This window comes from Aliagarivorans marinus DSM 23064, assembly GCF_000429485.1.
Classification (GTDB): domain Bacteria; phylum Pseudomonadota; class Gammaproteobacteria; order Enterobacterales; family Celerinatantimonadaceae; genus Aliagarivorans; species Aliagarivorans marinus.
On record NZ_AUBY01000008.1, the window covers coordinates 57,672 to 384,734 of the forward strand.

The 327,063-nt window shown below is 53.3% G+C and carries 295 protein-coding genes, 3 tRNA genes, 2 rRNA genes and 2 riboswitches (1 of these 302 cut by a window edge); of the genes, 118 read left to right on the forward strand and 182 right to left on the reverse strand.

Features of this window, described 5'->3' with window-relative positions; genetic code table 11:
* The 3 genes in view from lolE to G461_RS0100275 are tightly spaced (each overlapping or abutting the next) and all read right to left on the reverse strand, a layout consistent with a single transcriptional unit that may run on beyond the window.
* Nucleotides 1-1,114 carry the 5' portion of a lipoprotein-releasing ABC transporter permease subunit LolE gene (gene lolE / locus G461_RS0100265; protein WP_026970298.1) on the reverse strand. It extends 128 nt beyond the left edge of the window, so 1,114 of the gene's 1,242 nt are visible here — the first part of the coding sequence; the start codon lies at nucleotides 1,112-1,114; its stop codon lies beyond the left edge, outside the window.
* Nucleotides 1,111-1,851, reverse strand: a complete 741-nt coding sequence (gene lolD, locus G461_RS22745; RefSeq protein ID WP_051333237.1) for a lipoprotein-releasing ABC transporter ATP-binding protein LolD — start codon at nucleotides 1,849-1,851, stop codon at nucleotides 1,111-1,113. The genes lolE and lolD overlap by 4 nt, the downstream gene beginning before the upstream one ends.
* Nucleotides 1,844-3,040, reverse strand: coding sequence for a lipoprotein-releasing ABC transporter permease subunit (locus G461_RS0100275; protein ID WP_211236228.1), 1,197 nt, complete (start codon nucleotides 3,038-3,040; stop codon nucleotides 1,844-1,846). Before G461_RS0100275 ends, lolD begins: the two co-directional genes overlap by 8 nt.
* Before the next feature lie 174 nt (nucleotides 3,041-3,214).
* Here G461_RS0100275 and G461_RS0100280 point away from each other — a divergent pair, with 174 nt between their 5' ends.
* The 4 genes from G461_RS0100280 to G461_RS25275 are packed head-to-tail and all read left to right on the forward strand — an operon-like array spanning nucleotide 3,215 to nucleotide 8,870.
* Nucleotides 3,215-3,817 carry a PilZ domain-containing protein gene (locus G461_RS0100280; protein WP_026970300.1) on the forward strand — a complete coding sequence of 201 codons (603 nt, stop codon included), beginning with the start codon at nucleotides 3,215-3,217 and terminating at the stop codon, nucleotides 3,815-3,817.
* Between the two features lie 4 nt (nucleotides 3,818-3,821).
* Nucleotides 3,822-7,277 carry a transcription-repair coupling factor gene (gene mfd / locus G461_RS0100285; protein ID WP_035478836.1) on the forward strand — a complete coding sequence of 1,152 codons (3,456 nt, stop codon included), beginning with the start codon at nucleotides 3,822-3,824 and terminating at the stop codon, nucleotides 7,275-7,277.
* Nucleotides 7,267-8,469, forward strand: a complete 1,203-nt coding sequence (locus G461_RS0100290) for a peptidoglycan binding protein CsiV (RefSeq protein ID WP_026970302.1) — start codon at nucleotides 7,267-7,269, stop codon at nucleotides 8,467-8,469. Before mfd ends, G461_RS0100290 begins: the two co-directional genes overlap by 11 nt.
* Entirely contained in the window at nucleotides 8,466-8,870 is a 405-nt protein-coding gene (locus tag G461_RS25275; protein ID WP_051333239.1) for a DUF2919 family protein, read from the forward strand. Before G461_RS0100290 ends, G461_RS25275 begins: the two co-directional genes overlap by 4 nt.
* Nucleotides 8,871-8,900: 30 nt before the next feature.
* On the opposite strand, the gene G461_RS25280 is transcribed toward G461_RS25275, so the two are convergent.
* From G461_RS25280 to G461_RS0100335, 8 genes are all read right to left on the reverse strand, one after another.
* On the reverse strand, nucleotides 8,901-10,022 hold the full coding sequence (locus G461_RS25280; protein ID WP_051333240.1) for a hypothetical protein: 1,122 nt from the start codon (nucleotides 10,020-10,022) through the stop codon (nucleotides 8,901-8,903).
* A complete protein-coding gene (locus G461_RS22760; protein WP_051333241.1) occupies nucleotides 10,000-10,443 on the reverse strand; it encodes a hypothetical protein in 444 nt (147 codons plus the stop codon). Before G461_RS22760 ends, G461_RS25280 begins: the two co-directional genes overlap by 23 nt.
* 129 nt (nucleotides 10,444-10,572) lie before the next feature.
* Nucleotides 10,573-11,865, reverse strand: coding sequence for an NAD(P)/FAD-dependent oxidoreductase (locus tag G461_RS0100310; protein WP_026970303.1), 1,293 nt, complete (start codon nucleotides 11,863-11,865; stop codon nucleotides 10,573-10,575).
* Between the two features lie 219 nt (nucleotides 11,866-12,084).
* The gene (ycfP, locus tag G461_RS0100315) at nucleotides 12,085-12,633 is read right to left on the reverse strand and encodes an alpha/beta hydrolase YcfP (RefSeq protein WP_026957242.1); all 549 of its coding nucleotides are present in this window, start codon (nucleotides 12,631-12,633) and stop codon (nucleotides 12,085-12,087) included.
* A gap of 40 nt (nucleotides 12,634-12,673) precedes the next feature.
* Complete coding sequence (nagZ, locus tag G461_RS0100320; RefSeq protein WP_026970304.1) at nucleotides 12,674-13,705, reverse strand: beta-N-acetylhexosaminidase; 1,032 nt, start codon at nucleotides 13,703-13,705, stop codon at nucleotides 12,674-12,676.
* Nucleotides 13,706-13,708: 3 nt separating this feature from the next.
* The gene (gene lpoB / locus G461_RS0100325) at nucleotides 13,709-14,305 is read right to left on the reverse strand and encodes a penicillin-binding protein activator LpoB (RefSeq protein WP_026970305.1); all 597 of its coding nucleotides are present in this window, start codon (nucleotides 14,303-14,305) and stop codon (nucleotides 13,709-13,711) included.
* Between the two features lie 9 nt (nucleotides 14,306-14,314).
* A complete protein-coding gene (locus tag G461_RS0100330; protein WP_026970306.1) occupies nucleotides 14,315-14,713 on the reverse strand; it encodes a YcfL family putative periplasmic lipoprotein in 399 nt (132 codons plus the stop codon).
* A gap of 9 nt (nucleotides 14,714-14,722) precedes the next feature.
* Nucleotides 14,723-16,135 (reverse strand): COG3014 family protein, encoded by a 1,413-nt coding sequence (locus G461_RS0100335; RefSeq protein ID WP_026970307.1) that lies wholly within the window; start codon nucleotides 16,133-16,135, stop codon nucleotides 14,723-14,725.
* A gap of 502 nt (nucleotides 16,136-16,637) precedes the next feature.
* On the opposite strand from G461_RS0100335, the gene G461_RS0100340 reads away from it, so the two are divergent.
* From G461_RS0100340 to G461_RS0100350, 3 genes are all read left to right on the forward strand, one after another.
* Complete coding sequence (locus tag G461_RS0100340) at nucleotides 16,638-18,674, forward strand: methyl-accepting chemotaxis protein (protein WP_051333242.1); 2,037 nt, start codon at nucleotides 16,638-16,640, stop codon at nucleotides 18,672-18,674.
* Between the two features lie 59 nt (nucleotides 18,675-18,733).
* On the forward strand, nucleotides 18,734-19,402 hold the full coding sequence (locus G461_RS0100345; RefSeq protein ID WP_026970309.1) for a PilZ domain-containing protein: 669 nt from the start codon (nucleotides 18,734-18,736) through the stop codon (nucleotides 19,400-19,402).
* 142 nt (nucleotides 19,403-19,544) lie between these two features.
* Complete coding sequence (locus G461_RS0100350) at nucleotides 19,545-21,542, forward strand: methyl-accepting chemotaxis protein (RefSeq protein ID WP_026970310.1); 1,998 nt, start codon at nucleotides 19,545-19,547, stop codon at nucleotides 21,540-21,542.
* Between the two features lie 108 nt (nucleotides 21,543-21,650).
* On the opposite strand, the gene G461_RS0100355 is transcribed toward G461_RS0100350, so the two are convergent.
* The 7 genes from G461_RS0100355 to G461_RS0100385 all read right to left on the reverse strand — a co-directional run bounded on the left by G461_RS0100355 (nucleotide 21,651) and on the right by G461_RS0100385 (nucleotide 29,815).
* Nucleotides 21,651-22,718 carry a MalM family protein gene (locus tag G461_RS0100355; protein WP_026970311.1) on the reverse strand — a complete coding sequence of 356 codons (1,068 nt, stop codon included), beginning with the start codon at nucleotides 22,716-22,718 and terminating at the stop codon, nucleotides 21,651-21,653.
* A gap of 174 nt (nucleotides 22,719-22,892) precedes the next feature.
* The gene (gene ptsG / locus G461_RS0100360; protein WP_026957251.1) at nucleotides 22,893-24,323 is read right to left on the reverse strand and encodes a PTS glucose transporter subunit IIBC; all 1,431 of its coding nucleotides are present in this window, start codon (nucleotides 24,321-24,323) and stop codon (nucleotides 22,893-22,895) included.
* A gap of 308 nt (nucleotides 24,324-24,631) precedes the next feature.
* Complete coding sequence (locus G461_RS0100365; RefSeq protein WP_026970312.1) at nucleotides 24,632-25,651, reverse strand: MalM family protein; 1,020 nt, start codon at nucleotides 25,649-25,651, stop codon at nucleotides 24,632-24,634.
* A gap of 344 nt (nucleotides 25,652-25,995) precedes the next feature.
* Nucleotides 25,996-26,943, reverse strand: coding sequence for a MalM family protein (locus G461_RS0100370; RefSeq protein ID WP_026970313.1), 948 nt, complete (start codon nucleotides 26,941-26,943; stop codon nucleotides 25,996-25,998).
* Nucleotides 26,944-27,111: 168 nt separating this feature from the next.
* Nucleotides 27,112-28,332 carry a maltoporin LamB gene (lamB, locus tag G461_RS22765; RefSeq protein WP_035478734.1) on the reverse strand — a complete coding sequence of 407 codons (1,221 nt, stop codon included), beginning with the start codon at nucleotides 28,330-28,332 and terminating at the stop codon, nucleotides 27,112-27,114.
* A gap of 396 nt (nucleotides 28,333-28,728) precedes the next feature.
* Complete coding sequence (gene truC, locus G461_RS0100380) at nucleotides 28,729-29,505, reverse strand: tRNA pseudouridine(65) synthase TruC (RefSeq protein WP_211236229.1); 777 nt, start codon at nucleotides 29,503-29,505, stop codon at nucleotides 28,729-28,731.
* Nucleotides 29,498-29,815, reverse strand: a complete 318-nt coding sequence (locus G461_RS0100385) for a YqcC family protein (RefSeq protein WP_026970315.1) — start codon at nucleotides 29,813-29,815, stop codon at nucleotides 29,498-29,500. Before G461_RS0100385 ends, truC begins: the two co-directional genes overlap by 8 nt.
* A 100-nt stretch (nucleotides 29,816-29,915) precedes the next feature.
* On the opposite strand from G461_RS0100385, the gene G461_RS0100390 reads away from it, so the two are divergent.
* Genes G461_RS0100390 through G461_RS0100400 form a run of 3 tightly spaced genes read left to right on the forward strand, consistent with a single transcriptional unit; the run spans nucleotide 29,916 to nucleotide 32,044 of the window.
* Nucleotides 29,916-30,965 carry a DUF3549 family protein gene (locus G461_RS0100390; protein WP_026970316.1) on the forward strand — a complete coding sequence of 350 codons (1,050 nt, stop codon included), beginning with the start codon at nucleotides 29,916-29,918 and terminating at the stop codon, nucleotides 30,963-30,965.
* Between the two features lie 11 nt (nucleotides 30,966-30,976).
* Complete coding sequence (locus tag G461_RS0100395) at nucleotides 30,977-31,267, forward strand: hypothetical protein (RefSeq protein WP_026970317.1); 291 nt, start codon at nucleotides 30,977-30,979, stop codon at nucleotides 31,265-31,267.
* 3 nt (nucleotides 31,268-31,270) lie between these two features.
* Complete coding sequence (locus G461_RS0100400; RefSeq protein WP_026970318.1) at nucleotides 31,271-32,044, forward strand: Zn-ribbon-containing protein; 774 nt, start codon at nucleotides 31,271-31,273, stop codon at nucleotides 32,042-32,044.
* Here G461_RS0100400 and syd read toward each other — a convergent pair.
* A complete protein-coding gene (syd, locus tag G461_RS22770; protein WP_051333243.1) occupies nucleotides 32,034-32,564 on the reverse strand; it encodes a SecY-interacting protein in 531 nt (176 codons plus the stop codon). The two genes, G461_RS0100400 and syd, sit on opposite strands and share 11 nt — an antisense overlap.
* Nucleotides 32,565-32,628: 64 nt before the next feature.
* On the opposite strand from syd, the gene queF reads away from it, so the two are divergent.
* The 6 genes from queF to G461_RS0100435 all read left to right on the forward strand — a co-directional run bounded on the left by queF (nucleotide 32,629) and on the right by G461_RS0100435 (nucleotide 40,516).
* Nucleotides 32,629-33,486 (forward strand): NADPH-dependent 7-cyano-7-deazaguanine reductase QueF, encoded by an 858-nt coding sequence (gene queF / locus G461_RS0100410; RefSeq protein ID WP_026970319.1) that lies wholly within the window; start codon nucleotides 32,629-32,631, stop codon nucleotides 33,484-33,486.
* Between the two features lie 5 nt (nucleotides 33,487-33,491).
* Nucleotides 33,492-35,681, forward strand: coding sequence for a tetratricopeptide repeat protein (locus G461_RS0100415; RefSeq protein ID WP_157360186.1), 2,190 nt, complete (start codon nucleotides 33,492-33,494; stop codon nucleotides 35,679-35,681).
* Nucleotides 35,682-35,779: 98 nt separating this feature from the next.
* A complete protein-coding gene (locus G461_RS0100420) occupies nucleotides 35,780-37,366 on the forward strand; it encodes a diguanylate cyclase (protein ID WP_026970321.1) in 1,587 nt (528 codons plus the stop codon).
* A 230-nt stretch (nucleotides 37,367-37,596) separates the two neighbouring features.
* Nucleotides 37,597-38,949 (forward strand): nucleotide 5'-monophosphate nucleosidase PpnN, encoded by a 1,353-nt coding sequence (gene ppnN, locus G461_RS0100425; protein ID WP_026970322.1) that lies wholly within the window; start codon nucleotides 37,597-37,599, stop codon nucleotides 38,947-38,949.
* A 63-nt stretch (nucleotides 38,950-39,012) separates the two neighbouring features.
* Nucleotides 39,013-39,789: a flap endonuclease Xni gene (gene xni / locus G461_RS0100430; protein ID WP_035478737.1), complete on the forward strand. Its 777-nt coding sequence runs from the start codon at nucleotides 39,013-39,015 to the stop codon at nucleotides 39,787-39,789.
* A 43-nt stretch (nucleotides 39,790-39,832) separates the two neighbouring features.
* Complete coding sequence (locus G461_RS0100435) at nucleotides 39,833-40,516, forward strand: SDR family oxidoreductase (RefSeq protein WP_026970324.1); 684 nt, start codon at nucleotides 39,833-39,835, stop codon at nucleotides 40,514-40,516.
* Between the two features lie 61 nt (nucleotides 40,517-40,577).
* Here G461_RS0100435 and G461_RS0100440 read toward each other — a convergent pair whose 3' ends face one another.
* The 9 genes from G461_RS0100440 to G461_RS0100480 all read right to left on the reverse strand — a co-directional run bounded on the left by G461_RS0100440 (nucleotide 40,578) and on the right by G461_RS0100480 (nucleotide 54,561).
* Nucleotides 40,578-41,840: a hypothetical protein gene (locus G461_RS0100440; protein ID WP_026970325.1), complete on the reverse strand. Its 1,263-nt coding sequence runs from the start codon at nucleotides 41,838-41,840 to the stop codon at nucleotides 40,578-40,580.
* Nucleotides 41,841-42,203: 363 nt separating this feature from the next.
* The gene (locus G461_RS25285) at nucleotides 42,204-44,981 is read right to left on the reverse strand and encodes an EAL domain-containing protein (RefSeq protein ID WP_051333245.1); all 2,778 of its coding nucleotides are present in this window, start codon (nucleotides 44,979-44,981) and stop codon (nucleotides 42,204-42,206) included.
* 177 nt (nucleotides 44,982-45,158) lie between these two features.
* Nucleotides 45,159-46,679, reverse strand: a complete 1,521-nt coding sequence (locus G461_RS0100450; protein WP_026970326.1) for a hypothetical protein — start codon at nucleotides 46,677-46,679, stop codon at nucleotides 45,159-45,161.
* A 194-nt stretch (nucleotides 46,680-46,873) separates the two neighbouring features.
* Entirely contained in the window at nucleotides 46,874-48,538 is a 1,665-nt protein-coding gene (locus G461_RS0100455; protein WP_026970327.1) for an AMP-binding protein, read from the reverse strand.
* A 440-nt stretch (nucleotides 48,539-48,978) separates the two neighbouring features.
* Complete coding sequence (oppF, locus tag G461_RS0100460) at nucleotides 48,979-49,968, reverse strand: murein tripeptide/oligopeptide ABC transporter ATP binding protein OppF (protein ID WP_035478740.1); 990 nt, start codon at nucleotides 49,966-49,968, stop codon at nucleotides 48,979-48,981.
* Nucleotides 49,968-50,969 carry an ABC transporter ATP-binding protein gene (oppD, locus tag G461_RS0100465; RefSeq protein ID WP_026970329.1) on the reverse strand — a complete coding sequence of 334 codons (1,002 nt, stop codon included), beginning with the start codon at nucleotides 50,967-50,969 and terminating at the stop codon, nucleotides 49,968-49,970. The genes oppF and oppD overlap by 1 nt, the downstream gene beginning before the upstream one ends.
* A gap of 8 nt (nucleotides 50,970-50,977) precedes the next feature.
* A complete protein-coding gene (gene oppC, locus G461_RS0100470) occupies nucleotides 50,978-51,886 on the reverse strand; it encodes an oligopeptide ABC transporter permease OppC (RefSeq protein ID WP_026957271.1) in 909 nt (302 codons plus the stop codon).
* Between the two features lie 8 nt (nucleotides 51,887-51,894).
* Nucleotides 51,895-52,815: an oligopeptide ABC transporter permease OppB gene (oppB, locus tag G461_RS0100475; protein WP_026957272.1), complete on the reverse strand. Its 921-nt coding sequence runs from the start codon at nucleotides 52,813-52,815 to the stop codon at nucleotides 51,895-51,897.
* Nucleotides 52,816-52,914: 99 nt separating this feature from the next.
* A complete protein-coding gene (locus tag G461_RS0100480) occupies nucleotides 52,915-54,561 on the reverse strand; it encodes an ABC transporter substrate-binding protein (protein WP_026957273.1) in 1,647 nt (548 codons plus the stop codon).
* Nucleotides 54,562-55,507: 946 nt separating this feature from the next.
* Between G461_RS0100480 and adhE the strand changes: the two genes are divergently transcribed.
* Nucleotides 55,508-58,216 (forward strand): bifunctional acetaldehyde-CoA/alcohol dehydrogenase, encoded by a 2,709-nt coding sequence (adhE, locus tag G461_RS0100485; protein WP_026957274.1) that lies wholly within the window; start codon nucleotides 55,508-55,510, stop codon nucleotides 58,214-58,216.
* Nucleotides 58,217-58,525: 309 nt separating this feature from the next.
* Here adhE and G461_RS22780 read toward each other — a convergent pair whose 3' ends face one another.
* A complete protein-coding gene (locus tag G461_RS22780) occupies nucleotides 58,526-59,242 on the reverse strand; it encodes a DUF2608 domain-containing protein (RefSeq protein ID WP_211236230.1) in 717 nt (238 codons plus the stop codon).
* A 226-nt stretch (nucleotides 59,243-59,468) separates the two neighbouring features.
* Between G461_RS22780 and G461_RS22785 the strand changes: the two genes are divergently transcribed.
* From G461_RS22785 to G461_RS0100505, 3 genes are all read left to right on the forward strand, one after another.
* Nucleotides 59,469-59,849, forward strand: a complete 381-nt coding sequence (locus G461_RS22785) for a DUF1294 domain-containing protein (protein ID WP_157360187.1) — start codon at nucleotides 59,469-59,471, stop codon at nucleotides 59,847-59,849.
* A gap of 126 nt (nucleotides 59,850-59,975) precedes the next feature.
* The gene (locus G461_RS0100500) at nucleotides 59,976-60,638 is read left to right on the forward strand and encodes a DUF3108 domain-containing protein (RefSeq protein WP_169727209.1); all 663 of its coding nucleotides are present in this window, start codon (nucleotides 59,976-59,978) and stop codon (nucleotides 60,636-60,638) included.
* An 83-nt stretch (nucleotides 60,639-60,721) separates the two neighbouring features.
* The gene (locus G461_RS0100505) at nucleotides 60,722-61,465 is read left to right on the forward strand and encodes a DUF3108 domain-containing protein (protein ID WP_026970331.1); all 744 of its coding nucleotides are present in this window, start codon (nucleotides 60,722-60,724) and stop codon (nucleotides 61,463-61,465) included.
* Here the strand turns inward: G461_RS0100505 and G461_RS0100510 are convergent.
* On the reverse strand, nucleotides 61,460-62,395 hold the full coding sequence (locus G461_RS0100510) for a LysR substrate-binding domain-containing protein (protein ID WP_051333246.1): 936 nt from the start codon (nucleotides 62,393-62,395) through the stop codon (nucleotides 61,460-61,462). The genes G461_RS0100505 and G461_RS0100510 overlap by 6 nt on opposite strands.
* A 119-nt stretch (nucleotides 62,396-62,514) precedes the next feature.
* Here G461_RS0100510 and G461_RS22790 point away from each other — a divergent pair, with 119 nt between their 5' ends.
* The 6 genes from G461_RS22790 to G461_RS0100540 all read left to right on the forward strand — a co-directional run bounded on the left by G461_RS22790 (nucleotide 62,515) and on the right by G461_RS0100540 (nucleotide 67,478).
* Entirely contained in the window at nucleotides 62,515-62,721 is a 207-nt protein-coding gene (locus G461_RS22790; RefSeq protein ID WP_035478741.1) for a DUF1127 domain-containing protein, read from the forward strand.
* 285 nt (nucleotides 62,722-63,006) lie between these two features.
* Complete coding sequence (locus G461_RS0100520) at nucleotides 63,007-63,855, forward strand: SDR family NAD(P)-dependent oxidoreductase (RefSeq protein WP_026970333.1); 849 nt, start codon at nucleotides 63,007-63,009, stop codon at nucleotides 63,853-63,855.
* A gap of 2 nt (nucleotides 63,856-63,857) precedes the next feature.
* Nucleotides 63,858-64,721, forward strand: coding sequence for a TraB/GumN family protein (locus G461_RS0100525; RefSeq protein ID WP_026970334.1), 864 nt, complete (start codon nucleotides 63,858-63,860; stop codon nucleotides 64,719-64,721).
* A 14-nt stretch (nucleotides 64,722-64,735) separates the two neighbouring features.
* A complete protein-coding gene (locus G461_RS0100530) occupies nucleotides 64,736-65,209 on the forward strand; it encodes a phosphate-starvation-inducible PsiE family protein (RefSeq protein WP_026970335.1) in 474 nt (157 codons plus the stop codon).
* 151 nt (nucleotides 65,210-65,360) lie between these two features.
* Nucleotides 65,361-65,936 carry a DNA endonuclease SmrA gene (smrA, locus tag G461_RS0100535; protein ID WP_026957283.1) on the forward strand — a complete coding sequence of 192 codons (576 nt, stop codon included), beginning with the start codon at nucleotides 65,361-65,363 and terminating at the stop codon, nucleotides 65,934-65,936.
* 54 nt (nucleotides 65,937-65,990) lie between these two features.
* Nucleotides 65,991-67,478 (forward strand): carboxypeptidase M32, encoded by a 1,488-nt coding sequence (locus G461_RS0100540; protein WP_035478743.1) that lies wholly within the window; start codon nucleotides 65,991-65,993, stop codon nucleotides 67,476-67,478.
* A gap of 29 nt (nucleotides 67,479-67,507) precedes the next feature.
* On the opposite strand, the gene G461_RS0100545 is transcribed toward G461_RS0100540, so the two are convergent.
* From G461_RS0100545 to G461_RS0100570, 6 genes are all read right to left on the reverse strand, one after another.
* On the reverse strand, nucleotides 67,508-68,176 hold the full coding sequence (locus G461_RS0100545; protein WP_035478745.1) for a M15 family metallopeptidase: 669 nt from the start codon (nucleotides 68,174-68,176) through the stop codon (nucleotides 67,508-67,510).
* Between the two features lie 60 nt (nucleotides 68,177-68,236).
* The gene (locus tag G461_RS0100550; protein WP_157360188.1) at nucleotides 68,237-69,214 is read right to left on the reverse strand and encodes an ABC transporter permease; all 978 of its coding nucleotides are present in this window, start codon (nucleotides 69,212-69,214) and stop codon (nucleotides 68,237-68,239) included.
* Between the two features lie 54 nt (nucleotides 69,215-69,268).
* Nucleotides 69,269-70,234 (reverse strand): sugar ABC transporter substrate-binding protein, encoded by a 966-nt coding sequence (locus G461_RS0100555; protein WP_026970339.1) that lies wholly within the window; start codon nucleotides 70,232-70,234, stop codon nucleotides 69,269-69,271.
* Between the two features lie 105 nt (nucleotides 70,235-70,339).
* A complete protein-coding gene (locus G461_RS22795) occupies nucleotides 70,340-71,326 on the reverse strand; it encodes an ABC transporter permease (RefSeq protein ID WP_051333248.1) in 987 nt (328 codons plus the stop codon).
* A 36-nt stretch (nucleotides 71,327-71,362) separates the two neighbouring features.
* Nucleotides 71,363-72,871, reverse strand: a complete 1,509-nt coding sequence (locus tag G461_RS0100565) for a sugar ABC transporter ATP-binding protein (protein WP_035478750.1) — start codon at nucleotides 72,869-72,871, stop codon at nucleotides 71,363-71,365.
* A gap of 378 nt (nucleotides 72,872-73,249) precedes the next feature.
* On the reverse strand, nucleotides 73,250-73,603 hold the full coding sequence (locus G461_RS0100570) for a hypothetical protein (RefSeq protein WP_026970341.1): 354 nt from the start codon (nucleotides 73,601-73,603) through the stop codon (nucleotides 73,250-73,252).
* Between the two features lie 207 nt (nucleotides 73,604-73,810).
* On the opposite strand from G461_RS0100570, the gene G461_RS0100575 reads away from it, so the two are divergent.
* Nucleotides 73,811-74,890: a ketoacyl-ACP synthase III gene (locus G461_RS0100575; RefSeq protein WP_026970342.1), complete on the forward strand. Its 1,080-nt coding sequence runs from the start codon at nucleotides 73,811-73,813 to the stop codon at nucleotides 74,888-74,890.
* Between the two features lie 56 nt (nucleotides 74,891-74,946).
* Here the strand turns inward: G461_RS0100575 and G461_RS0100580 are convergent, their stop codons facing one another.
* Complete coding sequence (locus G461_RS0100580) at nucleotides 74,947-75,390, reverse strand: lysozyme inhibitor LprI family protein (RefSeq protein WP_026970343.1); 444 nt, start codon at nucleotides 75,388-75,390, stop codon at nucleotides 74,947-74,949.
* Nucleotides 75,391-75,463: 73 nt separating this feature from the next.
* Between G461_RS0100580 and G461_RS25290 the strand changes: the two genes are divergently transcribed.
* The 3 genes from G461_RS25290 to purU are packed head-to-tail and all read left to right on the forward strand — an operon-like array spanning nucleotide 75,464 to nucleotide 78,319.
* On the forward strand, nucleotides 75,464-76,945 hold the full coding sequence (locus G461_RS25290; RefSeq protein WP_169727210.1) for an HD domain-containing phosphohydrolase: 1,482 nt from the start codon (nucleotides 75,464-75,466) through the stop codon (nucleotides 76,943-76,945).
* Between the two features lie 55 nt (nucleotides 76,946-77,000).
* A complete protein-coding gene (locus tag G461_RS0100590) occupies nucleotides 77,001-77,456 on the forward strand; it encodes a YchJ family protein (RefSeq protein WP_026957291.1) in 456 nt (151 codons plus the stop codon).
* A gap of 26 nt (nucleotides 77,457-77,482) precedes the next feature.
* Entirely contained in the window at nucleotides 77,483-78,319 is an 837-nt protein-coding gene (gene purU / locus G461_RS0100595; protein ID WP_026957292.1) for a formyltetrahydrofolate deformylase, read from the forward strand.
* 54 nt (nucleotides 78,320-78,373) lie between these two features.
* Here the strand turns inward: purU and G461_RS0100600 are convergent, their stop codons facing one another.
* Nucleotides 78,374-78,946 (reverse strand): VC2046/SO_2500 family protein, encoded by a 573-nt coding sequence (locus tag G461_RS0100600; protein ID WP_026970345.1) that lies wholly within the window; start codon nucleotides 78,944-78,946, stop codon nucleotides 78,374-78,376.
* Between the two features lie 255 nt (nucleotides 78,947-79,201).
* Between G461_RS0100600 and G461_RS0100605 the strand changes: the two genes are divergently transcribed.
* The 4 genes from G461_RS0100605 to bamJ all read left to right on the forward strand — a co-directional run bounded on the left by G461_RS0100605 (nucleotide 79,202) and on the right by bamJ (nucleotide 83,247).
* Nucleotides 79,202-79,285 (forward strand) — tRNA-Tyr (locus G461_RS0100605).
* A 539-nt stretch (nucleotides 79,286-79,824) separates the two neighbouring features.
* Nucleotides 79,825-79,904: riboswitch (cyclic di-GMP riboswitch) on the reverse strand.
* Between the two features lie 170 nt (nucleotides 79,905-80,074).
* Nucleotides 80,075-81,727, forward strand: coding sequence for a response regulator (locus G461_RS0100610; RefSeq protein ID WP_169727211.1), 1,653 nt, complete (start codon nucleotides 80,075-80,077; stop codon nucleotides 81,725-81,727).
* Between the two features lie 20 nt (nucleotides 81,728-81,747).
* Complete coding sequence (locus tag G461_RS0100615) at nucleotides 81,748-82,728, forward strand: pentapeptide repeat-containing protein (protein WP_026970347.1); 981 nt, start codon at nucleotides 81,748-81,750, stop codon at nucleotides 82,726-82,728.
* 48 nt (nucleotides 82,729-82,776) lie between these two features.
* The gene (gene bamJ / locus G461_RS0100620; RefSeq protein WP_026970348.1) at nucleotides 82,777-83,247 is read left to right on the forward strand and encodes a BamJ family beta-barrel-assembly machinery protein; all 471 of its coding nucleotides are present in this window, start codon (nucleotides 82,777-82,779) and stop codon (nucleotides 83,245-83,247) included.
* Between the two features lie 52 nt (nucleotides 83,248-83,299).
* Here the strand turns inward: bamJ and G461_RS0100625 are convergent, their stop codons facing one another.
* From G461_RS0100625 to G461_RS0100645, 5 genes are all read right to left on the reverse strand, one after another.
* On the reverse strand, nucleotides 83,300-84,535 hold the full coding sequence (locus G461_RS0100625; RefSeq protein WP_026970349.1) for a cystathionine gamma-synthase family protein: 1,236 nt from the start codon (nucleotides 84,533-84,535) through the stop codon (nucleotides 83,300-83,302).
* Nucleotides 84,536-84,645: 110 nt separating this feature from the next.
* Entirely contained in the window at nucleotides 84,646-85,368 is a 723-nt protein-coding gene (locus G461_RS0100630) for an ABC transporter permease (protein ID WP_026970350.1), read from the reverse strand.
* Between the two features lie 2 nt (nucleotides 85,369-85,370).
* Complete coding sequence (locus G461_RS0100635; protein ID WP_026970351.1) at nucleotides 85,371-86,072, reverse strand: ABC transporter permease; 702 nt, start codon at nucleotides 86,070-86,072, stop codon at nucleotides 85,371-85,373.
* A 47-nt stretch (nucleotides 86,073-86,119) separates the two neighbouring features.
* Complete coding sequence (locus G461_RS0100640; RefSeq protein WP_026970352.1) at nucleotides 86,120-86,884, reverse strand: transporter substrate-binding domain-containing protein; 765 nt, start codon at nucleotides 86,882-86,884, stop codon at nucleotides 86,120-86,122.
* A gap of 104 nt (nucleotides 86,885-86,988) precedes the next feature.
* Entirely contained in the window at nucleotides 86,989-87,759 is a 771-nt protein-coding gene (locus tag G461_RS0100645; RefSeq protein WP_026970353.1) for an ABC transporter ATP-binding protein, read from the reverse strand.
* A gap of 827 nt (nucleotides 87,760-88,586) precedes the next feature.
* Here G461_RS0100645 and G461_RS0100650 point away from each other — a divergent pair.
* The 4 genes from G461_RS0100650 to rlmA all read left to right on the forward strand — a co-directional run bounded on the left by G461_RS0100650 (nucleotide 88,587) and on the right by rlmA (nucleotide 94,144).
* The gene (locus G461_RS0100650; protein WP_026970354.1) at nucleotides 88,587-90,107 is read left to right on the forward strand and encodes a DUF3360 family protein; all 1,521 of its coding nucleotides are present in this window, start codon (nucleotides 88,587-88,589) and stop codon (nucleotides 90,105-90,107) included.
* A 124-nt stretch (nucleotides 90,108-90,231) separates the two neighbouring features.
* On the forward strand, nucleotides 90,232-92,514 hold the full coding sequence (gene pflB, locus G461_RS0100655; protein ID WP_026970355.1) for a formate C-acetyltransferase: 2,283 nt from the start codon (nucleotides 90,232-90,234) through the stop codon (nucleotides 92,512-92,514).
* 95 nt (nucleotides 92,515-92,609) lie between these two features.
* Entirely contained in the window at nucleotides 92,610-93,350 is a 741-nt protein-coding gene (gene pflA / locus G461_RS0100660) for a pyruvate formate lyase 1-activating protein (protein WP_026957303.1), read from the forward strand.
* Complete coding sequence (rlmA, locus tag G461_RS0100665; protein WP_026970356.1) at nucleotides 93,350-94,144, forward strand: 23S rRNA (guanine(745)-N(1))-methyltransferase; 795 nt, start codon at nucleotides 93,350-93,352, stop codon at nucleotides 94,142-94,144. The genes pflA and rlmA overlap by 1 nt, the downstream gene beginning before the upstream one ends.
* Before the next feature lie 30 nt (nucleotides 94,145-94,174).
* On the opposite strand, the gene yfbV is transcribed toward rlmA, so the two are convergent.
* Nucleotides 94,175-94,615 (reverse strand): terminus macrodomain insulation protein YfbV, encoded by a 441-nt coding sequence (gene yfbV / locus G461_RS0100670; protein WP_026970357.1) that lies wholly within the window; start codon nucleotides 94,613-94,615, stop codon nucleotides 94,175-94,177.
* 402 nt (nucleotides 94,616-95,017) lie between these two features.
* On the opposite strand from yfbV, the gene G461_RS0100675 reads away from it, so the two are divergent.
* The 3 genes from G461_RS0100675 (at nucleotide 95,018) to G461_RS0100685 (ending at nucleotide 99,687) form a co-directional block, all read left to right on the forward strand.
* Nucleotides 95,018-96,220, forward strand: a complete 1,203-nt coding sequence (locus tag G461_RS0100675; RefSeq protein WP_026970358.1) for an acetate kinase — start codon at nucleotides 95,018-95,020, stop codon at nucleotides 96,218-96,220.
* A gap of 60 nt (nucleotides 96,221-96,280) precedes the next feature.
* Nucleotides 96,281-98,416 carry a phosphate acetyltransferase gene (pta, locus tag G461_RS0100680; RefSeq protein WP_026970359.1) on the forward strand — a complete coding sequence of 712 codons (2,136 nt, stop codon included), beginning with the start codon at nucleotides 96,281-96,283 and terminating at the stop codon, nucleotides 98,414-98,416.
* A gap of 137 nt (nucleotides 98,417-98,553) precedes the next feature.
* Nucleotides 98,554-99,687: a glycoside hydrolase family 53 protein gene (locus tag G461_RS0100685; protein ID WP_035478757.1), complete on the forward strand. Its 1,134-nt coding sequence runs from the start codon at nucleotides 98,554-98,556 to the stop codon at nucleotides 99,685-99,687.
* A gap of 337 nt (nucleotides 99,688-100,024) precedes the next feature.
* Here the strand turns inward: G461_RS0100685 and G461_RS0100690 are convergent, their stop codons facing one another.
* The 6 genes from G461_RS0100690 to G461_RS0100715 form a co-directional block, all read right to left on the reverse strand.
* Nucleotides 100,025-100,375, reverse strand: coding sequence for a P-II family nitrogen regulator (locus G461_RS0100690; protein ID WP_026970361.1), 351 nt, complete (start codon nucleotides 100,373-100,375; stop codon nucleotides 100,025-100,027).
* A complete protein-coding gene (locus tag G461_RS0100695) occupies nucleotides 100,365-101,141 on the reverse strand; it encodes a DUF1538 domain-containing protein (RefSeq protein WP_026970362.1) in 777 nt (258 codons plus the stop codon). The genes G461_RS0100690 and G461_RS0100695 overlap by 11 nt, the downstream gene beginning before the upstream one ends.
* Nucleotides 101,141-101,875 carry a DUF1538 domain-containing protein gene (locus tag G461_RS0100700; protein ID WP_026957310.1) on the reverse strand — a complete coding sequence of 245 codons (735 nt, stop codon included), beginning with the start codon at nucleotides 101,873-101,875 and terminating at the stop codon, nucleotides 101,141-101,143. Before G461_RS0100700 ends, G461_RS0100695 begins: the two co-directional genes overlap by 1 nt.
* A 194-nt stretch (nucleotides 101,876-102,069) precedes the next feature.
* Nucleotides 102,070-102,969 (reverse strand): class I SAM-dependent methyltransferase, encoded by a 900-nt coding sequence (locus G461_RS0100705; protein WP_026970363.1) that lies wholly within the window; start codon nucleotides 102,967-102,969, stop codon nucleotides 102,070-102,072.
* Nucleotides 102,962-104,059 (reverse strand): AI-2E family transporter, encoded by a 1,098-nt coding sequence (locus tag G461_RS22805; RefSeq protein ID WP_051333249.1) that lies wholly within the window; start codon nucleotides 104,057-104,059, stop codon nucleotides 102,962-102,964. The genes G461_RS0100705 and G461_RS22805 overlap by 8 nt, the downstream gene beginning before the upstream one ends.
* A gap of 64 nt (nucleotides 104,060-104,123) precedes the next feature.
* Nucleotides 104,124-104,837: an SDR family oxidoreductase gene (locus G461_RS0100715; RefSeq protein WP_026970364.1), complete on the reverse strand. Its 714-nt coding sequence runs from the start codon at nucleotides 104,835-104,837 to the stop codon at nucleotides 104,124-104,126.
* Nucleotides 104,838-104,908: 71 nt separating this feature from the next.
* On the opposite strand from G461_RS0100715, the gene G461_RS0100720 reads away from it, so the two are divergent.
* The gene (locus G461_RS0100720; RefSeq protein WP_026970365.1) at nucleotides 104,909-105,802 is read left to right on the forward strand and encodes a TIGR01777 family oxidoreductase; all 894 of its coding nucleotides are present in this window, start codon (nucleotides 104,909-104,911) and stop codon (nucleotides 105,800-105,802) included.
* Nucleotides 105,803-105,825: 23 nt separating this feature from the next.
* Here the strand turns inward: G461_RS0100720 and G461_RS0100725 are convergent, their stop codons facing one another.
* The 3 genes from G461_RS0100725 to dnaQ form a co-directional block, all read right to left on the reverse strand.
* The gene (locus G461_RS0100725; protein ID WP_026970366.1) at nucleotides 105,826-106,521 is read right to left on the reverse strand and encodes a DNA-3-methyladenine glycosylase I; all 696 of its coding nucleotides are present in this window, start codon (nucleotides 106,519-106,521) and stop codon (nucleotides 105,826-105,828) included.
* A gap of 100 nt (nucleotides 106,522-106,621) precedes the next feature.
* Complete coding sequence (locus tag G461_RS0100730; protein WP_026970367.1) at nucleotides 106,622-107,905, reverse strand: TIGR03503 family protein; 1,284 nt, start codon at nucleotides 107,903-107,905, stop codon at nucleotides 106,622-106,624.
* Nucleotides 107,890-108,648, reverse strand: coding sequence for a DNA polymerase III subunit epsilon (gene dnaQ / locus G461_RS0100735; RefSeq protein ID WP_211236234.1), 759 nt, complete (start codon nucleotides 108,646-108,648; stop codon nucleotides 107,890-107,892). Before dnaQ ends, G461_RS0100730 begins: the two co-directional genes overlap by 16 nt.
* Nucleotides 108,649-108,716: 68 nt before the next feature.
* Between dnaQ and rnhA the strand changes: the two genes are divergently transcribed.
* Complete coding sequence (rnhA, locus tag G461_RS0100740; protein ID WP_026970369.1) at nucleotides 108,717-109,184, forward strand: ribonuclease HI; 468 nt, start codon at nucleotides 108,717-108,719, stop codon at nucleotides 109,182-109,184.
* Here the strand turns inward: rnhA and G461_RS0100745 are convergent.
* On the reverse strand, nucleotides 109,181-109,894 hold the full coding sequence (locus G461_RS0100745) for a methyltransferase domain-containing protein (protein ID WP_026970370.1): 714 nt from the start codon (nucleotides 109,892-109,894) through the stop codon (nucleotides 109,181-109,183). The genes rnhA and G461_RS0100745 overlap by 4 nt on opposite strands.
* A 68-nt stretch (nucleotides 109,895-109,962) precedes the next feature.
* Here G461_RS0100745 and gloB point away from each other — a divergent pair, with 68 nt between their 5' ends.
* Together gloB and G461_RS0100755 are read left to right on the forward strand one after the other, a co-directional pair.
* Nucleotides 109,963-110,730, forward strand: coding sequence for a hydroxyacylglutathione hydrolase (gene gloB / locus G461_RS0100750; protein WP_026970371.1), 768 nt, complete (start codon nucleotides 109,963-109,965; stop codon nucleotides 110,728-110,730).
* A 73-nt stretch (nucleotides 110,731-110,803) separates the two neighbouring features.
* Complete coding sequence (locus tag G461_RS0100755) at nucleotides 110,804-112,435, forward strand: lytic transglycosylase (protein ID WP_026970372.1); 1,632 nt, start codon at nucleotides 110,804-110,806, stop codon at nucleotides 112,433-112,435.
* Here the strand turns inward: G461_RS0100755 and G461_RS22810 are convergent.
* Nucleotides 112,425-113,252 (reverse strand): endonuclease/exonuclease/phosphatase family protein, encoded by an 828-nt coding sequence (locus G461_RS22810; RefSeq protein WP_169727212.1) that lies wholly within the window; start codon nucleotides 113,250-113,252, stop codon nucleotides 112,425-112,427. The two genes, G461_RS0100755 and G461_RS22810, sit on opposite strands and share 11 nt — an antisense overlap.
* Nucleotides 113,253-113,271: 19 nt before the next feature.
* On the opposite strand from G461_RS22810, the gene G461_RS0100765 reads away from it, so the two are divergent.
* From G461_RS0100765 to G461_RS0100775, 3 genes are all read left to right on the forward strand, one after another.
* On the forward strand, nucleotides 113,272-113,808 hold the full coding sequence (locus G461_RS0100765) for a YceB family lipoprotein (protein ID WP_026970373.1): 537 nt from the start codon (nucleotides 113,272-113,274) through the stop codon (nucleotides 113,806-113,808).
* A gap of 147 nt (nucleotides 113,809-113,955) precedes the next feature.
* The gene (locus tag G461_RS0100770; protein ID WP_026970374.1) at nucleotides 113,956-114,819 is read left to right on the forward strand and encodes a patatin-like phospholipase family protein; all 864 of its coding nucleotides are present in this window, start codon (nucleotides 113,956-113,958) and stop codon (nucleotides 114,817-114,819) included.
* Nucleotides 114,820-114,918: 99 nt separating this feature from the next.
* Nucleotides 114,919-116,583: a methyl-accepting chemotaxis protein gene (locus G461_RS0100775; RefSeq protein ID WP_026970375.1), complete on the forward strand. Its 1,665-nt coding sequence runs from the start codon at nucleotides 114,919-114,921 to the stop codon at nucleotides 116,581-116,583.
* Here G461_RS0100775 and G461_RS22815 read toward each other — a convergent pair.
* The 3 genes from G461_RS22815 to efpL all read right to left on the reverse strand — a co-directional run bounded on the left by G461_RS22815 (nucleotide 116,557) and on the right by efpL (nucleotide 119,615).
* Nucleotides 116,557-118,260, reverse strand: a complete 1,704-nt coding sequence (locus G461_RS22815) for a sensor domain-containing diguanylate cyclase (RefSeq protein WP_169727213.1) — start codon at nucleotides 118,258-118,260, stop codon at nucleotides 116,557-116,559. The two genes, G461_RS0100775 and G461_RS22815, sit on opposite strands and share 27 nt — an antisense overlap.
* A gap of 183 nt (nucleotides 118,261-118,443) precedes the next feature.
* Nucleotides 118,444-118,857: a glycine zipper 2TM domain-containing protein gene (locus tag G461_RS25295; RefSeq protein ID WP_169727214.1), complete on the reverse strand. Its 414-nt coding sequence runs from the start codon at nucleotides 118,855-118,857 to the stop codon at nucleotides 118,444-118,446.
* A 191-nt stretch (nucleotides 118,858-119,048) separates the two neighbouring features.
* On the reverse strand, nucleotides 119,049-119,615 hold the full coding sequence (gene efpL, locus G461_RS0100790; RefSeq protein ID WP_026970376.1) for an elongation factor P-like protein EfpL: 567 nt from the start codon (nucleotides 119,613-119,615) through the stop codon (nucleotides 119,049-119,051).
* 151 nt (nucleotides 119,616-119,766) lie between these two features.
* Between efpL and G461_RS0100800 the strand changes: the two genes are divergently transcribed.
* Together G461_RS0100800 and G461_RS0100805 are read left to right on the forward strand one after the other, a co-directional pair.
* Complete coding sequence (locus G461_RS0100800) at nucleotides 119,767-120,192, forward strand: DUF3465 domain-containing protein (protein WP_026970377.1); 426 nt, start codon at nucleotides 119,767-119,769, stop codon at nucleotides 120,190-120,192.
* A 90-nt stretch (nucleotides 120,193-120,282) separates the two neighbouring features.
* Complete coding sequence (locus G461_RS0100805; protein ID WP_026970378.1) at nucleotides 120,283-120,996, forward strand: riboflavin synthase; 714 nt, start codon at nucleotides 120,283-120,285, stop codon at nucleotides 120,994-120,996.
* Between the two features lie 58 nt (nucleotides 120,997-121,054).
* On the opposite strand, the gene G461_RS0100810 is transcribed toward G461_RS0100805, so the two are convergent.
* From G461_RS0100810 to G461_RS0100825, 4 genes are all read right to left on the reverse strand, one after another.
* Complete coding sequence (locus G461_RS0100810) at nucleotides 121,055-122,011, reverse strand: aldo/keto reductase (RefSeq protein WP_026970379.1); 957 nt, start codon at nucleotides 122,009-122,011, stop codon at nucleotides 121,055-121,057.
* 201 nt (nucleotides 122,012-122,212) lie between these two features.
* The gene (locus G461_RS0100815; protein ID WP_026970380.1) at nucleotides 122,213-122,569 is read right to left on the reverse strand and encodes a VOC family protein; all 357 of its coding nucleotides are present in this window, start codon (nucleotides 122,567-122,569) and stop codon (nucleotides 122,213-122,215) included.
* A gap of 2 nt (nucleotides 122,570-122,571) precedes the next feature.
* A complete protein-coding gene (locus tag G461_RS0100820; RefSeq protein ID WP_026970381.1) occupies nucleotides 122,572-123,075 on the reverse strand; it encodes a hypothetical protein in 504 nt (167 codons plus the stop codon).
* The gene (locus G461_RS0100825) at nucleotides 123,065-123,259 is read right to left on the reverse strand and encodes a hypothetical protein (protein ID WP_026970382.1); all 195 of its coding nucleotides are present in this window, start codon (nucleotides 123,257-123,259) and stop codon (nucleotides 123,065-123,067) included. The genes G461_RS0100820 and G461_RS0100825 overlap by 11 nt, the downstream gene beginning before the upstream one ends.
* Nucleotides 123,260-123,368: 109 nt before the next feature.
* Here G461_RS0100825 and G461_RS25300 point away from each other — a divergent pair, with 109 nt between their 5' ends.
* On the forward strand, nucleotides 123,369-125,282 hold the full coding sequence (locus G461_RS25300) for a sensor domain-containing diguanylate cyclase (protein ID WP_051333252.1): 1,914 nt from the start codon (nucleotides 123,369-123,371) through the stop codon (nucleotides 125,280-125,282).
* Between the two features lie 15 nt (nucleotides 125,283-125,297).
* Here G461_RS25300 and G461_RS0100835 read toward each other — a convergent pair whose 3' ends face one another.
* The gene (locus G461_RS0100835; RefSeq protein WP_026970383.1) at nucleotides 125,298-125,762 is read right to left on the reverse strand and encodes a GNAT family N-acetyltransferase; all 465 of its coding nucleotides are present in this window, start codon (nucleotides 125,760-125,762) and stop codon (nucleotides 125,298-125,300) included.
* A 33-nt stretch (nucleotides 125,763-125,795) separates the two neighbouring features.
* Nucleotides 125,796-126,143: a rhodanese-like domain-containing protein gene (locus G461_RS0100840; protein WP_026970384.1), complete on the reverse strand. Its 348-nt coding sequence runs from the start codon at nucleotides 126,141-126,143 to the stop codon at nucleotides 125,796-125,798.
* 132 nt (nucleotides 126,144-126,275) lie between these two features.
* Between G461_RS0100840 and G461_RS22830 the strand changes: the two genes are divergently transcribed.
* On the forward strand, nucleotides 126,276-127,574 hold the full coding sequence (locus G461_RS22830; protein WP_035478761.1) for a glycosyltransferase: 1,299 nt from the start codon (nucleotides 126,276-126,278) through the stop codon (nucleotides 127,572-127,574).
* A 156-nt stretch (nucleotides 127,575-127,730) separates the two neighbouring features.
* Nucleotides 127,731-127,967: a hypothetical protein gene (locus G461_RS0100850; RefSeq protein ID WP_026970385.1), complete on the forward strand. Its 237-nt coding sequence runs from the start codon at nucleotides 127,731-127,733 to the stop codon at nucleotides 127,965-127,967.
* A gap of 109 nt (nucleotides 127,968-128,076) precedes the next feature.
* Here G461_RS0100850 and purL read toward each other — a convergent pair whose 3' ends face one another.
* Complete coding sequence (gene purL, locus G461_RS0100855; protein ID WP_026970386.1) at nucleotides 128,077-131,973, reverse strand: phosphoribosylformylglycinamidine synthase; 3,897 nt, start codon at nucleotides 131,971-131,973, stop codon at nucleotides 128,077-128,079.
* A 208-nt stretch (nucleotides 131,974-132,181) separates the two neighbouring features.
* Here purL and mltF point away from each other — a divergent pair, with 208 nt between their 5' ends.
* Nucleotides 132,182-133,684 (forward strand): membrane-bound lytic murein transglycosylase MltF, encoded by a 1,503-nt coding sequence (mltF, locus tag G461_RS22835; protein ID WP_245587121.1) that lies wholly within the window; start codon nucleotides 132,182-132,184, stop codon nucleotides 133,682-133,684.
* 224 nt (nucleotides 133,685-133,908) lie between these two features.
* Here mltF and tadA read toward each other — a convergent pair whose 3' ends face one another.
* The 12 genes from tadA to pnp all read right to left on the reverse strand — a co-directional run bounded on the left by tadA (nucleotide 133,909) and on the right by pnp (nucleotide 146,389).
* On the reverse strand, nucleotides 133,909-134,394 hold the full coding sequence (tadA, locus tag G461_RS0100865) for a tRNA adenosine(34) deaminase TadA (protein ID WP_026970387.1): 486 nt from the start codon (nucleotides 134,392-134,394) through the stop codon (nucleotides 133,909-133,911).
* A 160-nt stretch (nucleotides 134,395-134,554) separates the two neighbouring features.
* Entirely contained in the window at nucleotides 134,555-134,878 is a 324-nt protein-coding gene (locus G461_RS0100870; RefSeq protein ID WP_026970388.1) for a Dabb family protein, read from the reverse strand.
* A 133-nt stretch (nucleotides 134,879-135,011) separates the two neighbouring features.
* Nucleotides 135,012-136,025 carry a metal-dependent hydrolase gene (locus tag G461_RS0100875; protein WP_026970389.1) on the reverse strand — a complete coding sequence of 338 codons (1,014 nt, stop codon included), beginning with the start codon at nucleotides 136,023-136,025 and terminating at the stop codon, nucleotides 135,012-135,014.
* 102 nt (nucleotides 136,026-136,127) lie between these two features.
* A complete protein-coding gene (locus G461_RS0100880; RefSeq protein ID WP_026970390.1) occupies nucleotides 136,128-136,739 on the reverse strand; it encodes a GNAT family N-acetyltransferase in 612 nt (203 codons plus the stop codon).
* 324 nt (nucleotides 136,740-137,063) lie between these two features.
* Nucleotides 137,064-137,873 carry a hypothetical protein gene (locus G461_RS22840; protein WP_051333253.1) on the reverse strand — a complete coding sequence of 270 codons (810 nt, stop codon included), beginning with the start codon at nucleotides 137,871-137,873 and terminating at the stop codon, nucleotides 137,064-137,066.
* 368 nt (nucleotides 137,874-138,241) lie between these two features.
* Nucleotides 138,242-139,183 (reverse strand): hypothetical protein, encoded by a 942-nt coding sequence (locus G461_RS26020; RefSeq protein WP_157360191.1) that lies wholly within the window; start codon nucleotides 139,181-139,183, stop codon nucleotides 138,242-138,244.
* Nucleotides 139,173-141,059 (reverse strand): motility associated factor glycosyltransferase family protein, encoded by a 1,887-nt coding sequence (locus G461_RS0100900; protein WP_026970393.1) that lies wholly within the window; start codon nucleotides 141,057-141,059, stop codon nucleotides 139,173-139,175. Before G461_RS0100900 ends, G461_RS26020 begins: the two co-directional genes overlap by 11 nt.
* A gap of 255 nt (nucleotides 141,060-141,314) precedes the next feature.
* The gene (locus G461_RS0100905) at nucleotides 141,315-141,836 is read right to left on the reverse strand and encodes a methylated-DNA--[protein]-cysteine S-methyltransferase (protein ID WP_245587122.1); all 522 of its coding nucleotides are present in this window, start codon (nucleotides 141,834-141,836) and stop codon (nucleotides 141,315-141,317) included.
* A gap of 40 nt (nucleotides 141,837-141,876) precedes the next feature.
* A complete protein-coding gene (locus G461_RS22845) occupies nucleotides 141,877-142,731 on the reverse strand; it encodes a DNA-3-methyladenine glycosylase 2 (protein WP_051333254.1) in 855 nt (284 codons plus the stop codon).
* A 13-nt stretch (nucleotides 142,732-142,744) separates the two neighbouring features.
* Nucleotides 142,745-143,374: a LysE family translocator gene (locus G461_RS0100915; protein WP_026970395.1), complete on the reverse strand. Its 630-nt coding sequence runs from the start codon at nucleotides 143,372-143,374 to the stop codon at nucleotides 142,745-142,747.
* 23 nt (nucleotides 143,375-143,397) lie between these two features.
* Nucleotides 143,398-144,120, reverse strand: a complete 723-nt coding sequence (gene nfsA / locus G461_RS0100920; protein WP_026970396.1) for an oxygen-insensitive NADPH nitroreductase — start codon at nucleotides 144,118-144,120, stop codon at nucleotides 143,398-143,400.
* 166 nt (nucleotides 144,121-144,286) lie between these two features.
* Nucleotides 144,287-146,389, reverse strand: a complete 2,103-nt coding sequence (pnp, locus tag G461_RS0100925) for a polyribonucleotide nucleotidyltransferase (RefSeq protein ID WP_026970397.1) — start codon at nucleotides 146,387-146,389, stop codon at nucleotides 144,287-144,289.
* Nucleotides 146,390-146,989: 600 nt separating this feature from the next.
* On the opposite strand from pnp, the gene G461_RS0100930 reads away from it, so the two are divergent.
* From G461_RS0100930 to G461_RS0100940, 3 genes are all read left to right on the forward strand, one after another.
* Nucleotides 146,990-147,997 carry an isocitrate dehydrogenase gene (locus tag G461_RS0100930; RefSeq protein WP_026957343.1) on the forward strand — a complete coding sequence of 336 codons (1,008 nt, stop codon included), beginning with the start codon at nucleotides 146,990-146,992 and terminating at the stop codon, nucleotides 147,995-147,997.
* A gap of 210 nt (nucleotides 147,998-148,207) precedes the next feature.
* On the forward strand, nucleotides 148,208-148,639 hold the full coding sequence (locus G461_RS22850) for a hypothetical protein (protein ID WP_035478883.1): 432 nt from the start codon (nucleotides 148,208-148,210) through the stop codon (nucleotides 148,637-148,639).
* A 241-nt stretch (nucleotides 148,640-148,880) separates the two neighbouring features.
* Complete coding sequence (locus tag G461_RS0100940; protein WP_026970399.1) at nucleotides 148,881-150,428, forward strand: methyl-accepting chemotaxis protein; 1,548 nt, start codon at nucleotides 148,881-148,883, stop codon at nucleotides 150,426-150,428.
* Between the two features lie 113 nt (nucleotides 150,429-150,541).
* On the opposite strand, the gene G461_RS0100945 is transcribed toward G461_RS0100940, so the two are convergent.
* Together G461_RS0100945 and G461_RS0100950 are read right to left on the reverse strand one after the other, a co-directional pair.
* Nucleotides 150,542-151,294 carry a hypothetical protein gene (locus G461_RS0100945; RefSeq protein WP_035478767.1) on the reverse strand — a complete coding sequence of 251 codons (753 nt, stop codon included), beginning with the start codon at nucleotides 151,292-151,294 and terminating at the stop codon, nucleotides 150,542-150,544.
* A gap of 78 nt (nucleotides 151,295-151,372) precedes the next feature.
* The gene (locus G461_RS0100950) at nucleotides 151,373-152,326 is read right to left on the reverse strand and encodes a LysR family transcriptional regulator (RefSeq protein ID WP_026970401.1); all 954 of its coding nucleotides are present in this window, start codon (nucleotides 152,324-152,326) and stop codon (nucleotides 151,373-151,375) included.
* A gap of 372 nt (nucleotides 152,327-152,698) precedes the next feature.
* Between G461_RS0100950 and G461_RS0100955 the strand changes: the two genes are divergently transcribed.
* The gene (locus tag G461_RS0100955; RefSeq protein WP_026970402.1) at nucleotides 152,699-155,011 is read left to right on the forward strand and encodes a glycoside hydrolase family 9 protein; all 2,313 of its coding nucleotides are present in this window, start codon (nucleotides 152,699-152,701) and stop codon (nucleotides 155,009-155,011) included.
* A 72-nt stretch (nucleotides 155,012-155,083) separates the two neighbouring features.
* Here G461_RS0100955 and G461_RS0100960 read toward each other — a convergent pair whose 3' ends face one another.
* Nucleotides 155,084-156,967 carry a methyl-accepting chemotaxis protein gene (locus G461_RS0100960; RefSeq protein ID WP_026970403.1) on the reverse strand — a complete coding sequence of 628 codons (1,884 nt, stop codon included), beginning with the start codon at nucleotides 156,965-156,967 and terminating at the stop codon, nucleotides 155,084-155,086.
* Between the two features lie 187 nt (nucleotides 156,968-157,154).
* Nucleotides 157,155-157,520 carry a nuclear transport factor 2 family protein gene (locus tag G461_RS0100965; RefSeq protein ID WP_026970404.1) on the reverse strand — a complete coding sequence of 122 codons (366 nt, stop codon included), beginning with the start codon at nucleotides 157,518-157,520 and terminating at the stop codon, nucleotides 157,155-157,157.
* A 233-nt stretch (nucleotides 157,521-157,753) separates the two neighbouring features.
* Between G461_RS0100965 and G461_RS0100970 the strand changes: the two genes are divergently transcribed.
* Nucleotides 157,754-158,578, forward strand: coding sequence for a 23S rRNA (adenine(2030)-N(6))-methyltransferase RlmJ (locus G461_RS0100970; protein ID WP_026970405.1), 825 nt, complete (start codon nucleotides 157,754-157,756; stop codon nucleotides 158,576-158,578).
* A 17-nt stretch (nucleotides 158,579-158,595) separates the two neighbouring features.
* On the opposite strand, the gene G461_RS22855 is transcribed toward G461_RS0100970, so the two are convergent.
* From G461_RS22855 to G461_RS0101015, 8 genes are all read right to left on the reverse strand, one after another.
* A complete protein-coding gene (locus G461_RS22855; protein ID WP_245587124.1) occupies nucleotides 158,596-159,165 on the reverse strand; it encodes an HNH endonuclease family protein in 570 nt (189 codons plus the stop codon).
* Between the two features lie 352 nt (nucleotides 159,166-159,517).
* Nucleotides 159,518-160,249: a nickel/cobalt transporter gene (locus G461_RS25305; RefSeq protein ID WP_245587128.1), complete on the reverse strand. Its 732-nt coding sequence runs from the start codon at nucleotides 160,247-160,249 to the stop codon at nucleotides 159,518-159,520.
* 61 nt (nucleotides 160,250-160,310) lie between these two features.
* Nucleotides 160,311-160,604, reverse strand: coding sequence for a DUF1007 family protein (locus G461_RS22865; protein WP_051333256.1), 294 nt, complete (start codon nucleotides 160,602-160,604; stop codon nucleotides 160,311-160,313).
* The gene (locus tag G461_RS0100990; RefSeq protein WP_026970406.1) at nucleotides 160,591-160,884 is read right to left on the reverse strand and encodes a metal ABC transporter permease; all 294 of its coding nucleotides are present in this window, start codon (nucleotides 160,882-160,884) and stop codon (nucleotides 160,591-160,593) included. The genes G461_RS22865 and G461_RS0100990 overlap by 14 nt, the downstream gene beginning before the upstream one ends.
* On the reverse strand, nucleotides 160,877-161,632 hold the full coding sequence (locus tag G461_RS22870; protein WP_051333257.1) for a metal ABC transporter ATP-binding protein: 756 nt from the start codon (nucleotides 161,630-161,632) through the stop codon (nucleotides 160,877-160,879). The genes G461_RS0100990 and G461_RS22870 overlap by 8 nt, the downstream gene beginning before the upstream one ends.
* A gap of 226 nt (nucleotides 161,633-161,858) precedes the next feature.
* Entirely contained in the window at nucleotides 161,859-163,193 is a 1,335-nt protein-coding gene (locus G461_RS0101005) for a dihydroorotase (RefSeq protein WP_035478769.1), read from the reverse strand.
* A 334-nt stretch (nucleotides 163,194-163,527) separates the two neighbouring features.
* Nucleotides 163,528-164,085, reverse strand: coding sequence for a zf-TFIIB domain-containing protein (locus G461_RS0101010; protein ID WP_026970408.1), 558 nt, complete (start codon nucleotides 164,083-164,085; stop codon nucleotides 163,528-163,530).
* A 217-nt stretch (nucleotides 164,086-164,302) separates the two neighbouring features.
* Nucleotides 164,303-164,779 (reverse strand): Lrp/AsnC family transcriptional regulator, encoded by a 477-nt coding sequence (locus G461_RS0101015; protein WP_035478771.1) that lies wholly within the window; start codon nucleotides 164,777-164,779, stop codon nucleotides 164,303-164,305.
* A gap of 131 nt (nucleotides 164,780-164,910) precedes the next feature.
* Between G461_RS0101015 and G461_RS0101020 the strand changes: the two genes are divergently transcribed.
* Nucleotides 164,911-165,531, forward strand: a complete 621-nt coding sequence (locus tag G461_RS0101020; RefSeq protein ID WP_026970410.1) for a LysE family translocator — start codon at nucleotides 164,911-164,913, stop codon at nucleotides 165,529-165,531.
* On the opposite strand, the gene G461_RS0101025 is transcribed toward G461_RS0101020, so the two are convergent.
* Nucleotides 165,528-166,076, reverse strand: a complete 549-nt coding sequence (locus G461_RS0101025; protein ID WP_026970411.1) for a redoxin domain-containing protein — start codon at nucleotides 166,074-166,076, stop codon at nucleotides 165,528-165,530. The two genes, G461_RS0101020 and G461_RS0101025, sit on opposite strands and share 4 nt — an antisense overlap.
* Nucleotides 166,077-166,254: 178 nt before the next feature.
* On the opposite strand from G461_RS0101025, the gene G461_RS0101030 reads away from it, so the two are divergent.
* The gene (locus G461_RS0101030; RefSeq protein WP_026970412.1) at nucleotides 166,255-167,148 is read left to right on the forward strand and encodes a LysR family transcriptional regulator; all 894 of its coding nucleotides are present in this window, start codon (nucleotides 166,255-166,257) and stop codon (nucleotides 167,146-167,148) included.
* 103 nt (nucleotides 167,149-167,251) lie between these two features.
* Here G461_RS0101030 and G461_RS0101035 read toward each other — a convergent pair whose 3' ends face one another.
* The 5 genes from G461_RS0101035 to G461_RS0101055 all read right to left on the reverse strand — a co-directional run bounded on the left by G461_RS0101035 (nucleotide 167,252) and on the right by G461_RS0101055 (nucleotide 172,165).
* Nucleotides 167,252-168,127 (reverse strand): B12-binding domain-containing radical SAM protein, encoded by an 876-nt coding sequence (locus G461_RS0101035; protein WP_026970413.1) that lies wholly within the window; start codon nucleotides 168,125-168,127, stop codon nucleotides 167,252-167,254.
* A 246-nt stretch (nucleotides 168,128-168,373) separates the two neighbouring features.
* The gene (locus G461_RS0101040) at nucleotides 168,374-169,183 is read right to left on the reverse strand and encodes an SDR family NAD(P)-dependent oxidoreductase (RefSeq protein WP_026970414.1); all 810 of its coding nucleotides are present in this window, start codon (nucleotides 169,181-169,183) and stop codon (nucleotides 168,374-168,376) included.
* 147 nt (nucleotides 169,184-169,330) lie between these two features.
* A complete protein-coding gene (locus G461_RS0101045) occupies nucleotides 169,331-169,816 on the reverse strand; it encodes a DUF3299 domain-containing protein (protein WP_035478774.1) in 486 nt (161 codons plus the stop codon).
* A 68-nt stretch (nucleotides 169,817-169,884) separates the two neighbouring features.
* Nucleotides 169,885-171,480 (reverse strand): CehA/McbA family metallohydrolase domain-containing protein, encoded by a 1,596-nt coding sequence (locus tag G461_RS0101050; RefSeq protein ID WP_026970416.1) that lies wholly within the window; start codon nucleotides 171,478-171,480, stop codon nucleotides 169,885-169,887.
* Nucleotides 171,481-171,652: 172 nt separating this feature from the next.
* Complete coding sequence (locus G461_RS0101055) at nucleotides 171,653-172,165, reverse strand: MerR family transcriptional regulator (RefSeq protein ID WP_026970417.1); 513 nt, start codon at nucleotides 172,163-172,165, stop codon at nucleotides 171,653-171,655.
* Nucleotides 172,166-172,421: 256 nt separating this feature from the next.
* Here G461_RS0101055 and G461_RS0101060 point away from each other — a divergent pair, with 256 nt between their 5' ends.
* Nucleotides 172,422-172,862: a hypothetical protein gene (locus G461_RS0101060; protein WP_026970418.1), complete on the forward strand. Its 441-nt coding sequence runs from the start codon at nucleotides 172,422-172,424 to the stop codon at nucleotides 172,860-172,862.
* A gap of 31 nt (nucleotides 172,863-172,893) precedes the next feature.
* Here the strand turns inward: G461_RS0101060 and G461_RS22875 are convergent, their stop codons facing one another.
* The 11 genes from G461_RS22875 to G461_RS0101115 form a co-directional block, all read right to left on the reverse strand.
* Nucleotides 172,894-174,264, reverse strand: coding sequence for a DEAD/DEAH box helicase (locus tag G461_RS22875; RefSeq protein WP_084428900.1), 1,371 nt, complete (start codon nucleotides 174,262-174,264; stop codon nucleotides 172,894-172,896).
* A 246-nt stretch (nucleotides 174,265-174,510) separates the two neighbouring features.
* Nucleotides 174,511-175,632 (reverse strand): zinc-dependent alcohol dehydrogenase, encoded by a 1,122-nt coding sequence (locus G461_RS22880; protein WP_084404876.1) that lies wholly within the window; start codon nucleotides 175,630-175,632, stop codon nucleotides 174,511-174,513.
* Between the two features lie 447 nt (nucleotides 175,633-176,079).
* The gene (locus G461_RS22890) at nucleotides 176,080-177,300 is read right to left on the reverse strand and encodes a cation:proton antiporter (RefSeq protein WP_051333259.1); all 1,221 of its coding nucleotides are present in this window, start codon (nucleotides 177,298-177,300) and stop codon (nucleotides 176,080-176,082) included.
* A 74-nt stretch (nucleotides 177,301-177,374) separates the two neighbouring features.
* Nucleotides 177,375-177,458: riboswitch (Fluoride riboswitch) on the reverse strand.
* 37 nt (nucleotides 177,459-177,495) lie between these two features.
* Nucleotides 177,496-177,936 carry a GNAT family N-acetyltransferase gene (locus G461_RS0101080; protein ID WP_026970419.1) on the reverse strand — a complete coding sequence of 147 codons (441 nt, stop codon included), beginning with the start codon at nucleotides 177,934-177,936 and terminating at the stop codon, nucleotides 177,496-177,498.
* 64 nt (nucleotides 177,937-178,000) lie between these two features.
* Nucleotides 178,001-179,626 (reverse strand): methyl-accepting chemotaxis protein, encoded by a 1,626-nt coding sequence (locus G461_RS0101085; RefSeq protein WP_026970420.1) that lies wholly within the window; start codon nucleotides 179,624-179,626, stop codon nucleotides 178,001-178,003.
* A gap of 161 nt (nucleotides 179,627-179,787) precedes the next feature.
* Nucleotides 179,788-180,573, reverse strand: coding sequence for an HDOD domain-containing protein (locus G461_RS22895; RefSeq protein ID WP_051333260.1), 786 nt, complete (start codon nucleotides 180,571-180,573; stop codon nucleotides 179,788-179,790).
* Nucleotides 180,574-180,745: 172 nt separating this feature from the next.
* Nucleotides 180,746-181,999 carry a glutamate-5-semialdehyde dehydrogenase gene (locus G461_RS0101095; RefSeq protein WP_026970421.1) on the reverse strand — a complete coding sequence of 418 codons (1,254 nt, stop codon included), beginning with the start codon at nucleotides 181,997-181,999 and terminating at the stop codon, nucleotides 180,746-180,748.
* 8 nt (nucleotides 182,000-182,007) lie between these two features.
* Nucleotides 182,008-183,117, reverse strand: coding sequence for a glutamate 5-kinase (gene proB, locus G461_RS0101100; protein ID WP_026970422.1), 1,110 nt, complete (start codon nucleotides 183,115-183,117; stop codon nucleotides 182,008-182,010).
* 101 nt (nucleotides 183,118-183,218) lie between these two features.
* Nucleotides 183,219-183,614, reverse strand: coding sequence for a sigma factor-binding protein Crl (crl, locus tag G461_RS0101105; protein WP_026957369.1), 396 nt, complete (start codon nucleotides 183,612-183,614; stop codon nucleotides 183,219-183,221).
* Nucleotides 183,615-183,772: 158 nt separating this feature from the next.
* The gene (locus G461_RS22900) at nucleotides 183,773-185,002 is read right to left on the reverse strand and encodes an alpha/beta fold hydrolase (protein ID WP_084428904.1); all 1,230 of its coding nucleotides are present in this window, start codon (nucleotides 185,000-185,002) and stop codon (nucleotides 183,773-183,775) included.
* A gap of 93 nt (nucleotides 185,003-185,095) precedes the next feature.
* Entirely contained in the window at nucleotides 185,096-186,385 is a 1,290-nt protein-coding gene (locus G461_RS0101115) for an NCS2 family permease (RefSeq protein WP_026970423.1), read from the reverse strand.
* A 358-nt stretch (nucleotides 186,386-186,743) separates the two neighbouring features.
* On the opposite strand from G461_RS0101115, the gene G461_RS0101120 reads away from it, so the two are divergent.
* A complete protein-coding gene (locus G461_RS0101120; protein WP_026970424.1) occupies nucleotides 186,744-188,198 on the forward strand; it encodes an aminoacyl-histidine dipeptidase in 1,455 nt (484 codons plus the stop codon).
* A 58-nt stretch (nucleotides 188,199-188,256) separates the two neighbouring features.
* Here the strand turns inward: G461_RS0101120 and dinB are convergent, their stop codons facing one another.
* Entirely contained in the window at nucleotides 188,257-189,321 is a 1,065-nt protein-coding gene (gene dinB, locus G461_RS0101125; RefSeq protein WP_026970425.1) for a DNA polymerase IV, read from the reverse strand.
* A gap of 136 nt (nucleotides 189,322-189,457) precedes the next feature.
* Nucleotides 189,458-189,946, reverse strand: a complete 489-nt coding sequence (locus tag G461_RS0101130; RefSeq protein ID WP_051333262.1) for a DUF1993 family protein — start codon at nucleotides 189,944-189,946, stop codon at nucleotides 189,458-189,460.
* 185 nt (nucleotides 189,947-190,131) lie between these two features.
* Between G461_RS0101130 and G461_RS0101135 the strand changes: the two genes are divergently transcribed.
* From G461_RS0101135 to G461_RS26470, 6 genes are all read left to right on the forward strand, one after another.
* Nucleotides 190,132-192,012, forward strand: coding sequence for a hybrid-cluster NAD(P)-dependent oxidoreductase (locus G461_RS0101135; RefSeq protein WP_026970427.1), 1,881 nt, complete (start codon nucleotides 190,132-190,134; stop codon nucleotides 192,010-192,012).
* 59 nt (nucleotides 192,013-192,071) lie between these two features.
* A complete protein-coding gene (gloA, locus tag G461_RS0101140; protein ID WP_026970428.1) occupies nucleotides 192,072-192,527 on the forward strand; it encodes a lactoylglutathione lyase in 456 nt (151 codons plus the stop codon).
* A gap of 238 nt (nucleotides 192,528-192,765) precedes the next feature.
* Entirely contained in the window at nucleotides 192,766-194,400 is a 1,635-nt protein-coding gene (locus tag G461_RS0101145; RefSeq protein ID WP_026970429.1) for an alpha-amylase family glycosyl hydrolase, read from the forward strand.
* Between the two features lie 233 nt (nucleotides 194,401-194,633).
* A complete protein-coding gene (locus G461_RS0101150) occupies nucleotides 194,634-194,981 on the forward strand; it encodes a DUF805 domain-containing protein (RefSeq protein ID WP_026970430.1) in 348 nt (115 codons plus the stop codon).
* 190 nt (nucleotides 194,982-195,171) lie between these two features.
* Nucleotides 195,172-195,684: a non-heme ferritin gene (gene ftnA, locus G461_RS0101155; protein WP_026957377.1), complete on the forward strand. Its 513-nt coding sequence runs from the start codon at nucleotides 195,172-195,174 to the stop codon at nucleotides 195,682-195,684.
* A gap of 185 nt (nucleotides 195,685-195,869) precedes the next feature.
* Nucleotides 195,870-196,388, forward strand: a complete 519-nt coding sequence (locus tag G461_RS26470; protein ID WP_026970431.1) for a pilus assembly FimT family protein — start codon at nucleotides 195,870-195,872, stop codon at nucleotides 196,386-196,388.
* A gap of 105 nt (nucleotides 196,389-196,493) precedes the next feature.
* Here the strand turns inward: G461_RS26470 and G461_RS0101165 are convergent, their stop codons facing one another.
* The 5 genes from G461_RS0101165 to G461_RS22905 form a co-directional block, all read right to left on the reverse strand.
* The gene (locus G461_RS0101165; protein WP_026970432.1) at nucleotides 196,494-199,478 is read right to left on the reverse strand and encodes a PKD domain-containing protein; all 2,985 of its coding nucleotides are present in this window, start codon (nucleotides 199,476-199,478) and stop codon (nucleotides 196,494-196,496) included.
* A gap of 334 nt (nucleotides 199,479-199,812) precedes the next feature.
* The gene (fghA, locus tag G461_RS0101170; RefSeq protein WP_026970433.1) at nucleotides 199,813-200,652 is read right to left on the reverse strand and encodes an S-formylglutathione hydrolase; all 840 of its coding nucleotides are present in this window, start codon (nucleotides 200,650-200,652) and stop codon (nucleotides 199,813-199,815) included.
* 61 nt (nucleotides 200,653-200,713) lie between these two features.
* Nucleotides 200,714-201,856: an S-(hydroxymethyl)glutathione dehydrogenase/class III alcohol dehydrogenase gene (locus tag G461_RS0101175; RefSeq protein WP_026970434.1), complete on the reverse strand. Its 1,143-nt coding sequence runs from the start codon at nucleotides 201,854-201,856 to the stop codon at nucleotides 200,714-200,716.
* Between the two features lie 158 nt (nucleotides 201,857-202,014).
* On the reverse strand, nucleotides 202,015-202,941 hold the full coding sequence (locus G461_RS0101180; RefSeq protein ID WP_051333264.1) for a glycoside hydrolase family 16 protein: 927 nt from the start codon (nucleotides 202,939-202,941) through the stop codon (nucleotides 202,015-202,017).
* Nucleotides 202,942-203,766: 825 nt separating this feature from the next.
* Complete coding sequence (locus tag G461_RS22905; protein WP_084428906.1) at nucleotides 203,767-204,399, reverse strand: GNAT family N-acetyltransferase; 633 nt, start codon at nucleotides 204,397-204,399, stop codon at nucleotides 203,767-203,769.
* 546 nt (nucleotides 204,400-204,945) lie between these two features.
* Between G461_RS22905 and G461_RS0101190 the strand changes: the two genes are divergently transcribed.
* Entirely contained in the window at nucleotides 204,946-206,274 is a 1,329-nt protein-coding gene (locus tag G461_RS0101190; protein ID WP_026970436.1) for an anaerobic C4-dicarboxylate transporter, read from the forward strand.
* 70 nt (nucleotides 206,275-206,344) lie between these two features.
* On the opposite strand, the gene G461_RS0101195 is transcribed toward G461_RS0101190, so the two are convergent.
* Complete coding sequence (locus G461_RS0101195; protein WP_026970437.1) at nucleotides 206,345-207,691, reverse strand: FIST signal transduction protein; 1,347 nt, start codon at nucleotides 207,689-207,691, stop codon at nucleotides 206,345-206,347.
* A gap of 369 nt (nucleotides 207,692-208,060) precedes the next feature.
* Here G461_RS0101195 and G461_RS0101200 point away from each other — a divergent pair, with 369 nt between their 5' ends.
* Together G461_RS0101200 and G461_RS0101205 are read left to right on the forward strand one after the other, a co-directional pair.
* Nucleotides 208,061-209,068 (forward strand): manganese-dependent inorganic pyrophosphatase, encoded by a 1,008-nt coding sequence (locus tag G461_RS0101200; protein ID WP_026970438.1) that lies wholly within the window; start codon nucleotides 208,061-208,063, stop codon nucleotides 209,066-209,068.
* Nucleotides 209,069-209,133: 65 nt separating this feature from the next.
* Complete coding sequence (locus tag G461_RS0101205; RefSeq protein ID WP_051333266.1) at nucleotides 209,134-210,069, forward strand: ParB/Srx family N-terminal domain-containing protein; 936 nt, start codon at nucleotides 209,134-209,136, stop codon at nucleotides 210,067-210,069.
* A 99-nt stretch (nucleotides 210,070-210,168) separates the two neighbouring features.
* Here G461_RS0101205 and G461_RS0101210 read toward each other — a convergent pair whose 3' ends face one another.
* Nucleotides 210,169-210,561, reverse strand: a complete 393-nt coding sequence (locus G461_RS0101210; RefSeq protein ID WP_157360194.1) for a hypothetical protein — start codon at nucleotides 210,559-210,561, stop codon at nucleotides 210,169-210,171.
* A 165-nt stretch (nucleotides 210,562-210,726) separates the two neighbouring features.
* On the opposite strand from G461_RS0101210, the gene G461_RS0101215 reads away from it, so the two are divergent.
* The gene (locus G461_RS0101215; RefSeq protein ID WP_026970441.1) at nucleotides 210,727-212,724 is read left to right on the forward strand and encodes a metallophosphoesterase family protein; all 1,998 of its coding nucleotides are present in this window, start codon (nucleotides 210,727-210,729) and stop codon (nucleotides 212,722-212,724) included.
* Nucleotides 212,725-212,919: 195 nt separating this feature from the next.
* The gene (locus G461_RS22910; RefSeq protein WP_051333267.1) at nucleotides 212,920-213,891 is read left to right on the forward strand and encodes an aldose epimerase family protein; all 972 of its coding nucleotides are present in this window, start codon (nucleotides 212,920-212,922) and stop codon (nucleotides 213,889-213,891) included.
* Nucleotides 213,892-213,910: 19 nt separating this feature from the next.
* Here the strand turns inward: G461_RS22910 and G461_RS0101225 are convergent, their stop codons facing one another.
* Both G461_RS0101225 and G461_RS0101230 read right to left on the reverse strand, forming a co-directional pair.
* On the reverse strand, nucleotides 213,911-214,732 hold the full coding sequence (locus G461_RS0101225) for a helix-turn-helix domain-containing protein (RefSeq protein ID WP_026970442.1): 822 nt from the start codon (nucleotides 214,730-214,732) through the stop codon (nucleotides 213,911-213,913).
* Nucleotides 214,733-214,806: 74 nt separating this feature from the next.
* Nucleotides 214,807-215,415 (reverse strand): LysE family translocator, encoded by a 609-nt coding sequence (locus G461_RS0101230; RefSeq protein ID WP_026970443.1) that lies wholly within the window; start codon nucleotides 215,413-215,415, stop codon nucleotides 214,807-214,809.
* Between the two features lie 162 nt (nucleotides 215,416-215,577).
* Between G461_RS0101230 and G461_RS0101235 the strand changes: the two genes are divergently transcribed.
* The 4 genes from G461_RS0101235 to G461_RS0101250 all read left to right on the forward strand — a co-directional run bounded on the left by G461_RS0101235 (nucleotide 215,578) and on the right by G461_RS0101250 (nucleotide 220,648).
* On the forward strand, nucleotides 215,578-215,880 hold the full coding sequence (locus G461_RS0101235) for an antibiotic biosynthesis monooxygenase family protein (RefSeq protein ID WP_026970444.1): 303 nt from the start codon (nucleotides 215,578-215,580) through the stop codon (nucleotides 215,878-215,880).
* A complete protein-coding gene (locus tag G461_RS0101240; protein ID WP_051333268.1) occupies nucleotides 215,867-216,322 on the forward strand; it encodes a GNAT family N-acetyltransferase in 456 nt (151 codons plus the stop codon). The genes G461_RS0101235 and G461_RS0101240 overlap by 14 nt, the downstream gene beginning before the upstream one ends.
* 338 nt (nucleotides 216,323-216,660) lie before the next feature.
* A complete protein-coding gene (locus G461_RS0101245; RefSeq protein ID WP_026970446.1) occupies nucleotides 216,661-217,479 on the forward strand; it encodes a Hachiman antiphage defense system protein HamA in 819 nt (272 codons plus the stop codon).
* Nucleotides 217,469-220,648, forward strand: coding sequence for a DEAD/DEAH box helicase (locus G461_RS0101250; RefSeq protein ID WP_026970447.1), 3,180 nt, complete (start codon nucleotides 217,469-217,471; stop codon nucleotides 220,646-220,648). Before G461_RS0101245 ends, G461_RS0101250 begins: the two co-directional genes overlap by 11 nt.
* Nucleotides 220,649-220,763: 115 nt before the next feature.
* Here the strand turns inward: G461_RS0101250 and G461_RS0101255 are convergent, their stop codons facing one another.
* Entirely contained in the window at nucleotides 220,764-221,480 is a 717-nt protein-coding gene (locus tag G461_RS0101255; RefSeq protein ID WP_026970448.1) for a hypothetical protein, read from the reverse strand.
* A gap of 787 nt (nucleotides 221,481-222,267) precedes the next feature.
* Here G461_RS0101255 and G461_RS0101260 point away from each other — a divergent pair.
* Together G461_RS0101260 and G461_RS0101265 are read left to right on the forward strand one after the other, a co-directional pair.
* Nucleotides 222,268-222,343 (forward strand) — tRNA-Arg (locus G461_RS0101260).
* Between the two features lie 5 nt (nucleotides 222,344-222,348).
* Nucleotides 222,349-222,437 (forward strand) — tRNA-Ser (locus tag G461_RS0101265).
* Between the two features lie 66 nt (nucleotides 222,438-222,503).
* Here G461_RS0101265 and G461_RS26250 read toward each other — a convergent pair.
* The 14 genes from G461_RS26250 to G461_RS0101335 form a co-directional block, all read right to left on the reverse strand.
* Nucleotides 222,504-223,646 (reverse strand): methyl-accepting chemotaxis protein, encoded by a 1,143-nt coding sequence (locus G461_RS26250; RefSeq protein ID WP_051333269.1) that lies wholly within the window; start codon nucleotides 223,644-223,646, stop codon nucleotides 222,504-222,506.
* A gap of 97 nt (nucleotides 223,647-223,743) precedes the next feature.
* Nucleotides 223,744-224,937 (reverse strand): tetratricopeptide repeat protein, encoded by a 1,194-nt coding sequence (locus G461_RS0101275; RefSeq protein WP_026970449.1) that lies wholly within the window; start codon nucleotides 224,935-224,937, stop codon nucleotides 223,744-223,746.
* Entirely contained in the window at nucleotides 224,934-225,557 is a 624-nt protein-coding gene (locus tag G461_RS0101280; RefSeq protein ID WP_026970450.1) for an energy transducer TonB, read from the reverse strand. Before G461_RS0101280 ends, G461_RS0101275 begins: the two co-directional genes overlap by 4 nt.
* Complete coding sequence (locus G461_RS0101285; RefSeq protein WP_026957399.1) at nucleotides 225,557-225,961, reverse strand: ExbD/TolR family protein; 405 nt, start codon at nucleotides 225,959-225,961, stop codon at nucleotides 225,557-225,559. The genes G461_RS0101280 and G461_RS0101285 overlap by 1 nt, the downstream gene beginning before the upstream one ends.
* Nucleotides 225,958-226,557, reverse strand: a complete 600-nt coding sequence (locus tag G461_RS22920) for a MotA/TolQ/ExbB proton channel family protein (protein ID WP_051333271.1) — start codon at nucleotides 226,555-226,557, stop codon at nucleotides 225,958-225,960. The genes G461_RS0101285 and G461_RS22920 overlap by 4 nt, the downstream gene beginning before the upstream one ends.
* The gene (locus G461_RS22925; RefSeq protein ID WP_051333272.1) at nucleotides 226,557-227,978 is read right to left on the reverse strand and encodes a MotA/TolQ/ExbB proton channel family protein; all 1,422 of its coding nucleotides are present in this window, start codon (nucleotides 227,976-227,978) and stop codon (nucleotides 226,557-226,559) included. Before G461_RS22925 ends, G461_RS22920 begins: the two co-directional genes overlap by 1 nt.
* A complete protein-coding gene (locus tag G461_RS0101300; protein ID WP_026970451.1) occupies nucleotides 227,975-228,736 on the reverse strand; it encodes a DUF3450 domain-containing protein in 762 nt (253 codons plus the stop codon). Before G461_RS0101300 ends, G461_RS22925 begins: the two co-directional genes overlap by 4 nt.
* 136 nt (nucleotides 228,737-228,872) lie before the next feature.
* A complete protein-coding gene (gene fhuB / locus G461_RS0101305) occupies nucleotides 228,873-230,837 on the reverse strand; it encodes a Fe(3+)-hydroxamate ABC transporter permease FhuB (protein ID WP_035478781.1) in 1,965 nt (654 codons plus the stop codon).
* Nucleotides 230,834-231,766 carry an iron-siderophore ABC transporter substrate-binding protein gene (locus G461_RS0101310; RefSeq protein WP_026970453.1) on the reverse strand — a complete coding sequence of 311 codons (933 nt, stop codon included), beginning with the start codon at nucleotides 231,764-231,766 and terminating at the stop codon, nucleotides 230,834-230,836. Before G461_RS0101310 ends, fhuB begins: the two co-directional genes overlap by 4 nt.
* On the reverse strand, nucleotides 231,760-232,527 hold the full coding sequence (locus G461_RS0101315) for an ABC transporter ATP-binding protein (RefSeq protein WP_026970454.1): 768 nt from the start codon (nucleotides 232,525-232,527) through the stop codon (nucleotides 231,760-231,762). The genes G461_RS0101310 and G461_RS0101315 overlap by 7 nt, the downstream gene beginning before the upstream one ends.
* A complete protein-coding gene (locus G461_RS0101320) occupies nucleotides 232,520-233,251 on the reverse strand; it encodes a (2Fe-2S)-binding protein (RefSeq protein ID WP_026970455.1) in 732 nt (243 codons plus the stop codon). Before G461_RS0101320 ends, G461_RS0101315 begins: the two co-directional genes overlap by 8 nt.
* A gap of 28 nt (nucleotides 233,252-233,279) precedes the next feature.
* Nucleotides 233,280-235,454, reverse strand: a complete 2,175-nt coding sequence (locus G461_RS0101325) for a TonB-dependent siderophore receptor (RefSeq protein WP_245587125.1) — start codon at nucleotides 235,452-235,454, stop codon at nucleotides 233,280-233,282.
* 246 nt (nucleotides 235,455-235,700) lie between these two features.
* Nucleotides 235,701-236,570: an AraC family transcriptional regulator gene (locus G461_RS0101330; RefSeq protein ID WP_245587129.1), complete on the reverse strand. Its 870-nt coding sequence runs from the start codon at nucleotides 236,568-236,570 to the stop codon at nucleotides 235,701-235,703.
* Between the two features lie 96 nt (nucleotides 236,571-236,666).
* Nucleotides 236,667-237,560, reverse strand: a complete 894-nt coding sequence (locus tag G461_RS0101335; RefSeq protein WP_026970458.1) for a LysR family transcriptional regulator — start codon at nucleotides 237,558-237,560, stop codon at nucleotides 236,667-236,669.
* Between the two features lie 148 nt (nucleotides 237,561-237,708).
* On the opposite strand from G461_RS0101335, the gene G461_RS0101340 reads away from it, so the two are divergent.
* The 6 genes from G461_RS0101340 to G461_RS0101365 all read left to right on the forward strand — a co-directional run bounded on the left by G461_RS0101340 (nucleotide 237,709) and on the right by G461_RS0101365 (nucleotide 241,761).
* Nucleotides 237,709-238,692 carry a potassium channel beta subunit family protein gene (locus tag G461_RS0101340; RefSeq protein WP_026970459.1) on the forward strand — a complete coding sequence of 328 codons (984 nt, stop codon included), beginning with the start codon at nucleotides 237,709-237,711 and terminating at the stop codon, nucleotides 238,690-238,692.
* A 127-nt stretch (nucleotides 238,693-238,819) separates the two neighbouring features.
* Nucleotides 238,820-239,449, forward strand: a complete 630-nt coding sequence (locus G461_RS0101345; protein ID WP_026970460.1) for a DUF1349 domain-containing protein — start codon at nucleotides 238,820-238,822, stop codon at nucleotides 239,447-239,449.
* Between the two features lie 181 nt (nucleotides 239,450-239,630).
* Nucleotides 239,631-240,512 (forward strand): hypothetical protein, encoded by an 882-nt coding sequence (locus G461_RS22930; RefSeq protein ID WP_035478786.1) that lies wholly within the window; start codon nucleotides 239,631-239,633, stop codon nucleotides 240,510-240,512.
* A gap of 66 nt (nucleotides 240,513-240,578) precedes the next feature.
* The gene (locus G461_RS0101355) at nucleotides 240,579-240,992 is read left to right on the forward strand and encodes a hypothetical protein (RefSeq protein ID WP_026970461.1); all 414 of its coding nucleotides are present in this window, start codon (nucleotides 240,579-240,581) and stop codon (nucleotides 240,990-240,992) included.
* 106 nt (nucleotides 240,993-241,098) lie between these two features.
* Nucleotides 241,099-241,239, forward strand: coding sequence for a hypothetical protein (locus G461_RS26030; protein ID WP_157360197.1), 141 nt, complete (start codon nucleotides 241,099-241,101; stop codon nucleotides 241,237-241,239).
* Nucleotides 241,240-241,395: 156 nt separating this feature from the next.
* Nucleotides 241,396-241,761 carry a DUF2200 domain-containing protein gene (locus G461_RS0101365; RefSeq protein WP_026970462.1) on the forward strand — a complete coding sequence of 122 codons (366 nt, stop codon included), beginning with the start codon at nucleotides 241,396-241,398 and terminating at the stop codon, nucleotides 241,759-241,761.
* Between the two features lie 67 nt (nucleotides 241,762-241,828).
* Here G461_RS0101365 and G461_RS0101370 read toward each other — a convergent pair whose 3' ends face one another.
* Entirely contained in the window at nucleotides 241,829-242,446 is a 618-nt protein-coding gene (locus G461_RS0101370; RefSeq protein ID WP_026970463.1) for a glutathione S-transferase family protein, read from the reverse strand.
* Between the two features lie 123 nt (nucleotides 242,447-242,569).
* Between G461_RS0101370 and G461_RS0101375 the strand changes: the two genes are divergently transcribed.
* The 5 genes from G461_RS0101375 (at nucleotide 242,570) to G461_RS22935 (ending at nucleotide 247,558) form a co-directional block, all read left to right on the forward strand.
* Nucleotides 242,570-243,445, forward strand: a complete 876-nt coding sequence (locus tag G461_RS0101375) for a LysR family transcriptional regulator (RefSeq protein ID WP_035478923.1) — start codon at nucleotides 242,570-242,572, stop codon at nucleotides 243,443-243,445.
* Nucleotides 243,446-243,518: 73 nt separating this feature from the next.
* Nucleotides 243,519-243,968, forward strand: a complete 450-nt coding sequence (locus G461_RS0101380; protein WP_026970465.1) for a hypothetical protein — start codon at nucleotides 243,519-243,521, stop codon at nucleotides 243,966-243,968.
* A gap of 164 nt (nucleotides 243,969-244,132) precedes the next feature.
* Complete coding sequence (locus tag G461_RS0101385) at nucleotides 244,133-244,852, forward strand: ABC transporter ATP-binding protein (RefSeq protein ID WP_026970466.1); 720 nt, start codon at nucleotides 244,133-244,135, stop codon at nucleotides 244,850-244,852.
* Entirely contained in the window at nucleotides 244,852-246,285 is a 1,434-nt protein-coding gene (locus G461_RS0101390) for an ABC transporter permease (RefSeq protein ID WP_026970467.1), read from the forward strand. The genes G461_RS0101385 and G461_RS0101390 overlap by 1 nt, the downstream gene beginning before the upstream one ends.
* Nucleotide 246,286: 1 nt before the next feature.
* Nucleotides 246,287-247,558 (forward strand): DUF3526 domain-containing protein, encoded by a 1,272-nt coding sequence (locus G461_RS22935; protein ID WP_035478789.1) that lies wholly within the window; start codon nucleotides 246,287-246,289, stop codon nucleotides 247,556-247,558.
* A gap of 78 nt (nucleotides 247,559-247,636) precedes the next feature.
* Here the strand turns inward: G461_RS22935 and G461_RS0101400 are convergent, their stop codons facing one another.
* Nucleotides 247,637-249,568 (reverse strand): TonB-dependent receptor domain-containing protein, encoded by a 1,932-nt coding sequence (locus tag G461_RS0101400; RefSeq protein WP_051333274.1) that lies wholly within the window; start codon nucleotides 249,566-249,568, stop codon nucleotides 247,637-247,639.
* 423 nt (nucleotides 249,569-249,991) lie between these two features.
* Here G461_RS0101400 and G461_RS0101405 point away from each other — a divergent pair, with 423 nt between their 5' ends.
* The gene (locus G461_RS0101405) at nucleotides 249,992-250,819 is read left to right on the forward strand and encodes a hypothetical protein (protein WP_051333275.1); all 828 of its coding nucleotides are present in this window, start codon (nucleotides 249,992-249,994) and stop codon (nucleotides 250,817-250,819) included.
* A gap of 81 nt (nucleotides 250,820-250,900) precedes the next feature.
* On the opposite strand, the gene G461_RS22940 is transcribed toward G461_RS0101405, so the two are convergent.
* Both G461_RS22940 and G461_RS0101415 read right to left on the reverse strand, forming a co-directional pair.
* Entirely contained in the window at nucleotides 250,901-251,608 is a 708-nt protein-coding gene (locus G461_RS22940; RefSeq protein WP_051333276.1) for a response regulator transcription factor, read from the reverse strand.
* An 84-nt stretch (nucleotides 251,609-251,692) separates the two neighbouring features.
* Nucleotides 251,693-253,009, reverse strand: a complete 1,317-nt coding sequence (locus G461_RS0101415; protein ID WP_026970470.1) for a ferredoxin reductase family protein — start codon at nucleotides 253,007-253,009, stop codon at nucleotides 251,693-251,695.
* Nucleotides 253,010-253,237: 228 nt separating this feature from the next.
* Between G461_RS0101415 and G461_RS0101420 the strand changes: the two genes are divergently transcribed.
* From G461_RS0101420 to G461_RS0101445, 6 genes are all read left to right on the forward strand, one after another.
* Nucleotides 253,238-254,137: a cation diffusion facilitator family transporter gene (locus G461_RS0101420; RefSeq protein ID WP_026960203.1), complete on the forward strand. Its 900-nt coding sequence runs from the start codon at nucleotides 253,238-253,240 to the stop codon at nucleotides 254,135-254,137.
* A 44-nt stretch (nucleotides 254,138-254,181) separates the two neighbouring features.
* Nucleotides 254,182-254,616: a GNAT family N-acetyltransferase gene (locus tag G461_RS0101425; RefSeq protein ID WP_026970471.1), complete on the forward strand. Its 435-nt coding sequence runs from the start codon at nucleotides 254,182-254,184 to the stop codon at nucleotides 254,614-254,616.
* Between the two features lie 59 nt (nucleotides 254,617-254,675).
* Nucleotides 254,676-255,107 (forward strand): GNAT family N-acetyltransferase, encoded by a 432-nt coding sequence (locus tag G461_RS22945; protein ID WP_051333277.1) that lies wholly within the window; start codon nucleotides 254,676-254,678, stop codon nucleotides 255,105-255,107.
* Nucleotides 255,108-255,135: 28 nt separating this feature from the next.
* Nucleotides 255,136-255,582, forward strand: a complete 447-nt coding sequence (locus tag G461_RS0101435; protein WP_026970472.1) for a GNAT family N-acetyltransferase — start codon at nucleotides 255,136-255,138, stop codon at nucleotides 255,580-255,582.
* 77 nt (nucleotides 255,583-255,659) lie between these two features.
* On the forward strand, nucleotides 255,660-256,163 hold the full coding sequence (locus tag G461_RS0101440; protein ID WP_026970473.1) for a YgjV family protein: 504 nt from the start codon (nucleotides 255,660-255,662) through the stop codon (nucleotides 256,161-256,163).
* 66 nt (nucleotides 256,164-256,229) lie between these two features.
* On the forward strand, nucleotides 256,230-256,970 hold the full coding sequence (locus G461_RS0101445) for a PhzF family phenazine biosynthesis protein (protein ID WP_245587126.1): 741 nt from the start codon (nucleotides 256,230-256,232) through the stop codon (nucleotides 256,968-256,970).
* 32 nt (nucleotides 256,971-257,002) lie between these two features.
* Here the strand turns inward: G461_RS0101445 and G461_RS0101450 are convergent, their stop codons facing one another.
* Nucleotides 257,003-257,470, reverse strand: coding sequence for a hypothetical protein (locus G461_RS0101450; protein ID WP_026970475.1), 468 nt, complete (start codon nucleotides 257,468-257,470; stop codon nucleotides 257,003-257,005).
* Nucleotides 257,471-257,543: 73 nt separating this feature from the next.
* Between G461_RS0101450 and G461_RS0101455 the strand changes: the two genes are divergently transcribed.
* The 3 genes from G461_RS0101455 (at nucleotide 257,544) to G461_RS0101465 (ending at nucleotide 259,262) form a co-directional block, all read left to right on the forward strand.
* Nucleotides 257,544-258,215: a CatB-related O-acetyltransferase gene (locus tag G461_RS0101455; protein ID WP_026970476.1), complete on the forward strand. Its 672-nt coding sequence runs from the start codon at nucleotides 257,544-257,546 to the stop codon at nucleotides 258,213-258,215.
* 76 nt (nucleotides 258,216-258,291) lie between these two features.
* Nucleotides 258,292-258,834 carry a GNAT family N-acetyltransferase gene (locus tag G461_RS0101460; RefSeq protein ID WP_026970477.1) on the forward strand — a complete coding sequence of 181 codons (543 nt, stop codon included), beginning with the start codon at nucleotides 258,292-258,294 and terminating at the stop codon, nucleotides 258,832-258,834.
* Between the two features lie 92 nt (nucleotides 258,835-258,926).
* The gene (locus tag G461_RS0101465; protein WP_026970478.1) at nucleotides 258,927-259,262 is read left to right on the forward strand and encodes a zinc ribbon domain-containing protein YjdM; all 336 of its coding nucleotides are present in this window, start codon (nucleotides 258,927-258,929) and stop codon (nucleotides 259,260-259,262) included.
* A gap of 26 nt (nucleotides 259,263-259,288) precedes the next feature.
* Here G461_RS0101465 and G461_RS0101470 read toward each other — a convergent pair whose 3' ends face one another.
* The 16 genes from G461_RS0101470 to G461_RS0101545 all read right to left on the reverse strand — a co-directional run bounded on the left by G461_RS0101470 (nucleotide 259,289) and on the right by G461_RS0101545 (nucleotide 275,128).
* The gene (locus tag G461_RS0101470) at nucleotides 259,289-259,774 is read right to left on the reverse strand and encodes a P-loop nucleotide/nucleoside kinase family protein (RefSeq protein WP_026970479.1); all 486 of its coding nucleotides are present in this window, start codon (nucleotides 259,772-259,774) and stop codon (nucleotides 259,289-259,291) included.
* Nucleotides 259,775-260,055: 281 nt separating this feature from the next.
* Entirely contained in the window at nucleotides 260,056-262,416 is a 2,361-nt protein-coding gene (locus tag G461_RS0101475; RefSeq protein ID WP_211236232.1) for a glycoside hydrolase family 3 N-terminal domain-containing protein, read from the reverse strand.
* A gap of 346 nt (nucleotides 262,417-262,762) precedes the next feature.
* Nucleotides 262,763-263,167, reverse strand: a complete 405-nt coding sequence (locus G461_RS26320; protein WP_051333278.1) for a hypothetical protein — start codon at nucleotides 263,165-263,167, stop codon at nucleotides 262,763-262,765.
* A 236-nt stretch (nucleotides 263,168-263,403) separates the two neighbouring features.
* Nucleotides 263,404-264,156: a carbon-nitrogen hydrolase family protein gene (locus G461_RS0101485; RefSeq protein WP_026970482.1), complete on the reverse strand. Its 753-nt coding sequence runs from the start codon at nucleotides 264,154-264,156 to the stop codon at nucleotides 263,404-263,406.
* A 133-nt stretch (nucleotides 264,157-264,289) separates the two neighbouring features.
* Nucleotides 264,290-264,829, reverse strand: a complete 540-nt coding sequence (locus G461_RS0101490) for a cysteine hydrolase family protein (RefSeq protein ID WP_026970483.1) — start codon at nucleotides 264,827-264,829, stop codon at nucleotides 264,290-264,292.
* A gap of 62 nt (nucleotides 264,830-264,891) precedes the next feature.
* Nucleotides 264,892-265,245 (reverse strand): tRNA-binding protein, encoded by a 354-nt coding sequence (locus G461_RS0101495; protein ID WP_026970484.1) that lies wholly within the window; start codon nucleotides 265,243-265,245, stop codon nucleotides 264,892-264,894.
* A 41-nt stretch (nucleotides 265,246-265,286) separates the two neighbouring features.
* The gene (locus tag G461_RS26580) at nucleotides 265,287-265,460 is read right to left on the reverse strand and encodes a DUF7661 family protein (protein WP_425393780.1); all 174 of its coding nucleotides are present in this window, start codon (nucleotides 265,458-265,460) and stop codon (nucleotides 265,287-265,289) included.
* A gap of 22 nt (nucleotides 265,461-265,482) precedes the next feature.
* On the reverse strand, nucleotides 265,483-265,974 hold the full coding sequence (locus tag G461_RS0101505) for a GNAT family N-acetyltransferase (RefSeq protein ID WP_026970486.1): 492 nt from the start codon (nucleotides 265,972-265,974) through the stop codon (nucleotides 265,483-265,485).
* Nucleotides 265,975-266,000: 26 nt separating this feature from the next.
* A complete protein-coding gene (locus G461_RS0101510; RefSeq protein ID WP_026970487.1) occupies nucleotides 266,001-266,438 on the reverse strand; it encodes a GNAT family N-acetyltransferase in 438 nt (145 codons plus the stop codon).
* 21 nt (nucleotides 266,439-266,459) lie between these two features.
* A complete protein-coding gene (locus G461_RS0101515; RefSeq protein WP_026970488.1) occupies nucleotides 266,460-266,954 on the reverse strand; it encodes a GNAT family N-acetyltransferase in 495 nt (164 codons plus the stop codon).
* Nucleotides 266,955-267,021: 67 nt separating this feature from the next.
* The gene (locus G461_RS0101520; protein WP_026970489.1) at nucleotides 267,022-267,768 is read right to left on the reverse strand and encodes a metallophosphoesterase family protein; all 747 of its coding nucleotides are present in this window, start codon (nucleotides 267,766-267,768) and stop codon (nucleotides 267,022-267,024) included.
* A 226-nt stretch (nucleotides 267,769-267,994) separates the two neighbouring features.
* Entirely contained in the window at nucleotides 267,995-270,463 is a 2,469-nt protein-coding gene (locus G461_RS0101525) for a carbohydrate-binding protein (protein ID WP_026970490.1), read from the reverse strand.
* A 480-nt stretch (nucleotides 270,464-270,943) separates the two neighbouring features.
* Nucleotides 270,944-271,552, reverse strand: a complete 609-nt coding sequence (locus G461_RS0101530) for an HAD family hydrolase (RefSeq protein ID WP_026970491.1) — start codon at nucleotides 271,550-271,552, stop codon at nucleotides 270,944-270,946.
* 68 nt (nucleotides 271,553-271,620) lie between these two features.
* Nucleotides 271,621-272,226 (reverse strand): class I SAM-dependent methyltransferase, encoded by a 606-nt coding sequence (locus G461_RS0101535; protein ID WP_026970492.1) that lies wholly within the window; start codon nucleotides 272,224-272,226, stop codon nucleotides 271,621-271,623.
* Between the two features lie 198 nt (nucleotides 272,227-272,424).
* A complete protein-coding gene (locus tag G461_RS0101540) occupies nucleotides 272,425-274,428 on the reverse strand; it encodes a 5'-nucleotidase C-terminal domain-containing protein (RefSeq protein WP_026970493.1) in 2,004 nt (667 codons plus the stop codon).
* A 220-nt stretch (nucleotides 274,429-274,648) separates the two neighbouring features.
* Nucleotides 274,649-275,128 (reverse strand): NUDIX domain-containing protein, encoded by a 480-nt coding sequence (locus tag G461_RS0101545; protein ID WP_026970494.1) that lies wholly within the window; start codon nucleotides 275,126-275,128, stop codon nucleotides 274,649-274,651.
* Between the two features lie 191 nt (nucleotides 275,129-275,319).
* On the opposite strand from G461_RS0101545, the gene G461_RS0101550 reads away from it, so the two are divergent.
* Nucleotides 275,320-276,528, forward strand: a complete 1,209-nt coding sequence (locus tag G461_RS0101550; protein ID WP_026970495.1) for a CE1 family esterase — start codon at nucleotides 275,320-275,322, stop codon at nucleotides 276,526-276,528.
* Between the two features lie 21 nt (nucleotides 276,529-276,549).
* Here G461_RS0101550 and G461_RS0101555 read toward each other — a convergent pair whose 3' ends face one another.
* On the reverse strand, nucleotides 276,550-277,449 hold the full coding sequence (locus G461_RS0101555) for a LysR family transcriptional regulator (protein WP_026970496.1): 900 nt from the start codon (nucleotides 277,447-277,449) through the stop codon (nucleotides 276,550-276,552).
* Between the two features lie 123 nt (nucleotides 277,450-277,572).
* On the opposite strand from G461_RS0101555, the gene lldD reads away from it, so the two are divergent.
* On the forward strand, nucleotides 277,573-278,712 hold the full coding sequence (lldD, locus tag G461_RS0101560; RefSeq protein WP_026970497.1) for an FMN-dependent L-lactate dehydrogenase LldD: 1,140 nt from the start codon (nucleotides 277,573-277,575) through the stop codon (nucleotides 278,710-278,712).
* 33 nt (nucleotides 278,713-278,745) lie between these two features.
* On the opposite strand, the gene G461_RS0101565 is transcribed toward lldD, so the two are convergent.
* The 8 genes from G461_RS0101565 to G461_RS0101605 form a co-directional block, all read right to left on the reverse strand.
* Nucleotides 278,746-279,357 (reverse strand): sugar O-acetyltransferase, encoded by a 612-nt coding sequence (locus G461_RS0101565; protein WP_026970498.1) that lies wholly within the window; start codon nucleotides 279,355-279,357, stop codon nucleotides 278,746-278,748.
* Nucleotides 279,358-279,510: 153 nt separating this feature from the next.
* A complete protein-coding gene (locus tag G461_RS0101570) occupies nucleotides 279,511-279,891 on the reverse strand; it encodes a hypothetical protein (RefSeq protein WP_026970499.1) in 381 nt (126 codons plus the stop codon).
* A 116-nt stretch (nucleotides 279,892-280,007) separates the two neighbouring features.
* Nucleotides 280,008-280,361: a hypothetical protein gene (locus G461_RS0101575; RefSeq protein WP_026970500.1), complete on the reverse strand. Its 354-nt coding sequence runs from the start codon at nucleotides 280,359-280,361 to the stop codon at nucleotides 280,008-280,010.
* Nucleotides 280,362-280,907: 546 nt separating this feature from the next.
* Entirely contained in the window at nucleotides 280,908-283,268 is a 2,361-nt protein-coding gene (locus G461_RS22950) for a TIM-barrel domain-containing protein (protein WP_169727217.1), read from the reverse strand.
* A gap of 493 nt (nucleotides 283,269-283,761) precedes the next feature.
* Complete coding sequence (locus tag G461_RS0101590) at nucleotides 283,762-284,229, reverse strand: invasion associated locus B family protein (protein ID WP_051333281.1); 468 nt, start codon at nucleotides 284,227-284,229, stop codon at nucleotides 283,762-283,764.
* A gap of 55 nt (nucleotides 284,230-284,284) precedes the next feature.
* Nucleotides 284,285-285,526 carry a nidogen-like domain-containing protein gene (locus G461_RS0101595; RefSeq protein ID WP_026970503.1) on the reverse strand — a complete coding sequence of 414 codons (1,242 nt, stop codon included), beginning with the start codon at nucleotides 285,524-285,526 and terminating at the stop codon, nucleotides 284,285-284,287.
* Nucleotides 285,527-285,822: 296 nt separating this feature from the next.
* Nucleotides 285,823-287,802: a TonB-dependent receptor domain-containing protein gene (locus G461_RS0101600; RefSeq protein ID WP_026970504.1), complete on the reverse strand. Its 1,980-nt coding sequence runs from the start codon at nucleotides 287,800-287,802 to the stop codon at nucleotides 285,823-285,825.
* 118 nt (nucleotides 287,803-287,920) lie between these two features.
* Nucleotides 287,921-288,874: a LysR family transcriptional regulator gene (locus G461_RS0101605; protein WP_051333282.1), complete on the reverse strand. Its 954-nt coding sequence runs from the start codon at nucleotides 288,872-288,874 to the stop codon at nucleotides 287,921-287,923.
* Nucleotides 288,875-289,029: 155 nt separating this feature from the next.
* On the opposite strand from G461_RS0101605, the gene G461_RS0101610 reads away from it, so the two are divergent.
* From G461_RS0101610 to G461_RS0101625, 4 genes are read left to right on the forward strand one after another with little or no spacing between them, the layout of a single operon-like run.
* Nucleotides 289,030-289,947 carry a siderophore ABC transporter substrate-binding protein gene (locus tag G461_RS0101610; RefSeq protein WP_026970506.1) on the forward strand — a complete coding sequence of 306 codons (918 nt, stop codon included), beginning with the start codon at nucleotides 289,030-289,032 and terminating at the stop codon, nucleotides 289,945-289,947.
* 53 nt (nucleotides 289,948-290,000) lie between these two features.
* Entirely contained in the window at nucleotides 290,001-290,960 is a 960-nt protein-coding gene (locus G461_RS0101615; RefSeq protein WP_035478797.1) for an ABC transporter permease, read from the forward strand.
* Nucleotides 290,953-291,903 (forward strand): iron chelate uptake ABC transporter family permease subunit, encoded by a 951-nt coding sequence (locus G461_RS0101620; protein ID WP_026970508.1) that lies wholly within the window; start codon nucleotides 290,953-290,955, stop codon nucleotides 291,901-291,903. The genes G461_RS0101615 and G461_RS0101620 overlap by 8 nt, the downstream gene beginning before the upstream one ends.
* A gap of 2 nt (nucleotides 291,904-291,905) precedes the next feature.
* A complete protein-coding gene (locus G461_RS0101625) occupies nucleotides 291,906-292,676 on the forward strand; it encodes an iron ABC transporter ATP-binding protein (RefSeq protein WP_026970509.1) in 771 nt (256 codons plus the stop codon).
* Nucleotides 292,677-292,864: 188 nt separating this feature from the next.
* On the opposite strand, the gene G461_RS0101630 is transcribed toward G461_RS0101625, so the two are convergent.
* On the reverse strand, nucleotides 292,865-293,797 hold the full coding sequence (locus G461_RS0101630; RefSeq protein WP_026970510.1) for a tetratricopeptide repeat protein: 933 nt from the start codon (nucleotides 293,795-293,797) through the stop codon (nucleotides 292,865-292,867).
* Nucleotides 293,798-293,847: 50 nt separating this feature from the next.
* The gene (locus tag G461_RS0101635; protein ID WP_026970511.1) at nucleotides 293,848-294,255 is read right to left on the reverse strand and encodes a hypothetical protein; all 408 of its coding nucleotides are present in this window, start codon (nucleotides 294,253-294,255) and stop codon (nucleotides 293,848-293,850) included.
* A gap of 404 nt (nucleotides 294,256-294,659) precedes the next feature.
* Between G461_RS0101635 and G461_RS0101640 the strand changes: the two genes are divergently transcribed.
* Complete coding sequence (locus G461_RS0101640; protein WP_157360204.1) at nucleotides 294,660-296,585, forward strand: hypothetical protein; 1,926 nt, start codon at nucleotides 294,660-294,662, stop codon at nucleotides 296,583-296,585.
* Between the two features lie 71 nt (nucleotides 296,586-296,656).
* Here G461_RS0101640 and G461_RS0101645 read toward each other — a convergent pair whose 3' ends face one another.
* The 11 genes from G461_RS0101645 to G461_RS0101700 all read right to left on the reverse strand — a co-directional run bounded on the left by G461_RS0101645 (nucleotide 296,657) and on the right by G461_RS0101700 (nucleotide 308,833).
* Nucleotides 296,657-298,468, reverse strand: coding sequence for a methyltransferase domain-containing protein (locus G461_RS0101645; protein ID WP_026970513.1), 1,812 nt, complete (start codon nucleotides 298,466-298,468; stop codon nucleotides 296,657-296,659).
* Nucleotides 298,469-298,471: 3 nt separating this feature from the next.
* Complete coding sequence (locus tag G461_RS25760; protein WP_157360206.1) at nucleotides 298,472-299,371, reverse strand: helix-turn-helix domain-containing protein; 900 nt, start codon at nucleotides 299,369-299,371, stop codon at nucleotides 298,472-298,474.
* Nucleotides 299,372-299,555: 184 nt separating this feature from the next.
* Nucleotides 299,556-301,442, reverse strand: a complete 1,887-nt coding sequence (locus G461_RS25315; protein ID WP_157360207.1) for a methyltransferase domain-containing protein — start codon at nucleotides 301,440-301,442, stop codon at nucleotides 299,556-299,558.
* A 203-nt stretch (nucleotides 301,443-301,645) separates the two neighbouring features.
* Nucleotides 301,646-302,155 (reverse strand): YbjN domain-containing protein, encoded by a 510-nt coding sequence (locus G461_RS0101665; RefSeq protein ID WP_026970515.1) that lies wholly within the window; start codon nucleotides 302,153-302,155, stop codon nucleotides 301,646-301,648.
* A gap of 485 nt (nucleotides 302,156-302,640) precedes the next feature.
* Complete coding sequence (locus G461_RS0101670; RefSeq protein ID WP_169727218.1) at nucleotides 302,641-303,153, reverse strand: type III secretion system chaperone family protein; 513 nt, start codon at nucleotides 303,151-303,153, stop codon at nucleotides 302,641-302,643.
* 249 nt (nucleotides 303,154-303,402) lie between these two features.
* Nucleotides 303,403-303,918 (reverse strand): GNAT family N-acetyltransferase, encoded by a 516-nt coding sequence (locus G461_RS25320; protein ID WP_026970517.1) that lies wholly within the window; start codon nucleotides 303,916-303,918, stop codon nucleotides 303,403-303,405.
* A gap of 148 nt (nucleotides 303,919-304,066) precedes the next feature.
* Nucleotides 304,067-304,465, reverse strand: a complete 399-nt coding sequence (gene fos, locus G461_RS0101680; RefSeq protein WP_026970518.1) for a fosfomycin resistance glutathione transferase — start codon at nucleotides 304,463-304,465, stop codon at nucleotides 304,067-304,069.
* Between the two features lies 1 nt (nucleotide 304,466).
* The gene (locus G461_RS22970) at nucleotides 304,467-305,705 is read right to left on the reverse strand and encodes a multidrug effflux MFS transporter (RefSeq protein WP_051333284.1); all 1,239 of its coding nucleotides are present in this window, start codon (nucleotides 305,703-305,705) and stop codon (nucleotides 304,467-304,469) included.
* Entirely contained in the window at nucleotides 305,705-306,532 is an 828-nt protein-coding gene (locus G461_RS0101690) for a siderophore-interacting protein (RefSeq protein WP_026970519.1), read from the reverse strand. The genes G461_RS22970 and G461_RS0101690 overlap by 1 nt, the downstream gene beginning before the upstream one ends.
* Before the next feature lie 21 nt (nucleotides 306,533-306,553).
* Entirely contained in the window at nucleotides 306,554-307,180 is a 627-nt protein-coding gene (locus G461_RS0101695; RefSeq protein WP_026970520.1) for a recombinase family protein, read from the reverse strand.
* A gap of 210 nt (nucleotides 307,181-307,390) precedes the next feature.
* Complete coding sequence (locus G461_RS0101700; RefSeq protein WP_026970521.1) at nucleotides 307,391-308,833, reverse strand: DUF5107 domain-containing protein; 1,443 nt, start codon at nucleotides 308,831-308,833, stop codon at nucleotides 307,391-307,393.
* 356 nt (nucleotides 308,834-309,189) lie between these two features.
* Between G461_RS0101700 and G461_RS0101705 the strand changes: the two genes are divergently transcribed.
* Together G461_RS0101705 and G461_RS0101710 are read left to right on the forward strand one after the other, a co-directional pair.
* Nucleotides 309,190-311,301, forward strand: a complete 2,112-nt coding sequence (locus tag G461_RS0101705; RefSeq protein ID WP_035478804.1) for a methyl-accepting chemotaxis protein — start codon at nucleotides 309,190-309,192, stop codon at nucleotides 311,299-311,301.
* Between the two features lie 113 nt (nucleotides 311,302-311,414).
* The gene (locus G461_RS0101710) at nucleotides 311,415-312,467 is read left to right on the forward strand and encodes an aldo/keto reductase (protein WP_026970523.1); all 1,053 of its coding nucleotides are present in this window, start codon (nucleotides 311,415-311,417) and stop codon (nucleotides 312,465-312,467) included.
* A 55-nt stretch (nucleotides 312,468-312,522) separates the two neighbouring features.
* Here G461_RS0101710 and G461_RS0101715 read toward each other — a convergent pair whose 3' ends face one another.
* Together G461_RS0101715 and amrS are read right to left on the reverse strand one after the other, a co-directional pair.
* Complete coding sequence (locus G461_RS0101715) at nucleotides 312,523-314,106, reverse strand: cellulase family glycosylhydrolase (protein WP_035478807.1); 1,584 nt, start codon at nucleotides 314,104-314,106, stop codon at nucleotides 312,523-312,525.
* A 268-nt stretch (nucleotides 314,107-314,374) separates the two neighbouring features.
* Nucleotides 314,375-315,436: an AmmeMemoRadiSam system radical SAM enzyme gene (gene amrS, locus G461_RS0101720; protein ID WP_026970525.1), complete on the reverse strand. Its 1,062-nt coding sequence runs from the start codon at nucleotides 315,434-315,436 to the stop codon at nucleotides 314,375-314,377.
* 95 nt (nucleotides 315,437-315,531) lie between these two features.
* Here amrS and amrB point away from each other — a divergent pair, with 95 nt between their 5' ends.
* A complete protein-coding gene (gene amrB / locus G461_RS0101725) occupies nucleotides 315,532-316,251 on the forward strand; it encodes an AmmeMemoRadiSam system protein B (RefSeq protein WP_169727219.1) in 720 nt (239 codons plus the stop codon).
* Nucleotides 316,205-316,786: an AmmeMemoRadiSam system protein A gene (gene amrA / locus G461_RS22975; RefSeq protein WP_051333285.1), complete on the forward strand. Its 582-nt coding sequence runs from the start codon at nucleotides 316,205-316,207 to the stop codon at nucleotides 316,784-316,786. The genes amrB and amrA overlap by 47 nt, the downstream gene beginning before the upstream one ends.
* Nucleotides 316,787-316,850: 64 nt before the next feature.
* On the opposite strand, the gene G461_RS0101735 is transcribed toward amrA, so the two are convergent.
* Nucleotides 316,851-318,086 carry a BamA/TamA family outer membrane protein gene (locus tag G461_RS0101735; protein WP_157360208.1) on the reverse strand — a complete coding sequence of 412 codons (1,236 nt, stop codon included), beginning with the start codon at nucleotides 318,084-318,086 and terminating at the stop codon, nucleotides 316,851-316,853.
* 230 nt (nucleotides 318,087-318,316) lie between these two features.
* Here G461_RS0101735 and G461_RS22980 point away from each other — a divergent pair, with 230 nt between their 5' ends.
* Entirely contained in the window at nucleotides 318,317-318,868 is a 552-nt protein-coding gene (locus tag G461_RS22980) for a C-GCAxxG-C-C family protein (RefSeq protein ID WP_051333286.1), read from the forward strand.
* 4 nt (nucleotides 318,869-318,872) lie between these two features.
* Here G461_RS22980 and G461_RS0101745 read toward each other — a convergent pair whose 3' ends face one another.
* On the reverse strand, nucleotides 318,873-319,373 hold the full coding sequence (locus G461_RS0101745; RefSeq protein WP_026970528.1) for a hypothetical protein: 501 nt from the start codon (nucleotides 319,371-319,373) through the stop codon (nucleotides 318,873-318,875).
* 213 nt (nucleotides 319,374-319,586) lie between these two features.
* Here G461_RS0101745 and G461_RS0101750 point away from each other — a divergent pair, with 213 nt between their 5' ends.
* The 3 genes from G461_RS0101750 to G461_RS0101760 all read left to right on the forward strand — a co-directional run bounded on the left by G461_RS0101750 (nucleotide 319,587) and on the right by G461_RS0101760 (nucleotide 322,251).
* Nucleotides 319,587-320,600, forward strand: coding sequence for a DUF4382 domain-containing protein (locus tag G461_RS0101750; RefSeq protein WP_026970529.1), 1,014 nt, complete (start codon nucleotides 319,587-319,589; stop codon nucleotides 320,598-320,600).
* 128 nt (nucleotides 320,601-320,728) lie between these two features.
* A complete protein-coding gene (locus tag G461_RS0101755) occupies nucleotides 320,729-321,334 on the forward strand; it encodes a MarC family protein (RefSeq protein WP_035478810.1) in 606 nt (201 codons plus the stop codon).
* A 74-nt stretch (nucleotides 321,335-321,408) separates the two neighbouring features.
* A complete protein-coding gene (locus G461_RS0101760) occupies nucleotides 321,409-322,251 on the forward strand; it encodes a DUF2971 domain-containing protein (RefSeq protein WP_026970531.1) in 843 nt (280 codons plus the stop codon).
* Here the strand turns inward: G461_RS0101760 and G461_RS22985 are convergent.
* Nucleotides 322,231-323,124: a GGDEF domain-containing protein gene (locus G461_RS22985; protein ID WP_051333288.1), complete on the reverse strand. Its 894-nt coding sequence runs from the start codon at nucleotides 323,122-323,124 to the stop codon at nucleotides 322,231-322,233. The genes G461_RS0101760 and G461_RS22985 overlap by 21 nt on opposite strands.
* A gap of 314 nt (nucleotides 323,125-323,438) precedes the next feature.
* Here G461_RS22985 and G461_RS0101770 point away from each other — a divergent pair, with 314 nt between their 5' ends.
* Complete coding sequence (locus G461_RS0101770; RefSeq protein ID WP_026970532.1) at nucleotides 323,439-325,103, forward strand: AMP-binding protein; 1,665 nt, start codon at nucleotides 323,439-323,441, stop codon at nucleotides 325,101-325,103.
* A gap of 178 nt (nucleotides 325,104-325,281) precedes the next feature.
* Complete coding sequence (locus G461_RS0101775) at nucleotides 325,282-326,037, forward strand: hypothetical protein (RefSeq protein WP_026970533.1); 756 nt, start codon at nucleotides 325,282-325,284, stop codon at nucleotides 326,035-326,037.
* A gap of 500 nt (nucleotides 326,038-326,537) precedes the next feature.
* Here the strand turns inward: G461_RS0101775 and rrf are convergent.
* Together rrf and G461_RS0101790 are read right to left on the reverse strand one after the other, a co-directional pair.
* Nucleotides 326,538-326,653: ribosomal RNA gene (rrf, locus tag G461_RS0101785) — 5S ribosomal RNA — on the reverse strand.
* Nucleotides 326,654-326,758: 105 nt separating this feature from the next.
* A 23S ribosomal RNA gene (locus tag G461_RS0101790) occupies nucleotides 326,759-327,063 on the reverse strand; the annotation flags it as partial.

Here is a 327,063-nt window from a genome sequence, read left to right on the forward strand (position 1 = left end):
GCAGAAAGTCAATAAAGTAGATATCGGCCGACAAGATGGTGCGACCGAGCAACTGCTCAACCCCAGCCACCAACGATGGCAGGCTCCAAACGCCTAACAGCCCCAACACCACGCCCAACAAGCACCCGAGCACGCCATTGTAGGCGCCATACACCACAAAGGCGCGGATCAACAAGCCGTCTTCCGCCCCCATGGTTTTCAGGATCGCGATATCTGAGCGCTTCTCGGTCACCGCCAGAATCAGGGTGGAGACAATGTTAAAGCTGGCCACCGCCACAATCAGCAGCATAATGGCGTACATGATGGTGCGTACCAACTGGATATCCTGATACAAAAAGCCATGGGTACGCATCCAGGAGCGAACATACACCAACTGCTCGGAGTGCATGCCAATGGTGCGCACCAGCTCATCGGCTTGCAGCGGCTGAGATACGCGCAGGCTAATACCACTCACGCCCGACTCCCATTGATTGAGCTGGCGAGCCTGATCGATGTGTACAAAACCCAGCTGATTATCGAGCTGACCGGCAGCGCGCATTAGCCCCACCACCCGCACCGCCACCCGCTGTGGCGAACTTAGGCGCTGGCCAGTGCTTTGCTGGGGTAGCAGCAGCGTTGCAGTATCACCCGCTACCAGCCCTAGCTCATCGGCAATGCCCACACCAATAATGATGTTGGCTTGTGTGGGCTCGAGCGCCTGCCAGGCTTCGCTTGATACAAACTCTGGCAAGCGGCTGATCTGGCGCTCGGCATCCGGGTCGATGCCCTTCACCGCAATCGCCTTCATCTGCTTACCTTTTTGCAGCAAGCCGCTCAGGCTAATGTAGGGCGCAGCAGCTTCAACGCCACTTTGCTGTGTGGCGATTTCCAGCAAACCAGCGCCATCGGCCAGTGGCTGCTCTACGGCTTCCAGCTCTCCGTGGCTAATGATCGCTAAAAAGCGCTGCTGCAGCTCCCGCTCAAAGCCATTCATCACCGATAGGCCAATGATCAACACTGCCACCCCGAGCAAGATCCCGATGGTGCTTGATGCTGAAATAAACGAAATAAAGCCGTTACGGTGGCGCGCTCGGTGATAGCGCAGCCCGATTAAGGTCGACAGCGGCAAACTCACGCGCCCACCTCTTGGGTGTTGTCCGTTAATGCTTCGTCTTGAGAGTGGCCGTCTTGAAAGCGGCCGTCCTGCATATGCATCTGGCGAGGGAAACGCGCGGCCAGCTGCAAATCATGTGTCACCACCACAAAGGCGGTACCCAAGTCGCGGTTAAGTTCCAACAGCAGTTCGTAGATCGACGCAGTACTGTTGCTGTCCAGATTGCCGGTGGGCTCATCAGCCAATACCAGTGAGGGCTGATTAACCAGTGCCCGAGCAATCGCAGTACGCTGGCGCTCACCACCGGAGAGCTCTGAAGGGCGATGCGTTAAGCGGTGACCTAAGCCCACCCGCTTCAATAACTCAGCAGCTTTTTGCATCGCATCGGCGCGCTTTACCCCTGCAATAAACAGCGGCATCGCCACGTTTTCCTGCGCAGTAAACTCGCCAAGCAAGTGGTGGAACTGGTAGATAAAGCCCAGCTTTTGATTGCGCAGCGCAGCCAATTGCTTGTTGCTCATCCCCGCTAAGCGCTGCCCATCAATGGCAACCTCACCGGCGGTCACGCTATCGAGCGCCCCCAGCAGGTGCAGCAAGGTGCTTTTGCCAGAGCCCGAGGCCCCTACAATGGCGATGGCATCGCCGCGCTCCACCCGCATATCCACACCGTGCAATACCTCGGTTTGCATATCACCATCTTGATAGACCTTGGTCAGGCCGCGGGCCTCAAGTACCGGAGCTTGGGAAGAATTATTCATGTCGCAATACCTCTGCTGGCAAGATCTGGCTAGCTCGCCAGGCGGGGTAAATGGTCGCCACCACGCTCAGCAGCATGGCACCAATGGTTACAATAAGAATTTGCTCGGTTTTGAACAGTACCGGCAGACCACTACCGCCAAGGTTGGCGATAAAGTTAAGGCCAATCAAAGACATCAGCGGATTGATGTAGGTGGCCAGCAGGAATCCCAGTAAGGCTCCCACTAACGCGCCGATGCAGCCACTCCACGCCCCCTGCAGCACAAAGATATGCACCACCCGGCGCCGCTCCAGCCCAAGAGTTTGCAGAATCGCCACATCGCCCTGTTTGTCGCCAACCATCATCACCAGCGACGAAAGAATGTTAAAAGCTGCCACCGCGATGATTAAGCAAAATAGCAGCCCCATCATATTCTTTTCCATGCGTACCGCTTGGAACAGTTCGCCGTAGTAGCTGCGCCAATCGCTAAACTCAACACCGGCAGCATTGAGTACAGGTGAGAAGACATCAATATCAAAGGGATCATTGAGGAAGAAGCGGGTCTGCTCCAAGTCCGCCCGGCGGCTACGCTGCAGGCGGGCAAGGTCATCGATATGCACCAGCGCATATTGGCTATCGACCTCAGCGCCGAACTGAAAGATCCCAGCCACGGTAAAGTTTCTCTGGGCCGGCATCTCGCCGAGTGGCGTGTAAACCAGCCGCTCGGTGGCCATTACCCGCACCGTATCACCAACGTGAACACCTAGCGTGTTGGCAACATTAATGCCCAACACAATCTGATACTTGCCAGCTTGCAGCTGGCCTAAGCGCCCCACCAGCATGGCCTTATCCAAGGCTTTTGCATCTGCTTGCTCAGCCGGGTCAATCCCCTGCGCCAGCCCCGCTTGCAGGCCTTTGCTACTTTGCAGCACCACTTCACTGAGGATTAATGGCGAGGAAGGCAAGGGCTGCAGCGCTTCGGGCACCGCCTGTTCTGCAGGGACACTAAGGTGGGGAACCAGGTTGAGGATGCGCTGCTTGAGCTGGGCCTCAAAGCCATTCATCACCGAAATCACGGTAATCAGCGCAGCAACCCCAAGGGTGATACCTAATGTGGAGAACCAACTAACGAAGGAGGCAAAGCGTTGCTGCTTGGCGCCGCGGGAGAACCGCCAGGCGATAAAACGGTGCAGCCAAAAATGCGAGCTCACTGTTATTCTTCTATTCATTCAAAAACAGGCCACATCATACCCTGAGGCTGACCCCGGCAACAAGCCAGCTTATGTGACAGAAACACCAGTAGGGACAAGCGCTTGTATTCGTTTGCATTCGAATTGGCAACTTGGTCTAATGCCAAGTTACACCCCAGCTACCCTAGGACAGGCATGCAACAGCAGTATTTCAGCGTGCAGCACGCGCTTAACCTCAATGTAGAGGCGGTCAAGCCACAAGCGCTCCCTCTCGACCAGCAACAGTTTGAGGCCGAGATCCCCGAGCCATTTCGGCTAAGCGGCGAAAACACCACCGAAGAGCTGGCCAGCTTGCGCGGCCTAAAGCCACTGGGTGAAGCCGGTGAGCTGCTGCTTGCCTACCTTGATCGCCAAGCCAACAAACTGAACCGAGTACTGAGTTATGTGCTGTCGCACCACGACAACGCCGAGCAGCGCTGTCAGAGCATCAGCTTTGGCGGCTCGGAGCTAAGCTTTGCCTGGGACAGTGCCTTCGAGGTAGGTCAGGCGCTGCGCGTGAAAATCTTTGTTCCGGAAGAAAACGCTGCGATCTACTGCTACGGTGAGGTAGAGCGGGTTGAAGCGCGCCCAAGCCAATCGCCAGATGAAAGCGACGCCAGCTCACAGATCCATGTCTCTTACCGCTGGATCCGTGAACAAGATATTGAACTGCTGGTACGTGCAAGCTTGCACATTCAGACTCAACAACTTAAAGACCGCGCTAATGCGCGCCAACAGAGCCAACAAAACGACCAGTAATAACATGGCAAATCTGATTGACTTACCCCTGCCGGCGGGAGCCGGTGATCAACAGCACTTAGCGAATCTGCCCGGTAGCACCCTGGCACTGGTGATTGCCCAGTACATCGAGCAGCTAAAACAGCCGGTGCTGATCCTCACCGAAGACACCCGCAGCGCCTTGCAGCTAGAGCGCGAAGTCAACGGCCTGCACCCCGAGCGCAGTATTAACCTGCTGCCCGACTGGGAAACCCTGCCCTACGATAACTTTTCGCCGCATCAGGACATTATCTCCCAGCGCATTCTCAGCCTGAATCAGCTTAATCAGAACCCCGAGAGTGTGGTGATCGCGCCGATCAGCACCTGGCTGCAGCGCGCCGCACCGGCCTCGTTTCTAAGCCAGCACAGCCTGCAACTCAAAGCCGGACAGCAGCTCTCGCTCAGCGCCTTTAAAGAGCGCTTGGCTAAGGCCGGTTACCTGCATGTTGAGCAGGTGATGGAGCACGGCGAGTTTGCCCTGCGCGGCAGCTTACTCGATTTGTTTCCTATGGGCAGCGACCGCCCCTACCGGCTGGATTTCTTCGATGATGAGTTGGAGAGCATCCGCGACTTTGACCCAGACACCCAGCGCAGTCAGGACACCCACCAGCAGCTAACCCTGCTGCCAGCCCACGAGTTCCCCAGCGATAGCGCCGGTATCGAGCAATTCCGCAAACAGTGGCGGGAGCGCTTCGACACCAGCCGCGAGCCGGAGTCGATCTACCAGCAGGTCTCCAAGGGCGTGATGCCAGCCGGTATCGAATACTACCTGCCGTTGTTTCATCAAAACACTGAGCTACTGTCTGAACAGTTGCATCCCGATACCGTGGTGCTGCGAGTGGGCGATCTGGAAGCGGCCAGCCGCTTGTTCTGGCAAGAGCTGGAGCAGCGCTATGAGAACCGCCGCTACGATCGTCAGCGCCCTATCTTGCCGCCGCAAGAGCTCTACGCCGACACCAACGAGTGCTTCGCCGCGCTAAAACCGTTTAGCTTGGTCAAACTGCAAGTAGGAAAAACCCGTGCCAGCGGCAACCGCCAGAACTTCCCGGCTAATCCGCTGCCCGATCTGAGCGTGAATCACCGCCTCAACCAACCCTTGCAGGCGCTGCAGCACTATATCGATCATCACCCGCAGGCGCGGATCTGTTTCGTCGCAGAAACCGATGGCCGCCGCGAGGCTCTTAAGGCGCTACTGCGCCCACTCAAACTCAAGCTACGTGAGGTAAACTCACTGGGCGAGTTCGTTGAGCGTAAGTTCGAGCTCGGCCTGCTGGTCGCGCCGCTGGAGAAAGGCTTTGAGCTGAGCCAACCGGCCATTCAGGTGGTGACCGAGGCCGACTTGCTCGGCGCCAAGGTGCGCACCCGTAAGCATCGCGAAGCCGCCAAAGGCATTCAGGCCGATGCGCTGATCCGCAACTTGGCCGAGCTCTCACTTGGCCAACCGGTGGTGCATATCGAACACGGGGTGGGTCGCTATCACGGCCTGACCAGCTTTGAAAATGGCGGCATCGTCACCGAGTTCTTGCAGCTTGAATACGCCAACGAAGCCAAGCTGTATGTGCCAGTAAGCGCGCTGCACCTTATTAGCCGCTACTCGGGAGCCAATGAAGAGAGCGCCCCGCTACATAAACTAGGCAACGACCAGTGGCAGAAAGCCAAGCAAAAAGCCGCTGAGAGAGTGCGCGATGTGGCCGCTGAGCTTCTCGAAGTGTACGCCAAACGCGCCGCCAAGCCGGGCTATCAGTTCACTGTCGATGACAGCGCCTATCAGCAGTTCTGCGCCGACTTCCCGTTTGAGGAAACCGACGATCAGCTCAACGCCATTGACGCCATGATCAAGGATATGCGCAGCCCCAACGCCATGGACCGCTTGGTATGTGGTGACGTGGGCTTTGGTAAGACCGAAGTGGCCATGCGCGCCGCGTTTGTTGCGGTTAACGCTGGCAAGCAGGTGGCGGTGTTGGTACCCACTACCCTGCTGGCGCAGCAGCACTTTGACAACTTCAGCGACCGCTTCGCCAACTGGCCGGTAAATGTCGCGGTACTGTCGCGCTTTAAAACGCCCAAAGAGCAGCGCGAGATCTTGGCGCAAATCGAGGCTGGTCAGGTGGATATCATCATCGGTACCCACAAACTGCTGAGCAAAGAGATCAAGTTCGCTGATCTTGGCCTGTTGGTGGTCGACGAAGAGCACCGCTTTGGGGTGCGCCACAAAGAGCAGATCAAAGCGATGCGCGCCGATGTCGACATCCTCACCCTAACCGCCACACCGATCCCACGTACCCTGAATATGGCGATGAGTGGGATGCGCGATCTATCGATTATCGCCACCCCGCCCGCCAAGCGCTTAGCGGTGAAAACCTTTGTTCGCCAGCACGAAGTGGCGTTGGTGAAAGAGGCCATCAGCCGGGAGATTATGCGCGGTGGTCAGGTCTACTTCCTGCACAACAAGGTGGAGACCATCGACCGTGTCGCGCAAGAACTGGAAGAGTGGCTACCGCAAGCGCGCATCACCGTGGCCCACGGCCAGATGCGTGAGCGCGAGCTAGAGCGGATCATGAGCGATTTCCACCACCAACGCTTTAACGTGCTGGTGTGTACCACCATTATCGAAACCGGCATCGATATCCCAAGCGCCAACACCATCATTATCAACCGCGCCGACAACTTCGGCCTGGCGCAGTTACACCAGCTACGCGGCCGGGTGGGACGCTCCCACCACCAAGCCTATGCTTACTTGTTAACGCCACCGCCGAAGCTGATGACCAAGGATGCGGTTAAGCGCCTCGACGCCATCTCGCAACTGGAAGACCTTGGCGCTGGCTTTACCCTGGCCACCCACGACTTGGAGATCCGCGGCGCTGGTGAACTGCTCGGCGATGAGCAAAGCGGCCAGATTGAAGCGGTCGGTTTTACCTTGTACATGGAGATGCTGGAGCGCGCGGTCACCGCCATGAAAAATGGTGAGGAGCTGGACTGGGATCTTAGCCAGAGCCAGCAATGCGATATGGAGCTGCGCCTGCCCGCCTTGCTGCCGGAAGATTATATCTTCGACGTCACCACCCGCCTTACGCTGTATAAACGTTTAGCAAACTGCCGCGACAGCCATGAGCTACGCGAGCTACAGGTGGAGCTGATTGACCGCTTTGGCTTGTTGCCAGAGGCGGCCAAGAACCTGTTCAGCGTGCAGCAGCTAAAACTTGATGCTACCGAACTGGGCATCAAACGGCTAGAAGCCGGGCCGAAAGGCGGCAGCGTTGAGTTTGCGGAACAGACAAAAGTCGATCCCGCTTTTCTGGTAAGCCTGTTACAATCCCAACCAAGAATTTATCGCCTAGAGGGCGCCAACAAGCTTAAGTTCACCATCCCCAGCGAGGGGCATGAAGAACGCTTAAACTTGGTGGAAACATTACTGGAGCAACTGTCTAACCATGAGTCTTAAGCCCCTGCTAAGCGGCCTGTTGCTGCTTCTTCCATTGGCACAAAGTCAGGCGGAAGAGCGCTGGTTTGATATCGAAGTAATCGTGTTTAAGCGCGATGTCGCGCTGGAGCAAACCTCTGAGCACTGGCCTCAGCCCCAGTCGCTGTCGATTAAGCCCCAGCAAGCCCTGCTGGCCCCGATGTTCGAGTGTATCGAACCCTGTGCTCAGCCAAGCTTCCGCCAGCTGCCCAGCCAGATAGATGGCCGCGGCTGGCCGATTAGCGGCGCCACCAAGCGCAGCATGCTAAGTGCTGCGCAGCTGGAGCTAAAAGACGAGTTCGCCCGCCTAAACGCCCACGATGCCTATACTCCGCTGATGCACATCGGCTGGCGCGAAGTGGTTGCGCCACGCAATCGCGCCAAGCACTACCAGCTGGTTGCTGGCCGCGATTTCTCAGACCGCTTCGCGGATAGCGGCCTGTTGCATGGCCAAGACCCACTGGAGCCAGCAGCAGATGACTCAGAGCTGCCAAGCATTCAACAGCCCATCGAGTTGCAAGATGACGAGCAGTCCAGTTTGGATTTAGCGCTTAACGATTTACTGAGCGACGCCAGCACCGACGAGCCAGCCCAAGTTAATCCGCTCTGGGAGCTAGACGGTGGCATTCAGGTCTACCTGCAGCACTACTTGTATATCGACGCGCAGTTCCTGTTGCGCCGCCCAGAGCTAGTTAAAGTGGTAACTGAAGCGGCTGAAGCAGAAATGGCTGAGCCAGAGGTCCCTGAGGCTATCACTGACGAGCCAAATGAAGTGGTGCTTATCGGCGGCTTGGATGACGTAGAGCCTGCGGAGTCAAGTTCGTCAATCAGCCAAAGTGAGTACCAGCAACAGCTGCAGAGCTTCCGCTTTGACCAGCGTCGCCGAGTTCGTTCCGGTGAGGTTCACTACTTTGACCACCCGCTGATGGGCATGCTGATCCAGATCCGTCGCAGCCCTGAAGCCAGCGCAGACGCGTCATTTGAGCCATCGGCTGAGCAGTTAGTCGAACTTGAGGGAGAAGACGTCCAATCGGAGAGTGAGGTTCAGGCCTTATCTAATGAGGGCATCGAAAGCAGCGACGACACCGCTCAGCAAAACCAGCAAACTAGTCCACTAGCTAACGAAGTGGCCAGCGACGAGGCCACTGCTGATAACGCCTCACCTGCCGCGTGAATCCACATCAACCGACGCTGCTGCTTGCCAGCGTTCTGCTTAGTCGAACTTGGTGGCTGTTTATCTTCGCAGCCGCCAGTCGCGATCAGGGCGCCGAACTACTCGCCCTGTTCTACCCCGACCGCCAATGGTTTTACCTCAGCCTGATTGCCGGACTCATTCCTTTTTCCAAGCTGATTGTGGTCAAGCCATGGCAGCGCGTTCCGTGGCGCTTGCAGGCGGCGATACTCACGTTGATGACTCTGGCAGACATTGGCTACCAGCTAAAGGTGGTGGTAGCCAGCTCGTGGGATTTTCACTTGAGCAATGCGTTGCTGCTTTGGCTGGCGGCGATGAGCCTTTGGCTGCTGCTGCGCGCGCTGTTTAGCCGTACCAGCTTAGAACACCCCTTTGTGAGCTAAGCGCGTTTAGCTAAACGTGGTGAGCTTAGGCTACAAGTTGAAACTGTAGCTAATACCAAATGACACGATGCTGGCGGAACGCCCGGACAAACCTTGCGAAGTAGGTGGCGTAAAGCTGCCCCGGTTTTGATCGACAGTGAAATAGTGCCACTCACCGATTAACGCCAAATTGGAGCGTAAGCTATAGCGCAGGCCCAGACTGACACTTTGCGCATCATCAAGGTCATCCTCACCCCGAGCGTAGCGCATTCCGTAAGTCACATAGGGCGCCCACTGTTTGTAGCGGTAGACCAGCGAGAGATAGGCGTTCCAGGGCTGCTCCTCGCTAACAGTCGCCTCACCAATCAGGCTCCAGTTATCCCAGTCATAATAACCGCCATAGGCCCAGCTGGTTGTCTCAAACTCCACCACAATCGGTTGGAAAACTGGCGGGAAGGCATCAAACGGTGGCGCAGGGAAACTGTCCACCGACTCAATCCGCGCATCAGAGCGATCCACCCGCACATAGGCCAGCCAGTTATAGCTCTCTACGTCAAAACGAACGCCGTAGATGCTATCGATATCCACATCCCACAGGATGTTGTTGCGCTCGTTGTTCTTAATCTTGGTGTTAAAGCCATAGTAGAGCTGAGTTTTCAGCAGCAGGCTGTCGGTTAGCTCAAAGGTGGCATCGGCATCAAAGCCTTCATAGCGGGTAAAGCCACTGGTGGTGTCGTACACCTCCGCGGGTAGCCGCATCCATGGGAAGGCCTGATTCACAAACACCACCTGCGAGTAAAGGAAGCTTGGCGCGCGCAGGCGGCCACCGCGTAGGGTCATATTGTAGGTGGGCTTGAATGCCAAATAGGCCCATTCCAGCTCGGGATCGCTAAAGTCATCGATCGGACGCTTAACCACTTGCAACGAGGCCGCCAGCCAGTCGTTCGGGCGAATATCCGCCTGCAGGCCGACGATGGTATCGCAATCCCAGCACCACTCGTCTTGAATGTTACGAGAGTAATAGTAGGGGATCTCCGAGTTACTCTTAGCCGCTCCCGTGGATGCGAATCCAGACACCCCTAACCAATCGGGCAAGTCCACAGCCAACGCCGCCGGCGCGATCCCCAGCGTGCATGCTATCACTGTGTGTTTAGTGAACTTCAAGCAAGACATTCAGGTCTCCTACATGCTCAAGGGGCAAGTAACCCAATCCTTCGGGGTTTTGCTGTAGCCATTCACGTATTGCTGAGTAGTCCTCGCTGCTGCTCTCTTCAGGTGGGGTGCCTCGTCCGGAAAATGCCAGCGAGGTCCAGATGCGGTTCATCTCCGCTTCGTTCTTGTTGAGAAAGGCCTTGTAGAAGGCCGTGCGATCAGCATTACCACTGGGGAAATCGATAAGTCGTACCCGACCAATTCCCTTCACGGAAGACGATTTACCCAAGAACACCAACTTCGCCTTGGTCAATGAAAGCTGGGCTGGCGGGCTGGGAGTGGCAGATACGATGGCGTACTGCGCTGAAGCAGAAAAGCTTAGCAGCAGCAGGAGTACCGTAGGTCGGCATAGGGCGCTGAGCACTAGCCAGAAGTTCGTCACTGAATCGCGTTCCTTGCGTGGTTTCTAGTGATTACTTTAATCGCGCTAGTGACAAAACGCCAAATTAATTTGACAAGAATATTTATAGCCACAAACAAATATGTGGCTATAAATCACAGTTTTAGATGTCTAGTGAAGCTTCATCTTCGGCCGTAATACCTGGTTGATACGTCCAACCAAGATCATCAAGCCGGTCTTCACATAGCCGTGTAAGGCGATATGGTGCATGCGATACAGCGAAAGATAGATAAGACGTGCCAGTTGGCCTTCTACCTTCATTGAACCGCGCATCAGGTTGCCCATCAGCGAACCAACAGTGGAGTAGTTGCTTAGCGACACCAAGGAGCCGTGGTCGTGGTAGTGAAAGTCTTGCAGTGGTTTGTTTTGTAGCTGCTTGGTCAGATTCTTATAGACCAGTGATGCCATCTGGTGGGCCGACTGGGCACGCGGTGGCACCCACCCTTCCCCCATGGCGCAGGCTGCGCAGTCGCCAATCGCATAGATACGCTCATCGTTGCTGGTCTGCAGACTCGGCTTCACCACCAACTGATTGATGCGGTTGCTCTCCAGCCCAGCCAGATCCTGCATAAAGCTTGGGCACTTAATCCCTGCAGCCCATACCATTAGGTCCGCCTCAATCAGCTCGCCATCAGCGGTCATCAAGCCCTGTTCATTGGCCTCGGTGATACGCGTAGCGGTGCGCACATCGACGCCCATCTTGGTCAGCTCACTATGGGCAGAGCCGGAGATCCGCTCTGGTAGTGCCGGCAAGATCCGCGGCCCAGCTTCCACCAGCGTCACCTCCAGACACTGCGCCGATACCTTCGGCACCCCGTAGGCACGCATCTGGTCGACGGCGTTGTAGAGCTCAGCAGAGAGCTCAACACCGGTTGCCCCTGCGCCGACAATCGCCACCTTGACCTTGCCACCTTTCTCGGCTTCATCGTTTTGCGAGAACTGCAGGAAGCGGTTAAGCATCCGGGTATGGAACAGCTCAGCACGCCCAGGGTTGTCCAAGAAGATACAGTGCTGCTTAACGCCCGGAGTGTTGAAGTCGTTAGAGACCGAGCCAATGGCAATCACCAGATAGTCGTAATCGAGCTGTCTAGCGGGCAATACCTCTTGCCCTTCTGCCATCATCGGCGCCAGCATCAGCTTGCGCTGCTCACGGTCAATGCCTTGCATCTCGCCCAGCTGAAATTCGAAGCCTTGTTTGGCGGCGTGGGTGCGGTAGCTTAAGGCGTCGATCCCCGCATCCAGTGAGCCGGTCGCCACCTCATGCAGCAGCGGTTTCCATAGGTGGGTGCGGTTGCGGTCGACCAAGGTGATATTCGCTTTACCCTTTTTACCAAGCTTGCGGCCGAGCTTAGTGGCCAGCTCCAGTCCGCCCGCGCCACCTCCAACAACAACGATGTTAGTCATATGCTTCCCTAATAATTTCGGTTGATCCAATTTGTTTAACTAAACACACGGCAAGCGCTGGTGAAGCAGAGCAAAACACCAGAGTTTGAGCAGTTAGCACTTAGTTAAACCGACTGAAACGACACTCACGCGACAACAAACGGTGGTTGAGTAGATAGGGAGTGATTATACAAAAGTTGACGTAGATCAAACAGGGTTATTTGATCTACGTCATAAAAATCAGGCTTGTGGGCGCCGTTGATGGGCTTTGATGCGCTGCAGATGGGCGCTGATATCAGCGAATTTATGGGCCTGTTTGTCGTCCCAAACTATCTCGTAGTAAGGCGATAAGGCCGCTTCGGTTTGTTGATTATCGTGGACATCGTTGTCCCGCGATAGCACCACCAGGCAGTTGCCGCGGTTTTTCTCGCGAAACTCGCTGACACATTTGGTGGCGATATCTTGATACTCTTCCGGACGCTCGATCCGGCCTTGCATGTTTTGCTCGGGGTTGAGGTTAGGATTGAAAATCACCGACGGAATGCCACACAAAAAGCCGATGCGCTCACTCCAGTAACCACCCAAGCCCACACCGCAAATTACGCTCGGCTCATCGGGGGTGAAGCTGAGTTGCTTATGCACTTCTTTGAGCAAGTGGCTCATATCGTGTTTGGGGTGGATGGTACTGTAGCTGATGGGACGTACGTCCTCATCGATAAATTGCAGTTGCAAGACCTTTTCGTGGTTCCCCGGGCTGGTGGAATCAAAGCCATGCAGATAAATAATCATTGCTCTTTCCTTGATACAACATTGTTACGACAGTTCTCAATTAAACAGTAGCATGTCCTAAGCCCTCAAGCTGGCGTTTTATCCGCTGATAATCCTGACGTTTATCCAGCTCACGCCAACTGGCTGGGTGAGAACCGCCCAACAGGGGCTCAATTAATAACTCATTCGAAGACGACGGCACTGGCTGGGGCAGGCCGTCCAGCAAGCTTATTGTAGCCTTGCGATCGTTACAAGCGAGCAACAACTGGCAGCCTGCTTCGAGGGCTTGTTGGGCACGTTGCAGATAGCCGCCCGCGGTAGAAGCGCCTTGCATACTGAGGTCATCACTGAAGATCAGCCCATCAAAGCTAAGCTGTTGGCGCAGTACCTGCTGCAGCCACAATGGCGAGAAGCCCGCAGAGTTGGCGTCCACCGATGAATAGACCACATGAGCCGGCATCACTGCATCCAGCTTACGCTGGCGGATAAGCTGCGCAAAAGGCTGCATATCCGACATCTGAATATCGCTAAGTGGCCGGGGATCATCGGCCTGATGGAAATGGGTATCCGCCACCACCGAACCATGGCCGGGAAAGTGCTTACCGGTGGCTTTCATGCCCGCCACTCGCATTCCGTCGATAAAGCCGCTCGCCAGCTCGCTGACCTCATCAGGGTCACTAGAGAAGGCTCGACTGCCAATCACATCGCTACCACGGTCTAAGTCGAGCACCGGCGCAAAGCTCAAATCGATATCGCAGGCGCGCAGCTCCGCTGCCATTAGCCAACCGAGCTGAGCGGCCCAGTCATTGGCTTCTAGCTTAAGCAAGCGCGCTTGCTCGGCCACCATCCCCATCGCGGGGATCGCAGAGAACTGCTCGCGAAAACGCTGCACCCGGCCACCTTCATGGTCAACGCTAATTAGCAGCGGCCGGCTGGCCGCTGCCCGAACTTGACGGACCAACTCCATAAGCTGGTCCCGTTGCTGGTAGTTGCGGGTGAACAGGATAACCCCGGCCACCGTGGGATGTTGCAGTAGCTCTCGCTCTTCGGCGTCAAGCTCGGTCCCTTGAAGATCGATAAACAACTGCCCCATCGTCTACCACCCCAGCGTTTTTTTGCTTTGCTGTTTGCGGATCTCGGTCTCGTCCGCCCACTCCACGATGCCCGTTTGCAGGTCCATCAGACGCATGGTCATCTTGTAGTACACATCGGTCACCTTCTTGTCTTTCTTGACGATACTCGACAGGTTGCCATAGAGCATGTACTCGGCACCGACCATCTGACCAAAGGCGATAGCTTTACTCGGGTCGACCAGTTCATCGTCGTTTTGGAAGTTCAGCTGATCGCGTACCGACTCAACCCGAGTCATATCCACAAAGCGGAACTTGCCCGATTGCAACATGCGGGTCGAGATGGAATCGGTGATCGATTCAGTATCGATATGCTCGGTGGTCTTGTTCTTGATGCGCTCAACAAACACGATCGGGCGGCCAGAGGCGGTGATCTCATCTAGCAGTGGCGATGCAATCAGCGAGTCGGTCATCTGCGCAGCAATGGTTTGCAGATCGGTGGAGCCGAACTCGGTGTTAACCGTTTCCACTTCCTGCGGGTCGCCGTAGCTTACCTTGCTAGAACACCCGCCGAGCAGCACCAGACTTGCTGCCAACGCGGTGGCACATACCAATTTGTTCATACACTACTCCTAGTTTTTTACTTCGCGTATATAGACTTTGAACGAGTCGGCCCGGGTGTCGAGCGCGACCGATTGTACTTGAATTTCTTGATGCCCATGCAGCGCCAGAGGATGCCATGGGGTGTTAGCCAGATCTAACTGCACACCTTTCTCATCGAACCAATAGAAGCGGTACTGCAGCTTCTGGGTACTGGAGGCGGTGGACTTCACGGTGGCGAAGCCACGCAGGCGATCGCCCTCTTCCACGGTGCGCGCGTCTAGTATGGTCAGGCGGCGACCCAGTCCAAAGTTATCGACAATCAGCCACTGATTATTATCGCGGGCTTCAGAGTTTGCCGATATCCCCGAGGTATTGGTGGAACACCCGGCCACCAGCACGATCAGCATTGAAAGCAAAAAGCTACGCATAAGCGCCTCCTACAGTTGAAAACTGCGCGTGACAGTATACTCACCGGCAAACACCAGTGTGACTCTGCCCGCACTCACGTTAATGGTCGATTCCGAGTTCATCCAGCCCGGCACAGAAAAGCGGTGACTACCGCTGTCGATGGCCTTGATGGCGATGTTATCCTGCGCAGGTAAGGTCTGCCAGTGTCGGGTATCTGCCCGCTCAGAGACGATGTTGTAGATGTTCATCAGAGCACCCGCCAACTCCTCTTCCTTGGTCGACTTCTCAGCCTCACGGGTCAAGCCATCCTTAGTGGCTAAGCGTAGCACCTGGCGCAGTATCAACCCGGGCAGGTCTTCCTGTAGTTGCCGCTGAGCCACTGCGCTGAAATTGGTCATCGGCGCAGCCACATAATGTTTGTCACCAAGTTGGAAGGCCAAGTTGTCGGCGCTGCGTACCCCGGTCATCACCGGCAGGGCCACCGAGTAATAGCGCCAATGGCGGCCGTCGGGGATTGGCACGGTAAACTTCACCTCTTGGCGCGCCTGCACCAGCCCCTGCTCGGCAATCAGCACCACCAGCCCCTGCCCCTCGCCAAGCTCCAACTCTGCGCCGCCGCTGTATTGCTCAACGTCACTCATCCCCAAACGTTTGCCTAAACGCCCCACCTCGGCTTTGAGATCGGGGTTGTCCGGTGCCAATGACAAAGCCTTACGGTAGGAGATATAAGCATCGTTAGGCTCGCCGGCGGCCACAAACATGGCACCAGCTAGAGCATGCGACGAGGCCAGCTGATAGGGATCGGAAAGGGTCGAAGACAGACCGCTTTGTGGGTACTCCCCCAACACCGCCTGATACTGGGTGCGGTACTCTCGCAACTCTTGTTCGAGATCGCGCGGCGCCTCGGAAAGCGCCTGTTGCTGGAGCCAGTTGGCGCGGCGCACCTCGACCAGCGCACCGGACAGGCCCTGCTGCTCAAGGTAGTTCTGCGCCTGATAGTAGTGCAGCATCGCCTGCTCATAGGGCGGAATGGTGTACTCGATAAAGTTATCGTTGCTAATTAAACTGGCGGTCTGCTGCAGACCAGAAGAGACCCGATAGTTAGGCTGGGTACTTAGCCAGCGAAGCTGCTGATCGACTTGGCTAAAGCTTGCCAGGCTCTGCTCGCTATCTGGGCTTAGATACTCCAAGCGCCCTTGTTCGAGCAAGCGCAAATACTGAGCCGTACCAGAGTCACCGGCCTTGAAAGCCGCAGCAGCTTTGCTCGCCTGCCCTTGCGCAACCAGGCTGCGCGACCAACTCAGCTGATCGGAGTAGCTACTCAACAGCTGCTGATAGAACGTGGCCGAACATGCCGCCAACAGCATGCTGCAAAGCGCAACGCTAAGCGGCTTGGCACGGCGCTTAAGCGCATTACCGAAACGAGTAGAGCGATAGAACAAGCAACAATCTCCGTGCAGAACGAATGGCAGGCTCTTGGGTGAACAGGAGCCACATTATGCGAGAACTTAAGCAAGGGAGAAAGCACCTTTACGCGAGTTTACTTAAACTCCCTTTCGCCGATTAAAAACTAAGCCAAAGCTTCAACGTAGATGACTCGGCAGCGCACCTCAGCACGATAATGCACAACTATGCACAACTATGCGCAACTACGTATATGCAAGAATGCGTTATTCGGTAACAGCCTTAAGTTCAGTGAAAAGCCTTTCACTTAAAGTAAGTGATTACTCATTTATAAAATCTTTGTCTTTCACAAGGTTCAATCGACTAAATTACGAGCAGTTCGGCGGCTGAGCTGAAGTTTGTTGTGATCCTGTCGATAGTATAATTGACGCGGCCTCGGCATAATCGAGGTAACGGCTAAAAACAAAATAAAGTAAGCCTGGTAACAGTAAAACACAAAAACAAAAAAGCTACGTTTGGGAAAGGGATAGTCGAGGGGCTATGAAAAAGATTGTGAATAATGCAAGTGGCGTGGGTCAGATGCTCGCCAATTTGTCGATTGTACATCGGGTAAACATTGGCTTCGCTTTATTAGTGTTAATGATGTTGATAGCCAGCGCGTTAAACATTCGAGCGGGCGGGCTTATCGCCAACCAGCTCGACGAAGTGACCAACAACGCCAACCCATTGGTGTTAGAAAGCAGCCAGTTTGCGGTCGACCTGCTCACCGCCGACAAGCACTTCAAAGATGCACTCACCAGCGTCAATCCAGAGAGTATTCAATCCAGCCAAGACAACTTCGAGCAGAGCCAACTCGATTTTGTTCAACAGATAGGCAACCTGCTGCAAAGCACCCAGCCTTATCCAGAGCTGCGCCAACGGATTGAAGCGCTCAATCAGCTGGAGAGTGATTACTTTCAGGTGGCAGTTCAGGTTATGCGCGACAACGTCAGCTACCGCGAACAGGTCACACAGGTACGACGCAGCGCCAGTCAACTGCAGATCATGCTGCCTCAGCTGAAAAAGAACCTGTCTGATAAAGTGATTCTGCTCGACGATGACTACATCCGCTGGGCCAGCGAGAGCTTTCTCAATGCCATGGCGACCATCGAGTTGAACACCATGGACGGGCTAAGTCGCGATGATTCTGAAAACATCGCCAAGTCACTCGCCCGCAACAAGAACCTACTCAAGACCTTTGAAGAGGCCACCAGCAACCTGGAAGATGAGATCCCAGAGCTGCGCAATGATATGGGCCACCAGATCGACCAGTTTGTGCGTGATACCACCGCTGACAATGGCGCCCTCTCTAGGCACCTTGAGCTAGTCACCCAGCGCGAAAACATCGAACAGCGCACCGCCGAGGTAGCCGTGCTGATTAGCGATGCTGTGGAGCAACTTAACGAGATCAACCGCATCGCCAACCAGATCGCCGCCGATGCCGCAGCCGAGGCTCATCAGCGAATCAGCGCCACCCGCTGGCAGGCGATTATCGCCATGCTGATTGCAGTGCCAGTGACCATTGCCATCGCCTGGAGCGTGGCTCAGGGCATCAAGCGCCCACTGCGTTTGCTGATGGATAACTTTGGCGCGGCCGCCGAGGGTGACCTGACCCGCGAGATTGATTACACCAGCAACAACGAATTCGGTCAGCTGGCTAGCTCCGCCAACCAGATGGTCAGCCAGATGCGCAAGCTACTGCACGACATCCTCGATGGTGCCGAGAGCTTGGCCAATGTGTCGCGCTCCAACTCGCAAACCCTCAACGAAGCGCGCAGCGAGTTGGACAATCAACGTCAGGAAACCGCCTCAGTGGCAGCCGCGATGACCGAGATGGAGCAGTCGGTACGCGAAGTCGCCTCTAGCGCCAACGTCACTCTGGACAAGGTGATGGAAGTGGAGCACGCCTCCAGCTCAGGCCGTAAGATCATGAGCGACAATATCACCACCACCCATCAGCTGTCCGACCGCTTGGCGCACAGCAGTGAGGTGATCGGTGAAGTGGGCGATATGAGTAACAACATTGGCTCAATCCTCGATGTGATCCGTGGCATCGCCGATCAAACTAACCTGTTGGCGCTTAACGCGGCCATCGAAGCCGCCCGTGCTGGCGAGCAAGGCCGAGGCTTTGCGGTCGTAGCTGATGAGGTAAGGGTGTTGGCTCAGAAAACCACCGATTCAACCTCTGAGATTCAGACCATGATCGAGAATCTTCAGAAGAGTGCCAAGCGCGCGGTAGAGGTGATGGCTCAGTGCTCCAACGAGATGCAATCGAGTATTGCGCAAACCTCTGATGCCAACGGCGCGATGGAGGAGATCCAGGGCATTATCACCCAGATCTCCGACATGAGCAGCCAGATTGCCGCCGCCGCCGAGCAGCAGCAAGCGACTGGCGCAGAGATCTCCAGCAACCTTAACCGCATCTCCAATATCAGCGATGAGAACTACCACAGCATTGAGGTGGTGGCGCATACCAGTGAGGAGATGGGCGAGCTGGCGCAAACCCAAGACCAGCTGGTGAAACACTTCAAGGTGTAGTGTAATGGTGGGGCGCGGGATGCGCCCCAAACCTCACACAACAGTTAAAGGATTAACCTGTGGATTTGCTCAGTCCGGAACTCAAAAAACGCTTTGATGCCCTGCCCTGCAACTCTGAAGTGCAGATCCAAATTCCCACCGCCACCACCCCAATTCGCCTGCGCAGCCGTTTGGTGGGTATCGATCCCAATATGTGCATATTGCTCAGCCAAGGCAGCGATCATAATTGGAAGGCTGCCAAAGAGTTGCTTCGTGAAGGCCAAACCGTGGTGATACGGGTGATGAACCCGCTCGACCCCGACGGCCCGATCTTCGCCTATCGCGATGCCATCACCAAGATGATGAGCGTGGTGGGCCGCTGGTTGGTGATTGGCTACCCCAAACAGTTGCAGTACATCAGCCTGCGAGAACATGCCCGTCATCCGGTACAGGCTCAAGCCAAACTGATTTTCAGCGATAGCCAATCCTCGGTGCAGTTGTGTGATATCTCCTTGCAAGGCTGTGCGGTCATCACCGAACACTTAGTGAAAGCCGGTGTTCCCGATGGGCAATTACAGCTGCAAACCCACGACAATAAGCCCATTGCTATCCCAGTTCAGTTCTGCAATCAGAACCGAACCCACCCGCAATCAGAGCAGTATCAGGTAGGCCTGAAGTTCAGCGCCGATGACAAGCAAAAAATCCGCTTTGTTCAGCAAACCATCCTGCAATACCTGATTGAAACCTAGGCTAAGCTCACTGTTTTAGTAATTACCGCCAATAGAGTTTTGACTCTCCGCACACTCTGGCTGGATGCCTGCTGAAAAATGTAACCGGTTTCATTTTAATTGAGGAAATGTAACACCGCATTCACTCACATGGAGGTCATGTATGCGTTTGGGTCTAGGCATCGTATCCCGCGTCATCACCAGCTTCGCCATTCTTGGTATTTCAATGTTGCTACTTGGAGGTTACTCCATGTACAGCAATCGCTCATTGCACGATGATGTGCAGCAGATCAGCCAGCGCTTTACCCCGATGGTTGAACTGGCAGGAGACGCCAGCCTTACCGCCCTGCAGCTCGAGAAACACCTGAACAACTACCTGTTTGAAAACCGCAACAACGCTCACGCCGAGTTATTGGACGAGCTGGCGCCACTCGCTGAGCAGCTCAACCAGCAACTACTAGATATTCCTGATGAACTGCTGCCAGCAGAGCAGAAAACCGCTTCTGTGGCTACCATTGAGCAGTTTCTGAGTCATGCAGCGAGCATTCAAGGTAATCACCAAAGCAGCATCGAGCTGCAACAGGCCATCGCCAAAAAACGTATCCGCGTACAAAGGCTGCCCGGCACCATTCAGCGTGATCTGCAGGCCTTTACCACCGAATCGAGCACCTTCCTCAAGTCGATACTTGCCAACCTCGATACCTCCCTCTCCTTTGTTGAGGTCAACACCCTGCGGGCACTCAATGCCAGCGACCCCAGCGAGGTCAGCAAAGCGCTGTTGGCCAACCAGAAGAAACGCGATGACATCGAGATGGACTTCGAAGATATCGTTAGCCTGGTCGACAGCGTCCAAGATATGGCCAACGGTTCGATTGCCCATGGCATTAAAGAGCTGCTGCAAGAGACTATGGAGCCGCAAGGAGTGCTCTCGCAACAGCTGCAATACATCGAGCACCAACAGCAACTGAGCCGTGACTTAAGCTTGGCAACCAGTGCCATCGATGAGCTGGTTGCGGGCTTAGCACAGGTGCAAAACAGCGCAAGAACACGCGCCGATGCCGCCAACCAACGGGCCGAGAGTACCTATCAGCAAGGGCGTGCCCTACTGGTAGGGTTGCTGTCAGTTTCATTGCTGGTGGTGCTTATTATTAGCGCCAGCATCTATCGCAGCGTGAACTCGCCACTACGGGAGATCAAGGTGGTATTACACCAGCTCACTCGGGGGGATTTACGCAGCAAGATTGGCTACGCCAAACCCGATGAGTTCGGCGAGTTAAGCACCAACATCAACCAGGTCATCGACCAACTGCAGCACATATTGGGCGAACTTAGCGCCACCGCCGCCGAAATCAAGCAGGTATCGCAAAGCAATCTGGCCAGCGCCGAGCGGGTCACCGACAAGCTCGACAGCGAACGCCAAGGTACCGCGAGCGTCGCAGCAGCCATGACCGAGATGGAACAATCAGCGGTGCAGGTGTCCGATGCGGTCGACCATGCCCAGCAACGAATTCAAGATGTGAAAGCAGCGAGTGCGCTGGGCCTTGAGCTTTCCGATCAAAACCGTCAGCTAATCGATCAGTTGGCAGAGCGAATAAGCCAGAGCACGAGTGTGGTTGAACAAGTGGAAAGCTTGGGTGCCGACATCGCCGGGATCTTAGATGTCATTGAAGATATTGCCTCACAAACCAACCTGCTGGCGCTTAACGCCGCCATCGAAGCGGCCCGGGCTGGCGAACATGGCCGTGGCTTTGCAGTGGTCTCCGACGAGGTGCGTAGCTTAGCGCAGAAGACCCGCAGCTCAACCGGCAAGATCCAAGAGATGATCGAGGCGCTACAGCAAAGTATCAAAAGCGCTACCCTCCAAATGGGCGAGTGCCATCAAGAGATGACCCAGTGCGTACGCATGTCCGATGAAACCGAACAAAGCCAACAGCAAATTCAACTATTGATGGAAGAGATTGCCGAGCTCGGCACCCAGATCTCGGTTGCCGCCACCGAACAGCGGCAAACCTCACAAGCGATATCTCTTAACCTTAATGAGATATCTAGTGGCTCGGCGAGCAACTACCAAGAGATTGGCCAAGTACTGGAAGTCAGTGGCCAACTTAGCGGCCTGGCGCAGAAGCAAGAGACCCTCGCGCAGCGCTTTGAGGTAGTATGAACAGCGTTTTGAGGTGGTATGAGCAGCGCTTTGACGCTATTTGAATAGCATTTTGTAGAAAGGTAAGCAGGGCCGTGTTTACTGCCCTGCTTAGCAAGCGGATTGATGCTACGGTTGGTAGGTTTTCAAGGTATCAAAGAAGGTTTTGCGAGCACTCTTGGAGCCGAGAGTTTCAGCCTCATCCACCAGCGATAGCGCGGTATCGATCTGGCCCGACTGAATAGACTCTCTGATCAATTGATTGTACATCGACTCTGTCTGCTCCAGCATGCGCCGCTTAGTATCTGGCGTATCGCTGGCAAAGCCGACTGCGGCAGGCTCGACACTTGCCGAGCTATTATCAGTGCCAATGGTGGCAGCAGTGGTAGTTTTAGGTTCCTCAATCACGGGCTGGCGTAGCTCACGTGCTTGCTTGTCGGCAACGATACTCTTGCCTTGGTAGTCTACAGCGGTCGCCACCTTCTGGCTGCGTTCGCCAAACAAAGGCTTTTTCTCGATAACCCCATCCTTAACCGTTGGGTTCACATACAGCTCCAGTGCGCCTAACGCGCTGTGCGGCAGCTCTACATCGTTCATCATTGGGTCGTTGCGACCATTGTTGATATCTTCGATGCGACGCGGGTGCACCATGGTCACCGAGCCCTGCATATCGTTGGCGGTTGAGTACACCAACAGGTAGCTATCTCCCAGTGAGGGGTCGAGCTGGATAACCGCACGATAACGGTTGGGATCGCGTTTCTTTTCTGCGATGGCATAGCGGAAGCTGCTAAAAGGGATCTGACGAATCACTTGGTGGTTGGCATCCAGGATGGCGACCGTGGGCGCTAACACGCCGTCGGTTGCAACGCTATCAATCGCCAGCAGGTAAGGTGCACTGGCCTTAGGTAACTGATAACCCAGTGTATAGCTGTCGCCAGATACAAATGGGAATACTTGGGTGTCTTCGTCGAGCGCTTGGCGTACCCGAGATTTTTCCTCAAGCGGTATGTACTCAAGCTCAGATAGCGACCAACAGCACAAGCTAGCACTGCTCAGATTATCACGCGCTTCGTCAACTTCGTTGCTGAATGGCGCCAGCGCCTTGTCCAGATCGAATACCCTTAAATCCTCCACCGATGAAGAACAGGCTGCCAGCCCTAATGAAAACATGGCCACGATTAACTTCGAATGTTCCACAACTACTCCCTTGGTATCTTTTTGCTCTCCATTACTGGTTAACCAATATCAACATTTTGTGGCATAAACTGCCAGATATATTTACCAATTAGTCTGCCACGATCACAGTCCTTGGCAGGCTTCAGGCATAAAAAAAGGAGGCCTTAGGCCTCCTCATCAACTCATGAAAACCACTTAGTTAGTTTTCAGGAAGTTTTCCATATCAGTCTTCAGGTTGTCAGACTTGGTACCGAAGATAGCTTGTACACCTTGGCCAGCTACCACAACACCCGCTGCGCCCAGAGACTTAAGCTTAGCTTGGTCTACTGCGTCAACCGCTTTAACTTGGATGCGCAGACGAGTAATACAAGCGTCCAGGCTAACGATGTTTTCGCGACCGCCAAAGGCTTCAACCAGAGACTTGCTCATCTCGTCGCCTTGAACTTGTGCAGTCTCTTCTTCTTCATCTTCACGACCCGGAGTCTTCAGGTCGAACTTAGCGATTACGAAGCGGAACACTGAGTAGTAGATTGCAGCGTAAATCAGACCAATTACAGGGAACAGGAAGATCTTCTGTGAGTTGGCAGACAGAACGATGAAGTCAATCAGACCGTGTGAGAACGAAGTACCGTGTACCATGCCCAGGGTGTTGGTTACTACGAAAGCAGTACCCGCTAGCAGAGCGTGGATTACGTACAGTACTGGTGCTGCGAACAGGAATGCGAACTCGATGGGTTCGGTGATACCAGTCAGGAATGAAGTCAGTGCAGCAGAGATCATCACACCACCGATCTTGGCGCGGTTCTCAGGTTTAGCAGAGTGCCAGATAGCAACAGCAGCAGCAGGCAGACCGTACATCTTGAACATGTAACCACCAGCCAGCTGGCCGAAGTAGTGCATTTCAGCAGTACGAGAAGCCGCATCAGATTCGATGTAGCACTGTAGGATACCGTTACGTACTTCACCAGCAGCGTTCAAACACTCACCAGCTTGGTAGAAGAATGGAACGTTCCAGATGTGGTGCAGACCGAATGGAATCAGTGCACGCTCAACTACGCCGTAGATACCGAAAGCAACCTGTGGGCTTTGTACTGCGGCCCAGTGAGAGAAGCTATCGATTACTGAACCAATTGGTGGCCAGATGAACGACAGGATAATACCCAGGAAGATGCTCAGGAAGGCAGTGATAATTGGCACTGAACGCTTACCAGCGAAGAAGCCCAAGTAAGCAGGCAGCTGGATGCGGAAGAAGCGGTTAAAGGTCCAGGCAGCTACACCACCGGCCAGGATGCCGCCAAGAACACCGGTGTCGATGGCTTCAACGCCCATCACACCCGCCATTACGCTCAGGGTACCTTGTACAACACCGAAGCCTACGATCGCAGCCAGTGCCGCTACACCGTCGTTGTTAGTGAAGCCAAGTGCAACACCTACAGCGAACAGTAGCGCCATTTGACCGAATACCGCCATACCGGCTTCAACCATCAGTGCAGAGATAATCTCTGGCATCCAAGAGAAGCCGGCAGCACCGACCCCTAGCAAAATACCAGCAACCGGCATAACCGATACTGGTAGCATTAGTGCTTTACCAACTTTTTGTGCGTTGGCAAACAGTTTGTTTGACATAGTGAGCTCCTAAAGGGACGTCCAATCTAGAAAGTCTTTGGCTTACAGCCTAGACCAAAAAGGGCGGCTTGATTGTTTTTGTAATATCCAGCCACCCTCTGTAGATATTCGCCGCTAGTTTACGGCGATAAATGTCAAAAAAATGCGAGCTAGGACAAGTTAAACCTCTCATTTCGTAACGCTTTGTAACACGCCTAAACAGGCGTGCTACATAGCTGCATTTGCGTATTACAATGTTGTTTTACGCTACGTCAGATACACAAAAGGCCAGCTATTGCTAGCCGGCCTTTTTTAGAAATATAAAGCGTTTAGTAGTTTGAGTACGCTTTAATAAAGGTGCTCCGCGCAGATGCCGAACCCGCCGCCTCGGCTTCTTCAACCAAGGTCAGCGCACGATTCAGATCGCCCTGTTCCACATACTTCTGAATGAGCTGGTTATAGAAGGCCTCGGTCTCTTCCAACATCGAGCCAGTCGCAACAGTAGACTTAGCTTTTGGGCTAGTCGTTTGTGTAGCCGCGGCTGGCTCAGCTGCAGGCTTGGTCGCAGGCGCGACCGTCTCAGCAGCAACGGGAGCGGCCACTAGCACTGGACGGCTTGGATCCACCAACTCGCTGGTATTCGCAGCAATCACTTTGCTGTCATCCAGTGCTCGTCCGCCTCGGCCAAAATGCACACCGACCACACCTTGTGTGGCATGGGGGATAATCGGGTCTTTCAAACCCGTGGTGTTCATCCCAGAGGTCGAGCGTGACTCGAGCGTTGCCACGTGAGAAACATTGCTGGTACCTGCAACTAGCTCATCGGTGGTGTAGACAAGTAGGTACTTCTCATTGGTTTCTGGCGAACCGGTTCGACGAAGGTTAAAGCTGGCCAATAAACGGTGTGGCTGATATTGCGTCTTCTCGAGGTAGTCGAAGTTCTCACCGGGTACCACACGTGTTACTTCGAAGTTTTCGTTAAGCATGGCGACTTTTGGCACAAACACCGATTGCTTGATTTCACTGGTTACCGTCACTGGCAGGTCTACGCTGCCTTGAGGGATCTCGTAAGCCAATAAAAAGCTCTTACCCGATGCAAACTCGAAACTCTGATTGCTGCTGCCTACCGTCTCTTTGAAAAAATAACTCTCGGGCGTAGCCAGGTAATTTATCTCTGATAGCGAGGTGCAACACGGAACAGACTCAGCCAAAGCCTTTTCATCTTGAACTCGGAACCCAAACAACTCGGTGCCGCCGGGAACGGAACTGAGTATCTGCTGATTTTGCTTTGAAGAACATCCTGAAATAATCGCTGGAACCAGCACAATCCATAACCATTTGCGACTCACTACAATCTCCCTAACTAAATAAAAACTAACTCCCCAAGCTAGAATTTTGCTGCTAGCTTGGCTAGGGGCTCAGCTAATTGTTGTTAAGCGCAACCCAATTAAAGCCCCGCCATGAAACTTGTTTCATGGGTGATGATAAAATAAGAAACTCCTCTTTCTGAGCCCCGCACTATGACTTCGCTCGCTAATTGGCGCTTACACTTACATTCGTGACGAAAACTGAACCATTGCATCCTAAATTTTCTAAAGGAAGCGAATGAGTATTACCTTGTAAGAGATTGATACATATAGCAAAAAGGCCAAAGATAACCTTTGGCCTTTTGGGTTTTCACAGAATCTAGCGCTTAATTGGCTTTAACAGCTTCAATGAAAGTGTCACGTGCACTCTTCGAGCCAATACCCTCAGCTTCTTCCACTAGGGCCAAAGCCTTCGCAATGTCCCCTTCCGCGACGTAACGCTGGATCAGCTGATTGTAGAAGCTCTCGGCTTCAGTCAACCGTGCCGGGCTTATAACGGGCTCATCGGACGCCTCAGCTACCACCTCGGATGCAGCAACCGGAGCTAGCGCGGAGGCGGTTTCTAAAACAGTTACACCAGACTCCGCTACTTGTTTATTATTGGCGTCTATTGCCACCGACTTGGCTTCCGAGTCACTCCTTCCACCAAACAATGGACCGGATAACCACTCACGCGATTCCAGCGCGCCAAACTTAACCTCAACCACCCCCATTGCTGAGTGCGGGACATCAATGTTAGGAACTCCTGGGTCAGCTTTACTTGTCGCCTTCGCCTCAATCCTTGCCGGGTGGGTTACCTCAGTGCTACCGGATTTGAGCTGGTCAGTCGTGTAAATCAACAAGTAACGCTCTTTAGCATCAGGTAAGGCAACCCGACGTAAATTAAAACTGGTAACCAAACGATTAGGCTCAAAGCCCTTGGCTTCTCGATACATAAAATGCTCCCCTGGTACCATGCGAGTTACCTGAAACTGCTCGTTAAGCATCACGGCTTGAGGGGCAAATGTCGTTTGGTCAATTAAACTGGATATAGTAATAGGTAAGTTATCCGCACCATCAGGAATCTGATACGCCAGTACAAAGCTTGCTCCAGAGACGAACTCGAAGCTTTGACGATTCTCGTCTAAAAACTCGTCCTGATGATAGTTCGCTGAGACACTTTTATAAGTGAGCTCGGATAAAGTAGAACAACACACCCCGCTCTCAGCCAAAATACCATCAGCTTTAGAAGGGGAAACATACACAACACTGCTGTCAGATGTTAAATCCAGCATGCGAGTTCCGCGGCTAGCAGAGCACCCTGAAACAATTACTGGCACAAGCAGAATCCAAAACCAATTCCGACTCACTGTTATCTCCCTGTAGAAAAACGAAAAGACCCCAAAAATATGTCTTTTTAGGGGTCTTTGCTAGTACTTCAAACGATTAACATCGAATGAGGCTTACCACCAACCTTCAACCTGAGCACCGAAGGTCACTTCGCTATCATCCCAGTTGTCTTGGTCTAGGTAGCTTGCGAAGATGCGGATTTCTGGACGAGCCCAGAAGCCTTTACCCATGCCCCAAGCGTGAGCAATAGTAACTTTGGTTTGGTCTACATTGTCCAACCAATCCGCTTTTTGATTTGCGTATCCTAGCTCAGCGATAACTTTGCCGTAGTCACTGTACTTGTAAACTGGACGCAGTACAGCATGCCAAGTCTCAACATCTTTGTTTTGACCATCCCACATGTCAGAACCAGTTGAGTAACCGAAGGTGTAACCAAGGTCGAAAGACTTGCTAGGAGAAATCACACCCCAGTTGAAGAAACGCCAACCATCAGCACCATCTTTAGCTTCTGCACCGTACCATGAACCATCACCTTGGAAAGCCATAGTCTTAGCGTAACCTTCTGTACCGTACTGAAGCACAAACTTGTTAAAGCCGTTCAGTAGACCACCTTGAGTCAGCACAGCAGTCAGCATGGTACCGTTTTTGTTAGTTACGTCACGGTTGTCTTTCTGATCTTCATCTGGGTTGGTGATTGCATAATCAATACCTAGTTCCAGAGAAGCGTTGTTCCACAGGTCGATACCTGCGTAACGCAGGTCAAGAACGTTTACATCCAAGTATTCGTCTTCGTTCAGACCTGCTGGGCAATCACCACCGGCACACTTACGGCTTGTTTTAACCCAAGCAGCAGACAGACGACCAGGACCAGCTTGTACGTTTTCGATACCGATACCTGGACCAGAGATGTTCCAGTAGTATTGGTCAGTAATATGAATATCATGACGCTGGTAGTAACGCTTACCGGCCCAAATAGTTTCAGTACCGCCTAGCAGACCCATTGCTTCTACGTTGAACTGAACTACTGCAAGGTCAGCTTCTTCGCCATTGATAGACTCCCAACCATCAGCTTGGTCAGCAGACAGAGCAACCATGGTGTTAAGTTTCCACTTAACTTGGTCCTTAGCGAACAACTCTTGGCTCAGGCCCCACTCACCGTATAGGTCAGTTTCATTACCTAAGCGACCTACCAAGTTCTTGTTGGTTGCAATCTGATTGCCGCCGTCGGCAGTAACGCCAACACCAGAACGGAAGTAACCATTAAATTCCACGCTCAATGCAGAGGTAGAAACAGTCGCTGCAGCCACTGCTAGCGCCAGTGCTTTTAATTTCATAATCCTAATCCTTTTCCTTTCGATTAATTATCCCTTACCCGATCAGTAAGAGTTAACGGTGCTTGTTTTGTAAGTGCTTGTATCCGTTAACTGAGGACGATTATAAGGAGGGGTTGGGCTGGCACTCCTTGAAGTCGGTCACGTTTTGTCTTTCGCTGTTTTGCACAAAAGTTCCATGGCATTTGCCATATAGAGACACCGATCACAAATAACATCAACTCAAAGAAACAACTTGAAAATGTTTTCAAGGGTTTCGCAAACGCTTTCAGGTGTAAACTTACTACATTTAGACCGATAGATTACTTGAAAACCCTTGCAGACCGGCCGCCACTGAAAGAATATTTCTTTGCGGTGAAAGGGTTTTCAATGACATTGGCATTTGCACAAAGTGTGATCTTAATCACTCAGCAATAGGGAACTATTCCAAGACAGCTGTTCTAAAACACGCTGCCAGCGGGGCGGAAGCGGTGACTTGCAGCTTACAATTTCGCCACTATAGGGGTGAGTAAAACGTAGTTGGTCAGCAAACAACCAAAGCCCCGGGTGACCCAATTCTCTGAATAAGCGATTGTGCTTGCCATCGCCATGAGTGGTGTCACCAATAATCGGATGGCTGATATGATGCATATGGCGGCGCAACTGGTGCTTGCGCCCAGTGAGTGGGTTCAGCCTTAGCAGGCTGTAACGAGAGGTGGGGAATCGCCCGGTGGAGTATGAGATCTCAGCCAGTGCTAAACCGCGATAATCGGTCACCGCAGGCTGCGCGTCTTTATCCTGCTGCGCCAAGGCATCGGTCATTTGGTCTTGTTCCTCAACCAAGGGGTAATCAAGGTGATGCTCCCCTTCTATATATCCACGCACAATCGCCACGTAAGATTTTGACACCTCGCGATTACTAAAGCACTCGCTGAGTTTGGCGGCGGCTTCCGATGAAAGCGCCATCACCAGCAAGCCGCAGGTGGGACGGTCAAGCCGGTGTACCGGATAGACATACTGGCCAAGTTGGTCGCGCAACAGCTGCATCGCAAACACTGTCGCCTGCTTAGCAATCCAGCTGCGATGCACCAACAAGCCCGCCGGCTTGTACACCACCACATAATGCTCGTCTTGAAAAACAATCGGCAGTGGGCCGTCAATCGGCTCCACCAAGTTTTGCTCAGTAAAATCACTCACCGGCGAAGCTCCGATCAAAGGATAAGATAAGCGCAAGCAGCTCGCTAACGTCCACCTCGCTATGCTTTAAGGCTTCTTCAGCATAAGGATGAATGGCTACCTTGCTGGGCAAGGCCTGGCCACTATCCAAAATGGCGTCCATACGTGGGATCAACACAAACTGTAACCATTGGGGAAAGCTTAAAGTGTCGACACAAAATGGCGCGACACTCTCCAACGCTTGCGCGGAAGGAGGCATGGGTTGCCATAACTGCAGGCGTTTGAGCTCAGCTTCGATGGCGCGGATCTGTAGGCGAATGGCTGTTGGCATGGGCGTAAAAAGCTCGGATGTTAGCAAACCTGCCCTATAGTTTGCACCGTTTGACAGAAAATTGGATACTTGCGCGTTTCAACATCCGTCAGGGAATACCATGCCGAGCAACATGCCGCCCTCTACACCAGAGCACAGCTTGACCGAGATACTCCAGCAATCCGGCAGCGATATCCACATCTATGAGATGGGCCGCCTGTTTCGCGAGATTGAACCTGAGGAGCTGTTGCAAATCGAGCGCGCCGAACGCCCCTACCCAGCGCCTATCCAACAGCATGCCAGTTTTGCCTTGGCTTTTTGGCAGCGCGTGCAGAGTCGCACGCCGTACATCTGGTTTCTGCGCTTCCCGGTGGATGAGCAAGGGTTTCTCAACTTGGGCTGCCGTGACCAGTTTATCGACCAGCTTAAGCAGGCGATGGGGCAACAGCTAGAGCGCCAGCTCACCGAGCAAGAGCAGCAACAGCTCGCCAACACACCCTATATCTTCAAGCCCTCCACCGAGAAGATGGCGCTGTTTCACGCCAGCTACAGCCGTAAATTGGATATGAGCGCCAGCCAAGGCTTTGAGCGGGTGCAGCAATACTTTCAGTCAGGCCGCTTTGAGCAATGGCAAAGCCTGCCACTGCAAGGTTTAGCCGATTTTGTGGTTAGACTCGACAGCAGCGAAATAGAGCAAAGTCTAATGGATGCCCTGCCCCGCCTGCCCGAGCAGATGTTCGAACAACTGGTGGTGTTGCTTGAGCATCAAGCCATCGGTAGCGCCCTCACCCAAGCGCTGGCGGCGCGCTTAACCAGCGAAGCAACGCACAGCAAGCAAGTGTTACTGCTGCGCGCCATGGCCAGCAGCAGCGAGACCGCCGTGGTCGAGCAAGCGCTCGATCAACTGCTTAGCCAAACAGGCTCAGAAGAGCTATTGATTGCAGTGGCCGGGCGCCTTTGGCCAGCCTTACAACAGCCAGCTCGATTAAAGCGTTTTCTGGAACTGCTCAGCGAGCAACATAACCCGGCGCTGTTTTATGCGCTATTTCGCGATCTGGTGGCGCTGCCGGACTTGCGCACTTTTGTGCTGGCAGTGCTGCGCGACAACGCTATCAGCCCGTCGCTCAAGGCCGCCATCCAGCAAATGACGCAACACGTTCAACAACATTAATAGGTATAGCTATGTCTCAGGAACTGGTATTACAGGCGATCAAAAGTCTGGTCGATGATGGGCATCAACCCACCTTGGCGCTGGTCAAATCTCGCCTGGCCAAACGCCTGCCCATGCCAATGGTTATCGAAGGGCTCAATGCCTACAAGCGCAATCCGAAGGTACTCGAGCAGCTGCCCGCCGCAGCCGCCGAGCAACCGGCCAGTGACAGCAACGAGCCTGTTCTAGCGCAGCGCGTCAGCCAGTTAGAAGCTCAACTGGCCGAGATGGTTGAACGTATAAAAAAACTGGAGCAGCAATAGCCGATGTATCAAGTAGAGCTGGTATTTGAGTGTTTTCGTGATACCACCATTAGCGCAGCCGAACGTGCGATCAACCACCTGTTAAACTGTTGGCGCTACAACGGTCAGGTACTGGGGCGAGAGTTACCGCTTATCCTCAATCAGGCCCAATTTGAGTGTCGGCTTATCTGCCCTGAGCAAGAAAGCCTGCATCCGCAGTTTAATAGCCCGCAAGTGAATCAGGCCCTCAGCCAGCTCAGCGATGCCGGCGTGCTACGCCCCAAGCAAAAGGTACTGGGTCGCGATCTCAACTCCGATGACATCGACACCTGTGACACTCGCCCCTGGCAGGTGCTCTATACCAGTTACCTGCAAGCCTGCTCACCGCTGCGCTGTGGCGAACACTTCACCCCGGTCCCGCTGTATCGCATTCCGGCGGTCGCCAATGGCGATCATAAGCAAGTGATTAAATGGCAAGAAGACTGGGCCGCCTGCGACCAGTTGCAGATGAATGGCAGCGTGCTTGAGCACAAAGCGGTGGAGCAATTGGGCTCACCGGGGACCCGCCTGTATCGGCGCGGCTGGGACCTGTGTAAACGCATCGAGTATCTCACCAAGATCCCCACCTACTTATATCTCTACAGGGTGGGAGGCGAAAGCCTCGAGTCGGAGCAGCAGCGCCGTTGCCCAAGTTGTGGCGAACCTTGGCCGCTAAACGAAAGCCAACATGATGTCATCGACTTTAGATGCGATAACTGCCGGCTGGTCTCCAACCTGAGTTGGGATTTTAAGAAGTAAGCTGAAGCTTTTGCAGGAACTCATCCAAGGACGGAGCCAGTACTTCCAGCACGCCTCGCCCAAGCTGTTCCAGCACCACTTCTCCGGTGTTGTTGAGCACCGAGATAACCTGCATCTCATCATCGGTGGAGGCGACAAATACACTCGGCGCCTGTTTTAGGCGCTGTTGCATCAGCAGGTGGCCGATCAGGTTCTCCAGCAAGTATTCAAAGTCCTGCTCGTTCCACACGGTCACCAGCTCCACCCGTTTATCTGCCCATTGCCCGACCACCTCGCCTGCAAAATAGCTTCCGTAGTAGCGCTTAATCTCGGCGCGCAGGGTCAGCTCCAGGGCCGATTCCACCCCAGAGAAATCCCCTACCTGCGGGCGCTTGTGGGCGCGCCAGTGTTGCGGTGTTGCTGCGTCGCTCAATTCGATACAGGGGGAGAGCCATTGCGGGTCATAGTCTTCAAGAGGTTGACTGCTGTTGGAAAGGCGTTCAAAAAACTGTTCAATGGGCCCTAAGGCGTGTTGGAGCATAGTTGCGAATCATTAATCTGTGGTATAACAAGCCTAACTAAATCTGAGCGTTACCACCACGACTATGGCAAATTCTTACGATACCAGCCCTGCCATTCAAGCCTTAAGCTTGGGCAAGAAAAGTGACTACATCAGTCACTACACCCCAGAGTTATTGCAAGCGGTTCCCCGCCAGCTTAATCGCGATGAGTTAAATCTCGACAGCGAGCAAGGCTTGCCCTTTGAAGGCTACGATCTGTGGAATCTCTATGAGCTCTCTTGGCTCAACGCCAAAGGCAAGCCGCAAGTGGCCGTGGCCAGTGTCAGCCTGCCTTGCGAAACACCTAATCTGGTGGAGTCCAAATCGTTTAAGCTCTATCTCAACAGCTTCAACCAAACCAAGGTAGCCAGCGAAACAGAGCTCGAACAGACCCTGAGCAAAGACCTGTCGGCCTGTGCTGGCGGCCCGGTTAGCGTTGAGATTCATGCCATCGACAGCCAGTTTGACGCCTCCCCGATGCCCGGTGAATGCATCGATGAGCTGGATATCGAAGTAGATAACTTCGCGTTTAATCCTGATCTGTTAGACGGCGCAGCGGCAGCGGGTGAGGAAGTAACCGAAACCTTGCACAGCCATTTACTTAAATCCAACTGTCTGGTGACCAATCAGCCAGACTGGGGCAGCATCTTGATTCATTATCAAGGGCAGCAAATCAACCGCGAAGCACTGCTGCGCTACCTGATATCGTTCCGCCAACACAATGAGTTCCACGAGCAATGTGTGGAGCGGGTGTTCTGCGACATCATGCGTTTTTGTCAGCCCGATAAGCTCACCATCTATGCCCGCTACACGCGCCGCGGCGGATTAGACATTAACCCGATGCGTAGCAACGACCCAGACTTTGTTGCCCAACTGGGTAACTGGCGTTTGTTGAGGCAGTAACCCACGTGATAGGTCGCTTAACTCTACTCTTGGCCAGCGTCTCACTGACGCTTTTCGCAGGCAATAGCATCGCCTTTGAATACGGGATACTGCGCGTTCCCAAATCGGTGGAAACGCTGCGCCATGATCTGCTGACTCGCCCACTGCTGTGCTTAGAGAAAATCGAACACGGTCTGGATGCAGCCAGCCAGTTAAGCGGCGACGCCTCATTTTACTCGGTCAAAGTACAGGTTGCGACCCAACAGATCGCCGCCTTGTGTGCCCAGCGCGCCGGCAAGCCGGTACTGGCGGAGCAATACATCGACCACTCGCTAGAGCTGGCGCAAACCCACCAAGCCTACCTGCTTCAGGGCAACTTGATTGCCGCATTGATTGCCGCGCAAGATCCCAACCAGTCGACCCATGCTCAAGAGCATCTCGACGCCGCCACCGAGATGGCGCAAAGCCTCAAGCACTATCCATTGCCCAATCTGCAGTTTCAGATCCAGCGCTTACAAGGGTTGCGCCATATGAGCATGGGGCAGTTCAACGAGGCCAAAAACCACCTGCTACGCGCCAAAGAAGAGGCCTATGCCTCACAAAGTGCCTTCTTCCGTGCCCGCGCCGAAGATTTACTCGGTCGCCTGTCGGTGCGCAATGATCAGCCTGAGCTGGCACTGAGTCACTTCAACGAAGCGCTGAACTTTATTCGCAGCGCCCAATCCGATGCCGAGCGCCTGCTGCTAAGCGAGATCAACGAAGAGGTCGCCGCTATCTACATGCAGCAGCAAGAGACCGATATCGCCCAGCAGTACCAAGAAAACGCCATTGAGCATGCCGAGGCACTGGGCAGCCCTCAGCTGCTCGCTCGGCAAATCGCCACACTGGCGGATATGGCAAGTCACACTAATCAGCAGAATGTTGCCATCGCCCACTTGTTTGTAGCCCGCGACTTTGCCAACCAAGCGCGGCTGTGGGAGATATCTGCCGATATCGAACACCGCTTGGCGCTTAACTATCAGGCGATTAACGACTACACCGCTGCCCTGCTGCATTTCGAAGTGGCCCGCGAGCTCTACCAACGACAGCAACAGCCCGATCTTGAACTCAATGTGCTGCTTGATTTAGGCCTATTGCATATCGCCAACGGCGAAGCGGGTCTTGCGATTTTGCAGCTAGAGCGCGCCGAACAGCTGGCCAACACTATGGGGCTGACGCCCAGCCACACTCGGGTGTTTAAAACACTGGCCGAGGCCTACGAGCAAAACGGCAACTTTGATCTGGCACTGGAGCACTACAAGCTATTCCATCAGCTGAGCTCCCAGTATCAGGAGATCCGCGCCAAATACAGCGACCAGCAGTTCAAGCAGCACTATCAATACATCGAGCAAGCTCATCAGCTCTCAGAGCTGACCCAAGAGAAAGCGGCGCTGCTGCAAAAAACCAGCTTCCAGCAGTTGATCCTCACCCTAAGTGCCGTGCTTATTGTGCTGTTGATCATGCTCTATATCAGCTCGCGTCAACGCAGCATCGCCCAAGGGCATCGCATGCGTAAGCTCAACCACCAGCTCGAGCGCAACCCGGCAACTGGCTACTACCAGCTGCACCACTGCAGCGATCCACTCAATATGCTCAAGCGCTATGCGCAGAACTCCAGCTTGTTTGAGGACCCGGATAACGACTACGTGCTGGCCCTGCTCACCATTGAAGCGATGGAGGCCGAACCACAGCGCGTGCTAGGCCAAGCCAAGCGCCAAGAGCTCTATAAACACCTGATAGAGAAGATCTTACAACCGGACAACAGCAACATCGCGGTTGGCCATCTCACCCATCGCACCTTGCTGATCTGTGCGCCCAAGAACGAACGTGACTGCGCCCAATGGTTTGAATATTGGCAGAGTCAGGCAGAGCTGTTCGCCGTGGAGAATCAACTCAAGGTAGTGCTTATCAGTGGTGGCTGTAATATGCCATTTTTAACTAAAGCTCGAGATGCGATTGACGATATAGAACTGGTAGAAGTCGCTTCTTTGGCCCAAGAAGCTGCCAAGCAGTTGGTGATAAAAAGTGGTCAAAGCGAGTGGCTGGAGCTCAATGCCATGAAAGACTCGCCAGTGGCGTTCTTCGGCAAGGATATTCACCAGGATGTGAAGCAAGCAATATCCAAAGGATTGGTCAAAATTTCGTGTTCTGGTGATAAAAGCAATATTAGTTGGTAAGCTTCAAGAGAGCGACATACAACTCTGTTGACTGCCTGACGGCCATGCTATGCTGTGTAAGCGTTAACTAATTAATTGAACTAACTACAGCATTTTCCATGAGTGACGTCTTGAGTGTTAAAAAGAAACTTGCAACTGTGAGAAACAAATTGGACGCATCAGATACCTCTGCATCAAGTGACATCGGTCAGCAGCTGGAAAAGAAAGCCTCTAGCCAGCTCATCTCATTGCTCTCCCAAGCCTGCCAAGGTATCGACTCCCAGCTCGACGCCCGACTCAAACAACTCAGTGACGACCTCGATAACAGCGCTTCTGTCCGCTTCCAAGGGCGCTATCACGAGTTGGATGGTCTGCTCAAAGGCCACAGCAATACCCTGCGTGACTTATTGGCCCATGGCCACCGCATTGTTAAAAGCTCTGCTGAATCGCTGCAAAAGGTTAACGGCCTGCCCCCACAGCTGCGCCGTAAGCTCAGTGACTTCCTCGATAATGATGGCGCGAGCTCGCAGCTGGAAACCCAGCGCCGTATCGAGCAGCTACTTAACTTCTACCATCAGGCGCTGCTGAACAAGCCCTCTGTGCCCGCGCCGCGCACTGGCGCCATCCTCGAGCAGGAAGTTAAGCCCAAAGAGCGGCTGCTGGACAATCGCCAGCACAAGCGCATCTGTGATGAGCTGCAGCGACTGATTACCGAAATGAATTACGAGGGCGATGTTGGCAGCAAGCTGGCCGAGATCCGCTCGAACCTATTGGTGGGGATCGAGCCCAACGACTTGCCTAGCCTGTGTATCGATACCATCCAGCTGATCATTGAAGGCAACCGCGAAGAGCGCAAGGCTTCGCAAGAGTTCCTGTTCTCGCTAAATGAGAGCTTGGAAGGGGTGCACGACAGCGTGCATCAATCGGTGACCGACGGTAAGCGGGTAATCAGCGAGCGCAAGACCAGCGACAAAGAGATCCGCTCTACCCTGCTGGAAATCGGCGCCGATGTGCGCCAGCAAGAAGACCTGCCCGCACTAAAATCCACGATTTTGCAGCGCCTTAGCCACATCGCCGAGATCTTCAGTCAAAAAGAGCAACTGGAGAATCAGAGTGAACAGTTGATCGAGCGTCTCCAGCAGATGGAGCAACGTCTGCGGGTGGTCAACGAAGAGGCCAACGAGTACAAAAAGCGCCTCTCCGCCCACAAGCACAAGCTGTTTATCGATAGCCTGACTCAGGTCTACAACCGTGCCGCACTGGACGAGCGGATGGAACTCGAGTTCAAACGCTGGAAGCGCTACGGCTACAGCCTGGCGATGGCGATTATCGATATCGACCACTTTAAGTCAATTAACGACCAGTATGGCCATATGGCCGGCGATAAGGCCTTGAAGGTAATTGCCCGCTCGCTGCAAAACAGCCTGCGTGATACCGACTTTTTGGCCCGTTTCGGCGGCGAAGAGTTCGTACTGCTGATGCCTAACACCTCGCCAGACGCGTTAGCAGTACCACTGGATAACCTGCGTCAGCAAATCAAGGCGCTGCCGTTCCGCTTTAAAGACCAGCAGGTGTCTATCACCATCTCCATCGGTGCCACCCTGTTTAAAGATGGTGACAAGCCGCTGGATGCCTTTGAGCGCGCCGACCAAGCCTTGTACGAATCGAAAAACGGCGGCCGCGATCGCCTCAACGTTATTTCTTAATATCACTTGCTCAGGGCCGCTTTATCTAGCGGCCCTGAGCAAGTCCTCTGCGTTATTTCACCTTTCTGATAATCAGCTAACAGATCTCCTCTTCGCTATAGCTATACTGGAAGCCATAAGCATCTCCAGAATGCTGGATATTGCTAAGTTCCCAATAATTCAGACATTACAGCCATCACCACAACATCGGCTGCTATCACTCCGACCGATATAACAACAATGAGGTGAGCATGATTACCCATATAAACCCCGTCGGCAGCATGAATCTGCTATCCCAACTTGAAGTCGAGCAACTGACCAAGCGCGCCGCCAGCGACGTCTATGAACTCTATCGCAACTGCAGCCTGGCGGTGCTCAACTCCGGTAGCCACAGCGACAGTAGTCGCGAGATGCTGGAGCGTTATCAAAACTTCGAAATCAACGTGCTGAGCCGCGAACGTGGCGTAAAGCTGGAGCTAAGCAACGCGCCGGAGCAAGCCTTCGTCGATGGCGAGATCATCTACGGTTTGCAAGAGCACCTGTTCAGCGTACTGCGCGATATTCTGTATGTATCTGGCCAGATGAAGCGCCAGCGCATCGACCTCAGCCAATCCAGCCATATCACCAGCTTGGTATTTGCCATGCTGCGCAATGCTGGAGTCATTCATCCGCGGGTTAACCCCAACTTAGTTGTGTGCTGGGGTGGTCACAGCATTAGTCCAGAGGAATACCAATACACCCGCGAGGTTGGCAGCCAGCTGGGCCTGCGCGAGCTAAACATCTGCACCGGCTGCGGACCGGGTGCCATGGAAGGGCCGATGAAAGGGGCGGCAGTGGGCCACGCCAAGCAGCGGGTGAATGATGGCCGCTACATCGGCCTGACTGAGCCGAGCATCATTGCTGCCGAGCCGCCCAACCCCATCGTTAACGAGTTGGTGATCCTACCCGATATTGAAAAACGCTTAGAGGCCTTTGTTCGCCTTGGTCACGCCATTATCATCTTCCCCGGCGGCGCTGGAACGGCCGAAGAGCTGCTGTATATCCTCGGCATCATGCTCCATCCTGAGAACACCCGACAGCCGCTGCCCATCGTGCTCACCGGCCCCAAATCCAGCGAGGCGTACTTTAAAGCGCTGGATGAATTTATCGGTGCAACTCTGGGGCATCAGGCGCAAAGCCGCTACCAAATCATCATCGGCGATCCAGCCAGTGCCGCGCAGGTGGTGAAGCAGAACATGCCCAAAGTGAAACATTATCGCCAAGCGATTGGCGATGCCTACTCGTTTAACTGGAGCCTAAAGATCGAAGAGGACTTCCAGCACCCCTTCGAGCCCAAGCATGAAGATGTTGCAGCGCTCAACCTGCACAAAGACCAAGCCCCGCAAGAGCTTGCCGCCAACCTGCGGCGGGCCTTCTCTGCGATTGTTGCCGGCAACGTCAAAGAGGAAGGTATCAAGCAAATCGAGCAGCATGGCCCCTTTGTGATTGATGGCGATAAAAAGATAATGAAGCTGCTGGATAAGCTGTTGCAAAGCTTTGTGGATCAGCAGCGGATGAAGCTGCCAGGCTCCCACTACGAGCCTTGCTATCGCATCGCCACCTAATCGACAGCAGAGCGACAAAAACGTGTATCATTAAGGGCTTAGATCCAACGACCCGGAGCCAACGTGCACAAGCATCTGCTGGTGATCGACGCCCTTAATCTGATCCGCCGCATCTTCTCGGTACAACAACGCCAGCTCGATAATCCACAGCAGTTGGTGGTGGCCACCCGCGCTGCGGTCGGCAATGCCGGTCGAGCCATGCTGAAAAACCTCGCTCCCAGCCATGTGATTGCGGTGTTCGATAGCCCCGAGGCCCCTAGCTGGCGCAAACAGCTTCATCCGGAGTACAAGGCCAAGCGCAAACCGATGCCCAGTGAGCTGCAAGCTCACCTGCCGCAGATTCAAGATGAACTACTAGAGATAGGCATTGACTCGGCAGAGTCCGGCCCCAACGAGGCGGACGACTTATGCGCCACCTTGGCGATTAAGGCCGCGCAAGGCGGCTTTAACTGCACCATCGTCTCCACCGACCAAGGCTACTACCCGATTCTTGGGCCACGTATCGCTCAGTATGATTATTTCAAGCGCGAGTACCTGCAGCTCAACGAGCTGGAGGCGAAGTTCGAGCTAGCCCTTGGCCAACTTCCTGATTACTGGGCCTTGGTGGGCAACACCAGCGATGGCGTTACTGGCGTGCCGGGCATTGGTGCGAAGTCAGCCAAAACCTTGCTGCAAACCTACCAAAGCTGTCAGGGCATTCTGGCAGCGTCGGATGAGGACAAACTGGTTAAGAAGGTGCACCAGCATCAAGAGCAGCTGGCACTGGCGCAGCAACTACTGGGGCTGCAAACCGAGCTACAGCTCGGGTTTAACCTCAAACACCTGCGCCTTGGCCAGTAGTCCACGGCATAACTAACCTTTCAAAGTACAAGGAGCCTTAATTATGCAAACCGTCGTGATCACAGGTGCAAACCGTGGGATTGGCCTGGCCCTGACCAGTCACTACCTCCAACAGGGCTGGCAAGTAGTGGCCACCTGCCGCGCCCCACAAAGCGCCCACAAGCTGCATAACCTGGCCCCTCAAGACAAACTGCAGATACTGCCGTTGGATATCACCGATACATCGTCACGCCAACAGTTTGTCGCACAGCTGCATGGCAAACAGATAGATTTACTGATCAACAATGCAGGCGTGTATGGCCCGAAGGGCTACAGCCTCGATGAGCTGGACTTCGACGCCTGGCAGCAGACCATGCAAACCAACCTATTCGGCACCACCGCCCTCACCCTCGATCTACTGCCGCTAATGGCAAACCCGAGCAAGATAGCGGTGATCTCGAGCAAGATGGGAAGCATGGGGGACAACGGCAGCGGTGGTTCATACATCTACCGCTCGTCCAAAGCCGCACTGAACTCGGTGGTGAAAAGCCTGAGTATCGACTTGGCCCCTCAGGGCATCTCGCTGCTATGCCTGCACCCGGGCTGGGTACAAACCGAGATGGGCGGACCTCGCGCATTAATTGATACCCAAACCTCCGCCCAAGGCATGGCTCAGCAAATCGAGCAACTTACCCCGCAAACATCTGGCAGTTTTGTGGATTACTCAGGAAAGGCGGTGCCTTGGTAGTGGCTTGAGTGGTGACGCCGCGCCAAGCTACGCGGCGTTAACAACATCTATCCGCTGAGCGTTACTCCTTACCCACGCCATGTAATATCATCAAGCGCGCCTCCCCAGACCACGCCTTAAACTTGGCAAGGTAGATGTCCCCGTTCTCTCCCATCAAGTTATTGCCGGAATAGACATCATCGGGCAAGCTCGCAACCCGGGTTACCTCAGCGCTTTCGATATCGTAGCGGAACAAGTCGCTATGTTTGCCCGCTGGCAACGCGTAGATGGCCCTCTCATCTTGGGAAAGAATGATGTCGTAGAGGAAATGAGCACGCAGGCTCTCTCCTACCTCTGCGCTGGCTACAATCACATCGCCAAGGTCACTGACCTTGCCACTGGCGGTGTCCAACGCGAACAACCCGCCATTTACGGTCGAGATATAGATGGTATCGCCTGCTTTGGTATGGGCTTGGCCGGCCCAAAAGCCGTTATTAAACTGTTGGTCGGTCTCGCTCAGCGTCCCGCTTTTGGTGTCATAGACCCACATATTGAAGCGCTGGTTGCGCTCCTCGGTACGTTCAGTGCCGCGGTACAAATAGACCTTGCCGTGCTTATCGACAATCACCTCTCTACTAAGCGGGTTACCCAACTGCCACGGGATGCCCTCAACGATACGAGGCTCATTGAGCTGGTTGATATCGAGAAACACCATGTTGTAGTGGGGATGGCTTATGCCGACCAGCTGCTTTGACGGCGCATCATAAGCGAGTCCGACAATCCCTTCATGCTCAAGCACCACGCCACCGGACATCACGGCACTAACATCACGGAACACGCCTGTCTCCATGTCGTATTCATAGAGGTGGGCGCCGCGATAGTTAGGCAGTTCATCGATCTCGCGCTTGAAATCATGGAAGCTCTGGGAGGCCATATACATCTTGCTACCCACTTGAACGATCTCGGTGTGTCCTTTAGGAATGGCCTCACCCGGCAGCAGATTGCCCGCTTGCTGGGAGGCCATCATCATGCTGCCAATAAGACGGCGCTGCTCGGTGTGAGGGTCATAGGAGTATGTGACAAAGTCTTCGAGCCCATCGCTACGCAAACTGGTCCAGCCGATGTAGATGCGCCCTCGGTCATCCATGCCCATGCCATTCCATGACTGATTAAGCTGGTAGCCCGCTGGCGCAATATCGTCGAAGCTAATGTAGCTGTACTCAAGGCCGCTTTCAGTGACGTAGCGTTGGATGTAATCTGCTGAATCACTGCCCGCCCCGGCAAAACTACTTAAAGGGGCACACAGCCCTACTGAGAACCAAAACAAGTACCACGTCTTACTCATCTACCACTCCTTAGACACCTTGATCGAGCAACCTCGCTTGTTCTAGGTGTTCAATGATAGCGACTGAGTAAAAACAGGTGAACCAATTACCTATATAAATAAAGCATTCATCACTAAATATTTCTAACGCTACGTGGAGTTGAACAACTACGCTGTTCAGCCGACATTCGCTTATGAGCCTTTGTTGGCCAGCCAAACAATGCCGAGCACACCGGCGAGATAAAGAGAGTAAACAACGATTAAACTGGTCATCCTTGCACCATTAGAGGAGTGTTTTACCACAAGGTAAACTAACGAGATGGATAGGCTAGATCCAGTTTGTGACCAGTTAATGACAAGCCCCGCTAACGCTACCTCCGAACATCATTTTGCTTGCGCCACGCAGGGTTCGGGGCGACCTAAGCCGTAGCCTTGCGCATAATCCACCCCAATCTCCCTGAGGATGGCTTCAATCTCTTGGTTCTCGACAAACTCAGCAGTGGTCTGCATATTCATGAGCCTAGCGATGGCATGAATCGATTCGACAATCGCCCGATCAGAGGGCTCAGTGACGATGTTGCGTACTAGCGAGCCATCAATCTTCAGATAGTCGACCGGTAGCTGTTTGAGGTAGCCAAACGATGAGGTGCCACTGCCAAAATCATCCAGCGCAAAGCGAATACCTAGTTTCTTCATCTGACCGATAAACGATAAGGCCTTAGAGATATGCGAGATTGCTGCTGTTTCGGTGATCTCAAAGCAGATGTTCGCTGGATTTACCCCCGATTGGGCGAGCAGATCGCGTACCTCTTCCACCAAATCCTCGTTGGTTAAACTGATACCAGAGAGGTTGATCGACACGACGGTATTGCCGTCGGGGAAGAAGTTGAAGTAGTTCTCAAACACCGATTTGAGCACCCACTTGTCGATAAGCTTGATCACCCCATGCTTCTCTGCTGCCGGCACAAACACCGCCGGAGACACTTCAGTGCCATGCTCATCGCGATAACGCAGCAGGATCTCACAACGCGCTTGGCCGGCTCCCCGCTCCTGCAGCGGCACAATCACCTGCTTGGCCAGATAGAACTTGCCCTGCTGCAGCGCCTGTCCGATGTTGGCGATGTAGCCCATCTGTAGTTGATCGTTGTACAGTTCATCGTTATCGGGATCGGCCAGATACACCTGCTCACGCCCGCGCTCCTTGGCCTTGTAACAGCTGAGGTCGGCCTTGCTCAGTAGCTCGGTCTCATTGAGCTGGCTGCTCACCTGCACCATGCCGATGCTCACTCCCACATCGAAATGGCGCTGCTGCCACTGGAACTTGTAATCACCAACCCGCTTAACGATCAACTCACAGCAGGCCATGGCCTGCTTAGCATCCTTACCGATTTGCAGCAGGCCAAACTCATCCCCGCCCAAACGCCCCAGCACGTCAGCATCTGTAACACAGCCTTTAATTACGGTTGCGACCTCCGCCAACATGGCATCGCCAATCAGATGGCCAACGGTATCGTTCACCAGCTTGAAACGATCCAGGTCCAGGAAGCAGACAAAGGCATGGTCGCCCTCGTTGAACTGCTGATTAACATAGTCGGCCAGCTTCTCATTGAAGAAGTTACGGTTAAACAAGCCGGTCAGTGAGTCAAAGTTCGCCTGATAAGCGACTTTCTCCGAAAGCAGATACTCTTGGGTAATCTCCTTGGTAATGCCGCGGAAGCCCTTATATTCGCGGCTGCTGTTGAACACCGGCTTGCCCACCAAGGTGTAGATCCGCAGGTCATTCTCATCGAAGCGCACCTTAAACAGCAGGTGATGAAAAGCACTGTGGTGGGCCAAGTGATGCTCCAAACGGCGCAGCGGGAAATCGACCGAGGAGCGCCCCTTCACCAACTCACTGAAGGTCTTGCCGAGGATTGAATCCACCGTGAGGCCAAAGGGCTGGCGAGTATCCCCCGATATGTACGAGAAACGATTATCAATCGAGGTCTCCCAAAAGATATTGGCGCCGGCAAGCGCCAAGTCTCGGTAGCGATGCTCGTTCTCCACCAAGATCTTTCGGTTACGGTTACCACGACGGATGATCTCTATCAGCAAGATGATGACCACCACCGCCACCACAAACACCGTAGAGACCAGCCACACCATCAGTCGGTATTTCTGGTAGAAACTGGGCTCTTGATTGAGCAGCACCACATCGCCCGGGAGCTTGTCGACATTCAGGCGATGAGTCCCCAGCTTGAGCGCATCGAAATACCAAATGCTCTCCACCAAAGTAATCGGCTCAATGCTGTCTACCGGATCGCCATGGAGGATACGATTGATTAAGCCAGAAGCCTGCTTGGCATGCTCAACACCGCTTAGCTCGTGCGCCCCCACTGCGCCATGATCGATGGTGGTAATCGCGATGGTAAATAAAGGATTGGGTATCCACTTATAGAGCAGCTCAACCCCGCCATTCCAGCTGATCAGCGCATTGTTGCGCTCAGAAGCAACCAGCTGGCCTATCAGAAACACAGGAACATGCGAGTCAACCTCACTAAAGCTCTTTATCACCTCGTCATCGCGCAGATCTTCAAATACGATTAACTCAGAAGGCCCTCCATCAGCTTCCTGCGCTTGCAAGATCTTCGAGAGGTTGGCGCGACCCGTAGAAGAGCTGTCCGACACTACCACTAAGCGGTCAGAGCCACTTATGCGGCTGATATCAATGGCGGTCTGGGTTAGATCGCGATTTTCAAACACCCCGGTCATACCCGGAGTATCAATCACCGCTTGGTCGACTTTATTGATCCCCAGATACACCAGCGGCACCTCGGGGAAAAAATCGGCGCGATGTTGTTTGATAAGGTTGAATGCTGGGTCATCGGAGACAACGATCACCTCTAAATCCAGTAAACGGTATTTTTGCTTGAGGTAATCGAGAAAGACTTGGCGATACTCACCGCCGGGGTAGCGTTTAGCATCCAGATATTCATGGTGGATCTGCGTATCTTCATCCATCGATAAGGCTTCATCAAAGCCCTGCTTAAGAAAACGCGTCCAACCATGTTCACTATGGTAGGAGTGGATCAGCAGTACACTGTGATCAGCAAAAACCGGAAAGCTGGTTATGGTAAGCAGCACCAATAAACGCAGCCAATAAGCAAAACACCGAGGGAACATCCCGCCACCGAACAAACCTATGCAAGTGACAAGTATTGGGCGGCCAATTCGCATTTCGCAAACATAGCATTGATATTTTTGACTTAAAGCGTATCAACTGAAGGATTTTTCACCATTTGTCAGTCATTGCTTTTTTAACGAGCCCTCAACGACAAACATCACCATCAAGTTGCTGGGTTAACCATTTGATGGTGAGTCATCTAACTGGGGACTCTGGTTGCCTGAACACCTTACCCCCCCAAAGTTCAACTCTTCCTGAATGCACCGTTCGGCAATCCAGTGTGTGTTGTCACGAACAAAGACTTCAACGTTAGCGTACTGAGCTCCCTCAAAGAATTTAACGTGATGCAGCACCTCACCCTCAGCGGTAGTTTGTCGTCGCATCAATCGACCATGGTTGTTACCGTTAGCATCAAGTTGCTCAAAGTAGCTAACACGACCTTGTATCAACTTGACCTCTAGGGTGCTGCCATCATTTGCTCGCTCGGAGTAAGCACTGAGCATCCCCCCGTTGTACTGCCACAAAGATAGCCGCGCTCCTCTTTTATAAAGAGCTTGGTAAGTCAGATAGCCCTCTGAGTCGTAGACTCTCGCGACTCCATCAAACCCTTTGGGTATATCAGCTAACGCATTGAAATGACGAACATCTCCAGATGCTACCGTAAAGTCCAACCAGTGGGTTTCCAACGGTATCACTCGTTGTAAGATATTCAAGTCGCGTAGATCGACACCATGAAGGTAGTTTGCTGGGCCATTGCTTGGAAGCAGTTCACACCCAGAAGCACAGCGGAAGCGCATAGCAGCACCTTGCAGCACGCCATTTTGGTAATCTACCACCGAGTAGCGGGCGTCATTATCCAGCAAGGCTATTTGCCTTCCATGAAGCAGGCCCCCCCTGTCATGCTGGCTGCACAACTGTAGAGTTCCCTTAGTAAAGGTACAAGATCGCAGGTTACCATTGGTTAAGCGGCGTTGCAGTTCGATCAGGATCCCATTCTCATCGTAGTCCCAACGCGACACTAGCTGCCCATCTACCACTTCTCCACGGTAGTAGTAGCCATTCTTCGCTTGATGGCGAATCCAGCCACTATAATCAGTCGTTATCTCACTGTGCTGAACATCAAAATCAAAGTTTTCAGGAAGCACCAACGCATCAGCACCTAGCTGTGACCGTTCTGGAATAGTCACCAGCTCAGGAATCAACAAACGCAATACCTCATCTGAGCCTGGATTAGCACCAAAGTAAAACGACCAGTCCGAACTAAAATACTCTCCGTTATGTTCATCCCATAGACGCAGATCACCATGTAGCACACCGTGTACATAATCACCCTCATAGCCAGACATGCCGCCTATCGCCTCAAAAAAGCTGTAACCATTTCGGAGCCCGGTTGCATCAAGGCGCTGATCAATTAGCTTTCGGCCCCCATGTTGAGTGTCGGTACGGTGCCTCAACGCACCATCTTTATACCAGTCAAGTCGAGCATACTCGTCTGTGTAGGTATTCACCCAGCCAGTTATAGGAGCAACATATCCCTCCTCCAGACCTCTTTTTTTTACCAATAGTCCTTTATAAAACTCTAACTCTGAAGGCTGATACTGACTGGTACACCCCGTAAGTAACCCAAGTAAAAGCAATGAGGGAGCAAACTTTCCAATCAGAGCATGAGGGAGAGGGCCCAAAAAGGGGCTGGACATAAACCGCATTCCTAACTTTACTGCATGAATTATAAAGCTTTCTACCTTGGGGTGAGCAGTATGTCAATTGTTGGTTATAACGCTTTAGAAACCTAGACACGTGGGCATTAGCCAGCATAAGACCTTATTTCGTTTTTATGCATGCAGATACAACAAGGGCTGCCAACGCAGCCCTTGTTCAGTTGAGTTCGCGCTTAATCGCGCAGCTCTTTGCGCAAGATTTTACCCACATTCGACTTTGGCAGCTCATCGCGGAACTCGTACAACTTCGGTACCTTGTAACCGGTCAGGTGCTTCTTACAGTGGGCTTTTAGCTCGGCTTCGGTCATATCCGCCTTGGTGGTAACGAACAGCTTCACGCGCTCGCCTGCCACCTCATCGGCTACACCCACGGCTGCGGCTTCGATGACCTTCGGATGCAAGGTGGCCACTTCTTCAATCTCGCTAGGGAACACGTTAAAGCCCGACACCAGGATCATATCTTTCTTACGGTCTTCGATATTGAAGTAACCGCGCTGGTCCATACGGCAGATATCTCCGGTAGCAATCCAGCCATCGGCAGACATAATCGCGTCGGTTTCGGCTTGGTTGTTCCAGTAGCCCAGCATCACCTGCGGGCCTTTCACCTGTAGCTCACCGGCTTCACCCACTGGCAATACGCCGCCATTCTCACCCACTACGCGCATCTCGGTGCTCGGCATAGGTACGCCGATGGTCGGCTCGAAGGTTTGGGTGGTGTGGATGTTGGCCGCAACCACTGGCGAGCACTCAGTCAGGCCATAGCCCTCTACAATCGGCATGCCGGTCACTTCCTGCCACTTCTCCGCAACGTGCTGCTGGGTCGCCATACCACCGGCGATGGTGAAGCGAGCGCGGCTAAAGTCGAGGGCACAGAAGCCTTTATGGTTAAGCAGACCATTGAACAGGGTGTTCAGGCCAAAAATCATGGTGAAGGGGTATTTCGCCAAGTCGCTAACAAAGCCGTCTAGGTCGCGCGGGTTAGTAATCAGCAGGTTGTTACCACCCAGGAACATAATCATCATCATGCTCACGGTGTTAGCGAAGATATGGTATAGCGGCAGCGGCGTTACGGCATGCTCTTTATCATGCAGGGTGCGCGGGCCGAAGTGAGCGAACACTTGCAGTACGTTAGCCACTACGTTGCGATGGGTCAGCATGGCGCCTTTGGCCACACCGGTGGTACCGCCGGTGTATTGCAAGTAGGCCAAATCGTCGCCTTTAAGCTCGGGGCGACGGTACTCCAGCTTCTTACCTTCGGTGATGGCGCGGCGCAGCGAGATGGCGCCCGGCAGATTGTACTTCGGCACCATCTTCTTCACATACTTCACCACAAAGTTCACCAAAGTGCGCTTATGCGGCGCCAGTGAATCACCGATATGGGTGAGGATGATATGGCGTACCGAAGTCTCGTCGATCACCTGTTGCAGGCTGTTACCAAAGTTGGTCACTGCCACAATCGCGGTTGCACCAGAGTCGCGCAGTTGGTGCTTAAGCTCGCGCGGGGTATACAGCGGGTTAACGTTAACCACCACCAGGCCGGCTCGAATCGCGCCAAACAGCGCAATCGGGTACTGCAGCAGGTTAGGCATCATCAGGGCGATGCGCTCGCCGGGCTTCATGCGTAGGTAGTTTTGCAGGTAAGCGGCGAAGGCGCGGCTTTGCTGCTCTAAGTCTTGGTAGGACAGCTCGTGGCCCATGTTCACAAAGGCCGATTTAGCACCATGACGGGAACAACTGTCTTCAAACAGATCCATGATGCTGGGAAACTGCTCCGCATCAATAAACTCTGGGACATCTGCCGGATAGCTATCCAGCCAAGGTTTGTTCGACTTGTTCATAGTGTTAGCTGCCTACTTTGCCGCGGTATCCAAGGCTAAGTGCCCTGAATACCACATTTTTATTAGTGAATCCGAGCTAAAAACTCTGCCCGGTGGTGAACGGCCGAAAGATTATCCTAACCGACCATCGAAAGTCAGTAGCCCATTTCAAAGTTTTGTCCGCTCGGACAAATTACATGCAACTTTTTGCCAAAAACGCTGCTTTTTCACGCAATTCGCGATCTGGTTGGAGGAGTTAAACAACCTTCACAGTAGCGCTTCAAGGCAGGCGGGCTCTGGGCTTACACGTGTTCGCCGAATAAAAGTCGGCCGCCAAATCATGTGAACTTAACGATAGCGCAACACTTTGACGGAAAGCGGTCAGTGCTTGAGGTAATCGCTTCTGTTGCAGATAAAACAATGCCACCCGCAGGTGGCATTAATTAACACTCAATAGAGAGTTAGCAGCTACGAAGCAAACAGCTAACCTGATGCTCCTCGCCACCAGCCAGCTCCGGCTTATGCTGCGCGCATTGCGCTTGCGCCAAGGGGCAGCGAGTGCGGAACACACAACCCGAGGGCGGGTTGATCGGTGATGGTAGCTCCCCTTCCAGCAGCTGGATGGTTTTGCTTTGCTCAATATCCGGGTCGGGGATCGGCACTGCCGATAGCAAGGCCTCGGTGTAAGGGTGAGTCGGCTTGGCAAACAGCGCTTCACTGCTGGCCAGCTCCACCGCATTACCTAGGTACATTACCAACACCCGATCGGAGATATGCTTCACTACCGACAGGTCGTGGGCAATAAAGATAAGGCTTAGCCCCATCTCGCGCTGTAGCTCTTTGAGTAGGTTCACCACCTGCGCCTGAATCGACACATCCAGCGCCGAAACCGGCTCATCACAAATCACCAACTTAGGTTCGAGAATCAAGGCCCGGGCAATCCCGATACGCTGACACTGTCCCCCCGAGAACTCGTGCGGATAGCGGTTGATTACGTTGGGCAGCAGGCCGACTTTAATCATCATCGCCTGCACCCGCTGTTTGACCTCATCACGGCCCAGCTGTGGGTAGAAGGTACGCAGCGGCTCGGCAATAATGTCGCCGATGGTCATGCGCGGGTTTAGCGAGGCCAGCGGGTCCTGGAAAATCATCTGGATCTCTTTGCGCTTCTCGCGCAGCGAGCCCTTATCCAGCTCGGTGAGATCTTGCCCCAGCCAAACCACCTTACCGGCTTCGCTGGGCACCAGACCAATCACCGCGCGGGCAAAGGTCGACTTACCACAGCCCGACTCCCCCACTACGCCAAGGGTTTCGCCCTCAAATAACTTGAGCGATACCCCATCCACTGCTTTTAGCAGCTTAGGCTTGGCCCATGGCAGGCCTTTGCTATCTTTGATCTTGAAGTGAACCTGCAGGTCCTGCACATCCAATAACAGTTTTTGCTCAGCCATTATTGTCCTCCTGCCTGACCGCTCTGGGCTAGGCTCTGATCAAGATAATAGTCTGAGTGGCAGGCTCGCTTACGGCCCTTGGCAAAGTCTTGCAACACTGGCGCCTCACTCAAGCATCGCTCGGAGGCGCGCTGGCAACGCTGGCAGAACGGACAGCCCGCCGGCAAGCTCAACAGATTCGGTGGATTGCCCGGAATGGTCGGTAACACCTCACCCACAGTATCCAGGCGTGGTATCGCCTGTAGCAGCCCTTCAGTGTATGGGTGGCTTGGCTGGTAGAACAGTTCGCGGGCAGTACCGTACTCCATGGTGCGACCGGCGTACATCACCAGCACCTTGTCGCAGATCCCAGCCACCACGCCAAGGTCGTGAGTAATCATAATAATGGCGGTGTTGAACTCGCGCTTCAGCTCGTTCAGCAGCTCCATGATCTGCGCCTGCACCGTCACATCCAGCGCGGTGGTTGGCTCATCGGCAATCAACAGCTGCGGGCGGCACAACAGCGCCATGGCAATCATCACCCGCTGACGCATCCCGCCGGAGAACTCGTGCGGATACATCTCCATGCGCTTTTTCGCTTCTGGCATCTTCACCGCATCCAGCATATCAATTGATGCTTGGTAGGCATCGCTCGAGCTCATGCCTTTGTGCAGCTTTAATACCTCGATAAGCTGGTCGCCCACCTTCATATAAGGATTGAGCGAGGTCATAGGGTCCTGGAAGATCATCGCAATCTTCTCGGCGCGAATGCGGTTAAGCTTAGCCTCCGGCAGATTCAAGATGCTCTCACCGTTAAACAGCGCCTGTCCGCTGGTTTGGCCGTTCTTGGCCAGCAGCCCCATCAAGGCAAAGGCGGTTTGGCTCTTGCCCGAGCCTGACTCGCCCACAATGCCCAAGGTTTCCCCGGCTTGCAGCGAGAAGTTCAAATCGTTAACTGCGGTGACCACGCCATCGGGAGTGGTAAATTCAACCCGCAGATCTTGTACATCGAGTAGTTTCATCCTTCCTCCTAGCGATCTTTCGGGTCGAGCGCATCACGCAGGCCATCGCCCACATAGTTAAAGCAGAACAGTGTGGTCACCATAAAGGCGGCCGGAAACAGTAACTGCCAAATGGCGATCTCCATGGTTTGCGAACCGTCTTGCAGTAGCGCGCCCCACGAGGTGCTCGGCTCCTGTACCCCAAGCCCCAAGAAGCTTAAGAAGGATTCGGTAAGGATCATCTGCGGCACCAGCAGTGTGGCGTATACCACCACAATGCCCAGCACGTTAGGGATAATATGGCGAGTGATAATCCGCCCTTTACTCACGCCACACACCTCAGCGGCCTCGATAAACTCTTTGTTTTTCAGGCTTAAGGTCTGGCCGCGCACAATCCGCGCCATATCCAGCCACGACACCGCACCAATGGCGATAAACACCAGCACGATGTTTCGACCAAAGAAGGTCACCAGCAGAATCACGAAGAACATAAATGGGATGCCGTAGAGGATTTCCAGCAGACGCATCATCACCCTATCAACGGTGCCGCCCAAAAAGCCCGAGGTCGCGCCGTATAAAGTGCCGAGCAACACCGCCACAAAGGCACCGGCCACACCCACACCGAGTGAGACCCGGCCACCGAGCAAGGTACGCACGTACATATCGCGCCCTAGCGAGTCGGTACCAAAGTAATGGCCAGAGGCAATCGAGGGGCCGCTGTGCATCGCCGACCAATCGGTCTGATCGAAGGCGTACTGGCTGATATAGCCGCCAAACAGCACCAACAAAGTAATCACGGTGAGAATTGCCAGAGACGCCATCGCCGCGCGGTTGCGGAAAAAGCGCATGCGCGCGTCTTGCCACAGGCTGCGGCCTTCTACTTCCAATTGTTCGGCCAGCGCATCCATGGTTTCGCTATTAAGTTTTCTATCTAACATTGCAACTCCTAATAGCGGATTTTCGGGTCGATAAAGGCATAAACAATATCGACGATGGCGTTAAACAAGATGGTAAAGCTGCCAATCAAGATGGTCAGGCCCAGCACCAGCGAGTAATCGCGGTTTAGCGCGCCATTCACGAACAAGCGCCCCAGACCGGGCAGGCCAAAGATGGTCTCAATCACCACCGAGCCGGTGATAATCCCCACAAAGGCCGGGCCCATGTAGGAGACCACCGGCAGCATTGCCGGGCGCAGTGCGTGCTTGAGCACGATATGGCGAAACGGCAGTCCCTTAGCCTTGGCGGTGCGGATAAAGTTGGAGTTCATCACCTCAATCATCGAGCCGCGCATAATCCGGGCGAATGAGGCCACATACAACAGCGACATGCCAAGCATCGGCAAAATGATGAAGCGGAGCTGACCGCCATTCCAGCCACCCGCGGGCAGCCATTTCAGCTGAATCGAGAAGATATACACCAAGGTCGGTGCCAGCACGAAGGAAGGCATCACCACCCCGGCCATCGCGGTGGACATAATGCTGTAGTCAATCCAGGTGTTCTGCTTCAAGGCGGCAATGGTGCCTACGCTCACGCCCATCACTACAGTGAAGGCAAAGGCGAACAGGCCAATCTTGGCGGAAACCGGCAGCGCTTGGGCAACCAGTTCGTTCACCGTGTAATCCTTGTACTTAAACGAGGGGCCTAAATCGCCCTGTAACAAACCACCTAAATACGAGAAGTACTGCTCATGCACTGGTTTATCCAGGCCGTATTTCGCCTCGATGTTGGCCAACACTTCAGGTGGGAGTGAGCGCTCACTGGAAAATGGGCTTCCCGGTGCAAAGCGCATCATAAAGAAGGTAATGGTGATTAACACCAACAGAGTCGGGATCGCTTCCAAACTCCGTTTCAGAATAAATTTAAACATAGTGAATCCGTTCGAGCTGCCCCACCTGACAGCTAGCCGCTACCGGCTACCACGCTGTGTCGGTGGGGCGAGTTGGGAATATTCCCGTGCTCTTAGTTGTTACTCAAGAATATACAGATCTTTGGTGTACAGTTTGTCTTCTGCGTTATTCATCGGGTAACCACCCACTTTCGGGTTCACCAGACGGGCATTTACATAGTGGTAAATTGGCGCCAATGGCATATCGGCAGCCAGCTGGGCTTCCGCCTGACGGTACAAGTCGCTGCGCTCAGCATCGCTGGTTGCACGCATCGCCTGCTCCATAAAGCTGTCGTAGGCATCGCTGTAGTAGAACTGGTCGTTGTTACCGTTGTTGCTCTGCATCAGCGACAAGAAGGTAGACGCTTCGTTGTAGTCGCCACACCAACCGGCGCGGGTCACATCGTAGTTACCGTTGCGGCGGTTATCCAGGAAGGTCTTCCACTCTTGGTTTTCCAGGCTGGCTTCTACACCCAGAGTCTGCTTCCACATAGAGGCAATCGCGATGGCCACTTTCTTGTGGTTCTCTGAGGTGTTGTACAGCAGGGTAAACTCAAGCGGGTGGCTCTCATCGAAGCCAGCTTCTTTAAGCAGCGCCATAGCGCGGGCGTTACGCTCTTCTTGGCTCAAGGTCGCGTACTCAGGGGTATCCACCTGCAGGCCAGCCACTTTCTGGTGGGCAAAGTTGTAAGCGGGGTACTCGCCCTTACCGACGATGAAGTTGGCCACGGCGTCGCGGTCGATGGCGTAAGACAGCGCTTGGCGAACACGCACATCGTCAAACGGTGGCTTCTTGGTGTTAAAGCCGTAGTAGTAAGAACACAGGTATGGGGTCACTTTGAGTGACTCAGGCTGGTCTTTCTTAATACGGTCGAAGTGTTCGTTGGCCATCTCGTAAGTCAGGTCAACCTCACCCGCCAGGAAGCGGTTCATATCGGTGACTTGGTTTTCGATTGGCAGGAAGGTCACCTTGTCGATGGTGGTATCGGCGTTATCCCAGTACTGGTCGTTACGCTCCATCACGATCTTTTCGTTAACCACCCACTCGCTCATCTTGTAAGCGCCATTGCCCACGAAGTTTGCAGGCTGGGTCCACTTGTCGCCGTGGGCCTCAACGGTGGCGCGGTGCACTGGCTTCAAGGTGGTGTGCGCAGACATTTGAATGAAGTATGGCAGCGGCAGCTCAAGCTCGATTTGCAGGGTTTGCGCATCCAGTGCTTTCACGCCTAGCTCGTCGGCAGGCATCTCACCGGCGATAATCTGTGCGGCATTCTTCATACCGGTCATCTCCAAGTACCAGCTGTAAGGGCCAGCAGTGGCAGGATCAACCGCGCGCTTAAAGCTATACACGAAATCTTCAGCGGTTACCGGGTCGCCGTTCGACCAGCGAGCGTCTTCACGTAGCTTGAATACGAAGGTTTGGTTGTCTTCGGTTTCCCACGACTCGGCTACACCCGGTACGATGTTGCCATCGCCATCTTGGTTAACCAGACCTTCTAGCAGGTCACGGATCAGGTGAGACTCTGGTACACCTTCGGTTTTGTGCGGGTCGAGGGAAGCCGGCTCGGTGCCGTTACCACGCACCAGCTCTTGTACCGCGGCCAAAGTGGGTTCACCACTGGCAGGCGCTGCTGCTTGACTGGCTTCAGGTTGGCTGGCTTGCTCACAAGCGGTTAAGCCGAGGGTCGCCACAACGGCGAGACTAAGAAGAGACTTTGCGGTCTTCATTGAGATATGCGCTCCATGTTTTCACTCACCGGCACTGGCTGGCGAGTGGGGTCCTATATATGTGTTTTGCGCCTTTGGCGGGGGTATCTACCGACAAACACCCTAATAGCCGTCAAATGCGTCAAATCCCTTTCACTTTGACATGATCTGTCACTGATAGACAAGTAATAAAACAACACATTAAGCTAATTACGGCCGATTTTGCAGCCCTTTATTTAGGCAAAACGGTTACTTAGCAACACCTCATACTAGTATGAAACATCACCTCCACTTTTGACCGGACGCAAATTGATAGCACAAAGTTAACATCTGCCGTGAGGTATTAACCGTTTGAGTTTACTCACCTGTAAGGCTGGCCGCCGCACTCTCTGTTACTTAAAAGTGTCCAATCGCTTAACATCGACGACCACCACGACTATACCCAATGCACGTTCGCGTTAGTGACCCACTTTGTTTTCATCGATCGACAGCGAGTAAAGCGAATGACACAGTCTGCATTTAGCATGTTCAGATAACGCTACCAACGCTGACCGAATTTGCTGGAAGTTATTGCTTAAGCGACTATTTTTAGGTCTAAAATCTTTCTCAGAGAGGACACGTATACCTACTAAGGCCGTATGGATTCTCAAACGGTTTGTAGGAAAAATGTTAGCGGAGACTGAAAGCCAAAAAGAAAACAAATTGCTCAATACGGTTATAAAATTACATATTTTGCTCATAATCGCCTGAACAATGTCTGCGCAGTCAGCCAAAAATGTTGCTTTTTTACATTTGTGCTTCTGTTACATGTGATCGAGATCAATTTATCAGTTTTTTGACCTCTCTATAATCTCTGCTGTGAAAGGGAATAAGTAAGGCATCCGCCACTTTGCATAGATGAGCCGTCAAAAACGCCCGTGCGAAGGATGTTTAACTTATTCGCTTTAACATTAATGAGGAGAAAAAAATGCCTGTAGGTACTATCGAAGAGCTTGATGCTCTCGTTGCCCGCGTCAAAGCCGCACAAAAAGAGTTTGCGTCATACAGCCAAGAGCAAGTTGACAAGATCTTCCGTGCAGCATCGCTAGCGGCGTCTACTGCGCGTATTGAACTGGCCCGTATGGCTGCCGAAGAATCTGGCATGGGCATCATGGAAGACAAAGTGATTAAAAACCACTTCGCTTCTGAGTTCATCTACAACAAATACAAAGACGAACTAACCTGTGGCGTTATCGAGCGTAACGACGAAGGCGGTACTATTACTATCGCTGAGCCAGTAGGTATCGTTTGTGCAATCGTTCCAACCACTAACCCAACCTCAACCGCTATCTTTAAAGCGCTTATCTCGCTGAAGACTCGTAACGGTTGTATCTTCTCGCCACACCCACGTGCTAAGAATGCTACCAACTTCGCTGCCAAGTTAGTCCTTGACGCCGCAGTTGCCGCCGGTGCTCCAAAAGACATCATCGGTTGGATTGACACGCCTTCAGTTGAGCTGTCAAACGCATTGATGAAGCACGACGACATCGCTCTGATCCTGGCCACCGGTGGCCCAGGCATGGTGAAAGCAGCTTACTCGTCTGGTAAGCCAGCAATCGGTGTAGGCGCGGGTAACACTCCAGTAGTTATCGACGAAACTGCCGACATCAAACGTGCTGTTTCTTCAATCCTGATGTCTAAAACCTTCGATAACGGCGTTATCTGTGCATCTGAGCAGGCCGCCATCATCGTTGAGTCAGTATACGACGAGACCATCGAGCGCTTCGCTAAGTATGGCGCTGCGGTACTGAGCAAAGCCGACGCCGACAAGGTACGTAAAGTACTGATGATCAACGGCGCGCTTAACGCCAAGATCGTAGGTCAACCTGCTTACAAGATTGCAGAACTGGCTGGCGTAACCGTACCTAAAGCGACCAAGATCCTGATCGGTGAAGGTCTGGAAGCATCTTACGACGACGAGTTCTCTCACGAGAAACTGTCTCCGACTCTGGGTGTGTACAAAGCCAAAGACTTCAAAGACGCAGTTCGCCAAGCGGGCATCGTGCTAGACATCGGCGGTGTAGGCCACACTTCAGTACTCTACACTGACCAAGACGCTAACGCAGACCGTATCGCTTACTTCGGCGACAAGATGAAGACTGCACGTATCCTGTGTAACACCCCTTCATCTCACGGTGGTATCGGTGACCTGTACAACTTCGAACTTGCACCTTCTCTGACCCTGGGCTGTGGCTCTTGGGGCGGTAACGCAATTTCTGAAAACGTGGGTCCAAAACACCTGATTAACAAGAAAATTGTTGCGAAGCGAGCTGAGAACATGCTGTGGCATAAACTACCTAAGTCAATCTACTTCCGTCGTGGCTCTCTGCCAGTAGCGATGGACGACCTGGACGGCAAGAAGCGTGCGATGATCGTTACCGATAACTTCTTGTTCAACAACGGTTACATCGATGACCTGCGTGCCATCTTGAAAGAGAAAGGCATGGAAGTGGAAGTATTCCACGACGTAGAAGCTGATCCAACTCTGAGCATCGTAGAGAAAGGCGCCCAGGCTTGTCACAACTACCAGCCTGACGTGATTCTGGCTGTAGGTGGTGGTTCGCCAATGGATGCTGCGAAGATCATGTGGGTAATGTACGAGCACCCAGAAACTGACTTCGCTGACCTGTCTATGCGCTTTATGGACATCCGTAAGCGTATCTACAAGTTCCCTAAAATGGGCAGCAAAGCTGAGCTGGTATGTATCACTACCACTTCAGGTACTGGTTCAGAGGTAACTCCTTTCGCGGTTGTAACCGACGACACCACCGGTCAGAAATACCCACTGGCTGACTACGAGCTGACTCCTAACATGGCTATCGTTGATGCCAACCTGGTTATGGATATGCCTAAGTCACTGTGTGCCTTCGGTGGTTACGATGCAGTAACTCACGCTATGGAAGCTTACGTTTCTGTACTGGCGAACGAGTACTCAGACGGCCAAGCTCTACAAGCACTTAAGATGCTGAAAGAGTACCTGCCAAGCTCTTACCAGAACGGTAAAGCTGACCCAGTAGCTCGTGAGAAAGTACACAACGCTGCAACCATCGCTGGTATCGCGTTTGCTAACTCATTCTTGGGTGTATGTCACTCAATGGCGCACAAACTGGGTGCTGAGTTCCACATTCCTCACGGCCTGGCGAACGCCCTGCTGCTGACCAACGTGGTACGCTTCAACGCAACCAACACCCCAACCAAGCAAACCGCATTCTCTCAGTACGACCGTCCTAAAGCACGTGCTCGTTACGCTGAAGTTGCTGAGCACCTGGGCTTCCGTGAAGGTAACACCCAAGCTAAGCTGGATGCACTGCTGACTTGGTTGGACGAGCTGAAGCAAGAGCTGAACATCCCACTGTCTATCCAAGAAGCGGGTGTTAACGAAGCTGAGTTCCTGGCCAAGGTTGACGAGCTAGCTGTAGACGCATTCGATGATCAGTGTACTGGTGCTAACCCACGTTACCCACTGATTAGCGAGCTGAAGCAAGTACTGATCGACTCTTACTACGGCCGTCCGTATGTAGAAGCTGATGACAGTGCCGACGCAGAAGCACGTCGTGCTAAAGCGGCTAAAGAAGAAGCGGCTGCTAAAAAAGCACCTGCTAAAAAGGCGCCAGCCAAGAAAACGGCTAAAGCCTAAGCCTTAGTCGGTTTACATTAGCACTGAGCCTCACCTTCGAGTGGGGCTTTTTTATGCCTGCAGTTTGACCCGGTTACCAAGGCTCTAGCTGGCATAAAAAAGCCGCCTTACAAGGCGGCTCTGTTGTGGGCTGTTCTGCGGGGCACTCGCTCACTAGTTAATGCTCAGGCACTTACCCTCGTTGATACGGGCAGGAAATACCGTCTGCAGGGTCTGAGTTAGCCTATCCCAATCGTCCGCCATCTTGTCGGCCTGCGCTTGGGTGAGCACCGCTCCAAACTCTTGCTCACGTAGATGCTCGACGCGGGTTTAATGAATCAGCGTCACATCAACGCTCTCATCGTCTTGATAGGCAGCATTGACGTTATCGATGTTCTTCTGGGAGTCATCGACGAACACGATCTTATCGAAGCTACGCTCAGTTCGCGCCAAGATAAGTTTGAGCATGTCTCCTTTGTCCATCCCGGTGGTCATCATCACGCCGCGGGAATAGCTCAGCTCGCGCTTGGGCACTTCCCGATACTCGGGGGTAGGCTCACCTTCTGGAGCAAGTGCCGTCACATCAAAGTCTATGCCTTTGCTCAGTAACTCACGCTCGGTTGCAGCCCGGTACTTGGGCGAGCGAGAGGTCAACGCCATCATGGTGTAGCCATCGCTTTGCCAGCGCTGAATCGTCTCGGGCACCGACACTTCCACCAATACCTGCGGGTTGAGCTCGTACAGCAGGCCGATGGCATCTTCGAACAAGCAAGCGACTTTCTGCTCGTCGGTGGGCTTCACAGCCAGCTTGCCGCGCTGCCACTGGTACCAGATATCGCCACCTAGATCGACGCTACTGGTAAGCACGGTATTGTCGATATCCAACACAATCAGCGTGTCTGCCACCGCATGCTGCTCAAGCTCGGCGGCAACCTTTGCAGTGATATCGGTGTAGTCATTGGTTTGAATGATTTCGGTGCCCGCAAAGCTCGAGCCAGAGGCTGCCAGCAACACGCTGGCCGCGAGGTAAGATAGTGCTTTTTTCATCGACTTGGTGTCCTTATCGTATCAAGCAAGTCCCTATGGGAATGGGGAAACGGAAATGGGCAGCCGGCTCTTTTGCTGTACTCAGCATACCTTAGTAGCTCAGGTGGCTGCCCCACCGCCTTCAATATATGACATTTAGATGACGCCGACACCTGCTGTGTGTTTTGATTAAGCGCTTGAATTGGTTAGGATGCTGTTCAAACAACCACATCTATATATCAGCAACATGCTTCCTGCACATCACTCATGGTTAACGCGCTTTGCCGCCGCGTATCTGGTCCTCTGCCTAATACTGACTTGGCAAACCCTGTTGCCCTACTACTACGCACTGGCGAGTGTTGGTTTGAGCCTGCTCGCCTACCTGCTGTACGCAATCGATAAGCGCGCGGCCAGACTCAAGCGCTGGCGAGTCAGCGAGCAACGACTCCACTTGGTTGCCTTGCTTGGGGGCTGGCCCGGCGCGGCGCTTGCTCGCCAAAGGCTGCGCCATAAGACCCGCAAGCCCAGCTTTAGCGTGGTGTTGTGGCTGTCAGCCCTGCTGCATATTGGAGTTATTGCCGCATATATACTTGTATCCCACTGCAACCCGACTTACTTCAAGCTCTGATTCACGCTCTGGGCCAGATAGTCGCACATCGCAGCTTGGCGCAGCGCAACAGATTTGCCATACTGCCCGGGCTTTTTATCGTTAGTCTGAATTATGCTTCGTTATCTGTTGTTCTCGAGCCTGTTGATGTTAACCACTCACGCCATCGCCCTTCCCCGCCCTTTTGTGGCTGATTATGTCGCTTCGTTAAAAGGCGTAAGCCTCGGTAAAGCCCACCGCGAGCTGCTCGACCTAGGCGATGGCTACTACCAGCTGCGCGACGATGGCTCCACAGCGCTTGCCGGGCGCAGCAACCAATATCGCTCGCAGATGCGTATTGTCGACGACAAAGTTGTGGTTGAGCGCTTTAGCAGCCAGAAGTCTCGTTTACTCGGCAGCAACACCTGTAAGGGCTTTATCGATGGTGATGGCCGGTTTCAGATCCGCTTTAACAACAAGCCCCATCCCAAGCTCGAAGACTTCCAAGCCTATTCCGAACTGCTGGACCCAGCCGCCATGGCGATGCAGCTCTACCTCGACATCAAGCAGGGCAACACTGAAATGCACTACTGGGTAGTCGATGTGGAGAAAGTCGAACAGCACCGGGTAAGCTTTATCGAAGAGCAAACCATCGACACGGCGCTAGGTAGCTATCGCGCCCTGGTGTTCGAGCACTGGAAGCGCGATGGCCGTTACAACAAGCTGTGGCTTGCCCCAGAGCTGGACTATCAGCTGGTAAAAGCCGAAGTGGTTAAAGGAAATATTCATTGGGGCACCGTTGAGTTGACCCGACTTGAGTTCACCGATTAGCCGCTAAACAGGCCTAACTTGGAAAGGGAGACAGCGCTTTGCCATACTTGAGCAACACTTCATCGACAAGCTCCGAGGCCAGATTGATACGTATTCTGTTGGTATTGCTGTGTTTGAGCCCGCTGTTAAGTGCCACCAGCTACGCCCAGATCCAACCCTTTGAGGCCCGCTATCAGGCCAAGTTTAAGGGGGTGCCCATCGGCTCGGGTGAGCGACGCCTCAGCCTGTTACCCGGTGGTGAGTATCAATTAGAGAATCGCGCCAGTGCCCTTGGCGGCAGCATGACCTACGATGTCACCGCGCGCTTTGAGTACCAACAGCAAACGATCGTATCCCTCGGTTATCATCACACCCAAACGGCGCCGTTTAAAAAGCTCAGCGCCCGCGGCTTTCCCGACCGCAAAGGCGGCTTGATCGTAGTGTTCGATAACAAAGAGCGCATGCACTTCCCGCCTGAAGAAGACCAAACCAGCCAGCTACTCGATGCTGCCAGCTTCTCAGTGCAACTGCAGCACGATATCAAACGCGGCCTGACCGACATTACCTACTACTACAACACCCTCGATGAGATGGATAAGCATCGCTTTGAGGTCTTGGGTAGCGAGCAAGTCACCACCCAGCTAGGCAGCTTCGATACGGTCAAGGTTGAGCAACGCAAAAACGACAGCCGAGTCACCTACTTATGGCTGGCCCCCGCGCTTGATTATCAGGTGGTAAAAGCGGAGATCGTGCGCAAAGGCAAAAGTTGGGCAACCCTTGAGACTACCTACTTAAAGATTGCCGACGATATCTTGCTCACCAGCAAATCCACTGATGACCGCTCATAGGCTTGGCGCGTCAACCAAGTCTAATTGACTGAGTTTGCTGTCTTTCCAGAAGGCATCAGCTTGCTGCTGCAACCAGCCACAAAAGCGGCGGTTCTTGTCCCTACGCATCGCCACCTCCGGTGCCACCATGTAGTAGCGATAGCGCGATCGCACCATCTTATCGCCCACAATCACCAAGGTCCCCTGTTTCACATAGCGCCACGCCAGTGAGTGGCGCACCAACGCCACCCCCTGCACCGCGAGTGCCCCCTCTACTTGCAGCTGCGAACCTTGATAGCGCAGGCTCGCCTGCGGCGGGCCACAGCGCTCGCCTACCGCATCAAACCAGCCCTGCCAGCTCATATCCGGTAGCGTATCTTCCAGCAAGGTTGCCCGCGCCAGATCGCCCAAGCCTTTAATACCGTGCTGCTGCAGGTACATAGGATGGGCCACCGGGTAGAGCACATCGTTCATCAACTCTTCACAAAAAAGGCCGGTGCTTGGCGCAGGGCTAAAGCGAACACAGAGATCGATGGGCTGGCGTGAGAAGTCCACCTTCTCCTCGGCGGTTTGCAGCAGAACCTGTAGATCGGGGTTGAGCTGTTGGAACTCGCCAAGACGGGGGATCAGCCATTGATGGGCAAACGAGGCAAGGGTGGAGATCGCCAGCTTACCGGGCTCCGGGTCGCCGCGCAGCTCAGCGATACCCCGCTCGATATGATGAAAGCCCTTTTCGGTATGCGCCAGCAACTGCTTCCCCACCGCAGTAAGCGTTACCTCACGGTGCCCGCGCTCAAATAAGCTCATATCCAGCCAGCTCTCGAGGCTGCGGATCTGCTGGCTGACCGCAGCCGAGCTAACAAACAGCGCTTGTGCGGCTTGCTTAAAGCTGCCCAGGCTGGCAGCGACATAGAAGTAATACAGCGATTGCAAAGGCGGCAAACGTTCCATCAGATAAGTTTTCCTTAACTCATTGCCAAAATTCCGCGTTTGTCAGTATAGCGCCTCCTGGTCAAACTTAGTCAAGAGCATACAGCACCAATGAAGGTAGCAAAATAAAGGGAGAGCTTATGTCAGTCGCCAGAAAAACCGCTGAGCAAAGTCGTGAAATTAGCTTTACTAACCTGATAATGGATTATTTGAAACAGATCCAGATGGCTTATCGTAAGCAGCGCAGTCGCCGAGCATTAGCCAGGCTCAGCCCTCATCAGCTAAAAGATATTGGCTTAAGCCGCGCTGATGCAATAAATGAGGCCAGCAAACCGTTTTGGCGCTGAGCGCCTTGAACACTTTGGACTCTTAGAAAAAACAAAGCCCCTATCACTCAGGGGCTTTGGCTTTATGGCGGCGGTATATCCATATGACCAGAACAATCGTCCATTTTACAGACATAAAAATCATACTACCTCCAGCGATAAGTTTAGCGCCCGAGTAGGAGCTTTGCTCGCTTTAGCTGCGCTTTCAACAACTCTGCCAACTGGCCATTAAATAAGCAACTAGTCATTGTCAGCCCGTTGTAAGGCGTGTCACACTAACAGCTGTGTTCGCCATCGGTAGCCTTTATGTCGTCGGTCCCAAGCTCAGTACCCCAGACCATCCTTATTACCGGCTGTTCCAGTGGAATTGGCCTCTACAGCGTCCAGCAGTTGCAGCAAGATGAGCGTTTTACGGTCATCGCCAGCTGTCGTAATCCAAAAGATGTGGCTCGCCTCAATCAGCAAGGGATTAGGTGTGTCCAGTTAGATTTGGACGATGAAGCGAGTATCGAGCAAGGCTGGCAACACGCCTTGGAACTGGCAGGCGGTAAGCTATCCGCCCTGTTTAACAACGGTGCCTATGGCCAATGCGGTGCGCTGGAGGATTTACCCACTCAGGCGCTACGCCAACAGTTTGAGAGCAACTTTTTCGGCTGGCATCATCTCAGCCGCCTCGCCATTGCGCATATGCTCGAGCAAGGCGAAGGACGCATCATCCAAAACTCCTCGGTACTTGGCTTGGTGGCCATGCCCCATCGCGGCGCCTACATCGCCAGCAAGTTTGCGCTGGAAGGTTACACCGATACCCTACGCCTGGAGCTGGCCGATACCCCGATTCAGATAAGCTTGATTGAGCCGGGGCCGATCCGCAGTGCGTTCCGGCAAAATGCGCTGTCGGTGTTCCAGCGAACCATCGACTCGGCGGCGTCGCGTCACCGCTTGGCCTATCAGGGCACCATCGACCGTTTGGCCAAGCCCGGCGACAGCAACCGCTTCACCCTGGGGCCCGAGGCCGTGCATCAAAGCCTGCTCAAGGCACTGCTGAGCCAGCGCGCCAAGCCGCGTTATTGCGTCACTTTTCCCACTTACTTGTTTACCTTTTTGCGCCGGATACTGCCGACTCGCCGGCTCGACAACCTACTGGTTAAGGGCTAACCGTGACTCGTTACCTTAAATCGCTGCTGACCCTGTTCTACATCTTCGGCTCCGCCAGCAGTTACGCGGAGCCGGTGCTCTGGCTGGCACAGAAGGGCCAACAGCAGCTCTACCTGTTTGGCTCGGTTCATCTGGCTAAGCCAGATATCTATCCACTACCGAGCCGTTATCTCGACTTGTTTGATGCCAGCGTCCGTTTGGTGATTGAAACCGACGTGCGCAACTTCAGCACGGAAGACCAAAAGCTGATGCTAAGCCTGGTGCGCGCCGACGCAGACCAAGACTTGCAAGCCTTGTTGGGTGAAGCCCGCCTTGAGCAGCTGCAGCAAATTGCCCAGCAGTTAGGCCTGCGCGGTCAGCTGCAAGCCTATCAGCCCTGGTATCTGGCCATGCTAATTAGCATGCAGCAGATCAAGAGCCTCGGTTATCGCGCCAGTGAAGGGCTCGATCTGCACTTTATCCACCGCGCCAGCGACCAGCAAAAGCGCATAGTCAGCCTAGAAACACCAGCGGAGCAGATCCACACCCTGTCCAGCCTGGAGAGCATCGAACTGGAGCTACTGACCCAGACCATCGACGACTTTGACAAGGTGCCCGAGCTGTTCGGCAAGCTGATTCAGCACTGGCAAGGCGGTAACCATCAGGCCCTCTATCAACTGCTGATTGATGACCCGATGTACCAGCAAGAACAGCCAGAAGTTATCAACAAACTGTTGTTTGAGCGCAACCGGAACTGGATGGATACGCTAAGTACCCTACAAGGGCGCAGCTTCATAGTTGTGGGCGCGCTGCATTTATATGGCGAGCAAGGCTTGCTAACCTTACTGAAAGAACAAGACTTTAACATCTCCGAAGTCACCCCCTAGCCCAAGGAGCCGGTATGGATAAAGACTCGCACAAAGATATGTCGCTGCATCAGGAACTGCCCACTCATCATTCCGATCCGCTGATCGCCTTCTACCACCGGATCATTCGGCTGTGCATCAAGATCTTGGCCGCGCTGATGGTATTGGTAATCATCTGGGGGATTGGCGATGTTATCTACGTGCTCTATCAACGCTTGATTGCGCCACCATTTATGCTGCTCAACATCAACGATATCTTCTATACCTTCGGTGCCTTTATGGCGGTGCTGATTGCGGTAGAAATCTTTATCAATATCCGCCTCTATCTGGAAGCCAATGTCTTTCCGGTGCGTTTGGTGGTTGCCACGGCCTTGATGGCGGTGGCCCGAAAGGTGATTGTATTGGATGTCGATAAGCTTGATGCTACCTACATCTTCGCCATCGCCGCCACGGTATTGGCGTTGGGGGTTACCTACTGGCTAATGGGTCATCACCACAACGGCCGTTGAGCGCCTCACTTAACTCAAGGCGCTAATAACACCCTACCTGCAAAGCAGTGGAGAGTGTTTGAACAATCAAACCACCTCCGCTGCTTTCTCAATTGCACTGTTTAAAAGGGTCGATTATAAAGAAGTAAAACGTGTGATAGGAGCCACTAATATGTCCGATGATTTTGACCTGTTCCAACAGGAAATGGCTGGCATCACGCCGATAAAGCAAGACGCTCTCCCGCAAACCAAGCGTCCCCTCGACAAGCAAAACCGTCTGGCACGCCAACAAGCTGCCGAGCACAGCAATGAGCCCGACAAAGAGTACCTGTCGCTGGATTACGTGGAGCTGATCCATCCAGAAGACACCGTCGCCTACAAAAAAGACGGTGTGCAGGAAGGCGTATTCAAGAAGCTGCGCCTTGGCAAATATGAGGTGCAAGCACGCCTTGACCTACACCAACACCGCCTTGAACAAGCGCGCACCGAAATCCTTAACTTTATTAAAGAGTGCCAACGTCTGCAGCTACGCAGCGTGCTGATTGTTCATGGTAAAGGCCGTACCACCCAGCCACCCGCGTTAATGAAAAGCTACGTAAGCCAGTGGCTGACTCAAATCGATCAGGTATTGGCCACCCACAGCGCCATTGGTGCCCATGGCGGAACCGGGGCCTTGTACGTGCTACTGAAAAAAGGTGCCGAGCAAAAGCTTGAGAACCGCGAACGCCATGCGCGTCGCCTCGCCTAGCCGGCAACGCGCCGCTTAACAGACCAGATTGAGTCAGATATAGAAAGGAACCCCATGTCTAAACCTGCCTACCAGCAACTCTGCGATCACTACCAGAAGCTCGACCACTTCAACCACCTGGCCGCCATCTGCGGCTGGGACCAAGCCACCATGATGCCAAGCGGCGGTAACCAAGTACGCTCCGAAGCCATGGCCACCTTATCCCTGCAAATCCACGAGCTGGCAACCGCCCCGCTGCTGGCAGAGCTATTCGATAAAGCCCAAGATGAATCGCTGGACGTCGAGCAACACGCTAGCCTGCGCGAGATGCAACGCCACTGGCGACAAGCCACGGTACTGCCGGCCGATCTGGTCAAGGCCAAGTCACTGGCTGGCTCCAAGTGTGAACATGCCTGGCGCGAACAACGCCCCAACAACGACTGGGAAGGCTTTGAGAAGAACTGGGCCGAAGTGGTTCGCCTGTCCCAGCAAGAAGCGCAGATCCGCGCCGAGGCCGCTGGCCTAAGCCCCTACGATGCGATGCTGGAACTGTATGAGCCTGGGGTAACCAGCAGCGAGCTCGACACCCTGTTCAGCGAGGTTAAGCAATGGCTACCACCGCTAATCGATCAGGTCATCGACAAGCAAGCCAGTGAGAGCTTGATCCAACCGACTGGCAGGTTCCCAGTGGCCCAGCAAAAGGCGCTGGGACTGGAAGTGATGGAGACCCTGCAGTTCGACTTCAGCCATGGCCGCTTAGACGAAAGCGTGCACCCCTTCTGTGGCGGGGTAAAATCGGACGTTCGCTTGACCACCCGTTACCACGACAGTGACTTTGTACAATCACTAATGGGCATCGTTCACGAAACCGGCCATGCCCGCTACGAGCAGGGGCTACCTCATCATCTGTCAGGCCTACCGGTGGGCGAAGCACGCTCCATGGGCATCCATGAGTCACAATCGCTGTTCTTCGAGATGCAACTGGGCCGCAGCGAACCCTTTATCGCTATGCTCAGCAAACTGGCCAACAAGCACTTTGTCGACACGCCCGCCAAGGTGCTCACCCAAGATAACTTCCACAAGCTCTACACCCGCGTGAAAAAAGACTTTATCCGGGTCGACGCCGACGAGCTCACCTACCCCGCCCACGTCATCTTGCGCTATGAGATTGAGCGCGACCTGATGAACGGCACCCTCGACCACCGCGACGTGCCCGAGCTTTGGGATAGCAAGATGCAGCAGTACTTGGGGCTATCCACTAAAGGCAACTTCAAAAATGGCTGTATGCAAGACATTCACTGGACCGATGGCGCCTTTGGCTACTTCCCTTCCTACACTCTCGGCGCGATGTATGCCGCTCAGTTTATGGCGGCGATGAAGCAGCAACTAGATGTAGAAGGCTTGGTTGCAAAGGGCGAGATGACGCCTATCTTTGATTGGCTGAGCAGCAATGTGTGGGAGAAAGCAAGTTTGTTAAGCACCGGGGAGCTGGTTCAGCAAGCAACCGGAGAAAAGCTCAATGCCAGATATTTCCAGCAGCACTTGAGAGAGCGCTACCTATAAATAGGCGAGCGACATTGCTCAATATGCAGCTAGGTAGGGCTACTTCCGTAAACAGCGTAGGAGTAGCCCGCTAGCAAGGCCCAATACTGGTCGCCATAGGAAAAATGCCACCATTCTCGATGGTAATTGACAAAGCCTACCTTGCTCATCACAGAACATAACATCGCTCTATTGTGCTGGGCTGTTGCCGACAAACCAGTAGCCTGAGTCTCGCATAGGCTAGGCGGCACCTCGCTCCATTGCTTGATCTCCATGCCGAAATCGAGAACCTGACCGACTTCATCGATGATCTCTACATCGACAGCGCCACCAGAACAGTGTGGCGGCGTGAGCGACTCGCCATCGATGGATTGGGTAGGAGCAACCAGTCGGGCGGCAATACGATAGGCATCTGCAAACGATATATCGCCAGCCTCTGACATCACTTGATTGAGGCGATTTTGAAACAGCTGCTGTTGAAGCTTAGGTGAGCGGTAGCCTTCATAGAGCCTCAGTCTAAGCCCCTGTGGAAGGCTCAGTTGTGCCTGTAGCAGCCTGTGCAATACGCCTTGCCTAACCAGATGATAGTAGGGTTTGCTTGAGGGGCTCTCTGGCGGTGGCCCAAGCTCGATAAGCCCATGAACAGACACTAGCCCTTCACCACACTCGGCAATGGGCGTAGCGACTACGGCTGGTGAGGATATATCAAGATGAATCAACGCGCTCTCGGCTATTCAGTTGCTCAGGCCAGTCTACCCCGTTTCAAAGCAACAGCAATGTCAGCGACGTCGGCTTAAATGCTGCGCCAAACCATTACCGACAAAGATCAGTACCCCTTGAATAATCAGTTGGTCATAGAAGGGGATACCAAGAAGGTTCAGGCCGCTGGTCAAGATGGCGAGGATCGCCACACCAAGTACCGTGCGCATTACCGAGCCTTCCCCCCCGGTCATGCTGGTGCCACCGAGTACCACGCCGCCGATGATAATCAGCAGCAAGGTATCGCCCACACCGGGGATGGCGTTGCCCAAGTTGATGATGCTGATAAGGCCAGCGATCCCGGCTAAGCCGCCAGCTAACAAGTACACCGACAGCTCGGTGCGCGCTGTATTGATACCGCTATAGCGGGCGGCGCTACGGTTACTACCCAGCAGCAGTACCTCGCGCCCCCAACTGGTGTATCCGAGTAGCACGATAAATAGCATGGTGATAACCAGGGTAATAATCGATACGGCTGGCAGGCCGAGAACCACCGCAAAGCTAAAGTCCATCAGCCCAAACGGCGTGCCCTTCACCGCGATGCCTTGGGAGAGCAAGAAGGCTATCCCCCGCGCCACCAGTTGGGTACCCATGGTGGTAATGAAAGGGTTGAGTTTGCAGTAGCCAATCAAGAAGCCATTCAGGGCACCAAAGGCTAAGCCAGTGGCCAGCGCCGTAGCGATGCCTAAGCTGATGCTATCGGTTTGCGCCATGACAATTCCAGCTATCACCGCGCTGGCGCTGATAACGGTTGAGATCGACAGGTCGATACCGCCGGTGAGGAACACCATGGTCATGCCAATGGCGCCCAACATAATCACCGAGTTGGCGATTAGCACTGATTCGATGTTTCCGGCGGTCAAGAAATAGGGAGACAGGGTGGAAAAGGCCACCAGCAACACCACGATGATCGGGGCCGCGGGATACTGTTTAATCCAGCTATGCCAGCGCGCCTTCTCGGTGGGTGCCTGAGGGTTTTGTGTTAGTGCTCTGTCCATATCTTTCACCCCTATCTATTCCCTATCTCTCTCTTATTTCTCCCAAAGTCAGCGTTACTGGGCGCCCCAAATATTGGCTTTGTTGGCTTCAATGTTACTGGTGGTGTAGAAGTTTCCGGGGATTACATTATTGAGCTCCACGGACTCGCCATTAATCAGCGCAGCCGCCAGCTGCACCGCAGTCACACCGGTGGTGTGCAAGTCCATCACCACAATGCCATCGGCATTGCCTCTCAGCGTAGCCTGATAGCCGTCGTTGCTGCCGTTCACGCCTGTTACAACCACGTGCTGGTCGCTGCCCACCGGGTGGAGCTTGGCGATGTCATACAGCACCGTTTCAACGCTGGGGATATGGGTATCGGTGGCGGCGAATACCGCTTTGATATCCGGGTTTGCCTGGAAGGCATTTTGAGTAGCGGCCAGTGCCCGCGCTGAGTCCCAATCGGTGGGCATGGCAATCACCTCAACATTGGGAAGCTCGGCGATGGCATCGTTAAAGCCCTTGCTGCGGTCGATACCGTTTTGGTCGTTCAGCGCGCCTAACAGCTCCAGCACCTGAATGTTGCCATCGATTTGGGCAAGTTGCTGGGCGGTGTATTGGCCAGCCAGGTAACCGTCGGTGATGGAATCAGGGCCGACAAAGGCATCGACGGCGCGGCTGTCAGGCAGCGCGCGGTCGAAGGCCACGATGGGGATACCTTTACGCTTAGCACCGAGCAGCGCACGCTCAATGGTGTTTTGGTCGACTGCGCACACCAAGATGGCATCGACCTTTTGGGTCACCAAGGATTGGATCTGCGAGTTTTGCGCTTGTGGGTCGCCGTCGGCTACCACCTCGATGATCTCAAAGCCCTGCTTTTGCGCCTCCGATTTGATCGCGTTCAATACCCCTACCCGGCTCTCGAACAGTTGATCGACGGATAGCCCTAGCTTGATGGCATCGGCATTGGCAAGTGCCGACACGCAACACAACACAGCAAGCGATAGCAATTGGCGAACGCGGTACAGAAGGTGTTTCATAGTAACCTCTCTTGTTGGTCGGGTAGTTCTTCGTTGGTTGTCTCGTTTAGTGTTTCTTTTATGGTGTTCCTGTTTTGGTATTTCTTTTTATGCGCAACCGTCGCCCTAGCCGGTCGCCCGAATACGGGCAGCGCGTTGGTTAAGTAGATGTTGCTGCTGGCGAGTCACCGAGACCTTGTCGATCACCACCGCTATCAGCAGCACGCTGCCTTTCACGATGTCGTAGACATAGGGCGAGGCATTCATCAGGTTCAGGCCGTTGTCGATCAGCACCAGGAAAATCGCCCCAATCACGCTACCGACGATGGTGCCATCGCCGCCCGATAACTTGGTGCCCCCCAGCACTACCGCCGCTATCACGGTGAACTCAATGCCAATGCCAATCCCCGACTGCAGCCCCCCCACGCGCGCCAGTAGAATCAGCGCGGCAATGCCAGTGGTGATCCCGCCCAAGGCGTAAGCGAACACCGTGACCTTGTTAACCGGCAGGTTGGACTCGCGCGCCGACTGCGCCGAGTTACCGATGGCCCGGGCATATAGGCCAAAGCGAGTAGCGTTAAAGAGGTACAACCCCACCGCTAGCACCACTGCGAGTAACAAGATGGGGACTGGAATGCTCAGCAGCTTACCGTTCCCCAAAAAGCCCATCTCCCGGGGCACCGGAATGTTCTGTGCGCCAGTTAGGTGGATCGCCATACCGCGATACATGGTGTAGGTGGCCAGCGTGGTGATAAGTGGGGTGATCTTGTACTTGATGATCAGCACACCATTGAGCGCGCCCAGCACCGTGGCGCATAGCAGTGCGCAGGCGAAAGCCAAGGTGTAAGAGCCGGTGTCCATCATCAGCTTGGCAAACAGCGATGAGGTGAAAAACAGGATGGCCCCGACCGAGATATCGATGCCGGCGGTTACGATAATAAAGGTCATGCCGATCGCCATAATGGCGGTTACGCTGGCTTGTACCAGTACCGATTGCAGGTTGGTGTAACTCATAAACGAGCTCGACAGCAACGATAACAAGATGCAGGCGACCAAGGTTGCAGCGGCAATCGGCAGCCAGTTCACAGCGGACAATCGGTGTTTCAGTGACATGGCTCTCTCCTTACTCTGCTCACTCTGCTAATTCTTTTAGGCGCGTTGCTTCTCAAAGGCCGAGCTGGCAGCCAGGGAGATAATCTCCACCGCATCAAAGTCCTCGCGGGCAAACTCACCAACAATATGCCCAGTGCGCATCACCAAGATGCGATGGGACAGGTCCAGCAGCTCGGGTAAGTCGGAGGACACCAACAGCACCGCCACACCAGACGCCGCCAGCGCCGCTATCTTTTTGTGGATTTCGAACTTGGCACCGATATCGACCCCCTTGGTGGGTTCATCGAGAATGCATACCCGCGGCAGGGTCGCCAGCCAGCGCCCCAACAAGACTTTTTGCTGATTGCCGCCACTTAGGCTGGATACCGCCTCATCGATGGAGGGAACCGAGATGTTGAGCTGCTCAACCCACTCTTGAGCTTGACTGGCCTCCCCGCGAAAGCCCATCCCTTTTACGCGGCGTTGTACAAAGCGGGAGAGCTTGGCCGCCGACAGGTTCTCTTTTACCGAGCGCACACCAAACAGGCCATTGCGGCGGCGATCTTCGGTTAGATAGCACACCCCGCGTTGCTTCATCTGGCGTACGTTGGGTTTAATCATCTGCTCGCCATCGACCAGCAGCCGCCCTTCAAACGGGCGCAAGCCAAACAAGGTCTCCGCCACCTCGGTCCTGCCCGCCCCCATCAGGCCTGCAATGCCAAGTACCTCGCCGCGGCGGATGGAAAACGAGATGTCGTGGAAGTAGTGAGAGCTTAGCCGTTCAACCTGCACCGCCAGCTCGGTGGATGGTGGCGTCAGTGTTACTTTGGCTTCATCCAAGGTACGCCCCACCATCATCTCCTCCAGCTCGCGCCTTGGGGTATCGGCAATGTTGCCACTGCCCACCTGGCGGCCATCGCGCAGGCAGATGAACTTGTCGCTCATCTGATAGATCTCGTCCATAAAGTGGGAGATAAAGATGATTGCAACGCCCTGCTTTTTCAGGCGACGCATCAAGGTAAACAGGCGTTCGCGCTCAGGCGCGGTCAGTGAGGTGGTCGGCTCATCGAGGATCAACACCTTGCTGGCATGAAGCAGTGCCTTGGCAATCTCGACGATCTGCTGTTTGCCTGCCCCCAAGTTTTCGACCCGTTGATTCACATCCACATCAACACCGAGCTGAGCCAGTTGCTGCTCGGCGATCTGCCGACAAGCAGGCCAGTCGATGCGCCCCGGTTTTCCCGGAAGGTCGGAGATACAGATGTTTTGGGCAACACTCAGGCTACTAAACAGGCTCAGCTCTTGATGCACCGCGCCAATCCCATGTTGCTTACCGTCCACCACCGTAACAGTTTGCCCAGCCACTTGAATCTCACCCTCAGAGGGCGGCAGCAAACCGCACAGCATATTTTTGGTGGTGGATTTACCCGCGCCGTTCTCGCCAACGAGTGCGACGATCTCGCCGGGATAGAGGCTGAATGAGACATCTTTCACCACGGTCTTTCCGGAAAACGCCTTGGCGAGTCCCAACACCGATAGGCTGGCAATGGGCTGTTTGGTAAACATGGGTCCCCCTCAATGGGCACAGCAAACGGCTGAGCATTAATTGTTCAACTCGTTAATTAATGCTAACCAATCAGCAAATGCCGAAACAGCGTGGTTGATCACAGCGCGCCATATTTCAACCAATAACCCACAAAAAGCTAACCAATATGAGATATTGATCGACCTATCAGTGAGAGCCTGTGCGGACTTCGCTCTGTATTACCTGTAGAAACGGCAGGGAAGCACATGAGAGAGTGGAAGGTTTGCGGAGTAAACGTTGTGTTTGAAACAGCAATTGTGACTCGCCAGCATCGCCCTAGTCTGGGCTGCGCTGGCGAGGGCTCGTGCTGGCTATAGGCTTGTCGCCAATAAGAGAAACTTAGGCCCGGACCTTGGACCCTAGAACAACTGCATATCCGGTATCGAATCAGCGCTTTGTTCGTTCACTTCCCGGGCGTCAACCAGCAACCACTTTTCAGGATCCGGCTGTGCGGGAGCTGGCAGCTCGCTCACTTCGCTAAATTCCCATACGAACAGTTGTCGCAGCAGCTGTTGGATCTCTGAAAGTTCTCTATCAGCAGAAACGCCGTTAACCGCAACGTAGTGGCGCTGCTGAGACTTCCCGCCGAAGGATAACAAGCTAAATTTGCCAGCGAATGCGTCGACAATGACTTCGAAATAGCGGGTATCTGAGCCGAACGCCCCGGAGGGGGTTGATGCTGAGGATAGCGCGTCTTGATGGTCAATGGGCATGGCGTACTCCAAACTACGTGAGTATCCGTGGCCTCGCCTTCTCACAACAATAACTAAAATCTGAGGCGACGAGTATGCCACAACCTGCTCAAAACCTCACCTAAAGAGGTAGATTTTTCAAGCAACGATTGATATTTGCTGTGCGACTTTGCGCCCACTCAGCGGCTTGTGCATAATCAGCCAATCAATCCAAGTAGCAGGGTAACTATGCGCAAAGCAGTGATCAGCGGTTGGGGCAAATGCCTTCCTCCAGCCACCTTAACCAACCATGACCTCAGTACCTTTATGGATACCTCCGATGAGTGGATCAGCTCGCGTACCGGTATCAAAGAGCGCCGGGTATCCCATGTCGATGTCGCCGAGCTTTGTTATGTGGCTGGCTCACAGGCACTGGCCTGCGCCGGGCTGCAAGCCAGCGAGCTGGATGCCATCGTGGTGTGTACCTGCACCCCGGGCAGTAACATTCCCAACAGCGCCAGCCGCGTACAACAGCTACTGGGTGCACAGCAAGCCGCGGTGTTCGACCTTAACGCCGCCTGTACCGGGTTTGTGTATGGCCTGCAAACAGCTTCCGCCTTAATTCAAAGCGGCGCCATGCAGCGCATTTTGCTGATTGGTGCCGAGCGTTTGAGCCAGTTACTAGACTGGACACGTCGCGACACCGCGGTGCTGTTTGGCGATGGCGCCGGAGCGGTAATCCTTGAAGCAAGCGACGGCGATGCCGGATTTGTCAGCGCTAAACTGGGCTGTGACAGCGAAAACCGTGACATCTTAAGCGTGCCAGACTTTGGTACCAACCGGGAACGCTTCGCCAACGCCGATGCCTACTACAGCTTCAACTTCGAAGGGCCAGAGATCTTCAAGCGTGCAGTGCGCGGCATGGGCGAGGCCACCTCCTGTGTACTAGCCCAATCGGGTTGGCAGCCAGAAGATGTCGATTTTATCGTTCCCCACCAAGCCAACCTGCGCATCATCGAGGCGCTGGCGAAGCGGATGAATGCCAACGCTGAGCAGGTTATGGTAAACATCCAGCACTACGGCAACACCTCTGCCGCCACCGTGCCAATTGCCCTTTGTGAAGCGCTGGAGCAGCAACGCGTTAAGCCCGGCGATAAGCTGCTATTGGCGGCCTTCGGTGCAGGCCTGACCTGGGGAGCTGCAACGGTGCAGTGGGGGGAGCGCGTTGAACCGCTGGGCCGCTCAGACGTTTCGCTTCCACCCTGCGAGCAAAGCGCCTTGCAGTTGATTGCGCCAGCCATTGAGGGCTGTCGTAAGGCCAATCCCTAGTAAACGGGGAGTAAAGCGAGCCAGTAACAGCTCGCTAAAACAACCGCCTGAGCCCGCTAACCCGCGGGCTCTTCTTTTGTTTCTTCTTTCGCTCCATCAGCCACTTGCTCGCTAGCCAACGGCTGCAACCACTGCGCGGTCATTTCATAGTGGCAAACCCGCCACTCTGTGCCACTGCCGCTGCCGCTGGCCATCTCGAGGCGACGCCAGTTGCAGTGGGCATAGCGATACGCTTCAAAGCTAAGCCGCGCTTGCTCCAGCGCCATCACTACCCCTTGAGCACCACTGCTTATTTGCTGCAATTCCATCGCTTGCTGCTTACGCACTTGATAGGCGGCATCGGCTTGCTGCTGGGTGTGCGCTAGCAACTCATCGAGGCACTGGTTATAGGCAACGCGGCTGCTTTGTTCGCAACTAGCAAGGCCCTCCGCACTGGCTGACATCGGGCTCAACATACACAGATACAGGGCCAAATAGGCTACCCAGTTCACTTTGTTCATTACTGCTTCCTTTCGCTTGGCGACTTTGCTGCTAAGATTTTATCAATGCAATACAAGTACTATGCACGAGTTTATGAGTGAAGATTTTGTTCTAATCGATGATCTAAAGGCCTCTTCATCCCCCGGTAACGATACTCCCGAACCATGGAAAGTGTTGGTGGTGGATGATGATCAAGAGATGCATGCAGTAACCCAGCTGGTGCTCTCTAATTTCCGCTACCAACAGCGCCCTCTGCAGTTTTTAAACGCCCACAGTGGCGAACAAGCCTACCAAATCCTTAGCGAGCACGACGATATCGCGGTTGCTCTGGTGGATGTGGTCATGGAGAACGACCACGCCGGGCTCGATTTAATAAGCCAGATCCGCAATGAGCTAAACAACCACGATATTCGCTTAATCCTGCGCACCGGTCAGCCGGGCTTAGCGCCGGCTCATCAGGTGATCCGCGACTACGACGTCAGCGATTACAAGAATAAAACCGAGCTTAACAGCGTGAGTCTCGATACCTTGATGTGCGCCTCACTCAGGGCCTATCAAGAGCTGCTGGAACTCAAGCAGCAGCGTTGTCAGCTGCAAGCAATGATTAGCTCGGCCACCACCCTACCCGATGACAACGATCACCGGCTACTGGCCAAACGTCTTCTCGACGATATGCTCAGCCAGTCAGACACGCGAAAGTTGTCTGCGTTGGTTGTCACCGAGTTTCGCCATCATGTCACGGTGTTGGCCAGCTCCGGAAAGCTCTCCTATCTGGAACAAGCCCACTCAGCAGCCGAGCTTCCCAGCCGAGTGCAGGAACAGATCCTCGGCTGCAAAGACTGCTGCAGTCACTATACCGACAACCAATCCGCGGTATTTCATCTGTGCTACCCAGACCAGCCAGATATCTACTTCTATTTAGAAAGTGAGCGTCCGGTAAAAGAGAGTACCTGGCAGGGGCTGGCAATGTTGGTTGATGGCGCAACCTTAAAGCTGCAACAACGCCACCTCGAGCAGAAGGTCGCTAAAGGCCAGCTGGAGATGATCAAGCTACTGAATAACAGCCTTATCCATGCCATCGAGAGCCCCAACTCAGAGCAGCGCGAGCTGCGAACACTCGCTGAAAAAGTGGTATCGATACTCGGGCTGTCCGAGTCAGAACAGCAGCGTTTTGTCGAAGTGGCGTGGATAGCCAGACTCAGTAGTATTGGCATTCCCGAGTCATTGTTCAGCCAATGCCAAATCGACCCGGCCCAGTGGCAAAAACTTGCCAGCCACTGCGAACTGCCCGATGAACTTACCCAAGCCACTAACCAGCAACGTTTGAGCCTGGCACTTAGCATCGCCAATCAGCATCACGAGAGCTGGGATGGACAAGGCCAGCCTGTGGGCTTGCAAGGCGAGGAGATCCACTTGTTTGCCCGTTTAAGTGCGTTAATCTCAGCGCTTCATCCGGCGTTGGAGCACAAGCCTTCCGAGCTTAAACAAGCGCTGGAGTCACAAGCGGGAACACGACTCGATCCACAACTGGTAGCCAAGCTGCTGCCAAGTTTGGATACGCTTACAGTCAGCTGACAGCTACCGCGCATCCTGATAGAATGCCGCTCCTGAAGATTACCGGAGAACCAGCGTGCAGTGTCCTTGTGGCAGCGGCCAAACCTATCACGATTGCTGTCAGCCACTGGTAGAGCAACAACAGCTCGCCACGAGCCCAGAAGCGCTTATGCGCTCACGCTACAGTGCATTCTGTTTAGCCAACACCGACTATCTGGTAGCCACCCATCACCCTGACTTTCGCAGCGCCGATCTCGCGCTTGGCCTTAAGCAGGATCAAACCCAGTGGCATCGCTTACAGGTAATCTTCTCGTGTAGCAGTCAGGACGAACAAACAGGCATAGTGGAATTCAAGGCCTACTACCGCGAAGGTGAAGGCTTGGGTATCCTGCATGAGCGCTCCAACTTCGTTAAACAAGACGGGCGCTGGTACTATACCGACGGCGAATTTTCCCCTGCTAGCTTAAAACGCAACTCTGCCTGCCCATGCGGTAGCGGTAAAAAACTAAAACAATGCTGTGGTAAGGCTTAACCAAGCAAGCACAAAATAGGCAATTCATGGAAAAGAAGATTTTATTGACTGACTGTCCTGATGCAAAAGGACTGATTGCGACTATCACCAATATCTGCGCCAAGCATCAGTTGAACATTATCAAGAACAACGAGTTCGTCGATAACCAATACGGGCGCTTCTTTATGCGCACCGAGCTGGAGGGCTACTTCAACGACGAAACCCTGATGGCTGAACTCGACAATGCCCTGCCAGAAGGCAGTCACCGCCGCCTGGTGAATGCAGGCAAAAAGCGCGTCGTCATCATGGTGACCAAAGAAGCCCACTGTATTGGCGACCTGCTGATGAAGGCTAAGTTTGGTGATATGGATGTGGAGATTGCCGCGGTAATCGGTAACTACACCACACTGCAAGACTTGGTGGAGAAGTTCGACATCCCCTTCCACTACGTCAGTCACGACGGCTTGTCGCGTACCGAGCACGATATGCAGGTGCGCGAGGTGATCGAGCAATACCAACCCGATTACGTGGTGCTGGCCAAGTACATGCGCATCTTGAGCCCTGAGTTCGTGCAGCACTACGAGAATAAGATCCTCAACATCCACCACTCCTTCCTGCCCGCGTTTATCGGTGCCAAGCCTTATCAGCAGGCCTACGACCGCGGCGTGAAGATCATCGGTGCCACCGCCCACTTCGTGAACGATAATCTGGATGAAGGGCCGATCGTTGAGCAGCACGTGATCCACGTAGACCACAGCTATAGCGCAGAAGCGATGGCACGCGCAGGCCGCGATGTGGAGAAAACCGTACTGGCTCGCGCCCTACAACAAGTGCTCGAAGAGAAGGTGTTTGTGTACGGCAATCGCACCGTAGTGTTCCGCTAGCGATTTACACCAGCTCGACATTCAAAGCCCGGTTAGTACCGGGCTTTTTTATGCTCAGGCGTAACTATGAAGCTTTAGAGGCTTGTCGTAGTCAAAATCGGTCATTACCCGATACATCTCAGAACCAATCACTTCGTCAGTGACGGCCTTATCTGCCGATGCTTGAGCAGCCAGCGCCACTTGCTTGTTTTCAGTCTGCATATCAAAGCGCAGCTGCTGCTTAACACGAGTTAACAGCTCAACGTTGTTCATCACCTCGGCATCGACGCCGGCGATATCGGTATTAGCATGCAGCGGGCCGGCTTGTAGCGCGTGCTGCAGGCGAATGCTGGCGAGGCTGGATTCTTGGCTTAGCGGGGCAAAGCTGGCCTCACGGGCATAGTCTTGGGGCTGGGCTTGCAGTGTGCGCGGCTCAGCGAGCTGAAAGCGCTGGCGCAGGCTAAGGGTTTGCTCAGCAGGGCCGGGCTTGACCATATCAAACTGCGGCTGGTCACAAACGTTAGGGCTAAGCATGCTGAGCATAAGGTGGAACGCAGCCTTGTTACCCTGATGGGTACAGCTGTTTAGTTGTCCGCCTAGTTGTAGCTCGTCACACAAAGTATGGGAGCGAATACTGTCTGCTAGCATGGCCTCTCCGCTTGTTGCTTATGCTATCGGCAAGCCGCGGCAAATCTTTACATCGAACTAGCACTCGCTACGTCACCACAGCGGCAGCAGTTCACGCCCTCTCTATTTGCAGTAAAACTCTGATAAATCACCCTCATACCAGCCAATAAAGCACCACAATGATGAGCTTTTAACCAAACAGACGCTATTCGGCGTTTTTTTTACATTTGGCGCTTTACAGAAAAGTCGGTTCTGGTAATATGCGCCTCGCACTTCGGGGGGGTTCCCGAGTGGCCAAAGGGAGCAGATTGTAAATCTGCCGCGAAAGCTTCGATGGTTCGAATCCGTCCCCCCCCACCACATTTTGAAAAGCCGTCCTCTGGACGGCTTTTCTCGTTTCAGGGATCGGATAACAACCAGAACAAGTATCTGGTCATCCTTGCTGGTTAAAATCTTTGATGACAGCGTCAGCACTTTTGTAATTAGCCCACTAGTTACGGCAAGCCCTTCCTCGGCCTCAAAGATTCTCCCTGCGCAACATCTGAATATCTACTTATTCTGATTGGTATGAACATTTTCACATTACCCACCCTAGAACGTACATCAGATAACGCGCACTCCAGACCTAGGCGCAATCGCCACAAGTCACTTTAAAACGACGACACCCGGGCACGCGAAAGCGACCCAGAACAGGCGGTTACATTTGGGGATATTGAAAAAAGAGGTAGGCAATTTGGCGCCTGGCGGCGCCCTCACCGTAAAGAGGATTCTGAGAATTTACTTTGTTATGAAAAGACGCCAAGCCAAATTACAGCTTGGCGTTCCAACCATAACGGAAAGTAAAAAACGGTAAATAGACTAACTTACTTAGCAGAGTGATGGATCACCACACTACTTACCAAGGCGGTTCAGCCATCTCGCCGAGGCGAGATCTGTAACTTTCCGTCCCCGAATCGCTCCGGGTTTGGCTTTTTCTCAGTAGTCACCGGCAAAAAATTGCCGCCAACACGGCAATAGTAGATCAATTCGCTTTTACACCGCAAGTGTTATTTTTCTCACTGTTAATGTGAGCTTTGCTTTGCAGTTCAACTAGCTACGCCTACGCTAAGTTATGCTAGGATAGGCAAAAATCCATATTTCACGATGAAAATGGCAAGTCAATATAACTACAACGACAAGAAAATTCTGATTGTTGACGACCAGCGAGCGTTCCAAGTAATGCTCAAAGCGATGCTGCAAAATTTCGGTGCTGCCGATATCCATTTTGCCAACACCGGCGAAGCTGCCGTTCAAGCCTGCCGCAAGCATCACTTCGATATCTTATTGGTTGATTACAATCTGGGAACAGGAAAAAACGGTGGACAGTTACTTGAAGAACTAAGGGTTCGCAAGTTACTCAAGGTAGACGCGCTGTACTTTATTATTAGCGGCGACAACAACAAGAGCATGGTGCTCAGCGCTCTGGAGATGGAGCCCGACGAGTTCATTGCCAAGCCCTTCTCGCAATTCCAGCTGCACAACCGTTTAGCCAGGGCTCACGCCAAGCGCCAATCACTCAAAGATGTGCTCTCTGAGCTGATGGACAAAAACTACCCACGCGTAATCACCCAAGCCCAGCGCCATATCGAAGCAGGCACCCGCTACAAGAGCTACTGCCAAAACCTGATTATTGAGGCGCAGATCCTCACCGGTAAGCTGGATGATGCTAAAGCCGGTTTACAAGCGATGCTCAAAGAGCGTAACCAAACCTGGGCGCAAGCTAAACTAGGCCAAGTCCAGCTGCTGCAGCATGAGCACCAAGAAGCAATCAAAACCCTCAAGGCCACACTGTCGCAAAGTCCGCTGCTGATGATGGCGCACGACTGGCTTGCCCGCGCCTATTGGAAAGACGGACAACTTGAGCAAGCCATGGAGACCGCCCAGCAAGCCTGTAAGATGGCCGCGTTCAGTATCGAACGCCAACAGCTGCTGGCTGATATCGCGGTGGAAGCCGGCGAGCAGCGCATCGCGAAAGAGACCTTTGCGATCATCCTCAACCTGGCGCGACGCTCGGTGCACCGTGGCCCTCGCCACCTGTGCAACTACATCCGCAGCTTGATTGACGAAGCGCAGGCCGAAGACGACCTATACCGCAAAAACCGCCTGCTGCATGAGGTAAACACCGTGCTGTTCCACGCGCGTCGTGAAGAAGGACGTGATGAGAGCTTCGACTTTGATGCCTTTGAAGGGATCTCTCAGGCCCGCGTGCACGCCACTAAGGGCGAGTTAAACAAAGCCAAGCGGGTGCTATTTGATAGCAATGAGCAGTATCTTTCTACTCCTGACCAAGTGAGCAACGAGCTACTACCAGACACCTTCTTAACCCTGAACTCGGTGGGTGAGTACGAGTACGCCATGCCCTTCGCCGAAGAACTTAAATCACGAGAGGGCCTGGACAAATCCTCACTGCGCTCCGCCCAGTCAGTGCTTGAAGATGAGAACTTTGAGCTCAAAGTCGGGCAGTTCCGCGAGTTCAATAAGATGGGCATTGAGTGCTATGAAGACGGCCGCTTCCAAGAGGCTGTCAGCTACTTCGATAAAGCCCTGCAAGTCGCCCCCGGTAACACCGGTGCGATCCTCAACAAAATTCAGGCTATCCTTAAGCTGTTGGTTAACAACGATAAAGACCTGCGGCTTCAGTTGGCCAGTGAGTGTAAACACACCATTAAGTTACTCGATGGTTTGAAACTCAACACCAATCACGCGGAACGTTACGTAACCCTGAAGCGCGATTTTGAGCAGGTTGTAAAAGGAAAGATGTAGTCTAAACACCGGGGAGAGCGATGCCAGAAATCAAACGTTGCCTTTATCACGACAGCTCTGGCGCCAAGTGTGAGCAGCCCGCCCTAGACAGTGGGCTTTGCTTTTGGCACGACCCGGACCAAGACAAATCAGGCCCCGATATCAAACACAAGCTCGAGCAGTTTGCCCACAACGGTGGCATGCTGCGCGGGCTACAGTTAAAGCGCGCTCAACTCGAAGACATCGACTTAGTCAAACATGGCAGCAAGCAAGGCTATGACTTGAGCGGGACCGACCTCTACCGGGCTCGCCTGAGTGGTGCCCACCTGTTTAACGTAAAGCTGTGCAACGGCAGCTTGATGAAGGCCGATCTGCGCGGTGCCAACCTAAACCATGCCGATCTGCGCGGCACTAACCTACTGGGCCTCAAGCTCGAACAAGCCGCGTTCGACCATATCAATGTCGGCGAACATCTTATGCAGGAGAAGCTGGCGGTAGCCGCCGATAAACAGGGTGACCATACCAGCGCGCTGGATTACTACCAGCAAAGCGAAGAGATCTACCGCAACCTACGTAAGACTGCCGAGCACGAAGGGCTGTTTAACATCTCAGGTTGTTTCTTGGTGAAAGAGCTCACCATGCGCCGCAAGCAACTACCGCGCTACTGCATTAATCGCTTGCTTTCCAAGCTGGTTGAAGTGGGTTGCGGCTATGGCGAGGTACCCGCGCGGGTGATTGTCTCTTCCGCCACGATTATCGCGATCTGTGCGCTGTGTTACTTTTTTATGGGTATCCACTTTAGCGGAGAGATCGTACGCTTTAACCTACAACACAGTGTACCCCAGAACCTTATCGCGCTGGCGGAGTGTTTGTATTACAGCGTGGTGACCTTTACTACCCTCGGCTACGGAGACTTTACCCCGGTGGGGCTATCGCGCTTAGTCGCCGCCTTGGAAGCGTTCACCGGAAGCTTTGTTATTGCCCTGTTTGTGGTAGTGTTTGTAAAAAAAATGACGCGTTAAACCGCTCTGGTTTAATGCTCTCCCCAACGATTTAGAGAGGTAAGCACATTGCAATACATCGTTATCGTAGCAATTTTTCTCGCTGCCTTCTGGTTTTTACGCCGCTACAGCAGTAGCCAGCAAGCGGGTGCCCACCTCGACCATGCGCGTTTGTTCCTAGAAGAAAACGCTAAAAAAGAGGGAGTGATAACCACGGCCTCAGGGCTGCAATACTTGGTACTGGAACAGGGCAGCGGCGAGAGCAACCCAAGCGCCAGCTCAACGGTAACCGTTCACTACCACGGCACGCTTATCAATGGCCAGGTTTTCGATAGTTCAGAAGAGCGCGGCGAGCCCGCAACCTTCCCCCTCAATCAAGTGATTAGCGGCTGGACCGAGGGCCTCCAGCTTATGGTCGAAGGCGATAAGTACCGCTTCTTTATCCCCTCAAAGCTGGCCTACGGCAACCGTAATATCGGCAGCATCCCCGGCGGCTCACTGCTTATCTTCGATGTTAGCCTGCTTAAGATCGAGTCCTAAGTCCGTCGTTAAGCGCGCAATTCAAATAAGGCGGCTACTAGGCCGCCTTCGTTTATAGCGCCTCTAAGGCCAGCTTGAAGTCATCCAACAGGTCCTGTTGGTCTTCAATGCCAATCGAGCAACGAATCATATTCTCGCTGATCTGAGCGGCCTGGCGTGCTTGCAAGCCCATCTCGTAGTAGATGGTTTGCGCTACTGGCAGCGCGAGGGTGCGATTGTCGCCCAAGTGGGTGGCGTTTAACACCAGATGCAAGCTATCCAAAAAGGCCACTGGCTGATACGTATCTAACAGATCGAAGCTGACCAAGGCACCAAAGGCGCTGAACAACGATGCCGCACGTTGATGCTGAGGATGCTCCGCCAGCCCCGGATAATACACGCGCGCCACTTTAGGGTGCGCTGCCAGCATCTCGGCCAACGCTTGGGCGTTGTCGCACTGGCGCTGCATGCGCAGTGCAAGGGTCTCCACGCCCATCGAAAGCTTATGGGCCGACTCCGAGCTCAAACAGCCACCAAAGTCACGCAGGCCCTTTTTCTTGATCTGATTGAGCCCCCACAACATGGGATCGCCCTTGCGATAACCTTCGAAGATATTCGGGTAGCCCTGCCAGTCATATAGCCCGGTGTCGCTCACCGAGCCCCCCAAGACTGCACCATGACCACCGACATACTTGGATAAGGAGTTGATAATCAAGCTGGCACCCACCGATTTGGGTTGGAATAGCAGTGGGCTGGTTAGGGTGTTATCGACCACATAGATCCAGCTGTGCTGCTGGCAAAGCTCGCCAATACCTTTCAGGTCGGCAATCTGAGTGGCCGGATTGGCGATGGTTTCGACAAACACCAGTTTGGTGTTTTCTTGAGCGCAGGCTGCGATATTGGCGGCATCGGTTGCATCCACTAAGCTGACCTCTACCCCAAAGCCGCGTAAGGTGCCAAACACACTGCTGGTATTACCAAACAAGTGGCGGCTTGCAATGATATGGTCGCCCGCCTTAAGCAGGGTAATAAAGGTAGTGGTAATCGCCGCCATACCACTGGCAAACAGTAAGCAGCCAACAGATTGCTCCATCATCGCCAGCTTACCTTGCAGATAATCGAGCGTGGGAGTGGATTGGCGCGAATAGGCATGGCCGGTTTGCTTGCCTTGAAATACATCCACCAAATCCTGGCTCTGGGCATAGGCATAGGGCACTGAGGCATGCACTGGCGCATGAACACCACCGAACTCAACGCCCTGCATACGGTCGTAATGGACAATCTTGGTGGTGAGGCCGTTAAGTTTCATAGGATTCTCCGTTTTGGTTTCCAAAAAGCGGGTTTCGAAAAAGCTGGTTGAAAAAAGTTAGCTGTGAAAAAGTCTGTCGCGAAAAAAAGGGGCTGACGCCCCTTTTTCAATTAACTCGATAATGGCCTCAGATGGCGGTGCCAACGTTTCTCCCACTGCTTGAAGCCAAACACCAATATAAAGGTCAGGCACAGATAGATTAACGCAGCAAAGGTAAAGGCCTCAAATGGCGCATAGTACCTTGCATACACATCTCGGGCTGCACCGGTAATATCAATGATGGTTACCACGCTGGCGATCGAGCTGGCATGCAGCATAAAGATCACCTCGTTGCTGTACGCAGGCAGAGCCCGGCGAAACGCGCTCGGCAGGATAATCCGGCGCATGCACTTACCGCGCGACATACCGTAGGCCATGGCCGCTTCAATCTCGCCTCGTCCGGTCGCCACAATCGCACCACGGAAGATCTCGGTGGTATAAGCGGCGGTGTTCAACACAAAGGCAAACAAGGTCGGTACATAGGCTTCACGCACGATAGGCCAGAACATCGATTGCTGAATGCCATCGATGTAGGCCACCCCGTAGTAGATGATATACAGCTGGATAAGCAGGGGGGTGCCGCGGAAAATGTAGGTGAATAGCCATACACTGCGATTCACCAGCCAGTTCTCGGAGGTACGCAAGATGGCCAGCGGTATCGCCAGCACTAAGCCGATAATCAGCGATAGGAATACCAGTTGTACCGTCATCACCAAGCCATCCCAGTACTCAAGTACTGTGCTCAAGGTGAAGATGTCGTTATTGGCGAGCAGCTGCTCGATTGTTTCGTACATCGTTACGCCCTCACCACACCAGCACTAAAGCGGATTTCCAGCCGTTTCAGCACATATTCAGACACACTGGTCAGCGCCAGGTACACCGCAGCCACCGGAATAAAGAACAGGAAGGGTTCATGCACCGCTCCAGCGGCTTCTTTTGCCAGGCGAACCATGTCTTCGAGTCCAATCACCGATACCAGCGCGGTGGTTTTAACCAGCACCAACCAGTTATTACCAATGCCGGGAATCGCATGGCGAATCATCTGCGGCACGGTAATCCGTTTAAACACCTGCCACGCTGACATACCATAAGCGCGTCCGGCTTCGATTTGCCCGTGTTCCACCGCAAGGAAAGCACCGCGGAAGGTCTCGCCCATATAGGCGCCAAAGATAAAGCCAATGGTGGTAACACCCGCGACAAACTCATTGATGTTGATGTAAAAATCGATGCCATAGCGATCGTAAAGCACATCGGAAAAGGCATTTACACCAATTTGAGCACCAAAGAAGATCAGCAGCATCAGCACCAGATCGGGTACCCCGCGGATAACCGTGGTGTACACCATGGCGATGCCATTTAGCACTTTGTTCTTGGACAAACGCGCCACTGCAGCGAGCATTCCCAACAACAAAGCAATAAATAGAGAGAGGAAGGCCACTTCTAAGGTTAGGATCGCGCCCTTAAAAATTGCCGGGCCGTAGCCGTGAAGGTCTAACATAGTTTGGATCTCAGCTTAGGGCGGTCTCCCGCCCTTGTCGCTTAGGGTTACTTCTTGATGCTGTAATCGAAGTACTTGGCGTTGATTTCGTCGTAAACACCGTTTTCTTTCACGGTTGCCAGAGCCTTGTTAAACATCTCAATCAAATCGGTATCACGCTTACGCGCTGCAACACCTACGCCTTCACCTAGCTGAACGTTATCGCCCAGTACTTTGTAGGCATCGCCGCCATCGGCTTCGATAATGGTGCTAACGCCCACTGGGTAATCCAGTACCACTACGTCAAGACGGCCGCCACGTAGGTCATTTACCAGGTCATCACCAGCGGTGTAGCGTTTGATTTCAGCCACGCTGCTGTAGTTCTCGGTGGCGTAAACGTCTTGGATGGTACCGCGTTGTGCACCTACACGTAGGCCTTTCAAGGTTTCTGGGTTGAATGGGTCTACGTTAATCGCTTGAGGGCCAAAGAAGCCAGTTGGTGTGTTGTAGTATGCTTCAGAGAACAGTACTTTTTTGGCACGCTCTTCGTTGATAGACATTGATGAGAAGATCGCGTCGTATTTGCGCGCCAACAGACCCGGGATAATGCCATCCCATGCCTGTACAATCCACTCACACTTCACCTGCATCTCTTCACACACTGCGTTACCAAGATCAATCTCGAAACCAGTCAGTGAACCATCTGGCGCGCGGTATTCAAAAGGTTCATAAGGTACGTCAACGGCTAAACGAACCACGTCCCAGTCTTTAGCTTGAACGGCGGTGCTTGACAGAACGACTGCTCCAAATAGAGCGACCAGTGTTTTCTTCATTGTTTTCTCCATGTGTTTGCTTTAAGTACCGGACTGGGTTGCCGCGATACTTCTTCCCTAGTTAGTAATAGTAGTTTTTATCGATATTTTTAAGAATTTTGGGCTTAGTATTTCGGTGCTAAGAATTGCTTCATCCGCTCGGAGTCGGGGTTGTTAAACACCTTGTCGGGCGTGCCCTGCTCCTCTACGATGCCTTGATGTAAGAACATCACGTGATTGCTCACGTCACGGGCAAAGGCCATCTCGTGGGTCACCACCACCATAGTGCGTCCCTCTTCAGCCAGTGAGCGCATTACCTTAAGCACTTCACCTACCAGCTCCGGGTCGAGAGCAGATGTGGGTTCATCAAACAACATCACCTCAGGGTCCATGGCCAAAGCACGCGCGATGGCTGCACGCTGCTGCTGACCGCCAGACATATGCGCCGGGTAGTAGTCGCGACGCTCATAGAGGCCTACTCGCTCTAGTAACTCTTTAGCGTGCTCAGTGGCCTCGGCCTTGCTTTTGCCAAGTACGTGGATGGGCGCTTCGATGATGTTCTCTAGTACGGTCATGTGTGACCACAGGTTAAAGCTTTGAAATACCATCGACAGGCGCGAGCGCATATGCTCAACCTGACGCTTGTCGGCGGGTGCTCGTTCGCCATTGCGCAGTTGCTTAAATGCTAAATGTTCGCCGTGAACGTAAATCTCACCTTGAGTGGGGATCTCAAGCAGGTTCATACAGCGAAGGAAAGTACTCTTACCAGAACCGGAAGAGCCGATGATAGATATCACATCACCTTTGTGCGCGGTTAAATCGATGCCTTTAAGCACCTCATGTTCACCAAAGGTTTTATGCACATTACGCGCTTCTAATGCCGCAGTTTGACTCATTCTGTTCCTTGTCTTTGCAAGCCGGTTACCGCGCCTGCAAAAGCGAGGCTCAGATCACACTATAAAGTGTTTTGGCATGACAACTCTATTATTCCCAATGATTAGAAAGCTACCACTGTAATCCGGCAAACTCAACATTTTGTGGCGCAATCTCACAATTTCAGCCTAGATTATGTTCTATTTCCAATCAACCGCCGGATATTTATATTCATTTTGAGTGCATATTACTTCGATTAAGGTCTTATCTTCACTCACTACCAGTTGCGCGTAATTCACTCTATTTTGCCTTTATATAGAATCTCGCCTTTTACTTAGGGCACGTTGTTGGTGTGTTATTTTTTTGTAAACGCAGCAATTGCTTATTTTCCTGAGAGGCCTAAATTTGGTAAGTAACTTACAATCAAAAATCCCTAGCGTTTGCTGTCTTATCCAAAATAAGCAGAATTACGTAGTAAAATTACTTACTATTTGGCGATTATTGATCTTGATCAATCTTTGAAATCTAACGGCTTTGCTACAATTTCCGCCAACGATGCTAAAAGGTATTGCTTACAATTGGATCTTTGTTAAGCATTAGTAGCTAAACTTGGCGTAGTCTGCTGAAAAATGTTCGAAAGGCTCTAGATTCAACTTACCAATAACGCATGTTAAAACGTCGTCCAACTGGCCAAAAGATGAGCTGTATTCATCGCTTTTGACCACTGGGCTAAATTTGTACGGATTACAAGATTACAATTTGTTTCAGAGAAGGATCTCGCATTAGCCCAGGGCAAAATTGGCTCAGAAGATCTGCATCTGATCCAGCGTACTAAAACACTGAGGATAATATGTCTACAAACGCACATCAGCGTCGAGATGCAGAAGAAAAAACCTATCAGGAGCTTCACCGCCCCGCGTCAGAGTTTGACAGCCGCTCTGACTATCTGGATCACGAACTGCAAATCATGAAGCCGCGACGCTGGTCGCTCAACCTGCCAGGCCGTGATTTTCGCTTTGAATGGGAAGATCTGGTTCCCGCCATCGCCGGTACTATCGGCATTATTGCCATGTACTCTGCGGTGATGTCATCTTGGGCCGAAGCCCTCACCGCCAAATATGAGTGGGTAAACCTCGGCAAAGACTTTGCCATTGAAGTGGCCCGGGTGGAGATGTTAATCCCCGCGCTGCTATTTTGCGTGCTTGCCTCGGGTTTCGTTAACCCACGCGCCAACTTGGCCGGTAACCACGGCCCGATGATCCCAATGATTGCCGGTATCGCACTGGCCGGCGCTCACCCTCTGGCCTTGGCCATCTTGATTGGCGTGTTCGGCCTGCTACTTAGCTACCTCAAAGGCGGCTCCAAGCTGGTTAACTTAACCTCGCAAGGTGTAGCCGGTGGTTTGCTGGTTTACTTAGGCTTTACTGGCTCGATGAGCCAGATTGGCGAGGTTCAAAAATGGGCCAATGGCCTGGAAGGCGAGATGGGCTATGTGGGCCTGATCGTGTTGTTCGCCACTATCGTGTTGTATGCGGTTCTCGCCAAGCTCGGTAAACGCTGGCTGGCTATTCCACTATGTGCCGTAACCGGCCTGATAATCGCGCTGGTGTGTGGCGCAGGCTTTGACTTGGTATTTGAAACCCAAGTTGGCCTGCCTAACCTGAACCCGGTTTACTGGTGGGGCTCGCAAGAGCACGGTTGGATGCTCGGTCTGCCCAACCTGCAACAGTTTATTGCATCGCTGCCATTCGCTATTTTGGCGGTTGCCATGTGGTCTCCCGACTTTTTGGGACACCGCATCTTCCAAGAGCTGAACTACCCCAACAAAACCGACAAGGTATTGATGGACGTGGATGACACTATGACCGTGTGTTCAGTACGCCAAATGGTCGGTACTGCAGTCGGTGGCGGTAACATCACCTCAAGCTGGGGTACCTATATGATCCCCGCGGCCATCGCAAAACGTCCGATTCCGGCCGGCGCCATCGTATTGGGCGTACTGGTTATGACCATCGCCGTATTGGGCTTCCCGATGGATGTGGCAGTATGGCCACCGGTGATGCGCGTTGCCCTGCTAGTAGGGGTATCGCTGCCGCTTTTGGAAGCCGGCATGCAGATGATTAAAGACGCAAAAGATTCACAATCTGCGGGTATTTGTGTATTCGCAGCGATGGTGACCAACCCGGTTTTGGCTTGGGCACTAACAATGGCACTGGACAACAATGGTTTGATCGGCGATAAAGAGCGCCCGAAAGCCCTGAGCTATATTGACCGGGTTATTATTCCTGTATCAGTACTGCTGATCTGTTTAGCCGCAATGCTCGCGGTTGGCATGCTTGAAAGACAGTATGGCATTCCGGCTTTGTTGTAACAGTTTCGGTTTAACTTCGCTCGGCCCTATACTACCGAGTGAGTAAAAGATAAGCGGCGCGGTCGCGTCGCAGTGTGGCGACACACGTTTTACATTTGTATACCAACTATAGGTGGGACAAAACATGGCAGATAAGAACGACGTTTTTGCAAGCGCTTGGGAAGGCTTTGCCGCCGGCGACTGGCAAAATGAGGTTAACGTTCGTGACTTTATTCAGAAAAACTACACCCCATATGAAGGTGATGAGAGCTTCCTAGCAGGTGCTACCGAAGCGACCGACGCCCTGTGGGACAAAGTCATGGAAGGCATTAAAGAAGAAAACCGCACCCACGCGCCGGTAGACTTCGACACCTCAGTTATTTCAACCATTACTGCTCACGATGCCGGTTACATCAACAAAGACCTGGAAACCATCGTAGGTCTGCAAACTGAAGCGCCTCTGAAACGTGCCATCATCCCTAACGGTGGTATCCGCATGATCGAAGGTTCTTGTAAAGCCTACGATCGCGAACTTGACCCACAAGTTTCTAAGATCTTCAGCGAGTACCGTAAGACTCACAACCAAGGTGTATTCGACGTATACACTGGCGACATCATGAAGTGTCGTAAGTCTGGTGTTCTGACTGGTCTGCCAGATGCTTACGGCCGTGGTCGTATCATCGGTGACTACCGTCGCGTAGCGCTATACGGTATCGACTTCCTGATGGCTGACAAAGCTAAACAGCACAAGTCTTTGGAAAAAGACCTAGTAGGCGGCGAGACTCTGGCTGAAACCATTCAACTGCGTGAAGAGATCTTCGAGCAGTACCGTGCTCTGGACCAAATCAAGCAGATGGCAGCGAAATACGGCTGTGACATCTCTGGTCCTGCTACCAACGCTCAAGAAGCTGTTCAGTGGACCTACTTCGGTTACTTGGCTGCGGTTAAGTCGCAAAACGGCGCAGCAATGTCGTTTGGTCGTAACACCACCTTCCTGGATATCTTCATCGAGCGTGATATCGCTGCGGGTAAACTGACCGAGCAACAAGCGCAAGAGCTGATCGACCACTTGGTGATGAAGCTACGTATGGTTCGCTTCCTACGTACCCCTGAGTACGATGAGTTGTTCTCTGGTGACCCAATCTGGGCAACCGAGTCTATGGGTGGCATGGGCACCGACGGCCGTACCCTGGTTAGCCGTACTGCGTTTCGCTTCCTGAACACCCTGTACACCATGGGCCCATCTCCAGAGCCAAACATCACTGTACTGTGGTCAGAGCAACTGCCAATTAACTTTAAGAAATACTGTGCCAAGGTTTCTATCGACACTTCGTCTATCCAGTACGAGAACGATGACCTGATGCGTAACGACTTCCAAAACGACGACTACGCAATCGCATGTTGTGTATCGCCAATGGTTGTTGGTAAGCACATGCAGTTCTTCGGCGCCCGCGCAAACTTGGCTAAAACCCTGCTGTACGCAATCAACGGCGGTGTTGATGAGAAGCTGAAGATGCAGGTTGGTCCTAAGTCTGACAAGATCACCGACGAAGTTCTGAACTTCGACGACGTGATGGGTCGTCTGGACACCTTCATGGATTGGCTGGCTGAGCAATACGTGACTGCACTGAACTGCATCCACTACATGCACGACAAGTACAGCTACGAAGCTTCTCTGATGGCGCTGCACGATCGTGACGTTCGTCGCACCATGGCGTGTGGTATTGCCGGTCTGTCTGTTGCAGCTGACTCTCTGTCTGCTATCAAGTTCGCGACTGTTAAGCCAGTACGTGACGAAGACGGAATCGCAGTAGACTTCGACATCGAAGGCGAGTATCCGAAGTTCGGTAACAACGACGACGCGGTTGACGCTATCGCGGTTGACCTGGTTGAGCGCTTCATGAACAAGATTCGTAAGCTGAAAACCTACCGCAACGCGATTCCAACTCAGTCTGTACTGACCATTACTTCTAACGTTGTATACGGTAAGAAGACCGGTACTACTCCTGATGGTCGTAAAGCTGGCGCGCCATTCGCTCCAGGTGCTAACCCAATGCACGGCCGTGACGAGAAAGGTGCTGTAGCGTCTCTGACTTCGGTAGCAAAACTGCCATTTGCTAACGCGCAAGACGGTATCTCTTACACCTTCTCTATCGTACCTAACGCACTGGGTAAAGATGATGACACTCAGAAGACCAACCTGGCTGGTCTGATGGACGGTTACTTCTACCACAACGCTGACGTAGAAGGTGGTCAACACCTGAACGTTAACGTAATGAACCGTGAGATGCTGATGGACGCGATGGAAAACCCTGAGAAATACCCTCAGCTGACCATCCGTGTATCAGGTTACGCAGTACGCTTTAACTCTTTGACCAAAGAGCAACAGCAAGACGTAATCACCCGTACCTTCACTCAAAGCATGTAATTGCCTTGAGTAGTTTCGGCTAAGCCGATACTGCGGTTATAATAAGCCCCGGCCAAATTTGGTCGGGGCTTTTCTTTTTTGAGGTAGAAAACTTAATGGCAACTGTTGGACGTATCCACTCCACCGAATCATGCGGAACCGTTGACGGACCCGGTATCCGATTTATTGTTTTTACGCAGGGCTGCTTGATGCGCTGCCAGTACTGCCATAACCGTGATACCTGGGATCTGCACGACGGCAAAGAAGTGACTGTCGATCAGATCATGAATGACCTGCGCCCTTACCGTAACTATATGAATGCCAGCGGCGGCGGTGTCACTGCCAGCGGTGGCGAAGCGATGCTGCAGCCTGAGTTTATTCGCGACCTGTTCCGCGCCTGTCAGGCGGAAGGCATCCACACCTGTCTTGATACCAACGGCTATATCCGCAAGCACACCGATGTGGTTGACGAGGTGATGGAAGCCGCCGATCTGGTGATGCTCGACATCAAACAGCTTAACGATGATGTGCACAAAACCTTGGTTGGCGTAAGCAACAAGCGGGTACTGGACTTCGCCAAGTACCTCAACCAAATCGGCCAAACCACTTGGATCCGCTATGTGGTGGTACCGGGTAAGAGCGACGATGATGAGTCGGCCATTGCACTGGGCGAGTTCATCAAAGACTTCGATAACGTTGAGAAGATTGAGATGCTGCCCTACCACGAGCTGGGCAAACACAAGTGGACCGCCATGGGCGAAGAGTACCCATTAGCCGGCGTGAAGCCGCCTTCGAAAGAGACCATGGAACGCCTGCAGGCAATCCTCAAGCGCTACCACGATAACGTGATCTTTTAATGCTGCTCTGCCCTATCTGTCAAAGCCCACTCACGCTTACCAATAAGCAGTGGGCTTGTGTTAACCGCCACAGCTTCGATGTCGCCAAAGAAGGTTATGTGAACCTGCTGGCGGTGCAGCATAAGCGCTCCAAGAATCCCGGCGACAATGCCGATATGATTCAAGCGCGCCAGCAGTTTATGCATGGCGGGCACTACCAGTTTTTGGCAGACGCCATCTGCGCCCAACTCGGCGAAGTCAACGCGAACACCCTACTCGACTTAGGCTGTGGTGAAGGCTACTTCACCGAGGCGATGTTTGCCTCACTCAAGCCAGCGCAGCTGTTCGCCATTGATATCTCTAAGGCCGCGGTACGCCTGGCGGCCAAGCGCCAGCCTGAGATAAACTACTTGGTGGCCAGTAACCACCGTATTCCCTTGCCGGAGCAAAGCGTTGATGTCGCAGTGCGAGTGATGGCACCCAGTCAGCTCAGTGAGCTGCAGCGGCTGATCAAACCGGGCGGCCATCTGTTGATTGTGCGTCCCGGCGCGCGTCACCTTTATCAGCTCAAACAGCAGATCTACCAAGATGTGCGCTTGCATGATGAGCAGGCCGATGAGCTTGAGGGCTTCCAGATTCAAGAGCAACGCAAGGTTGGCGCCGAGCTCACCCTTGACCAAGCAGCCATGGGCCAACTGGCCAGCATGACCCCCTTCGCTTGGCGCAAGACCGACAAACTAAAAGAGGCCTTGCAAAGCAAGACCTCTTTTGAAATGAGTGCAGCGTTTGTGCTGGACTGGTATCAGCGGGACTAAGCAGCTAGTCCCCATCATTAGGGCGCTGTTCTAGTCATCCACCAAGAAGCTTTTATCAAAGCGACGAAATGCTGCGTTGAGCGCCTCAGCCAGTTCAAAATAGCGCGGCTGAGTGGCTGCGGGGGCCAGCTGCACACCAGCCTCTGCCAGCTTCTCGTGCAGTTCGCGATACCAGCTGGCTAAGCTACGTGGCAGATGGGTGTTGGCGCGTTGGCCTAACCAGAATAGACCGTGCAGGGGCATCAGGAATACCACCATAGCCATCATCACGGCCTGTGGCAGTAGCTCATGCATACCCGCCGAGAACGGCAGGATAACGGTCAGGACAGCAATTGCGGGCATGGTTTTCATTGCCAGCGTAGTGGCGGCAATCACCCGATTCTCGGGGAACATGGGAGCCAATACACGCTGCGCCGGCCACTTTTTCATATATGCCCGGCCATCACGAACCCGCTCAGAAAAATTTGCCATTCTCTACCCCTTATCCAGACCTTTTTTCAACAACTTACCAGGGCGTTAGCCGCCACTGTGATTACTGTAAACCTCAAACAAACCCGCTCAGTCAGAGTTTAAAAATTGACCTTCGCCAATTCACAGTAAAATAACGAAAAATAATCGCTTTTCAGACAATAACACCGGTATTTTTGGCAAATCATTTCATGTATTATTCACCGCGGTGATACGACTGTCTCTCATTTTTCTTTGTCCTAAGTGTAGCTCGTCTGCGCAATAGGCACTAGCTGAAATAAAATCGCTGTATTACCCGCGCTCCAAGCGAGGTTCGAACGTTCCTGCACGTTGGCCGTGATTACCCGGTCAGACCTCCATCTGCGTCTATAATTGAACAAATTTAACCCCATAGGTATACGTAACATGAGCAAAAAGCTTGTCCTGGTCCTGAACTGTGGTAGCTCCTCTCTTAAATTCGCTGTTTTAGATGCCCAAACGGGTGAAGAAGCTATTACCGGTCTGGCCGAGTGTTTCAACCTTGAAGATGCCCGCATTAAATGGAAAGCGGACGGTCAAAAGCAGGAAGCTAATCTGAGCGCTTACTCCGCTCACCGCGAAGCCATCGAGTTTATCGTTAAAGAGATCCTGGAGCCTCGCCCAGAAATCTTGGCTGACATCGTGGCAGTAGGTCACCGTGTTGTGCACGGCGGCGAGAAATTCACCAAGTCAGCCATCATCGATGATGCTGTTGTTGCTGGTATCGAAGAGTGCTCTTCACTGGCACCGCTGCACAACCCAGCAGCCCTTATCGGTATTCGTGCTGCCCAAGCTTGTTTCCCAAGCCAGCCGCATGTTGCTGTTTTCGATACTGCTTTCCATCAGAGCATGCCTGAAAACGCTTACCTATACGCACTGCCATACAAGCTGTACCGCGAGAAAGGCGTACGTCGTTACGGCATGCATGGTACCAGCCACCTGTACGTAAGCCGCGCTGCTGCCGAAGCACTGAACAAGCCGGTTGAAGAGCTGAACATTATCACCGCTCACTTGGGCAACGGTGGCTCTATCTGTGCTATCAAAAACGGTAAAAGCGTTGACACCAGCATGGGTATGACCCCGCTGGAAGGCCTGGTAATGGGTACCCGCTCTGGTGATATCGATCCAGCCATCATCTTCCACTTGGTTGACCGCGAAGGTTACACCCTGGAAGAGGTGAACAACATGCTGCACAAGCAGTCTGGCCTGATGGGTCTGACTGAAGTTACTAGCGACTGCCGCTTCGTAGAAGACGGCGTAGCAGAGGGTAACGAAGTTGCGATCCGTGCAATGGACGTATTCTGCTACCGCATCGCTAAGTACATCGCGTCTTACTCTGCCTCTTTGGATGGCAAGCTGGACGCACTGGTATTCACCGGTGGTATCGGTGAAAACGCCGCCCCTATTCGCTCTCAGGTAATCAAGCAGCTGGCGCTGTTGGGCTTCGAATGTGATGAAGAAGCAAACCTGAAAGCGCGCTTCGGTGGTGAAGGTAACATTGCAACGGCTAACAGCCGTCCTGTTCTGGTTATCCCAACCAACGAAGAATTGGTCATTGCCCGCGACGCGGTAGCACTGACTCAGCAATAACAAAGGCAAGGTGGAGTACGCTCCACCTTTTTTCTGCTAATCACAAATAGAGGTACAGCAGTGGCTCGTACAATCATGCTTATCCCAGTAGGAGAAGGTGTTGGCGTCACCTCCGTAAGCCTAGGGATGGTTCGCGCAATGGAACGAAATGGCGTTAACGTCAATTTCTTCAAGCCTATTGCCCAGCCAAAATCTCGGGAATCTGGTCCAGAGCGCTCCACCGCAATTATTCGTCAAGGCTCTAACATCGTTCCACCCGAGCCGTTCACCAAGGCGCACGCTGACAACCTGATCAGTGCCAACCTGGTAGACGACCTGCTTGAAGGAATCGTTGCTCGTTTCAATTCTGGTACTCGCGGTGCCGAAATTGTTGTTGTTGAAGGTCTGGTTCCGACTTCGGACACCCCTTATGCCAATAGCATCAACTACGGTATTGCTAAAGCACTGGATGCAGACATGGTGTTTGTTACCAACCCTGGTAGCGATACCTCTCAGCAGCTCAAAGAGCGCATGGAGATTGCCTGCAACAACTTCGGTGGCCTGAAGAACAAACGCATCATCGGCTGCATCATGAACAAGGTAGGCGCGCCTATCGATGCCCATGAAATGACTCGCCCAGATCTGACCGAAATGTTCGACACCAAGGCTGGTCAAAGCACCAACCTTGAAGTGCTGCAGATGTTCGGTAAGAGCCCACTGCGCATCCTAGGTTGCATTCCATGGAGCGCTCCGCTGATTGCTCCACGTGCCCGCGACCTGGCGACTCACCTGGATGCGACCGTTATCAACGAAGGCAACATGGACACCCGTCTGGGCCGTGTCACCTTCTGTGCACGCTCTATTCCCAACATGGTTGAGCACTTCAACGCAGGAAGCCTGTTGGTAACGTCTGGCGACCGCTCAGACGTTATCGTGTCAGCGTGTTTGGCTGCGATGAACGGCGTGAAGATTGGCGCCCTGCTGCTTACCGGCGGCTACCAGCCAGAGCCACAGGTTATCGACCTGTGTAAGCGCGCGTTTGAAACCGGCCTACCGGTGATGCTGATTGAAGCCAACACTTGGCAGACCTCGTTGGCACTGCAAAGCTTCAACACCGAGATCCCGGTAGATGACTCACAGCGTATCGAACTGGTTCAAGACTACGTGGCTGGCCACATCGACAAGCACTGGATTGAGTCACTGACTTCAACCTCTGCACGAACCCGTCGCCTGTCTCCACCGGCCTTCCGTTACCAGTTAACTGAGATGGCTCGTGAAGCGAACAAGCGCATCGTACTGCCTGAAGGCGATGAGCCGCGTACCATCGCTGCTGCCGCTATCTGTGCTGAGCGCGGTATTGCGCAACCGGTACTGCTGGGTAACGTTGAAGACGTACAGCGTATTGCCGCGCAAGAAGGCGTGATCTTGGGTGATGGCGTGACCATCATCGACCCAGTGAGCATCCGCGAGAAGTACGTAGCGCCAATGTGCGAGCTGCGTAAGAGCAAAGGCCTGACCGAAGTAGTAGCCCGCGAGCAACTAGAAGACAACGTGGTACTGGGTACCATGATGCTGGCTCAAGGCGAAGTAGACGGTCTGGTATCTGGTGCGGTTCACACCACTGCCAACACTATTCGTCCGCCGCTACAGCTGATCAAGACCGCCCCGGGTTACAACCTGGTAAGCTCAATCTTCTTCATGCTGCTGCCAGACCAAGTACTGGTATACGGTGACTGTGCGATCAACCCAGACCCAACTGCTGAGCAGCTGGCTGATATCGCCATCCAGTCTGCAGAATCTGCGACTGCCTTCGGTATCGACCCACGCGTTGCGATGATCTCTTACTCGACTGGTAGCTCAGGCACCGGCTCTGATGTAGAGAAAGTACGCGAAGCGACCAAGATTGCTCAAGAGCGTCGCCCTGATCTGGTTATCGATGGTCCGCTGCAGTACGACGCAGCAATCATGGAAAACGTAGCCAAGAGCAAAGCACCAAACAGCCCAGTTGCAGGTAAAGCGACCGTGTTCATCTTCCCAGACCTGAACACCGGTAACACCACCTACAAAGCGGTACAACGTAGTGCTGACCTGATCTCTATCGGTCCAATGCTGCAAGGTATGGCGAAGCCAGTGAACGACCTGAGCCGTGGCGCCTTGGTTGACGACATCGTCTACACCATCGCACTGACTGCGATTCAGGCGAGCCAGGCTAAGTAAGCCTCTCGATTGCCGACAAGCCGGAGCAACTGCTCCGGCTTTTTTGTAGCTAGTGCACAGCTTTCACCAAAGCCGCTACTCCCCTATCCCGCGCCATGCTAGTAATGCGTATACGATTCAATAGCTTAACTAAGCGCATGCCCTACCTGTTTAACCTTGCCGCCTTGCTGCTCATGCTGTCCTTTGGCAGCTCGGCGTCATCATCAATGCGCTTTGGCGCCGATCTCTCTTACATCAATCAAGTCGAGGACTACGGCGGGCGCTACTACCATAACGGCGAGCCGCGTGACCCCTACGCCTTGTTCGCAGAGCATGGAACCGAGATGATTCGGCTGCGGCTGTGGCACAGCCCAGATTGGCATGACGAGCTAGAAGGTGCCAGTGGCAAGCTCTACAGCGATTTGGCTGATGTGATGCATAGCGCCGCCCGTGCCAAGCAACAAGGTATGCAGGTACTGCTTAACTTTCACTACTCCGATAGCTGGGCCGATCCTCAGCACCAAGACATTCCCAAGGCCTGGCAAGCTATTCGCGAACTAACTGAGCTTGAGCAGCAGGTGTATCAGTACACCTATGACACCCTCGAGCGAATGGCGGGCAAGCAGCTGCTTCCCGAGGCGGTGCAAATCGGCAACGAAACTAACTGCGGCATGCTCTATACCAACAGCCCTGCCCATTTTCCCAAGCTGTCAGTCTGTGACGGGCACTGGCTAAACGCCGGTCGCATTTTCAACGCCGCGATCCGCGCGGTGCGTGATATCGACCAAAAGTATCGGCAAGACACCATAGTGCTGCTGCATGTGGCCGATCCCGCCCATCTGGCATGGTGGTTTGAGGGCATCACCAAGCAGGCCAAGGTAGATGACTTTGATGCCATTGGCTTTTCCTACTACCCGCTATGGCACAGCAGCATTAGCTTTGATGCCCTGCCCGAGGTATTGCAGGCCATTAATCAGCGCTTCGAGCGTCCGCTATGGCTACTCGAGACAGCGTACCCACACACCCGGCAGGCCAACGATAGCTACCCCAACCTACATGGCGATGCACCACTAGCTGCCTTTCCAGCAAGTCCCGAGGGGCAGCTAGCCTTTTTGCAAACGCTTAGGCGCAACTTGGCACAGTCGGGCACCGAGGCGATGTTCTACTGGGAGCCGGGTTGGATAAGCTCGAACATGCGAGACTTATGGGGCCAGGGCTCGTCGTGGGAGAATTGCGCCTTCTTTGATTACCAAGGAGAGCTGCTACCGGCCATCACTTATCAACAGGAGTGAGGGCAAAGTTAAGTGGCATGTTGATAGCACTGCGGGATCCGCTCAGAGCAAAGCGGATTTGCCGCTGGCGCTATGTATGATGGGCGTTTTCACGCATAGGGTGGCCGCAGTGAGCAAGCGCTTAGCCAGAGTCTACCAACCCTTTTATGATAATAAAATCAATTGCAGGACACTTTTCGCACAACTCAATATATTCTTTTTAATCAATGACTTAAGTTTAAGTTATGGATGAATACACACTTTAATCCACAGATATTGTGGATTAAATTAAATTAACAACAAAGTTATCCACATGGGGAGAGCGAAATACGACTTTGATCCCAGTTTTTATGCACAGCTAGGTATCGATGTCAACTTTGTGCGTCAAGGCTTGGATCTGGTGGGCAACCCCCACCGCCTCTTCCACATCCAGCAGTACTGCAATGCCGCTGCCCTCTTCCTCATCAAAGGCCGCAACCTTGCTAATGGTGTTTAAAATAGACTTAGCGCGGTGGCTTTCCACCACAAATAACAACACATCCGCTTGCGACTCCAGACTCAAGCCAAAGAAGGTTTTCTTCCGGCTCACCCCCTCACCTCGCGCATTGTTGATCACCGTCGCGCCGGTCGCTCCAGCCGCGCGTGCGGCATCGAGTACCTTGGCAGTCTTGTGGTCGTCGACGAATGCGACAATCATCTTAAACTTCATGATTTTCTCCTGACTCGCTGTACCGCGAGAGATAAGCACTAATTTGCGCGTAAGCCATCACCGCTATCATTGGGAACAAGCTGGCAAAGGCTATCAATCCAAATCCGTCGATTAACACGTCGCGCCCCGGCACCGAGGCCGCCAGGCCCAAGCCCAAGGCGGTCACAAGCGGCACCGTCACCGTCGACGTAGTCACCCCGCCACTGTCATAGGCAAGGGGAATAATGTCTTTAGGCGCAAACAGGGTTTGCACCACTACCACCGCGTAGCCAGCGATAATGAAATACTGCAGCGGCTCTCCAATCACAATCCGATAGGTGCCCACCGCTAAGCCAAGTGCCACGCCAATCGCCACTGAGCTGCGCAGCCCACCCACCGAGATAACTCCACCGGATACCTGATTGGCCTTAATGGCCACCGCCAGCAGTGAGGGCTCGGCAATGGTCGTGGCAAAGCCAATGGCCGCAGCAAACAGATACACCCACATGTAGCTCTGCCAGTTGGCGGTCTCGGCGCTACCAACAAACTGCTCGCTGGTTAACTGGCGGGCCATCGATTCACCCAAGGGAAACAGCGCCATCTGCAGCCCTAACAAGAACAGCACCATGCCGATGATCACAAAGCCGGTGCCCACCACAAGCTGGGTGGGGCGACGCAGTGCGATGCGCAACACCACCAAGTGGAAGAACAGAATGGTCGCCACGATGGGCGCTACATCACCCAAGGTACCAAACAGATTACTGAGAAACTCGACCCACCAAACCATTACCAGATAATCCCAAATAGCAGCACAAATAGGACCGGCGTTAGCGACGCCAGCGCAATCAAACCGAACCCATCCAGCAAGGGATTGCGCCCCTTAATCGCATTGGCCAAGCCCACCCCTAGTGCCGTGACCAGCGGTACGGTAATGGTCGAGGTGGTCACGCCACCGCTGTCGTAGGCGATACCGATAATCTCCTGCGGCGCAAACGCGGTAATCACCACCACCAGCACATAACCGCCGATCATCAGCCAATGCAACGGCCAGCCACGCAGCACCCTCAATACCCCCACCACAATCGCCAAACCCACAGCGGCGGCGACGCAAAGACGTAAAGCGGCAGCGTATTCTTGACGGGCGGCATCGCTGTCGACAATATGCTCGGTGACCGCGGCGACCTTGGCCGCCTCATCTGCCACCGCAATCAGCGCCGGCTCGGCAATGGTGGTGCCAAAACCCAAACAAAAGGCAAACAACAGCAAGGCCGAGAGCTTTCCTTTATGGGCAAAGGCATGGGCCATATCCTCCCCCACCGGGAACAAGCCCAACTCCAACCCCATCACAAAGCAGGTTAGGCCGAGCACTACCAGCGCGGTGCCTAAGAACACATTAGCAAGATCGGGAAGTGGGGATTGCAAGACAAACAGTTGGAAAAATGCGACCACCAGGATTATCGGGCTGATATCCCTGAGGCTTTTGAGGAGAGAATCGAAAAAGTGAGAGAGGTGATAACCCATACTCGTCCCCTAGTCATGCCATCATCGTACGGGCCTAAAAGGCCTGTAAAACTGATGAGTACGATGGATGGCCGGCTAATCACAGCTGCGATAGATTGCAGCAGTTGTAATCAACATAACATGGGGAAGCCAAAGGGCCAGCAGCTTAAGCCACTTTTGCGTGTCCAAGCTGCGGAAAACAAAGGGATTGAGAGCTAGCTAACAGCAGCGGCGCGTTCGAACAGTAAAACCTTTAGGCCAGCATCGGCGTCTTTCTCCAACACTAAGTCTGGACGCGCCAGTGCTTCAACAAAGCGCAGCTCAGGCGCTTCATTCGCGACACAATCGAGCAGAAACTGCTGGTCGAGCCAAGGTGCGTTCAGGCACAACAAAGCTTGGCCGTTGTCACTCAATAGACTCGGTAACTGACGGACGATTCGCTGGTAGTCTTTCTCTACCAAGAAGCTGCCCTTTTGCATTGATGGTGGATCGGCAATCACCAAATCATAAGGCCCAAACTTGCGCAGCTTACCCCAAGACTTAAACAAGTCATGGGCAAAGAACTTGGCGCGCTTAACATCGAGCTGATTAAGGCGCAGGTTGTTGCGCCCCACGTTCAAGGCTGCCTGACTCATATCCAGGTTCACCACCAGCTCAGCACCACCGGCCAAAGCCGCCACCGCAAAGCCGCAGGTGTAAGAGAACAAATTAAGGATGGTCTTGCCGCTGGCTCGCTGTTGCACCCATTGACGCCCTGCCGCCATATCAAGAAACAGCCCAAAGTTTTGATTGGTGCCAATATCAACCTGATAGTGCAGCCCATGTTCAGTGATCTGGCTCGGCGTTTGCGCCTCGCCCCATAGCCACTGCACCGGCGCGCCCGGCTGGTCGCGTTGCTGCAGATAGATACTCTTTACCGCTGCATCGCCCTGCAGGCGGGTCAGTAACGCGGCCAAAACCGGCTCAGCCAAGGGCTCATAAGCCACAATCAGCGCTAAAGGCGGCAGCCACTCAAGGTTGAACGCCTCGGCGCCGGGTACACAATTTCCTCGTCCATGGATTACGCGTAGTGCCTCAGCTCCCAGCTCAGGCAGGTCAAAGGAAAAATTACTCACTCTTTTCTAACTCAACGTGTTCTAGTTCTAATTGTTCGATATCGATGCGTTTTAGCTCATCGGGGTGGGCCAGCAAGGATGCGACCCAGTGGCCAGACTCGCTCGATTCCAGCGCAATCTTTAAGATCATGGTTAAGGGCACCGATAGCAGCATGCCCACGCTACCGAATAGCCAGCCCCAGAAGATCAAGGACAGGATCACCACCAACGACGACAGCCCAAGGCCCTTGCCCATCACCCGCGGCTCAATCATGTTGCCCACCACCATATTTACCGAAAAGTACAGCGCCATCACAATCGCCGCCTCTTTTACCCCAAACTGCACCAGCGCCAAGATAATTGGCGGGATGGCCGCAATCAGCGAGCCAACATTCGGGATGAAGTTCAGCAAGAAAGCCAGCAAGGCCCACATCACCGCGTAATCAAGGCGCAGCATGCTCAGCACAATCAGCACTGGGGTGGCGGTAATCAGGCTGATCAGCGCCTTCACCGCAATGTAGTTGTTCACCGCCTTGAGCGAGCGGTCAATCTGTGACATCCGAATATCAGGGCTGTGCAGCGCATAATGCAGACGCTGCGGCATGCTGTCGGCTTCGAGAAGCATAAACACGGTGACCAACAAAATCATAAAGATGTTAGTCGCGGCGCCACTTAAGCCCGACAAGGTATTGGCGAACAGCCCCAGCACCACGCCCGGGTCAAAGTAGCCGGTAATCATCGACATGTTTACTTCGATATCGAAGCGCGCTGCGAGCTGTACCACGCCACCTAAGCGCTGCAGCAGTTGGTCGCGATACTCCGGGATAGCCGCGCGGAAGTCATTGACCGAGTTCCCCACCACGCCGGCGATTAACATCAGGGCCACGATAATCAATACCAATACTGCCAGCACCGCCAGCACTCGCGGAATGCGCAGCTTGGTCAGCATCTTAACCAATGGGTTAGCAATAATGGCAATAAACAATGAAAGCAAAAATGGGATAAGCACCGGAGTCGCCGCCTTTAGGCCCGCCAACACCACGATAATAGATGCACAAATCAATAACCCATCTCGAAAATTAGCTTCTCGGTTTACGGCAGGAAATTTCACATCTCACTCCTTAACAGTGATTTGCTTGCAAGTGTAAGTTCAGCCAAGGATAAAACCAACACATTTACCAAGCACTTAACGAGCGGCCACCATCGACTTTGAGTGTTTCTCCGGTGATAAAGTCATTGGCCAGTAACATCTCGACAACCTGCCACACCGGCTCAAAGCCCCCTTCCTGCCCAAGCGGTGTGCTGGCTAACACCTGCGCGCGCTGCGCCTCGCTGTGTTCCGGCAAAAAAGACAATGGTCCGGGAGCAATACAGTTGACCCGAATATCTGGGGCCCAGGCAGCGGCGTAGCCTTGCATCAAACAGCTAAGGGCCGCTTTTGAGGCGCAATAGGCGCGTCTATCCGGGCGCGGCAGCTGCGCGTAGATATCGGTGATGGCGATAATCTGCCCGCGTGCATTACGCAGTGCGGGCTGCAGCGCCTCGCTGAGTATCTGCGGCGCATGAAAATGCAGCGCCATCGCCCGCTGGCCGAGCGCCAGATGCTCGTTTAGCGTGGCATGCTCGCTCTCGCCCTCAAACAGTGAGGCATTGTGCAGCAGCAAATCCAAGCTAGGCAGCTCAGCGGTGAGGCGCTCAGCCAAGGCGAGCAGTTGGCCGGCGTCGGTGAAGTCACACTGATAGAGCCTCACCCCACGTTTAGCCAAGGCCTCGGTTTGCTCACTCGCCCGGCGATACTGACCAAACACCTGCCGGCCCTGCGCCAAAAACTGCTCGGCGAGGTGTAAACCTAAGCGCCGTCCGATTCCACTGATAAACACTCCCGGCATACTTCAATGATCCCCTGAATCTCTGCTATCGTTATTGAAATCAATAACTAAGTTAGCCAACGGCCCTGTTAATGAAAATTTTGCTCACCGGCGGTACTGGTTTTATCGGCCAGTCTCTCGCCCGGCAATTACAGCCAAAGCACCAGCTTATCATCCTAACCCGACGCCCGGTACGCGCCTACCAACAACTCGGCCATAACATCTTAGCTATCAGTTCGCTCGATGAGCTGCAAGACCTCAATGATGTCGATGCAGTGATTAACCTGGCCGGCGAACCCATCGCCAACCGCCGCTGGACCGCCAAGCAAAAACAACGGATCTGCGACAGCCGCTGGCAGCTCACCGAAGAGTTGGTTGAGATGATCAATAACAGCATGCCACGCCCACACACCTTTATCAGCGGCAGTGCCATCGGCGTCTACGGCACCGAGATCGACGGCGAGATCAACGAAGCAACACAGGTACAAGAGCAGTGCTTTACCCGCACCGTCTGCAAACGCTGGGAAGAGCTGGCGCTGAAGGCCGAGAGCGAGCAAACCCGCGTCTGCTTACTGCGCACCGGCGTGGTGTTGGGGGTTGAAGGCGGTGCGCTGGCGAAGATGCTACCGGCCTTTAAGCTCGGCGCAGGCGGGCCGATGGGCAGTGGCCAGCAGATGATGTCATGGATCCACATTCAAGATATGGTCAACGGCATCATATTCTTGTTAAACAATAGCGATGCTTCCGGCGTGTATAACTTCACCGCCCCAGCCCCGGTGAGCAACCAACAGTTTAGCGAAGTACTGGCCAAGCAACTGGGCCGCCCCTGCTTTTTCCGCACGCCCAAGCAAGTGCTGGATCTGGCCTTCGGCGAGATGGCCACCTTGTTGCTTGATGGCCAGCAGGTGCTACCCAAGCGCTTGTTAGAGGCTGGCTATAAGTTCCGCTACCCGAGCTTAGAGAAGGCCATGCACCAGCTGGTGTAGTTGCACCGCCCCAATAAAACGCACTACTCGGCCAGCTGCACTGAGTTATCACCCACGCTGTAGGCAATCACCTGCGACAGCTGGGTGAGCGATAGGCCTGACTGCTGTTGGAATTCGTTAAACACCTGCTGCACTTGATTCAGCGCACGCTGGCTGGAGGGCGCCTTATCGATATGGCCCTGCGCCTGCAGATAGCCCACCACATCTTTCGAGAGCACAAAGGTATCCTTACCCATCCGCCGCAGCGCATAGGAAGCGCTATTCCCGCCCAAACGCGCGCCTTGTTTTTTTAGCAGCAGCCACAGGCCCACGATATCTTGCTCCGGCCACTCGGCGATAAACTTGGCAAAGCTACCGTGCTGCTCTGCCAGCTCCACCATCATCTGGGCATTGGCGGGTACCGTGAGGATCTTCTGGCGATTGCGGATAATCCCGGCGTCATTACACAGGCGCTCAATGTGCCCCTCGTCCAGCAACAACATCTTAGCGGGCTCGAAGCCGAAGAAGGCGCGCTCAAACGCCGGCCATTTTTGCTCCACTACCCGCCAGACGAAGCCGGACTGAAAAATCACTTGGGTAAAAGCAGCCAGCCAGCGGTCATCGCTAACTTCAGCTAGCTCGGCGCTGCTGCGCGGCACACTGAGCATCGCCTCTAATGCGGCCTCTCCGCCCTTACGCTCGGCGGCGCGTTGCCAAACAGAACTAAATTTTTCTACCATGATGTGTTGTTACCTTGTGAGCACAGATCAAACAGGGGAGCTGATTGCTCCCCTGTGTCGCTCAAGCCTAACGCTTGCAGATGTGCGTTTCCAGCACTTGTTATTCTTGCGGCATGTTCAGCTCTGGGCCTTCACTCATCTTCGGCTCAGGTCCACCATTCATCGCTGGCGCTTCACTTTGGCGCGCTTTCTCCAGCGCCTTTTTAAAGGCAACCCGCTTGCGCCACCAAATAAAGCCGAACACAGCACCGACCAGCAGCAATACACCGAAGACGATGCCAATAATCATCCCCCACGGCGAGCTGGGTTCTTCGGCTTCGGCTGCTTGCTCAAGCACTTCCGGTGCAACCGGTGGTGGCGGCGGCGGCAAGATCACGAAGTCTTCTTCTGGAAACTCAACCACCAGCTCTCGCCCATCAAGGGTATTGGCCAGGATCGTGCCGCCCACCCGGTAGCGGCCATGCATCGCGGGAGTCGGCAGTGGCACAGCAATCTTGTCGGTCTCGGCAAACACCTGAAACGGCTCTTCCCAACCAACGTTGTTGAACACCTTGCCATCGATGATCACGCTGCTAGGGTCTAGCTCATCACGGTCGATCTGCATATGCATCACCGCTTGATTGCTGTCATCATCAGGCGCATCGATTTTGACCGACACCGGGTTAGGATAAATGAACACCTCTTGGCGTAGTGCGCGGGTGAACACCTCGTTGATGGTACTGACCACCAGCTCGTATTTACCGGGCTCGATGTCTACATCGACCACCGCAGTGAAAATACCGTCATCGGGGACTTCATCGAATTTTTTACCATCGTCATAAAACTTGGCCAGCTCTTCACGACGGATCCGTTCACGCAGGTCGATATTCACCGTGCGATTCACTGCAACGCTCAGCAGCGCTTCGTCGATATACACGCCCAAGTCGATCTTGTCGCCGCGGTTATGTAGCTGGGCAGCAATCTTAAGGCGCTCGCCAAAGTAGAGTTGGGTTGGGATCTCATCGACCTCCAGCGCCACATCACTAAGTAGCTGGATGCGGTTACGACCACGGTTCTCAGCCACCGCCTGCCAAGGGCCGGGCATTGGGTTCTCGATGGTCACGATGTCCATCTCGTCGGTTTCCAGCCAGGTAGCATTTTCCGGCAGATCCCATGCATACAGCTTGCTGCCGTTAGGGCGCACCAGTACCGCCGCACGGGTTCCCTCTTCGCGATACAGGATAAAGGTGATCTTTTCTATCCCGTGGTCGAGCCGGAAGCGGTTATCAATAAGCGGCACATCACGATTGGTAAAGATCTCGTTTGCTGAGGCAAACAGAGGTAATACAGCGATAATCGACCACAGACAGGTTCGGCTAAACAGCCGGATTAGAGCTTGCGCCAAAGGCAGCTTCCTCCTTTTTTCTCCACCAGTTCAAGACGCTCTTGATGCAGGCCTTGCTCTTCGTCGCTGGCAAACACAACCGCTAGCGGTGGGCGCTCAGCCGCCAGGCGACGCACGCCTAAGCCCTGCTCTTCGCCATCTTGACCATGGATCAGGTTTAACTTGTTTTGACCCCCGGTCATCTTCAAGAACACTTCGGCCAATAACTCGGCATCGAGCAATGCGCCGTGGTAGGTACGTGATGAGCGGTCTACACCGTAGTAATCACTCAAGGCATCTAGGTTCTTACGCGCTGGCAGCGGCTTGCTGCCTGCCAACTGCACCTCCCGGCCATTGTATTCGCCGCGACGTGCTACCAACAGGGAGTCGGTGACACTACAGATATCGGCACATTTGGGGCGTGCTTGAGGCAACATCGATAATTCGTGATCAAGGAAGCTAATATCGAACTGGGCGTTGTGAGCCACCAGCTCGGCACCATCGATAAAGGCCAGAAAATCATCGGCAATCTGGTGGAACAGCGGCTTGTCGAGGACAAACTCATCGGTAATCCCGTGAACCTCGATCGCCTCATCGTCGATCTTCTGTTGTGGATTGATGTAGACATGGTAGGTACGACCGGTCAACTTACGGTCAATCACTTCAACACAACCAATCTCGATCACCCGGTGGCCTTGATAGATGGGGCCGCCACTGTCGTTCATACCGGTGGTTTCTGTATCGAAAACCACCTGTCGTTGCATCGGAGATTGGTTCACTTGTTTTCCTATGTCACACTGTAGGGAGAAATTTCCCCTAGTTTACCAAAGTTATGCAACAAGAAGTTGAAGTGTTTACCGACGGTTCCTGTTTAGGTAACCCCGGCCCGGGCGGTTATGGTGCCATTCTCACCTATGGCGCTCATCGCAAAGAGTTAAGCCAAGGCTACAAGCGCACCACCAATAACCGCATGGAGCTGCTTGCAGCGATTGTCGCGCTGGAAAGCTTAAAGCGCCCCTGCAAGGTAACACTGACCACCGACAGCCAGTATGTACGCCAAGGCATTACCTCGTGGCTGGCCGGTTGGAAGCGCAAAGGCTGGAAGACCGCCAGCAAACAGCCGGTTAAAAACGTTGATTTGTGGAAGCGCTTGGATGCCGCGAGTCAGCAACATGATGTGGACTGGAAATGGGTGAAAGGCCATAGCGGCCACCCGGAGAATGAACGCTGTGACGATTTGGCGCGCGACGCCGCCAGCGGCAGTGACTTACTGGTCGACGAAGGCTATCACGAGAGCTAACCGCCCACCGAGGTCGCCGCTATTCGCGGTTTTACCCAGCGCGGGTTGCGCACCGGCGTAAGCGGCGCCCGCCGCTTACGCGCCACGATGAAATAGCACGAAGCGGTCATCCGGAAATAATCCCGCCCGAAGCGTTCAAACCACAGCGGCGCCGGCCGGTTATTCACAAAACTGGTATAGGCAAAACGCTCGTCACTTAATACCTCAAAGCCCAGCAGGTTTAGCCAGTCCTTCACCCGTGACGGGGTGAACATCCGTGAGCTGAACGGTAGCCCCTTGCGTGGCAGCGGCACATAGCGGCGTAAACCCAGCAGGCTAATGGGATTAAATCCACTTAGCATAATGTAGCCATCGGCGGTCAGTACCCGTTCCACTTCTCGCAGCAATTGGTGGGGATCTTTGGAAAAATCCAGGCTGTGTGCCAGCAAGCACATGTCAATACAGCTTTCTTGAAACGGCAGATGTTCAGGCTTGGCTAACACGCCGGCAAGTTCGCTTTCACGCGCCACATTGAGCTGATGACGGACGCTGGAGACATGGCAGCTAAGTTCGGCACTGAGCGAGCCTACCTTGAGGATGTGGTAGCCAAAGATACGCGGCAGCTGCTCGTCGAGCAGCGTCTGCTGCTGGCGCAACAGCCAATCACCCAGTGGCAGGTCCTGCCATGAGTAGGGGCTTGCTACAACTTCCTGAATCCTCGCTGGCCGCATCGCCTTCCCGTATTAATTCGCCGCGTTTCGCGCAATAATAGCCAGACTTTAGCGACAGAGAACAGACAATGCAAATCCTGCATATCCCCGCATTTTCAGATAATTACATCTGGCTATTAGAAGCTGGCAACGGCCAGGCAACGGTGGTGGACCCAGGCGAAGCGGGCCCAGTCATCGCGCGCCTTGAGCAGCTGCAGCTAGAATTGACTAACATCCTAATTACTCATCACCACGCCGACCATATCGGTGGCGTTGAAGCGCTGCTAGCGCGCTATCCAGATGCCAAGGTCTATGCGCCCGCTAACGGCCGCTACCGCTTTGAGCACCACGGCGTGGCGCAAGGAGACCGCCTGACACTGGCGGGGCTAAGCGAGCCGTTCGAGGTGTTCGAAGTGCCCGGGCATACCTTGGATCATGTGGCCTACTACACGCCGGGACACCTGTTTATCGGTGATACCTTGTTCTCGGGCGGTTGTGGTCGCCTGTTTGAAGGCAGCGCCAAGCAAATGCTGGAGTCGCTCAACCGAATCGCCTCATTGCCTGAGAAAACCCTTATTTATCCTGCACATGAGTACACCCAGACCAATCTGGTTTTTGCCTTAGCGGTGGAGAGTAAAAACCCACAACTGTTGGCCTATCAGAAAAACGTCGCAAAACTTCGCCAGCAAGGTTTACCGACCGTGCCAACCTCTTTGGCCAACGAGTTAGCGATCAATCCGTTTCTACGTAGCGCCGAGTCTAGCGTTCAGCAGCGGGTCGCCATGGAAGCGCAGCAGCCAATGGCCGATCCGCTGGAAACCTTTACAGCACTGAGGGCATGGAAAGACCGCTTCTGACTTGCACCCGCCGCGCAAGCTCAATAACATGTGAACTTTGTGTGTCGAAAACAGCAAGACTGACAGGAAACGAATGAGAAAATTATACGTTGGCGCGATGTGTGTCGCTCTCTCTGCGTGCCAACTTACGGCTCGTCAAGATGAGCCAGATACCCTCGAACAGGCTCAAGCCGAACTCTCCAGTAATACGGAGAGTGCTGCGGGCAGCCTAGAACTCGCCGCCGCGCCTGAGCAACTGCCAGCCGAAGCCGAACTTAATCAAGCCGCTCTCGAGCAGGTTGAGCCAGAACAACCCGAGCCGCTTACCCCGCAACAGGTCGATGATTTGTGGGAGCGCATCGACATGCAGCTAAGTTTAGAGGTTCCGCTTGAGCAAAAAAGCCTGCAATCTCAGCTGAACTGGTACCTGCGCCATCCTGACTACATGCGCAGGGTGTCACAGCGCGCCGAGCCTTACCTCTACTTCATCATCGATGAGATTGAAAAGCGCGATATGCCGCTTGAACTGGCGCTGCTTCCCATCGTAGAAAGCGCCTTCCAGCCCTTCGCCTACTCCCATGGCCGTGCCGCTGGCTTGTGGCAGATTATCCCCGGTACCGGACGTCGCTTTGGTCTGGAGCAAAACTGGTGGTATGACGGCCGTCGCGATGTCTACGCCTCAACCATCGCCGCGCTGGATTACCTGGAGTACCTGAATCGCTTCTTCGATGGCGACTGGACTCATGCCATTGCCGCCTACAACTCAGGCGAAGGACGGGTGCGCAACGCCATCCGCGCCAACAAACGCGCCAACAAGCCAACCGATTTCTGGTCGCTATCGCTGCCTCGAGAAACCAGCGCCTACCTACCGAAGCTGCTGGCACTGAGCCATATCCTGCAAAATCGTGAAGATTACGATATGGAGATCCCCCAGCTGGCGAACCAACCGTATTTCGAGCGTGTTGATGTTGGCTCGCAGATCGACCTAGCGGTTGCCGCCGATCTGGCAGGTATTGAGCTGGAAGAGCTGCATCGCCTCAACCCGGGCTTTAACCGCTGGGCCACCGCGCCAGAAGGCCCACACTTCCTGCTGCTGCCGATTGAACAAGCCGAGCGCTTCGAAGTGGCAGTCAACAACATGCCCAAGCAAGACCGCTTGCAGTGGACTCGCTACACCGTGGTATCTGGCGATAGCCTGAGCACCATTGCAAGTCGCTACAACACCACCTCGGGCCAAATTCGCCAGCTTAATAGCTTAAGTGGCGATACCATCCGTATTGGCCAGGCCCTGCTGATCCCTATCTCCAGTCGCGATAGCGAAGCTTACACCTTAAGCCAAGAGCAGCGACTGGCTGCGACCCAAGGCCGCAATCGTGGTGCCATCAAGCTTAACTACACGGTGAAATCGGGTGATAGCCTGTGGGAGATCGGTCGCCGCTACAAGGTCAGTCATCGCCAAATCGCTAGCTGGAATGGTATGGCGCCGGGCGATACCCTGCGCTTAGGGCAGAAACTGGTGATCTGGCAGCAAACCGATGTCCCTCGTGACCAACTGCAAACCATTACCTACCGAGTGCGCAGTGGTGACTCGCTATCCACTATCGCGGCGCGCTTTAAGGTACGCATCAGCGACTTGGTGAAGTGGAATAAGCTGGACCAGAACAGCTACCTACAGCCCGGCCAACGCCTCAAGCTGTACATCAATGTGGCAGAAGTTAGCGCCTAAACCTTACCAGCAGAGCATTGTGGTCGGAGCTGTCGGTCACAATGCTTTTCGCTGATACCAAGTTCAAGCCCCGATAGGCCACATGGTCTAGCACCTCACCAAACACTCTACTGCGCAAATCCGGCTCAAACGCCACTAGCTGCAAGCTGTGTCGCTGGATAAATCGCTCAAACACCGCCAAGCGCGGCTCACTCCAGGTATTAAAATCCCCCGCCAACACCACCGGCCCGCTATGTTGGTTCAGCTCATCGCTTAAGTCGGTTAATTGCTGGGTAAAGGTCAGCGCATCGAGGGTAAAGTTCACGCTGTGCACGTTGACGATAAGCACCTCACTCCCCTGCCAGCGGTAGATAAGCGAAAGGCTAGACTTGGGAAATCGAATCAGAGGCTCTGTGGTTAAACGGGCACATACCCGCTCAGCCGGGGCCCGGGTCAAAGTTGCCACGCCCAGACCATCGCCCAGCCATTCAAAGGCTAGCGCCTGATAGCGATACCATTGGCCTATCTGCGCCCATCCATAAAGCTGTTTGCGACTGCCCTCTTGCAGCATCAATATCTGATTGCCCGCGACCAGCTTACTAAGCTCGCTATGCCAGTTGTCACGCTGTCCTTTGTAGGCGTTCCACACCACAATGCCCAGCTCGTCGCTGGACAAGGGCTCAGCAGGCTGTTTAAGTGGAGCGAATTCGAGTTGGGTGTTGTCGCAAGGGCGCGCTGAAGCATCAAAAGCGAGCAGCACTGAGCAGCAGCCTAACAGCAGACAAACTTGAGACACTCCCAGAACTTGCTTAAGCTTGGCTAACCATTTGATAAACATACCTCTCGTTGGTCTGCCTATGCGCTCTTTTCTACTCATCGCCGTCACGCTCTTCCTTACCGCTTGCTCGTACAACTACAGTATCAGCGAGGCTGAACTAAACCAACGTTTGCAACGCGCAGAACTGAGTAAACAAGTGGGCATCCCCGGTTTGGCGATGGCTGCGTTCAAGCTCACCGACCTTGAGCTGGCGCTCCAAGAACAAGATCAGAAACTGCAGCTCGACAGTCAACTCAGTATCAACGTGCAAACCGCTGACCAGCAACTAAAAGCTCAGATGCGCTCCACCATTGAAGCACGCCCGGACTACCAGCCAGAGCAAGGCGCCATCTATCTCAAAGACCTACGGATCCTCAATCAAGAGATATCGCCCAGCGATGCCGAGCCGATGCTGCGCCTGATAACACCCTTGGTTGAGCTGGCCTTAAACCAATATCTGGAGCGATACCCGCTCTATCAACTGGACGAATCAGACAGCAAACAAGCAATGGCCAAGCGACTGGGCAAGGATGTGCAGATCAAAGCCAACCGTATTGATTTTGTATTTGGTTATTAGGGCCTGTTGAGCTGGGCCAAGGCTATACTGAATAAGCCAGCAACTCAGAGCGGGTTTCTAGCGTCTTAAAAAGATCATCCATCTGTCTCGGTGCTAACCAATACTGTTAGTAGCTGAGCAAGCTAGCGTCGGAGAGAAGACAGGATCATGGAGCAGCAGCAAGTCAAAAAACTGGTTCCCATATTCGCAGGTGGCGGTACCCGCTTGCCTGCTCATATCGGTATTCTTGCTGCCATCAATGAGCTAGACATCGACTTCGACCACATCGTGGGCGTCTCGGGCGGCAGTATCATTAGCTCGCTCTATGCCAGCGGAAAATCCATTGAAGAGATCAAAGCCATCGCGCTGAGCACCGACTTCGACCAGTTCAAGGGCTTCTCGCTAATTAGCCTGCTGCGCAACGGCGGGCTCTGTTCTGGCGACAAGTTTGAGATGTGGATAGATAATCTGCTCGGCGGGGTGCGTTTTAAAGACCTGCCGATGAAGCTGCATGTGGTGGCCACCGATGTACGCTCTGGCTCGCCGGTGGTGTTCGACGCCATTCAAACCCCGGATGAGAAGGTATCACGGGCGGTGCGCTTTTCCATGTCTATCCCACTAATCTTCTCCTTTAAGCACTATCAAGACCACCTGATGGTCGATGGCAGTATCTTGTCGGAGGACGCGCTGCATCGCGACTGGGCCTCCGATGGCACACCGGTGATCTGCTTTAGGCTGCGTGGCAACAACGACACCAAACCCTTACCCACTAACGGTTGGTTCCCACTGGCAGCTTATGTATCGCTGCTAATCCGCACCTTTATGACCACCATCTCCCGCGAGTACGTCAACGAGAAATTCTGGCACCGCACCATTGTGGTGAATACCGGGAACACCTCACCAGTGGACTTCCACCTTGATGATGATGCCAAATTAGCGCTCTACGATATCGGCTACCAAACGGCTCTGGATATTGTTCCAAGTAAGATTTTTCACCAACAAAACCCCTCTAAGATCTCACAAACAACATAAGGTCTTTGCCTTAACTCTATTAAGTAATTTGACTTTTATTATTCACTCTATACTCAAAGGCATTCTGTAAGTTGATGTTTTGTATAAAGGAGTCGAAGAATGTCTCTTAGTGTTCGCCAACGTTTATTGCTGTTATCAATCGGCCCAGCGCTGTTGCTTAGCGTCTGCTTGGTAGCAGTGACGCTGTATGAGATGAACCAGTTGTCGGAAAACATTGTTACCAATACCGAGCAAGATTTAAACAAGATGAAACGCGCTGAGCTTAAGTCATATTTAGATATGACTTATGGTTCGATTGCCCACATCTATGAAAGCGGCGGCTCTTTAGAGGAAGCTTTACCCATCTTGCAAGGCCTTAAATACGGGGACAGTGGTTATATTTTCGGCTACGACAAAAACGGTGTTCGCGTTTTAATGGGCCACTCAGAGAAAGGCTTGGGTGACAACTTTTGGAACCTACAAGATAAGCAAGGGCAATACATCATTCGCGACTTGATCCAAGCAGCTAAGCGCGGAGAGTACTACTCCTACTACTTCCCAAAACCCGGAGAAACGCAAGCGCTAGCCAAACTCAGTTTCGCTATTTACTTGGACCGATGGGACCTGATGCTGGGTACCGGCTTCTATACTGATGACATCGACGCGGAACTTGCGGAACTGAGGGCTCAAAGTAAAGAAAGCCAAGCAGATGCTCTCACCGTTGTGATTGTTACAAGTATTATATTGATTGCCTTGGCGATGTTGCTAGGTGTAATGACCAACCGCTCCATTACCAAACCTCTGCAAGACCTTAACGAGCAGTTTGCCGCCCTAGCCACGGGTGACGCTGACTTGACAGCGCGCCTTCCCACCGACTATGCCAAAGAGTTCCGCGAACTGGCCAGTAACTTCAATGCCTTCACCGGCTCGTTGCACAACTTGGTCAGTATGGTTAAACAAGTGGCCGACGATGTAGCGGAAGAAAGTGGCTCTATGTCTGAGCGGGCGGGCCGTATCGACCAATTGTTGGTCGAGCAGCGCGAAGAAACCACCCAAGTGGCTACTGCCATGACCGAGATGACCGCGTCTGCCCATGATGTATCAGACAACGCCAACAACGCTGCCGGCTCAGCCCAAGAAGCCGATGGCAATGCAGAAAATGCCATGAACACCGTGGTTCAAGCCGTAGGCTCTGTTGAGGCGTTGGCCGGTGAGGTAAGCCAGGCAGGAGAAGTGATATCCAAACTTGAAGGCGATGTGCAGAACATCTCCTCAGCACTAAGCGTGATCCAAGGGATTGCCGAGCAAACCAACCTGCTGGCACTTAACGCTGCCATCGAAGCAGCGCGGGCCGGTGAACAAGGTCGAGGCTTTGCGGTCGTGGCCGATGAGGTACGCCAGCTTGCCAGCCGCACCCAAGACAGCACTGGTGAAATCCACCAGATGATCGAACGCTTGAAAAATGGTTCGGATGCCGCAGTGTCTTCAATGGGAAGCAGCCAAGGACGCAGCAGCGAGGCGGTAGATGGTGCCAATGCCGCTAGCGAGGCCCTGCAGCAAATCAAGGATGCAATTCAGACCATTATGGATATGAATGCGCTAATCGCTACTGCGACCGAAGAGCAGAGCCATGTGGGCCAAGAGATCTCCCAACGAATTGAGCAGATCTCCGATCAAAGTAACCAAAGCGCCGAGCTGGCTAACGCTAACCGAGCCAGCAGTAGCTCGTTGAACGAGCATGCCAGTAAGCTGCAAGAGCTAGTTGGCCGCTTCAGGCTGAGCTAACTTGGGAACATCAACCGGCTCAGGGCTTTCTTGAGCCGGTTGAACTAGCTCAATACCCGCGTCAATGTCCGCTTCCCCGAGCTCTGCATCAGCACAGTAACGGTCCCTTCCACTATTCTTGGCACGATAAAGGGCTTCATCAGCCAGCTTAATCAGCTCGGTTGAGCGAGTTCCGGAATGAGGGAAGGTCGCCCCACCGATGGACAGCGTCAGCTTACCTAACGACATCTTATTGAAGGTTAGCGCGAGCTCACGAACTGCATCCAGCAGTTTCTCGGCTATCACTTTAGCACCTTGCTCACTGGTGTTGGGGAGGATGATAGCAATCTCCTCACCACCAATACGGCACACAATATCGTCCCCGCGAACATTGTCGATAAGCAAGGTTGCCAAGCTCTTCAAGACATAATCGCCCGCATCGTGGCCGAAGTTATCGTTAAAGCGTTTAAAGTGGTCCATGTCGGCCATCAGTAAGCTCATTGGCTGCTGATAGCGCTCACTGCGCATCAGGGTCTTACTCATCGCCTCTTCAAAGGCGCGACGGTTGCTAAGCCCGGTCAGCGGATCCCTAAGCGCTTGCTCGCGCAGTTTCTGTTGAAGGTTGAGGTTGGCCAATGCCAACCCAAGGTGCTCGGCCACGGTAAAGGCCAACTGCATCCACTCTTCAGAGACTTCCTCTTCGAGATAGAGGTGCATCAGACCGATAGTGTTACCGTGTGCAATCAGTGGAATACACAGGGTTTGCACTTCTTCCGAACTGTGCATATGTGGGCAAATAAGCTTGGTGTGCTTATCATAGGAGAGGTGGTGCTTACCTTTGCGCAAAGCCCAGCACTCCTCAGGGCTAAAGGCTTTGTCACCGGGCCACTCCCCTCCCCAGTCGAGCTTGATCTCCAACTGGTTGCGAGAGGCGCGCATCATTGACACCGCCCCATTCACATCTCCCAGTAAGCGTGGTAGCACGTCGGAGGTGACCTGTTCAGCCTCCTCTAAGGTGTTGCACGCAGCCAGCATGTTGGCCAGGCGTTGAATCAGCTCAATCTCACTGGTGCGATGCTCTACTTGATGCTCCAAATTAGATTGCTGCGCGGCTATTTGCCGCTGAATACTGCGGCTAGTAAACAGTGCTAGTCCGCTCACCAAGGTAACCATTGCTAATAGCAGCCCCGCCAAAATAAAGTCGAGCTCAACGACCATCCCCTCCAGTCGACTTAAGGGAATAGCCACTCGCGCTACACCATCAAAACCTAGGTAGGAAACTGGCACAGCGACATACATCAAGTCGTCATCGAGTACTTCACTGTGGCGCACTGCAACGCCAACGCCCTCCTCCAAGGCTTGTAGAACTTCCGCGCGATCGGCGTGGGAAGGTAAAGACTTGAGTTGGAAGCGATTCAAACTGCTGTCTGCTAGCACCTCACCATCGCGGGTTATCAGGCTAACTCGGTTTCTCCCCACCAGTCCGTGCTCATAAATGAACTCGTAAAGCTTCACAGGAGACGCAATAGGCTTTTCTTTCTCTAGTGAGCGAGCAACACTATGAGCCTGTTGCGTTAGGTTCGCTTCTACTTGATTGTCCAGCCAACTCCTCACCAACGAGCTGTAAGCTATCAGACAGATAATCGACAACACCACCAACACGATCCCAGGAAGATAAAACAAACGCTTACTGGACATAATCATTCCCTTGCTTATTACCAAACGCATCATTTAGCCTAGCAAAACAATTACTGAAATGCTCAGTAAATACCCTTTGATAAACAAAAACTTATATAAGCAAAAGGAGGTAGAAGAGGATGGAAGAAATGCCACTTGAATCAGTGGCATAGAGGTAACGTCGGTTGTAGTTGGGGAAAAGACCTAGTTTAAACGGCGAGAACCGTCAGAGAAGGTTGCCACCACCACTTTTTGACCCGGTTGAAAACGTCCTTGCTCTTCGCGCTTGGTAAAGCGCATCACCACGCCGCTCTCGAGGCGCACGTCGTAGTCAAAGTAGATAACTTCATAGCTGGCAGCCTGACTGGCCGCCGCCGCACCACCTACCGCGCCCACGGTGGTGGCGACCTTCTTACCACTGCCACCGCCAATCTTCGAGCCCAAAAAGCCGCCGGCCGCGCCACCCGCTAAACCCGCCACTAAGTTGCGCTTGGTTTCGCTGTAGGATTTAACATTAACCACCTCGCCCACTTGCTCGCTGACCAAGGTTGGCGGGGTGTAAGAACATGCGGCCAGACCCACTACCATCATGAGTGCCATTACTGCCGATCTAAACAAAGCATTACTCCATAACATGCTGAATTAACCGCTAAAATACTATGTCGTCACAGCGACTTATCCCAGCAAATTTGCACAAATTGACACTGATTGACGGAATATTCTGCAGAACTTTCAAGGCGTTACAAAAAAGGCACCTAACGGTGCCTTTTCGATGATAAAACCTGTTAAAGCATGAGCGCTTACTTCGCCTATGCGCGGCTCATAAACTTACACTCAGCAGTATTAACCTTGATTCGGTCGCCGGTTGCGATGTACTCCGGCACCTGCACCACCAAGCCAGTGGTTAAGGTAGCCGGTTTGGTACGAGCACTTGCCGATGCACCTTTGATAGACGGCGAGGTATCTACGATCTCCAGCTCAATCGCAGACGGCAGCTCAATGGCAACGGCATTGCCATCGACAGCAAGTACCTGCAGACCTTCGGTGTCTTCATTGAAGTACAGCAGCTCGTCGGCGATGGTCTCTTTGTGCAGGTTGAAGGGCGTGTAATCTTCGTTGTCCAGGAATACATACTCATCGCCATCAATGTAGGAGAACATCACCTGATGGCGGCGGAAGTCAGCCAGATTAACGATTTCATCGGCCTTAAAGCTCTCATCCACTTTCAAACCGGTTGCTACGTCGTAGCACTTCATGCGGTAGAGGCTGGCACCGGCACGGCCACTTGGAGTGAGCTTGTTAATTTCTTTTACAGAAAGCACTTTGCCGTTGTGCTCGATAACCGCGTTCTTTTTGATTTCACTTGCCTTTGGCATCGTTGGAATTTCCTTCGTCTTTAGATGAGCGAAACTTACCATGGTGTATCGCACTCGCCAAGAGAGAGCCGCAGTGCGCGCTGATCAACATCAAAATTGCTGAGATCTTCATCGTGTTAATATGCTTGCAGTTAATTATGTCGAGGAAGCTATGGATAGCGTCACTTTTCGCACCACATCAAAGTGGCTAGGTTGGTTACTCGCCCTACTGCTGATAGTGGGCCTCTCTGCCCACAGCTACGCCAACGATCAGCGACTTGCGAACGCCTTTGCCAATCAGCAAAGCAACCTACAGATAGAAGGACAAGGCATCGTTTCGCGCATTCTTAGCGATGATACAGTGGGTTCTCGCCATCAGAGGTTTATTCTCACTCTCGCCAGCCAGCAAACGTTGCTTGTTGCCCACAACATCGATTTAGCGCCGCGTATCCCCAACCTAAAGATTGGCGACAAGGTAATATTCTATGGTGTGTATGAATGGAACAACAAAGGAGGTGTTATCCATTGGACCCATCATGATCCGGCGAATCATCACCCCCATGGCTGGTTGAAACACCGTGGCAAGCGCTATCAATAGCGATCGGATATGACTTTTAATTCCAGATAACGGGAAAACCTGCCACAATCCCCGCTTGCTATATCGTCACCGAAGTCTTAAGGAGTTCCCATGTTTACTGGTATTGTGCAATCCGTTGCAACCCTCGCTTCCATCTCTGATCACCAAGGTATCCGCACCTTTGTTATCGATTTTGAACCGGGCTTTTGTGTCGATTTAGAGATTGGCGCCAGTGTGGCGGTGGATGGCGTGTGCCTCACGGTGACCGAACTGTTATCTGATACCCGTGTCAGCTTCGATGTGATGTTGCAAAGCCTAAACATCACCACTTTGAGTGAGTACCAACAAGGTGATCGAGTGAACGTGGAGCGCGCCGCCAAAGACGGTGCAGAGATCGGTGGCCACCCACTCTCTGGGCACGTGGACTTTAAAACGCCAGTACTGTCGGTGACTCAAGACCAAGATAACTACTGCATCCGCTTTGCCCTGAGTGAGCAGTGGAAGCGCTATATCTTCCCTAAAGGCTATATCGCCCTAAATGGCACCAGCCTGACCTTGTCAACGGTGGATAAGCAGCAAGGCTGGTTCGAGGTGTGGTTGATCCCAGAAACCCGTCGCATGACCACCTTTGAGCTTAAACAGGCCGGCGACAACATCAATGTAGAGATCGAACGCGGCACTCAGGTGGTGGTCGATACCGTGCGCGATACCCTGCAAGAGCAACTCGGCCCGATGCTACCTCTGCTAGAGAAGCTGCTGGCGGAGCAAGGCACTGATATCGATGCGCTGGGCCAAGCGGCAAGTAAACAGCTCGAGAGCAAATAGCTCCATATTGTACTTTTAGCGCAGAGATGAGCAGCAAAGCGCTGACGTCTCAGCGCCGTTAGTCCACCTCCAAGGCAAGCCAAGCAAGTTGCTGCTTGGTTAACGCCAGCTCGCTCGCCACAAATGCTTGTTGCAGTTGCTCTACCCTGCTAGCACCAACAATGGCCGCACAGGGAAACGGCTGATTCAACACGTAAGCCAGCGCAACTTGTGACGGACTCAAGCCATGTAGCTCTGCCAGCTCGCTGGCGCGGCGAAGCTTCTCCCAGTTGTCTTCGCTGTAGTACAGCTCGACCATCTCAAAATTGTCCCGTTTCTCGGGCGCATACTTGCCTGAGAAAAAGCCTCCGCCTAGAGGGGACCATGCCAGCAACGCAGCCTGACTTTGCTGGTGCCAAGCAAGCATATCCCGGTCTGCCAAAATACATCCCGGCCAACGAGGCCTGCTACTGTGTGCTAGGCTAAACCCCGGACTGTTGAATGAAAACGGTGTTAAATCGTGCTCTAGCGCGTAGTGATTAGCCTTGATGATTCGCTCGACGCACCAGTTAGATGTGCCTATGGCAGCAACCTTTCCCTCTTCCACAAACTGATGCAGTTGCTGCATGATTGGCGCAACATCCAAGCTGGGATCGTCACGGTGAAGCGCATACAACGCGACAGAGTTACACGCCAAGGCCTCCAGGCTAGTCTCCAGATCATGGACAAGCTCAGTAGGAGATAAACGGCTGCGCTTGGGGTGCTGCAGGGTTGGATGACCGCCCTTGGTAAGAATCACGACCTGCTCTCGCTTGCCTCGGGCATCCAGCCACTCGCAGATAATGTTTTCACTGATACCGTATTGGCGCGCGGTATCAATGATCCTCCCACCCAACGAAAAGAATGTATCCAGTAAATCGAACGCGCGCGACTTATCCTGTTCAGTTAGGAAGCTGCCGCTTCCCAGAATTAACGGCGACAGCTTGGCGCCACCGAGTCGGCTGCTCGCCGCATCGAGTATGTTGAGAGTCTGCATGGATATCCTTGTGGTTCAGACCTAATCTCAGGCCAACAACATGTAAACCTATTTAGAAAAAAGGTAAACCAATGTAGCCAAGGATTCAGTGACAACCTTCAAGTATCTCGCCAAGGCCCTGCAAGCCGGGCTGTGAACCATGCACGCTGAACATGCCAGCTCATACCATCAAGGTGCTGCGTTATCGCGTATGATCGAGAGCTAGCGGCTCTCCGACCACACCGCAAACTCGTTACCGCTAGGCTCGGTGAAATGAAAGCGACAGCCACCGGGGAACTCGAACAGCGGTTTGACCACAGTCCCACCGTTGCCAGTAACCTTGGCCAACGTGGCGTGAATATCGGCGCTGTAAAAAACCAACAGCGCTGAACCTTGCTCGCTAGCGCTATGTTTATCAGCAAGGTAGAAGCCACCGTCGAGGCCTTGGTCGCTAAAGGCGGTGTACTCTGGCCCAAAATCGGTAAACTGCCAGCCAAACACCGCTTCGAAGAAGGCCTTGGTGGCAGCCAGGTCCTTGGCAGCAAACTCCACGTAGTTCAGTTTCTCATGTTGCTTCATGTTCAATCCTTGGGTTCAAAGAACAGCAGTTCAAAAATCAGCTCGCGATTGTTGGTCATGCGCGCGGGCTCCAGATAGCCTAAGTAGGTGTCGACAAACGCGCCGCGGGCGAAGCCCTGCTCCATCGCATAACAGTGGTGGTTATCCTTAGTAAGCAACTCGCTTAGCCAGGCAAGCGGCACCGGCTGCTCCAAGATAAAACAGGGGCCAATATCAAGGCATAGCAGTATAGGTGGCTGAAGGGCTTGATTGGACGCGCGGAGCCAGTCTTGCGCATGAGCCATATCGTCCACGTCATGATAGCTGTAGCGCTTATCATCAAGATACGTGCTGCGGACATACTGCCGGCCCCACTCAAAGGGCCACTCAGTGAAAAAATCACCACGACAAAAGAAGTCGGCGGTTTTCAGCAGCTCCTGCCATCGCTCAGGCAGTTGCGCGAGGATCCGCTCACGCTCGCGGCGCTGTTGGTTCTGCGCAAGCTTCAGTGCCAGCTCAGGTTTCATCATGGCCACCTTCAGCTTTGCGTGATATCGCCGCGGTGACCATCAGCCCCAAACCAATACCGGCGATAAGCGACCCAACAAACGCCAAGGGCGAGGCGGGCAAGAAAAACATACCGATACCCAGCCCGAACATCACCCCGCCACCCATCGCCCACATTGTTCTGTCTTGCGGTTTGTCCTTCATCGTCACATCCCTGCGAATTATCCTTACCAACAGTGGTGATTTTGACCACTTTCGACTATTTCTTAAACTAAATCATCAGGATCTAAAGGCTTCATCTCCTACCGTGCCGTTGTTTAAGAATTCTCTGCACAAAAAGCGCGCCTACCTGCGCCTCGCTCTCTACTTTATCAGTTTTGGCTTCGTTATCGCGCTGCTCTCTTCCCTGATTAACTTTCGTCTGCAAACCAATAATATCGATACTGCCATTCAACAACGCTTCGAAAGTACCCGTGTCAGCACTTACAACCAACTCAGTGAGATAATATCTCAGCTGGAAAGCTCGGTGGATGCACTGGCAGAGAACCCCTTGATGAAAACCTACTTGCTGCGCCCTTCCCAGCTGAGCCTGCACAATCTGGAGAGCCTGTTTCAGGCAGCGGCTGCCGCAGAGCCCCTATTTATGCAGGTGCGGTTTATTGATGCGGGAGGCAATGAGCAGGTAAGAGTTGAGCGTAATGATGACGACAGCATCACCTTGGTGACCAACCGCCAGTTGCAGGATAAATCCGCACGAGCCTATTTTCAGCAAACCATGCAACTAGCCAAAGGGCAGCATTGGCACTCCAAGCTCGACCTTAACCGCGAACAGGGCCAGATCCAGATCCCGATCCGCCCGACCTACCGTATCGCCACCCCGGTGTATCTCGATGAACGGGTCGCCGCCGGCGTGGTCATTATCAACATCAATGCGCAGCCGGTTCTGAGTAACGCGCTGCGCTCTGAGATATTTAACGTACTGATGATCGACCGCGAAGGCGAAACCCTAGCCCACTTCGACGATAGCCAAGCCTGGAGTCGTTATCTGCCCGAGCGCGAGAGCGTGTTTGCCCAACAGCCTGCCTTAGCGAGAGCCCTACAAGGTTCAGCCGATATCGCTAACAATTACCTCGTCGAAGGTCACTATGCCTTAGACATTACTCAACTGTTCCCAAACGGCGAAGGCTTGCTGCTGTTGTTTGCGCCCAAGCAAGAGGCGATCTCCACACTGTTTCGCAGCAACTATCTGGCGGCACTGCTTATAGCAATGATCGTACTGCTGATCTCTTTCCCCCTGTCTTGGCTGGTTGCCTTAATCCCCGCCAAGCTGCAGAACAAGCTGAGCCATGCCTTAAGCGAGGTACAACACGCTAACTCCTTGCTGGATCGCCACGTGATCTCCAGCCATACCGACACCGATGGGGTGATCACCGATGTAAGCCAAAAGATGTGTGACGCCTCGGGCTACAGTAAGCAGGAGTTGATCGGTAAGACTCACCGGGTGCTAGCCCACCCCAAGGCCAGCCGCCGCAATCACAAGTTACTCTGGCAGACGATTACGGAAGGCGAGACCTGGAACGGCGAGCTCTACAACCGTACCAAAGATGGCCGAGATTACTGGATTAAGTCGGTGATTAGTCCTGATTTGGACCAAGATGGCCAGCTTATTGGCTACACCCAAGTGGCCCAAGATATCAGCTCGAAGAAGGCGCTAGAAAAGCTCTCGGTCACCGATACCCTGACCGGGGTCTACAACCGCCGCAAGCTCGACCAACTACTGGCAGAAGAAAGCGATCGGCTCAACCGTTTCCAGCACCAGTTCTCAGTGATCCTGCTCGATTTGGATGGTTTTAAACAACTTAACGACACCTATGGCCACCTCGCCGGTGACGACGTGTTGGTGCGCGTCGCCGGGCACATACAGCGCCGGGTGCGTCAGGTTGACCAAGTAGGCCGTTGGGGCGGTGAGGAGTTTCTGATTATCTGCCCGGGCACCGATGGCAAGTCTGCTGCACTACTCGCTGACAAGCTTCGTGTTTACATCTCCCAACAAGAGTACAGCCTTGACCGGGAAGTTACCGCCAGCTTTGGCGTCGCCGAAGGAGTTGTCGATGAAGGTGCCGCGCATATGATTAAGCGGGCCGACGATGCGCTCTATCAGGCTAAGCAACAAGGACGTAACCGCGTGGTCTACCAAGACCCAGATCAGGCACGTCAATCCAGTTAGCGCGAATCAACCCGGCTACGCAGCCTCAAAGGCCTCACGGCTCAATACCAACGTGTCGTTATCATCCTTGGGCTGACCTTTGCGCCGCCAGCCTAGGTGCCGGTAAAAACCAAAGGAGCGAAACTGCGGATTGGGGCTGGCGTCTAACCAAAGTTCTGTATGACCAGAGCGAAACAACCACTGGCACACCAAGCTCAGCAGGGTCTTAGCAATACCTCGGTGCTCATAGCCATCGAGCACCGCCACTACGGTGACTTCAGCGGAGCGTTTATCACCCATGGCAAAACCCACTGCACGCTCGTCTGTTTCAGCAAGCCATCCTTGTAATCCGCGCTGTAACTCAGCCGCAGTCGCGTCAACCGTCACCCCATACACCTCGGCCAGGGCCTGCTGGCTAATCGCATTCTCACGAGTTTGCGCGCGCAGATCGATAAGTGCTGCGATATCAGTCGCCTCGATTGGCCGGTAGTTGATCTCCATATGCTTCCTTGGCACTAAGGCTGTGGGTAAAGGCTAAGGCTGAGCTAACTGCATTTCCTGCAAGCCACCGCCATTGTGTACCTTGCTAAAACCGGCCTGTTCAAGCAGTTGCTGGGCAATCCCGGAACGTCGTCCTGAGCGGCAATACACCACCACAGCTTGGTCTTCCTTCAATCCCAACTGCTGTGCACCGGCCACAATCTGTTGGTAGGGAATCAACGTTGCCCCCTCTAAATGTCCCTGCTGAAACTCCTCCAAGGTGCGCACATCAATCAATACGGCGCCTTGCTCAAGCCATTGCCAGGCCTCCGGCGCACGTTGATTGGCCAGCCCGACACCGGAGAATAAGCAACACAGGGATAACAGGATACGTTTTAGCATTTTGGCCCTCTCATAAACGATGTTTTAACAAACAGTACTTTTAAAATCGCGACGAACATCGCATCGGATCAATTGCTTATCAGTTTAAAAAATTTACTATCTAAAACAACTTAGTTACCGCAAATACTTCTGATGAAAGTGCTAATTTGTTGCTACGGCTCCAGAGGCGATGTTCAGCCCTATATCGCCATTGCCACAACTTTAAAAAGACAAGGCCATCAGGTGATGCTGGCGACTTCAACTCGCTTTGCCGCACATGTTGCTCGCTACGATATCGCGTTTGGCAAGCTTAGCGATGAGCTGCTAGCGATTGTCGATAGCCCCCAGGGCCGCGCGATGCTCGAAGGCACCCGCAATATCGTCGATATCATTCGTATAAACCTAAAACTGGCCAAGCAGGTTAAGCCGCTACAACAGGCGCTAAATATCCAGATGTGGCAGCTCGCCAAGACCTATCAGCCAGACATTATCCTATTCCACCCCAAGGCTGCAGCAATGCCCGATATCGCAGAAAAGCTGGCAATACCCTGCGTGCTGGCAACGCCAATCCCGATGTTTGTGCCCACCGCGGATTTCTCGCTGCCTGTAATGCCAGCACTAAACTGGCTGCCGAAGCGGTTACAAGCGCGCTATCGCCGCCTAAGTTTTGCGCTGATTAACCGGCTGACCGACACCGCTTGGCGCGGCTATGTAAGCCACCTTCGTCAGCAACTTAGACTCCCTGCGCAAAAACGCTACCGCTTTTTAACGCGAAGTAATGGTCGGCCCCTGCTGATACTGCATCTACACAGCCCTTCATTACTCGCCAAACCCAGAGACTGGCCAAGTCATGTGCGAGTATCTGGTTACTGTTTTAGCGACGCAGATCCGCAGTGGCAACCGAGCGAGTCACTGCAGGCCTTCCTACAAGCAGGCCCAGCGCCAGTGTACGTCGGTTTTGGCTCGATGGCCGGACGTAACCCGCAGGCGGCAGCGAGAAAGGTGATCGAAGCCCTTGAGCTAGCGAGCGTCAGGGGGATCCTGGCCCGTGGCTGGGGCGGTTTACGCGCAGAAGATCTGCCTGACTCGGTGTACATGGTGGAGCAAGTCCCCCACGACTGGCTGTTTCCAAAGGTGGCCGCAGTGGTCCACCACGGCGGCGCCGGCACTACCGCTGCCGCCCTTCGCGCAGGCAAGCCGGCGGTTATCGTGCCGTTTTTTGGCGACCAGCCCTTTTGGGCAGAACAGCTGGAGGCGCGCGGGCTGGCGGGGACTCCAATCCCCTATCGCCAGCTCAATGCCGAGCGTTTGGCCGAGCAAATTCGCAGGGTGACCGGTGACCCGGCGTACACCCAACGCTGTAAGCAACTCGCGGCTGAGCTGGCCCTAGAGAATGGACCTGAGCAGGTAGTGAAATTTCTTGAGCAGCAGTTAGTCGAGGATGGAGCGTGACTGGCAAGCGGTGATTGAGGCTCAACCAGCAACTATTAACACCATTGTTTTTAATATGGCTGCAACATGTTAATCTGTTTTAACAAACTCGGTGATAAAAATATCTGTTTGATGCGTTAACAAGGTAGTCAACGCATAACACCTACGAGGAATGCCATGAAATCGAAGTTTTATTTGCTGGCAACACTGGTCTGTTTTATCGGCTCTTTACTGCTGCTCAAGGTCTCTGCTCTGGGGCTGGTACCCTTGCTCACCGCGGTGGTGAGCTTTCTCGCCATGTTGGTTATCGTCTACAACCTGCTCAGTGAGAGCGCCGCAGAGCCCGGCGAGGGCGAGCAGGAAGACGACGCACAGCATAACTCCTTCGACTCCCACCACTCTTCTCGTCATTAGCCTTCTATCACCCCACAAACGCCGAACAGTATTGCTAACGTAAAACTTCAGGCATAAAAAAACCCAAGCACTTGGCTTGGGTTTTTGCGTTTTGCTCTAGAGCGAGGGCTTAGCCAACGTTCTTACGCGCATTGCGGAACATACGCATCCAAGCGCTATCTTCGCCCCAGCTATCTGGGTGCCAAGAGTTCGCCACGGTGCGGAAAACACGCTCTGGGTGAGGCATCATAATGGTCACACGGCCATCGGCAGTGCTCAGACCGGTGATACCCTCTGGCGAGCCGTTCGGGTTCGCTGGGTACTGAGTGGTTGCCTGACCGTAGTTGTCGACAAACTTCAGTGCCACCGTGCCGCTTTGGGCGATTGCCGCCAAGTGAGCATCATCGCGAACTTCCACACGACCTTCACCGTGCGATACCGCGATAGGCATTTGCGAGCCAGCCATACCGTCGAAGAAGATAGATGGAGACTGTTGTACTTCCACCAGGCTGAAGCGTGCTTCAAAGCGCTCAGAGTTGTTGCGAACAAAGCGTGGCCACAGGTCAGCACCTGGGATCAGCTCTTTAAGGTTCGACAGCATCTGACAACCGTTACATACACCCAGCGCGAAGCTATCGTTACGCTCGAAGAAGCCACTGAACTGCTCACGCGCACGGCTGTTGAACAGAATCGACTTAGCCCAACCTTCACCAGCGCCCAGTACGTCACCGTAAGAGAAGCCACCGCACGCCACCAGGCCTGCGAATTGCTCCAAGGTTACGCGGCCACTCAGGATGTCGCTCATATGTACGTCGATAGCATTAAAGCCAGCACGGTCGAAGGCTGCTGCCATCTCGTGGTGCGAGTTGACGCCTTGCTCACGCAAGATTGCCATTTGTGGGCGAGCGCCGGTGGCAATCATTGGTGCAGCAACGTCTTCGTGCACGTCGAAGCTTAGGTTCGCTTGCAGACCCGGGTTGGCCGCATCGGTCTTAGCTTCGAACTCTTGCTGTGCACACTCAGGGTTGTCACGCAGTGCCTGCATCTCGCGGGTGGTTTCCGCCCAGATGCCACGGTAGTGGTTGCGAGTGTTTGCCAGCACGATATTGCCGTCGCGGGTAAAGCGCAGCATGTCGTCGCCATTCAGGCTACCGATAACGTGGCTGCACGCTGCCAGGCCGTGGCCAGATAGCAGGTTCAGTACCGCTTCTTTGTCTTCGCTGCGAACCTGGATAACCGCACCCAGCTCTTCGTTGAACAGCGCACTTACGTTGTCACCGCCTAGCAGGTCTAGCTCAACATCCACACCTACGTTGCCCGCAAAGGCCATCTCGGTGATGGTGGTGAACAGGCCGCCGTCTGAACGGTCGTGGTAGGCCAGCAGTTTCTCGTCTTGAACCAACGCCTGCATGGCATTGAAGAAGCCTTTCAGCAGCTCTGGCGAGTCTACATCTGGTACCTCGTTGCCTAGCTCTTTATAGACTTGAGTCAGCGCGCTGGCACCTAGGCGGGTCTTACCGTTGCCCAGGTCAATCAAGATAAGGTCGCTATCGCCTTTATCTTTGCGCAGTTGAGGGGTTACGGTCTTACGCACGTCTTCAACGCGGGCAAAGGCAGTGATAATCAGTGACAGCGGCGAGGTTACAGACTTCTCTTCACCGTCTTCTTCCTGCCAAGCAGTCTTCATCGACATGGAGTCTTTGCCCACCGGAATGGTCAGATCCAGCGCCGGACACAGCTCTTCGCCCACAGCTTTCACTGCATCGTACAGACCCACATCTTCACCCGGGTGACCGGCTGGCGACATCCAGTTGGCACTTAGCTTGATGCGATTCAGCTCACCGATGTTGGTGCCAGCAATGTTGGTCAACGCTTCAGCTACCGCCAAACGGGCAGAGGCAGCGTGGTTAATCAGCGCAGCAGGAGTGCGCTCACCCATCGACATCGCTTCGCCATGGTAGGTGTCGTAGCTGGCAGCTGTTACTGCGCAGTTAGCTACCGGGATCTGCCAAGGGCCGACCATTTGGTCACGGGCAACCAGACCGGTTACGCTGCGGTCACCAATGGTGATCAGGAAGGTTTTCTCAGCAACGGATGGCAGACGCAGGATGCGCTCAGCGGCATCTGCCACTTCAACCTTGGCGCTATCAAAGGCTGGGCCATTGAAGGTCGCGCGGGTTACATCGCGGTGCATCTTCGGCGTTTTACCCAGCAGTACGCTTAGCGGCATACGAATAGGCTCATTGCCAAAGTGGCTGTCTTTCAAGATAAGGTCACACTCTTCGGTGGCCTCACCGATTACCGCGTACTGGGCGCGCTCACGCTCACAGATGCTGTTAAACACCTCTAAGTTCTCTTGGGCCACTGCCAGCATGTAGCGCTCTTGTGATTCGTTACACCAGATCTCTAGTGGCGACATGCCCGGCTCATCGTTAGGGATGGCGCGCAGGTCGAAGATACCACCACGGCCACCATCGTCGACCAGCTCAGGACAGGCATTCGACAGACCTCCCGCACCGATATCGTGGATAAAGGCGATAGGGTTGGCATCGCCCATCTGCCAGCAGCGGTCGATCACTTCCTGACAGCGACGCTCCATCTCTGGGTTGTCACGTTGTACCGAAGCAAAGTCCAGATCTTCTGAAGATTGGCCAGAGTTCATTGACGAGGCAGCACCACCGCCCAGACCGATGTTCATCGCCGGACCGCCCAGTACGATAATCGCTGCGCCAACCGGGATTTCACCTTTGGCAACATGGTCGGTACGGATGTTACCCAGACCACCGGCTAGCATGATTGGCTTGTGGTAACCACGCACCTCGGTGCCGTTAAAGCTCTCGACCTGCTCTTCGTAGGTACGGAAGTAACCCAGAATCGCCGGACGACCGAATTCGTTGTTAAACGCCGCACCACCCAGTGGGGCTTCGATCATGATCTCTAGGGCGTCTACGATGCGCGATGGCTTGCCATACTCGCTCTCCCAAGGCTGCTCGAAGCCTGGAATACGCAGGTTAGAAACGGTAAAGCCAACCAGACCGGCTTTTGGCTTAGAGCCACGACCGGTTGCGCCTTCGTCACGAATTTCACCACCAGAACCGGTAGCGGCACCCGGGTATGGCGAGATCGCAGTTGGGTGGTTGTGGGTTTCAACCTTCATCAGGATTTCGATGTTTTCCTGATGGTAGGTGTACTGCTTGCTGTCGGTGGCCGGGAAGAAGCGGCCTGCAACCGAACCTACCATTACCGCAGCATTGTCTTTATAGGCAGACAGTACGTACTCGCTGTTGTGCTCGTAGGTGTTTTTAATCATCTTGAACAGGGATTTTTCCTGCTCAACGCCATCGATGGTCCAATCGGCGTTAAAGATCTTGTGGCGGCAGTGCTCTGAGTTTGCCTGAGCGAACATCATCAACTCGATGTCGTTCGGGTTACGGCCAATCTCTTTAAAGCCGTCCAGCAGGTACTCTTTCTCGTCGTCAGACAGTGCCAGACCCAGCTCGATGTTGGCTTTTTCTAGCGCGTCGCGACCGCCACCGAGCAAATCAACAGTGTTGTAAGGCGCAGGCTCAGCCTTGGCAAACAGAGACGCCGCTTGCTCCATATCGCTGAATACCGCTTCCATCATGCGGTCGTGGATCATCGCTTTTAGCGCGCCAAGTTGCGCGTCATTCAGCTCACTTGAGGCTTCAACGTAGTAGGCAATGCCTCGTTCCAGACGTTTTATTGTCTCAAGGCCACAGTTGTGGGCAATGTCAGACGCTTTAGAAGACCAAGGAGAGATGGTTCCTGGTCGCGGTGTTACCAGTAGCAGTTGTCCTTCTGGCTGGTGTTCAGTAATGGTCGGCCCATAGGTCAGAAGCTTATCAAGCACCGCTTGTTCGGCTTCGCTAAGGTCGGCGCTGTTATCAGCAAAATGCATGAATTCAGCATAAATAGAAGTGACTGGGAGGTTCTGATCAGCACAACGTTTTAGTAGCTGTGCAACACGGAAATCAGAGAGTGCTGGCGCACCACGTAGGATTAACATATTAAGGGTCTCGCTTTACCGTATGGAGGTGGGAGTAAAAAATTCGCGGTATTATAAGGAAATTGATATACCCAAGCTACCTCAAGAGGCGGTTGAGGTAATAAAAAAGTAAATCTTTACTGCTGCTTGGGCGAAATCTCGGCGTAAACCTAGACTCCACGGTCAGGATCTCTAAAATCAACCAAAAATAGTTGTCTGGAAACAAGATTTGATTACGGATTTTCGCCGCTGGTGGTATCTCGGTGCGGCACTGCTCTCACTGACCTTGCTCGGCTGCGAACCCCTCAGCTTTACTCAAGAGATCAAGAAGATACAAGATCGCGGAGAGCTGCGGGTCGGTACCCTCTACCACCCTCAGGTGTTCTACTATAACCAAGACGACAAAGAAGCGGGGTTTGAATACGAGCTGGCCGCCGAGTTTGCCGAGCAACTCGGCGTAAAACTGACCATGGTGCCGCTGTTCACCAAGGCGGAGCTTTACCGCAGCTTGGAAAACAAGCAGGTGGATATGATTGCCGCCGCGCTCTCCCCCACCGATAAACTGGCCGAGCAGTTCCGCTTCTCTCCCGAGCTCTACCAAGTCGACGCGGTGGTGGTCTACAAAAAGAACACCTTCCGCCCCCGCGAGATCAATCAAGTTGACGCTCCGCTATGGCTCACTGCAGGTAGCCACCACTACGGCTTGCTGCGTGGTATCGCCGAAGACGATGACGAGCTGGAGCTCGACCTCACCGTTACCGATCAGCAAGATGCCTCTGAGCTGCTCAAAGCCATCACCGATGACGAGATCCGCTTTGCGGTGGTGGACGACACCACCTTGGCGCTGCATCAGCGCTTCTATCCCGATCTAAACCAAGCCTTTACCGTAAAAAGCGGCATCCCGGTGGTGTGGATGATCAATCAAAGCCGCGATGACAGCCTGTTCAGCGCGATGATCGAGTTCGTTGGCCAGCAACACGTCGATGGCGAGGTAGCCCGCCTGCTGGAGAAATACTTCAGCCACGTGGAAGAGTTCGACTATGTAGATACTCGCACCTTCTTGCGCTCGGCCAAGTCCAAACTGCCCGAGTATCAGCCGCTATTTGAGAAGTATGCCGGCAGCCTTGATTGGCGCCTGCTGGCTGCGGTCTCCTATCAAGAATCCCACTGGGAGCCCCACGCCCGCTCATTTACCGGAGTGCGCGGTATGATGATGCTCACCCTTGATACCGCCAAAGGCGTCGGTGTGAAGAATCGTTTGGATGCCGAGCAAAGCATTCGGGGCGGTTCAACCTACTTGCAACAGCTGATTGCCCGGGTGCCCGATAGCATCCCTGAGGATGAGAAGATCTGGTTTGCGCTATCTGCCTACAACATGGGCTTTGGTCACATGTTGGACGTACGCAGGCTCACCCGCATGCGTGGAGGAAATCCTGATAGTTGGCTGGATGTGAAGGACAATCTTCCGCTACTTATGCGTAAAGAGTGGTACAAGCAAACCCGCTACGGTTATGCCCGCGGCGCTGAAGCCTACCACTACGTAAACAATATCCGTCAGTATTATCAGAGTCTTTTGTGGCTCGAGTCAGAGCAACGCGAGGCGGCACGGCGCGAAGCCATCCGCCGTAGCATCATGCCGATTACGCCGGAAGCGTTCTCAAATCCGGCGGATTTATCAGAACAAGATCTCGAAATTGAAGAAGTATCTAGCACAAATACCACGGACACTTGACACAAGGTTCATCGTTTTGTCATGTTAGCAACATAGCCTGACAAAGATCGGGTAGCCGAGGCAATGAGGCCGAGGCTTATAACATGAGGAAACAACGATGTTAAAAAGAAGAAGGATGGCGACGCATTCGCCACGACGTCGTATACAAATTGCCCGTCAACACCGTAAGGTATTGTGTCGACAACGTTCATTTGTTCTATCTGAAATGGGTATGCCCATCGAGTCTAACTAGACTCTTGTTCTCGTCTCGCTTTTTTCGCCGCCTTGATTTCAACACGTCGTCGGCGGAAGAAGCGACTTAATACTTCCCCACACTCCACTTCGTTCACCCCACCCTGTACCTCAATCAAGTGATTTAAGCGGCTATCGCGCACGATATCGTAAACGCTACCCGCAGCGCCGGTTTTCAGGTCATAAGCGCCGAACACCAAGCGCTCGATCCGCGCATGCACCATGGCGCCCGCACACATCGAGCAGGGCTCCAGACTCACATACAGAGTGGTATTCAGCAGGCGGTAATTCTGGCGACGTTGTCCAGCCTGACGCAGCGCGAGGATCTCGGCGTGGGCACATGGGTCATTCTGGGTGATGGTTTGGTTGTAGCCTTCACCGATAATCTCGCCGTCGGCCACTAACACGGCGCCGACCGGCACCTCTCCCAGGGCCTCGGCTTTGGCCGCCAACTCCAGCGTATAGGCAATCCAACGCAGATCCTCGGCGCTGTGCTGTGGTTCGTCGTTGGCATTAGGGCTGTTAGGGATGTCGTTCACGGTTACTCTCGGTTGCTTAGGGCCGTTGCCAAGGTTCTGGCTTGCGGCGCATTCTAGTCAAAGCTCAACCACAAGTCATCTTTCGCGCTTAACTTGCTCACTAGCTTGGCAGGTTAAAGTCCATCACGATAATGTCGTCGAGCAGTGGTACAAACAAGGTCTTAAAACACTCATGTTCGGGGTGTGGCAGATAGGCGTCGCGCGCTTGTTCGTCGATAAAAGTGACTTCAACCACGTGGGTGTAGCCTTTATCTAGCCCTTCGGGGCTGTTATTACTGCCCCACTCCACCGCCTCAATGCCTGCTATACGCCGGCGCAGCTCCAGGAACTCGAGCATCACTGCGACGATCTGATCGAACTCAACCTCGGGCTTAAAGCGGATAAACAGTACATGGCGGATACGCGGTGGCGCTTGTGGGGTCATGCTAGGTCCTTGCGTAAATGACGGAAACTTCGCTCAAGTGGGTTGAGCGGCGTGTTATACCAACCTGGATAAGTTAATGATCAATTACTTATGTATATTGGTATTAGCTACACAATACAGAAAGAGGCTGTGCTTAGCAGCCCCGACATAGGTTGGCGTCAATCTCTTGATCGCCCATCATCCGCAGAAACAGCTTAGGAAGGTAGAGCTCGGCCCCCGGTTTGCGCCCCAACTGCTCTGGTATTTGCAAATCCCACTGATTACCCTCGCCAAGCTGGGCATAGCTGAACTGAAACGCCAGAAAATCCGCCATACCCATACGCAGGTCACTAACAATCAGTTGCTGGTCTTGCTCGCGATAACGCACAAAGCCGCCAGCGAAGTTACGCTGTGCCAGCAGGGACTGAGGCTCGTCAGCCAAGGGCCAAGTACCACGTTCCCGTTCTATAAACGCAATGGTCGGGCTTTTATCGAGTACCGAACTCAGCCCTTCCAGATAGTTGTCGCCATCGAGCACCACTACTCGCCACAATATTGTGTTAAACGGGGTTGGGCTGATAAACACCGGCAGATCACGGTCCCGCCCTGAATCCACTAAGCTCTGCTGCACTCGACCTTCCACTACCGAGAGCGCCACAACACTCCAAAGCAAATACAGGCTGGAGACCGACAAGGCAACATTGCAGTAACGCGCTGCTTTGGGTCTGTTGAACAGGGCAAAGGGGATTGCCAACAGCAGCGGTAAGGTATAGGCCGGGTCGATAATAAAGATGCTGGATACCGCGAAATAGCCCGGCAAGGGCCATAGCAGCTGAGTGCCATAGCTGGTGAAGGCATCAAGCAGTGTATGGGTAATCAGCACCAACCCAACTAAGGCGAACAAGCGCTTGAAGGACCAGCTTGCTTTCAGAAAGTGATGGGCGATTTTGGCTATCACCAACGATAGGCCAAACAGCACAAACAGTGAGTGGGAAAAGCCACGATGCTTGACCATATCCATCACCGGATCGCTGTAGCTAATCAGCACATCCAGATCCGGCAAGGTGCCTAAGGCCGCTCCGGCCAGCAACACCTTAGCATTGCATTGCTTACCCGCTACCGCCCCGGCAACCGTGGCCCCTAATACTGCTTGAGTCAGTGAATCCAAATTGTCTTTCCTGTTAACGCGTAATTTCTATAGAACGCTAACAGTTATACCTTCGGCTTATTGAAGGAACAAATTTGATTGTGAGATAGCCGCTTCCTATGGCTACAAAGTCGCGACTTGCTTGGAGCGCTCAAACTGCGCCCTACTTTGGCTAAACCAGCAACGGTCTTGGGTGCCATCATCAAAGAAGCCATAATCCTTTCCCGCTCGGGCAAAGCCACACTTCTCCAGCACTCGCTTACTTCCTTGATTGTCATCATAGGTATCGGCGCGCAGGCGCTGTGCGCCCATCTCTTCGAAAGCGATATTTGTCAGCAAGCGCGTCGCGGCTGTTGCCAGCCCCTTGCCCCAACTGCAGGTGGGTAGCTGATAGCCAACGTCAAACAGGCCATGTTCCGTCTCTGAGCCATCTTCAGTGGCGCTCGCCACCAAGGCGGCCATACCAGCAAACTCGCCATCGGTATCGACGATTGCCAGCATCAGTTGTGGCAATGCACTCCCCAGCTCAATCGCTCGGCTCATCTGCTCAAACTGAGGGGTAAAGTAGCCGTAGTAAACCGACTCATCGGCAGGTGCAAAGTACAGAAAGCGATTCACCTCTGGCTCAGCCAGCATCGCGCAAATCGCCGGCATATCGGTAGGGCTTAGCAAACGCACCTGATAGCCTTCGATTACAGGGAAACTTTGTCCTTGGGTCAAAACGGAAAGTGGCATGGATACTCCGATAAAACAGCATCGAGCGAAGCGCCATACAGAGAAAGTAAAAGCGGCACTCGGATGCAAACAACAAGTTAACAGAGGCATCCATGACTCTGAGACAGTAAAGCTACGAGCGGGAGTTTGCCATAGCGAGTTTTGCCTCACAACAGCTTACCGGGAGTATCTAACCTTCGGTTCCTCGTTAGCCACTGAATGTGATCAAATGGGGCTATCAATCTCACAGCAAAATTAAGAGACACGATAGGAGCGCTAAACTACCCAAGCTCCAATAATAGCTGGGTGAGCAAACACTCCTTATCGTAGCGTCAAATCGCGCAGCTACTCAAACCGAGCCGGTTTGTAGTCCTTAGCTCCCACGTAGTTCACAGAGCGGATCTCGTTGATTAGTTCGTCGCAGCCACTAACTTGCCTGCAGCATTGTCTAAATACTTTTCTGAGAGTGGGCTTGATGTACGGTTTAGCGACATCGGGACTAATCCCTTTGAGCCTGCAAAAAATGGCCAAAGCAAACAGCAACTCATTAGAAGATAGGTAACCAGAGCGCTGAGAGCTCCAGCCTTGAGTACCCGTGTTGGTATACTGCTGAAAACTAAACGCGGTGTTAGCCGAAAAAATACCAAATCCAAGAAAGACAGCCGTTAGGTCTGTCGCAAACTCCCAGTTCTCCCATCCACCCGGAGGCGGCTCTGGTAAATCACACGTTAAGTAATGGCCAAACTCATGGGCAAAGGTTGCAACCATACGCGCAGGGTTGCTCTCCAGCTTGGGGTTAAATGAGATGTAGGCCTTCCCCTCACGAAGAGAAAAGGTCCCATTTGCTGTACTGGGCGAGCCCTTCACCAACAAGGTGTGCCCCAAATGAGGATCTGCATCGTGCTCTTGACGAATCAATTTGCTTGGCCACTTGGCCATCCCCGCATGAACCTGTACCTGAGCAAAGGTGGCAATCACAGCTTCGTCGGAGGAGCCAACTCGCAATGGAAAGAACTGATCCGTTGGCAATACGAGCTGAGTGTTGTGGTAAAAATCCTCCCCACCAAAATATTTCATCAACCATTTGTAAGTTTCGAGTTGAAACAGCAAATCTTCACCCGCTAAAACGGGTTTTCTTTTAAACAAACCAAACATAAAAATAGAATTTACAAAAGCTTAAATGTCAGAGAAAAACAGACATTGTACCTCCAATAGCACGTCATATCATTGGAATTAAAACATTGGAGAAATGGTCAATATTCACCCACTAACAATGAGCGTTCGACTAAACATTAACCAAACTAAGGTTAATAAAAGAATTCACACATTTAGCACAATATCGGATGACACATTGTCTTCAACGCTGATAGATACGTTTATCTGAATGCTACTCCATAGTTTGATATGGCGAAGCCAATTTAAATAATAATTACAGCTTAATAAGAGGCACGTAATTTAGGATAAACAGTGCCCCAAAAGGGGCACATATGTTACTAAAGTGACTATCTACTTCAAACTACGGCTCATTTATATCCTAGCATCTCAATACATCCACTCGCGTAATATGCCTCGGTGGCATCTTCGTCAAAATAGACATAAGCCATAGCGTCCCCCGTCACAACGTCATTTTCCCAAAACCCTTCCCATGGCTCATTTGGGGATTTTTTGTTTGGCTTAACTTTTATAACGGCAGGAAGATCACCAGAAACTGTAATGTCAGTATGCAGCTTGAGCTGTATCCTTCCGTTGTTATTTTGTTCACCTGTCGCTATGTACGGGCTTTCTTGGTAGCCATAATTTTCGGTACGCTGAGCGATAATGACTCCGTTCTGCAGTTTGAAGCAAAACTTGTCGTACGTACTATCAAACTCGTATAAGTGCGTATCCCTGTAGAAGTCGCGGTAAATCTCAATCACGCCATACTCAATCTCTTTGTTGTAACCACAGTCCCACCCAGACATGCTCGGGCAAGCCATATCTCCAGAATTAAAAGAATCAGAAGAGCCGTAGCTATCACAGGAACCATAACTATCTGACGAACCATAGCTATCACATGAACCAAAACTGTCAGACGAGCCGTAGCTGTCCGACGAACCATAGCTGTCGGACGAACCATAGCTGTCAGACGAACCATAGCTGTCAGACGAACCATAGCTGTCGGACGAACCATAGCTGTCAGACGAACCATAGCTGTCGGACGAGCCATAGCTGTCGGACGAACCATAGCTGTCACATGACCCGTGACTATCTGACGAGCCGTAGCTATCACATGAACCATAACTATCTTGAGCGTCCACATAGCTTATTTCATGAGTTGTCACATCGACTTGTTGGCTGGATTCGGGCGAGGGGCTGTTTATCATGTCATATACAGTACTGATAGTTTCTACCGCATTCGCTACGCCATTGACCGTAAACATGGCTAGGGTTACCGTGGGCATGACGGATCTAACGCTAAATTTCACCTAAGTTCTCCTTTATTTGCTTTAGACGAAGGTTCGCTTGCGTATTCATTTCACTAATAGCCTGCCCAGCGACTTCAAAAAACTCCGCGTGATGTTTCTTATCCAGTCGAGCTAAATGACCGTCAATGCACACAGACAAATACTTGAATGAGCCAGAGAAAAGTACCCAGGCAGCGGAGGCCTCAGAGCTATACCTAAGCTGCCTTAATCTCTCAACTAGGTGCTCGCAAATGCTCATACAATTGTTCAACGGCAAGGCTTCAGACAAACGTATCATTTCATTAAACATCGGGAGCACTCGTTCAATATCCAAGTCCAACGTGGCGAGAGGTTGCTGTCTTAAGAAACTATCCAGCTCTGCTGCTTTAGTGATTGCTGGAACATCTATTGACTTAAGTGAGCGCTGGCGAAACCCAGATATACTGGCACCCGCTGAGCAGTTGCTAAGTTGATATCCGACAAGCTTTCTGGACAGCCGCTCCATAGATAATCTGGCTTGATTGAAAATCCGATTGGAGTGAATCAAGTTGCCGTCAACACCACGAACTTTTATTTCGCTCTTGTATCGAACGGTCTTCAAAGGCCCTTTGAAATCGTAATAATCTGATGTTCTAGAGTGATGATGGGTGTCCTCCTTGAATCCGTAATCACACCCAACCAAATTGATATTCGTAAAACCTAGACTTGCTATGGCCCCAACCGCGAAGTTGGTTACCGTTGGGTTGCAGTACGACAAATCGGTAAGATCGACACCGCATGCTTGGCTCAGCACGGCCTTCCCAACGTCGTTTTTCTTCGAAAACAAGATAGCTTTGGGAAAAAGGTTAGTGATCTCCTGAGCAACAGTATTGAGTGCTAACAAAGTTACATTTTTCGCAAATGAAGGCTCAAACCACGGTGCCTGCACGCGAGCAGTGAACAAGCTTCGTTCCATTTCCGCATGAAAATCAGGCTGAATGCCAGACTTTCTTAGCGGAGCAATCGCAGTCCCACAACTTACAATGATAAAGTCTCGCTGCTTTTCTTTTATGTACTCGAGCTCGTTATCTAAAGAAGGGCCATTACCAATGATTAGCACTGGTAAGTTTGTGCGTAGATTAACGGTGTTCCGATTCACCCTAAAAACATGTTTCTTGGCATTGGCGACTGAGTGTTTCAATCCGATGAGTTCATCATCGAAAAAGCCCCACGCAGACAACCATCCTTGACGCATCTCAGCAAATTGTCCCATGACCGCGTCAAAGAGCTCGCTGTTGTAATGCCGGTATAGGGTCACCTCTGCCAAAAATCCCCAACCGTTGTGATCGAATATGTCTAGCATCGCGCGCGAGAACTCGGGAACGGACTTCGGCTGTAGTATATGTACCGTACCTCCATTACTCTTGCAGCTCGCAACCAAACTATGCAGATCTCCCAGTTCCAATAATGCGAGTAATTGGGCATCGCTGGGCTCTACCAAAACAATATGTTTGAGGCTAAATTCTTCGGACAATTGCGTTAGGTGGTAACCCATTCCACAACCTAAGGCAATCAGGTTTGAGGCATACGGCTTACCATCTTTTCGACCTAAACGATTTGCGGCTTCATTTAGTTGGTTAATCACCTTTTGGTGTAGGTTCTGTGCATTGGGGGTGTTTTTGAAGGAGAGAGAGTAATGTGTCGGAGAGCGTCTAAAATTCTGCAACTGTACTAACGTTTCTTTCTGCCCATCTCCTCCATAAAAAGCTTCATCACCAATACTAAAGTCATTGGCTGATGTAAGCTTCAACTTGTAAAAAGAGTGACTTCTGTGGGCTAATCTACTCGCAAGCTCCGGCGCGATCTCTTTCAATGCATCTAGATTTGCTGAATACTTCGAGCTGGATACTGCTTCCATGTACAACTAACGTCCCTATTTCGTTGCTGCTGCGGAAAGCCTGAAGCGTACCGCCAAACAATAATGATATAATTAACATTTGTATTTTGAACTGTAAATACATGATTTCTCTAGATTGGAACACTCAACCTAGATGCAATGAAAACCGTGATACAGAAGGGACACTCGACACAGCCTTAGGCCTTAAGCTAGGTCCTTTGTGTCGAGGCTAAAGAAGTAAACAGCTGTGCAAGGAGAGTAAATTTCAGCGATATATCATATTGATACAGGTTGAACTCCTAGCACGCTCAACTCATGTTTAATCAACCAATCCTTACGCTCTACCCCGCCGGCGTAACCGGTCAGAGCGCCGTTCTTGCCCATCACCCGGTGGCAGGGCACCACGATTGAGATCGGGTTGCGGCCGTTGGCCGCGCCAATTGCGCGTACCGCGGTGGCTTTGCCGATGCTTTCAGCTTGCTCGGCGTAGCTGCGGGTTTGGCCGTAGGGGATGGCTTGTAACGCTTGCCAAGCCTGCAACTGGAAGTCCGTACCGGGAGCGGCGAGCGGTAGATCGAACTCGCGGCGGCTGCCTTGGTAGTATTCGGCTAGCTGCTTTTGGCAGGCCTGCAATAAAGCGAAGCCGGGGTTGAGCTTAGCGCACGCTGACGGAGATTGCTTGTCGCTAAAGCCCAATCGAAGTAAGCCGTCTTCGTTGGCCTCGGCAAACATCAAACCGATGGGGCTGACAAACTCGCAGAAATAGCTGGGCTTCATGCTGTTCTCTTCCTTGCTCATTGTGTTCTCGTTGTTTTGTAAAGAGTACTGCCAAGGTTGCTCAGAGTCGGTGCCACAGTTGGAAGGTGGCGTAGCTGCCCCAAGGGCTGACTTGATCGGCGCTCAGGCTTAGGTTTTGCTGCTTGAGCGCATTCTTAACCCCGAGATCCGAGTCCAAAAAGATATCACGACTAAGGCCTGCTCGCAGCTTCACATAGTTTACCGTCCAGGGGCCAATCCCCTTGAGCGCCAACCAATCATCTGGATTGGCATCGCCATATTCTGCGCAGTAGCCAGCCAGCCGGCGCAGAGCTTCGCGCCGGGCACCGGGCATTTTTAGAAAGGCCAGCTCTGATTGAGCAATTTGGTCTGGTGTTGGGAACAGGCGCCAGGTTTGCGCCTCTACATCAATGACACTAGCTAACTCATCAACGACTTGTTGTACCAAGTTGCGCGCAGCGACCACCGAGACCTGCTGACCCAATACCGCTCGCACACCCGCTTCAAAAGGGCTGATAATGCCGGGGATGCGCACGCCGTCTATCCAGCCAGCACCCAGCGCACCGGGCTTTAGCTGGGCTTCGACTTGGGAAAGATCGGCATCTAAGTCGAACTGCCGCCTTACCGCTGCTTTCAGTGGGTCTATGTCTTGGGCGTGCTGCAGCGAGGCCTGCATTTGCAGTGACTGACTAGCGCCTTCATGCTGTACTTGGTACACCGCCCAGCCTGCAGGCAACGCAATAATGCGCTGATAAACACTCTGTTCTTGTTGCTCTTCTAGCCCTTCCTTACCTTCCCGCCCTTTCTGCCCTAGCCTCTCAACACCATCCAAGGCCCGCGAGCGATAAAACCCCAAACAGCGCAGCCAATCAAATTCTCCAGCAAACTCTAAGGGGCAATCTAGCTTGGTTAACACATCAACTCCTTGCTTAGCGGTGACTAGCGGCTAGCGCCACGCCCGCCCCGACAAAGCTGCCGGCGAACAGCCGCGATAGCAGCTTGCCTGAGCGGCGCTGTCGCTGTGCCTGCCAGAGACGACAGCTGAGATAGGCATAGCCAGCTAAGCAGCTCGCAGAAAGGAGCAAGAAAGTGGCCACCAACACACAGAACTGCGGCAACAGCGCTTGCTGGATATCGATAAACTGCGGAAACAAGGCACTGGTAAAGGCTAGTGCTTTGGGGTTACTCAGCGCAGTGAGCAAGCCTTGTAGATAGCTTCGCCAAAGCCCGCCAGGAATGCGCATGCGGCTGGCCGCATCGCTGGAAGCTTGAGTGAACCCATGGCGCCACAGCTTGAGTCCCAAATAGATAAGATAGGCCGCCCCCAGATACTTAATCAGTAAAAAGCCCACTGCCGAGTTGAGTACCAAGGCACTTAGGCCGAGCACCGATGCTGCCGACATCAGCAGCAAGCCGGTGAGATTACCCGCAATGGCGCAGCAGGCGCTGCCCATCCCCTTGCTAAGCGCATGGGAGACTGCCAACAATACCGCAGGCCCCGGCACTAAGGTCGCTACCAAGGCCAAGGCTGAAAAAGCCAGCCACGTTTCAACACTCATAGATCCTCCCTGACACAATCTAACTAACGTTTAGCCAATCCTTTCCCGTTAAGGTAATCGCGCATAAACGGCCGCGTCTCCTTGCTAAGCTTGGCACCGACCTGCTCAGACCAACCTTGCTGCTTGGTGTTGCTGCTGCGAGCTTGGTAATACTCTCGCATGGTTTGGTCATAACGCGCTACGCTGGCTTTGTCCAAGCTCTGGTAACTATCTTGATGAACCAGCACCTGCGGGCTTAACCGAGGTTTTAACTCAGGATCTTGCGCCGGGTGGCCCAGACACAATCCAAACAGTACCGCACAGTGCTGCGGTAAGCCCAGCAACTCATCGACTTGCTGTGGCGCATTACGCAGCCCGCCGATATACACCCCACCTAGCCCAAGTGACTCGGCCGCCAGCAAACAGTTTTGCGCCATAATCCCAGCATCGATGGCACCGATAAGGGTCAGCTCGGTAAAATCGCTCTGTACCTCTGAATTGAACTGATGATGACGCTGGAAATCGATACAGAACACCAAGAACTCCGCAGCACTGGCCACATAGGCTTGGTTACCGGCAAGCTCGGCCAACTTCGCGCGTTTTTCGCTGTCGCTTATGCGGATGATCGATACCGCCTGCAGCAAGCTGGATGATGAGGCGGCAATGCCGCTAGTGATAATGGCATCGAGCATTTCAGCCTCAATGGCTTGCTCGGTGAACTGGCGAATGGAGCGGTGCTGTTTGATGGTTTGGATAACCGGGGTCATGGATTGCGTTCCTGAAAATAAGACGCCCCAGTATATACCTGAACAAGCTCAAGATGCTTGTCCGGGTATACCTATGTCATTGGTAGAACGAGCAAAAGTTTGTCTTTCAAAACGAAAAAAGCCGCCCGATTGGGCGGCTCGATAGCAAAGGGTTTAGACCGACATCTTATTCAGCCGCAGGTGCTTCGCCTTCTTTAGCTTCTTTGATGCTCAGGCGCACACGACCTTGACGGTCAACTTCCAGCACCTTCACTTTCACGATATCGCCAACTTTCAGGTAGTCAGATACGTTCTCTACGCGCTCTTCAGCGATTTGCGAGATGTGTACCAGACCATCTTTACCCGGCAGGATTTCAACGAAGGCACCGAAGTCAGCCAAACGTACCACTTTACCAGTGTAGAACTGGCCAGCTTCAACTTCAGCAGTCAGCAGCTTGATACGCTCGATAGCGTCTTTTGCTTGTGCGCCGTCGGTAGCAGCAATCTTAACGGTACCGTCGTCTTCGATCTCGATGGTAGTACCAGTCTCTTCAGTCAGAGAACGGATGGTTGCACCACCTTTACCGATAACGTCTTTGATCTTGTCAGTGCTGATCTTGATGGTGTGAATGCGTGGCGCAAACTCAGAGATATCGTCGCGAGAGGTGGCAATCGCTTCGTCCATCACACCCAGGATGTGCAGACGGGCACCGCGCGCTTGGCGCAGAGCGATTTCCATGATCTCTTTGGTGATACCTTCGATTTTGATATCCATCTGCAGCGCAGTAATACCGGTAGAAGAACCAGCCACTTTAAAGTCCATGTCGCCCAGGTGGTCTTCGTCACCCAAGATGTCAGACAGAACCACAAAGTTGTCGCCTTCTTTAACCAGACCCATCGCGATACCCGCAACAGAAGCCTTGGTTGGAACACCAGCGTCCATCAGTGCCAATGAGCTACCACACACAGAAGCCATTGAGCTTGAACCGTTAGATTCGGTGATTTCCGATACCACGCGAACGGTGTAAGGGAACTCTTCTGCAGTAGGCATAACCGCCAACACGCCACGCTTGGCTAGACGACCGTGACCAATTTCACGACGTTTCGGCGAACCGATAAAGCCAGTCTCACCCACACAGTATGGAGGGAAGTTGTAGTGCAGCATGAAGCGCGAAGTTTGCAGACCGTTTAGGGTATCGATCATCTGAGCATCACGCTCGGTACCCAGAGTACAAGTTACCAGAGCCTGAGTTTCACCACGGGTGAAGATAGAGCTACCGTGAGTACGTGGCAGTACGCCAGTCTGTACGTCTAGCGCGCGGATCATATCTGGTTCGCGACCATCGATACGTGGCTCACCGGCGATAATGCGTGAACGTACAACTGATTTTTCCAGCTTGCTCAGCTCATCGCTTACATCACCTGCATCCAGCTCTTCGTCAGCTTCGGTTAGCTCGCTAACTACCGCTTTCTTGATTTCGCCTACTTGCTCGTAACGCGCTGCTTTATCGGTGATTTGGTAAGCTTCAGTCAGCTTGTCTTTCGCCAGACCAGCCACTTTCTCTTTCAGCTCAACGTTTACTGCAGGAGCTACCCAGTCCCAAGTTGGCTTGCCAGCTTCGGCTTTCAGCTCGTTGATCGCTTGGATAACAGTCTGAGATTGCTCGTGGCCGTAAACTACCGCGCCCAGCATTACGTCTTCAGACAGCAGCTCAGCTTCAGACTCAACCATCAGTACTGCGTTTTCAGTACCAGCTACCACCAAGTCAAGCTTGCTCTCTGGCAGCTCATCGGTGGTTGGGTTAAGAATGTAGTTACCATCAACGTAACCTACGCGAGCAGCACCGATTGGACCGCTGAACGGAATACCAGACAGGCTAAGAGCCGCAGAGGTACCGATTAGCGCAACGATGTCTGGGCTAACTTGTGGGTTTACCGACACAACAGTAGCGATAACCTGAACTTCGTTAACAAAACCGTCTGGGAACAGTGGGCGGATTGGACGGTCGATAAGACGAGCAATCAGAGTCTCTTCTTCGCTTGGACGGCCTTCACGTTTAAAGAAACCACCTGGGATTTTACCCGCAGCGTAGGTACGCTCTTGGTAGTTTACGGTGAGGGGGAAGAAATCTTGACCTGGGCTTGCTTCTTTCTTACCTACTACGGATACGAATACCGCAGTGTCATCCATGGTTACCATCACAGCGGCAGTTGCCTGACGGGCGATTGCGCCAGTCTCGATGGTCACGGTGTGCTCACCGTACTTAAACGTTTTTACGATAGGATTCACTTGAATTTCCTTTTAAATTTTCTCTTCTTTAATGCGCGCACAAGTATAATGCAATGACCCTGCAAAAGATAATCTTTGTTATTACCCTTTGATGACTATCGGAGTTGTTCGTATTTTTGTTGAGCATTCGCGCTGAGTAACCCGCTATAGCTCGCCCTAACGGCAACTAACAAAGGACTCATTTTCACTCAGTTTTCCCCGTTGTTAGCCCTCATAAGATCCTAAAAACGGCCAAGTGAATCGGTGCCGTCAATGACGGAGTAAAGGCCGCTTAGAGGACCAAGCTCAACGTTACAGACGTGCTACAAGCATCGACACCTCTTACGAGCCAGCCTATACTGCTGGGCGTAGCCGCGCAGAGCGTTTGATATTGTAAATTTTTATGATTGATACCAAGGTCTTAGGTTAAGCGCTTTGAGTATTTAGTTAAAACTATGTAAACTTCCGCTGCTACTGGGCAACTGCCCTCCCAGCTACATCGACATGGAGTCACCGGGACTGGACACCTCAACAAGGTTTAGCCACGGCAACTTGGACACACACGCCAAGCCCGCCACCAGCCCTTTTGCTCCCCCTAAGACCTAGGAACAGGAAAGAAGTATGTCAACTAGAAGGATCACCGTGATTCCCGGCGACGGCATCGGCCCCAGCATCATCGAGAGCGCCGTAGCCATTCTTGATAAAGCCGGATGTAATTTCGAATACGACTACGCCCAGGCCGGTCTCTGCGCCCTCGAAGAAGAAGGCAACCTCCTCCCCGAACGTACCTTAGAGCTTATCGAACAAAACGGGATCACCCTGAAAGGCCCGCTAACTACCCCCGTTGGCACTGGCTTCACCTCGATTAACGTATCCCTGCGTAAGCAGTTCGACCTTTACGGTAACGTACGTCCGGTTCGTTCGTTCAAGGGCACCAAGGCCCGCTACGAAGACATCGACATTATCACTGTGCGTGAGAACACCGAGGGCATGTACTCCGGTGTTGGTCAAAAGCGCAGCGAATGCGGTGACAGCGCCGAAGCTATGAGCGTAATTACCCGTGAAGGTGCCACCCGTATTGTGAAATTTGCCTACGAGCTAGCCCGCCGCGAAGGCCGCAAGAAAGTCACCGCAGTACACAAAGCCAACATCATGAAGTCCACCTCAGGTCTGTTCCTGGAAGTGGCGCGTGAAGTGGCCAAGCAATACCCCGACATCGAATCTGAAGAGATGATTGTCGATGCCTGCTGTATGAACCTGGTGATGTACCCAGAGCGCTTCGATGTGATTGTCACCACCAACCTGTTTGGCGATATCCTGTCTGACTTGTGTGCCGGCCTAGTCGGTGGCTTGGGCATGGCACCGGGCGCCAATATCGGTGAGCGGGCAGCGATTTTTGAAGCAGTACACGGCAGCGCGCCGGATATCGCTGGTAAGAACATTGCCAACCCAACCTCGGTGATCCTGGCCAGTATCCAGATGCTGGAATACCTCGGTATGGAAGATAAAGCCAAGGCCATTCTGGACGCGGTGAAAGACGTGATTGCCACTGGCGATCGCACCACCCGCGATTTGGGCGGCAGTGCCGGTACCGATGAGTTCACTCAGGCAATCCTAGAGCGCCTTTAAGTAACAGACACCGGCATCAAAGGGTCGCGACTGAGCGGCCCTTTTTATTTCCACCTCTCGCCAATCCCTAACTGCGCAAATGACCTACGCAGATAACCTGTGCAAATAAACGCCAATCAGCACAGCGCTTACAAATGCGTTGCGCAGTTCACAGTCTATCCGTCGATTAACCCGCAGAATGCTTGCAAAATCTTTCGCTGGGAGTTCGTTATGGGAATTTTAATCGGTGGCGTGGGCGGCGCCTTACTACTCGGTCTGTTTGCCATTCTCACCAAGGCCAGTGGCCTGCACGGATTGGGCAACTTCGCCTATCTGATTACTGTTGGCATCACGGTACTTGTTATTGGCCTTGTGGGAGCGCTCACGCAAGGCAGTATCAGCGAGCAGTTTACGCTCAAAGGCATGGGGGTTGGCGTATTGGCCGCCGCCAGTTGGGCGGTGGCAATGCTGCTGATTACCTTGGCGCTCACCCGCTTCGCCACGCCAGTCTCGGTGCTCACGCCAATCTTTAACACTAATACCTTAGTAGCTGTGCTCCTCGGTTTATGGGTGTTTGCTGAGTACAAGCAGGTGCAGATGGCACCGTTGTTGTTAGGCGCAAGCCTGATTACCGTTGGCGGTATTTTGGTTTCGCGGGCTTAGCTTATACGGGTGGTAGGGCGCTGTGTTACCACCTAGCGCCCGGCGGCGAAACTGCTGTAGTCACTCGCCTATCGCAAGTGACTCATCTGTCACTAAAACGCTGAAAACATGGATAATTCAACCACACTAGATCCAGATCAATAGAACTATCAACTGACACCAAAGCATCACTTGACACTTCCCACCACGAAGTGATGATATTTTGACCTTTACGTTAGCCGCTCACGAAAGGACGCCACGAATGGATAACGAGGTACGTTATGCCGATGACATCAGCTTGATCTCCACCACCGACCCGAAAAGCTACATCACCTACGCCAACCAACACTTCTGCGATGTATCTGGCTTCGCTAAGCAAGAACTTGAGGGGGAAGCGCATAACATGGTGCGCCATGGCGATATGCCCAAGGCCGCCTTCAAGCAGCTCTGGGAGTATCTACAAGCTGGTCAAAGCTGGATGGGCTTGGTGAAAAACCAATGTAAAGATAGTGGCCACTATTGGGTCAGCGCCTTTGTCACCCCCATCAAAGATGCCGCTGGCAACATCATCGAATACCAGTCGGTGCGCAGCCGCCCAGAGCGTGAGCAAATTGACCGCGCAGGCGCCTGTTACCAAGACATTCAGCAGCAAAAACAGCCCAAGCAATTGCACCGCCCGCGCTTGAGTTACTCCCGGCTCAGCCAGCTATGCCTGCTGGCAATACTCGCCCTCAGCGGCGCGCTGCTTGCGCTGCCCCAGCTCGCGATACTGCAGGCCTTCGTCCCGCTGTTTTGCCTGTGCGCGCTGGGCTTACTATGGAAGCAACGAGTGCGTATGAACAAGCTGCGCCAGCTGGCCGAGCAGGCCTACAGCAACCGCTTAATGGAGCCGCTCTACAGCGGCCACTTTGACGAGTACTCCCCCATCGAGCTGGCACTGCGGATGCGCCAAGCCGAACTTCGCGCGGTGGTGGCGCGCAGCAGCGAAACCTGCAACGACATCTTACTCAACGCCGAGCAAGAGCTTGCGCGCACCCAAGATATTCAGCAAAGTGCGCAAGCCCAAAGCAGCGAGACCGAGCAGGTGGCAACGGCAGTTAATGAGATGAGCCACTCCTCGCAAGAGGTGGCTGAGCGCTGCGAGCAAAGCGCTCAACTAAGCCAGCGGGCCAACGAGGCCACCCACCAAGGTAGTCAGGCGATGCAGCACACCAACGATGCGGTGCTGGCGCTACACCAAGAGCTGAATCAGGCACAACAGGTAGTCGCTGCACTTGAGCAAAACAGCAAAGAGATTGAAACCATCGTTGAGGTGATCGGCAGTATTGCCGAGCAAACTAACCTACTGGCACTCAATGCCGCGATTGAAGCGGCGCGCGCCGGTGAGGCCGGTCGTGGCTTTGCAGTGGTCGCCGACGAGGTGCGGGCACTCTCAGTGAAAACCCATCAATCCACCGAACAGATCCACGATATCACCCGCGCCCTACAAGGCACGGCATCACAGGCCATCGACAGCCTAACCAGCAGTGAGCAACGCTCCAATGACTGCTTAGACAGGGTCGCCGAAACCTCCGACAGCTTGGAGCAAGTTAATCAGCTGATCGCCGAGCTCAACGACACCAGCTACCAGATCGCCACCGCTGCCAACGAGCAGGCTAAGGTGAGCCAAGCGGTGAACACGAACTTGCAAAGTATTAACCAACTGGCCGATCAGACCAACGCCCATTGCGATGACTCGGTGAGCCACGTCTCAGAGCTGGTCGAGCAGTTACAGGCGCTGCGCCGCTTAGTCGAGCAGTTCGCCCGTTAATCAGGCTAAGCAAAAACACAAACAGCGACCCAAGGGTCGCTGTTTGCTTATCGACGCGTTGACCGAGCGGAGGCTCAATACTCGGGTCAATGCGCCAGATGATCGTGTGCTTGCTAGCCAGCTTTAGTAAAGCGGAAGGTTTGCAGCGCTTGCTCGCTACCCTCGATAAAGGCGTAGGTATCAATCTTCCACACTTGGTTGCCCGCGAAGCTCAGCTCGATGCGCACATCGCTGCTAGCAATACCTTGGTAGATGGTGGCATCTACATCAGTCGGATAAAAACTGATGCGCTGACCGCCATCAATCGCTTCTCCGGCAAAGCTTACCACCACCTCGGTGGCCTGATTCACCAGCTGCAAGCTATGGCCCTGCTCAGGCGAGAAAGCGAAACTGGCGTTAAGCGCCAAGCCTTGCTCAGCAGTAATCGCGACCTCGGCGCTGGATAGCGAGCTTAGCGCGCCCTCGGCCGTTACATTGTCGATGCTGCCGCTGACTGCCTTGTTTTGAATGTTGACATGCCACTGGCCAACGAAGTTTTCCAACTCTTGCCATTGCTGAGGCTGCCGCTCGGTGTTGCCACCACCGATGCTGGCGATGGCCGCATCACGGCTGGCGTTTTGGTCGCTGCTGCGTTGATGGCGTAGATCTTCACTGGCCCCCGCTACGCCGCCAGCCACACCACCGGCCACCGCGCCTTTCACCGCTAACTCGGCGTCGCCGGTTAGTGCCCCCATGGTCATCCCTAACAAGGCGCCACCCATGGCACCTTGCTTTGTCGCTGCATTGGGATCTTCGCGATCGATGTTGGAACAGGCGCTTACGGCCAAGGTAAACAGAACAGGGACAGTCAAAGATTTAAAGCTCATAACACGCATTACCTATCATCAATCAAATAACAGGATGCAGCATAAGTAGCTTGAGTCCAGATGGCTAAGCAGCAGCGCTTATTGGCGTGATAAGCAATACTTATCAGCTTTTTCAATTTGCTCTGCCAACACCTCAGCTATGAGGTTATGCAGCCACTTTTTTACGGGGTTGTGTCGGTTACGCACATGGCAATAGCTGAATACGTCCATTTCATAGGGGTCGCCAGCCACATTGAACGCCATCGCCCGCAATTGTGGATATTGATAACTAGGAAAGAGATTGGAGTGCGCCATGTACATATCACTGGATTCAACCACGTCGATTAACGCGGTGACAAACTCCGAACGAAAACCGCTTCGATAACTCAGGTTGTGTCGCTTCATTGCCTCAGCCACCAGTATGTAGTCCTCGTTCCAGTCGGGAATAATCAGCGACGCAATCTCCAAGCCTTCAAGGTCTTCTAGTTGCACGGTCTGTTTACTCAAGGGATGTCCTTGGCGCACAAACACCATCCCCTTCACCGTGACCAGTTGCTCTGTAACCAGCGTTTTAGAGGTCCCCAGATCGTAATGCACCCCTAGCATCACTGAGCCGTTCTCCAGCTCGGTAAGGGTGGAAGCGTTCCAGCTCACCAGCTCGATGTTCGCCTTGGGCGCCGCTTCGCGGATCCGCTTGAATAAAGTGCCTGCACCGCCAGATAACATCACCGGAGACAGAGCAATCTTGAGGGTTTGCTCCAGTTTTAGCGGATCGAACTCGGAGGATTGATTTAACACCTCCGCCAAGCCTGTCAGATGAGGCGCAATGGCTATCGCCAAGCTCTCGGAAAAAGGCGTCGGCTTCAAACCTCGCGGTACTTTGACAAACAGTTCATCATCGAAGTGATGGCGCAGTTTGACCAGCGCCTGGCTGATGGCTGGCTGGGATACCCGCAAGCGCTCGCTGGCTTTGCGCATGTTCAGCTCTTGAGAGAGGATTAAAAAGGTTCTGAGTAAATTGAGGTCGAGGTTTTGATAGAGGTCTTTGTTCATTACAGGCAGTAAAAGCGGCGAAGAGCTGCACCTATCTTAGCACTGCTTTGCTTGGGGGAACTGAAGAAAGCTTTCGTTTTGCGGACTTTCGCGACTTCTCCATACTTCCCTTTCTTATTCACCCCTCAATGCCATCCACTTTAGGTCAGTAATGACTGACTTACCGTTTACCATAAATCTGTTTCACAGTTTTCACCAGTTCACCCCGCAACATGGAAATCTGTTTCATCCGCTTTCGCATAATTAATGTCGACTCTCAAAATAATTTAATTTGACTGGTTAATATTCTCTTTTAGGTGGGCATTATCCAAGCAATCCGATGGAAAATAGAGCTTCGGATCTGGATAAAGTTCACGACATAAAGGAGTAGCTATGAAAGCACCTCGCTATCTGCTCGCCACCACTTTGCTGGGCCTGAGCCCACTGGTGATGCCGCATACAGCCTTGGCAGATCAATTGTTTAATAACGGCGATTTCAGCGATGGAACCAACGCCTGGTGGGTGGCCGGCGGCCGCATGGAAGCGGAAGATAATGCAGTGTGTGTCACCTTTGACCATACTGGCAGCAACCCTTGGGACATCATTCTCGGTCATAGCGGGATGGGTTTAGCAGAGGGTGCAGAATACCAACTGAGCTTTAAAGCCTGGGCCGACAAAGAGACCGAACTTAAAGCCCTTATTCAGCATGGTGGTCCTCCATACACCCATTACATCATTCAAGACATCGCGGTGGGTAAACAGCCTAAAGAGTTCAGCTTCACCTTTACCATGGAACACCCCAGTGACATGAAGGGTGAGTTCCATTTCCAGATGGGCGCCCAAAAACCTGCAACTATCTGCGGGACTGATTTCTCTTTGATTGGCGAAAGCTACTCCATGACCCGCTTCGCCGAGCCGGTGCGGATTAACCAAGTGGGCTACTTTACCGGCAGTGAGAAGATTGCCTCGGTGGCCAACGAGAGCCAGCAGCCAATATTTTGGGATCTGGTGGATAGCGATGGCGAACTGATTGAAGCTGGCGCTACCCAGATCTTTGGCACCAACCCTGAGTCGGGCGAATGGCTGCACTTGGTCGATTTCAGCTTTGTGACCGAGCCTCATCGTCAGGTACGCCTGATTGTCGATGGCAAAGAGAGCTACCCCTTCGATATCGCTGATGATATCTACAGCCAGCTCAAGCATGACGCACTGAGTTACTACTACCACAATCGTTCAGGCATCGCGATTGAAGAGCGCTTTGTACAGCGCCCAGATCTCGCCCGCCCAGCCGGCCACCCAGAAGACGTGGTGACCTGTTTTGATAAAGCCGACGCGCAAGGCAACAAGTGGCCGGGCTGTGACTTCAGCATCGACACCACCGGCGGCTGGTACGATGCCGGCGACCACGGCAAGTACGTGGTGAACAGCGGTATCAGCACCTGGACGTTGCTCAACCTGTATGAGCGCAGCCAGTACCTCGACAAGCCAGAGCCGTTTGCCGATGGCAGCCACCCAATTCCAGAAGCGGGGAACGGCGTCAATGATCTGCTCTCTGAAGCGCGCTGGAACGTCGAGTTTATGCTGGCCATGCAAGTACCACAGGGCAAGAAAGTCTACGCCCCAGTGGGTAACCAGCTAGAGAGCCTGCACCAGCTCAAGCTAAGCGAACTGGAAGCCGGCGGAATGGCCTTCCACAAGATTGCCGATGACCGCTGGACTGGCAAGCCACTGTCTCCCGCTGACAGCCATGAAAACCGCTATGTAGGCCAGCCAAGTACTGCCGCAACCCTTAACCTGGCAGCGGTAGGGGCGCAATGTGCGCGTATCTGGAAAGACATCGACGGTGACTTCGCCAAGCAGTGTCTAACCGCTGCGGAGCAGGCATGGCAAGCAGCCAAGCGCTACCCTGAGGTCTATGCCTACGATAACTTCACCGGCTCTGGCCCCTATGATGACTTCAACCTTGAAGACGAGTTCTACTGGGCGGCGGCTGAGTTGTACCTAAGCACCGGTAAGAAAGACTACCTGGATGCGGTAACCAGCTCGAGCTTCTTCCTGAACACGCCTAAAGGGGATATTCAAACCACCGGTGATATCTTCTGGCAGCAAGTGGGTCCTTTGGGCACCATCAGCCTGGCCGTTGTCCCCTCGAAGCTCGATGCCAAGCATGTGAAAGCGGCCCGCGAGGCGATCATCGAAACCGCCGATAAGTACGCAGCGCAAGTCTACACCCAAGGCTATCGCCTGCCCTACCAAACCGAGGAGTACCCATGGGGTTCAAACTCGAACGTGGTGAATCGCGGTATTTTCTTAGCCTACGCCAGCGACTTCAGTGGCGACAGCCGTTACCTGCAAGCTGCGGCCCACGGTATGGATTACCTGTTAGGTCGTAACCCACAAAACTTCTCCTACGTGAGTGGTTACGGCACCGATGCGCTGAAAAATCCGCATCACCGCTTCTGGGCGCATATCGTTGATGAGAACTACCCACTAGTACCACCGGGCGTGCTAAGTGGTGGCCCGAACTCGATTAGCTTCAGCGACCCCGCTGCCGCATCGCTGAAAGGCCGCTGCATCATGCAGACCTGTTACTTGGACGATATTGGCGCATGGACCTTGAACGAGGTGACCATCAACTGGAACGCGCCACTGATGTGGGTAGCCAGCGTACTGGATGAGCAAGCACTGGCGGTTGCTGATAAGTAAGCAGCGAGCTTAGATGTATTACCAATAAAAAGGGCCTGCGATATTGCAGGCCCTTTCTGGTTGTTAGCACGGCTACAACTTAAACACTTCCACCGACTGATTAAGATCCCCCGCCACCTCAGACAAACGCCCGGCTAGCTCGGTATTCCCTTGAGCATTCTCGAAGGTGTTCTTAGCATGGTCGTTAATCTCTACAATGCTCACGTTGATCTCACTGGCCACATTGGTTTGCTGCTCGGCTGCGGTGGCGATCTGGCTGTTCATCGATTGGATCACCTGCACCGCTTCTTGGATGGCAGTCAGCGCCTCGTTAGCCACGGCAGAGCGTTCAGCGGTACTTTGCGCGCTCTGTACATTACCACCCATTAAGCTCACCGATTTTTTCGCCTCGCCCTGCAAGCGGGTGATCATCTCTTGAATTTCATTGGTGCTCTCTTTGGTGCGATTAGCCAAGCTGCGCACCTCATCGGCGACCACCGCAAAGCCGCGTCCTTGCTCGCCCGCACGGGCGGCCTCAATAGCAGCGTTGAGCGCCAGCAGGTTGGTCTGCTCGGAGATGCCATCAATCACATCGAGGATACTGCCAATGCTCAGGGTGGATTGTTCGAGGCTATTGATCACCCCCTGCACCTCTTCCACCCCTTGCAGCAGCTCATTGAGCTGGGCATTCATGGAGGTTACCACCTCCATGCCGTCTTTGGAGCGATGGCTTACATCATCAACCGCGCTCGAGGCCTCTAGCGCGTTACGCGCCACCTCTTCCACCGTTACCGTCATCTGGTGCATCGCGGTGGAGGTTTGCTCGAGTTGCTGCATCTGCTCCTCCGAGCTTGCCGACACCTCGCCCGAGGAGGTTGCCATCGCCTGCGATGAGCTGGCCACATCTTCGGCGGAGCGATTAATGCTGGTAATGGTTGCCCGCATATTCTCCACCATCTGTAGCATCGCTGCGTAGACCCCGGTCTCTTTGCCCGTGCCGGGTTCTAGCTGCAAGTCGCCTTTGGCGACTCGTCGCACCATCGCTTCAATCTCTTTCGGCTCGCCACCAATCGGCAGGTACATGATGCGAGTAATCAGCAGATAAGTACCAACCAAGCTTAAGCCAATCACGACTAGTGAAAGCAATACCGTCGTCAAGGCATTGTCGGTAGACGCCTCGGTGATGTCGTCCCACTTATCCCACGACCACACTGTCCACTTTAAGCTAGGAATACGCTGGGAGACGACAAAGTACTCGTCGCCGTCGTGGATATAGCTGTGCTCACTGGAAGGTGCTGAGTTATAGGGCTGGTAAGAAGGATAAGAATCAAACAAGCTCTCACCGATCAGCTCAGGTATTGCCGAAGCCAGCAAGAAGCCATCCTCACGGGTTACCCATAGCTGCAGGTCATCGGATAGACCATCCACAAAGCGGGTAATGTCTTCAAGGCCCAGGTTCATACTCAGGATGCCGACAATCTTGCCTTGACGTTTCACCGGCACCGCCATCGCCATCACAATGTTCTTGCTGGCGCTCAAGTAGGGGGTGGTGATGATATAGGCTTCATCGTTTAGCCCGCGTCGATACCATTCGCGGTTTAACGCTTTGGCATTAAAATCGGGAATAAAGCCGCCGTTATTGGCGGCGAAGGTGGCCCCGGACTCCAGCCCAACATAAGAGTTCAACACCTTGTTGGTCTCTTTCAAGGAGAGCAGCAGACGTAGCAACTCTTTCTCATCAGTGATGCCCGAAGCGTCAACCGGTAGCTCTTCCGACACTGTTTTAAGCGAGTCGAAATAGCGTTCCATTTTTTGCTCTAGTGCGTGGGCAATCAACTTGGAGCTACTCTCGAGCTGTAAGGTGTAGGCGCTAACCGACGCCGAACGAAAGTTAATATAACTGGTCACCGATATCAGCAAAATGCTGATGACAAAAAGCGCTGCAATACAGCTGATGATCTTGGCCTTGGCTGACATGTGTTTCTCCCTGTTACCCTGTCGCTAGCAGCCCCCTATTACTGTTGTTTTGGGGGGGATGGACCTAAGCCTAGTAAACGAAGGAGAAATGTGGGGGGAATTGCAGCGAGCAGCACGCCCTTTTGAGAGCGTGTTGGCAAGTTCGCAGGGGCTTAGGCCAAGTGAGGCAGCTACGCAGTAATCGCAGCTATTCAGTAATCAAGCTGCTGTGGGCGACCAGCACTTGCCAACGCCCGTTGCGCTCAACCCAAACGCGAGAGAAGCCAAAGCGCCCATTGGCTTGCTCGCCATCAAACATACCGCTTATCTGCGCGGTCACCACCACCACGGCGGCCTGCTGGATGGGACTGATCTGCATCGCTTCCAGCTCGATATTGTGGAATAGAAACAGCCGCTCGCGATGAAAATCCAGCTCTTGCAACTTATCCATGCGTTGCCCGAGGTGGTTGGTAAACACCAAGTCATCGGCCAACAGCTCGCTAAGTTCGGTGGTATCGGAGTAGAGCATGGCCAAACGTAAACGCTCTTCAAGCGTCTCTATCAACGGGATCATCAACTCACACCTTCTGTGGGCAAAGAGATGACTGCTGGCCAACAACACAACTGATACCTAGCAGCCACTGATAGTTATCATATTAATATGCGCAGCTAGGCGCTACCACTGAAAGTTTGCCATTCTGCCGCATCCACCACTGGGTTGCCCCAGAGGCAGTCCGTTCGGCAAAACAGTCGACACCAGCGCCGCGGGTGGTAAAATTGCCCGCCTCACTTCCAGACGAGCCTGTCATGCTAAGTTATCAACACGAATATCACGCCGGAAACCACGCCGATGTCCTAAAACACTGGCTGCTTATCGAGTGCGTTCAGCACCTGCAGAAAAAAGATAAGCCCTTTGATTACATCGACACCCATGCCGGCGCTGGCTTGTATGACCTGAACTCCAAGGAAGCGCGCAAAACCGGCGAGAGCGATCACGGCGTAAACAAGTTCGACCTAGCAGAGCAACCCGGCCTGGAAGCCTACCACCAACTGGTCAGTGAGCACTTAGGCCAGCAGCGCTACCCCGGCTCGCCGATGCTAGTGAAACAGCAACTACGCCAAGGCGACCGCGCCTGGCTATTTGAGATGCACCCGCAAACCATCACCAAGCTGGAGCAAAGCTGCGCCAAGCGCCGCTCGTGTATGGTCCACAAAGAAGATGGCTTTAAAGGCCTGCTGCGCCTGCTGCCCACCCCAAGCCGTCGCCCACTGGTACTGATTGACCCCTCTTATGAGATCAAGTCCGACTACCAAACCGTGGTCAAGGTGATGTCGCAAGCCTACAAAAAGACCCCGCAAGCGATGCTGCTGCTGTGGTACCCCATGGTGCATCGCGCCACCATCGACCAACTGGAGCGCGATATTCAGGACAGCAATATGCGTGATGTACACCTGTTTGAGCTAGCAGTGGATGAAGACCATCAACAAGGCATGACCGCATCCGGCATCATTGCGGTAAACCCGCCGTGGACCTTAGCTGAGCGCTTCAATCAGGTGATGCCTGCCGTATCAGAGCAGCTGGCAGTGGATGCTGTATCGCGCTGCCGTTATGAGCGATTGATTGCTGAATAAACGCCTTTGGCGGAGCACTACTCCGCCAACGCCAAAGCGTCACTACAGGCTTGAAGCATTCTTGAGATAATACGCCGCTCTGCAGGCACATACTCGAGCTGGTACTTGCTCACAATGCCGTCGAACAAGCTTAGGTACTCACAGCGATACTCATGTGCCGGCGGCATCCACTCATCCGGGCCTTTGTCGCCCTTTTGGCGATTCAACGAGGCGGAGACCGGTAGCAGGTTGTCCCAATCGTTGGCAAATTCAGCCTTTTGCTCGCGGCTCCAGCGCCAGGCGCCGCGCCCGTGGGCCCAGCTCAGTGGCACGATATGATCAATATCGATATCACTGGCCGCATAGAACTTCTCCCCTGAATACACGCCCTGCCATTTTCCGCCATCAACCACACACTCGCGCTCGTCCCGATAGCTGACCGGCTTAACCGACATGGCCACCAAAAGCTCGGCGCGGGTATTGCGGCAATCACCGTTGCGGTCCAGCCAATGGGGGTAATCACGGCGATTATAAGGCGTGCTGTAGAGCCGCCCTTCCTGCTCTGCTTCAGCGATAGCTTGAGCGGGGGCGGCGGCATTCTTCGGCAACCTACCACCGCTTTGTAAGCAGGCCGCTAAGCTGTCAAAGTCGGTGAAATTCTTGGTTCGCTGATAGCTCGGGGAGCTTTGCTCGTGGCAGATCCCGGAACGGCTAAGCTTTACCGGGGAAGCGTGAGCTGAAGGAAATAAAACTGGAGAAAAGGAAACTGAATAAGCGGAGACAATCAGTAGCAGGGGGAGAGCAATAGTCTTAAAACGCGGTAACACACTAACATCACAAGCAAAAATCGATTGGGGCCATTACAGCATATAAGCCCCCGAATGAGAACGGCGACAAGCTTTCATCATCAACCTGCCACCATCAACAACACCGCGACGCTAGCGGACCAAGGTAGATGAGCTAGCGGGCAAAGATAGGCGAGTTCACCGGTGACACCATCACCGCTGGCTGGCTAAACATCAGCAGGCCCATTGCCCCAAGCAGCAGCGCAAAACTCAGAGTAAGCGTTAAAAACAGGTAGCGGGCAAACGCAGAGTCGCTACCCATATACCGGCGCAGCACACTACCACCGAAGCGGGCAAATAGCGCGAGGAAGGCCACCGGCTTCAAGGAAAACGCTTGGCCTCCTTCGACAACCAAGCTAGATGTCTTCTTCACCTTAAGGCTTGGCGCACTGCTTTTAAACGCCTTCAGGCCATTCCAGGCAATACGCACCGCCAGCAAACTCATTAGCGCATAGCTGATGCGAATAAGATGTTGCGACTGCTCCGTCATCTCGGTGGTGCTGCTGGCCAGCACTAGCATACAAACCGTTACCATCGTAATAGCAACTGCGGCTTGCATCAGCGAAGCCGCCAGCGATAGGCCAACCGTTGTGGCCAACTTGGTGGGATGGGTGGCGAGATAGCCGGAGATGATCACCTTGCCATGGCCCGGTCCAATGGCATGCATAACCCCGTAAACGTAGCTGGCGGTGGCCGCATAGTAGGCGGTCTTCCAAGGATGCAAATGCACTTGGCTAAACAACTGGCTGATTTCGCGGTTGAGCTGCATCTGCAGTAGCTTCGACAGGAACAGCAGCTGCGGGAAGTAATGCCAAAGCGCTGCACACAATGCGGCAAACACCAGCATAGACACAGCGAGCCCCCGCCACGCTTTGGGGGCACGCAAACGCGCAAACTTCAGGTTGGAATCAGAGTAAATCACAGCGAACCTCACCGTGCTGGGTAAACATCTCTCCCAGACTGTCGTCGGGGTCGGCATCGGCAGGCAGTGACAAGGCGTAGTTTATCAGCTCTTGGCTGGGTGTTGGCTCGATGATATCCACCTCGCACAGCCCTTGTAGCTCAATCGACAGCTCCAAGTCCATCTCCCCCCGCCAGCTCATATCGATAAAGTAGCTGGGATCATAGACACGCAGTGAAAGGCTCTGCTCCGACAACGATACCGGCTCAGCCAGCGGCAGATAGAAGCTAAAGCTGACCACCCGCCCCTGCCAGTAAGGCCACCAGCAGACCCGCAGCTAGCCCGCCAAGTGTCATGGTGACCGCTGATAAGCCATACAGCAAGTAGGCCAAGGCCGCTCCGGGCAAAATCGCATGGGCCATCGCGTCGCCGGTCAGGCTCATTCGCCGTAGCATCAAAAACACCCCAACCGGCGCAGCACCAAGCGATAGCACCACGCAGCCAAACAGCGCCCGGCGCATAAACTGGAACTCAACGAATGGGTCGAATAGCAAGGAGAAAAGGTCAAACAACTCAGGCATAACGACTGGCAGGCTCTTCTTCGGTGGGCACAAGCTTGAGGTGACTCGAGGTTTCTCCCCACACTTTAGCGATGTTCTCGGCCACCAGCACCTCACGACTCGGCCCCAAGGCAATGGCTTCACCGCTTAGCAATAAACAACGCTCAAAGTGGCTGCGGACGATCTCTAAATCATGGATGGCAGCGACCACCGTGCAGCCTCGGCGCTGCAGGCTAGCGAGCTCATCGAGCAATAGGCTAACGGTGGCCTCATCGACTCCATTAAAGGGCTCATCGAGCAATAACAACTTAGACTGCTGAAGCATGGTTCGGGCAAACAATACCCGTTGGAACTGACCGCCAGAGAGTTGGTCGAGCATACTATCGGCCAGATCGGCGATGTTGAGTTTCTCCAGCACCGCATTCACTTGCAGCCGATGCGAGCGGCGGAAGCCTCGCCAAAGGCCAAGCTGGTTCCACAGGCCAGTGCTGACAAATTGGCGAACATTCACCGGGAAACTGCGGTCGACCTTGCTGGCTTGTGGCAGGTAGGCGATATCACGCCTCGGGTTTAGCGAGTAGTCGAGCTGGCCCGTCAGCGGCTTCATCGTGCCCCGCAGCACATTAAGCAGAGTCGACTTACCCGCCCCGTTAGGCCCAACCAGAGCAAGACTCTCGCCCTTGGTAAGCGCAAAGCTCACTTGGCTGAGTATCGGCTGGGCCGGATCGTAACCCAATGCCAACTCGGTGACAGCGGCAACCTTAGCCATTACTGCAGCACCTCGTTTGCGCAAAACAGCAGCAGCGCGGCAATCCCAAGCAATACCAAACAGCGGCCACCCAAGCCCAAATAGTAAAATGCCATGCCGCTCCCTTAAGCAAATGTTATAACGTATCATAAAACGATACGTTCAAAGTGAAAAAACATCAAGCTAAAGTAAATGATTCCTATTATCACTTAATGAGATTTTATTCTTTGCAACCGCGCGCGTTTAACTAACGAGCAAAACGCAAGCGCATTGCCTCTGGTCGCGCACCTACAGTTTGCCCATCAAATACTTGCTGGCCATTCACCCAAGTTGATTCGATACGCGCGCCAAAGGTCACGCCATCAAATGGCGACCAGCCACAGTGATAGAGGCTGTTCTCGTGGGTAACGCTGGTTGAGGACTCGCAATCAACCAGCACTAAATCGGCAAAAAACCCTTCGCGGAGAAAGCCACGCTCGGCCACCGCATAACGCAGTGCCGGGTTGTGCGAGACTTTCTCAATCACTTGCGGCAGGCTCATACGCCCCTGCTTTACATGCTCCAGCAAGCTGAGTAAGGCATGTTGCACCAGCGGCAAACCAGCCGGCGCCTTGTCATAATCCACCTGCTTTTCATCCCAGGTATGCGGCGCGTGATCAGTGGCGATAATATCGATTTGATTGCTGTGTAATGCCTTAATCAAGGCATCCCGATCGCTGGGGTACTTCACCGCAGGGTTGCACTTAATCAGATTGCCCCGATCGGTGTAGTCTTGATTGCTAAACCACAGATGATGCACACAGGCTTCAGCGGTGATGTGCTTGCCCGCAATGGGGCCGGCGCTGAACAAGCTCAGCTCCTTCTCAGTGGTAATGTGCAGCACGTGCAACTGGCTGCCATGGCGCTTGGCTAAGTCAACCGCATAGGATGAGGAGGCATAACAGGCTTCGGCGTCGCGCAAACGAGGGTGATCGTCGATGGTGAAGATACTCTTTTGCTTGAGTAACTCCGCGCGATTGCGAGCAATGACAGGTCCGCTTTCGCAATGGGTGACAATCAATACTGGCGACTCTCGGAAGATATCATCCAGCGCCTGCGGCGCTTCCACCAACAGATCGCCCGTCGATGCCCCCATAAACACCTTCACGCCGCAGTGCTTGGTGGGGTCGAGTCGCTTGATCTGTTCGAGGTTGTCTTCGGTGGCCCCTAAGTAGAAGCCATAGTTGCCGTAGGCGCAGTTCGCAGCAATCACGTACTTTGCTTCCAGCGCTTCGATGGTGGTAGTGGCAGGGCTCACATTGGGCATCTCCATAAAGCTGGTGATACCGCCTGCGACGGCTGCGCGCGATTCGCTGGCGATATTGCCCTTGTGGGTGAGCCCCGGCTCACGAAAGTGCACTTGATCGTCAATCATACCGGGAAGCAGGTAACGGCCACCGCCTTCAACTACCGTGTCATTGGCTTGCGGCGTAATCTCGCGCTCAATGCGCTCGATTCGTTGGCCACTAATCCGAAGATCTCCCTCGCTGATCTTACCTTCGTTCACGATTCGGACGTTCTTAATCACGGTAGCCGCAGCCATATACCTGTTCTCCTGTATGCAATCTAGCCAGCTGTATTGAGTGCCATTCGCTTGTCATAGAACTGGCAAACCTAAGATGAATAAACAATATGTTACAACATATCATTTATGTCTCTTATGCTAACCCGTTACGTGTTGGATGTGCAGGGTAAAACCACGCATCTTTCAAGCTTGTCAGCAACCCGGTCGGCGTTGGGAGAAAGTGTTGTATGGAGAAAATTGATAGAGGGAAGAGAGTTGCTACCTACGTCGCAGAAGCAGCCGCAGCAGGAGCCGCATAAGGCGCAACACCAGGCAAGATGCCGGCGGGCGAGTGCCACACCGGCCGGTTTTACTATCGCTCTGCTGAGTAGGGATCTTCAGCAAGGATGTAGGCGCGCAAGTCAGCGCGTTGTGGTTGGCTCTCCAGCCAGGCTCTGATTGCTTTAACCTTGGCGTAGGTCTCGTCACCAAACTTATCGTTATAGATATCACTGAAGCTTTGCTTAGCGCTCTGCTCTTTAATCTGATTCTGCCACTGCTTGGTTACCAGCGCGTTTAGCGAACCGGCCAGGCCTTCAGATTTGAGCAGCTCCCATTCGCCACTGTCCAACCAGATACCGCCTACGGCAGCGCTGTAGTCAACGCGGTGTTCGTTGGTGGATGAGATACGGAATTTGCGCATGATGGCGCCAGATACCGGACAAATCAGCGCTTTTTTGGTGTCGGAGGCCTCATCTGACTCAAAGGCAATGTTCTCAGCAAACACGTAATCGGCATTACGCTCTTTCCAGGCCACGAAGTCCTCGATAAGGATCCAGTTGCCGCCACAGTGTGTACACGTATGGGCTCTGAACTGGCCCTCAATAAAACAAGGCGTCAAGTCTCCTTGCTTACAGCTAGTGCACTTCATACTACCCTCTCCAACTCGTTAAAAATTCTTATTCATGCGTTTGGCGAGCGCTTAGCGATTATGCTGAAGCGGGCCATCTTCGCGATACGCGCCAAGATTAACACTATCGATTTTTCTTATCTATCAGACGCTTAAAAGGTATATATTTTGATGAGAATAGTGATATTTTAGTGATGCCAAGCACAACCTAAACCAGCCAGATGCCAACCTTCAAGCCTTACTCCAAGGGAAGCGTTTGCTGGCTCTTTATCTCTTTCACCGAGATGCTGGAGTGAAGCGCGCTCACCCCTTTTACCCGACGCAACTGGTGAATGCGGTCGTAGTACTCATCCAGATCCCGGGCGATGACCTGAACGATATAATCCGCCCCACCAGCAGTGCAATGGCACATCGGTATCCACTCAGTAGCTGCCACAAAGGCTTCAAATGCATCGGTGCTCTCTACCTCGTGGCTACTCAAGGTCACCTGGGTAAAGCCCACCATGGTAAAGCCCAGCTTCTTGCGATTGAGCACCGCAGAGTACTCACTGATATAGCCCTCTTCTTCCAGGCGCTTCCAGCGGCGCCAGCAGGGTGTTTCGCTCAGATTTACCTTCTCAGAAAGCTTGCTGTTACTAATTCGCCCTTCAGCTTGGATATGTTTGAGCATGGCAATATCGGTATCATCCAACTTCGCTTGAGTATTTTCCTTCATATACAGCTCTATATTTAAAAGATTCCTTCCTCATAAGGTCTAATCATAATGCAAAAGGCAACGTTCTTTCAGGGGATTTGCATAGACTATCCAGATTAACTCTATAAATGGTTTGCTTAGGGAAGAACGCTATGGATACACAACTTGTCATCGCTTTTTTGGTGTTCGCCTTTTCGATGTGTATTACCCCCGGGGCGGGAAACATTGCCTTGTTGGGGATCGCCAATCGCTATGGCTTCTCTGGTGCGATTCCCTTTGTTGTTGGGACCAGCTTAGGGGTACTGCTGGTGTTTGCCGGCACCAGCGCCGGGCTGCTCGGTGTGCTGACGCGCTACCCCGCACTCTTTCTAACACTTAAGTACGCAGGCGCCGCTTACTTACTGTATATGGCATGGGGTATCAGTCGCTTTCAAAACGATGCGAATGCAAGAGCAGACGCAGGGACAGATGCAGGAGCGATTGCCGACTCAGGTATGCTAACGGGTGCCTTGCTGCAGATCCTCAATCCCAAAGCTTGGATAGCAGCGATGACAGTGTTCACCCAGTTCAGCAATCCAAACTACAGCCTGCTACAACAGGCCGTGGTGGTCTGCTTAGCATTTACGCTGGTGACACTGCTCTGCACGTCGGTCTGGGCGCTGGGCGGGTCACTACTGATGCGCCTGCTGCAGTCCCCACAGCAGGTGCGTCGGGTAAGCCAAGGTCTAGGGCTGACCTTGGCGATAACGGTGGTGTTTATGCTGGCCAACTAGGCCAAGTTGTAGTCCAAGGTGCCGCGGATCGGATAGTGGTTATCGGGGTCGCGGATCCACGCTAGGCCGCGACTCAAGGCACCTAACTCTGGACGTACGAAGGGATTGTTGGAGATATCCACCACATGCAGCTTGCCGAACTCGTTCACCACAAACAGTCCCGGCTCGGCAAAGTTATGATCGGTCTCTTGTTCAGAGCGAGGTAGCGAGATGTACACGCCCAAGGTTTTCATCTGCTCTTCGCTTAAGCCATAAGCAATTGGGAAACTGACCTCTAACTTCTCCAGGTGGGTTTCGAGCTGCGCCTTGGAATCAGCCGATACAGCTAAAATGTCGACCCCGGCATCGGCAAAAGCCTGCTTGTAGCCTTCTAGCTCGTTGAGGTATTTGGTGCACAACGGGCAGTGCTTACCGCGATACACAAACACCGCTTGCCAGGTGGCATCGCCCTGCGGCTTGCCCAGTACCACCTCGTTGTCATCAAGCAGCACCGCACTGATATGTGGAAAGTCATCGCCTGCTTTTAACTTGTTCGAATACACCATGTTTACTCCGTGGATTATTGAACGCACAGCCGTAAGTGTGGAAGCCGAATCCTTGAAGTTCAAGCAGTTAACTTTTAGTAACCTAAGTCGATTTGATCTCCCGTAACTGGCTTTAGCGTTGCAGTGACAGGCCAGGCCATCTAAGGTAAGTCCATGAACTTGATTTAGTTTTTATCCAATGAACATTGATCACCTAAAACTGTTTGTACGTTTGGCCAGCACCGCCAACATCAGCCAGGCAGGTCAGGAGCTGGGACTATCGCCGGCGGTGGCCAGCGCCCATGTCTCCAAGCTCGAAGAGAGTCTAGGAGTGCGCTTGGTGCATCGCACCACCCGTAAGGTCTCGCTTACCGAGGAGGGCCAGGCCTTCTTGCCCCATGCCGAGGAGGTGCTCACCCGGGTGGAAGCGGCTCGAGCCTCGGTGGGAGCGGGGAATACTCTGCCCTCTGGCATTCTTCGGGTAACGGCCCCCGCCTCTTTCGGCCGCATGCACCTGATACCGGCCCTGAGCGATTTTCAAGCCCAGTATCCAGAGCTTAAGCTTGATCTGCGCCTCAGCGATACCATTGTGGATTTGGTCGAAGGTGGCTTCGATATCGCCATTCGTGATGCGGTGTTAAAAGACTCCACCTTGGTGGCACGCAAGCTGGCCAGTGACCGGCGCTTAACGGTCGCCTCCCCTGCCTATCTGGCTAAGCACGGTCAGCCACAGCACCCGGATGAGCTAACCCAACACCGATGCATTACCCTGTCGGGCCTGGATCTGTGGCACTATGACAGTCCCACTGGCCCACTTGCGGTTAAGGTTTCAGGGCTGCTGCGCACCGATAATGGCGAGGCGGTGCGCGATGCCAGCGTCAATGGCTTGGGCGTCACCATTAGCTCGACCTGGTGTTGCTATCAGCAGCTACAACGTGGCGAGTTAGTGCCAGTGCTCGAAGACTACCCGCTGCTCTCAGATACCGCTATCTGGGCGGTCTACCCTAGCTCACGCTTATTAGCGCCCAAGGTCAGAGCCTTTATCGACTTCTTTGCAGAGCGCTTTGCCGAGCCCTGTTATTGGGAGCAATAAGGTCACGCTTTCGGGCGATTTCTCTCGGTCGTCGGGCATCAGCAGCCATCGAGCATTAGCAGCCGTCGAGCATTAGTAGCCACCGAGGTAGCTGCACTCGCGTTTACCAAGAGAAGGTCTGAATGATCTGCTGCTGGGTAATGGGGTTAGTCGCAACCTCATGATTGATGCGCTCTAAGAATGCATGACGTGCCTGTGGCAGCATACCGCGCATCGGCGAGATGTTATTGCCATGATCCCCCCAGTAGTAACAATCAAAGTCTTGCAGATTCTCCAATAGGTACTGCTCTTCTTGTAAGATCTGCAGCGGAGAGGGCAAGCTAAAGCGCCCCTGCTCCACCTCATGCTCCAGTTCAGTGCCCGGCTGTATCGCCAGCGCCATTGGTGCAATCTCCTCTGGCTTTAGCTGATTTACCAGCGCTGTGGTCGCCTCGATATGCTGTTTGGAGCGCTCGCGCCCGCCCAAGCCAAAGATAAACGAGGCTAGCACGCGAATGCCGGCTTGCTTGGCGCGTGCCATGCCTTCGATGGCATGCTCCGGCGTCATGCGTTTGCCAATGCGCTCCAACACCTCGCGATCGCCCGACTCTAGCCCGGCGTACACCATGTTCAACCCCGCTTGACGGATCTTGATAAGATCTTCCACACTCTTGCGCCGCAAATCATTAAACCCCGCGTACATCGAGATGTTTTGAACCTCTGGGAACGTAGCCGTAATCTTGTTCAGTACTTTAACCAAGTAGTCGGTTCGCGCCGCCATCACATTGCCATCGATAAGGAATATGGACTCCACGCGATGATAGCGCTGGCGTAAACCCTCGATATCTTGAAACACATCGTCAAGATCGCGGATCTTAAATCGTTTATCGCGAAACATGTTGCAGAAAGTACAGGTGTTAATAGAGCAGCCCAGTGTTACCTGAATCAATACACTCTCCGCTTCTGTCCACGGGCGGTAAATCTTGCCTTCGTATCGCATCTTGAAATCTCCGGTTGTCACGCCTCAGGGATTTAGTTGCTCGGCGTGATGAACGATGCGGCGAAGATTAGCAGGCGCTTATACAGGCGATAATCCCGACTGCTTGTGAATCAGTTTTTAGAATTTGTTGAAAATCGAGGGTTAATATCGCCGCCAAGTAAGCACAGCGGGTAAAACCAGGCGGGAGGCAAAAGAAAAGGCACTGCTACCCCTGTAGGTATCAGTGCCTCAAAAGAGCGGGATGGCTTACAGGCCTGAGGTTAATTGCTCTATCGCTGCCATCACCGCTGCGCTCTTATCAGGGTCGAGCGCATCTGGGTGGGGCGAGGCAAAGCGGCGGCTATCGTTATCGAAGTATTTGCCCGAGGCATCGGCAAACTCTTCGGAAAGCGCTGCTCGGCAGAGGATATCGGCCCCCACGCGCAGATCGCCACCGGCCACCCCAAAGGCATCTTTGACCATTTTGCTGCCGAGCATTGAGGCTGGATTGACCGCCACCACCAGCGGGCCGCGTTGGTCTTGCTGATTCTTCAGGCCAATCACCCGCGACCAGATGGTAAGCGCCAGCTTGCTTTGGGCATAGGCTTGGCCATCGGAGAGTGTCTGTTCGCCATTTAGGGCAGCGATACTGACGCTGGCCTGCGCCGCAGACGAGAGGTTCACCACCCGCGCTTGAGGGCCCAGCAAGTCCGCCAGTTTCTGCATTAGCAGGTACGGTGCCAAGGTATTCACCACAAAGCGCACATCTAAGCCTTTATCCGCCACGGTATTTGGCGTGTTGTAGACACCCGCATTGTTGATCAATACATCTAAGTGCGAGTGCTGCTGTTTAATGGAATCGGCCAAGGCCTGCACCTCGGCAAAGCGCGACAGATCTGCTTGATAAGCGTCTATGGCAGCCTCGGGATAACGCTCACTTAAGGCCTGGCGGGTGGCCTCTAACTTGGCGGCATTGCGTCCGTGCAACAGCACGTGATGGCCTTGCTCAGCCAGCATGCTGGCGGTTTCCAGGCCGATGCCATCGGTGGAGCCGGTGATCAATATGGTCTTCGACATGTTCTCTCCAGATAGATATTGCGCTCAGCATGGCAGCGCGACGAGGGTCAACTGACACAAGTGTAGCTAGCCCCCGGGCAACTGAGTATCAGTAAGCGCTAAAAAGAGATTCTTCTAAGACCATATAATCATTGGATAACGACACCACTATTTGTAGCTAGTCATCACCTCGCCCTCTAGCTGATAGCCCACCATCGCCAGGTCATGATCAAAGGTTTGCGTGCGCAGGGTTCCGGTTACATTCACCACCTCCCACATCCCTTTAATCGGCACATAATCGTCCATTACAACATGAACGATTTGGTTCTGTGGTGGCGGCGGTACATGAATACATGCGCCGTAAAATGGCACCAGCAAGAACTCCTTCACCGCCATGCTGGTTCCTTCAATCGGGATCACAAAGCCCGGTATTTTGACCTGTTGATTGTTGAGCTCTTCCCTAACCGAGCCAACAAAGCTTTGCTCGTTGTTAGCTGGCAAGCTCTCATCGTGCATGCCCAATTGCTGCTGATTAACCGTTGCCATCACTTGATCGACTTCGTCATCTGGCACCAAATCGAGCCAGCTCAGCTCGAGTACCTCGGCACTAACCGACCATCCCAGCAACATCAGTAAATAGAGTAATTTCGGCACAAATAATTCCTTAAAAACTAAGAAAGGGGCTAACCTAGTTAGCCCCTGAGTTGGCAGCGTTTGCGCAGTTAGCCTTCTACGTTGAAGTAGATCGGGCTTGAGTAGAACCACAAGCTATTGAAGTTATCGCGGTCTGATTGACCTGAACCTCGACGGAAATCTACGTTCGGGTTGCCGTCACGGTCCATGCGCTCGCTGTTGATTTCGATATCGGTACCGCGGATACGGAAGTACATATCTTTCTCAACGCCTTCTACGGTGTAAGACATTTCGTAGTAGCCATGCTCATCTGGCTGGTAGTCGCTGGTGAAGAAGCGATGATGCAGGCGAGTACTGCGGTTATATGGCAGACTGTAGTCTGGGGTACCCGGCTGAGCAGGCTCCACCATCTCGCCGCCGATCAAATCGATGTGGTCCACCACTGGTGCATCGGTATCGTCGTTGTTTTCTGAGAACCAGTTGCCGGTAGATGGCTTGAAGCGCACGGTAATGGTGACGCTATCACCTTGCTGAACGAACAGGTCATCACCCATCATCTGCAAGTCGTGGGTCGATTCGGCAAAGAAGCTTAGGTCTTCAATCAGGTTGCCGTACATCGCTACGGTTTTGCCGTTACACACGGCGGCCATGACATTAGGTACATCAAATTCTTGGCCTTCATCTAGCCACACCAGAGTCTTGTTGTACTGACCCGGAGCATAGGCATCGTGGAAGTCTGAGTTAGAAGTTAGGTAAATCTTGTGGCCCTCAGCGAGCAAAGCATCCCACTCACCGCCAAGCTCGTTCACCGAGTAATCCACCCCGCCATAAACGAAGGCGCGGATGTTACCGTTGTAGCTGTCATACTCGTATTCGGCGCGCAGGTCGGTCGCTTGGTTACCCGGCAGACCTTCATAGGCACACATCAACCCCGGAGCGGCATTCAGCAGATCGCGGTAGTCCGCGATGGTGTAGTTGTCACCCTTGCGGTTGGGGTGGTTAAACTGAATCAAGCCCTGACCGGCAGGGATATTGTTGTACAGCCATTCAATCGCTTTCTTGCCTTCGGTTTCAGGGTCAAAACGCTCCCCCTCTTCCAGCCACTTAAGTACTTCTTCTTGAGAGTAGTAACTCTCGTCATAATCTTGGGCGTAGAACTCAAACTGGCGCATAAAGTCGATGCTGGCGTCTGAGTTAACCGCATCTAGGAACATCCATACATTGGTATGCTCATAGTTGTCATTATTCCACTCAGTACCAGCAATCAGCACTTTGCCTTGCTCAAGGTACTTGTCGAAGTGCTGGAGTTGATAGCGCTTGATAGCATCAAAAACCGGAAGAGGCGTGTCTGCCGCGACGTTTTGATCGTCACGATGGGTCAGGCGCAAATGGTCAGCCATAAAGACAAAATCGAGGTTATAGACGTCGAAGGCTCGACGCAGCCCTTCATCCACTGGCGTGTGAGCATCCTCAGAAATCGCAGAATGCACGTGGAAGTCACCCGCTACATAGCGGCCCGCTTTAAGCTCGGGTTTGGCTTCAGGAGGCAGAGGGCCCGGCTGTTCAGGAAGGATGGGCAGTACAGGCAGCTCATCATCACGCGCCGTATCGTCATTGGAGCTATTACATCCAGCCAATGCCAGCGTGCAGCAGGCAGCAACCAAGCTGTAGCGAAGTTTCATCATTATTGTTTTCCTTAGGTGTCGCGTCAGTGTGACGCGCGCACTTTAGGTAGCAATGGTTAAAGAATAATGACAAAACAGTGAAACATTCCACTCACACCAAAATATGCAGATGAATGTTTCACTTGATGGGGACTATTTACCCCTTGGGAGAACTATATCACTACTAATACATCTATAGCTTTCGAATCTTCGCGATCTCACTTTCACCAATACCTAAAGATTCGAGAAACTTTTGGTGCTCCTCAGGCTCCATCTCTTCAAACTTTCTATGCCAACTCGTCATCGCAGCTTCATCAAAACCTGCAGCCTGCATGATTTCTACCCAACGTCGTTTAGTGACCATTTTACTCTCCAATAGCTTCGGATCTTGCAGCAACACAACGATTGCCCGCTGTTGCTCACGTAGTTTGCTTATCTCGGTTTCCAGTAACTCAAAGTGCTCTCTGAGCACTTTGGCCTGATCCGTAGATGCCTGTCGATTGAGCAGACTGTTAATACTTGCCACCGACAAACCATAACTGCGATAAGCAACAATGGTTTGCAACCGCGTAAGCTCGCTTTCACCGTACCAACGATAGCCATTGGCAGAACGCAGCTTAGGAGCAATCAATCCTTGGCGTTCGTAGTACAGCAGCGTGGCTCGAGAAATACCGCAGCGTCTTGCTAAGTCAGTGACCGTTATCATCGTATTACCTGTTTGCTAATCGAGCGGAGAGTATCAAGGCTAAACCTTTAGACAGGTCAACAGGGATGATAGCGTCATTGATGAATAACATCTAAAAAGCATCCAGTTGGCACAGTGGAGGCTATTCTCGCGCGAAGTGAAGTATTGAGGCTAATTTGGTCAATGTTCAAAAATCCGGCGCATTAGTGGATCGCAACTTGCTTAGTTAGATCACATTTTAGCAATCACTGCCGTACGGCAAGCAATAGAGCCGATAATGAAGATTGATAGCAATGCCGCTACCTTGTATAGCGAGGCCACACCTAAACAGTTACCAAAGAAGCTGTCCTACGACACCGCCATTGAACCTCAGCACCAATGCAGCGGCGATACCCTGAAACGCATCGACTTTAGCCACACCACCAGCAAGGCCTTGATGGATTGGGTGGACGAACAAGTAGCCGAGGGCCATATGGCGCTGCCGTTACGGCAACACTTTGCCGATATGACCCTGCAGATCCCAGTCACTAGCCGTAACAACGAGATGCAATGGCTGGATGACGATAGCAACTGCCTTAACTTTATTGAACGGGCTGAAACCGCCATCGAAGCGGCGCGCAGCAGCGGCGATAGCCAGACGAGACAGCACTTAGAACAAGCGCTTGAGGTGATGCATCGCCACCAAGGCATGGCCATCGGCATCGATGCCCACGCCTAAGCGATGAGAAGGTGATTGCTATTGAGGCAAACTAGCGGTTGCCACTTTGACTGCGTTGGCGATTGCCGTTGGCTTGGCCACGCGAGTTAGGGTTGCGGCGGCGATTGCTGTTACGAGAGTTATTGCGCGGCTTACGTGGTGCCTCTGAAGCGCCCTCACCCGATTGCTGATTACCCGCATTGCCAGAGCTGTTAGCGCCGGTTTTCGGCTTGTTCTTCTTTGGCTTCTTCGGTTTAACCGGTTTAAGTGGCTTGGACGCAGACAAGGGATTGGTCGGCTCAAAACCTTCCAACGATTGGCGCTCCAGGTGCTGCTGGGTCAACTGCTCAATCGCCACCAACAGCTTGTGCTCATCTTCCGAGACCAAGGAGATCGCATGACCGCTGGCACCCGCGCGGCCAGTACGGCCAATCCGGTGCACGTAGTCTTCCGCCACGTTCGGCAGGTCGAAGTTCACCACCTGTGGCAGTTGGTCGATATCCAGACCACGTGCGGCGATGTCGGTGGCAATCAGAGCGCGGATGGCGCCTGATTTAAAATCGGCCAGCGCTTTAGTACGAGCATTCTGGCTCTTATTGCCATGAATGGCGGCAGAGCTAATACCACGCTCTTCGAGCTTACGCGCAATTCGGTTGGCGCCGTGCTTGGTACGGCTAAATACCAACACCTGCTGCCAGTCGCCTTGCTTGATAAGCTTGGCCAGCGCACCGATTTTGCGGCTCTTATCAACCGAGTAGATCCACTGCTCAACGGTGCGTGCGGTGGCATTACGCGGGTTCACATCGATCTCAATCGGGTTGTGTACCAAGCCTTTCGCCAGGGCGCGGATCTCATCGGAGAAGGTCGCCGAGAACAGCAGGTTCTGACGCTTGGCCGGCAGCAGCGCCAGAATCTTTTTGATATCGCGGATAAAGCCCATGTCCAACATGCGATCGGCTTCATCAAGGATCAGCACCTCTAGCTGATTAAAGCGCACCGCATTTTGCTGATACAGATCTAGTAGGCGACCCGGCGTTGCCACCAACACATCGCAGCCTCGGCGCAGCCCCATCATCTGTGGGTTGATCTTCACGCCGCCAAACACCACCTGCGAGCGCAGCGGGGTGTGCTTGCCATACACCGCGACACTCTCACCCACTTGAGCGGCTAGCTCACGGGTCGGCGTAAGCACCAAGGCGCGCACATTGTTGCTGCCGGCGCGTTGTCCGCCGAGTAGGCGCTCTAGTAGTGGCAAGGTAAAACCGGCGGTTTTACCGGTACCGGTTTGCGCGGCAGCCATCACGTCCTGGCCGTCGATGACCGCAGGAATGGCTTGCTGTTGAATCGGTGAAGGCGTGGTGTAGCCCTTCTCTTCGATGGCTTTAAGGATGGCAGGTGACAGACCCAGGGAAGTAAAACTCATAGTTGCTCTCTTTGCTAGCGCGGTGCACTGTGGAATCTGAAACCTACTCCACCGCAAAGTAGGGCGCGCAGCATACAGCAAGCACAGCTCAGGGGCCAGCAGATAATCCATCGAAGAGGTCGCAGTTGAACCGGCAAAACGTAGGCGCTACCGGTCACAGCGAGACGCAACCACACGCATTGACTCTCAAGAACGGAAAAAGCGCCCGAAGGCGCTTTGTGGTCATAAAAGCTGGTGTAGCATCGCTTAGCTATTCAGGGTGACAACCTTGATCCCTTCCATGCGGATGTTGGTTTCAACCGCTTCGGTCAGCTCTTCAAGTGGGAACTCGTGGGTTACCAGCTTCTCGATGGGCAGGCCGATGGCTTTAATGCCTTTCATACATTCGATGGCATTCGGGTAGTCCTCCGGGCTGTAGGCCCAAGAGCCCACCAAAGTGATCTCTTTGTTACAGATATCGAAGTGCGGGTTGATGGCCGCTTCGCCATTGTCCACAAAGAAGCCCAGCTCACACAGGCCGCCACCACGGGCGATCAACTTCCATACCGCAGATGCTGCCGCCGGTACGCCGGTGCATTGGAAGGCGAATTGCGCGCCACGGCCGTTGGTCAGAGCTTGAACTGCTTCAACCAGCCCCTCGGTGCCCGCAAACTTAGTGAAGTTCAGCACCTCAGTAGCGCCAAGCTCTTTGGCAAGCTCCAGGCGCGAGTCCTGGCCATCGATGGCGATGATGTTTTGCACGCCCAGCGTCTTCAGCACCGCAATAATCGACAGACCGATGGGGCCTGCGCCTTGAATCAGCACTGGTGATGCAAAGTTGATCAGGTTGGTGGTTTTAGCGCGCTCAACGGCGTGCACCGCGACAGCTACTGGCTCAATCAGAATGCGCTCTTTCACGTTAAACTCAGACACGTTGAAGAAGGTAGAGCCGGCTTTCAGTACCAAGTAGTCGCCAAACCAGCCATTGAAGCGGTTGTCTTCTTGCTCGCCCATCAAGCCGTAGCAGCCCATATTCTCACACAGGTTGGTGCGCCCCGGGGTGGCCTTACAAGGCTCACATTCACCACACGGGATAATGCTGGTGATCACTTTCGAACCCAGTGCAACCGCCTTGCCGGTGGTATCGCAGGTTACGTTCTTGCCCAGTTTTACGATTTCACCGGTACCTTCGTGGCCCAGCACCACCGGAATCATGCCGAAGGGGTCGTTGCGGTATTCGTGCACGTCGGTGCCACAAACGCCACAGCCTTCGATCTTAACCAGAATCTCATCGTCGCCGATCTGAGGAATAGCAAACTCCTCAAACTTAAAGGTTTTCAGATCGGTAAGTACTGCGACCTTGGCCTTCTCCGGGATTTCCACTGACATATTTTCTCTCCATTTTCGATATAGCTTCAGATTCTTGACCTGACTGAATGCAAAGGGGGCTTAGGCGCAGAAAAACCGGGCTATTCCCGCCATTGCGCCCCGCTTACTGAGAGGAGATAGATGCCTATCTGTGCAGGAATAGACACTAATCGCAAGGTGGCCACAATCGGGCAGAAACAACCCGGTTTCTCTGACATAAACCCGCATAACGGCTTAACGAACTGCTGGTTCACTAAAGCAAAATCGTTAATACCCGCATTCAATCCAGGTGATTAATGATGCAAAGACTACCCTATCGCTGAGACAGACGATGAATGCCGGATTAGGCAAAAACTGTACGCATTTGCCAGTTATGGAAAGACTAAAGCGTAACTGTGATGAATATGGCGTAGAAATGAAAAAGGAGGAAAAACGGCGAGGCGCTGATTTTGCTTCGCCATTGGGCGACTAAGGCGCCAGCTTCTCGCTACCTTGCGAGGCTTGAGTGGCTGATTGAGGCGTGGTCAGCAACTTACGGGCAAACAGATTAAGGCCGATAAGCCCCATCGGCGCAGTAAAGATGATCGCCATCACCGCAAGCGCGAGGATAATCTCACCTTCGGGCACCCCGGCTGCCAACGCCACGCCGCCAAGTGCGGCCTGCACCGTAGCTTTAGGCATATAGGCAATCACACAAAACAGCCGCTCTTTAAAGGTCAGCGAGGAGAACTGGGTGGCCAGCAGCACACCGATAGAGCGCGCCACCAAGCCGAGCATGATGGCCAGCAAGCCAGTGGCCCCAGCGCCAATCGCCACTCCGACATCCACCGACAGGCCAATTAACACAAACAAGGCAATCTGGGCGAAGTACCAGATATGGCCAAACAGGCTGGAGAGCTCGGTGGCCTGCTGCTCGGCTTTCTCTAGCAAGATAAAGCCCATCGCCATCACCCCAAGCAGCGCCGCAGCGTTGATCCAGTGACCCACTTCAACCAGCAACACGGCCAGGGTCAGCATCAGCAAGATCTTCTCAACCAAAGGCAGGTTGTAGCGCTTGAACACCCACGCCAACAATAAGCCCAACGCCAGCCCGGGCAGCAGGCCAGTGATAATCGACACCGGGATCTGCCAGGCCACCGCTTGCCAGGCAATATCACCGGTGGTGGCCATACCCAAGCACAAGGAGAACAGGGTAATGGCAATCACATCATCCACCGAGGCACCGGCTAGAACGATGGTCGGCACTTCACGTTCACTGCCATAGCCCTCTGCCTTGAGCTCCAACATGCTCGGCACGACTACCGCTGGCGACACCGCGGCCAGCATAAAGCCGGTGAGCCCGGCGACCACCACATCGAAATCGAACAGCGCTTGAAGCACAAAGGTCAGCGCGATACCTTCGAACAGGCAGGGGATAAAGGTCATCAGCAAGGCCGGTAGGCCCGCTCGCGACAGGGTCGCCCGGCTGATCCCCAGCCCCGCCTTAAGCAAGATAATGATCAGGGCTAGCGACTTAAGAAAGCCAGCCCCTTCATTGAGCGATGGCGGCAAGGCATCGCCGAAGTAGTAGCCCAAGGCTATGCCAACAAACACCATACCCAGCACGCCGGGTAAGCGCAGTAGGTTCACCAGCTTGCTGGCATACAGGCCAAAGAATAATACACAAAAGAAAACTATACCGAGGGACACGTGGCCTCCAAACTCGAGGGGGGATACAACGGACCGATCTGTCCTGTGAATCCCCTAACTATAACAAAGGGTTAAGATACACAGGAGTCATCAGCTGTATGCGCTTTTCAGCTACTCACAGGGCGGTTGTTCGGCGCAGCTCCATCGCCGAAAGATTGGTATTCTACAGTAAGGCCCAGTGAGAACAAGCCACCGCTAGAGAGGCAGGCGAAATGCCTGCATGGATGAGCGGATAAAGCCCTGTTGCTGATAGACGTGCTGAGCTGGGTGGTTGTCGTGATCGGTCAGCAAGGTTACACGCCCGCACTGGCGAAACTTCGCTTGCTCTATCGCCGCCTTCAACAAGGCACTGCCAATGCCTTGGCCGCGATAGGCCTTCGATACCACCATATCCTCCAAGGTCGCCACTCGCCCACCTAAGGCAGTGGAGAAGTTATACAGCAGGCTGACCATAGCGAACACCTGCTCGCCTTCCAGAGCGAGCAATACCTCACCGGTATTATGTTGGAAGATTGACTGAAGACCCTGTTGCTGGCGCTCCGGGTCGACATGAAACTCAGCCTCTTGCTCAAACAGTTGAGCCAATAGCCGAGTGAGCGCAGGAATATCACTTTCAGTTGCCAGGCGAATAATCATGGGGACGTCCTTATCTGTTGTCCCCGATTATATCAAAACCACCCAGCCAGACTGGGCCACGCCCTCAGAACAGCTTGAAACGCGCGACAGAACTGGAGAAATCATCCACCAAAGTGTTCACCTGCTGTGCGGTATCTTGCACTTCTGCCGCGCTTTGGTGGTTGTTCATCGCCATCGCCGTGATCTGGCTGACTCGGTCTGCCAGCTCCATGTTGGCTGAGGTTTGCTCTTGCAGGGAATGGGTCACTTCTCGAATAATCGCCACCAGCTGCTCGGATAGCTGCCGCATATGCGAGACCTTTTGCTCTACCTGCTCGGTCTGCTGCATGTTTTCCTCAACAAAGCCCATGCTGTTGTTGATATGGGTAACGGTGTTATCGATACCTTCGTGCACATAGCGGATGGTTTGGGCAATCTGCTTGGTCGACTCTGAGGTGCGCTCTGCCAGCGCCCTAACCTGCTCAGCCACCACTGCAAAGCCACGCCCCTGATCGCCCGCCCTTGCGGCCTCAATCGCGGCATTGAGCGCCAGCAGGTTGGTTTGCTCGGCCACATCGTTAATCACCTTCACCACCCCTTCAATCTCTTTGGAGTGTTTACCTAACTCGGTAATGGCCTCGCTGGATGCCTTGGCACTTTGGTAGATCTGCTGCATATCCACCAAGGTTTGATGCATGCTTTTAGAGCCGCTCTCAGCTTCCTCGCCATTCTGGTTACTCAGGTCAGTCATCTTGCTGGCGTCATCCGAGATAACGTTGATGCTTTGGGTGAACTGCTCCACCAACGCGGCAATGGTATTGGTATCGTCGGACTGGCGATTGGAGGCCTGCACGATATGGCTGGATAACCCAGCCAGCTTGTCGGCTTGATCATCGAGCTGTTTCACCCCGTTGTGGATACCCGACAGCGTCTGGGAGAAGGCATTCATCAAGTTGTTTAGCGCCACCCCGACCCGGGCAATCTCATTGCGGCCGTCTTGGGGATAGCGCAGCGACAAATCGAGGTCGCTTTCTGCTTGCGAGAGAGAGTTCGACAGGTAGCGCAGCGGCCTGACGATACTGGACGCAATCACCAAAGAGAAGCCGATCAAACCACCGGTGAGCATGACCACGCCTAGCAGTAGCCAGACCACATCGTGCCAAAAGCTGCGCTCAACATCATCGACATAAAGGCCAGTGTTCAGCACCCAGCCCCACTCATCGAAGCTCAGTGAATAGCTGATCTTGTGATAAGGGGTTTTGTCCTCGCCAGCCTTGGGCCAGTAGTAATCGACCCAACCGCCGCCTTGGCGCGCCGCATTCACCGCATCACGCACAATATGCACACCGTTAACATCTTTAAGTTCGTTCAAGTCTTTGCCGATCAGTTGCTTGGCGATGGGGTGATGGACCATTTCGGAGTTAAAGCTATACACCATGAAATAGCCATTGTCGCCATAGCGCATCGCATCCAAGGCTTGGAGCGCGCGTTGCTGGGCCTCTTCTGAAGAGAGCTGACCTTGGCGGGCCTGTTCTGCAAAGCTTTCGACCAAGGTGTAGGCAGTCTCCACCAGTACTTTGATCTGGAGCTGACGCTCCTCCAACATTCCGTGTTTCTTATTAAGTAGCGTTACACCGGCCACCAGTACAATTGAGATGCTAGCAAGAGCAATCAGCAACAACAGGCGTTGGCGAATAGAAAGCGCATTCATGGAGGACTCCCTTCCTTACATTTCTTGCAAATAACACAAAGCTCAACAAAAGCATAGATGCTAGTGCTATGACTAGGAAGGATTTATTGACTTTATTGTTATAAAAACGAGGAAGACTGTTACAAGTCAAGAGGGAGCAAAGCTTTGCTCCCTTATTGTGGCTAATCCGCAATGGATGAAGCAAACTCAGCGCCAGCCGTCATTAGATCTGGCAGTTGTTCTGTCACTTTATCCGGGGCTACGCCCAAACGTAGGGTCAAGATAGAACCAAGCAGCCGGTTCAGCTCTTCGTTTTCCTCGCAATCCGGTTCGGTTGCCAGGCAATCCACTAACGCAGCTGAAAAGTACACCAAGGCGGGGAAGCCCTGAGAGTTTTTACCGACTGAGCTACCCTGCGCCTCGATGGCGCTAACGATATCATCGGGGAAGTTCCAGGTTTCCGCTAATGTCGCCCCCACCTGCGCGCTGCTCACCCCCGTGGTATCGATATGGGGCGTTTCAACTTCGGTGTAGGCCAGCAGCACACTGCCTATGTCGTACATCATGCCGCAGGTAAAGGCCACGTCCGGGTTAAGCTTGGCAGGCCGTGCTAGCTCTTTGCTGATGGTGGCCACCTGAAAGCTTCTGGTCCAAAAGGCCTTCAGGTCAAAGCCGGGAATCGATTTGGTCATGCTAGCCATGCCTGAGGCAATCACCAAGGTGCGCACGGTGTTGTAGCCCAAGCGCACCACTGCTTCGTCCATCGAGGCGATGGTCCTTGCCCCACCAAAGCGCGCGGTGTTTGCTAGCCTCAATACCTTGATGGAGATGACCGGGTCTAAGGAAATCTGTTGGGCGATGTATTCGAGGTCAAGCTCATCATCATCGAAGCCATTGATGAGGTCCTGAACGATCTTTCTGATTTTCGGTAGTTTATTGATATTGGATATCACAGCATCAGTGCTCATAAGCATCCATCCCTGATAAAAAAGAAATGACGAGGGGATCGCCTTAGCTTTAGTAATACATCTATCAAAATAGGCCAGCTATTCAGCTTTACCAATGAGCAGCGCTGACTAGCGCGCATAAAAAAGGCCCCGCATTGCGAGGCCTGATGATTAGTCATTAACTATGAGTGGCTTAGCTGCGCACCAGCATGTCTGCCACGCCAATCCACTTGTAACTGGTCAGCTCTTCCAGCCCCATTGGGCCACGGGCATGCAGCTTTTGGGTCGACACCGCCACTTCGGCGCCCAAACCAAACTGTGCACCATCGGTAAAGCGGGTAGATGCATTCACATACACCGCCGCCGAACCAGCTGCATTAACAAACTTCTCGATGGCTGGCATACGATAGCTCAGGATAGCATCGGAATGGCTGGCGTTATGCTCGCGCATATGGGCGATGGCTTCGTCCACATCGGCAACCACCTTCACCCCAAGGGTGAAACTCAGCCACTCGGTATCGAAATCGCCGTCGGCGGCTTCGCGCAACTCAGCAGCGCCGCTTAGGCCCGCATAGGCGCTGGCGTCGGCCACCAGGCTAACCTTGGCTTGGTTCATCCGCTCAACCAGCTTAGGTAGCAGGCTATCGGCCACCGCTTGATCCACCAGCAAGGTGTCCAATGCATTACAGGCTGAAGGGCGTTGTACCTTGGAGTTCTCAATCACATCTAGGGCTTTGTCCACGTCAACACTGTCATCGACATACACATGGCTGATACCAAAGCCGCCGATGATCACTGGAATGGTGCTGTTCTCCTGACACATCTTGTGCAGGCCCGCGCCACCGCGAGGAATGATCATATCGACATATTGGTCGAGCTTGAGTAGCTGAGCCACCAGCTCGCGGTCAGGCTTGGCGATATACTGCACCGAATGAGCAGGCAGGCCAGATTTCTCCAGCGCCGCTTGGATCACTGCCACCAGAGCCATATTCGATTGGAAGGTCTCTTTACCGCCACGCAAGATGCTGGCATTACCGGTCTTCAAGCACAGCGCTGCGATATCGATGGTCACGTTAGGGCGGGCTTCGTAGATAACCCCCACTACACCCAGTGGTACGCGGCGACGTGAAAGGCGCATGCCGTTTTCCAGCACGCGGCAATCAATCTCGCTGCCAACCGGGTCGTTAAGGTTCACTACATTGCGCACATCGCTGGCAATACCGGCCAAGCGCTCGGGGTAGAGGGTAAGGCGATCGAGCATCGCTTCGCCAATACCGGCTTCACGCGCGGCGGCCAAGTCGTTGGCATTGGCGGCTAAGATTTCCGCTTCGCGCGCTTCCAGCTCATCGGCGATGGCAAGCAGCGCGGCGTTTTTCTGCGCCGTTGAGGCGGTTGCCAGCTCAAAGCTGGCTTGCTGGGCTTGTTGCCCCAAAATTTGCATATCCATGTTGCTTCCTATTTCAACACTAAGTCGTCACGGTGCACCGCAACTGGCCCATACACATAGCCGAGAACAGCTTCGATCTGCTCCGAGTGTAGGCCTTTGATTCTATCAATATCTTGATACTGGTAGCGACAGATGCCGCGGGCAATCTCTTGACCATTCTCATTGGTCAGGCGCACCACATCGCCACGGTAAAAGCTGCCACGCGCCGCAACCACGCCTTTTGGCAGCAAGCTGGAGCCACGCTCCACCACCGCTCGGCAAGCACCGGCGTCGAGTACCAGCTCGCCTTGTGGAGGGGGACCGGCCAACAACCAGCGCTTGCGATTCTCCAGCGGGGTTTGGGTGGCGCGAAAACGGGTGCCGACATTCTCACCGGCAGCCGCTTTGGTCACCGCCTGCTCGGCGTGGCCGGCAGCAATCACCACCTCAACGCCAGCACGGCGCGCAATATCGGCCGCCTGTAGCTTGGTGGCCATGCCGCCAGTGCCCAAGCCGCTTACGCTATCACCGGCCAGCGCTTTGATTGACTCATCAATCTCTTGCACTTCTTCAATAAGCTTGGCGTCGGGGTTAGAGCGGGGATCTGCGGTGAACAGTCCCGGCTGATCGGTCAGCAGCACCAGTTTATCGGCTTCGGCCAGAATCGCCGCCAGTGCCGACAAGTTGTCGTTATCACCCACCTTAATCTCAGCGGTGGCAACCGCATCATTCTCGTTGATCACCGGCACAATGCCGTGATCAAGCAGCGCTTTGAGCGTGTCGCGGGCATTTAAGAAGCGCTCGCGATCTTCCATATCGGCGCGAGTCAGCAACATCTGGCCAACGTGCAGGCCGTAGATATTGAACAGGTTTTCCCAGGTCTGGAACAGTTGGATCTGGCCTACTGCCGCCAGCATCTGCTTGTTCGCCATAGTCGGCGAGATAGCGCCGAGTTTGTGCGACAGGTGTTCACGACCGGCCGCCTGTGCGCCCGAGCTCACCACCACCAACTGGTGTCCTGCTTTGCGCAACAGGGCGAACTGGCGCACCAGTTCAATCATATGGGCACGATCTAATTTGGAGGTGCCGCCAGTGAGTACACTGGTACCCAATTTAACAACGATTGTTTGCTTTGACATTTTCACCGCATGTACTGAGCCAATCAAAGGGGCTTATTCTAACTGAATATTGAAGGTGGGCGCATCCAATAGCTGCGCCCAATTAAAACGAAATGTGGTATTTAGGCTGCCGGGAGTGCTTGACTCGGCGAAAGCGAAGCCGATGCTTCGATGGGCAAGGAAAGTTCGTCTAACAGATTAAGCAGCTTTTGGTAAAACACATCCAGTGACTTGGTCACTTCTTCTTGATGTTTCTTCGGGATAGCGCACTCATCCCAATCACCTTTCTCGTTGTAGATGCCCCAAGTATAGTTGTACTCGAAGCCTTGTTCGGTCACAACTAGCTGCATCCACCAACCGTAGAACTCTCTGACTTCAGCTGCAGGTTTGGCACTTACACAGGCGGCCAGACAATCGAAGAAATAGCATTCCTTGCTACTCTGCTCTCCGCGCAGGTAAGGTCCAAGCTCGGTAAACTTCTTTACCAGTTTGCCGTGAGTTGGCCATTTTACATCCATGTTTGTTTACCCTCCCAAATGGTAAATCAACTGCTAGATATCCTTCATAGCTTAGGGTTGCGGCAGTTGTCAGTGCTTATTGAAAGGCTGTCTTTTAGCACCTTACGAACCAACAACTTGCGCAACCTAAGAACTATAATGACCCGATTAAAATTAAATCACAAATGCTTTTGCAGCCACTTGGTCACATCTGCGAAGATGCTATTAAAGGCGTGATTCTCCGCAATCGAGTCCATCACCTTCACCGTGCAGTCGCTAGAGGCATGAGATAACAAGTTAAGATCTTCCGCCGGACAGAGGTAGTCGCCGCCCCGCCCCAGCACAAACAGCGGCAAACGAGTATGCATCGCCCCCAGCAAGCCTTGGGTTTTCAAAGACAAGGGCAAGCACTTATAGAACAGCGCTTCGGGGTCGGCACTATCGATGCCTAAGCGGTTGGCCAAACAATCCCGATACATCTGCGGCAAGGCCTTCATCCGATTGATATCGCTAAAGATGCGGTCCACCGGCCCGGCTAGAATCGCCGCGGCTTTTAAGCGTTCTGGCGCTAAAAAGGCCATCCGCGCGGCAATGTTACCAGCAAATCGGTAGCCCAGTACCGCCACCCGGGTGTGGTCCACCCATGGCACATCTTCCAGATGATCCAAGATCGCCATATGGATGTGGCTGCTGTCTTGCTGCAAACACCACTGGGTGCTGTGCCCCACCCCAGGCAGATCGACACTCAGCATGGCAAAACCGGCTTTCGCGAAGTAGTGCTGGAAGATGGGATACAGCTCAGGCTGGATACTGTCGATACCGCCACTGACAATCACCAGTGGTTTCGGGCTGTCATCATCGGGCAGGTGCAGGTAACACTCAATGTGCCGGTTATCCACCGGGATGTTGAGCTTTTTCACCAGATACGGGCTGTGGTCCACCGCGCTTAGCAGGTGGGTATAGGACAAGGCATGGGTCGCGGTGGCGATCTGATCGCCCTTAAAGTGCGGGAAGCCTGCCATGGTGGCGTAGTAGCTCGCCATCAGGTACTGCTTATGGGCTTGTGGCTCATCGTGGGCTTCAGCGAAGGCCTTGGCCATGCTGGCTGACGATGACGACAGCTTCATAAACTCGAAGCTCCAGCTGCCGGGTTGATAGCCGCCTACGGTATCCAACATCTCGCTGGTTCGCGGCTTGTCACAGGCGGAGATACGGGAGAACACCGATTGGATATCAATCCAGGACATACCCATCCATTGCCATAACCACGGCCGTTGGATACGGTACCAGGGCCGGCCATCATCTTGAGTCTCAGCTTTTAGTTGGCGGGCTTTCGAATTGGAAATCGTAGAGGTTTCTTTTACGGTTACGCGTGGCTTAAATAAGCTCTCAGAAAGATTTTCCGACACACTACGTCCTACTTGTACTTATTGCGTTCGGCCAATATAAACAAAAAAGCCATTCCGAGGAATGGCTTTTATCAACAGAAATTCAGTTTCTTTTTAGAAGAACAGAAACTTCAACACAAATACTACAGCCAGTACCCAAACGCTAACCGGAACGTCACGATGACGACCAGCCAGTAACTTAATTGCAGCATATGAGATAAAGCCTAGCGCGATACCGTCGGCGATGGAGAATGACAGCGGCATCATAATCGCAACAACCGCAGCAGGCGCCGCTTCAGTCAGGTCAGTCCAATCGACATTGATAAGGCCCGACATCATCAGCACACATACGTAGAACAGTGCGCCAGCGGTGGCGTAAGCTGGAACCATGCCTGCCAGAGGCGCCAAGAACAGCGCAGCCAGGAACAAGGTACCTACAACTACCGCGGTCAGACCGGTACGGCCACCTTCTTCCACACCCGCGCCACTTTCGATGTACGAGGTAGTGCTTGAGGTACCCAGCGCCGCACCAGAGATGGTTGCGGTTGCATCGGCCATCAGCGCCTTGCTCAGGCGTGGCAGCTTGCCGTTTTCGTCCAGCAGGTTACCGCGCTGAGCAACCGCAGTCAGGGTGCCAGCGGTGTCGAACAAATCAACGAACAGGAAGGCGAAGATAACGCTTACCATGGTAACGTCGAAGGCACCAGCGATATCCAGCTTCAGGAAGGTCGGTGCAGGGTTTGGCGGCATAGACACGATACCGCCGAACTCAACATAGCCCAGCGCAATCGACAGCACAGTAATTGCCAAGATGGAGATCAGCACCCCACCTTTTACTTTGCGGTATTCCAGACCAATGATCAGGAAGAAGCCCAAAGTAGCCAGCAGCATCTGAGGAACATTCTCGTGCCCCAAACTTACCAAAGTGGCTGGGTTATCGACGATGATGCCGGCATTTTTCAGGGCGATGAAGCCCAAGAATAGACCGATACCAGCGCCGATACCCACGCGAAGGGTTTGTGGAATCGAGTTGATGATCCACTCACGCACCTTAAACAGGCTCAGTGCCATAAAGATGGTACCTGAGATGAACACCGCACCCAGCGCCACTTCCCAAGTGTGTCCCATGCCCAGCACTACACCGTAGGTGAAGAAGGCATTAAGACCCATACCCGGTGCTTGGGCGATTGGATAGTTTGCGTAGAAACCCATCACATAACAGCCGATCGCTGCAGCTAAACAGGTCGCAACAAATACTGCGCCCTGATCCATGCCGGTCGCTGATAGCATGCTGGGGTTCACGAAGATAATGTAGGCCATGGTGAGGAAGGTGGTTAAACCTGCAATCACCTCGGTACGCACGTCGGTACCGTGGTCCTTCAGTTGAAAGAGTTTTTCTAACATGTTTGTGTATTTTCCTAGGCGAGCTTTAGTTAACCGGGGGCTTAACTACGCTGTGCTTTTTCCCTGCTGGTAAAAGCCCCACAGCACCGCGGGCATTATATGATTCGAACTGCAAATTGCCACAAAATTCAGTGTACAGAATTTGAGCTTTAGATCTAGGTCAAATACTACAACTTCGTTACATGAAAGCTTGATATCTCATTGATAAATAAATGCATTTATCCACAACCCCAATGCCAGTTTATGGATTTTTGTTTTAAAAAGTAGTCCTGATTTGGTCAACTAATAGAGATAAATTCAAGTTCCCAGTCAATTCGGGTTAGAATTGACTGGATATTAAAGACCGAGAGGAACAATCGTGTCATCGATTTCTGAATTGAAGCCAAACGCACTGTGGCAGTTTTTCGACCAAATCTGCGCCATTCCCCACCCTTCATACCACGAGCAAGCCCTGATTGACTGGGTGGTGAGCTGGGCCAACGAGCAAGGCCTGGACGTGCAACTGGATGAAGTGAGTAACGTGATCATCCGTAAACCTGCCACCGCAGGGATGGAAGACCGTGAAGGCGTAATCCTACAGGCCCACCTGGACATGGTGCCGCAGGCCAACAGCGATACTCAGCATGATTTCACCAGCGACCCGATCCGCCCCTACATCGACGGCGAGTGGGTGACCGCCGAAGGCACCACCCTGGGTGCCGATAACGGCATTGGCGCCGCATCGATTCTGGCGGTGCTGGCCAGCGATGATATTGCGCACGGCCCACTGGAAGCGCTGCTGACCATTAATGAAGAAGCCGGCATGGACGGCGCATTCGGCCTCAAGCCCGGCCTGCTCGAAGGCAAGCTGCTGCTCAACACCGACTCAGAGCAAGAAGGCGAGGTATACATGGGCTGCGCCGGTGGCGGCGACACCAACGTGACCTTTGCCGCTGACTATATCGATGCCAGCGATGCCGCCAGCTTTGAGCTGGTGATCAAGGGCCTGAAAGGCGGCCACTCTGGCTGTGATATCCACACAGGTCGTGCCAACGCCAACAAGTTACTGGCCCGCCTGCTGGCCAAGCTACAACAAACTAATGGCCTGTCATTGGCCACTATCGAAGGTGGCAGCCTGCGCAACGCCATCCCGCGTGAAGCCAAAGCGCAGATCCAGTTAGCCGATGTAACAGCAGCCAAGGCGCTACTGGATAGCGAGATCGCCGCGATCACCGCAGAGTACGCCCGCGTAGAAGATACCCTCAGCATTGAGCTGCTTGAAAGCGCAGCACCTGCACAGGTAATGAGCCCGGCGATGAGCGATAAGCTGATTGCCAGCCTGAACGCCTGTATTAATGGCGTGATCAGCATGAGTCAAGACATCGAAGGCGTGGTAGAGACCTCGCTAAACGTGGGTGTTATCCGCGCCGATGAAACGGGCAACATCAAGCTGCAAATCCTGGTTCGCTCACTGGTAGATTCAGGCCGCCTGATGGTGGAATCAAGCCTGGCGTCGCTGTTCAAGCTGGCCGGTGCCGAAGTGGATCACAGCGGTGCCTACCCTGGTTGGAAGCCCGATCCAAACTCAGCACTAAAAACCGTGATTGAGCAAAGCTACCAGCAGCTGTTTGATAAGCACCCCAACACCATGGTGATCCACGCCGGGCTTGAGTGTGGCCTGTTCAAAGCTGCCTACCCAGAGTGGGACATGGCTTCGTTTGGCCCAACCATTAAGTTCCCGCATAGCCCCGACGAGAAGGTTAACATCGCCTCAGTGGAGAAATACTGGGAGCTGATGAAAGCGGTGCTAGCCAACACGCCTACCAAAGGCTAAGTGAGTACTTAGTCTTACAGCGATATGAGTGTGAAACTAGTTTGCTATTAGCTCGCTACTAGTTAGCTAAAGGAAGAGCCAGCTGCGTAAGCTGGCTTTTTTGATCGTGCTCTAAGCCGATGTGCACCCCAATCAGCCGCACCGCTTTACCGTGGCCACGACTGAGCGCTTCATCGAACAGCGCCAATAGCAAAGACTGGTCGATATCGCGCGCCTGCTGCTCCTTAGTGGTGAGCTGGAAGTCGGCAAACTTCACCTTTACCCCAAGCTTGTTCATGGCAGCGGTTTTTAGGTGCTTAGCGCTGCGCCGCTCCAGCTCGGGCAGTAAGCCAAGTAAGCGCTGCTCCAACACCTCACGGTTGGTGATATCGCCACTAAAGGTGCGCTCTACCCCCACCGACTTACGCTCTCGGTGAGCACTCACTTCGCGCTCATCAATGCCCTGGCAGCGCTTCCATAAACTCTTACCCAGTTTGCCGAAGTCTCTTTCCAGCTCAGCGGGGTCAGCGGCCAGCACATCGGCGCCGGTAAACAAGTCGGCCGCATGCAGGCGCTCGATGCTAACCTTACCCACGCCGGGTATCTTCTCCAGAGGCATGCTATGGATAAACTCTGCCATCTGCTCGGGGCGGATCACCGCCATGCCATTGGGCTTATTCAGATCAGAGGCGATCTTGGCCAGAAACTTAATCGGCGCAACCCCTGCCGAGGCGGTCAGGCCAGTCTCTTTGAAGATATCTTGTCGGATCTGCTCGGCAATCAAGGTGGCAGAGCCGGAGCAGTGCGGGCTGTCGCTGACATCCAGGTAGGCTTCATCCAACGACAGGGGCTCAACCTTGTCGGTGTAGTGATGGAAGATCGCCTGGATCTGGGCGCTGATCTGCTTGTAATAGTCGATGCGCCCCGGCAGCAAGATCACATGGGGGCATAACTTGAGGGCTTGTACCGTCGGCATGGCCGAGCGCAGACCAAACTTGCGAGCTTCGTAGTTACAGGTCGACAGCACACCGCGGCCACTGGCGAGGCCGCCAATGGCAACGGGCTTGCCATACAATGTCGGGTTATCCCGCATCTCAATGGCAGCATAAAAACAATCCATGTCGACATGAATAATCTTTCGCATGGGCTAAACGACAACCTGCTCACTAAACCTGTATATATAAACAGTATTATTGTAGCGCTGATTAGTGCTTAGGCCAAGCGTCGAGTTCTGTCGTAGAGTTTAAAGCGCCTGCGCCCGTAATGCTGGTGTCGATTAGTTAGGGTTCAACGAAGCTAAACCCCGCCGGATAGGAGTGCAGGCCATCGAAGTCGCCCTTGCTGAGCGGCACGTCATGGCTGCGGGCAATCGCGTAGACCATCGCCATATGGAATAGCAGGTTAGGCAGGACAAGTTGATGGATAAACTGTGGCTCAGCCAACTCGGCGGTAGCGAAGCCGAGTCGCTCGGTGTGGGCACGCTGCGCGGAGAGTTGCTCTTTATCTGGCGCTTGCTCAAGCCAGCCAATGATCTGCTCGATATGCGCCAACACCGCGGCTTTATCATTGCTATCGGTCTCCACCAATACCGGCTCGATCCCCACCAAGGGGGCATAGCCGCGAATGGCAAAGTTTGCTGCGATCTTGGCGTGCATCGCCAGATTGAGCATATCTGCACATAAGGCCTGCTCAAACGAGGACTCGGGGGTCTTTTCAACAATGATCTGTAACTGGCTGAGGTGGTGCGAGAAAAGCGCTTTGATATCCAACGGTTCCGTCCTTGGCGAGCTATACAGTTGGCCTAGCCTATCAAAAAAGCAGCAATTTCGCTCGCCGCAAGGCTGTTGTATCGGCTTTATTTATTTCTGACTCACTAACTTCATGGTTCAAAGCTGGCTCTCAGGGAGTAGCCTCAGTACAATCGGGCTAACACTTTAAATACAAAGGACTGCGTGTGAATACAGCTAGAATCAGTCAACTCAGTGTTTACCCGATAAAATCCTGTACCGGCCTGCACCTGAACCACGCTCTCGTGGAAGAGCACGGTTTGGCCTTCGACCGCCGCTTTGTGGTTGCCACCCCTGAAGGCAAGTTTCTCACCGCTCGCACCCATCCCCGTTTGAATCAGATCCACTGCGCCTTAGTGCAAGATGGCCTGCACCTGCGCGCCCCCGATATGCCACCTTTGGATGTGGAGTATCACCACTTCAGCGCCCGCTATAACCAGGTTCAGGTGTGGTCATCTACCATCGATGCGCAGCACTGTAGCAGCGACTATGACGAGTGGTTTAGCGACTATTTGGGCGTGGACTGCCAACTGCTGTTTTTCGGCAAACACAGCGAGCGCAAGGTGAAGCGCCGCGACAGCCAAGTGGCCTTCGCCGATGGCTATCCGCTGCTACTTATCTCTCAGGCATCGCTTGATGATCTTAATCAGCGCGCCAGCGATCACATTCTAATGAGCCAGTTTCGCCCCAATATCGTGGTCAAGGGCACCGAGCCCTTTGCGGAGGATAACTGGAAGCGCATTCGTGTCGGTGAGGTGGAGTTTGAGATTACCAAGCCCTGCTCACGCTGCGTGTTCACCACCCTCGACCCCGAGACTGGCCAATACAACGAGCTGAACGAACCGCTACGCACTCTGGCCAACTATCGCAAAGGCGCCGATGGCGAGCTCTACTTCGGCCAGAATATGGTTGCCCTGAACAAAGGCAAGATCAGCCTGTATGACCCTATCGAGGTGCTAGAGACCCAACAGGGCGAAGCCTACCCCGACCATGCCCCGAAACGCCCCGGCGCCCAGCCGCCCAGCAGCGGGATGTGGCAAAGCGGCCAGCAAACCCTCGAGTGTGTGGCGGTAGAGCCGGTCACCCACGATGTATCGCGTATCTTGCTGGCGCTGCCCGATGGCTTGCGCTGTCATTACCTGGCCGGGCAATACCTGCCGATAGAGGTGGAGATCGACGGTCACCCGGTGCATCGCAACTATACGCTGTCATCCAGCCCCAGCCGCCAAGGGCTGTTGGAACTCACCATCAAGCGGGTTGAGGGCGGCAAGGTGTCTAATTGGCTACTAGATAATATGAAAGCGGGCATGCACCTTAAGACGCTACCGCCGGCAGGTGATTTCTACCTCGAGTGTGCCAGCCAGCCACAACTGCTATTGCTCAGCGCCGGTAGCGGCATCACCCCGATGTTGTCGATGCTGCGCAATATCGTTGACCAGCGCCTACCCTACCAGGTGATCTTCTTGCACTCCGCCCACAGCGAGCAAGATCTGATTAATCGCGCCGAACTCGACTATCTGAACACCTTCGATAATATCGATGTTCGCTACACTCTAAGCCGTGAAGCGCCCAGCGACTGGCAGGGCTATACCGGCCGCCTCAATCGCGGCATGTTGCTGGATGTGGCCGAGCTTGAGCAGCACAGCGTATTTGTTTGTGGGCCGCAGGCCTTTATGCAAAGCGCCAAGGAACAGCTTCTGGCACTCGGACTGCACGAGAGTGATTACTTTGAGGAGAGCTTTGGCCATCGCGATGAACAAGCCGCCAGCGATACCCCGGCCACCGCGCACAACATCCTGTTCGATTCCTGGGACAGCTATGTGCATGGCAACGACCAGCAAACCTTGCTCGAGCAAGCAGAAGATGCCGGTATCAACCTGCCCTACTCCTGCCGCGGCGGTTTCTGCGGCGCTTGCCGGGTCAAGCTCGAGTCCGGTGAGGTGAAAGTGATCGAAGACAGCGGATTGAGCGAACAAGATAAACAAGACGGCTTTGTGTTAGCGTGCAGTTGTAAACCGCGCTCTGACTTGGTGATTACCCAAGGCTAAATCAACACAACGAACTACCCAAACAACCAAGACCTAACGACTTAAATTAGGAAGAAACAATGAAATTTTTACACACCATGGTACGCGTTAAAGACGTTGATGCGTCGCTGCATTTCTACTGCGACCTGCTGGGCTTTAAACTGGTGACCCGCGATGATTACGAAAGTGGTCGCTTCAGCCTGATCTTCCTGGCAGCCCCGGAAGATTACGAGCGCGCCAAAGTTGAAAAAGCGCCCTGCCTTGAGCTGACCTACAACTGGCCCGATGAAAACGGCGAAAGCGAGACCTACACCGGTGGTCGCAACTTCGGCCATATCGCCATTCAGGTCGAAGACATCTATGCCGCCTGCCAACACCTGCAGGATAATGGTGTCGTGATCAACCGCCCACCACGCGATGGCTACATGGCCTTTGTACGCTCTCCCGATGGTGTCTCAGTGGAGTTACTGCAAAAAGGTGACAAGCTGGCACCACAAGAACCGTGGGCCAGCATGCAAAACACCGGCGAGTGGTAAGTCGCCATCATTGGTAGAAAAAGAGCGGGGCTTCCCGCTCTTTTCGGTTAGCCCTCTTTCTCATTTACCCTCCGCTAGCTTTCTTCCTCTTATCTGCTCTCCCACGACCTTGACTCACACGCCACACCTTTAGTGACTCAATGCACAATTACCGATAATTAACTTGTTAGCCATTATCCCTAAATGGTTAAAATATCAGCGCTTTATACAAAAACTATTAAATGGGAAAGGAAGCGTTATGAATACAAGCAAACAAGGAATTGCGGGGTTGCTTTTGGCAACTCTGGTTGGCTGCGGCGGTAGCAGCAGCGGGGGAGAAGAACCGCCCTTCGTGGAAGGTGAAGCCGAAAACCTGGTCGATATGAGCGCGGTAGCCGTTGATGACCAACCCGGTATGCCCGCCAACTGGTACCAAGGTGCCACCTTTATGGAGATCTACGTTCGCGGCTACAAGGACAGCAGCGGGGATGGGATCGGCGATATCAACGGCCTGATTGAGCAACTCGACTACCTACAAGATCTCGGCATCGGCGGGATCTGGTTGTTGCCAATCAATCAGAGTTCCGACAATGACCATGGCTACGAGGTCACCGACTATCGGGCGATCGAACGCGACTTCGGCAGCCGCGAGGATTTCGATCGCTTAATCAGCGAAGCCCACCAGCGCGGTATCGGGATTATCATCGATTACGTGCTCAACCATAGTTCGGGACAGCATCCGGTGTTTATCGACTCCGATAACAACGCCGGGAACAAACGAGACTGGTATGTGTGGCGCAACACCCAGCCCACCAACTGGGGCGGCCCATGGTATTCGCCCAACCCTTGGCATCCGGGGCAAAGCGGTTACTACTACGGCTGGTTCCAATCAAACATGCCGGAATTTAACTTCCGTAATTCTCAGGTGGTCGATTTTCATCACAACAACCTCCGTTACTGGCTGAATGCCGGTGTCGATGGCTTCCGCTTCGACGCCACCAGCCACTTGGTGGAGAACGGCCCCGGCGATGGGCAATTCGGACAACCCGAGAACCAAGACGTGATGTTTGCCGTCAAGCAGGTAGTCAGAGAAGACTATCAAAACCGCTATATGCTGTGTGAGGACTCCTCCGCCTCCATCGCCGCGGCGCAAGATGACGCCTGCGGTTCGGCCTTTGCGTTCTACCTGAATGCCGAGCTGATGGCGGCAGCAAAAAATGGTGGGCCCTTCTCCCAATCGCTCATCAGCTGGTTACAGTCGCCATCGCTATCTCGAATGGGGCTGTTGCTCTCTAACCACGATGCCTTCGCGGGAGACCGGGTATATGAGCAGCTTGACGGCGATATAGAGCGCTACAAACTGGCCAGCGCCAGCTTGTTAACCCTGCCCGGCCAACCATTCATCTACTATGGCGAAGAGATCGGTATGGGTCACAACAGCCAAGGCGGAGATTGGGGCCTGCGTACCCCTATGAGTTGGACCGCAGAAGGCGGCTTTAGCGAGTCAGAATCGCTGTTCCGCGAGCCAGCCAGCAACCGGGCTGAGTTTAACGTTGCCGATCAAATCGGCGATCCGGAATCGCTGCACAGCCACTACAAAGCGCTGATCCAACTGCGCAAGCAAAGCCCTGCTTTGCGCTATGGCGAACTGCAACTACTGTCCCACTCGGGGAACAGCCTTGCGTTCTTGCGGGTTCATGAGCAACAACAGGTACTGGTTGTGCTCAACTATGGTAGTAGCGCACAGAGCCTGTCGCTTGAACTGGGCCAAGCGAACACTGCGCTGCTAGCCCTGTCGGGCTTTGGTCAAGACGGCTTAAGCACCAATGCAAGCGGCATACTGTCCATCAACCAACCGGCCTATGGGGTTGGCATCTACCAACTCGGGGAGTAATAAACCGATAACTGCCGAGCAAGCGAGCCTTGCTCGGCTAATTTATAGGCAGGCCTTTATCGCAAGCCAACAAAATATTTAATTTTAGCTAATTAATTCAGATGGTTAAACGATATAAAGGCGGATAAAATAGGCCAGGATTGAAAACCGAAGGGAACGCTATACCGCTTCGGGCTAGCTGATTATCGTTGGCAAATTGCTTTGATAACTTCCATATCGTTTAAGGAGAAAAAATGGAATGGTACCTAACCGTACTTAAGAAGTACGCTGTATTTTCGGGCCGCGCCCGCCGCAAAGAGTACTGGATGTTTGCGCTGTTTAACATTATCGCCAGCGTTGTTTTAGGAGTGGTTGATGGTGTGCTAGGCACCGCATTTCTCGGCATTATTTATAGCTTAGCGGTGCTAATCCCAAGCATTGCGGTTTCAGTGCGCCGCTTGCACGACACCGATCGCTCGGGTTGGTGGATACTGATTGGCTTTGTACCGATTGTCGGCATCATTGTGCTGTTGGTGTTCACACTACTAGACAGCAAGGAAGACAACCGCTTCGGTCCGAATCCTAAGTTGGCAGAAGCCTAAATCATTACTTCAGCACGCAGCCTGTCCAAGGTTGTGTGCTCTTCCCAAACTCCTCCCATTGTTACCCGCTACATTTACCAAGCTCAGTGCTGCAATTTGTTGATTTAGGTTAATTTTAGGTTGTTAGTGTTTGCTTTTTTGCAACAGCTCTGGCATCTATCAAGGCAAGCAACTTAATAAGGAAGTAACAATGCTGGCACAAGCCATGGTCGATTGCCTGAACAATCAAATCAACCTCGAGTTCTACTCCTCCAACCTTTATCTGCAAATGAGCGCCTGGTGTGAAGACAAGGGCTTTGAAGGCGCAGCGCTTTTCCTACGCGGACACGCCGATGAAGAGATGCAGCATATGAACAAGCTGTTCAACTATGTCAGCGAGACCGGCGCCCTACCGGTACTGGGCTCTATCGAAGCGCCACCGCATAACTTCGAGTCGATGCAGCAGATGTTTGAGGAGATCTATAGCCATGAGCAACTGATCACCGAGAAGATCAACCAACTGGCTCATACCGCCTTCACCGCTCAGGATTACTCAACCTTTAACTTCCTGCAGTGGTATGTGGCTGAGCAGCACGAAGAAGAGAAGCTGTTCAAAGGCATTCTGGATAAGATTGCGCTGGTGGAAAACGACAGTAAGCTCTTATTCTTCATCGATAAAGACTTGGGCGAACTGGCTCGTAGCGGCGTTAACGCGGTCGCTTAACCCCGACTTTTTTCAGCATTTTCTGCCAAATCAGCGAGATGGTTGAAACTATCTCGCTGGTTATTTTACAATCATTGCCTTATCTATGCTGCAAGGTTAAATCCCCTCAGCATATGTGGACTTAGGACAAGTTCGAGCCAGCGACTATACTTGTCGCAAGATTTTTTTGATAAGGATATCACTAGTTGAGCAGGGACCTGCCCCCACCCCAACGTGGTTTTACGCTGATTGAGCTGGTAGCCGTTATCGTGCTAATCGCGATACTCGCCGTTGCAGCCGTCCCCAAGTTTGTCAATCTCTCTCGCGACGCCAAGATCGCTGCGCTTAATGGCGTGGCGGGCACCATGCGCTCAACCATTGGCCTGGTGAAAGCCAAGGCGGTCATCGCCGGGTACACGGTGTTTACCAGCAATCCCGGAAACTCGGTACAACCGGTTGTCGATTTTGGCGGCTTTAGCTCAGAGGTAGATTGGCGCAACCTTTGCCCTGAAAGTAGAGCGGAGTTGGGCGACCAGCTAACCATGATTGACTTTATCACCTTGGGCGAGTCCGGCGGGTTAACCGGCACTTTCAACAACCGCTACACGCTGGTTGGCTACGACATCCCGGGATTTTCCGTTCCCACCAATCAAGGCTGCTACATCATCTACGACTCCTTCGGCGACCCCGACTGCACCGTCACTCTAGTCACCGTCGATTGTTAGCCTAGCCCTTAGGGAGCCTTCAGCCCGAACCCGCAGAGAGCTAGGTACGAAAAAGGGGCACCAGCCAAACAATGACTGACGCCCCCTTTGCGGAGAGCTTAATGACTAGAGCTTACCGATACGCGCCATTGGCACGGTAAAGTAATCTACATCGTTCTTCTCTGCCGAGCTGGACTCATCCTTATCGTAGGCTTCCATCGCATTGTCTACCGTCGTTGGGTCGAACGGTACCGACGCAATCGCCGCCTCACCAAAGGTGGAGATATGCATAACACCGATGCCTTTCGATTCCAGATACTGGCGATCGATACCCAGCGCACTGAATGGGATCTTCATCTCATAGAACCAGTCCATATCGGTATCGTGGCCGGCGGCGATGTAATCCATCCAACCTTCGCTATCGCTGAGCTTGTCAGGGGTGTACTCGCCCCACTGCCATTTCTGCGCCCAGATTTGCTTAGGCAGCGCGCCTTGCACCGCGCCAAACACAATGCCACCCTCGTTAAAGCCAAGTGTATCGTCGTAGTTAAAGAAGCCATCACCTGCCATATAGAACAGCGCAGGCTGACCAACACCACACTTGCTCGAGAACATCGCAATGGTGTCGAGGCCCATCGACAAGTCGAAGGTTTTAAAGGTACTGATCGCCCAGATGTCATCACCATTGGCTTGGCCGCCCACACTGGCTTTGCTTGGATCGGTGTTAAACACCAGCATCTGTGGAATATCACCATTGGCCGGACGCGCTTCGTTGCCGCCGTTGTTCATTGGATCTGCAACATCGTTCAGATAAACAAACTGCCAACCTAAGTACAGGTTGTTATCATCCCAGGCCGCATACTGCGCATAGGAGTCATACGATGGATACTCATGCATGCCGCGGAAAGACTTAGCATCCGACAGGCCCACGCTTTGCGCAATCAGCATATCTTCTGACCAATCACCAAAACCATCAGAGCGCTCTTGTGAGCAGCTCACGTTCATACCAGAGCTGAATTTGCCTACGCCGCCATTGGGGTTGGTGGCAAACTTATCACCCAGACCGGCATCGCCGATGGTGTAGGAGAAGCTTTGACGGCCTTGGTTGCCAGCCGCATCTACTGCCAAGGTTTTGATCACCATGTCCACACCCGAGTCATTCACATCGCTTACTACGATGGTGTCGTTGGCGTATACCTTCGAGCTGGTTGAAGGTTCGGAGCCATCGGTGGTGTAGTAAACAACGGGGTTAGGATCGGCGTTATCGCTTACCGAGAGTTTCACCTCTTGCGCCACTGGGTAGGTACCCGGGCTAGGTGAGGCCGACACCACTGGCGCTTCAGTGTCTGGGCGTTCTTCATTCAGGCGGTACTCAAACACGTAGACCTGAGAGAGGTTATCAGCGGTGTCGATGGCAATCACTTTAATCGTCGCATCTACGCCATCGCCCTGATCGCTGATAGCAATAGGACCGGTATAACGCTGCGAGCTGGTGGTGGGTGCTGAGCCATCCAAGGTATAGAAAGCGCTCGCCTGCGGGTCCTTATCGATGATGTTAAGGGTAACCTGCAACTGAGTCTGCTCGTAGATACCCGCAGCTGGAGACGCTTCTACAACGGGCGCGGTCGTATCAGAACCACCCGGAGCACCACAGGCTTCCAGAGTTTGCCAGCTGCCGCCTTTGTAACATGGCTTGCTGGCATCGAAGGTCAGATCGCCGGTCTTGTCAGCGTCACTACCCGCGTTGAAGATGATGTTACCGGAGTCGATAAGTGCATCGAAGTCATACATCTTCCAGCCATCATCGAGCTCTTCCATCTTCACACCCGGCCAGCTCACATCTGCCACGCTAGGCTGCATTAGCCAGAAGTAGATATGGCTGTGCGAGCCTTGATAGAAGACCTGCGTTGAGGTTGGCTCAACCGGTGGCTGTTTCATTTGGATGTACACACAAGCTTGGTCACTACCGCCAGTAGCGCTGTTAACCGTTACACACAGCTGCTCGCTCTGGGTCACGGTTTTGCTGATGCTGGCAGTCGTTTCGCCGCTGCTCCACACAAAGCTCAAGGCCTGGGTATCGCCAGCGCCAGCAGTGGATGCACTGGCATCAAAGTTAAGTACCGCACCTTTGTCTGCCGAAACCGTGCCGGACGGAGAGATTCTGGCAACCGGGTTGATCGGGTCAGGGCCACCACCCGAACCATCGTCAACTACCTTGACAGTGATCTCAGCCGAGTCAACGCCGCCGTCGTTGTCGGTCACGCTCAGGCTTACTTTGACATTGCCCGCATTGGCCAGTGTATGGCTCATGCTAGAACCGGTATATTGCTTGCCCTCAACACTCCACTGATAAAGCACAATTGCGCCGTCATTATCGTAGGATTTATTGGCATTAAGCGTAAGAACATCACCCACTTCATAGCCATCTGCAGAGGCACCATCAATAATTGCCACCGGTTTTTCATTACCTGGCTCGACAACATCTTCCTTTACATCAAAATAAAGGGTTTCGATGGTGGACATATCGACATTATCAGTTACTTGTAAAGTCACTGATTTACGCCCCGCCGAAGAGAAGCTAAATGAAATGTGCTCACTCGTGTATTCGGTGCCCTCAACATTCCATAGGTAGTCGACAATATAACCATTGGGGGATGTCGATTGTGTAGCACTTAAATCGATAAGTTCATCGACTGCTACCTCAAAACCACCGGGGTTGCTAATGCTAATAAGTGGCGGTTGGTATTCCGATGCCGTGACATTGATAATGGTGTGCTGCTGGGCGCGCTGGCCTGACTCACCACGTACAGTCAGGGTCGCTTTATAGGCACCTGCGTCGCTAAAACTGTAGTTGGCCTCGCTGCCGAAGATCGATGGCTTAGTCTCAACGTCCCACTGATAGCTGGCGATTTCATCGCCCTCAGCCGTTGAGCTATCACCGTTGAGAGTCACAATTTCACCCACCTTGACCGGGTTTTTACTCACCTCGATCTGCGGGCTGAGTATTATCTCGTCTTTCTTTCCACCGTTCTCATCGCCGCCACTGCCACCACAGGCAGACAGGACAAATATCAACGATAGAAAAAACGGTATGAACTTAACATTAGTCACAATCCCTATCCCTATATTTAAGTAGCTAATTATATTTACCGCTTATGCCAAACATAATCAGTGGAATATACAAGTACCCTCAAAGTAACTCAGCAAATACCGGGATTGTTTTTATTGAAATGTAAATGTGATCAATTACAAATAAAAACCTTTAGCGATTAAAGCATTAAATAAAGGCAATAACCAAACAAGATAACGAACCAGAGGAATTATAAAGAAGGGAAAGGATAGGCATAGATTGTCTAAATACCAAGGCTTAATCAACACTAATATAGCGTATCGCTAACGCTAATAACTAACGCTATGAGTATTAATGCATCGTTGAATAAACTACTTAATCAAATAGGTAGGAAGCATGAAAACGCAGGTGGTCTTCAATAAAGCTCGAGATAAAGTAGTAGCTATGATCGTAGCCGGCCTGCATACGCAGCTCGAGAGGTGAGTTGTTATGCTCCGCCGCGGCTTTTAAGCGCTCAGGCTTGAGCTGCTCATCAAGAAAATCGTCGGCCTCGCCCTGATCGACCAGAATCGGCAGCGGAGATGGCGCCATCTTTAACAGCTCACAGGCATCATACTCAAGCCAATTGAGCTTATTACCGCCCAAATAGGCTTCCAAGGCTTTGTTCCCCCAAGGACAACTGCAGGGATTGGCAATGGGACTAAATGCAGAAATGGAGCGATAGCGCTCAGGATTACGCAGGCCAATCACCAAAGCGCCATGCCCGCCCATGCTGTGTCCACTGATTGCACGCTTGCTACCCACCGGCAGCTCCGCCTCTACCAACGCCGGCAACTCTTCACAGATATAGTCGTACATCTGGTAGTGCTCGCTCCAAGGTGCCTCGGTAGCATTGACATAAAAGCCCGCCCCTTGTCCTAAGTCATAGCCCTCATCATCCGGTATCCCCTCACCACGCGGACTGGTATCAGGGATCACCAGCGCCAAACCAAGCTCGGCAGCCACCCGAAACGCTCCCGCTTTTTGGCTGAAGTTCTCATCGCTGCTGGTCAGTCCCGACAGCCAATAGACAACTGGCAAGGATTGATGCTGGGTAACACCGGGAGGTAGAAACACCGAAAATCGCATCTGGCAGTTGAGCAAATTTGAGGAGTGGACGTACTGGCTAAGCGTCCCTGCAAATACCTGATAGTGATTAACTCGCGTTAAGCCCATGACCTATTCCTTTAGTTTATGTATACCCGAACAAGCTCTGGATGCGTGTTCGGGTACAACGCTACATATGGATAACGGAACGGATGCTCTTTCCTTGATGCATCAGTTCGAAGGCATGATTGATCTCATCCAGGCCCATGGTGTGGGTAATAAACTCTTGCAGACCAAACTCGCCCGCCATATAGCGCTCGACAATACCGGGCAGCTCGCTGCGCCCCTTCACTCCACCAAAGGCTGAGCCTCGCCACACCCTGCCGGTCACTAGCTGAAACGGTCGGGTGGAGATCTCCTGACCCGCACCCGCGACACCGATAATCACCGATTCGCCCCAGCCCTTATGGCAACACTCGAGCGCTTGGCGCATCACGTTCACGTTACCAATGCACTCGAACGAATAGTCCACCCCGCCATCGGTCATCTCGATGATGGCATCGACGATGGGCTTATCTAGTTTCTGTGGGTTAACCATATCGCTGGCCCCCAACTGACGCGCCAGCTCAAACTTGCTCTCATTAATATCGACGCCGATGATCCGTCCGGCGCCCGCCATACGTGCCCCGATAATCGCCGACAAGCCAATGCCACCCAGGCCGAAGATAGCTACGTTGTCCCCCGGCTGCACCTTGGCGGTGTTCAGCACCGCCCCCATCCCAGTGGTCACGCCACAGCCAAGTAGGCACACCTCTTCCAATGGCGCTTGCTTGTTGACCTTGGCCAGCGAAATCTCCGGCAGCACGGTGTACTCAGAGAAGGTTGAGCAGCCCATATAGTGATAGATAGGCTCGCCGTTGATGGAGAAACGGCTGGTGCCATCGGGCATCAAGCCCTTGCCTTGGGTCTCACGCACCGCTTGGCATAGATTGGTCTTACCGGATTTACAGAACTTACACTCGCCACATTCAGCGGTGTAGAGAGGAATCACATGATCGCCCACTGCGACACTGCTAACGCCTTCGCCGACCATCTCCACGATCCCCCCGCCCTCATGGCCAAGGATTGAAGGGAAGATCCCCTCCGGGTCCTCGCCGCTAAGCGTAAATGCGTCGGTGTGACACACGCCAGTGGCAACAATGCGCACCAACACCTCACCCGCCTTGGGAAGGGCGACATCAACCTGCTCCATCTTAAGTGCTTGCTTAGGCCCCCACGCTACAGCGGCCCGCGATTTTATAGATTGCTGCCCTGCTTCGAGTTTTATCGCCATACCTGCTCATCCTTCAGTACCAGACTCTGCAACTAAGCATAGACGCGCGCGTATAGCTGGATGGACTTTATTTTCTTACGGTGGCAAGTGCCGTTGCCACTGTATACCAGAAGCCATTGATACTTATGGCTGTTGGCGACGTACGCGCTCAACAAGCGTTACTGGCGATAATCAGCCAGCTCTGGCGCATCATACACGCGCACATAATCCACCAGCATCTGCGCCGGAAAGATTGCGTCGGATTGCGGATCGCCATCATAGTGGCCACCCACCGCGAGGTTGAGGATCAAGTAAAAGTGCTGATCGAAGGGGGCTGGGAAATCCGCTCCCGTTGTATACCAGTTAGTCTGAGTCGCGTAGAGCTCATCATCCACATACCAAACAATCTTACCCGGCAGCCAATCTACCCGGTACACGTGGTAATCATTGATATCGCCCTCGCGAAAGGTGTAGCTATTGGAGGTATAGGTATTGTTCGGCCACTGGCCGCCGTAATGAATGGTGCCATGCACCTCAGCGGGGTTGCTGCCCTTTGCCTCCATAATGTCGATTTCACCCGAGGCGGCCCAAGTGCCGTAGACATTGTCCTGCGGCATCATCCAGAATGCGGGCCACAAGCCTTGCCCTACGGGCAGTTTGATACGCGCTTCCACCCGGCCAAAACGCGGCATATATAGCCCTTGGGTTTTGATCCGGGCAGAGCTGTAATCAAACACATTACCGGCATCTATGGTGGCTTCCACCAATGCTTGGATCTGCAGCTGCCCAGAGTCGGTAACGCTTAGATTGCTCGAGTTAGCGGTGTAGTACTGCAACTCATTGTTTCCCCAGCCGCTGATGTACTCACCGTTTATGCTAAAGCCATTTCCCAGATCGAAGGTCCACTTACTGCTATCTAATTCGGGGGCAGTAAACTCGTCACTCCAGACTAACTCCCAGTTCATAGCAGCCGGATCGAGGTTCACGGCGTTACTGGACGCTGAGCCAGAGCCGCCACTGGAGCCGCAGGCGCTGAGGGTAACAGCAAGGAAAAGTGGTGCCGCGCACGACAGTCGCGACCAAGCGGAGTGATACTGATTCGACATCCTTTTCGAACTTCCTTATGAATGGATTCCAAAGCCTAGTCTGGCATGTCGAGTAAACCTACAGCAGTAGCAAAAACAGAAACTACGATCTTAATCGTTTACGTTAAGTTGATTTGCCATTGATAAAATCTTCATCACCTCGCAAGGAGCCAAAAACAGAAAAAAAGCAGGGCAACCACCGAAGCGGCTACCCTGCTTTCCCCCCTTGTTCGCCAGCTTTACTGGTCGCTATGTTGTGTTCTTTTGTGGCCTCGTTACAAGGCTATCGACTCACTGCAATATTGAATCTTTTGGTGGCTTGTCGCTTAGCGACTAGGCCTTATGCTGTTCAGGGCGCTTTTTCTTTTCCGTTTGGCTTGGACGGAAGCTCACACCTGACGCACCACGAAAACTTGAAACCATAATCACACCCTCCACTGTATTTAATGCAAGCCCCCCTGGCTTAAGTGCTTGTTGGTCCTGTCTAACAGCACCTTTGCCTGCTTGCACTTACACTGTTTGCATAGAGCAGACCAAGTTTCAGCAACACTGATAAATATTTTAAGTAGATTCAAATTTATGGGTAAGCACTGCATAAACCCCAGAGAAAACGCGAGTCGCGCTGCATATAAACTCATTTGGATAAAAACATCACTAAGACATATACCCGCATATAGTTAACGCCTTAAGCAACCGCCCTCTCATGGCGCACATTTTCAGTGCAGTGCTTCACCATTGCAGTTCACTTTGACCGCCCCGCTTGCCTTGTTCAACGACACCGATTCGCGACAAAAGCAGCCATACTCGCCATTACCAGCGACAGATCGCACCTACGACAAGTTGCGCCTAGCAGCGCTGACCAAGCAACAAGGCATACTGATCTTCTTCGATCAGCTCAAAACCCATCGCCTTGTAAAACATAATCGCTTTGGGATTGGCTTTCCCCACACCAAGGTGAACCCCACTGACAGCTTGCTCCCTGAGACTTTCCAATAATGTATTGATGAGCAACCTGCCATAGCCCTGCCCTTGGGCTTCGGGTAGCAAATCGATATGTAGGTGCGCGGGGTAGTCATCCACCCAAGTTGGCAGTGGTGGTCGCTGATGTATCAATTCAAGCAAGAAGGACTCAAACTGGCTATTACAAGGCAATTGCTGAGCATAACGCTGGCGTAGTGCAGGCAGCCAATCATTCTCCAGCCAAGCATTGTAGTCACGCGTATCCAGCGCACATAACAGATAGCCCATCACGGCATCCGCTTCTACCACCCAGTTGCTAGTTTGCGAGTAATAAAGGTAGGGTGAGCAAAAGTAATCACTCAGCAAACCGGGGTGATTAAACAGCGGTGTCGCATCACTACCGTTTTTCCCAGTAAGCAAACAGATCCTTTGCAACTGAGCAAGATCATCGCGCCTAGCGGGGCGCAGCGACAGCCGCGACTTAACGGTGGGATCATTTAGGTATGGGGCTGGTGTCATCGGGTCATTCCACTTTTGCAGGCCGACAAATCAGCTCTGCGTTGAGCCGATGCCGTAACAGTGAGCAAGCTAAGCCCCCAGTCTAAGGAATGATTCGCAAATGTTTACCTGTAACTTCCCGGCTTATGGAACTGGTCTCACTAACTCTCGATGAACCTCTGAGTTCGTGAGCGAAATCCCACCTTACGCCGCCAAGTAAAGGGCTAGGCCAGCCGCGAAAACGTCAGTGGATTTTTCTACAGAAAACCCATTTTACAGCTTGATTGACCACGCTGAAAAATTGAGCATTTTGACACTAGAAAACCATTATCAATTGCGAATTTTGCTGGTTAATCAACTGTTACGAAGCAGGTCAACGCCTTATTAAAACTTATGTACCGATAGGTTAAACACAGCATCGATTAGCATGCAGCAGCGCACGAATTACCGTTCCTAGCTGGAACAAATTCCCGATTATGCGCCCGATCAATTTTCACTCGCCATGAATATGCAAGTCTAAGCATGAATTTATTTAATATATTAACTTGTTTGAAGGAGTAACACCGCATGTTAGTCATGGCGTTTTTGTTTCTGCTGCTAATGCTCTATTTGGGCAGTCGTTTTGGCGGCATCGGCCTTGGGGTGGTATCTGGCCTCGGTCTGCTTATTGAAGTGTTTATTTTCCGCATGCCTCCCACCTCACCACCGATCACCGTAATGCTGATCATTATGGCGGTTGTAACCTGTGCATCGATTCTGGAAGCGGCCGGTGGCTTGAAGTACATGCTGCAGGTTGCCGAGCGCATTCTGCGTAACAACCCTAAACGCATTAGCATCTTGGGCCCCATCGTGACCTACACCATGACCGTGATGCTAGGTACTGGCCACGCGGTTTACTCCATCATGCCCATCATTGGCGATGTGGCACTGAAAAACGGTATTCGTCCAGAACGCGCCATGGCATCAAGCTCGGTCGCCTCGCAAATGGGTATTACCGCCAGCCCGATCTCTGCTGCGGTGGTGTACTACCTATCACAGATCGGCGCCTCACATGGCCTAATGCCTGAGCTGACCCTGATGGGCATTCTGATGGTGACCATTCCGTCGACCTTCTGCGGTACCTTGCTGCTGTCGCTGTATAGCTCGCGCCGCGGTAAAGAGCTGGAAGACGATCCAGAATACCAGCGCCGCCTGCAAGACCCACTATGGCGCGACAAGATCCTTAACACCACCGCCACCACGCTGGGTGAAACCCTGCCAGCTTCTGCGCGCAATGCAGTGCTGCTGTTCTTGTTGGCGATTGCCTCCATCGTGTTCGTAGCCATGTTCCCGGCGATCCGCACCATCGACGGTAAAGCCATCCCAATGAGCGTGATCATCCAGATGATGATGCTGGCCTTCGGCGGTATTATCCTGCTGGCCACCCGCACCAAGGCGCAAACCGTACCTGAGGGTGTGGTGTTTAAATCCGGTATGGTGGCTGCGATTGCCATCTTCGGTATTGCCTGGATGAGCGACACCTACTTCCAGTACGCCATGCCTGCATTTGAGGCCGGTATCATCGACATCGTGCGCGCCTACCCATGGACCTTCGCCTTTGCCCTGTTCATCGTCTCGGTGGTGGTAAACAGCCAAGCGGCCACCGCAAGGATGATGCTACCGGTAGGTATCGCCATGGGCCTGTCTCCAGCGATCCTGATCGGTTTGATGCCAGCCACCTACGGGTACTTCTTTATCCCGAACTACCCATCGGATATTGCGACCTGTAACTTCGATATGTCGGGTACCACCCGCATCGGTAAGTACTACTTTAACCACAGCTTTATGGTGCCGGGCCTGATTGGCGTGAGCTCCGCCTGTGTGATTGGTGTGACCTTGGCAGGGATTATTCTGTAAAGCGTTCTCACCTTATAAAGGTGCAAACGCCCGGTACTCGCCGGGCGTTTTTTAAGAGTAGCCGCTCCCCTTAGCGAAAGCGAATCGCTCGCCATAGGTTGCGCGCCACACTTTGCTGGCGTTTGAAGTAACCCGAGTAGTCGTTGTAATCATCCAGCTCAGCATCTCGTTGGCTATCGCGGCCATCCTTGTGCGAGTAGAAGAACACCGCACACAGGGTTTCATTAAGGTTTACCCCAAACAGCTCACCAAAGGTCGAGAAGCCCGCGATGGGAAAGTCTTTAAAACACTTAATCTTTTCTAGCTCTCCCGGGTTGTTTCTGCGTCGCTGGATGCAATCAAACAATACCCCACCCAATGGTTGTGGCAATCCTTCAGCAAACGATTGGTAGTCACGCTCGGTCTGCTCAGAGAGGCTTTGCTGCTCCATCAAGATCAGCTCGGCGCCAAAGGGCACATCACAGTAAAAATGCAGGCAACGCTTTTCGAGGTCGACCCACGATACCGAGCGTACAAACAGCTCACCGGCCACCGGCGTGGCAAAGCTGTAGTTTACCAATCGCTGTTGCAGCTCTTCGGGTTGGCAATCGAGCTGCTGACACAGTACTTCGATGGCTTCACGCGGACGGCTATCTTGCGGGCACAATAGCTTGCTAACGGTGCGCTCGGCGGGGTCACTCTCGGCCACCATCCAATTGTGTTCGCTCGGCAGGAAGTTATCACTCTTGAACAAGCGAAAGTAGAAGTCTTCATGCAGCTCGATAAAGCACAACAAGGCATGTTGGTTACGCAGAGCCTGCTCATCGTGGAAGGGGGCATGCCCGGCCCCGGGCAGACACCCGGTAGAGCCACCAATAAACGGCTGGCTAAAGCGGCCATCCTGATAGACCGCTTCCATCAGCCAGTTCTCACAGTGGCTGAAACCGTTCACCAGAGTAAGCACCAAACTACGCCCGGGTTCAGGAGAGATCTCGTGGTTAATCTGGCTCAGTTGCTTGGCGATGCGTTCGCGACGCACACTCGGGCTGATGCGATTCTCACCATCGAGGATATCCTCACAGGGCAGCTCGATGGTGTGCATCTCAACGCGCTCAAACAGGGACTTAGAGAACTCCTGGATCAGCACCTTGGGCTCATGCTCATTGCTCACATACAAGCCCTTGCCGCTGGAGCTAAGTTCACCAGCGGTGGAAGTTAGTATGCAAGGGGCGTTGTAGCGTCGTTTGAGTAGCCGGTGAACCTGCTCGAAATCAAGGCAAGAGGGCACATAACCCAGTACCAAGGCGCAGTCACTGCTGTTGGAGGCGATCCCAGCGCTTGCTAACTCTTCCAATACCTCCAGGGTATAACTGGCCACCCTTACAGGCGGACGAGAGCCGGCGTCCAAGACCCCGCGAAACAGCGCTGCCAAATGCATTCTCAATCCCTAAGTCACGATTCTCTGACTAGATTGTCAAGAAATAGGAAAAAACCAAGTAGCGACCGCGATTAATTCTAGATTGATCATACTTTGCCCATGAGCGAATGAAATTAAATCGTTTACCTTCAAAGTTTTACAATCATATAGCGTGACACAACTCCCCTTCAAAAACCTGCGCTTACGGGTAAGTAAGTAGCCGCTTTGCCATAAGCCTGAACAATACCTACCCTCCCGATATCGCTTTAACGCCAGCCATGCAAAGCCTTCAGATATTTTCTTGATGTACCTTGAGATTGATTAGATTTTTTCGCCACCTGTTTGTCATAAACGCGCTTTAAGCTCGCTGCGATTATCACAGGAGGTACCATGAAAAAGTCACTTATTGCCATTGCAGCGCTAAGCGCTGGCATGCACGCCCACGCTTTCGATCTGATGCAACCTAGCTTGAACGATACCAGCAACTTAGTGTGGTCTGGACACATCAGTCCCGACACCGATACCGTGGTGTCAGCCCTGCTTGCTGCCCATATCTATGGCGGCACCGCTACCGTGCCGGGTGAGCTCAATCCTGAGAGCAAGTTTGTGCTGGAGCAATGTGGCGCGGTTGCCCCAGTGTACCTCGACAACTACCAAGGCAAGCGTTTGGGCCTGGTGGACTTCAACCAGCAAACCCAGCTGGCCCCGGGCATGGATGAAGCCAACATTGTCGCGATTATCGACCACCACGCCATTGGCGGTAACCCGGTGAACACCAGCCAGATCGTCACGCTAGATATTCGCCCTTGGGGCTCTGCGGCAACCATGCTGATGGACCGCGCCAAGCAGCTAAATATTGAACTGCCGCAGGAACTTGCTTGTGCCGCCATCGGTGCCGTGCTGTCTGATACCGTGGTCTTCCAATCGCCGACCACCACCGATTTTGATCGCCAGTTGGTAGACGCCTACAGCGCGCAAGCGGGGCTCAGCAACATCAACGAGTTCGGCGAACAGATGCTGATCGCCAAATCAGATCTTAGCCATATTGATGCTGCCACCATCCTGACCATGGATTACAAAAACTTCGAGTTTGGCGGTAAGAAAGTTGGTATCGGCGTTGCCGAAACCCTTAACGCCCAGCAGCTGATCGACCGCAAGCCTGAGCTGTTGTTAGCGATGCAGAGCTACAAGCAAGAACAGGGGCTGGACCACTTGTTCTTCTCGATTACCGACACCAAGCACAAACGCGCCAACCTGCTGTGGGTTGACCCAAGCGACCAACAGGTTGTCGAGCGCGCCTTCCAAAGCGTGCAAGGCCAAGACATGCTGAGCCTCGATGGAGTGACCTCGCGTAAACGCCAGATTGGCCCCGCTATTCAAACCGCTCTCGAGCAGTAATCACCTACTAGCACTACGCTAAAATTGGCGCTCCCCGAGCGCCTTATTAATAACAGGAAATCGCAATGACACAACGTGCCAACCTCGCCTTCTTTGGCCTGCTAGTAATGCTGCTGAGCAGCTTCGTGTTCGCCACCGCTGCCAACGCCATCCCCGCCACCACCAAGGTCGGTGATGTTATCGAAGTGCAGCTAAGCCAGCTTAACCCGACCCAGCCTTCCATTGGCTACGATCAGGTGTTCTACAAGCTGGGCCGCTTTCAAGTGGACCTGAAAAAGCAGTTCGACGAGATCTGCGAAGCTAACGGCCAGAAAGGCTTGGAGAGCTTCAACGAGCAATCGGTACAAGCTGATCGCGACAGCTTTAGCTGTAAAGAGGCCATCGGCAGCCGCGCCAACGAGATGAAAACCGTGGTGCTGGCCCCCGACAACAACTACTACCTCACCGACGGCCACCACACCTTTAACACCTTCTGGCATATGCAAGGTGGCGGCAGTACCTTCCCAATCCATGTGGTGGTGACTCACGACTACCGTGAGCTGGCCGATATGCAAGCCTTCTGGCAGGCGATGCAGCAAGACGGCAACGTGTGGCTTTTTGATCTAAACAACCAAGCAATCGCCGCCGAGCAGTTGCCTGCTTCGCTGGGTATGGAAAACTTCGCCAACGACGCCTACCGCTCGCTGATGTACTTCAGCCGTAAGGTAAGCTGGGCCAAGCCAAAGCAGCCCGTGCCGTTCCTCGAGTTTTACTGGGCGAAAGAGCTGAAGCCGCTGATTGACTTGGGCAACTATGATCTAAGCGATATGGACAGCTACGTACAAGCGATTACAGACGCGGCCGACATCATCCTCAACCTCGACACCGACAGCCTGGGTGGCTCGGGCTTGAGCGCTGTAGAGATGGGTCAAATGAAAGAGTTTAAGGCCAAAACCTTAAGCAAGCTGCAAACCGAAAAAGGCAAGCTGTTCTACTCGCTGGCGTATAAGGCGCAGCAGTAAGCTTGATACGCTCCAGCTATTTGGAGCTGAGCATTAATCATTAAAAAGGAGGGCTTAGCCCTCCTTTTGTTTTACTTGAAAGCGCTGATTCTCGCCCCGCTACTCGCCAATCTCAGCCGCAATCGCAGCTGCCCGACGACTCTCATGGTCATTCATAAAGTAGCAGCGGTGGGTGTAGGCAGAGGTCAGTACTACATGCTTGTCCAAGTCTGGGTAACGCTCATCGTAGCGCTCTAGAAAACGGTGATACTGCCGCTCGTTGTAGCGAATGATGCTGCTGGCCACCTCTTCAGGCACTTGGTATTCCTCGAGCAACGCTTGCCAGTCATCCTTGTGTACGGCCAAGCGTTCTTCATTCTTCAGATAACTTGCCGCGGCCTTACAGGATGCAGCCTCATGCAGCTCAAACATCATCACCGCAGTATCGACTTGGGCATGGGCGGAAAAACACGCCAGCATGGCTGCGCCGACTAAACCTTTTGAAACCTTCACCGTCTTTCTCGTCAATCAAAAAGCCGCTGTTGTAACCCGCTTAAGTGACAGAGAGATGACAGCGTATCAAAGTAATAACTTTAATTTTTCCGTCACACGCCTGTCATATTCCTCCTAGAAACTCCTGCGCCTGGTATACACCAGTATCACGTTAGGAAATACAACATGAAAACGCGTCTTTCGCACTCTTTGAAAGTCTCAGCTTGCGCACTGGCAGTCACCACACTGCTTAGCGCCTGTAATAGTTCATCCAGCTCGAGTAATGATCGTGAACAAGACCCTGTTCACTCGCCTGTTTCCATCGGTCTGCTTCCTGATACCCAAGGCGGTGGTTGGGCTGTGGCTATGCACCCCATGGAAGCGGTACTCGCCAAGCATCAGGAGCAAGGCGTAGACGTCGTTATTCCCGTGGGCGATCTCACCGACAACGGCTCTACCGAAGAGTGGCGTCAATGGCGAGAAGTTGCCGACAAGTACCGTGACATGGGTATGGAGTTCCTGCCTGTGATGGGTAACCACGAAACCAGCTGGGCCTATACCGTAGAGTGGATCGACAACATGCGTCACTACATCCCAGAGGATGCAGTACATATGCCAAGCGCCGAGTGGCTGAACTACTACATCATCCGTGAAAACGTGTTGATGATTGGCCTGGCCTACTACAACCTGCCGATCGCATTTGGTTGGATCCAAGACGTTCTGGCCCAGCATGACGGTGAGTTCGACCACGTGGTTATCGCCAGTCACGATGGGTTGATCGGTGCTAAGTACGGCCAAACCCGTGAGCAGATCGTTGAAGGCACCAAGGACGACAACCGCCTGTTCGACATCCACAAAGAGATCCGTGAGACCTTTGCCGAACACGATGTTATCTGGGTTCAGGGCCACGAGCACATGTACCAACGCTCGCAAGTTCACGCCCGTGTACTTGGCTCGAACGATCCCGGCGGTCGCAACGCAGAGCCGCTGGCCTCTACCCCAAGTGGCGGCAACTACCGCATGCCTTCATACACCCAAATCATCAGTGGTAACGCCTCCTACAAGGGCTACGAGTACCGCTATGGTGAGCGTGAACTCATCCAAGATGTGATCCTACACAAGATGGACACCATGAAGGATGGCTCGGAGCACTACGATGCCAACGCGTCGGTGCTGCACTTCAACGACCAGCGTGTTGACTATCTGGCCTTCTCAGCGCCGCACACCATCAACAGCAACGAAGAAGGTCCTAAAGAGCTGGCAGACCCGCAATGGACCTTGATCGATCAGTTCTCACGCACCACCAACCGCTGTGAGTCCTTGGTATATCCAAACTCGATCCCTGAAGGACAGCGCCCAATCCTCAACCATATCGTTGAGTTTAAAACCAACGACTGTGTTGCCGATGATGGCAGTACTGCTCGTCTGATTGGCGGTACCAACGACGTATTCAACCGGGTTGATACCACCGAGCGTAGCCTGTCCTTCCATGAAGGCTTTAAGCGCGCCGAAAGCATGAATGACCTGATGCGCCTGTCTTGGCAGTTCCTATTCACCAAACATGCGAGCTGGGACGTCAACCTCAACGGTAACAACCGGATTATCCCGGGTTCTCAGGGCGAAGATGAGACCGGCGCGAAAACCGGTAACGTAGTCATACCAGCCACCACCATCGATATGAAGAAGCACATGACTCTGAGCTGGTTACCTGCAGAGGCAAACACTGCATCGGATGTTTTATTGGTGAGTGGTGCACAAGTTCATGGTGGTGTATACCAAAGCGCTTACGGTAAATGGAAGAACATCGAAAAGCATCAGGGCTATCACGGCTCTCAGCCAGATGGTTCGGCTAAAGCCCCGGTTGAACTGCCCGACTACGCCACTCAAAACTGGAATGTGGAGCAAATCAAATCCTCCCCATTTGGTATCGAGTTCACCACAGAGAATCTGGCAAACGCGTCTAACCTGCTGCTAGCAGCCAAGCAAAACGGCGAATGGCTACCTTTGGCGAGCGCCGAGTGTGTGTTGGATCTGCCTTGGGATGAGGACTACGCCATCGCCCCACCAGCGGTAGCCCAAGAGTGTGCTGGCCAAGCCATCGTAGGCTACGACAGCCAAGTGGATGATGGCCGTTGGTGGACCATCGCTCAAACCGATATGGAACTGGCACTTATCAGCAAGTAAGCCCTCCCTAGCGAATAAAAGCGCAGGCTAGTCCTGCGCTTTTTTTTCGCCAACTCAACGGTGACTTATCAGCTTCAGCACATCCGATAAAAGATCTTAATTTTCATAGCATTAATCATAAAAATGGCGATGTAATTCGGGTAATCTTGCTAGCAAACCATACTCCCCCAGTTACCCCATCATTAAGGTGTAGTTATGACAACCAAGGCCTGCAGCAGTCACTACAAAGGGCTTCCATCTATCGTGCTGGAGAACGCCCGGCTACGGGCCGAGTGGCTACCCTACTGTGGGGCTAAGCTCGCCTCCTTAATGCTCAAGCATCAGCAAGCGCCGCTAGAGCTGCTTTCTCAGTCCTCGCTGCAGACACTTGAGCTACCGAGTCTTGGCGCGTGCTTTGCCGATTACGACACCAGCGGTTTTGATGAGTGCTTTCCGACCATCGAAGAGTGCCGGTTGGCCTGCGAATCAGCCCAAGGCAGCGTAACTCGCCTAATGCCCGATCACGGCGAGGTATGGGCCATGCCTTGGCAGGTAGAGACCCTCCACGGGCAAACGCTGCGCTTTAGCGTGTATAGCCCTAAATTTGGTTACACCCTCAGCAAAACCGTCACCTTAGATGAGCAGGGCCTGCGCTCGGAGTACTGTGTCGAGCTAGACAGCGACGCCCCAGCCCTGCCCTATATCTGGACCCCACATGCGCTGTTTGCAGTACATCCAGACACCGAGCTGCTTATCCCAGCGCATATGGATAGCATCTACAACGTGTTTGGTGGCAGTGAGCATCTCGGCGAGTTTGCCGCCATCCACCCCTACCCTCTGCTGACAAAAGGCGACCAAGCGCCGCTGGATCTGTCACTTATCGAACCCCAGCAGGCGGGCAACTGCGAGAAGTACTACTTCAACAGCCACCTACAGGCGGGCGACAGCTTTGGCTTTCGCAATCGCTACTGCGAGGTGGCGATGCGCGTTGATCATCGGCAGATCCCCTATCTAGGGGTGTGGAAGAACCAAGGAGGCTTTAAGGGGGAATATAACTTTGCCCTTGAGCCCTGCTCCGGGATCTACGATTCCACCGCGCGAGCGCATGAGAGGGGAACCTGTAAGGTGTTGCAGCCCGGAGAGCGCGCAACCTGGCGCTTTGATATCGCCATCAGTGAACGCGAGTAGCCGCACGCAGGCTTAAGAGTTAACGTCCCGAGGCCACACCCGCCTGATATTGCCCGGGAGTGAGCGCGACCCGTTTCTTGAAGTGGCGTTGAAAGTGGGCCTGATCGGCAAAACCGAGGCTGACGGCCGTCTCGGCCAGCGAACTGCCACCACGCAGTAGCTGCTTAGCCTGATTGATACGGGCATCCATCTGCATCGCCGCAGGCGACAAGCCATAGTGGCGGGCAAAGCTGCGCAACAGTTGATAGCGGCTGAGTTGGGCCTCTTCGGCCAGCTCCGCCAAGGACAAACGGCTATCGAGCTGATCCAGCAACTGTTCACGCACCCGCTGCAAGCTTTGCTCAGGCGCGCGATTAAGCGCGGGCAAGTGCTGGGCGCCGGTGCTCAACTGCAACACAAAATCCAATAGCTGACTCTCGGCATCCAGTGCCCCATCACAATCCGCTAACTGTGCGAACAAGCGATTAAAGTCATTTAGTGACTGTGTTGAGCGCAGGTGGTCTTGGGCAAAGCACAGATAATCCTGCGCGCTAAGCCCCGCCTCACTCTGGGCCTTGCCGAGCCATATTGAATCGACAAACACCATCCGATACGACCAAGCTCCCCGCTCTGGGTTGCAGGCATGCACATCGCCCGGATTAATGGTCACCACATCGCCCCGACCGGTTTGATAGCTGGTGCGCTGATTCCGATACGAAGCTGCCCCTTTATCAATCACGCCAAACGAGAACTCATCGTGAGTATGCGCCTGATAGCAGGCCGACGAATCGCGGCTCACCCGCAACTCAACCTGAGGCAGGCAAGCGCTGCGCTGAAAGTGGCTATGTTTATCCGGCTTCATGCGTGCCCTCCTTGAGCTGTGGTTTATCAACCTTGTTGACCGCAGACTGTAATTTACGAGCAATGCGCTGCCATTTAGTTTGGCAAAATCTCGCCATGCATCATTATCACTACCAGCGATGCCAGCAGCAGCGCACTGGCCCGGCTAAACTGCCGGTAATACTCCCGGCGGCTCAGATAAGGGCGCAGCCAATGCCCAGCGCCCGCCCATACCGACACACCGATAAAGCATACGGTTAGCGAGATTAGGGTAAACGCCGCCGCGTAAACAACTGCGGGCTCCCTACCCAATACAAACAGGCTAACCCCGGATGCCGCCACTGTCCACGCCTTAGGATTAAGCACCTGCAGCAACGCCCCTTGCCAAAACCCCGCCTGCATCTGCTGCTTTGCCGACTCATCGAGCTGAGCGCTTTGGAAGATCTGCCACGCCATATACAGCAGCAGCCCAGCGCCAGCCAGCCTTAACCAAAACGTCAGCATCGGCAGCTGCTGGCCAATCAGCTCCAGCGCACTGGCAGAGCACGCCACCACTAACGCATAGGCAACACTCGCCCCAGCAACAAAGCGCAAGGTTCCCCGATAGCCATAGCCCACCGCATTGCTGGCCGCTATCAGATTTACCGGCCCGGGAGTCGCCGCCCCCAGCAAGCCAAAGGCCACCATCGATGCAAATACCCACATAACGCCATCTCAATTATCACAACAAGCCCCCAGCTTAGCGGCCAAGCCACAGTGGGTATTGAACGAAATTGCAGATGCCTGATACCCATGAGAAAACCAACGGTTGAGAGTTATAGGCATCTGATTTAGCATCGTTTTTCTAAGACACAAAGGAATGTCCCCATGTATGCCGTTATCTTTCGCGCCACGGTAGGCGAGCAAGACCAGAGTTACTTCGACACCGCACAAGCAATGCGCGAGATCGCCATCAACGAATACGGCTGCCTAGAGTTTGTCGCCGTCACCGAAAGCGACCAAGAGATCGCCATCTCCTACTGGCAAAACCAGCAAGATATTCACCGCTGGCGAGAAGACCCACGCCACCAACACGCCCAACAGCAAGGTCAAGCCAGTTGGTATAAAGACTACCGCGTTGAAGTGGTGGAGATTACAAGGAGTTATCAGTTCCCAAATGAGCCAAAGTGACCTGCAAACTCGCCCGTTCCAGATAAACTGTGAAGACTCTCCTAGCCACGCTGATTTAGAGCGAATTGGCGACGGCTTGGACGAGCACAATGTCGCAATGGTTGGCAGCAGCACCAACAATCGCCCTTTGGCTTTGCTTGTTCGAAACGAGCAGTCTGAGCTAATCGCAGGCATTCGTGCGCACTACAATATATCCGGTTGGCTCTATATCACTGGGCTATGGGTAAGTGAACAGCTACGCAGACAAGGGCTCGGCCGCGCGCTTGTCCACCGCCTAGAGCGAGAAGCCATAGCCCGAGACTGCAAACAGTGCTATCTCACCACACTCGACTTTCAAGCCCCCGAGTTTTATCGTCAACTGGGTTATCAGCAGTTTGCAGAGTTACCCGAGTTTCATCTTGGGCATAGTAAGTTGTTTTTTCGAAAGCAGTTGAGGCAATAAAGCGCCATACGCTAGCGTTTCAAGAGATTGGTTAACGCTCTCTGAGTGGTAAAACAGAGCGGATGGTCCAAATCGATTCTGCCCCAAGGCAAGTTGGAGAAGCATACTAAACCCTTGTATAGACACCCTGCCTTTGCCGTTTCCATGTATCCGAATAACCTTTCCATCTTCCGCGCAGACAGTCGACATGCTGGATCTGTTAACTGTCTGATTGAACGTCATTATTGCCGATGATAACTTTGGGTTCATCAGGGGATATATGGCATTTTTCCATGTTTAAATATGGCAAATGTCATTGAATTAGATGTTAGTCCCTCGCACTAGGATATGGATAAGGAATGCCTTGGACATCACAACATACTAAATGGCTCATTGATACTGGCGAACGACTGAAGACTGCCGACGGCAAGGAGGTCGAAGTCTGGGAGTTTCAGCATCAGAATGACAAAAATGTTCTCTCCGCTTGGGCGACACACTTCCGGAATCACTATTGCTTTGACAGTGAAATCGATTATTGGCGCAAAGGGTACAAATGCTCTCGCTCAGAATATCTCGACAGCATAAAGTTTCCGGACCCCAAAGCTGCACCAGGCCCCAGCATTCGCGCTGGCGATTTCAGCGAAGTTCTAGTCGCCGATTTTCTTGAATATCTGAACGCCTTCTGGGTTCCGCGCACTCGCTACGGTGACAAAACCATCCGGAATGAGTCGACAAAAGGCAGTGACATTATCGGCTTTTATATCGTCAAGGATGGCGAAGCATCTTCTGAGGACAAGCTGGCGATCTATGAAGCGAAGGCGCAGTTCTCGGGAAAGAAGCCAACTGCACGACTTCAAGATGCAGTTGATGGTTCGGCAAAGGACATCTCCAGAAAGGCCGAGTCTTTAAATGCCATCAAGCAAAGGTTGCATAGCCGCAATGAGCTTGATGATGCCGAAAAAATTGAGCGCTTTCAGAACGAAGTAGACCACCCATACAAGGAAGTTTATGGAGCTGTCGCTCTTTTTGAAAATTCGCTTTTTGACTGTCACCTAGAATCATCGACCAATGTCTCCTCTCATCCGTATTCTGGTGACCTTGCGTTAGTAGTCATCAAAGGGGAGCAGATGATGAAACTTGTTCATAATCTCTACAAGAGGGCTGCGGATGAGGCCTGAACAGAAATCCCAACTCCTGCTTGGCGTTGCTCGGTCAAAGGCCAAGATGCTCGAGTATCGTATTCCTGAAGAGCATCACATCAATATCACCCAAGATCCGGCCAAGCTCTTCTCCATCTCGATTGGCTTACTTGGTGACCTTGCGGCTGCTATAAGCCGAGAGGAGTCAGATCCCGATTATCTAGCAGAGATGAAAACCAATCTGATATTTTCCGCACGCTTCTTTGACTCCTACCTCCAGTCAAAGCTAAACGAGACACTTGATCCCTACCTCATGCTTCTTGGCTCTGCTTCATATTATTTGTGCGATCTTCCAGGAAGTGCGGCAGTTTTGGCAAACCAGGCAACAGCATTGAGACCGGAAGAAGACCCACACTCAATGGGTCGTTTCCTGAGATACCTACTAGCGCCTAATAAATATACGCCCCCGGATGAACCGGCCACCAATATTGATGCATATTTTTTTGATAGATATTCTCTTATTGCAAATTATTATAAGTATCTGTTCATCGATTCGTCGCTGGACTATTTTGATTTCCAATTCATCAAGAGCAAAATAATTGGTTGGGCAAAGGATATTCGTGATGTTTCGTACAAGATAGGGGGAGCAAGACAGCTTCTCATCGCTGATATAGTTTGCGCAATTGTTATAACCAAAATCAAAAATTCAGTTTGGGAGTGTCTGCCAAAATACTCAGGCCTTAGTTTGGACGTTTGGTATTCGGCCATTGCAAAGCGGGGGGCAATTAAAGAGTTCTGGCCTGCGCAACACCTTTTGGGCAAGGCAGATGTTCTTAAAGGCGAGTCTGCCATCGTTCAAATGCCTACAAGCGCTGGCAAAACGAAGGCAACGGAACTGATCCTTCGAAGCGCTTTTCTGGCCGAGCGTGTTTCGTTGGCCATCATCATCGCCCCGTTCAGAGCGCTGTGCCATGAGATCAAGAACAGTCTCGTTGAGGCGTTCCACAATGAAGCCACCAAGGTAGATGAATTGTCCGATGCCCTACAGACCGATTTCGAGATTGCCGAGCTCTTGGGACACCAACAAATCCTGGTCGTAACCCCTGAGAAGCTGCTCTACGTCCTTCGGCACGCTCCGGAAATGGCTGCCCACGTTGGCCTGTTAGTCTTTGATGAAGGACACCAGTTTGACAGTGGCACCCGAGGCATCACATACGAGCTGCTCCTAACATCGCTACGATCTATGATTCCCGAAGATGCCCAGAAGATACTGATCTCAGCGGTCATCAGCAATGCTGAAGCTGTTGGAGAATGGCTGAACGGCGAGCCCAATGTCGTCGAAGGCACAACCCTGATTCCCACTTTCAGGTCAGTCGGGTTCGTGAGCTGGCTCGATCAATTAGGAAGAATCGAGTACGTTGACAGTCGTGATGCCGAACAAGGCGAATTTTTTGTTCCGAGGGTTATTGAAAAATTCAATCTCGGGAGAAGAGGCAGAGAGCAGAAAGATCGTCACTTTCCAGAGAAGGACGATAGCCAGGCCATTGCACTCTATCTCGGTATAAAACTGGCTACTAATGGAAGCATCGCCATCTTCTGTGGCAAAAAGTCAACAGCGACAAGCATTTGTGAAAAAGCGGTGGAACTCATTGATCGTGGCATTCCGCTTCTACTCCCACAAGAATTCTCAGACCGAAGGGAGGTTGAACGGCTGCATAACCTCCATGTTGCGAATCTTGGAACTGACGCATCGGCCTCAATGAGTGCTGAGCATGGCATATTTTCTCATCATGGTAATACACCCCATGGCATCCGCCTTTCAGTGGAACACGCTATGCGTGAAAACCTAGTACGGTTCGTTGTTTGCACCTCCACACTGGCGCAAGGCGTAAATCTTCCAATCCGTTATCTCATTGTTACCAGTGTCTACCAGGGTATGGAGCGCATCAAAGTTCGGGATTTTCATAACCTCATAGGTCGAGCGGGTCGAGCCGGGATGCATACTGAAGGCAGCATCTTGTTTGCAGACCCTATTGTGTATGACAAGCGACGCAACCGAAAAGACGGCTGGCGGTGGCATATAGTCAAGGAGCTGCTTGATCCAACCAAGTCAGAGGAATGCGCAAGCAGCCTCTTTCAACTTATCCCTCTGGTTATCCGGAATGACCGTACCAAGTCAAAAGACAAAAAGAATCATTCGTTGACATGGGATATCCTGTCTTTTGCCAAAGCTCATATAGCCGGGTGGGATTCCTTGAATGGAGTTATCAAAAAGATTGCTAAACAATACGGCGGAAACGGTTTCACTGTCGATACGGTGAAACCGCAATTCGAATTTTTCAGCCTGACTCTCGCCTCCGTCGAAGGCTTTCTTCTCTCCAACTGGGATGCTGTTGATAATGGTCTTAAGGAAGCAGACATTGCTAATCTCGCGGAACAGACATTGGCGTATTTCTTGGCTGATGATGAGAAACGGGAGCAGATTCAAGAATTGTTTAAGCTTCTGGCTGAAAACATATCAGAGAATATTACAGACGTTAATCGGCGTAAGGTGTTTGGCAAAACACTCTATGGTGTCAATGATGCTAAGGCGATTGAAACGTGGGTTAAAGATAACGCTGATGAACTTATTGCAGCTCCAAATGGAGACGAATTTATCGATCTCGTATGGCCGTTAATAACGGGGCATATACATAATAAAGCTTTCAATAATTTCGACAATAAGGACGTCCTGAAAGAAATCACGAAGAAGTGGATTTCAGGATCTCCATTTAACCAACTTTTCCGAATTGCCGACAGTAACAAGTGCAAGATCGGTAAAGGAAAGAGGCCCAGGAAAGTCAAAATCGAAAATATCATAGATATCTGCGAGGGCGGGCTTGCCTATGATGGGGCTCTTCTCGTGAGTGCATTGTGTGAATTTTTAGAAATGCTGGATCGCGAAGGAACAGGTGACCCGATTAATCGTCTCCAGCTTTTCCAAAAGCAACTGAAATATGGTCTGCCGACCGAAACCACTATTGTTCTCTACGAGCTTGGCTTTTCTGACCGCGTCATCGCTCAGGACCTTTCCACATCCTTAAACTTGGCTGCGACTCAAAAGAAAGATATCGTGAAGGCACTGAAACAAGGCAGGGACGAAACTAATGCGGTGATGGAGAAATACCCAAGCTATTTCCAAGAGCGAATGAACGAGAAATTGGGCTAAGAAGCAAAGGCAGGCGGACACATAAATGCTCTGCTGCTTTGGGCGTCAAACTCCCAGCCTCTAACTCTCTTCTGTCCAGTTCCAAGTTACGACCCTTTCAGAACACTCGAACCAACTACACCTTATCCGAACTCCCCTGCTCCAGCGCAGCGCCTTTCTTCACCCCAAGATAAGCCGCTCCGACCAACAGTGCACTAAAGCTGGAAAGCAGGTGGTTCACAAACACCGCCAACACTTTCATTGAGGGGTTTCTTGCCTCTGGAGCCAGCACACCTAGCAGCAAACGCCCGGCCTCAAAGCAAAGGCCGATGCCCCATAGTGGCAATAGGTAAGCGTAGATCATCCGTTTAACTTGTTCGTTATCGATATCGCCGTGCTCCACTAGATAGGGCACGGTAAGCAGCAAGGGGAACATCACGCTGCGGGTGAACAGGCCGCTTAGTACGGTCAGGCCTTGACCTTCGCCCCAGTAAAGTAACTCGGCCAGCCCAGAGCCGGCTAGCACGCCTGCAACTGGGATGGTCACCGCCACCGACATCAGGGAATAGAGCACCATAATCAGCGCGGCGCGTATATATAGTGCTTGGTTGGCGCGTAAGGTCGGCTGCGACAAACCGAGCAGCAGGCAGGCACAGTTCACAAACAGCACGGCGGGGGCGTAGATACTGCCTACCAGAGATTGAACCCATACGATGAACGGGTACTGAAAGCCCATCACCGAGGGTAACCAGCACAGCATCAAGATCAGCAGTGGCGGGGTAATAGCGGCAAGCAGCTCACGAAACCTAAGGCCTACCACCATGACACTTACTGCGAATACTTTAATGACCATCCTTGTGCACTCCTTGTCTGCTGACCCGATGCCAAACAGCAGGCATCGTTACCAATAGATATCAGGGAGCTGATATACAGTTATTGCGCAATAACAAACCTTACCGCCTCCGCACTGGCGTAGATGCAAAGTTGCAGTCGGTATCACAGATTCGTTTTCGCTAGATTCATTTTTCTATGGCATTGAAACAAGCTGCTTTTTTGAACGACTCTGGTTATAGTGAGTCTCAGGCAATCACGCCAACCAAGGAAACAGCATGACCCACCCACTGAATCGCAACCTCAACGCTTGGCCAACTCGCGGGTTTGCTATTGCCGACGCTTTCAGTAGTAGAAGGTTCAGTTTGAATCGCTAGGTCTTCGGCTATTTCGGGGGCCTCCCCGAAAGGTCATTCTAAGCTGCGCGTGAAGAAGCTTTTTGGGGAACCAAGAAGCTTTTTTTATGCCTTTCTCCCGGTAGGGAATTACTCACCCAGAGTAAACTTAAATCATTGTTTTTATTGCATTTAATTTCGACAAACCGCTTGACAGAGCGTGTTCTGGGTATCTAAGGTAAAAACACATTCAGACGAAACAAAAGCGAACCAGGCACTTGTTATGACTCACTCAACCACCACCTACATGCTTGATTGTACTCACCTACTTCTTAGGGCGAGTCGCGTGTTGAGTAGTCGGCTCACAGACAGGCTTAGATCTTCTTAATACAAGGGGATCGTCCCCAACACTCTTTGCGATAAGCGGCTTATTGGGGAACTGATAAGCCGTTTTCTTTATAGCCTAACAAGTTAGCCCGCTTGGCGCAGTGGATAGCGCAGGGGATTTCTAATCCCCGGGTCCAAGGTTCGAATCCTTGAGTGGGCGCCAAATTTGGAAACGTGGCCGAGTGGTCGAAGGTGACTCCCTGCTAAGGAGTTGGGCGCATTGCGCCCCAAGAGTTCGAATCTCTTCGTTTCCGCCATTTTCTTTGCCGGCCCGCCGAGGTGGAAATGCCATGTTGGCTGCACAGCGGCGGCTAGGCGGTACGCTAACTGTGCACCTGCTCCATCAGCTCGCCCAGCGCTTGGTGCTGAATATCAAGCTGCCCGGCCACGCTATTCATGCCGCTCTTGGTGGCTTCGGCGGTTTCCACCGTTTCAACCATGGTGCTAAGTAGTGCATCGATGGCGACCTTAGATTTACCCAATTCGTCCATCACCTCGGCCACCTGCCCGGTGATCTTCTCTGCCGCTTCTGAGGAGGTATTGGCCAGCACCTTTACCTGCTCCGCCACCACCGAGAAACCGCGCCCCGCCTCACCGGCTCTGGCCGCTTCAATGGTGGCATTGAGTGCCAGCAGGTTGGTCTGATTGGCGATACCTTGGATCTCCACCACCTCTTGGTCGATGCCTTGGCTGATAGTCGCAACGATATTAAACAGCGCCTGCATCTGCTCCAACGAGCTGGCCCCCTGCTCGGCTTTTTGCTGGGCATTACTGGCGCGCTGCTGCAGCTCGCTGGTTTGTCCCTGGATCTCACCGGCGGTGTGATTAACCTCGGCTATACCGGCTCTGACGGCCTCGATCATCTCTGCCTGATGCTGACGCACCGCCTGCATCTCCAACTCTTGGGTCTTGGCTTCGTCTATGTCGATCAACGAGCCAGCGACCCGCAGTGGCGTACCCTGCGCATCTCGCTTGGTGCCGCCCACCGCTCGATACCAGTGCCAGCCCAGCGTTTTGTGCATACAGCGGTAGCTAATGTCGTAGGCCACCGTGCCAGAGCGATCGGCCACATGCGCCTTAAAGGCGTTAACGGTGGCATCCACGTCATCGGGGTGTAGCAGCGAAGACCAGCTATCTACCCGATTGGGAAAATCCGCTTCATCCCGATAACCGAGTAAGCGGCGAAACTCGTTTGACCAAGTCCAACGGCTCTGCGGATGCAGCGCGTCGGCATCGATAATGACGCAATCCCACAGCCCTACGCCAGCGTGGTTTTGATAAAGCTCGAGCTGCTCTTGGTGGTCTTGCGTGGAGCTAAGCTGCTGTTGCAGACGCTGAAACTTGGCTTGGATCTCGCCCAACAGCCCAGCCATTCGCCCATCACTAGAGGAGGACGGATTCACCGGCTGGTCGTTCACTATATCTTGCAGAGCGGATTCAATCTTGCGGGTCCCCAATGAAAACATCCTGTTCTCCTTCACGCAGTTCGCTGAAAAAAGGTCAGCCCAGCATGGCTGGGCCGATAATGACAGAATAGTAAATAGACGGGATTTTGGAAAAAACTTAGTGACCGAGGCTGCTCAGATACTGCAGCCAGCTGGCAGAAGAGTCCGAAGGCTTAAGCCGATGGGCCTGCTCGGCCACCTCTTTGGCCGATTTAAAATGCTCCAGCCGGAACAGCACCTGCACCTTGGCCAGCAGTTGCTCTGCTGTCGGCTCCGGCAATCGTTCTAAGGCAGCAAGCGCTAGCTGATGATGATTCTGCTGGGCCAGCAAACGGCCATAGTTCCAGGCGTAGCTTGCGTCCTTATCACTGGCGCGCTGCCAGAACGCCAAGGCCTTGTCCCATTCACGGGCTTGCTGCCAATAGCGCGCTTGGCTCACGATCAGTTCGATATCGCTGTCGGCCTCAGGTAAACGTGCCAGCACCTTGGCGGCCTGCTCGGGGATCCGCTGGTTGGCGTAGAGCTGGCTCAGGCTTCGCAGCTCTTGCTCGCTGAGTGTATGCCCGGCCCGCTCCATCTGTTGCAAGCTGGCTAATGCCGCTTTGGGCTGCTCTAGCCGCAGGTACAGGCTGGTTTGCTGTTGCCACCATACCGCTTGGTCGAGATGGCGGGCTAACAAACGCTGGGTGGTCTTAAGCGCACCGTTCCAGTCAGAGAGCTGTATCTGCGCGTTTAACCGCATATTCAGGGCCGAGGTTTCAGGAGAGTCGACCATGACCTCGTAGGCATCGACACTACCCAGTAACTGTTGCCACTGTTCTTGTTGATAAAAGGCCTGAGTCAGACGTAGCTGCCAGCTAGCGCGCTGCTGCTGAGTGGGCTCTGGCTCACCCTGCCAGTCCAACAAAGACTGATAGCGAGCCTGGGCTTCGGCGAAATCGCCACTGTTGAGGCTGACATCTGCGAGGTTTTGTAGCGCTTGTTGCAAAGTAGCGCCTTCCAGCACACTGGCTTCAACAGCCAGTTTCCAGCTAGCGAGGGCTTGCTCTGGCTGCTCGGTGCGCCAGTAAAAAATACCTAAAAGGTGCTGAACATAGGCTTGGTCATAGCGACGGCTAGGCTGCAAGCCCTCCAATAACGTGAGCGCTTCATCGAGCTTGTCATCCACGCTAAGTTGATTGGCGCGATGGACCGCACGGGCCACCGGAGCCGCTAGCTCATTGGCGTTCACAGGCAAGGTAGTTGCGACAAGGCCTGATAGCATCAACACCATCAATACGCTGCAAGAAACGAGGTCTTTGAACTGCTTCATTTTTGGATATTAAACTCAATCTTGGCGGTTTGACCTACCCGCGCAGTCGCCACGCCATCAACCATCATCGGCTGATACTTCCAACGCTCCAACGCCCGGATCGCTTCTCGCTCGAAGACCTTACCCGGCTCCGACTCGGTAATCTGAATATCCACCGGCGAGCCCTTCTCATCGATGGTAAACGACAAGGTGACATGCCCTTCAATATTGCGCTGTAGCGCGCGCTGCGGATAACGCGGCTCCACCCGCTGCAGTGGCATCACCTGTTGGTTCTGCGCCACCGCCGCAACCGGTGGCAAAGAGATCGCCAAGCCACTTACGCTCACATTCATGGCTAGAGACGGCAGATCCGGCATCACCGATTGCGCTACCTGCTGCTCGGTACTGGTGGTGACCGACTGAGGCTCGGGCGGTGCGATGGGCGGCTCGGGGCGCTCGGGCACACTGCGTTGGCGGCGCTGCAAGGCTTGCTCCTGCTCCACCATAAACATATCGAAGCGCACCGGCGCGAGCTGCTCAGGCGGGTGCTCACGCCCTAAATCCACCATCCAGGACATAAACACGAATAGCCCCAAACAGCTGACGGTCGCAAGTGGCAAGGCAAGCAACAAGCGTCCCATTAGGGCTGCTCCGTGGCCAAAGCGATCTTGCTGATACCCGCGCCCTTGGCGGCATCCATCACCGCGACTACCGTGCCATTAAAAGCGAATGAATCCGCTTGAATCACTAACGACGGATCAGGTTGTTCCAACAGCAAACGCTCTAGGTTAGCCTGCACCCGTTCCACATCCACCAAACGCTTGTCGATGTAGATGTCGTTGTTGGCGGTCACCGCGATAAAGATCCCTGCGTCCTTCTGGCTTACCGAATGGCTGGCCTCCGGACGATTCACCTCCACCCCTGACTCGCGCACAAACGAGCTGGTGACGATGAAGAAGATCAACATGATAAAGACGATATCGAGCATCGAGGTCATATCGACCTGGGCCTCATCTTGAATACGACGACGTTGGCCAAGCCTCATTTCTCGTTCCTCTCTTGATTGGATTGAGCGGGTTCTGCGTTCGCAGGACGCGCATCGTTTTCACTACGCATTAGCTTTTCGAGATGCAGCTCGCGGGCATCGGCCCAGCGCTGAATGCGTGAATAACTAAACATACCGGCCAGCGCTGCCACCATACCGGCCATGGTCGGCAAGGTGGCCATCGAGATCCCCGAGGCCATCAAGCGCGGCTGCGCCGAGCCTTGGGTGGCCAATACATCAAACACCGAGATCATCCCGGTTACGGTGCCGAGCAGCCCCAGCATCGGGAACAGCGCCACAATCACCTTCAGCAGGCTGACATGTTTGAACAGCGCTCGGTGCGCTTCATCCAGCGCGGCGTCGCGCTGGGCTCGGGCATACCAACTCAGGTGGTCATTGCGCTTGCGCCAAGCACTCAGCCATTGTTGCTGCTGGCGAGGAAACTGCCACCACAGGTAGATGATCCGCTCAAAGGCGAGGCACCAAAACACCAGCACTAAGGCTGCCAGCCACCACAGTACCGGGCCGCCCAAATGCATAAACTGGCTAAGGTTAGTTATCGCTGGCAAACTGAGCCAAGCAACAAGCAGCTCCATTAAGCACTGGCCTCCTGGCTCTTCATAGCAACAGCATCTAGTTCGTGCTCACCACGCAGACCTTGTTCGGCGCGCGCTGCCACTAAGCCAATGCCCTGTTTCTCAAGGATGCTGCGCACCCCTTCGGCTTGAGAGCTAAGCAGGTTGTGCGCCAGCAGCAGTGGCATAGCTGCCACTAGGCCGAGCACAGTGGTAATCAGCGCCATCGAGATACCGCCGGCCATCACTCGTGGATCGGCGTTACCAAACTGGGTAATCACCTGGAAGGTATCAATCATACCGGTCACGGTACCCAGCAGGCCAAGCATGGGTGCCAGCGCCGCCATCAGCTTAAGCATCGACAGGCCGCGCTCTAATGACTGCTGTTCGTCCATCACCGCCTCCAGCAGACGCAGCTCTAGGGCTTCCACGTTGGGCGCTTGCTCTTCGTGGTACACCTTCAAGATGCGGCCTAGCGGGTTATTACCCGGCTGTTCGGGTGTTTTGAGCTGTTGACTGATCTGGCGACGCGCCACCAGCAGGCGCAGGCCTCGATAGCCAGCAATCAACAGGCCACTGGCCAGCAAAGCCAAAATAATCTTACCGACCACGCCGCCTTGGCGAACGCGGTCTTGTAGAGTTGGGGTATCACCAAGCTGGCGCAGCAGCTCGCCGCGGCTTGGGTCGAGCGTCATAATCACTGGCTGCTGAGTGACTTGCTCAAGCTCAGCCTGTTTTGACCACGACTGAGGTTGGCGTGGCAACACCTTGGCGATTTGCTGATTCGCATCCCAATCTAAAAGGCCTTGCTGGCCAATCAAGGCGAAGGAGCCCAATCGATAAGCTCGGTCTTTGCTAAGCTCGCCACTGCCGTTCGCGACCACGACCCATACTCTAGACAACTGTTGCGAGGCTTCGATTTGCTGCTCGAACAACTGCCACAGCCCTTCCAGTTGCGCCATCGACGGCAAGGCTCGGGCGGCCACAATCTCGTCGAGTAACTGGCTTTGCTCGGGGCGCTCGATACTGGTGATAGCATCATGCACCTCGACCTGCAGCTCACGCGCCGCTTGGCGAACCACACCAAACAGCTCGCCTAAGCTGCCGGTTTCTAGCTGCAGTTTTTGCTCCAGCTCGGCCAAGCGTTGCTCGTTGGCACTGAACTGCTCAGAAAGCTGGTCAGTTTCGGTTTCCAGCGCTTGTTGGCGCGCTAAGAGCGCATCTAGCTGGGCTTGCAATTCGGCTTCGCTCTTAGCGAAGCCTTGCTCACGTTGCTTATTTTGTTGACCGGTTTGACGAGCGGCTTGCTCGGTGGTTTTTAGTAGCGCTTCGGCTTGCTGCTGGGCGTTTAGATCTGTGTCGCTATCGGCGACGGCAGGCAAGGCCAACACGGCGCTAAGCGCAAGACCAGCAATCGCCTTTGAGGCATGGTTAAAGATCATTGCTGCGCCTCCTTCAGGCTGACTGGCAACTCCAGCAAGCTTGGCGCAGCGCTTTGGCGGGCCAGTGCGTAGGCCTGATCGGCCTTAAGTCCTGCGGCGCGGTCCATGGCTTGCCACTGACCACTGGCTTGATCCCAGGTCCAGTATTGTTGCTGGTCGAGGCTGCGTGCGAGCAGCACAGCGCGCCCTAAGTACAACTGCTCCACTTGCAAGCGCTCACCAGCCACTTCCAGCTCCCCTTGATAGCTGCCCAGCTTGCTGCCGTAATCCAGCTCAATCTGATAAGCCTCAAGGATGCGGCGATATTTTTCAGCGTCACTAACATCAGCTTGCGCCATCATCGCGTTGAGCTGTTCCAGACGCTGCGCACGGGCTGCCGAGCGAATTGGGCGGTCATTCTCGATGTGCGTCTCTAAGGCCGCTAGCATACGGTACATCAACGGCACCACGCCTTGGCGGGTTGCGCCAATCTCATCAAGCTGTTGATGGAAGCTGTCGATTTCCAACTGCTGACTGTCGATCATCCGGCTTAGGTGGTCGCGGTAAACCTCCAAGCTCTCCACTTCTTGCATCAGAATCTCGATCTCACGCTGCAACTCGAAGGCGCGATCGGAGCTTTGGTCGATAGTATCTTGCGAGCGCTTAGCGGCATCAATCGCCTGACTTTCAACACGCTGGCTTTGCGCCAGCGGCTCAGCCGCCAACATCGGAGAACTCATCAGTGCACAGAGCACCACAGCAGACTTTATTTGCTTCATTGCCTTCAGCTTTACCTTCAGCTCTTTCATCAGTTAGGAGGTGGTTGGATGGGTAATCAGGCAGCTAGCCTACCCGAATCAGCCACACATTTAAATACGAATAATTATCAACTGCATTGATATCAATCAACAATTGTCAATTACTGCGCTGCCCTCGGATCAACAGAGTAATAAAATACAGCCCGCCAATCACGGAAACCAGTGTACCCGCAGCTACTTGGGTCGGATAGAACAGTACCCAGCCCAAATAATCCGCCAGCACCAATAAGCAGGCACCGCAGCTAGCAGCCACCGCTATTTGCTGCCCCGCTTGGCGCGCGCCTAACAGTACCGCCATATGCGGCGCCAGTAGGCCGATAAAGGCAATTGGGCCTAAGTATGCCGTTACAATGGCGCACAACAATGCGACCAGAACTAACAACACCACAAAGCGGGCGTTTACCGACAGGCCACGCGCTTGGGCGAACTGGCGACCAGCGGAGAGCAGAGTCAGCGACTTGCTACACAGCAGCGCCACCGTCACTAACACCAGTGACAGCACAAACAGAAACAGTGCGTCGCTAGGCTGCACCCGGTAGGTGGAACCTGCCAGCCACCCGAGGATCTCGTAGATACTTTGGGTGCCGCGAGCCAGGGCAAACTGCACCAAGGCCTCTATCAGCGCTGTCAGGGCGATACCGCAGAGGATCAGCATCGATGGCGCGTAGTTATGCCGACGGCCTAACACCAGCAGCAAGACCAACACCAGCATGCTGCCCACAAAGGCCAGCAGCGGGCCATGCTCGTAGATACTGACGCCAAACAGCACCGAGCTGCCCACCAGCATTAAGGTGGCTCCGGCCGACAAGCCTAAGATATCGGGGCTGGCCAGTGGGTTGTAGATCAGCCGCTGCAGCACGGTACCGGCGGTGGCCAAGGCGGCCCCGGCAGAGAGCGCCGCCAAGATGCGCGGCCAACGCAAGGAAAAACTAAACTCGCTGGGCCATTGCAGCTGCCAGCTTCCGGCGTTAAAACCGCTGCCTAAAGAGAGCGCCAACAAACCCAAGCAGATAATCGGCAGCAGGGTTTTGGTCAGCCTCGTCAAACGCGCTGCGCCCTGTGGCAGCTCTATCGATAAGCGGTCTTCCGAGCGCAGATTACGGCGGGTTAACAGCAGCAGTAGAGGAGCGCCGATTAAGGCAGTGGCGGTGCCGGTGTGCACCGTATCGATGGTAAGCAGGCTTAGCCCGCGCGCCAACATGTCGGTCACCAACAATAGCAACGCACCAAAAATAGCGCTGTGCAGTAGCTCCGAGCGCGGCGAGCGCGCCCCCAACAAACGGGCAATATTGGGCGCAATCAGGCCGATAAAGCCAATCGCTCCCACAGCGGTAATTGCGCTGGCGACTATCCATAGGCCACACAGCATCAGCAGCAGGAACATTGGCGCCAAGTTCAGCCCCCTGCCCTGCGCGCCTTGCTGACCGAGTCGCAACAAGGCCAACACGCGCGGTGCCACCGCAACAATGACCAGCGCAGGCAACATCCGTGGCAGCAGCCAGATAAACCAATCCCAATCGTGCTGACTAAGGTCGCCCGCCCCCCAGATAAACAGGTTGTTGGCGTACTGCTCGTGCAGCAGAATAATCGCGGTGGCGATGGCGCCGAGTAAAATATTAACCGCCATACCCGCCAACACAATCGGCAAACCGGATAGATTGCGCCAGCCAACAATCAGCAGCACCAGCGCCATACTCACGCCTGCGCCAAGCATGGCTGCAACCACCGCATAAGAGCCGCTTAAGCCCGGTAGCCATACATTCAGCACCACCAGCGCTAGCCAGACACCGGAGGAGGTGCCCAGCGTCATGGGCGACAGCAAGGGGTTTTGGGTAAGCTGCTGTAGCAAACTGCCCACTAAGCCTAAGCCTGCGCCCACCACTAGCGCCATGGCCAGCCGTGGTAAGTTGGCATAGTAAAATGCGAAATCGGCGAACACCTGTGGCTCTGCGCCTTGCAGCAGTTGCCACTGGCGAGCCGGGCTTAGCTCGCTGCCAAACAGCACACTCAGCAAGGCGATTAGCAGCAGGAATGGCAGGTTGAAGGAATAACGCAGATTCATGGCGCTACCTCCGGCTCAGGCTGCACCTGGGGCGCTAGCGCGAACAAGGTTGCCGCCAGCGCCTCAGCGTTATACAGGATCGACATCGCTCCGCCGTAACTCCAGGTGGGCGCAACCGGGGCAATTCGCCCCTGTTTGACGAAAGGCATGGCCTGCCACAAACGTGAGCGGTCCATTTCAGCTTGGTAGTAGAAGGGCTCAAAATAGAGCACCAGCCCCTGCTCGACCCGCGCCAACTGCAGCACTTTTTGCTGGGAGATCCCCCACTGGCTGGCCCGGCTGTCCAAGGCAGGTTCAAAGCCTAAACGCTCTAGCACATACTCCGGAATCGAGTTCTTGCCGTACACCCACGCGGCGGTGGGGTTGGCAAAGCGCAGGCTAACTGCAAGCGGTTTTCCCGCGGGGAAAGCTCTGGTTAGCTCAGCGCTTAAGGCAGCGATTCGTTGCTCCATAGCGCTCAACTTTCGCTCGGCCAGCTCGGATTGGCCCAATACATGGGCTATCCGGCGATAATTGTCGATGGCCGCCTGAACATTGTCGTGTCCAGCTTGATAGGTGCTGTAATAGAGCACCGGCGCAATCTGTGACAAGGCAGGAATCAAATGCCGCTGACCGAGGCTGGCGAAAATCACATCCGGCTTAAGCTCGGCAATGCGCTCAAGGTTGGGTTCGGCGCGGGTGCCCAGATCAATAACCTGCTCTGGCATCGCTGGCTGGCGTACCCATTCGCTATATCCGGGAATATCACTAATCGCCAGCGGGACCACATCGAGCTCAAGCACTTGCTCGGCCAGCTCCCAACTCAGGGCGATTACGCGCTCAGGGCGCTTATCTAAGGTTTGCCGGCCCAAGCTGTCTTGCACATAGAACTGTGCCCAAGCCGCTTGGCTTAGCGCCAGCAAGGCCACCATCACACAGCGTTTTAGCATACCGCAGCCACCTTGGTGCTTAACTCAGGATGGCTGAGTAGGCGAAACTCGGCGTTGAATAGCTCTCTTAGTAAAGCTTCATCTTGCAGCTCAGCCGTGTCACCGGCAAAGGCCACCTTGCCTTGTTTGAGCGCCACCACCTTGCTGGCGTAACGTAGCGCTAGGTTAATATCGTGGATAATCACCACCACCCCGCGACCCGATCGCTGGTTGAGCTCGCTCAGCAGACTCATCAGTTGGTACTGATGGCTAATGTCGAGCGCCGAGGTTGGCTCGTCCAACACTAAAATCGGCGATTGCTGGGCCAGTAACATGGCCACAAATGCCCGCTGACGTTCACCGCCAGAAAGCGAGTCCACCAGCTCATTGGCGAAACGGCCCATGTCGGTCTGGCTTAGAGCCTCTTCCAGCAACTGTTGGTCTTGCTCGCGCCAGCGCCCCAAGCTACCGCGCCACGGGTAGCGGCCCAGCTTGACCAGCTCGCTCACATTGAGCCCTGCCACCTGTGGCAAGTGCTGTGGCAAAAACGCTACCTGCTGCGCCAAGCTGCGGGCTTTAATCTTATCCACCGGCTTGCCGTTTAGGCTCACCTTCCCCTGCTCCGGAGCGAACTGACCGGTGAGCAGATTAACCAAGGTAGATTTCCCCGAGCCATTGTGGCCAAGGATCACGGTAAAGGCTGAGCTGTCGATGGCCAACTGCTCAACCTGCAAAATAGTGCGCCCTTCGCGGCGAACCTCAACATTATCTAGTTCAAACATCTGCTTCACTTTTAGGGCGACAAGGGCAGTCGCCGCAGTAGTCGCCTTCATCGAGGCGGTATTCCATACAACACGCCCGGCGCAGCGGGTCATCGCGGTATTCGCGCTGCTGACTTTGTAAACCGGCTCCTAAGAGCCAAGCATCAAGCTGCTCGGCGAGGGTGTCTTGGCCCAAGCGTAAATCAAGGTCGTCTTGATGTTCCCAAAGCAGCCGTAGCGAGTGTTCGATGCTATCGGCCAACAGCTTTTTACTCAGGCTGCGGCTTAGGCTAAATGAAGCCGCTGCCGCGTCGTATAAGCCACCAGATAGCTGCGCCAACTGCCTGCCGGCGACAACCGCTGAGCTGGCAAACACGCTGACATAAGCATCCTCTGGTAGCCAATATCCGGCCACCATCTGCTCGCTGCATTGCTGTTTAAACCCGGCTAAACGCGGCACATAGCCAAACAGGTAGTGACTGAGCACCAGCAAGGCTATCGGCTGCCAATTCATCAACGTCCAGCTGCGGGTTTGCCAGTAGATCTTGCCTGCCTCTGGGTGCCCGGTGGCTATTGATTGATAAAGCCAAGCAGCGCTTTGCACTTGTTGGCTACCGCCCAGATACGGCGGTGCTAACAGCCGCTCGCCCGCTGGTGCGCTATCTACGACTAAAGCCCGCAGAGCCGGGCTTATTTTTTGAGCAACCTCGATCAGTTGCAGTCGATACTGTTGGGCCTGCCGCATTGACAGGCCCTCGACACTTAGTGGAATGCTAGAAGCCAAGTTTCACCCGAGCCTCGATACGGCGCTCATCGCCAGCCCAGCAGTTCATCTGGTCGTAACAGCTGTAGTACTCTTTGTCGAACAGGTTGGTAACCGCAACACTCGCCACCGCATTTTCCAGCGAACTGGTGAAGCTGCCCATGTCGTAGCCCACCGACAGGTCAAACAAGGTGTAACCCGATACGGTCGAGGTGTTCTGCGAGTCGATTTGCGTCTCGCCCACATAGCGCGCACCGCCGCCCAAGGTCAGGCCATTCAGCGACCCTTGGTAGAAGTGATAGCTCGCCCACAGGTTGGCCGTTTGATCCGGTACCCATACCGGGGTCTTGCCTTGTAGGTCGGTATCTTTCTCGATGGTCATATCCAGCAAGGTGTAGTTGGCCATCAGGTTCAGGTTGTGATTCACCTGCCATGAGCCCTCCAACTCCAAGCCTTTAGATACCGTTTCGCCCACTTGGATTTGGTCGTACGGACTGCCGTTCGGATCGCGGGTTACTGCATTCTCTTTGGTGATATGGAACAGCGAGCCAGTGAAGTTGATGTCGCGATCGTAGGAGCTGTACTTCACACCACCTTCCCATTGCTTACCGGTAGACGGGTCAAAGGCATTGCCGTCGGTGTCAGTGCCAATCTCCGGCTCGAAGCTCTCGGCATAGCTGATGTACGGCGCCCAACCATTGTCGAACTCATACAGACCACCAAAGCGGAACGAGGTGTTGTACTGATTCTGCTTGGTTTTACCGTCCCAGATCTGCTCACGTTCTTGGTAGCTATATTCGTCGTAACGCAGGCCAGCGATCATCACCAAACGGTCTAGCCGCATCTGGTTTTGGAAGTACACACCGGTTTGCTCTACATCAATCAGGTAGTGGCCGTTCCAGTACTCAGGATTGCTCTTGAGGTAGTCGTAAAGGCTGTCGTGATCCAGCATATTGTTGTTGGGGTTGTAGATGTCGATGGCCGAGATCTGCGCATCCCAATACTGCACTTCGGATTCCAGCTTCTGCCAATCCATACCGAACAGTAGGTTATGCTCCAGCGCGCCAGTGGTGACATAGCCGGATAGCTGCAGGTCAACAGTCCAACCTTTGGAGGTCTCATCGGTGAGGTAGGCACGGCGGTTTAACGTGCGGCCATCAGATTCCAGCGTTGGACAGTAGGTACCCGTTGCTGCGTCATAACACAGGTTGTAGGTGTTCTTTTGTAGCGCTTCCGCATCCATGTAGCGGGCGTTGACCAACACGCTCCAATCGGTGTTGAAATCGTGGGTTAGCTTGGCGCCATACAATCCCACTTTGCGGTCATACTCGTTCCAATTCTGATCGCCGGTGAACAGGCTGCGGCTGAGATCGCCATTGGGGTTGCCTTGCACCGAACCAAAGCTTGGCATAGTAGTGTAGATACCCGCTGATGGGTCGTGTTGGTAATAGGCGTTTAGGTTCAGCAAGGTGGCATCGCTGATATGCCAATCCAGCGACGGCGCAATCAGGTAACGCTCTTCCTCAGAGGTATCGGCCATGCCATCTTGCTTGTTGGCCTTAGCGATCACGCGGTAGGCAAAATCACTGCTACCAATCTGCCCGGTACTGTCGAAGGTCGCTTCGGCTTTGTTGTGACTCCCCGAGGCCACGCCAATCTCGGTGTGGCGCTCCATCTGTGGCGACTTGGCAATCATGTTAACCATCCCGCCCGGTGGCATGTTGCCGTAAAGCACCGAGGTGGGGCCTTTAAATACCTCGATTTGCTCTACCGCAAAGGGGTCGATCTGCGGCTGCAGGTTCCAGCCATTAAACAGCAGCTGCAGACCGTCGTAGAAGTTCTGATAGTTATCAAAGCCTCGGATGTTAAACAAATCCAGACGAGTCACCGCCCCACCGCGCAGCTCAGTATTGACGCCGGGCACATAGCGCAGCGCTTCGGTCACAGAGCTTACGCCGCGCAGCTCCATGGTTTCACTATCAATCACCGAGATCCCCTGTGGGGTTTCTTCCGGTGCTAAGGCGGTTTTCGTGGCGGTGTTCCGGTAGCTTTTCGCTAGTACGGTAAGGTGTTCGTCGACGTGATCCGTGTCGTTTGCGATAACCGGGCCTGCCAATGCTGCTGCGACCACTGCACTAAGCAGCCGAGGCGCAAAGCCCATTTTGTCCAATGATTTTTCGAACATCAGGTGTCTCTTTGTAAATATCTTGTTAAGCCAATGCAATTGCGAATTATTTTCATTTGCATTGTAAGAGAAAGAGACAGAGGTGAAAACTAACAATTTGGTGCAAATTGCTTGCGGCGGTTCTAGGCTTCGCGAAAGGATATTTTGGGTTTAGCTAAAGGATTTTGTGGGGCTAGTGAGAATGCTCTGAACTTATTCGATAGTGCTTAGCGCCAACAAGTTGCCGACTGCCACGTTAAAAGACTACTAAGCCAGCTTAACGACGGGGACCCAATACTCCATTAGCGCATCGACGGCATCGGCTTGGTAGTTGGCGGGATAGATCTCTAGCTCAAAACCCTCTAAGCCTTGATAGCCCGAGTCGGGTAGCCACTGCTCCAAGAACCACCACAGGCTGCCGGCCAGCTCACTTACCGGCCCTATGTGGCTGATAACCGCATAGTGTTGCTCGGGAACACTGAGCGCTGTTAAGCCTTGAATGGCGGCATCAGCGGGCAGCTCGCTCACTTCAACACCGGCAAAGTAGCGATACTGCTGCTGAGTGAGGGAAGGGACATCGATCACCCCAATATGCCGTAGCTGGCGAGAGGTCGGGCAGCTTGTCAGCAAGGCCTCCCAAAGGCGTGGCACTTGCTGGGCAAACTCAGGCTGCTCGGCAAACAGCCCATCAATGACCCCATCGACCGCCACAAGTTGCAAACCATCGAGCCGCTCCAAACGAATGTTGACCAACTTGCTGCGATGCTGCTCGTTGGACTCCATGCGGCTTAAGGGCAGCACAATTCCTTGTCGTCGACGCTTGCGCCGATACACTCCCGGGGTACAAGCAAAGTGCTGGCGAAACGCGCGGTTAAAGCTTATCTCCGAGCCAAAGCCCAAGGCCTCGCTCACCTGAGCCACCGTTTGTGAGGTATCCAAAAGCAGCTCCGCTGCCCTACTCAGCTTTATCACCCGTACATACTGCGCCACCTTATAGCCCGTTTGCGCCTGAAACACCCGCTGCAGCTGCCAACGCGACCAACAGCTTTGCGCCGCGAGCTCATCCAAACTCAGCCCAAGGTGGAGGTTCGTATGGATATAGTTGAGTAGGTTTTCGATACGGGTGAAGCGCGTCACACTCAAGCAGTGGTTCCTTTCGCGGCTGGGTAACAGTAGTAAGCCCACCATATTGCAGCAATCACGCAGCGAAGTATAGAAAGTGGCCCTATGCGACTAACCTGCATCGCCTACATACTCCTGCAAAAACTCCACAAATAACTGCAAGCGCGTGGAGTGGCCAATCTTCGGTGGATAGAGCATCCACACCTGCCGTGGCTCAATTTGATAGTCGCTGAGTAGCCGTTGCAGGCGGCCTTCTTTTACATCGCCCCACAACAAGTGCTCGGGGATGCGGATTACCCCTTGCCCATTCAAAGCCGCGGCGCGCAAGATGTTGTTGTCGGCCACCGAGAGCCAGCCTTGGGCCTCGATAACCTCGGTTTGGCCGTAGCGTTGGAACTGCCAGTCGCGCCACTCTGGAAAGGCCAAGCACTCCAGCTCTGTTAGGTCACTCGGACGCTGCGGAACGGGGTTGGCTGACAGATACTCGGGGGATGCCACCACCCAGTGGCTATAGGGCATCAGCTTGCGGGCAATCATGTTCTGTGGCGGATGCTCGGTAACCCGAATCGCCAAGTCGAAATTGCGCTGGTTCAGATCTTCCAGTTGATGGCCCACCTCTATCTCGAACTTCACCTCCGGATAGCGCTGCTTAAACTGCTGACAGGCATTAACCAATATGGTTTGGGCAAACACCGTGGGCGCGGTGATACGCAACACCCCGGCGACGTCTTGGTCGCTGTGTTGCAGCTCGCGCTCCAGCTCTACCAAGCCGCTGTGCATGGCCTGCGCCTGTAGCAGTACCTTTTGCCCCTCGGTGGTTAGCCGCACCTTACGGGTGGTTCTAACCAACAGCTGGCTACTGAGGTCACGCTCCAGGCTGCGGATCTGCTGCGACAAATAGCTGCGCGAGATGCCGAGTTGCTCAGCGGCTTTGGAAAAACTCAGCTGCTGGGCGACTTCATAGAACAGCAGCATCCGTTCCAGTTTTTTGTGGTGTTTGCTCATCGATACCTTCCTGCTATACCCGCCTCAATTCTACACAATCAAAATTTTTTGTTTGTTATATCAAACAGTGTTTTCACTTTTAACGGCTTTTTCCCCCACCGCAGCGGCGTATACTTTGCTGTAAATTCTGATACTTAACAGGTGAAACATGGAATATCGTCGCTTAGGAAACAGTGGTCTTCAGGTCAGTGAAGTGGGCCTGGGTTCGTGGGTAACCTTTGGCAAGCAGGTCGACTTGGGCGCCGCCAAGCAAATCATGACCAAGGCCTACGATGCGGGCATCAACTTCTTCGATAATGCCGAGGGCTACGAAGCCGGTGAGAGCGAGCGCTTGATGGGTCAAGCCATCGATGAGCTAGGCTGGAGCCGTGACAGCTACGTGGTATCTAGCAAGGTGTTTTGGGGCGGCGAAAAACCCACCCAGCGCGGCCTTAGCCGCAAGCACGTCTTCGACGCCTGCCACGCCGCCCTTAAGCGCCTGCGCGTCGACTACCTCGACCTGTACTACTGCCATCGCCCAGATATCGACACCCCGATCTATGAGACCGTGCGCGCTATGCACGACTTGGTCAGCCAAGGCAAAGTGATGTACTGGGGCACCTCGGAGTGGAGCGCTCAGCAGATCACCGAAGCCTGGGCCGTGGCCAAGGCCGAAAACCTGCACGCGCCAGTGATGGAACAGCCGCAGTACAACATGCTAATCCGCGATAAAGTGGAGGCCGAATACCTACCGCTGTACTCGCTGACCGGCCTCGGCACCACCATCTTCTCGCCACTGGCCAGCGGCCTACTCACCGGTAAGTACCTGAAAGGCATTCCAGAGGACAGCCGACTGAGCCTGCCAGGCTACGAATGGCTGCGCGATATGCTGATGGGTGAGAACAACAAGCTTGAGCAGATTGCCCAACTTAACCAACTGGCCGCCAGCCTGGGCATGCCACTGCACCATTTGGCGCTTAACTGGTGTTTGCGTACACCGCATGTCAGCAGCGTGATCTTGGGTGTATCTAAGCTAGAGCAGCTAGACGACAACCTGCAGGCGCTGACCCTGAAAGGCCAGATCGGCAATGAGATTTGGCAGCAGGTGGATGAGATCTTGGGGAATAAACCAGCGGGGCCAGAGCGCTTCTAAACGCTAGCTTGTAAACGTGAGCGCTCACCCTTAAGTGCCCAATATCTGATGATATATTGGCGCTTTCGGTGAGCGTTTTTTGTTTGGCTTCACCTGTTGATGAGCACTAAGAAACAAGGATAAGCAGATGGTCGATTTTCGTAGCGGCAGTTGGATTAACCCACCCAAGCAGTTTGACGTGAGCGCCAATACCGTCTCGATAACCACCGAGCCGGGCACCGATTTTTGGCAACGCTCCTACTACGGCTTTCGCAACGACAATGCCCCAGCCCTGCAGATCCGCTCCAGCGATAACTTCACCTTTACCGCCAAAGTCAGCTTTGACTACCAAGCCCAGTTCGATCAGTGTGGGCTGATTATCTACCTCGATAACGAGAACTGGTTTAAAGCCTCCATCGAGTACGAGAACGCCCAGTTCTCCCGCCTTGGCAGCGTGGTCACAAACCTGGGCTACTCCGACTGGGCCACCGCCGATATTCCCCTACCCCAAGCGACTTGGTACCGGCTAAGCCGCCGCGGCCCCGACTTTCTGATTGAGTCGTCCTTCGATGGCATCGAGTTTAAACAAATGCGCATTTTCCACCTGCATAAACTCGGTGAAACCAGCCCTGAGATGGGTAAGTGCAACCCACCGTTGCCTGCAGAGAACGAGGTGAGCTTTGGCGTATATGCCTGCAGCCCCACCGATTCATCGTTTACTGCGACATTTACTGAGATGAGTTTGACCGATTGCCAGTGGTTGGCGCACCTGGTTTAGACTTTTGCCGGGAAAGCGCCCCCTTTCATCTGAGATCAAACCTTCTTTCGCATTCACAGTTTTCGACTGTCTAGGTAAGCCCTTGTTGGATATGGCCTGATCCAAATGATAATCTGTAATTAAACAGATTAATCAATAGGGAGCTGTTACTTTTATAGCTGCCCTTGATAAGGAAGTAGTGATGGCAAAAGAAAACAGCAATGTACAAACATGTGGCATTGTAATGCCCATTTCAGGTATAGATGGCTGCTCAGAGTCTCATTGGTCTGAAGTCTTAAGTATTCTTACGGATGCTATCGAAGATGCAGATTTCGAAGGAAACTTAGTTAGTAATGCAGACGATGTTGGCATTATCCACAAAAGAATTATCCAAAATCTCTATGACAATCCTATTGTTGTCTGTGACGTTAGTTGCAAAAACCCCAATGTCATGTTTGAACTTGGAATGAGACTGGCTTTTGATAAGCCGACAATAATCGTCAAAGATGACAAAACCTCATACTCCTTCGACACCTCCTCAATTGAGCACTTAGAGTACCCTCGCGACTTACGATTCAGCCAAATTGTAGAGTTTAAAGAAAAACTTTCAGAGAAAATACAAGCAACTTACAATAAATCGACATCTGACGACAACTACACAACCTTTCTAAAACATTTTGGTGAATTTAAAGTTGCTAAAATAGACAAAAAAGAAGTTTCTGCACAGGAATTTATACTAGAAGAAATTAAGAACTTAAGGCGTTCTTTATCTCGTATGGAGAGGGCTGGACTATCTCGAAAACTTGATAATTATGGTATAGATACTGATATAGACATCTGTTTAGGCCATGGCGAGCGTCACGATATTTCTGAGCATTTCAGAAGATTCATGGAGCATCCAGCTCTTAAGAATGTAGGTGTAAAGGAAGTGAGTCCTGACCATGTCCATATAATTGCTGACATCAAGGATGAGTACCCTAAAGAGCTAGTTAGAGAGGAACTTGAAAGCATGACTGGTTTAAAAAACCGAAAAGCCAAGTCTAATAAAACCAAGAGGGATAGCTATAATGGCCCATCATTTTGATAAGTATAATGAAATTTTATCGAGAGCTTTCGCTACGGTCTTTTTGTTTTTAGGTAAAGCAAATACATGAGCAGAAATCAAGCTTTAGAAAGAGTTGGAAGAGCTAGGGTTGCGTACGTGCTTCAAAAAAAAGGGTGGAGGGTTGGCGAAGCATTTGATGATGGTTACGACCTATTAGCACACCACCCAGAGAAAAATGTAACATGCTACATTGAACTTAAAACCATGGACTCATCTAACAGAGGTACAGATACAAACTTAACTGCTCCAGTGAGTCAAAAAGAAAGGCAAACCTGCACCCATATCATCATATATCTAGAACCAGAAGGGAGATACTTCATAGCAAGAAAGGATAACATTCTTACTTCGAAGGGAAACATCTTTGCAGCAACAAACAAGTCCGGTTCTTTGCGTAGCCCTCGAGAACATAGTAAGAGCTTTGCGAAGTATGAAAACAAATGGAATGAGCTTACTAAATAGCACCATTAAAGGTTTTTGGAATATAGTCAATTGATTTCAACAAACAATCCGGAGACAACAATGCTAGTGCTAAAAGTAGATCAGAGTAAAACAAGAATAAGTCGAGGTGTTTGCCGATGACGCGGCCCATGCTACTTACTTGGAGTCGCTGCACTTCAAAACCTTTATGGAGACCATCTCCCCGCTGGTTGAAGGAGAGATGGCGGTGGAGAAATACTCGCCGTGTTTTCCTGCGGACCTTGCTTAAGGGCCCTTAACACCCGCGCTAAATATTCTCCGTTAAAATGCAGCTTCGCTGTCAGAACTTGCACAGCATCACTGGCAAAGACGGTTAAACATGTCCTCAGAAACGCCCAGTATCTGTTGCTATAATGCGCAGCCGGAACACTGTGATATAGAACCCATGAGCACCACTAAAGAGCAAGATGAACAAATCGCAAACATGAGTTTCACCAAGATCTACCCCTTATATGTGGCGAAAGTATCCAAGAAAGGACGAACTGAACAAGAGCTTATTCAGGTGATTTCATGGCTCACCGGTTATGATAAAGGACAGATCCAAGGCTTCGTCCAAGACGATGTTACATTTCGCGATTTTTTCAAAGGCGCATCAATTCACCCAAACTCTTTTCTGATTACAGGAAAGGTTTGTGGGTTTAAAGTCGAAGACATCCAAACGCCACTGACACGACATGCAAGATATTTGGACAAGCTGGTCGATGAACTCGCAAAAGGCAAACAGATGGAGAAGATTCTTCGCACGCCCTAGCGAGCCCATGCCGCTGCGACCTTAAGTGCAGTGAATTGCCATAATGCTGAATTCAAAACTCCTTCCACTAAACCCGCAGCCCCACATTAGATAACTGCATCGGCACAAAGCCCGGCAGCGCTTCCACCCTAGCCAGCCATGCCTCAATCGCCGGATAGCCCTTTAAGCTCACTCCCCCTTCTGGGGCCAGCTTGGTGTAGCTGTACATCGCCAAGTCAGCGATGGTTGGGTGGCTGCCCACCAGCCAATCGCGTAGCAGTAAGTAGCCCTCTAGCTGGGCAAACAGCTTGGCTGCTTCCTGCAACAAGCTCGGTCTGTCTATGGGGCGGTTAAACAGGTTGGCGGCTCGCAGCTTGGAGGCCGTGCCCGCCAAGCGATTGGCAGCCAGCGAAAGGAAGGTTTCGACCTGAGCGCGTAGCTCGGGGGCCTCGGGCAGCCATTGCTGCGACTTATCGTACTTACTCGCCAAGTACACCAAGATGGCGTTGGAATCAGCGATCACCACATCGCCATCTTGCAGCACCGGGATCTGGCCAAAGGGGTTTAGGGCTAAGAACTCGGGCTGGTGTTGTTCGCCTTTGAGCAAATCCACCGTGACCAACTCAAACTCCAGTTCAAGCAGGCTAAGCAACATATGGGGGCGATGGGCGTGGCCCGAGATGGGGTGCCAGTAGAGTGTAATCATGGTGTGCTCCGTGTCGATGTGATGGCTGTGTTTATTAAAGAGCGACTTGCGCCCCAGAAAAACCCCGTTAGCATGGAATGATAATTTCCAATTTGTTGACAAAGCATGGACACTATCGACGGAATGAGAACAGTGGTGGCAGTCGTGGAAACCGGCTCATTTACTGCAGCCGCTGAGCGGCAAGGGATATCAAAGTCGCTCGCCTCCAAGTACATCAATCAGGTTGAGGCGCAGTTAGGGCTCAGCCTGTTTCATCGCACCACCCGCAAGCTCTCAGTCAATCAGGCCGGGCAGCAATACTACCGCCAAGCCCTCGAAGTGCTGGCTCAGTTCGACAAGCTATATAACCAGCTACACTCCAGCCGCCAACACGCCTCTGGGCCGCTTAAAGTAACCGCCTCACAGAGCTTTGCCGAGGAGCTGCTCAGCCCGCTGATCCCTGAGTTCTTAGCGCGCTATCCTGACATTGAAATCGATATGGTGGTGACCAACCAAAAGCTCGATTTGGTGGAGCAAGGCATCGATATCGCCTTTCGCGCCAGCGAACTAAACGACTCCAGCCTTAACTACCGGCCGATTATGCCGCTGCAAAGCTCGCTCTACGCCTCGCCAGCATTGGCCAAGCAAGTGAAAACCGCAAGCAGCATCGAGCAGTTGCCTTGCTTGGTGGACACCAACCTGCACCCCACCTGTCGTTGGCCGCTAAGCGCCGATGCCACAGAGCATCAAGGCAGTGCCACCATCGCCATCCAGCCGGTGTTTAAGAGCAATAGCCCACGGCTGATACGCCAATTAACCTTGGCAGGCCTTGGGGTGAGTTATCAGCCGGATATGATCGTCGCAAACTACGTGGCCAGCGTTCAGCTAGTCAAAATAGAAACCGATGTGGCACCTCTGCAAGTGCCGTTAAATGCCCTGTTTCGTGGTGGCTCCTATCAACCGGAGCGGGTAAAGGTCTTTTTGGATTTTGTAACAGCGAAACTTTGCGTCAAAGGCTAAGTGGCCAGACCTAATTGCTTGCGTTTTCATTAAATACTAAAATCCCGCCGTCAAAAACAGGGAAAGTAACAACGTGGCAAATACCAAGCTAAACAACGAAAAAAAACCGTTCTTCGTTCTCGCTAAAGGCGAAATTATCGTAGCGGTAAACCTGCTCGACAGCACTGCAGGTGATGAGATTAGGCAACTTCAACAAGAAGGCTTTGCGATTGTCACTGAGAACTGCCAGGCCGAAACCAGCGAGTTGGCAATCGATAAGTACTCCAAAGGGTTTGTCTGGTGGAATGTGTGGGGCTCTCTGAACGCGATTGTGGCGTTTGTTGTAGCGGTAAACTCCGCAATCGAGGGGGACTATCTGCTATCCATTGCTCTTGTATTGATTTTTGTTGGCGCCCTAATGGTCCTTAAAAAGAACAAGTATGCCTTTCTGGTTATGACGGTGCTGTCCTTGAATCCAGTGATTTGGATCATCAACGGTATCTATCTCAATGAGCGCTGGGATTACCCCAGCTTGAACAGATAATCGGCCGCAGTTTGCCCATTGGGGGGTAGATAGCCCCCCATTAGCGCCTGTTCAAACCCCTTGAGCGCCCCCTCTTCATTAACTATCCACCAACAAACTTCTCTGAACTGTCACAATGATATGTTATATCATTCTGCGAAATTAATTGTTTATTCGGAGAATCAATGTCTGAGCCAGTCGTAGTAGCAGAATCTCTTAACGTGAGATTTGCTGACCAGTGCGTGCTTGACGATGTCAGCTTTACTGTAAACCGTGGCGAAGTGTTCGCCCTGCTTGGGGGCAACGGTGCCGGTAAATCTACCACCCTGAAGACCTTCCTTGGCACAGTTGCACCTACTTCGGGTAGTGCGTCGGTGTTGGGCCACTCGGTCACCAGCGATAGCGACTTTATTCGCAGCAAGGTGGCCTACCTGCCTGAGTCGGTGATGCTGTATGGCCACCTGACCGGCATGGAAAACATCGAGTACTTTTTATCGCTGGCCGATGTAAAGCGCAGCGCCAGCGATATCGAAGCGGCACTTAAGCGAGTTGCCCTGCAAGCCGACGCCTGGCACAAAAAACTGGCTGATTACTCCAAAGGCATGCGCCAGAAGACCGCGATTGCGCTGGCCTTGTTGCGCAGTGCGCCGGTGCTGTTCTTGGATGAGCCGACCTCGGGCCTTGATCCGAGCGCCATTGACGAGTTCAACCAGCTGGTAACCGCGCTGTCTGAAGCCGGTTCAACCGTGTTTATGGTGACCCACGATGTGTATGGCGCCTGTCAGGTAGCCCACCGCATTGGCCTGCTGGACCAAGGCAAAATCGTTGGCGTGTTCGAGCGTAGCGGCAGCGAGCTTATCGATACCGAACAAGTACACACTGCCTTTGCCAAGAGAAACGCCTAATGAGCATCATCAAATCCGTTATGTTCGATGAGTGGCGTTATTGGCGACGAACCAAGGTCGCCACCACCGTCATCCTTATCGGTATCGCATTGGCGCTGGCCTCGGTCATCGTCAACTCAATTGAAGTGCGCCAAGCCTCGGCAGAGCGCACCGAGCTGCAGCGTATCTCCGAGCAAACCTTTTTCGATCAGCCCGATCGCCACCCGCACCGTATGGTGCACTACGGTCACTATGTATTCCGCACGCCTTCTCCGCTGAGCATTATTGAGCCGGGGGTGGATGCCTTCACCGGTACCGCCATGTTCTTGGAAGGCCACCAGCAGAACACCGCGATGTTCTCTGAGCAGCGTCAATCCAGCGGCTTGACCCGTTTTAGCAGCCTGTCGCCGGCCTTTATGCTTCAAGTGCTGGTGCCGCTAATGCTGATTTTGGTGGGCTACTCCTGTGTCACCCGCGAGCGCGAAGCCGGCACCCTGCATGTGATGATCACCCAAGGCGTGAAGGTGCGCGATATTCTGGCGGGCAAGTTTTTCTCCTTGGCCGGTAGCGGCATGCTGATGCTAGCGCCGTTGGCAATTGCCAGCTTGTGGGCCGGCGCGCATGGCGAGTCCTTGGCGATTACTGCCAGCTTTGTGCTCGGCTATGTGGTGTACATCTTGGTTTGGAGCGCCATTGTGTTGTGGGGCTCGACCATCAGCTCGCGCAGCAACGCCAGCTTTGCCATTTTGATCGCCCTCTGGGTGGTGCTGTGTATTCTGGTGCCACGTATTGCCAGCACCACCGCAGCCACGCTAGAACCTTCTCCGGGTAAGCTGGAAAGCGATTTTTCGGTAGTCGAAGAGCTACGTGCACTGGGCGATGGCCACAATGCCTCCGACCCTGCCTACGAAAAGCTCAAGCAAGACTTGCTCAACCAATACGGCGTCGATGATGTTGCCGATTTGCCAATGAACTTTCGCGGCGTGGTACTCACTTACTCGGAGAAAAAGCTCACTGACGTACTGAACAAGTACGCCGAAGCGCGCATGGACGAAGAGCTGTCGCAGGCCGAGATCGCCCGCCAGTTCGGTTGGCTGTCGCCGATGGTGTCGATGCGTACCTTCTCAATGATGATCGCTGGGACGAACCTTGAGAACCACCATCGCTTCCTGCGCGAAGCCGAAGAGCTGCGTTTCGACTTTGTTCAGGCGCTTAACCATGCCCATGAGCATGACCTCGACTACCACACCGATATCAACCGCTACGTGAATGACGATACCGCTAAAGCCGCGCGTGTCGATGCCAGCCACTGGCAGGTGTTATCAAGCTTCGATTTCGCCCCAGAGTCTGCGCAGTTCCGCCTGTCGCACAGTCTGCGCTATGTGCTGCAACTGCTGCTGTGGGCCGCATTGATGTTGGCGCTGATTAAACGGGCAAGCCGAGGAGTGATGTAACATGCTATTTGCCGATTTTTACCGGGAGATGCGCTTTCTCTCGAAGCAGCGCTACATCGTGCTGTTCCTCTCTGCGGTGTTCGCCTTGTCTGCCTTTGCGGTATGGAGTGGCCTGCACGAGACCAAACTGCAACAAGCCACTATTGAGCGCTTGCTGGAAAAAGACACGGTCGATCGCGAAAACGTGCTGGCCGGTCACGGCGATTACGGCAGCGCGGCCTATTACAGCTTCCACGTGACCTACTCCGAGCCCTCGTCACTGGCTTTTGCGGCGATGGGGCAGCGCGACACCTTCCCCTGGAAGCACCGTATTCGCATGCTGGCGCTGGAAGGTCAGATCTACGAGACCGATGCAGAAAACCCTGAGCTGTCGCTGTTCGGCCGCTTCGACTTTGCCTTTATCGTGAGCGTGCTGCTGCCGATCTTCGTGATTTTGCTGCTACACGACCTGCGCTCTGGCGAGAAAGAAGCCGGTCGCTACGACCTGCTGGTTGCCACCGCCAAGAAGCAACACAAACTTTGGTTGAGCCGCGCACTGGTGATCACCACCGGCCTTGCGCTGGCCATGCTGGTGCCGCTATTGGTGGGCGCCGCAATCATGCAAGCGCCGCTGGCGAAAACCGCAGCAATGGTGCTTATCACCCTCGCCCACCTGCTGTTTTGGGTGGTAGTGACCGTGATTGCCGGACGCATGATGCTGGCGCGCGGGCAAAACTCGCCACGCATCGCCTCGGCGCTGCTGGGTGTTTGGCTGCTGGCCACGGTGATTGTGCCGGTGGTAAGCGACACCTTGATCAACCAATCGATTACCGGCCCGAATGGCGGCGAGGTGGTGCTCACTCAACGTGAAGCGGTGAACGGCGCATGGGATCAACCTTACGAAGTGACCTGGGATGAGTTTTTAAAGACTCACCCGGAGTGGGCCGACTACACCGACATGGCGTCATCGTTTGATTGGAAGTGGTACTACGGCTTCCAGCAGGCGGGTGACCAACACGCTGCTGAGCTATCGAAAGCCTACCGCGATACCATCGTTCGCAAAGACGTGGCGGCGGGTAAAGCATCACTGATGTCACCAGCGATGCTCACCCAACGCCTGATGTTGTCGCTGGCGAGCACCGATATCAGCGCCTCATTGGCCTACGAGCAAGATGTGCGTGACTTTCATGCCTCGCTGCGTCAGTTCTACTACCCGCTGCTGTTCAAAGGCGGTGAGTTTGAGCTGGAACAGTTGGCGGATATGCCTTTGTATCGGCAGCGCTTGAGCAACTAAGCCCTTAGCCTCCCGTAGATACAGCAACGCCCCTCGGCACGGTGCCAAGGGGGCGTTTTTTGTTACTAAGTGCTGATGCTAGAAGGCGTAGCTGGCACTCAGGCGAATATCACGGCCCGGCTCCAAGGTGCCCCGCGCGAGCTCGGTAATATCGCCATAGCTGGCATGGTCGCGGTAGGCCTTGTCGAACAGGTTGTTCACCGATAGCGTCATCGCCAAACCCGGTGCTTGTTGTGGCAGCCAGCGCGCATAGATATCGTGCAGCGCGTAGCCCGGTTTCTCGGTAGAGCCTTCAGCCACCTTGGTCAGACGCTCGACATAGGTACCGATGTAGCCCACTTCAATGTCGCGATGCAGCTGGTAATTCAGCTCAGCAATCCAGGTGTTGCCCACCGAGGTGCCCACGCCACCGCCGTTGATCTCGCCACTTAGCGGTTCACCGTTTAGCTCGGGCCGTGAGTAGCTATAGCCCAGCGAGGCGCGCCACGCATAGCCCTGATAACCCGCTTTTAGGCTAAAACCTTGATTATCCAAGTCGCCGGCATTGTCGACTTCGCGGGTCTCCCACAGGTACATGGCCACATCTTTAATCTCAGATTTAAAGGCGGATGCGCTTAGCCAGTAGCTATCGTTTGACCAATCGATGCCAATCTCGACATTATCAGCACGCTCTTCTTTGCGACCTTCGGCGCTTGGGGCATAGCCAAGGCGGAACAGCTCGCCTATTTCGGCGCCGCGAATGGCGCGCGCCCAGCCTGCATAGGCCGTTAGGTTGTCGTTAAAGTAGTGGTGAACACTGATGTTCGGGCTGAAGCCATCGTGATCAAACTCGTTATCATTGAACTCTTCTAAGTGGTAGTCATCGTAGCGCAGGCCTGCACTTAGCAGCCATGCCTGATGGACCCGCCAATCCGCTTGGATGTAGGCACTGTAAACATGGCCTTTCTCTTGATTGTACTCGCTGTAATCCGGGCTCTCGCCTTCGGCCTTGTCGCGACGAAACTCAAAGCCATAGACCCATTCCACATTGCCAACACGACTGGTGTTGCGCAGATCCCCGCCAACGCTGTCGAACTCGGTGGTGTAATCGCCGTAAGGACCGGGGGTGTGATCGAGGGTTGCCTTGTTGTTGTAAACGGTAGCATCGAAGTCCAACCAAGGATTGCTAGCAGGGGCTAAGCGATATCTGGCGATGAAGGTAGTGCGAGTCATCTCCTGAGGAACCGGTATGTTACGGATATCATTGGGTTGCCACTCGGGGCGATGTAAGCGCACGCCCTCGTCTTTTAGCGACTCATAGCTTAGCGATAGCTGCTGGTCATCGCTAAGATCGGCCACTAACTTAACCAACCCTATCAGGCTCTCGCTCTCGGTGTGCGCTTGGGTTTCGCCATTGCCATCCTGATAGTCATCAAAGTCGCTATACACAATGGACGCTAGCGCGCTCAACTGATCATTGAGTAGGCCATAGCTGGTCACGCTGCCTTTCACAGCGTCGGCATTGCTGAAGTAACCGGCCTTTACCAACGAACCAAAGCGCTGGCCAGACTCGAGCAAGTCTTCAGGGTTCTTGGTCTCAAACTGGATCGCACCACCAATTGCGCCCGGGCCATTGGTGGCTCTACCGGCCCCCGCCGCTACCGTGACTTGCTTGAGCAGCTCGGGCTCAATCGCAATACGTCCTTGGTGATGGTAGAAGTTACCCGCCTGGCTAGCACCGTCTACCGTGATATTGAGTTTGGTGTCTTCCATACCGCGTACGTAGATCTTCTGCGCCGCACCGACACCGCCTCCAATGCGCACCTCGGGCTCGCTACGAAACACATCTCGCAGCTCATTAGCGTTGAGCTTTTGTAAGGCATCGCTGTCGATGATGACCTCGGTGCCAGGAATGCTTTGTCCGGTGACGACCATGGTCTCTTGGGCCTGCTCAGCCCAAGCATTGCCGGTTAACACGGCAGCCACTGAGGCCGCCACCACACTGTAACGATTGGTAATACTACTTCTCATAGCTCCCTCTAGATTAAACGATAATCATTATCATTCGCACAATGTCATCTATCACAGGGGCTGAGTAAAGTGTTTTTACAACTGTTACATATTCGCGGTCGACTCAACTACATGCTTTCTCAACAAGCCACAGTTGACCTTTTTTAGTTTCATAGCCGCACCCATCCTTAGGCTCAATCTTCCTAGATGCCATTGCGCTGAGAAGCCCACTTAGCATGCACTTGAGACTAAACACACGCCTTGATAATGCTGTGATTAAGTCAATCGCCGCGAGCTAGATTCATACCCTTCACTTTACTGGGAGCAAGCCTTGATTGGTGGGATTTCACAATCCTTCGGTGAAATATCGTAAACCTGTTAATGATGGCAAAACAGTACGATGAAGTCCCCCATCAGTAAGGTAGATTGACCATGATAAAATCAATGTTTGTACTTACGCTCGCTCTGGTTGGCTTTGTATTTCACGCCAACGCCGACCAACGCCCCAGCTTCGATATCGCCAGCGACTTGCTGGTATTTCAATACGACAGCAAGACCGATGCCGACGATATTCACTCCATTGCGGCCACCGGCAGTGTGTTGAAGCGGATCGGCTATGAGGACTTCAACTACATCGCCGTCGCTGGTGCCTACGGCAGACAGCCAGGCTTGTATATTCCCAGCCCTGAGCTGTTCGATATGGTGTTCCCCAACAACTGGGTAGACGCCCACAACCAGCGAATTAATGCCATCAACGCGGTTTACAGCAAGGCCAAGCAAACCCTCAACGCACAGGGCCAAGTGTGGGTGATGGAGGCAGGTCAGTCGGATGTATCGGCGCAGTGGCTGTCATTGCTGCAAGACGACTTTACCCCCGCCCAGCTTAAGCAGCAGGTGCATATCGTGCAGCACAGCGACTGGAACGAAAAGATGACCACACCGATGGCGCTGGAGTTTGTCAAACGCTACGCCAATTACCACCGCATTGAAGATGGCAACTACACCAATAACAGCACCGCCGGGTTTTATGAGGTCAATCAGCAGTTTTTCGATGAGATCCAGGCCGACCCTACGCACGGTGAGTCGTGGACCTTGGCCTTACAAATCGCCAGTCATTACAACGGGCTGCAAGGGCGCTACCGCAACCCGATTATCGCTAAGCCAGCCGGTATCGACTTTTCCGATGTGGCAGAGCTTATCTGGATTCTCGAGCTCGATGAGATCAAAGACGTGGATGATTTTGCCATCTGGCTAGGCCTTCGCGGCCAATAGCACGCTAGAAAACTCAAACTCACGGTGAGTGCCATAGCTCGTCTCAATAGCTAGACTCAAGCGACAGGCCTCACCACATCACTAGGTTAAACAGTACCCCACGCCGTGCACCGTGCGGATCCGTTCCGCAGACCAACCCGCCTCGCCCAGCTTCTTACGCACCCGGCTAATATGCATATCCAGGCTACGGTCGTGCGCTGTTTGTGGCTTGTTTAGTCCGTGCTGGTATAGAAAGGCTTTGTCTAAAGACTTGCTACGATAGGTGGCCAGCAGCCACAGCAAGCTAAACTGCACCGGAGTAAGTGATAGCGACTGCCCCGCAACACTGACCGCACAGCTCTGACGATTAAGGTACAGCTCATCGAGTAGTAATTCGTTTTTAGACAGCGCCATCGCGGTGCGTCGCTGACGACGCAGGCAAGCGATAATGCGCGACGGTAGCTCTTGCAGGTGCTTGGGACCAACTACGATATCGTCGCCGCCCATCTCAAAGCAGCGATTGCACTGCTCTAGTTGATAGTTGTAGGTCACCGCCAACAGCGGAATGGTGGAGTCTCGACGCACCGCCAGCAAGCACTGCTCCTCCGCCTCAAGAAATTCACGATTTGCCACCAACAGCACATCGGCCTGCTCGCTAAGCTCGACCAAATTGCATGAGGGGGAAAATGCGAGTTCGGAGTAGCCAAAGCCGGGTCGGGCCAGTACCTGTTCGATATGTTCTGTGGCGTAATCTGAGGTGCTCAGCAGCACAACCTGAATGGGATTGGGCAGTGAATCCTGTTGCCCCATGAAGCCTCCTTGCCTGTCAGCGGGCCATCAAGCTTATAACAAAGCTGACAGCACCGCCAAGCAAGCTAGCAGCACGGCAAAGGTCTAGCGCATCTCAAACAACTCCTGATGAAAATGCTGCGGCTTTAGCCCTCTATCGACCAGGCTCAACTTAAGCTGCTTGGCAAAGCCAACCGGGCCGCAGTAATACACAGCGCTATCATCAACGCCGCCGCACTCGCGGGCCAACTGCTCGGCGCTCATTCGCGGCTGTGTGGTGGTATCCACCAGCTTAAGTGCAACGCCTGCGGCATGGGCGCGTTTTTGCAGCTCCGAGAGCAGACTGGGATCGGGTTGTTTGGCGCTGAATATCAGGGTGATCGGCTGCGAACACGGCTTTGCCGCCAGCCACTCCAGCCGAGCCATAAACGGGGCGATACCGATACCGGCGGCGATCCAGATCTGCTTACTCTTCGCGTCGAAGGTGAAATCGCCATAGGGACCTTCTACTTCCACCAGCTCGCCTTCTCGCAGCTTGGTATGTAGCCCCTCGGTGAAATCGCCCAGTGCCTTAACCATAAAGCGCAGTTGCTTGCCCTTGCCGCCAGCGATGGTGAAGGGATGTGGCTCTTCATCACCGTAGCGGAGATAGGCGAACTGCCCGGGTTTGAAGCCCGGCCATGATGGCGGCATGTCTATCACCATCTCAGTAGTTGCCATGCCCGGGAAGTAGCGCACCTTGGCGATAATACCGCGATGAACCTTGCTGACCCCAACCCGCCCAAACAGGCTATAAAACGCCGCAGCCAGCCCCAGCACAATAAACCCGCTGGTGATAATGCTGATGGGCAGCCCCCAATAGGCGGGCTTGATCAGCACCAAGGAATGCACGCCCAGCACGATATAACACAGCGCCATTAAACGATGGCTGATACGAAACGGCTTATAGCGCACGATGGCCACCAAGGAGACCACCAGCAATAGCACCATCAGGTAGAAGCCCCACTCCCCGATAAACTCCGCCTCGCCCTTGTAGCTGCGCAGCCAAGCAACGATTCCATCGAGGTTGGCACCGCCGCTGCCGGCGCGCACCGGTCTATCGATAATCCCTGCCTGCACCAGCTTTTTCGGTACGATCGCCAGTAGCCAATGCAGCGCACCGCTTACCACCGCAACAATGCCCAACCACTTATGAATGCGGTAGGACTTATCCAGACCATGGGTGAAGCGCTCAATCACCCGCAAGCGCAGTGCCAGCAACATACACAGGCTCATCAACACAATCGAGATGATGCCGCTGTATTGAATCAGCTGGCTGCGCAGGGCGAAGCCCCGAGTGGTGAGTAAATTGGGCTCTGCGGCTAACCAAGCCAGGCTAGTCAACAGGATAATGGCGGTAATGCCGTACTTTGCGTTTCGCATGGGGGGTAACTCCTGATTCCTCACCACCATGATGCATTTTTGAATGCAAAGTAACTTATCAACAATGCAAAGTTGCGTAAATTTCAAGCACCCGCAAACTCGTGATTACGCAGCCCACACCCGTTCAAAGGAAAATGATAATTAATCTTACCTTTCAATTAGATAGGCATTACCTGTTGAGACAATCAATCAGCTCGGTATACTCACCGCTTGCTTGCAGGGGGTACCGTGACGACATTAAAAATCATTCGCAAAACAACATTGGTTGGCTCACTGGCCAACATCATGCTGGCCATTATGAAGATTGGCGCTGGCGTGGTATCGGGCAGTCAGGCACTGGTCGCCGATGGTGTGCACAGCTTTTCTGATCTACTCACCGATTTGGCGGTGCTGGTTGGCGCGCAGTTCTGGACCCGCCCTGCCGATGATGACCACCCCTATGGCCATCAGCGCTATGAAACCTTAACCAATGTCGTGATTGGCGCGGTGCTGATTGTGGTGGCGCTAGGCATCGTCGGCGACTCCATCGCCCGCATCGGTCAGGGCCAAGGCTCCTCCCCTTCTCACTTGGCTTTGCTGGCTGCGGTGCTGTCGATTGTCACCAAGGAAGTGCTGTATCGCTGGACCATGAAACACGCCAAGCAGATCCGCTCCTCGGCGCTCAGTGCCAACGCCTGGCACCATCGCTCGGATGCGTTTAGTTCCTTACCGGTACTGGTGTCGGTGCTGGCCGCCAATTTTGTCTCCAACGAGCTCTATCTGGACCAGATCGCAGCGATTGTGGTGGCGGTGATGATTATTAAAAGTGCGGTGGAGATCGTCTGGCCATCGCTTACCGAAATCCTTGAGCAAAGCGCCGGCGAGCATGTGATTGAACATATCCATGAACTGGCGGCTAAGCACGATGATATTCGCGAGATCCACGCCCTACGTACCCGCCGCATTGGTGGCCAGATCTTCGTCGACTTCCATCTCTTGGTGGATGCACATTTGTCCATTCAAGCCGCTCACGATATCTCTGAGGGCTTTAACAAAGAGGTGCTACGCGAGGTTGAAGAGGTGAGCGATGTGATGATTCATATCGAGCCATTTAACGAGTGTGAAAGCCTGACAGAATGGGCCAAGTGAGCGGATTAAACGCTCAGACGAAACAAGCAAACTAAGGACAAAACATGGCAGCCCTTCGCGAAATGGAGATTGCGGACTACCCGGAGGTTATCCAGCTATGGTCGACCACCGAAGCTATGCAACTGCGCGATGCCGACTCTTACGAGAGCATTGCCCGCTACCTCAAGCGCAACCCCGGTCTAAGCTTTGTTGCGCTTGATGGCGCGGCCATTATTGGCGCAATCTTGGTAGGCACCGATGGCCGACGCGGCTACCTGCAACACTTGGCGGTAGACAGCCGCTGCCGCAACCAAGGGATAGGCAAACAACTGATTGCTGCCGCCATCGCTGCCCTTGCCGCAGAGGGCGTGGCCAAAACCCACTTGTTTGTGGCCAACGAGAACAAGAATGCCCAGCGCCTCTACCAAAAGCTAGGCTGGTTTGCCCGCGATGAGGTGCGTATGTTCTCGTTTAACTCATCGCTGAATGGCAATGTGTAAGCACTAAGGTAGGCCAAGCCTAGCGGCAATGAGGCATAGCCCACGATAAGGAAAGCCAGATGCAAATATCTGCAGCTCAACAACAGGATCTCCCGGAGTTGGCTCAGCTCTACCAACAGCTACTGCCCAATACTGTTAACCTCGACAATATGAAGCAGGTGCTGGCCCGACAAAATGATAATCCCAGCCACTATATCGCTGTCGCTAAAGTCGATGGCAAGGTCGTCGGTTCAGTGCTTTCGATAACTTGTGAGATGCTGTTCGGCGCTTGCCAATCGTTTATGGTGGTCGAAGACGTGGTGGTGGACCACGCCTACCAACGCCGAGGCATTGGCGCTGCGCTGATGGCCGAAGTTGAGCGGCGAGCCAAGCAAAACAACTGCTCGTACATCATGCTGATCACCGACAGCGATCGCAGTGACTCCCAGCGCTTTTATCTGGCGCAGGGCTATAAGAGTGACCCCTACTGCGCATTTAAAAAGCACCTGTAACCTATCGATGGTAGGAGCCAATATGCCCATGGATATCTCACTAAGAAAGGCCACCGAAGCGGATATCGATTTCCTGATTGCGCTACGCAAGCAAACCATGCACCGCTACCTTGTCGATGTGGGAATGCCGACCACTGAAGCTGGCTACCGCGAGCGGGTGCTGGTTGACTTTGAGCATGCTGAAATCGTGGAGCACCAAGGCGAGCCTATGGGTTTGTTTAAGACTCTGTACCAGCAAGAGCAGCACCGTTGGTATGTAGTGCAGATTCAGGTAGCGGCGGAATACCAAGGCTATGGTATCGGCTCTCAGCTACTTAAGATGTTGTTTGCAAAGGCCGCACAGCAAAACGCCAAGGTGGCACTGGGGGTGATAAAAACCAACCCCGCGCAGCAGCTTTACTATCGGCTGGGCTTTCGTAAAGTGGGTGAGACTGACACCGAGTATTTGCTTGAGTACTCGCCAACAAAAGACTGACCCTACAGCGATGGCCAAGGGCACAGCATTTTTTCCGCGCGAACGTCGTGCTCTCTTAAAGAAATACAGGAATTACCATGAACGATTTTTTGTTGTCTCAAGTGCTGGTTGCGATCGCGATTGGCTTTGATCTTTTGTCATTTCAGTTCAAAGAGAGACAAAAAATTGTGGCCTGCTTGTTTTGTGCTGGCGTGTTGATTTCGACTCACTTTGCACTATTGGAGCAATGGACGGCGGCATCACTGATGGGGATCGCTACGCTACGTTATCTGCTCAGTATCTTTTCTACGTCTTCAATCTTTATGTATCTGTTTTGCCTCTCATCGGTGGTAGCGACAGCCCTTACCTTCACCGGCGTGACCAGCATCATCAGTTGCTTAGGATCGACCTTTCAAACAATTGCAGCGTTTCAGCAAAACGACCGAAAACTCAGGCAATTGATGATTGTTGGGACCTCATTTTGGTTGCTCCACAACTACCTGATTGGCTCTCCCACCGCGGTACTCATGGAGGTACTGTTTATCTCCAGTAATCTGATTGGCTACTATCGCTATTACTACAAGAAGGCTTGTTCGGTATAGGTTGGAGTTCAAGACTAAGCCACTCATAACCACAAACTCTAACAAGGACTTAAGACTATAAAACGCTTGATCTACGATGTATTTTGCAGCGAGCACGCCAAAGGCAACCCTTGCGGCGTGGTTATGCTCGAGCGCTGGCTGGATGATTCGACGCTATTAGCTCTCGCCCGTGATATGGCCCAGCCAGTTACCTCCTTTATCTGCCAGTCGGCCGCAGGATTTGTCATACGCTGGTTCTCGTTGGAGAGTGAGATAAACCTCTGTGGCCACGGCAGTTTAGGGGCCGGAGCTGCGCTTATTGGCCAGCATGATCTGGATAGCGTTACCCTGAGCAGCCGCTATGGCGAGGTAACCATCACCGAGCAACAGGGCATGTACAGCCTGTCTCTGCCCGCTTGGAGCGGCGTTTCTAGCACGCTTCCTCCACAACTAGCCGCGCTTAAGGCGTCAACACTAGAGGTATTCCGCACGCGCGATCTGGTGGTGGTGGTTGATTCGGTAGCGGCGCTGGAGGGCTTCGCCCCGGCGCTGGAGCAGCTAATGACCTTGCAAGACAGCCACTCCCTGATTGTCACCGCTCAATCCGACAGCGAGGGCTACGCACTGCGCTATTTTGCGCCTAAGATCGGCATCTTTGAGGACCTTGCCACAGGCTCGGCCCACTGCTCACTCGCTCCCTATTGGATGAGCAAACTCAACAGCGACCAGCTAATTGCCCATCAGCACTCACCTGCTGGCGGCTACTTTGAGCTAAGCAAAGGCCTTGGAGATACGGTTGTGGTGGCCGCTCAGGTGAGGCGAGTGTAAGGGCAATCGAAGCGCGAAAGCCTTGCAGTGGCCTAGTGATAAAAGCGAAAAGGCTGCTCTTCAAACGGTGGCAAGCTATGGATAAAGTGCTTATCGGGGAATGTTTGGCAGGCGATATCGGCAAGTAGCTGGTCGTTTTTGACCACATAGATCCCGGCTCGCTCGATCTTCGCCCTGCTGCCATCGTCCAGCCAATCGCCGTTGCTGATGCTCGAATACACAATGTACTTGTAGGCGCCATTTTCAAAGGTCAAGTTGCCCTCACCGCCACCACTATAGGCGGTGCGGCTGAAATGAACATCGGCTTGCAGCTCCAGCTCAAGGTGCTGTTTGCTGCCGAAGCGGTAGACCAGGCGTTCATCGCCTTTACGGCATACAGCAACATGCTTGGTAGAAAAGCCGCAAGCAAAGGAGGGGGTCTCATCCGGCAGGCACAATACGTCGGCGTAGGCAGATATACTCAGCAGAACTGCTACGACCGATAGCCAAATCTTGCTCACTCCGTTTTCTCCTCGTTAAGTTTTGCGTCTTATTTTGGTAGGCTGATGCAGACTACCCAATCAATAAGCGCTAATGAATCCAAACACACTCTACCCCTTAAAAGACTTTCGCAACACCGTATTGCTAAAGCCGCTCATCGATGCCAGCGCGGTCACCAACGTGCATGCTGGCGAGTACAGCTACTACAGCGACTTTGAAGACCCAACGGGTTTTCTAGAGAACAACGTGTTGTACAACTACGGCTTTTCCAACACCTCGCTGCGTATTGGTAAGTTCTGTGCCTTCGCCCATGGGGTGCGTTTTATCATGGCCGATGCCAATCATGCCACCAAAGGCGTAAGCAGCTATCCCTTTGCCATCTTTGGTGGCGAGTGGGCTGAGGCCATGCCATTGGCCGACTACCCCTTTAAGCAATACCGCGATATCGAGATTGGTCACGATGTGTGGCTGGGGCTCGAGGTTACCGTGATGCCTGGGGTGCGCATTGGCAACGGCGCCATCATCGGCAGCAAATCGGTGGTATCCTCCGACATCCCCGCCTATGCCGTTGCCGTGGGTAACCCCGCGAAGGTGGTCCGCCAGCGCTTCAGTGATGAGGATATCGCGTTGCTGGAGCAGCTTTGTTGGTGGGATTGGCCACAAGCGCATATCGAAGCCGCCATCCCCTTGTTAGTAGCGGGCCAGCCACAGGCGCTTTGGCAGTATGCGCAGCAACATGGCTTAGGAGCTAACCAGAACGGCTAGCCCCTTACACCATCACTTTGAGAATCAGTATTTAAAACACTACCGTTTTAGGCAGTAACGTTAGTTAGGAACAACCATGGGTTTTACCACAGCACGACTATCCGCCCGCGAGATTGAAGAGCACGATCTGGCGTGGTACCAAGACTTTCACCTTACCCCTGAGCTGACCCAGTACATGGTGTTCTCCTTCGAAACACTGGAGTCGACCAAGCAGTTCTTCTATCAAGGTATCGAAGACCAAGCCAAGCCTGAGCGCTCGCTCTACCAGTTTGCGGTGCGCGACGACAGCACCGGCAACATCATTGGCATCGGCCTGTTGGGGATCCGCCCCCACGAGCCAGAGAGTGTGGAAGTGGGTTACGTGATCTTCAAGCAATACTGGGGGCAAGGCTACGCCACTGAGATAACCAAAGGCTTGCACGGCTTTGTGTTCTCAACCCTTGGAAAGCACCGCGCCTGGGGTAAGTGTGACGAGCACAACCCTGCCTCGGCACGGGTCATGGAAAAATCGGGGATGCAGTTTGAAGGCGTTACCCGCGAGCATGTGTTCCTTCGAGGAAAGTGGCGCAACTCCAAAGTCTACTCACTGCTAGAGCATGAATGGGCCGAGACCAACTAAGCACTGATCAACCGGCGAGTGTTAAAACGGCTCGCCAAAGTCTCCAGCAGCCCTTACCATACACCACAAATTACCCGCGAGAGTTACCTGTTATGTCACTACCTCCTTGCCCTAGCTGCCAATCTGAGTACGTCTACGAAGACCAAACTCAGCTTATCTGCCCCGAGTGTGGCTATGAGTGGAACCCGGCCGAAGTCGCCGAGGAAGAAGCTGTTAACGTGAAAGATGCCAACGGCACTCTTTTGGCGGAAGGCGATCGCGTCACCTTAGCCAAAGACCTCAAGGTAAAAGGCAGCTCGCTGGTATTGAAGATTGGCACCAAGGCGCTGATTCGCCGTATCAAAGACGGCAAAGACCACCAGCTCGACTGCAAAGTCGACGGCGCCGGAGAGATGATGGTGACCGCGGCGTTTGTAAAGAAGGCCTAGTTAGGCCTTCTCGTTAAGCCAAGCACTCAAGCGCTAGGCTTGATTACCTGCATCGCTGCCAGCTCCTCCTCTGAGGGCAGCTCAAACTTAGACCAGAACAGCTCTAACATCTGCTCATCCATCTGAAAGGCTTGCTCGCCCGCCGTGGCATTGCGCGCCTGCGCGCGCTCAAAACAGAGTGCTTTGGGCGTAGCTATATACACTAGCTGGTAGTCCAGCTGGTGCTGCTCCGCCCAAGCTTTGGCCTCGGCGCGTTCTGCCTTGCTCCAGTAGCCAGAGTCGAAGATCACCGAGGTGCCCAGTTCCAACAACTGCAGGGCTGAGCGCTCGAACAGCCTCTTGAAGGTATTAAGCCGCTGGTCGAACAGCTCGCGGGGCATATGCTCGCCAAACATCGGGATCATCCACTCGTCGGGGGAGAAGATAAACGCCTGTTGCTGCTTGGCCAATCGCTTGGCGTAGGTGCTTTTGCCGGAGCCGATAAAGCCGCAAAGAAAGTAGATAGAAGCCATAGAATTCCCATAAAAATCACAAGTAACCGGTGATATCGCATGCACAACCGACAACGCGCAGCCATTAGCGGCCGAAGTTGCCCATTGGTAACAGCAATATCTGTTTAATTAACTAAGGCGGGAACACTACTTCATTGCGCTAAAGACTCCGTTACGATGGGTAGCACCATACTACCCAGATCATGCTTAAGTTGGCAATAAGCCAGGTTTATCAATGGCCTGGCTTATTGGACCCTATAAACAATTCAGTGCCTTCTGATAACACACTAACGATGGGTCACTTAAAGCCCTTGAACATCCACCTCACAGAGCATACGCCACTCCTTGGGCAGCACTCGGGTATCGCCCACCACTCTCACTTGCTGTGAAAACAAGATATCGCTGGAGGATTTTCCTAGCATCACCGTAAAATCACCCGGTTCGACAATGCGCTGGTGCTGCTGGTTGGTGAAGTTGAGCATATCCACTGGAAGCCGGAAGCTTACTCGCTTTGACTCACCCGCTGCCAGCTCGACCTTGGCAAAGCCTTTAAGCTCACGTACCGGGCGCACCAGCGAGGCGTAGTTGTCACGCACGTACAACTGTGCGACTTCGGCGCCGTTATGCTCACCACTATTACGGATGGTCACCGACAGTTTGATGGTATCACTGTGGCCAAGTTCACTCGCTTGCAACTGGAAGTCGCTGTAATCGAACTGGGTGTAGCTCATGCCATAGCCAAAGTGATAGTTGGAGCCAAAGTGATAGGCGATGGGCGTTCCCCCGCTTTTCAGCTTGTGGTTGTAGTAATACGGCACCGCGCCCACATTTTTCGGTATCGACACACTCAATCGGCCACTGGGATTAACCTGACCAACCAATGCATCAGCCATCGCCCGAGCACCTTCCTGGCCGGGTGCCCAACCATAGAGGATGGCAGCTGCTTCTTGCTCAGCGCGGCCAAGGTTGTAAGGCCGGCCACCAGTAACGATCACTACCACCGGTTTGCCAGAATCCAACGCTGTATCAATCAGTTGCTGCTGAACGCCGGGTAAGTTGAGCGAGTCAGCATCGGAGCCTTCACCCACCGTACCGGTTTGGAACAGCCCTGCCAGATCGCCAACACAGACTATCGCTACATCGGACTCATCGACAGCGGCGCGCGCCTCATCAATACCCCGGGTATCAAAGCTAATTGGCGAGCTGAAAGCATGCTGCTCAAGGGTATCAACATCGCCGGGGAACACCGGGGCATTAGCATGTCGCTCGGTTAAGATCTCGCAACCTTTGCTATAGCGCACCGAGCTAAAACGCTGCTCAATGGCTTCGCGTAAGGTGGTTACGACACGGGTTTCATCGTCGAGACTGGAAAGTATTAAGTGAACCGGAAAGCTATAGCCACACAGCAAAGCCAGTTGGTCGTCGGCGGTAGCGCCAAGCAGTGCCACCTTGGCGTGCGGGTTTAAAGGTAGAGTCCCATCATTTTTAAGTAGCACCAGCGATTCGCTGGCGGCCTGATAGGCCAGTTGCTTAGAGCACGTTTGATCCAATGCCTGCTCGGGCACCTCGCAGTAGGGCCGCTCGAACAGACCCAACTCGAACTTGTGTCGTAAGATCCGCCCCACAATCTCATCCAACTTATCTTGTGAGAAAGAACCGCGCTCGATGGCGCTTTGAAGCTCTGCTGAGCAGCGATTATCTGGCAACTCGACATCCAGACCGGCATTAAATGACAATGCCGCCGCCTCAGCAAAATCACTGGCAACCCCATGGTCGGTATGCAGCAGTTTCACCGCATCATAATCTGCCACCACTAAGCCTTCGAAGCCCCATTGATTGCGCAAAACCTCGGTCAACAAGTAGGGAGAGGCGTGACAAGGTTCGCCGTCGATATCGTGATAGGCCGGCATAACCGAGCCTGCCTTGGCCAGTTTTACAGCCATTTCAAAAGGCAGCATAAAGGTGTCATTCAGTTCTTTAAAACCCAAATGCACGGGGGCGTGATTGCGCGCCCCTTCGCTAAACGAGTGGCCAACATAGTGTTTGAGGGTAGCGAGTAGGCGACCATCACTGCCCTGCAACCCTTTCACATAGTTGGTTGCCATAACGCCGGCATGATAAGGGTCTTCACCCAAGGTTTCTTCAGTGCGCCCCCAGCGCACGTCTCTGGACACATCCAGTACCGGGGCTAGGCCTTGGTGAGCGCCCACGGCCCGAACCTGCCGACCAATATCACTAGCTATTTGCTCAATCAACGAAGGATTCCAGGTGTGGCCGTAATTTAGCGACGACGGGTACAGAGTTGCATCCTTGGACATCAAGCCCACCAAGCACTCTTCGTGAGAGATAGCCGGGATCCCTAAGCGCGTCTCTTCCACCAGATATTTTTGCAAAGCGTTGAGTGCGCGAACGCCCTGAGCGGGCGAGGTGACATGGGTGCCGAGTGGCCGGGTAATCTGCCCTATTCCGTGCTCCAAGCGCTGTTTGAGTGGCTTGAGCGATTGCAGTATCTGTTCGCCCAAGTCTCGATCGCGATGCTCGCCGTGCTCATCCAGAATCAGCCATTGCGAGCCCAGTTGAGCCAGCTTTTCCTCAATGGTCATGCGTTCAAGCAGGTCATTAACACGTAGTTCGGTTGGTGCGTTTTCATCTTTGTACAGCATAATGTATCCGCATTTGGCGTGGGTAATTCGGCTACTATGCGCGATAGATTACAGAGATTTTGAGCAGCAGGTCTCGATTAACCAAGTTATTAATTCGGCAGGTGAATTTTGTTTACCTTGTCACTACGTAGCGTTTTTAGCATTTACAAACCCAGCCCGTTTTTGTAGACACCAGAAGCAGAGCTGTTGATTAAGCTGCCTGACATTTGGCAATACACCGCTATACGCTCCTTGTTTACAAACGTAAAAGCGGCAAACCCTGCTCCAGCCTAAGGTTTGCCGCATATTTTATGTTTGCAAGAAACTATCGATGCAGATGCCCGCGCTTAGTCACGGTATGAAGCCACTACTGCACAGGACTTAAGCCTTTCTCCCGGTTGTCTATTGCATCATCCAGATCAAAGCCGCTGTCACGCCAATTTAGCGCTTCTGCAGCAGAGAACTTGTTTCCTCCCCACTCTTTCGCCTCGCCCAGACTGAACTTAGCATCAAACCAAGCCTTAGCATCTTCGGGAGAGAAACCGGCGCCAGACCACGCTATAATGTCTTTTTGCTGATCGAAGCCCTGTTCCATCCAGGCCTGAACTTGTGGGTAAGTTAGCCCTCTATCGACATAGGCGCCCACTTGCTCAACGGTAACGCCAAGATCTTTCCAGCCAGCGATCTCAGACTCCGACATATCTTCCCAGGTTGGAGAAGAAGAGCATGCAACAACAACGGAGAGTAAACACAACGCAATAATCTTTTTCATAGTGACCTTCCTATCCTCTTTGCTCATATGACTAAACTGCAAAAGTGACTAGGCTCAACGGCTACCCAGTTTCAAATTAATTTAAATCTGATATATCGGGTAAGGCTCGGCCCCGACAACCTGATAACAAGACGCTGTTTAATTAACTTGTTTATCTATATTAATTTAGGATAGAAAATCTCGATAGGTTAAGTAGTTATCAATTTAGTTCACTGCCCCACTAGCTAGCTAAACACTTAAGGGTTTAGTTTGACAGCTGATACCTCGCTATCGCGGATATAACACATCGCAATACCGGGCGTGACTGAGTTCGTACCGAACTCCAGCTCGCCACCACGCTGCCAGATGGAGTTATTCCCGCACACCGACCAACCACCGGTCACAGAGATATGGTTGCTAAGCAGCACATGAAGCTTATGCGATGCCGCAATATTGGAGAGAATCTCCGCATCCTTGGCAAAGCCAGCCTCTGAGATTAAGGCACTGACCAAGTAGATATCGGCGCCTGCAGCGGCTGCGCGCTTAGCATGCTCAGGCGCAGTAAAGTCAGCACATATGGCCAATGCGAGCGTGTAACCATTGAGGGTAAACAGGTAGTCTTGAGCGCCTGCAGAGCAATAGCGCTCTTCGCCATCATGCAGATATTGCTTGTCGTAAAACTCCACCCGACCATCTGGATGACAGATCACCGCGCCAATGGTCGGCTTATCCGCACCATCAACGATAAGCGGATAACCGGCGATAACGCCAACATTGAATGCAACGGCCGCCTCACTAAGCGCGCTGAAATGACGATGGTCTTTATCTAAAGCGAGTGTATCGAGCAGCTCCAGCTCATAGCCAGTTAGTGACAGCTCAGGGAACACCACCAGATCGGCGCCATGGATGGCGGACACTTCGATTGCTTGCAGGTGCTGGCGTAGGTTTGCTGCGACGTTGCCTTTTAACAGCGGGATTTGCGGCAAGCTGATATTGAGGGTTGGGTTCAAGCTATTTCCTAAAGATCATTGTTGCAATAAACGGGGTTAGCGAAGGTCTTTAGCCCCCAGCAGTACGGCAGCGAAAAGGCACGTTCCAGACAGTTTTCCCAAGTGTTTTGAATGCCTGGCAGCCTTCGCTCACTTAACGCTTAGCCCAAAGACTCTCCACGTCCACCGCTTCGATTTTCACCCCAAAGCTGGTGATATTTGGCAGCGTTGCGTTGTGGTGGGCGCGGATCTGTGCACCCGTCGCATGTATTTTGTCGTGGGTAGTATGCGCATCGGCCACTAGCGTTACCGGATAACCCAAGCCCGCTGCTCTGCGCACAGTGGTATCAACACAGAACTCTGAGGCATAGCCGCATACTATCAGGCTATCAACCTGCAACTCATCTAAAAGACTTCGCAGGTTGGTATTGAGAAACGAGTCGGGGGTGGTTTTACGCACACAGAGATCGCTTGAATGCGTGAGCAAGTCAGATTGAAGCGCCCAACCCGCACTGCCGTACTCAATCACCGAGTTAGCCGCTTCATGTTGAACAAAGATAACGGGGACGGACCGGCTGCGCGCAGACTGGGTAACACGGTTGATATTGCCTAGCGTTATTTGAGACTCGAAAGGTTGTGGTTCGGGGTCGAACAGAATTGATTGGACATCGATAACGAGTACTGCAGGTTTCATTGTTTATCCTCGTAGTCTTAAGCGGGAAGTACTGTAGATTCAGATTTCCAAAAGCAATATCGTCAACCAGCCCTTGCCCCGTTTGGCACCTCTTTCTCGGGGCAAGCTAAACAGGGAGTAAGCTTATCTTCATAGCCGATATCAAACAGCATCCCCTGCGATACTTCGCCAGCCATTTTTCTTTCTGGCAGATTCACCACAAACAAGGCTTGTCTGCCTTCAATCTCTTTGGGGTTGTCGCGTTCTTGCTTTATCCCGGCCAAGATTGAACGGGTATGATCGCCAAAATCGACGGTAAGCTTCATCAGTTTGTCGGACTTGGCCACTTCACTGACCTCAACAATCAAACCCACTCTGATATCGATTTTCGCGAAATCATCAAAGGTGATCTCCTCTTTGACAGGCGCATGTTGCATATCGTTTTCCTTGAGCAGTCTTTGCTGGCAGAGCGAATTCATCACTCTATCTGAAAAACCGACTGATTACGCTTATTAGTAAAATCGTGATTAATATCATCAAGATACTGGGCTAACTTGTCTTCGGTGATACTGGCAGATATCACCACATCACGAACTTTAGTTCGCAGGCCACCATCGGATTCGTTGTAGAGAACCCAAGCCTCATCCGGCACTCCAAAGTCTGCGTTTATCGAATCAAACAATCAGCCGCGCCATACTCAGCACGTCAGCAAAGCGGCCATTTTTAAAGGCATAGTTTTTGTGCTCGCCCTCGACCTCAAAGCCAAGCTTGGTATACAGGGCAATCGCCGCTTGGTTATCGCTGTAACACTCCACTTCGATCCGTTGAATGTTCAGCCAGTTGTCGCACATATCGATGGCTGCCGATAACAACGCTGAGCCAACCCCTTGCTTTAGGGCCGAGGAACAGACCGCCATACCAAAGGTGGCAACATGTTTGCGGCGCGCCCTGCGCGAGGTTTCCAAAGTGAGCTGTCCAACTAACTTACCTTCCCGCTCAGCCACTAAGTTGTAGTGCTCTGGCGGGCTTGCCTCGAAGCGTTTGTGCCAATTTTCATCCGACGGATAAGGCAGTTGCAGCGTGGCTTCATAGGCGTGAGCTTGTGCGTAGATCGCTTTAATGGCACTCACATCACTGTACTGTGCGCGTCTAATCGTTAACTCCATACTTGCTCCTAATAACCATTCAATACCTAAAGATGTTTCTCCAGCAGCAACAGTCGCTGACCACGATACGCTTGCTCATCAAACTGGCGATAACCCAGTTTGTGGTAAACATGTCGTCCGCGCTCGTTGGAGGCATACACATCAAGCCAAATACGCGAACAACCCAAAGCTTGCTGGCAGTACTCTTCCATTGCCAACATCGCCTGCTGACCTATGCCCAGCCCTCGTTGTGATACAACCAAGCGGCGCAACTCCACTGACGAGCCATGCTCCTCAACGAGCAGCATGTACCCAGCCAACTCATCGCTATGAACGATTGCCAAGTAGGTAATATCTGGGTTGCGCATTCCCGCCAAGTGCTGCTCAGCGGTATACAGAGTGATAAATGCCGCAACCTCAGGCATTGCTTCCATAGCTACGATACTATCAAGTAGCTCCGCACCTGCTTGAGCTAATCTCACCATTTTTTCACCTTCCACCTCTGCTCAGGCACTTAACTCCAACTGCCAGTACCCCACCGTGATCTTCTTGCCGAACTTCATGCCGATATTGCTAAACTCGCCCACCTTCTTAAAACCTAGCGACTCATGCAGGCCAATGCTAGAGGGGTTTGGCAGGGCGATGGAGCCCACCGCGTTGCTGATTCCCAATGCTTTAAGCTGCTCGAACAAGGCGGAGTAGAGGCGCCGCCCAGCACCTTTGCCAGTAGCGCTATGGTCGAGATAAATCGAGGGCTCAACGGTGTAACGATAGGCCGAGCGGGCCTTCCACTGCCCCGCGTAGGCATAGCCGATCACCTTGCCATCGAGCTCGGCCACCAGCCAGGGCAGCGCGATATCGAGCACCGCCTGCACCCGTTCACGCATTTGCTCGGCGCTCACCGAGTGCTCCTCAAACGAGATAGCGGTGGTGTGAATGTAGTGATTGTAGATGTCGGCAATCTGCTGCATATCGCTAGCAGCAACGTCCCTGATAACCATAAAAACTCCTTTACGTACAACAGCTAACGCAGCAAAGGCGCTAGCAACCAATAAGCACTAGGGTGCACTAGTCGGCTCGCCCAGTATTGAGATAGGCCACCCAGTCTTCTCGCTGGCGCTTTGCGGCGGCCGCGGCAGCTTGCTGATAGTCATAGGCAACGCGCAGCTGCTCGACCTGCCAGCCATGGGCCGCTTGGGTGACAATCGCAAACTGGGCATGGGGGCTATAGCTTTGCATCACATGCGGCCATGGCTCGTCATCACTGTAGGCCTGCAAGCCTACGCTGCCGGGATTCACGATAAGTTGTCCGGGGCCGATGCTCACCACCCTTGGTGTGTGCGAGTGACCACAAAGAACTAATCCGGCTTGTTCGCCTGCGAGCAAATCAACAATCTCTTGTTGGCCACGCAGTTGCGCCTGCCCGGAGCGGGTGTCTTCGAGCAAATAGGTTAAGTCATCGCTGGGGGTGCCATGGCATAGCAATACGTTGCCGTCGAGGCGCTGAGTCGCAGGAAGCTGACGCATCCAGTCCAAGGCCGCTGCGGGTAGATCGTCGATAACAAAGGCCATCGTCGGGTGTTGGGGCTCGCCGCTATCCACCGCGTCGACAATCTGGCTATCTTGATTGCCGTTGATGCTCACAACAGCGTGCTGCATTAAACACTCGTAGGTCGCCTTTGGGGCAATCGGGCCGTAGAAGGTGTCACCGAGATTCACAATCAGATCAACACCACGTCGGGCCACTTCAGCCAGCACGGCTTCAAGCGCAAACACATTACTGTGAATATCTGATAATACGGCAATACGAACCATCTCACGTCACTCCCTCGGCCCTTTTCACGTCACAATATCAGTAATGCATGTCTTTATCTATCAGTTAGTTAAGAGCACTCCCGTGATTTACATCACTTCATTAGAACGCGCTAACAACAGCGTTTTTAAGAGTCGATAATCTGGCTGAGCGCCCAGCAAAAAAGGTACCCGAAGGTACCTTATCTACAGTGTGCGTATGTCCGCTCCTATTTAGTCGCCTATTCGCCTAGTCGCCGAGGCGGATAAACTCCAACTTGTCGGTGTTGAACTGGAACTCTTCGCTACCCACGCCTTTTAGGCGGATAACGTTGTCGCCAGCATGCAGCTGCAAGGTGGTACTCGCGACTTGAGGGTAGAAATGATCCCAGTCTTGATAGGGGCTACTGATCTCAGTGGTGCCACTGACTACCATCTGGCCTTGCTCGTTGCTCGAAGACAGCTCCGCAACGATACCCACCGTATGTTGAGTACCAATATGGTAAATCACTTGGTATTCGCCGGGCTCATCGAGGTCAATCACGAAGTCCAGATAGTCACCGGTAGTAAACCAGTTAACCGCCGTAACGCCGTTTACTTGGTACACATTTACGCGGGCACCATGGGCACTGAAGTAATCTTCAGCTTCCAGCACAAAGTCACCGGATACCGGTACACCTTGGTTAGGCAGCTCGCCGCCATTGCAGTCCTCGCCATCTGGGCACTCGATATTACAATCATCACCCTCTGGGCAATCGGTACCACCATCACCACCGCCGTTATCGATATCGCCGTCCACCACTTGGGTGAAGTGCACCCGCGCACCGTTCCACTGCCAGCCCGCGCTGCCCGCACTCATCACTCGCACGGTATGTTTGCCGGGGTCAACCTGGAAAGCACCGTTTAGATTGGTGCGCTTGTTCACATCCCAGTTGCCCGACGCGGCAATGCTATCGCTAATCACCAGCTCTCCGTCGATGTAGATGGCAACCCCAATCCCTGATTCGATAGGAGTACCCGCCGAGAGGCCCACTAGGTAGGTGCCACCGGTACCAAAGTCCACATCATAGAAGTCGCCATAATCGCCCACGGTATTGTGAGTGATCACGCCATTGCCACGGCCCCAACCATAGACATTATCACCTTCTACCGCCTCTCCCACTTTGCCAGTCGCGCCATAGTTGACTAACTCCAGATCAAAGCGCTGACCGATCTGCAGAACATCGGCCACCACCGAGATGGTCTTGTCAGGCTGCTGCTCATGGTAGCCGCTGAACGTTACGCTACCGGCACCATTCACGGTCACCACGCCGGAGCGATTCACCTCGGCGATACTCGGGTCGCTCGAGGACCAGTTGATCTGCTTATCGGTGACGTTCGCAGGGGTAAACACCGGCGCGAGCACATAGCCCTCATCGCTATGGATTTGGATCTCGCTTTGCTTAGCGGCTAAATCGACCAGTGGAATTTCCTGAACACTGCCATTGTATGGGTTGCCCCATTTATCGCGATAGGCCTCGCTGCCGCCATAGATGGCTGCAACCCGGTTTTCGCCAACCTTGCCATTGAGGCCATCACCGGTTTTGATTGGTGGATCCATAAAGTAGCGGCCACGCCAGTTTTGCTCGGTGGCTGGGTTGGTCCACACTCGCACATACTCAATCTCATGGCTGAAATCGAGCTCGTTGTCGCTGGGCATCCCAAACCAGTCGGGCATCACCTCAGTGTCGAGCAGCAAGTACAGAGGCGTGTGGAAGTAACGGTTCTCCATGGAGCGGATAGGCTGGCCGTCGAAGTACCAGATAATTTGGTCCGGCCCCCAGTACAGACCATACACATGGAACTCGTCGGCAAAGTCGATATCCGCTAGCCAGTGCCCACCGTTTTGCATGGCGGGGTACTCTTCGCCCTGCTCGTTGGTGTAGGTCATCTCCTCATCTTGGTAGGTGAACACCCAGGTATTCATGTTGTAGTACGGCGCCCAGTCTGCGCGGCGGCCAGACTGCTCATAGACATCGATTTCCAACTTGTTTTTGGCATGACCCGGCCGGTCGAACTGCGCCAGATACTCTTTGTCTTCAAGGGTCTCGGCGTACAGCCAAAAGCCACTGGAGCCAATCCCCACCTTCGATTTCACTTCGAAGTAGCCGTAGCGCATCGGATTCACGTTTTGCACGCTGGCCGAGGTCCACCCGTAGTACCACTCATTCCAAAAGCCATGGGGCGTATAAGACTCATCATTGGCAATCTTAAGCTGCAGCTTGCCGCCTTCCTGAGCCACATTCTTAGGGGCGAACACAGCAGGTGCCCGCCCACCCCAGATGTGGTTATTAGGCAGCCATTTTCCATCTTCTCTGCCCATCAGGTTGTACTCATCGAGCTCGGGGCTGTCGAACTCGTCGCTGAGCGCCTCCACCAGTGTCCAATTGCCAATGTTGTCGAGATCGGAAAGCGGCAACCCTTCGTGCTCGGGCTTGGTGCGTTGAATCGCGTTAGCAGGATCCCACACCGAGTTCCCCTCTCCGGGGACCTGTTCGGGATCGGGATAAGGCTCGCTAACCGCCTGGCCATCGATGTCGTAGTAGTCATCGGGATAGTGGTGATAGGAACCTTCCCAGGGAGGATAAATCGCTTGTGCCTGCTGGCAAACCAGCAAGAGGCTTATCGAGCCAATACTACTCAGTGCTCCAAACGGCTTGCGCTTGTTGAGGTTTAACACGTGTTTCTCCTTAAACATGGTTATTCGGCTCAACTGAATGAGGGACACCAAGCCAAGTCATCTTCCGGCAACATAGACAACCAAACCAACCCAAACATTAACCAATGAGCCATTTTGGTTAACTTTTGATCACAAGCTAGTTTTGAATAACAACATTATCAATACTATTTTGACTCAATTGTTAATAAATGTTGCACGGTGCACATTTCTGAAGAAACACCTAAACCATTGCTTTAGTTGGCATAGTCAAGCTAAAACGGCCGCTATATCGATGAAAAATGTGTACTTTTTTAGGATTAAGGTTGGTAAACCACTTTGCTAACTTCGATGATAAAAACGCAAAGTCGTCACGCGGAAGAAAGGCGTAACAAGAAAAGGCAGAACAAGGAAAGTCACAACCAAGGAAGGCCTGCACGGCGAGCCAGTTACAACTGGTCTCCGCGCAGAGAACCTCGCCTAGATGCTAATAAAAGAGGGACACTACTGTTGCTGAAGCTGCTCACGCAGAAAAGACAGGGTCGAGCTGTTATCGGTATGCTGGTGCGCGATCATCCCCATCGCCTGAGCCGTTTTAACGTTGGCTGCGGAATCATCAATAAGCAGCGCCCGTTGCGGCTCGCTGCAGGCAATCGATAGCGCAACCTCAAAAAAGCGCGGAGCGGGCTTGGTGATGCCAATGGTCGACGAGTTCACCACATGTTGCAAGTCGTTGAGTAGCTCCGCCGCGCGCAGATCCTCACTAAGTTGAGTGGTGGCGTTGGTGACCAAAACTCGCTGGGCATTAGGGGCAATAGCCTTGATACCCTCCAGCAGGTTATGGTTAATCTCGAAGCTGGCTTGTTTCCAGGCCGCGATTAGGCGCTCGGCCACCTCGCAGTCGTAACGTTCGGTAAGCACCTGCTGAACGGCTTGCTGCCACTCGCGGTGACTCAGCCTGCCGGTCACCGCTTGAGCGACGAGCTCGGCCTCAAATGCGACGTCAAACAAGCAGCCTTGTGCTAACCCCAGTTGTTGTTCTGCCTCGGCGATTTCGGTGCCGCTCCAATAGCGCAGTACGCCGTCAAAATCGATGAAGATGGTATCTATCACGGTTGTTTCCTTAACATTGCTGCCAAAGTTCTACAGCAATACAGAGTCATTTCTATTAAATCAGAGGGTTAGTTCTGCGGCTTCTGCACAATCAAGTAGCTATGTAGCTCAGGGTGTTGGTCAAACTCCAGATGACGGCATTCGCAGCCTAGCTCAATCAGTAGACTTACAAACCCGTTCACCCCAAGTGTGGAGTAACAGACCTGCGGCCCCATAAAGTCGTCGCAGTGCTCGCTCGGTGCATCGGTGCCGCCGAAAGAGAAGATCAGCACCCCGCCGGGCAACAGGCCCTTCACCAGCTTGCTGATCACCGGCCGTTGCTGGTCCAGTGGGATATGCCAGATGCTGTCCCACGCCGTAATCAACGAGTACTGCTGGGGCAGTGTCCATTGGCAGATATCTTGGTGATGGAAGCAAACATCGGGGTGGCGCTGCTTGGCCAGTGCCAGCATCTTGTCGGAGACATCAACACCTTCAGGGGAGAAACCGGCGCTAGCCAGCAAGTCGATAAAGCGGCCGGTGCAGCCGCAGCCCACATCGAGTGCCGCTGCGGGGGTATCGACAAAGGCGATGGCGCGCTTGTGGGCTGCGATGCCGTTGTCGCGGTTAAACTCCTCGCGCATCCATAGCTCGGTGATCTGATTGTAGGCCTGGCCAATCTCAGCGGGCTTCATAAAACGTCCTTTCCTTAATCTAAGCGCCTTTTTATCACAGTTATTTGGCGGTATCGCGTGAATACCACTTTTCGTTAGGCCAATACTGCATTCCGTTTATGGTTAGGAGCCTAGTGCGTTACTTAATGTGTTGATGCATGGGCAGAAACAAAAAGGCCACGGCATAAACCGTGGCCTTAGCTATTAACAGAGAACCGCTTAGTCGGTTACCGTATCAGTACGTACTGACAGGTTCTGAATGCGCTCATCGCTCGCCGCTTCCGTTTCAGCCACTGCAAAGGCCGACGCGCTATCTGGGTAAAGCGCCATCAGATACTCCGCCAAGGCGTCTTGCTCGCTACCGGCATCAGCAAAATCGCTCATGCCCGGGTCGTTTGCGCCCATGGAGGTCTCAAGTTCCACGAAGTTCTCCAGTGGGAAGGCCCAAGGGAAGCCGTCACCGCCGGTGCCGTCGTCTTGCTCGGAGGCCAGGAAGCCCAGGCTCACCATACGGAATACGCGATTCGGGTCGCCCATCACAGCGCCGTCTTGTACCACCACGTCTTTGTTGCCGTCGGCATCGAGTACCACCACGTTTTGTACGCGGGTGCCGACCGTGGTCACGGTGGTGCCATCGGCAACACGGGCATCGCCATCAGGGTCGAAGCTAAACTGCATACCGGCGACCTGCGGGAAGCGGCCGCCCTGCTCTGGGTAGCTCGATACGCCATGCTCAAGCAGCTCGTAAAGCTCTGCAGCAGTCACATCAAAGATCACCAAGGCGTTGTTAAAGCGCAGGGTACCTTCGATATCAAACTGCGAGATATCGCCTTGGCCTTTACCAGTGGTGTCGTTGGCAGCATTTGGGAAGAACTGCAGATCGTCTTCGTTGGTTGAGCCCGGAGGATAGACAAAGTAGCCGATATCATCGCGGATACCACCGCCGTTTTTCAGCGAGATCTGCACGGTGTTGTCGTACTCTTGGGCATACCACAGGTTTGCGTCGGCAGTCAGGTTACCCATGTTAGTTTCCTGGGTGCGTACCTGCGAGCGGCGTCCATCCAAGTACACCGAGCTGTTGCCCAAGATATTGCCGTCGCGAGCGATCAGTACATCGTTTAACGCGTCGGTAATCTCGGTAACCGCAGCAATGGCGGTTCCGCCCACCGAGGTCAGCACCTCAGACGTTGCCGCAAACACGCCACTTACGTCCTCATCAACCGTGCTAGGCAGGATGCGACCTTCTTCATCGAAGCCAACAACCAAGCGGCCAACATATTTGTAATCGCCATCGACGTTCACCACCAACACCGGGTCGCCGCTAACGCCGTTGTATTGCAGTGGGTAATCGCCTGCTGCTGTGTCGCCGGTCATCAGGGTATCGTTGGAATCGGCCAACAGGGTGTTTGAGCCACCCGCGACGATGATATCAACGCCGTTTAGCAGCGGTGCCAGGCCTTGTTCAACCGAGAGCTGCTGCATGTGAGCCAGCAGGATGATTTTGTTCACATCCATACCCAGCAGTGCATCCACCGAGGTTTGGATGACTGCTGCTAAGGCCGCCAAATCGGTTGCATTATCTGGGGTGATGGTAATGTCGCCGGTACTGGTGATATTGGCCAGCGTTGGCGTGGTAGCCCCAACAATACCGAAGGTCTCACCGTTCACGTCGATGGTGGTGTACGCCGCCAGTTGGTTGGCCATGCTATCGGCCGGGTCGCCATCGTTACCGATCAGCGCAGCGGTATTGGCATCGGTGGAGAAGTCCAGGTTGGCACTTAGATACGGGAACTGCGCACCCACATAGTTGCCATCGGCATTGATAATGCTGACAAACTCTTCGGTGCCGCCGTCCAGGTCGTGGTTACCCACGGCGCTGGCTTGAACACCCATGGCGTTTAAGAAGGCGATATCGGCGCGACCGGCACCGGCTTCGCCAATAATGGCGGCCAGGCTGTCATCTGAAGACGCCGCGTAACGCGGGCCCGGGATATAGTTATCGCCAGAGCTTAAGGTGAGGGTGTTAGCGTACTCAGCGCGCAATGCCGCCAAAATGCCGGAGAAGGCTTCAACATTGTCCAGCGCACCGGTGGCGCCATCCATGTCAGCCATATGCAGCAGTTGCAGGGTGTAGGCCGCTTCGACTGCATCGTCATCATCGTTGCATCCCACTAAGGCAAAGCTCAGTGGTACGGCCCACACCAGGTGTTTCCAGTTACCCATTGTTTAGTCCTTTAATTTGTAGATAGTACGACCCTGTACTGCTTTCTCAGAGCAGGTGTTCAAGCAACACCAAAACGTCAATAACGCTAAGTCACCGCTGTGAATTTAAGGTGACAAGTTAGTGACATTCCCGAGTCAAATCTAATAAATATCTGAAAGGACTACCATAGTTATTTTTACAATTGGTAAACACGGCCAAGCGCGCGGCGCAACCTTTGCGTTACAGGTGATTTACAGACTCGTTAGCGCCCTGGATAAAACTGCCTAGGTGCAAGTTGTAGGCTTGCCGCTCGGCGCGAGTGACCAAGGTCGACAAATCAGCAGGATAGGTGCGCAGATTATCGAGCTGGCTGATCGGCACCCAACTGACTTGCTGAATAAACTCCTGGTCATTCAGACCGTCAAGGTTGGCAATGTGCGGCTCGCCACGATAATCGCGGATGTGATAGAAAAACTCGGCGTTATAGCGCCCGGCCGTGGTCTCTAAAAACTCCCGCACTGCCAGCAACTCGCCGACTTCCACTTCAAGCCCGGCTTCTTCTAAAAACTCACGGCGCAAGCAAGCCTTGGTGCTGGCATCCCCCTCCTCAAAACCACCACCGGGTGGCAGCCAGTACTCACCGGAGTGGTCTTTTACTTTTAGCAGCAAGATTTGCTGTTGCTGGAGCAGGATCCCTGCTGCACGAATTCGATGTTGCACAGTAACTTCCTATTTGAGTAACGCTGAGCCCGAGTATATACAGACCAAGGAAAACACGCGCCCGCTCTTGTATTTGACAAAAAAGACATCAACGTGCCGCGCTTCTTATAAGCCTTTGACTTAAAACATTTTTGCCATTTATTTTACGTGGTAAACATTTAACCTGATTCAAGATAACAAGGAGTGTTCAAGTGATCAGGCAGGTATTACTCTACTTGCCAGCATTGTTCGTGCTGGCGGGCTGCGGTGGCGAAAATAGCCAGGAAATAGGCTCATCGAACCCTGACGTAACAGGCAGCTATAGGGGCGAGGCTAACCGTACCTGGCAATCGATAGAAGAAGCCGGAGTTGAAGCTAAGATAGTTGAATTCAACGAGACCACCGAGAATGGTAACGAAATCCCCCATACACGACGTTACCTGCGCTATGTCCCAGACACACCAGCGGGCTCGCCGGGTTATCCATTGTTGTTTGTATTACATGGCGCCAATGTTAACCCTGAAATTTCTCGCACCTATGACTCGATGGGAAGCTTTGAGCGCCTTGCTGATCAGCATGGCTTTGTGGTGGTTTACGGTAATGGTGATCAACCAGTGAATGGCGCAAACCAAGATGCCTTTACCGCTCATTCATCGTGGTGGGCAATTCCCAGAGAAAACCGTGATTATTTAAAAGCTATTTGGCAGCAATTAGAGGCTGAGGGTATTCATATAGATAGCAGCAGACGCTACTTGGTTGGGCTGTCAAATGGTGCCGGTATCATCAATCAAATCAGTAGTTCTTACAGTGAGTTTGTCACAACTCACTTCGCGGGTATTGGCCTAGTTGCAGGACCAGCACCTTGGTTCCTTGACGCTACCGCCAGACATTACAGTCAAACCGAAGGGATAGAGTACTCAAATGCCTTGCTCGATGAGCCGTTGCTTTTAAGCTATTGCGAAGACAAGGTCGATACTGAGCTCTCGCCTATGCGAGAGGCCATCAAAAATCTCGATATCATCCACTTCTATTCCGAAAACGACGGCGCGTTTGGCGATACAACGACCTATCGCGAGCAAATGCAACGAGGCATCGCACTCAATAACTGCCTTCGCGGCGCTAAAGGGTATGACGACTCCATAAACGTTACCCAATATGAAGACCAAATAATTGAAGGCGGCAACTGTGAAGGTTTACCAGAGTACACCACCAGCACTTGTGACAGCCGCATTCAGCAAGAGTGGTATCAAGAGCGGCCTGGCGTTGGTCGTCTTAGCGTGATCTCCTCAGACCGCTCAGGTCATGGCTGGCCATATCCTGAGCAATACCATGAGTCCGTCTACCTAGGCTGGCAGGGGCTGCGTAACCAAGATATCGATCTCGCTGAGAAAATCTGGGAGTTCTTTGCCCAAAGCGAGTAGTGAGCCCATTTATATGGCGCATTAGAAGTAGTGCGCCATCGCTAAATAACGCTGCCGGATATGCTCAATCAATCGTTTCAGCTTCTCCGGTAAATAACGGGTATAGGGGTAGATGGCATACACGCCCAATACCTTGGCCACGCCTTCTGGGAATAGCTCTACCAGTGCGCCGCTGCATAAGTCCTGATAGATCAGGCAGCGCGGCAGATAAGCAATGCCATGCCCACCCAGCGCCGCTTTGCGCAGCGCGGTGGCATTGTCTGAGCAGTAGTTACCGTTGATTCTCACCACGTAATTGCCTTCACTGCCAACAAACTCCCAATCTCGCGCCCCCGAGGTGTGGTAGGCATACTGCAAGCAGTTGTGCTCAGTTAAGGCGTGCGGCCGCTGAGGGTGACCGTGTTGGCGCAGGTAGGCCGGGCTGGCGCAGACTACCCAGCGCGAGTCGAGAATGTGCCGGGCGATCAGGCTGGAGTCTTCCAAGTGGCCGGTACGGATCACCAAATCAAAGCCCTCCTCCACCAGATCGACAAAGCGATTGTTGAGCGACATATCGACGCTCAGCCCCGGATAGCGATTGCAGAACTCGGTGACCGCATCGGCCAGCAGCAACTCACCGGAAATAGTGGGCACCGACATCTTGATATGTCCGGTCAGGCTTTCTCCCATACCGGCGACCGCCTGCTGGGCCTCTTGGGTGGCGAGCTTCACATTATTGGCACTTTGTAGCAGCGTGCGCCCGGCTTCGGTCAGCGCCAGTTTGCGAGTGGTGCGATACAACAAGGTTGCGCCCGCCGCCTGCTCCAAGCGGCTAATACGCTTGCTAACCACTGAATTTGTAAGGCTATTTTCTTCAGCCGCCTTGGAAAAGCTGCCCAGCTCAATCACCTGAGAAAACAACAAGAGATCATCTGCACGCATCGTTTTATGCCATTTATGGAAATAGTGTTGTTCATTATTTCTATAACTCAATATGCGCCAAAGATCTAAGTTACTTGTACTTGCCCAGCACTTATAAAAGCTAAAAAGACAAAAGGACCGTCGATGATTATCTCCTCGCCTAACGATTACCGAGCCGCTGCCAAAGCCAAGCTGCCACCATTCTTGTTTCATTACATCGATGGCGGAGCCTACGCCGAGCAAACCCTGGCCAATAACACCGGCGATCTCAATCAAGTCGCACTGCGCCAGCGGGTGCTTAAAGATATGTCAGCGCTAAGCCTGAATACCGAGCTGTTCGGCGAGCAACTGGCTCTACCGGTGGCGCTTGCCCCAGTGGGACTCACCGGCATGTATGCCCGGCGCGGCGAGGTGCAAGCGGCGCAGGCAGCGGCAGAGTGTGGCGTTCCCTTCACCCTATCGACGGTCTCGGTCTGCCCGATTGAGGAGGTCGTTCCGGCGATCAATCGGCCGATGTGGTTCCAGCTCTACGTGCTCAAAGACCGCGGCTTTATGCGCAACGTATTAGAGCGCGCCAAAGCGGCAGGGGTTACCACCTTGGTGTTTACCGTGGATATGCCGGTTCCCGGCGCCCGCTACCGGGATATGCACTCGGGCATGAGTGGGCCGAATGCGGCCATCAAGCGTGTCGCCCAAGCCATGCTGCATCCAAGCTGGGCCTTGGATGTGGGCGTACTGGGTAAGCCCCACGACTTGGGAAATATCTCCCATTACCGGGGAGAGCCAACCAAACTCGAGGACTATATCGGCTGGCTCGGCGCTAACTTCGATCCATCGATTAGCTGGCAGGATCTGGAGTGGATCCGTGAGTTTTGGGATGGTCCAATGGTTATCAAGGGCATCCTCGATAGCGAGGACGCCAAGGATGCGGTGCGCTTCGGCGCCGATGGCATCGTGGTCTCCAACCATGGTGGCCGTCAGCTCGATGGCGTGCTCTCCACAGCAAAGGTATTGCCTGCAATTGCCGACGCGGTCAGTGGCGAGCTGAAGATCCTGGTGGATTCGGGCGTACGCAGCGGCTTGGACGTGGTCAGGATGCTGGCGCTGGGCGCCGACTGTACTTTGATTGGTCGCTCCTTTGTCTATGCGCTGGCCGCGCAAGGCAAGGCGGGCGTGGCAAACTTGCTGGATCTGTATAAAAAAGAGATGCAGGTGGCGATGACGCTATGCGGCGCAAAAACCATTGCTGACCTGAGCCGCGACAGTTTGGTCGCCCCGGAATAAGCACCGAAGCGTGTGCATCACAGCCCAGCTCGGTTATCCAAGGCGCGAGTAATCAATCCGACGGTCTTGGTAGAAGAACTCGCGGTCGCGCTCGTTAATCTCGCGCAGTACCTTGCAGGGGTTGCCCACCGCCACCACATTGGCCGGAACATCCTTGGTGACGATGCTACCCGCACCAATCACGCTGTTCTCGCCGATGCTAATGCCGGGCAACACTACCACGCCAGCACCCAACCACACATTGTTACCGATGTTCACCGGCAGGTTGAACTGGGCTACGCGCTTGCGCAGCGCAGGGTCGACCGGGTGACCAGCAGTAGCGATGGTGACGTTCGGCCCAATCATTACATGATCGCCGATGTAGATATGGGTATCGTCCACCAGCGTCAGGTTGAAGTTGGCGTAGACACTCTTGCCCAAGTGGGTATTAACGCCCCAATTAGCCCGCAATGGCGGCTCGATATAGCAATGCTCCCCCACCTCTGCGAACAGTTTCTGCATCAAGGCTTGGCGTTTATCACCCTCACTCGGGCGAGTCTGGTTGAAATCGTAGAGCACCTCTAAACAACGGGTCTGCTCGGCAAGCAGCGCTTCGTCGTCGCACAGGTATACATCTTGGTTGTGCAAAATCGCTTTCGGGTCCATAGAGTGGCCTGATAGGAGTAAGGTTTGTGATTGGCGCATGGTACAACAACGCGGGGACCTTCACTGTTTACCTAAGCAGCAAGTAAGCTTGAACACTTGGTTTTATGAACAAGCTCACGTAAGTTTGAAAGTCGCCTACTAGTTATACAAGCACTAGTCGCAGGGCTGAGATTGTGGCCCAGATGTTGGTGGCTTGGATGTTGCTGGCCTGAGGTTTTGCTGCAACGCGCGCAGCGATGTTTCTGGAATCAATTCGAGGTAAGGAATCTGCGGCTCGGTTTGGGTGCGATACCCCACTAAGGTATCCCAATCAGATTTAGCCGCACGCAAGAACAACAAGTCTCGGTCGAGCTGGTCGAGATCGGTGATGTACTCGCTAACATGGCTGCAATCGAACACCTGCTGGACTAGCTGGGTTGCCGGGATATCAAACTCGCTTAAGTGGCGATAATCGCCCCAGTTGGGGCACTCGACGGTTATAGCCAGTTCATCACCCGTGACAAAAAATGAAAAAAGTAATAGAAGTGCACACATTCGAGATGCTGCGCGATCTCTACGCTTTGAAACTATCACTTTTCACACTCTCCTAAAGCCATCATCGCCCGCCACCCCGCTAGCCCCAGCAGTGGACAGCTCAACGCGCCTCGTTGCTATTGTCTATTGTATGAGCCCTGACGATGAAAGGGGAACTCGCCTTTAATACAGCGAGTTAGCATCTCTCCTTCCATCCAGTCTTTGCCTTCGCTTGGGTACACGCCTTGGCGCTCATGGATTTTCGCCACATCGTATAACACTCGACCAATGTCCTTCAGAATAACGGACTCTAGTTCAGTGGCACTGGCTCTTCGATTCTGGTCAACGACCGCATAATCTAAATCTCTCCCCTGTCGAAGGTCTTCGTACATGCGACCTGTAGCAAATCTAAGCTTCTGACAGTGGACATCTGCGGCTTGCACATTACTAGACAGACATAAGAAAATGGCCAGCCCTGCTAAGTATTTCATTTTAAACTTTCCTTTGATTCCCGAAAAAGTAAGGAGAGCCGCTCGTCTAAGCGCTTCCCCATCAAGCCACCGTGCTACTCAGACCAAGTCCGGCTCACGGTGCAGCCATTGCTTTTCCAGGCTCGCTTGCAGTCGGCTTTTGCCAGGTTGTCTGCGGTACTGCGTTTTGCTTTGCACACAAGAAACGTAACGCCTCTATCGTTAATGTACTCCACACATACATCCGCCATTGCAGAGCTGGACATTAGCGCAACCAACATAACCAACATCTTTGATTTCATTTCTAACCCTTATCTATCCGAGAAAACAATCGAGTCGCCCACCGACAGAGCGAACATCGAAACAACTGAAACAAGAGAAAACAGCAGTAGCCTGACGTCACAGGCCACTGATTGACTTCGCGGACAGGTTAGGTGAGGAGAGCCAAAGGACCAATAGTACAAATGTCCCATACTCGAAATTGATGATATACCCGAACAAGCATCTTGAGGTTGCTCGGGTATAATTGGCTGCGCCCATAAGGGCGCATCAAACAGCAACTAGCGCTTAGCTGGAGGGAAAATCAATTGAAATGGGCTCTCCGTTGTACTCAATAGTTCGCTCACGACTTACCCCGTCAGCTATCAGCCTCAGTACAAATGTTCTCGTCGAGAGCATGCCCGGAAACTCGCCGTGGCGAATCGAAACATCCAAACGCTGCAATTCCTCAGTCCAAGTGAACGCTATCTCACTAAACGCTCCTTGCTCATAGCGGTAGCTATCGCCTTCATCCTCATAGAGTACGAAGCTACCGTCAGCGCCGGCATAAATCTCAATCTCTAAGGGGTCACAGGGCTTTTCATTGTGATACTGCACGTCTGGGCCACATGGAATGATACTGCCAGCTCTTAGATAAAGAGGGATTTGATCAATCGGGGTAGCAGCCGTGATTCGTTGCCCTCCAGCAAACACTTGCTTGCTCCAGTAATCTATCCAGTCGCAACCAGACGGCAAGATGAGCTCCCGCTTCGCGGCCGCGAGCGCAGTTGGTTCAAATTGCTGTCCCGGATGTGCCCAGCTCAAGCTGACCTTTGATGAGCCTCGCCAGTGCGCATATTCCAGTTCAATCCGATACTCTTGTCCTGCCTCCAGTAGGCTCTCAACCTTGATATTTCTGGCAGCGCTAACCTGCCACTGGTCGATCACACTCTGATCATTGATGCGCATTACTACGCCGTCGTTGGCATGGACCAACCACTGATGTATCCCGCTATGCTCAGGGACTATCGTGGCCTGCCAACGCACAGAGTAACCCGCCAATGGCAGTCCTGCTGGCGGCCCTCCAGCCCAGTTCCCATCTAGCTCGCTAACCCGCTGAGTCGCAACATGTCGACTTAACGCATCGTCACTGAACAGGCTTTGCTGCCACTGAGCTTGAACCAACTCATGCTGCTGAGTCTGCTGATGAAACATGGCTTGAGTAACCGGGCATACCAAAAACTCACGGCCAAACAGGTACTGATCGCTTACATCATGCAGCAGCGGCTGCTCGGGAAAGTCGAAAGCAAGTAGGCGCATGATGCTGCGATGTTGTCGGGTGACCTGCCAGGCCAAAGAGTAGATATAGGGGAGCAGGCGGTAACGCAGTTTATCGAACTTCAACAAGCTGTCGAAGGCCCAGTCACCAGGCTCACCAAACTGGTAAATTTCACGCGGCGTGTTCGCGCCATGGGAGCGAAACAACGGGCAAAAGGTACCGAACTGGAACCAACGAACATAAAGTTCTTTGTAGGCATCATCATCCACACCCTCCGGATAGCTGGCCCCAAACCCCGTGGTAAAGAAACCGCCAATATCGGTTGTCCAGTAGGGTAACCCTGTGGCACATAAGTTCAGCCCGGCTGCAATTTGCTGATGCAGCACCTGCCAACTAGCACTAATGTCTCCTGACCAGCATGCGGCCGCATAGCGCTGCTGACCTAAAAAGCTGGAGCGACTAAGCGTGAACACGCGCTTTTCCTCCCCCAGCGCGCGCTGCTTTTGGTAGACCCCGCCAGTCGTCACCAACGAGTAGGCATTGAGCACGCGTCGCCAGCTACCTGCGGCAGTATCGCGTTGCGCCAAGCAAGCATCGACTCCATCCTGTGGGACTTGCGCGGATACAAACTCAGGCTCGGTGCCATCCATCCAGAAAGCATCGACACCAAGATCCCACAGCCCACATTGCAAGTGTTTCCAGTAGATCTCACGCGCCTCTGCACTGAAGGCATCGTAGATATGGCCTTGGGCCCAGTGCGGCGTCTCGAACAGATGACCAGCGTGCTTGAGCTCGTTAAACACTGCACTTCCTTCACCGACTACCGGCCAGATGGAGATCATCAGCTTATAGTTCAATTCGTGCAGGGTATCGATCATCGCCTGACCGTCACCAAACTGGGCAACGTCAAACTGCATCGCGCTCCAGCCTAGCTCGCCCCAGTACTTCCAGTCCTGGACCAGGTTATCGATAGGGATGTTCAGCTCTCGGTATTTTCGGGCGACAGCCACAATCTCTGCGGCATCGATGTAGCGCTCTCGAGACTGCCAATAGCCATAGGCCCAGCGCCCAAACAACGGAGCATGGCCAGTCAGCTGTTGATACCCGCTATGGATGGCATCAAAATCAGGTCCCCAGAGAACAAAGAAGTCGAGTTCACTGCCTGCATCCGCGGTAAAACTAAACCCGCCTTCGTCACTGTTAAACTCACTACGTGCAGGCGTATTCCAAAGCACCCCGAAGCCAGCAGTAGACAACAACAGTGGCGCCGCGATCCCCTTATTGGACTGACAAATGACTTGGGTTTTCCCCCGCCAGTTTAGTACTCCATCGGGATACTGACCGAGACCGTACAGCGCGCCCGGGGCTGCTTCATCAAACCGCTGACGCACAGTTAAACCATCGGATGTATTGGCTGCAGGAAATAGCTCAGTTCCCGTTAAGGTCAACAAGAGTTGGCTATCAGCATGTATTTGCCATGCGCCTGCCTTATCTAGCCGGCGGACCCTTAGCATATCGCTGCAAAGCGTATCATCGCCGCGTTGGCCAGCATCAAAGTGGGGTAATTGAGGTAGCAATACCAACTCGGGTGTCGCCGCTACAGGATGTGTGGCAAGACAACAGCGCACGCGTAAAATGCGCGCAGAGAGCAGCGTAAACTGCCAGTGATATTCGCCCTGTGGACTTGCTTCAGAGTAAGTTAGCTGGGTCACGGTCAATCATCTTAGGAAGGGATACAACTGGGCGAACTATAGCCCAAGGCTAGCGCTCAGGCCGAGGCCTGGCTAACAGTTTGAAATGCCAACTAGCGAGCAAAGCGTTAACTGATCAAGATACGACCTCCCGGCAGGTCGCTGGAGGCCGAATAGTCGAGCGAGGTCAGCGCTAATCGTTGTTAAGCTGCAGGTAGGCCTGATCAAAACCATGCAACACCACCGGCAGGCTCTGTTGCTGCTGGTCGTGGATGTAGGCGATACTCATCACCCGACCTTCGCGCATTTGTGACAGCAATTGTGCGTCGACCTTCACATTCAGCTCGCAGGTGCGTTCATCGCAGCCGGTGAGTGGCAGGTGCAGCGCCTTAAACTGATCAATCTTGATACCCACGCCTTTTTTCGCCTCGATGCCCGGGGCCAAGCGCAGCCGCAGCACGGCAAACTCTGGTAGCTGGATAAAGCTAATGCCGGCTATCACATCGGCCATATCACCGTCGCGTTTCATGATCAGCTGGGAGATGTTGCAGAGCTCGGCTTGGCAGTCGAGGGTCCAGGATTCAAAGTCCTGCTTGTTGGCGGCAAACACCTGGCCAACCATCAGCCCGGCGGTGAGCAACACGAATAACTTGTTGAGCATGGATTGCAGTTCCTTTGCCCAGCCCCGCCGCACGCGCCACGGGGCTGGTAATTGCTTAAGCCGCCAGTGGATGCGCAGGCTGATAAGGTTTAATACGCACTTTTCGATTAGCGATGATAACAGCTAAAACCAATAATATCAGTAGCTTGGTATAGGGCTCGCTAACGTTGCCGGCGGGCACAAACTCGGTGACCGGGATCTGGCGCATGCTCACCATACCCGCATCGACAAAGCTTAAGCCGGTCACAAAGGCCTGCATATCTTCTGGGTCGAGCATGTTATCGATATCGATGCCTAAGATACGAAACTCCGATACGCCGTCTTCGCCGAACAGATACTCAATGCCACCTTCTAAGATGTCAGTCATTACCCACTCACCGAACTCGTTCATCAGCCATAGCTCGAACAGGTTGTCGTCAAAGCCCTCTGGCAGAATCACCGACAGGAAGTTGGGGCCAGCGTCGACAAAGTAGTCGTAGCCCACTGCCACATCCGGGTCGATAAACACGATTTGGTCGAGATCGACGTTAAAGTCGAACTCCCAACCACCGTCGACCACCACCGGCATTAGCGGGTTCTCAGGGGTAGCGCCCGGCAATGCTCCATCGCGGATAGCAAAGCGCCATACGCCATTGATCCCAGTGTTGGAGGTGTTAGTGAGATTGAGAATGTCTTCCGAGAAAGAACCGGGTAACGAGAAGAAGTCACTGCCATTGCCGGCATCGTAGCCTGCCTGGGCGGGAGTTCCGCCAAAGCCATTGCTACCGTCAGATGCATCACCGGTGGTCCAACTCAGGTTGTCATAGCGAAACTCAACGTCGAAGTTGCCCGCGCCAGTGTCACTGCGATCGATCAGCACTAACTGGAAGCTGTTAGTCTTGTCGCCATGATGATTGTAGTAACCCACTTGGTCCCAGGTAATCGCCACGCTGTTCTCATTGGGCGCACCCACATAGACTGCGCCACAGTCGCCACAGCGGGTATCCACATCGGCCCAGAACGGCGCAATAATCGGCTGATTGGCCACCGGGAAGTGCTGGGGGGTGTAGCCGTTCAACGAACTGTTAAACGAGATATTGCCGTTATTGTTAACGAAGAAGCTATCGTAGCTATTGCCAAAGTAGTTGATCTCAAACGGCAGGTTTAAGCGGTTGGAAGAACCGTCATCATTGGGCTGCATAGCAAGTTCGCCATATCCCGCATCACCACCAAAACCCGACATCATCGCCGCTTGACCGACACTCAACGGCAGCGCAACCATCAGGCAAGCAGCGAGCAAACCAGAAGCTGTTTTCATAGTGTAATTCCCTTTATCAAAAAATTAACAAATATATTAATTAGAATTTTCAGGCACACGTAAGCAAGAACGAAACCAAGTTTTATATCGTTTATTTTCAATATCTTAAGATCGGGTTAAGCCAGTTGTGTAATAAATCCTGACAGCCAATTATTGGCTTTTTGTTATTTATGTTAATTACCCGTTGCGGGGCTAAGCGCCGTGAATGCTTGCTTCGGCAGGCTAGCGCCTTTATCTATCGCACACAAAAAAGCCCCCGGAGGTTTTACCTGCGGGGGCTGTTTCAGTTTGAGAGGCTAGAAGTCGGAGCTAAAGCCCAAGTACCAAGTGCGGTCTTCTTCGTTATAGCCGCGGATGCTGGCTTCGTGCGACATCTTGGTTTTGCCCACATTGTTCACACCGGCGCGAATACGCGCGATATCGCCCCAGTAGTAGTTCAGGCCGAGGTCAACGGTGCTGTAGCCGTCTTCTGGCAGGTCGGCATCGGCGGCGCTGCTGCCGAGCATCTGCTTACCGGTGTAGTTGTACTGCACAAAGGTACGCAGATCGTAGCTAACATCCCAGTTCAGACGCGCCATTACCGTGTGTTCTGGGCGCTCGCCTAAGGTTTCACCGGTGGTGCGATCGGTGGCATCGGTGTAGGTGTAGTTGGCGTTTAGCGAGAAGCTGTCGCTGATGTCGCCGCTGGCGGCCAGCTCAATACCGTCGATACGGGCTTTAGCAACGTTGGTGTAGGTGAACACTTCACGGTCGAAGTCCGAGTCGATAGGCGTGTCGCGGTCTTGCTCAATCAAGTTCTTAATGTCGTTACGGAATAAGGTGGCCTCAGTGGTCCAGCTGCCAATTTGGTACACCGCACCCAGCTCATAAGAGGTACTCTCTTCTGGCTTCAAGTCTGGATTGCCAATCACGTAACAATCGCCTTTACACGAGCTTAAGCGGTACTCTTCGTTCAGCTGCAGCAGAGACGGCGCGTTGAAGGCTTGGCCAACACCGCCCTTCACCACCAAGTTGTCGTTGACGCGATTCACCAAGTAGGCACGCGGGCTAACGTGGCTACCGAACTCCTCGTGATAGTCCAATCGACCACCAAAGGTGAAGGTCCAACTCTCAGCAAAGCCCCATTCATCTTGCACAAACAACGCTTGCTCGGTCAGGCTGGCTTTACCAGTATCGAGCAGGTCGCGCGGGCTATCCAGGCGACTATGGCGCAGCTCGCCACCGACAGTTACGCGGTGTGCACCCAGCTCGGTTGAAGCCGATGCGTTCAGGATATGGTTGTCTTCGGTGATCTCAGAGACATCATCGGTGCCCTCTTCCAGATCTACCCGCTCGAAGCCATAGCGCAGCTGGCTGTCGCCCCAGTCCCACGCACCAGTGTGGGTGATTGCGCTGCTAAAGCGGCGTACATCCATCTGGCTGTCGGTGGTTGCTTTCAATGATTCGATAACCGCTTCACGCTGGTCACGGCTGTAGCCAAGATCGAAGTCGAGGATTTGCTGCTCGTCAATAAACCAGCTTAGGTTACCTAAAAGGTTGAGATATTGTTTGTCTTCGAGAGCGGTAACGTCGCTACGATCCCAAGAGTTGTCGCCATCCACCGCAGTTTGCCCACCAAAAGGCGTCCAGGCATTACGGTCGCTGTAGTTCATCGAGAAGTTAGCAAACAAGGTATCGTCAATCAGCGCACCGCCAGTATTCAGGCCCAGCATATACTGCTCTCCGCCGTCGCTCTCGGGGGTTTGGAAGTCAGCACGTACGGTACTATTCCACTCATTGCCGGCCTTCTTGGTGATGATGTTGATCACACCGCCCATGGCATCTGAGCCATACAGCGATGACATCGGGCCACGGATGATTTCGACGCGCTCGATTGAGCTGGTCGGAATGCTGCTGTAGTCGAAGTCGTTACCGCGGATGATGGCATTTGATGAGCTCATACGGCGGCCATTGAGTAGCACCAGTGTGTAGCTCGAATCTAGGCCACGGATCTTCACCAACTCACGTCCAGCGCGGCCACCATTCATTGAACTCTCAACACCCACCGCTTGGCTAACGATCTCGTTTAGGGTCAGCGCTGGCATGGCATCGATATCGTCCGAGGTGATCACCGAGATCGATGCAGGGGCCTCGGCAGCAGTGTTTGCGGTGCGGGTGGCTGTGACAACCATCTGCTCGTCGGTTGTCGTCGCCTCGTCTGCAAAGGCCGCAGGGCTAATAGCTAAAGCAATTGCTGTATACAGCGGCGAGAGTTTTAGTCGAGCAGAGTGATACATCGTGCAATTTCCTGTGTGAACAACATTTCGTAATGATAATGGTTATCATTTTCGCATTATTCACCCAGCGCAAGTCAACACAAGTTCCATTCATTTTGAGAATAATTACTATTCACGGTTAGTGCTCACAACTGTATAGCTCTTTCAGTTGCTCCCTTGCCCAGCGGCATAGCTCATCGTTATGGTGGCGGCGATGCCAGTACAGATACAACGTCATGGGCTCTCGGCGGGCCTCGCTTGGAATCGCCTTGGTGCAAAGCTGCCGGCCACGGCAAAGCTCTTCGGCGAATGGCACCGGCAGGTGGAAGATTAGATCGCTGGACTCGGCTATCGCCGCTACCGAGGCAAAGCTGGTCGTTCGCAGCGCGACATCCAAACCTTGGTGTTTAGCCAGGTGTCCCCGCTCTTTTAAGGTGAACTCAGGAAAGAAGAAGTTGGTGCCCCGAGTTTGTACCTCGGCAAAGCGGGCCGACATAAACTTGTCCAGCGTCAGGGGCTGTTCGGCCAACGGATGCTGCTTGCTCATCAGTAAGCAGAACTCCAGCTCACACAGCGGCATTCTATGCAGCTGGCTTTGGCCACTCTCGGGCTGCTGAGCGGAAATGGCAAAATGCACCAGCCCCTGCTCTAGCCCAGCAAAGTTATCTTGCGGTGTGGAGTCGATCTCCAGCTGCACCCCCGGTGCCAGCTCGGCAAGACGCTGGATAAACGGTGGCAGCAAGCGGTTGATCTGCGGCACCATGCCAAAGATGCGCAGCGAGCCCTTGCACACTGCCGGGTCAAACTGCGGTCCTCGCAATAGCTGCTCAACCCCCTCAAGCAACGGTGACAGCTCGTTTTGCAGCTGTTCTGCGCGCGGCGTGAGCACGTAGCTTCCCTGCGAGCGCACCAGCAAGTCGTCGCTGAAGGTATCGCGTAGTCGGCTTAGCGCGCGCGACATCGAAGGCTGACTCATCGCCAAGGCTTGAGCGGCCTTCGATACATGGCGCTGCTCTAACAGCACTTTTAATACAAACAGCAGATTAAGGTCGATGTCTGACATGTTTACTGAGTGCATATTCAAGTTTTGCATAGCGCGTATTCATTGATTGATATTGAAGCGGTGATTGTATGGGTTAAGCTAAACGCCATCAAGAATGTTTCTCATTTAGATTTGCGTTAGATCAATCTTTGCTGCGAACTAGCAAGGTAGATTAACGCTGGTCGTCCACCAACAGCAGAGCTCCCATGACCCGATTACTTCAAAACATCACTGCCCTCTTTGCCTGCCTAAGTACCCTATTCGCGAGCGCGGCGTTTGCAGTTACCGTTGAGCATGCTGTAGGGCAAACCCAACTGGATAAAACCCCAGAGCGCATTGTGGTGATCGGCCATGCCAGCCTGGACGTGTTGGACAACCTTGGTGTTCCCCCGGTAGGCGTGGTGCACCATCTGCTACCGAGTTATCTGCAGCAGTACAACGATAAGTCCATCGCCTCGGTCGGCACCCTGCACGAGCCAGATTTTGAAGCGATCTTTATGGCACGCCCCGACCTGATTATCGCCGAAGGCCGCGCCCTGCCACATGTGGAAGAGCTACAAAAAATCGCCCCGACCTACGTGGTGATGATGGAAAACGGCCACTACTGGCGTGATATGACCCAGCACTGGCGCAACATCGCGCTGATGGTGGACAAGCAAGGCGAAGTGGAGTCGTTAATCAGTGAGCTGGAAGGTGAGATTGCAGCGCTATCTGCCAAGGCCAAAGCTGCAGAGCTTGATACTATGGTGGTGATGAATGCCGGTGGCAATGTCACCATGTTTGGCCGCGACAGCCGCTTCTCGCAGATCTTCAACGAGTTCGGTTTCACCCCTGCCAGCTCACGCAACGTAGAAGCCACCGCTGGCCCGCATGGCCACCTGATTTCCTTCGAGTACATTGTCGATGCAGCGCCACAGAGCCTGATGATTATGGACCGTGAGCAAGCGATTGGCCGCGGCGCCGGCAAGGCCCAAGCCTTCTTCGACAATGCACTAGTCAACGGCACCGAGGCGGCGCAAAACGGCAAGCTCATCTACCTAAACCCCGAGGCGTGGTATATCACCGCTGGCGGCATCCAAGCCACCCGGGTGATGCTGCAAGACATTCAACAAGCCCTGAACTAATACGCCCAATAATGAGAACGGCCCGCCATTGCGGGCCTTAGCTGTATATCACTATGAGTATTCTTTTCCGCCTTGGAGCTGCCAGCTTATTGCTGGTTTTAGCCCTTGCGTCCTTGCTAATTGGAGTGATTGACCTTGATATCGCTGCCCTACTAAACAGCGAGAGCAGCAGCGCCCATATCTTGCTAGTCAGCCGCATTCCGCGCTTGCTGGCAATCTGTCTGGCGGGCGCCGGCCTGAGTATCGCGGGCTTGATCATGCAGCAGATCGTGCAAAACCGTTTTGCCGCCCCCTCCACCACCGGCACCATCGATTGCGCCATGTTCGGCTATATCGTGGCCCTGATAGCCTTCGGCGATGTCGACCACTGGATCCAGCTGCTAATTATCTTTGGCTTTGCGGTGGCGGGCACCCTGCTGTTTGTGCGCTTCTTGCAAAAGCTGCAGTTTAAGAATGCGGTGCTGGTACCACTTATCGGCATTATGTACGGCAATGTGGTGTCGGCGCTGACCACCTTTATCGCCTACAAGTATGACCTGGTGCAGACCCTCTCTTCCTGGACGGTGGCCAACTTCGCCTCGGTGCTTAAAGGCAACTACGAGTTTCTTTACCTAGCCGTACCCGCCTCTGTACTGGCCTACATGTATGCCGCCCGCTTTAGTGCCGCCAGCGTGGGTGAGAGCTTTGCCAAGAACATCGGCCTTAACTACCAGCGCGTGGTGATGGTGGGGGTTATGTTGGTTGCGGTGCTCGCCTCCTCGGTGGTGATGATTGTTGGGGTGATCCCCTTTCTAGGGCTGATTGTGCCGAACTTAGTGTCGCTGTTTATCGGCGACAATATGCGTCGCAACCTGCCGTGGACCGCCTACTGGGGCATGGTGTTGGTATTAGCCTGCGACATTGGCGGTCGCTTGATTCTGTTCCCCTTTGAAGTACCGATTTCGATGATTATCAGCATCTTTGGTGGTCTGGTGTTTATTGGTCTGATCCTCAAGGACAAGTCCAATGCGTAACTCGACCAAGCTGATTTTATTGAGTGTTGCCACACTGGCGATTATCGCGCTGTTTCTCGGCAAGGGGCTAGACGCCTACAACTACCGCTTCTTCTTGTCGAGGCGCATTCCCAAGGTGCTGGCTATCTTGCTGGCTGCGACTGCTATCAGCTGGTCGTCGCTGGTATTCCAAACGGTAACCAACAACCGCATCCTAACCCCGTCCATCCTTGGCTTTGACTCACTGTATGTGATGATTCAAGTGCTGCTTGTGGTGCTAGCAGGCTCACTCTCGCCGCTAGTGATCCAGCCTATGCTGAACTTCTCGGTCACCACTGCGATTATGGCGGGCCTGTCGCTCAGCCTGTTCGCTTGGTACTTCTATGGCAAGCAGCGCGACCTGTTCAGCTTGCTGCTGATTGGCATTATTTGCTCTAGCTTGTTTAGCAGCGTCACCGGCTTTTTCACCATGGTGATCGATCCTAGCGAGTTTATGGCGATCCAGGCCTCGATGTTTGCCAGCTTCAACAACGTTAATGGTGCATTGGTGTACTGGGCGATTGCGCCGATGTTGCTGTGCTTGGCCTTGCTGCTCAAGCTCGCCCCGAAGCTCGATGTGCTGTGGCTGGGGCCAGATAACGCCACCAGCTTGGGCATCAATGTGCGCAAACTGACCTTGCAGATTATGGCGCTGGTCAGCGTGCTGATCTCCGTCGCCACCGCCTTGGTCGGCCCAGTATTGTTCTTCGGCCTGATTGTGGTGAGCCTGACCCGCCAGCTATTTAACAGCTATCAGCATCGCCTGTTGCTGCCGGCCAGTAGCGCGCTCGCCGCCTTTTTGCTGCTGACAGGCCAGTGGATTGTCGAAAACCTGATGGCCTTTGAAACCACCATCAGCGTGATTATCAATTTTGTCGGCGGCAGCTACTTCCTGCTGCTGCTTGCCCGTAACAAAGTGAACTAAGCATGATCAAACTAAGCGGCCTGAGTAAAAAATATAACGATAACTTTGTGGTTCAGGATGCCAGCGCGCTGTTCCCTAAAGGCGTGCTCACCTCGATTATTGGCCCCAATGGCGCCGGCAAAAGTACCCTGCTGTCGATGGCCAGCCGCCTCACCAACAGCGATGCCGGCGAGGTAGTTATTGCCGACAAGCCTCTGAATCAATGGGATAACGCGGAGCTTGCCAAGCGCTTGGCGGTGCTGCGCCAGTCCAACAACATCAATATGCGCTTTACTGTGCGCGAGTTGGTGGCCTTTGGCCGCTTCCCCCACTCGCAAGGCCGTCTTAGTGCGCGCGACAACGAGATTATCGACAAAGCGATGGGGCATCTCGATATTCAGCACATTGCCAACCGCTACCTCGACCAGCTCAGTGGCGGCCAGCGCCAAATGGCCTTCATCGCCATGGTGGTGGCCCAAGACACCGACTATATCTTCCTCGATGAGCCGCTAAACAACCTTGATATCAAACACTCCGTGGAGATTATGGGGGCTATCCAGCACTTGGCGCATGAACATGGGAAGGCGGTGGTGGTGGTGATCCACGACATAAACTTTGCCGCGAGTTACTCGGACCGAATTATTGCCATGAAGCAGGGGCAAGTGATTAAAAGTGGTGACACGGTGGAGGTGATTGACGAGGCGGTGCTATCGGATATCTACGAGATCCCCTTTACCATTCGCGAGGTTGAGGGCCAGCGGATCTGTATGTATTACACCAATCCACATAAATAACTGATCATTCTTGCTGGTTAAAATCATTGATGACCGCGTCAACGCTTTTGTAATTAGTCCACTAGTTACGGCAAGCGCTTCCTTGTCTTCAATGATTTTTCCTGCGCAATCTCTCATCAGTTACTTATCCGGATTGGTGTTATCGCTAAGCGGTGTGTTTTGATGAGCGATACGAGCCTATCGAACGACTAATCGATCAGGCTCAGTAAATCTTTTGCGGCCTCTACCCCTTGCTCACTAGCCAGCTCCAACCAATAGCGCGCTCTGTCTTGATCAATGAGCGCCTGAACCTCCCCAAAGAAGTCACCATAAAGGTAGTACTGCCCTAAGTTAAACTGCGCGTTGTGGTAGCCTTTTTCGGCAGCGCTTATTAGCAGTGTTAAGGCCTTGGCTTCACTGTGCTGGACCACATCACCGTAGAGATACAATAGCGACAGAACAAAGATGTTTTCAGGGTTATCCTCATCCACCGCGAGGCGATACTGATCATCGAAGCGCTCCATATCTCCATCAAAGCGCCCGCTGAACAGATGGCTACGGATCAGCACCGCCGGCACATTCTCTTGCGCCAGCCGCTCAATGGCGCGCAGTGCCCGAACTTTTCCTTGCGCTGCCGCCGCAGTGTACCAATACAAAGCGACACTCGGCCCTAACTCTAAACCAGAGTCCCGATAAAAATCAGCCAATAGCAGTTGTGTGGGTGTATCGGTCACATAGGCTGCGGGCCTGCAATCATCTCCCGCATGATTGACAGGGGCCAGTGAGCACAAGCGCCGCTGGGCTTTTCTATCACCCAAGGTTGCCGCTTGCTCAAACAAAGAGAGTGACTTGAGCAACTCGGCGCGCTCACTGCCTTCGTTCCAGTAGTGCTCCGCCACATGGTACATGCCATGAGCATCGCCTTTGTCAGCGGCTTGTTGGAACCAATACAGGGCTTGGTCTGGGTCATAGAAGTTACTGTCTTGTTGAAGCAGCAAATGACCAAGCTTAAGCTGATAGGCCACATTGCCTAGCTGGGCATGCTTTTGATAAACACTAAACAGGTCATCCACACTCACCGCTAAGCAATCAAAGGTTATAGGTAGTGCTAAGCCCGCCAAGAGACCAATTCGCTTCTTCATAATTACTCCATTACCTGCTGTTGACTAGCGCGCCACAAACACTGCGTTTGCTAGCAGTGCCCTACCCCGTAAGAGCCGCACTTGCGACAGCTATTGCTCCAAGAGGACTTATTCGCTTGACAGTTGCGCTCAGCCATCAGGCAAGCATCGAACATCGCGCCTTCAACGGATTGCGCGTTGGCAGCTTGGCCATAGTGAATATTGACCACCTGAGGCGGCACACTGCTGGTTTCGTAGTACTTACAGGTGTAGCCATAGCCATTGAAGGGGCGTTTGTGATGGTAGGGCTTGTGATGACGATGATGCCTGACTTGCTCGAGCGTCGTCTCATCTAAAGCCTGAGCGTGTCCGACAAGAAAAGTGGCGAGAGTTATGCGTTCATTGGCCAAAGAGGCATTGGAAAACAGGTAGAACGCCGCCATCGAAGCCAGTAATACCAAACGTAAAATTTTGCCCATATCTCACCTCTGTATGGCTCTGTGTTGTGCTGTTGGTTAGCGGCGACTTTAAGACTGCGGTAATTCGACCTTAAAAGGTGGTGCTATGGAGCGCGGAGAATGAGAGGGTAAGTCACCCCATAGCACCACCTTGTTCTACCTCGTGAAAGCCAGCTGGCCGCTGTTGTGCTCTGGCTGGCAATATAACTGGCAAGGTGGTTAGAGCTGAATAGTACAAATGTCCCGAAACCGATATTGAAATAAAACTGAAATCTTGTCGGCAGACGCCGCTGGTTTTTATGCTCCGCAGCGATGTTTAGAAACGGGACATTTGTACTATGGAAGCTGCCATAACAGCTTGGTTACTCTGCGCGCTATATCCCGGCAACATGCCAACAATCACATTACTTAAGGATGTAGCAGTAATGAGTAGAGTAACGATGTACGCCAGCGCAGTCGCGCTAGCTTTCACCTTAGGCGCCTGCGGTGGTGGTTCGGGGGGCGATGGCCCCGGAGGAGGCACCGATACAGGCGGCAGCGGCGGAGGTGGCGACAACGACCATAACGTTACCGCCTTCTTAGGCCTGTCACGCTATGACAACTATCTGGCAACGTTCAGTGATGGTGATGCAACAGCGAGCCTGTATGTCGACGACGACGGCTATATGCATGTGATTGTCGATACCCAGCAACACCAAATGACCTTCTTGCAGCGTGCTGGTACTGACTTCGTCGACACGATCAGAGTTGACAAGCACATGTTCACCTATGACCCCTACAACGACGCAGGCAAAGTCACCGTCACCACGCCTGATGGCTATTTTGATTACTACTATATGGATCGCAGCTATGCCATCACAGGTAGCGATATCTCCTCAGGCGTTGGCGGTGGTAGTGGCAATGGGCCGGATGGTGGCGGCACATCCAATGGCTTGTGTACTTACTATCAATCGGGGTCTGCCTTCGAGTTTATTCCCGGACAGCAACTCGGCGTCTGCAACCCGTGGCCAGCACAGTCTGCAAACATGTGTAATGACAGCGCCTTAAACGAGCTGCTAGACGAAGATGATAAACAAGTCGGTACGCGTATCAGCGGTGCACAATACCACAGCTCAGGTTCATGCCCCGGTCTGGGCTTCCCTTACCCCATCGGTGAAGGTAGCTATGTGGACTACGACCTACTGGGTAATCTGGGGCGCAGCAATTCACTTGCTATCCCTCGCTTATCCGCTAAGAAGAGCCTCCAAAGTCGCTATGCACCGCTGGAGCTCAAAGCACTCAGCTGCAACGCAGTTTCTTCACAAGACGCAGTGGCCTGGCGTGAATGCACCGCTTCACTGAGCAAAGCATATTTGGAGCAAATCGACAGCGCGCTTAATATCAACTGGTGGAAGACGATTGAATCAGAGGTACTCGCAGACTACCTGGGTGACACAGCAAGCGCACAGCTAACCTCTTTCGCCAAAGCAATACAGAATGCAATCGACCACCCAGACTATCAGCAGTTCAGCTCAAGTGAAGACCTTCCAGCAGCAACCATTGACGAGTACCTTGCCTTAAGTACCGCTCTGAAAAACGCACTTGCCAAACTGCTCAACGACGTAAGTAACGACAAGGTCGCTGAAGACTATGACGTGTTTGGTAACAGTGAAAATATTCTGGACAACGACGGACAACCCATTGCCAATAACGATGGTATGGGCGGCGGTCAAGGTGGTAGTGGCGGTGGGGAGGAGTATTCAACCATATGCTACTACAACCACTGGACTGTGGGCTCAGATCAAGAGTATGAGTCTCTAAGTTGCTACGTTAAAGACGAGTACGGAGCAACCTTTTTTAGTCGCAGTGAGGGCATCCGACTGATACACCCAGAAAAAGAGAGCCAAAAATCAAATGTGGCCATAGAGAGAAGACTTACATTACACGATAAGTACACCCCAAATGCAGTCTCATCCTATAGCTACTTTGATAAGATCGATGGATACGGAAACACTCTTCATCTGGACAAAGGGGCTGAGAGTAAAATAGATTCGGATTCCCAAAAGGACTATCACTTTTACGGCGTGTTGTATAATTCCTGGCCCCATACCAGCGAGATTATTGATCGCGTCATAGTTGTCAATAATATCCACACCGAAGATAGTTGGCTGGACCGAAAGGAAAGGTGCGGCGGAGTTGATAATAATTTTGAGCTTCGCTTAAAAGACCAAAATGGAGAGCGCACCGAACTCTTCGACCTTAGCCAGTGCCCTCACCCAATTGACATCGATTTGGCCAAGGCAGTGCACGAGTATGACGACAAGAGCATGTGGTTATATACCGGTGAATATCTGCAGTATCTGGAAGATTAGTAAACCATAGAGGCTTGGGGCACTGGCTATGCTGTGCCCAAAGCCTATCCAGTGCTAAACAGCGCTAGCAATCACAAGGCAATCACCCACTGGTGAAATGGCACCACACATTTAAACGCCCCACGCCGCTCCAAGCCTTTTGCGTCAAGCCACCAGCGAGCCGCATCCTCTGAACTGAGCAGGCCTTGCTCAATGGCGTTATTCAAGGTGGCGGTCAGGCCCGAGTAGAGGTCGAACTCGGCAAGGCTGGGCATCACCACCTCGTTGCACTGCTCGGCGATAACTCTCAACTGACGCTGTTTCACAAACTGCTGAATCACTTGATGGGCCTCGGGCGAGGCTATCAACCCTCGCACTAGTTCGATAATTTGGGCGTTAGTCTCTGGTTCGCGGCTGATCACCGTTGCCGATTTATAATCCGCCTCCGTGAGCACTAACTTGCCTCCGGGTCGGCAAACGCGGTACATCTCCGTCAGCGCCTGAATCGGCTGAGAAAGGTTACACAATAGACGCTCGGCATGAACCGCATCGACACAGTCATCTGCCAACGGGATCGCCATGGCACAGCCATTGATAGCCGTGATTTTTTCGCCAAGGCCAGCGACTGCGCTTTGCAGCATCAACGCCGAGTTGTCCAACGTTACGATTTGCTTTACCGACAACGACTCGCTCCAACAGCGCAGATCTTGCCCGGTACCCGGCCCCACCTCCAACAGCACATCGCTATGGTGAGTTTTTAGCTGCTTTAGCGTCCACTGTTTACCTGCGACTACACCGGGCAGACGGCTGAAGCTTTCCAGATAAAGTTGTGCACTTTGCCGCTCTGCGTCATGGGAGATGTTGGACATGAAGTCCTTGATATCGGGCTCTTCACCCCCTTGGGGCTGGGGTTTCAGGGGGAGTTTGCTAATTTGATACAGCATTGCAATCAAAGCGGCCCGGCCATCGACCTCCATCAATTGGTAAATCTTGGACAACTGATTTCGCACGGTTTGCTCAGATACCCCAAGCTGCCTGGCAATCTGTCTATCATCCTCTCCACCAGCAAGTAACAACGCCAAGGTTTGCTGAGAGCGAGAGAGGGTCGAAAAGGCGTTGCGGGTGGCAATGGTAAGATAGCGCGCACCTTCACAATGGCAGACCAACAGCTGCTCGTCACCCATCGGGTAACTACCAACCGCTACACACACAGCAATCGGGTCGTTCTGCTGTCCATTTGTAACAGGCAGGCGCAACTGAGCCCCTTCAATGTATCCATGTTGGTTCAGGCGCTGCTGCAAGCTCGACGACAACTCAATGACCCGTCCTTCGCTATCGACTAGCCCATGGGATCGCTTGTGGCCTTGCTGGGTATGAATACTCTGATAGACCGATAGCTTATATGCAGCTTGCAGATGTCGAACCACTTGCTCAAACACTTGCCGCTCAGCTGCAGAAAAACACGCGCCCAATTGCGCACGCGAAATGCAAAACAGCTGCTTCCCTGTATGGTCCTCACTGGGAAGCAGGCAAAGCAGTGCGTCCTCTATGTTAAACAGCGGCGCGCAGTCCAAACAGCTATCGTATATCCCTGCGGGGCCTTGAGTCAGTTGCCGTAAGCTGATGGCTCGCCCCTGCTGTTCGCTCAGGGTAAGGCAAACCTGTCGACGAAGTGGCGCTGACAAAGATTGCCAGATTTCGTTGACGGATTGCCCTTGGGAATACGAGTAAGCATACTCTAACGAGCTCACTTCGCTTAGCTGCTCGCCTTGCCACCAGATGGCCCAGTCAAAGGGGAGCAGCGTCTGTAGATGACGAAACAAGCTCTGTCGCAGCTTAAACAACGGTGACTCGACCGGCTCGGCATATAGTTCGAGCAGCCAGTGATTAACGGCAGCGTCCACGACCTATCCTTCGAGCAAGCTCCGGTTTAAACTGGCAACGGCTTGATTCCGCCCGGTCACGCCCATCTGTTTGTACAACTGGGTTAGTCGGTTGCGCACGGTTTTCTCGCTACACCCCACTGATAGCGCAATTTGCTTGTTTGACTCCCCCCGCAACAGACGATCAGCCAGCAAGTTCTCACTTTCGCGGAACTCCCCAAGCGAGGCGCAGGGGCTGAAGGTAAGTACGCGCAGGTTAGCATAGTCGTAACCTTGCATGCGATAGAGTCCCACTAATCGCGGCTTAAGGGTGCTTAACAGTGCCGTCGGAACACTCATCCCGACTTGCCAATTCACGAACTGAGTCACCTGCGGGTCGAGGTAGACGATATCTCCCGCAGGACTACAGATGGCAATATGCTTCTCACCATAAAGCTCGCGTACTAAGCGCGTACAAGCATGTCGCCAAGCTTGTAATGCATGCGGCATTGTCGATGCCAAGCGATTCAACTGGGAGGGGGCGATCTCGCTAGCAGATTCTATATGCAGGTGATGACTGACCCGCTTTTGCGGGTCGGCAATGCTCAGGCAATAGCCATAGTCGCCATTATGGAGCGTTGTCTCAGACAAGGAAAACCGATAACTCTCTGCGCAGTTCTCAGCGATAAGTTCTCGATGCTGCTGGTAGGTCACTGCCCGGGCTTGGCGGCGAAAGCTCTCGCAGCCACTCAGCTCATGGAACAATGAGTTGCATATCAGCTGCCCATCACGACCACAAGCGGCCTGCCAACTCGCGGTATGAATGGGAATCAAAGATTGAATATGCAAGAGGTGATGTGCGATGACCCCACTTGGAGAGGAGCTTGCACTGAGTGTATAGAGCCCGGCAATGTAATCAGGCGCGACAATATTAGACAGTACCACTGTGTCTGTATCCCTGTCGTCAGCAAATCCTTAACTGTCGCTCATTCTACATAACGAAAGTAAATGCTCAATTTAATCAATATAACTTTACACTACATTACGTTTTCATTTTGGTATAAAGCACTGCACCTTAGCCAAGTCTGCATTAATATGAACAGCCGCCAACCACCGCCCAACTTTGCGGCTAGTTACACTCGATAATCACTCGATGGAAGGGATTGGTGCATAAGAATGCATTACTTCGGTCTAGATCTTTCACGTCGTTCCACCAGCGATGTGCGCATTCACGGCTGAACGAGCCAGCGCTCAACGCTTGCTCCAGCGTGGCCGCAACTCCTGAGAAGTACTCGAACTGTTCCAAGCTGTTGATAGGTAGGTCCAAGCTATCGCTCGCCACCACCTTAAGTTGCTGTTGCTTCACAAAGTGCATCAGCTGCCGATAGGCCGTCGCGCACGCAATAGAGCCTCTAATCATGTCACAGATATGAGCATTGATTTCCGGCTCTCTGCTAGACACCGTTGCGTGCAAAAAGTCAGCCTCTCCCAGCACAACCCGCCCTCCAGGTCGACAAACCCGCAGCATCTCTTTCAAGGCACTTATAGGATCATCGATATGACTAAGCAGGCGATCACTGTGCACCACATCGAAGCTATTGTCGGCAAATGGTAAGGCCTTCGCGCATCCGCAGATGGCTGATATGCGCCCTTCTCTCCCCTCAAGTGCGCTATCTAGCATGCCCTTTGACACATCTAGCAGTGTTAGTTGCTGTGGCGATAGCTGCGCTAACCAATCATCAGCATCGACGCCAATACCGCTGCCAATATCCAACATATGCTCAATCTTACGCGGGCGTAGCTGCTCTATTACCCAACGCTTACCTTGTTGAACATGCGGCCGTTGATTGAATCGGCGCAAATACTCACGAGCTTGCTCGAGTTCGCGGTAGTTGCGGATAAGGGTTAACAAGCGCTTAATATCATCCTGCCAGTCTCCACTGTTTTCGCGGGAAAAGGGATTCGTCTGCATCTGGCATACATAGGCGGTAAGGGCCGCACGACCATGCACACCAAGCAGCTTATAGATACCCGAGAGGCGATTCCTTACGGTTTGCTCGGAAACCGCAAAACGTGAGGCAAGCTGCTTATCTTCTGCGCCGTCCGCTACAGCCAAGGCCAAGGCCTGCTGTTTCTCTGTCAAGCAGCCAAAGTCGCTCGACGAGATCGCCGAAAGCAGTAAACTCCCCTCACAGGGGCTAACAACAAGCCGCCGCTGATTCATCTCGTAGGCACCATGGCGAAGAGTGTAATGATGCCGCTTGGTGAAGTTGCTGGCCTCAGGGATCTGCAGCTTACCTTCCACCAACCAGCCCTGTTGCTCGAGCGCTTTGCGCAGCGGCAACGATAGCCCAATAATCCCGCCAAAAGCGTCGGCTAAGCCCTGCTGGTAACGCGCCTTCTGCTCGCTCGAAAACTTGGGCTGCAGTGCCAACGCGAAGGCTGACTGCAAATGCTGTATCGCCCAAGACAAACGCAAGCCATCATCATGGCTAAAGCAGTGGCCTGCACTACCTATCATGAACATTTGATAACCCGGCTTACTTAGCTCGGAGTGCAAGTACAATAACGCATCTTCAATGGCATAATGCCGCCCCAGCTTTTGGTACTCGCGACTTGCCTGCCAACCTCCAGAATAGAGCTGTTGCAAGGTGACAGCCCGCCCTGGTTGCTTTAACAGATGATCGCGCAACTGCTTGCGCTGTTTAGGCCTTGTCCGCATCCAATCCCGGAAGAAGCGCTCACTTTGCGAGTATGTAAAGACTTGCTCGGCCGAGTCAGCACACTGCTGCCAAGGCCCTTGCCACCACATTCCCCAATCAAATGGGATCAGTGCTTGCAGTTTCTCAAACAGTTTGTGGCGAAGTTGAAACAGTGGGATGTCCGGCATATCCCGGTAGAGCTCAAGCAGCCACTGCTCTCCCTCAGCCAACGGGCTTAGGCGGCTACTATCCACGCCTGAAGAGCCCGAAGGAGATAAGGGTGAAACAGGGGTAGTTAGGTAGGGGGAATTCACTAGACCAGTATCCTCAAGGGGCACTAAATCCAGATAATTAACCAAAGATAAAGCACCAATTAGTACTAGGTGCTTTATATATTAAACTATTAGATGAATCCACCATCAACAGCGATTAAGGTGTGCGACTAGGGATCTGAAGTACAATGGCGGAAAGTTGCCCTCATCAGCCAAGGTATCAATAACAAGGTGGGTTGGGAGCGCTACAAAAGCATATCTCTAGTCTCATCAGCGATTTGACTGATAGTCCTCTCAAACATTCCAATCACGTTATCTTCAAACTCGTCTGGGTTAAAGCCGTACTCAATGGGGTAGTTCAACTCCAAAGCCAAGGTATCGCGGCCTTGCATATACACCTTCGGGTACTTCTTCTCGGTGTTCCAGCGGTTCACGAATTCCAGTAGCTGTTTATAGTTGCTAGGTTCAGAAGAAAACTGCGACAGTATGCGCAGATTCCAAAGACGATTTCCATCAATGACATCGTAGATTATGTATACGTAATAGCCCTCATCATGCATCTTGAATACAACATCGCCGTCACTATCAATCTTGTACTCGTAGCCCATCTTCGCCATGGCTTTTTGCACGGCAGAACGGGTAGGCTGATAACTAGGATTTGAGCTGGCAACTTCACCAGCTAGTTCCATCGCGTTCACAGGCAATTGCACATCCAAAAACATGGCAAACAACATAAAAACTAGATTTTTTTTCATATACTCCCTCCCATTTATGGGGTCAGAAATCCATAACACTGAATGCCGGGCAATATAGCGAGAACCTCGGTTGAACCTTAATAGTACAAATGTCCCATTCATGTATTTATATCCACGTATAACCCCCTTTCAAGAAACTTGATCTGTGAGCATATCGAAAGCCTCTAGCTTAGAGCGGTGAAGTGGCTGGCGAGATTTTACAAGCGCACTATCGGCATTGAGTTCCCAAAACCGGTTATCTGAATGGGTAAGGCGACAAGAGCAAGCACAGCTGGTGGGCTTAAAAGAGCGGCCAAAGCAGGGAGTTGTAGCGACATTTAAATTTGCAAACACAGCGGCCAAGTTTCGCTGCAAAGCTCGTTTCGTTGAAACGATGTCGCGAGGGAGAGCCGGTGCCAGATGTGTGTGGGGGGGGGGGGAGGGAGAAAGTAACGATTGGCAAGGAGCTGCACTCCCTGCCAATAAGATAAACGATAGTGGAAGCCTTACAGACGCATATCTTTGGTGTCTTCAGCAATCTGCTTGATGGTGTTCTCGAACATACCAATCACGTTGTCTTCAAACTCGTCTGGGTTGAAGCCGTATTGGATGGGGAAGTTCAACTCAAGAGACAGGGTGTCGCGACCGTCCATAAAGATCTTTGGATACTTCTTGTCGGCGTTCCACTGGTTGACGTACTCCAGCAGTTCTTCGTAACGGCTCTTCTTGGTGGTGAACTGAGATAGCATGCGCAGGTTCCACAGGCGGTCATCGGAGCCGAACACATCATAGATGACGTAAACGATATAGCCATTGTCTTCGGTCTCGAACACAATATCGCCATCGCTATCGATTTCGTAGTCGTAACCCATCTTAGCCATGGCTTTTTCAACGGCCGAGCGGGTAGGTTTATAGGTGGGGTTGCTACTGGCTTCTTCACCCGATAGCTTCATCGCGTTGGCTGGCAGTTGAACCGCTACCAGCATGGCAAACAACATTGAAACAACAACGTTCTTCATCAATCCTCTCCTTGTGCACAGAAATCTGTCTTCGCTTGCGTTATTGCGCCCTGAAGACCGGTTGAGAAATGGCAACATCTTCTCAACAACTCTCTGAACGATATCAAGTTTTGCTCTGTTATGCAGAGGAAATTTGCATCTTCTAACGTTATTTAGGAGGTTACCAAAGAATTGTGGTTTTTTATCGATGGTAAGAAATCTGCGTGATTACCTCACCTGATTGCTAGAAGTACAGCTAACCCTCTGATATCAATACATACCCCCGCGAAACTCCACCAAGGCTTGGCGATCTAGCAGGTTGACCCCTAAAGGCTTGTGAATACTGCCGTTGAACATCAGATGGTTCCAATCCGGGCTGGGTTGCTCTTGCAGCAAAACCGGTGGCTCAAACAGCTGATAACCGGAAGACTGATAGTAGTGAAGCTCACTGGCGCAGATAAAAACCTGCTCGGCGCGCGCATCGCGAAGGTGGCTTTCCAGACAACCAAGGATTTTTTTGGAATAGCCTTTGCCGCGATAAAAGGGGGCAACCGCAACACCGGCAATCATACCGGCTAAGAAAGGTTCGCTAAGTTGGTACATCTCACGTAAGTAGGCAGCACCATGGGCGATTATCTGCTGGCCTTCAAAGCCAATGGCCACGCAGAGCAGCTCTTCTGACATACTTAGCTCAATGCCCGGCTGCGCATAAGCTTCTCCCAGAAATCGGTTTACCCGAGAGAGTAATGGGATGATTTCCTCAGGGGAATAAATACAGATACGCATCTCTCACACTCACTTTCCTTGTTTTGCTCAGCAGCTTTCGCGGCCGATGCTTACCTAAAGATAAACGAAACTAGTTGATAGTTTGCACAATAGAATAAAGGCACTCCTTGATCTAAAGCAAGTAGAGTTTCTGTCCTAATTACAGGATTTAAAGCCAGATAAGGCCTGAGTACGGTTTTTTTCGCAAACTCCGCAAACGTGATGTCAAATCGCCGGCATGGATCTCCAGCTTGTGGCCATCGGGATCGAGAAGGTACAAGGAGTCGCCTTCGCTCTGGTTCTCTTTCCAATAGCTTAAGGAGAAACCCGACAAGTGTTTGCGCATGGCCTCAAAGCGATTCGGTGCCACCGAAAACGCCAGATGGCTGTAATCGGTGGCGGGCTGGGGTGCATCGCAGGAGAGGCATAACCACAGCTCGCCTAAACTCAAGTAAGCGCCGTTATCCCACTTTACCTCCCCTTTAAAACTGAGGATCTCAGTGTAAAAGTGCAGCGAGCGCTCCAAGTCGCTCACTGCCACGGTAATGTGATTGAGTCCGGTTAACACGCTATGCCTTATTGATCTGTTGGTTAGGGCTCTGTTCGTTACCACCCTGTTCATTTATCGCCGGGCCAGGCGCTGCGGCTTTAAACCCCGCTCTCACATTGAGCCAGCCAATCACTGCGACGGCAACAATAAGATAACCAAACTGCCAGGCATAGTGCATCCCCAGCTGCAAGGCCGTCATACTCACCAAGGAGGAGAAGATCATCTGCCCGCCTCCCGAGAGCGCTGCTGCGGTCCCCGCTTTCTGCCGGTAGGGGGTCAGTACCTTGGCCTGCGCACATGGCAGCGCCAAGCCGTTGCCCATGGCCATTAAGAACTGACCAAACATCATTGCCAGCGGTGTGAGCGGCGCATTGATCAGCCATAGCCCGGCGCTAAGATGAATCCACGGCGCCATAAACAAGATCCGCTTTTGCCCGTAGATGGGTAACAAGCGGTTGCACAGCACTCCACCGCACATCAAGCCACAGGCGGGCAACAAGGCCCAGTAGGCGTATTCTTGCGAGTTCATGCCGATCTGGTTTTGCATCACGAAGGGCATCAGCGACACCGCTGTAATCACCAACGAAAAGTTGAGCCAGCTAATCACCGCAAAGCTCTGGAAATAGCGGGAGCGGATCAGCGAGCCATAATCGCTGAGCACCTTGGCTGGTTTGGGCATGCTGCGCCGCTCGCTAATGGTCTCTTTGAACAACAGGTACAACACCAACCACACCAGCGCGATATAGCTAAACAAGCTGACAAACACCGCCAACCAGCCAAGGTGATGGTTAATCAGCCCCCCAAATACTGGGGCAACGATAGGCGTAAACGAGGCCACCATGGTCACCACCGACAGCGCCCTCGGCAGCTGCTCTGGCGAGTAGTTATCGCGCAGTGATGCACGCCCCAGCACCGCACAGCAACCTGCCCCGAGCCCCTGCACAAAGCGCCCGGCCAGAAGCAGGCCAAAGTACTGGCTACCGAAGATGGCCAAGCTCAGCCCCAGCAGCGCCAACAGCAGGCCCACCAGCAATACCCGGCGGCGCCCCAAGGCATCGGAGATGGGGCCATAGATAAACTGCGAAGGGCCAAAGCCCAGCAGGTAAAAGGAGATCAGTAGCTGGGCTTCATCCAAGGAGATGCTAAAGTCCTTGGCAATCCAAGGCAGTGATGGAAAAACCAGCCCCATACTGAGCTGGCCAATGCTGACAATCAGGCTTGCCAGCAGTACCGGTTTATAGCTAAGACGCTCGCTCATCAGGCTGTTTTGCCCGCTTGCTGGCTCTGCTGCTCGGCATCTTGTCGTTTGGCCAGCTTGTGGCCATCTTCGCTTACGCCAATCTTCCAATAGCTAGAGAAGTAACTGGCGCGCTGTTGAAAACCCGCTTGCGCGGCGGCCAGCGCACGAATGCGGCGCATATTGCCAAACTCACAGGCGCACCACACTACAAACTCTTGCTCAGGCCAGACAAGCTTGGACAGCGCATCACTGAGGCTAGTCTCGCTCTCGCGCAGCAGCCACTGAACGCTGATGCCTTCAGGCAGCTCAAGCGCTTGCTTATCTTGCTCGCTGTTTACTTCAATCAGCAGCTGGGCTTGTTCGGTGACTTGGCCTTTGGCTACCAGCTGCTTGAGCGCTGGCAGTGCGGTCATATCGGCGACAAACACCCCCTGTGCGACCTGCTTGTCGATACCGGCGCTTTGCCCCGGCCCACCGACCATAATCTCACTGCCAACGGCCACGTTGGCCGCCCAGCGCGCGGCTAAGCCTGCCTCGCTGTTTTTTATATCGCCGTGGTGATGCAGCACCATATCGATGCTCAGGCGTTGTTGCTGGCTGTCGAACTCGCTGATGGTGTAGGTACGCATAGCGGGCTTCGCACCGGCTGGCAGCTGACTGAGGTCGCTGCGGCCCTCGGCGGTGAACATTAGTTTGACGTAGTCTCCAGCACAGCCTTCTGGGAACTTGGCGATATCGTCGCCGCCCAGTACTACGCGACGCAGGTTGGGGCTGATATCGATAAGCTCCAACACGGATAAACGCTTGGGCGACGGTTTGCTTCGTTTTTGCTTGGTATCGTTCATGTTTGCTCTCTGGGTAATCGGTTATTTGGCGTGGCCCGCTCGCGGGCAGTGCTGACCTTCGGCCTCGGCGTTCATACGGGCCTTGACCCGCTTGACGGTGGAGAGGCTGGCGCCGGTTTTACTGGCGCAGGCTTGCAGGGTTTCCCCTTCCAGCAGCAGCTCAGCGATTTGTCGATGGCGCTTTTTATCTGCGGGCCGCCCTTTAAACCGCTGGTTCCATGATTCCTTGTCTTCGCGCAGGGCTTCACGGCCCCACTCGGCTGCCACCAAACGGCGGCGGGTTTGCTCTTCAGCCATGCCGGCGAGTAGCTGCAGCATGGCTTGGGTGCTGGGGTCTGCGGGGGAAAAACGCAGTCGCTGGACCACTGTCTCAATCACCACTCCCTTCTCCAACAGCGCGGTTATCACCTGCACCACATCGGCAATATCGCGACCGAGGCAGGCGATCCAGTGCAGCGCTAACACATCACCGCGTTGCAGCGCTGCCAGTAGCGCGCTCAGCACCGGACGTTCGCTGGCTGGTACGTTGCCGCGAACGCCCTGCTCTTGATGCCAGGTCACCTCGGGGAACAGGGCCTGCACCGCTTGGCGATGCTCAGATTGCGCGCGATTCTTTGGCGAGAGACGTTGGTAGGCATGATAAGTCATACGCGGGCCTTATGTTGGGAAATCGGCTACGAGCTAGCGTTATAGCCATCGTTATGGCTAGCGGCTCATTTAAGGTATGGGTCATAATATAAACAACGGTTCATAATTTGGCAAACACTAAATGAACCAATTGGCCCAATAGCCCCTTAAATGACAAACGAAAAAAGCGCCCTCTTTGGACGCTTTTTAATAAGTATCAAGTTGTTAGCGCTACAGCGGAAACACTTGCAGCCCCTGCGCATCATGAATAGTAATTTGCGCATCTGGGCCAAAAGGTCCTTCTAAGCGGTTCCCCCGATACGGATTGGGCTCAACCGCTTGGTCGAACACCACCTCGCCTTTGGAGACAATCTGCACATTGTAGGGCTGGCCGGGTTCGATAAAGTACAGCTGCAGCTCGCCGTCGATCAGGTTGAGCAGCAGCTTCTCGTTGGCGTGGCTAACATCGCTTAAACCGACCGTTGGCACAAAGGTCTCATCGATGTCCATGCGCCCTTCTGCCGGGAACTGGTCTTTGATCCAAAACTGCGGGGTAACGCCAGCCCACATCTCAACCGTTGGGCGATGCCATACCTCGCCACCAGCTGCCGGGTCAACCTTGAGCGAATCAAAGCCAAAGCTCCAGTTTTTGAGCCCCGGGGTAATGTTGTTATCGGCGATGCGGATCAAGCCCTCACGATTGGCTTGATTTACCGCGCCCCAATAGTTGCTGCCTTGCATACCCGGTTTGGCGTAGGCTATACCCTCGTTTTGGTTTTTAAACCAACGGAACTCATTCCATTCCAGTGGGTTATCCCAGTAAAAATCCGGTAGATGAATATCGCCCACCGGCCCAACTTGCATCAGTGATTCATCAACACGGGTATTGCCCGGTTCAGAGCCCGGCGCCATGGTTAGCAAGGTCCAGTGTTCAAACTCCGGGGTGTTATTGGTGGGGTTGCCGATGATGGTGATGGTGTCCACTGCAGCGCGATCTCGGTGCAGGCTCACGTAAAAGCTTACCTCCAGTTCACTGGCAGGAACGCGGTAGTTACCCGGCTTGCCGGCATAGTCGTCTTTATCGGCATAGGTCATCGCGATGGTGATGCGCTCGGGGCTATGCTCGATAAGCTCAAAGCGCCACGGGCGGTTCCAGGCCACGCCATGCTCAGCTTCGCGTACGGTGGGAAAGATGCCCCCCATAATCATCAGCCAATCGTAGTAAAACACCCCTTGGTCCATCAGGTAGGGGGTACCCACCGGGTTTTGGTAGAGCGACTCATGGCCGGTGGTTTTGTTGACCATCGAGATAATTCGGCCACCAAACTCTGGCAGCACTTCAAGGCGTAAGAAGTTGTTCTCTATCACCCAGGTTTGGTACTCGGTCTCAACAACGGTTTGGTGATCCCAGGAGGCCAACGAAAAATCGGGATTCATTTGGTAGTCGTAATGGCGAAAACGATAGACACCGGGCTGAATCGACAGGCCGCTTGCCAGACAGCGCGAATTGTTGGGTTGATCATCACAGTCCATCGGCTTGTCGGCAAAATCGATGGTCATTAACCAAAACGAGCCGATGCCGAGCGCCACCGCAAGGATGGCAAAGGCGATTTGCTGGAGTTTAACCAACAGCAGTTTTTTCTTGGAATTAGCTTGGGAAGACGAGCCCTTCATTACCGCTCCATTTTCTGATTAAGGCAGATAGCGCGCCTATCATAGGGGCTTTTCGCTAGGATGTAAGCCACCAGCAGGGATTGTGTGACCGTGGCGACTTACGAAAAGTCGCACTCGCCTTATTGCTGCTTTTCACGACGGCAAACGATCAATCAACGAACAACCAGCAAAATATCGCTTTGCTTGATAAAACCCTACTCTTTTTAGGTAGTTAACCTATGCAAATCTGAAATCCCGCGAGTGAAGATCTAATAAATTAAATTTTCCACTCAAAATTAGCGCCAACGCACAGTTCCCAAGCACTTCAGGGCACAGCTTATCTATATTGGAAGATAAATCATGTCCGGACGTTTTTGATGAATCCATTAACTATGATCGACAAGTTGCTGCAACAACTGAATTTTAAGATGAAGTTTGTATTGGTTGGACTGCTGATATTTGTTCCACTTATCTGGCTGTCGAGCTTGTTCTTCAAAGAGCTGAACAGCAACATCGCGTTCACTGACCAAGAGATCGTTGGTACCCAGTATCAACCCTATATGAAGCAGTTGTTTGTCAATATCGCCGCCCATCGTGGACTGACTCAAGGCTTGCTGAAAGGCGACCAATCGCTACTCAACCCGATACGAGAAAAAGAGCGCTTGGTAGAGCAAGCTTTCCAGAGCCTGCATCAGTTTGATAAGCAAAATAACGATATCTTCGAGCTAGAGCCGATCATCAACCAACTGGAGCGCCAATGGCGGGTACTGCCGGGCAATACCACCATGAGCAGCAGCGAGAATTTTAACGCCCACAGTGCACTGATCATAGAAGTGCATAACGCCATCACCCATATCGCTGACAAGTCCAACCTCACCCTCGACCCAGAACTCGACACCTACTACCTGATGGAAGTGATCACCAAGCTGCTGCCAAGCACCGTGGAAAGCATCGGTAAGCTCCGCGGCATGGGTACTGGTGCACTGGCTGCTGACCAGCTCAGCGGTGAGGGCAAACTACGTTTGTCGATGCTCTCGGACTTGATTTCCAGCAATATCGACAAGCTCAACTATGCCTTTACCACCATCAACCGCTACAACCCCGAGCTCAACTCGCACAAGGCCTCGGAGCAAAGCCTGCAGCAAGCGCTACAACGCTTCAACAGCACTACCCAGCAAGAACTGCTGGACAGCGAGTTGGGTAACATCAGTCCGTCTGCCTTCTTTGACCAAGGCACCCAAGCCATCGCCAGCGTGATAGCCCTCTACGACGAGCTCCAGCCCGAGCTGGAGCATCTGTTGCAAGTGCGCCGCGACAACAGCTTCCAGCTGATGCTAACCATCGTGATAGGCATGAGCATGACGCTGATTATCTCCTGCCTGATGTTTGTTTCGATGTACCGCTCGATCACCGGCAGCATCAATACCCTAAGCCAAGCGACCAAACGGATTGCCGCTGGCGATCTCACCGTGCACTGCGAAGCGCGCGGCAAGGACGAACTTAATCAGATCTATACCGCCATCAATCAGCTCACCCAAGATCTCTCGGCGATGACCCGCGAGATCATCCAGACCAGCGTCAAACTCGGCGGCATCAGCGTGCAACTGCTGGAAGATAACCAGAGCAGCTCTGCCAGCTCAGAGCAGCAATGCCAAGAGATCACCCAAGTAGCGGCGTCGATGAGTGAGATGTCGGTCAGCGTGAGCGAGGTGGCCAATAACACCGGATCCGCCACCCAGTCTGCAGAACAAGCGCTAGAGAGTAGCGAAAGCGGCAAGCAGCAAATCAAACAGCTCAGTGAGGCCATCGCCGATCTGGCCAACGAGGTGGATAACGCCGACCAGGTGATTAAACAGCTAGAAGCCGATAGCAGCCAAATCAACTCGATTGTGGAGGCGATATCCGGCATTGCCGAGCAAACCAACCTTCTGGCGCTTAATGCTGCCATCGAAGCCGCCCGCGCCGGCGAGCAAGGCCGCGGCTTTGCGGTGGTCGCCGACGAAGTGCGCGCCTTGGCCAAGCGCACGCAAGATTCAACCCTCGAGATCCAGTCCATGCTCGGTAAGATCCAATCGGGTAGCCAAACCGCCGCAACGGTGATGAAATCCAGCGCCGAGCTGGCCAATCGCAGCGTACAGATGTCGGCCACCACCGACGAGGCCTTTGACGCTACCGTGTCTGGCATCAACACCATCCATGAGATGAATATCCAAATAGCCAGCGCCACCGAGCAGCAAAGCGCCGTCTCCAACGAGATCTCGGCCAATGTCACCCGTATCCAAGAGTCCGCCGAACTCACTAAAGACATCGCCGAGCGCAGCCTCGACACCAGCCAGCAAGTGCAGCAGGCCTCATCGGATATCCAGCAGCAGTTGGCGCGCTTTACCTTGCAGGAGAAGTCGAATGCACCATCGGATTCGTCAGGCCAACGGCGCGAGCGGCAGGACGAGTTAAGCCGTGATATTGCCGCTATTCCGCGCAGCGTATAAGGCCAATTCCTACCAATAGTGCGGGCTGAACGCCCGCTGTTTGCTCACGCGCTGGAGTCCCATCCCAATTCACGTTATCTTCGTGGCTTGTCGCACCAATAAATGGAATTCACATGCAATATTCAAAGCTTGGTAGCAGTGGACTTAGCGTCTCTCGTGTGTGCCTGGGCTCGATGACCTGGGGTAAGCAGAACAATCAGCAAGATGCCGATCAGCAGATTGATTACGCCCTCTCTGAAGGCGTGAACTTTATCGATACCGCCGAGATGTACGCGGTGCCACCGAGCGCCGAGACCTACGGTAAAACCGAGGAGATCATCGGCAACTACTTGGCGGCCAACCCTGAGCGCCGCAAAGATATTGTCTTAGCCACCAAAATCGCGGGCGCAGGCCTGCCGTGGGTTCGCGATGCAGGACCGATTACCGGCGAAGCGGTGATTGCTTCGGTGGATGCCTCGCTTAAGCGCCTGCAAACCGATTACATCGACCTGTATCAGTTGCACTGGCCAAACCGCACCACCCCGCATTTTGGCAAGCATACCCCAGGACACTTCCGCCTGAGCGACAGCGATGCCGCCCAGCAAACCGAGGGAATGCTGGATATCCTGCAAGGGCTTCAGGAGTGTGTGAAAGCCGGTAAGATCCGCTTCTGCGGTTTGTCGGACGACACCCCATGGGGCATCGAGCAGTATCTGCGCTTAAGCGAACAGCACTCGCTGCCGCGCATGGTTTCCATCCAGAACGAGTTCAGCCTGCTGCATGCCAAAGACTGGCCCTACCTTATCGAAACCTGTATTCATCAAGACGTGGCTTACTTGCCGTGGTCACCGCTGGCTGGCGGCGTGCTAAGCGGCAAATACTTAGGTGGCGCTCGCCCAGAGGGCAGCCGTTGGAGCATTGCCCAGCGCAATGGCCTGTTCCGCGATACCCCAGAGGTCGAAGCTGCAGTGCGCGAGTACCAGAGCATTGCCCAGCAGCATGGTATGACAGCCGCGCAGTTGGCCCTGGCTTGGTGTGACAAGGTCGACGGTGTGTGCTCCACCATTATTGGTGCTACATCGATGAGCCAACTCAAAGAAGATATGGACGCCTTTAAGCTCGAGCTAAATGTAGATGCCCAAGAGGCCATCGCTGCGGTGTTTAAGCGCTATCCGGCGCCGTTCTAGACGTAAAACAGAAAAGGCGGCTTAGCCGCCTTATTATTGCGAGTTGCTGGGCGAATTATTCGCAGAGCTCACCGGAGAGCTGTACTTGCTCTCCCTTACCCACACCGGTAAAACCAAACTCAACACTGCCGCCCACGGCGATAAGCTTGTTCCACTCCAGTGCACTGGCTTGGTTAGTCTCGCCCAGTGTTGCATTGGCATTCCACAGGCTGCTTACCGTGCTGCCATCAAGATAGGTCCAAGCGACACTCCAGCCTTCAATGGCCGCATCTCCTGTGTTGCTGATACTGATGGCAGCTTCAAACCCGCCTTGCCAGCTGTTCTTCACGGTGTACTGACAGGCACCTTGAGGGTCGGGCGTACTGCCTCCACCGTTATCGCCACCGCCGTTGTCACCACCGCTGCCATTATCGCCTCCGTTGTCTCCACCGCTTCCGTTGTCGCCACCATTTCCACCATCACCGATAACGCCACCCGAACCCTCAGGTACCGACTGACACAGTGTGAGGCCGACGCAGTTTGCCCCATTCTCTTGGCCATGCCCGCCATCTTCGTACAAGCAGATGGGGATCACCGTGCCGTAGTAATCGCAGTACTGGTACTCGGGCAAGGTTTGGCCATCGTAGACCGAGGCCAAGATAGAGGTCTCTTTAATCCCGTTAGGGCCATTAAAAAGACGCTCCCCCCAAGGAGTAAGCTTGTTAGGGTCGAAGTTGACCGTCATATCCAAATCAAAGGTGCCCGGTGCGGTATTCCCCGACCAAGACCATCCGAGGTAGCCTATCTGATACTCCTCGGCGACAGCTAAAATCGCATCTTCGTCCACCTCTTCGCCCTGATGATTCGGGCCAAACTCCCCGACGATCAGCGGCAGATTGTGCGTGTTCAAAAAGCGCGAAACATAGCCTTCTATTTTCTCGCGATTGGGGTAGACCTGATACATATGCACACTGAACATGATGTTGTTGAGGGTATCGGCTGCGGCGATATCAGAAGCATGCTCGAGCATGATCTCCTGCCAATCTTGGCCCCAGTTGGCGGCATCGACCATCAGGGTGTGGGTAAAGCCTGCATCGCGCAGGGTTTGAATGGCCAGTTGATGCTCTTCGACATAGGTACTGGCAGGAACATTATTGCCAAACGGCTCATTGGCGATATTGATAATCACATAGTCTTCTTCACCCTTGAGCACATCGGCCAGCTCTAGCCAGTACTGAGCAGTTACCTGCATATCGCCAGCCTCGGGCTTCTCGCCGGAGCCGGTCACATCATGCACCTCCAGCAGGCACACCAAGCGATTGAGCTTACACATCTGCACAACCTTGGCTACATCCTCGGCCTCGTTCTTGGCAAACTGCTGGCCATCACTCAACACCACCCGAACAGTGTTCGCCCCCAGCTCGGCGATATCGCGAAACGCGCCTTGCCGATAGTTATACCAAGCATGAGCATGGTTTACCCCACGCATAACCACCGCATGACCATTGGCATCTAATAGCTGAGTACCAGATGTGGTAAAACCAGCATCTACTGTTGTAGCCAGCAATAAGCCGCAGATCCCAGCGGCCAATCGGCTGTGGGCAAAACGCGAAACAAACGTCGATGGGGACGATAAAGGTAGTTGGATGTTGCTCTTCATAGCTGCTCCTTAGCAATAGTCATCAGCGGTTCCAGTTGCCTTGAGATGCCGTGTAAGTCTATTTATTCGCGCATAGGCAAATAGAATCCGACGGGGTGTTGATGTAACAGGTGTTGATCAGAAAATAGAGCGCTCCCAAATGAGCGCACTTTGTATACTAGAGACGCTTTTGTGGCGGCGAGATTGGAGACGGTGATTTCATGGGCATTTCAACGGGAGCTGTGAGCATTAGCACCTTATTGAGCGGTAAATCATTAGCATGAGTAAGCTAGATCTTCAGTGGCAGCCGCTTGCGCCCCCAGCTACCGGGAGAGCGATCAAAATGCCCAGCAAGTGGAGTTCCGCAGTGCTCACAGCAGCCCCGGTTTACATGCCACTTGCCAAGCTGATACCAATCGCGCTCTATCAATAGCTCGCCGCAGTGGTGGCAGTAGGTGGAGCTGGCCGATGGGTGGTGAACGTTACCTACATAAACATGCTGTAACCCTTCGACTTTGGCGATATCACGAGCGCGGAGCAAGGTGGCTGCGGGAGTAGCTGGCGTTGTCGCCATCTTAAAATCGGGGTGGAAGGCGCTAAAGTGCAGCGGAACATCAGCCCCTAGCTGGGCGACCAACCACTGGCACATCGCATGCAGCTCTTGGTCGCTGTCGTTCTCCCCGGGGATCAGCAAGGTAGTAATCTCCAGCCAACAGTTGCTCTCGTGGTAAAGGTACTTAAGGGTGTCGAGCACCGGGGCAAGTTCGCCGGCACACAGGCGGCGGTAGAAGCGGGAGCTAAAGGCTTTCAGATCGACATTTACCGCATCGATTTCCTCGAAAACCGCAGCGCGCGCTTGGTCGCTGATATAGCCCGCAGTGACTGCTACCGTGTTGATGCGCCGCTCATGACACGCTTGTGCCACATCACGCGCGTACTCATAGAAGATAACCGGATCGTTATAGGTAAACGCCACGCTGCGACAATCATAGCGCTGGGCCGTTGCGGCAATCGCCTCAGGGCTGGCCTCACTGGCTAAGGTGTCCAGCTGCCGGGATTTACTGATACTCCAGTTCTGGCAGAACTTGCAGCTAAGGTTGCAACCGGCTGTGCCAAACGACAGCACCGGTGTGCCGGGATAGAAATGATTGAGCGGTTTTTTCTCTATAGGGTCGATGCAAAACCCGCTGCTGCGCCCATAGCTCACCAGCTTGATCTCGCCCTCTAGCGCCTGCCTGACGAAGCAGGCACCACGCTTGCCCTCGCGCAACTGGCAAAAGCGCGGGCACAGTTCACAGCGCACTCGTCCGTCATCCATCTTCTGCCAAAAGCGTCCACTGACTATCGCCATCTGCCTACCAGTACTCAGTTTTTACTCTATTATCTTAGTAGGGAAGTCACTGGGAGTAGCCCTTTATGCGAGTAAGACCCGCAGCTGTAGCCGGAATGTTTTACCCAGCAGACAAGGCACAACTGCTCCAACAACTCAAACATGATCTCGACCTCAGCGCGCAGCCAATACCTTCGCTACGGGCGGTTATTCTCCCCCATGCCGGCCATATCTACTGCGCGCGCATCGCGGCCCATGCACTGCGCCATATCCCCAGAGAGGTCTCTAAGATTTTGCTGGTCGGCCCGGCCCACCGCACGCCCTTTCGCGGCTTGGCACTATCCAGCGCTGACTTTTTTACCACGCCACTGGGGCGCATTCCGTTGGTTAAGCTGCGCAGTGACCGCAGCGTTTCAATTAACGATAGAGCCCACGCCGCCGAACACTGTCTGGAAGTGATTTGCCCCTATCTGCAAAGTCACTTAGACCAGTTTGAGCTACTGCCGGTGCTGGTCGGCCAAGACGGCGCAGCGCCGCTGCAAGAGCTGCTAAGCAGTGTCGATAAACGCTTTTTGGTGGTGATCAGCAGCGATATGAGCCACTTCCTTAATCAGCAACAGGCGGAGCAAAAAGACTCCCAGTCGATACAGCAAATTCTCGCTCTTCGTTCTGAACTCAGCGGTGACCAGGCCTGTGGTTATCAAGGCATCAACGCCTGTATTGACTGGGCCAAACCGCTGCAACTTACCCCCGAACTTCGGGCCTATGACACATCAGCAAAGGTGAATAATGATCAATCTCGAGTCGTCGGATACAGCGCCTTTACATTTCATTGAACTCGACCAAGAACTGGCAATTTTAAGTTTGGTGCGCAGCGCCATCGCCCAGCATTGGCAACCTTCACTCTCTCTGCCAGAGGTCGACCTTGGCAGCGCCCATCGCGGCTGCTTTATTACCCTGCACCTAGATGGCCAACTACGTGGCTGCATTGGCTGCATCGAACCCGAACAAGCCCTACCCGAACAGCTGGTGAAGTTTGCCAAGTCAGCGGCGTTCAAAGACCCTCGCTTTGCTCCACTCACCGAGAGTGAACTGCCCAAGGTGAACATTGCCGTGTCGCTGCTAAGCGAGCTGCATCCGGTCGAAGCCAGCTCGAAGCAGAGTTTGCTAAATCAACTTAGGCCCAACATCGATGGCCTTCTGATAAAAGAAGGTCGCCATCGCTCGACCTTTTTGCCCAGCGTATGGCGCACCCTTCCGGAGAAGGAGGCGTTTATTTCTGCCTTGCTGAAGAAAGGCGGTTGGCAGGGGCCACAATGGCCCCACAACATGCAGGCTTGGCGCTACCAGACCCATAGCTTTGAGGAGTAGCTTCGCAGCGCATTGTGAGGAAGCCCAGAAGCGCTTTGTGAAGAAGTGAGCTTAAGCGTTAGGATTAGAACGCTTGGGTAACCACCACCCACAGCTCACTGCCTTCATCGCTGTAGGCCATATCAATACGTGCCACCACCTGCTCAATAAACACCCGCATACCGAAGCCGGCTGACCAGTTCATATCGCTGTGCAGCTCGGCAAGGTCGAGCTCATCGTGCACCCGGCCCACTTCGCCGAATACCGCAAACTGCCACCAAGGAATGTTGTAGAGCTTGATAAGGGGGATTCCGCTTTGCGGCTGCCAGTTAGGAATCATCCGCAGCTCGGCACCATAGAACACCGCACTACGGTCATGGAAGCGAGTGCCCGAGTAGCCACGTAAGCGTCGCCAGGTTCCCACTGAGCTTTGCTCATACCAAGGCGCGTTGGCCTCAGGGTTATCTTTGTCCCAAGTAGGAATATCAGACAGGTAGCCGGTCATCGCCAGCACGTTTTGCTTACTGCCAAAACCGGGCCCCAGGTTCAGATAATGGCTGTACTGCCCTTCCACTTTGGTAAAGGCATTGCGATTTGAGCTGCCAAAGTCGCGGGTCACATCCAAGGTAAAGCGCTGACCACGGCTCGGAGAGGGCTGAAAGTCACGGCTATCATAGTCAAGCCCCAACTTAAGCCCTTGGCTGCGCGTGTCGCGGTAGGGCTCGGCCGCGTTCTCCACCTCGCGAGATTTGTAAAAGGGCGATATCACCATGCTCACTAGCGGCGGTGGGGCAACATCGCCACTGCCATAACCGGGCAGGCCGTCTTGCATCTCCACTGGCGCGGGCTGATAGTCATCGGCCCCTCTCCCCCAAGGGAAGACATAGCGAAAGCCGATGCGGTAATCATGCTGGGTATGTTTACCTTCAACAAAGTTGTTCTTGTCTGAGTTGTGGCTGCCGCTGGGCGAGTCAAAGCCATCGGCCCCTTCGACATATACCGAGTCTTCGCGGTACAGACCGTGCAGCAGTTCACTCTCAACATACCAGCGAGAGGTATTCGGAATACGGTAGTTATAGACGCCTAAATAGGTAAGGTGGGAGTTGTTATCCGACACCAGCCCCACCCCAAGGATCTGCCCCTGTGGCTGCCCATAGCCCTGAGCCGACGCCGCCAGACCACCGGCAAGCCCCATGCTTGAAGACGACATCACAAACGGGGCAACCGCAAAGCGAGACTGACCCACATCGCCCTCTTCGGCATGCAAAGACAGTGAAGAAACACCCAGTAATACAGAGAAAATGTTTAAGACTAGCCGCATAACGCCCTCAGCTCACAAGTGCGGCAAGCCTACCACAAAGCGCCCGCCCCCTCATTGAAAAATGCTGACATAGCCATTTACTAGGTCAGAGGATCCACAATCAACGGTTGATGCGAGAAACGCGTATTAACATCTTTGTAAATCAGCAAGTTATGCACAGATTCAGAGCGGCGCTTGGGTATACACTGGACCTTGGTTCCGTTAACTAGGCCAACACTCGGAGCATGACCATGTCACAGCCAGATCACCCCATCGACCAAGCGCGAAGACGCGCCCTAAAACTGTTCACCGCCAGCGCAGGATTACTGCTCACCACCCAACCCCTTGCCTTTAGCGGCGATGGCTGTAGCGCTCATTGTCCCAAGTTCGCACGCGATCGCTTCCTTAAACATATGAACTGCTCCAAGGCCATTATGGAAAGCTACGCACCAGCGTTAGGGATTGAGCCGCAGCAGGCGCGCGCCTTGGGAAACTTGTTTGCAGGCGGAATGGGGCGCGCTCAGACCTGCGGCTCGGTTACCGCTGCGTTAATGGTACTCGGGCTTAGGTATGGCAGCAGACAAACCACCGATAGCCAAGCGGACAGGCGCGCTGTGGGCATGCGAGAAGCCTTCTATCAAGGCTTTATCGCTACCCATGGCAGCCTTGATTGCTCTGAGCTGTTAGGCGTCGATATCACCACCGACTCGGGCTTGGCAGCGGCTATCGAGCAGCGCATGTTCGTTACTCGCTGCCCCGATTTTGTTGAGACCGCAGCCAGCCAACTGGAACAGTTGATCTGAGCGCTTACAACTGCGGGGCAACCACCACAAAGCGGTGAGAACCCTCGATAGGCGCATACCATACCGCGCCATCAACGTAGTAGGTCACACCGTTTACCAACACCGTGGCGGTGGACTCCGGCAGCACTTCAACCAAGGTACCCTCTGGCAGGCCTGAGCCGGTAGCTGGGGTCGCTGGCGTGTTCACCACCACTGTATTAGGCGCTGTTACCGGGGGCTGCTGCACATAGACATAGGTATTCCCCTGCGCCCGATAATAGTGATTGTTCACAATGGCGTAGGTAACGCCGGAGATCACCGCAAAGGTCGCCACCGACGGTAGATGATGGCGATGGTAACTACGTCGCCAATGCGGCCCGTATATCGGTTTCGCGGGTCGGTACTTCGGGGTTACCACCACCACTTTCTTGCCGGGTTTACGTTTGGGGTGCGCCTCAACTGGGGCGGGGATTGCGACAACAACCATCATCGCTGCGGCTAACCAAGCCTTTCGTGAATTAAGCATCTTTCTCACCGAATGTTGAATCTGTGGCCATTCTAAGAACTGCAGCTTCAAGCAACGTCAGCTGAACGTAAAATCAGGTAAAGCCCAATAATGACTAAAATAAATAGCTCAATAAGGTCACGCTACCTATAATCGCGCAACCGAACACTTCGGCACCTTTTACAAAAAGAAATAGATAACAAACAGAAGTAGACAACAAAGAGACATAGACTCATGAAACTTACTCAACTCACTAGCGCCATCGCCGCCTCACTACTGCTCGCCGCCTGTGGCGGCAGTGATGACGCAACCAGCACCCCAACCACCGCCCGAGTGTCCTTCTCAATTGCAGACGCACCGGTTGATTCAGCCGATAACGTCGTGGTTACCTACCGCTCTATTACCCTAAAGCGCTCCGCCTCAGATGATGACGACAGCGACAATAACATCGAGATCCCACTGGTAGACGAAGCTGGCGAACCGGTGGATACCCTGCAGATTGACCTACTCGACTACCAAAATGGCGACAGTCTACTGGTGATTAACAATGTGGAACTGCCTGTTGGCGACTATCAAGAGCTGATCATCAATACCGAAGGCTGTCCGCAAAACCAAAATGGCAGTAGCGATGATTGCTACGTGGTAAACGGTGATGGCACCTTCCCGCTGGTAACCCCGAGCAACAAGCTGCGCTTAGGCGGCTTTACTGTTGGTACCGAGGGCGTACAAGCCTATACCATCGACTTTAATCTGCGTAAGTCGTTGGTTGAGCGCAGCAATGGCATGGCGTTTAACCTTAAGCCTCACGGCGTAACCATCGTCGATAACTCAACCGTGGGCTCTATCTCCGGTAGCGTCGACCCTAACCTGTTTAGCGCCGGTGAATGTATCGCCGACAGCGGCAATGTGGTGTACCTCTATCAAGGTGCAGCGGTTGAAGGGCAGATCCTTGCCGATGAGTTCGACCCTGAGATTGAGGACAACGCACCAGAAGGCGCGATTGAGCCTTATGCCTCTAAGCAAGTAGCACTGGATGAAGACAGTGGCGACTACCGCTATCAGTTCGCCTTCCTGCCTCAAGGCGACTATCAACTTGCCTTCAGCTGCAGCGCTGAGAACGATGACCCAGAGTTGTACGACGGTATCACCATCGCCGATCCTGAAGGACAGGTTGTTCCTTACAGCTTGAGTGAAGGTGAAAATGCCAGCGTAGATTTCGAAGAGAGCGCTGAAGTCGAGCCATTTTAATCACCCCTTACAACCTTTAGTACGTTGGAGCGCAGCCTGTCTGCGCTCCCTTCAGTTGCTTTCCCCTCATAAACACGACACACTTTCCCCGTCAAACGAGATAAGCAGTCCCAAGGAGGGGAACAGTGATGGAGCATGCGTTATCGGTGTTTATGGCCTTCTTCGCGATTATGAACCCTATCGCCAACACCGCCGCCTTTGCCGGTGTAACCAGTGAGCTCGACCCAGCGCAAAAACGCACTGTTGCTGTTCGCTCCTTGCTGATCACCTTTGTGATTGTCACGCTGTTTGCCTTGTTGGGTAAGAGTATCTTTCATCTGTTTGGTATCACCCTCCCCGCACTGCGTATTACCGGTGGGATCCTGGTGTTTGTAATTGGCTATCACATGCTGCACGGCTCAGGCTCAAAACTACACAAGGGCGAACAGGCTGAGCAAGGTGATATCGCGGTCTCCCCGCTTGCCGTGCCGCTGTTAGCAGGCCCGGGTACTATTGCTACCGCCATGAACTACTCAGCATCAGGCGGCTGGAACGATGTGATTACCACCATTGCAGCCTTTGCGGTGCTATGCGTGTTCACCCTGCTGTGCTTCTTGCTTAGCGCGCGCATTATCCGCGTGCTGGGTGAGAATATGTTGTCGATAATCACTCGCCTGATGGGCTTGATCCTCGCGGTAATCGGCGCGCAGATGCTTATCGGCGGTTTGCAGGGCGCATTCACCGTATTGAACTAGCTACTTCGCGCTGCAATCTTGGTGCAGTGTTTCGCCGTTAAGATCGAGGAAACTCGCTAGCTGTTGTGTACGGCATGGACACCCTATACCACTACTGCTCTACCGAGACATTCAGGGCGATTGTCTCCCATAAGAAGATCCGTCTGTCGTCACTTCGCCAGTCTAACGACAGCGCCGAGGGGCGAGTCGCCGAAACCGCGCTACGCAGCGCAGTGAAAGAGCGCGCCATCAACCCCGATGCCAATCAGGTGTTAAAGGATGCACTGCGGCGTTCGCGCTATGACAACACCACTTTTACCTTGGGCTTTTGCCTGTCGGAAAACGGCGACCAGCTCAGTCAGTGGCGTGGCTATGCCGACGATGGGCATGGCGTATCCATCGGCTTCTCCCGAAGCTATCTCGACAAGTTGGTTGAGAGCATCTGGCAACAGAACCTTCATACCGATCAGGAAAACGCACTGGAGGTAGTGCTCACCCAGGTGACCTATCAAGAGACAGAGCAAGTGGCAAAGCTGAAGGCACTGGCAGAGCGCTATCTCAGTCAGTTTAGCGAAGGGATGTTTTGTGAGTACCAAGAGGGCCATCAGGGTCAGCGCAAGCAGCTATTTAGATTACTCAGTGAACTAAGAGACAACGACTACACCTTCAAGCGCTGTGGCTTTCAGGATGAGCGTGAATGGCGGCTGTTGTGCAGGGCATCCTTTGATAACCGCAACCACCTTGAATTTACCCATACCCGGCACGAGCTAAAGCCCTATATCGATCTGGATATCAGTCAGGAACTCGATCGCGTGTCGCCGATCGTCGATGTGGTACTAGGACCGAAGCACACCACACCGAGATCGTTTGTAAAACGCTTTATCAGCCGCGAGTTTAAGGATGTTAAGGTCAACGCTTCAGGCTTGACCTATCGTTGACCCGGGAAAGCAGTTGCCCCAACTGCACACCACCTGATCGCGCCCTTGATGTTTCGCTTGATAGAGCGCCCTATCTGCTCGCTCAAAGATAGCGTCAAAGGTATCGCCACTGAGATAGTTGGTCACACCAATCGAGCCAGTACAGCACACTTTTTGCTTTTGCTGCACACACGCATTTCTGATGGTGTTTTGCAGTAGCGTTAGTTGCTCTTTCAGCTCAACCTCGGAATCCGCGCTCAGAATAATCGCAAACTCCTCCCCGCCTATCCGCACTAACTGATGACGATTGTTAAACAAATTAGAAAGCGCGCAAGCTACCTGCTTTAGCAGGTTATCGCCAACCACATGCCCCCATGTATCATTTACCGATTTGAAGTAATCCAAATCGATAAGGGCTAGGTAGTGGCGCCCCTGCAAATAAGGCTTATGATGATTCTCAAACTGATTGAGCAGATAACGGCGATTTCTCACCCCGGTAAGCTCATCGCACAGCGCCATACGGTGCAGATCCTCCTCGCGCCTGATTCGATCGGTCACCACCGAGATATAGGTGCACATCGCCTTTTGGCCCTGCCAATAAACCAACGCGTCGGTTATCTCCGCCAGTTGAGGATTCCCTTGCATATCAGTGTGTTCAATCACCTCAGGCTGGCTAGAGTGCTCGCTGTCCATCACCTGCTGATAACGACGATCCGCCTCAGGCCAGTGCTCCTCAACAAAAAGCTGCTTTAGGCTGGTTAAACCCAACACCTCAGAGACCGAGTCTAAACCGCTAAACTCAGCAAACGCCTGGTTTGCATAAAGTGGTTTGAAGTTGATGTGGATAACACATGGGTTGGGATGTAGATCAATAATCGATTTGTAGTCTGCCAAGAGTCCAGCTCTCCCTGCTACACCGGGGTTAACCCTAGCGTAGGTGCTTAGTAGTTAGTCTTATTTATGATTATATTTAGATAGAAAAGCGCACAGTTAACAGTATTGACTGCCGTTATTCAAGTGTTCGTAGATGATAATTCACACAACTATTGACTGGCGCTCATTTTTCAAGCTCTCGATTATCTCTTGCCCATGATTGCTGGGATGTTGCGCCTCATTTCAGTCACAAAATAGAGCATTAGCACTAATATTTTCTCGCGACTTGGTTAGATTATTGTTTCCCCTTACTGAACAGCAATAAGAACGCCATTATGCAATCAACCGATGCCCCTTGGTTCGCCAGCTACCCTGAGGATGTTCCCCACACTATCGACGCCTCATGTTACGCCAATCTATTAGAGCTGCTCGAGAGCAGTTGCGACAAGTTTGAAGATAACACCGCCTTTGTGAACATGGGCCATGAGCTGACTTACCGCGAAGTCGAGCAGCAAAGTCGAGCCTTTGCCGCCTACCTACAGCAGCAACTAGGCATGAAGCAAGGCGAGCGTATTGCTATCATGATGCCCAACCTATTGCAGTACCCTATCGCTTTGTTCGGCGCGCTACGAGCAGGCTTAGTGGTGGTGAATGTGAATCCGCTCTATACCCCACGAGAGCTGCAACACCAACTGCGCGATTCAGGCGCAACAGCCATCGTCGCTGTCAGCAATTTTGGTAATAACCTGCAGCAGGTCATCGCCACCACCTCACTAAAGCACGTAATCCTCACCCACATCGGCGACTCTCTGGCACCACACCGTCGCACCTTAGTGAACTTTGTGGTGAAGTACGTAAAACGCATGGTGCCCAAGTACAGCTTGCCCGGCGCCATCTCGATGCGCCGTGCACTTACAGAGGGCAAACGCCTCAGCTACACTCGCCCGGAGGTTGCCAGCGAAGACCTCGCCTATCTGCAATACACTGGCGGCACCACCGGTGTAGCGAAAGGCGCCATGCTCACCCATCGCAATATCATCGCCAACGTGCTGCAGGTGTTTGCCCACTTTGGTCCCAGAACCGCCAAGGCCCAAGAGCGCGCCGTCACCCCGCTGCCGCTTTACCATATCTTTGCCAACTCAGTGAGCTTGATGATGATGATGTCGATGGGTGCATCTAACCTATTAATCACCAATCCTCGCGATTTCGACAGCTTCGTTAAAGAGCTCAAGCGCTACCCCTTCACCATGATGTACAGCTTAAACACCCTGTTTAATGCACTATTGCGTCATGAAGGCTTCCGCTCACTGGACTTTAGCCAATGCCAATTCACCATCGCCGGCGGAATGGCCACCCAAACCGAGATAGCCAATGAGTGGCAAGCACTGACCAATATGCCGGTAATCGAAGGTTACGGCCTGACCGAATGCTCACCGGTGGTTGCCGGAGGTATCCATACCCAAACATCGTTTATCCCCTATGTAGGCGTACCGCTCCCCTCTACCGAAATGCGCGTAGTGGACAGTGAAGGACAAACCCTACCGATAGGCGAAACTGGGGAGATCCAAATCAGAGGCCCACAGGTGATGCGCGGCTATTGGAACAACGAACTAGAGACCCAAGCGGTCCTCAGCAAAGACGGCTGGCTCTCCAGCGGCGACATCGGCCGCATGGACGAACATGGCTACTTCTACCTAGTCGACCGCAAAAAAGACATGATTCTAGTTTCTGGATTTAACGTCTACCCCAGTGAAATCGAAGACGTAGCAACTTTACACCCTAAGATCATCGAAGCTGCAGCCGTAGCGGTTGTCGATAAAGTAGCGGGTGAGCGAGTAAAGCTGTTTGTCGTGACTCAAGGAGAAGTAAGTGAGGATGAACTTAAAAAGCACTGCAAGAAGCACCTTACTGGCTATAAAGTGCCAAGCTACTTCGAATTTAGAGATGAGCTACCAAAATCTGCAGTTGGAAAGATCCTCCGTAAAGAGCTGCGAGGTTAACCTCTGAGGTACATGCGCTAATGTAACTAAATCATGTGCCAAACCGGACTATCCCTCTGAGCTAGTCCGGTCTCCCCTTGAAGACACTCCCCAAAATGAAAATAGAATAGTCACTAATTACTGATAAGCAGTGTAATCTTTACAGAGATGGTCAACTAACACAGCATTCAGGAATGATATGCCTCAAGATTTCAGTGAAGAAGCCACTCAAGCGTCGACGAAATCAATAACTAACCCAAGTAGCGATGGTGCTAACACTCTCATGAATGATAAACCTCAGGAGTGGCGCTATATTGTGACTGCTGAGTTGATGCGCGCCCAGCAAACGCCACTATATGAGAGATTAGACAAACTCAGTCAACAAACGCCGGTAGTGAGCAGCGCCCCAATGAGCGAAGAAGATACCATCCATTGGATTAGAAATACTCAAGCTGAACTAAAAGACGCCACCAAACCATTTAGCAGTCAGATCGAAAACCTCAATACCATCTTGACCAAGCAACACGGTTCGCCAGAACCACTAGAGATCGAACGCGCAGTCACCCAAATAAGCAATCAACTGGAAAAGTGTGTAGCGCTCAAGGAAAGTCTGGGTTGTTTAAACCTACCAGAAGAGTGTGAACGCTTTAAGGACGAGGTTCAGACCTACCTGGCAATCCAGTTGGTTCGACTGAGAGTTATCCCTGAAAAGTTAGACAATATCGCCGCCGAACTCGGACATAACGACACCAATGAAGGCAATGTAGCCACCGGATTAGGAAGCATGGAGATCCCCTTCGAATGGCAAAGTACACTGTCTGAACAAGCTAAAATTACTGTTCTTGCATTAAATAAAAACCATCTAGACAGAGACAGCCAGAGAGCAAGAAGCAAAGTGTTTAGGGCTTTCATAGCAATCATTGTGATACTCAGCATTATCTGGCTGGTTCGCTGAAAGCCGCGCTGCGAGCTGCGAACTGTCAGCTTCCTACTCGTAAATGCAAAAAAGCCCTGCCTATTCGCAAAGCAGACTCGCCTCTATTCAGTCGCCGCAAAGCCTTTCACAGCGGGGGGTGAAAACAGCGCAGTTAACCAAGCAACGCTTGGTGCTGTTTGAACGCGTAGCATGTATGCGGAGCTGGAAAGCAGGGGTTTCGAGAAGCAGCGCTTCGAGCCTGCGGAGCGCGGGCAGCTGTGCTGCTCGCTGAACGGCCCATCCTGTGGGCTGATATGTTGTGTATGCAGTAAGTCTGCTGCACGTGGAGAGAAGGAGCCAACGCCAGAGGCATCGCCTCCGCCTGGCCTTTGAAGCGCTGCTTCAAAGCTACTTACACATGGGGTTTGTTGCGCCACAGGCGCATTTTCTACCTGCTTCCCCATGCCAAAGCCGGTCAGTTTAGTGTGCGCAGAATGCAAAAAGGCCCCGCTCGTTAGAGCAGGGCCTTCTTATTAAGAGCCTGGCAGTGACCTACTTTCACATGGGGAAGCCCCACACTATCATCGGCGCAGTTGCGTTTCACTTCTGAGTTCGGCATGGAGTCAGGTGGTTCCACAACGCTATTGCCACCAGGCAAAAAACGGTGTCTTTAAGCAATTCGGATAAGGATAAAACTTTAAATCAGAGTTCAAACAAGCATTTCTTGTTTAGGTGAATAACAACACCCCTTAGGTGTTGTATGGTTAAGCCTCACGGGTAATTAGTACAGGTTAGCTCAACGCCTCACAACGCTTACACACCCTGCCTATCAACGTCGTAGTCTTCGACGGCCCTTCAGAGACCTTAAAGGTCTAGTGAGAATTCATCTCGAGGCCAGCTTCCCGCTTAGATGCTTTCAGCGGTTATCTGTTCCGAACGTAGCTACCGGGCAATGCCATTGGCATGACAACCCGAACACCAGCGGTTCGTCCACTCCGGTCCTCTCGTACTAGGAGCAGCTCCCCTCAATTCTCAAACGCCCACGGCAGATAGGGACCGAACTGT

Bases quoted from the DNA above. Each gene is read 5' to 3' on its own strand.
- G461_RS0101005 (WP_035478769.1), bottom strand. From the start codon at position 163,193: ATGGCTGCGGCTACCGTGATTAAGAACGTCCGAATCGTGAACGAAGGT.
- G461_RS25290 (WP_169727210.1), top strand. From the start codon at position 75,464: ATGAGTGAAGATTTTGTTCTAATCGATGATCTAAAGGCCTCTTCATCC.
- G461_RS0101465 (WP_026970478.1), top strand. From the start codon at position 258,927: ATGTCACTACCTCCTTGCCCTAGCTGCCAATCTGAGTACGTCTACGAA.
- G461_RS0100640 (WP_026970352.1), bottom strand. From the start codon at position 86,884: ATGAAGAAAACACTGGTCGCTCTATTTGGAGCAGTCGTTCTGTCAAGC.
- G461_RS0101735 (WP_157360208.1), bottom strand. From the start codon at position 318,086: ATGCGGCTAGTCTTAAACATTTTCTCTGTATTACTGGGTGTTTCTTCA.
- G461_RS22830 (WP_035478761.1), top strand. From the start codon at position 126,276: ATGAAAGTGCTAATTTGTTGCTACGGCTCCAGAGGCGATGTTCAGCCC.
- dnaQ (WP_211236234.1), bottom strand. From the start codon at position 108,648: ATGCAACGACAGGTGGTTTTCGATACAGAAACCACCGGTATGAACGAC.
- G461_RS25285 (WP_051333245.1), bottom strand. From the start codon at position 44,981: ATGTTCCCTCGGTGTTTTGCTTATTGGCTGCGTTTATTGGTGCTGCTT.
- G461_RS0101510 (WP_026970487.1), bottom strand. From the start codon at position 266,438: ATGGTGAGATTAGCTCAAGCAGGTGCGGAGCTACTTGATAGTATCGTA.
- G461_RS0101150 (WP_026970430.1), top strand. From the start codon at position 194,634: ATGGAATGGTACCTAACCGTACTTAAGAAGTACGCTGTATTTTCGGGC.
- G461_RS0101285 (WP_026957399.1), bottom strand. From the start codon at position 225,961: ATGAGGCTTGGCCAACGTCGTCGTATTCAAGATGAGGCCCAGGTCGAT.
- G461_RS0100800 (WP_026970377.1), top strand. From the start codon at position 119,767: ATGGATAGCGTCACTTTTCGCACCACATCAAAGTGGCTAGGTTGGTTA.
- lamB (WP_035478734.1), bottom strand. From the start codon at position 28,332: ATGAAATTAAAAGCACTGGCGCTAGCAGTGGCTGCAGCGACTGTTTCT.
- G461_RS0100350 (WP_026970310.1), top strand. From the start codon at position 19,545: ATGCGTTTGGGTCTAGGCATCGTATCCCGCGTCATCACCAGCTTCGCC.
- G461_RS0101020 (WP_026970410.1), top strand. From the start codon at position 164,911: ATGGATACACAACTTGTCATCGCTTTTTTGGTGTTCGCCTTTTCGATG.
- G461_RS22940 (WP_051333276.1), bottom strand. From the start codon at position 251,608: ATGGGGCAACAGGATTCACTGCCCAATCCCATTCAGGTTGTGCTGCTG.
- G461_RS0100440 (WP_026970325.1), bottom strand. From the start codon at position 41,840: ATGAGTAAGACGTGGTACTTGTTTTGGTTCTCAGTAGGGCTGTGTGCC.
- G461_RS22970 (WP_051333284.1), bottom strand. From the start codon at position 305,705: ATGAGCGAGCGTCTTAGCTATAAACCGGTACTGCTGGCAAGCCTGATT.
- G461_RS0101310 (WP_026970453.1), bottom strand. From the start codon at position 231,766: ATGCTAAAACGCTGTGTGATGGTGGCCTTGCTGGCGCTAAGCCAAGCG.
- G461_RS0100610 (WP_169727211.1), top strand. From the start codon at position 80,075: ATGGCAAGTCAATATAACTACAACGACAAGAAAATTCTGATTGTTGAC.
- G461_RS22850 (WP_035478883.1), top strand. From the start codon at position 148,208: ATGGGAATTTTAATCGGTGGCGTGGGCGGCGCCTTACTACTCGGTCTG.
- G461_RS0100815 (WP_026970380.1), bottom strand. From the start codon at position 122,569: ATGAAGCAACATGAGAAACTGAACTACGTGGAGTTTGCTGCCAAGGAC.
- G461_RS0100990 (WP_026970406.1), bottom strand. From the start codon at position 160,884: ATGCCTGAGTTGTTTGACCTTTTCTCCTTGCTATTCGACCCATTCGTT.
- amrA (WP_051333285.1), top strand. From the start codon at position 316,205: ATGATCAATCTCGAGTCGTCGGATACAGCGCCTTTACATTTCATTGAA.
- rlmA (WP_026970356.1), top strand. From the start codon at position 93,350: ATGCTGCTCTGCCCTATCTGTCAAAGCCCACTCACGCTTACCAATAAG.
- G461_RS0101300 (WP_026970451.1), bottom strand. From the start codon at position 228,736: ATGAAGCAAATAAAGTCTGCTGTGGTGCTCTGTGCACTGATGAGTTCT.
- pflA (WP_026957303.1), top strand. From the start codon at position 92,610: ATGGCAACTGTTGGACGTATCCACTCCACCGAATCATGCGGAACCGTT.
- oppB (WP_026957272.1), bottom strand. From the start codon at position 52,815: ATGTTTAAATTTATTCTGAAACGGAGTTTGGAAGCGATCCCGACTCTG.
- G461_RS0101030 (WP_026970412.1), top strand. From the start codon at position 166,255: ATGAACATTGATCACCTAAAACTGTTTGTACGTTTGGCCAGCACCGCC.
- G461_RS22930 (WP_035478786.1), top strand. From the start codon at position 239,631: ATGGCAAAAGAAAACAGCAATGTACAAACATGTGGCATTGTAATGCCC.
- fghA (WP_026970433.1), bottom strand. From the start codon at position 200,652: ATGGGCTTAACGCGAGTTAATCACTATCAGGTATTTGCAGGGACGCTT.
- G461_RS0101535 (WP_026970492.1), bottom strand. From the start codon at position 272,226: ATGAAGCCCGCTGAGATTGGCCAGGCCTACAATCAGATCACCGAGCTA.
- G461_RS0101345 (WP_026970460.1), top strand. From the start codon at position 238,820: ATGGTCGATTTTCGTAGCGGCAGTTGGATTAACCCACCCAAGCAGTTT.
- G461_RS0100310 (WP_026970303.1), bottom strand. From the start codon at position 11,865: ATGACTAACATCGTTGTTGTTGGAGGTGGCGCGGGCGGACTGGAGCTG.
- G461_RS0101175 (WP_026970434.1), bottom strand. From the start codon at position 201,856: ATGGCGATAAAACTCGAAGCAGGGCAGCAATCTATAAAATCGCGGGCC.
- G461_RS0100880 (WP_026970390.1), bottom strand. From the start codon at position 136,739: ATGCCACTTTCCGTTTTGACCCAAGGACAAAGTTTCCCTGTAATCGAA.
- G461_RS22875 (WP_084428900.1), bottom strand. From the start codon at position 174,264: ATGAGTTTTACTTCCCTGGGTCTGTCACCTGCCATCCTTAAAGCCATC.
- G461_RS0100775 (WP_026970375.1), top strand. From the start codon at position 114,919: ATGTCTCTTAGTGTTCGCCAACGTTTATTGCTGTTATCAATCGGCCCA.
- G461_RS0101610 (WP_026970506.1), top strand. From the start codon at position 289,030: ATGACCCGATTACTTCAAAACATCACTGCCCTCTTTGCCTGCCTAAGT.
- G461_RS0100900 (WP_026970393.1), bottom strand. From the start codon at position 141,059: ATGGAAGCAGTATCCAGCTCGAAGTATTCAGCAAATCTAGATGCATTG.
- G461_RS22905 (WP_084428906.1), bottom strand. From the start codon at position 204,399: ATGACACCAGCCCCATACCTAAATGATCCCACCGTTAAGTCGCGGCTG.
- G461_RS0101235 (WP_026970444.1), top strand. From the start codon at position 215,578: ATGTATGCCGTTATCTTTCGCGCCACGGTAGGCGAGCAAGACCAGAGT.
- G461_RS0100630 (WP_026970350.1), bottom strand. From the start codon at position 85,368: ATGTACGAAACAATCGAGCAGCTGCTCGCCAATAACGACATCTTCACC.
- G461_RS0100700 (WP_026957310.1), bottom strand. From the start codon at position 101,875: ATGGGTTATCACCTCTCTCACTTTTTCGATTCTCTCCTCAAAAGCCTC.
- G461_RS0100715 (WP_026970364.1), bottom strand. From the start codon at position 104,837: ATGCCGGGAGTGTTTATCAGTGGAATCGGACGGCGCTTAGGTTTACAC.
- G461_RS0101205 (WP_051333266.1), top strand. From the start codon at position 209,134: ATGACACAACGTGCCAACCTCGCCTTCTTTGGCCTGCTAGTAATGCTG.
- G461_RS0101775 (WP_026970533.1), top strand. From the start codon at position 325,282: ATGCCTCAAGATTTCAGTGAAGAAGCCACTCAAGCGTCGACGAAATCA.
- G461_RS0100695 (WP_026970362.1), bottom strand. From the start codon at position 101,141: ATGGTTTGGTGGGTCGAGTTTCTCAGTAATCTGTTTGGTACCTTGGGT.
- G461_RS0100385 (WP_026970315.1), bottom strand. From the start codon at position 29,815: ATGCCAACAGCCATTCGCCTACAGATCCGCGCCATCGAAGCTGAGCTC.
- G461_RS0100955 (WP_026970402.1), top strand. From the start codon at position 152,699: ATGAAAGCACCTCGCTATCTGCTCGCCACCACTTTGCTGGGCCTGAGC.
- nagZ (WP_026970304.1), bottom strand. From the start codon at position 13,705: ATGGGGCAGTTGTTTATCGATCTTCAAGGGACCGAGCTTGACGCCGAA.
- G461_RS0100550 (WP_157360188.1), bottom strand. From the start codon at position 69,214: ATGGACAGAGCACTAACACAAAACCCTCAGGCACCCACCGAGAAGGCG.
- G461_RS0101035 (WP_026970413.1), bottom strand. From the start codon at position 168,127: ATGCGATACGAAGGCAAGATTTACCGCCCGTGGACAGAAGCGGAGAGT.
- G461_RS0101085 (WP_026970420.1), bottom strand. From the start codon at position 179,626: ATGAATGCGCTTTCTATTCGCCAACGCCTGTTGTTGCTGATTGCTCTT.
- G461_RS0100770 (WP_026970374.1), top strand. From the start codon at position 113,956: ATGGAGCAGCAGCAAGTCAAAAAACTGGTTCCCATATTCGCAGGTGGC.
- G461_RS0101640 (WP_157360204.1), top strand. From the start codon at position 294,660: ATGAGTAGAGTAACGATGTACGCCAGCGCAGTCGCGCTAGCTTTCACC.
- G461_RS0101540 (WP_026970493.1), bottom strand. From the start codon at position 274,428: ATGGGTAACTGGAAACACCTGGTGTGGGCCGTACCACTGAGCTTTGCC.
- G461_RS0101575 (WP_026970500.1), bottom strand. From the start codon at position 280,361: ATGAAATACTTAGCAGGGCTGGCCATTTTCTTATGTCTGTCTAGTAAT.
- G461_RS0100340 (WP_051333242.1), top strand. From the start codon at position 16,638: ATGAAAAAGATTGTGAATAATGCAAGTGGCGTGGGTCAGATGCTCGCC.
- G461_RS0101590 (WP_051333281.1), bottom strand. From the start codon at position 284,229: ATGCTCAACAAGTTATTCGTGTTGCTCACCGCCGGGCTGATGGTTGGC.
- G461_RS0101370 (WP_026970463.1), bottom strand. From the start codon at position 242,446: ATGATTACACTCTACTGGCACCCCATCTCGGGCCACGCCCATCGCCCC.
- G461_RS0100915 (WP_026970395.1), bottom strand. From the start codon at position 143,374: ATGAGTGTTGAAACGTGGCTGGCTTTTTCAGCCTTGGCCTTGGTAGCG.
- G461_RS25320 (WP_026970517.1), bottom strand. From the start codon at position 303,918: ATGCGTATCTGTATTTATTCCCCTGAGGAAATCATCCCATTACTCTCT.
- G461_RS0101750 (WP_026970529.1), top strand. From the start codon at position 319,587: ATGAAACTTACTCAACTCACTAGCGCCATCGCCGCCTCACTACTGCTC.
- G461_RS0100690 (WP_026970361.1), bottom strand. From the start codon at position 100,375: ATGAAGTTTAAGATGATTGTCGCATTCGTCGACGACCACAAGACTGCC.
- G461_RS0100725 (WP_026970366.1), bottom strand. From the start codon at position 106,521: ATGGTAGAAAAATTTAGTTCTGTTTGGCAACGCGCCGCCGAGCGTAAG.
- G461_RS0100370 (WP_026970313.1), bottom strand. From the start codon at position 26,943: ATGCTGGATTTAACATCTGACAGCAGTGTTGTGTATGTTTCCCCTTCT.
- G461_RS0101670 (WP_169727218.1), bottom strand. From the start codon at position 303,153: ATGAAGAACGTTGTTGTTTCAATGTTGTTTGCCATGCTGGTAGCGGTT.
- G461_RS25305 (WP_245587128.1), bottom strand. From the start codon at position 160,249: ATGCTGGTGTTTGCCGCATTGTGTGCAGCGCTTTGGCATTACTTCCCG.
- G461_RS0101435 (WP_026970472.1), top strand. From the start codon at position 255,136: ATGGATATCTCACTAAGAAAGGCCACCGAAGCGGATATCGATTTCCTG.
- G461_RS0101240 (WP_051333268.1), top strand. From the start codon at position 215,867: ATGAGCCAAAGTGACCTGCAAACTCGCCCGTTCCAGATAAACTGTGAA.
- G461_RS0100420 (WP_026970321.1), top strand. From the start codon at position 35,780: ATGAGTGACGTCTTGAGTGTTAAAAAGAAACTTGCAACTGTGAGAAAC.
- G461_RS0101340 (WP_026970459.1), top strand. From the start codon at position 237,709: ATGGAATATCGTCGCTTAGGAAACAGTGGTCTTCAGGTCAGTGAAGTG.
- G461_RS0101565 (WP_026970498.1), bottom strand. From the start codon at position 279,357: ATGGACCCGAAAGCGATTTTGCACAACCAAGATGTATACCTGTGCGAC.
- G461_RS0100280 (WP_026970300.1), top strand. From the start codon at position 3,215: ATGCAACAGCAGTATTTCAGCGTGCAGCACGCGCTTAACCTCAATGTA.
- G461_RS0101095 (WP_026970421.1), bottom strand. From the start codon at position 181,999: ATGGATATGCAAATTTTGGGGCAACAAGCCCAGCAAGCCAGCTTTGAG.
- G461_RS0100765 (WP_026970373.1), top strand. From the start codon at position 113,272: ATGCGCTCTTTTCTACTCATCGCCGTCACGCTCTTCCTTACCGCTTGC.
- G461_RS0100650 (WP_026970354.1), top strand. From the start codon at position 88,587: ATGTCTACAAACGCACATCAGCGTCGAGATGCAGAAGAAAAAACCTAT.
- G461_RS0100870 (WP_026970388.1), bottom strand. From the start codon at position 134,878: ATGACCCCACAAGCGCCACCGCGTATCCGCCATGTACTGTTTATCCGC.
- efpL (WP_026970376.1), bottom strand. From the start codon at position 119,615: ATGCCAAAGGCAAGTGAAATCAAAAAGAACGCGGTTATCGAGCACAAC.
- G461_RS0100805 (WP_026970378.1), top strand. From the start codon at position 120,283: ATGTTTACTGGTATTGTGCAATCCGTTGCAACCCTCGCTTCCATCTCT.
- G461_RS0101700 (WP_026970521.1), bottom strand. From the start codon at position 308,833: ATGAAGGGCTCGTCTTCCCAAGCTAATTCCAAGAAAAAACTGCTGTTG.
- amrB (WP_169727219.1), top strand. From the start codon at position 315,532: ATGTTTTACCCAGCAGACAAGGCACAACTGCTCCAACAACTCAAACAT.
- G461_RS0101405 (WP_051333275.1), top strand. From the start codon at position 249,992: ATGTTTGTACTTACGCTCGCTCTGGTTGGCTTTGTATTTCACGCCAAC.
- G461_RS0101600 (WP_026970504.1), bottom strand. From the start codon at position 287,802: ATGTATCACTCTGCTCGACTAAAACTCTCGCCGCTGTATACAGCAATT.
- G461_RS22920 (WP_051333271.1), bottom strand. From the start codon at position 226,557: ATGGAGCTGCTTGTTGCTTGGCTCAGTTTGCCAGCGATAACTAACCTT.
- G461_RS0101275 (WP_026970449.1), bottom strand. From the start codon at position 224,937: ATGAAGCAGTTCAAAGACCTCGTTTCTTGCAGCGTATTGATGGTGTTG.
- G461_RS0101770 (WP_026970532.1), top strand. From the start codon at position 323,439: ATGCAATCAACCGATGCCCCTTGGTTCGCCAGCTACCCTGAGGATGTT.
- G461_RS22925 (WP_051333272.1), bottom strand. From the start codon at position 227,978: ATGATCTTTAACCATGCCTCAAAGGCGATTGCTGGTCTTGCGCTTAGC.
- gloB (WP_026970371.1), top strand. From the start codon at position 109,963: ATGCAAATCCTGCATATCCCCGCATTTTCAGATAATTACATCTGGCTA.
- gloA (WP_026970428.1), top strand. From the start codon at position 192,072: ATGAAATTTTTACACACCATGGTACGCGTTAAAGACGTTGATGCGTCG.
- G461_RS0101010 (WP_026970408.1), bottom strand. From the start codon at position 164,085: ATGAAGTGCACTAGCTGTAAGCAAGGAGACTTGACGCCTTGTTTTATT.
- G461_RS0100450 (WP_026970326.1), bottom strand. From the start codon at position 46,679: ATGTCCAGCCCCTTTTTGGGCCCTCTCCCTCATGCTCTGATTGGAAAG.
- G461_RS22810 (WP_169727212.1), bottom strand. From the start codon at position 113,252: ATGTTTATCAAATGGTTAGCCAAGCTTAAGCAAGTTCTGGGAGTGTCT.
- G461_RS0101710 (WP_026970523.1), top strand. From the start codon at position 311,415: ATGCAATATTCAAAGCTTGGTAGCAGTGGACTTAGCGTCTCTCGTGTG.
- G461_RS0101325 (WP_245587125.1), bottom strand. From the start codon at position 235,454: ATGTTCGAAAAATCATTGGACAAAATGGGCTTTGCGCCTCGGCTGCTT.
- G461_RS0101695 (WP_026970520.1), bottom strand. From the start codon at position 307,180: ATGACTTATCATGCCTACCAACGTCTCTCGCCAAAGAATCGCGCGCAA.
- G461_RS0101605 (WP_051333282.1), bottom strand. From the start codon at position 288,874: ATGCAAAACTTGAATATGCACTCAGTAAACATGTCAGACATCGACCTT.
- smrA (WP_026957283.1), top strand. From the start codon at position 65,361: ATGTCCGATGATTTTGACCTGTTCCAACAGGAAATGGCTGGCATCACG.
- G461_RS0101225 (WP_026970442.1), bottom strand. From the start codon at position 214,732: ATGAAGCCGGATAAACATAGCCACTTTCAGCGCAGCGCTTGCCTGCCT.
- G461_RS0100745 (WP_026970370.1), bottom strand. From the start codon at position 109,894: ATGCGGCCAGCGAGGATTCAGGAAGTTGTAGCAAGCCCCTACTCATGG.
- G461_RS0101460 (WP_026970477.1), top strand. From the start codon at position 258,292: ATGGGTTTTACCACAGCACGACTATCCGCCCGCGAGATTGAAGAGCAC.
- G461_RS0101760 (WP_026970531.1), top strand. From the start codon at position 321,409: ATGGACACCCTATACCACTACTGCTCTACCGAGACATTCAGGGCGATT.
- purL (WP_026970386.1), bottom strand. From the start codon at position 131,973: ATGTTAATCCTACGTGGTGCGCCAGCACTCTCTGATTTCCGTGTTGCA.
- G461_RS0101230 (WP_026970443.1), bottom strand. From the start codon at position 215,415: ATGTGGGTATTTGCATCGATGGTGGCCTTTGGCTTGCTGGGGGCGGCG.
- lpoB (WP_026970305.1), bottom strand. From the start codon at position 14,305: ATGAACAAATTGGTATGTGCCACCGCGTTGGCAGCAAGTCTGGTGCTG.
- G461_RS0100965 (WP_026970404.1), bottom strand. From the start codon at position 157,520: ATGATCCCGTTGATAGAGACGCTTGAAGAGCGTTTACGTTTGGCCATG.
- G461_RS0101250 (WP_026970447.1), top strand. From the start codon at position 217,469: ATGAGGCCTGAACAGAAATCCCAACTCCTGCTTGGCGTTGCTCGGTCA.
- G461_RS0100400 (WP_026970318.1), top strand. From the start codon at position 31,271: ATGTATCAAGTAGAGCTGGTATTTGAGTGTTTTCGTGATACCACCATT.
- G461_RS0101705 (WP_035478804.1), top strand. From the start codon at position 309,190: ATGAATCCATTAACTATGATCGACAAGTTGCTGCAACAACTGAATTTT.
- G461_RS0100820 (WP_026970381.1), bottom strand. From the start codon at position 123,075: ATGAAACCTGAGCTGGCACTGAAGCTTGCGCAGAACCAACAGCGCCGC.
- G461_RS0100970 (WP_026970405.1), top strand. From the start codon at position 157,754: ATGCTAAGTTATCAACACGAATATCACGCCGGAAACCACGCCGATGTC.
- G461_RS22895 (WP_051333260.1), bottom strand. From the start codon at position 180,573: ATGAGCACTGATGCTGTGATATCCAATATCAATAAACTACCGAAAATC.
- G461_RS0101400 (WP_051333274.1), bottom strand. From the start codon at position 249,568: ATGAGAAGTAGTATTACCAATCGTTACAGTGTGGTGGCGGCCTCAGTG.
- G461_RS0101015 (WP_035478771.1), bottom strand. From the start codon at position 164,779: ATGAAGGAAAATACTCAAGCGAAGTTGGATGATACCGATATTGCCATG.
- G461_RS26250 (WP_051333269.1), bottom strand. From the start codon at position 223,646: ATGTTTTCATTGGGGACCCGCAAGATTGAATCCGCTCTGCAAGATATA.
- G461_RS0101280 (WP_026970450.1), bottom strand. From the start codon at position 225,557: ATGGGACGCTTGTTGCTTGCCTTGCCACTTGCGACCGTCAGCTGTTTG.
- G461_RS0100645 (WP_026970353.1), bottom strand. From the start codon at position 87,759: ATGAGTCAAACTGCGGCATTAGAAGCGCGTAATGTGCATAAAACCTTT.
- adhE (WP_026957274.1), top strand. From the start codon at position 55,508: ATGCCTGTAGGTACTATCGAAGAGCTTGATGCTCTCGTTGCCCGCGTC.
- G461_RS0101625 (WP_026970509.1), top strand. From the start codon at position 291,906: ATGATCAAACTAAGCGGCCTGAGTAAAAAATATAACGATAACTTTGTG.
- G461_RS0101755 (WP_035478810.1), top strand. From the start codon at position 320,729: ATGGAGCATGCGTTATCGGTGTTTATGGCCTTCTTCGCGATTATGAAC.
- G461_RS0100555 (WP_026970339.1), bottom strand. From the start codon at position 70,234: ATGAAACACCTTCTGTACCGCGTTCGCCAATTGCTATCGCTTGCTGTG.
- dinB (WP_026970425.1), bottom strand. From the start codon at position 189,321: ATGCGAAAGATTATTCATGTCGACATGGATTGTTTTTATGCTGCCATT.
- oppD (WP_026970329.1), bottom strand. From the start codon at position 50,969: ATGAAACTACTCGATGTACAAGATCTGCGGGTTGAATTTACCACTCCC.
- G461_RS0100330 (WP_026970306.1), bottom strand. From the start codon at position 14,713: ATGCGTAGCTTTTTGCTTTCAATGCTGATCGTGCTGGTGGCCGGGTGT.
- G461_RS0100720 (WP_026970365.1), top strand. From the start codon at position 104,909: ATGAAAATTTTGCTCACCGGCGGTACTGGTTTTATCGGCCAGTCTCTC.
- G461_RS0101475 (WP_211236232.1), bottom strand. From the start codon at position 262,416: ATGCTGTACAAAGATGAAAACGCACCAACCGAACTACGTGTTAATGAC.
- G461_RS0100530 (WP_026970335.1), top strand. From the start codon at position 64,736: ATGGATAAAGACTCGCACAAAGATATGTCGCTGCATCAGGAACTGCCC.
- crl (WP_026957369.1), bottom strand. From the start codon at position 183,614: ATGGATGTAAAATGGCCAACTCACGGCAAACTGGTAAAGAAGTTTACC.
- G461_RS0101365 (WP_026970462.1), top strand. From the start codon at position 241,396: ATGAGCACCACTAAAGAGCAAGATGAACAAATCGCAAACATGAGTTTC.
- G461_RS0100940 (WP_026970399.1), top strand. From the start codon at position 148,881: ATGGATAACGAGGTACGTTATGCCGATGACATCAGCTTGATCTCCACC.
- G461_RS0100840 (WP_026970384.1), bottom strand. From the start codon at position 126,143: ATGCTAAAACGTATCCTGTTATCCCTGTGTTGCTTATTCTCCGGTGTC.
- G461_RS0101520 (WP_026970489.1), bottom strand. From the start codon at position 267,768: ATGGTTCGTATTGCCGTATTATCAGATATTCACAGTAATGTGTTTGCG.
- G461_RS0100580 (WP_026970343.1), bottom strand. From the start codon at position 75,390: ATGAACAAAGTGAACTGGGTAGCCTATTTGGCCCTGTATCTGTGTATG.
- G461_RS0101665 (WP_026970515.1), bottom strand. From the start codon at position 302,155: ATGAAAAAAAATCTAGTTTTTATGTTGTTTGCCATGTTTTTGGATGTG.
- G461_RS0100540 (WP_035478743.1), top strand. From the start codon at position 65,991: ATGTCTAAACCTGCCTACCAGCAACTCTGCGATCACTACCAGAAGCTC.
- G461_RS0100435 (WP_026970324.1), top strand. From the start codon at position 39,833: ATGCAAACCGTCGTGATCACAGGTGCAAACCGTGGGATTGGCCTGGCC.
- G461_RS0101715 (WP_035478807.1), bottom strand. From the start codon at position 314,106: ATGAAGAGCAACATCCAACTACCTTTATCGTCCCCATCGACGTTTGTT.
- G461_RS0100835 (WP_026970383.1), bottom strand. From the start codon at position 125,762: ATGGAGATCAACTACCGGCCAATCGAGGCGACTGATATCGCAGCACTT.
- nfsA (WP_026970396.1), bottom strand. From the start codon at position 144,120: ATGACCCCGGTTATCCAAACCATCAAACAGCACCGCTCCATTCGCCAG.
- G461_RS0101335 (WP_026970458.1), bottom strand. From the start codon at position 237,560: ATGAGCAAACACCACAAAAAACTGGAACGGATGCTGCTGTTCTATGAA.
- G461_RS0101615 (WP_035478797.1), top strand. From the start codon at position 290,001: ATGAGTATTCTTTTCCGCCTTGGAGCTGCCAGCTTATTGCTGGTTTTA.
- G461_RS22945 (WP_051333277.1), top strand. From the start codon at position 254,676: ATGCAAATATCTGCAGCTCAACAACAGGATCTCCCGGAGTTGGCTCAG.
- G461_RS0101415 (WP_026970470.1), bottom strand. From the start codon at position 253,009: ATGCGAAACGCAAAGTACGGCATTACCGCCATTATCCTGTTGACTAGC.
- purU (WP_026957292.1), top strand. From the start codon at position 77,483: ATGGAAAAGAAGATTTTATTGACTGACTGTCCTGATGCAAAAGGACTG.
- oppF (WP_035478740.1), bottom strand. From the start codon at position 49,968: ATGGCTGAGCAAAAACTGTTATTGGATGTGCAGGACCTGCAGGTTCAC.
- G461_RS0101455 (WP_026970476.1), top strand. From the start codon at position 257,544: ATGAATCCAAACACACTCTACCCCTTAAAAGACTTTCGCAACACCGTA.
- G461_RS0100960 (WP_026970403.1), bottom strand. From the start codon at position 156,967: ATGTCAGCCAAGGCCAAGATCATCAGCTGTATTGCAGCGCTTTTTGTC.
- G461_RS0100625 (WP_026970349.1), bottom strand. From the start codon at position 84,535: ATGAAACTTAACGGCCTCACCACCAAGATTGTCCATTACGACCGTATG.
- G461_RS0100565 (WP_035478750.1), bottom strand. From the start codon at position 72,871: ATGTTTACCAAACAGCCCATTGCCAGCCTATCGGTGTTGGGACTCGCC.
- G461_RS0101515 (WP_026970488.1), bottom strand. From the start codon at position 266,954: ATGGTTATCAGGGACGTTGCTGCTAGCGATATGCAGCAGATTGCCGAC.
- rnhA (WP_026970369.1), top strand. From the start codon at position 108,717: ATGCAACAAGAAGTTGAAGTGTTTACCGACGGTTCCTGTTTAGGTAAC.
- amrS (WP_026970525.1), bottom strand. From the start codon at position 315,436: ATGGCGATAGTCAGTGGACGCTTTTGGCAGAAGATGGATGACGGACGA.
- G461_RS0101440 (WP_026970473.1), top strand. From the start codon at position 255,660: ATGAACGATTTTTTGTTGTCTCAAGTGCTGGTTGCGATCGCGATTGGC.
- G461_RS0101385 (WP_026970466.1), top strand. From the start codon at position 244,133: ATGTCTGAGCCAGTCGTAGTAGCAGAATCTCTTAACGTGAGATTTGCT.
- G461_RS0101080 (WP_026970419.1), bottom strand. From the start codon at position 177,936: ATGATTATTCGCCTGGCAACTGAAAGTGATATTCCTGCGCTCACTCGG.
- fhuB (WP_035478781.1), bottom strand. From the start codon at position 230,837: ATGAATCTGCGTTATTCCTTCAACCTGCCATTCCTGCTGCTAATCGCC.
- G461_RS0101555 (WP_026970496.1), bottom strand. From the start codon at position 277,449: ATGCGTGCAGATGATCTCTTGTTGTTTTCTCAGGTGATTGAGCTGGGC.
- G461_RS0101245 (WP_026970446.1), top strand. From the start codon at position 216,661: ATGCCTTGGACATCACAACATACTAAATGGCTCATTGATACTGGCGAA.
- G461_RS0101200 (WP_026970438.1), top strand. From the start codon at position 208,061: ATGAAAAAGTCACTTATTGCCATTGCAGCGCTAAGCGCTGGCATGCAC.
- G461_RS0101050 (WP_026970416.1), bottom strand. From the start codon at position 171,480: ATGATGAAACTTCGCTACAGCTTGGTTGCTGCCTGCTGCACGCTGGCA.
- G461_RS22785 (WP_157360187.1), top strand. From the start codon at position 59,469: ATGCTTCCTGCACATCACTCATGGTTAACGCGCTTTGCCGCCGCGTAT.
- G461_RS0101180 (WP_051333264.1), bottom strand. From the start codon at position 202,941: ATGTCGAATCAGTATCACTCCGCTTGGTCGCGACTGTCGTGCGCGGCA.
- G461_RS0101570 (WP_026970499.1), bottom strand. From the start codon at position 279,891: ATGTGTGCACTTCTATTACTTTTTTCATTTTTTGTCACGGGTGATGAA.
- G461_RS22980 (WP_051333286.1), top strand. From the start codon at position 318,317: ATGTCACAGCCAGATCACCCCATCGACCAAGCGCGAAGACGCGCCCTA.
- yfbV (WP_026970357.1), bottom strand. From the start codon at position 94,615: ATGGCAAATTTTTCTGAGCGGGTTCGTGATGGCCGGGCATATATGAAA.
- G461_RS0100810 (WP_026970379.1), bottom strand. From the start codon at position 122,011: ATGCAGACTCTCAACATACTCGATGCGGCGAGCAGCCGACTCGGTGGC.
- G461_RS0101190 (WP_026970436.1), top strand. From the start codon at position 204,946: ATGTTAGTCATGGCGTTTTTGTTTCTGCTGCTAATGCTCTATTTGGGC.
- G461_RS0101115 (WP_026970423.1), bottom strand. From the start codon at position 186,385: ATGTTAGAAAAACTCTTTCAACTGAAGGACCACGGTACCGACGTGCGT.
- G461_RS0100390 (WP_026970316.1), top strand. From the start codon at position 29,916: ATGCCGAGCAACATGCCGCCCTCTACACCAGAGCACAGCTTGACCGAG.
- G461_RS0101425 (WP_026970471.1), top strand. From the start codon at position 254,182: ATGGCAGCCCTTCGCGAAATGGAGATTGCGGACTACCCGGAGGTTATC.
- queF (WP_026970319.1), top strand. From the start codon at position 32,629: ATGGCAAATTCTTACGATACCAGCCCTGCCATTCAAGCCTTAAGCTTG.
- oppC (WP_026957271.1), bottom strand. From the start codon at position 51,886: ATGTTAGATAGAAAACTTAATAGCGAAACCATGGATGCGCTGGCCGAA.
- G461_RS0101195 (WP_026970437.1), bottom strand. From the start codon at position 207,691: ATGCATTTGGCAGCGCTGTTTCGCGGGGTCTTGGACGCCGGCTCTCGT.
- G461_RS0100520 (WP_026970333.1), top strand. From the start codon at position 63,007: ATGTCGTCGGTCCCAAGCTCAGTACCCCAGACCATCCTTATTACCGGC.
- G461_RS22815 (WP_169727213.1), bottom strand. From the start codon at position 118,260: ATGTCCAGTAAGCGTTTGTTTTATCTTCCTGGGATCGTGTTGGTGGTG.
- ptsG (WP_026957251.1), bottom strand. From the start codon at position 24,323: ATGTCAAACAAACTGTTTGCCAACGCACAAAAAGTTGGTAAAGCACTA.
- G461_RS0100480 (WP_026957273.1), bottom strand. From the start codon at position 54,561: ATGAAGACCGCAAAGTCTCTTCTTAGTCTCGCCGTTGTGGCGACCCTC.
- G461_RS0101635 (WP_026970511.1), bottom strand. From the start codon at position 294,255: ATGGGCAAAATTTTACGTTTGGTATTACTGGCTTCGATGGCGGCGTTC.
- G461_RS0100615 (WP_026970347.1), top strand. From the start codon at position 81,748: ATGCCAGAAATCAAACGTTGCCTTTATCACGACAGCTCTGGCGCCAAG.
- pflB (WP_026970355.1), top strand. From the start codon at position 90,232: ATGGCAGATAAGAACGACGTTTTTGCAAGCGCTTGGGAAGGCTTTGCC.
- G461_RS0100850 (WP_026970385.1), top strand. From the start codon at position 127,731: ATGAAATCGAAGTTTTATTTGCTGGCAACACTGGTCTGTTTTATCGGC.
- G461_RS0100500 (WP_169727209.1), top strand. From the start codon at position 59,976: ATGTTAACCACTCACGCCATCGCCCTTCCCCGCCCTTTTGTGGCTGAT.
- G461_RS0101690 (WP_026970519.1), bottom strand. From the start codon at position 306,532: ATGAACGATACCAAGCAAAAACGAAGCAAACCGTCGCCCAAGCGTTTA.
- G461_RS25280 (WP_051333240.1), bottom strand. From the start codon at position 10,022: ATGTCTTGCTTGAAGTTCACTAAACACACAGTGATAGCATGCACGCTG.
- mfd (WP_035478836.1), top strand. From the start codon at position 3,822: ATGGCAAATCTGATTGACTTACCCCTGCCGGCGGGAGCCGGTGATCAA.
- G461_RS0100395 (WP_026970317.1), top strand. From the start codon at position 30,977: ATGTCTCAGGAACTGGTATTACAGGCGATCAAAAGTCTGGTCGATGAT.
- G461_RS0100950 (WP_026970401.1), bottom strand. From the start codon at position 152,326: ATGAACAAAGACCTCTATCAAAACCTCGACCTCAATTTACTCAGAACC.
- G461_RS0101025 (WP_026970411.1), bottom strand. From the start codon at position 166,076: ATGGTGTATTCGAACAAGTTAAAAGCAGGCGATGACTTTCCACATATC.
- G461_RS0101390 (WP_026970467.1), top strand. From the start codon at position 244,852: ATGAGCATCATCAAATCCGTTATGTTCGATGAGTGGCGTTATTGGCGA.
- lldD (WP_026970497.1), top strand. From the start codon at position 277,573: ATGATTATCTCCTCGCCTAACGATTACCGAGCCGCTGCCAAAGCCAAG.
- G461_RS0100675 (WP_026970358.1), top strand. From the start codon at position 95,018: ATGAGCAAAAAGCTTGTCCTGGTCCTGAACTGTGGTAGCTCCTCTCTT.
- G461_RS0101215 (WP_026970441.1), top strand. From the start codon at position 210,727: ATGAAAACGCGTCTTTCGCACTCTTTGAAAGTCTCAGCTTGCGCACTG.
- G461_RS0100945 (WP_035478767.1), bottom strand. From the start codon at position 151,294: ATGAGCTTTAAATCTTTGACTGTCCCTGTTCTGTTTACCTTGGCCGTA.
- G461_RS0101255 (WP_026970448.1), bottom strand. From the start codon at position 221,480: ATGGTCATTAAAGTATTCGCAGTAAGTGTCATGGTGGTAGGCCTTAGG.
- G461_RS22795 (WP_051333248.1), bottom strand. From the start codon at position 71,326: ATGTCACTGAAACACCGATTGTCCGCTGTGAACTGGCTGCCGATTGCC.
- G461_RS0101315 (WP_026970454.1), bottom strand. From the start codon at position 232,527: ATGTTTGAACTAGATAATGTTGAGGTTCGCCGCGAAGGGCGCACTATT.
- proB (WP_026970422.1), bottom strand. From the start codon at position 183,117: ATGTCAAAGCAAACAATCGTTGTTAAATTGGGTACCAGTGTACTCACT.
- G461_RS0100635 (WP_026970351.1), bottom strand. From the start codon at position 86,072: ATGTTAGACCTTCACGGCTACGGCCCGGCAATTTTTAAGGGCGCGATC.
- G461_RS0100930 (WP_026957343.1), top strand. From the start codon at position 146,990: ATGTCAACTAGAAGGATCACCGTGATTCCCGGCGACGGCATCGGCCCC.
- G461_RS26320 (WP_051333278.1), bottom strand. From the start codon at position 263,167: ATGAAAAAGATTATTGCGTTGTGTTTACTCTCCGTTGTTGTTGCATGC.
- G461_RS0101375 (WP_035478923.1), top strand. From the start codon at position 242,570: ATGAGAACAGTGGTGGCAGTCGTGGAAACCGGCTCATTTACTGCAGCC.
- G461_RS0100755 (WP_026970372.1), top strand. From the start codon at position 110,804: ATGAGAAAATTATACGTTGGCGCGATGTGTGTCGCTCTCTCTGCGTGC.
- G461_RS0101145 (WP_026970429.1), top strand. From the start codon at position 192,766: ATGAATACAAGCAAACAAGGAATTGCGGGGTTGCTTTTGGCAACTCTG.
- G461_RS0101505 (WP_026970486.1), bottom strand. From the start codon at position 265,974: ATGGAGTTAACGATTAGACGCGCACAGTACAGTGATGTGAGTGCCATT.
- G461_RS22840 (WP_051333253.1), bottom strand. From the start codon at position 137,873: ATGTTTGGTTTGTTTAAAAGAAAACCCGTTTTAGCGGGTGAAGATTTG.
- lolD (WP_051333237.1), bottom strand. From the start codon at position 1,851: ATGAATAATTCTTCCCAAGCTCCGGTACTTGAGGCCCGCGGCCTGACC.
- G461_RS0101060 (WP_026970418.1), top strand. From the start codon at position 172,422: ATGAAGATTGATAGCAATGCCGCTACCTTGTATAGCGAGGCCACACCT.
- G461_RS0101040 (WP_026970414.1), bottom strand. From the start codon at position 169,183: ATGTCGAAGACCATATTGATCACCGGCTCCACCGATGGCATCGGCCTG.
- G461_RS22880 (WP_084404876.1), bottom strand. From the start codon at position 175,632: ATGTCAGTGGAAATCCCGGAGAAGGCCAAGGTCGCAGTACTTACCGAT.
- ycfP (WP_026957242.1), bottom strand. From the start codon at position 12,633: ATGATTATTTATCTGCATGGCTTTGATTCCACCAGCCCGGGGAACCAC.
- G461_RS0101745 (WP_026970528.1), bottom strand. From the start codon at position 319,373: ATGCTTAATTCACGAAAGGCTTGGTTAGCCGCAGCGATGATGGTTGTT.
- G461_RS0100825 (WP_026970382.1), bottom strand. From the start codon at position 123,259: ATGAAGGACAAACCGCAAGACAGAACAATGTGGGCGATGGGTGGCGGG.
- G461_RS0100510 (WP_051333246.1), bottom strand. From the start codon at position 62,395: ATGGAACGTTTGCCGCCTTTGCAATCGCTGTATTACTTCTATGTCGCT.
- G461_RS0101470 (WP_026970479.1), bottom strand. From the start codon at position 259,774: ATGGCTTCTATCTACTTTCTTTGCGGCTTTATCGGCTCCGGCAAAAGC.
- G461_RS0101355 (WP_026970461.1), top strand. From the start codon at position 240,579: ATGAGCAGAAATCAAGCTTTAGAAAGAGTTGGAAGAGCTAGGGTTGCG.
- G461_RS22910 (WP_051333267.1), top strand. From the start codon at position 212,920: ATGACAACCAAGGCCTGCAGCAGTCACTACAAAGGGCTTCCATCTATC.
- syd (WP_051333243.1), bottom strand. From the start codon at position 32,564: ATGCTCCAACACGCCTTAGGGCCCATTGAACAGTTTTTTGAACGCCTT.
- G461_RS0100600 (WP_026970345.1), bottom strand. From the start codon at position 78,946: ATGCTAGCAGACAGTATTCGCTCCCATACTTTGTGTGACGAGCTACAA.
- G461_RS22790 (WP_035478741.1), top strand. From the start codon at position 62,515: ATGTCAGTCGCCAGAAAAACCGCTGAGCAAAGTCGTGAAATTAGCTTT.
- G461_RS22935 (WP_035478789.1), top strand. From the start codon at position 246,287: ATGCTATTTGCCGATTTTTACCGGGAGATGCGCTTTCTCTCGAAGCAG.
- G461_RS22780 (WP_211236230.1), bottom strand. From the start codon at position 59,242: ATGAAAAAAGCACTATCTTACCTCGCGGCCAGCGTGTTGCTGGCAGCC.
- ftnA (WP_026957377.1), top strand. From the start codon at position 195,172: ATGCTGGCACAAGCCATGGTCGATTGCCTGAACAATCAAATCAACCTC.
- G461_RS0101495 (WP_026970484.1), bottom strand. From the start codon at position 265,245: ATGCAACATGCGCCTGTCAAAGAGGAGATCACCTTTGATGATTTCGCG.
- G461_RS0100570 (WP_026970341.1), bottom strand. From the start codon at position 73,603: ATGCCCATTGACCATCAAGACGCGCTATCCTCAGCATCAACCCCCTCC.
- G461_RS0101595 (WP_026970503.1), bottom strand. From the start codon at position 285,526: ATGAAAACAGCTTCTGGTTTGCTCGCTGCTTGCCTGATGGTTGCGCTG.
- G461_RS0100455 (WP_026970327.1), bottom strand. From the start codon at position 48,538: ATGAACAAGTCGAACAAACCTTGGCTGGATAGCTATCCGGCAGATGTC.
- G461_RS0101055 (WP_026970417.1), bottom strand. From the start codon at position 172,165: ATGATAACGGTCACTGACTTAGCAAGACGCTGCGGTATTTCTCGAGCC.
- ppnN (WP_026970322.1), top strand. From the start codon at position 37,597: ATGATTACCCATATAAACCCCGTCGGCAGCATGAATCTGCTATCCCAA.
- G461_RS0101630 (WP_026970510.1), bottom strand. From the start codon at position 293,797: ATGAAGAAGCGAATTGGTCTCTTGGCGGGCTTAGCACTACCTATAACC.
- G461_RS0100685 (WP_035478757.1), top strand. From the start codon at position 98,554: ATGCCCTACCTGTTTAACCTTGCCGCCTTGCTGCTCATGCTGTCCTTT.
- G461_RS0100575 (WP_026970342.1), top strand. From the start codon at position 73,811: ATGCGCAAAGCAGTGATCAGCGGTTGGGGCAAATGCCTTCCTCCAGCC.
- G461_RS0101320 (WP_026970455.1), bottom strand. From the start codon at position 233,251: ATGCGGCAGGCCCAACAGTATCGACTGCAACTGATCGAGGTTGCTCAA.
- G461_RS0101490 (WP_026970483.1), bottom strand. From the start codon at position 264,829: ATGAAACCTGCAGTACTCGTTATCGATGTCCAATCAATTCTGTTCGAC.
- G461_RS0100290 (WP_026970302.1), top strand. From the start codon at position 7,267: ATGAGTCTTAAGCCCCTGCTAAGCGGCCTGTTGCTGCTTCTTCCATTG.
- G461_RS0101620 (WP_026970508.1), top strand. From the start codon at position 290,953: ATGCGTAACTCGACCAAGCTGATTTTATTGAGTGTTGCCACACTGGCG.
- G461_RS0100905 (WP_245587122.1), bottom strand. From the start codon at position 141,836: ATGAGCAAGGAAGAGAACAGCATGAAGCCCAGCTATTTCTGCGAGTTT.
- G461_RS22870 (WP_051333257.1), bottom strand. From the start codon at position 161,632: ATGGCTAAGGTTGCCGCTGTCACCGAGTTGGCATTGGGTTACGATCCG.